Annotated in this window: 372 protein-coding genes and 8 pseudogenes (1 of these 380 only partly in view); 155 read left to right on the plus strand and 225 right to left on the minus strand. The window is 59.5% G+C overall.

From position 1 onward, the window contains the following. The 10 genes from K290_RS0100755 to K290_RS0100800 all read right to left on the minus strand — a co-directional run. Positions 1-1,323, minus strand: the 5' end (the start) of a protein-coding gene (locus K290_RS0100755) for an ABC transporter ATP-binding protein (RefSeq protein ID WP_028750094.1). 1,392 nt of this gene lie to the left of the window's left edge; 1,323 of the gene's 2,715 nt are visible here — the first part of the coding sequence; the start codon lies at positions 1,321-1,323; the stop codon falls past the left edge of the window. Positions 1,324-1,559: 236 nt separating this feature from the next. Further along, positions 1,560-2,717 carry a glycosyltransferase family protein gene (locus K290_RS0100760; protein WP_028750095.1) on the minus strand — a complete coding sequence of 386 codons (1,158 nt, stop codon included), beginning with the start codon at positions 2,715-2,717 and terminating at the stop codon, positions 1,560-1,562. After that, positions 2,714-3,973 (minus strand): glycosyltransferase family 4 protein, encoded by a 1,260-nt coding sequence (locus K290_RS0100765; RefSeq protein ID WP_028750096.1) that lies wholly within the window; start codon positions 3,971-3,973, stop codon positions 2,714-2,716. Before K290_RS0100765 ends, K290_RS0100760 begins: the two co-directional genes overlap by 4 nt. 17 nt (positions 3,974-3,990) lie before the next feature. Further along, the gene (locus K290_RS0100770) at positions 3,991-5,205 is read right to left on the minus strand and encodes a glycosyltransferase family protein (protein WP_028750097.1); all 1,215 of its coding nucleotides are present in this window, start codon (positions 5,203-5,205) and stop codon (positions 3,991-3,993) included. Positions 5,206-5,304: 99 nt separating this feature from the next. Beyond that, a complete protein-coding gene (locus K290_RS0100775; protein WP_028750098.1) occupies positions 5,305-6,480 on the minus strand; it encodes an ABC transporter permease in 1,176 nt (391 codons plus the stop codon). Further along, positions 6,477-7,475, minus strand: coding sequence for an ABC transporter permease (locus K290_RS0100780; protein WP_028750099.1), 999 nt, complete (start codon positions 7,473-7,475; stop codon positions 6,477-6,479). Before K290_RS0100780 ends, K290_RS0100775 begins: the two co-directional genes overlap by 4 nt. Then, positions 7,468-9,384, minus strand: coding sequence for an ABC transporter substrate-binding protein (locus K290_RS0100785; protein ID WP_028750100.1), 1,917 nt, complete (start codon positions 9,382-9,384; stop codon positions 7,468-7,470). The genes K290_RS0100780 and K290_RS0100785 overlap by 8 nt, the downstream gene beginning before the upstream one ends. Beyond that, a complete protein-coding gene (locus K290_RS0100790) occupies positions 9,378-11,276 on the minus strand; it encodes a dipeptide ABC transporter ATP-binding protein (RefSeq protein ID WP_028750101.1) in 1,899 nt (632 codons plus the stop codon). The genes K290_RS0100785 and K290_RS0100790 overlap by 7 nt, the downstream gene beginning before the upstream one ends. Positions 11,277-11,426: 150 nt before the next feature. Further along, on the minus strand, positions 11,427-12,767 hold the full coding sequence (locus K290_RS0100795) for an adenylate/guanylate cyclase domain-containing protein (RefSeq protein WP_028750102.1): 1,341 nt from the start codon (positions 12,765-12,767) through the stop codon (positions 11,427-11,429). A 345-nt stretch (positions 12,768-13,112) separates the two neighbouring features. Next, entirely contained in the window at positions 13,113-14,318 is a 1,206-nt protein-coding gene (locus tag K290_RS0100800) for a DUF3095 domain-containing protein (protein ID WP_028750103.1), read from the minus strand. A 139-nt stretch (positions 14,319-14,457) separates the two neighbouring features. Between K290_RS0100800 and K290_RS0100805 the strand changes: the two genes are divergently transcribed. Continuing rightward, a complete protein-coding gene (locus K290_RS0100805; RefSeq protein ID WP_028750104.1) occupies positions 14,458-14,937 on the plus strand; it encodes a class I SAM-dependent methyltransferase in 480 nt (159 codons plus the stop codon). 3 nt (positions 14,938-14,940) lie between these two features. On the opposite strand, the gene K290_RS0100810 is transcribed toward K290_RS0100805, so the two are convergent. Both K290_RS0100810 and K290_RS0100815 read right to left on the minus strand, forming a co-directional pair. Further along, positions 14,941-15,819 (minus strand): FkbM family methyltransferase, encoded by an 879-nt coding sequence (locus K290_RS0100810; protein WP_028750105.1) that lies wholly within the window; start codon positions 15,817-15,819, stop codon positions 14,941-14,943. A gap of 85 nt (positions 15,820-15,904) precedes the next feature. Beyond that, positions 15,905-17,629 carry an adenylate/guanylate cyclase domain-containing protein gene (locus K290_RS0100815; RefSeq protein ID WP_028750106.1) on the minus strand — a complete coding sequence of 575 codons (1,725 nt, stop codon included), beginning with the start codon at positions 17,627-17,629 and terminating at the stop codon, positions 15,905-15,907. 190 nt (positions 17,630-17,819) lie between these two features. On the opposite strand from K290_RS0100815, the gene K290_RS0100825 reads away from it, so the two are divergent. Next, positions 17,820-18,923 carry a glycosyltransferase family 4 protein gene (locus K290_RS0100825; protein WP_028750107.1) on the plus strand — a complete coding sequence of 368 codons (1,104 nt, stop codon included), beginning with the start codon at positions 17,820-17,822 and terminating at the stop codon, positions 18,921-18,923. After that, entirely contained in the window at positions 18,913-19,662 is a 750-nt protein-coding gene (locus K290_RS0100830) for a polysaccharide deacetylase family protein (protein ID WP_028750108.1), read from the plus strand. Before K290_RS0100825 ends, K290_RS0100830 begins: the two co-directional genes overlap by 11 nt. Before the next feature lie 45 nt (positions 19,663-19,707). Here the strand turns inward: K290_RS0100830 and K290_RS0100835 are convergent, their stop codons facing one another. The 3 genes from K290_RS0100835 to K290_RS0100845 form a co-directional block, all read right to left on the minus strand. Beyond that, positions 19,708-20,538 (minus strand): MBL fold metallo-hydrolase, encoded by an 831-nt coding sequence (locus tag K290_RS0100835; RefSeq protein ID WP_028750109.1) that lies wholly within the window; start codon positions 20,536-20,538, stop codon positions 19,708-19,710. A 311-nt stretch (positions 20,539-20,849) separates the two neighbouring features. After that, positions 20,850-21,401, minus strand: coding sequence for a winged helix DNA-binding protein (locus K290_RS0100840; protein ID WP_425337578.1), 552 nt, complete (start codon positions 21,399-21,401; stop codon positions 20,850-20,852). A 32-nt stretch (positions 21,402-21,433) separates the two neighbouring features. After that, on the minus strand, positions 21,434-25,060 hold the full coding sequence (locus K290_RS0100845) for a hydantoinase B/oxoprolinase family protein (protein WP_028750111.1): 3,627 nt from the start codon (positions 25,058-25,060) through the stop codon (positions 21,434-21,436). Positions 25,061-25,331: 271 nt separating this feature from the next. Between K290_RS0100845 and K290_RS0100850 the strand changes: the two genes are divergently transcribed. Beyond that, entirely contained in the window at positions 25,332-26,243 is a 912-nt protein-coding gene (locus K290_RS0100850; RefSeq protein WP_028750112.1) for an agmatinase, read from the plus strand. Positions 26,244-26,282: 39 nt separating this feature from the next. Here K290_RS0100850 and K290_RS0100855 read toward each other — a convergent pair whose 3' ends face one another. The 5 genes from K290_RS0100855 to K290_RS0100875 all read right to left on the minus strand — a co-directional run bounded on the left by K290_RS0100855 (position 26,283) and on the right by K290_RS0100875 (position 30,890). Further along, the gene (locus K290_RS0100855; protein WP_028750113.1) at positions 26,283-26,999 is read right to left on the minus strand and encodes an ABC transporter ATP-binding protein; all 717 of its coding nucleotides are present in this window, start codon (positions 26,997-26,999) and stop codon (positions 26,283-26,285) included. After that, complete coding sequence (locus K290_RS0100860; RefSeq protein ID WP_028750114.1) at positions 26,980-27,744, minus strand: ABC transporter ATP-binding protein; 765 nt, start codon at positions 27,742-27,744, stop codon at positions 26,980-26,982. Before K290_RS0100860 ends, K290_RS0100855 begins: the two co-directional genes overlap by 20 nt. Next, a complete protein-coding gene (locus K290_RS0100865) occupies positions 27,741-28,745 on the minus strand; it encodes a branched-chain amino acid ABC transporter permease (RefSeq protein ID WP_028750115.1) in 1,005 nt (334 codons plus the stop codon). The genes K290_RS0100860 and K290_RS0100865 overlap by 4 nt, the downstream gene beginning before the upstream one ends. A 1-nt stretch (position 28,746) precedes the next feature. Beyond that, a complete protein-coding gene (locus K290_RS0100870) occupies positions 28,747-29,610 on the minus strand; it encodes a branched-chain amino acid ABC transporter permease (RefSeq protein WP_028750116.1) in 864 nt (287 codons plus the stop codon). Between the two features lie 107 nt (positions 29,611-29,717). Then, positions 29,718-30,890: an ABC transporter substrate-binding protein gene (locus K290_RS0100875; protein WP_028750117.1), complete on the minus strand. Its 1,173-nt coding sequence runs from the start codon at positions 30,888-30,890 to the stop codon at positions 29,718-29,720. A gap of 228 nt (positions 30,891-31,118) precedes the next feature. Between K290_RS0100875 and K290_RS33605 the strand changes: the two are divergent. Further along, a pseudogene (locus K290_RS33605) lies at positions 31,119-31,483 on the plus strand (type II toxin-antitoxin system RelE/ParE family toxin). Next, a complete protein-coding gene (locus K290_RS0100885; protein WP_028750118.1) occupies positions 31,461-31,784 on the plus strand; it encodes a helix-turn-helix domain-containing protein in 324 nt (107 codons plus the stop codon). Before K290_RS33605 ends, K290_RS0100885 begins: the two are co-directional and overlap by 23 nt. On the opposite strand, the gene K290_RS0100890 is transcribed toward K290_RS0100885, so the two are convergent. Genes K290_RS0100890 through pcaD form a run of 5 tightly spaced genes read right to left on the minus strand, consistent with a single transcriptional unit; the run spans position 31,781 to position 35,420 of the window. Continuing rightward, a complete protein-coding gene (locus tag K290_RS0100890; protein WP_028750119.1) occupies positions 31,781-32,830 on the minus strand; it encodes a 3-carboxy-cis,cis-muconate cycloisomerase in 1,050 nt (349 codons plus the stop codon). The two genes, K290_RS0100885 and K290_RS0100890, sit on opposite strands and share 4 nt — an antisense overlap. Positions 32,831-32,833: 3 nt before the next feature. Beyond that, entirely contained in the window at positions 32,834-33,448 is a 615-nt protein-coding gene (gene pcaG / locus K290_RS0100895) for a protocatechuate 3,4-dioxygenase subunit alpha (protein ID WP_028750120.1), read from the minus strand. Beyond that, positions 33,448-34,197, minus strand: coding sequence for a protocatechuate 3,4-dioxygenase subunit beta (gene pcaH, locus K290_RS0100900; protein WP_028750121.1), 750 nt, complete (start codon positions 34,195-34,197; stop codon positions 33,448-33,450). The genes pcaG and pcaH overlap by 1 nt, the downstream gene beginning before the upstream one ends. A gap of 12 nt (positions 34,198-34,209) precedes the next feature. Next, entirely contained in the window at positions 34,210-34,614 is a 405-nt protein-coding gene (gene pcaC, locus K290_RS0100905) for a 4-carboxymuconolactone decarboxylase (protein ID WP_028750122.1), read from the minus strand. Beyond that, the gene (gene pcaD, locus K290_RS0100910) at positions 34,611-35,420 is read right to left on the minus strand and encodes a 3-oxoadipate enol-lactonase (protein WP_028750123.1); all 810 of its coding nucleotides are present in this window, start codon (positions 35,418-35,420) and stop codon (positions 34,611-34,613) included. The genes pcaC and pcaD overlap by 4 nt, the downstream gene beginning before the upstream one ends. Positions 35,421-35,513: 93 nt before the next feature. Here pcaD and pcaQ point away from each other — a divergent pair, with 93 nt between their 5' ends. Next, on the plus strand, positions 35,514-36,440 hold the full coding sequence (gene pcaQ / locus K290_RS0100915) for a pca operon transcription factor PcaQ (protein ID WP_028750124.1): 927 nt from the start codon (positions 35,514-35,516) through the stop codon (positions 36,438-36,440). A 5-nt stretch (positions 36,441-36,445) separates the two neighbouring features. Here the strand turns inward: pcaQ and pobA are convergent, their stop codons facing one another. Beyond that, on the minus strand, positions 36,446-37,618 hold the full coding sequence (pobA, locus tag K290_RS0100920; RefSeq protein ID WP_028750125.1) for a 4-hydroxybenzoate 3-monooxygenase: 1,173 nt from the start codon (positions 37,616-37,618) through the stop codon (positions 36,446-36,448). Between the two features lie 114 nt (positions 37,619-37,732). On the opposite strand from pobA, the gene K290_RS0100925 reads away from it, so the two are divergent. After that, positions 37,733-38,620 carry a helix-turn-helix domain-containing protein gene (locus tag K290_RS0100925; RefSeq protein ID WP_028750126.1) on the plus strand — a complete coding sequence of 296 codons (888 nt, stop codon included), beginning with the start codon at positions 37,733-37,735 and terminating at the stop codon, positions 38,618-38,620. A 3-nt stretch (positions 38,621-38,623) separates the two neighbouring features. On the opposite strand, the gene K290_RS0100930 is transcribed toward K290_RS0100925, so the two are convergent. Further along, positions 38,624-39,379, minus strand: coding sequence for an IclR family transcriptional regulator (locus K290_RS0100930; RefSeq protein WP_028750127.1), 756 nt, complete (start codon positions 39,377-39,379; stop codon positions 38,624-38,626). 150 nt (positions 39,380-39,529) lie between these two features. Between K290_RS0100930 and K290_RS0100935 the strand changes: the two genes are divergently transcribed. The 5 genes from K290_RS0100935 to ligD all read left to right on the plus strand — a co-directional run bounded on the left by K290_RS0100935 (position 39,530) and on the right by ligD (position 44,172). Next, complete coding sequence (locus K290_RS0100935) at positions 39,530-40,237, plus strand: 3-oxoacid CoA-transferase subunit A (RefSeq protein ID WP_028750128.1); 708 nt, start codon at positions 39,530-39,532, stop codon at positions 40,235-40,237. After that, on the plus strand, positions 40,234-40,923 hold the full coding sequence (locus K290_RS0100940) for a CoA transferase subunit B (protein WP_028750129.1): 690 nt from the start codon (positions 40,234-40,236) through the stop codon (positions 40,921-40,923). Before K290_RS0100935 ends, K290_RS0100940 begins: the two co-directional genes overlap by 4 nt. A gap of 114 nt (positions 40,924-41,037) precedes the next feature. After that, positions 41,038-42,243 (plus strand): 3-oxoadipyl-CoA thiolase, encoded by a 1,206-nt coding sequence (gene pcaF, locus K290_RS0100945; RefSeq protein ID WP_028750130.1) that lies wholly within the window; start codon positions 41,038-41,040, stop codon positions 42,241-42,243. A 148-nt stretch (positions 42,244-42,391) separates the two neighbouring features. Beyond that, positions 42,392-43,186 (plus strand): SDR family NAD(P)-dependent oxidoreductase, encoded by a 795-nt coding sequence (locus K290_RS0100950; RefSeq protein ID WP_028750131.1) that lies wholly within the window; start codon positions 42,392-42,394, stop codon positions 43,184-43,186. A gap of 101 nt (positions 43,187-43,287) precedes the next feature. Further along, entirely contained in the window at positions 43,288-44,172 is an 885-nt protein-coding gene (ligD, locus tag K290_RS0100955; protein ID WP_028750132.1) for a non-homologous end-joining DNA ligase, read from the plus strand. Here ligD and K290_RS0100960 read toward each other — a convergent pair. The 6 genes from K290_RS0100960 to K290_RS0100990 form a co-directional block, all read right to left on the minus strand. Then, entirely contained in the window at positions 44,169-44,753 is a 585-nt protein-coding gene (locus tag K290_RS0100960) for a methyltransferase family protein (RefSeq protein ID WP_028750133.1), read from the minus strand. The genes ligD and K290_RS0100960 overlap by 4 nt on opposite strands. Then, entirely contained in the window at positions 44,750-45,487 is a 738-nt protein-coding gene (locus tag K290_RS0100965; protein ID WP_028750134.1) for a glutathione S-transferase, read from the minus strand. The genes K290_RS0100960 and K290_RS0100965 overlap by 4 nt, the downstream gene beginning before the upstream one ends. 28 nt (positions 45,488-45,515) lie before the next feature. Beyond that, positions 45,516-45,806: a DUF3175 domain-containing protein gene (locus K290_RS0100970; protein ID WP_028750135.1), complete on the minus strand. Its 291-nt coding sequence runs from the start codon at positions 45,804-45,806 to the stop codon at positions 45,516-45,518. A 29-nt stretch (positions 45,807-45,835) separates the two neighbouring features. After that, positions 45,836-46,150, minus strand: a complete 315-nt coding sequence (locus tag K290_RS0100975) for a hypothetical protein (RefSeq protein ID WP_028750136.1) — start codon at positions 46,148-46,150, stop codon at positions 45,836-45,838. A gap of 76 nt (positions 46,151-46,226) precedes the next feature. Further along, complete coding sequence (locus tag K290_RS37780) at positions 46,227-46,379, minus strand: hypothetical protein (RefSeq protein ID WP_172831000.1); 153 nt, start codon at positions 46,377-46,379, stop codon at positions 46,227-46,229. Positions 46,380-46,642: 263 nt separating this feature from the next. Next, the gene (locus K290_RS0100990) at positions 46,643-46,936 is read right to left on the minus strand and encodes a DUF2934 domain-containing protein (RefSeq protein ID WP_028750137.1); all 294 of its coding nucleotides are present in this window, start codon (positions 46,934-46,936) and stop codon (positions 46,643-46,645) included. A gap of 335 nt (positions 46,937-47,271) precedes the next feature. Here K290_RS0100990 and K290_RS0100995 point away from each other — a divergent pair, with 335 nt between their 5' ends. From K290_RS0100995 to K290_RS0101005, 3 genes are all read left to right on the plus strand, one after another. Further along, on the plus strand, positions 47,272-48,735 hold the full coding sequence (locus K290_RS0100995) for a phospholipase D-like domain-containing protein (RefSeq protein ID WP_028750138.1): 1,464 nt from the start codon (positions 47,272-47,274) through the stop codon (positions 48,733-48,735). Between the two features lie 124 nt (positions 48,736-48,859). After that, positions 48,860-49,699 (plus strand): endonuclease/exonuclease/phosphatase family protein, encoded by an 840-nt coding sequence (locus K290_RS33610; RefSeq protein ID WP_037134721.1) that lies wholly within the window; start codon positions 48,860-48,862, stop codon positions 49,697-49,699. Positions 49,700-49,838: 139 nt separating this feature from the next. Then, complete coding sequence (locus K290_RS0101005; RefSeq protein WP_028750139.1) at positions 49,839-50,585, plus strand: histidine phosphatase family protein; 747 nt, start codon at positions 49,839-49,841, stop codon at positions 50,583-50,585. 121 nt (positions 50,586-50,706) lie between these two features. Here the strand turns inward: K290_RS0101005 and K290_RS0101010 are convergent, their stop codons facing one another. The 3 genes from K290_RS0101010 to K290_RS0101020 form a co-directional block, all read right to left on the minus strand. Continuing rightward, on the minus strand, positions 50,707-51,840 hold the full coding sequence (locus K290_RS0101010) for a mandelate racemase/muconate lactonizing enzyme family protein (RefSeq protein WP_028750140.1): 1,134 nt from the start codon (positions 51,838-51,840) through the stop codon (positions 50,707-50,709). Further along, positions 51,837-52,742, minus strand: a complete 906-nt coding sequence (kdgD, locus tag K290_RS0101015; protein WP_028750141.1) for a 5-dehydro-4-deoxyglucarate dehydratase — start codon at positions 52,740-52,742, stop codon at positions 51,837-51,839. Before kdgD ends, K290_RS0101010 begins: the two co-directional genes overlap by 4 nt. A gap of 88 nt (positions 52,743-52,830) precedes the next feature. Further along, the gene (locus K290_RS0101020) at positions 52,831-53,580 is read right to left on the minus strand and encodes a FadR/GntR family transcriptional regulator (RefSeq protein ID WP_037134604.1); all 750 of its coding nucleotides are present in this window, start codon (positions 53,578-53,580) and stop codon (positions 52,831-52,833) included. Between the two features lie 104 nt (positions 53,581-53,684). Here K290_RS0101020 and K290_RS0101025 point away from each other — a divergent pair, with 104 nt between their 5' ends. Further along, a complete protein-coding gene (locus tag K290_RS0101025) occupies positions 53,685-54,482 on the plus strand; it encodes an NAD-dependent epimerase/dehydratase family protein (protein ID WP_028750143.1) in 798 nt (265 codons plus the stop codon). Between the two features lie 48 nt (positions 54,483-54,530). On the opposite strand, the gene K290_RS0101030 is transcribed toward K290_RS0101025, so the two are convergent. The 14 genes from K290_RS0101030 to K290_RS0101105 form a co-directional block, all read right to left on the minus strand. Next, entirely contained in the window at positions 54,531-55,577 is a 1,047-nt protein-coding gene (locus K290_RS0101030; RefSeq protein ID WP_028750144.1) for a sulfate/molybdate ABC transporter ATP-binding protein, read from the minus strand. Positions 55,578-55,588: 11 nt separating this feature from the next. Further along, positions 55,589-56,461 (minus strand): sulfate ABC transporter permease subunit CysW, encoded by an 873-nt coding sequence (gene cysW / locus K290_RS0101035; protein WP_028750145.1) that lies wholly within the window; start codon positions 56,459-56,461, stop codon positions 55,589-55,591. Beyond that, on the minus strand, positions 56,451-57,308 hold the full coding sequence (gene cysT, locus K290_RS0101040; protein ID WP_028750146.1) for a sulfate ABC transporter permease subunit CysT: 858 nt from the start codon (positions 57,306-57,308) through the stop codon (positions 56,451-56,453). The genes cysW and cysT overlap by 11 nt, the downstream gene beginning before the upstream one ends. 6 nt (positions 57,309-57,314) lie before the next feature. Next, positions 57,315-58,343: a sulfate ABC transporter substrate-binding protein gene (locus K290_RS0101045; RefSeq protein WP_028750147.1), complete on the minus strand. Its 1,029-nt coding sequence runs from the start codon at positions 58,341-58,343 to the stop codon at positions 57,315-57,317. Positions 58,344-58,500: 157 nt separating this feature from the next. Beyond that, on the minus strand, positions 58,501-58,956 hold the full coding sequence (locus tag K290_RS0101050; protein ID WP_028750148.1) for a PTS sugar transporter subunit IIA: 456 nt from the start codon (positions 58,954-58,956) through the stop codon (positions 58,501-58,503). 95 nt (positions 58,957-59,051) lie between these two features. Next, on the minus strand, positions 59,052-59,744 hold the full coding sequence (locus K290_RS0101055; protein ID WP_028750149.1) for a response regulator transcription factor: 693 nt from the start codon (positions 59,742-59,744) through the stop codon (positions 59,052-59,054). Further along, positions 59,741-62,452, minus strand: a complete 2,712-nt coding sequence (locus tag K290_RS0101060) for a sensor histidine kinase (protein ID WP_028750150.1) — start codon at positions 62,450-62,452, stop codon at positions 59,741-59,743. The genes K290_RS0101055 and K290_RS0101060 overlap by 4 nt, the downstream gene beginning before the upstream one ends. A 59-nt stretch (positions 62,453-62,511) precedes the next feature. Next, positions 62,512-63,084 carry a potassium-transporting ATPase subunit KdpC gene (gene kdpC, locus K290_RS0101065; protein WP_028750151.1) on the minus strand — a complete coding sequence of 191 codons (573 nt, stop codon included), beginning with the start codon at positions 63,082-63,084 and terminating at the stop codon, positions 62,512-62,514. Between the two features lie 12 nt (positions 63,085-63,096). Next, entirely contained in the window at positions 63,097-65,187 is a 2,091-nt protein-coding gene (gene kdpB, locus K290_RS0101070; protein WP_028750152.1) for a potassium-transporting ATPase subunit KdpB, read from the minus strand. A 220-nt stretch (positions 65,188-65,407) separates the two neighbouring features. Continuing rightward, entirely contained in the window at positions 65,408-67,111 is a 1,704-nt protein-coding gene (gene kdpA / locus K290_RS0101080; protein WP_028750153.1) for a potassium-transporting ATPase subunit KdpA, read from the minus strand. A gap of 33 nt (positions 67,112-67,144) precedes the next feature. Further along, positions 67,145-67,234 carry a K(+)-transporting ATPase subunit F gene (gene kdpF / locus K290_RS33615; RefSeq protein WP_034509905.1) on the minus strand — a complete coding sequence of 30 codons (90 nt, stop codon included), beginning with the start codon at positions 67,232-67,234 and terminating at the stop codon, positions 67,145-67,147. A 443-nt stretch (positions 67,235-67,677) separates the two neighbouring features. Continuing rightward, entirely contained in the window at positions 67,678-68,268 is a 591-nt protein-coding gene (locus tag K290_RS0101095) for an IMPACT family protein (RefSeq protein WP_028750154.1), read from the minus strand. 34 nt (positions 68,269-68,302) lie between these two features. Next, the gene (locus tag K290_RS0101100; protein WP_154668527.1) at positions 68,303-68,932 is read right to left on the minus strand and encodes a hypothetical protein; all 630 of its coding nucleotides are present in this window, start codon (positions 68,930-68,932) and stop codon (positions 68,303-68,305) included. A gap of 194 nt (positions 68,933-69,126) precedes the next feature. Further along, on the minus strand, positions 69,127-70,860 hold the full coding sequence (locus K290_RS0101105; RefSeq protein ID WP_028750156.1) for an adenylate/guanylate cyclase domain-containing protein: 1,734 nt from the start codon (positions 70,858-70,860) through the stop codon (positions 69,127-69,129). Between the two features lie 273 nt (positions 70,861-71,133). On the opposite strand from K290_RS0101105, the gene K290_RS0101110 reads away from it, so the two are divergent. Continuing rightward, entirely contained in the window at positions 71,134-72,042 is a 909-nt protein-coding gene (locus K290_RS0101110; protein WP_028750157.1) for an acetamidase/formamidase family protein, read from the plus strand. A gap of 3 nt (positions 72,043-72,045) precedes the next feature. Here the strand turns inward: K290_RS0101110 and K290_RS0101115 are convergent, their stop codons facing one another. From K290_RS0101115 to K290_RS0101125, 3 genes are all read right to left on the minus strand, one after another. Beyond that, a complete protein-coding gene (locus K290_RS0101115) occupies positions 72,046-73,788 on the minus strand; it encodes a cation:proton antiporter domain-containing protein (protein ID WP_028750158.1) in 1,743 nt (580 codons plus the stop codon). A gap of 190 nt (positions 73,789-73,978) precedes the next feature. After that, the gene (locus K290_RS0101120; protein WP_028750159.1) at positions 73,979-75,025 is read right to left on the minus strand and encodes an NAD(P)-dependent alcohol dehydrogenase; all 1,047 of its coding nucleotides are present in this window, start codon (positions 75,023-75,025) and stop codon (positions 73,979-73,981) included. Between the two features lie 445 nt (positions 75,026-75,470). Further along, positions 75,471-76,934: an MFS transporter gene (locus K290_RS0101125; RefSeq protein ID WP_028750160.1), complete on the minus strand. Its 1,464-nt coding sequence runs from the start codon at positions 76,932-76,934 to the stop codon at positions 75,471-75,473. A gap of 451 nt (positions 76,935-77,385) precedes the next feature. Between K290_RS0101125 and K290_RS0101130 the strand changes: the two genes are divergently transcribed. Continuing rightward, entirely contained in the window at positions 77,386-78,183 is a 798-nt protein-coding gene (locus K290_RS0101130) for a FadR/GntR family transcriptional regulator (RefSeq protein ID WP_028750161.1), read from the plus strand. Positions 78,184-78,197: 14 nt separating this feature from the next. Here K290_RS0101130 and K290_RS0101135 read toward each other — a convergent pair whose 3' ends face one another. Beyond that, positions 78,198-79,694, minus strand: coding sequence for an MDR family MFS transporter (locus K290_RS0101135; protein ID WP_028750162.1), 1,497 nt, complete (start codon positions 79,692-79,694; stop codon positions 78,198-78,200). A 340-nt stretch (positions 79,695-80,034) separates the two neighbouring features. Between K290_RS0101135 and K290_RS0101140 the strand changes: the two genes are divergently transcribed. From K290_RS0101140 to K290_RS0101155, 4 genes are all read left to right on the plus strand, one after another. Further along, a complete protein-coding gene (locus K290_RS0101140; protein WP_028750163.1) occupies positions 80,035-81,168 on the plus strand; it encodes an ROK family transcriptional regulator in 1,134 nt (377 codons plus the stop codon). 8 nt (positions 81,169-81,176) lie between these two features. Beyond that, the gene (locus tag K290_RS0101145) at positions 81,177-82,619 is read left to right on the plus strand and encodes a M81 family metallopeptidase (RefSeq protein ID WP_028750164.1); all 1,443 of its coding nucleotides are present in this window, start codon (positions 81,177-81,179) and stop codon (positions 82,617-82,619) included. Between the two features lie 98 nt (positions 82,620-82,717). Next, on the plus strand, positions 82,718-83,269 hold the full coding sequence (locus K290_RS0101150; protein ID WP_028750165.1) for a glutathione peroxidase: 552 nt from the start codon (positions 82,718-82,720) through the stop codon (positions 83,267-83,269). Between the two features lie 183 nt (positions 83,270-83,452). Then, the gene (locus K290_RS0101155; protein WP_028750166.1) at positions 83,453-84,514 is read left to right on the plus strand and encodes a class I SAM-dependent methyltransferase; all 1,062 of its coding nucleotides are present in this window, start codon (positions 83,453-83,455) and stop codon (positions 84,512-84,514) included. Between the two features lie 46 nt (positions 84,515-84,560). On the opposite strand, the gene K290_RS0101160 is transcribed toward K290_RS0101155, so the two are convergent. The 7 genes from K290_RS0101160 to K290_RS33620 form a co-directional block, all read right to left on the minus strand. After that, entirely contained in the window at positions 84,561-85,646 is a 1,086-nt protein-coding gene (locus tag K290_RS0101160) for an ABC transporter ATP-binding protein (protein ID WP_028750167.1), read from the minus strand. Between the two features lie 3 nt (positions 85,647-85,649). Then, positions 85,650-86,558, minus strand: a complete 909-nt coding sequence (locus K290_RS0101165; RefSeq protein WP_154668528.1) for a carbohydrate ABC transporter permease — start codon at positions 86,556-86,558, stop codon at positions 85,650-85,652. Continuing rightward, positions 86,558-87,496, minus strand: a complete 939-nt coding sequence (locus K290_RS0101170; RefSeq protein ID WP_051263900.1) for a carbohydrate ABC transporter permease — start codon at positions 87,494-87,496, stop codon at positions 86,558-86,560. The genes K290_RS0101165 and K290_RS0101170 overlap by 1 nt, the downstream gene beginning before the upstream one ends. A 76-nt stretch (positions 87,497-87,572) precedes the next feature. Beyond that, the gene (locus tag K290_RS0101175) at positions 87,573-88,820 is read right to left on the minus strand and encodes an ABC transporter substrate-binding protein (RefSeq protein ID WP_051263901.1); all 1,248 of its coding nucleotides are present in this window, start codon (positions 88,818-88,820) and stop codon (positions 87,573-87,575) included. A 218-nt stretch (positions 88,821-89,038) separates the two neighbouring features. Beyond that, positions 89,039-90,160 carry a Gfo/Idh/MocA family protein gene (locus K290_RS0101180; protein ID WP_051263902.1) on the minus strand — a complete coding sequence of 374 codons (1,122 nt, stop codon included), beginning with the start codon at positions 90,158-90,160 and terminating at the stop codon, positions 89,039-89,041. Positions 90,161-90,171: 11 nt separating this feature from the next. Continuing rightward, positions 90,172-91,131 (minus strand): sugar phosphate isomerase/epimerase family protein, encoded by a 960-nt coding sequence (locus K290_RS0101185; RefSeq protein ID WP_028750172.1) that lies wholly within the window; start codon positions 91,129-91,131, stop codon positions 90,172-90,174. Positions 91,132-91,348: 217 nt separating this feature from the next. Beyond that, a complete protein-coding gene (locus tag K290_RS33620; RefSeq protein WP_161631234.1) occupies positions 91,349-92,410 on the minus strand; it encodes a LacI family transcriptional regulator in 1,062 nt (353 codons plus the stop codon). Positions 92,411-92,614: 204 nt separating this feature from the next. Here K290_RS33620 and K290_RS33625 point away from each other — a divergent pair, with 204 nt between their 5' ends. Both K290_RS33625 and K290_RS37785 read left to right on the plus strand, forming a co-directional pair. Continuing rightward, entirely contained in the window at positions 92,615-93,808 is a 1,194-nt protein-coding gene (locus K290_RS33625; protein ID WP_037134613.1) for a Gfo/Idh/MocA family protein, read from the plus strand. A gap of 127 nt (positions 93,809-93,935) precedes the next feature. Continuing rightward, positions 93,936-94,085 carry a hypothetical protein gene (locus K290_RS37785; RefSeq protein ID WP_028750173.1) on the plus strand — a complete coding sequence of 50 codons (150 nt, stop codon included), beginning with the start codon at positions 93,936-93,938 and terminating at the stop codon, positions 94,083-94,085. Positions 94,086-94,239: 154 nt separating this feature from the next. Here K290_RS37785 and K290_RS0101205 read toward each other — a convergent pair whose 3' ends face one another. The 3 genes from K290_RS0101205 to K290_RS0101220 all read right to left on the minus strand — a co-directional run bounded on the left by K290_RS0101205 (position 94,240) and on the right by K290_RS0101220 (position 98,065). Continuing rightward, on the minus strand, positions 94,240-95,034 hold the full coding sequence (locus K290_RS0101205; protein WP_028750174.1) for an HpcH/HpaI aldolase family protein: 795 nt from the start codon (positions 95,032-95,034) through the stop codon (positions 94,240-94,242). 235 nt (positions 95,035-95,269) lie between these two features. Continuing rightward, complete coding sequence (locus K290_RS0101215; RefSeq protein WP_028750175.1) at positions 95,270-96,853, minus strand: DHA2 family efflux MFS transporter permease subunit; 1,584 nt, start codon at positions 96,851-96,853, stop codon at positions 95,270-95,272. 27 nt (positions 96,854-96,880) lie between these two features. Then, positions 96,881-98,065 carry an HlyD family secretion protein gene (locus tag K290_RS0101220; protein ID WP_028750176.1) on the minus strand — a complete coding sequence of 395 codons (1,185 nt, stop codon included), beginning with the start codon at positions 98,063-98,065 and terminating at the stop codon, positions 96,881-96,883. 131 nt (positions 98,066-98,196) lie between these two features. Between K290_RS0101220 and K290_RS0101225 the strand changes: the two genes are divergently transcribed. The 3 genes from K290_RS0101225 (at position 98,197) to K290_RS0101235 (ending at position 100,904) form a co-directional block, all read left to right on the plus strand. Beyond that, positions 98,197-98,844 (plus strand): TetR/AcrR family transcriptional regulator, encoded by a 648-nt coding sequence (locus K290_RS0101225; protein ID WP_028750177.1) that lies wholly within the window; start codon positions 98,197-98,199, stop codon positions 98,842-98,844. Positions 98,845-98,927: 83 nt separating this feature from the next. Then, a complete protein-coding gene (ggt, locus tag K290_RS0101230; protein ID WP_028750178.1) occupies positions 98,928-100,517 on the plus strand; it encodes a gamma-glutamyltransferase in 1,590 nt (529 codons plus the stop codon). Between the two features lie 141 nt (positions 100,518-100,658). After that, entirely contained in the window at positions 100,659-100,904 is a 246-nt protein-coding gene (locus K290_RS0101235) for a type II toxin-antitoxin system Phd/YefM family antitoxin (protein ID WP_037134617.1), read from the plus strand. 4 nt (positions 100,905-100,908) lie between these two features. Here K290_RS0101235 and rhaI read toward each other — a convergent pair whose 3' ends face one another. Together rhaI and K290_RS0101245 are read right to left on the minus strand one after the other, a co-directional pair. Beyond that, positions 100,909-102,201: an L-rhamnose catabolism isomerase gene (gene rhaI / locus K290_RS0101240; RefSeq protein ID WP_028750180.1), complete on the minus strand. Its 1,293-nt coding sequence runs from the start codon at positions 102,199-102,201 to the stop codon at positions 100,909-100,911. A gap of 190 nt (positions 102,202-102,391) precedes the next feature. Then, positions 102,392-104,488: a bifunctional rhamnulose-1-phosphate aldolase/short-chain dehydrogenase gene (locus tag K290_RS0101245; RefSeq protein ID WP_028750181.1), complete on the minus strand. Its 2,097-nt coding sequence runs from the start codon at positions 104,486-104,488 to the stop codon at positions 102,392-102,394. A 205-nt stretch (positions 104,489-104,693) separates the two neighbouring features. Here K290_RS0101245 and K290_RS0101250 point away from each other — a divergent pair, with 205 nt between their 5' ends. The 8 genes from K290_RS0101250 to K290_RS0101285 all read left to right on the plus strand — a co-directional run bounded on the left by K290_RS0101250 (position 104,694) and on the right by K290_RS0101285 (position 113,296). After that, complete coding sequence (locus tag K290_RS0101250) at positions 104,694-105,506, plus strand: DeoR/GlpR family DNA-binding transcription regulator (protein WP_028750182.1); 813 nt, start codon at positions 104,694-104,696, stop codon at positions 105,504-105,506. Positions 105,507-105,570: 64 nt separating this feature from the next. Then, positions 105,571-106,566: a rhamnose ABC transporter substrate-binding protein gene (rhaS, locus tag K290_RS0101255; protein ID WP_028750183.1), complete on the plus strand. Its 996-nt coding sequence runs from the start codon at positions 105,571-105,573 to the stop codon at positions 106,564-106,566. Between the two features lie 72 nt (positions 106,567-106,638). Further along, a complete protein-coding gene (locus tag K290_RS0101260) occupies positions 106,639-108,174 on the plus strand; it encodes a sugar ABC transporter ATP-binding protein (RefSeq protein ID WP_028750184.1) in 1,536 nt (511 codons plus the stop codon). 10 nt (positions 108,175-108,184) lie between these two features. Continuing rightward, positions 108,185-109,189: an ABC transporter permease gene (locus K290_RS0101265; RefSeq protein WP_028750185.1), complete on the plus strand. Its 1,005-nt coding sequence runs from the start codon at positions 108,185-108,187 to the stop codon at positions 109,187-109,189. Then, positions 109,186-110,199: an ABC transporter permease gene (locus K290_RS0101270; RefSeq protein WP_037134620.1), complete on the plus strand. Its 1,014-nt coding sequence runs from the start codon at positions 109,186-109,188 to the stop codon at positions 110,197-110,199. Before K290_RS0101265 ends, K290_RS0101270 begins: the two co-directional genes overlap by 4 nt. Continuing rightward, positions 110,196-110,522, plus strand: a complete 327-nt coding sequence (gene rhaM / locus K290_RS0101275; RefSeq protein ID WP_028750187.1) for an L-rhamnose mutarotase — start codon at positions 110,196-110,198, stop codon at positions 110,520-110,522. The genes K290_RS0101270 and rhaM overlap by 4 nt, the downstream gene beginning before the upstream one ends. Further along, a complete protein-coding gene (locus K290_RS0101280) occupies positions 110,519-111,904 on the plus strand; it encodes an FGGY-family carbohydrate kinase (RefSeq protein ID WP_028750188.1) in 1,386 nt (461 codons plus the stop codon). The genes rhaM and K290_RS0101280 overlap by 4 nt, the downstream gene beginning before the upstream one ends. Positions 111,905-112,189: 285 nt before the next feature. Further along, on the plus strand, positions 112,190-113,296 hold the full coding sequence (locus K290_RS0101285; protein ID WP_028750189.1) for a branched-chain amino acid ABC transporter substrate-binding protein: 1,107 nt from the start codon (positions 112,190-112,192) through the stop codon (positions 113,294-113,296). 82 nt (positions 113,297-113,378) lie between these two features. Here K290_RS0101285 and K290_RS0101290 read toward each other — a convergent pair whose 3' ends face one another. From K290_RS0101290 to K290_RS0101310, 5 genes are all read right to left on the minus strand, one after another. Continuing rightward, complete coding sequence (locus K290_RS0101290; protein WP_028750190.1) at positions 113,379-114,203, minus strand: sugar phosphate isomerase/epimerase family protein; 825 nt, start codon at positions 114,201-114,203, stop codon at positions 113,379-113,381. A gap of 132 nt (positions 114,204-114,335) precedes the next feature. After that, on the minus strand, positions 114,336-115,511 hold the full coding sequence (locus K290_RS0101295; protein WP_028750191.1) for a dihydrodipicolinate synthase family protein: 1,176 nt from the start codon (positions 115,509-115,511) through the stop codon (positions 114,336-114,338). A 13-nt stretch (positions 115,512-115,524) separates the two neighbouring features. After that, a complete protein-coding gene (locus tag K290_RS0101300; protein ID WP_028750192.1) occupies positions 115,525-116,682 on the minus strand; it encodes a Gfo/Idh/MocA family protein in 1,158 nt (385 codons plus the stop codon). A 130-nt stretch (positions 116,683-116,812) separates the two neighbouring features. Continuing rightward, positions 116,813-117,532 (minus strand): TetR/AcrR family transcriptional regulator, encoded by a 720-nt coding sequence (locus tag K290_RS0101305; RefSeq protein WP_028750193.1) that lies wholly within the window; start codon positions 117,530-117,532, stop codon positions 116,813-116,815. Positions 117,533-117,777: 245 nt separating this feature from the next. Continuing rightward, positions 117,778-118,407 (minus strand): VOC family protein, encoded by a 630-nt coding sequence (locus K290_RS0101310; protein ID WP_028750194.1) that lies wholly within the window; start codon positions 118,405-118,407, stop codon positions 117,778-117,780. 238 nt (positions 118,408-118,645) lie between these two features. On the opposite strand from K290_RS0101310, the gene K290_RS0101315 reads away from it, so the two are divergent. Beyond that, positions 118,646-119,854 (plus strand): TIGR03862 family flavoprotein, encoded by a 1,209-nt coding sequence (locus K290_RS0101315; protein WP_028750195.1) that lies wholly within the window; start codon positions 118,646-118,648, stop codon positions 119,852-119,854. Positions 119,855-119,884: 30 nt separating this feature from the next. Here the strand turns inward: K290_RS0101315 and K290_RS0101320 are convergent, their stop codons facing one another. Beyond that, positions 119,885-120,838: an NAD-dependent epimerase/dehydratase family protein gene (locus K290_RS0101320; RefSeq protein WP_028750196.1), complete on the minus strand. Its 954-nt coding sequence runs from the start codon at positions 120,836-120,838 to the stop codon at positions 119,885-119,887. A 122-nt stretch (positions 120,839-120,960) separates the two neighbouring features. Next, positions 120,961-121,722, minus strand: a complete 762-nt coding sequence (locus tag K290_RS33630) for a GntR family transcriptional regulator (protein WP_051263904.1) — start codon at positions 121,720-121,722, stop codon at positions 120,961-120,963. A 181-nt stretch (positions 121,723-121,903) separates the two neighbouring features. Here K290_RS33630 and K290_RS0101330 point away from each other — a divergent pair, with 181 nt between their 5' ends. From K290_RS0101330 to K290_RS0101350, 5 genes are all read left to right on the plus strand, one after another. Beyond that, positions 121,904-122,890, plus strand: coding sequence for an ABC transporter substrate-binding protein (locus tag K290_RS0101330; RefSeq protein WP_028750197.1), 987 nt, complete (start codon positions 121,904-121,906; stop codon positions 122,888-122,890). An 88-nt stretch (positions 122,891-122,978) separates the two neighbouring features. Then, positions 122,979-123,758: an ABC transporter ATP-binding protein gene (locus K290_RS0101335; RefSeq protein ID WP_028750198.1), complete on the plus strand. Its 780-nt coding sequence runs from the start codon at positions 122,979-122,981 to the stop codon at positions 123,756-123,758. Between the two features lie 7 nt (positions 123,759-123,765). Beyond that, positions 123,766-124,689, plus strand: coding sequence for an ABC transporter permease (locus tag K290_RS0101340; protein ID WP_028750199.1), 924 nt, complete (start codon positions 123,766-123,768; stop codon positions 124,687-124,689). A 16-nt stretch (positions 124,690-124,705) separates the two neighbouring features. Then, positions 124,706-125,953 carry a kynureninase gene (kynU, locus tag K290_RS0101345; RefSeq protein WP_028750200.1) on the plus strand — a complete coding sequence of 416 codons (1,248 nt, stop codon included), beginning with the start codon at positions 124,706-124,708 and terminating at the stop codon, positions 125,951-125,953. A gap of 37 nt (positions 125,954-125,990) precedes the next feature. After that, the gene (locus tag K290_RS0101350; RefSeq protein WP_028750201.1) at positions 125,991-126,821 is read left to right on the plus strand and encodes an alpha/beta hydrolase; all 831 of its coding nucleotides are present in this window, start codon (positions 125,991-125,993) and stop codon (positions 126,819-126,821) included. Positions 126,822-126,913: 92 nt separating this feature from the next. Here the strand turns inward: K290_RS0101350 and K290_RS0101355 are convergent, their stop codons facing one another. Continuing rightward, a complete protein-coding gene (locus K290_RS0101355) occupies positions 126,914-127,345 on the minus strand; it encodes a VOC family protein (protein WP_028750202.1) in 432 nt (143 codons plus the stop codon). Positions 127,346-127,538: 193 nt separating this feature from the next. Further along, positions 127,539-128,741 carry a mannonate dehydratase gene (gene uxuA / locus K290_RS0101360; protein WP_028750203.1) on the minus strand — a complete coding sequence of 401 codons (1,203 nt, stop codon included), beginning with the start codon at positions 128,739-128,741 and terminating at the stop codon, positions 127,539-127,541. Between the two features lie 121 nt (positions 128,742-128,862). Here uxuA and K290_RS0101365 point away from each other — a divergent pair, with 121 nt between their 5' ends. From K290_RS0101365 to K290_RS0101375, 3 genes are all read left to right on the plus strand, one after another. Then, entirely contained in the window at positions 128,863-129,570 is a 708-nt protein-coding gene (locus K290_RS0101365; RefSeq protein WP_028750204.1) for a FadR/GntR family transcriptional regulator, read from the plus strand. Between the two features lie 30 nt (positions 129,571-129,600). Beyond that, positions 129,601-132,072, plus strand: coding sequence for a glycoside hydrolase family 2 protein (locus K290_RS0101370; protein WP_028750205.1), 2,472 nt, complete (start codon positions 129,601-129,603; stop codon positions 132,070-132,072). A gap of 130 nt (positions 132,073-132,202) precedes the next feature. Then, positions 132,203-135,463, plus strand: coding sequence for a GH36-type glycosyl hydrolase domain-containing protein (locus K290_RS0101375; protein WP_028750206.1), 3,261 nt, complete (start codon positions 132,203-132,205; stop codon positions 135,461-135,463). Positions 135,464-135,509: 46 nt separating this feature from the next. Here the strand turns inward: K290_RS0101375 and K290_RS0101380 are convergent, their stop codons facing one another. After that, positions 135,510-136,703, minus strand: coding sequence for an MFS transporter (locus K290_RS0101380; RefSeq protein WP_028750207.1), 1,194 nt, complete (start codon positions 136,701-136,703; stop codon positions 135,510-135,512). Positions 136,704-136,847: 144 nt separating this feature from the next. Between K290_RS0101380 and K290_RS0101385 the strand changes: the two genes are divergently transcribed. The 6 genes from K290_RS0101385 to K290_RS0101410 all read left to right on the plus strand — a co-directional run bounded on the left by K290_RS0101385 (position 136,848) and on the right by K290_RS0101410 (position 144,349). Further along, positions 136,848-137,744, plus strand: coding sequence for a LysR family transcriptional regulator (locus K290_RS0101385; protein WP_028750208.1), 897 nt, complete (start codon positions 136,848-136,850; stop codon positions 137,742-137,744). 36 nt (positions 137,745-137,780) lie between these two features. Next, entirely contained in the window at positions 137,781-138,446 is a 666-nt protein-coding gene (locus K290_RS0101390; RefSeq protein ID WP_028750209.1) for a DUF2161 domain-containing phosphodiesterase, read from the plus strand. A 267-nt stretch (positions 138,447-138,713) separates the two neighbouring features. Continuing rightward, positions 138,714-140,216, plus strand: coding sequence for a DegQ family serine endoprotease (locus K290_RS0101395; protein WP_028750210.1), 1,503 nt, complete (start codon positions 138,714-138,716; stop codon positions 140,214-140,216). A gap of 292 nt (positions 140,217-140,508) precedes the next feature. Beyond that, positions 140,509-142,665, plus strand: a complete 2,157-nt coding sequence (locus tag K290_RS0101400) for a putative bifunctional diguanylate cyclase/phosphodiesterase (RefSeq protein ID WP_028750211.1) — start codon at positions 140,509-140,511, stop codon at positions 142,663-142,665. Positions 142,666-142,870: 205 nt separating this feature from the next. Beyond that, positions 142,871-143,503, plus strand: a complete 633-nt coding sequence (locus K290_RS0101405; RefSeq protein ID WP_028750212.1) for a J domain-containing protein — start codon at positions 142,871-142,873, stop codon at positions 143,501-143,503. 132 nt (positions 143,504-143,635) lie between these two features. After that, positions 143,636-144,349, plus strand: a complete 714-nt coding sequence (locus tag K290_RS0101410; protein WP_028750213.1) for a DUF899 family protein — start codon at positions 143,636-143,638, stop codon at positions 144,347-144,349. 26 nt (positions 144,350-144,375) lie between these two features. Here the strand turns inward: K290_RS0101410 and K290_RS33635 are convergent. From K290_RS33635 to K290_RS0101425, 3 genes and pseudogenes are all read right to left on the minus strand, one after another. Beyond that, a pseudogene (locus K290_RS33635) lies at positions 144,376-146,040 on the minus strand (PAS domain S-box protein); the annotation flags it as partial. A gap of 170 nt (positions 146,041-146,210) precedes the next feature. Next, positions 146,211-147,353 carry a M24 family metallopeptidase gene (locus K290_RS0101420; RefSeq protein ID WP_028750214.1) on the minus strand — a complete coding sequence of 381 codons (1,143 nt, stop codon included), beginning with the start codon at positions 147,351-147,353 and terminating at the stop codon, positions 146,211-146,213. Positions 147,354-147,454: 101 nt separating this feature from the next. Then, positions 147,455-148,159, minus strand: coding sequence for a GntR family transcriptional regulator (locus tag K290_RS0101425; RefSeq protein ID WP_028750215.1), 705 nt, complete (start codon positions 148,157-148,159; stop codon positions 147,455-147,457). A 152-nt stretch (positions 148,160-148,311) separates the two neighbouring features. Here K290_RS0101425 and K290_RS0101430 point away from each other — a divergent pair, with 152 nt between their 5' ends. Further along, on the plus strand, positions 148,312-149,223 hold the full coding sequence (locus K290_RS0101430; RefSeq protein WP_028750216.1) for a dihydrodipicolinate synthase family protein: 912 nt from the start codon (positions 148,312-148,314) through the stop codon (positions 149,221-149,223). Between the two features lie 139 nt (positions 149,224-149,362). Here the strand turns inward: K290_RS0101430 and K290_RS0101435 are convergent, their stop codons facing one another. Continuing rightward, complete coding sequence (locus tag K290_RS0101435) at positions 149,363-149,575, minus strand: hypothetical protein (protein WP_028750217.1); 213 nt, start codon at positions 149,573-149,575, stop codon at positions 149,363-149,365. Positions 149,576-149,836: 261 nt separating this feature from the next. Between K290_RS0101435 and K290_RS0101440 the strand changes: the two genes are divergently transcribed. Next, the gene (locus tag K290_RS0101440) at positions 149,837-151,366 is read left to right on the plus strand and encodes a DUF1800 domain-containing protein (RefSeq protein ID WP_028750218.1); all 1,530 of its coding nucleotides are present in this window, start codon (positions 149,837-149,839) and stop codon (positions 151,364-151,366) included. A gap of 16 nt (positions 151,367-151,382) precedes the next feature. Next, on the plus strand, positions 151,383-152,567 hold the full coding sequence (locus K290_RS0101445) for a DUF1501 domain-containing protein (protein ID WP_028750219.1): 1,185 nt from the start codon (positions 151,383-151,385) through the stop codon (positions 152,565-152,567). Between the two features lie 56 nt (positions 152,568-152,623). Here the strand turns inward: K290_RS0101445 and K290_RS0101450 are convergent, their stop codons facing one another. Then, complete coding sequence (locus K290_RS0101450) at positions 152,624-155,650, minus strand: alpha-mannosidase (RefSeq protein WP_028750220.1); 3,027 nt, start codon at positions 155,648-155,650, stop codon at positions 152,624-152,626. Positions 155,651-156,004: 354 nt separating this feature from the next. Further along, the gene (locus K290_RS0101465) at positions 156,005-157,201 is read right to left on the minus strand and encodes an MFS transporter (protein WP_028750221.1); all 1,197 of its coding nucleotides are present in this window, start codon (positions 157,199-157,201) and stop codon (positions 156,005-156,007) included. Between the two features lie 117 nt (positions 157,202-157,318). On the opposite strand from K290_RS0101465, the gene K290_RS0101470 reads away from it, so the two are divergent. The 9 genes from K290_RS0101470 (at position 157,319) to K290_RS0101515 (ending at position 168,293) form a co-directional block, all read left to right on the plus strand. Next, the gene (locus K290_RS0101470; RefSeq protein WP_028750222.1) at positions 157,319-158,149 is read left to right on the plus strand and encodes an AraC family transcriptional regulator; all 831 of its coding nucleotides are present in this window, start codon (positions 157,319-157,321) and stop codon (positions 158,147-158,149) included. Between the two features lie 144 nt (positions 158,150-158,293). Next, positions 158,294-159,313 (plus strand): LacI family DNA-binding transcriptional regulator, encoded by a 1,020-nt coding sequence (locus K290_RS0101475; protein ID WP_051263932.1) that lies wholly within the window; start codon positions 158,294-158,296, stop codon positions 159,311-159,313. Positions 159,314-159,357: 44 nt separating this feature from the next. Then, the gene (locus tag K290_RS0101480) at positions 159,358-160,599 is read left to right on the plus strand and encodes an ABC transporter substrate-binding protein (protein WP_028750224.1); all 1,242 of its coding nucleotides are present in this window, start codon (positions 159,358-159,360) and stop codon (positions 160,597-160,599) included. 65 nt (positions 160,600-160,664) lie between these two features. Continuing rightward, positions 160,665-161,582, plus strand: a complete 918-nt coding sequence (locus tag K290_RS0101485; RefSeq protein WP_028750225.1) for a carbohydrate ABC transporter permease — start codon at positions 160,665-160,667, stop codon at positions 161,580-161,582. 11 nt (positions 161,583-161,593) lie between these two features. Beyond that, positions 161,594-162,472, plus strand: coding sequence for a carbohydrate ABC transporter permease (locus K290_RS0101490; protein ID WP_028750226.1), 879 nt, complete (start codon positions 161,594-161,596; stop codon positions 162,470-162,472). Positions 162,473-162,497: 25 nt separating this feature from the next. Then, complete coding sequence (locus tag K290_RS0101495; protein WP_028750227.1) at positions 162,498-164,429, plus strand: glycoside hydrolase family 127 protein; 1,932 nt, start codon at positions 162,498-162,500, stop codon at positions 164,427-164,429. 1 nt (position 164,430) lies between these two features. Further along, positions 164,431-165,504: an ABC transporter ATP-binding protein gene (locus K290_RS0101500; RefSeq protein ID WP_028750228.1), complete on the plus strand. Its 1,074-nt coding sequence runs from the start codon at positions 164,431-164,433 to the stop codon at positions 165,502-165,504. Between the two features lie 113 nt (positions 165,505-165,617). Then, positions 165,618-166,550 (plus strand): dihydrodipicolinate synthase family protein, encoded by a 933-nt coding sequence (locus K290_RS0101505; RefSeq protein ID WP_028750229.1) that lies wholly within the window; start codon positions 165,618-165,620, stop codon positions 166,548-166,550. A 126-nt stretch (positions 166,551-166,676) separates the two neighbouring features. Further along, positions 166,677-168,293 carry a GMC family oxidoreductase gene (locus tag K290_RS0101515; RefSeq protein WP_028750230.1) on the plus strand — a complete coding sequence of 539 codons (1,617 nt, stop codon included), beginning with the start codon at positions 166,677-166,679 and terminating at the stop codon, positions 168,291-168,293. Between the two features lie 14 nt (positions 168,294-168,307). Here the strand turns inward: K290_RS0101515 and K290_RS0101520 are convergent, their stop codons facing one another. Then, positions 168,308-168,721, minus strand: a complete 414-nt coding sequence (locus K290_RS0101520; protein WP_028750231.1) for a type II toxin-antitoxin system VapC family toxin — start codon at positions 168,719-168,721, stop codon at positions 168,308-168,310. Continuing rightward, positions 168,718-168,966, minus strand: coding sequence for a hypothetical protein (locus tag K290_RS0101525; protein WP_028750232.1), 249 nt, complete (start codon positions 168,964-168,966; stop codon positions 168,718-168,720). The genes K290_RS0101520 and K290_RS0101525 overlap by 4 nt, the downstream gene beginning before the upstream one ends. 161 nt (positions 168,967-169,127) lie before the next feature. Here K290_RS0101525 and K290_RS0101530 point away from each other — a divergent pair, with 161 nt between their 5' ends. Continuing rightward, positions 169,128-169,286 (plus strand): hypothetical protein, encoded by a 159-nt coding sequence (locus K290_RS0101530; RefSeq protein ID WP_245276444.1) that lies wholly within the window; start codon positions 169,128-169,130, stop codon positions 169,284-169,286. A 13-nt stretch (positions 169,287-169,299) separates the two neighbouring features. Continuing rightward, positions 169,300-170,658 (plus strand): guanine deaminase, encoded by a 1,359-nt coding sequence (guaD, locus tag K290_RS0101535; RefSeq protein ID WP_028750234.1) that lies wholly within the window; start codon positions 169,300-169,302, stop codon positions 170,656-170,658. Positions 170,659-170,718: 60 nt separating this feature from the next. Here the strand turns inward: guaD and K290_RS0101540 are convergent, their stop codons facing one another. Next, on the minus strand, positions 170,719-171,669 hold the full coding sequence (locus K290_RS0101540; RefSeq protein ID WP_028750235.1) for a lytic transglycosylase domain-containing protein: 951 nt from the start codon (positions 171,667-171,669) through the stop codon (positions 170,719-170,721). Positions 171,670-171,942: 273 nt separating this feature from the next. On the opposite strand from K290_RS0101540, the pseudogene atzF reads away from it, so the two are divergent. After that, a pseudogene (gene atzF / locus K290_RS33640) lies at positions 171,943-173,319 on the plus strand (allophanate hydrolase); the annotation flags it as partial. 27 nt (positions 173,320-173,346) lie between these two features. Here the strand turns inward: atzF and K290_RS0101550 are convergent. After that, complete coding sequence (locus tag K290_RS0101550) at positions 173,347-174,258, minus strand: LysR family transcriptional regulator (RefSeq protein WP_028750236.1); 912 nt, start codon at positions 174,256-174,258, stop codon at positions 173,347-173,349. 191 nt (positions 174,259-174,449) lie between these two features. Here K290_RS0101550 and K290_RS0101555 point away from each other — a divergent pair, with 191 nt between their 5' ends. After that, the gene (locus K290_RS0101555; RefSeq protein WP_037134737.1) at positions 174,450-175,751 is read left to right on the plus strand and encodes an MFS transporter; all 1,302 of its coding nucleotides are present in this window, start codon (positions 174,450-174,452) and stop codon (positions 175,749-175,751) included. Between the two features lie 67 nt (positions 175,752-175,818). Here the strand turns inward: K290_RS0101555 and K290_RS0101560 are convergent, their stop codons facing one another. The 10 genes from K290_RS0101560 to murA all read right to left on the minus strand — a co-directional run bounded on the left by K290_RS0101560 (position 175,819) and on the right by murA (position 187,279). Beyond that, positions 175,819-176,424 (minus strand): flavin reductase family protein, encoded by a 606-nt coding sequence (locus K290_RS0101560; RefSeq protein WP_028750238.1) that lies wholly within the window; start codon positions 176,422-176,424, stop codon positions 175,819-175,821. A gap of 106 nt (positions 176,425-176,530) precedes the next feature. Next, a complete protein-coding gene (locus K290_RS0101565; protein ID WP_028750239.1) occupies positions 176,531-177,646 on the minus strand; it encodes an anhydro-N-acetylmuramic acid kinase in 1,116 nt (371 codons plus the stop codon). Positions 177,647-177,656: 10 nt separating this feature from the next. Then, a complete protein-coding gene (locus tag K290_RS0101570) occupies positions 177,657-178,676 on the minus strand; it encodes a serine hydrolase domain-containing protein (RefSeq protein WP_028750240.1) in 1,020 nt (339 codons plus the stop codon). A gap of 18 nt (positions 178,677-178,694) precedes the next feature. Further along, complete coding sequence (locus tag K290_RS0101575) at positions 178,695-180,431, minus strand: ABC transporter ATP-binding protein (protein ID WP_028750241.1); 1,737 nt, start codon at positions 180,429-180,431, stop codon at positions 178,695-178,697. Beyond that, a complete protein-coding gene (locus K290_RS0101580) occupies positions 180,428-181,267 on the minus strand; it encodes an ABC transporter permease (protein ID WP_028750242.1) in 840 nt (279 codons plus the stop codon). Before K290_RS0101580 ends, K290_RS0101575 begins: the two co-directional genes overlap by 4 nt. Then, entirely contained in the window at positions 181,267-182,226 is a 960-nt protein-coding gene (locus K290_RS0101585; RefSeq protein WP_028750243.1) for an ABC transporter permease, read from the minus strand. Before K290_RS0101585 ends, K290_RS0101580 begins: the two co-directional genes overlap by 1 nt. 127 nt (positions 182,227-182,353) lie before the next feature. Next, positions 182,354-183,874 carry an ABC transporter substrate-binding protein gene (locus K290_RS0101590; RefSeq protein ID WP_028750244.1) on the minus strand — a complete coding sequence of 507 codons (1,521 nt, stop codon included), beginning with the start codon at positions 183,872-183,874 and terminating at the stop codon, positions 182,354-182,356. 62 nt (positions 183,875-183,936) lie between these two features. After that, on the minus strand, positions 183,937-184,860 hold the full coding sequence (gene murQ / locus K290_RS0101595) for an N-acetylmuramic acid 6-phosphate etherase (RefSeq protein ID WP_028750245.1): 924 nt from the start codon (positions 184,858-184,860) through the stop codon (positions 183,937-183,939). Between the two features lie 275 nt (positions 184,861-185,135). After that, entirely contained in the window at positions 185,136-186,026 is an 891-nt protein-coding gene (locus K290_RS0101600; protein WP_028750246.1) for a glucosamine kinase nucleotide-binding domain-containing protein, read from the minus strand. Continuing rightward, a complete protein-coding gene (murA, locus tag K290_RS0101605) occupies positions 186,023-187,279 on the minus strand; it encodes a UDP-N-acetylglucosamine 1-carboxyvinyltransferase (protein WP_028750247.1) in 1,257 nt (418 codons plus the stop codon). The genes K290_RS0101600 and murA overlap by 4 nt, the downstream gene beginning before the upstream one ends. Before the next feature lie 240 nt (positions 187,280-187,519). Here murA and K290_RS0101610 point away from each other — a divergent pair, with 240 nt between their 5' ends. After that, positions 187,520-188,380 (plus strand): MurR/RpiR family transcriptional regulator, encoded by an 861-nt coding sequence (locus K290_RS0101610; RefSeq protein ID WP_028750248.1) that lies wholly within the window; start codon positions 187,520-187,522, stop codon positions 188,378-188,380. Positions 188,381-188,388: 8 nt separating this feature from the next. Here the strand turns inward: K290_RS0101610 and K290_RS0101615 are convergent, their stop codons facing one another. From K290_RS0101615 to K290_RS0101650, 8 genes are all read right to left on the minus strand, one after another. Continuing rightward, positions 188,389-188,895 carry a GNAT family N-acetyltransferase gene (locus K290_RS0101615; RefSeq protein ID WP_028750249.1) on the minus strand — a complete coding sequence of 169 codons (507 nt, stop codon included), beginning with the start codon at positions 188,893-188,895 and terminating at the stop codon, positions 188,389-188,391. A gap of 4 nt (positions 188,896-188,899) precedes the next feature. Further along, positions 188,900-189,184: a type II toxin-antitoxin system TacA family antitoxin gene (locus K290_RS0101620; RefSeq protein WP_028750250.1), complete on the minus strand. Its 285-nt coding sequence runs from the start codon at positions 189,182-189,184 to the stop codon at positions 188,900-188,902. A 102-nt stretch (positions 189,185-189,286) separates the two neighbouring features. After that, positions 189,287-190,549, minus strand: coding sequence for a flavin monoamine oxidase family protein (locus K290_RS0101625; RefSeq protein WP_028750251.1), 1,263 nt, complete (start codon positions 190,547-190,549; stop codon positions 189,287-189,289). Positions 190,550-190,629: 80 nt separating this feature from the next. Next, positions 190,630-191,226 carry a 2-hydroxychromene-2-carboxylate isomerase gene (locus K290_RS0101630; RefSeq protein WP_028750252.1) on the minus strand — a complete coding sequence of 199 codons (597 nt, stop codon included), beginning with the start codon at positions 191,224-191,226 and terminating at the stop codon, positions 190,630-190,632. Positions 191,227-191,390: 164 nt separating this feature from the next. Then, positions 191,391-192,248: a carboxylating nicotinate-nucleotide diphosphorylase gene (nadC, locus tag K290_RS0101635; RefSeq protein ID WP_028750253.1), complete on the minus strand. Its 858-nt coding sequence runs from the start codon at positions 192,246-192,248 to the stop codon at positions 191,391-191,393. Between the two features lies 1 nt (position 192,249). Further along, on the minus strand, positions 192,250-193,791 hold the full coding sequence (locus K290_RS0101640; RefSeq protein WP_028750254.1) for an L-aspartate oxidase: 1,542 nt from the start codon (positions 193,789-193,791) through the stop codon (positions 192,250-192,252). Next, positions 193,788-194,759 carry a quinolinate synthase NadA gene (gene nadA / locus K290_RS0101645; RefSeq protein ID WP_028750255.1) on the minus strand — a complete coding sequence of 324 codons (972 nt, stop codon included), beginning with the start codon at positions 194,757-194,759 and terminating at the stop codon, positions 193,788-193,790. Before nadA ends, K290_RS0101640 begins: the two co-directional genes overlap by 4 nt. Before the next feature lie 70 nt (positions 194,760-194,829). Then, positions 194,830-195,732, minus strand: coding sequence for an NUDIX hydrolase (locus K290_RS0101650; RefSeq protein WP_028750256.1), 903 nt, complete (start codon positions 195,730-195,732; stop codon positions 194,830-194,832). Between the two features lie 202 nt (positions 195,733-195,934). Between K290_RS0101650 and K290_RS0101655 the strand changes: the two genes are divergently transcribed. After that, entirely contained in the window at positions 195,935-196,768 is an 834-nt protein-coding gene (locus K290_RS0101655; protein WP_028750257.1) for an SMP-30/gluconolactonase/LRE family protein, read from the plus strand. Positions 196,769-196,786: 18 nt separating this feature from the next. On the opposite strand, the gene K290_RS0101660 is transcribed toward K290_RS0101655, so the two are convergent. Beyond that, positions 196,787-197,479 carry a GntR family transcriptional regulator gene (locus K290_RS0101660; RefSeq protein WP_028750258.1) on the minus strand — a complete coding sequence of 231 codons (693 nt, stop codon included), beginning with the start codon at positions 197,477-197,479 and terminating at the stop codon, positions 196,787-196,789. 130 nt (positions 197,480-197,609) lie between these two features. Here K290_RS0101660 and K290_RS0101665 point away from each other — a divergent pair, with 130 nt between their 5' ends. The 6 genes from K290_RS0101665 to K290_RS0101690 all read left to right on the plus strand — a co-directional run bounded on the left by K290_RS0101665 (position 197,610) and on the right by K290_RS0101690 (position 203,626). Further along, positions 197,610-198,614: an ABC transporter substrate-binding protein gene (locus K290_RS0101665; protein WP_028750259.1), complete on the plus strand. Its 1,005-nt coding sequence runs from the start codon at positions 197,610-197,612 to the stop codon at positions 198,612-198,614. A gap of 56 nt (positions 198,615-198,670) precedes the next feature. Further along, positions 198,671-199,486, plus strand: a complete 816-nt coding sequence (locus K290_RS0101670; RefSeq protein WP_028750260.1) for an ABC transporter ATP-binding protein — start codon at positions 198,671-198,673, stop codon at positions 199,484-199,486. A 3-nt stretch (positions 199,487-199,489) separates the two neighbouring features. Continuing rightward, positions 199,490-200,353: an ABC transporter permease gene (locus tag K290_RS0101675; RefSeq protein ID WP_028750261.1), complete on the plus strand. Its 864-nt coding sequence runs from the start codon at positions 199,490-199,492 to the stop codon at positions 200,351-200,353. A 53-nt stretch (positions 200,354-200,406) separates the two neighbouring features. Next, positions 200,407-202,143: an L-arabinonate dehydratase gene (araD, locus tag K290_RS0101680; RefSeq protein ID WP_028750262.1), complete on the plus strand. Its 1,737-nt coding sequence runs from the start codon at positions 200,407-200,409 to the stop codon at positions 202,141-202,143. Between the two features lie 16 nt (positions 202,144-202,159). Then, positions 202,160-202,885 carry a ribonuclease activity regulator RraA gene (locus K290_RS0101685; protein ID WP_028750263.1) on the plus strand — a complete coding sequence of 242 codons (726 nt, stop codon included), beginning with the start codon at positions 202,160-202,162 and terminating at the stop codon, positions 202,883-202,885. A 321-nt stretch (positions 202,886-203,206) separates the two neighbouring features. After that, positions 203,207-203,626, plus strand: coding sequence for a GlcG/HbpS family heme-binding protein (locus K290_RS0101690; RefSeq protein ID WP_028750264.1), 420 nt, complete (start codon positions 203,207-203,209; stop codon positions 203,624-203,626). Between the two features lie 13 nt (positions 203,627-203,639). On the opposite strand, the gene K290_RS0101695 is transcribed toward K290_RS0101690, so the two are convergent. The 6 genes from K290_RS0101695 to K290_RS0101720 all read right to left on the minus strand — a co-directional run bounded on the left by K290_RS0101695 (position 203,640) and on the right by K290_RS0101720 (position 208,409). Beyond that, positions 203,640-204,842, minus strand: a complete 1,203-nt coding sequence (locus tag K290_RS0101695) for an aminotransferase class V-fold PLP-dependent enzyme (protein WP_028750265.1) — start codon at positions 204,840-204,842, stop codon at positions 203,640-203,642. Between the two features lie 13 nt (positions 204,843-204,855). Continuing rightward, positions 204,856-205,317 (minus strand): RidA family protein, encoded by a 462-nt coding sequence (locus K290_RS0101700; protein WP_028750266.1) that lies wholly within the window; start codon positions 205,315-205,317, stop codon positions 204,856-204,858. 20 nt (positions 205,318-205,337) lie between these two features. Beyond that, entirely contained in the window at positions 205,338-206,132 is a 795-nt protein-coding gene (locus K290_RS0101705; protein ID WP_028750267.1) for an amino acid ABC transporter ATP-binding protein, read from the minus strand. A gap of 5 nt (positions 206,133-206,137) precedes the next feature. After that, complete coding sequence (locus K290_RS0101710) at positions 206,138-206,785, minus strand: amino acid ABC transporter permease (protein WP_028750268.1); 648 nt, start codon at positions 206,783-206,785, stop codon at positions 206,138-206,140. Position 206,786: 1 nt separating this feature from the next. After that, positions 206,787-207,452 (minus strand): amino acid ABC transporter permease, encoded by a 666-nt coding sequence (locus K290_RS0101715; RefSeq protein ID WP_028750269.1) that lies wholly within the window; start codon positions 207,450-207,452, stop codon positions 206,787-206,789. An 81-nt stretch (positions 207,453-207,533) separates the two neighbouring features. Next, positions 207,534-208,409, minus strand: a complete 876-nt coding sequence (locus K290_RS0101720) for a transporter substrate-binding domain-containing protein (protein WP_037134635.1) — start codon at positions 208,407-208,409, stop codon at positions 207,534-207,536. A 152-nt stretch (positions 208,410-208,561) separates the two neighbouring features. Here K290_RS0101720 and K290_RS0101725 point away from each other — a divergent pair, with 152 nt between their 5' ends. Next, on the plus strand, positions 208,562-209,368 hold the full coding sequence (locus K290_RS0101725; protein ID WP_028750271.1) for an IclR family transcriptional regulator: 807 nt from the start codon (positions 208,562-208,564) through the stop codon (positions 209,366-209,368). A gap of 15 nt (positions 209,369-209,383) precedes the next feature. On the opposite strand, the gene K290_RS0101730 is transcribed toward K290_RS0101725, so the two are convergent. From K290_RS0101730 to K290_RS0101740, 3 genes are all read right to left on the minus strand, one after another. Beyond that, the gene (locus K290_RS0101730; RefSeq protein WP_028750272.1) at positions 209,384-209,983 is read right to left on the minus strand and encodes a DUF922 domain-containing Zn-dependent protease; all 600 of its coding nucleotides are present in this window, start codon (positions 209,981-209,983) and stop codon (positions 209,384-209,386) included. Between the two features lie 95 nt (positions 209,984-210,078). Then, positions 210,079-210,615, minus strand: a complete 537-nt coding sequence (recX, locus tag K290_RS0101735; RefSeq protein WP_028750273.1) for a recombination regulator RecX — start codon at positions 210,613-210,615, stop codon at positions 210,079-210,081. Between the two features lie 82 nt (positions 210,616-210,697). Further along, positions 210,698-212,107, minus strand: coding sequence for a mannitol dehydrogenase family protein (locus tag K290_RS0101740; protein WP_028750274.1), 1,410 nt, complete (start codon positions 212,105-212,107; stop codon positions 210,698-210,700). 370 nt (positions 212,108-212,477) lie between these two features. On the opposite strand from K290_RS0101740, the gene K290_RS0101745 reads away from it, so the two are divergent. Then, entirely contained in the window at positions 212,478-213,509 is a 1,032-nt protein-coding gene (locus K290_RS0101745) for an aldo/keto reductase (RefSeq protein ID WP_028750275.1), read from the plus strand. Positions 213,510-213,641: 132 nt separating this feature from the next. On the opposite strand, the gene K290_RS0101750 is transcribed toward K290_RS0101745, so the two are convergent. Then, positions 213,642-214,475, minus strand: coding sequence for an alpha/beta fold hydrolase (locus K290_RS0101750; protein ID WP_028750276.1), 834 nt, complete (start codon positions 214,473-214,475; stop codon positions 213,642-213,644). Between the two features lie 285 nt (positions 214,476-214,760). Here K290_RS0101750 and K290_RS0101755 point away from each other — a divergent pair, with 285 nt between their 5' ends. Then, positions 214,761-215,201, plus strand: coding sequence for a MarR family winged helix-turn-helix transcriptional regulator (locus K290_RS0101755; RefSeq protein ID WP_028750277.1), 441 nt, complete (start codon positions 214,761-214,763; stop codon positions 215,199-215,201). Between the two features lie 21 nt (positions 215,202-215,222). Here the strand turns inward: K290_RS0101755 and K290_RS33645 are convergent, their stop codons facing one another. The 5 genes from K290_RS33645 to K290_RS0101780 all read right to left on the minus strand — a co-directional run bounded on the left by K290_RS33645 (position 215,223) and on the right by K290_RS0101780 (position 218,862). Then, on the minus strand, positions 215,223-215,648 hold the full coding sequence (locus tag K290_RS33645) for a DUF4142 domain-containing protein (RefSeq protein WP_051263906.1): 426 nt from the start codon (positions 215,646-215,648) through the stop codon (positions 215,223-215,225). A 180-nt stretch (positions 215,649-215,828) separates the two neighbouring features. After that, the gene (locus K290_RS0101765) at positions 215,829-216,059 is read right to left on the minus strand and encodes a hypothetical protein (protein WP_028750278.1); all 231 of its coding nucleotides are present in this window, start codon (positions 216,057-216,059) and stop codon (positions 215,829-215,831) included. Between the two features lie 133 nt (positions 216,060-216,192). Next, positions 216,193-216,510: a DUF982 domain-containing protein gene (locus tag K290_RS0101770; RefSeq protein ID WP_028750279.1), complete on the minus strand. Its 318-nt coding sequence runs from the start codon at positions 216,508-216,510 to the stop codon at positions 216,193-216,195. Positions 216,511-216,705: 195 nt separating this feature from the next. After that, positions 216,706-218,106 carry a dihydrolipoyl dehydrogenase family protein gene (locus tag K290_RS0101775; RefSeq protein WP_028750280.1) on the minus strand — a complete coding sequence of 467 codons (1,401 nt, stop codon included), beginning with the start codon at positions 218,104-218,106 and terminating at the stop codon, positions 216,706-216,708. Positions 218,107-218,184: 78 nt separating this feature from the next. Then, entirely contained in the window at positions 218,185-218,862 is a 678-nt protein-coding gene (locus K290_RS0101780; RefSeq protein ID WP_028750281.1) for a peroxiredoxin-like family protein, read from the minus strand. A 31-nt stretch (positions 218,863-218,893) separates the two neighbouring features. Between K290_RS0101780 and K290_RS0101785 the strand changes: the two genes are divergently transcribed. Continuing rightward, positions 218,894-219,868, plus strand: a complete 975-nt coding sequence (locus K290_RS0101785) for a LysR family transcriptional regulator (protein ID WP_245276445.1) — start codon at positions 218,894-218,896, stop codon at positions 219,866-219,868. A gap of 257 nt (positions 219,869-220,125) precedes the next feature. Further along, a complete protein-coding gene (locus K290_RS33650; RefSeq protein ID WP_051263907.1) occupies positions 220,126-220,878 on the plus strand; it encodes a YoaK family protein in 753 nt (250 codons plus the stop codon). A 149-nt stretch (positions 220,879-221,027) separates the two neighbouring features. Here K290_RS33650 and K290_RS0101795 read toward each other — a convergent pair whose 3' ends face one another. The 3 genes from K290_RS0101795 to K290_RS0101805 form a co-directional block, all read right to left on the minus strand. After that, positions 221,028-221,687 (minus strand): peroxiredoxin, encoded by a 660-nt coding sequence (locus tag K290_RS0101795; RefSeq protein WP_028750283.1) that lies wholly within the window; start codon positions 221,685-221,687, stop codon positions 221,028-221,030. Positions 221,688-221,799: 112 nt separating this feature from the next. Beyond that, positions 221,800-222,384, minus strand: a complete 585-nt coding sequence (locus K290_RS0101800) for an RBBP9/YdeN family alpha/beta hydrolase (RefSeq protein ID WP_028750284.1) — start codon at positions 222,382-222,384, stop codon at positions 221,800-221,802. Between the two features lie 245 nt (positions 222,385-222,629). Continuing rightward, positions 222,630-222,815, minus strand: coding sequence for a hypothetical protein (locus K290_RS0101805; protein ID WP_028750285.1), 186 nt, complete (start codon positions 222,813-222,815; stop codon positions 222,630-222,632). A gap of 843 nt (positions 222,816-223,658) precedes the next feature. Between K290_RS0101805 and K290_RS0101810 the strand changes: the two genes are divergently transcribed. The 3 genes from K290_RS0101810 (at position 223,659) to K290_RS36050 (ending at position 225,980) form a co-directional block, all read left to right on the plus strand. Continuing rightward, entirely contained in the window at positions 223,659-224,567 is a 909-nt protein-coding gene (locus tag K290_RS0101810) for a membrane protein (protein ID WP_028750286.1), read from the plus strand. A 132-nt stretch (positions 224,568-224,699) separates the two neighbouring features. Next, positions 224,700-225,509 (plus strand): mechanosensitive ion channel family protein, encoded by an 810-nt coding sequence (locus tag K290_RS0101815; RefSeq protein WP_028750287.1) that lies wholly within the window; start codon positions 224,700-224,702, stop codon positions 225,507-225,509. Positions 225,510-225,638: 129 nt separating this feature from the next. Then, on the plus strand, positions 225,639-225,980 hold the full coding sequence (locus K290_RS36050) for a DUF2934 domain-containing protein (RefSeq protein WP_081670173.1): 342 nt from the start codon (positions 225,639-225,641) through the stop codon (positions 225,978-225,980). A 319-nt stretch (positions 225,981-226,299) separates the two neighbouring features. Here K290_RS36050 and K290_RS0101825 read toward each other — a convergent pair whose 3' ends face one another. Further along, positions 226,300-226,578, minus strand: a complete 279-nt coding sequence (locus K290_RS0101825) for a hypothetical protein (RefSeq protein ID WP_028750289.1) — start codon at positions 226,576-226,578, stop codon at positions 226,300-226,302. A gap of 242 nt (positions 226,579-226,820) precedes the next feature. On the opposite strand from K290_RS0101825, the gene K290_RS0101830 reads away from it, so the two are divergent. Next, positions 226,821-227,345, plus strand: coding sequence for a hypothetical protein (locus tag K290_RS0101830; protein ID WP_028750290.1), 525 nt, complete (start codon positions 226,821-226,823; stop codon positions 227,343-227,345). Between the two features lie 168 nt (positions 227,346-227,513). Beyond that, a complete protein-coding gene (locus K290_RS36055; RefSeq protein ID WP_028750291.1) occupies positions 227,514-227,678 on the plus strand; it encodes a DUF1328 domain-containing protein in 165 nt (54 codons plus the stop codon). Positions 227,679-227,719: 41 nt separating this feature from the next. Here K290_RS36055 and K290_RS37135 read toward each other — a convergent pair whose 3' ends face one another. Next, a complete protein-coding gene (locus tag K290_RS37135; protein ID WP_154668531.1) occupies positions 227,720-228,028 on the minus strand; it encodes a hypothetical protein in 309 nt (102 codons plus the stop codon). A 183-nt stretch (positions 228,029-228,211) separates the two neighbouring features. Between K290_RS37135 and K290_RS0101840 the strand changes: the two genes are divergently transcribed. Beyond that, positions 228,212-228,418: a CsbD family protein gene (locus tag K290_RS0101840; RefSeq protein ID WP_028750292.1), complete on the plus strand. Its 207-nt coding sequence runs from the start codon at positions 228,212-228,214 to the stop codon at positions 228,416-228,418. Positions 228,419-228,681: 263 nt separating this feature from the next. Here the strand turns inward: K290_RS0101840 and K290_RS0101845 are convergent, their stop codons facing one another. From K290_RS0101845 to K290_RS0101855, 3 genes are all read right to left on the minus strand, one after another. Further along, on the minus strand, positions 228,682-228,945 hold the full coding sequence (locus tag K290_RS0101845) for a hypothetical protein (protein ID WP_028750293.1): 264 nt from the start codon (positions 228,943-228,945) through the stop codon (positions 228,682-228,684). A gap of 36 nt (positions 228,946-228,981) precedes the next feature. Further along, complete coding sequence (locus K290_RS0101850) at positions 228,982-229,647, minus strand: acyl-homoserine-lactone synthase (RefSeq protein WP_028750294.1); 666 nt, start codon at positions 229,645-229,647, stop codon at positions 228,982-228,984. 78 nt (positions 229,648-229,725) lie between these two features. Beyond that, the gene (locus tag K290_RS0101855; protein WP_425337579.1) at positions 229,726-230,469 is read right to left on the minus strand and encodes a LuxR family transcriptional regulator; all 744 of its coding nucleotides are present in this window, start codon (positions 230,467-230,469) and stop codon (positions 229,726-229,728) included. A gap of 140 nt (positions 230,470-230,609) precedes the next feature. On the opposite strand from K290_RS0101855, the gene K290_RS38220 reads away from it, so the two are divergent. The 7 genes from K290_RS38220 to K290_RS0101890 all read left to right on the plus strand — a co-directional run bounded on the left by K290_RS38220 (position 230,610) and on the right by K290_RS0101890 (position 237,418). Further along, complete coding sequence (locus tag K290_RS38220) at positions 230,610-230,819, plus strand: hypothetical protein (protein ID WP_081670198.1); 210 nt, start codon at positions 230,610-230,612, stop codon at positions 230,817-230,819. A gap of 407 nt (positions 230,820-231,226) precedes the next feature. Further along, a complete protein-coding gene (gene fba / locus K290_RS0101865; RefSeq protein ID WP_028750297.1) occupies positions 231,227-232,291 on the plus strand; it encodes a class II fructose-bisphosphate aldolase in 1,065 nt (354 codons plus the stop codon). 430 nt (positions 232,292-232,721) lie between these two features. Next, positions 232,722-233,486 carry a DeoR/GlpR family DNA-binding transcription regulator gene (locus tag K290_RS0101870; RefSeq protein ID WP_028750298.1) on the plus strand — a complete coding sequence of 255 codons (765 nt, stop codon included), beginning with the start codon at positions 232,722-232,724 and terminating at the stop codon, positions 233,484-233,486. A gap of 8 nt (positions 233,487-233,494) precedes the next feature. After that, the gene (locus tag K290_RS0101875) at positions 233,495-234,277 is read left to right on the plus strand and encodes a triose-phosphate isomerase (protein WP_028750299.1); all 783 of its coding nucleotides are present in this window, start codon (positions 233,495-233,497) and stop codon (positions 234,275-234,277) included. After that, the gene (gene derI / locus K290_RS0101880; protein WP_028750300.1) at positions 234,277-234,732 is read left to right on the plus strand and encodes a D-erythrulose-4-phosphate isomerase; all 456 of its coding nucleotides are present in this window, start codon (positions 234,277-234,279) and stop codon (positions 234,730-234,732) included. The genes K290_RS0101875 and derI overlap by 1 nt, the downstream gene beginning before the upstream one ends. A gap of 234 nt (positions 234,733-234,966) precedes the next feature. Beyond that, positions 234,967-236,688, plus strand: a complete 1,722-nt coding sequence (locus K290_RS0101885) for an ABC transporter ATP-binding protein (protein ID WP_028750301.1) — start codon at positions 234,967-234,969, stop codon at positions 236,686-236,688. A 136-nt stretch (positions 236,689-236,824) separates the two neighbouring features. Then, complete coding sequence (locus tag K290_RS0101890; protein WP_028750302.1) at positions 236,825-237,418, plus strand: class I SAM-dependent methyltransferase; 594 nt, start codon at positions 236,825-236,827, stop codon at positions 237,416-237,418. 50 nt (positions 237,419-237,468) lie between these two features. On the opposite strand, the gene K290_RS0101895 is transcribed toward K290_RS0101890, so the two are convergent. Together K290_RS0101895 and K290_RS0101900 are read right to left on the minus strand one after the other, a co-directional pair. Further along, complete coding sequence (locus K290_RS0101895) at positions 237,469-238,311, minus strand: universal stress protein (protein WP_245276446.1); 843 nt, start codon at positions 238,309-238,311, stop codon at positions 237,469-237,471. Between the two features lie 183 nt (positions 238,312-238,494). Next, entirely contained in the window at positions 238,495-238,917 is a 423-nt protein-coding gene (locus K290_RS0101900) for a MerR family transcriptional regulator (RefSeq protein ID WP_028750304.1), read from the minus strand. 70 nt (positions 238,918-238,987) lie between these two features. Between K290_RS0101900 and K290_RS0101905 the strand changes: the two genes are divergently transcribed. From K290_RS0101905 to K290_RS0101945, 9 genes are all read left to right on the plus strand, one after another. Next, complete coding sequence (locus tag K290_RS0101905) at positions 238,988-241,294, plus strand: heavy metal translocating P-type ATPase (RefSeq protein WP_028750305.1); 2,307 nt, start codon at positions 238,988-238,990, stop codon at positions 241,292-241,294. Between the two features lie 240 nt (positions 241,295-241,534). Further along, positions 241,535-242,230 carry a FadR/GntR family transcriptional regulator gene (locus tag K290_RS0101910; protein WP_028750306.1) on the plus strand — a complete coding sequence of 232 codons (696 nt, stop codon included), beginning with the start codon at positions 241,535-241,537 and terminating at the stop codon, positions 242,228-242,230. After that, positions 242,227-243,393: a PLP-dependent transferase gene (locus K290_RS0101915; RefSeq protein ID WP_028750307.1), complete on the plus strand. Its 1,167-nt coding sequence runs from the start codon at positions 242,227-242,229 to the stop codon at positions 243,391-243,393. Before K290_RS0101910 ends, K290_RS0101915 begins: the two co-directional genes overlap by 4 nt. Before the next feature lie 42 nt (positions 243,394-243,435). Continuing rightward, the gene (locus K290_RS0101920; protein ID WP_028750308.1) at positions 243,436-244,695 is read left to right on the plus strand and encodes an ABC transporter substrate-binding protein; all 1,260 of its coding nucleotides are present in this window, start codon (positions 243,436-243,438) and stop codon (positions 244,693-244,695) included. Between the two features lie 90 nt (positions 244,696-244,785). After that, positions 244,786-245,721 carry a carbohydrate ABC transporter permease gene (locus tag K290_RS0101925; protein ID WP_028750309.1) on the plus strand — a complete coding sequence of 312 codons (936 nt, stop codon included), beginning with the start codon at positions 244,786-244,788 and terminating at the stop codon, positions 245,719-245,721. A 3-nt stretch (positions 245,722-245,724) separates the two neighbouring features. Beyond that, positions 245,725-246,555 (plus strand): carbohydrate ABC transporter permease, encoded by an 831-nt coding sequence (locus tag K290_RS0101930; protein ID WP_028750310.1) that lies wholly within the window; start codon positions 245,725-245,727, stop codon positions 246,553-246,555. Between the two features lie 4 nt (positions 246,556-246,559). Continuing rightward, positions 246,560-247,618: an ABC transporter ATP-binding protein gene (locus K290_RS0101935; RefSeq protein ID WP_028750311.1), complete on the plus strand. Its 1,059-nt coding sequence runs from the start codon at positions 246,560-246,562 to the stop codon at positions 247,616-247,618. A 113-nt stretch (positions 247,619-247,731) separates the two neighbouring features. Continuing rightward, positions 247,732-248,112: a hypothetical protein gene (locus K290_RS0101940; protein WP_037134754.1), complete on the plus strand. Its 381-nt coding sequence runs from the start codon at positions 247,732-247,734 to the stop codon at positions 248,110-248,112. Between the two features lie 228 nt (positions 248,113-248,340). After that, positions 248,341-249,714: a PepSY-associated TM helix domain-containing protein gene (locus K290_RS0101945; protein WP_028750313.1), complete on the plus strand. Its 1,374-nt coding sequence runs from the start codon at positions 248,341-248,343 to the stop codon at positions 249,712-249,714. A gap of 103 nt (positions 249,715-249,817) precedes the next feature. Here the strand turns inward: K290_RS0101945 and K290_RS0101950 are convergent, their stop codons facing one another. Both K290_RS0101950 and K290_RS0101955 read right to left on the minus strand, forming a co-directional pair. Further along, a complete protein-coding gene (locus tag K290_RS0101950) occupies positions 249,818-251,359 on the minus strand; it encodes a hypothetical protein (protein WP_154668532.1) in 1,542 nt (513 codons plus the stop codon). A 155-nt stretch (positions 251,360-251,514) separates the two neighbouring features. After that, a complete protein-coding gene (locus K290_RS0101955; protein ID WP_028750315.1) occupies positions 251,515-252,183 on the minus strand; it encodes a methyltransferase family protein in 669 nt (222 codons plus the stop codon). 259 nt (positions 252,184-252,442) lie between these two features. Here K290_RS0101955 and K290_RS0101960 point away from each other — a divergent pair, with 259 nt between their 5' ends. The 4 genes from K290_RS0101960 to ehuR all read left to right on the plus strand — a co-directional run bounded on the left by K290_RS0101960 (position 252,443) and on the right by ehuR (position 257,546). After that, positions 252,443-252,937, plus strand: coding sequence for an Lrp/AsnC family transcriptional regulator (locus tag K290_RS0101960; RefSeq protein ID WP_028750316.1), 495 nt, complete (start codon positions 252,443-252,445; stop codon positions 252,935-252,937). A 120-nt stretch (positions 252,938-253,057) separates the two neighbouring features. Next, positions 253,058-254,554 (plus strand): NAD-dependent succinate-semialdehyde dehydrogenase, encoded by a 1,497-nt coding sequence (locus K290_RS0101965; protein WP_028750317.1) that lies wholly within the window; start codon positions 253,058-253,060, stop codon positions 254,552-254,554. 33 nt (positions 254,555-254,587) lie between these two features. Further along, positions 254,588-255,967: an aspartate aminotransferase family protein gene (locus tag K290_RS0101970; RefSeq protein ID WP_028750318.1), complete on the plus strand. Its 1,380-nt coding sequence runs from the start codon at positions 254,588-254,590 to the stop codon at positions 255,965-255,967. 148 nt (positions 255,968-256,115) lie between these two features. Beyond that, positions 256,116-257,546, plus strand: a complete 1,431-nt coding sequence (ehuR, locus tag K290_RS0101975; protein ID WP_051263909.1) for a MocR-like ectoine utilization transcription factor EhuR — start codon at positions 256,116-256,118, stop codon at positions 257,544-257,546. A 43-nt stretch (positions 257,547-257,589) separates the two neighbouring features. Here ehuR and ehuA read toward each other — a convergent pair whose 3' ends face one another. The 21 genes from ehuA to K290_RS0102080 all read right to left on the minus strand — a co-directional run bounded on the left by ehuA (position 257,590) and on the right by K290_RS0102080 (position 277,920). Next, positions 257,590-258,354: an ectoine/hydroxyectoine ABC transporter ATP-binding protein EhuA gene (ehuA, locus tag K290_RS0101980; RefSeq protein ID WP_028750320.1), complete on the minus strand. Its 765-nt coding sequence runs from the start codon at positions 258,352-258,354 to the stop codon at positions 257,590-257,592. Beyond that, on the minus strand, positions 258,351-259,043 hold the full coding sequence (ehuD, locus tag K290_RS0101985; protein ID WP_028750321.1) for an ectoine/hydroxyectoine ABC transporter permease subunit EhuD: 693 nt from the start codon (positions 259,041-259,043) through the stop codon (positions 258,351-258,353). Before ehuD ends, ehuA begins: the two co-directional genes overlap by 4 nt. Further along, positions 259,040-259,705: an ectoine/hydroxyectoine ABC transporter permease subunit EhuC gene (ehuC, locus tag K290_RS0101990; RefSeq protein WP_028750322.1), complete on the minus strand. Its 666-nt coding sequence runs from the start codon at positions 259,703-259,705 to the stop codon at positions 259,040-259,042. The genes ehuD and ehuC overlap by 4 nt, the downstream gene beginning before the upstream one ends. 94 nt (positions 259,706-259,799) lie before the next feature. Beyond that, a complete protein-coding gene (ehuB, locus tag K290_RS0101995) occupies positions 259,800-260,657 on the minus strand; it encodes an ectoine/hydroxyectoine ABC transporter substrate-binding protein EhuB (protein WP_028750323.1) in 858 nt (285 codons plus the stop codon). Between the two features lie 103 nt (positions 260,658-260,760). Next, the gene (doeB, locus tag K290_RS0102000; protein WP_028750324.1) at positions 260,761-261,780 is read right to left on the minus strand and encodes a N(2)-acetyl-L-2,4-diaminobutanoate deacetylase DoeB; all 1,020 of its coding nucleotides are present in this window, start codon (positions 261,778-261,780) and stop codon (positions 260,761-260,763) included. Between the two features lie 9 nt (positions 261,781-261,789). Beyond that, positions 261,790-262,968, minus strand: coding sequence for an ectoine hydrolase DoeA (gene doeA / locus K290_RS0102005; protein ID WP_028750325.1), 1,179 nt, complete (start codon positions 262,966-262,968; stop codon positions 261,790-261,792). Then, a complete protein-coding gene (eutC, locus tag K290_RS0102010) occupies positions 262,965-263,981 on the minus strand; it encodes an ectoine utilization protein EutC (RefSeq protein ID WP_028750326.1) in 1,017 nt (338 codons plus the stop codon). Before eutC ends, doeA begins: the two co-directional genes overlap by 4 nt. Beyond that, on the minus strand, positions 263,981-264,955 hold the full coding sequence (gene eutB, locus K290_RS0102015) for a hydroxyectoine utilization dehydratase EutB (RefSeq protein WP_037134761.1): 975 nt from the start codon (positions 264,953-264,955) through the stop codon (positions 263,981-263,983). Before eutB ends, eutC begins: the two co-directional genes overlap by 1 nt. A 278-nt stretch (positions 264,956-265,233) precedes the next feature. After that, complete coding sequence (gene minE, locus K290_RS0102020) at positions 265,234-265,494, minus strand: cell division topological specificity factor MinE (RefSeq protein ID WP_028750328.1); 261 nt, start codon at positions 265,492-265,494, stop codon at positions 265,234-265,236. Further along, positions 265,491-266,306 (minus strand): septum site-determining protein MinD, encoded by an 816-nt coding sequence (minD, locus tag K290_RS0102025; protein WP_028750329.1) that lies wholly within the window; start codon positions 266,304-266,306, stop codon positions 265,491-265,493. The genes minE and minD overlap by 4 nt, the downstream gene beginning before the upstream one ends. Positions 266,307-266,337: 31 nt before the next feature. Further along, positions 266,338-267,075, minus strand: a complete 738-nt coding sequence (minC, locus tag K290_RS0102030) for a septum site-determining protein MinC (RefSeq protein WP_028750330.1) — start codon at positions 267,073-267,075, stop codon at positions 266,338-266,340. Positions 267,076-267,295: 220 nt separating this feature from the next. Beyond that, positions 267,296-268,000: an EAL domain-containing protein gene (locus K290_RS33655; RefSeq protein WP_051263910.1), complete on the minus strand. Its 705-nt coding sequence runs from the start codon at positions 267,998-268,000 to the stop codon at positions 267,296-267,298. A 326-nt stretch (positions 268,001-268,326) separates the two neighbouring features. Continuing rightward, positions 268,327-268,665 carry a slr1659 superfamily regulator gene (locus K290_RS0102040; RefSeq protein WP_028750331.1) on the minus strand — a complete coding sequence of 113 codons (339 nt, stop codon included), beginning with the start codon at positions 268,663-268,665 and terminating at the stop codon, positions 268,327-268,329. 9 nt (positions 268,666-268,674) lie between these two features. Continuing rightward, positions 268,675-269,244 (minus strand): slr1658 superfamily regulator, encoded by a 570-nt coding sequence (locus K290_RS0102045; RefSeq protein WP_028750332.1) that lies wholly within the window; start codon positions 269,242-269,244, stop codon positions 268,675-268,677. 4 nt (positions 269,245-269,248) lie between these two features. Further along, entirely contained in the window at positions 269,249-271,609 is a 2,361-nt protein-coding gene (locus K290_RS0102050) for a SpoIIE family protein phosphatase (RefSeq protein ID WP_028750333.1), read from the minus strand. Next, entirely contained in the window at positions 271,606-272,784 is a 1,179-nt protein-coding gene (locus K290_RS0102055; protein ID WP_028750334.1) for a class I SAM-dependent methyltransferase, read from the minus strand. The genes K290_RS0102050 and K290_RS0102055 overlap by 4 nt, the downstream gene beginning before the upstream one ends. Continuing rightward, complete coding sequence (locus K290_RS0102060; RefSeq protein ID WP_028750335.1) at positions 272,781-273,302, minus strand: hypothetical protein; 522 nt, start codon at positions 273,300-273,302, stop codon at positions 272,781-272,783. Before K290_RS0102060 ends, K290_RS0102055 begins: the two co-directional genes overlap by 4 nt. Before the next feature lie 210 nt (positions 273,303-273,512). Beyond that, positions 273,513-275,183, minus strand: a complete 1,671-nt coding sequence (locus tag K290_RS33660) for a putative bifunctional diguanylate cyclase/phosphodiesterase (protein ID WP_051263912.1) — start codon at positions 275,181-275,183, stop codon at positions 273,513-273,515. 527 nt (positions 275,184-275,710) lie between these two features. Beyond that, positions 275,711-275,917 carry a KTSC domain-containing protein gene (locus tag K290_RS0102070; RefSeq protein WP_028750336.1) on the minus strand — a complete coding sequence of 69 codons (207 nt, stop codon included), beginning with the start codon at positions 275,915-275,917 and terminating at the stop codon, positions 275,711-275,713. Between the two features lie 230 nt (positions 275,918-276,147). Beyond that, positions 276,148-277,008, minus strand: coding sequence for an alpha/beta fold hydrolase (locus tag K290_RS0102075; protein ID WP_028750337.1), 861 nt, complete (start codon positions 277,006-277,008; stop codon positions 276,148-276,150). A gap of 291 nt (positions 277,009-277,299) precedes the next feature. Next, positions 277,300-277,920 (minus strand): CGNR zinc finger domain-containing protein, encoded by a 621-nt coding sequence (locus K290_RS0102080; protein ID WP_028750338.1) that lies wholly within the window; start codon positions 277,918-277,920, stop codon positions 277,300-277,302. A 189-nt stretch (positions 277,921-278,109) separates the two neighbouring features. Between K290_RS0102080 and K290_RS0102085 the strand changes: the two genes are divergently transcribed. The 8 genes and pseudogenes from K290_RS0102085 to K290_RS38230 all read left to right on the plus strand — a co-directional run. Continuing rightward, a complete protein-coding gene (locus tag K290_RS0102085) occupies positions 278,110-278,694 on the plus strand; it encodes a TMEM175 family protein (protein WP_028750339.1) in 585 nt (194 codons plus the stop codon). 59 nt (positions 278,695-278,753) lie between these two features. Further along, positions 278,754-278,918, plus strand: a complete 165-nt coding sequence (locus K290_RS38225) for a hypothetical protein (protein WP_245276447.1) — start codon at positions 278,754-278,756, stop codon at positions 278,916-278,918. A 38-nt stretch (positions 278,919-278,956) separates the two neighbouring features. Further along, positions 278,957-279,142: a hypothetical protein gene (locus K290_RS38855; RefSeq protein ID WP_028750340.1), complete on the plus strand. Its 186-nt coding sequence runs from the start codon at positions 278,957-278,959 to the stop codon at positions 279,140-279,142. Positions 279,143-279,312: 170 nt separating this feature from the next. Continuing rightward, a complete protein-coding gene (locus tag K290_RS0102100; RefSeq protein ID WP_051263913.1) occupies positions 279,313-279,567 on the plus strand; it encodes a hypothetical protein in 255 nt (84 codons plus the stop codon). Between the two features lie 229 nt (positions 279,568-279,796). Further along, the gene (locus K290_RS37790) at positions 279,797-279,949 is read left to right on the plus strand and encodes a hypothetical protein (protein WP_172830999.1); all 153 of its coding nucleotides are present in this window, start codon (positions 279,797-279,799) and stop codon (positions 279,947-279,949) included. Between the two features lie 40 nt (positions 279,950-279,989). Continuing rightward, the gene (rpsU, locus tag K290_RS0102110) at positions 279,990-280,226 is read left to right on the plus strand and encodes a 30S ribosomal protein S21 (protein ID WP_028750342.1); all 237 of its coding nucleotides are present in this window, start codon (positions 279,990-279,992) and stop codon (positions 280,224-280,226) included. Between the two features lie 65 nt (positions 280,227-280,291). Then, positions 280,292-280,486 (plus strand): hypothetical protein, encoded by a 195-nt coding sequence (locus K290_RS36060; RefSeq protein ID WP_065091426.1) that lies wholly within the window; start codon positions 280,292-280,294, stop codon positions 280,484-280,486. 66 nt (positions 280,487-280,552) lie between these two features. After that, a pseudogene (locus K290_RS38230) lies at positions 280,553-280,777 on the plus strand (hypothetical protein); the annotation flags it as partial. Between the two features lie 25 nt (positions 280,778-280,802). On the opposite strand, the gene K290_RS0102120 reads toward K290_RS38230, so the two are convergent. Continuing rightward, a complete protein-coding gene (locus K290_RS0102120; RefSeq protein WP_028750344.1) occupies positions 280,803-281,285 on the minus strand; it encodes an NUDIX hydrolase in 483 nt (160 codons plus the stop codon). 428 nt (positions 281,286-281,713) lie between these two features. Here K290_RS0102120 and K290_RS0102125 point away from each other — a divergent pair, with 428 nt between their 5' ends. From K290_RS0102125 to K290_RS37795, 5 genes are all read left to right on the plus strand, one after another. After that, positions 281,714-282,112: a DUF1236 domain-containing protein gene (locus K290_RS0102125; protein ID WP_028750345.1), complete on the plus strand. Its 399-nt coding sequence runs from the start codon at positions 281,714-281,716 to the stop codon at positions 282,110-282,112. Positions 282,113-282,219: 107 nt separating this feature from the next. After that, positions 282,220-282,471 (plus strand): hypothetical protein, encoded by a 252-nt coding sequence (locus tag K290_RS0102130; RefSeq protein WP_028750346.1) that lies wholly within the window; start codon positions 282,220-282,222, stop codon positions 282,469-282,471. 30 nt (positions 282,472-282,501) lie between these two features. Next, on the plus strand, positions 282,502-283,278 hold the full coding sequence (locus tag K290_RS0102135) for a DUF1236 domain-containing protein (RefSeq protein ID WP_037134648.1): 777 nt from the start codon (positions 282,502-282,504) through the stop codon (positions 283,276-283,278). A 258-nt stretch (positions 283,279-283,536) separates the two neighbouring features. Then, positions 283,537-284,823 (plus strand): Nramp family divalent metal transporter, encoded by a 1,287-nt coding sequence (locus K290_RS0102140; RefSeq protein ID WP_028750348.1) that lies wholly within the window; start codon positions 283,537-283,539, stop codon positions 284,821-284,823. 150 nt (positions 284,824-284,973) lie between these two features. Then, complete coding sequence (locus K290_RS37795) at positions 284,974-285,135, plus strand: hypothetical protein (RefSeq protein WP_154668533.1); 162 nt, start codon at positions 284,974-284,976, stop codon at positions 285,133-285,135. Positions 285,136-285,201: 66 nt separating this feature from the next. Here K290_RS37795 and K290_RS0102150 read toward each other — a convergent pair whose 3' ends face one another. From K290_RS0102150 to K290_RS0102185, 8 genes are all read right to left on the minus strand, one after another. After that, positions 285,202-285,972 carry a TIGR04290 family methyltransferase gene (locus K290_RS0102150; RefSeq protein ID WP_051263914.1) on the minus strand — a complete coding sequence of 257 codons (771 nt, stop codon included), beginning with the start codon at positions 285,970-285,972 and terminating at the stop codon, positions 285,202-285,204. Positions 285,973-285,974: 2 nt separating this feature from the next. Next, complete coding sequence (locus K290_RS0102155; RefSeq protein ID WP_037134650.1) at positions 285,975-287,006, minus strand: UDP-glucuronic acid decarboxylase family protein; 1,032 nt, start codon at positions 287,004-287,006, stop codon at positions 285,975-285,977. A 20-nt stretch (positions 287,007-287,026) separates the two neighbouring features. Further along, positions 287,027-288,133 carry a CgeB family protein gene (locus tag K290_RS0102160; RefSeq protein WP_028750351.1) on the minus strand — a complete coding sequence of 369 codons (1,107 nt, stop codon included), beginning with the start codon at positions 288,131-288,133 and terminating at the stop codon, positions 287,027-287,029. After that, the gene (locus K290_RS0102165; RefSeq protein ID WP_028750352.1) at positions 288,130-289,218 is read right to left on the minus strand and encodes a CgeB family protein; all 1,089 of its coding nucleotides are present in this window, start codon (positions 289,216-289,218) and stop codon (positions 288,130-288,132) included. The genes K290_RS0102160 and K290_RS0102165 overlap by 4 nt, the downstream gene beginning before the upstream one ends. Further along, positions 289,215-290,333: a CgeB family protein gene (locus K290_RS0102170; protein ID WP_028750353.1), complete on the minus strand. Its 1,119-nt coding sequence runs from the start codon at positions 290,331-290,333 to the stop codon at positions 289,215-289,217. The genes K290_RS0102165 and K290_RS0102170 overlap by 4 nt, the downstream gene beginning before the upstream one ends. Continuing rightward, a complete protein-coding gene (locus K290_RS0102175; protein WP_051263935.1) occupies positions 290,330-291,409 on the minus strand; it encodes a glycosyltransferase family 4 protein in 1,080 nt (359 codons plus the stop codon). Before K290_RS0102175 ends, K290_RS0102170 begins: the two co-directional genes overlap by 4 nt. Positions 291,410-291,492: 83 nt before the next feature. Continuing rightward, entirely contained in the window at positions 291,493-292,563 is a 1,071-nt protein-coding gene (locus K290_RS33665; RefSeq protein ID WP_051263915.1) for an NAD-dependent epimerase/dehydratase family protein, read from the minus strand. Next, positions 292,560-293,666 carry an NAD-dependent epimerase/dehydratase family protein gene (locus K290_RS0102185; protein WP_028750355.1) on the minus strand — a complete coding sequence of 369 codons (1,107 nt, stop codon included), beginning with the start codon at positions 293,664-293,666 and terminating at the stop codon, positions 292,560-292,562. The genes K290_RS33665 and K290_RS0102185 overlap by 4 nt, the downstream gene beginning before the upstream one ends. A 237-nt stretch (positions 293,667-293,903) precedes the next feature. Here K290_RS0102185 and K290_RS0102190 point away from each other — a divergent pair, with 237 nt between their 5' ends. Both K290_RS0102190 and K290_RS0102195 read left to right on the plus strand, forming a co-directional pair. Then, positions 293,904-294,893 (plus strand): MDR/zinc-dependent alcohol dehydrogenase-like family protein, encoded by a 990-nt coding sequence (locus K290_RS0102190; protein WP_028750356.1) that lies wholly within the window; start codon positions 293,904-293,906, stop codon positions 294,891-294,893. Beyond that, a complete protein-coding gene (locus tag K290_RS0102195) occupies positions 294,890-295,915 on the plus strand; it encodes a Gfo/Idh/MocA family protein (protein WP_028750357.1) in 1,026 nt (341 codons plus the stop codon). Before K290_RS0102190 ends, K290_RS0102195 begins: the two co-directional genes overlap by 4 nt. Before the next feature lie 35 nt (positions 295,916-295,950). On the opposite strand, the gene K290_RS0102200 is transcribed toward K290_RS0102195, so the two are convergent. Then, a complete protein-coding gene (locus K290_RS0102200; protein ID WP_245276448.1) occupies positions 295,951-296,559 on the minus strand; it encodes a hypothetical protein in 609 nt (202 codons plus the stop codon). A gap of 403 nt (positions 296,560-296,962) precedes the next feature. Between K290_RS0102200 and K290_RS0102205 the strand changes: the two genes are divergently transcribed. Continuing rightward, the gene (locus K290_RS0102205) at positions 296,963-297,475 is read left to right on the plus strand and encodes a ferritin-like domain-containing protein (protein WP_028750359.1); all 513 of its coding nucleotides are present in this window, start codon (positions 296,963-296,965) and stop codon (positions 297,473-297,475) included. Positions 297,476-297,603: 128 nt separating this feature from the next. Continuing rightward, complete coding sequence (locus tag K290_RS0102210; protein WP_028750360.1) at positions 297,604-298,509, plus strand: c-type cytochrome; 906 nt, start codon at positions 297,604-297,606, stop codon at positions 298,507-298,509. A gap of 5 nt (positions 298,510-298,514) precedes the next feature. On the opposite strand, the gene K290_RS0102215 is transcribed toward K290_RS0102210, so the two are convergent. From K290_RS0102215 to K290_RS37800, 14 genes are all read right to left on the minus strand, one after another. Next, a complete protein-coding gene (locus tag K290_RS0102215; protein ID WP_425337580.1) occupies positions 298,515-298,844 on the minus strand; it encodes a c-type cytochrome in 330 nt (109 codons plus the stop codon). A gap of 64 nt (positions 298,845-298,908) precedes the next feature. Then, positions 298,909-299,805 (minus strand): cytochrome c oxidase assembly protein, encoded by an 897-nt coding sequence (locus tag K290_RS33670; RefSeq protein WP_037134653.1) that lies wholly within the window; start codon positions 299,803-299,805, stop codon positions 298,909-298,911. Beyond that, positions 299,793-300,101 (minus strand): hypothetical protein, encoded by a 309-nt coding sequence (locus K290_RS37690; protein WP_037134779.1) that lies wholly within the window; start codon positions 300,099-300,101, stop codon positions 299,793-299,795. Before K290_RS37690 ends, K290_RS33670 begins: the two co-directional genes overlap by 13 nt. Beyond that, entirely contained in the window at positions 300,101-300,703 is a 603-nt protein-coding gene (locus K290_RS0102230; protein ID WP_028750363.1) for a cytochrome c oxidase subunit 3, read from the minus strand. Before K290_RS0102230 ends, K290_RS37690 begins: the two co-directional genes overlap by 1 nt. After that, positions 300,700-302,613 (minus strand): cytochrome c oxidase subunit I, encoded by a 1,914-nt coding sequence (gene ctaD, locus K290_RS0102235; RefSeq protein ID WP_028750364.1) that lies wholly within the window; start codon positions 302,611-302,613, stop codon positions 300,700-300,702. Before ctaD (K290_RS0102235) ends, K290_RS0102230 begins: the two co-directional genes overlap by 4 nt. Then, positions 302,610-303,608, minus strand: a complete 999-nt coding sequence (coxB, locus tag K290_RS0102240) for a cytochrome c oxidase subunit II (protein WP_028750365.1) — start codon at positions 303,606-303,608, stop codon at positions 302,610-302,612. Before coxB (K290_RS0102240) ends, ctaD (K290_RS0102235) begins: the two co-directional genes overlap by 4 nt. Then, positions 303,605-304,210 carry a c-type cytochrome gene (locus tag K290_RS0102245; RefSeq protein WP_081670176.1) on the minus strand — a complete coding sequence of 202 codons (606 nt, stop codon included), beginning with the start codon at positions 304,208-304,210 and terminating at the stop codon, positions 303,605-303,607. Before K290_RS0102245 ends, coxB (K290_RS0102240) begins: the two co-directional genes overlap by 4 nt. A 26-nt stretch (positions 304,211-304,236) precedes the next feature. Next, the gene (locus K290_RS0102250; RefSeq protein WP_028750367.1) at positions 304,237-306,639 is read right to left on the minus strand and encodes an FdhF/YdeP family oxidoreductase; all 2,403 of its coding nucleotides are present in this window, start codon (positions 306,637-306,639) and stop codon (positions 304,237-304,239) included. 89 nt (positions 306,640-306,728) lie between these two features. Further along, on the minus strand, positions 306,729-307,454 hold the full coding sequence (locus K290_RS0102255; RefSeq protein WP_028750368.1) for a metallophosphoesterase family protein: 726 nt from the start codon (positions 307,452-307,454) through the stop codon (positions 306,729-306,731). After that, positions 307,444-308,226 (minus strand): nucleotidyltransferase family protein, encoded by a 783-nt coding sequence (locus K290_RS0102260; RefSeq protein WP_154668547.1) that lies wholly within the window; start codon positions 308,224-308,226, stop codon positions 307,444-307,446. Before K290_RS0102260 ends, K290_RS0102255 begins: the two co-directional genes overlap by 11 nt. 187 nt (positions 308,227-308,413) lie before the next feature. Further along, on the minus strand, positions 308,414-308,731 hold the full coding sequence (locus tag K290_RS33675) for a DUF2934 domain-containing protein (protein WP_051263916.1): 318 nt from the start codon (positions 308,729-308,731) through the stop codon (positions 308,414-308,416). Between the two features lie 262 nt (positions 308,732-308,993). After that, entirely contained in the window at positions 308,994-309,221 is a 228-nt protein-coding gene (locus tag K290_RS38915; RefSeq protein ID WP_161631235.1) for a DUF982 domain-containing protein, read from the minus strand. A 163-nt stretch (positions 309,222-309,384) separates the two neighbouring features. Further along, positions 309,385-309,879: a sigma-70 family RNA polymerase sigma factor gene (locus K290_RS0102275; protein ID WP_037134656.1), complete on the minus strand. Its 495-nt coding sequence runs from the start codon at positions 309,877-309,879 to the stop codon at positions 309,385-309,387. A 386-nt stretch (positions 309,880-310,265) separates the two neighbouring features. Further along, positions 310,266-310,511: a hypothetical protein gene (locus K290_RS37800; protein WP_051263917.1), complete on the minus strand. Its 246-nt coding sequence runs from the start codon at positions 310,509-310,511 to the stop codon at positions 310,266-310,268. A gap of 370 nt (positions 310,512-310,881) precedes the next feature. Between K290_RS37800 and K290_RS33680 the strand changes: the two genes are divergently transcribed. The 4 genes from K290_RS33680 to K290_RS0102300 all read left to right on the plus strand — a co-directional run bounded on the left by K290_RS33680 (position 310,882) and on the right by K290_RS0102300 (position 317,354). Further along, positions 310,882-312,108, plus strand: coding sequence for an MFS transporter (locus tag K290_RS33680; RefSeq protein ID WP_202595623.1), 1,227 nt, complete (start codon positions 310,882-310,884; stop codon positions 312,106-312,108). A gap of 101 nt (positions 312,109-312,209) precedes the next feature. Then, positions 312,210-313,262, plus strand: coding sequence for a chemotaxis protein CheB (locus K290_RS33685; RefSeq protein ID WP_051263918.1), 1,053 nt, complete (start codon positions 312,210-312,212; stop codon positions 313,260-313,262). 39 nt (positions 313,263-313,301) lie between these two features. Continuing rightward, positions 313,302-316,895: a CheR family methyltransferase gene (locus tag K290_RS0102295; protein WP_154668534.1), complete on the plus strand. Its 3,594-nt coding sequence runs from the start codon at positions 313,302-313,304 to the stop codon at positions 316,893-316,895. 75 nt (positions 316,896-316,970) lie between these two features. Then, a complete protein-coding gene (locus K290_RS0102300; protein WP_028750374.1) occupies positions 316,971-317,354 on the plus strand; it encodes a response regulator in 384 nt (127 codons plus the stop codon). Positions 317,355-317,369: 15 nt separating this feature from the next. On the opposite strand, the gene K290_RS0102305 is transcribed toward K290_RS0102300, so the two are convergent. From K290_RS0102305 to K290_RS33690, 3 genes are all read right to left on the minus strand, one after another. Beyond that, the gene (locus tag K290_RS0102305) at positions 317,370-317,765 is read right to left on the minus strand and encodes a response regulator (protein WP_028750375.1); all 396 of its coding nucleotides are present in this window, start codon (positions 317,763-317,765) and stop codon (positions 317,370-317,372) included. Between the two features lie 14 nt (positions 317,766-317,779). Then, a complete protein-coding gene (locus K290_RS0102310) occupies positions 317,780-318,022 on the minus strand; it encodes a hypothetical protein (RefSeq protein ID WP_154668535.1) in 243 nt (80 codons plus the stop codon). A gap of 204 nt (positions 318,023-318,226) precedes the next feature. Further along, positions 318,227-318,466, minus strand: a complete 240-nt coding sequence (locus tag K290_RS33690; RefSeq protein ID WP_154668536.1) for a sigma factor — start codon at positions 318,464-318,466, stop codon at positions 318,227-318,229. Between the two features lie 301 nt (positions 318,467-318,767). Here K290_RS33690 and K290_RS33695 point away from each other — a divergent pair, with 301 nt between their 5' ends. From K290_RS33695 to K290_RS33710, 8 genes and pseudogenes are all read left to right on the plus strand, one after another. Then, positions 318,768-319,151 (plus strand): hypothetical protein, encoded by a 384-nt coding sequence (locus K290_RS33695; RefSeq protein ID WP_051263920.1) that lies wholly within the window; start codon positions 318,768-318,770, stop codon positions 319,149-319,151. After that, positions 319,148-320,365, plus strand: coding sequence for an Nramp family divalent metal transporter (locus K290_RS0102325; protein WP_028750377.1), 1,218 nt, complete (start codon positions 319,148-319,150; stop codon positions 320,363-320,365). The genes K290_RS33695 and K290_RS0102325 overlap by 4 nt, the downstream gene beginning before the upstream one ends. 1 nt (position 320,366) lies before the next feature. Further along, on the plus strand, positions 320,367-320,732 hold the full coding sequence (locus tag K290_RS0102330) for a hypothetical protein (RefSeq protein WP_028750378.1): 366 nt from the start codon (positions 320,367-320,369) through the stop codon (positions 320,730-320,732). Then, a complete protein-coding gene (locus K290_RS0102335) occupies positions 320,729-321,043 on the plus strand; it encodes a PRC-barrel domain-containing protein (RefSeq protein ID WP_028750379.1) in 315 nt (104 codons plus the stop codon). Before K290_RS0102330 ends, K290_RS0102335 begins: the two co-directional genes overlap by 4 nt. A gap of 237 nt (positions 321,044-321,280) precedes the next feature. Further along, a pseudogene (locus K290_RS33700) lies at positions 321,281-321,702 on the plus strand (HD domain-containing protein). A gap of 5 nt (positions 321,703-321,707) precedes the next feature. Then, on the plus strand, positions 321,708-322,187 hold the full coding sequence (locus K290_RS33705) for a gamma-glutamylcyclotransferase family protein (RefSeq protein ID WP_051263921.1): 480 nt from the start codon (positions 321,708-321,710) through the stop codon (positions 322,185-322,187). A 202-nt stretch (positions 322,188-322,389) separates the two neighbouring features. Beyond that, positions 322,390-324,054 carry an alpha-amylase family protein gene (locus tag K290_RS0102350; RefSeq protein ID WP_051263922.1) on the plus strand — a complete coding sequence of 555 codons (1,665 nt, stop codon included), beginning with the start codon at positions 322,390-322,392 and terminating at the stop codon, positions 324,052-324,054. A gap of 146 nt (positions 324,055-324,200) precedes the next feature. Next, a complete protein-coding gene (locus tag K290_RS33710; RefSeq protein WP_081670183.1) occupies positions 324,201-325,922 on the plus strand; it encodes a glycoside hydrolase family 13 protein in 1,722 nt (573 codons plus the stop codon). Between the two features lie 122 nt (positions 325,923-326,044). Here the strand turns inward: K290_RS33710 and K290_RS0102360 are convergent, their stop codons facing one another. The 3 genes from K290_RS0102360 to K290_RS37150 all read right to left on the minus strand — a co-directional run bounded on the left by K290_RS0102360 (position 326,045) and on the right by K290_RS37150 (position 326,729). Then, the gene (locus tag K290_RS0102360) at positions 326,045-326,242 is read right to left on the minus strand and encodes a hypothetical protein (protein WP_028750381.1); all 198 of its coding nucleotides are present in this window, start codon (positions 326,240-326,242) and stop codon (positions 326,045-326,047) included. Between the two features lie 10 nt (positions 326,243-326,252). After that, positions 326,253-326,435, minus strand: a complete 183-nt coding sequence (locus tag K290_RS0102365) for a hypothetical protein (RefSeq protein WP_028750382.1) — start codon at positions 326,433-326,435, stop codon at positions 326,253-326,255. Positions 326,436-326,573: 138 nt separating this feature from the next. Next, positions 326,574-326,729: a hypothetical protein gene (locus tag K290_RS37150; RefSeq protein WP_154668537.1), complete on the minus strand. Its 156-nt coding sequence runs from the start codon at positions 326,727-326,729 to the stop codon at positions 326,574-326,576. 297 nt (positions 326,730-327,026) lie between these two features. On the opposite strand from K290_RS37150, the gene K290_RS0102375 reads away from it, so the two are divergent. The 3 genes from K290_RS0102375 to K290_RS38165 all read left to right on the plus strand — a co-directional run bounded on the left by K290_RS0102375 (position 327,027) and on the right by K290_RS38165 (position 329,863). Further along, entirely contained in the window at positions 327,027-327,236 is a 210-nt protein-coding gene (locus K290_RS0102375; protein WP_028750383.1) for a hypothetical protein, read from the plus strand. A gap of 136 nt (positions 327,237-327,372) precedes the next feature. After that, positions 327,373-329,358, plus strand: coding sequence for a protein-L-isoaspartate(D-aspartate) O-methyltransferase (locus K290_RS0102380; protein ID WP_028750384.1), 1,986 nt, complete (start codon positions 327,373-327,375; stop codon positions 329,356-329,358). A 211-nt stretch (positions 329,359-329,569) separates the two neighbouring features. Then, complete coding sequence (locus tag K290_RS38165) at positions 329,570-329,863, plus strand: hypothetical protein (protein ID WP_154668538.1); 294 nt, start codon at positions 329,570-329,572, stop codon at positions 329,861-329,863. Here K290_RS38165 and K290_RS0102390 read toward each other — a convergent pair. Continuing rightward, complete coding sequence (locus K290_RS0102390) at positions 329,849-331,597, minus strand: hypothetical protein (protein WP_028750385.1); 1,749 nt, start codon at positions 331,595-331,597, stop codon at positions 329,849-329,851. The genes K290_RS38165 and K290_RS0102390 overlap by 15 nt on opposite strands. Positions 331,598-331,742: 145 nt before the next feature. On the opposite strand from K290_RS0102390, the gene K290_RS0102395 reads away from it, so the two are divergent. The 3 genes from K290_RS0102395 to K290_RS0102405 are packed head-to-tail and all read left to right on the plus strand — an operon-like array spanning position 331,743 to position 334,397. Beyond that, a complete protein-coding gene (locus K290_RS0102395; protein WP_028750386.1) occupies positions 331,743-332,846 on the plus strand; it encodes an inositol-3-phosphate synthase in 1,104 nt (367 codons plus the stop codon). Further along, positions 332,843-333,442: a histidine phosphatase family protein gene (locus tag K290_RS0102400; RefSeq protein ID WP_028750387.1), complete on the plus strand. Its 600-nt coding sequence runs from the start codon at positions 332,843-332,845 to the stop codon at positions 333,440-333,442. Before K290_RS0102395 ends, K290_RS0102400 begins: the two co-directional genes overlap by 4 nt. Positions 333,443-333,464: 22 nt before the next feature. Beyond that, positions 333,465-334,397, plus strand: a complete 933-nt coding sequence (locus K290_RS0102405) for a beta-xylosidase (RefSeq protein ID WP_028750388.1) — start codon at positions 333,465-333,467, stop codon at positions 334,395-334,397. On the opposite strand, the gene K290_RS0102410 is transcribed toward K290_RS0102405, so the two are convergent. The 3 genes from K290_RS0102410 to K290_RS0102420 form a co-directional block, all read right to left on the minus strand. After that, positions 334,371-335,675, minus strand: a complete 1,305-nt coding sequence (locus K290_RS0102410) for a Coenzyme F420 hydrogenase/dehydrogenase, beta subunit C-terminal domain (protein WP_037134661.1) — start codon at positions 335,673-335,675, stop codon at positions 334,371-334,373. The two genes, K290_RS0102405 and K290_RS0102410, sit on opposite strands and share 27 nt — an antisense overlap. A 106-nt stretch (positions 335,676-335,781) precedes the next feature. Further along, positions 335,782-336,930, minus strand: a complete 1,149-nt coding sequence (locus K290_RS0102415; RefSeq protein ID WP_081670186.1) for a polysaccharide pyruvyl transferase family protein — start codon at positions 336,928-336,930, stop codon at positions 335,782-335,784. A 141-nt stretch (positions 336,931-337,071) separates the two neighbouring features. Then, positions 337,072-337,827: an endonuclease/exonuclease/phosphatase family protein gene (locus tag K290_RS0102420; RefSeq protein ID WP_028750391.1), complete on the minus strand. Its 756-nt coding sequence runs from the start codon at positions 337,825-337,827 to the stop codon at positions 337,072-337,074. Positions 337,828-337,903: 76 nt separating this feature from the next. Between K290_RS0102420 and K290_RS0102425 the strand changes: the two genes are divergently transcribed. Next, complete coding sequence (locus tag K290_RS0102425; protein WP_028750392.1) at positions 337,904-338,875, plus strand: putative bifunctional lysylphosphatidylglycerol flippase/synthetase; 972 nt, start codon at positions 337,904-337,906, stop codon at positions 338,873-338,875. Here the strand turns inward: K290_RS0102425 and K290_RS33720 are convergent. After that, positions 338,813-340,234, minus strand: a complete 1,422-nt coding sequence (locus K290_RS33720; RefSeq protein ID WP_154668548.1) for a phospholipase D-like domain-containing protein — start codon at positions 340,232-340,234, stop codon at positions 338,813-338,815. The two genes, K290_RS0102425 and K290_RS33720, sit on opposite strands and share 63 nt — an antisense overlap. Positions 340,235-340,414: 180 nt before the next feature. Between K290_RS33720 and K290_RS0102435 the strand changes: the two genes are divergently transcribed. Further along, positions 340,415-341,380, plus strand: a complete 966-nt coding sequence (locus K290_RS0102435) for a DUF72 domain-containing protein (protein WP_028750393.1) — start codon at positions 340,415-340,417, stop codon at positions 341,378-341,380. On the opposite strand, the gene K290_RS33725 is transcribed toward K290_RS0102435, so the two are convergent. Next, positions 341,286-342,584, minus strand: coding sequence for an NRAMP family divalent metal transporter (locus K290_RS33725; protein ID WP_037134665.1), 1,299 nt, complete (start codon positions 342,582-342,584; stop codon positions 341,286-341,288). The genes K290_RS0102435 and K290_RS33725 overlap by 95 nt on opposite strands. A gap of 472 nt (positions 342,585-343,056) precedes the next feature. On the opposite strand from K290_RS33725, the gene K290_RS0102450 reads away from it, so the two are divergent. Continuing rightward, positions 343,057-343,344, plus strand: coding sequence for a DUF1236 domain-containing protein (locus tag K290_RS0102450; protein WP_028750394.1), 288 nt, complete (start codon positions 343,057-343,059; stop codon positions 343,342-343,344). Between the two features lie 104 nt (positions 343,345-343,448). On the opposite strand, the gene K290_RS0102455 is transcribed toward K290_RS0102450, so the two are convergent. From K290_RS0102455 to K290_RS0102465, 3 genes are all read right to left on the minus strand, one after another. Next, a complete protein-coding gene (locus K290_RS0102455) occupies positions 343,449-343,694 on the minus strand; it encodes a hypothetical protein (protein ID WP_028750395.1) in 246 nt (81 codons plus the stop codon). A 117-nt stretch (positions 343,695-343,811) separates the two neighbouring features. Further along, a complete protein-coding gene (locus K290_RS0102460; RefSeq protein WP_028750396.1) occupies positions 343,812-344,081 on the minus strand; it encodes a hypothetical protein in 270 nt (89 codons plus the stop codon). 29 nt (positions 344,082-344,110) lie between these two features. Further along, complete coding sequence (locus K290_RS0102465; protein WP_028750397.1) at positions 344,111-344,968, minus strand: SDR family oxidoreductase; 858 nt, start codon at positions 344,966-344,968, stop codon at positions 344,111-344,113. A 197-nt stretch (positions 344,969-345,165) separates the two neighbouring features. Between K290_RS0102465 and budC the strand changes: the two genes are divergently transcribed. The 3 genes from budC to K290_RS0102485 all read left to right on the plus strand — a co-directional run bounded on the left by budC (position 345,166) and on the right by K290_RS0102485 (position 346,883). Beyond that, a complete protein-coding gene (gene budC / locus K290_RS0102475) occupies positions 345,166-345,930 on the plus strand; it encodes a meso-2,3-butanediol dehydrogenase (RefSeq protein WP_051263923.1) in 765 nt (254 codons plus the stop codon). A 13-nt stretch (positions 345,931-345,943) separates the two neighbouring features. Then, entirely contained in the window at positions 345,944-346,381 is a 438-nt protein-coding gene (locus K290_RS0102480; RefSeq protein WP_028750399.1) for a PPC domain-containing DNA-binding protein, read from the plus strand. Between the two features lie 97 nt (positions 346,382-346,478). Then, complete coding sequence (locus K290_RS0102485) at positions 346,479-346,883, plus strand: VOC family protein (protein WP_028750400.1); 405 nt, start codon at positions 346,479-346,481, stop codon at positions 346,881-346,883. A gap of 8 nt (positions 346,884-346,891) precedes the next feature. Here K290_RS0102485 and K290_RS0102490 read toward each other — a convergent pair whose 3' ends face one another. From K290_RS0102490 to K290_RS0102545, 12 genes are read right to left on the minus strand one after another with little or no spacing between them, the layout of a single operon-like run. Continuing rightward, complete coding sequence (locus K290_RS0102490) at positions 346,892-347,167, minus strand: hypothetical protein (RefSeq protein WP_028750401.1); 276 nt, start codon at positions 347,165-347,167, stop codon at positions 346,892-346,894. A 5-nt stretch (positions 347,168-347,172) separates the two neighbouring features. After that, positions 347,173-347,808, minus strand: coding sequence for a cytochrome c oxidase subunit 3 (locus K290_RS0102495; RefSeq protein ID WP_028750402.1), 636 nt, complete (start codon positions 347,806-347,808; stop codon positions 347,173-347,175). Continuing rightward, positions 347,801-349,417 (minus strand): cytochrome c oxidase subunit I, encoded by a 1,617-nt coding sequence (gene ctaD / locus K290_RS0102500; RefSeq protein ID WP_028750403.1) that lies wholly within the window; start codon positions 349,415-349,417, stop codon positions 347,801-347,803. Before ctaD (K290_RS0102500) ends, K290_RS0102495 begins: the two co-directional genes overlap by 8 nt. A 50-nt stretch (positions 349,418-349,467) precedes the next feature. Further along, positions 349,468-350,409 (minus strand): cytochrome c oxidase subunit II, encoded by a 942-nt coding sequence (coxB, locus tag K290_RS0102505; protein ID WP_028750404.1) that lies wholly within the window; start codon positions 350,407-350,409, stop codon positions 349,468-349,470. Then, entirely contained in the window at positions 350,406-351,224 is an 819-nt protein-coding gene (locus K290_RS0102510; RefSeq protein ID WP_028750405.1) for an SCO family protein, read from the minus strand. Before K290_RS0102510 ends, coxB (K290_RS0102505) begins: the two co-directional genes overlap by 4 nt. Beyond that, a complete protein-coding gene (locus K290_RS35825) occupies positions 351,221-351,619 on the minus strand; it encodes a hypothetical protein (RefSeq protein WP_051263924.1) in 399 nt (132 codons plus the stop codon). Before K290_RS35825 ends, K290_RS0102510 begins: the two co-directional genes overlap by 4 nt. Continuing rightward, positions 351,616-352,677, minus strand: coding sequence for a hypothetical protein (locus K290_RS33735; protein WP_037134668.1), 1,062 nt, complete (start codon positions 352,675-352,677; stop codon positions 351,616-351,618). The genes K290_RS35825 and K290_RS33735 overlap by 4 nt, the downstream gene beginning before the upstream one ends. Further along, positions 352,674-353,207, minus strand: coding sequence for a c-type cytochrome (locus tag K290_RS0102525; protein ID WP_028750406.1), 534 nt, complete (start codon positions 353,205-353,207; stop codon positions 352,674-352,676). The genes K290_RS33735 and K290_RS0102525 overlap by 4 nt, the downstream gene beginning before the upstream one ends. Beyond that, on the minus strand, positions 353,204-353,764 hold the full coding sequence (locus tag K290_RS0102530; protein WP_028750407.1) for a DUF3341 domain-containing protein: 561 nt from the start codon (positions 353,762-353,764) through the stop codon (positions 353,204-353,206). The genes K290_RS0102525 and K290_RS0102530 overlap by 4 nt, the downstream gene beginning before the upstream one ends. Continuing rightward, on the minus strand, positions 353,757-355,094 hold the full coding sequence (gene nrfD, locus K290_RS0102535; RefSeq protein WP_028750408.1) for an NrfD/PsrC family molybdoenzyme membrane anchor subunit: 1,338 nt from the start codon (positions 355,092-355,094) through the stop codon (positions 353,757-353,759). The genes K290_RS0102530 and nrfD overlap by 8 nt, the downstream gene beginning before the upstream one ends. Further along, a complete protein-coding gene (locus K290_RS0102540) occupies positions 355,091-358,042 on the minus strand; it encodes a 4Fe-4S dicluster domain-containing protein (protein WP_028750409.1) in 2,952 nt (983 codons plus the stop codon). The genes nrfD and K290_RS0102540 overlap by 4 nt, the downstream gene beginning before the upstream one ends. Before the next feature lie 4 nt (positions 358,043-358,046). Beyond that, positions 358,047-358,715 carry a cytochrome c3 family protein gene (locus tag K290_RS0102545; protein WP_028750410.1) on the minus strand — a complete coding sequence of 223 codons (669 nt, stop codon included), beginning with the start codon at positions 358,713-358,715 and terminating at the stop codon, positions 358,047-358,049. Positions 358,716-358,942: 227 nt separating this feature from the next. Between K290_RS0102545 and K290_RS0102550 the strand changes: the two genes are divergently transcribed. Beyond that, complete coding sequence (locus K290_RS0102550; protein WP_028750411.1) at positions 358,943-359,146, plus strand: hypothetical protein; 204 nt, start codon at positions 358,943-358,945, stop codon at positions 359,144-359,146. Between the two features lie 151 nt (positions 359,147-359,297). Continuing rightward, positions 359,298-360,326 (plus strand): DNA topoisomerase IB, encoded by a 1,029-nt coding sequence (locus K290_RS0102555; RefSeq protein ID WP_028750412.1) that lies wholly within the window; start codon positions 359,298-359,300, stop codon positions 360,324-360,326. A 140-nt stretch (positions 360,327-360,466) separates the two neighbouring features. Here K290_RS0102555 and K290_RS0102560 read toward each other — a convergent pair whose 3' ends face one another. From K290_RS0102560 to K290_RS0102595, 7 genes and pseudogenes are all read right to left on the minus strand, one after another. Further along, positions 360,467-360,655 (minus strand): DUF3008 family protein, encoded by a 189-nt coding sequence (locus tag K290_RS0102560; protein ID WP_028750413.1) that lies wholly within the window; start codon positions 360,653-360,655, stop codon positions 360,467-360,469. A gap of 184 nt (positions 360,656-360,839) precedes the next feature. Then, positions 360,840-361,057: pseudogene (locus tag K290_RS33740) on the minus strand (hypothetical protein). Positions 361,058-361,092: 35 nt separating this feature from the next. Further along, positions 361,093-361,263: a hypothetical protein gene (locus K290_RS37805; RefSeq protein ID WP_172830998.1), complete on the minus strand. Its 171-nt coding sequence runs from the start codon at positions 361,261-361,263 to the stop codon at positions 361,093-361,095. 35 nt (positions 361,264-361,298) lie between these two features. Beyond that, complete coding sequence (locus tag K290_RS0102575) at positions 361,299-361,631, minus strand: four-helix bundle copper-binding protein (RefSeq protein WP_028750414.1); 333 nt, start codon at positions 361,629-361,631, stop codon at positions 361,299-361,301. A gap of 15 nt (positions 361,632-361,646) precedes the next feature. After that, entirely contained in the window at positions 361,647-362,111 is a 465-nt protein-coding gene (locus K290_RS0102580) for a YbhB/YbcL family Raf kinase inhibitor-like protein (protein WP_028750415.1), read from the minus strand. Between the two features lie 33 nt (positions 362,112-362,144). Next, complete coding sequence (locus tag K290_RS0102585) at positions 362,145-362,369, minus strand: hypothetical protein (RefSeq protein ID WP_028750416.1); 225 nt, start codon at positions 362,367-362,369, stop codon at positions 362,145-362,147. 620 nt (positions 362,370-362,989) lie between these two features. Further along, positions 362,990-363,253: a hypothetical protein gene (locus K290_RS0102595; protein WP_028750418.1), complete on the minus strand. Its 264-nt coding sequence runs from the start codon at positions 363,251-363,253 to the stop codon at positions 362,990-362,992. A 188-nt stretch (positions 363,254-363,441) separates the two neighbouring features. Here K290_RS0102595 and K290_RS0102600 point away from each other — a divergent pair, with 188 nt between their 5' ends. After that, entirely contained in the window at positions 363,442-363,675 is a 234-nt protein-coding gene (locus K290_RS0102600) for a hypothetical protein (RefSeq protein WP_028750419.1), read from the plus strand. A 105-nt stretch (positions 363,676-363,780) separates the two neighbouring features. Further along, the gene (locus tag K290_RS33745) at positions 363,781-364,191 is read left to right on the plus strand and encodes a DUF4174 domain-containing protein (RefSeq protein ID WP_037134671.1); all 411 of its coding nucleotides are present in this window, start codon (positions 363,781-363,783) and stop codon (positions 364,189-364,191) included. Between the two features lie 300 nt (positions 364,192-364,491). Here the strand turns inward: K290_RS33745 and K290_RS0102610 are convergent, their stop codons facing one another. Next, the gene (locus K290_RS0102610) at positions 364,492-365,838 is read right to left on the minus strand and encodes a PQQ-dependent sugar dehydrogenase (protein WP_051263925.1); all 1,347 of its coding nucleotides are present in this window, start codon (positions 365,836-365,838) and stop codon (positions 364,492-364,494) included. Further along, positions 365,838-366,284: a DUF2231 domain-containing protein gene (locus K290_RS0102615; protein ID WP_028750421.1), complete on the minus strand. Its 447-nt coding sequence runs from the start codon at positions 366,282-366,284 to the stop codon at positions 365,838-365,840. Before K290_RS0102615 ends, K290_RS0102610 begins: the two co-directional genes overlap by 1 nt. Before the next feature lie 380 nt (positions 366,285-366,664). Between K290_RS0102615 and K290_RS33750 the strand changes: the two genes are divergently transcribed. After that, a complete protein-coding gene (locus K290_RS33750; RefSeq protein ID WP_051263926.1) occupies positions 366,665-367,681 on the plus strand; it encodes a PAS domain S-box protein in 1,017 nt (338 codons plus the stop codon). A 67-nt stretch (positions 367,682-367,748) separates the two neighbouring features. On the opposite strand, the gene pqqE is transcribed toward K290_RS33750, so the two are convergent. The 10 genes from pqqE to K290_RS0102670 all read right to left on the minus strand — a co-directional run bounded on the left by pqqE (position 367,749) and on the right by K290_RS0102670 (position 377,517). After that, positions 367,749-368,870: a pyrroloquinoline quinone biosynthesis protein PqqE gene (pqqE, locus tag K290_RS0102625; protein WP_028750422.1), complete on the minus strand. Its 1,122-nt coding sequence runs from the start codon at positions 368,868-368,870 to the stop codon at positions 367,749-367,751. Next, positions 368,867-369,166 (minus strand): pyrroloquinoline quinone biosynthesis peptide chaperone PqqD, encoded by a 300-nt coding sequence (gene pqqD / locus K290_RS0102630; protein WP_028750423.1) that lies wholly within the window; start codon positions 369,164-369,166, stop codon positions 368,867-368,869. The genes pqqE and pqqD overlap by 4 nt, the downstream gene beginning before the upstream one ends. Continuing rightward, positions 369,163-369,939, minus strand: a complete 777-nt coding sequence (gene pqqC / locus K290_RS0102635; RefSeq protein WP_028750424.1) for a pyrroloquinoline-quinone synthase PqqC — start codon at positions 369,937-369,939, stop codon at positions 369,163-369,165. Before pqqC ends, pqqD begins: the two co-directional genes overlap by 4 nt. Further along, positions 369,920-370,828, minus strand: a complete 909-nt coding sequence (pqqB, locus tag K290_RS0102640) for a pyrroloquinoline quinone biosynthesis protein PqqB (protein ID WP_028750425.1) — start codon at positions 370,826-370,828, stop codon at positions 369,920-369,922. The genes pqqC and pqqB overlap by 20 nt, the downstream gene beginning before the upstream one ends. Before the next feature lie 25 nt (positions 370,829-370,853). Further along, positions 370,854-370,949 (minus strand): pyrroloquinoline quinone precursor peptide PqqA, encoded by a 96-nt coding sequence (pqqA, locus tag K290_RS0102645; RefSeq protein ID WP_028750426.1) that lies wholly within the window; start codon positions 370,947-370,949, stop codon positions 370,854-370,856. A 122-nt stretch (positions 370,950-371,071) separates the two neighbouring features. Next, positions 371,072-373,216, minus strand: a complete 2,145-nt coding sequence (locus K290_RS0102650) for a beta-galactosidase (RefSeq protein WP_028750427.1) — start codon at positions 373,214-373,216, stop codon at positions 371,072-371,074. Positions 373,217-373,233: 17 nt separating this feature from the next. After that, complete coding sequence (locus K290_RS0102655; RefSeq protein ID WP_028750428.1) at positions 373,234-374,379, minus strand: ABC transporter ATP-binding protein; 1,146 nt, start codon at positions 374,377-374,379, stop codon at positions 373,234-373,236. 58 nt (positions 374,380-374,437) lie between these two features. After that, positions 374,438-375,289, minus strand: coding sequence for a carbohydrate ABC transporter permease (locus K290_RS0102660; protein WP_028750429.1), 852 nt, complete (start codon positions 375,287-375,289; stop codon positions 374,438-374,440). Next, positions 375,289-376,173 (minus strand): carbohydrate ABC transporter permease, encoded by an 885-nt coding sequence (locus tag K290_RS0102665; RefSeq protein WP_028750430.1) that lies wholly within the window; start codon positions 376,171-376,173, stop codon positions 375,289-375,291. The genes K290_RS0102660 and K290_RS0102665 overlap by 1 nt, the downstream gene beginning before the upstream one ends. Before the next feature lie 69 nt (positions 376,174-376,242). After that, on the minus strand, positions 376,243-377,517 hold the full coding sequence (locus K290_RS0102670; RefSeq protein ID WP_028750431.1) for an ABC transporter substrate-binding protein: 1,275 nt from the start codon (positions 377,515-377,517) through the stop codon (positions 376,243-376,245). Positions 377,518-377,711: 194 nt separating this feature from the next. On the opposite strand from K290_RS0102670, the gene K290_RS0102675 reads away from it, so the two are divergent. Both K290_RS0102675 and K290_RS0102680 read left to right on the plus strand, forming a co-directional pair. Continuing rightward, positions 377,712-378,926 carry an ROK family protein gene (locus tag K290_RS0102675; RefSeq protein WP_028750432.1) on the plus strand — a complete coding sequence of 405 codons (1,215 nt, stop codon included), beginning with the start codon at positions 377,712-377,714 and terminating at the stop codon, positions 378,924-378,926. A 234-nt stretch (positions 378,927-379,160) separates the two neighbouring features. After that, a complete protein-coding gene (locus tag K290_RS0102680) occupies positions 379,161-379,802 on the plus strand; it encodes a TetR family transcriptional regulator (RefSeq protein ID WP_028750433.1) in 642 nt (213 codons plus the stop codon). A gap of 139 nt (positions 379,803-379,941) precedes the next feature. On the opposite strand, the gene K290_RS0102685 is transcribed toward K290_RS0102680, so the two are convergent. Beyond that, complete coding sequence (locus K290_RS0102685; protein ID WP_028750434.1) at positions 379,942-381,033, minus strand: porin; 1,092 nt, start codon at positions 381,031-381,033, stop codon at positions 379,942-379,944. Between the two features lie 396 nt (positions 381,034-381,429). Here K290_RS0102685 and K290_RS38920 point away from each other — a divergent pair. Then, positions 381,430-381,555 (plus strand): annotated as a pseudogene (locus K290_RS38920) (transcriptional regulator); the annotation flags it as partial. Positions 381,556-381,621: 66 nt separating this feature from the next. Here the strand turns inward: K290_RS38920 and K290_RS0102690 are convergent. Next, positions 381,622-381,862: pseudogene (locus K290_RS0102690) on the minus strand (bifunctional methylenetetrahydrofolate dehydrogenase/methenyltetrahydrofolate cyclohydrolase); the annotation flags it as partial.

The raw sequence follows: 381,862 nt of genomic DNA on the forward strand, positions 1-381,862 counted from the left end.
CAGCGATTCCGGCAGTTCCAGCAGATCGCGGCCATCGATGGCAATGCGGCCGCTATCCGGCCAGATCAGCCGGCCGAAGGCCTCGGCAAGATATTCGCCACCGGCGCCGCTGTCGCCGACGATCGCCACCTTCTCGCCGGGATGAATTTCGACCGAGACGTGATCCAGCACACGGGCACCGCTATCGTCAACCACGGTGAGATTGGTCGCGACCAGCGGGTGGGTAATGCGGCCAGCCGGCGCGGGCGAGACAAGCTGGGTCTTCGGATCGATCAAACCTTCTACGCTGAACTGTTCGACCACCTGATTGTATTTGACCTGCACATCCTGGCGCGATTGATCCCAGTCGATAAGTTCCTTCAGCGGCCCCGGCAGGTCCTTGTAGGCATTGATGACGGCAACGAGCTGACCAATATCAAGCCGGCCCTGCAGCGCAAGGAAGCCGCCGATCGAATAGAACAGGAAGGGCGTGACCTGTGCGAGGAAGTTGTTGATGAATTTCACCAGGAACTTCCACTGATAGAGATCGTAACGGATCGAAAAGATCAACCCGAGACGATTGGCGATGTCGGCGCGCTCCAGATTGGTGGTATCGTTGGCATGGATTGTGCCGATGCCTTCGACGATTTCACCGACACGCCCGGACAATTCGCGCGCAGTGAGCTGCCGCTGGCGCCCGAGTTCCAGCAGCCGCTTGCGCATGCGCGGGATGACGACAGCATGCACCGCGACGATGGCGGCGGCGATCATGCCCAGCCAGAAATTCTGCAGGATAATGAACACGAGCGCAGTGATCGCCTGGCCGCCGAGAAGCGCCGGCTGCACGAAGGCGTCGCCGGTGAAGCCGCCCATCGGCTCCACCTCGTCCTTGATCATGGTAGCGATTTCAGCCGGCTTCACCCGCTTGAAATGCGCCGGGGGAAAACGCAGCACGCGGTCGATCAGCTCGAAACGGATGCGGCGCAGCATGCGCTCACCCAACCGGCCTTTATAGGTGTTGATGTAAAGCTTGAAGAGACCATTGAGAACGACAAGCGCCAGGAACACAAGGCTGAGAGCGATCAGCATCCAAAAGCGGGTGAGCTCGATACCCCGAAATATTTCCAAGTGCCCGAGGACGGGCACGTTGAAAGCGATATGCATGAAGGTCTGGGTTTCGCCCGGATGTTCGAAACCCTTGCCCTGAATAGGTCCATTGACGATCTGCTTCGGCAAGTCGAAGGACAGAAAGTAAGGGATCATCGAAGCGGCGACGATCGTCAGGATCCAGATTTGCTCCAGCCGGGTATTCGACCAGATGTAACGCGCTAGACTTTTTTCCATCGCTTATTGCATGCTTCCAAATTCAACAGGCATCGCCGCCGGGTTTGGCGCCGATGTTGCAGAGGTGCGGGAGGAGTTCATCGTGAATGCGCGGCCCCATATTGAAAACGGAACGCCGCCCGGTCTGTTGTCCAGGTGCCTCCCGATTCACTAATTTTTCGATTTATATCACAAGATTGCAGAAAACGAGGAGGGCAAAACGACGAGGTGTTGTGACAGATGCATTGCTGCAACCGTCACGCCCCGCGAATGATTGCCGAGGTTCGCGCGGCCCCGGTGAGGTCGATGTCAGGGTTCGACGGCTTCGGCCGTGAGAGCGCCGTTTCCACCGCATTGGCGAGCTGATCCGTCGTCAACCCCGCTTCCGGTAAAGCCAGCGCTAACCCAAGTTTCTCCAGCCGCTCGGCACGCACCGACTGCTCCGTTTCGCCGCCGGCCGTGAATGGAACAAGGATCGAGCGGCAGCCGGTAACGAGGAGATCGCCGACAGTGTTATAACCCGCCTGCGAGATCGACAGTTCCGCTCCCCGCAGCAAGGACGGGAAATCCTTGCGGAAGCGGACGAGGTCGACATTGCCGGGCGCATCCCTTGTCAATGCCGCGAAATCCTCCTCCGGCAAATTCGGGCCGGTGACTAGCAGCCAACGACGATCGACCGCCACCCGGCTTGCCGCCTCCAGCGAGGCGCGGATCAGATCGCGCCCGACGGCACCGCCGCCGGCAGAAACCACGATGTCGAAGATCTCGGCCGGTGCGGGCGGCAGCGGCGGCGCAACCAGACCGGTGTAGGTGATCTTATCGGATATGGCCGAGGTGAGCGGAAAAGTCTCCTCCAGCCGAACGAAATTAGGATCGCCATGAACGAGAACGCCGTCGAAATGATCCCGCAGCAGCGCCACCGTCTCTTCAACACGCCCCGGCTTCTTCTGCTGCTGCAGGATATCGCGCACCGAGGTGTAGAGTCTCGGCCTGGGATTGGCTCTGGCTATGGCATCGAGCAGCGGCAGGAGTTCGAAGCGCATTTGCCGGCGGCCGAAGGGAAATGCCTCGATGAGGACGACATCAGGCGCGGCCGTCCGAAAAGCCTCCAGCAAACGCTCGCGGCGCGCGGCCAGAAATTCCTCGCCGACGGGATTACCCACCTGATCGGCCAGTCCCGAAAAACCGGCGCTGCTGGCGACGACTGGGGGAAGGGTGACGGAGGTGATATCCGCGCCCGGAAAGCCGTTCACCGGCACGCCGCCGGTGACGACCGTCACCTGGCAACCGTCCTTCGCCAAGGCGCTGGCGATACGGCTGGCGCGGGCGAGATGGCCGATGCCGAGCAAATGCTGAACATAGAAAAAAACGCGTGGGCACGAATTGGGGGAGGATGAACTGCGGAGGGGCGTCATGCGGATTTGCGCCATTGCTCTTCTTTTTGCCACTGTTCCTCGAACAGCCGCGTCAATTGCCAAATGCTGGAGTGATGGTCGAAATGCTCACGTACCCGTTTCTCCGCGGCGTCGCCAAGCCGATGGCGCAGCACCGGGTTGCGGATCGCCCGTTCCATTGCCGCCGCCAGCGCTTCAGGGTCTTCCGGCGGCACGACGAAGCCGTTTTCGCCATTGGTCAGCAGCTCCGGCACGCCGGATATATTGGTGGAAAGGCAGGCAAGGCGCTGGCTGGATGCCTCCACCAACACGTTCGGCAGACCGTCGCGGTCGCCATCGGCCGCGACACGGCAGGCAAGTGCGAAGAGATCCGCCTGGCGGTAATGCGCCAGCACATCTTCCTGTGCCATCGCGCCTTGCCAGGTGATGCGGTCGGCAATGCCGAGCGTCTCGGCAAGCGCTTTCAGTTTCGCCAGCCCATCGCCGCCGCCGATGTGGGTGAAGCGCCAATGAAGCTCAGCAGGCAGCAGCGCCAATGCCCTCAGCAGCACGTCGTATCCCTTTTTCTCCACCGCACGCCCGACGCTGAGCAGGAAGGCAGGCTCGGATGCCTGCGACCCATCACGATCGGAATGGCGCCCTGTAAAGGGCGCGAAACGTGCTAGATCGAGGCCGTGATAGCTGAGATGCACATTCTCCGGCATCGCCGTCAGATCGCGCATGTGCTCGAAGCCGCTCCGCGTACACGTCACCGTCCAGCGGGCGCGTTCGAGTTTTTCCGAAAGATCCCAATCCGGCGAGGTCCAGATATCCTTGGCATGCGCCGAGCAGGTCCAGGGAACACCGGTCATGATGCTGGCATAGGCGGTCACCGACGCAGGCGTATGGATGAAATGCGCATGCAGCCACTCGCCATTGTCTGGCCATTCATGCGCCAGCACCAGCGCCTGGCCGAAACGTCGAGCCCGGTTCGGCGTGATGTCGCGCTTGAGATCGGCCCAGAATTGCCTCAGCAAGCGCTTGAAGCCGGGCTTTCTGACCCCGGCCCAGAAGGCGCGCAGCACGCGCAGCGGTTCGTCGTGCAGATATTCCGGCAGATAGACAACTCGCGCCTTGATCTCGTCATGGACGGGATGGCGCTTCCTGTCCGTCGGCTTGCGCATCGAAATCAGCGTCAGGTCGAAGCCGGCTCTTTCGAGGCCAAGCAGCTCCTGCGCGATGAAGGTTTCCGACAGGCGGGGATAGCCCTTGAGGACCACCAGGATTTTTTTTCGCATCGATCGGTTCCGATGCTCTATTCGGCGACGATCGATAGCGGCGGATAGTGGTCGCGGTCGTCAAACCATTCGCCGACAATGCGCGAAATGTGCACCAGCCCTTCCAGCCGCATGTGCCCGCCGCTCGCCGATGGCGGTGCGCGCGTCGGCAGGCGCTTCAGCGCGGCCGCGAGCAGTTTCGGATCGGCGGACTCCTCCGGCAGCAGCATATCGACAAGGCCGAGCTCGCTCGCCCTCTGGGCCCGGATCAACTGTTCCTCGCGCGGGCGCGTCCGTGGAATGATCAGCGCAGGCTTGTCGAAGGACAGGATCTCGCAATAGGTGTTGTAGCCACCCATGGCGACAACACCCTTGGCGCCGGCAATCAGCTCCTCCATCTTGTTGTCGAATTCGATCACCTGCAGACAGGCAATCTTGCTCGCACGTTCGATCAAGTGGTTACGTTCCTTGGCCGGCATATACGGGCCGAGCACGATCAGCGTCTTGTGTTTAAGCGTATCGTCCTGCTCGAAAGCGCCGACGACATCGTTGACGAGATCGGCGCCGTCGCCACCGCCACCGGTCGTGACCAGAATATAATCTTCGTCAGGCACATGTTCCGACTTCGTGCCTAAGGTGGATACACTGCGCTGCAGGAAGCCGACGAACTCCATCTTCCGGTGTACGCCGGGCGGCACATCGAGACCGACAAGGGGATCATGGAAATCCGGCGGGCCGTAGACCCAGACACGATCGTAAAACTGATCGATCTTCTGCAGCACGTTGTTCTTCTTCCACTCTGCTTCCAGCAGGTGCGGCGCGTCCATGACGTCGCGCATGCCGAGCACGAGCGTCGTGCCGCGGGCCTTTAGATACTGCAGCGTCTCCTCGACCTCGCCCTTCAGTCCCATCGGCTCCTTGTCGACGATGAAGATGTCGGGCTGAAAGGTTTCTGCCGTGTGACGGATGATCGACTGGCGCATCTTCAGAGTTTCGTGAAGATCGACATGGCTTGCCATCGACGTATATTCGCCGTCGCGCAGCTTGATGACGCTCGGCACTTTCACAAAATCGACTCGCGCTCGATAATCGAAAGCACCGGCGATCGTCGCGCCGGAAATGATCAGGACGTTCAGCCCACGATAGTCCTCGACGAGCGCATGCGCGATCGTTCGGCACCGTCTGAGGTGACCGAGACCGAATGTGTCATGGCTATACATGAGGATTCGAGCATCTTCTAAGCGCCGCTTCATGGGCAAAACCTCAGGATGAAAGTCATTACGCGGGGTGTCAGCAAACGACGTCCGCGGCCGCTCTTCGAATTGCAATCCATTTCTTGGCCACGCTTTTCGCTATTTGTAGGGATCGGCCGCGTCGCGCAAGCCGTCTCCTAAAAAGTTGAACGCCAGAATGACCAAAATCACCGGGATCATCGGGAAGAGGAGCCACGGGTAAAATGCAAGGGCGCTGACGTCTCTTGCCTCCGTGAGCAAGATGCCCCAGCTCGTGATCGGTGGGCGAAGACCGAGCCCCAGGAAGCTCAGCGCGGTTTCGCCGAGGATCATGCTGGGGATCGAAATCGTTGCCGTCGCGATCAGATGCGACATGAATCCTGGCACAAGATGACGGCCGATAATACGCGGCGAACTTGCACCCATCAATTGTGCAGCAAGTACATAGTCCTCTTCGCGTAAAGACAAGAGCTTGGAACGAACGGCACGGGCCAATCCGGTCCAATCGAGAATGCCGAGGATGATGGTAATGCCGAAATAGATGATGATGGGGCTCCAGGTCACCGGCATGATCGCCGCGAGCGCCATCCACAACGGCAGGCTCGGCAACGACTGCAGCACCTCGATGACCCGCTGGACGAGAAGGTCGAAGATGCCGCCATGATATCCGGCCAAGCCCCCGATGACGATACCCAGCACGAAGCTGATGGAGATGCCGACCAGCCCGATCGTGAGCGAGATGCGCGCTCCATAGATGATACGGGACAATACGTCGCGTCCGAGGCGGTCGGTACCGAGCAGGTACATCTGGCCGCCAATAGCGGGGCAGACCAAATGGAAATTTGCATCCACCAGTCCCCAGAATCGATAGGCATCGCCACGACAGAAGAAGCGGATCGGCTGCACATTATCCGTCTTGTCGGTATAGATTCGTTGCAGCGTATTGATGTCGAGCGTCATCTTGCGGCCATAGACAAAGGGGCCGACAAATTCGCCGTTGTTGAAGAAATGGACTCTCTGCGGCGGCGAATGGATGTACTCGACATTGCGGGTGTGCAGGCCGTACGGGGCCAGGAATTCCACAATCAGGATCATGGCGTAGAGCAACAGCAGGAAGATGCCGGAGGCGAGAGCGAGCTTATGCCGCTTGAACTTCCACCACATCAATTGCTTCTGCGAAGCCTTGTAGTAACGCGCCTGACCGGCCGACATGGCTTCGAACTGCTCCGGATCGAAGGCGGCTGTGGAAACGTAGTGCTCTAGCGGGGCGCCGGGGCGCGGCAGGGGTGCGTTCACTTGGTGCTCCTGCCTTGCAAGCGGATACGGGGATCAAGGAAGCCAAGGGCGAGGTCGGAGATCAACACGCCGATGACATTGAGGAAGGCGAGGAACATCAGGAACGAACCGGCAAGATACATATCCTGGCTCTGCAACGCCTTGATCAGCATCGGCCCGGTCGTCTCCAGCGACAGCACGATGGCGGTGATTTCCGCGCCGGAAATGATCGACGGCAGGATCGAGCCGATATCGGCGACGAAGAAATTGAGCGCCATGCGCAGGGGATATTTCACCAGCGCTTTCAGCGGATGCAGCCCCTTGGCGCGGGCGGTGACGACATATTGCTTCTGCATCTCGTCGAGCAAGTTGGCACGCAGGCGGCGGATCATGCCGGCGGTGCCGGCGGTGCCGACAATGATGACGGGAATCCACAGATGCGCGAGGATCGAGCGCGCCTTTGCCCAACTCATAGGCTGCGACAGATATTGCAGATCCATCAGATGGCCGATCGACACGCCGAACCAGATATTGGCGAAATGCATCAGGATAAGCGCCAGCATGAAGTTCGGGATCGCGATGCCGAGCAGACCGAAGAAAGTCAGCCCATAATCGCCCCAGCTATATTGATGGGTGGCCGAATAGATGCCGATCGGGAAGGCGATCAGCCAGGTGAGCGCGATCGTCGCCGTCGACACGAGGATGGTCAGCCAGAGGCGATCGCCCACCACGTCCGATACCGGCAGTTGATATTCGAAGGAATAGCCGAAATCGCCATGCAGCATGCCGGCGACCCAATAGACATATTGCAGGGCCACGGGCTTATCGAGCCCGTATTCGTGGCGAAGATTCTCAATCTCCTGCATGTTGGCAGTCTCGCCCTGCGCCCGCAACTCGGCGATCTGGCTTTCAAAGAAGTCGCCCGGCGGAAGCTGGATGATGGTGAAGACCAGCATCGAGATGACAAGCAGCGTCGGGATCATTACCGCGATGCGCCAAAGAATATATTTAAACACGCGGTTGATCCTCCTTCAGCCAGAAGGTGTCAGGCATATAGACGCCTAGATAGCAGGTCGGATCGAAACCGTAGAGCGCCTTTTCGGGCACGTTCTGCAACTTGTCTACATGTACGATCGGCTGCAGTGTGCCGTTGATAAGCCCGATCGAGAAGACCTGGTCGACATAGATCGCCAGCATCTGATGCCATATTTCTGCCCGTTCGAAGGAAGAAGCAGACTTGCCCCATTGCTCCAACAGCTCGACGAGCTTCACGACTTCCGGGAGGTCCGGCGCAGTGCCCTGCGTGCCGCGGGAAAGATAGTGCATGCCCCAGAGCGGCCATTGCAGTTGGTCGTCCATCGTCGGCGCAAGCTGGCCGGGATTCATGTCCGCCGTCGCCACACCGTTGTCGAGGCCCAACCAAATCGACATAACGATACGCCCGCCCATGGCACGGCTGCGCAGGATGTCGCGCTGCGAGGTGCGGGTAAACAAAGCGATGCCGATATTGCGCCAGTGGTCGGTGACGAGTTCGAGCACGTCCGTGTCGAGCGTGCCTTCGCCGGCCGTCTCGACCGTGATTTCAGCACGGCGTCCATCCGGCAGAAGGCGGATGCCATCCTGGTCGCGTTTATCTAGACCGGCGGCGTCGAGCAAGGCGTTGGCCTGCTCCGGATCATAGGCGATCCAAGCCTTGGCATATTCGGGTCTGTAGAGCGGGCTTTCCGGCAGCATCGTGTCTGCGCTTTCGGTGCCGAGGCCATAGAAAACCGCCATGTTAATCTCGTGGCGGTTAATTGCCAGCGACAGGGCACGGCGCACCCGTACGTCTTGCAGCACCTGCCGCCATACAGGATCGGCGCTATTCAGATTCGGCAGCAACGCCACGCGCGAACCGCGCGTCGCCTTCCAGAGATTGACCTTGAGATTATAGGACTTCTCCGCGTCCTTCAGGAAAGTATAATTGTTGAAATTAATCGCCGTCGCCTGCAGGTCGCTGTCGCCGGTGCCGGTTTTATCCGGAATAATCGTCGAGGAGCTAATGTTCAGAATAAAGCGGTCGATATACGGCAACTGCTTGCCGTTTTCATCGATGCGATGGAAGTAGGGATTGCGCTCGAACACGAACTGCTCAGCCGGCGGCGCGGTCGTGTTGCGCCATGGCTCCAGGACCGGAAGCTCCGGATTTTCCTGGCGATAGACACGGGCCATCTTGATGTGCAGGTCCGCGACTTTCTTGACACGATACTGCTTCATCAGCGCCGAAAGACGGATATCGTCCTGATACTTCGGATGGAACTGCTTGAGATAATGCTCGGGGCCGACGAGCACCAAGGCTTGCGGCGCAGCAAGGTTCGGCAGGAAATATGGATTGGGCTGATCCCAGCTATAGCGCACGGTTACCTGGTCGATGACTTCGAAGCGCGGCAGATCGCCATGCGGCCGCAACTCCAGTGCGCCGCCTCCCGGTGTCAACTTCTTGTTGAGAATGACATCTTCCCACCAATAGCGGAAATCATCTGATGTGAGCGGGTGGCCGTCCGACCACTTGTGACCCTCACGCAGCTTGAAGGTGAAGATACAGTCGTTTTCAACGGTAAAAGATTCGAGAATATCCGGCTGCAGCGTCAGCGTCTGATCATAGCCGACAAGACGGGCATAACCATAGACGTTCATGAGACGCAGGTCATTCTGGGCGCCGATGAGCGTGCGTATCGACCCACCGTAGCGACCGGGCTCGCGACCGAGCGCAGCGAGATTGACGATACGGGGCATCTTCGGCAGCCGCTGGGCCAGCGGCGGCATCTGGCCAGCCCGCAGCCAGTCGTGCAGGAAGTCGGGTTCGTTGTCGGCGTCCGCTGCGACGGCCGGCAGCGGCAGCACGGAAGAGGCGAGAAAGCCGAGAAAAGTTCGACGGGTTACCACGTGCGTAATTCCTGAACATCGGCGCCGCGGCGAGCGCGCACGAAATGACCGCCGCCAAGATCGGCGTAGGCAAGATCCCCGCCTTTATCCTCCGCGAAATGCGGCCCCCAACTCTGCTTGGCGGCGGGGCCTTCGGCATTCAAGGCGGAGAAATCCAGCGGCCGGTCGAGATCGGGGAAGGGGACCGCCGCAAGCAGCGAGCGGGTATAGGGATGGACGGGATCGCGCAGGATGATCTCACGCGGCGCGATCTCGACGATACGGCCGCGCGCCATGACGGCAATGCGGTCCGCCATATAGTCGACGACGGCGAGATTGTGCGAGATGAAAAGATAAGTAAGTCCAAGTTCCTTTTGCAAATCCTTGAGAAGGTTGAGGATCTGCGCCTGCACGGAAACGTCGAGCGCCGAGACGGGCTCATCGAGGATCAGCAGCTTCGGCCCGAGCGCCAAAGCGCGGGCGATGCCGATGCGCTGGCGCTGGCCGCCGGAAAAGCTGTGGGGATAGCGGCTCAAATAGTGCTGGTCGAGCCCGATTGCCTGCATCAGCCCCTTGACCTTCTCCTTGCGCTCACCGCTGTTGCCGTGCTCATGGATTTCAAGGGGTTCGCTCAGGATATTGCGGATCGTCATGCGTGGCGACAGGGAGGAAACCGGGTCCTGAAACACCATCTGGATCTTGGTGCGGAGCTCCATCAGCTCGTCGCCTTTGACGGCCAGCACATCGATCTTGCCGTCGCCATCTTCGAACGTCACCGAGCCGCTATCCGCGGTGATGGCGCGCATCAAGATTTTGCTGACCGTCGTCTTTCCGCAGCCGCTTTCCCCGACGAGGCCCAGACATTCGCCACGACGGATGTCGAAACCGACATCATCGACGGCGCGAAACTTGGTGCCCGCCTTCCCGAAAAACCCGCCCCCTTTCGAGATATAGGTCTTGGTGAGATTGCGCACCGTGAGCAACACCTGCGGCGGAGCGTTGCCATTGGTTTTGGCCAATTTCTTCTTGCCGGAGAACGTACCGAGATTGACCGGCACGTCGCGCAGCGATTTCAGCCGCTCGCCGGGTTTCATATCGAAATGCGGCACCGCCGACATCAACGCCTTCAGATAACGATGCTGCGGTTGGCGGAAGATCGCATCGACCGGTCCGGCCTCCATGATCTCGCCGTGATAAATGACGACGACCTCATCGGCCATGTTGGCGACGACGCCGAGATCATGGGTGATCAGCAGCATGGCCATGTTGAACTTTTGCTGCAGGTTGCGCAACAGGCCGAGGATCTGCGCCTGAATCGTGACGTCCAGGGCCGTCGTCGGCTCGTCGGCGATCAGCAGCGCCGGATTGCAGATCAGCGCCATGGCGATCATCGCACGCTGACGCATGCCGCCCGACAGTTCGAATGAATACATATCGAAGGTGCGGTGCGGATTCTGAAAGCCGACGAGGCCCAGCATTTCCTCGGTCTTCTCGCGCTGCTCGGTCCTGCTGATGCCCGGATTGTGGATGCGAAGCGCCTCGCCGATCTGATTGCCGACCGTGTGCAGCGGGGAGAGCGAGGTCATCGGCTCCTGAAAAATATTGGCCATGCGCGCGCCACGAAGCTGACGCATCTCGATGCTGTCGCGCGGCAGTTGGAGAACGTCCGTCGTCTCGCCGTTCAGCGGATCGGTAAACAGAATGCGGCCGGTCGCCTGCGCTGGCGTCGGCAGAATGCCCATGATCGACTGGCTGATGATCGATTTGCCGGAGCCGGACTCGCCAACTAGCGCCGTTACCTTGCCCGGAAGCACCCGGAGATTGGCGCCCTTCACCACGCGCAGCTTGTCGCCGTAGATCGAGAACGAGACGTCGAGGTCCTCGATACGCAATAAATCAGTCCCTGACGCCATACTGTAGTAGTTCCCGCTTACACGACCTTTATGGCCCCGTATGGCACACTAACGTAGGCCATAACGGGTGTCCAGTTAGTCAAAGGTGTGTAAAAACTGTCGCTTTTCCAGTGATCTATCCAGGGATGCTCAACTATGGGCTTCTCAACGTCACTGGATGAACTTTTCGACCTGCGGGTGGTTCTCAAACTTTTTGGCATCCCGATGGAGCAGGATGACTTGCTCGGCCTCCGACAGACCGTCGGCGGCCACATCGTGAAAGACTTCCGTCGTCCCACCCGTCCTGGCTATGACTTTCGGATGTACGACCGTAAAGCGCTGGCGGACGCCGCGTAACCTCTCTTCGCCGAGTGTTACCCACTCGCCGCCGGTGTAACCGGCAAAGGCCTGACTTGCGACCACCTCGGTCGAATATTTCTTCGTCAGCGCCTGCAGCCGCTGCACTTCGTTGACGGCGGCGCCGAAGGCGGAGAAGGTCAAACGATCCCGCAGACCGACATTGCCGAACATGACATTGCCGACATGCAGTCCGATGCCGTAACGAACTTCGCTCAGACCGCGCGTCTTGCGATCCTTGTTCAGCGCGGCAACACGGCTCTGCGCGTGGAAAACGGCCGACAATGCCGCCTCGCAAGCGACCTTGGAGGGGTCCTTGTGCCGTCCGCAGGGATAGACGGCAAGGAAGCCGTCGCCGAGGAAACTCAAGATCTCGCCGCCATTACGGTTGAACGGCGCAGCGATGGCGTCGAAGAATTCGTTCAACGTATCGATATAGGCTTGGCGCCCTTCCTTCTCGGCGTAGAGCGTCGACTGCCGCATGTCGCCCATGACGAGAGCGGCGCGGATCGTCTCGCCGTCGCCGCGGCGGATCTGCCCGTTCAGCACACGCTGACCGGCATCGCCGCCGAGATAGGTGGTGAGCATGTTGTTCGCAAGCTTGCCGAGCACCGCCATCTTGGCAGCCATGGCGAGATGGTTCTGCATACGCATCAGCGCGCCGATCATCTCTTCGCTGAAGCCGCTGATACTATCCGTCGACCAGGAGCCCATCATCCCCTGGGCGGAGCCCGCCCCGAAGGTCTGCACGAAGGCGATATAGTCGGTGATCTTCTCCTTGCGCAGGTCCTCGAAGACGGGAAACTCCAACGGCCCGTCGATATCGACGCGGCGGCGCAGGTGCAGGAGGTTGTTGGAGAGCAGATAATAATAGGGGCTCTGGACGAAGCGTTCCGGCTTGTCGTCGACATGCCGATAACCTTCGATCGTCAGCCCCCCGGCACGGCGCCAGGTGAAGCCAAGGGCATCATAGAGTGGATGCAGCATCGAAAAGGTCAGATGCACGCGGGCGATCGGCAGGCCGGAAGCAGCGATGCGTTCGCAGAAACCACGAACGATGCTCTCCAGATTTTCGCCTGTCAGCGCCGACTGCGTCAGCCATTCGGCAACCTTGTCGAGAAAAATATCGGAAACACTCGAATGAATGGTCATCATTCCTGCGGCCTATCCTCGTAATCCAAAATGCTCCTCCGCGGCGACACGCCGTCTACCAAATGATGTGGGCGCGGCGATAAGGTCGTGTCCAAGCATTTTGGCACGGTCGGATGAGCGAACCATGCAGCAGGCGACGGCATATTTTCCCAGAAGGTTTGAATAGCGCCGGCGCCGTCAAAGATTTGCTGCGCCTTCTACGCGTCCTGGCGGACATATGGCACAACAAAAAAGGGCCGCCAAAATTGCCGGCTCTCGTTTTGTTCTTGTTTAGATAAGCCTCTCATGCCGCTGAAACAATGGCCAAAAACGATGCGGCTCAAGAAAATTCTCCTAGAGAGAAAAATGTCACGGCGTACCAGGCGACGCGACGGGCGTATCCAAGGCGGAGGAAACGGCAGCGCGCAACTTTTCCCGCAATGCCGTAGCCGCCATCGCATAGCCGCCGCTGGCTCCGTCGATGAAATGCATATGATCCCGCATCAGCGGTGTCGGTACGAAACAGGTCATCAGCGCGCTCTGCTGCCGATGCAGGCCGTAACGGCAGACGCCTGCGGCTTCGGCTTCCCGCAGCCGCGCTTCGATGCGGGAAAGACGCGCCGCATCCACATCGATGGTCATCTTCAAGCCGTCATCGAATTTGCGAAAATCGGAATTTGCGGCGAGGTCACGCCGGTAGATCTTGGCGTCGAAGGTTGCCGCGCGGATGCCGAACTTGTCGAGGATGTAGATGACAACGATCTGGGCAGCGATCGAAAGTTTCCGCAGCCAGCGGTTGGCCGCGGACGCCGTTGCTCGGGCTTCGATCTCGGCACCTTCGAAGGCAAGCGCCGGGGTCGGGCCTTCGACAGGCACCGGGTGTCCGCCGCGGTTCTGCTCCATGGAAATGGCGATGATATCGGCAACCAGGCTTTGGAACTCAGGGCCGTTACCGGCAGCACCGGGAACAGCGATGATCGAGACGATCTCGCCATTGTGCGCCTCGATCGGATTCCATCGGCAGGAGAGGCCGGTCAGATCCGGCCGCGTCTGCTGCGGCGCCGCTTCGACGGCAAAGTGTCCCGCCTTCATCTGCTTTTCCGCCCAGCTCGCGCCGCCGCCGGAGAACATGGCATAGGAGACGAAGTCGCTGGGGCTGAAGCGGGCGACGCGCACATCCAGCCCCTCGGCCCGGACATCCCCCATCGGTACCAGCGCAGTACGCAGGCTGAGCTGCAACTCCTCTGTTACCCATGTCCGCACTGCGGCCAATGCCTGCCGCACGCGATCCTCGCCGGAGGCAGGAATGGCCACTAGGGCGCCGTCGCCGCCGAAGACGAAGGGATAGTCGCCGTTGTCCAGCGCGTTGAGCACCGCCGAAATCACGCTCGCGCCCGCCATGTTGACGGATTTGTAGTGGCCCGACGCGATGGCCTTGGTCGAGCTGACGATATCGGCTACCGCCAAGAGCCAGCCGTCGGGAAGCGGCCGATAGTTGCCGCTGTCGGTGACGCCTTCGAAATCGGTGAAAACCGGCAAACTACGGAAGAAATCGTCGTTCGATAGCTCGGCCATGACATCCCCCTTAAGCATGCGGCGCAACGCCTATCCCTACAACAACCGCATCGAAAAACCAGCAGACAGTCGACGCAGTGTCGTCGTCCATGCTACTCCGGCTGGGGGAGAGACACCACGACGCCAAGGAATTATACGAATGAGCCGCCTGGATAGTTTCATCCGCCGCCTGACCGCACAACGAGACATTCTCAACGCCGTCGCCGATGAGGTCAAAACGCTCGACGGCGCCGTGTTGGAACTTGGGCTCGGCAACGGCCGCACTTTCGATCACCTGCGCGAACTTTTTCCGGACCGCCGCGTCGTCGCCTTCGATCGGGCCGCCAATGCCTATGGTTCGTCGATGCCGGAGGACGGCAATCTCGTGCTCGGCGAAATCAAGGACACTGCCAGAGATTTTATCGGCATCGGCGCGTCGCTCGCCCATGCGGATATCGGCACCGGTTACGAGGATAAGGATGCCGTAACGCTGACCTGGCTGCCAGAGATCATGGCCGGCGTTCTTGCTCCGCGCGGCCTTGCCGTCAGTGGCCTGCCGCTTGAGCATCCCGATCTCGAATCATTGCCCCTGCCATCGGGCGTGAAAGACGGGCGCTATTTCATTTATCGGCGCAGATAGCCGTCAACGCAGGAACAACACGTTAAACTGATGGCCTTCGACCGGCAGATCGGCAACCTTCATCGCCACACTGCGGTCTTCGAAAAAGACCAGGCATTCGGCGTAGTAGCCGGCAAGATCGGCGACGAAGGCGACCGCCTGATCCCTGCCGTAAAAGGCCGGCGTAAATTCCATGTAGAGCGGCACCTTGCGAGCCATCAGCGCCAGCATCGACCTGACGGCAACGGGCTCGTAACCCTCGATGTCCATCCAGATCAGCCCGATGTCGGCGGCCTCGACGCCGATGTCGGCAAGAATATCCGCGACGGGGCGGACCGGTACGGAAATCTTTTCATCGCCTGCGCTTTGGCGAAAAACACTGCTTTTGCCATGGTTCTTATGGTTCAGATAGAAATCGAGCTGTCCCTGGCGATCGCCGGCGGCGCAGTTGACCGCCGTTACCATATCCTGCATCCCGTTGTCGGCGATATTGACCGACAGGAGCCGGAAATTGCGCGGGTCGGGCTCGATGGTAACGATATGGCGATAAGCGCCGCTCAGGGCGAAATAGGTGGTCTGCGTACCGATATTGCCGCCGAGTTCGAGTAGGACCGTGCCCTTTCGCAGCAGACCGCGCTCGCGCAGAACCATCAGGAGCCGGTCGACATGATCCCGCTCGAAATGGCCTTTGCGAAACACTTTCCGGCCGATGTAGTCGGCAGGCGAAAAGCTCAGGATATGATCGCCGCAATCCACCGTCATGGTCTTGACGCGCGGCCCGATGGCGCCGATCAGGATGTCGCGGCCGAGGCGGGTATCGAACAGCCGCGTGGCGACGTGATCCCTGATCTTGCGAAGGGTGCGTTTCCAGAATTTCGCGGTGAGGATCTTGCGGTCGGACATTGCCCCATCCCTACACCAGAACATCGGGCTTTCAAATGGAATCGTTGAAGGAATGCCGAGGATTCAAGGAATTAGCGCGCAAGGTTTATGCAAAGCGCCCGCTTTCCTCCTTCGGAACGATATAGACGCGCAGAGGCTCGCCGCGGCCGCGAACGGCGATCTCACGGCTTTCGATGTCGGAAATATCCACGCCGGAAAGGCTCGCCACCGGCTCGGAGAAAACCAGCGCGCGGTCGAATTCCTTGGCGACGCTCTCGAGGCGGCTCGCCACGTTCACGGTGTCGCCAATCGCCGTGACGTTCTTGACATTGCCGTAGCCCATTGAACCGACCACCGCCAAGCCCGTATGAAGACCGACGACGACTTCGAGTGGGACCGACAGCTCGTCTGCTAGCTCTTGGCCGAGTTTGTCGATCTCCCTGATGATCTCGGCGGCGGCTTTGAGCGCCTGCCGATTGGCATCCTGCGGCGTGGTGCGCAGGCCGAACAATGCCATGGCGCCGTCGCCGATAAACTTGTCCATCCGGCCGCCATTGTTCTCGATGATACGCCCGACGATCGCAAAATAGCGGTTCAGCAGAAAGACGATATCGAAAGGCAGGCGCGACTCGGTCAGCGTCGTGAAATGACGCAGATCGCAGAAAAAGACGACGATCTCACGCTCGCGGCCGGGGCTTGCCGTCTGGCTGTAGACGGGAATGGTCGATTCCGCCATCGGCGTCAGAAGCGGCACGACGCTGATGTTTCCTGTCGGACGCAGTTGACAGGCGAGGCGGACATCCGGCGTGGCGCCGATGCGGTTCAGCGTCTTCTGTTCCAGCGCCTCGGGCGGCGGCAGATTGTCCGCGCCTTCGACGATCTGGACGCGGCAGGTGGAGCATTGGCCCTTGCCGCCGCATACGGAATAATGGGGGATGCCGCCGAGACGGCTTGCTTCGAGCACGGTGAAGCCGCGAGGCGCATGCACGACTTCGCCGCTGGCGTAGCGGATCGCGACCTGATGCTGCCGTTCGCGCAGCCTGCGATGGGTGCGGAAAGCGAAAAGGCCGATGATCGAAGCGCTGAAAGCACCGTAGAAACCGGCGCGATACGGCCATAGGGCGCCAGCCATCTGGCGGCCGGGTATGGAGCCGGTCTCACCATAGCTGCGCATGTCGCTGTAATAGCCGCCCCGAAATCCGCGCTCATCATTCTGCGCCGTCTCATGCGACACCGTTCGGCCCATGGCGGCGAAACCGAGCAGGGCGAGCACCGGCAGCACGATGGCGAAAGACAGCATAATGGGGGCTATGGCCATATACCAGGAACGGTAGCGCAGCCAGAAATGGATACCGATACAACCATGGATCCAGACGACCACCAGAACGATCGCCTGGCGCACGCCGTTTACCGGCGAAGTGATCCAGAGACTGTCCACGATCGCGCGGTAATTGTCGTGATAGCCGTAGACCGCGTGCAGAATGCGCGTGCCGATAATATGGTCGATCAAGAGTACCGGAACGAGCAATCCGGTGACAATCTGGAAGGCTTCGCCTGCCGGCATGACCAGCGTGCGGCGCCTGTAAAGCATGCGCAGCACGAGCAGAATATGGACGATCAGCGCGCCGTAGAGAAGGACGGTGCCCACCGGATTGCGCCAGGCGGCCATGAACCAGTGCTGCGCCTGATCGGCAGTACTCAGCGAAATCAATCCGAGGGAATGATTGGCGAGATGCATGGTCACGAAGACGAAGATGACCAAACCGGAGCCGAGGCGGAACTTTCGCGCAATACGATCGGAGATGATGGGTGTTCTCGCCTCGGTAGTCATCAAATCCAATTTATATTGCCCGTTCACAAACGAACGGAAAGCAGTTATCGCCTAATCGTCTAGCTGCAATGCCGCATGCTGTCGAGAATGCGGTTTTTGAAGCGGGAGCCTTATTGCCAAGCAAGCCATCGGAATTCGGGCATTTTCCCGGCCAAAACTATCACTTTCTTGTCAACTATTCGTGCGCGCCATGAAGATCGCCTTCTATGCTCCTTTGAAATCTCCCAATCACCCGGTGCCGTCGGGCGACCGGATGATGGCGCGCCTCATCATCGCGGCATTGGAGATGGCGGGACACAAGGTCGAGATCGCCTCCGAGTTGCGCAGTTTCACGCCGGCGCCGCAGGATGCCTCGCGTGCCGAGATCGATCGGCAAGCGGTAGAGGAAACCGACAAATTGCTGAAGAAATGGCGGGCGGAGCCGCCGCCGGATCTCTGGTTCACCTACCATCCCTACTACAAGACGCCCGACCTGGTCGGCCCGCACGTCGCGGCATCGCTTGGCATTCCCTACGTCACCGCCGAGGCATCTTACAGCAGGCGGCACGATGATCGCGGCTGGGGCGAAAACCAGCGCCTGATCGCCGAGGCAGTACGGCAGGCCGCCGTCAATCTGTGTTTTACCGAGCGCGACCGGATCGGCCTCTTGGATGCCGTCCCTGAAGGACGTTACGAGCGTTTCCTACCATTCATCGATACGGCGCCCTTCGGGCCGCTGGCTGACGAAGTCGCGCCGCATCGGCTGATATCAGTCGCAATGATGCGGCGCGGCGACAAGTTCGACAGCTATACGATGCTCGCGCAGGCGCTGGAACTGATCCGGGACCGCCACTGGACGCTGACCGTCATCGGCGACGGGCCGATGCGAGGGGAGGTGCGGACGCTGTTTTCCGGGTTCGATGCCAACCGCATTACCTGGCTCGGAGAACGTTCAGCGCCTGAGATCGTCCGCGAGTTGCGGGCAGGGGGCATCTATGTCTGGCCCGGCTGCGGCGAGGCCTACGGGCTTGCCTATCTCGAGGCACAGGCCGCCGGCCTGCCGGCCGTGGCACAGGCAACCGCCGGCGTGCCGGAGGTGGTTATGAACGATGTTACGGGTTTTCTGACGCCCGAGGCCGATCCGAGAGCCTATGCCGACGCGATCGCACGTTTGCTGGACGACGACCGGAAGCGGCGGGCGATGGGCGAGGCGGCCTACCGCTTCGTTCATGAAGAGCGGTCGTTGACCGCCGCCTCGAAACGACTTGAAGCCATCCTGCGGAGGCATTTGGGAGATTCCTATTATGAGCGATAGAGCCGCATGGCAGCCTCTGCGCGATGAATTGCAGCGCTGGGCCGATGCCGGCCGAAGGGCGACGCTATGGTTTCGCGACGACGATGCCATCGAACCGACCGCGGCGCTCGACCGTCTGCTGGCTCTCTCGGATCGCTACGCCGTGCCGATGACGCTGGCAGTGATCCCCGCCTACACCGGTGAGCCGCTCGCGGCGCGGCTCGCGAGCCAGAAAGCTCTAACGGTGACCGTGCACGGCTGGACGCACCACAACTACGCACCGGACGAGACAAAAAAACAGGAACTTGGTCCGCATCGTCCGCAAGCTGTTGTCCTCGATGAACTCCGCCGCGGTTTCGACAAGCTGAAGGCCCTCCATCCCAGGCAATTCGCGCCGATGCTGGTGCCGCCGTGGAACCGGATCGACAAGGCGCTGCTGCCCGAGCTCGCCGCTTTCGGATACCGTGCCGTTTCCGTCTATGGATTGGCAAAGCCGGATCAGCCGATCGCGCTGGTCAATACGCATGTCGATATCATGGATTGGCACGGGACGCATGGCGGCCGCGCGCACGGGGAGCTGGTCGGCTATCTCGTGCGGGAATTGCAAAACCGTTTCGACGGCAATAGTGAGCCGATCGGCATCCTCACCCATCACCTCGTCCACGATGCGTTGGCGTGGGATTTCATTGCAGCGCTCTTCGAAGAGACGGCTGCGCATGCGGCCGTCGACTGGCGCAACGTCGGCGATTTCATGGGCTAACGGCTCAAAGCCTAATCTTAGCCCCAACTGTTCGGGATCGGCGCTTCAAAGCTCGAGCAGTTGACCGTCAAAGGAGGCAAAGGCGCCCGGGAAGCTCGCCCGTGCCTCCCGCTCCATATCATCCAGCTCTTTATCCGTACGTGCCGGCGCGTGATGGAAGAGCGCGAGGCGCCTTACACCCGCTTTCTTCGCCAGCTTGACGCCTTCCTTCCAGGTGGAATGCCCGAAGCCGAGATGTTTCGGCATTTCCGGCTCGGTGTAGGTCGTGTCGTACACGGCGAGATCGGCATCCTTCATCAGCGAAAGGGCGGCTTCGTCGAGCTGACCAACCAGATGCTCGGTATCGTAGACCAGCGCGATAATCCGGCCCGCCCATTCGACACGGTAGCCGATACAGCCGCCGGGATGATTGAGCTTGGCGGTGTGGATGACGATGCCCGGATGCGGCTTCAGCGTATCGCCGGCGACGAAATCGCGAAAATTCATCGTCGCGCGGCAAATATCGGGCTCCACCGGAAACCAGGGTGGCCGCATGAATTGGCCGATCAGTTGCCGCGTCGTCGTCTTGCCGGCAAGATGGCCCGACCAGATATCGACGCTGACCTTGGGATCATAGATCGGATTGAAGAAGGGCAGACCGATGATGTGGTCGTAGTGCGAGTGAGTGAAGAAGACATCGACATCGCGAACACCTGCTTTCGCAAGCGACAATGCCGCTTCCCGCGCGCCGGTGCCCGCGTCGAAAATAATGTGTCTGCCGTCATGCTGCAATTCGATGCAGGATGTATTCCCGCCGTAACGCTCGAATTCCGGTCCCGATACGGGGATACTTCCCCGCACGCCCCAGAACTTAAGCTCGAAATTATCGTTTTTCATAGAAGTTTTGACACCATTCCCCTTTCCGTCAACGTAAGCACACTTTTCCTATCGTGCGAAGCCAGCAATTTTCGCAAAAGTCATGCTCCCGTGAAAACCAAATCCCGCCGTTTCATCAGCGCGGATGTTTCGGCCAATGTTCAACAACTGATCGCACAGAAGCTAATATAGGTATGAGACGACAAAAAAAGATAAAGCTTCGAACAACAAATGATGGCTTCGACATTCAAACGTCGCTTCTTTGATCTCGCCGTCTTCGTCAGATGCCTTCGGCATTTGCCTTGCGAAGATCGGTCAGTCGCTTGCTAAGCTTACAGCGTTGCCGCTGACCTCGCTGCCTGCTCGTAGTAGCCCGACAGAGCTCTCAAATGCGATGCAATTCCGGAAAGGTCGTCCTGAGACAGGCCTGAAACCTTGGTTGCTTCGACGAGCAGCCGTTCGCGGATTTCGGAATAGCGCGTCAGCGCCTCCAGACCCTTGTCGGTTACCTGGATCACCTTTTCCTTGCCGGTCTTGCCGGTCTTGACGAGGCCGGCGGCCTGAAGCTTCTTCACGGCATAGTTAGCGACATGGGTGTCTTCGATGTCGAGCACAAGGCAAAGATCGGACAGCGTCTTCGGCCGTTCGCGATGCCGCACCGAATGGATGATCAGGATCTCGATCGGCGAGAGGCTCGGCACACCGGCAGCCGCCATGCACCGCACAATCCAGCGGTTAAATGCATGCGAAAACAGGATCGATCCGTACTCCAGTTCGGAGAGGGCCGGGGAACTGCCAACCGCCAGATGAGCAGATGACACGATCAATTCGCGGGGGGATTTCCGTTCCTTCAGCTTGCTCAAAGAGCCCTCACATATCCGGATTGAAGAAGCAAACTATCGGGTAAAGACAATTTCTATACTTCCCGCTTGCCGTATCCACCGCCGGTCGGAGTGACGACGGTGAAGGCTTCACCAGCATCCAGTACCGTGTGGGCGGCGCCGATCAGCTCCTCGATGGTGCCGTCGTTGCGCCGGACAAAATTGCGGCCGGTCTGGCCGGGTTCGCCGCCCTTGACGCCGAAGGGTGCCACGCGGCGATGGCCGGATAGTATCGCAAATTCCAGCTTCTCGCGGGTGCGGATGGTGCGCTGCGTGCCGTTGCCGGCGTTCCACTTGCCACGTCCGCCGGAGTTCGCACGAATGTGGAAATCCTCCAGCACCACGGGAAATCGGGTCTCGAGAATTTCGGGGTCGGTCAGGCGCGAGTTGGTCATGTGCGTATGCACCCCATCGGCACCGTTGAAGCCAGGGCCGGCCGGCGCGCCTGAGCAGATCGTCTCGTAATATTGATAGGCATCATTGCCGAAGGTGAGGTTGTTCATCGTCCCTTGCGCGGCGGCAAGCGTGCCGACTGCACCGAACAGGCAGTTGGTGACGGCCTGGCTGACCTCGACATTGCCGGCGACGACGGCGGCGGGATAATTCGGAGTCAGCATCGTCCCCTCGGGGATGATGATCCGGACCGGCCTCAGACAGCCGGCGTTCATCGGAATATCGGCTTCGACCAGCACGCGGAAGACATAAAGCACGGCGGCGCGTGTCACCGGCTGCGGCGCGTTGAAGTTATCGCCGCGCTGTTCCGAAGTGCCGGTGAAATCCACCGTCGCCTCGCGCTTATCCCTGTCGATCGAAATTTTGACGACGATCTTGCAGCCTTGATCCATCTCATAGCTGAACTCGCCGTCCGGCAGGCGATCGAGAACGCGGCGCACGCTTTCGGCCGCATTGTCCTGGACGTGACCCATATATGCATCGACCACCTCTTCACCGAAGTGGACGATCATCTTCTTCAGTTCGGCAACGCCCTTCTCGTTGGCGGCAACCTGCGCCTTCAAATCGTTGACGTTCTGCGCCAGCGTGCGCACCGGATAGCGCGCGCCGGTCAAAAGCTTCGCGAGCTCGTCTTCGCAGAAGCGGCCACGATCGAGGAGCTTGAAATTGTCGATGTAGACGCCTTCCTCCTCGATATGGGTGGCAAGCGGCGACATGGAGCCGGGCGAGATGCCGCCGATATCGGCGTGATGGCCGCGGCTGGCGACCCAGAAACGAATGTCCTTGCCGGCATCGTCAAAGACAGGCGTGCAGACCGTGAGGTCCGGCAGATGCGTGCCGCCATTATAGGGCGCATTGATCAGGAAGACGTCGCCGGGATGAATGACCGGATTTTCCCGGATGGCAGTTGCGACAGAGGCGTCCATGGAGCCGAGATGTACCGGCATGTGCGGCGCGTTGGCGACGAGATTGCCTTCCGCATCGAAGACCGCACAGGAGAAGTCCAGCCGCTCCTTGATATTGACGGAATAGGCGGTGTTCTGCAGCGTCACACCCATTTGCTCGGCAATGGACATGAAGAGATTGTTGAAGATTTCCAGCATTACCGGATCGGCCTTGGTGCCGATCGCCGTGCGTGCCGGCACAGCCTTAATGCGGGTCAGAATGATGTGATCCTTCGCCGTCAACTTCGCCTGCCAGCCATCCTCGATGACGATGGTCTGGTTCGGCTCGATGATGATGGCCGGTCCGGTCACTGTCTGGCCGGGCAGGATCGCCTCGCGCAGCACGACGGCTGCGTCATGGCTTTCGCCTTGAGAATGGAAGGACGTGCGGCGGGCCGCATCAGCTTCGCCTTGACCTGCCTCTGTCCGCTCGGCGTCGATTTCGGCCGCCGCACCGCCGATCGTCTCGACTTCGACCGCCTCGACCACCAGCGGCTTATCCTCCGCGACAAAACCGAAGCGGCGCTTGTGCAGCACTTCGAATTCGCTGCGCAGTCGCGCTGAATTGTCGATCTCGGGGAAGGTGACCTCGACCGCCAGCATCGTATCCGTGCCGGCATAGCGGATGTGAGCGCGCTCAACAGTGCGGATATCGTTTGCAGCCACGCCTTGCGCCTGCAGTTCCGGCACGCATTCGCCCTGCAATTCCCTGCCCAATGCGGCAACGGCCGCCGGCGCGGCATCGTCCAGCGGAACGCCAAGCGCCTTCTGCCGCGTCGCCCTGATATCGGCGAGGCCCATGCCATAGGCTGAGAGCAGGCCGGACATCGGATGCAGCAGAATGCTTTTCATGCCGAGCGCGTCAGCCACAAGGCAGGCATGCTGTCCGCCGGCGCCGCCGAAGCAGTTGAGCGCATAGCGCGTCACGTCATAACCGCGCTGCACCGAAATCTTCTTGATCGCCTCCACCATATTGGCAACGGCGATGCGGATGAAACCGTCAGCCACTTCTTCCGGGCTGCGGCCATCGCCGATCTCCGCTGCCAGCGCGGCAAACTTGCTGCGCACGGTTTCGACATCCAGCGGCTGGTCCTGGTTCGGCCCGAAGATCACCGGAAAGAATTCCGGCAGCAGTTTGCCGGTCATCACGTTGGCATCGGTCACCGCCAGCGGGCCGCCATTGCGGTAACAGGCGGGGCCGGGAAAAGCGCCGGCGGAATCCGGTCCGACACGGAAACGGTCGCCGTCGAAATGCAGGATCGAACCGCCACCCGCTGCCACCGTATGGATCAGCATCATCGGCGCGCGGACGCGGACACCGGCGACTTCCGTCTCGAAAGCGCGTTCATATTCGCCGTCGAAATGCGCCACATCCGTCGACGTGCCGCCCATGTCGAAACCGATGACATTGGCGAAGCCCGCCTGTTCGCCGGTCTTGGCGAGACCGACCACGCCGCCCGCCGGGCCGGAGAGAATGGCATCCTTGCCCTGGAACATATCGGCGGCGGTCAGTCCGCCGGACGACATCATGAACATGACGCGCGCGCCCGTGCGAGCAATATCAAGTTCTTCCGAGACTTGGTTGATGTAACGGCCGAGCACCGGCGAGAGATAGGCGTCCACCACGGTCGTATCGCCCCGGCCAACCAGCTTGATCAGCGGCGAGACTTCGTGGCTGACCGAAACCTGTCCGAAACCGAGCCGTCTAGCGATCTTGGCAACGGCTGCTTCATGCGCCGGGAATTTATAGGCGTGCATGAAGACGATCGCGACGGCGCGATAGCCTTTGGCGCGCAGATCCCGCAATGCGGCTTCCGCCGCCTGCTCGTCCAGGGCAAGCTCCACCGTGCCGTCGGCAAGCACGCGCTCCCCGATTTCCACCACGTCGTCGTAGAGCGCTTCGGGTTTGATGATTTCGGTCGCGAAGATTTTCTTGCGCTCCTGATAGCCGATGCGCAGCGCGTCGCGGAATCCCTTGGTCGTGATCAGCGCCAGACGTTCGCCCTTGCGCTCCAATAGCGCGTTGGTGGCAACCGTCGTGCCCATCCGCACCTCGCCGATCAAGCCCGCTGGAATCGGCTCGCCATTCGTCAGGCCGAGATGCAGGCGGATGCCATAAACGGCGGCATCGCGATAGGCCTCCGGATTTTCCGAAAGAACCTTGCGGGCGTGCAATGCTCCCGAGGGATCGCGACCAACGATGTCGGTGAAGGTGCCACCGCGATCGATCCAGAAATCCCAATGACCCGCTGTGCTGTCCAACAAGATTGCCTCCACCAAACCGCCTAACTTCACTTATAAAATATCGATAAATCGTCGATGTTTTGTCGTCAAGCAGAGATCATTGGCGGCTTCGGCAGGGAGCGAAATGTAACGCTCGGCGCCAAATCGTCGTTAATGGTATCGGCATACGGAGCAGAGATGATATTTGTATTGCGCATCCATCGATGCGCACCTGTATCGCGTGGATGCGAACATCCACAGAAGACCGTATTCTGTACCCACAGCGTCAAAATTTCAGCTAGACCATCAAGAAATGACCACTTCGCCTCTTTTTCTCGGTTTTCCAGATCGCCTCGCCGATGGCCGCATGCCCCGTGCCGTAATCTTCGGAGCGGGTCACGGCAGTACCTATCCTTGTAAGGACAGCAGCGGCTATGCCTTGGCCGCCGACGCCATTCGCGCTGCGAGCCAGGATGATGCCGCACTTGTGGAGCACTGGGATTTCGATCTTGGCGGACCGCTATTCGACGGCAAGCCTATTAGTTGTATCGACGCCGGCGATATTCCCACCATCATGCATGACAATTCGGGTAACCGAGCCCGGATCGAGACGAAGACGCGCGAGGTCCTGGCATCATCAGCCGTACCGATCTTGCTTGGCGGCGATTGCTCCGTAACCATTCCCTTCCTTGCCGGTTTTGTGGAGCATGGGCCAGTCTGGGTGCTGCAGATCGACGCCCATATCGATTGGCGCGATGAGGTGCTTGGTGAGCGCTACGGCTATTCCAGTCCGATGCGTCGGGCGAGCGAGATGCCACATGTCGCCGGCATCGTGCAGGTTGGCCTTCGTAGCGTCGGCAGCGCCCGGCTAACTGACATCGAAGCGGCGCGGCATTATGGAAGTCACTTCGTGACCGCTCGGGAAGTTCATAGCCAAGGCGTCGAAGCCGCACTCAGGCATATTCCGGCGGGAGCACAGGTCGTCGTCACCCTCGACTGCGACAGCCTGGATCCAGGCATCATGCCGGGCGTGGCGGCGCGTACGCCTGGTGGCCTCACCTATACACAGGGCATTGACCTGATCGCCGGTCTCGGCAAGCGGGCCAGGATCGCGGGATTCGATCTTGTCGAGTTTTATCCCCTCGCCGATATCGATGGCCTGTCAGCCCTGACCGCCGTGCGCCTTCTCGTCAATGTAGTCGGCACTGTCGTCCGGCAGGTTTGAAAGCCGCCGTCGGGAGAATGCTCCCCTGCGACTAGGCGTCTAATGCAAGCCGCCGACGCCAAGCAGGCGTTCGACGGCGCTATGATCCTCAGAAAGGGCATCGGGCTTTCCCTGCCAGGCCAGCCGTCCACGCTCGAGGATGATGACGTGATCGGCGAAGTCCAGCGCGCTTTGAATGCGCTGCTCGACGAGCAGTATGGTCATGTCGCCGGTCTTGGCGAGGTTGGCAAAAGCAACCATCAGTTCTTCGCAGATGACGGGTGCCAACCCCTCCAGCGGCTCGTCGAGGAGGAGCACGGAGGGGCGGCCGAGGATGGTCCGTGCCGTCGACAACATCTGCTGTTCTCCGCCGGAAAGCTGGCTGCCGAGATTTCTACGACGCTCCTTGAGGCGGGGGAACATGTCGTAGGCTTCCTGCAAGGCAGCCTTCGGACGGCCTTTCAGACCAACGGAGAGGTTTTCCTCGACTGTCAGCGTTGGGAAAACATCCCGCGTCTGCGGTACGTAGCCGAGACCCTTATGCGCCCGTTTGGCACTCGGCAGGCCGGTCACATCGGTGCTGCCCAGGCGAATGCGGCCGTCATAGCACCGCGTCTGGCCGGCGAGCGTTGCAAGCAGCGTCGTCTTCCCCACGCCGTTGCGGCCAAGCACCGCGAGCCGCGCGCCGGCGGGGACGGAAAAGGAGACGCCTTCGAGCACCCGTGTCGGCCCATAGCCGGCGCTCAGATTTTCCACCTCAAGCGGCGTGGCCGGCATTGGCATAACTCCCGAGATAAGCTTCGCGCACGCGCGCATCCCTGGTGACGTCGGCAGGCGAACCGTCGAAAATGATGGTGCCGGCGGCCAGGACCACCACGCGCTTGGCGAAGCGGAAAACCAGATCCATGTCGTGCTCGATCATCAGCACGGCGAGATCAGCGGGCAAATCGGCGAGCGCCTGCTCGATGCGGCCGGTATCGCTCTGCGGCACGCCGGCGGCGGGTTCGTCTAGTAGCAGCACCTTGGGCTTCAGTGCCATGGCGACGGCGATCTCCAAAAGCCGCTGCTGGCCATAGGCGATTTCGCTGACCTTGCGATGCATCAGATCGCCGAGACCGAGCGTGTCGAGCAGGTCGCCGGTCTCTGTCATGACATCGCGCATGGCGAGGAAATTACCGAACATGCGGCCGGAGCGGCCCGAACGCTGCAAAATTGCGAGGCCGACATGCTCGGCCGGCGTCATGTCCTGGAAAAGTCGGGTTACTTGGAACGAGCGCACCAGTCCGCGCCGGACACGGCCGATGGCGTCGATTTTGGTCACCGTCTCACCGCCAAAACGGACTTCTCCGGAATCCGGCCGCAAATTGCCAGTGACGAGATTGACGAAAGTGGTCTTCCCGGCGCCGTTCGGCCCGATCAACGCCACACGATCGCCCGGTGCCATCGACAGGCTGACATCGTTGGTCACGGCCAGGCCGCCGAAAGACTTTTTCAGATGATCGACCTCGAAAATCGCAGTCATGAGCGGGCCTCCCGGCTGCGGGCGAGATAGGCTGCGGCCGTGCCGTAGATACCCTTCGGTGCGAACAAGACGACGAGGATCAGCAGCAGGCCGACGATGGTCAGCCAATGGAAGGGATTGGCGGCCGAGACATAGTCCTCGAACAGCATGAAGATTGCCGTGCCGGCGAGTGCCCCGAACAGTGAGCCGGTGCCTCCAAGCACGAGCATGACCAGCGCTTCGGCCGACTGCGTGAAGGAAAGGCTGTCGAGACCGACCACCTGGGTGGAGATCGCGTTCAACGCACCGCCGACGCCGGCGACGGCTCCCGAGATCACATACATCTTGATCAGCGCTGCCTTCGGCGAGGCGCCCATGGCGCGAATACGCAGGGGATCTTGCCTGATGCCGCGGCAGAGCATGCCGAAGGGGGAGCGCACAAGAAAGCGCAGCAGGATCAAAACGATCAGCAGTAGTGCTACAGCATAGATATAAGCCGTGTGCCCATAGAGATCGAATTCGAACAGGCCAAACAGCGGATCGGTAGAGATGCCGGAAAGTCCGTCGCTGCCGCCGGTCCAATGAGACGCCTTGTTGGCGAATTCGTGGAAGAGATAGATCAGCGCGATCGACAGCACCAGTTGCGGCAGGCCCTGCGCTCTAAGGATGACGATGCCGCAGATCAGCCCGGCGACAGCGCCGCCGACAATGCCGGCAAGCGTCATGATCAGGGGATCGTTAATGCCGTAATGCGCCGAAACGATACCCGCAGCATAGGCGCCGGCCCCGAACAGAGCCGCATGACCAAGCGTCGCTACGCCGCAATAGCCGGTCACCAGATCGAGCGACAAAACCAGCAGGGTGATGGCGATCAATCGTGTCAAAAGCGCGAGATTGTCGGGAAACAGCAGATAGCCGGCAATCGCCAGCACAAGGATGATCGCAATGGCAATGACATCGCGACCGAGTGCCTGGCGTTTACTGGTGGCGGCGATGGCCGCAGTGTTCATGGTCAGCGCCATATCATTTCGCCCTTCCGGCAAGGCCGCGCGGGAAGACGCAGACGATCGCTATCACGGCAAGATAGAAGAAGAATTCGCCATATTCCGGCATCAGATAGCGGCCGGTCGTATCGATACAGCCGAGGATGAGGCAGGCAAGCAACGCCCCGGAAATGGAGCCGGCTCCTCCGACCGAAACGACCACGAGGAAAGTCACCATATAACGGAGGGCATAATAGGGCTCGACTGGCAGAAGCTCCGCGCCAACAACGCCGCCGAAGGCGGCAAGCCCGACGGCGACGGCGAAGCTGACGGCATAAACGATCTCCGTACGCACCCCGAGGGCAGCCGCCATCGAGGCATTGTCGACCGAGGCGCGGAGTTTCACGCCAAAAGACGTCTTCTCGATCGTGTACCACAACGCCAGCGCGACGATGAGCCCGGAGATGATCCCGAAGAGGCGATGCGTGCCGATGGTGCGGAAACCGAGATTGACGGAGCTCTGTAGCTCGTTCGGCAGGGGAATGGTCTTCAACGTCGGCCCGAAGACATAATTGGCGATACCGATGATGCAGAAGGTGATGCCGATGGTCATCAGCACCTGGGTCAATTCCGGCGCCCCATAGATGCGGCGGTAAAGCAGCCGCTCGATCGGGATGGAGATGATCACCGTGCCCACGACAGCAAGCAGCACCGCAGCCGCATAGCCCATGCCAAGATCGCGCGCCGCGTAGGAGGCGATGTAGCCACCGATCATGGCGAAGGCGCCATGCGCCAGATTGACGACGCGCATTAGCCCCATGGTGATGGACAGGCCAATGGAAATTACGAACAGCACCATGCCGTAGGCGAGGGCATCCACTGCTATGCTAAGCACGGTTTGCATGATGCTGGTCCGATTACCTTTTCTGGTCCCACCTTAATCCTTCTCCACAGGAGCGAACGCAAGCGCCCCGCTCTCAAATCAATCCGGAGACTGGGACGGAGCTCGACCTATTTCGCCGCGGCGAGGCCCGGATCGCCTTGCTTCTCGAAGGTCTGGATTTCCTTGTTGATATATGTGCCGTCAGCCGTCTTGGCGACCTCGCGCAGATAGATGTTCTGCGTGATATGGCGGCTTTCCGGATCGATGGTGACCGGGCCGCGTGGGCTGACCCAGGAGAGGCCCTTCACCGCATTGACGGCCTTTTGCGCATCCTGTTTACCACCGGTCGCTTCGATCATCTTGTAGATGACATACATGCCATCGAAGGCGCCGACGGCCGGGAAGGTGAGTTCTGCCGGATTGCCGATCGCCTTGCCGGCGGCAGCAACGAAGGCCTTGTTTTCCGGAGAGTCGTGCGAGATCGAATAGTGAAAGGTGGTCTGCATGCCGAGCGCTGCGTCGCCGAGGGCCGGGAGGTCCGATTCCTGCGTCAGGTCACCGGGTGAAAACAGCTTGATGCCGGCGCTCTTCAGCCCGTTTTCGTTGTATGCCTTGACGAAACCGAGCGTGGTCGGGCCGGAGGGCAGGAAGGCAAAAACGCCTTGTGCGCCTGAATCCTTGATGCGCTGCATAATCGGGCTGAAATCATTGGTCGACAGCGGCATGCGGACGGTCTCCACGACCTGACCACCTGCCTTTTCGAAGCCCGCCTTGAAGGCATTTTCGGCATCGATGCCAGGCCCGTAATCGCTGACGACTGAGATGGCCTTCTTGACGCCAGAGTCATAGGCGACTTTGGCGATCGGCGTGGAGGTCTGCCATGTGGTGAAGGACGTGCGCACCACCAGCGGGCTTTTGGTGACGATCGCCGAGGTGGCGGCATTGAAGATCACCATCGGCACATTCGCCTGCTTGAGGATCGGCGTCACGGCCATGGCGTCCGGTGTGAAATAGAAGCCGGCAAGGTACTGCACATGCTCCTTGACGACCAGTTCCTGTGCAGAGGATTTCGACTGTGCCGGGTCGGCCTGCGGCACGTCGCGATAGATCACCTCGATCTCGTTGTCGCCGACCTTATTGCCATGCATCGCCATATAGGCATCGATACCGGCCTTGAAATTCTTGCCCTGCAGCGCGAAGGGGCCGGAAAACGGGCCGATGACACCAATCTTGATCGTGTCGGCGTAGGCCGCGCTGCCCATGGCGATAGCCGCAATCGCGGCCAAAACGAGCCGTCTCATATTTTCTCCTCCCGCAGCCAGCCTACTCCCGGACCAGCTTGCTTTGATAAACGTCTGTGATCACCAATTTGACATGCGAAATGGTAATGTAAAATGAAATAAAAGCTCTTATTCATAATAATAAGGTTATTATTTCGGGGAATGAAGAGCCTAGAATGATAAGCGGATTTTTTAAATCAACATTCAACCAAATATTGAAAAAAGTAGGACTAGGTGCTACATAAAGCTATGGATGAGCGGATATTCAAGACAAGATGGTTCACCAAAGAGGCCGCGAAAGCAGAGATTTCTGATTCCGAACTGCTCAAGGCTATCAAACAGGTCGCTGAAGGCAAAGCCGACGATCTTGGTGGCGGCGTCTTCAAAAAACGACTGATACGCATCGCTCGATCGTTTTGGCGAATGCCGGCAAGTTTTAGGTTTTTGCTTATCTGTTTGCCAAAAAGGATCGCGCCAATATCGATAAGAAAGAGCTGAATAGATTCAGAGCTCTGGCGGCGTTGTATCGGGAGAAATCGACTTCAGATATAGAGAGCGAACTGAGAACAGGCGCACTTGTGGAGATACATAATGACAACCAAGCGGAAATATAAAAGCGACGCCTTTGAGGCGATCTACAGTGCCGTGGAAGATATGTACAAGGCCGGAACCATAAGCAAGGAAACATTGCGTTCCTTCGACGAGGATTGCCTTGTTGCTCCGACGGAGTTTAAGCCGGCGGATATCAAAGCGTTGCGCGAACAAAACCATGTCAGCCAACCGGTTTTTGCGCGCTATCTCAATACCAGCGAGTCGACCGTGCAGAAATGGGAAAGCGGCGCTAAACGACCGAGCGGTATGGCGCTGAAACTGCTTGCGGTCGTGCAGAAACACGGCCTTGAGGTCTTGAGCTAAGAAGTCACCCCCAACCGTTTCACTTTGCCAATCAGTTCACGCGCCAATTGCAACGACGCCGCGGTCGCCATCACCATCGGCGGCAATAGCAGCCATTCGAGTGTCCAGGCGGCACCTGAGCGCTCCTGCTCATGCAACAGGGATTGATGAATGCCGGAAAGCTGAACGGCATTAAAGCGGGCAAGCGACACCAAGGTCTCGGCAGCGACGGGGTTCTGTTTGTGGGGCATAGCCGAAGAGCCGCCACCGCCGCAGAGCTCGATTTCGTCGCCGGCCTGCGCGAGAAGGGCAATGTCCTGGCCGATCTTGCCGAGGCTGCCGGAGATCAGGGAGAACAGATTGGCGAGTTCGGCAATCTTGGCCCGCTGGCTCTGCCATTGCGCTTCGTCCGCGAGGTCGAGTTCCTGCGCCAGCGATGCACGAACAGCCGCAGCTTTCGATCCCAATTTTTCCAGCGTGCCGACCGCGCCGCCGAACTGGATTGGAAAACTCTCCTGTGTCAGCCGATCGCGGTACTTGTCCAGCGGATCGCGCCAGGTGCGCAGCCGGTCGGACACGGTGATCGGGATGGCCGCTTGCATACGGGTATGGCCCATCAGGCGGTTCGAGCCGCACTGCTTTTCGAGTGTTCCCAGCGCTGATGTAACAGCGAAGAGGCGGCCGGTGAAAAGGAAGGCGACCGCCTTCAGGCGGATCATCAGGCTGCTGTCGATGACATCCTGGCTGGTGGCGCCGAAATGCAGATGCTGTGCTGCCTCGCCGCCAACCGCTTTGCGCAATTGTTTCACGAGGTCCGGAACGACAACGCCATCCATCGCTGTTGCGGACTTCAAGCTAGAAATATCGGGCAGGAATTCCGCGCAAACCTTGGCAATCCGCTGCGCCGCCTCTTGCGGAATGACACCATGTCGCGCCTCGGCTTTCGCGAGTGCCGCCTCGAATGTCAGCATGGCGCGAATATCGGCTTCCAGTGAAAAATATGCCGAGACCTCCTCGTCGCCAAGGAGGCCGGAGAGAAACGGGTGATCGAAGGCGGAGATGCTCATGGCCTATATATCGAGGAAAACCGTTTCCTTGTCGCCCTGCAAATGCACGTCGAACGTATAGATCGATCCGTCCTGGCTGGCGATGAGGGTGGCAACACGATCGCGATGTTCGATCCTGGCAAGCAAGGGATCCTCCGCATTGGCTTCTGCCTCGTCCGGAAAATACATGCGCGTATGCAGACCGATATTGATGCCGCGCGCGACGATCCACAGCGTAATATGCGGCGCCATCCAGCGCCCGTGCTTATAGGGAACGCGACCGGGCTTTACAGTCTCGAAGCGGAAGACGCCGTCTTCGGCACTGGTTGGACAGCGGCCCCAGCCGACGAAATTCGGATCGGCCGTGCCGCGCATCTCGGAAGGGCTGTTGTACAGCCCGGCGCTGTCGGCCTGCCATATCTCGACGACCGCATCCTTCACCGCCGCCCCGGCACCGTCGAAAATCCGGCCCTTGACCGTAATGCGTTCTCCAAGCGTCCTGTCGTTAATTAGGGATATGCCGAGGTCGGCGTCATAGACACCACCGATCTCGCAAAAATTGGGCGCCAGTCCGATATGGACATAGGGACCGGCCGTCTGCGACGGCGTTTCCCTGAGGTAGCCGATTTTCTGGACCATCAGTTCCCCTCCAGGCGGTTTTCGAACAGGGTCGAGCGGCGGCCGCGCAGTACGATATCGAATTTATAGGCGCGGGCATCCATCGGGATCGTATTGCCCCAGTCGAGCGGCGCGATGAGCTGTTCGATTGCCGCTTTATCCGAGATCGTGCCGACGATTGGACATTTCCAGATCATCGGGTCACCCTCGAAATACATCTGGGTGATCAGCCGCTGCGCAAAACCGTGGCCGAAGACCGAGAAATGAATATGCGCCGGCCGCCAGTCGTTGACGCCGTTCGGCCAGGGATAGGCACCCGGCCGCACCGTGCGGAAGGCATAATGGCCGTCCTCGTCGGTGATGGCACGACCGCAGCCGCCGAAATTCGGGTCGATGGCGGCAAGATAGGTTTCTTTCTTGTGGCGATAACGCCCGCCGGCATTGGCCTGCCAAAATTCGAGCAGAACGCCGGGAACGGGCCGACCCCGCTCGTCCAGCACGCGGCCATGCACGATAATGCGCTCGCCGATCGCGCTTTCACCTGGCTTGGCGAAGTTGTGGATCAGATCGTTGTCCAGTTCGCCGAGTATCGAATGTCCGAACACCGGACCGGTGATTTCGGAGATTGTTCCGTCCAGCGACAGGAGGGCCCGCTGCGGCGAGCGGAGAATCGAGGTCTTGTAGCCGGGCGCGAAGGCCGGCGGATGCCAGGCACGATCGCGGGCGAAAAAGGCGCCGATCTCCGGTTTGCTGTTGGTTTTGTCGGACATGTCTGCCTCGTCTCAAGCCGCCTTTTCGGCGTCCATCTGGTCGAAAACCTGTTTGGCGATCTTGATCGCGTGGTTGGCTGCCGGCACGCCGGCATAGATTGCCACATGCAGCAATGCTTCGCAGACATCGTCCCGCGTCGCGCCGGTATTGCTGGTGGCACGAACATGCATCGCCACCTCGTCGTCCTGGCCAAGTGCCGCCAAAAGCGCGATCGTCACGATCGAGCGCTCGCGCTTGCTAAGCGTCGGGCGTGACCAGACATGCCCCCAGGCCGCTTCCGTGATCAGCTCCTGGAACGGCCGGTCGAAATCCGTTGATCCTGACTGGACGCGGTCGACATGGCTGTCGCCAAGAACGGCGCGGCGCGTCGCCATGCCCTGGAGATAGCGCTCGGACGGGGCGAGAGGATCGTTCATGGGCCTTTTTCTCCATGCGAGGCGAAATCGATGAAAGCGCGGATGACCGCGGTCAGTGCTTCAGGCTGCTCGACACAAGGGATGTGTCCCGCATCCTTGATGACTTCATAGCGCGCGTTCGGAATGAGCTTGGCGGTCGACAGCACCAGTTCCGGCGGCGTCGAGCCGTCCTGATCGCCGACGATGCAGATGGTCGGCACCGCGATCTTCTTCGCCGCCTCGGCGAAATCGGCGTCGCGAAGCGCGGCGCAGGTGGCAACATAGCCCTCTACCGGCTGGCGGATCAGCATGTTGCGATAGCCGCCGAAAGCAGTGTTCTCAGGGCGGCGAAAAGCGGGCGTGAACCAGACTTCGAGAATGCCGTCGGCAATCGACTCGATACCCTCAGCCTCGACCTTGGCGATGCGGTTGTTCCAACTCTCCACCGTGCCGATCTTATGGGCCGTGTCGCAAAGGATCAGTGCCCGCACCAGATCCGGGCGCTGCCGATAAAGCGATTGCGCAATCAGTCCGCCGACCGAGAGGCCGCAGACAATGGCGTTCTTCACCGCCAGCAGATCCAACAGTCCGGCAAGATCGGAAGCATGATCCTCCATCGTGTAGGGCATCTGGCCGAGGCCGGAGAGGCCGTGGCCGCGCTTGTCGTAGAGCACGATGGCAAAATCGCCGGCCAGCCGCACGATCACATCACGCCAGATGCGGAAATCGGTGCCGAGCGAATTGATGAACACAAGCACCGGCTTGTCACCGGCAGCGCCGATGATCTGATAGTGGATCGTAACGTCGTTGATGCGGGCGAACTGCACTGGAAATCTCCTCGGCAACAAGATTGGATGTTTAATCTGGTTAGGTAAAATGATATTTCATGGCTTTTTAATAACTCCGGGGTTATGAAAATCATGATCGACTCCCGCGTCAAATTCCGCCATCTGCAGACCTTTGTCGAGGTCGCGCGCCAGAAAAGCGTGATCAAGGCGGCCGAACTCCTGCATGTCAGCCAGCCCGCGGTGACCAAGACTATCCGCGAGCTGGAAGAGGCGCTGGGCGTCGCTGTTTTCGAACGCGACGGGCGCGGCATCAAGATCACTCGCTACGGTGAAGTCTTCCTCCGCCATGCCGGGGCGGCGCTTACGGCGCTGAGGCAGGGCTTCGACTCCATTTCGCAGGAGCGGTCCGGCGAAGCGCCACCGATCAGGATCGGCGCCTTGCCAACCGTCTCGACGCGGATCATGCCGAGAGCAATGGAGTTGTTCCTGAAGGAGGAAACCTGGAGCCGCATCAAGATCGTCACCGGTGAAAACGCGGTGTTGCTGGAACAACTGCGCGTCGGCGATCTCGATCTCGTCGTGGGCCGCCTGGCCGGTCCCGACAAGATGGCCGGCTTTTCCTTCGAGCATCTTTATTCCGAGCAGGTCGTCTTCGTGGTGCGGGCAGGGCATCCGCTGCTTGCGGCGAAACAATCGCTGTTTTCCAATCTCGGCAAATACACGATCCTGATGCCGACGCGCGGCTCGATCATCCGGCCCTTCGTCGAGAGCTTCCTGATCGCCAATGGCGTCGCCAACCTGCCGAACCAGATCGAGACGGTGTCGGATTCCTTCGGCCGCGCCTTCGTGCGATCGAGCGATGCCGTCTGGATCATCTCGACCGGCGTCGTCGCCGGCGATGTCGAGGACGGCTTGCTCAGCCTGCTGCCGATCGATGCCAGCGAAACGAAAGGTCCCGTCGGGCTTACCATGCGCACCGATGCCATTCCCACCATGCCGCTGTCGATCCTGATGCAGACGATCCGTGAGGCGGCAAGCGAGGTGGCCAAGAAGAGTTGAGCTGCCTAATACGGCAGACCCACATAGTTCTCCGCGAGAGCCGTAGAGGCGGCGCGGGAATGGGTGAGATAGTCCAGCTCCGCCTCCTGGATCTTCTGGTCGAAATCGCTGGTGTCAGGGAAACGATGCATCATCGTCGTCATCCACCAGGAGAAGCGCACGGCCTTCCAAACGCGAGCAAGGGCATGGGCGGAATAGGCGTCCAGGCCGGCGTTGGACCGATCCTGATAATGTTCGGCAAGGCCCGAGAAGAGATAGTGCACATCGCTTGCCGCAAGGTTCAATCCCTTGGCTCCGGTCGGCGGCACGATATGGGCGGCGTCGCCGACGAGGAACAGGCGGCCGAAGCGCATGGGCTCGGCGACGAAGGAGCGCAGCGGCGCGATCGATTTCTCGAATGAAGGCCCGGTGATCAGCGCTTCGGCATGGTGCGGCGGGAGGCGGCGGCGCAGCTCGTCCCAGAAGCGATCGTCGCTCCAGTTTTCGATCTTCTCGTCCAGCGGACATTGTAAGTAATAGCGGCTGCGCGTCATCGACCGCATCGAACAGAGCGCAAAACCACGCGTATGGTTGGCATAGATCAGTTCATGATTGACCGGCGGAACGTCGGCGAGCAGGCCAAGCCAACCAAAGGGATAGATTTTCTCGAAGCTGCGGATCGATTTTTCCGGCACCGACTTGCGGCTCGCACCATGAAAGCCGTCGCAGCCGGCGACAAAGTCGCAATGAATATGATGGTTTACGCCATTTTTCTCGTAGGTGATATAAGGTGCGCTTCCCTCGAACTCGTGAGGCTGAACATTGGCCGCATCATAGATCGTTGAAGCGCCGCTCTGTTCGCGATGGGCCATCAGATCGCGGGTGAGTTCGGTCTGGCCATACACCATGACGCGCTTGCCGCCGGTGAGGCCATGGAGATCGATGCGATGATCACGGCCGTCGAAGGCCAGTGAGAAGCCGTCATGCGGCAGGCCTTCGGCATGCAGGCGTGCGCCGGATTTCGCCTTGTCCATCAGCCCCACGGTGCCTTCCTCCAGGACGCCGGCGCGGACGCGTCCGAGAATATGGTTCTTGCCGACGCGATCGAGGATGACATTGTCGATGCCGGCTTCCGTCAATAATTGCCCCAGCAGCAAGCCGGATGGGCCTGAACCGATAATGGCCACCTGAGTGCGCATGTTCTCCTCCCGCGCTTCGTCTTTTTTTCCAATTCTGCGCGGTGGAGCGAATGCCAACAATGGACATTTCGCCCAAGAAATTGCACAAATCGAACATGGCGGAGGGAGAGAACCGTGTCGAAATCGGTGCCGACCTATGAACTCTACGGCGAAAATACCGGCAAAAAGCCGGATTTCTGGCTGCATTGCGAGACGATCCCGTCGCGCAGCAGCCTGCATCATTGGGAAATCCGACCGCATCGCCATGAGCGCTTCTTCCAGATCCTGTACATAGATGCCGGTTCCGGCGATGCGATTTTTGACGGCGAAAGCCGCGCCATTATGCCGCCAGCGGTCATCACCATCCCGCCGCGCCTCAATCACGGTTTCCGTTTTTCCCGAGACATCGATGGCTTCGTCATTACCGTGCTGATCTCGCATCTCAAGGCAGCGCCCGGTGACCGCAGCCGCCTCGGCGAATGGCTGGCCGTGCCGCATTTGACGCGGCTCGATATGAACCATGGAGACGCCGCTCATGTCGCCGGAACCTTGAAGCGCCTTTGCGATGAATTCGCCAATCGCCGCAGCGGCCGCAATGACCTGCTCGAAGCCTATCTGACCTCGGCACTGTTTCTGACCGCTCGCCTTTCCCAGCAGGGAGTCGAAGGGCAGGGTGCGTCCGATGAGGGCGAGCGGCGGATGGAGATGCTGTATGGCCTGGTCCAGCGGCATTTCCGCTCGCATGAGCCTGCCGCCTTTTATGCCGAAGCGCTTGGTATCTCACCGACACATCTGAACCGCATCGTACGCGCCAAGACCGGCCATGGCGCCCATGAGCTGATCGCGCGCAAGCTGGTCGACGAGGCCAAGCGCGAACTGGTCTTTACCCTGGGCAGCGTGCAGGAGATCAGCTATCGCCTGGGCTTTACCGATCCCACCTATTTCTCACGTTTCTTCCTGAAACAGACGGGTGAAACGCCGCGTGCCTGGCGCATTGCCGAACGCGCTAAGCTTGGGATGTAACACCTATCGCAGAACCAGTCGCAACATCTTCTGCGTTTCCCGCAGCAGCGGCAGATAACGTTCCGCCATATCGGCAGCGGCTATGTAAGCGGCCGGTGCGCCGATATTGATGGCCGCAATTGTCTGCCCACGATCGTTCTCTATGGGAACGGCGATGGAGCAGAGGCCGATTTCCAGCTCCTGGTCGATGATGGCATAGCCCTGAGCCCGTACCCGGCGAAATTCAACCATCAAGACTTCCGGGTCCGTCTTGGTGTTCGGTGTATTGGCCTTGATCTCCGAGCGGGCGAGCACGGCGCGCGCCTCGCTTTCTGGCAAGCCGCTCAGCAGAACACGGCCCATTGAGGCGCAATAGGCGGGCAGACGGCTGCCGGGGGTGAGATTGATCGACATTACCCGGCGCTGCGAAGCGCGAGCGATATAGACGATCTCGGTGCCATCCAGCACCGAAGCTGAAGCGTTATGGCCGGCCCGCTCCGAGAGCTGGTCGAGATAGGGCTGGATGATCGTCGGGAGCGGCGTCGCCGACAAGTAGGCGTGGCCGAGCCGCAAGATCTTCGGCGTCAGCGTAAAGAACTTTCCGTCATATTCGGCATAGCCGAGTTCAGCGAGCGTCAGCAGCGAGCGGCGTACCGTGGCACGGTCCAGCCCCGTTAGTTTCGAAGCTTCGGCAATCGACAGTCTTTGACGAGTCTCGCCAAAAGCTTCGATTGTTTTCAATCCTTTGGCAAAGCCGCTTACAAAATCGGTTTCACGCATAGTCTTCCTCCGATCAAAAACACGTTGTGCGATATGTGAACAAAAGTCAAATAACGCACAAAATGATTGCCGCTCAACGCATGCTGATCTATTCGAAAGAAGAGGACGGGGCGTCTCAATCCGCCCGCAATGGCAAACGGGAGAATCCCTATGGACAAGACAATCGCGAGCACGACGGCTGCGGTCGCGGACATTGGCGATGGTGCGACCGTTATGATCGGCGGCTTTGGTGGCTCCGGCGCACCGATCGAACTCATTCATGCGCTGATCGACGGAGGCCCAAAGAACCTGACCGTCATCAACAACAATGCTGGTAACGGGCGTATCGGCATCGCTGCGATGATCGATGCCGGCATGGTCAGGAAGATGATCTGCTCCTTCCCGCGCTCATCCGATCCACGCGCTTTCACGGACCGCTATCTGGCCGGCGAAATCGAGCTGGAACTGGTGCCTCAGGGGACTCTCGCCGAACGCATCCGTGCCGGCGGTGCGGGCATTCCGGCTTTCTACACTCCGACCGCCTACGGCACCGAACTCGACAGCGGCAAGGTCATCGCGGAGTTCGACGGCCGACACTATGTTCAGGAGCGCTGGCTCAAGGCCGATTTCGCTATCGTCAAGGCGCATGTCGGCGATGTGCAGGGCAATCTCATCTACAACAAGGCCGGTCGCAACTTTAATCCACTGATGTGCATGGCCGCGACCAGGACGATCGCGCAGGTCTCCAAAATCGTCGCAGCCGGCGAACTCGATCCGGAACACATCATTACTCCCGGCATCTTCGTCAACGGCGTCGTGGAAGTCGCCGATCCGCAACAAGAAGAAGACCTTATTCGAGCCGGAGTGGCCTACGTATGACCATCGACACGCGCGAAAACATCAAACTCACCAATGCCCAGATCGCTTGGCGCGCGGCGCAGGATATCCAGGATGGCGCCTATGTGAATCTCGGCATCGGCTTTCCGGAAATGGTCGCCCGCTACCAGCCTCCAGGGCGTCAGGCGATCTTCCACACCGAAAACGGCATCTTGAACTTCGGCGAGCCGCCGGCGGAGGGTGAGGAAGATTGGGACTTGATTAATGCCGGCAAGAAGGCCGTGACGCTGAAGCCCGGCGCCTCCTTCTTCCATCACGCCGATAGTTTCGCCATGGTGCGCGGCGGCCATCTGGATGTCGCGATCCTCGGTGCCTACCAAGTGGCGCAGAATGGCGACCTCGCCAACTGGCGCGTCGGCTCCAAGGGCGTGCCTGCCGTTGGCGGGGCCATGGACCTGGTGCATGGCGCCAAGCAGGTTTTCGTCATCACCGAACATGTCACGAAGGACGGCAAGCCGAAACTAGTAGAGGCCTGCACGTTCCCACTAACCGGCGTCAGCTGCATCACCCGGGTCTATACAAGCCACGCAGTCATCGACATTGCCAAGGAAGGTTTCGTCGTTCGCGAAAAGCTCGCTGCCATGACGATGAACGAGCTGCAGGCGATGACCGGCGCGCCGCTCCATACAGACCGTCCTGTTGCCGACCTCATCGTGCCGACGCTTTAAAGCGCGTTGCGATCTTTCAGGTTCGCCCGATATGCTTTAAGCTTAGAATAATTTCGCATGTCGTTATCGCAAACCGCCGCATATTTTTGCGCGACGTGCAGTAGGGAGAAGACCATGACCGAAGCCTTTATCTGTGACTATATCCGCACGCCGATCGGCCGTTTCGGCGGTTCGCTTTCCTCCGTCCGCGCCGACGATCTCGGCGCCGTGCCGCTGAAGGCGCTGATCGCGCGCAATGGTAAGGTCGATTGGGAAGCCGTCGGCGATGTGATCTACGGCTGCGGCAACCAGGCAGGCGAGGATAATCGAAACGTCGCCCGCATGGTGGCGTTGCTCGCCGGCTTGCCGGTTTCTGTCCCGGGCACGACCATCAATCGCCTGTGCGGCTCCGGCATGGACGCTGTCATCACAGCGGCACGAGCCATTCGCGCCGGCGAGGCAGAGCTGATGATCGCCGGCGGCGTCGAGAGCATGTCGCGCGCGCCCTTCGTCATTCCCAAGGCCGACGGCGCCTTTTCCCGCAATGCCGAAATCCACGATACCACCATCGGCTGGCGCTTCATCAATCCTCTGATGAAAAAGCAATACGGCGTTGATTCCATGCCGGAAACCGGTGAGAATGTCGCCGAGGACTACAAGGTCAGCCGCGAAGATCAGGATGCCTTCGCGGTCCGTTCGCAGGCCAAGGCTGCGGCCGCGCAGGAAAACGGCCGCCTCGCTAAGGAAATCACGACTGTGACCATTCCTCAGCGCAAGGGCGATGCGATCATCGTTGGCAAGGATGAGCATCTCCGCGCAACGACAATGGAAGCGTTGGCAAAGCTCGGTACGCCCTTCAAGAAGGAGGGCGGGACTGTGACGGCCGGCAATGCCTCCGGTGTCAACGACGGCGCCGCGGCGCTGATCATCGCCTCGGAAGCGGCGGCGAAGAAATACGGCCTAACGCCGATCGCCCGCATCCTCGGCGGGGCTGCCGCTGGCGTACCGCCGCGCATTATGGGCATTGGCCCGGTCCCGGCCTCCCGCAAGCTCATGGTCCGCCTCGGCCTGAAGCAAGAGCAGTTCGACGTTATCGAGCTCAACGAAGCCTTCGCCTCGCAGGGCCTTGCCGTGCTGCGCGAACTCGGCATTGCGGACGACGACGCCCGGGTCAACCGCAATGGCGGCGCCATCTCGCTCGGCCATCCGCTCGGCATGTCCGGCGCTCGTATCACTGGGACGGCGGCGCTGGAATTGAAGGAGACCGGCGGGCGCTACTCGCTCTCGACCATGTGCATCGGCGTCGGCCAGGGCATTGCGATCGCGCTCGAGCGCGTCTGACGGCATCACAGGAATTTGACGGCGGGCGACCGGGGAGTTTCCCTGCCGCCCGCTTTTGTTTGCGCCGATTGCCATTGCCTGTTCGCGGTCGCCAATGATATTACCAATGCCAATTGTTTTAGCTTTTTGGCATTCAGGAGGAGTCGTCATGGCAGAACTCGCGCAACTACTCGCGTCCATCCGCATTCCCGATCTCGCCGGCAAGCGGGTGCTGATATCAGGTGCCTCGACGGGCATCGGCGCGGCTCTTGCCAAAGCTTTTGCTCAACAGGGGATGAAGGTCGGCATCCATTTCAACGCCAGCCGTGAACCGGCCGAAAAGCTGGCGGCGGAGATCACCGCCGGCGGCGGCCATGTGCATCTGGTCCAGGGCGATGTTTCGCAGGATGGCGAGACCGAGCGGATCGTCAATGAAGCGGCGGAAGCGTTCGGCGGCCTCGATGGCCTGGTGAATAATGCCGGCGGCATGCTCGGCCGCGTGCCGACCTCGGCAATGACGGACGAACACTATGAGCGCGTGATGAACCTCAACGCCCGCTCGGTCCTCGCGGCAACGCGCGCTGCGCATCCTTATCTCAAGAAGCAGGGTGGTTTCATCATCAACACGACTTCGATCGCCGCTCGCAACGGCGGCGGCAACGGCGCGATTCTCTATGCGGCATCCAAGGGCTTCGTTTCCACCATCACCCATGGCCATGCCAAGGAGTTCGTCGGCGACAAGATTCGTGTCAATGCGGTGGCGCCGGGCGTCATCGCAACCCCCTTCCATGAGCGCTACACCAACGACGAACAGATGGAACTGCAGCGCAAGACCATCCCGATGGGCTTTGTTGGCACCTCGGAAGATTGCGTCGGCGCCTACCTTTTCCTCGCTTCGCCGACCCTTTCCGGCTACATCACCGGGCAGGTCATCGAGGTCAATGGCGGCCAGCTCATGCCGTAATACGGGGCTGGCAATCGACTTTTTGCGCCGGGCAATGGTAACATTTGCTCGGCGCAGTCGTTTTAAAACGATATGAACATCTATGATGGAGCCTACGCGGCATGGCAAAGACGCCCACTCAGGAGCTTAGGACCTCCGTGCAATTGACGCATCCTGACCGGATCTATTGGCCGGATGACGGGGTCAGCAAACAGGATCTCGTCGACTATTATGCGCTTGCTTGGCCGCGTATGGCGCCCTTCGTGGTGGATCGGCCGTTGGCATTGCTGCGCTGCCCGGATGGCATCAAGGGCCCGCGTTTCTTTCAGAAACATGCTTGGAAAGGCCTCAATTCGCATATTGAAGAGATCGCTGACCCGGAAGAGGAGGGCGGTGAAAAATTATTGCGGATCAGGGATTTCGACGGGCTTGTTGCACTGGTCCAATCCGCCTCGCTTGAAATCCACCCCTGGGGTACCACGACGGCACATTGGGAAAAGCCGGACATGATCATCATGGATCTCGATCCCGGCGATGATGTTGCCTGGAAAGCGGTGATTGCGGCGGCGAAGGAGATAAAGGAACGCTTCCATGCTTTGGGGCTTGGCTCCTTTGTCAAGACCTCCGGCGGCAAGGGACTGCACGTCGTCGCGCCCCTGAAGCCGAAGGCGACGTGGCCGGACGTCAAAGCCGCGGCGGAGGCGATCGCAGATGGCATGAGCGCCGACAATCCCGAAAAATATCTCTCCGTCGCCGCAAAGGCGAAACGGGCCGGTCATATCTTCATCGACTATCTGCGCAACGGCCGCGGCAACACTGCCGTAGCACCCTATTCGACGCGTGCAAGGCCGGGAGCGGGAGTGTCGATGCCGCTCGCATGGGACGAATTGACGGATCGCGCCGGCCCATCTTCATTCACGGTAAAGAATGCAGCCTCCCGGCTCGGCGAACGCTCCGCCGATCCGTGGGCTGATTTCTTCCAGGCGGCTAAACCGCTGAAAAGCTAGCCATACGCGACGAATGGCACCAGCGCCGGCGTTTTGGTTTTATAGTCGGCATAAGCCCGGCCGAATGTCTCGCTCATCCAGCGCTCTTCGATGTTAACCCGGCGCAGAACCGCGTACAGCATGAACGCGATCGCCAGCATCGCACCAATATGGCCGCGGGCGAGTGCCGAGCCGATTATGGCAAGCAGCAGGCCGGAATAGATCGGATGGCGGACGATCGCATAAGGGCCAGTGCGGATCAGCGCATGATCTTCCTTGACGGTGATTACGCCGCTCCAATTACGGCCGAGGTGATAGCGCGCCCAGACGGCGAAGGCGAGGCCGATGACGGTCAGAGCCGCGCCGATGCCGTAATAGATCAGGTTCTGCGGGACGAGCCGGAACGACAGGAGACCGAGCCGGGCTCGCGGCGCCGCCAGCAAAAACGCGCCGATCCAGATAGGTGCCGTGTTCGACAGCCGCGACAAGGGATCCTCGCTCCGGGTCGTCTTCTTGACGCGAAACGACGCGATGAACCAAATCAGTGCCCAGACGCTCCAGCAGACCGGCAGGAAAAGGGGCAGCAATGTTGCTTTGCTCATGCCGCATTCTTATCCAATTCCGGATAGTGCCGGAAGATGCCATCTTCGTTGAAGGGAATGCGGCGCTCCGATTGGAGATAGCGGGCGATGTTCGGCCGTTTCGCGACCGCATCATGCAGAGCCGCCAGATGCGGATACTGGGTAGGCAGATGTGCCGTTGCCCGGGGGAAGGCGTAACGAAGGCCCTCGAACACCTGGAACAAGGACAGATCGACATAGGTCAGCCGATCGCCGAATATATGCGCCGGCCCTTTTGGATTCTGCCGCAGAACCCGCTCGAAATAACCTAGGAATTTCGGCATGCGGTTATCGATGAACTCCGCGGCACGGGCCTTGGCTTCCTCCTTCTGCTCCTCGTAATATTTCGAAGTGGCGATGGGGTGGTGCGTATCGTGCACTTCCGCAACAAGATCGGTAATCGTCAACTGTAATCCATGCACGACATGGCGCGCGCCTTGATCCTCCGGCGTCAGATCAAGTTTCGGCCCTAGATACATCAGGATATTGGCGACATGGGAGATGATGAGATCGTCGTCTTTCAGGAAAGGCGGAGCCAGCGGGATATGCGCCTCGGACTTGCTCTTCATCACCGCCATCATCGCGTAAATGCCTTGGCCTTCGCTCGCCGGACCGCGGCAGACGTCGATATAGTCGGCGCCGGCTTCTTCGAGCGCCAGGCGCACAAATTCGCCACGCCCCTGGATGCCGTCCCAATAATAAAGCTCATAGGGCATTCAAAAATCCTTCCGTCCCGTAGCAGGCCTATTTCGGTTCGCGGCCAAAATCCTTGCGCAGCTCATCCTTTGCGGCTTCGAGAGTCTTTTTCTGCCGCTTGCTGAGATGGTTGCCGGCGCGATTGATGTAGAAACTTAGCATCGACATGGCGGAACGGAAGGGGCTGGACTTGCGCCGATCGCTTGCCTCAGCGGAATGTTTGAGAGAATCGGCAATAGCCTTCGGATCGTTCGATTTGAAAACCCCGCCTTTCAAATCCAAGGCGTCGCTGTTCTCGGTCACCTTATGTGACCATTTTTTCTTTTGGGACCGGGCCATAGCGGGGCTCCTTTCCTCAGACATATAAGTCAGTGATGAGCGCGGTGCTCATTGCGCTTGCGGGTGGCGGCGGCCTTCTTTGCCGATGCCGAACGTTCGCTTGCAGAGCGGCTTGCGGATGCCTTGCCTCCGATGCGCCCGCCTTTTTTGGAGGATGCATGGCTTTCGCTATGGCCTCGGCCCGAGCCGGATTTTTTACCGCCGCCGCTTTCCTTGTTCACGGTCGCCCAGGCGCGACGTTCGGCTTCTTCATCGGAAACGCCACGGCTTTCATAGCTTTCCTCGATATGCTCAGCCTTGCGCTTCTGCTTGTCTGTATATGCGGATTTGTCTCCTCGCGGCATGGTCTTTCTCCTTGTTGCCTATGAGAAAACCAACCCAACGCCACGCAAAAAGTTCCGATTTCAGCGGAATGCGCGATCAGTTCGAAACATCGGGGAGCGGTGGCGCCGTCGCAGTGTGCGAATCCTCGGCCGACGCCGGGAACACGATGCCGACGGAACGGTCTATGATGAGGATCAGCACCAGCGCCGTGAGGAGATAAAGGGCGGCGAGAACGATGAGCGATACCATGGAATTACATCGCTGTGGTCATGAAGCAGCAGCCTGCCCAGGCGACAGCCGGAACAAAGACTTCAGCGCGATTCACGTCTTCATAGCACATGGCGAGGCTCCCTCTTCGCCAAGTACCAGGAATATGTGACATCTATTCCCGCGATACGCGTAATTTGCCGAAATTGTTGGGAATTTTAGTGACGTGACGCAATAAGCCGGCGGCCCGGTCCTAAGCCGGGCCAATCATATCGTCGACTATATCGTCACCCGCGAAGTTGACGTCAGATTTTCGCGTCGGAGGTCTTTTTCGACGCCCGTTTCGTCGCAGCCTTTGTGGACGCTTCTGTCACGGCAGCAGCCATGACGGCGGCCGCGGCCTTACCCTTTATCTTGGGTTTGGCTTCCGTCTTGGGTTTGGCCTCGACTTTCTCCTTCTTGCCCGCCTTTTTCTCAAGCGCAATGCGCTCGCTGGTCGCCTGTTCCCAATGAACCGCATCACGGCCGGAGGGATATCCTTCTGCCTCCCAAATGGCGTAGGCGCGCTTTTTGATCCATTCGTCCCGGGATTCCAACATTGCTGTTCTCCGTTTGCGTCATTGATCATGGTTGATGAAAAATGCCCGTCTTGAAATGCGGGCTTTCATGCTTTCCCGAGCAGGTTCTGAGGGGCCATGGAGAAAATTCTCCCTGTCCTGACACTCAGACTGCCGCTGGTGCTTCGCACGAAAAACTTGGTGTACCGTGATGGACGACAGCGAAGCGACCGAACCGTCAATATGGCGGCAGCGCGACCGTCATTCAATTTAAAAACATCTAATACACAACCTTTTCATAGAGCCGCTGTCGAAGGGGCCGGGGAAGGAGCCTGCGATCGATTGCAGCTTTCGCGGGCAAAGTTATACTCGCGCGCATGTTCGACCTGGTGATTGCCCATTGGGGCCAAATTCTTGCTATCCTGTCCATCGCCATGGGGACGGTGGCCGCCATTCATGCGGCGATGACGAAGGAAGAGGTTCGCGCGGCGATCGGCTGGGTCGGCGTCATCATCCTGTCGCCCATCGTCGGGGCTCTGCTCTATGCAGTGGCTGGCATCAACCGCGTCCGCCGGGCATCGCTGAGTTCGCAGCGCAATGTCCTGTTCCAGAAGGATGCCTCGGGCGTGCTCGCCAGCTTCGACGCGCAGGGCGAAGTCGTCCGAAGACTCTTTGGCGAGCGCTTCGGATCCATGAAGACGCTTGGCGACCGTGTGGCGCGCTATCCGATGAGCACCGGCAACACCATCGAAATGCTGGAGAGCGGCGATGTCGCCTATGCTGCGATGAAAGCCGCCATCGACGGCGCCGAACGCAGCATCCTGCTGGAGACCTATATTTTCGACCGCGACCCGATCGGTCTGCGCATCGCCGATTCGCTGATCGAGGCTGTCAAACGCGACGTCAGCGTGCGCGTGCTGATCGATGCCGTCGGCGCCCGCTATTCGGTGCCGAGCATTATGGGTTATCTCAGGGAAGGCGGCGTGCAGGTGGACGTCTTCAACGGCAATGTGATCATCGGCCTCAGGCTGCCCTATGCCAATCTGCGCACTCACCGCAAAATCCTTGCCATCGATGGCCGTATCGCCTTCACCGGCGGGATGAATATCCGCCAGGGTTTCACTCGGGAATTCGCCAGCGACCATTGCGCTCGCGATACGCATTTCTGCGTCACCGGTCCCGCCGTCGCCGATCTCTTCAACACCGCCGCCGAGGACTGGCGTTTTGCCACCGGCGAAGCGCTGAGCGGCGATCACTGGCGGATTGGAACGCCGGCAAACGAACCCGGCGCGCCGGTCTTCATGCGCGTCATCGCCTCAGGCCCCGACCGCAGCGTCGAGACGAACCACAAGATGCTGATCGGCGCGTTCTCGGTCGCCCGCACCTCCATCCGCATCATGTCGCCCTATTTCCTGCCGGATCGGGAGTTGATCAGCGCGCTGGTGACAGCGGCGAGGCGCGGCGTCGAAGTGGATGTCATCGTCCCCGCCGCCAACAATCTTGTGCTTGTCGACCGTGCCATGACCGCACAATTCGATCAGATGCTGAAGGATTATTGCCGCATCTGGCGCGCGGACGGGCCTTTCAATCATTCGAAACTGCTGACGATCGACGGTACCTGGGCCTATGTCGGCTCTTCCAATCTGGATCCGCGCTCTCTGCGGCTGAATTTCGAGGTCGATCTGGAGGTTATGGACCGCGGCTTTGCGGGCGTCCTCGACACGCGTATCGGCGCGATCCTCGAAACGGCTATCCCCGTTGAGCTCGGCAAGCTCCGCGCTCGCCCCTTCGTCGTTCGCCTGATAGAAAAGATCCTGTGGCTCGGTTCGCCCTATCTCTGAACAAAATGGCACAGTCCGTCTTTCTACAGACAAGCCTTTTCACATGACAAGGCCGGCTATCACTCCCTATACTCCCGAAGATGCAGCTCGGCACGCTTTGGCAACGGAAATGGTCAACGGACAGATGCGGAAAAAGAACGAAAGTCTCCGTGCAAGCATTTTCGAGACCTTGAAGAACAGAAAGAAGTTGCGGACGGCGCATGCGGGTGAACGAACCCGTCCGGAAGGCACATTGATCGCCTCCTACAACGTCCATAAATGCGTCGGCGCCGACCGTCGCTTCGATCCGGAGCGGATCAGCCGCGTCATCCATGAAATCGATGCCGACGTCATCGGCCTGCAGGAGGCCGACACGCGGTTCGGCGAGCGTACCGGTCTGCTCGATCTGCGGCGGCTCGAGCGCGAAACCGGGCTTATTCCGGTACCCGTCGCGGGCACGAGCAAGGCGCATGGCTGGCATGGCAATGTCGTGTTGTTCAAGCAGGGAACAGTGCGCGACGTGCACCAGATCAGCCTGCCGGGGCTCGAGCCCCGCGGCGCGCTGCTCGCCGAAATCGAACTGGCTCGCGGGGGGGCGCTCAGGATCATCGCCGCCCATCTGGGGCTGCTGCATAGCTCGCGTGCCCAACAGGCACGTTTGATCGTTGACCTGATGAGCACCGAGAACGACACGCCGACCATCCTTCTCGGGGATCTCAACGAATGGCGGCTCGGCGACCGCTCGTCGCTCAACACCTTCCAGGCCGCCTTCGGCCCGCTGCCGCCGGCTGTGCCGAGCTTTCCCTCCACCCTGCCGCTGCTGGCGCTGGACCGCATCATGGCTAATCGCCGCGGGCTGATCTCGACGGTGGAGGTTCATGACTCGCCTCTGGCGCGCGTCGCCTCGGATCACCTGCCGATCAAGGCAGCTATCAGCCTGGAAACACTGAGGGCCGAAACAGAGGCACGCGCCGAATCCGCTTGAAGGGAAATGACAGGTCAGATCAAATCCCCCGGCTGCCGTTTCGATCAATCATCTAGGTGCGGTTGCGCAAATGCGTTGCACGCTCTGCACTCCCCCTTCATGATGGCCTCGATTTCAGATCGAACAATGCGGATAGTTGATGCATATCTTTCTCGTTCGGCACGGCGAATCCCTTGGCAACATCAGTGAGCAGGCTTACCGGCAGTTCGGTGATCACAATGTTCCATTGACGCAATGGGGTTATCGGCAGGTGCTGGAAGCCGGGCGCGTGATCGCACCCCATTTTGAAGGCCGGACAAACGCCGAATTACCGAAACTGAGCATTTGGTACTCGCCTTATTTAAGGACGCGACAGAGCAAGGATGCCTTGCTCGAAGTCTTGCCGGGCGAGTTGATCGCGGACATTAGGGAGGATTACCTGTTGCGGGAACAGGATTTCGGCCTCTTTACCGAAATCTACGACCGCGCCGAGCAGAAGCGGAAGTTTCCCGAGGAATTCGAGAAGTGGGCCAGGCTGCGCAACAATAATGGGAAATTTTACGCGAGACCGCCGGACGGCGAGAGCAGGGCGGATGTGGCACAGCGCGTTCGCCTGTTCCTCCAGACCGTGATGCACGAGGCCAAGCACGGCAAGAAAAATGTGATTATCGTTGCCCACGGCGTCACCAACAGGGCGTTCGAAATGAATTTCCTGCACCATTCCGTCGATTGGTTCGAACGTTCGGACAATCCGGGAACTGCGGATGTTACATTGATCGAGGGCACTGCCGCGGAAGGCTATACGTCAAGCCTGATCCATAAGGCCGTCGACCGCGCAAAGGGGCAGGAAGGCGAGTTGCGGGATGCCTATGGTTCGGAGTTGGCAGTTACCGCAAAGACTGGATGATCAGGCATATTCCGCAGCCGCGCATCCAGGTCGGATGCCGATTCAGCCGAATATGGCTCAAAATAACCGATTTAGGAGCTTCAGCCTTCGACGGCTGAAGCTCCCGCCAAATTGATTCCCCTCAATCTTTCAAACGGTATTGCTCCAATGCGTCGCGGTTGATCTCGATGCCGAGACCCGGACCGTCGGGAATGGCGACAATGCCGTTCACATGCTCCAGCGGTTTTGTCAGAACGGCCTGGCGGAACGGATTGTGGGTACGGTCGAATTCCAGGATCGGTGGACGGCCATTGCGGCGCGGCGGGTCCGGGGGCAGGGCGGCAATGAATTGCAGACCGGCAGCGATGGCGACGCCAGTTCCCCAGACATGCGGGACGAGCCGAACGCCGTTGATGGCGGCCATATCGGCGATCCTGCGCATTTCGCTGAAACCACCGGTGCCGCAAATATCGGGCTGGATGATGTCGACGGCGCGGGTCTCCAGCGGCTCGCGCATGCCGAAGCGGCCATGCCAGGTCTCTCCGCCGGCAACCGGGATAGGCTGGCCGGCCCTCACGGCGCGATAGGCACTGAGCTGTTCCGGAATGACCGGCTCCTCGAACCAATCGACCCCGTACTTGGCAACAGCATTGCCGACCGTGCAGGCTTCCAGCGCATCGTAACCGTGATTGGCATCGATCATCAGCCGGATATTCGGACCGATCGCTTCGCGTACGGCGCGGATCACGGCGATATCCTCTTCGACATCGAAGCCGATCTTGATCTTCACCGCATGGAACCCTTGGGCGACATAGGCGGCGGTTTCGGCGTCAATATCGGAAACCGGATCGACGCCGTCCTTGCGGAAGGAGCCGGTAGCATAGGCTTTCACATCTTCGCGGAAGCGGCCGCCAAGCAGCCGCGACACCGAGGTGCCATGGTGTTTGCCCTTGATATCCCAGAGTGCGATGTCGATGCCGCTGAGCGCTGTCACCGTTAGGCCGCGCTGGCCCTGGTCGCGCAGGAGATTGTAGAGTTCGAGCCAGATCACCTCCGTATCACGCGGATCGCGGCCGAGCAGGCGAGGAGTGTAGGCTTTCACGACGGCAGCGTTGGGACCGGCCGGGCCAAGGCATTCGCCCCAGCCAACGGTACCATCGTCGCAGACGATTTCCACGAGGCAATGCTGTCGGCGGTCGAAGCGCATAGAGGCGCTTTCGAAGGCGTGATTGAGCTTATGGTCGAGCAGATGGGTGTGGACAGCGGAGATTTTCATGGGCGGTACGGCCTGATCAGATCATCGAGCATGGCGACTTCCTCTTCGGTCAGGTCGGTCAGCGGCGGGCGGACCGAACCGGCATCAAAACCGAGCAACCGGACGCCAGCCTTAATCGCCGACACTGCATAGCCTTTTTGGCGGTTGCGGATGTTCATGAAGGGATAGAAGAAATCGACCAGCAGTTTATTGGTCGTCGCCGTGTCGCCGGCGCGCAGCGCCTTGTAGAAATTTTGCGCCAGGGCCGGCACGAAGTTGAAGACGGCCGAGGAATAGGTCGTAACACCCGCGCCGAGATAGGCGTCGGCGAAAAGCTCTGCCGTCGGCATGCCGCCGAGATAGGTCAGGCGCTCGCCCATCGTCGCGGTGATCTTGCGCACCAGGCCGATATCACCGGAGCCGTCCTTGAAACCGACGAGGTTCGGACAGGCATCGCAGAGCCGCGCAAGCGTTTCGGCGGTCAGGATGGAATTGTCTCGGTTATAGACCATGACGCCGATCGAAACGGCATCGCATACCGCCTTGATATGCTGGAACATGCCGTCCTGCGGCGCGTCGATCAGGTAATGCGGCAGAAGCAAAATGCCGTCGGCACCAGCTTTTTCCGCCGACTGGGCGATCTGGACGGCGATGCGCGTGCCGTAACCGCAACCCGCGACAATCGGCGTATCACCCGCGGCCGCCTTTGCGGCGCTGACGATCGCCGGAATTTCATCCGGTGCCAGCGAGAAAAATTCCCCGGTACCGCCAGCGGCGAAAAGCACGCTTGCCTTGAAGCCCGAAAGCCAGGCGACGTGATCGCTGTAGGCTGCCCGATCGAAACTGCCGTCTTTGCCGAACGGCGTCACGGGAAAAGACAAGAGCCCGGCGCCAAGCGCGGCCTTGAGAGCTAACGGGTCCATGGACACGACGATTCTCCAAAATCCAAACGAATTGATGGGAACATAGAGGACATATGACAACAGTCAATCTGTTATCATATATCTACATTCAAGAGTTTCTTCGGATCAGGCTGCGATATCGCTGCTGACTGCCCTTCAGATGCAATCGCATCGCCTCGCGTGCGCCGTGTTCATCGCGATCCGATATGGCTTCCGCGATGTGCCGATGTTCTGTTTGGATTCCTGCCAGATAGTCGGCGGACGCGATCTCGTCCGCTTGGTCCTGCAGGAAGGAGCGGGGAATTGCCCTCTTGCCGGTCAGTTCCAGAAACTCGCGAAAACGCGGATTGTTGGTTGCGTCGGCGATCGCGAGATGAAACTCGAAATCCGCCTCCGACGTCGCAACGCCGCGCTCCATGGCGCGATCGATATCCTCGAAGCGCTCGATAATCGCCTCGTCTTGTGCGGGGGAACGGCGGGCGGCGGCGAGGCCGGCGGCCTCGGTTTCCACGGCGGCGCGCAATTCCAGCATTTCGATGATGGACGAGATTCGACCTGAATCGCTGTTCAGCAAGCCTGCGACGGGGAAGGGTCTTGCGTGACTGACGAAGACGCCGACGCCGTGGCGCGCCTCGACCAAACCATCGGCGCGCATCGAGGCGATTGCTTCGCGGATAACGGTGCGACTGACCTTGTATCGGTCGGTGAGGCCGCTTTCGCTCGGCAGTTTTTCACCAGGCTTTAAAACGCCGCCAAGGATCTCCTGGCGCAGTTGTTGGCCGACGATATCAACGAGATTACGCCGGCCGGCCGGCCGTTCGCTACGCTCCCTTGCCTTTATCGCTGCATTCCGCGGCATTCCAACGTCCCCAAGTTTCGAGTATTGAGATTACAGATATATGATGACGAACGGAAGCCCATATTATAAGTTCCGTCTCGATGATACCGATATGGGAGAAAACCATGCTGAAGACTCTGTTGATGACCGGTGCTGCCGGGGGCGTTGGGCAAGCGCTGCGGCCACTTCTTTCGCAGGTCGCCGAGACTATCGTGCTCTCGGATATTGCGCCGATCGACGATCTGCGTCCAAACGAGCGCTTCATTGCTTGCGATCTTGCTGACCGCAGCGGCGTCGAGGCCCTGGTCAAAGGTGTCGACGGCATTATCCATCTTGGCGGCATTTCCCTGGAAAAGCCCTTCGACCTTATCGTGCAGGGCAACATTGTCGGCCTCTACAATCTTTATGAAGCGGCCCGCGCCGCCGGCAAGCCGCGCATCATTTTTGCGAGCTCCAATCATACGATCGGCTACTATCGGCGCGATGAGCGTATCGACAATAGCGTACCCACTCGCCCCGATTCGCTTTACGGTGTCTCGAAGGTCTACGGCGAAGCCTTGGCGAGCCTCTATTTCGATAAGTTCGGGCAGGAGACCTTGTCGGTACGCATCGGCTCCTGCTTTCCGGAGCCGCGCAATCCGCGCATGCTCGCGACATGGCTAAGCGCCCGCGATCTGATGACGCTTTGTGATCGCGCCTTCGAGACTCCTCGACTCGGGCATACGATCGTTTACGGCGCCTCCGATAACGACGAACAATGGTGGGACAATCGCAACGCTGCCTTCCTCGGCTGGAAGCCGCAGGACAGTTCCTCGCCTTGGCGCACCGAAGTTCTGGCGAACGCCTCGCCGGAAGACCCGAGTGATCCGGCCGTCATCTATCAGGGCGGCGGCTTTGCCGCAGCCGGCCATCCGGAAGATTAAGGTTGAGGAGGTCAGCAATGGCCGGAATGGCGATCCGCTTGCAAAGCCTCAGTCGCCGTTCCGAAACAATCTCCAGCGCGTCGGCCTGAAAGCGATGCGATTGCGGTCAAGCGCGCCGGCTTTGTCCGGCGGCAGCTCGATTTCGATAGGCTCATGATGGGCACCGATATTCATTTCGAGATGGCGAGTGCCGGCAACGCGGCGGCTGGATGTCAGCAGTCCGGCGATGCAGCCACTGTCGCCATCACGGAGCTCGATATCGTGTGGGCGAAAATGGAGGTAGGCCCCGCCATCGGGCTCACGCAGTGCGCTGAGGCCGAGGGGCCGATCTTCGAACCAGATTTCACCGTTGGAAATGCGCACCTTTACGCGGTTGGACTGGCCGATGAAGCCGTAGACGAAGGGCGAATTCGGCGTATCGTAGATCTCATCCGGCGTCCCGACCTGTTCGATCGCGCCCTTGTTGAGCACGACGACACGGTCGGCCAGTTCCAGCGCCTCCTCCTGATCGTGGGTGACAAAAACGGTGGTGTGGCCGGTTCGATCATGAATTTCGCGCAACCACTTGCGCAAGTCTTTGCGGACTTGCGCATCGAGCGCGCCGAAAGGCTCGTCCAAGAGCAGTACGTTCGGCTCGACCGCCATGGCGCGGGCGAGCGCCACGCGCTGCCGCTGACCGCCGGACAATTGCGCCGGATAGCGCTTTTCGAGGCCGCTAAGCTGCACCAATTCAAGCAGTTCGAGGGCGCGGCGATGGATTTCGGCGCGGGGAGGGCGGCGCGACGCCGTCCGTACCTTCAGTCCGAAGCCGATATTGTCCAATACCGTCATATGGCGAAACAGCGCGTAGTGCTGAAACACGAAGCCGATATTGCGCTGCTGTACCGTCTTCTTCGACGCATCTTCATCGCCGAAGAAAATCCGGCCGTCGGTCGGCGACTCCAATCCGGCGATCAAACGCAACAGCGTCGTCTTGCCCGAGCCGGAGGGGCCGAGGAGTGCGATAAGTTCACTGGAGCGGATATCCAGAGAGACATTATGCAGCGCGGGAAAGCGGCCGAATTCCTTGCGCAGGTTTTGAACGCGAACTTCCATCAACAATTCCTTCAGTGACGCCGGCTGGCTGCGATCTCTTCGCTGTAGCGCATTTCCAGCAGGGTCTTCAGTGCAAGTGTGACCAAGGCGAGCAAAGCGAGAAGCGTAGCAACCGCGAAAGCGCCCGAGAAATTATATTCGTTGTAGAGAATCTCGACCTGCAACGGCATGGTGTTGGTCTCGCCGCGAATGTGGCCGGAGACGACAGACACGGCGCCAAACTCGCCCATGGCGCGGGCATTGCAGAGGAGAACGCCGTAAAGCAGGCCCCATTTGATGTTCGGCAATGTGACGTGCCAGAAGGTTTGCCAGCCATTGGCGCCAAGCGACAATGCCGCTTCTTCATCCGCATTTCCCTGTTCCTGCATCAGCGGGATCAATTCGCGGGCTACGAAGGGGAAGGTGACGAACATCGTGGCGAGCACAAGGCCAGGAACCGCAAACAGGATCTGAATCCCGTGGCTTTGCAGCCAAGGGCCGAGCGCGCTGTTCGAGCTGAACAGCAGCACGAAGACCAGGCCCGAAATGACCGGCGATACGGAGAACGGCAAATCGATCAGCGTCGTCAGGAACGCCTTGCCCTTGAACTCGAATTTGGCGAGCGCCCAGGCAGCCGCCACACCACAGACGAGGTTCAGCGGCACGCTGATGCCGGCGACGATCAGCGTCAGCCGGATCGCCGCGAAGGTCTCCTCATCCACCAAGGCGCTAAAGAACTCTTCAACACCCTTGCGGAATGCTTCGACAAAGACGGCAGCAAGCGGCATCAGCACCATCAATGCCAGGAAGGCGAGCGAGATGGCGACGAAAATCAATCGCGCAAACCTGCTCTCGGTAATGACGGAATGAACCGTGTCGGAGGCGGAAACGGCATCATGCGCCATAGCCGTATCTCCTTCTGCTCCAGGCTTGAATGAGATTGATGACCAGCAACATGATGAAGGAGATGATCAGCATCATAGTCGCGATCGCCGTCGCCGCAGCGTAATTATATTCCTCAAGCCGGATGACGATGAGCAATGGCGCGATTTCGGAGACGTAGGGCTTGTTGCCGGCGATGAAGATCACCGAACCGTATTCGCCGGCCGCGCGCGCAAAAGCGAGAGCAAAACCGGTCAGCGCCGCGGGCGCAAGGCCAGGCAACAACACGCGGGTGATCGTCTGGAAACGATTTGCACCAAGTGTCGCCGCAGCTTCTTCCACCTCACGGTCGATCTCTTCCATCACCGGCTGTGCCGTACGCACGACGAAAGGCAGACCCACGAAGATCAGCGCGATGATGATGCCCGCAGGCGTGAAAGCGATCTTGATGCCGAGCGGCTCCAGGAACTGCCCGATCCAGCCGTTCGGCGCATAGAGCGTCGTCAGCGCGATGCCGGCGACGGCCGTCGGCAAGGCGAAAGGCAGGTCGACCATGGCGTCGATAATGCGCTTGCCGGGAAAACGGTAGCGCACCAGCACCCAGGCAAGGATCAGGCCGAACACCGCATTGATGATGGCGGCGATAAACGCGCCGCCGAAGCTCATGCGAAGGGCGTAGAGCGTGCGGACATCAAGCGCGAGGGCCCAAAATTTCGACCAGCCAAGAGAGCTGCTCTTCCACAACAATCCCGAGAGCGGGATGAGAACGATCAGGATAAGCCAAGTCAAGGTAACGCCGAGCGCCAATCCGAAGCCCGGAATGACACTCGGCTGCCTAAACCGCCACCTTTTGCGGGTTACTACATGCATTCAGAATTATTGCCCCGGCTTGTACATCTGATCGAAGATCCCACCATCATCGAAGAACTTCGGCTGAGCTTGGGACCATCCGCCGAAATCGTCAATCGTTGCCAGCTTCAAACTCGGGAACCGCGCAATATCCTTCGCGTCGGCCGCTTCCGGCTTGATCGGCCGGTAATAGTGCTTGGCGGCAATCTTCTGGCCCTCGTCGGAATAGAGATAGTTCAGGTAAGCTTCGGCAACCTGGCGAGTGCCCTTGGTGTCGACATTGCCATCGACAACAGCGACCGGTGGGTCAGCGCGGATCGAGACGGAGGGCGTCACGATCTCGAATTTATCAGGGCCGAGTTCTTCGAGCGAAAGATAGGCCTCGTTTTCCCAGGCAAGCAGAACGTCGCCGAGACCGCGCTGAACGAACGTCGTCGTCGCGCCGCGAGCACCGGTATCGAGCACCGGCACGTGCTTCAGCAATTGGGTGACGTATTCCTGCGCCTTGGCGTCATCACCGCCGTTTGCCTGCTTGGCCCAGGACCAGGCTGCCAGGATGTTCCAGCGAGCGCCGCCTGAGGTCTTAGGGTTCGGCGTGACCACCTGGACATCATTCTTTATCAGGTCCGACCAGTCCCTGATGCCCTTCGGATTGCCCTTGCGCACCAGGAAGACGATGGTCGAGGTATAGGGGACGCTGTTGTTCGGGAACTTGGTCTTCCAGTCGGCGGGAATCTTCTTCGTCGCCTTGGCAATGGCGTCAATGTCGCCTTGCAGTGCCAGCGTCACGACATCTGCGTCGAGGCCGTCGATCACCGAGCGGGCCTGGGCGCCGGAGCCGCCATGCGAAGCCTTGATCTTGAGGCTTTCCCCCGTATCCTTCTTCCACTTTGCAGCAAAGGCTTCGTTGAAATCCTTATATAATTCGCGCGTCGGATCGTAGGAAACGTTGAGAAGCGTCGTATCCGCGGCCCATGTCGGCACTACCGCTGAGAGCGAAAAACTGCCGATGAGAACTGCGGCGGCGAGAAGCCGCGAAAGCTTGATCGTCTGCATGGTGACCTCCTTCGTTGTTCCTTAACTCTATCAACTTGGTCGTATAAAGTAACGAAGATTGTTCCTGCTGGAGGCGATTACATAGAACGGCATCCCATAGAATCAAGCAAAGTGAAATCGCATTCTCGCAATTGGGTCCTGGCTCACCGGTAGCGCATCAGCCGATCGAGTCGGACGTGAAAACGGAATAGAGTTCGCCGGCATTTTTTGCCTGGCGCATGGCGGTCAATACGCCTTCCGTTCTGAGCCGCCGGGCTATGGCGGAGAGCACGTTCAGATATTCGCTGCGGCCATTTTCCGCGAAGAGCAGGACGAAGGCAAGGTCCGTCGGAACGTCGTCGATCGCTTCGAAATCGACGGGATGGCCGAAACGGACCATCAGCCCGCGCGGTCTCGTCATTCCCCCGATTGCCGCATGCGGAACGGCGATGCCGTTACCGATGCCGGTCGTTCCGAGCTTCTCCCGAGCCTCCAGTGCCCGCAGCACAGCGCCTTCGTCGAGGCCGAGACAATGAGCCGCTTTTGAGGACAATATCTGCAAGGCTCGCCACTTGGACGGCGCCGAGAGCCCGACGAAGACATGCTCAGGCAGGATGATGGGAGAAAGGTCCATGGTCACTCTTATGGTCGGATATCGGTAGTTTCGGCATGGCTTCGCACCGCGGGCGCTCACAAGGCTGGCGATCATGCGAACCATAGATCACCGCTTCATTCCGGCTCCCGCAGGCGATAGCCGACGCCGGTCTCCGTGGTGATGTATTGCGGCTGATCCGGGATCTGTTCGACCTTCTGCCGGAGCTGACGGACATAGACGCGCAGATACTGCACATCCGCCGCCGGACCCCAGACCTGCTTCAACAGGAACTGATGCGTCAGCACCTTGCCGGCATGCTGCGCCAGCACCCGCAGGATATCGTATTCCTTCGGCGAAAGTTTCACGTCTTTGCCGTCGACCTTGACGATGCGTTTGACGAGGTCGATCGACAGGCCGCCGGTTTGGAAGATTGCTTTTTCACCTTGTTGCTGCAGACGATGACGAAGCGCGACACGGATGCGTGCGCCCAGTTCGTTCATGCCGAAAGGCTTGGTGACATAGTCGTCGGCACCAGTTTCCAGCGCCTTGACGATACCGGCCTCGTCGGTGCGGCTCGATAGAATGACGACCGGCACCTGCAATCCGTCTTCGCGCCATTCCTGCAGCAAGTCATGGCCCGGCTTATCGGGCAAGCCGAGGTCGAGCACGATCAGATCTGGCTTATCTTCCTCCACGGAGAGCCGGGCCGCCGCGGCGTTCTGAGCTTCGTTGACGGCATAGCCTTGGGCACTGAGGCCGACGCGCAGTAATTTACGGATCGGCGGCTCGTCATCGACAACGAGTATCTTAACGGCGGTCGTGTTCATTTCAGTTCATCCAGCTTGGGGACATCCGTTGGTTTCGGCAGGCGAATGGTGAAGACCGCACCTTGGCGGTCCGTCCGATTGCCTGCCGTGATCGTGCCGCCCATGGCCTCGATGAAGCCACGGCAGATAGAAAGGCCGAGGCCGGTGCCGGCCCGCACCTGGTCCCCCTTGCGTACGCGATAGAAGATATCGAAGACCCGTTCGAGATCGGCGGGCGAAATGCCTGAGCCTTCGTCCATCACACGGAAGATGAGGTTATCGACATCGGCCCAGGCCTCCAGGCGGATGGTGGACTCCTCGGGCGCATATTTGGCGGCATTGTCGAGCAGATTGAACAGCACCTGCTCGAAGAGCACGGGATCGACCCGCACCATCGGCAGATCGGCCGGAATCTGCACGTCGACGCGATGATGGGCGAGGATCTTCGCCCCGCGCCGAAGTGCGCTGCCGGCAATATCGCCGGCATAATGCAGAGCGAAATTCGGCTCCATCGCGCCGGATTCGATCTTGGTCATGTCGAGCAGATTGGCGATGAAGCGGTTCAGGCGCTCGGATTCATCGATCACCGTCGACAGAAGATCGACGCGGTCCTCGTGCGGCAGGGATTCCAGATAATCCCGCAGGGTGCCCGCAGCCCCGAGGATCGCAGCGAGCGGGGTCTTGAGGTCGTGCGAAATCGAGGTCAGCAAGGCGGAGCGCAGCCGGTCGGCCTCGACGGCCAATTTGGCGCGGTCGACATCGGCCACCAGTTGCACGCGCTCGATGGCAAGCGCGGCCTGATCGGCCAGCGCATCGAGAAGGCGCTGCTGTTCCGGCGTTAAGAGCGGACCATCGCGGCGGTCGCTGTCGAGGCCGATGACACCAACGGCCGTGCGGCCGGTGCGCAGCGGCACATAAAGGCGCTTTGCACCCGGCAGCGTATCGGCGCCGCGACCGGCGGCATGGTTATGTTCCCAGGCCCAGCGCGCGGCGGCAATATCGGCATCGTCGAGCGTATCGTCAGGCGGATAGCCGGCCTTCACGGCAATCGTGCCATCCTCCGGCAGCAGCAGCACCACGCGCACCTTCAGCATCGATGCGAGCTGGAAGGCCGTCGCCCAGAGCACGTCGTCGAGCGTACCGGTGCCGGCTAGCTTCTTCGAGAACAGATAAAGATCCTCGGTCGTGCGCGCCCGCTGGCGCGCGGCGGCGGCCTGCCTTTGCACGGTTGCGGTCAGATTGCTGGCGACGATGGCGACGCCGAGGAAGAAGAAAAAGGCGAGCACGCTTTCCGGATCGCTGATCGTCAACGTGTATCGCGGCGTCAGGAAAAAGAAGTTGAAACAGAGCGCGCCGAGAAGGCAGGAATAAAGCGCCGGCCGCAAGCCTTGCGTAACGGCCGAAGCCAGCACCGCCATCAAGAACACCAGCGCCAGATTGCGAACGTCAAGCACCTGGTCGAGAATGACGCAGAAGCCAAGAGCGACGGCGACGTAGAGTGTTGCCAGGACATAGCCGCGCAACTGGAACGGGGCAGGCGAGGGAGCTGCCCTAACGCCGCGGCTTGCCGCCGAGCCTTCCGCGTCGTTGCCGGAAATGACGTGAACACTGATGTCGCCGGCCTTGCGGATCAATTCGTAGGAGACCGAGCGCTTGGACCAATCCCGCCAGGAGCCGATCTTCGGCGAGCCTATGACGATGTGGGTGACATTGTTGCTTGCCGAATGGCGGAGCAGTTCCTCGGCAACTTCGCGGCCGGGAATGGTGATGGCTTCGCCGCCCAGTTGCTCGGCGAGCCGGAGCGTCGCGGCGATGGTATCGCGCTGCGCTTCCGTCAGATTGATCGAGCGACTGGTCTCGACATAAACGGCCGCCCAAGGCGCGCGCAGGCGCGAGGCCATACGGGCGGCGTAGCGCACCAGCAAAGCCGAGCGCGGATGATGATCAATGGAGACCAGCACGCGCTCGCCCGCCGCCCAGGGGCCGGGGATCGCATGCGCCTGCATATGGGTCAGAAGCTGGTCATCGACCCGCTGCGCCGTCCGCCTCAGTGCCAGCTCGCGCAGCGCCGTCAGATTGCCGGGGGTGAAATAGTTGGTCAGCGCTCGCTCGGCCGTTTTCGATATATAGACCTTGCCGTCATGCAGGCGCTTGATCAGGTCGTCGGGCGTCAGGTCGATGATCTCGACATCGTCCGCCAAATCGATGATCGAATCCGGTACGGTTTCGCGTACACGCACGCGGGTGATTTGTGAGACGACGTCGTTCAGGCTTTCCACATGCTGAATATTCAGCGTCGTATAGACGTCGATGCCGCGATCGAGCAGCTCCATGACGTCCAGATAACGCTTCGGATGGCGGCTGCCATGCGCATTGGTGTGGGCGAGCTCATCGACCAGCACCAGGCCAGGCCGACGCTTCAGGATAGCATCGAGGTCCATCTCGTCCAGCACGCGACCCTTATAGTCGACATGGACGCGGGGAATGATCTCGAAGCCACCGAGCAAAGCCTGCGTCTCCTGCCGGCCATGAGTCTCGACCACGCCGACGACGACATCGACGCCGTCGGCAATCTTGGCCTTGCCGGATATCAACATTTCATAGGTCTTGCCGACGCCCGGCGCAGCGCCGAGAAAGATCTTCAGCCGGCCGCGCGTTTCCTGCCGAGCCTTCTCCAGAAGCGCGTCGGGCGAGGGCCTGCTCAACATGTCGCGGCTGTCGTCTACCATTCGTAGGTCGTCTTTCCTGATGAGGTTGAGACAGAGGCAACCGCCTCAACCTCTTCAACTTATTGAGTCATAGAAGCATCAAGCGCTTGGTTCAATGCCAGCACGTTGACCACAGGCTCGCCGAGAACGCCGAGTTCGCGCGGCTCGACGGCGGCATCGACGATCGTGCGGACCTTGGCCTCATCCATGCTCCGCGCCTTGGCGACGCGCGGGATCTGGAAGTAGGCATCGTCAGGCGAAATATCCGGATCGAGACCGCTGCCTGACGTGGTGACCATGTCGATCGGAACCGGCATATTCGGGTTCTGAGCCTGCAACGTCGCGACGTCGCCCTTGATACGGTCGAGCATCTTCTGGCTGGTGGGACCAAAATTGGAGCCGCCGGAAGACGATGCATCATAACCGTTCGTGCCGGCGGCCGAGGGGCGGCCATGGAAGTAGCGGTCGGCGGTGAAATTCTGACCGATGAGCGTCGAGCCGATCACCTTGCCGTCCTTCTCCACCAGGCTGCCATTCGCCTGGTGAGGGAACAGTGCTTGGGCAGCGCCTGTCATGGCGATGGGATAGAGGAGGCCGGTGACGGCGGTGGTGACGACGATCATGACGATGGCCGGTCTGATTTGTTTGAGCATGACAAGGACTCCTTAGGCGAGGCCCATGGCGGTGACCGCCATGTCGATGGCCTTGATGCCGATGAAGGGCACGACGATGCCGCCGAGGCCGTAGATCAAAAGGTTGCGGCTGAGCAGGGCGCCAGCACCGATCGGGCGATAGCGAACGCCTTTCAGCGACAGCGGGATCAGGGCAATGATGATCAGCGCGTTGAAGATGATCGCTGAAAGAATGGCGCTTTGCGGCGTTGCCAGCCCCATGACGTTCAGCATCTTGAGTTGCGGATAGAAGGCGATGAACATCGCCGGGATGATGGCGAAGTATTTGGCGATGTCGTTGGCGATCGAGAAGGTGGTCAGCGCGCCGCGGGTCATCAGCAACTGCTTGCCGATCTCCACGATTTCGATGAGCTTCGTCGGATCGCTGTCGAGGTCGACCATGTTGCCGGCCTCACGGGCGGCGACCGTGCCGGTATTCATGGCGACGCCAACGTCGGCCTGGGCAAGCGCCGGGGCATCGTTGGTGCCGTCGCCGCACATGGCGACAAGCTTGCCCTTCGACTGCTCCTCGCGCATCAGCGCCAGCTTCATTTCCGGCGTTGCCTGGGCGAGAAAATCATCCACGCCGGCTTCCGCAGCGATGGCGGCGGCCGTCAGCGGGTTATCGCCGGTGATCATCACGGTGCGGATGCCCATGCGGCGCAACTCTGCAAAGCGCTCGCGGATGCCGCCCTTGACGATGTCCTTGAGTTGGATGACGCCGAGCAGGCGACCGTCGCGGGCAACGGCAAGCGGCGTGCCGCCGGCCTTGGAGATTTCGTCCGATATCGTCTGCAGGTCGCGGATCGTCTCGCTGCTGGTGCGCGATATGACGGTGGCACCGGCGTCTGAGGCCGGAGCAGCGCTGCCGTTGACGTAGGCCAGCACCGCATCCACCGCGCCCTTGCGGATGGAAGATCCTTCAAGATCGACACCGCTCATGCGGGTCTGGGCGGTGAATGGCACGAAGGTAGCCTTCAGGCTGGTCATGTCGCGGCCACGGATCGCGTATTTCTCCTTGGCAAGCACGACGATCGATCGCCCCTCCGGCGTCTCGTCAGCGAGCGACGCGAGCTGCGCCGCGTCGGCCAGATCCTGCTCCGTCACGCCTTTGACTGGGCGGAAGGAGGTGGCCTGGCGGTTGCCGAGGGTAATCGTACCGGTCTTGTCGAGCAGCAGCGTGTCGACGTCGCCTGCTGCTTCGACTGCCCGGCCGGACATGGCGAGCACGTTGAAGCGTACCAGTCGGTCCATGCCGGCAATGCCGATCGCCGAGAGCAACGCGCCGATCGTGGTCGGGATCAGCGTCACGAACAGCGCCACCAGAACGACGGTGGGGATCGAGCCGCCGGCATAGGCAGCAAAGCTCGGGATCGTCACCGTGGCCAGCACAAAGATCAACGTCATGCCGGCAAGCAGGATGTTAAGCGCGATCTCGTTCGGCGTCTTCTGACGCTCCGCACCTTCGACAAGCGCGATCATGCGGTCGATGAAGGTCGAGCCGGCGGCAGCGGTGATGCGGACGCGGATCTCATCCGACAGCACCTGTGTCCCGCCGGTGACAGCGGAGCGGTCGCCACCGGATTCACGGATGACAGGGGCCGATTCACCGGTGATAGCCGCTTCATTGACCGAAGCGACGCCCTCGATCACTTCGCCATCGGAAGGGATGATGTCGCCGGCTTCGACCAGCACGACGTCGCCGACCTTCAGGCTGGTGCCAGGCACCATCTTGTAATCGGTCCGGCTATTGCCAGTCAGAAGCTTGGCCTGGGTTTCGGTGCGCGATTTGCGCAGCGACTCGGCCTGCGCCTTGCCGCGGCCTTCCGCGACGGCTTCGGCGAAATTGGCAAACAACACGGTGAACCAGAGCCAGATATTGATCTGGAGGGAGAAGCCGAGATTGCCGCCGCCAGTCAAAAGATCGCGCAGGAAGAGGACGGTGGTGAGCATCGATACGACGGCCACCACGAACATGACGGGGTTCTTGGCAAGCTTTCGTGGATTCAGCTTCTTGAAAGCGGCGCCCACGGCCGGAACGAGGATGCGAGAATCCAAAATACTCGCGGATTTTAACTGGCTCATAAGAGACTCCAGCGTGAAGAGGGAACGGCGGATCGGGATCGTCCGATCAGCCCAGTAAAAATCTGAAGGCGACAAGGCCAGGGAACAGCGTGACCATCGCAACCAGGATGGCATCGGAAGCGCAGGCGATCCGGGCCGGGCCACGCCCCCTATCAAAGGGGCGTGGATCGATGAGCTTTCGAAGCCTGACGAGTTTAGGCTGCGACATCACAGTCGTTCCTTAGAAGGCCTGGCCGCCGATCATCGCCAGATGTTCGACGATCGGACCGAGGGCAAGCGCCGGGAAGAAGGTCAGCCCGCCGACGATCAGGATGGTGCCGACTAGCAGGCCGACGAACAGCGGCCCATCCGTCGGGAAGGTGCCGGCCGAGGCCGGGACCGTCTTCTTGGCGATCAGCGAGCCGGCAATGGCGAGCGCCGGAACGATGACCAGGAAGCGGCCGATCAGCATGACGATGCCGAGCGTGATGTTGTACCAGGGCGTATTGCCGGAAAGGCCGCCGAAGGCCGAGCCGTTGTTGGCGGCTGCCGAGCTGTAGGCGTAGAGGATTTCCGAGAAGCCGTGCGGACCGGGATTGCCGATGGAGGCGACGGCGGTCGGCAGCACGGAGGCGATGGCGGTGAAGATCAGCATGCCAGCGGGCAGGCAAAGCACGGCAAGCATCGCCATCTTCACTTCCTTGGCCTCGATCTTCTTGCCGAGATATTCCGGCGTGCGCCCAACCATCAGGCCGGCAACGAAGATGGCGATGATGACGAACATCAGGATGCCGTAGAAACCGGCGCCAACGCCACCGACGATGACTTCGCCGAGCTGCAGGTTGATCAAGGGGATCATGCCGCCAATCGCCGTGAAGCTATCATGCATGGCATTGACCGCGCCGCAGGACGCCGCCGTGGTGATGATCGCGAACAGGGACGACAGCGTGATGCCGAAGCGGACTTCCTTGCCTTCCATATTGCCGCCCTGGATGCCGAGCGCATGCACCAGCGGATTGCCGGCAGCTTCGGCCCAATAGGTGACGACGACGCCTGCGATGAAGAGAACGCCCATCGCGCCGAGAATGGCCCAGCCCTGGCGCTGATTGCCGACCATGCGCCCAAAGACGTTGGTGAGCGCCGCACCGATCGCAAAGATCGCCAGCATCTGGATGAGGTTGGAGATCGCATCCGGATTTTCGAAGGGGTGGGCGGAGTTGGCGTTGAAGAAGCCACCGCCATTGGTGCCGAGCATCTTGATTGCAAGCTGTGACGCAACCGGACCGACGGCGATCGTCTGCTGTGCGCCTTCGAGCGTCGTGGCGTTGACATAGGGGCCAAGCGTCTGCGGCACGCCGAGATAGACGAAGACCAGCGTCATGACGATGCAGGCAGGAAGCAGGATGTAGAGCGTCGCTCTTGTCAGATCGACCCAGAAACTTCCGATCGCCTTGCCGGAAGCGCGCGAGAAGGCGCGGATGAGCGCAATGGCGATTGCAATGCCGGTTGCAGCGGAGACGAAGTTCTGGACGGTAAAGCCGGCCATCTGCACGAGATAGGACATCGTGCTTTCGCCGCCATAGTTCTGCCAGTTCGTATTGGTCACGAAGCTGGTGGCATTATTGAATGACAACTCCGGGCCGATCGAGGCCATGCCGGCGGGATTATAAGGCAGGCTCGCCTGAAACCGCTGCAGGAAATACAACACAAAAAAGCCGGCGAGGCTGAACAGCAGCATGGAGATCGAATAGGTCGTCCAGTGCTGCTCCTCACGCTCATCCGTTCCAGCAATGCGATAAAGCCCCCGTTCCAAGGGACCGAGGGCGTAAGCAAGGATTGTGCGCTCGCCCGTGAAAACACGCGTCATGTAACCGCCGAGCGGTTTGACGAGCAGAAGGAGGATCCCGATATAAATCAGGATCTGAAGCCATCCATTGAAGGTCATGAGGGTAACTTTCCCTAACCCGGCGCTATGGGATTAGAAGCGCTCAGGGCGAATGAGAGCGTAGATCAGGTAGGCGGTGAGAAAGAGGGTCACGCCGCCGCCGAGAATGTAATCCAGGAGCATTGGTGTCTCTCCGACTAAAGGCTATCGCAGGCTTTGGTGTAAGCGATGCACAGGATGAAAAACAAAACACCGATCCCGATAAGAAGAATGTCCATCATCGATCGTTGATCCCTAGTTGTTCTTGTTGAGCGCCGAAATAGACTGACGACTCCTTCGAAGAAGGCGCCTTCGTTTCTTCCTGGCGAGGAGATCATCTTGCGGATATCTCGGAGATCAATATGCGGCCGAACAGCATTAAGGTTCGAGACGGCGGGAGAGGGAAAGATATAAAAATCTTATAAAGGCCGACCGGTCAGCATCGTCACCTGATGGAAGTTTTGATCGGCCCCAAGCCAGGAGTGGAAATCGGCACACGTGCTTTCCAGGCCGGATTTACCTGTCATCTCCGTTGACGACGAGATAACCGCGGATGGCTCCAAATCCTCGCCCCGATCGGTGCTGGATCAATCGTCGGTGCGAAGCGCCGAGCGCCCGTTGGTAAGGTCATTTATAAGCTGTGCGACGGCTTGGACGGCCTCTTGGGGGAGCTGGACAACCGCGTCGCAACCGTCGTCAGTGAAATGTTGTTCGACAATGCGAACCTGGTCGAGCGATGCAACGCGAGCCTTTACGAGAGCCAAATCGGCAAACTGAATCTTCACCTGTCCGGAGATCATTGGTGTGAAAGCAGTGAGCGTTGCTGCTCTCAGGCAGGCTGCGGCGGTACCGCCGTATGCTCGCATGAGCCCTCCCGTCCCGAGCAGCACGCCGCCGAACCACCGGGAAACCACCAGAAGCACACAATCGACGGATTGCCCGTCGATTGCCGCCAATATCGGCTTTCCTGCCGTACCGCTCGGCTCACCATCGTCCGAGAAACGGTAGGCTCGTCCGATGCGCCAAGCCCAGCAATTGTGATTGGCCCCCGTCGCCGCGGTTATGGTTTGAAGAGCAAGCTTCGCTGTCTCCTCGCTGTCGACAGGGATTGCGGCCGCGCGAAACCTGCTCTTCTTGATGATCTGTTCGAAACTGCACTGTTCTTCAAGGCGAAACATTTTGATCCTGAGCGGTGGGGTGCGGCACTCGCGACTATCGCAGAGGGTCCACCACGACCTTCAATGCCGACTGGCCTTTCCGATATGCTCCCAACGCCGCGGCCTCCACATTGGCAGCGAAGACTTCGCTGCCGTTCATGATCGACGCCATGATCGGTCTGCGCGGCTCAACGATGACTTCGGCAGTATCGTACTCATCGGCGGGCTCCGTGTACGAAACTTCGCTGGAAGATGCTAGCAGCGGATCACGGCTTTCGCATACTGGTAGGCATGATTCAAAAGTGGGCGTCGCGATGCGCCGTTTCGAAGTTGCTTTTGTCGCAACCTCGGAAGCCGTCCTGATGATCGTCGGGATCGGAAGGTTTATCGGCGTCGAAGCGGCGGCCGTCTTAGAGGTATCCGATTGCGCCTGCTGCGGACCTATAGCCAGGAGATCATCCTTCGTAGGTCGGATGTTTCCTACGTCGGCAGCGACGACGGCCGGCACCTGCGGCAAGGGGCGGGCCGCCTCTATATCTCCTGCGCCAATCCACCAGGATGCACCCAACCCTGCGCCTGCGACTACCAGATATAGAACCTTGCTCTGGATGAACCTTAAAATCTCTGCAGTCATCTCGGACTCTTTTTCACCGTTGAAACCGGTCTGAGAAGAACCCCAAATCACGGCGCAATTTTCGCTCAACGATGACGGGAAAGCGGCCGTTTGTTCAAAAATATTTCGGGTGCATCTCTTTGCGCGAATGCACAGGATCGTAAGAAGTCGATCCTGGGTCTGTTTCCATAACCCTATGAAATATAAGAGTGGTTTTTAGTTCCATAAGATACGTTATCAACTTTTCAATTGTAGCCGGGTACATTCTATTTTTCAATACGCCAAGACCCATCCCAATCTTGGGATGGCGGGTTTGCCTTCAGGCTTTCGATGCGAGCCAGCAGCGTCAACGACGGTCCGTCGTCCGGTATGATCTCCAGCGACGCCTTGAATGTGCGAAGCGCATCGTCCCATCGCCGTTCGTGATATGCTGCAAGCCCTTCGCGATAGAAGTCCCGTAATGCCAGCCGCTCCGGCGTCAGTTCACCATTGCGTCCAAGCACTTCAAAAACGACTTCCGGTCGGGTTTGGCCTGCGACCATGATCCGGTCGATTTCCCGAAACTCGAGTGCGCTACCCGCCTCAGCGATCGTTTTCTCGCTGACTAGGTTGCGGGTGCCATAAACCTTGTTCGCGCCCTCCAGGCGCGAGGCGAGATTTACCACATCGCCCATCACCGTATAACTCATCATGATGTCGGAGCCGATACTTCCGACCAAGGCCTCACCCGTCGCGACGCCTATCCGCAAATCGCATTTTTCCATCGGCGTACCGCGGACGCCCAGCAAGTCGGGGATTTCCCGACGCAGCGTCTCGATGCGCTCAATCATTTCCAGTGCAGCCAGACATGCAAATCGCGCGTGCTCGGCCTCGTCGACGAACGGAGGTCCCCAATAGGCCATGATGCCGTCGCCGACATATTTATCGATGATCCCCCGGTTGGCCCGGATCGGTTCGGACATGAGGGAAAAATAGCGGTTCATGATCCGGACCAGACCTTGCGGCACCAAGCCTTCGCTCAGGCTCGTAAATCCCCTCAGGTCGCAGAATAGCACCGTCATGAACCGGCGCTGACCTTCGGCGGCAGTCAGATTTGGGCGATCGATGAGACCTTCCACCACGCGGGGATCAATGTATTTGCCAAAAGTCTCCCTGACGCGCTGGTTGTCGCGCAATTGCACGACCATCCGGTTGAAGGCGGCCGCCAGCTCTCCAATTTCGTCGCGCGTCGTGACATCGATCGATTGATCGAGATGACCGGCCTCGACAGCCCGCGTACCCTCCAGAAGTTGGCGGACCGAGCGAATGATGCCACCGCTGACAAGATTGGCGAAAATCAATCCGAGGACCGCAGCAAGCAGCGTAGCGATGGCTGAGATCAGAACCGCCTGAGACTGCTCTGCCCTGATCGTGGTGATGGCGCCGTAGCTCACTTTCAGCATCTCCTCCCGAAGGGCGTCGATCTTTTGATCGAATTCGTCACGGAGTGCGTCGACCCGCGGAAGGCGGTCTCTCGCGCCGGCAAAGTCCCGTGCAGCAAGGCGTGAAAGTAATTCCCCAGTCTCCTGACGCAGAAGGCTGCGACCGTCACTCAGCAGACCGTCGATTCGGCTCTCGATACGTGCCAGCGCCGCATTGTCCGAGGGTGTATCGCTATCTGCGATGATCGCGTTGATGAGTTCGCGCGCTGCCTGCGCCTCACGGTCGATTTCGGCGTTTTTGGCGTCGTATAGTTGCTTGCGAGCCGTATATCCCGCCTCGTCGGGCGGCTCCTGCATCTTTGCAATCACCATGCGACGGAGCGCGAGAGCTCTTTCAAGCGACAGAACATGGATCCGCGTCAAATGCTCGTTGGCCGGATTGTACCTTGCCGTCAGCTCATCGAGCAGATGGCCGAGCCGCCCAACCATCATCATCGACAGTACCGAAGTTGCGATCATGAGGATGATCAAGCCGGCAGCGATCGCTACGATTCGCCTTCGGATCGACTGCTTGATCATCGAGCCGGAAAGTTTCCTTATGTTCCGAAGAATGAGAGAATTCGAAATGTCCATTCCCCCGCACGCCAACTCAAATCCCGCCTGGAATGTCGTAACACAAAGCTGCTTATGGTTGAAGGAGAACCCCGAGGGCTGGCTCCAGCGACAAGCGCGCAAAGGGAGAGACTAAGTCAAGCGCCGACAATTTGCCGCTGGGGCCATTTCACTCTTTTCCTCAGGGCCAAGGGCGGCATAGGGTGGGCGAACCAAATTTTAGGATAAGGCTGACGCTCCATGGCAACGCATCGCTTTACCCCGACGGCCTATCACAACGTTATCGGCTCCCTTCCCCCGGCTTTGCACATCGCCGATGGTGATACGGTCATCACCGAAACGCTTGATGCCGCCGGCTATGACAAGGGCGGCATCCAGCGGGCCTCGGGCCCGAATCCGATGAACGGACCGATTTTTGTCGAAGGCGCGGAGCGCGGCGATTCACTGAAAGTCGAGATCCTCGGCATGGTCCCGACGCGCGACACGGGCTTTACCCGAAGCGTCGTTGCCGGCAATGTCGTCGAGCCGGAAGACGTGCGGACGCTGCCGCCGGGCAACAGGGCAAATTGGCAAATCGATCGTCAGGCGCTATCGGCCCGGCTTGCCGAGCCGGTCGCAGGTCTTGAGTCTTTCGTGCTGCCGCTGACGCCAATGATCGGCTGCTTCGGCGTCGCCCCTTCCCTCGGCCAGGCCATATCCACTGCCACCAGCGGCGAATTCGGCGGCAATATGGACTACAGGCTGCTCGGACCCGGCACGACGATCTGGTTTCCTGTTTCGGCGCCGGGTGCCCTCTTCTTTCTTGGCGATTGCCATGCCGTGCAGGGCGACGGTGAGATCGTCGGCACCGGCATCGAGACCACCTTCGAAGTGACCGTGCGGCTCAGCGTCGAAAAGAAGAAGATCATATGGCCGCGCGGCGAAACCGCAGATGACATTTTTACAATCGGCAATGCCCGGCCGCTCGATCAGGCGCTACAGCATGCGACCAGCGAAATGCTTCGGTGGCTGGCCTCCGACTACGGACTCGACAAGACTGCCGCCAGCCATTTGCTTGGCCAAGTCGTGCGTTATGACGTCGGCAATGTTTTCGATCCGGCCTATACGATGGCCTGCCGCGTATCTAAGGCCTGGCTGCAGCGGCGATAGCGATCAACCCGCGTCCAGCGATTGATCCCGTCTTTGGCGCGACACATTCATCTCCTGCCGCTCCTGTGCCATGCTACTGACGGCGGCACGCAAGCTCGGATGGCGGGACATGAAGAGATTGAAGTCTCGGCGTTCCAGAACCAGGAATTGACAAAAATCGACCGCCACCACGTCGGCGGTGCGGCGTGCGCCGGTCAAGACCGCCATCTCGCCGAAGAAAGCGCCGGCGCCGAGCGGAATTTCGTCGTCTTCGAGCTGCACCTCGACCGCGCCGGACGCGATGAAATACATGCTGTCACCCCGGTCGCCGGTGCGGATGACACGATCGCCCGGCGATGCCGACCTTGGCCGGAAAAGCAGCAGAAGTTCCTCTTGGGCATTGTCGTCGAGATCGGCGAACATCGGAAACGTGTCGATCAACTGCTCGATCTCAAGGTGATGCTGGCGGTCCCTCTCCTCGCGCTGCAGGCTGATGACCGCCAGGTCACGGCAGAGGCGGTCGTGCTTGGCCGCACCATGGCCGGCCATGCGCACCGGCCATCGGGAAAAGACCAATTTCTCCAGCCGCTCGCTGCCAAGAAAAACCAGCGGATTGACCGTAATCGACAGAATGGCGCAGGCAAGGATCAGATCCTGCCCTTCGCGCGGCAACAGGCCCAGCGACACGCCGAGACCGGCCAGTATGAAGGAAAATTCGCCGATCTGCGCAAGTCCTGCGGCGACGGCAAAACCCATGCTGGCGGGGTAACGCAACAGCAGCACGACGCAGAAAGCAATCAGCGACTTGCCGAGAATGATGAGGGCGAGCACCCCGAGGACCATCAGCGGTTCACGCACCAGCACCGACGGATCGAAGAGCATGCCGACGGAAACGAAGAACAATACCGAAAAGGCATTCTGCAACGGCAGGGAATCCGCCGCAGCCCGATGGCTGAGATGGGACTCACTCATGATCAGGCCGGCGAAGAAGGCGCCGAGCGCGAAGGAAACGCCGAATATCTCCGCCGCCCCGAAAGCGATGCCGAGCGCGATAGCAAGAACGGAAAGCGTGAAGAGCTCGCGTGAGCCCGTCCGTGCGACGGAGGTCAGCAGCCAGGGAACGATCTTCGGACCGATGAAGATCGCGACGGCCGCAAACGCCGCCACCTTGATGAGGGTGATGCCTATGGTCAGGCCGATCGGCCCAGTGCTTGCGTGAGCGCCCGCATCGGCATTGCCGCCAAGAACGCCGGCAAAGGCCGGCAACAGCACGAGCGCCAGTACCATCGCCAAATCCTCGACGATCAGCCAGCCGACGGCGACGCGGCCATTGGCGGAACTGACCAGATTGCGCTCTTCCAGCGCCTTCAGCAGCACGACGGTACTGGCGACCGCAAGGCTCAAGCCGAAGACCAGGCCCGCCCCGATGCTCCAGCCCCACAGGGAGGTGAGGCCGATCCCCAAGAGAGCCGCAATGGCAATTTGGCCGATGGCACCGGGGATAGCGACCCCGCGCACCGCCAGCAGATCAGCCGCCGAAAAATGCAGACCAACGCCGAACATCAGGAGGATGACGCCAATCTCGGCAAGCTGCGACGCAAGAGCGGTATCGGCGACAAAACCTGGCGTCGACGAGCCGATCATGACACCGGCGACGAGGTATCCGACGAGCGGCGGCAGATGCAGCCGGTCGGCGAGATAGCCGAAAATGGCCGCAAACACGAAACCGGCGGCAATCAGTGCTATCAATGCGACATCGTGCGGCACGGTGGCCCTTCCCGCTTTCAGGCTTTACCGCCTCGTTCCCTATATTCGATCCTAAGCTAGCATCGCTCTTGCGGGGACGTCTACCAGTGCGGGCGCGATCCCGAACGGCGACGGTGTTTTCAGACAGATCATGCGACGCTTAAATGCAAACCGCCGCGCCTTTGCGGAGCGCGGCGGCGAAAGCAGATGCTTACTGATCCAGGACGATCTGCAGCTTGACGTCGCTCGGCCGTGCCTCCACGGCCCGGTCGAAGGCTTCGATCGACTGCTCGAATTTGAAGGTTTCGGAAATCAGCGGCTTCAGATCGACACGGCCGGACGCGATGAGCGCGATGGATCGCTCATATTGATGCGCGTATCGGAAGACGGTCTCGATGCGGATTTCCTTGGTCGATGCGGTCGAGACATCGAATCCGACCGGCGCCACCGGCAGACCGACGGCGACGATGACCCCGCCCGGGCGCGGCAATTCCATCACCGTCTCCCACGCCTTCGGTGAACCGGAACACTCGAACACGACATCCGCGCCCCAGTCATCCGTCAGACGCCTGACCTCTTCGATCAGGTTCTTCTCGCGGATATTGACCGGGATCACGCCCTGATACTGCGCGGCAATGTCGAGCTTCGGCTGGGCAAGATCGGCAACGATGGCGCGGGCGCAGCCGCCGGCAAGTGCGGCGATGGCGACCATGGTGCCGATCGGGCCGGCTCCAAGCACGACGGCGGTATCGCCAGGCGTGATCTTCGCCTTCGTGGCCGCCTGCATGCCAACCGCGAAAGGCTCGACCATCGCGCCTTCGGCAAAGCTGACATTGTCCGGCAGCTTGAAAGTATAATTGGCCGGATGCACGACGAAGGGCGTCAGCACGCCGTGGATCGGCGGCGTCGCCCAAAAGGTGACGGCGGGATCGACATTGTACATGCCAAGGCGGCTGGCTTTGGAATTGGGGTCGGGAACACCGGGTTCCATGCAAACGCGATCGCCGACCTTTAAATGCGTGACACCGACGCCGACTTCGACCACCGTGCCGGCGGCCTCATGGCCGAGCACCATCGGGGCATTCACGATAAAGGGGCCGATGCGTCCATGCGTATAATAATGCACGTCCGAGCCACAGACCCCGACCGTATGAATCTTGATCTTCACCTCACCCTGCCCGACCTCTTGCGGCAGGTCGATATCGCGCAGCGCCAGCTCATGCTGACGCTCCAGTACCAGGGCACGCACCTTGCTCATAGCGTCTTTCCTCTGTTCGGACGGCAAATTCCCATCCCCGCGCAGCCGCGGGGATACTCTGGATAGTTATATCGCCGTGACGCTCGTCACAAAACGATCTTCCTGCGAAAATGGGAGGCAGATATCTCCATATAGAACGAACCCTCCAATAATCCAATGCATTAGGTGGCGCTTGTTAAAGGTCATTCTATTATGAGTATTGACTAGGGCTTGATTTTATTGCCTTTTAACACGCACGAAATGGGAGGACGTGTAAATGGTATATGACTGGACCGGTCAGCGCACGCGCCGCTTAAAAATGTTGCGTGCCGCAAGCATAGCAGTGCTTCTTCTCCTTTTGATCGCAGTGCCTGCCGTACTCTTGCGCTATAACCTTATTCACTATCCTTATTGAGCCGCCGAACGCCGATGCATGCCACCTGCCCTTTTCTGCCAAGGCGACCGATCAGGCCGCCTTTTTCGCGCTCGGTTTCGGCCTGCGCGAGACGTTGTCGCCGGCCTTCGCATCGAGTGGCAGGCAGTCGAGAACGGCAAGCAGGGCTATAATTCCAAGCATGATGAAAGCCAGGCGAAATTCGATCGCAGTGATCCCGTCTATGCCGAGCGGCGCGCTGATGGCCTGGCCGATGCGGATGCCGATGGCACCGACAGCGATCCCCATCCCCATGGTTACCTGAAAGGCCGTGCTGAACAGGGTGTTTGCTCCCGTCATCTGCTGCGGCGGAATATCGGCAAAGGCAATAGTGTTCAGCGCCGTGAAATGCATCGAGCGGCACATGCCGCCGATGAACAGCACCGGGATGATGAACCAGAGCGGCGTGTCAGCCGAAAACAGCGCGCAGGCGGCGATGAAAATGGCATTGAGGATGCCGTTGACCACCAACACCGGCTTGAAGCCGAAGCGCCTGAGGATCGGCGTCGTGCCCGGTTTCATCGCCAGATTGCCGGCAAAGACCGCTAGAGTGAGCATACCGGCATGAAAGGCGCTGAGCCCGAAGCCGACCTGAAACATCAATGGCAGCAGGAAAGGCACGGCGCCAATGGCGATGCGGAACAGCGAGCCGCCGGAGATGGTGATGGCGAAAGTCTGTTGTTTCAGCCCCACTAGATCGATCAGCGGATGATCGGTTCGCAGAAAATGGAAGGTGGCGCCCGCAAGCAACACGCCACCGACGGCAACATAACCCCAGGCTTCCAGCCAAACCGGATCGGGACGGCCGATCAGCTCCAGACCATACATCAGGCTCGCGAGCCCGAGGCCGCTAATGACGAAGCCTGTCCAATCGAAGGGCGGCCGGGCGGCAGCCTTGGTCTCCGGGATCAGCATGAGAGCAAAGATAAACGCCACGATTCCGAGCGGCAGATTGAAGAAGAAGATCCAGCGCCAGCTCGCATGATCGGTTATGAAGCCGCCAAGCGGCGGCCCAAGAATGGGTGCCACGAGCGCCGGCCAGGTGATGGTCGCGATTGCCGAGATCAATCGATCCTTCGGCGTATTGTTGAGAACCAGGAGGCGGCCGACCGGCACCATCATTGCTCCGCCAATGCCTTGCAGGATGCGCATGGCGACAAAGGAGCCGACACCATTGGCAAAGCCACAGAGAACGGAGGCCAAGGTGAAGACGACGACAGCGGTGGTGAAAACCAGGCGGGCACCGAACCGGTCGCTGATCCAGCCGCTGATCGGAATGAAGACGCCGAGCGTCAGCAGATAGGCGCTCATGCCGATATTGAGATCGACCGGACGGGCGCCGAAGGAAACGGCCATCTGCGGCAAGGCGGTGGCGATGACGGTGCCGTCCAGGTTTTCCATGAAAAATGCGCCGGCCACGAGCAGGGCAATCTGCAGCGGCCGCGAGCTGGAAGCCTGGGCCCCCTGCCCTCGTTTGCGCGCGGAAATATCAGTCATTCACAAATTGCTCCGAATCCGCCTTTCAATCCTCGCCATCTAAACGGTTGGGAACCATTTCCGATAGACCGAAATCGTCCTACCATTTGAGGAAGTGATCACGTTTCGCTTAACGACCCGATCAGAACTTGATCTGGATCTGCTGCCCGGCAGTTCGACACTGGGCACAGGCGGTCAGCCCGAGCAAAGCTTCCCCCTCTATCCAGAGCCTGATTTCAGTTGGTTTTGCCGACCAAATCGCTCGATGTGGCTCTAGTAGGCATTCGCACACAAGACATGGTAGGGTCATCCGGTCGAGATATGGCGCAATAAGAACGGCTGGATCGACATCGACCAACTATGGACCCGCTACGAGCAAACCAAGAATATCAGCATGAAGCCTCCAAGAGCCCGTCATAAGCTGAAGTTTTCACTCGTATCGGCTCCCCAACAGGAATGAGAGTCCCGGATAATGAAATACGGCATTGGCGCAACGACTGCCTCTCGGCTTAGCCCGGAAACGAAACTGATCGTAACGCAGTCGCCATTCGATGCCTATGTGCGCAAATACGGCACGATACCCCGGCGGGGCGTCTTCGGCTATTTCGTGCATGAACTCGGCCGCCGCATCGTCGGCGGCAATTATCCCGTTGGCTCGACGCTTCCGAACGAACCCGAGCTGGTGGAGCAGTTCGGCATCAGCCGCACCGTGATCCGCGAAGCAATGAAATGCCTGGCCGGCAAAGGTCTGGTGGAGATCAAGACCCGCGTCGGCACGCGCATCAAGGAACGCTCCAACTGGCACCATCTCGATACCGACGTCATGGTCTGGCACTATGAGACCGGCCCTTCGGTGGAGCTCATGCGCTCGATCAAGGATCTCAGGCGGGTAGTGGAGCCGGAAGCGACAGCGCGAGCCGCTGTGCGCGGCACCGCCGAGGATCTCGCCGCCATCGCCTCGGCCTATGATGACATGGTTTCCTCCATCGGCGACGTCAACACCAATGCCGATGCCGACTTGCGCTTCCATACCGCGATCTTCGCCGCCACCCGCAACATGGTCTATGCGCAGCTCATCGATCTGATCGCCGTCGCGATCTATGCCAACCGTGCGCTTTCGAGCCATGACGAAGTGGCGGAAGGCCAGAAGCGCTCCCTGCCCTATCACAAGGACGTCCTGGACGCGGTCGTCGCCCGCGATCCCGAAGCTGCGCTCAAAGCATCGCACCGCCTGCTCGATGCCTGGCGCATCGATCGCTACGATTTCTGAGAAAGACCGAAAATTCAGTGCGTCATCGCCTCCTGCGCATCGGTCTTCGATCGTTGCCTGCGTCCGGCATCATGGGCCACGGGAATGAGCCAGGTGGTCGCAAATGTCAGGATCGCGACCGCGACAACGCCCCAGAAGCTCCAGTGCAGGGCCGCATCGAAAACGCCGCGGATCGCGGGGTCGCCGGCAAGATCGGAAAGCCCGGTCGGCTGATTCAGCACGTCATGCAGCTTCGCGGCCAGATCGCCGCTGCCGAAATGGGCGATGCCGATGTTGAGTACGGCGCCCAGGGCCGTCGCGCCGAGCGTATTGCCGAGACTGCGCGAAAAGATGATTGACGCCGTGGCGCTGCCGCGCATCGACCATTCCACGCTTTCCTGCACGAGCACAATGCTGGTGAGGCTGATGAGACCCATGCCGAAACCCATAAGAAAAGAGCCGACACCGGAGAGAATCGGGCTGCTCTCCGGCGTCAGGAACAGAAGGAAGGCCGAGCCGAAAGGGAACAGGAAGCTGCCGACCCGCAGCGTTCTGCGAATGCCGAATGCGCGGAAAAAGCGGCTCGACAGCATGACCGCCAACGGCCAGCCGACGATCAGCATCGTCAGCGTGAAGCCCGCCACCAGCGGCGAGCGGCCGAGCACACTCTGGACATAGATCGGCAGAATGGTCGTCAGACCGATCAGCGCCATGCCGGCCAGAAGCGTGGCCGCATTACTCGTCGCCACCAGCCGCCGGCCCCAAAGTTCGATCGAGATGATCGGCTCAGGCGCCCGCCGCTCTTGCAGGAGGAACAGCGCGCCAGTGACGACGAAGACGACTGCGAGCGGGCCGAGGATGCCAAAGCCGGAATTGGTTTCGGTGAGGATCACCAGCAATGAGATGATCGATATCGAAAAGAGGATCGTGCCGAGATAGTCGATCTTCGCCTCGCGCGGCGTGATCTGCTCATGCAGGAAGAGCGTGAAACCGATGATGGTCAGTACGCCGAACGGCAGGTTGATCCAGAAGATCCAGGCCCAGGAGACGTTGTCGACGATGATGCCGCCGGCAAGCGGGCCGATAACGGCCGACACGGCCCAGACGCTGGCGAGCACGCCCTGCACTTTGGCGCGCTCCTCCAGCTTGTAGAGATCGCCGACCACGGTCATCGTTACCGGCTGAATGGCGCCGGCACCAAGGCCCTGCAGCAGCCGAAAGGCAATCAGCGAGGCCATCGACCAGGCAAAGCCGGCCAGCGCCGAACCAACGAGAAAGATCAGGATGCCGCCGATCAGAATCGGCTTGCGGCCGAAGATATCGGACAGCTTGCCGTAGATTACCGTCGTCGTGGACTGCGCCAGAAGGAAGGCGGAGAAAACCCAGCTATAATAGGTGAAACCGCCAAGTTGGCCGACGATGCGCGGCATGGCGGTGGCAACGATTGTCGCCTCGACCGCCACCATGAAGGTCGCAAGCATGATCGAGACAATGACCAACGGACGTCTCGAGCGATCGGCCGTACTGGACATGACATTCCTTTCTGAATGTTCCGCCCGGCAGCAAACGTGCGCGGACCGTCGGGACGGTCATGGGCGAACGAAATTTTGGGATCAACGTCGGAGGATCAAACAACTACAGGGGCGGTGGCCTGCTGAATCATTATAGTAAGCATTGCATACTTACGCCAGCACATGTCAACCATTTAACAGGGATACACCTTGTTCCCGGCTACGTGCTTCGAGCGATGTCGCGGCTGCGTAAGAAGCAAAGGACTCAAGTCTCTTCGATAATTTATTGCCATTGATTTGTTCATTTTTTGAACTTATCGTCACGCAAAGTCGGGGGCATATCCCCCAGTGGAACATCGAATTGCTTACCTCTTCGCAGCGGCAGCTCCTGCGCGTCATCAGCGAATCCGGCCCGCTCAGCCGAACGGTTCTTGCCGCGGCGATGGGGCTTAGCAAGGCGACGATGAGTGGCATCGCCCGTGACCTGATTGCCCTTGGCATCCTGCACGAGACCGAGACTGTCTATGGCCAGGGCCGGCCATCTATATTGCTCGACCTGCATCCTGAAGGCGCCTTCTTCGTTGGCATTTCGCTGCTTCAAGATCCGGGGCCAATAGTCCTCTGCGATCTCAATGGCAAGATTATCGCTCGCAAGAACATGCCTCTGTCGCGCGATCCGGAGGTCATAGCAGGTGGGATTGCCGAGGCGCTTCCTAGACTGCTCGCCGGGCGGCCGGATGTGGCAGAGAAATTGTCCAGCCTAGGCGTCGCGCTCTCCGGCTTTGTCGACGAGAAGCAGGCCAATTGCGTGCAATCCACCCTGCTCGGCTGGCAGGATGTGCCGCTTGCCAAAATCATCCGGCAGAAGACTGGGATCGAAACCTTCATTGAAAACGACGCCAAGGCATTGGCTGTCAGCGAAAAGCTTTTCGGCATCGCTCGCGATATCCAGAATTTCAGCGTCGTTTCGTTCGGCGAGGGCATTGGCTGCGCCCATTTCATCCGCGGAAAGCTCTATCGAGGCAATCATGGCGGCGCCGGCGAAATCGCCCATTGCACCATTGAGCCCGACGGCCCGCCCTGTCGCTGCGGCAAGCGCGGCTGTCTCGATACGGTCGCCTCGATAAAGGCGATCAAGGAAATGTCGAAGGCGGGAAGTCTCTCCTGCACTTCGCTCGCCGAGCTAGAGCAGGAGGCATCGGCCGGCAACGTGGTCGCCGTCCGCATTCTGCATCGGGCTGGCGGCGCCCTCGGACTGGCGATCGCTCACCTCATCCAGTTCAACGATCCCGGCATGGTCCTGATCACCCATGTCGAAGGCAATTTCCACGGTTTGCTCGGCACCGTAGTACGGGAGGCGATCGAAGCCAATGTGCTGCCGCGCTATGCCGGTCAGACACCCGTCCGCACGCAGCGCATCGACGGCGACATCTGGGCGCGGGGTGCTGCCAGCATTGCCGCCCATAATTTCCTGATTGGCCCCAACCCGAATTGAGGTTTTCCATGCGCATCGCTGTCGGTGGCATACATATCGAGTGCAGCACATACAATCCGGTTCTGAACGAAGAAAAGGATTTCCACGTCGTGCGCGGCGAAGAGCTGACGGCCGCACCCTATTTCGCGTTTCTTAAAGACTATGAGGCCGAGTTCCTGCCGACGATCCACGCCAGGGCCATCGCCGGGGGTCCAGTCGCCCGCCACACCTATGAAGCCTTCAAGGCGGAGTTCCTGGAACGGCTGAAGCCGCTTTTGCCGCTTGATGGTCTCTACCTTGCCATGCATGGGGCGATGTATGTCGAAGGCATGGAGGATGCGGAAGGCGATTGGATCAGCGCCGCCCGCATGCTCGTCGGAGAAGACTGCATGCTTTCGGCCAGCTACGATCTGCATGGCAATGTCAGCCAGCGCATCATCGACGCGCTGGACATGTATTCCACCTATCGCACCGCGCCGCATATCGATGTCGAGGAAACCATGCGCCGTGCGGTGACAATGCTCACCAAAAGCCTGAAGACCGGCGTGAAGCCCACCCTGCTCTGGGCGTCCATCCCGGTCTTGCTGCCCGGCGAACGCACGAGCACGGTCGATGAGCCCGCAAAGAGCCTTTACGACCTGCTGCCCGGCATCGACGCCACCGATGGTGTGTGGGATGCGTCGCTGATGGTCGGCTATGTCTGGGCCGACGAGCCTCGCGCCACGGCCGCCGCCATCCTGACCGGCACGGATCGCACAGTTCTCGAACGCGAAGCAAAGCGGCTGGCGCAGGCCTATTGGGACGTTCGCAAGGATTTCGTCTTCGGCTGTGAGACCGGCTCGATCGAAGAGTGTGTCGCCAAGGCGATCGCCAGCCCGACGGCGCCCGTGGTGTTGGCGGAATCCGGCGATAACCCCACCGGCGGCGGTGTCGGCGACCGCGCCGATGTGCTGGCGGAGCTGATTGCCAAAGGCGCGACCGGCGTCGTTTTCGCCGGGATCGCCGACAAGGCGGCAACCGAATCCTGCTATGCCGCCGGCGTCGGCGCCACGCTCGATCTCACTGTCGGCGCATCGCTGGACACCAACGGCAGCAAACCGGTGGCCGCCGCATTCACCGTCAAGTTTCTGCTGAAGACCGGCGACGCCATGGACAGGCAGGCGGTCGTCTCCGTCGGCGGCATCGATCTGGTGCTGTCGGCAAAACGCCGCCCCTATCACAACATCGCAGATTTCACGCGTCTCGGGCTCGATCCGTATCGTGCCAAGATCATCGTCGTGAAATCGGGCTATCTTTCTCCGGAACTCGCTCCCATCGCCAATCCGAACCTGATGGCGCTGTCGCCCGGCGTCGTCGACCAGTTCGTCGAGCGTTTGCCGCGTCTGCACAAGCGGAAGCCGACCTATCCGTTCGATAAGGATTTTGCCTTCGCGCCCGAGGTGGCACTTTCGGCCCGTTCGATAAGGCGCTGATTGTCGCGAAGCTGCGTAACGCCATCGTGCGGTTGACTTCAGCCGCTTCGCACGTTGATATCGGCAACCTGTTTTCAAGATGATTTGGAGTGATTGTGATGACCGATACCGTTCTCGATATTCCGGTAAAGCGGATCGACGGAAGCGAGACGACGCTTTCTGATTATCGCGGCAAGGTCATCATGGTCGTCAACGTTGCCTCCAAATGCGGGCTGACGGTGCAATATGAAGGGCTGGAAAAGCTCTACGAGGACAAGCGCGACGCCGGTCTCGTCATCGCCGGCTTTCCTGCCAATGATTTCAAGGGCCAGGAGCCGGGCACGAATGACGAAATCCTGAGCTTCTGCACTTTGACCTATGATGTGCAGTTCCCGATGTTCTCCAAGATTGCGGTGACGGGCGAAGAGCGGCATCCGCTCTACAACAATCTGATCGCCTCCGGCGTCGAGACGACCGGTGACGGACCGATGCGGGAACGCCTGGCAAAACACGGCCTTGAAACCGGTCACGATGGCGGCATCGTCTGGAACTTCGAAAAGTTCCTGATCGGCCGCGACGGCAAAGTTGCCGCCCGCTTCGCACCTGACGTCACGGCAGACGATCCGCGCTTGCTTTCGGTGCTGGAAAAAGAGCTGGCCCGCGCCGGTTGAAGCACAACTTAGATTTCAAAAAATAAGATATAACCTCAAAGGGTTATGTCCTCTGCCAGGCAGCAGCGTGAAGCATGCTTAGCCCGGTCGTATCATTGCCTCCCCTAGCGGCCGGGAGTATCTTCCGGCTTCCGAATATATCCGGACGGAACGCTGCATCAGTTCTGATGGGAGGAGGATGTTATGCGCGAACCTGATATGCAAAAACTTGACGCCCTGGTCGGACGCTTGGTCGGCGATGTCGGCGCGGCGGTCTCGGGTGTGTTGGTAACACTCGGCGACCATTTGGGTCTGTTCAAAGCCATGGCGGATGGGACGCCGATGACGTCGGCGGAGTTGGCCGACAAGGTAGGCGTGAAAGAGCGCTATGTACGTGAATGGTTGTCGGCGCAGGCCGCAGCCGACTATGTCAGCTATGACGACAAGACCGAACGCTTCTTCCTGACACCGGAACAGGCGATGGTGTTTGCTGAGGAAAACAGCCCCGCCTTCTTCAACGGCGCCTTCGATGTCGTGCAATCCATGTGGATGGACGAGCCGAAGATCGCCAATGCTTTCAAGACCGGTAGCGGTCTCGGTTGGCATGAACACAGCGCCTGCCTGTTCCGCGGCACGGAACGTTTCTTCCGGCCGGGTTACAACAGCCATCTCATCTCGGAATGGATACCGGCGCTGGAGGGGATGCATGAAAAGCTTCAAGCAGGTGCGGCCGTTGCCGACGTCGGCTGCGGTCATGGCGCCTCGACCATCTTGATGGCGCAGGCCTATCCGAACTCGACCTTCTTCGGCTTCGATTACCATCTCCCCTCCATCGAGCGGGCAAAAGCCGCAGCAAAGGAGGCAGGTGTCGCCGGCCGCATTACCTTCGAGCAGGCGTCGGCCAAGGATTTCCCGGCCGCCGGCTATGATCTCGTGGCAATGTTCGATTGTCTGCACGACATGGGCGATCCCGTCGGTGCCGGCAGGCATGTCAGGGAAAGTCTTGCCGATGACGGCACCTGGATGATCGTCGAGCCTTTCGCGCATGATTGCCTGAAGGACAATCTCAACCCGGTCGGCCGCGTCTTCTACGGCGCCTCGACGATGATCTGTACGCCGGCTTCATTGTCGCAGGAAGTCGGGCTCGGTTTGGGGGCGCAAGCCGGCGAGATGAAACTGCGCAAGGTTGCCATGGATGCGGGCTTTTCGCATTTCCGCAAGGCGACCGAAACGCCGTTCAACATGGTCTTCGAAGTCAGGGCATGAGGCCCGCGCCGCGCGCTCCATCGAACGCGCGGCGCAGGTTGATCTCTCACAGACGCTGACCATCCTCGCCAAACAAGGAGGCGAGCGCCGGCTGGAAATAGACCGGCTGCTCGCTCTCCAATGCGACTTCCTCGTCGGCATCGATACGCACCGACATGGTCTCCTTGCCGATCTGACCCCAGACCAGATTGTCCGAGCCCATGGGTTCGACGATGCTGAAGGTTGCCGGCAGGCTGGACATGCGACCGTTAGTAGCGGTGAATTGCATCTGTTCCGGCCGCACACCGAGTGTTGCGGGCCGGCCGTCGCCTGGGGTGCCCGAGAATTCATAGCCATTCAGGTCGATTTTGCGTCCGTCGGACAAGATAAAGGCAGGTGTCCCGCCATTGCTCGCCACCTGCCCCGACAGAAAGTTCATGGACGGCGAGCCGACGAAACCCGCGACGAAACGGTTGACGGGCCGGCGGTAGATTTCCTTCGGCGCGGCGAACTGCTGGATAACGCCGCCGCTCATAACGGCGATGCGGTCGGCGAGCGTCAGCGCTTCGATCTGGTCGTGCGTGACGTAAATCATCGTCGAGCCAAGCCCGGCATGCAGGCGCTTCAGCTCGACACGCAGCTCGGTGCGCAGTTTGGCATCGAGGTTGGAGAGCGGCTCGTCGAACAGAAAGACATCGACATCGCGCACCAAAGCACGGCCGATGGCGACACGTTGGCGTTGGCCGCCGGAAAGTTCGCCCGGCCGGCGCTTGCGCAGGGGATCGATCTGCAGGATTTGCACGGCGCGATTAACGCGCTCGGCGATCTCGTCCTTGCCCATGCCGGCGATGCGCAGCCCGAAGGAAAGATTTCCCTCGACCGTCATTGTCGGGTAGAGCGCGTAGGACTGGAACACCATGCCGATGCCGCGGTCCTTCGGTTCCTCCCATGTGACATTCTTGTCGCCGATCCATATCTGGCCGCCGCTGATGTCCGTAAGGCCGGCGATGGCGTTGAGCAATGTGGACTTGCCGCAGCCGGACGGTCCGAGAAGAACGATGAACTCGCCCGACTGGATTTCAAGATTCAGTGATTTCAGAACGCTGACGCTGCCGAAATCGATTGCAAGTTCGCGAATGGAAACATTGGCCATGGATTATCCCTTGACTGCACCGGCGGTGATGCCGCGCACGAACCAGCGACCCGAACCGAAATAGACGATCAACGGAACCAGGGCCGTCAGGATGGTTGCCGCCATGTTGACGTTGTAGAGCTTCTCGCCTTGGGTGGAATTGACGATGTTGTTGAGCTGAACCGTCATCGGGAAGTTTTCCCGGCCGGCGAAGACCACGCCGAAGAGGAAGTCGTTCCAGATGCCGGTCACCTGCAGGATGGCCGCCACCACCAGGATCGGGATCGACATGGGGATCATCAGCCGGAAGAATATCTGCCACAATCCCGCGCCGTCGACGCGGGCCGCCTTGAACAACTCCATCGGCAGGCTGGAATAGTAGTTGCGGAACAGCAGCGTCAGCACCGGCAGGCCGAAGACCGTGTGGGTGATGATGATGCAGGGCAGCGTCGAATAGATACCGACGCCGCGGTAGATGAGCACAAGCGGATAGATAAAGACCTGATAGGGAATGAAGGCGCCGAGCAGCAGCACCGCGAAGAGAACATTCGCCCCCCTCACCCGCCAGAAGGACAGCGCATAGCCGGTCAGCGACGAGATGAAGATCGACAGGATCATGCTCGGTATCAGGATCTTCACCGAATTCCAGAAGCCGACACTGATACCGCCGCACTCAAGGCCGGTACAAGCCGTGCTCCATGCCTGCACCCACGCTTCGCCCGTCCAGACCTGCGGGAAGGCGAAGATATTGCCTTGGCGGATCTCCGGCATGGATTTCAGCGAAGTGACGATCATCACATAGAGCGGCAGCAGGAAGAAAAGAGCCGCAATGACGAGGAAAGCGTAAAGGCCGATGCGCGCCGGAGACAGATGCTGCGGCTTGCGCCCGGCCGGGCCATCCATGGCGACTGCGACGGAAGATGGCATTGTCATCAGTTCCCCCTCGGTTTTTCACGGAAATATTCGTAGTAGAGCCACGGCGTGACCAGAATGACCACGGTGATGAACATGACGGTCGAGGCCCCGGTCGCAAGACCGATATTGCCGCGGCCGAAGAGGTAATCCATGATGAATTTACCAGGAACCTCGGTCGATATTCCCGGCCCGCCGCCGGTCGTCGCCAGCACCAGTTCGTAGACCCTCACCACGGCGATCGCCAGAAGCACGCTGGCGGTGATGATGGTCGGCCTCAGGATCGGAATGACGATGTGGAGATAGACGCGCCATGCCGGTACGCCGTCGATGCGCGTTGCCTTCCAGAGTTCGCGATCGACGCCGCGCAATCCCGCCAGCATGATCGCCATCACCAATCCGGACGACTGCCAGATGCCGGCAAGCACGATGACGTACAGCGCGAGGTCGCTTTGGACGATCCAGTCGAAGCGGATCCAGGTGAAGCCGATGCTGTCGGCGACCTTTTGCAGGCCGAGCGTCGGGTTCATGATCCACTGCCAGACGAGTCCGGTAACAATGAAGGACATCGCGAAGGGATAGAGAAAGATCGTCCTGAAGGTATTTTCGAATCGCACCTTCTGATCGAGCGCGACGGCCAGAAGAAAGCCAAGGATCAGGCAGCCGGCGATGAAGAGTACACCGAAGACCACGACGTTCTGCAGGGATATCAGCCAGCGCGCCGTCGTGAACAGTCGTTCGTACTGCTTGGTGCCGACAAAGATGTTCACCGGCAGCACCTTGCTGTCCGTGAACGATATCCAGATGTTCCAGACGACCGTCACGACATAGGCGAGCAGGACGATGATAAAGGCTGGGAACAGGGCGATATAAGCGGAAATATGCCGCTTCTTCCTGGTGGCAGTCGTCCCGGCGCCGGCCCCAGCAATGGCTCCGGCAGCGGTTTCGGGGGTACTCATGGCTTCAGCTCCTCCTCAGCATTCATGGAAACCGGCGGCAGGTGAGACCTGCCGCCGCATGGATGTCGGATGAGGTTTACTTCGCCTGTTCGATGACCTGTGCGAACTGGTTGGCGAACTGGTCGGCTGTCATGCTCGGGGTCGTCCAATACTGGGCGACGAGGTCCTGTTCGGTTTGAACGATGTCCTGGGCCGTGAGCACGTCCGGTGCCAGGATCTGACGGCTCGGATCCTTGAGCGCGGTCAGGCCCTTCTGGGCGCAGGCATCGAGCTTCGAGGTGTCGACGTCGAGGCGGACCGGTACGGAGCCCTTCTTGGAGTTGAAGGCGAGCTGGCCTTCCTTGGACATGATCACGGTCGCAAGCAGCGTCTGCGCATCGATCGCCGCTTTGTCCTTCAGGACCGGGAAGACGAAGATATCGCCGCCCATCATGAAGTTGGATTCACCCGGCCCGAGGATGCAGCCGAAGTCCTTGTCGGCGACCATGTTGGCATGGATGAACTCGCCCTTGGCCCAGTCGCCCATGAACTGGATGCCGGCCTTGCCGTCGATCAGCATGCCGGTCGCCACGTTCCAGTCACGGTTCGGGCTGCCCGGATCCTGATAATTGCGCAGCTTGGCGAAGACTTCCGCCACGTGCTTGAACTTGTCGGACTTCACGGCATCGGTGTCGAGATCCTTCCAGACCTTGCTGTAGAGCTCCTTACCGCCCTCCCCGAGCAGGATGGAGTTGAACATCGACTGAAGCTGCCAGGGTTGACCGCCGACGGCGACAGGGATCAGACCGGCGGCCTTGATCTTGTCGAGGGCGGCAAACATTTCGTCCCAGGTCTTCGGCTCTTCGGTCACGCCTGCTTTCTGGAAGACGGCCTTGGAATAGAAGATCCAGTTCTGGCCGTGGTCGTTGATCGGTGCGCCGTAGATATGACCTTGATACTGGATGGCATTGTAGAAGGCCGGCGTCAGTGCCGATTTCCAGTCCTGTTCCTTGGCAAGATCGTCGAGCGGACGCAGCAGGCCCTGCTGGGCCAAATCGTTCATCTGCGTGCCGGTGTTGAACTGCATAGCTGTCGGCGGGTTGCCGCCGATGATGCGGTTGATGCCGATCGGACGTGCGGTCGAGCCGGACCCTGCGATCGCGGTGTCCACCCATTGGCCACCGGCGGCGTTGAATGCATTGGCCAGTTCGCGCACGGCGGCGGCTTCGCCACCGGACGTCCACCAGTGCAGGACCTCGGCTCTCTTTCCCTCAGCCTGAGCGCCGGTAACGCCGACTGCGATCAGCGCCGTGGCGCCAACCAATGCCATTAACAATCCACGCATATGCTCCTCCTCTTTTGATGGCGTTCTTCTGAACACCTGTATTTCAGCCGCCGCCGTCATCTTACGACCATCGGGTGCCGAATGCTGTCGTCCTCCAAGATTGCGCCGCCGGGCCTCCATTCCCTGCGGCGAACGGGCAATGCTTCCTCGACATCGCCCCTTCGTCAAGCATGCAGTCTGGAAGGACTGCCAATTCTCCTAATTCTCTATAACCCAGCCTATGCGAAACGTCCCTCATTAATTGCGCGCGGGATCGGATCCGGCCGCCCACAACTGCTATGGATTGCAACCACCTTGCGCGACTGTGCCGAACGTTCGAATGCCGTCATCACCTCCAGCGCGTGGAAGGCGAGTTCCGAGGATACGCGATGCTGGCGCCCGGCGCGAAGGGAATCTATCATTTCGGCCGCGCCCAAACCACGCAGTCCCAGATGGCCCGGCACACCTTCCGTGTAGGGATGGTCGACCAGAATCTCCTCCCAAGTTTCACCGCCATCCCGGAATATTTCAACCTTGCCGGTAAAGTTGTTCGGGTCCGGTGTTATCATGCTTCCTTCGGAGCCGTAAATCTCGATCTGATTGTGCTTATGCTTGATGACATCGAAGCTGGTGGCAATGGTGACCGTCATACCGCTGTGGAACTCCATGACGCCGGTCAGGTGCGTTGGCACCAGCACCTTGATCGTCTCGCCGCGGCGCGGATCGGTCTTCACCGTGCGTTCGATGCGGGTGATCTTGGCGGCGCCGAAGACTTCCCGCACCGGACCAAGCAGCGCGATCAGATTCGTGACGTAATAGGGACCGACATCGAGCATAGGGCCGCCGCCCCGGCCATAGAAGAAGGCCGGGTTCGGATGCCAGTGCTCGTGGCCCGGCAGAAGCAGCATGGCCGTGGCCGACACCGCCTTGCCGATACGGCCTTCATCATACAGCCGGCGCGTCAATTGATGGCCGCCGCCGAGGAACGTGTCGGGCGCGCAGCCGAGACGCAGGTCGCCGGCACGAGCGATCGTCATCAGGTCTTCGGCCTCCGACATGCTGATGCCGAGTGGCTTTTCCGAATAGACATGCTTGCCGGCAAGAAGGGCCTTCTTGCTGATCGAATAATGCGAAACCGGTGTCGTCAGGTTGATGATCAGGCCGATTTCCGGGTCGGCAAGCATAGCTTCCAGCGTGACGGCCTCGATGCCGAATTGGCCGGCAAGCTTTTTAGCCGGCTCTTCATAGAGATCATAGATCGACTTGACGCGGATGAAATCGAACATATGCAGGGTTGCGACATAGGTGGCGCTGATATTGCCGGCGCCGACGATGCCGACTTTCATGGGTGCGGTGCTCATGAATATGGCCTCTAAGAAACGGTGATGTTGAGTTCAGCGGCTGCGTCGCGCAGATAGCTCATGCCGCGCCGCATCTCCTGGTCGAATTCGGGTGTTGCCTCGCGGAAATGCGTCCAGTGCGACGCGCCGGGCGCATCCTCCAGTTCCAGCGTGATCGGGCCGGAATAGCCGATCGTCTGCAGAGCCGCGAAAATCGCCTTCCAATCGATCTTGCCGCGGCCGGGACGCCAGTGGGCGTTGGTATGGCCTTCATTGTCGGAGAAATGGGTGTTGAAGATGCGGTCGCCGAGCGCCAGCACGACATAATGCGGCATATCGCCAGCCGGGAAGAGATGGCTCGGATCGAAGTTCAGGCCAAGGTTCGAAGCACCAGTACGCTCGATCAGCCGGAGCATGCCCTGGCCGGAGCTGACCCAGCGATAAGGATGGGGCTCGATGGCGACGCGCAGCCCCGCCGCGCCCGCAAGTTCGCATGCCTTGGCGAAACCGTCGACGACGGCGTTATATTCCGCCGTCCAATCCCATTGCGGCTCGACGGCGGCCGTCCACTCCTGCGAGATCGGCCGCTGCAGGATCGGCTTGACGTCGGATTGGAAGGGATAGGGTGTCATGCTGGTCATGATCGGCGCGCCGATCTCGGCCACGACATCGACGCCGCGCTTATAGCCGTCAAGATCGACGGTGGAAAAAGCCGCACCCGCCTGGCGGCTGAAGGGCAGGTTGAAGAAGAAATTGGTGAGCGTCAGTCCCTCGCCCTCAGCGATCATCTTTAGGTCGCGGATCGTCGCCGGCGTATAATAGTCCAGCATATCGACCGACCAAGCGGTGAGCTCGAAACCCTTGCAGCCGGTCCGCGCGAGCCGCTTCAGTGGCGCCTCATAAGGCGGGTTCCAGTTGAACGTCCAAATTGGTGATCCGAAAAAAAGCGAGCCTGTGCCCACGGCATCCTCCCATGCAATGCGGGCGCTCACGAGATGCGAGGCTCCCGTTTTCCTGCTGACATTCGCTGCCGCACAGAGCCTCAAAACCTCTCTGATCGGCAATTTGTAACGTTACGAATGATGGATAACCTTAGTTCTGTCAAGCAGCCGCTTTCAACGCATTACCCTGGGATTTTGCGGTATTATCTGAAATGATAACGTTACAAATGGCTTCGACGGATCACTTGATGTTGCCAGCGAATTAAAATTACGAAGAGAGTGCCTGACTGTCGTGATCTACGAATTCGGCACGGACGAGTTCGCGCAGATCGCCGGCATCGTCACCGCCAATCGCGCGGTGCAACAGGGAGGCCAGGCGCTCCCCGATGATATAGTTGGAATAATAGAAGGCACTGAGCGGCGGGTTGAAGAAATCGTGCAAGCGGGTGCCGCCATAGGTGACCAATCCGAAATCCTTGCCCGGATGCCGTCCGGCCTTGCGCAGCCCGGCGAGGAAGCCGAGAGCGGCCTCCTCACTGGCGACGAAAGCGCCTGTTGCCTGCGGATGCCAGGCAATGATGTTTTTCGCCAGCTCCTGGCCGCTGTCCGGCGTCGTTGCGGCAAAATGGATAAGATCGTCGGGAACGGTAAGATTGCGGGCCGTAAAGGTCTTGCTCCAGCCTTTGACGAATTGCAGGCTGTAGGTGAACTGGCTGGACGGCGCGATCAGGAGAGGCCGGCGATGGCCGGCATCGAGGAGCAACCGCGCCGCTTCCGCACCGATCGCCTCGTGATCGAGATCAACGCTCGGGTGAACACTTAGGAGCTCGGTGCGCCCGAAGGTTACGAACGGCGTGCCGACCTCCAGCAGATATTTGACGCGGTCGTCCTGCGGTTTCGTATGGGTGATGATGACGCCATCGACGGAGCCCTCCTCGACGAGATCGCGAACCGTCGCCAAGGGATCGTCCGCCTGCAATTGCGGCACGACGGTGGTCCGATAGCCGCAGCCTTTCATATGGCGCGACACGCCTTCCACCAGCGAGGCGACGACGATGTTCATCTCGCCTTCGCGCTCGAAAGGCAGCACGATGCCGATCGCATGGGTCTTGCCGGTCCGGAGATTGAGGCCGCCGAGATTTGGGCGATAGCCGAGTTCCCCGGCGACCCGCTTCACCAGCTCGATCGTTTCGCGATTGACTTCGGGGCCTTCCTTCAGGGCGCGGCTGACGGTGGTGATCGACAGGCCAAGTGTGGTTGCGACCGTGCGCAACGTCACCCGCTGACCCGCATCACGCCGCAACCCGCGCCCTGTCGCCGATCCCTGCATGCTGGACACATCCCTTCGCTTTATATTGTCCGCGCGACAATGCCCGCTGCCGAAAGCGCGTGCAAGCATCACCTCCTCGCCTGTCGGGTCGTATATGCACTTCCTTTGCGAGCGGTATGCGAAATGTCGAGCGCGGTGCTGTCCTGGTGTTAGGATTGCGCTATCTCATTTCCTCATCGGTCATCAGCATGAAAGGCGGGTTGCATGTCGCAGGCTGTGGTTTTCAAACTTCTCGGCAGGCGGGTGCGACTCGGCCTGATCGGCGGCGCGCAGGGCTCGCTCATCGGTCCGGTGCATCGCACGGCGGCGCGCCTCGACGACTGCTTCGATCTTGTTGCCGGCGTCTTCTCCTCCGATCCGGAGCGATCGCTGAACTCCGCCGACGCTTTCGGCATCAAGCGCGGTTATACGGACGTCGCGAGCATGATCGAAGCCGAGATCGTGCGCGCCGACGGCATCGACGCCGTCGCCATCATGACGCCGAACGACAGCCATTATGAATATGCCGCGGCCGCTCTCGACGCCGGTCTCGACGTCATCTGCGACAAGCCGCTGACCAACGACTACGACAGCGCGCTGGCGCTCGCCCGCAAGGCACATGATCGCGGTCGTATTCTTTCGCTCACCCATAATTACTCCGGCTATCCCATGGTGCGCGAGGCGCGTGCCACCGTCACCGGCGGCGAGATCGGCGCGCTCCGTCTCGTCAATGTCCGCTACGTACAGGGCTCGCTTAGCCGACCTGTCGAGGCCGAGCCGGACAAGATGGCGCCACGCAACAAATGGCGGCTCGATACGGCCAAGGGCGGAAAGAGCCATGTGCTCGGCGATATCGGCGTGCATGCGCATCAACTGATAAGCTTTGTCTGCGGCCGCCGCATCGCCGCAGTTCTTGCCGATGTCGGCCCATCGCTTCCCGGCCGGACGGCACACGATACCGCGCAAGTGATCCTGAAATTCGATGACGGCACGCGGGGCCAGATGCTGATCAGCAAGGTGGCGACCGGCGCTCAGAACGTCGTCAGCATCGAGGCTTATGGCGAAGACGGCGGCATCTCATGGAATCAGGCCGAGGCCAATGATCTGCGGGTCATGCGGCTGAACCGCGCGGACGAGATCCGCACACGCGGCCTGCCGAGCCTACATCCGCACGCCCAGCGAGGCACCCGCCTGCCCACCGGCCACCCGGAAGCCTTCTTCGAAGCCTTCGCCAATATCTATACCGATTTCGCCGAGCTGGTCGCAGCCCGCATTGCCGGCGCCGAGCCTGACCCGCTGGCTCAGTTGACGCCCAATGCCTGGACCGGCGTTGATGGTCTCGCCTTCATCGACGCCTGTCTGGAGTCGACGGCGACGCGGACTTGGGCTGAGGTGGTGTACGAGGACGATCGGTTCTGAATCTCCAGAAAGCAACTTTCCATCTGAGGCCCACCACGGATTTCAAAACTTTATCACAAGCATTCTCGCAATCACACGAGAATCACGTTAGGCATGTTCGCATAGGTTGTATATTGAGGAGAATATTATGGACAAATATGTAAAAGCAGCTCTAACGGTCATAGCCGCGGCGCTGGTCGCAATTGCCTTGCAGAATGTTATTACGCCTGCACAAGCCGTCGGAAATGGCTGCGGCTTCAACATGTATAATCCCTGCTATGTCAAAATCGCCCCTTGAGCGCCGTTGATACCTGGCATCGCGGTCACCGTTTGCTCATCTCGCTTCCTCACTCTGACGCCTGTGCTCAAACCGCAAATATAGGGCCTCGACGGCGATGATCAGAACATCACCGCCGTCCGCCTGATTGGCCCCAGTCCAGACGATATATTTATTAGGAAGCAGCAACCTTCCGGGCAGTTTCGATTGCGGTGCGGGCGCCGGCGCGGAGCTGTGCGGTTTCGGCACCGGCAATGACGAGATCCAGGCCGAGCTTCAGGAATTGTCCGGCGCGTTCGCCGTCGGTGCCGAATGCGCAGATCAACTTGCCATGGGCGCGGCAACGCGCCACGGCATGCGCCAATGTCTGATCGATCGCGGCGCTGTCGGGCGCCAGACGCGCGCCATTTGAAAGCGCGATGGAGAGATCGGAAGGGCCTATGAAAATGCCATCGATGCCGTCGACTGCGAGGATTTCATCGATGGCATCGAGCGCGGCACGGGTCTCGACCATGGCTATGGTGACGGTCAGTCCGTTGGCGCCCTGCAGATACTCGTCAGCCGCGATGCCGAAATGATTGAGCGCGAGCGACGGCCCCCAACTGCGTTCGCCGAGCGGCGGATATTTGGTTGCCTTGACCAAAGCACGGGCGTCATCGGCGGAATTGATCATCGGCGCGATGATGGCGGAGGCCCCGGCATCGAGCAGCCGCGAAGCCGATGAGAAATCGCCGACCGGAATGCGCGCGATGGCCGGTTTGCCGGCGAGGCGCACTTGCGCAATGCCGTTCGCCGCAGAGGCCATGTCCCACATGCCATGCTGCATATCGAGGACGATGGTATCAAAAGCTTCCTGCGAAAGATGATTCACCAGTAGCGGATCGGGCGTGCCGATCCAGGCTGAGATCATGCCGCCATTTTCCCGGCGCTTCAGGCGGCCTGCGAAACCGTCGATATCAGTGGTCATCATGATTTTCCTCGATTACCAGGCTCGCCAAAAGCCGGGCCGGATTGCTTCATGCCGCCGAATGGGGCAACGGCTGTGGAAATAAGATTTTCGTTGCCGCCGACAATAGCGGATTCCCGCGCCTCGGCTACCCGAAAGATGCAGCCAATCGTCTCGGCTATCCAAGACGGCGACCGCGGCAAGCTGGTGGAGCTTGTCGCGGCCGGTATGAAGCCTCCGAAGGAAGGATAGATTGGTATCAATGCGCCCCCACCCCGCCGCCGGGCTGCGGCTTGCGGGCGAAAAGCGTGGCGATCGCTGCGGTTGCGAGCAGCACGCCGATAACGGCGAAGGTATCGCTGAAGCCCATGATCAGTGCCTGCCGCTTGATGATGCTGCCGAGGGCGACCGTTGCCTTCTGCGCGGCAAGCGCATGATCCGAGACGCCGTGCGACAGGAAATAGTTGGTCGTCTGCGTCAGCCGCTCCCTCACCTCGTCGCGCGCCAGGGTCACCGACTGGCCGATGATGTTGGAATGGAACTGCTCGCGCTTGGTGAGAACGGTGCCAAGCGTCGCCGTTCCGACCGCACCGCCGAGGTTTCGCAGCATGTTGGTCAGGCCGGATGCGGCGGCAGCATCGGCGGGTGCGATACCGGCCGTGGTGATGGCGGTAATCGGGGTGATCACCATGGCTTGGCCGATGGCGCGCACGATATTCGGTATCCAGAACTGATCGCCCGCGGTGTCGGCGGAAAGCGTCACGTTCATGAAGCAGCTTATGGCGAAGATGCCGATGCCGAGAAAACCGATATAACGGACGTCGAAACGCTTCATCATTATCGGAACCAAGGGAATGAGGATGAGCTGCGGCAGGCCGGTCCAGGCCAACACGTTGCCGATCTGTTCGGCATTGTACCGCTGCACCTGGCCGAGATATTGCGGCAGGATATAGACCGACCCGAAGAGCGCGAAACCGACCAGCACGTTGACGAGAACGCCAATGCCGAAATTGCGCTGCGTCAAGAGCCGTAGCTTCACCAGCGGATTCTGAACGGTCAGCTCTATCCATATGAAGGCACTCAGCGAAACGACGGCGATAGCGCTGAGCTTCAGAATGAAGGGCGAGGAAAACCAGTCGTCCTTGTTGCCCTCTTCGAGCACAGTTTGCAGCGCTGAAAGCCCGATCGCCATCGTCACGATACCAGCCCAATCGCCCTCCCTCAGAAGGCTAAGCCGCATCGGCGCTTTCTCAAGCGTCAGCGCAAGGGCGATCGCCATGATGGCGCTCGGCAGGGCATTGATGAAGAAGATCGTCTGCCAGCCATAATTCTCGGTCAAATAGCCGCCGATGGTCGGGCCGATGGCCGGGGCGACCGTGACCGAGAGCGCAAAGATCGCAAGCCCGGTCGGCTGCTGCGCCTTGGGCAGCTTGGTGAGGATCATCGTGAAGGCCATCGGGATGAGCACGCCGCCGGCAAAGCCCTGCAGCCCGCGCAGCACGATCATCGTCCCGAGGTCATGCGCAAAGGCACAGGCAATCGAGAACAGCGGAAACAGGACCGAATTGACGAGTATATAGCGGCGGAAGGAGAAAACGTTGCTAAAGAAAGCCGTCAGCGGGATGACGACGATTTCGCCGATCAGATAGGATGTCGATATCCAGGCGCCGTTGTCGACGCCCGTGCCAATGCCGCCTTCAATATCGAGAAGTGACGCATTGGTGATCTGAATGTTAAGGATCGCCATGAAGGCGCCGATCATGCCGGCGAGTACGGCGATCCATTCCCTGGTGCTGGCCTTCGCGCTTGGCTGCGAGACGGCGGTGGCTGCGATGGTGGACATGGCTCAATACTCCTCATCTCTCACCAATCACGCGCCGCGGCCCTGATCGGCCGTCTTGATATCGATGCTCGGCTGCACCGACATGCCTGGGCGCAGATCGCCGGATGCAGCGCTATCGCCATCGAGTACGATTTTGACCGGGATGCGTTGTACGACCTTGGTGAAATTGCCGGTGGCGTTGTCCGGCGGCAGCAGCGCAAATTCCTGGCCGCTCGCAGGCGCCAGGCTGTCAACATGGCCGTGATAGACGCGGCCGGGGAACATATCGACTTCGATGTCGACCGGCTGGCCGGCATGCACGTCGGTCAACTGCGTCTCTTTATAATTCGCGACGATATAGGCTGTCGATGTCGGCACCACCGACATTAGCTGCGTGCCCGCCTGCACATATTGGCCGACGCGGAGCGTGCGGTTGCCGATGACGCCATCGAGCGGCGCGACGATCGTGGCGTAGGACAGATTGAGCTCCGCCTGGCTCTGGACGGCCTGATCGCGGGCAAGTGTCGCCCTGGCCTGCGCCAGTTGCGCCTTCAACAGATCGACCTGCTTGATCGTCCCGGCGAGCGACGCCGTATCACGGTCAATCGCGGCGCGCGTGGCGGCGATCTGCGAGGCGGCCTGCTGTGCTGTCTGCACCGGCGCATAGCCGTTGACCGAAAGGCTTGCATAGCGTTTGTCGTTCTGCTCGGCGAAGGTCTCATTGGCCTTGTCGACATCGACGGTCGCGCGGGCGGCCGAGATCAACGACTGCTGCATGTCGAGAGAGGCCTGTTTGGCCTCGACATCAGCTTCGGCGGCGGCGACGTCGGCCTTCGCCTGCTCGAGCGCCGTCTTGAAATCACGATCGTCGATGCGGGCAAGCACCTGCCCTGCCTTGACGGTCTGATTGTCCTTGACGACAACGTCGGTGATATAGCCGGAAATCTTCGGGGCGATGGCGCTGTTGTCGGCCTGCACATAGGCATCATCGGTCGATACCTGGAAGCGGCCGACCGTCCAGTAATTATGACCATAATAGGCAGCGGCAGCGATGACCGCGAGCGCGGTAGCGCCGAACAGGAACGACTTGCCCCGCTTTTTCGCCGCCGGCTTATCCTGGGCGGCGATGCGCGCCAGTTCGACCGATACATCCGGCTTGCCGGCGTCCATGACCGGCGGCTCGGCGACCGGTTCCTGCTTGCTGGCATTCAATACGTGAACCTTGTTTTCCACTGTGGTCTCTCCTGATGGCCGATCGTCTTGGAGGGAGATCCTCAAAATTCTCGGCCGGACATTTAGGAAACTTGTTGTTTTCCAAAATAAGCACTGTAAAATGGAAGTCAACAGGAATTTGGAAAATTGCCATGGTCGAAAATCAACTAATTGAGAAGCGCCCGCGCGGCCGACCACAACTTCGCTGCGATGACGACACGAAAAGCCTGATCATCGAGGCTGCCGACACGCAATTTCGGGAAAGCGGCTATGCAGCCGCGAGCATCAATGCGATCGCTCAATCCGCCGGGGTCTCGACCAAGACGCTTTACCGGCTGTTTCCGACCAAGGCGGACCTGTTCTCAAGCATCGTTTCCGACCGCATAAGCCGGTTTTTCCTGGCGCTGGACCAATCGACGCTGGCGACGATGGATTTGCGGCAGGGCCTGGAAAGATTGCTGACAGCCTATGGCATGCTGACGATGTCGGACGACACCAGCGACATCATGCGTCTGGTCATCGCCGAATCGGATCGCTTTCCTGAACTCGCCACGACCTTTTATGAGACAGCTATAGTCGGCTCGAACGCCGTTATGGAAAAGTGGTTGACGACGCAGTGCGAGCGTGGGCTCATCCGCCTGGAAGACCCGCATATGGCGTCCGGCATGCTGCGTGGCATGATGATCATGGAGCCGCAGCGCGCCGCCATCCTGCGTCAGCTCCCGTCTCCGAATATCGCTGAAATCAGCCGTCGGGCGAGAATTTGCGCGGAGGTCTTCCTGAAAGGCTGTCAGGTTTGATAGGTCTCAATGCTGGCGCGGATTGAGCGCGTCGTCCAGGCACGGCAGACACAAAGCAACAGACGACAGAGGACGTTGAAAGGATGCAGCAGCGCGATTTTTTCAAGCCGGGCCGCTCGGTCGCAGTTTCCGACAGAGGCATGGCAGCGACCTCGCATCCGCAGGCGACGCTTGCGGCTGTCGATATTCTGCGTGCCGGCGGCAGCGCAGTCGATGCAGCCGTGGCGGCGGTGGCGCTGCAGTCAGTCATCGATCCCCATATGACAGGTATCGGCGGCGACTGCTTTGCTCTCTACAGTCCGGCCGGTGGCACACCTATTGCCCTCAACGGCTCGGGTCGGGCTCCGCAAAAGGCGAAGCTCGATTACTTTCTGGAGAAAGGCTTTACCGCCATTCCCGACGACAGTCCGCATGCGGTCACCATTCCGGGCGCAGTCGATGCCTGGTGCCGGCTGATCGGCTCCTATGGCCGTTTCGATATGGGCCGTGTGCTCGCTCCGGCGATCGCAGCCGCCGAAGACGGCTATTGCATTACGCCGCGCGTCGAACTTGACTGGAGCCGCTACAGCGACCGGGTTGCCAAGTACCCGGCTTCCGCCGCCTATTTCCTGCCGCATGGCCGCGCGCCGCGCATCGGCGAACGCGTAACCAACCCTGGCCTCGCCGCGACGCTGAAAGCCATCGTCAAGGACGGCCGCGACGCCTTCTATCGCGGCAAGGTCGCGGAGGAGATTGCTGAGCTTCTCCAATCGCTTGGCGGATTGCATGAAGAAAGTGATTTCGCTGATTACAAAGCGTTCGAGACCGTGCCGATTTCCGGCAAATACCGCGGCCGCGACCTGTTGGAGTGCCCGCCGAATGGCCAGGGCTTAGCCGCGCTGCTGATCACCCGCATTCTCGACGGTTTCGATCTTCGCGACCCCAAGCTCACCGAAGCGGATCGCATCCATCTGCTCGCCGAAGCAACCAAGGCCGGTTACGCCAAGCGCGATCAACTCATCAGCGATCCGGACCACCTGACATTCAGCATCGACGAACTGCTGTCCGATCGGTCAGTTGCCGCCATGCGCTCGCAGATCAGCCTCGAACGCGCCGCCGACGTCTCGATCTGGGATGGGCCGACGCACAAGGACACGGTCTATGTCTCCGTCGTCGATCGCGATGGCAATGCGATTTCGCTGATAAATTCGATCTTCTTCGCCTTCGGCAGCGGCATCTATGCGCCGCGTGCCGGCGTGCTGTTGCAGAACCGCGGCGCAGGCTTCGTCGTCAAGGAAGGCCATCCCAACGCCATCGGCCCGGGCAAGCTGCCTTTCCACACCATCATCCCGGCCATGCTGATGGAAAACGGCAAGACGCGCATGAGCTTCGGCGTCATGGGCGGGCAATACCAAGCCGCCGGCCACGCCCATATGCTGAGCCAGATGCTTGACCGCGATCTCGACCCACAGCAGGCAAGCGATCAGCCGCGCAGCTTCTGCTACGACGGCAAGCTGTCGCTCGAACCGACGATTTCGGAAGACGTGAAGCTGGACCTCGAGCGCCGCGGCCATGTCACCGAATGGGCCGATGCGCCGATCGGCGGTGCGCAGGCGATTTGGATCGATCATGAGCGCGGCGTCCTGCTCGGCGCCTCCGACCACCGCAAGGATGGCATCGCGCTGGGGTATTGAGTCTGGCGCTATCGGAATCGAGGCAACTGATCAGCGACCCGCAGAATTCCGATACGCCGGATTGCTGCGATTCAGAGCCAAAATCCAACGATACACTAGGTTAACCGCATCCTATAGCTGTATCTGCCGATGGATGACCTAATGAAAACAATTGAGATCGAAGATGCGGAGAATGTTTTTTTGACTTTGCTCGACGACGCGATCAGGGGAGACGACTCTGTCATCACGCATCAGGGCGAACGTGTCGCTGTGATCTTGTCTTACGATAAATATCAAAGGCTAAAGCAGACGGTGCCTTCCCTTGGTTGGCTCCTAGCCAACGCTCCGCTCGAAGAAGACGATCTTCCTGTGAGAAAGCCGGCGCGTTGCCGGCTTCTCGAATTTTGACGTCTCAGATAATTCCGCCACTGCCTGCTGCCGAGGCAGGACGCTCGCCGGCAACTTGTCTGCGGTAGCCGCTTGCCCGATAAGCTGCGACCGGATCGATGGCGCCGCCGGTGCGGCGGCGGGCTTCCGCAAGAATGGGCTCGACGTCGGCGCGATAAGCACGCTTCAGGGTTTCGGACGCCATCAGGGCGTCGTTGGAGTCTTGGTAGTCCGCCAGCGCCTTGCGGTCGACGATCAATGCCTGCGCATAGGCGCGGCGGATTTCGTTGGCACTGGAAATCAGGCTTTCAATCGGGTCGGTGACATTGTGCGACTGGTCGATCATGTGAGCCGGATGGAAGCCTTTTACGCCGCGATGCTCTGCCTCAGCCAGTTCGTTGAAGACGAGGAACAGGCGATAGGGCTCGATCGCGCCGGCATCGAGATCGTCGTCGCCATATTTCGAATCGTTGAAATGGAAGCCGCCGAGCTTGCCGAACTGAATAAGGCGGGCGACGATCATCTCGATATTCGTGTTCGGCGCATGGTGGCCGAGATCGACGAGGCAGAATGCCTTGGGTCCGAGAGTTTGGGCGATCAGGTAGTTCGTTCCCCAATCCTGCACGACGGTCGAATAGAAGGCCGGCTCGTACATCTTGTGCTCGGAAAACAGCCTCCAGTCATCCGGCAACGCCTTGTAGATTTCCGCCATCGCAGCGAGGTAACGCTCGAATGCCTTGGTGAAATTGCTCTGGCCAGGGAAGTTGGAACCATCGCCGATCCAGACCGTCAGCGCCTTCGAACCGATCGTCTTGCCGATCTCGATGCATTCCAGATTGTGCTCGACAGCCTGGGCGCGGGTTGCTGCGTCGACATGGCTGAGCGAGCCGTATTTATAGGAATGCGCCTGGCCGGGAGCATCGGAGAAGGTGTTGGAATTCATGGCATCGAAACCAAGACCGAGCGCATCACCCTTGGCTTTCAATTCCTTGGCGTCAGCCTTGTCCCAAGGAATATGCAACGAAACGGTCGGCGTCGCCCGCGTCAACTGATGGATGACAGCGCAATCGTCGAGCTTGTCGAAAATGCCACGCGGTTCGCCGGTGCCCGGAAAACGGGCAAAGCGCGTGCCGCCAGTGCCGACACCCCAGGAGGGCACTGCGACGAAGAACTCGGAGACCTTTTTCGTCACCGCCTCGATATCGACGCCCCGACGCGCAAGTGTGGCGCCGAGCGCCTCATAGTCGGATTTCAGCGCCGCGGCGCGCTTGTCGTTTTCCGCTGCGACCAGATCCGGCGCAATTCTAAACTCGGCCATTCTTTCCTCCCAGGTATGTCATTCGAAAGTCTATGTGCCTGCGTGCTGCGGCAAATTCGATTTTTCCCTCTCCCCTTGGGGCGAGGGCAGGGTGAAGGGGACGCGGCACATGCAGACAGGCCGGTAACGCCCCCTCACCCCGCGCTATGGCGCGACCCTCTCCCCGCTGGAGCGAGGGTAATGTGCCACTTTACCGCGTAAAGCTCTGCGCGTTTCCGGCATCAACATTGATGATGTTGCCCGTCGACTTGGCGGAGAGGTCGGAGGCGAGGAAATAGATAGCCTCGGCAATATCTTCCGGGAAAACGTTGAGCTTCAGCATCGAGCGCTTGCGGTAATGTTCCTCCAACTCGTCCACCTCGATCTTCGACGAGGCGGCGCGCTGCTCGCGCCATTCGCCGTTCCAGATCTTGGACCCGCGCAGGACAGCGTCGGGATTGACCGTGTTGACGCGAATGCCCGCATCCGCGCCCTCGAGTGCCAGGCAACGCGCCAGATGGATTTCGGCGGCCTTGGCTGTGCAATAGGCGGCCGCATTCGGCGACGAGGCAAGACCGTTCTTGGAGGCGACGAAGACAACGTTGCCGCCGAGATTTTGCCGGCGGAGAAGCCGGAAGGCTTCACGCGAGACGAGGAAATAGCCGGTAGCGAGAATATCGATATTGCGATTCCACATCGAAAGCTCCGTGCTTTCGATCGGCGCGGAAGAGGCAATACCGGCGTTGGACACGAGGATGTCGATGCCGCCGAATTCGACGCAGGCTTCCGCGAAGGAGGAGATCACGCCGTCCTCCTTGGTCACGTCAAGCTTGACGCTGCGCACCGAGTCCGCACCGAATTTCTTGGCAAAATCTTCCTGCGTGTTCTCTAGTGCTGTCTGGTCTATATCGGCCACCACCACGCAGGCGCCCTCGCTCACCAGACGCGCCGCCGTCGCACGACCGATGCCGCCGGCGCCGCCGGTGACGAAAGCAACGCGACCGGCAAGGCTCTTCGGCTTCGGCATGCGCTGCAGCTTCGCCTCTTCCAGAAGCCAATATTCAATATCGAAGGCTTCCTGCTCCGGCAGGCCCTGATATTCGGATACGGTCGATGCGCCGCGCATGACGTTGATGGCATTGACGTAGAACTCGCCGGCAATGCGTGCCGTCGCCTTATCGCGGGCGAAGGAGAGCAGACCGACGCCCGGAACCAGGAAGATCACCGGATTCGGATCGCGCATGGCAGGCGAATTGTCGTGCTTGCAGTCGTTGTAATAACGGGCGTAGTCGGCGCGGTAGTCTTCCAGCGCCTGGTTGAGATCGGCAATGACGGCATCGGCGTCAGGCTTTGCCGGATCGAAGTCGACGATCAGCGGCCGAATCTTGGTGCGCAGGAAATGGTCCGGGCAACTCGTTCCGAGCGCGCCGAGCGGACGGAGGTTGTTCGAATTGACGAATTCGAGCACCGCATCCTGATCATCGAAATGACCGAGCTTGCGCTCCGCCTTGCCGATGCGGCCGCGGATTTCCGGCATCAGCTTGGCAGCAATCGCGCGGCGTTCGGCCTGCGGCAGGCTCTGGACCGCTGCGCCACCGAAGATGGTCTTACCTTCAGTCTTCGCCGCAAACCATTGAATTGCCTTGTTGATGATCGCAAGCGTCAGTTCGTAGCAGCTCTTTGCGTCGTTGGCCCATGTAAAGAGGCCATGGCTTTCGAGAACGACGCCCTTGGCATTCGGATGCGCCTTGACGAAGGCTTCGAGATCGAGGCCGAGCTGAAAACCGGGGCGCCGCCAGGGCAGCCAGCCGATGTCATCACCGAAGATTTCGCGCGTCAGCTCGCGGGAATTCTTCGAAGCCGCGATCGCGATGATCGCGTCGGGATGCATGTGATCGACATGAGTGAAGGGTACGAAACCGTGCAGCGGCGTGTCGATGGAAGCGGCGCGGGCGTTGAGGTTGAAGGTGCAATGCGGCAGGAAGCCGACCATGCGGTCCTCGTCGGCAACGCCCTTGTAAATGCCCTTCAGGCTGTCGAGCTTTTCCTGATAAAGCGTGGCGAAGCCGTCGAGCTTGATGGTGCCGACATCGCCGCCGGAGCCTTTCACCCACAGTACTTTAACCTTTTCGCCGCTCAGCGGATCGGTTTCCATGACCTTGGCCGATGTGTTGCCGCCACCGTAATTGGTGATACGCTTGTCGGCACCGAGCAGATTCGACCGGTAGAGAAGCTTGCCCGGCTCATCGAGGCCGGCCGCATATGCATCATCCCAACGGTTTTCCAGAAGCTGAACACCAGCCGCCATATCATCCTCCCATAAGATCATGTCTTGCGGACGGTCCGAAACATGCTCAAACCGCCCTTGTTAATCACGATATCGCTCACGCATGGTCGCTTTGTCAATCGAAAACGATCAAATTTGATAATGCTGCGATGCAATATGAAAGTTTTTGATCGTTTGTGATTGACACTTTGTCACATTTGCGAAATAACCCGAGAAGGAGGAGCCGATGCACGAACGTGAACGCCATCGCATCATTTTGAGCGCCGTACAGGAAAAGCCTGTGGTGACAATTCAGGATATTTCCGAATTGACCGAGGCCTCCGAAGCGACGATCCGCCGTGATATTGCGGCCCTGCATGTGCAGGGAAAAATCCGGCGCGTGCGTGGTGGCGCGGAATCGATCCATCCTCCGCAGCTTGGCAATTTGGCCGGCCGCCCCTTCCGCGTTTCGGAAGGTGTCAATATCGATAAGAAACGAGCAATTGCGCGCAAGGCTGCCGAATTATGCGGCCAGGGCGATGCCATCATCATCAATGGCGGCACGACGACATTCCAGCTCGTGCATTATATCTCGGCCTATAGGCTGCAGGTGATGACCAACTCCTTCGCCATTGCCGAACATCTGGTCAAGCATTCCAAAAACACGGTGACGGTCCCGGGCGGCGCGATCTATCGCGAGCAGAGCCTGATCCTGTCGCCCTTCGACAACGACACGACCCGGAACTTCTACGCACGGCGCATGTTCGTCGGCGCGCAAGGCGTTGGCCCGCTCGGCATCATGGAGGCCGACGCGCTGGTCATCCAGAGCGAGCAGAAGCTGATGCGCCAGGCCGACGAGCTGGTCGTGATGGTCGATTCTAGCAAGTTTCGTCAGCGCTCCAGCTTGATCCTGTGTCCGCTCGAGCAGGTGACGACCATCATCACCGATGACGGCGTTTCGGCGGAGACTGTACGCATGATCGAGGATGCCGGCGTGTCGCTGATTATCGCGAGCGTCACGGCGCAGTCCGAGAGGGAGGATTCCCCGTCCGTCGCATAAAATGCGCGGCTGTGGCGGGGTGAGCATAGCCTATAAACTTTGGGCAACTTTGGGAGGAAGAGACATGAATATTGCAAAGAAATTGGCGATCGGCGTTGCGCTGGCCGTCGCAATGATGGCCGGCACGGCAAGTGCGAAAGACGTCAAGATCGGCCTCGTGGTGAAGTCGCTCGGCAACGGCTTCTTCGAAGCGGCCAACAAGGGCGCTCAGGAAGCCGCTAAGGAACTCGGCGGCGTCCAAGTCATCTACACCGGTCCGACGCAGCCGACCGCCGAAGCCCAGATCGAAGTGATCAACTCGCTGATCGCACAGGGCGTCGATGCCATTGCTATCTCCGCTAACGACAAGGATGCCGTGGTGCCTGCCTTGAAGAAGGCAGCGCAGCGCGGCATCAAGGTTATCTCCTGGGATTCCGGTGTGGCTCCGGCCGGCCGCATCCTGCAGCTCAATCCGTCTTCGAACGAACTGATCGGCAAGATGTGCCTGACGCTCGCCAAGGATCATCTTGACGGTGGCAAGGGCAATTTCGCGATCCTATCGGCGACTTCGACCGCCACAAACCAGAACATCTGGATCGGCGAGATGAAGAAGCAGCTCAAGGATTTCCCGGGCCTCAACCTGGTCACGACCGTCTATGGTGACGACCTTTCGGACAAGAGCTACCGCGAAGCCCAGGGCCTTCTGACCTCGCATCCGGAAGTCAAGGTCATCGTTGCTCCGACGACCGTCGGCGTGCTTGCCGCTTCGCAGGCCGTCAAGGATGCCGGCAAGATCGGCCAGGTCTATGTGACTGGTCTCGGCCTGCCGTCCGAAATGGCTGGTGCCATCAAGTCGGGCGCGACGAAGGAATTTGCAATCTGGAACCCGATCGACCTCGGCTACTCCGCAACGCAGATCGCATACCGCCTCGTCAAGGGTGAAACCGATGGCAAGCCGGGCAGCGAAATCAATGCCGGCCGCATGGGCAAGATCAAGGTCGGAGACAACGGCGAAGCCGCCATGGCCGATCCCTTCGTCTACAACGCTTCGAATATCGATCAATTCTCCAAGGTCTTCTGATCGACCGCCTCATTCGCAGCTTTCCGGCGGCTTCGGCCGCCGGATTTGGTTAACTCATCCGGTGCATTGCTGATGACCACAGTCCTTCAACGACCCGCCACGGGCATGCCAAGCTTGGGCAATACCGCCATTCTGGAAATGCGCGGCATTTCGCAGATCTTTCCGGGTGTGAAGGCGCTCGACGGCGTCAGCATCTCGCTTTATCCCGGCAAGGTCACCGCCCTGATCGGCGAAAACGGCGCTGGCAAATCGACCCTCGTCAAGATTCTGACCGGCATCTATCGTCCGAACGAAGGCGAAATTCTCGTCGACGGCAAGCCGACCACGTTCCACAATGCCCAGGCCGCGATTGACGCCGGCGTCACCGCCATCCACCAGGAAACCGTGCTCTTCGACGAGCTGACGGTTGCCGAAAACATCTTTCTCGGCCATGCGCCGCGCACGAAATTCCGCACGATCGACTGGAAGACGATGAACAGCCGCTCAAGGCTGCTGCTGGAATCGCTGGAAAGCACCATCGATCCGTCGATCCGCCTGAAGGACCTCTCCATCGCGCAGCGCCATCTTGTGGCGATTGCCCGCGCGCTCTCGATCGACGCCCGCATCGTCATCATGGATGAGCCGACCGCGGCCTTGTCCCGCAAGGAGATCGATGATCTCTTTCGCATCGTCGAAGGTCTGAAGGCCCAGGGCAAAGCCATATTGTTCATCAGCCATAAGTTCGACGAACTCTATGAAATCGCCGATAATTTCGTGGTCTTCCGCGATGGGCGCGCCGTTGGACACGGCCGTCTGAAGGAAACGCCGCAGGACGAGATCGTCCGCATGATGGTCGGTCGCGACGTCAAGGATGCCTTCCCGAAAGTGCCGGTCACGATCGGCAACGTTGTGCTCGAAGTCGAAAACTATTGCCACCGCACGGAGTTTCGCGACATCTCCTTCAAGCTTCGGCGCGGCGAAATCCTCGGCGTCTACGGCCTAATCGGCGCCGGCCGTTCCGAACTTTGCCAATCGCTCTTCGGCATCACCAGGCCGCTCTCCGGCCGGTTGACGCTGAACGGCCAGGAGATCCATATCCGTTCGCCGCATGACGCCATCCGCGCCGGCATCGTCTATGTGCCGGAGGAGCGCGGCCGCCACGGGCTGGCGCTGCCGATGCCGATCTACCAGAACATGTCGCTGCCTTCCCTGGGCCGTACCTCGCGTAAGGGCTTCCTCAAGGCAGCCGACGAATTCGCGCTCGCCCGCAAATATGCCGAGCGGCTGGACCTGCGCGCCGCAGCCCTTTCCGTGCCTGTCGGCACCTTGTCTGGCGGCAACCAGCAGAAGGTGGTGATCGGCAAATGGCTGGCGACGCAGCCGAAGATCATCATTCTCGACGAGCCGACCAAAGGCATCGACATCGGCTCGAAGGCAGCCGTGCACGGCTTCATCAGCGAGCTGGCGGCAGAAGGCCTTAGCATCATCATGATTTCCTCCGAACTACCTGAAATTCTTGGCATGTCGGACCGGGTGCTGGTGATGAAGGAAGGACTTTCGGCTGGCCTGTTCGACCGCGAAGGGCTGACGCCGGAAACGCTGGTGCGCGCCGCCACGGGCAATGCATAGGGAGGGCCGGATGCTACGTATTCTCAAGAAACGCGAGACGCTGCTCTTCGTCATCATCGCCGTGATGATCGCCGGCTTCGCAACACGCGCGACCGGCTTTGCCGAGCCCGCCAATCTTGCCAATATCTTCAATGACACGTCGATCCTGATCATCCTGGCGCTGGCACAGATGACCGTGATCTTGACAAAATCGATCGATCTTTCTGTCGCCGCCAATCTCGCCTTCACTGGCATGGCCATCGCCATGCTGAATGCCGCCTATCCCGATCTGCCGCTGATCGTGCTCGTCGTCACGGCTGTCGTCATGGGCGCGGTGCTCGGTGCCATCAATGGTTATCTCGTCTGGGCTCTGGAAATCCCGCCGATCGTCGTGACCCTTGGCACGCTGACCATCTATCGCGGCATGGCCTTCGTCTTGTCCGGCGGCGCCTGGGTGAATGCGCATCAGTTTACGCCGATATTCCTCAACGTGCCGCGCACGCCGCTCCTCGGCCTGCCGGTGCTCTCCTGGATTGCCATCGCCATCGTACTGATGATGTATTTCGTGCTGCGCTATACGCGCTTCGGCCGCTCCACCTATGCCAGCGGCGGCAATCCGGTTGCGGCGGTTTATGCCGGCATCGATGTCGGCTGGACGCGCTTCCTCGCCTTCGTGTTGTCAGGCGCCCTGGCAGGCCTCAGCAGCTACCTCTGGGTATCGCGCTACGCGGTGGCTTATGTCGACATCGCCAATGGTTTTGAACTAGACAGCGTCGCCGCCTGCGTCATCGGCGGCATCTCGATTGCCGGCGGTGTCGGCTCGGTGGCCGGCACCCTGCTCGGCGCACTGTTCCTCGGCGTGATCAAGAATGCCCTGCCCGTCATCGGTATTTCGCCGTTCACGCAGATGGCGATCTCCGGCACCGTCATCATCCTCGCCGTCGCCTTCAACGCCCGGCGCGAGCGCAATCGCGGCCGCATCATTCTTAGGGATCAGGCGGCGAAGGAAACCTCGGGCAAGGAGGTCACCGCATGAGCATCGTATCCGAAACCGCACCGGAAAAGCGCAGCATTCCTGACCGTCTAGGCACGCCGTTCAAGCGCGTGATGGCGAGCTGGGAAGTCCTGTTGCTTGGCGTTGCGATTGCCATTTTCATTTTCAATTCACTGGCTTCGCCCTATTTCCTCGACCCTTATAACCTCTCGGACGCGACCTTCAATTTCACCGAAAAGGCGATGATCGCCTTCGCGATGGCGCTGCTCGTCATCGCCGGCGAAATCGATCTCTCCGTCGCCGCCATCATTGCGCTTGCCTCAACCGCCATGGGCGCGGCGGCGCAGGTGGGTGTCGATACGGCTGGGCTGGTGGCGATCGGGCTGGGTGTCGGGCTCGTCTGCGGTCTTTTCAACGGCTTCCTCGTCTCAGTGCTGAAACTGCCATCGATCGTCGTGACCATCGGCACGATGAGCCTGTTCCGCGGCGTTTCCTATATCGTCCTCGGCGACCAGGCCTATGGCAACTACCCCGAAGCCTTCGCCTACTTCGGCCAGGGCTATGTCTTCTGGGTCTTCTCCTTCGAATTCGTTCTCTTCGTCGCGCTGGCGATCGCCTTCGCCGTCTTGCTGCATGCGACGAATTTCGGCCGGCAGGTCTATACGATCGGCAATAATGATTTCGCGGCGCGCTTCTCCGGCATTCCCGTCGAACGGGTCAAATTCATCCTGTTCCTTCTGACCGGCGTCATGAGCGGCATCGCCGCCGTCTGCCTGACCTCGCGTCTCGGCTCCACCCGCCCATCGATCGCGCTCGGCTGGGAACTGGAAGTGGTGACCATGGTCGTCCTCGGCGGCGTGTCGATCCTTGGCGGTTCCGGCACGATCGGCGGCGTCGTCATTGCCGCCTTCGTCATGGGTCTGGTGACCTTCGGCCTCGGCCTTCTCAACGTGCCGGGCATCGTCATGTCGATCTTCATCGGCCTCCTCCTGATCATCACGATCGCGCTGCCGATCGTCGCACGCCGCGTCAAAGCCATGAGCTCGAAATGACCACTCCTCTCGAACGCCATGCCTTCAAGATGAAGCTCAATCCCGGCATGGAGGCCGAGTACCGGAAACGCCATGACGAGATCTGGCCGGAACTGGTGGAGCTGCTGCACCAGGCCGGCGTCAGCGACTATTCGATCCATCTCGACCGCGAGACGAACATGCTGTTCGGCGTTCTGACGCGGCCGAAGGATCACACGATGGCGAGCCTTCCCGATCATCCGGTCATGAAGAAGTGGTGGGCGCATATGGCCGATATCATGGCAACCAATCCCGACAATTCGCCGGTTCAAAGCGATCTCGTCACGGTCTTCCATCTGCCATGACCACAAAGACGAGCTATCGCCGCATTGCCGTCCTCGACATCGGCAAGACCAATGCCAAGGTCGTAGTGCTCGACGCGCAGACCGGCGCAGAGATTGCCGCCCTGCGGACGTCCAATACGACGTTGAAGACGGGCCCCTACCCGCATTACGATATCGAGCGGCTTTGGGATTTCGTCATCGGCGCGCTGAGGGACTTTGCTGCCGCGCCCGGCTTCGACGCCATATCGATCACCACTCACGGCGCCTCCGCTGTTCTTCTTGGCGAAGATGGCAGCCTTGCTCTGCCAGTGCTCGATTACGAGCATCGCTATCCGGAAGCCGTGCAAGAAGCCTATGAACACCTGCGCCCGCCATTCAGCGAGACCTTTTCACCGAGACTTTCCGGTGGGCTGAATGTCGGCGCGCAGATCCACTATCAGAAAAGCGTATTTCCCAACGAATTCGCGGGCGTAAGCACGATCCTCACCTATCCGCAATATTGGGCACTGCGGCTGACCGGCGTTGCCGCCAACGAGGTGACCTCGCTTGGTTGCCATACCGATCTCTGGAACCCCACCACCGGCGCCTATTCCTCGCTGGTCGACACGCTCGGCATTCGCTCCCTGATGGCTCCGATCCGCTCTGCCTTCGATGCGCTCGGGCCTCTGCTGCCAGCGATCGCGGCGGAGATCGCCCTTGCTGCTCCCGTTCCCGTCTATTGCGGTATCCACGATTCCAATGCCTCGCTGCTGCCGCATCTCGTAGAAAACGAAGCGCCCTTCGCTGTCGTCTCGACCGGAACCTGGGTGATCAATTTCGCCGTCGGCGGCGATCTCGACCATCTCGACCCGGCACGCGACGCGCTCGCCAATGTCGATGCATATGGCCGCGCCGTGCCGTCCTCGCGCTTCATGGGCGGGCGGGAATTCGAGATTCTGGCGAGCGAAATCGGTCGGGCCGAACCTGAAGCCGTGGAAGCTGCGCTGGAAATCGTAATCGGCAAGGGCTTGATGCTGCTCCCGAATGTGGTCGATGGCTCCGGTCCTTTTGCCGGCAGGATCAGGCGATGGATCGGCGACGCCTCGGCAAACCCGGCGGAACGTCTTGCCGCCGTCAGCCTCTATCTGGCGCTGATGACGGAAGCCTGCCTTGGCCTGATCGGCGCCAAGGGACCAATTTTCGTCGAAGGTCCCTTCGCGCTCAATCGCGCCTATCTTTCGGGCCTATCTTCGCTGACGAAATCGAATGTCATCGCCCTGCCCGGCTCGACCGGCACCAGCCAGGGTGCGGCGCTGCTAACCGGCATCAGGCCGACGGCACCGGCGGAAAGCCCGCCCATCCGGACCGATCTGCCGGGTCTGCGAGACTACGGGCTGGCCTGGCATCGGGCATTGGCAGAATAGCTACCTCTCGCCCCTAAATTCCCGCAGTAGTTTGCCGCTGGAAATTTCTGAGAATCGTCAAAATTGTCTCCACGACGGTTATTTTCTTGCGGAATCGCGGTAATATTCCTACAGAAACTACCCTTATGAACGCTTTTGAGGTCAAAAATGTCCGAAAGCGATCATCAGCCTCGATGTCACTTCCTGTCTCCATTTCAAGGCGCGTTTTACGGCAGTTCGCGCGTGACGACAGGCCATTGCGGCGGGTTCAAAGGGCGCTGCCGCGCCCATCCAAGGAGAGAAAAAATGAGTCTGAAGACATTGACGGCTGCGACGTTCGTCGCCTCGCTGGCTTTCGCGCCGCTTGCGCATGCGGATATCGTGATCGGGCTGATTGCGCCGCTAACCGGCCCTGTGGCCGCTTACGGCGACCAGGTCAAGAACGGCGCCCAGACCGCCATCGACGAAATCAACAAGAGCGGCGGCATTCTCGGTCAGAAAGTGGTCCTGAAGCTGGGAGACGATGCGGGCGATCCGAAGCAGGGCGTTTCCGTTGCTAACGATTTCGTCGGCCAGAGCATTCGTTTCGTCGTCGGTCCGGTGACTTCGGGTGTCGCCATTCCGGTTTCGGACGCCCTCGCGGAAAACGGCATCCTGATGGTGACGCCGACCGCAACCGCGCCGGATCTCACCAAGCGCGGCCTCACCAATATTCTGCGCACCTGCGGCCGTGACGACCAGCAGGCCGATGTTGCAGCGAAGTACGTCCTGAAAAACTTCAAGGACAAGAAGATCGCCATCCTCAACGACAAGGCCGCCTATGGCAAAGGTCTGGCCGATGCCTTCAAGGCAACGCTTAATGCCGGTGGTGTGACCGAAGTGCTCAACGACTCGTTGACCCCTGGCGAAAAGGATTACAGCGCGCTGACGGCAAAGCTCAAGTCGGCCGGCGTCGATGTGATCTACTTCGGCGGCTATCACCCCGAAGGCGGTCTTCTCGCCCGGCAGTTGCGCGACATCTCCGTCAAGGCGCAGCTCATCGGCGGCGACGGCCTGTCGAACACCGAGTATTGGGCGATCGGCAATGAAGCCGCACAAGGCACGATTTTCACCAATGCCTCGGACGCCCTGAAGAACCCGGATTCCCAGACTGCCGCAAAGGCGCTGCAGGCGCGCAATATCCCGCCCGAAGCTTTCACGCTGAATGCCTATGCCGCCGTGCAGGTGCTGAAAGCCGGCATCGAGAAGGCTGGCAGCGCCGACGACGCGCAAGCCGTCGCAACCGCATTGAAGAGCGGCGAACCGATCGAAACCGCCATCGGCAAAGTCACCTATGGCGAGACCGGCGACCTCACCTCGCAGACCTTCTCGCTCTACAAGTGGGACGCCGGCAAGATCGTTCCGGTCGAATAAGCCGCTTGTCTCACGTCTTCAAACTCTGCCGGGCCACTCGTGGCCCGGCATTTTTATGGTTGGCCGATTGCCTGGTGAGCCGTCAACAAATGGTGTGAAAGCGCTCGACGCAGGTGGACAGGACCTGCTCGCCCGGCTTTTTCCACCAATTCGCTTCCGAAAAAATCTCCACTTCCTGCGGACCGGAAAAGCCGGCCTTCTCGACAGCGGCGCGAATGCGCTTCAAATCGATAACGCCGTCGCCCATCATGCCGCGATCGAGCAGCAAGTCCCTGGTCGGCACCAGCCAATCGCAGATATGGTGCGCAAGGATTTTGCCTTTGGCGCCGGCACGAGCGATCTGCTCATAAAGCTTCGGGTCCCACCAAACATGATAGACATCGACGGCAACGCCGACGCCCCCGCCTAGCAGGTCGCAGATATCGAGCGCCTGTTCGAGCGTATTCACGCAGGCACGGTCGGCTGCATACATCGGGTGCAGCGGCTCGATGGCCAGCGGAATGCCGGCACTGCGGGCATGTGGCAAGATCGCCGCAATGCCGTCCGCCACCATTTCGCGGGCATGAACGATATCCTTTGAGCCCTTCGGCAGACCGCCGACGACAAGCACCAGGCAATCGGCATTAAGCGCCGCGGCTTCGTCGATCGCCCGCCTGTTGTCGTCGATGGCGGCCCTAAGCCCCTCGGCATCGGCCGCGGGAAACATGCCGCCGCGGCATAGCCCTGTGACCTTCAGCCTGTTGTCGGCAACGATCCTTGCTGCTTCCCCCAAACCGATCGCGTGCACCTGATCGCGCCAGGGCGCAATCGCGCTGATATCCAGTTTCAAGCAGGCTTCGACTGCCTGGCGCATGTCGTATTGCTGGCGTACGGTCGCAAGATTGATGGAAAGGCCGGATACAGCCATTCTGATGATCCTCCCAGATCCCGTTTTCGACTAGAGCAGTTCAGCGCTTCACGAAATCGCTGAACTGCTCTATCTCTTTGTTTTCACGCAATTCCGGACAGAAAACCGTTGCGCACTTTTCCTGGAATTGCTTTAGGCGACGCCGACCGTCGCAAGGATCGTCTTCATCCGCTGCATGGCAAGATCGGGGTCTCTGAGAACCCGCGCCGTGTCGGCCAGACGGAACAGCTCCGACAGATGCACGATGGAACGTGTGCTTTGCTGGCCGCCCAGCATCTGGAAGTGGTCCTGGAAGCCGTTGAGGTAGGCGAGGAAAACCACGCCGGTCTTGTAGAAGCGCGTCGGCGCCTTGAAGATGTGGCGCGAGAGCGGAACGGTCGGCGCCATCATCTGGTGGAAGGCGTCGAGATCGTTCTCCGCAAGCTTCGCGAGAGCGGCGCTCGCCGCCGGTGCGATCGCGTCGAAGATGCCGAGCAGCGCATGCGAATAGCCCTGGCTGTCCCCCGCAATCAGTTCGGCATAGTTGAAATCGTCGCCGGTGTACATCTTGACCGCTGGATCGAGGCGGCGGCGCATGACGATCTCTTTTTCCGCCGACAACAGCGAGATTTTGACGCCGTCGACCTTAGCGGCGTTGTCATTGATGATCGCAACCGCCGTTTCCATTGCGCGCATATCGTCGGACGAACCCCAATAGCCCGCCAGAGCTGGATCGAACATGGCGCCGAGCCAATGGATGATCACCGGCTGTTGGACCTGCCCGAGAATGCGGTTGTAGACGCGGATATAGTCGTCCGGCCCTTTGGCGGCGGTCGCAAGCGCGCGGCTCGCCATCAAAATGATGCGCCCGCCCTGCCCTTCGACGAAAGCGACCTGTTCCTCATAGGCACGGATGACGTCATCGATGGTCACATCGGGACCGGGCGCCAGATGATCGGTGCCGGCGCCATAGGCGATCAGTGAGTCCGAGCGATTGCGGGCGGCCGATTGCGCATGTGTGATCAGCTCCTTGGCGCCGGTCCAGTCCAAACCCATGCCGCGCTGCGCCGTGTCCATGGCTTCCGCGACGCCAAAGCCGAGATCCCAAAGATATTCGCGGAAAGCGATCGTTCGCTCCCAATCGATGTTGCGGTCGAGCCAGGGATCATTGTCGGCCAGGGGATCGACGACGACATGGGCTGCGGCATAGGCGACGCGATTGAAGCGATGACCGCCTGCCGGGCGCTCCGGAGGGCTCAACGGCGTGTTGGCGACGGTGAATTCGGCGAGCTTACCATCAGCGCCGGGCAAACGAAGGGTCTTCGTCATGATCCTATATCTCCTAGCGAGCGGAAAGCGAGGGAACGTCGATCCAGCGGCGCTCCGCCCAGCTCTTTTGAGCGAGTTCGGCGAGTTGAACGCCCTTGGCGCCCTCGCGCAAGGTGAATTTCCACGGCGCATCGTCAACGACGTGGCGCAGGAAATCCTCCCACTGCGCCTTGAAGCCATTGTCGAAAGCCTGCGTGTCCGGCACCTCGTCCCAGGTCTCGAAGAAATTGATCGGCTGCGGCTGGTCCGGATTCCAGACCGGCTTCGGCGTATTGACGCGATGCTGCGTCCAGCAGCGCATCAGCCCACAGACCGCCGAACCATGCGTGCCATCCACCTGGAAGGTGACGAGATCGTCGCGGCGCACGCGCACGGCCCAGGAGGAATTGATCTGCGCGACGATGCCGCCGTCGAGCTCGAACGTGGCATAGGCCGCATCGTCGGCGTCGGCGACATAGGTCCTGCCGTTTTCATCGACGCGGCTCGGAATATGCGTCGCGCCGTAGCAGCTCACGGTTTTGACCTCACCGAAGAGATTGTCGAGCACATAGCGCCAGTGCGGCAGCATATCGAGGATCATCCCGCCGCCCTCGGCTTTGCGATAGTTCCAGGAGGGACGCTGCGCCTTGACACCCCAATCGCCCTCGAAGACCCAATAGCCGAACTCGCCGCGCACGGAGAGTATCTTGCCGAAGAAGCCGCTGTCGCGCAGCATGGCGATCTTGCGCAGGCCCGGCAGATAAAGCTTGTCCTGCACGACGCCGTTCTTGACGCCGCGGCGCTCGGCCGAGTCCGCAACCGAAAGCGCTTCCTCCAGCGTCTCGGAAATCGGCTTTTCGCAATAGACATGCCTGCCGGCCGCAATAGCCCTCTCCAGCAGCAAAACGCGCATCTGCGTCGAACCCGCGTCGAAGAAAATCGTGTTGTGGGGATCGGCGAGAGCGCTGTCGAGATCGGTGGTCGTTTTGGCGAGACCGTGTTTGCGGGCGATGTCCGCGATCTTTTCGGCGTTGCGGCCGACCAGGATCGGGTCCGGCATCAACCTGTCGCCATTGGCAAGCAGCACGCCACCCTGCTCGCGGATCGCCAGAATCGATCGCACGAGATGCTGGTTGTAACCCATGCGGCCGGTGATGCCGTGCATGATGATGCCGATCGGCTTCGTCACCATATCCCACTCCTCCCGTAAATAACTATATAGTTACATAACTGACACGGCAAAGCAGCGCTGTCAACGGCCATCGTCGACAGCCGCAGCGGCAAGCGCGCGGATTCGGCGGAATTATGAGGGCGTTTTGCGCTTAGGGACGCAGATAGGCAAAGATGACGTCGACGATATGCTCGCCCCAAGCCTCGATCTCCGACTTGTCGGAGAGGTTCCGCCGAAAGATCGTCGACAGCGTCCAGCGGTTCGTCAGGAAAAAGGAACCGAGGGCGGCGATGCTCATATAGATCTTGACCGGATCGCAGCCCGGACGAAAGTCGCCGGCCGCAGCTCCGCGATCCAGCAGCCCGGAAATTTCCGCGACCAAGGGCGAGTGCAGCTCGAAAATCCGCGCCGACCGTTTCAGAAAGCGGGCCTTATGCAGATTTTCCGTGTTGAGGATGCCGAGAAATTCAGGGTGATCCAAAAAGTATTTCCATGTGAAAACAACAAGCTCCCGCATGCCTTCGGTGGGGCTGCGGTGCGAAAGATCGAGCCTTGCCTCCGCGGAGCGAATGGCAACGTAACTGCCCTCCAGCACAGCCACATAGAGAGCGTCCTTGCCGCCGAAATAGTGATAGAGCATGCGCTTGTTGATGTTGGCGCGCTCGGCTATCGCGTCGACGCGGGCGCCACCATAACCGCGCTCGGCAAATTCCTTGGTCGCCGCAGCCAGGATCGCCTTGCTCGTGCGCTCGGCATCCCTCAGGCGCGGTCGCTCGGCGGATGAACTCGATGCCGCCTGATCGGTGGACTCGCCCACAGTTTCAGCCTTCGGGCTCTTCGATCGGCCCTTTTTGATTTTGGTTTCGCTCATCGCGGCCCCCGATTGCGTCTAGCAAGGCCATGCGGCCTTTTAACCGCCGACAATTACTCGATCATGGCACAAGTTGACAGTCCCAGGAAATCGAAGGCGATAGTAACTATACGGTTATATAAAACTACGCTTTTGGCAATGCGAATTTAGCGCGCAGGCTTGAAGCGCCGCGCTGATCACATGTCTTCGCGGAGGGTAGGTGAGTGAAGCGGGTGATTTTCGACCGCTTCACAGGCTGCCCGCAGCTACAATGGCAGTTCCTCGCCTGCCTGTTCCCGGACCATGTACTCGGCGTACCAGTCCGGCCAATTTTCATCGCGTTGGCCACCGGTTCGCTTCTCGTGCTCGCCATGCGCCTCCGCCGCCCGTCGGAGCGCGGCCGCAAGCTCGGTTGGTGAGGTGAATGCTGTGACATTCCTGTCCACGCGGCCGGGCAATCGCGCTGTCACCTCCTGAAGCAGCCAGGTGTTGCCGTCCGGATCGCTGAATGAGGCGAGCGAAGCGTAACTGCGGCGTTCAGGATCCGGCCCGCTCACACGGCCCGGCCCTTCGCCGCGGTGGAATATCTCGCTGATCTCGACGCCGCGCTTGGCAAGCTCCGCATGGGCCATTTCGATATCGGAGACCACGAGATAAAAGCTCGGCGTCTCCGCCAAATGGATCGAGCATGGCGAACCGGGAGGCGTGAATTGGACGGCGCGAGATCCGTCCTTTCGAACAAAATCTGCATCGAGCCGCCAGCCGAGGCCTGCGTAAAAACGCTTGGCGCGGTCGACGTCCGCAACGGGCAGGACGGCGACCTCAAGCTTCAGCGCGACCGCTGGCATTGTCGAACTCTCGCTCGCCGTTGTGCTTTGTGCCTGAATGTTGCTCATGCGAGGCTCCCTAGGTTTAGAGGTTTGAGACGAGGTAAGAGACTATGAAACTGCACGAGTATCGATGACGCTGCACGCTAGTTCGGTCGATGGATAGCAGTGATTTAGGCGGCACGGCGAGCTTGGCTAGAGAGGCAGCGACTCTAAGTTGACGCGTCAGGTCCTCATCGCAGGGCATCTTGCTTTCAACGCCGGTACGGCCCAAGAGAACAAAAACAATTCAGCACCGGACGGCTCCATGACAGGAAAACAGATCGCGATCATCGGTGGCGGCCCGGCCGGTCTGATGGCAGCCGAAGTGCTGTCGCTCTCCGGTTATCGGGTCACCGTCTACGAGAGCATGCCGACGGTCGCGCGCAAATTCCTGCTGGCGGGGAAATCCGGCCTCAACATCACCCATTCGGAAGAGTACAGCCGGTTCGCCAATCGCTTCGGCCCGAGCTCCGAGCGTTTGCGTTCAGCCCTCGATGCTTTCACCCCTGACGATATCAGGACCTGGGCCGCTGGGCTTGGCGCGGAGACATTCACCGGCTCCTCGGGCCGCGTCTTTCCAAAGATCATGAAAGCCTCGCCGTTGCTTCGCGCTTGGCTCGGCAGGCTGGAGGCGCAAGGCGTCAAGGTTCTTCCACGGCATCGCTGGTCTGGTTTTGCCGAAGGCGGCTTTGCCTTCGAGACGCCGCACGGGCGGACGATCATTCGGTGTGATGCAGCCCTGCTCGCTCTTGGCGGCGCGAGTTATCCCCGGCTCGGTTCGGACGCCGCCTGGATCAGGTGGCTTCGCGATAGAGGCGTCGAAATCGACGACTTCCAACCCGCCAATTGCGGCTTCGATGTCGCCTGGAGCACGATTTTTAGAGAGCGCTTCCCCGGCGTGCCGCTGAAAGCGCTGACGGCAACGTCCGATGCCGGCACTTTTCCCGGCGAGTTCGTCATTTCCCAACATGGCATCGAAGGCAGCCTCGTCTATGCCCATGCCGCCAGCTTGCGCGACAGGCTTGCAAGCGACGGCAAAGCCGCGCTTACGATCGACCTCGCTCCCGGCAGGGCAGCCGGACGCCTGTCGCGCGATCTGGCACGGCAGGACGTCAAAGCCAGTCTCTCCAATCGCCTGCGAAAAGGCGCCGGAATCGAAGGCGTCAAGACAGCGCTGCTGCGGGAACTAGTTCCATCAGCCAGCCTGACGGACCCGGAGCAGCTATCGCAACTGATCAAGGCCCTGCCGATCCCGCTCCTGAGGCCGCGGCCGATCACCGAGGCGATCTCGTCAGCCGGCGGCATTCGTTGGAGCGGTATCGACGATGGATATATGCTGAAAGCGCTCCCCGGCGTATTCGTCGCCGGAGAAATGATCGATTGGGAGGCGCCGACCGGCGGCTATCTTCTCTCCGCCTGCTTCGCCACCGGACGTGCGGCAGCGAGAGGAATGGAGGCTTGGCTGCGGCGGTGACAGGTTCCTATATCTCTTTGAAGATCGCCGTTATCCAATCCGGCCGTTATCCATCAGCCAAGTCACGGATTCCTGCACCGCCTGCAGCGAAGTGTAGCGCGGCGTATATCCGAGAAGCCGTTCGGCCTTGGCGATCGAGCAATTCGGGCTGCGGGCGATATGCTCCCACGTCGCCTCCGCATCCTGCGGCGTCTGGCCTTCGGCCCATTTGTCATAGGGAAGAAATTCCAGTTTCGGCTCGTGACCGAACCAGCGCGACATTGCCTCCGCATAGCCTCTGAGCGTCAGCGCGCCGCTGGATACCGCATGAAAGCTCTCGCCGGTCGAGGCGCGCCAATTGGCGATCGAACCCATGAACATCTGGGCGACATCGTCAGCATGGACGTGATGGACCGTTTCCAGCCCGAAATTCGGCAGCATGAGCGTTTCACCCCGCGCCAGCGTCGAAAATGCCGCGAGGTTGAAATGGCCGGCCGGATTGAGCGGCGCCCAGCCGGGGCCGACGATATGGCCGGGGTGGATCAGAGTTGCCGGAAATCCTTTCTTGCGTGCCTCTTCAAGCAGATAGCTCTCGATCGCGGCCTTCTGCGTTCCGTATCCGCCGAACGGACGCTTCGGCGCCTCTTCGAGCGTCGGCACGACTGTGGGAAAACCATGCGTCCAGATCGTGCCCGTATGCAGGAAGTGGCCGACATGGCCAGAGAGAGCCTCGGCTAGATGCCTGGCGCTTTCCACAGTGAAACAGATCATGTCGATGACTATATCGGCTTTCAGCGCCCGGATCGCCGACCCGAAACTGCCGTCCTTTTCCATTGCTGCGCGGTCCATCGTCAATTGCTCGACGGCATCCCATGCCCGATTGGGCGAATAGGGTTTTGCCTGGCCGCGGCTCACCGCCACCACCTCATGCCCGGCCTCCACCAGCCGCGGCACGAGGTAAGTGCCGACATGCCCGGTTGCGCCGATGACCACTGCACGCGTCATGATGTCCTCCCAAGGATATTTTCAAAATCGGATGTTGGAATCTGGAGTGAAGAGAATGATCCCCAAAGAATAGGCGCGTACGCTGCCTTGTCATCCCCAAACGGGAAGGAACTTTATCGCGGCTAGGCGCCCTTGCGCAGCTTCAATGGCTCGAGCTCGCCATCCTCATCCTCGGACTTGATATAGACCTGCAGCGTATAGCCAATATGCTCGGTCATCAGCGCCCTGGCGCGTTCGATATCGCGGTCGAGCGCCGCTTCCATCAGTTCCGTGTGATGCTCGATCGCCATTGCGTCGCGCAAGGCCGCGACCGCCGTCTCGTAGCCGATCGTCAGCCCGGCGGCAGCGCGCTGCGTCGGCGCCAGACCGAGAAAGCGGTGATGACGGCGGAGCTGGTCGGAAATCGTGCCTTGGAAGCGTAAAAGCCAGCTCGACGTCGCAGCGCTCAAGAGAGCGGCGTGAAACGCCGCATGCTTTTCATCCCATTCATCCGCCATTTCCTCAGAGGCGGCATCGGGTACGATCTTGCAACGAGAGAGGCGGTAATGGGCGGTAACTACAGCGGATTCCCAGACCGGCCCACCTTTTTCGATCGATTCCAGCAGCAGCGGCAGTTCGACGACCAACCTGGCTCTCATCAGGTCTTCCAATTCCGTGCGGGAAACCGGAGCGACGGCGAAGCCGCGATTGCTGATGGCTGTCACCAGCTTTTCGGCCTCCAGCCGCGACAATGCTTCGCGCAGAGGAGTCCAGCCGACGCCATAAGCATCCCGCAAGGCGCTGAGCTTCAAGGCAGCACCCGGCCGGAGCTTCGTGTTGAGAATATCCCGCCGCAGCAGCCAATAAGCCGCTTCTGTCTTCGTAAGAGGTTCCTTGTCCTGCATAGCGTCGTTCCCAACTCGCTTGACAAGATTATATATAAATTCCGCCCGCAGCCAAATTATATATCAAAGTGGTTTATGTCGCATATCATATATCGCAAATTGACACGGACAGCGCAGGCGCTATGATCGCTGCCAATAAAGCCGAGAGATCAAGGCTCTCCATAAAATCCGGGAGGAAATCATGAGGAAATCCGCGTCCAGATGGTTGTCGGGGCTGGTTGTCGCCGGCGCGTTCATCGCGAGCGTCGCCACGGCAAGCGCCGAGCCGATCAAGATAGCGATCGCCAATTTCGGCGAACATCCGCAGCTCAATGCTTCGATCGCCGGCTTCAAGAAGGCGCTGGCGGACAATGGCTTCGTTGAAGGCAAGGATGTGGTCTATACCGAGAGCAACACCAGCTTCGACGCTTCGCTGGTGCCGCAGATGATTGCCAAGCTGCAGTCGGATCATCCGAAGCTGATGTACACCATCACGACGCCGGTCTCGCAGATCGCCAAGAAAGCGCTCGCCGGCTCCGGTATTCCGATCGTGTTCTCGGCCGTGACCGATCCGGTGGCCGCCAAGCTCGTTCCCTCCTGGGATGCCGGCGATGAGGGCATTACCGGCGCAAGCGATCTGCAGGACATCGCCGCCATCTTGACCTTCACCAAGAAGCTGCTGCCGAATGCCAAGCGCATCGGCGTGCCCTACAATCCGGGCGAGGCCAACGACGCAGCCCTGATCGAAAAGGTTAAGCAGGCTGCTCCGGCCGCCGGCTTCGAAGTGGTCCCCGTTGGCGTCGACAACGTCAACGATATTCAGCAGCGTATCGCATCGCTCGCCGGCAAGGCCGACGTGATCTACACGCCCGCTTCGAACCTGTTGCAGCCGGCAATCACCGCCGTTGCCGCAGCCGCCCGCCAGGCCCAGATCCCGATCGTCAATTCCGACGATGCAGCAGTTCGCAGCGGCGTCGTCCCGGCGAGCTTCGCGGTCAACTATGAGCAGGTCGGTGAAAATGCCGGCAGGATCGCCGCAAAGATCCTCAAGGGTGGCGATCCCAAGACGATCGCGCCGTCGCGTCCCGCCTATGAGGACCATGCTCCGTTGATCAACAAGACCGTTTTGAAGGCTTTCGGCGCCGACGTTCCGGCCTCGCTTGCCGATTGCAATTGCTTCACGAAGTAATCAGCGGCATCTTCGAAGGATCGATGTGATCCATGGCGGCGTTCAAAGCGCCGCCATTTCATAACCCTACACGACAGGGGAGGCACGGATGCTGGACATCAAATCCGCGCGCAAAGTTTTCTACAGAGGCCAGCCCGACGAAAAGATCGCCCTCAACGGCCTGACACTCTCCCTCAAGAGCGGCGAATTCGGCGTCGTCATCGGTTCGAACGGCGCTGGCAAGAGCAGCATGCTGAACGCGATTTCCGGTGCTCTGAGCCTCGATTCCGGTCAAATCCTCATCAACGGCAACGACGTCACGAATACGCCGGTCCACAAGCGCGCCGCGCGCCTCGCCCGCGTGTTCCAGGATCCGATGAAGGGAACCGCCGCCAGTATGACGGTCGGCGAAAACATGCTTTTGGCGGAACTGCGCGGCAAGAGCCGAGGATTTCGGCCTGGTCTGAATGCCGCCCGTCTCGCCGCCTATAAGGAACGCCTCGCCGTTCTCGGGCTGGGTCTCGAGAACCGTCTGGATACCAAGGTGGAGCTTCTTTCGGGCGGCCAGCGTCAATCGCTATCCCTAATCATGGCGGTCGGCGGTTCGCCCGACGTATTGCTGCTGGACGAACATACCGCCGCCCTCGATCCGCGCACGGCCGATATCGTCATGCAGGCAACGGTGCGGACCGTCGAAGCGCTGAAGCTGACGACCCTGATGGTGACGCACAACATGCAGCACGCCGTCGATTTCGGCGACAGCATCATCATGCTCGATGCCGGCCGCGTACATCTCGAAATTACCGGGGAAGGCAAGCGCCGCATCACCGTGCCCGAACTGATCGGCCACTTCGCCGTCAAGACCGACCGCATGCTGCTGGTGAGCTGATATCATGATGGATTTCATTCAGACAACCGTTTCGAGCTTCGTCTCGCTGATCCCGGTCACCCTGGCGCAGAGCTTCATCCTGAGCTTCGTCGTGCTGGGGATCATGATCCCGTTCCGGATGCTGAGCTTTCCGGATCTGACCAGCGAAGGCGCATTTCCGCTCGGCGGCTGCGTCTGCGGCATCCTCTTGGCCGCGGGCGTCGCACCGCCGCTGGCGATCATCTCGGCTTTTGTCGTCGGTCTTGCCGCCGGTTGCTGTACGGCCTTCATCCACCTGCGCTTCCGTATCCATACGCTGCTCGCCGGCATCCTGATGTCGACCATGCTCTACAGCATCAATCTTGGCATCATGGGCAAGTCGAATCTTTCGGTCTTCGGTTCGCCGACCGTGTTCGATTGGGTGCCGCTGACCCAGCCGGGCTTTCCGGTAAGCAAGATCGTCATTGCCGGCATTCTCGCTGTTGTCGTGCTGATCGCCCTCAATCTCTATTTCAAGACAGAAAAGGGCACGGCCATGCGCGCCGTCGGCTCCAATCCGGACATGGCCGAAGCACAGGGCATTAATGTCTGGGCTGCGACGATCGGCGGTGTCGGCCTGGCCAGCGCCTTTTCCGCCTCCAGCGGCGCTTTGATGGTGCAATCGCAGGGCTTTGCCGACGTCAATATGGGCATCGGCATTTTGATCAACGGTCTGGCGGCGCTGATGATCGGCGAGGCCTTCACCGGCAAGCAGACGGTGCTCAGGCAACTACTCGCGCCCTTCGTCGGCTCGATCATCTATTACCAGCTGGTCTCGCTCTGCCTCGCGGCCGGCATGCCGCCACCGAACCTGAAACTCGCTACCGGCCTGTTCGTCCTGGGGATGCTGGCTCTGCCAAGCATCAAACGCAGCCGCGGCGGCGCGCCCGCCCGGGAAACCATCCGCGAATAAAGTGAGACCCGACACCATGACCAGCCTTCCCGATCTCGCTGCTGTCGAGGCCATGGACGCGGCCGATCCGCTGTGTTCCTTCCGCAGCCGCTTCGCCTTACCCGAGGGCGTCATCTACCTCGACGGCAATTCGCTTGGCGCGGCCTCGCATGACGTTTTCGCCGAATTGCAGCAGGCGGCCACGGAAGAATGGGGCAATGGCCTGATCCGTAGCTGGAACAGCGCCGGCTGGTTCCACCTGCCACTGGAACTCGGCGACAGTATCGGCCGGCTGATCGGCGCCACACCCGGGCAGACCGTGGTCACCGACTCGACCTCGATCAACATCTACAAGACCCTGCATGCCGCTCTCGCCATGCGCCCGGGCCGCAGCGTCATCGTTGCGGAAGGCGATAGCTTCCCGACCGATCTCTATATGGCCGAAGGTGTGGCCTCGACGCGGCCGGGCGTGACCCTTCGCCTCGAAGGCAGGGATGCGGACAATATCGAAGACTTGATCGACGATCAGGTCGCTGTCGTCCTGCTCAATCACGTCAACTACAAGAGTGGGGAGCTGCGCGATATGTCGGCGCTGACGCGCCGGATCCACGAGGCAGGCGCACTCGTGATCTGGGATCTCTGCCATAGTGCCGGCGCGCTCCCGGTCGATCTTGATGGCGCCAATGCCGATTTCGCTGTCGGCTGCACCTATAAATATTTGAACGGCGGCCCTGGCTCGCCGGCCTTTATCTACGCGGCGCGTCGCCACCAGGCATCGATCACGCAACCGCTCAGCGGCTGGTGGGGGCATGCCCGTCCCTTCGCCTTCGAGCAGAATTTTGCCGGTGGCGAGGGCATCAAGCGCTTCCTCTGCGGCACGCAACCGATCCTATCGCTGCGAGCGCTGAAGGGCGTGCTCGGCGTATGGGATGAGGTTGATATGGGCGCGTTGCGCAAGAAGAGCATCGCGCTGACGGATCTCTTTATCCAGTTGGTCGAGGCGAAATGCGGCCAATATGGCGTCGTCTTGGAAACCACCCGCGACAGCCAAAGGCGCGGCAGCCAGGTCTCCTTTACGCACAGCAACAGTTATGAAGTGATGCAGGCCTTGATCGAACGCGGTGTGATCGGCGATTTCCGCGCGCCCGCCACCCTCCGTTTCGGCTTCACGCCGCTGTATGTCGGCTACCGCGATGTCTGGCAGGCGGCGGAGGTGCTGGAGGATATTCTCAGCAGCGGATCATGGAAGGATGCGCGGTTTGCCGTGCGATCGACCGTGACCTGATACCGGATGGGCATTCGCAAAGCTGTGAGATGGGGCGATGAGCTATTTCAGAATTACCGACTGGGAAAGTGCCTACACCAGCGACACTTATGTTGTCGGCGGCGACCGCTGGCCGGCAGCCTGGGTAGAGCCGGCACGGGCCTTCCGCGATAGCCTGGCTATGAGCGGTCGCGCCAAACTCGATCTCATCTATGAGCCCGGCGAGCGCAATCGCTTCGACCTCTTCCTGCCCGCAGAGAAGCCAAGGGGATTGGTGGTCTTCATCCACGGCGGCTATTGGCTGGAACTCGACAAGAGCTATTGGTCGCATCTCGCCGCCGGTCCGATCGCCAATGGCTACGCGGTCTCCATCCCTTCCTACACGCTTTGTCCAGAGAACCGCCTCACGGGCATCGCCAAGGAGGTTGCGTCCGCGATCGGCGCAGCCTCCGATATGATCGATGGCCCCATGATGCTGGCTGGACATTCGGCCGGCGGCCAGCTCGCAGCGCGCATGGTCACGGCGACTTCTCCGCTCGCAGCGTCTATCCAGACCCGTATCCGCCATGTGGTCTCCATCTCCGGGCTGCACGATTTGCGCCCGATTATGAAGAGAGCCATGAATGAGTTTCTGCGCATCGATGTGGCCGAAGCCATGGCCGAAAGCCCGGCACTGCTGGAGCCCGCGGACAATGTCCGCATCACCTGCTGGGTGGGCGGCACGGAGCGTGCTGAATTCATCCGCCAGAATGCCCTGCTTGCCAATATCTGGACCGGCCTCGGAGCCGCAACTGCCGCCGTTGTCGAACCGGATCAAAATCATTTCACGATATTGGACGGTCTGACCGACCCAATGCATGCGCTGACGCGGACCCTGCTTTCCGAATAACCTGATGGCGCCGGGGCGGCTGGTGAGTACCTTCGCCATGACGAAGAAGGCCTGGGTCCGAACTCTCGAACCCAGGTTCTGTTCCGCAGGGTTTATTTCGTAGCCGGCGCGTTCATGGCCCAGACAATGCCAAAGGGATCGCGAAGCTGGCCCCAGCGGTCGCCCCAGAACATCACCTCAAGTGGCATGACGACCTCGGCGCCAGCATCGACGGCGCGTTTCCACCAGGCATCAATGTCATCGACAAGCAATTGCAGTGTAAAAGCCTGCGGCTTTTCCAGCGCGTGACCGTGTTCGGGATAGGCGTCGCAGAGCATCAGCGAACTGCCATTGATATAGAGATGGATATGCATCGTCCGGCCCTGTTCGTCGGCCGGATACATGAAGACCTGTTCGGCACCGAAGGCGCGCTTATAGAACTCGGCCGCCTTCACGGCGCCGCCCACGGTCAAATAAGGCACCAGGCCGCCAAGCACCGGCACCTTGGGCTGCTCTGATTGCATTTGGTCTGCTGCATCGGTCATGATCGTCTCCTAGGAACGGATTTTGCTGATGTGCCCAACTGGACGGGCTGTTCCAAGGACGGTCGTCGATCCAACTTTCCGACATGCGAAATGAGGATTTTTTTGATGGATCATCTCTAGGCAAAAGCATCTTGTATCGGAGACGGAATCCCCCGTCTTCATCGATCCGGTCCCGCGCCTGTCATCGAGACCTCTAAAAGCTCTTCCAATAACGGGAGAATTCACCGGTTTTGCCAATGGCATGGATGACGCCATGCAATTCCGCCAGGCCCTTCAGCCGCCCGATCAGCGAATACCCGGGATTGGTCGGCTTATCGACATCGTCTCCGATCAGGTGTCCATGGTCCGGACGCATCGGAATGAGGTGATCCGGTCGGCCATCAGTGCAGCGGCGGGCCTCTTCCGCCAGAAGCACCCGCAGGATCGCGTGCATGTCGCTGCGTCCTTCCAGATGGGCGGCTTCGACAAAGGAACCGTCCGACTCGATCGCCACATCGCGGAGATGCGCAAAATTGATGCGCGAGGCAAATTCGCGGGCGATGGCGAGCACGTCATTGTCGGCACGCGAACCGAGGGAGCCGACGCACAGCGTCAGGCCGTTGGCGGGATGATCGGCGCTGCTGACGATACGGTGCAGATCTTCCGCTGTCGAAACCACTCGCGGGAGACCAAAAAGCGAAATTGGAGGATCGTCGGGATGAATGGCGAGCCGGGCGCCAAGATCGGCGGCGACCGGCACGACCTCGCGCAGAAAATGGTCTAGGTTTGCCTGCAGATCCTCCGCCGTCACTCCGTCAAAGGATTCGATGGCCGCACGGATCGCCTCGCGCCCGTAGCTATCCTCGCCCCCTGGAAGTCCAGCGATGATATTGCTCTCCAGCCGGCGAACGGCCTCCTCCGAGAGCCCTTTCAGCCGCTCCTCGGCGCGCCGCAAAAGCTGCGGCGCATAGTTTGTCTCGGCACCTTTCCTGCGCAAAACGAAAACGTCATAAGCGACGAACTCCACCATGTCGAAACGCAGGGCCAGCGCCGTTGTCGGCATTTGGAAGCGCAGGTCCGTGCGCGTCCAATCGACCACCGGCATGAAGTTGTAGCAGATCGTCTTGATGCCGGCTTGGGCGAGATTGACCAGCGTATCCTTCCAGACGCCGATCGCCTTGGCAGCGCCGGCGCCACCGAGCTTGATAGTGCTCGGGACCGGGATCGATTCGCAGACGCTCCACCGCATGCCCGCTGCCTCCACCAGGGTCTTGCGCGCCTCGATCTCCTCAGGCGTCCACACGCGCGAATGGGAGATTTCATGCAGTGCCGTGACAATACCAGTGGCGCCGGCCTGACGCGCATGAATGAGTGGAACGAGATCCTTCGGCCCAAACCAGCGCCAACAGCTCTCCATGCTATGCCTCCCTTATTTGTTGGTCAACATAGCCATAAATCCGCGAAAGTCTATTACCACGCGTGCTTGACATTCTTTATTGACCAACAATATCCTTTCGGCAGTAGGAGGACGCACGGCAATGGAAACCGCTGAGATCGAGGATAAGGGATCGGCGGTAGATCAGGTGGTCGACGCGATCCGGCGGCTGATGCGCGAGCGCAATCTTGGGATCGGTGACGCCCTGCCCTCGGAAATCGAGTTGGCGGCGATGTTCAACAGCAGCCGCAATACAGTGCGCGAAGCGATCCGCATCCTGAAGGCCTACGGCATCGTCGAAAGCAGGCAGAAGGTCGGCGCTGTCATCACCGACCGCCGCCAGCAGGCCCTGATGGAACTGTTCTCCTTCGCCATCGACATGTCCGCCGAGAGCTTTTTGGACATCCAGGGTTTTCGTCGGCTGATCGAGGTCAATCTCTCCGACCTTCTGTTTCAGACCATCGACGATGCCGCCATTGCGCGGCTGGAAGCCATCAACGACGCCATGAGACTTGCACCGGAACTGTCGGAAGCGGCGGAATTCGATTTCAAATTTCATGCCGAGCTGATCAGCTTTGCCGATAACCGCACGCTGTCACAGGTCTACGGTATTTTGCAGCCGCTGTTGCAGCGGCTGATGGAGGCCGGCAAGCGTTCCCGCGTGGCCGTCGAAAGCGCCTATGACGAACATTGCGACATTATCGCTGCCTTGAAAAAGCGGGATCGCATCGCCTATGCCTATCACATGAATCGTCATCTTCATGCCGGGCTGCAGTTCATCCAGCCTCCCAAAGAGCCGCGGCAGATTTGACACAATCTATTTGATGACGGACCGACAATCATGAAGAAATTGGCATTCGACACGGGCTGGACCATTTCCCGCCTTCGTGCACCGTCCACGGCTCCCTCCCTGCCCGCGGCGATCCCGGCCGCCGTGCCCGGAAATGTGCATCTCGACCTGCTGTCGTCCCGTCTGATTACCGACCCCTATCTCGATATCAACGAGATCTCCCAGGACTGGATCGGCCGTTCGGCTTGGCGCTATCGGGTGGCGTTCGACTGGAACGACGAGGAGGCGGATCGGGTCGATCTCTCCTGCCTCGGCCTCGATACGGCGGCGCGCCTGGAGCTGAACGGCACGTTGCTCGGCGAAGGCGGCAATATGCACCGCAGCTATCGCTTCGACATTCGCGAGCACCTCAAGGAAGGCCCGAACGAGCTGATCGTCGACTTCGATTCCGCCTATGCCCATGGCGAGGCAGTCCGCAGCGCGCTCGGTTCTGCGGCCGATATCCCTGCCAATTACCCCGGACCCGGCAACCTCATTCGCAAGATGGCCTGCAATTTCGGCTGGGATTGGGGTCCGAGCGTCATCACCTCAGGCATATGGAAGCCGATCGCTGTCGAGAGCTGGTCGAAGGCGCGGATCGCCATTGTCCGCCCGGAAATCACTTTGCAAGGCAGTGACGGTGTCGCGCGCCTGCGCATCGAGATTGAGTGGGCAACAGAAGGTACGGATAGCGCGGCTCTCGTGATGTCGATCGGCGGCAAGCGGTCCGAAGTCCGAATTGCGCAGGGTGAGACGCATGCCCTCGTGGAATGCCGCATCGACAATCCGGAAATCTGGTGGCCGCATGGGCTCGGCGATCAGCCGCTCTACGATCTCGATCTTCAGCTTCTGGGCTCCGACGGAGCGGCGCTGGATCGCTGGCAACGCCGCGTCGGCTTTCGTTCCGTGCGACTCGATACCGCGCCCGATGATATCGGCTCCGCCTTTACCCTCGTCGTCAACGACGTGCCGATCTTTGCCCGTGGCGCCAACTGGATTCCGGAGGATTGCTTCCTGCCGCGTGTGACGCGGGAGCGCTATCGCGAACGGATCGCCCAGGCACGCGACGCCAACATGAACATTCTCCGCGTCTGGGGCGGCGGCATTTACGAGACCGATACCTTTTACGAAGAGTGCGATGCCGCGGGTGTCATGGTCTGGCAGGATTTCCTCTTCGCCTGCGCCGCCTATCCGGAGGAGGAGCCGGTCTATGGCGAGGTCGAAGCAGAGGCACGCGAGGCGATCACCCGGCTGATGCCGCATCCTTCGCTGGTGCTCTGGAATGGCAATAACGAAAACATCTGGGGCTATTTCGACTGGGGTTGGCAGGATGTGCTCGCCAATCGCCCCTGGGGCTCTGGTTATTATCTCGATCTGCTGCCGAAGCTGGTTGCCGAGATCGATCCGACGCGGCCCTATTGGCCCGGAAGTCCCTATTCCGGCTCCATGGATATTGCACCGAATGCCGACGAGCATGGCTGCAAGCACATCTGGGATGTCTGGAACGAGGTCGGATACGAGACCTACCGCAACTATATTCCGCGCTTCTGCTCCGAATTCGGCTGGCAGGCACCGCCGACCTACGCGACGCTTACCGAATCCGTCCGAGAGAAAAATAGAGCGCCCGCTTCCCCCGGCGTCCTGCATCACCAGAAGGCGACCAGCGGCAACGACAAGCTGATCAAGGGATTGGAAGGCTGGTTTCCCGCTCCGGGAAGCTTCGATGACTGGCTTTTCGTCACGCAGCTCAACCAGGCGCGTGCCATCAGTCTCGGCGTCGACCATATGCGATCGCATCGCCCGACCTGCATGGGCGCGATCGTCTGGCAGCTCAACGATTGCTGGCCAGTGACCTCTTGGGCGGCGATCGACGGCGCGGGCCGCAAGAAGCCGCTCTGGTACGCCCTGCGCAACAGCTATGCGCCGCATCTCCTGACGATCCAGCCGCGCGGCGATGGTCTCGCCGCCATTGCGGTCAATGATGCGACCCTATTCTGGCGCGTCCCCTTCACTATCGAGCGTTTCGATTTCAACTGCACGCTTCTCGCCCGCCATTCCGTCTGGCGCATTCTCTGCGACCGCTTTGAGAATGCCGAAATCTCGATCCCCAAGGATGTCGCAACGCCCGGCAATTCTGAGCGTGAATTCCTGCGCGCCCGCCTCGGCGATACCGAAGCCTGGTGGTTCTTCGAAAAGGATATGAAACTGCAATATCCGGAGCCTCGTTTCGAGCTTCAGGCCGAACAGATCGCCGATGGTGTTGCCGTCACAATCACGGCGCAATCCTTCCTGCGCGATCTCTGCCTGTTTGCCGACCGCATCAGCCCGAATGCCGATGTCGACGACATGCTGGTCAATTTGATGCCGGGCGAGAGCAAGACGTTTCGCATCAAGGGCGTCTCGAAAGAGGCTTGGGACGATGCCGATCTTTCCTCTGTCGTTCGCACGGCCAATCAGGTGGCAGGTGCAGCCCGGCCTCGGTGAGGCCAGTCACAGGCCGAAACGGCTCACACCAAACATTGCGAATCGGAAACGGTAAATTGCCTTCTATGATCGGGCGGCGGCTTATGATCTAGTGCGCTCACCCGACCCATGAATCAGCGAGACACCGGTTATGTCCTTGGAATCCAATCGCAGCTTTCAGACGCCACGGCGCGAAGAACTCGGTCTTTCCACGCTTGCCAATAGTGCCGGCCTGTCGATATCGGCGCTGCCGAACGGCACGCTGTTTGCCATCGACTTCGCCGACCAGCAGGGCAGCGTCATGATCAACCAGGTGCTGGGATCGCCTCTCTATGGCGGTATCGGGCGCCTCTATCTGCGCATCGGCGGCTCGCAGCCGGAAATCGCCGAAATCGTCGGTCCGAAAGCTGCCGTGCGTTTCGGCCATGATGAGGCGAGCTTTTGCTGGAGCGGCGAAACCGCTGGCATCAGGCATACGGTCCGGTTGCAGCTTCATTCAAGCGAAAGCGCCTGGTTCTGGCAGGTTTCTCTCGAAAATACGACCGGGGACGCGCTTTCGGCCGATCTCGTGCTGATCCAGGACGTCGGCCTTGGCGATCGCGGGTTCCTGATGAACAGCGAGGCCTATGCTTCGCAATATATCGACCATCATATCGCCGAGCATTCCGTTTTCGGGCCAGTCGTGATGAACCGGCAAAATCTCAAACAGGGTGGCGGGCGCAATCCTTGGCTGGCGCAAGGCTGCCTGAATGGCGCTGCCGCCTATGCCACGGACGCGATCCAGTTGCTGGTGCCCGCCCCAAGCGGCGATGCGCAGATGGTCCCAGGCTTTGGTGAAAACCTGCCAAGCACGCGCCGGCAACACGAGGTCGCCTGTCCGACAATCCAGTCGAAGCCGCTCGCGCTCACGCCAAAGACACTCGTCACCACAACATTCTTCGGCCTGTTCGTTGCCGATCACCCTGTAGCCTCTAGCGATACCGACCTTGCAAGGCTTGACGCCCTGCCGCAGGCGCTTGGCGAACTGATGAAAACCGATATTGCCGGTGGTGCGCCGGTTCGCAGCCTTGTGCAGGACGCGCCGCTATTCGTGACCGATGCTTTGGACGAAGCAGCGATCGAGCGGCTTTATCCCGAGCGGATGTTGGAAGAACGCATCGATGGCGAGCTCTATTCCTTCTTCGTGCCCGACGGCTCGCTTAACCGTCATATCGTCCTGCGTGAGAAAGAGCGCGTCGTCGCCCGCCGTCATGGCGCCATCGTCCGCAGCGGCCAGAACATGCTGCTGGATGACCAGACGTTGGCCGCAACCTGCTGGATGCAGGGCATCTTCGCGGCTCAGTTGACGATCGGCAATACATCCTTCCACAAGCTCTTCTCGGTTTCCCGCGACCCCTACAATCTGACGCGGGCGAGCGGCCTGCGTATCCTCGTGGATTTCGGCGAAGGCTGGCGCCTGCTCGGCGTTCCCGCTGCTTTCGACATTGGGTTGAGTGATGTCCGCTGGATCTACCAGCTTGCCGGCCGGACCATCATGGTGACTGCAATTGCTTGTGGCGACGATCCGTCCATGCAGTGGGATGTTGCGGTCGAAGGCGCGTCCTGCCGCTTCCTGGTGTTCGGCCATATCGTACTCGGCGAGCGCGACTATGAAGCCGTCGCGAACATCGAGATCAATGCCGCGGCCAAGCAGATCTCGTTCCGGCCGCAACCCTCCTGGCTTTGGGATCGCTATCCGCATGCCACCTACCATCTCGTCACCTCGACACCGGACGCTTTCGAGGCGGTTGGTGGCGATGAACTTCTCTACAGCGACGGCACGTCCCGCAGCGGCCCCTTCATCGCACTCAAGTCGCACCCGACACAAAGCTTCAGCTTTGCCGTCACCGGATCGATGACCGACACGGCGGCAGGCGACGGCCTTGCCGCACGGTATAAGGCCGGTGTGAGCAGCGAAGAGATGCTCGCTCCTGCACAGCGCTTCTGGAACCATGTGACGCGCGGCGCCCGCATCGAGGGCGATGGACCAGACCTTGCCGCGCAGGCGGTTATGCTGCCTTGGATCGCGCATGATGCGATCGTGCATCTGAGTGTGCCGCACGGCCTCGAACAATATACGGGCGCCGCCTGGGGGACGCGCGACGTCTGCCAGGGACCGGTGGAATTCCTGCTCGCTTATGAACACGACGCCGAGGTGAAGCAGGTTCTGAGCACCGTCTTTTCCGAGCAATACCGCGACCGGGGCGACTGGCCGCAATGGTTCATGCTGGAGCCCTATGCCAATATCCGCGCCGGCGAAAGCCATGGCGATATTGTCGTCTGGCCGCTGAAGGCGCTCTGCGACTATATCGAGACGACGGGCGATCTTGCCTTCCTCGCCGAAACCGTGCCCTGGCGCGCCGACGATACGATGCAGCGGACCGAACAGACCGCAACGATTTCCGCGCATGTCGAAAAGCTGCTCGACACCGTCCGCAGCCGCTTCATACCCGGCACCAGCCTGATCCGGTATGGCGAAGGCGATTGGAATGACAGCCTGCAGCCGGCTGATCCGCACTTGCGCGATTGGATGGTCAGCAGTTGGACCGTCTCGCTGCTTTACGAACAACTGGTGCGCTACGCTGGGATGCTGACACTGGTCAGCCGCGCCGACGAGGCGGAGAGGCTCAATGAAACTGCCGCCGCGATGCGCAGCGATTTCAATCGCCTCTTGATGCGCGACGGCGTCGTCGCGGGATACGGCGTCTTCGATCCGAGCCATGACGGTGTCGAGCTGCTGCTGCATCCGCAGGATACACGCACCGGCCTCCATTATTCGCTGATCGCGATGACGCAGCCGATGCTGGGTGGCCTCTTCACGCCGGAGCAGCGGCATGCACACATGAAGCTGATCGAGGACAATCTCCTTTTCCCGGATGGTGTGAGGCTGATGGAAAAGCCGGCGACCTATGCCGGCGGCCCAGAGACTTTGTTCCGCCGCGCTGAATCCTCGGCTTTCTTCGGGCGCGAGATCGGGCTGATGTATGTCCATGCGCATCTGCGTTATTGCGAGGCGCTGGCTCTCGACAGCGATGCCGAAGGCGTCTGGAACGCGCTGGCGCTCGCCAATCCCATCGCAGTCAGCGGCCGGCTCGACCATGCATCGCTGCGCCAGCGCAACACCTATTTCAGCAGCAGCGATGCGGCATTCGCCGATCGCTATCACGCGTCCGATGATTGGGATCGCGTAAAGGCTGGCGATATTGCCGTCGATGGCGGCTGGCGCATCTATTCGAGCGGCCCCGGCCTCTATACGAAGAGCCTGATCAGCAATGTCTTTGGCTTCAAACGGCAGTTCGGCGCGCGCACCCGTCAGCCGCTGTTGCCGGCATCTGTTGCCGTTTCGAAGGTCGAGCTGAATTTCGAGGCCTAATTGCGAAGGGAGCCGCCTGGCGCGGCTCCTCCCCCAAATTTTCCAGTCAGGCGGCGCAGGAGACAGGCTGCGCCCCGGAGGTCGAGCGGCGGTCGAGTGCGCCGCTCCAGAGGGTGAGGATGAGGGCTGCGGCAACGAGGATAGCACCGACCCAGGGCGTGGCACCGAGACCGAACGAGGATTCCACCACTAGGCCGCCGATCCAGGCGCCCGCGGCAATGCCAAGATTGAAGGCGGCGATGTTCAGCGCCGAGGCGACATCGACCGCGGCTGGACGCACCTGGCGGGCAAGCTGGACCACATAAAGCTGCAGGCCCGGCACATTGGCGAAGGACAGGAAGCCGAGAGCCGCCAAAGTCGGAATGGCCAGCCAAGGCGAAACGGCGGTGAAGCTGAACAGCATGAGCACGATCGCCTGGGCGATGAAAAGCCCCGTCAGTGCCTTGACCGGATTGCCATTGGCAAGGCGTCCGCCAACGACGTTGCCGACGGCGATCGCAACGCCGTAAAGCACCAGGATCAGGCTGACGGCGGAGGCCGCAAAGCCGGTTACCTCCTGCAGGATCGAGGCCAGGAAGGTAAAGGCGACGAATGTGCCGCCGTAGCCCAGAGCGGTCATGGCGAAGACGATCAGTAGCCGGCCGCTTCCGAGCACGCGGATCTGCTCGCCGATTGTGGCCGACGGCGCCTTCTTCAGGTTAGACGGCAGCAACAAGGCAATACCGGCAAAAGCAATGATGCCGAGGGCGGCGACGGCGGCGAAGGTAGCCCGCCAACCGAAGGTCTGGCCGATGAACGTGCCGAGCGGTACACCGGTGACGATCGCGACGGTCAGTCCCATGAACATCATGGCGATCGCAGAAGCGCGGCGGTTTTCCGGCACCAAATCGGCCGCGATTGTGGATCCGACGGAGAAGAAGACGCCATGCGAGAAGGCCGAAAGCACACGGGCGACAAGCAATGGCTCGTAGCCGGGGCTTAGAGCCGCCATGCCGTTACCGACGATGAAGAGCGCCATCAGGCCGAGTAGCAGCGGCTTGCGCTCGATGCGGCCGGTAAGCGCCGTAAGGATCGGCGCGCCAAAGGTAACGCCAAGTGCGTAAACGCTGACGATGAGACCAGCGAGCGGCAGGGTGATATGAAGATCGGTCGCGACCGTCGGCAGCAGACCGACGATGACGAATTCGGTGGTGCCGATCGCATAGGCCGCGATAGTCAAGGCAAAGAGAGCTGATGGCATGAGGTAACCCGATCGAAAAAAGCGGCCGGCAACATCCGGCAGCACTGGTTCTTGTTCGGACGGAATATGGCCCCAAGACATTCGATCGATAATTGGCTATATAAACTCAACACTTGTGAAGTGAATTCAAAGATTGAGGAAGCGGTGGACAATCGAGCCGGTGAAATGGACGTCTTCGCGCAGGTCGCCGAGCTTCGCAGCTTCTCGGCGGCGGGACGGAAATTGCGCCTGTCGCCTTCGGCCGTCAGCAAGCTCGTCACACGCCTCGAGGATCGGCTCGGCACCCGCCTTCTCGTGCGCACCACGCGCTCGTTGCAATTGACTGCGGAGGGAGAGGTCTATCTCGAGCGCGCTCAACGTATCCTCGCAGAAATACAGGAGACGGAACGAATGGTGACTGCCGGGGGTGCCGCGACCCCGCGCGGGCCTCTGCGCGTCAGCGCCTCCGTTGCCATCGGCGTGCGCTGCATCGTACCGCTCATTCCGGACTTCCTGGCGCTCTATCCGGAGATCGAACTCGATATTTCGCTCAGCGACAGCATCATCGATATCGTCGGCGAACGCGCCGATGTCGCCATTCGCGTCGGACCATTGCGCGACAGTTCGCTGAAAGCGCGCAAGCTGCTTGAAAGACGACGCGTCATCGTTGCTTCACCGGCTTATGTCGCAAAATACGGCATGCCAACAACACCGGAGGATCTCGACCACCACAACTGCCTGACCTTCAATTTTCGCCCGACTGCCGAAGGCTGGCCCTTTCGCGATCCCGCCATCGGATCGGAGTTCGTCAAGCCGGTCTACGGCAATCTGCAGGCCAATAATGGGCCGACGGTGCGCAGCCTTTGTCTCGCCGGTCTTGGTCTTGCCCGCGTCGGAAATTTTCATGTGCAGCCCGATATCGAAGCCGGCGCGTTGGTGCCGGTGCTGGAGGATTTCAATGCGGGAGATATCGAACTGATCCATGCCGTTTATGCCGGGCATGATTATCTTGCCGCCCGCATCCGCGCCTTTATCGACTTTCTGGCATCGCGAATCACGTAAAACAGTGCTGACCATCAGATAAGCAGAGGGCAGGACTTGGAGACGGCGCTTTATCTTCCGATCAAGAATTTCCTGGAAGCCGCCGGCTACACGGTAAAGGGCGAAATCGGCAGTTGCGATCTTGTCGGCCTGAGCAACGATGAGCCACCCGTCGTGGTCATCTGTGAATTGAAGCTGACCTTTAATCTCGAACTCGTGCTGCAGGCGGTCGATCGTGCGGCGGCAAGCGATGAGGTTTGGATCGCCGCCCGCGTCTCGGCGAAGGGGAAAGGCCGAGAAAGTGACCGCCGATTTCGCGATCTCTGCCGCCGGCTCGGTTTCGGCATGCTGGCCGTCTCCGACAACGGCACCGTCGACATCGTCGTCAGCCCGGTCGCGCCGATGCCGCGCAAGAATATCCGCCGGCGATCACGTCTTGTTGAGGAACACAAGCGACGTAAGGGCGATCCCGCGCTCGGCGGCAGCACGCGCGCGCCGATCATGACCGCCTATCGCCAGCAGGCCCTTGCCTGTGCGATGGCGATCCAGAACGGGCAGCAGCGCCCCAGGGATATTCGCGCCAATGCTCCTGAAGCTGCCAAGATCCTGCGCCACAACGTCTATGGCTGGTTTGAACGCCTCGACCGCGGCATTTACGCTCTGACCGAACTCGGTTCGGAAGCCTTGAAGCGCTGGCCTCAGGCGGAGGCCGCTAAACAATAAACGTGAAGAAATTCAGGCATTCCAACATTAAATTTCGGTAATTTCTTACAGAATTGCAATATTAACATGATCAATATTTAATTTGTAAAATTCGACAGGCGGGACATATTAATTAACAGCGCCAGTTCTTCTTTCTACTGCAAATTCTGCAGTAACTTCGAATAATCGCAGTCCTGAGAAAGAATAGAACGGCACTCCGTTCGACGCCTGGTTCCCGACATGGACCCAAGACGCCATATCGCAACGATCTCGTAAGGGACATTTGCCATGTCAACTCTACTTCGCAAGCATCGCGCCGCAGCCATCGTCGGAGCGGCCATCATCGTCGGCGCAGGCGCCCTGCCCTTCGCCTTCAGTACTCCCGCTGCCGTGGCCGCCGCCGAACCTAGCGGCATCATTGCACCCGCCGGCTCCTTTGCGCCGATCGTCGATGCCGACAAGCCGGCGGTCGTCACCATCACCACCACAATGAAAGCCACCGATACCGGCGCGGATGTCGGCGACTCGCCGATGGATGAGCAATTCCGTCAATTCTTCGAGAACCAGGGCATACCGTTCCCGCATCAACAGACGCCACAGCATCGTCCGTCCCAGCGCGCTATGGCGCTCGGTTCCGGCTTCATCGTCAGCCCGGACGGCATTATCGTCACCAACAATCACGTCATTCAAAATGCCACCGACATTAAGGTAACGCTTGACGACGGTACCGAATTGCCGGCCAAGCTTCTCGGCGCCGACGCCAAGTCCGATCTCGCGGTGCTCAAGGTCAAGGCGCCGAAGCCGCTCGCCACCATCGCTTGGGGCGATTCCGACAAGCTGAAGCTCGGCGATCAGATCCTGGCGATCGGCAATCCCTTCGGCATCGGTACGACCGTTACCGCCGGTATCGTTTCGGCTCGCGGCCGCGACCTGCACAGCGGCCCCTATGACGATTTCATCCAGATCGACGCTCCGATCAATCACGGCAACTCCGGCGGCCCGCTGGTCGACCGTGAGGGCAATGTCGTCGGCATCAACACCGCCATCTATTCGCCGAATGGCGGCAGCGTCGGCGTCGGTTTCGCCATTCCGTCGGACGAAGCCAAGGCGATCGTCGCCAAGCTTGAAAAGAACGGCTCGATCGATCACGGCTATCTCGGCGTCGCCATTCAGCCGGTGACCGCCGATGTCGCCGATGCCGTTGGCCTCTCGCAGCCGCAGGGTGCCTTGATCGCCAGTGTCAATGACGGAACGCCGGCTGCCCGGGCTGGCCTCAAGACCGGCGATATCGTCACTGCGGTCGGCAGCGAGACCGTCAAAACGCCCAAGGATCTGTCGCGGCTCGTTGCCGATCTCTCGCCGGGGGACAAGCGGTCGCTCACGGTCTGGCGCAATGGCAAGAGCATGGATGTGAACGTCACGATTGGCGGCAATGACGACAGCAAGCAGGCTGCCAACGACAGCGGCGACGGCAAGGTCCAACCGTCCGATCAACCGAGCATCGGCGTCGGCCTCGCCAATCTGACGCCCGATCTGCGCGAGCAACTCAACCTTCCGCAAGGTGTCGAAGGCGCCGTCGTCGCGAGCGTCAATCCGGACAAGCCGGCTGCCGCTGCCGGCATCCAGACCGGCGACATTATCGTCTCGGTCAACGATCAGCCGGTTCACAGTGCCCACGATGTTCAGAACGCGGTGACGCAAGCCGGCAAGGCGGGCCGCAAGTCGGTCCTGCTGCTGGTCGAACGCGGCAGCGACAAGACCTTCGTGGCGGTGCCTTTCTCGGCTGCCTAAATATTTTCTGAAAAGCAAGAGCGCCTCGTCTCCGTCATGGGAGGCGAGGCGCAGGCATGTCTGTCGGGCGCGATAGCGCCCGCAATCCGCAAAACACCGCATCCCCGGCGACGCCGCAGCGGTGTTCGCAGCTTATCATAGAGGAAGGGAATCCTGACCGAAGATACAATCGTCAACCACTGATTTACGATGTCGCCACAGAAGGCTGACATGCCGCACTCGCGCAACCCGCCTTTCACTGATACATAACGAATTACTCACACTGTGGCATAGCGTGGATTGTGAGGGAAACATGCGCAAGGCGGCAGTTGGCGAACAGGTTGTGAGGGCGGTATCAGCGGATGCTGAAGAGCCGGTTGCGCGTGGGGGGATGACGGAGGGGCTTCAGCAATCCCATGAGCCCAGTCTCGCCGAGCGTTATGACTGGCTCGAGGCCATGATCAACCATGTGCCCGATTATATCTATGCCAAGGATTTGGAAGGCCGCTTCCTGTTCGCCAACAGAGCCATCGTCCTGAACAATGGGCTTGAGCGCGTCGAGGACATGGTCGGTCTGACCGATTACGACATTCATCCTTCCGCGGCGGCCGAGGCCATCGCTGCCATCGAGCGACACGTCATGGAGAGCGGTGAACCTGATCTCGGGTTCGAGGAGCGCCGTCTCAGAGGCAACGGCTGGCTGATGATGTCGCGCGTTCCTCTCAGGGACAAGACTGGAAAGGTAATCGGCGTCGTTGGGGCATCACGGGACATCACGGCGCGCAAACGCGGCGAAAGCCTGATGAAAGCCCAGGCGCAGCTTCTCAAGGCAGTCGCCAAGGGAATACGTCTTGACCCCTTCCTCAGTGACGTCGCCGATCTGCTCGAAGAAGTCATCCCGGGTACCGCTGCCGCTTTACTCTTGCACGATGAACGCGCCCAGGAGTTTTACATTGCGGCGGCGTCGCCATCTGCCCGCGTCGCTTCGATCTTGCCAGCGGAAATCCTCGACAATCCGGCATCATGGCGCCGATTTTCGATCTCGTCAGGTGACGGCGGACAGCACGGCGCACTTGCCGTCAAAGTATCCTCCAGCCATGAAGCGAGCGTGTGGGAGTTCCTGACGGGGGTCGCACAAACGGTCGGCATTGCGATCGATCGCCACTACGACGCTGAGCGCATCACCTTTCTTGCCGAGCACGATGCCCTGACCGGATTGCCGAACCGCACCCTGCTCGACCGGAAGCTCGATGATATGCTGCGGCGAGCAAACAGAACGTCGAGGCAAGTCGCGGTCGTATTCCTCGACATCGACAACTTCAAACTCGTGAACGACAGCCTCGGGCATGCCGCCGGCGACGAGTTGCTGAAGATCGTCGCAAAACGGATCTCCGCGGAGATCGGGCAAGGCGACATGATATCGCGCATCGGCGGCGACGAGTTCATTCTGGCGCTTGAACAGACCGACGAAGACTTCGTCTCGTGGCTGGCGCGCATTCGCGAGGCCGTCGCACGGCCGCTGACTTTGGCTGGAATGGACCTGCAGCTCACATGCAGCATTGGAATGGCCTGCTTTGCAGTACACGGCAAGACGGCCACGGAATTGTTCGCCAACGCGGACATGGCGATGTATCGCGCCAAGGAGAACGGCCGGAACAGTATCCAGGTGTTCGATCCGGCAATGGCGGAGAGTGCACGACAGAAGCTCGGACGTTCGGAAGAACTTAGACGTGCCGTCGAACGCGATGAGTTCGTCCTGCATTTCCAGCCGCAAAAAGACATGAGTTCCGGCGAAATTATCGGCGTGGAGGCGCTCGTGCGCTGGAATCATCCGACCGACGGGCTCGTGTTCCCCGGCGACTTCATTCCGCTCGCCGAGGAGTCCGGCCTCATCGTTCCGATCGGGGAGGCTGTCCTGCGCAAAGCCTGCGGCCAGGCGAAAAAATGGCAGGAACAGGGGCTGCCTCCGGTGAAGATCGGCGTCAATATGTCGGCGCGGCAGTTCCAGGAACAGGGCATGACCCGACAGGTGGCCGCGGCCCTTGCCGAGAGTGGTCTTGATCCGCAGTGGCTGGAAATCGAGGTCACTGAGAGCCTTCTGATGCGCGACGTGCAGGGGGCGATCATGAAAATGCACGAACTCAACGCCCTCGGCGTCAGTCTCGCTATCGACGATTTTGGTACGGGCTATTCCAGCCTGAGCACCTTGAAACGCTTTCCATTGTCTCGCCTCAAGATCGACCGGTCTTTTATCGCCGATATTCCGGACGACGCCGATGACATGGCGATCACATCCGCGATCGTCTCGCTTGCACGATCGCTGGAACTCGACGTGATTGCGGAAGGCGTGGAGACGGAAGAGCAGGCCCGCTTTCTGTCGCGCGCCGGATGCCATGCCATTCAAGGATATCTGTTCAGCAGACCCATTCCGGCGGACGAAATGACACGCGTGATGCGCGAACGGGCTTAAATCCTCCAAAAACCTGCGGCTTTCAACAGGAGTGACGTTTCTGCATCGCGTCATGACAGTTTTTGTCCAAACTCTGCCTAGGTGATGATAAAGAAGAACGGGACGGACAGGAATTGTCCTACGGCAGGCTCGCGTTCTGCCGACATCATCGACGGCATAAGAGCTTCAGGACTTTGGACGGGGCTGAGCGGCAGCAGGAGTTGGAGTGACCGATCCATACGATATTCTCGGCATTGGACGCGATGCGAGCGAAGAGCAGATCAAGACCGCCTATCGCAAGCGGGCGAAGTCGGCGCATCCGGATTCCGGCGGCGACGTCGATGCCTTCGGGCAGCTTCAGAAGGCTTACGAGCTGCTTTTGGACCCGGTGCGCCGCAAGCTGTTCGACGATACCGGCTATGACGTCGAACTGACCGACTCCGTCGATTTGCAGGCGCTGGTCGCGATCGAGAAGCTCATCACCGATATGGTTCTGGACGAGCGCGAACCCGGCACCTTCGATCCGGTCGCACACATGCGCACCAGCCTCTTGGAAGAAATCCGCAAGGCGCACTTCAGCAAAAGCGAACTGGAGCGTCATTCCGACCGCATCCGCCTTCATCTGGATCGTCTCGGAAAACGCCCCGGCAAGGATGTCGTCGGCCATATGCTGCGTGCCCGCATCAAGGCCATCGCGTCTGCGATCAGCGAAACAGAGGCAAAGATAGACGCCACCGAGCGCGCCTGCGACATGCTCGACGGCTATCTTTATGTCATGGACGCGCCGATGCTCGAGAACGAGGAATCATCGGATGTCGAATGGGATGACACCACGAGGGTCCGCTCCGCCGCTCAGTGATTCCTATCGATCCAATGGCCCGCCGAATGCTGGAACTTTCGATCGGCAATCGGGTTTTCTCCGGCGTCAAGTCGAATTCCAAGAGTGCCATACGACTAAGTATCGGCTCATGGATCGCATAGGGAGGACATCATGATCAACGAAGATGGATATACGCCTGCGGCAGAACTGGCGCAGAGAAACGGTGCCAGATTTCCCAACGAGAGCAATGAATACCGGCAGGCACGAAACGCCCTGCTGGCGGAGGAAATTGAACTTCGGCGTCATATAGAGCGAGTCGCCGCGCAACGGCGCGCACTACCGCCGGGCGGCATGGTGAAGAAGCGTTACCAGTTCATCAGCCCTGACGGTCCGGTCGGTCTTGAGGATTTGTTCGACGATAAGGAAACCCTGCTGATCTACAGCTATATGTTCGGCCCGGAACGGGCGCGGCCCTGCCCCATGTGCACTTCATTTCTTTCCGCGCTGGAGGGCGAAATCCTCGATATCGAACAGCGAATGGCCATTGCCGTGGTGGCTCGGTCCCCGATCGAAAGGCTGCTTGATTTCAGGACGGAGCGCCGCTGGCAGAATTTACCGCTCTATTGCGACCCGACCGGAGAATATAGCCGCGATTACCGCGCGCTCGGGGCCAACGGCAACGACAACGCCGCCGTCAATGTCTTTACCCGCAGAGATGGAACGATCCGGCACTTCTGGAGTGAGGAAATGGGCCCGGTGACCGCCGATCCCGGCCAGGATCCACGCGGCGCCCCGGATCTTATGCCGCTCTGGACGATCCTCGATATGACGCCCGAGGGACGGGCAAGGGACTGGTATCCGAAGCTCACCTACGGACACGCGTGAGCAGACCGACGTTGGCTCGGCGATGCCTATGCCTGGCCGGCCGCAGTCATAACCCCGGTAGCCGGTGCCGCCGGGAGAGCTTTGGCAATCACGGCAGCAAGCTGGCTCTGGTTGAATGGCTTCGGCAGTCGGAGCAGATCGTTGTTGCTGCCGGCCGGAAGTTCGGCATAGCCGGTGGCAAGGACGACCGGCAAACCCGGCAGCCGCTCGGCGATCGCCGCAGCGAGCTGAGAGCCCGTCATCCTGGGCATGGCGTGATCGGTGATGACGAGATGGATGTCGTTGCGATCCTCCAGCAGCTTCAGCGCCTCTTCCCCTGAATGCGCCTGCAGCACGGTATGGCCGAGATCCTCCAACATGAGGGCCGTATTCATCAGGACGAGCGCGTCGTCGTCCACGGCCAGGATATTGAACAAGCCTCCATTTGCAGGCGCTGCTTCCATCGGCTCTTCCTTCTTTATCTCCCATTCCGCCGCGATGGGAAGCCAGAGCTCGGCAGTCGTTCCCTCGCCCCTGCGCGACTTCAAGATCAGCTTGCCTCCAGACTGCGCCATCAATCCTTCGACCATCGGCAGTCCGAGGCCTGTTCCCTTGCCGACGCCCTTGGTGGTGAAGAACGGTGTGGTTGCATTGGCGAGCGTGGCGTCGTCCATTCCCTCACCCTCGTCCTTGACGGAGAGACACACATAGGACCCTGCTTTCGGTCCGTCCGCTTCGCCCCCGGCGATTTTGCGAAGTTCAGCGGCAATAACCAGCAATCCGCCCTTTGGCATAGCGTCCCGCGCATTCACGACGAGATTCAAAAGGGCGTTTTCAAGCTGGTTCTGATCGGATGTCACCCTCGGAAGACTGAGGGGAAAATGCGTTTCGATCATCATCGACGGATCTATCGTGCGCTGCAGCAGGCCAGTCATATTGCGAACGAGTTCGAGCACGTCGAGCGACTCGATCTTGAGTTCCTGACGCCGTGAGAAGGCAAGCATGCGCTGGGTGAGCGCTGCACCGCGCTGTGCGCCTTGAATGGCATTGTCGATCAATGGAATGATATCGGGATTGTCAGCGATCCGTTTGCGCACGATTTCCAGGCTCCCGAGAACGGCCATCAATAAATTGTTGAAGTCATGGGCCATCCCCCCTGTCAGTTGGCCGACGGCTTCCATTTTTTGCGCCTGGAACAGCTCTTCCCGCACCTGCTCCAGCTTGCGCTGGGCCTCCTTCTTTTCGGTGATATCGCGAGTGACCTTCGCAAACCCCAGCAGCGATCCATCATCATCACGAAGAGCATCGATGACAACGCTAGCCCAGAAGCGTGATCCGTCCTTTCGCACTCTCCAGCCTTCGTGTTCGAACCGGCCCTCCTTGGCGGCGATATCGAGCGCATTCCAGGGAAGCTTCGTCGCGCGGTCTTCCTCCGTATAGAAGCGGGAAAAGTGCTGACCGAGGATTTCCTGCTGCGTGTAGCCCTTGATGCGCTGCGCACCGAGGTTCCAACTGGAGACATACCCTTGGGGATCAAGCATATAGATGGCGTAATCTGCGACCCCCTGAACGAGAATGCGAAACTGCTCCTCACTCCGCCGGAGCTCACTTTCGACCTTTCTTCGGCCAGAAAAATCGCGCGTAATCTTTTCAAATCCCAACAAGCCGCCCTCCGCACTTCTGACTGCATCGACGACCAAATGCATCCAATATGCGAACCATGCTTTCACTGATGCCATTCCCGGTCTTCGAGCCGCTCCCGTAAACTACGGAAACACGGATTTGGTTCCGCAGGCGCGCGGACTTCTAATCGAAAGTTGTAAGAAGCTTACGAGTCGAAGGCGTGTTGTGCCCGCCGGCTTACCGAATGCGTTTCGTGAACCTAAGAAAACGGCTCGGTCGGTCCTTTGGCGGGGTTGGTGAACCAATGCGGCCCATCCGCCGTCATGTAGATATGGTCTTCCAATCGAATACCGAATTTGTCTGGAAAGACGATCATGGGCTCGTTGGAAAAGCACATGCCGATGGCAAGCGGCGTTCCGTTGCCGCGCATGATATAGGGCTCTTCATGAATCTGCAGACCGAGGCCGTGACCGGCGCGGTGGGGTAGCCCAGGCAGGCGGTAATCCGGGCCAAGGGCATGTTTTGAAAGCACCCCGCGCGCGGCATCGTCGAGGCTCGAACAGGGTGCGCCGAGCTTCGCAGCATCGAAGACTGCTTGCTGCGCCTCCCGTTCGATCGCCCAAGCCGCTTCGAATTCGCGGTTGCCGCTTTCGAGCATATAGGTCCGGGTGACATCGGAATGATAGCCGTCGATCTGGCAACCGGTATCGACAAGCACGACATCGCCTGCCGCAAGTATCTGATCACCCTCGGCGCCGTGCGGCAGAGAGGTCGCCGCTCCGAAGGAAACGATACAGAAGGTCGACCCGCCATCTGCCCCGACCTGTCGATGCCGTCTGTCGATAAAGTCCACGACCTCTGAAGCCCTGGTACCTGGCTTCATCAGCGCATGCGCCTGCTTCTGAATATCGAGCGTCAGGTTCATGGCGTATTGAATGAGCGCGATCTCGGCCGGAGATTTGACGCGCCTCAGACTTCTGAGGATCTGGCCGCCGTCCTGCAATCTTTCGGCGCCGAACTCCGCGGCGAGCCTATGGTAGCAGAAAAGCGGCAGTTCGTCGTCGAGTGCAAGCGTACCGGCTTGACCCAGCAGGTGTGATACGAGCCCGGCACTGTTCTCTTCCTCCTCCCACACCACGATCTTGCCAGGCAGATGCGGCAGCGTTTCGACGCGGCTGCGCTCGAAACCCGGAACGATATAATAAAGTGCGGCCGGCGTGACGAGCGCGCCAAGGAATCGTTCGCTCGGATGCCAGACGAGACCGGTGAAATAGCGCAGGCTTTCCGTCGAGCCGAGCAGCATGCCGCCAATTCCGTTCGCCTCCAGCGCCTCTCTTAGGCGTGCCAGCCGGAGCTGCCTCTCGTCATTGGTGATCCGGGGGACGGGATGCGACCATGTCATCTTGCTTTCCAGTTCCTGTTGCGCTCGGCTCTTATGCGACCGATGCCGGTTGTTGAATCGATATTAACGCGGTTGTCGGCAGTTTCTCGATTGGGAATGCCTCATGTGATCTCGATCGCAAGCGGACGATCGAGGTCGCGGGCGATGTATTCCTGAATCTGGCGCACGATCTGCGCGGCATGGTCGATCGCCAGCCGGTCGGCGCGCTCGACATCGCCGGTCTCGATCGCGGCGATTATTTCCTCGTGCTCGTCCACATACTGACGCGGCAGGCGATCATCGAAAGTCGAATAATAAAGACGCAGGATGCGCCGGCCCTCGTCCAGAAGCCGTGCAAAGAACGTGGTGTAATAGGAATTGCCGGCAAGTTCGGCGATGGCGACATGGAATTCACGGTTCGCCTCGATCATGCCGAAAGCATCGCGGGCAGCCACCGCGTCGGCAAATTCCTGCTGCCGGGCGCGCACGCGCTGCATGATTTCGGCATCCTTCCGCCCCGCGGCCCCGCGCGTTGTCACGCGATACATCAACGTGAGCGCCTCGAAATAGGTGGGCAGGCTGGCAAAATCGATCGTTGCGACGATGGTGTTGCGGTTGGGCAGCGTCGTCACCAACCCCTCGGCGGCAAGCCGAAGCAGCGCCTCGCGGATCGGTGTTCTTGACATCTTGAAGCGTTCGGAAAGCCGGACTTCGTCGAGCGGGCTTCCCGGCTCCAGCGCCATCGACAGGATTTCCCGACGCAGGGCGGCATAGACGCTCTGCGTGCCCGAGCCCCGCACCCGCACATTCTCCGCCTCGTTGCGCATTGGATATCCTTCTTGGGAAATGCCTTATTATTTCGTCCTGCCAATTTTCAGCAACAGCAGGCCATCGATCCATATTTGCCGTTCGACGATCCCTGCTTGAGTCTTGTCGACAATTTGTATATAACGCAAGCACTTTCAATCGAGGATCCAAAATGACGACAGGATGGAAGGGCGTATTCCCCGCCGTAACGACCCAATTCAACGAAGATCTTTCAGTGGATCTCGCTGCGACGCAGCGCGTCCAGGACGCACTCGTCAACGACGGCGTCAACGGCCTGATCGTCATGGGAACCTGCGGCGAGAACAATTCGCTGGACCCGGAAGAGAAGCGCACGATCCTGAAGGCTGCCGTCGAGGTGGTGAACGGCCGGGTTCCGGTCGTCACCGGCGTTTCCGAATTCGATACGCGCCGTGCCGTCGCCTATGCGCGCGACGCCGAGAAGCTCGGTGCCGATGGCCTGATGCTCCTGCCGGCCATGGTCTATGTTCCGAAGCCCGAGGAGCTGATCGCGCATTTCCGCACCGTGGCGGAAGCCACTTCGCTGCCGATCATGCTCTACAACAACCCGCCGGCCTATCGCGTCAATATTGGCGCCGACGTGCTGCAGGCCCTCGCCGAGGTGCCGAACATCAAGGCCGTCAAGGAAAGCGCGCCGGATCCGCGCCGCTTTACCGACCTCATCAATACCTTCGGCGACCGCTTCGACATCTTCGCCGGTCTTGACGATGTTGCGCTCGAAGGGCTGATGCTCGGTGCCAAGGGCTGGGTTTCCGGCCTCACCAGCGCCTTCCCGGAAGAATCCGTACAGCTCGTTGCCGCCGCCAAGCGCGGCGACTGGGAAGAGGCACGCCGGATCTATCGCTGGTTCATGCCGCTCCTGCATCTGGATGCCGAGCATGATCTCGTCCAATCGATTAAGCTTGCCGAGCAGATCATGGGCCGTGGCTCCGAGCGCGTTCGCATGCCGCGTCTGCCGCTGTCCGGTGCTCGCCGCGCCGAAGTCACCGCCATGGTCGAGAAGGCAGCCGCCACGCGCCCGTCGAAGGCCCGTCAGGCGGCCTGATCGCGAATATGCTAAGGTCGGCAATCGCACGCGGTTGCCGACCGTGGCACTTTAGCTCCGTCGCAGAGAAAAGCCTTGGATCACGAGATCGTCTCGCAGTCTCGTTCTGAGACGTTGTCAATTTGACTTCTGCGGAATTCTAGTCAGCTTCTTCTGGCAAGGCCTGAATATAGCGCACGACAAGATAAAAGATCCCGAAGAGAACAAGCACTGAGATCACATGACGGATGTCGTGCAGCGCGGCATGGTGATGTCTCACCAGCAGGGAAATTGTGTTGTATCCGGCTATGGCGAGCGCAGTCATGACCAACGCCACCAAAAGCGCCATGTTCCGATGAATAAATTTGACCATCGCTCACCTCTTTTCCGCTTCTCAACATAGAAGAGAAATTAGGGAGGAATTAGGACGGATCGGGATGCCTGCGGCAAACTGATCCAACCCACTCCCCGACAGCCCCTTGAAGCAGTTACGGCCTGGACGATAGTCCGAAGACGAGGCTTTCTGCAAGGGGGATTACAAATCGTCCATGTCGGAAAAACGCCACAATTTCCGAACGTTCCTGACACAATTGCCTGCGAGCGTATCACCCGATCGGTGATGCGGTGACAAGCGATGAGCCTTTCATTTCAGACGATGGCGGCACTACGGTTCGGCTACGGTTTTCGACCCGGTGAAACGCCGCCCGCCGACAGGGATGCGTTGCTCAATCCGATGCGGATCGGTGAGGGCAATTGCCTCTTTCCGGTAGGCGGCATCGAGGCGCGCCGCCAGGCGATCCGCAATGTGGCCGACCGTCTGCGCGACATCCGAAGCAGCGACATCGATGATGACGCCAAGCGCGATGAACAGAAGGCAATCTACAAGGAACTTCAGCAGAGCTATCAGCGCGATGCCGATGCGCGCATCGCTCAGGCGATCTTCTCGTCGAACGGTTTTTACGAACGGCTGGCCGTCTTCTGGACGAACCATTTTTCGGTGAGCGTCGACAAGGCTCAGCCGATGAAGCTCATCGTTCCCCTCTCCGAGGCCGAGGCGATCCGGCCCCGTATCGGCGGGACATTTCCGGATTTGCTGCGCAGCGCCACCCAACATCCGGCAATGCTGATCTATCTCGATCAGACGCAATCGCTCGGCCCCAATTCTCCCGCCGGCATCAAACGCAACAAGGGACTCAACGAGAATCTCGCCCGCGAACTGCTGGAGTTGCATACCCTCGGCGCCGGCAGCGGCTATACGCAGGATGATGTGCGATCCGCCGCGATGGTACTGACGGGCATTACAGTCGACCGGCAGTCGGTCGAGGTGGATTTCCGCAAGGCCGTTGCCGAACCCGGCAGCCATCAGGTGCTGGGTGTCAACTATGGCCGAACGCAGCGGTCGGAGCGGGATTGTCTGCAGATGCTGGACGATCTGGCGTTGAACCCGAAAACGGCGGCGCACATCAGCCGCAAACTCGCGCTCCATTTTATTTCCGACACGCCGCCGGAAGCGATGATCGACGCGATGACCCAGGCTTGGCGGAAGACGGATGGCGACCTGATGGCGGTCTATGGCGCGATGCTCGATCATCCGGCCGCCTGGACGAATGAAGGAAGCAAAGCCCGGCAACCTTTCGACTTTGTCGTGGCCGGCCTGCGGGCGCTCGATCTTCCGAGGAATGCGGCGGCAGGTGCGGTCGTCGATCCGCTCGCCGATGACGAGGGTGCCGGCCAAGCGATGGCCGACGACAATCCGCCCATGCTAGGTAATAGCTCCGTCACACCCGACAAAGCAACCGATCCGCCGGATCCGCAGGAGGCAAAGCGCCGGCGGGCCGCAATCGACGCGACTTTCTACGTGCCGCGCGGTCTCGGCGTCTACGCGTTGCAGCGCATGGGGCAGCCGGTCTGGAGGCCACCCAGCCCGGCCGGCTTTCCCGAGGGTTTCGATGCCTGGATCAATGCTGGCGAGCTTTCCGAACGGATTTCCTGGGCCCGGCGCGCAATCGGTCGTTATGGCAAGCAGAATGATCCGAGGCAGTTTCTCAACGAGACGCTGGCGGATGCGGCTCGCGATGACACGATCCGGATCGTATCGCAAGCGCCGAACAAGATGACGGGCCTGACGCTGGCGCTCGCTTCGCCCGAATTCAATCGTCGCTAGAGCGAGGAGTGTTCCCATGGCAGACGACAAACCCTTCTCGCTTTCCCGCCGCGGTTTCCTCGCTTCCGCCTGTTGTCTCGCGGCTGCACCGATCTTTACGCCGGTAACCTTCGCAGCCATGCCCGGAGACAACCGTTTCGTCACCATCGTCTTGCGCGGCGCCATGGATGGGCTCGATCTGGTGCAGCCCTATGGGGAAGCATCCTTCGCCGGCTTACGGCCGGATATCGCTCTTGCTCCCGACAAGGGGCTCGTCGATCTCGACGGCTTCTTCGGCCTGCATCCGGCCGCCGCGGATCTGCTGCCGCTGTGGAAAGCCAGGGAGTTAGCCTTCGTCCATGCCGTCTCGACGCCCTATCGCGACGCCCGCAGCCATTTCGACGGCCAGGACATGCTGGAATCGGGCGGCGGTCACGTCGCCGAAGAAAGGACGGGATGGCTGAACCGCGCACTCGGGAGCATCGCGCGCTCGACGGCGCACAAGGCGATCGACATCAACACCTCGACCGAATTGATCCTGTCCGGCCCCAATGTGGTCGACGTCTGGGCCTCGGATTCCGGCTTGGCTATGGGTGCGGACGAGATGCAGTTCCTGACACGCCTTTATGCCAACGATCCAGCTTTCGCCAAGGCGATGGACGAGGCAAGACGCGCCGACCAATCGGCGAAGATGGGCGAGGCACCGGGCACCAAACGCGGCGAGCAGATAGCCGATGTTGCGGCGCTTGCCGCCAAGATGCTGCTGCGCGAATACCGCATTGCCAGCTTCTCCATCAACGGCTGGGACACCCATGTGCAGCAGGCAGCGCAGTTCCGGAAAGCGGCTGGCGACCTGACGCAAGCGGTACTGACATTGAAGAATACGCTCGGCCCGGATGCATGGAAGACGACGGTGGTTCTGGCGATGACCGAATTCGGCCGCACCGTCCGCCAGAACGGCTCCGGCGGCACGGATCATGGCACCGGTGGTTGTTGCCTACTGGCGGGCGGCGCCATCAATGGCGGCCGTGTGCTGGGCAAGTGGCCGGGAATTAAAGACGAACAGCTCTTCGAGGACCGCGATCTGATGCCCACCGCAGATGTGCGCGAGATCGCGGCCGCGATGCTCTACCGACAGTTCGACCTCGGTGCCGACGACCTCAGCTCGAAGATCTTCCCAGGCCTAAGCTTCGATAAATCCTCGCAATTCCTGAAGGTGTAAATCCTCGCCGTAGAGCGCCGGTTGTCCCTATTCGACCATCCAGATCGGCGCAGCCATCACGCCCGTTTCACCTTCCAGCTTCTGACCTCGAAGGGCAGGATATCGGGACCCGCATCGCGTTGGGCTGGTTCCTCCATCAGATTGACGGCCTCGCTGACTGCCCAGCCGTTTGTTGGCCTAACGGCAAGTCCGCCGCGCCGGCCGGCCGGTTCGTATACGCGCAGCACGAGACCGTCGCCATCCTCAGCCGGCTTGATGGCTGAAAGCGCGACCGGTGTGCCGGTCACGGCGATCGGCGTGAGCGTCGCCTCCGCAAGATTAGTGGCCGCCGTGACGATCAAAGGCTGGTTTAGGTCGTCGGCTTCCTCGCGCACGCCACCGGAATGCCATTCGCCAGCGTGCGGCAGCAATGCGTAGGTGAAGCGTTGCACGCCCTCGTCCGCCAGCGGATCGGGATAGATGGGTCCGCGCACGAGGCTGATACCGAGCACGTTGCCGCGGGCGCTGTGGCCGTATTTCGCGTCGTTGAGCAAAGCAACGCCGAAATCCGGCTCGCTGAGATCGATGAAGCGATGGGCGACCGCCTCGAACATCGCGGCATCCCAGCTCGTATTGGTGTGCGTCGGACGGCTGACGACACCATAGGCGCATTCGAACGTGGCGGTGCGGGCCCGCGTCGCGACCGGGCTTAGTGAGCGCAGCAAGGTGCGGCGATCATGCCAGTCGATTTCGGTCTCTATGTCCAGCCGCCTCGCATTGGCCGTCAGCACATAATGCTGCACGACACTGGAATCGCGATAGCGATGGACGACCTTGATCGCGGCCCGATCCGGACTGTTTTCGACAAGCTCGATGCTTTCCGGCTTGTCGAGACGGATACCCTTTTCCGGATAGTCGGCGTCGATATCCCAGGCATCCCAGTTGCGCGGCTTGTCGACCGGATAGACACAGAGCTGATTGGCGGATCCCGCCAAAGCCTCGCGGCCGGTCGCCTTGTGCACGAGGCTCTGAACAGCCCCATCGACGCCGATGGTAACGGCGAGATGTTCGTTTTCCAGCCGCCTCGCTTCGGCGCGCAAACCGCCGGCCGGCTTCAATGCGGCTCGGTCGAAGACATGGATGGCAAGCGGCGAGATTAAATCGCTGGTGGAAAGGATCGTGCCGCCAGCTAGGACCGCACGCAATGGCCGGGCATCCAGCGATGGATTGACGACAACGAGAGCGTCTGCAATGCCGCCTTTCGGCAGAGCCGAAACAATGGCACCCATAGCGTCCTTTTGAGCCGTCTTGGCATGATCGATGACACCAAAAAGTTCACGCTCGGCGTCCTGATAGACCTCGTTGATGCTCGATCCCGGCAGGATATCGTGAAACTCGTTCTTCAAGGTCACGCGCCAGTCGGCTTCCAGGCTCTGCGGTGCGGCTCCCCCGATCATATGGGCGATCGATGCCAGGGTTTCCGCCGTGATCAGTGCCCTCTCCGCTCTGCGGTGCAGCCGTTTGACGCCGCTCTGGCTGGTCAGGGTTGCGCGATGCAGCTCAAGATAGATTTCGCCGGACCAGGTCGGAAGGCGTTTTTCCTTGGCGGTTCGATGTGCGCTTTCAAAGAAATCGGCGACCTTGCACCAACGCGCCTTCGGAATGGCAGGGAAATCGCGCAACTGCACTTCCCGCTCAACCATTTCCGGAGTCACGCCGCCGCCGCCATCACCATAGCCGACCGCAAGCAGCGAGATATCGTGCAGCGTTTTCGCCCGGAAGTTCTTCCAGGTCGGCGTGAGGCAATCCGGCTGGACAAAGCCGTTATAGCCCTGCATCGGATTGTCGAAGGTATGCGCCAGCACCCGGCTGCCATCCAGACCTTCCCACCAGAAGAGATCGTACGGGAACCGGTTGGTCTCGCTCCAATTGACCTTGATGGTGAAGAAACTCTCGATACCGCCCTGGCGCAGCAATTGCGGCAAGGCGCCGGAAAAGCCGAAGCAATCCGGCAGCCAGCACACCGTGTGACGGGCACCGAAGGTCTTTTCGAAATAGCGCTGGCCGTAAAGGATCTGCCGCACCAGGCTTTCCCCCGTCGGCATGTTCGTGTCCGGCTCCACCCACATGCCGCCGATCACTTCCCAAGAGCCATCGGCCACCTTTTCCTTGATGCGCGCAAGCAGTTGCGGATCGTCAGCCTCCATCTGCGCATAATAATGCGCCGTCGACTGGTTGAAGCGGAAATCGGGCGAGCGGTTCATCAAGGACAGCGCCGTATGAAAGGTCCGGCGCATCTTGCGGCGCGTCTCGTCGTAGGGCCACAGCCAGGCAAGATCGATATGGGCATGGCCGGTCAACAGCAATTCGCCGTTTTGCGGATAGCGCTCCTGCAGCGTCTTCAGACGGACGATCAGGCCGTCATAGGCAGCAACGACCGTCGCGCGCTCGTCCTCGGATAGGCCCGGCGGGTTTGCGACCAGCTCGGGCAATTCCCAGATCTTTTGCTGCCATTCCGCGTTTGCCGTGCGAGACACATACGAAGCCGTGGCGGAAGGCCAGTCCAGGCTGCGCAGCGCCATCTCTGTGGCGTCGAGCAGATGCGGCACCACATCATGATCATCAAGCGCTTCGATTGCCTCTACTATCTGCCGCAGCAAAAGGTGCAGCCGGTGCACGGGAATATCCAGCCAGGCGAGCTGCGCCCGGTTTAACTTCGGCTGGCGGTTCGGTTCGCCGAATGGAAAGCGGGCAACGCTGTCCGTCGCGATCGAGAGATTGCGGCCCTTGAGCGGGAATTCCTGGTGGTAGGGATCAAGGCCGAAGCTCTCGCTTTCGCCTCCTTCGTAAGCGAGCGTGATGAGGCTTTCGCCGCCGAGATCAAGCTGCAGGCGGGTTTCCTCAAGAGGCCAGTCACGAGGCACCTTCGCTTGCGAGGCGAAATGCACCAAACCTTTGCGATGCGGCCACGCTTCACCAACGGCGATGTCCTCGCCCTCGAACGTCCAATTGTCGATCGCAAGTACAGCGCGCTCGCGCCAATGGCTGAGCTCGGCGGTGCGTACCTTGAGGCGGTCTAGGCGCTGGGCGATGGTGAGCTGCATGGCATGTCCTACATGGTTGATGTCTGGCCGACGGCTGCACGTGGCGACCGCGGCGTCGAGAAATGAGGCATTGCAAAGAAAAAAGGATGATGACGAGTGGGCCTGACGGGATCAGGCGAGCGTGATCGGCGGCAGCAAGTGGGTAGGGCCGCCGGAGAAACGTCCCTTGGCCGGGACTTCGATATTGACGCTCATTCGACGGTCTCCTCCTCCTGCGTGAAGCGGGCATAGACTACGGCGAAGAACGGGCCGATGGCCAGTCTCAAAATGGCAGCGATTTTTTGGGCTTGTCCCCCGCGGGAAGCCTTGCGGCGAGACGTTCGGCGGGGCAGCAAACTACCCCGCCGCTATTGCTCAGTGCCTCGGTATCCGCGGCAGGAAGATCGTAAACAGACCGAGCAGAGGCAGATACGAGCAGACCGTGTAGACGAAGGAAATGCCGTGCGTATCGGCAAAATCGCCGAGGAACGCCGCACCAAGTCCGCCTGCCCCGAAGGCGAAGCCGAAGAAGATGCCGCCGATCAGACCGACGCGGCCGGGGATCAATTCCTGCGCGAAGACCACGATCGCCGGGAAGGCCGAAGCAAATACCAGTCCGATCACCACCGTCAGGACGCAGGTCCAGAACAGGTTCGCATAGGGCATCATCAGCGCGAAGGGAATAACGCCGAGGATCGAGAACCATATCACGAAGCGCGCTCCGAGACGGTCCCCGACCGGGCCGCCCATGATCGTTCCGACCGCGACCGAGCCGAGGAAAAGGAACAGCATCAATTGCGCATCGCGAACGTCGAGATGGAACTTGTCGATGACGTAGAAGGTGAAATAGCTGGATATGCTCGCCATATACACATTCTTCGTTGCCGTCAGAAGGATGAGGATAGCAAGCGCCCAGACGGCCTTGTTGCGCGCTATCGGCAAGGCGCGGCTCGGAGCCGGACGCGCGGCATGCTGGCGGCGATGGCTGACGTACCAAGTGCCGACCCAGCTCAGGACGATGAAGCCGATCACCGCGAGAACCGCCAGCCAGGCGACGCTCGACTGGCCGTGCTGGAGCACGAAGAAGGCAGCGATCAGCGGCCCGATGGCAGAGCCGGCATTGCCGCCGAGCTGGAAGAGCGACTGCGCCAGGCCATGGCGACCGCCGGAGGCCAGTCGCGCGACGCGCGAGGCTTCCGGATGGAACACCGCGGACCCAAAACCGATGAGGCTCGCCGCGACCATCAGCATACCGAAGCTGCCGGCATAGCCGAGCAGCACCAGCCCTGAAAACGTGCTGACCATGCCGACCGGCAGGGAATAGGGCATGGGCCATTTGTCGGTGACGATGCCGACGACCGGCTGCAACAGCGACGCCGTGATCTGGAACGTCATCGTCAGAAGACCGATCTGAACGAAATCGAGCGCATAGTTCTCGCGGAACATCGGGTAGAGCGACGTCAGCAGCGATTGCATGATGTCGTTCAGAAGATGGCAGACGCTGACCGCCACGACGATTGAAATTGTCGTCTTCTCAAATCGGGCTTGCGCGCCCGAAAATGCCGCAACCATTGAGGATTCCTTCCTGGGCCGGCCGTTTTTCAGCCATGCTGTTCAATCAGCCTTTTACACGGCTTGCAGGTGACCTTCTTTCGTGTTTTGGTCCAGTTCTTTCGCGATCGGGCCAAAATGGAAAAGCTCTCTCAAAAGCTGCTGGCGACACTGGAACGGGACCACGAGCAAAATATGCTCTGGATGGAGGGATCGAATGCCGGCGTGCTCGTCAACAGCTCCGAGCCGCCGCAGGGCTATACTGTTCCCTGGCATCATCATCGCCGCACACAGTTGCTCTGCGTTTTCTCTGGTGTCGTCCTGATCCTGACGACGCGCGGCCGCTTGATGGTGCCGCCCGGCCATGCTTTGTTCATTCCCGTCGGCCTGGAACACTCCGTCGAGATGCTGAGCGATGTCAGCATAAAATCGGTCTACGTTATGCCGAGCGATCCGACGCCATCGGCAGAAGCGCCGCGTGTCGTCGAAGTGACGGATCTCGCGCGCAGTCTGCTGCTTGAAGCCATTCGGCTGCGGGAAGCGCCCCTCGGAAATCGCAAGGCCGAACTTGTCCTATCTCTCCTCATGGAGGAGATTTCGACGCTCGAGGAACGCCCGCTCGGCCTGCCCTTCCCCTCCGACCGGCGGCTCGCGGCGCTCTGCCGCGACTATCTGGCGAACCCGACGCCGAATGCCCGGCTGGATAATTGGGCCGAAAAGCTGGCGATAAGCCGCCGGACCTTCACACGGCAGTTTCGCAAGGAGACCGGCATCAGCTTTACCACCTGGCGTCAGCAGGCGAGCGTCTTCGCATGCCTGCCGCAACTTGCGGAGGGACAGCCGGTGACCAACGTTGCGCTTGAGGCCGGTTATGAGAGCGTCGCAGCCTTCACCACCATGTTCCGACGTATGCTCGGAACCTCGCCGCGCACCTATATGGTGAACCGCTGGTCTTTCGACCGACCGTAAAAATCGCGCAGACATCCGCCCGGCTTACAGCGAAAGACATTCATCCACGGGCATGATCAAAAAAATTTGAGAAAAGCTTTTCCCATCTTGACTCCTGCCTTGAGAAAAGGTTTTCTCAGCGCAAATAAGTTCGGGAGAGGACATCTGGAAAATCAGCGGATCAGAAACGGTCGGGTAACGATTCACGATGTTGCCGCTGCCGCCGGTGTCAGCATTTCGACCGCATCGAAAGCGTTGAATAATACCGGGCGAATGGGTGACGATACGCGCGAACGGGTCAAGCGTGTCGCGAGCGAGATCGGGTTCCGGCCGAATGCCTTGGCCAAGGGCCTGCTTAGCAATCGGAGTTTCACCATCGGTCTTTTGACCAACGATACCTACGGCCGTTTCACTCTCCCTGTCATGGCCGGGATTACCGAGGCGCTCGTCGACCACGGCGTCTCGGTATTTCTCTGCACGATCGAAGACGATCCTGCGCTCGGAAAGGTTCATGTGGACGCCATGCTGGATAAGAGCGTCGATGGTATCATCGCATCGGGAAAGAGGATCGACCGCCGGTTGCCGGTGGATTTGTCCGACCTGCCCGTGCCGGTCGTCTACGCCTTCACGGAGGGGACATCCGATAGTGTTACCTTCTGCGCCGACGATTTTCAGGGTGCTACGCTTGCCGTCGAATGGCTGCTGGGCCTCGGCCGCCGCCGGATCGCCCATGTTACCGGCCCGGAGAGCTTCGTTTCGGTGCGCGAGCGCACTAGAGCTTACCACGGCTTGGTCGGCGACGCTCTGCCGGTGATGTACGGTACGTGGTCCGAGGCTTGGGGGCATGAGGCCGTTGCGAAAATCTGGGATGCGCCCGGGCTGAAGCCGGACGGCATTTTCTGCGGCAACGACCAGATCGCCCGCGCGGTGGTCGACGCCTTGCGGGAGCGCGACGTACGCGTGCCGGAGGATGTCTCCGTGGTTGGTTTCGACAATTGGGAGATCGTCGCCGCTCAAACGCGGCCGCCGCTGACGACAGTCGATATGAATCTCAAGGCTCTCGGTCGAGAGGCTGGGCTGACGGTTCTGGCATTGGCGGAAGGCCGCGCCGTCGAACCGGGAATCAGGACATTGCCGTGCGAATTGGTCGTGCGGCAGTCGTGTGGGGGAAACCCCGAGCATTAGTTGAGGAAGAGGGGCTGAAGAAAGTGCCCCATGGGAGGAGAAACATGATGAAGCGACTTCTGGCCGCAACTGGCCTCATATCCTTATGCCTGATGTCCGGCGCGTCCGCCGCCGAAAACATCACGATGTGGGTGCGTTCCGGCATCGGCGATTCCTTCAAGAAGGTCGTCGAGGCTTATAATGCCAGCCACGACGACAAGGTCACCATGACCGAGGTGCCCTTCTCCGAGCTCGTGCAGAAATACGCAACCGCGATCGCCGGCGGACAGGCGCCCGATGCCCTATCGATGGACCTGATCTACACGCCAGCCTTCGCCGCCGCCGGCCAGTTGGAAGACCTGACCGACTGGGCCAAGAGCCTGCCCTATTTCAACTCGCTCTCACCATCGCATGTGAAGCTCGGCACCTATCAGGATCACATCTACGGTCTGCCACTCTCGGTCGAGACCTCCGTCTTCGCCTGGAACAAGGACCTCTACAAGAAAGCCGGCCTCGACCCTGACAAGGCGCCGACCACCTGGGACGAGATCACCAGCAATGCCGAGAAGATCCGCGCGCTCGGCGGCGATACCTACGGCTTCTATTTCTCCGGCGGCGGCTGCGGCGGCTGCATGATCTTCACCTTCACGCCGCTCGTCTGGGGTGCAGGCGCCGACATTCTCTCGGCCGACGGCAAGAAAGCGACACTCGATACGCCGCAGATGCGCAAGGCAGTCGATATCTACCGCAGCATGGTCAAGAAGGATCTGGTACCGGCGGGTGCCGCCAGTGACACCGGCGCCAACTTCCTGAGCATCAGTAACGGCAAGATCGGCCAGCAGAGCATCGGCGCCTTCTCGATCGGCACGCTGATCACGCAATATCCCGATATCCATTTCGGCGTGACGCTGATCCCCGGCGTCGACGGCAAGCCCTCCTCCTTTGCCGGCGGCGATAACTTCGTCATCACCAAGGGCACCAAGAAGCTCGACGCGGTGAAGAAGTTCCTTGAATATACCTACTCGCTGGATGGTCAGAAGATCATGGCGAAATACGGCAGTCTGCCGACCCGCGGCGATATTGCCGACCAGGTGCTTCAAGGTCTCGATCCGCGCATGCAGGTGGGCCTGAAAGCCATCTCCATCGCAAAGACGCCCTATACGCTGCAGTTCAACGACCTGATCAACAGCGCCAACGGTCCATGGGCCGGCTTCACCAACGCTGCAATCTTTGGAGACAACGTCGACTCGGCTTTCTCCAATGCTCAATCGGAAATGCAGTCGATCATCGACAACGCACAGCAGTAATAATCCATCAAAGACCGGGAGGCCTGGCCTCCCGGTCCTCCCCACCAAAACATCAGGAGCATTCCATGGCTGGTCCCGAAGCTATCGGAGCACTGCGTCGTCGAAAGCGGCGGCGACATGCCGGTTGGCACGGATTTCTCTACATCGCGCCGGCCATGGCGCTGGTCCTCGTCTTCTTTGTCCTGCCCGTGCTTTTTACCGGCTGGATGAGCCTGCACAACTGGCCGTTGCTCGGCAATCCGCGCTGGATCGGTTTCGGCAACTATACAAGAATGGTGTCGGACGCTCGCTTCATGGCGGCATTGCGCTTCACCGCCTATTATACAGTAATCGTCACCATCGTCATTTTCGCGGTCGCCTTTCCCCTGGCGCTCTACGTCGAAAAGCAGCGGCGCCTCGTCGGCTTTTACCGCACCATCATCTTCCTGCCCGTCGTCGTGGGGCTCGCGACCGCCTCGCTTCTCTGGGTCTGGCTCGTCAATGTCGATAGCGGCTTTTTCGTACCGGCAGCTCAGGCGCTTGGGCTGATCGACCGCAGGCCGAACCTGCTTGCCGACTTCGACACCGCCTTTGCCACGATCGTCGTGATGGTGGTCTGGAAGATTGCCGGCTTTACCATGATCATCCTGCTCACCGGCCTGCAGGCCATCCCGTCCGAGCTGACGGAGGCCGCTCGCATCGATGGCGCCAAGCGCTGGCAGCGCTTCCGCTTCCTGACCCTGCCGCTGATGCGCCGGACAATTGCGCTCGCCTTGATCATCTCGATCACCGGCTCGGTGCTTGCCTTCGACCAGTTCTACATCATGACCAGCGGCGGACCGCAAAACCAGATGATCTCGGTGGTCTACTACATCTTCAACCAGTCCTTCGTGTCCTTCAATCTCGGCTATGGCGCGGCACTATCGATCGCCCTTCTCGTCATTCTCGTATTGATCAGCATCGTCCAACTCTGGCTGCTGCGCGTCGGGGAGGACCGCCCATGAGCATCACCAACATGAGCACCACGAACGTCAGAACCGCAAAAGAGCGCCGCGCCCAGCGGAAAATGTGGAGTGCCGTCAGCTATCACGGCGTCGGCGTCATCATCGTCATCTTCTTCTTCGCGCCCTTTGCCATCGCGCTGCTGTCATCGTTCCGGCACGGCACGGAAGCGAGCCTTCCGCCTCTGCCACCCTGGCCGACATCGGGCTTCAGCTTCGATGCCTATCGTGCCCTCGATGGTTTCGGCGCCGGCGTCGTGCAGCATACGCTGAACTCGCTCTTCGTTTCGGTGACGACGGTCATCCTGACGGTCATGGTCAGCCTGCTCGCTGGTTATGGTTTTTCCCGCTACCAGTTCCCGTTCAAGGGCGCCTTCTTCATCCTGATCATCGCAACGCTGATGATCCCGTTCCAGTCGATCCTGACGCCGCTCTTCATCATCCTGGCAAGGCTCGGCCTCAACAATTCGCTGCTCGGGCTGACGCTGGTCTATGTCACGCTTCAGCTACCCTTCTCGGTCTTCATGATGCGCAACGCCTTCGACGCGGTGCCGAAGGAGATCGAGGAAGCCGCCCGCATCGACGGCGCACGCGACCTCAAACTTTTGTTCCGCGTTCTCTTCCCGCTGGTGCTGCCGGGTGTGGCAACCGTTGCCATCTTCGCCTTCCTCAACGCCTGGAACGAGTTCCTGGCAGCGCTGGTGCTGCTTTCGAGCAATGAAAAATTCACGCTGCCGGTACTGATGATCGCGGTTCGCACCGGGCGGCTCGGCGCCGTCAACTGGGGCGCGGTCCAGGCCGGCATCGCCGTCATGACCATACCCTGCGTCATCGTCTTCCTGCTTCTGCAACGCTATTACATGCGCGGTCTGATGGCCGGCGCGGTGAAATGAACCTCAAACGAAACGGATGAAAGCCATGTCAGACAAGCAAAATCGCCAGTTCCGCCCCCTGCCCGTTCCGAATGTCGAACTTCACGGCCTTTTCGGTGCCCGGCAGGATGCAATCTGCAATTCGACGGCCGCCACCCTGCTCGACCGTTGCGTCGAGGCCGGCATGGTCAGGGCAATCGACGTCGACCTGCCGAGCCCCGGCATTATCCTTCCGCTGCAGACTTGGTCGGGTTCGACGCAGATGTTCTGGGACAGCGATCTCGGCAAGTCGATCGAGACCATCGCCTATACGCTCTATCGCCGCCCGAATCCGGAGCTCGAAGCTCGCGCCGACGCGATCATCGACATGTATGAAAAGCTGCAGCAAGAGGATGGCTATTTGAACGCCTGGTTCCAGCGCGTTCAGCCGGGCCGCCGCTGGACCAACCTGCGCGATCATCACGAGCTCTACTGCGCCGGACACCTGATCGAGGCTGCGGTCGCCTATTATCAGGCGACCGGAAAACGCAAGCTGCTCGACATCATGAGCCGCTTTGCCGATTACATGATCACCGTTTTCGGCCATGGCGAAGGTCAGCTTCGGGGCTATTGTGGCCATGAAGAGGTTGAGCTGGCGCTGGTCAAGCTCGGTCGCGTCACCGGTGAGAAGAAATATCTCGACCTTGCCAAATATTTTGTCGACGAGCGTGGCCAGGAGCCGCATTTCTTCACTGAAGAAGCACTGCGCGATGGCCGCGATCCGGCAAAATTCGTGCAGAAGACCTATGAATACAATCAGGCTCACGAGCCGGTTCGGGAGCAGAAGAAGGTGGTCGGCCATGCGGTGCGCGCCATGTATCTCTATTCCGGCATGGCCGATATTGCGACCGAATATAACGACGACAGCCTGACGTCGGCGCTGGAGACGCTGTGGGACGATCTGACCACCAAGCAGATGTATGTCACCGGCGGCATTGGGCCGGCCGCTTCCAACGAAGGCTTCACCGACTATTACGACCTGCCGAACGAAAGCGCCTATGCCGAAACCTGCGCCTCGGTCGGCCTCGTCTTCTGGGCGAATCGCATGCTTGGCCGTGGGCCGAACCGGCGTTATGCCGACATAATGGAACAGGCGCTCTATAATGGTGCGATGGCTGGACTATCGCTCGACGGCAAAACCTTCTTCTACGAAAACCCGCTGGAAAGCGCCGGCAAGCATCACCGCTGGACGTGGCACAATTGCCCCTGCTGCCCGCCGAATATCGCCCGCCTGCTCGCTTCGGTCGGTTCCTACATGTATGCGGCTGCCGACAATGAAATCGCGGTCCATCTCTATGGCGAGAGCAAGGCACGCGTGCCACTCGCAAGCGGCGTAACGGTCGAGCTGTCTCAGGAAACGAACTACCCTTGGAACGGCGCGATCCATTTCGGGGTCAATCCGGACCGTGGCGCCCGCTTCACCCTGTCGCTGCGCATTCCTGAATGGGCGGATGGCGCAACGCTTGCCATCAATGGCGCTTCCGTCGATCTCTCCTCTATCACCGTCGATGGCTATGCTCGCGTCGAGCGTGAGTGGCAGAGCGGCGATAAGGTCGATCTCAACATTCCGCTGATCCCGCGTACGCTGTTCGCCAATCCCAAAGTGCGCCAGGATACAGGACGCGCGGCGCTGATGCGCGGGCCTCTGGTCTATTGCGTCGAGACCACCGATAATGGCCGTGATCTCAACGGCATCTCGCTTGCCGGAAACCTCGCCGCAGCGCAGACAACGGAAATTGCCGCACTGGAGGGCGCAGTCGCACTCGATATTCCGGTGAACCGCGATGAGGCGGACTGGGGATCGGATCTCTATCGAACGGCGCCGCCGAAGAGCCGCGCCGCCACCGCCCGCTTTGTTCCCTATCATCTGTGGGATAATCGCGAGCCGGGTGAGATGCTCGTCTGGGTCCGCGCTGGCCAGACGCAACACGGAGCCTGATATGGGCAAGAACAGCATGAGACTGACCGGGGTCCGTAAGAATTACGGCGGGCTCGAGGTCATTCACGGTATCGATCTGGAAGTGCAGGAAGGTGCATTCGTCGTCTTCGTCGGCCCGTCCGGCTGCGGCAAGTCGACCTTGCTCCGGATGATCGCCGGACTGGAGGAAGTGACTGATGGCGAGATCGCCATCAAGGGCCGGGATGTCACCGATCTCGACCCTTCCGAGCGCGGCATCGCCATGGTCTTCCAATCATATGCGCTCTATCCGCATATGAGCGTGCGTGAAAATCTCGGTTTCGGGCTGAAAATGGCCCGAACCGATACCGGCGAGATCGAAGCGCGCGTCAAGGCCGCTTCGGCGATCCTCAAGATCGACCACTTGCTGGACCGCCGCCCCGGCCAGCTTTCCGGCGGCCAGCGGCAGCGCGTCGCCATCGGCCGCGCGATCGTGCGCAAGCCGGATGTCTTCCTCTTCGACGAGCCGCTGTCCAACCTCGACGCGGAACTACGCGTCTCCATGCGCATCGAAATTGCCAGGCTGCACCGCGAGCTCGGCAACACGATGATCTATGTGACGCACGACCAAACCGAGGCGATGACGCTTGCCGACAAGATCGTCGTGCTGAGAGACGGCAAGATCGAGCAGGTCGGTAGTCCGCGCGAGGTCTATGAAGATCCCGCCAATATTTTCGTTGCCGGCTTCATCGGTTCACCGCGCATGAACATGATCGAAGCCGAATGGGCCGTCGATGGCTCCGCTAAAATTCCCGGCGGCTGCGTCAAAACCGATATCGGACAGGCCGGCCTGGCGCCGGGCGACAAGCTGATGCTGGGCATGCGCCCGGAACATCTGATCGTCGTGTCCGATAGCAATGATGCCATCCGTGTCACGGTCGACTTCGACGAATATCTTGGCGGCACGCGCTATCTCTATTGCCAGACAGAGGACGGCCAGAGCCTGATTGCTGAATACCGGGAAGGTCCGGATATTCACCGCGGCGATTCGCTCTATCTACGCTGCGCGCCGGAAAGACGCCGCTATTTCGACGCACAGGGAAACCGGCTCCGCTGAAGCACCATCTCAAAGCGGTACCGCCTAATCATTTGACGAACAAGTAAAATTATGACGATGTTTGCGGCTAGCACCGGAGCATCTGTTCGGCGAATGAATTGGGAGGCGGCTGGATGGCAAGACTGACCGAGAACGCCAAGGGCGTCTATGTGATCGCCGTAACGCCCTTCACCGACGAAGGCGCGCTCGATTTCACCAGCATCGACAGCATGGTCGATTTCTACGAAAGCGTCGCGGTGACCGGGCTGACGGTGCTTGGTCAACTCGGCGAGGCTCCGAAGCTGACGGCGAAGGAATCGCGCGCCGTCGTAGAGCGCGTGCTGAAGCGCCTCGATGGCCGCCTGCCGGTTGTCGTCGGCGTATCAGCGCCGGGGCTTGCGCCGATGCGAGAACTGGCCGAGGCTGTGATGGACCAGGGTGCTGCGGGCGTGATGGTCGCGCCGCCTTGGACGATCAGGACGGATGACCAGGCCTTTGTCTTCTATCAATCGGTCGGTGAAGCGCTGGGCGATACGCCCTTCGTGCTGCAGGACTATCCGCTGACAACGAACGTCACCATCGCGCCCAAGGTCATCGACAGGATCATCAAGGAAGTGCCGAATTGCGTCATGCTCAAGCATGAGGATTGGCCAGGCCTGTCGAAGATCACTGCGCTGCGAGCCTCCAGCGACAAGGGTGAAACGCGGCGTATCTCCATTCTCTGCGGCAATGGTGGGCTTTTCCTGCCTGAAGAAATGGGCCGCGGTGCCGATGGCGCCATGACCGGCTTTTGCTATCCGGAGATGATGGTCGGCGTCGTCCAAGCCTATACGGCAGGAAATATCGACCGGGCGCATGACATCTTCGATGCCTATCTGCCGCTGGCGCGCTATGAACAGCAACAGGGCATTGGCCTCGCCGCCCGCAAATATGTTCTCGCCAAACGCGGTGTCATCAAATCCGCGGCCCTGCGCAAGCCCGGCGCCAAGCTTTCGCCGCTCGATGTGAAGGACGTCGAACGTCTCCTTACCCGGCAGGCACTGCGGGTTCAGGAGATCGGCGCATGAAGCTCGTGCTGGAAAGCAAGAAGGCGCTGGCGCTCGGGGCAAGCAAGGAATTTGGGCGCGGATCAGAGTCTACAGAAGTATGATCCATGCAATTTAAGACGATGAATATCGGCCAGGGGGGCTTTGGTGGCGAAGACTTATGATTTCATCATTGCCGGCGGTGGTTCGGCGGCTTGCGTTGCCGCCATGCGGCTGGTGCGGGATTTCGGCTTTTCCGTGCTCGTCGTCGAGCGTGGGCCGCGCAAGACCGCGAAGCTGATGGCTTTTCCCGCCGGCTACATGAAATATCTCGCCCGCGACGATTTCCTCGAAATGCATCACACGGTTCCACAGCCGCAACTCGGCGGGCGCGGGCCGATCGTTCCGGTCGCCAAGGCACTCGGTGGCGGCAGCGCCGTCAATGCCATGGTCTACATGCGCGGCCAGAAAGAGGATTACGACGGCTGGGCTGCCCATCTCGGCCATGGGATAGAATGGTCCTATGCCAACATGCTGCCGCACTTCAAAGGGATCGAAGCCAATACGCGCTTCAACAACCGATATCACGGCATTTCCGGCAACCTGCGCATATCCGAGCCGGGGCATATTTCCGGGACGACGGAGGATTTCCTTTTGGCCGCTCAAGGGCTCGGCCATCCCTATAATCCCGACTTCAACGGCGTCAGGCAAAACGGCGTCGGCATCATGCAGCACACCTTCGGCCAGTGGAACGGCAAGACGGAACGCTCCGATGCCAAGAAGGCCTTTCTCGATCCGCTTGCCGGCGACAAACGGCTAGAGATCATCACCGACGCGCGGGTCGATCGCATCATCATCGAAAACGGCCGCGCGACCGGTATCACCTACACGCGCAATGGCGAAAGCCACACGGTCCGTTCCGAACGAGAAATCCTCATCGCGGCGGGCACCTACAACAGCGCCAAACTGATGATGCTGTCCGGCATCGGCCCGGCCGATCATCTGCGTGAACATAATATTGCCGTTGCTCTCGATCTTCCCGGCGTCGGCGCCAATCTGCAGGACCATCACGAAGTCCCGGTCATCGCCACGACCAAAGCCAAATCCGGCTATTTCGGCGAGGACAAGGGTTGGCCCATGCTCCGCAACGGGCTGCAATATCTGCTCTTCAACTCGGGTCCGGTCACCACGACCGGCATCGAATCCTGCCTGTTCTACGATCCGGACGGAAGCGAAAGACCATCGATCCAGCTCTATTGCGCCCCGATCGTCTATCTCGACCGTGACGTCTCCTCCACCAAGCCAACCTATGGCGTCACCTTCACTTCCTGTCTCCTGCGCCCAAAGGCACGAGGCAACGTCAAGCTCCGCTCGGCCAATCCTGCGGATCAGCCGTTGGTCGACTGCAACTTCTTTGGCGATCCAGACGACCTGCGCCTGACGCTCGCCTCACTGAAGGTCGCGCGGCAACTGCTAGAGACGGAACCGTTCAAATCGAAGATAGCGGACGAGGTTCTGCCAGGCCGGGCGCTGCAGGACGATGAGGCCCTCGCCAAATTCGCCGGCCAGACCGTCAAGACGAACTACCACCCTTCCGGCAGCCTGCGCATGGGGCCTGACAATGATCCGATGTCGGTGGTCGACGGAAAGCTGCGCGTGCGCGGCGTCGACGGCCTGCGGGTCATCGACTGCTCCATCATCCCCTTCATCCCGTCGGGAAATACCAATGCACCGGCGATGGCGATCGGCTCCAAGGCGGCGGAGATGATTGGGAAGAGTTACTAAAACCTACCTTGCCGCTAGAATTCCCAGGGCGATATGAGATCGAGGCCCGTTATTCGAAAGTCCGATAAATTGCGCGTCGCCAGACGGCCGCCATTGATGCGGGCAATAGCAGCAATCATGCCATCAGGAGCCGACATTGGCCGCCCTTGTCGTTCTGCAAGGCCCATAATCTCACCATAGGCGAGAGCCGCTTCTTCGGTGAAGCCGAAAATCCGGTCGGCAAATCGACGCCGCCATTCAGATAATCGTTGCTCCAAACGTGCTGCTCGTTGGTCCGGCATAATTTTATGGATACCGAAAGCAATCTCGGCAATCGTGATCGTAGGCAATGCAATCTCTGCATCATGCCGGCCTAACCAAGCAACGACGGCTGGCTCGGGCTGCTTGCGCAGCGTTTCAGATATCACGTTGGTATCAAGAAATATCACAGATCAACTCCGTGATTGGCTTGGCGCCTCTCTCGAATGACGGCCTCCAGATCAATATCCTCATCCTCGCTCATGGACATCCGAGCATAGAAGGACGCTGCAGGCTCGCGGCCAGCCTCGCGAATTTCATAGGATTCCAGCGCGCGTTCAACGATATCGGCAATGGTTCGGTTTTCGCGTCGGGCAAGTCGATAAGCGATATCGCGCGCCTTAGCACTGCGGACGGACAGTTGTGGTTCAGCCATTTGGTTCTCCCATGTATGAAAGATAAGCTCCAATCTTTAAGCCATCAAGATGGCAGATGATGGCTAGATGGCAAAGATGACCTATTCGCGAAATTTTGCATTGCCTCTCCGGCAATCGAAACATCGAAAATCACCGCTCTTTCGTAACGCCGTGCATTGCCATGCTCGACGACAAAAGAACCTATGCATTTCCAACAGTTGATCTTCCTGCAAGACCGCATCATTTTCGAGAGTCAGAGAACCGTTCTGCTGCCGATGCCTATCGCTGTTGGCTGAAGGAGAACGGCACCACCCACGGCACGACGATCATCGCCGCCTGAAAAGAGCACATTGATGAATTTGCGCAACAAGACGCTCAGCGCGTCGGGATTTCATTCGCCGGAGCGCGGCATCATCGACGTTTTGGATGATGTGCTGATCGAAATCGATGCCGAGGGTGTGATTGCCGCCGTTCATCGTCACGGCGATCCGAATTACCGAACCATCCGAGACGCGCGCGACGCATCCGGCGAGCTCGTGACTTTGCCGGCGGGCTTCTACATCTTGCCCGGTTTTGTCGATCTGCATGTGCATGCACCGCAATATCCCCAGCTCGGCGATGCGCTCGATGTTCCTTTGGAAGTCTGGTTGCAGAAATACACTTTCCCGCTGGAGGCGCGCTATCAGGACGCCGCCTTCGCGCGCCGTATCTATGGTCTGCTGGTGGATGATCTGCTGACCAACGGAACCACGACCGCCCTCTATTTTGCCACCATCCATCAGGAGGCGACGCGGGCACTGGTGGATATTTGTCTGGAAAAAGGTCAGCGCGCCCTCATCGGCAAGGTCGCGATGGACAATGCCGGGGAGTGTCCGGATTATTACCGCGACGTGTCGGCACAAGAAGCACTTGATGGCACGCGCGCATTGATCGACTACGTGCGCGGCCATCCGGATAATCGCGAAGGCCGCGTCCTGCCTGTCGTCACGCCGCGCTTCATCCCCTCCTGCACGGATGCGACTCTGGAAGGTCTCGGCGCGATTGCCAGGGACTGCGGCTGCCATGTGCAGACCCATTGTTCGGAGAGCGACTGGGAACATGACTATGTTCTTGCAAGACATGGCATGACGGATACGGACAGTCTCGATCGCTTCGGCTTGCTTGGCCGCAGGACGGTCTTGGCACATGCGAATTTCCTGACGGCGAAGGATATGGAAACGGTTCGTGCACGCGAAGCCGCCATCGCGCATTGCCCGCTTTCGAACGCCTTTTTCGCCAATGCCGTCTTTCCGTTGCGCACTGCGCTCGAAAAAGGGCTGCATGTCGGTCTCGGCACGGACATTTCCGGTGGCCCGAGCGCCTCGATGTTCGAGAACGCGCGCGGCGCAATTCTCGCATCGCGGATGCTGCAAAGCGGCGTCGACCCGAATTTACCGCGATCAGCCCGCTCGACATTCGGGCCGGCCCAGATCGATTTTCGCGATGCCTTCCATATCGCAACGGCAGGCGGCGGCGTTGCGCTGGATCTCCCTATCGGGCAATTCACGCCCGGCTGCCAATTCGACGCGATGCTCATCCACGCCGATGCCGAGAAAGGCACGGTGCGGCTATTCGAAGACCGCGACAAGGGCGAGCGTATCCTGCAGAAAATCATCTACACCGCTTCGAGGCCGAACATCGCGGCCACCTGGGTTGGCGGCCGTAAGGTTTAAACGCAAAGACGCTATGCCGCTTTGCTTGTCTTGAAAGTGATCGGGATGCGAGGCAAAACCTCAATTCTTGAAGACGAAACAAGCGCCGCCCGTTTGGCGTACCTGAGCGCAAACCGCATCCGCCTCGGCGCGCGTCTGCCGGCCGATGCGAGCGGCATATCGGATGCGAAAGCCGAAGTCGGCATTGCGCTGGCGTACGATGAGCGGCTTTTCTTCTTTCAACGGCGATGGAAGCTTACTGACATCCTTCGAGAAAAGCCGCCGGACGGTATCGAGCTGCAAGTGCTCCGCAAGCTGAGCGCCCCAGGGCGCCCAAGGCCGCTCCTGCTCCAAAGCGACCTGTTTCAGCCGGCGGCTGCCGGCAAGCGCCATGCAGGCCTGCGCGAAAGGCTTGCCTTTGTCGAGTTCCGGGGCGACCGTGTCCGGCGGGTCGTCCTTCCATTGCTCGACCGTGTGCGCCGTAATGGCGATCACGTAGCTGCGCGTCTCGTCGGGGAGATTGCCGGAATTGAGGAAATTCGCGAGGCCGTTTTCGCCGGCATTATAGGCCGCCGCCGCCAAGCCGAGATTGCCGAAACGGTTGCGCAGTTCGTCCAGATATGCGGCTGCCTTGCCGAGCGCCTCCAATAAGTCGTAGCTGTCCTGAACGCCGCGCAACCTTGCCGTTCCCGGCATGAATTGCGCAATGCCTTGCGCACCCTTCGGGCTGACCGCATTGGGGCGGAACGTGCTCTCGCGCCAGATGAGCCTCGCCAGATAATCCGGCGGCAGCTGATTGGCATGGGCGAAATAGTCGATCGCATCGCAGAGATCGTGATTGTAACTTTCTTTGCGGATGCAAAGTGTTTTGCCGGTGTCCGTTATCAAAGGGCCGGAAATGCAGGCCGGTGGCGCAACACTCCATTCGGGCTGGGCCCTCGCGGGACAAGCGGCCGATACGACGAAGCCGGACGCAATAATGAGGCCTATGACCCTTCGGACAAGACTGGGCCGATGCTGGTTGCCTGCCATGCCTGCGAAACTCGTTGGAAACCGTCAAATCGCTAGATTGCCCTCTTGATAGCATCGATGCGCGACGACGAAAACCAGGAAGCTTTATCAGGATTCAGTGTTCCGTGATCAGAAGGGCTGCAATCTTCTATGCTACCTTCGTTCCGGCCATGACGATTTCTCCACCCTTGACCTGTTTCACGGCTGAATCTGTCCCGATTATTGCGTAGGATTTCCGCTGTGTCGTCCTGATGAACGGGACCGGCCACTAGCAATAGGGGAAGAGGAAGCAGCGTGACCAGCAGCCCAGCCTTCGACATTTCGTCCCTCCATGCCTTCTATGCAAACGGGGGCACCGTTGCCCGAGTTATCGAGGCGGTTTTCGCCCGTTTTGCCGAAGTCGACGATCCCGGCATCTTCCTGCACCTCGCCGACAAAAGGAGCCTGATTGCACAGGCCGCCGCTCTCGGGTCCTTCGACCCGGCGGCAAAGCCGCTCTGGGGCATTCCCTTTGCCGTCAAGGACAATATCGATGTCGCCGGCATGCCGACGACTGCGGCCTGCCCGGCTTTCGCCTATATGCCTGAAGCCGACGCGACAGTCGTGCGTTTGCTGAAAGAGGCCGGCGGACTCGTTATCGGCAAAACCAATCTCGATCAATTCGCAACAGGTCTCGCCGGTGTCCGCACGCCCCATCCCGCACCGCGCAATGCCATGGATCCCGATCTGGTGCCCGGCGGATCGAGCTCCGGCTCGGCCGTTGCCACGGCTCGGGGCATTGTCAGTTTCGCGCTCGGCACGGATACCGCCGGTTCGGGCCGCGTGCCCGCCGGCCTGAACAACATCGTCGGTCTGAAACCCAGTCTCGGCGCGTTGTCGGCGACGGGCGTCCTTCCCGCCTGCCGCACGCTCGATTGCGTCTCGATCCTGGCTTTGACCGTCGATGACGCTTGGCGGGTGTTTGAGATTGCAGCGCGCTACGATGCCGCGGACGCTTATTCGAAAATAATTCCAGCAAATGGCTTTGGCCAAACACCGCCGGTGCTGACCATAGGCGTCCCGGCACAGGCGGACCGGCTGTTCTTCGGCGATGTCCTCATGGAAACGGCCTATGACGACGCATTGCGGATGTTGACAAAACTCGGTCATCGCGTCCTGGAAGTGCCGTTTGGCGATTTCTACAAGGTGGCAAATCTGCTTTATGAAGGCGCCTGGGTGGCGGAACGCTATGCGGCGGTCAAGGATTTCTTCGATGCCAAGGAGACAAGCTTCCATCCCGTTACGCGCCGAATCTTTGGCGGCGCCAAGCAGCTTTCTGCGGCTGATGCCTTCAACGGCCTTTATGCGCTGCAAGCCTTGAAACAGAAGGTCGCGCCGCTGATCGCATCGGTCGATCTTTTCTGCGTACCGACTGCGCCGACGCATTATACCCTTGCCGATTTGGAGGCCGAACCGATCCGCGAGAACTCGCGCCTCGGCACCTACACCAATTTCGTCAATCTGCTCGACATGTGCGGGATCGCCGTGCCGGCGGGAACACGCAGCGACGGCCGACCGGCGAGCATCACTCTGTTGGCGCCCTCCCGACATGACGGGCTGACGGCTTCGCTTGCTCGGGATGTCCACAAGGCCAGCGCCCTGATGCTCGGCGCCACCGGCTGGCGCCAGCCGTAGGGAAAACCTTCCAATGATACCGGACTAGTCGTGATGCTCGGTCTTTGACCTGAATGCGTCAAAAATCAATCCCCGCAGCCATCGATGGGCAGGATCGGCATCCATACGAGGATGCCACGTTTGCGCGACAACGAAGCCGGGTGTAGCCACGGGCAGCTCAAACATCTCGATCTGCCTCGCCACACCCGCTTGGCAATACGAGCGCGGTACTAAGCCGACAAGATCGGTCGCTGCCGCGACGGCCATAACTGCCGGATAGCTCGGCACCACGAGGTTGACCTTTCGCGAGAGGCCGAGTTCGGCGAGAGCGTCGTCCACGGGGCCCTTAAAATTTCCTCGCCTGGAGGAGATGACGTGTCCGCATGCGGCGTATTGCTCGGGCGTTGTATGCTTTGCCTTTAAAAGAGGATGCCCAGCCCGCGCGACGCCGACAAAGCAATCCTCGAACAATGTTTGGCCGCGCAACTCTGCGCCGTCCCCCGAGATGACTCCGATGTCCAGGTCGAGCGTGGCATCCCTCAGAGGCTGAATTTCCTTGTTTGGCTTGGGCGCGAAACGGAGCCGCACGCCAGGCGCAGCGTTCATGACGGCGACGCTTAGACGCGCGGCATGCAAAAGCACGAATGCCTCATTGGCGCGGATTGCGAAGTCGCGCTGCAACTCGTGAATGTCAATCACTGGCGGTGGGCCGAGCACCGTCTGGACGGCCGCGGTCAGCGATCGCACTTGTTCGGCGATCGCCTCCGCATGCGGTGTCGCGACCATCGCTCGACCCGCCGGAACCAGAATGGGATCGTTCAACGCAATCCGAAGCCTCGACAAGGTCCGGCTCATGGCGGACGTACTTAGACCGAGCTTGCGGGCAGCGGCCGACACGCTCCGCTCGCGAAGCAAAGCGTCCAAAGCTGGGAGCAGGTTCAAGTCTATATCGGGCATAAAAAGGGTTTTAACGAAGGGAGGCGTTCGGCGCAACAGTCAATTACCTCTGTTGCGTCTGGTGCAAATTGCGGGTCGGGGATATCCATGACGCAAACAAACGAACAAGGTGAGCTCCCATGTCCCTGACATCACTCGCAACCCCCACCTATGACGGCCTGCCTTATCCGCGGCGATACCTGGCCGTCGGCGTGCTTCTCGTGACGCTCGTTCTCGTCGTATTGGACGGCGCCATCGCCAATGTCGCGCTGCCATCGATCGCCGCCTCGCTTGGCGCCGATGCCAGCGACACCGTATGGGTCGTCTCCAGCTACCAGCTTGCCGTACTCGTCGCTCTCCTGCCCTGCGGCGCGTTGGGTGAGATTCACGGACCCCGACGGGTCTTCCTGATGGGTGTCGCTCTCTTCACGATGGCGTCGGCCGCATGCGCTCTCGCTGCAAATCTTCCCGTTCTGATCGCGGCGCGATTTGCTCAAGGGTTGGGTGCGGGCGCGATCATGGCACTTGGAATAATGAACCTGCGCTTTGCCGTGCCGCAGCGGCTGTTGGGAACCATCATCGGCGTCAACGCAATGGTCATCGCAATTTCTTCGGCCGCAGGCCCAGGGGTTGCCGGGGCAATCCTCTCCGTGGCCAGTTGGCCTTGGCTGTTTGCCGTCAACATACCGCTTGGCGTGATCGTCCTTTTGTCTGGCGGGCTTCTCGGCCCCTTGCCAGGCGTGAAGCGGCCGTTGAATGTCGCGGCATTGCTCGCCAATACGCTGACGTTCGTTCTGTTCTTCTCCGGCGCAGACCGGATAGCCACCGCACCGATCAGCGGCTCTATCCTGATTGGCGGCTCTATACTGGCCCTCGTCGCGCTGCTGCGCCTTGAGCGCAAGAGCGCGGCGCCTATTGTCCCGACGGACCTCCTGGCCGAACCTGCCTTTCGAGTTGCCGTTATCGCGTCAATCGCGTGCTTTACCGGTCAGATGCTCAGCTACGTCGCGCTGCCATTCTACCTTCAGCACACCTTGCATATGCCGCCGGTTCTGACCGGGCTTTATATGATGCCCTGGCCCGCCGCGACGATCGTCGTGGCTCCGATTTCAGGACGGCTGGCCAATCGCATCAAGACGGCATGGCTCTGCGCCTCCGGTGGCGCGTTGCTTGCAATTGGCCTCGTGATCGCGGGCCTGTGCCCACCTGATCCGCGGGGAATTGCATTCCTGGCCGGAACAGTGATTGCAGGCGTCGGATTCGGTCTTTTTCAGACACCGAACAACCGCATTCTCCTTCTCTCGGCACCGAAAGCACGCAGCGGCGCAGCCGGAGCCATGCAAGGCACGGCACGCCTTCTCGGACAAACTTTTGGTGCCATTTGCATGTCGATCATTTTCGAAACCGTGCCGCAGGCAAATGCGCCCGGCTTCGCGCTTGTCTTGGCCGGCCTCTGCGCGGCGGTCTCTAGCTGTGTCAGCCTCAACCGCGCACGCTACGAGACAATCGGGTAGCGATCACAGTCACCATGTAAGGTCGGCCTCGGATGCCAAAACGGCACCTGAGGCCGTCAAATAGCTTTCACGCGCGGAATGTTTTCCCGAGCTCAGTGTCGGCTAGGTCGTAATAGTGACGAAAATTATAAACCAACGGAGACCACTTCTTTGGATCGATATGATCGCTCTCGTCCTTCAAGAATTCTTCGCTGGCATGCACGCGCAAAATCTCGATGACGGCAACGAGGCCGCCGCCAAGTTCAGCGAGTTTCCTTCCGCCCATTTCATGGCGCGACAAGACGCGGGCTTCCATCTGAATCGGGCATTCCGCAGCGCGCATCGGGCGGACCAACTGACTGTCGAGCCTGGAAAATCCGGCCGCTGCGAATTTGTCTTTCTCTGTCTTGAATTGTTTGGACTTCAGTTCGGGTACCGGGTCCTTGCCGGTCAGCGGCGCAAGCTTTTCCACCATCTGCCACATGGAGGGAGAAGGAAGATTCACGACGCATTCCGGATGCCGGGCAAGATTCTCCGCGAGCTTGGCATCATTCAGCAGTCCAAGCGCCATCGTCCACCCAAGCGCCCAAAACGATGAGATCGGCGACAAATTCGTCGAACCATCTTCATTCAAGCTGCTGATCAATGCGACGGGCGTCCCGAAATACAGGATCTTTGGCTCAACGTTTCTCATTTCATCCTCCTGAGCCGGATAGGTTCACATCATCAATAGACGAATTTTAGCGAGGATGCTTCGGTTAGGATCGAAGTATAGCTGTAAAGGGGGATGCCCGACCTACCTATTCCGCAAGGCGGCCGCCGCGCATTGGCATTGGTACGCCCGTCGTCCCCGGAAAGCTGATCGGCAGGCCTCGCAAGACGCGCACGGCCAAAAATGCGAAGCATTCGGCCTCGACAGCGTCACCACGCCAACCGAGCGTTTCCGCCGAAATCGGCTCGACGCCGGCACGAGTCCTGAGCATCGACATGATCGTCGGATTACGGCGGCCGCCGCCGCTGACCACCAGCTTTTTCGGGCGATGAGGCAGCAGATCCAGGGCCTTGCCGACCGCGGCCGCTGTAAAGGCGGAAAGCGTTGCGGCGCCGTCTTCGGGGCCAAGCCCATCGGCCATGGAGGCGCCGAAATCGAAGCGATCCAGCGATTTCGGATAGGGGGCGCTGAGATAAGGATGTTGCAGCAGTTTCGCGAGCCTTGCCTCATCCACCTTACCCGCTTGGCCGAGCGCACCGTCCCTGTCCATCTCGCCAAGGCCGTGGGATTTGACGAAATCATTGAGCGGTGCGTTGGCCGGCCCGGTATCGAAGGCAACGAAATTGCCCTCCTCGTCCGACCAGGTGATATTGGCGACACCACCGAGATTGAGGATGGCGGTATCGTCGCCTGCACCGGCGCGTCGCAGCAGGGCGGTATGATAGGCGGCCGCCAGCGGTGCGCCCTGACCGCCCGCACGCACATCGGCGGAACGAAAGTCGTAGGCGACCTTGGTGCCGAGGATGGAACGCATCAATTCGCCATCGCCGAGCTGGCGTGTATCGCCGCGGCGTTCCTTTTGCGGTGCGCGATGCAGCACGGTCTGCCCGTGGAAACCGACCACACCGATATCGGCCATCGTCAGCCCGTAGCCTTCGACAAGTTCCTTGACCGCGGCCGACTGCGCGCGCGTCAAGGCTTCCTCGGCTTGCTTAAAGATTTCCGGCTCCGGCCCGTTGAAATTCCAGATCCGCGCCTGCGCCAAAGTCTCTTCCAGCAATGTCCTGATCCACTCCGGATAGGGCGCTAGCACGTAGGGACCGAACTCCTCGATCCGCTCGCCATCCGTCTTGAGCAGAGCGACATCGATATTGCCGTCGAGAACGGTTCCGGTCATCAGACCGACGGCCCAGATTGGTTCCATGATCAAGCTCCTAAGCTCTATTGACGAGATCGCCGACGGTCTGGCGAAGCGCCACGATGCCGCTGTCGAAATGGCGTGTCGGGTGAATGCGGTTGGTGAGCAAGGTCCAGGCCCGACCTTTGTCGAAATCGATCCAGAGGCCGGTGCCGGTGAAGCCGGTATGGCCGATCGTGCCCGGCGAGCACAAGCTGCCGCCCGACCAGCCGTCGTAACGCCGTTCCCATCCATGCGTGCGCGTAGCCGACAATGGCGTGCGCATCAATGCAATGGAGCGCTCGGACGCGCCGGAGCCGGTGAGTAAACCTACGGCAAAATCGAGGATCGAAGCTGCCGTTCCAAACAGGCCGGCATGACCGGCACCCTGGAGGGCGGAGCAGTTGTCATCATGGACTTCGCCCGAGAGAACGCGGTGACGCCAGGTGCAATCCTCCGTCGCTGCGGCCTCATCGGGTGCAGCGGAGAAGGCGAAGCCCGGCCCGGCATCCATGTCGCGGATCGCCTGCCCCGTGAGGCGCTCCAGCGCGAGCCCAAGCAAAATAAAGTTGATGTCGGAATAAACAGGCGGACCGGCCCGCCACTCACGCTGCAGAATGAAGGCGCGGAGCAGGTCGGGATCGCGGCCGTAGGTATAAAGCGGCTCGACAGCCGGAAACGGTGTCTGATGGCCAAGGCACTGGCGAAAGGTCACTTTCCGCTCCCAGGCCGCGGCATCATATTGGCGCAAATCCGGCAGCAGCGAAATCAGCGGCGCATCGAGATCGATCGTACCGGCTTCCGCCAAGGCCAGGATGCGCGGCGTGGTGAAGATGACCTTGGTCAGCGAGGCCAGATCGAACAAGGTATCGGCAAACATCCGCCGCATCACCGGAATCTTCTGCGCGGAACCGACCGCACGAACCATCCGATTGCCATCGCGGTCGACAATGCCAAGCACACCGCCGGGAATGCGCCCCGCCGCAACGGCGGCTTCAACGGGCTGAAATGCCCGATCGAAGCGTTGCGCGAATTCCGTATTTCCCGTTGCCGTCATGCTCCCCGCGCCTCTCTGTCAGGCTTCCGCCTGTGCTATATGATCCGGAGCGAACTGTCGCCATTGAGGTGCAGCCGGCTCGAAACCGAGCGGGCGTACCAGAGACGGGACTTGGCGCGTATCCAGCGCAAAATTCTCCCGTCGGCGGTCGACAGCCGGAACGGCCGATATAAGGCGTTTGGTATAGGAATGCTTCGGTTGCGACAGCACCGACACAGCATTGCCAATCTCCACGATCTGACCGGCATAGATCACCGCGATCCTGTGCGCGATCCGCTCGACCACTGCCATGTCGTGCGAGATGAAAAGATAGGCAAGGCGGTACTCGCGCTGCAATTCGATCAACAGATCCAGGACCTGCGCCTGGACGGAAACATCCAGCGCCGAGACGGCCTCGTCCAGCACCAGAACCGAAGGGTTCAACATCAACGCCCGGGCGATACACAATCTCTGGCGCTGCCCGCCCGAAAATTCATGCGGATAGCGTTCGAGACTGTTTTCGGGCAGTCCGACGCGCTTCAACAGCATGGCCATCCTGTCACGTGTTTCCCCCGAGGCACGGCCGCCAGCCGCGATGACGGGTTCAGCCAGGATGCTATCGACGCGAAGCCTCGGGTTGAGCGAGGCATAGGGATTTTGGAACACCATTTGCACGGCGCTCGGCCGATCCGCCGCCTTTCCCGCCGTAAATGTGCCCCGCGTCGACTTCACCAGACCGAGAATTGCCCGCGCCGTAGTGGATTTGCCCGAACCGCTTTCGCCGACGATCGCCAGCGTCTCGCCGGCCAGCAGATCGAAACCGACGCCTTCGACCGCATGCACAGCGCCCGTCGGGCGGCGAAAGAAATTGCCTGACACCGGGAAGCGAACCGTCAGCCCGTCGACCTCCAACGCCGGGGCGGTCCTTGCGGTGTCATCACGGCTGAAGTCCGACCGGGTCGCGCGGCCAGCCGAAAAATGCGGTACGGAATGAAGAAGATGCTGGGTATAGGGGTGGTGGGGTGCATCGAGTATCTGGTTTAGCTCGCCCTGTTCGACCGCCTGGCCGGCCTGCATCACCACGACCTTATCGGCGATGCCGGCAACGAGGCCGATATCGTGAGTGATGAAGATCATCGACATGCCGATCTCGCGCTTCAGCTCGGCGAGAAGCGCCATGATCTGCGCCTGCACCGTCACGTCAAGCGCCGTGGTCGGCTCGTCGGCGATCAACAGGCGAGGATTGCACGCGAGCGCCGTCGCGATCATCACACGCTGCAGCATGCCACCGGAGAGCTGGTTCGGGCAATATTTCAGCCGCCGGGCAGCATCGGGAATGCGGACGCGGTCCAGCGCATCCTTTGCGGCGGCCGTTGCCTGACGGCCGGTCAAGCCGCGATGCAGACGGAAAGACTCTTCGATCTGCGTGCCGATGGTCAGCACCGGATTGAGCGAGGTCATCGGCTCTTGGAAGATCATGCCGATCTCGGCACCGCGGATTTTCGTCAACTCCGCTTCGCCCGCCGTCGTCAGGTCGAGAATGCTGTTGTCGGACCGCTTCAGCTTGATCGAGCCGCCGATGATGCGGCCACCGCCGAAATCGACGAGGCGATTGATCGAGAGCGCGGTCACGGACTTGCCCGAGCCGCTCTCCCCGACGATCGCCAGCGTCTCGCCGGCTGCGAGATCGAAGCTTACGCCGCGGACGATCTTGTTCGCCTCGGGAGTTCGGCCAAAGCCCACTTGCAGATCGGAGACGGAAAGCAGAGGGCTCACGGAATGGACCTCCGCATTTTCGGATCAAGAATATCACGCAAGGCATCGCCAAGCAGATTGAAGCCAAGGATGCTGATCATGATGGTGAGGCCGGGGAAGATCAGCAGCCAAGGTGCGGTTTCCATCAAGTTGCGGCTGTCGCTCAGCATCAAGCCGAGCGACGAGGCCGGCGGCTGTGTACCGAGGCCGAGGAAACTCAAACCGGCTTCGGTCAGGAGAGACCATGCCAGCGCCAGTGTGATTTGCACCGTCAACGGCGCGACGAGGTTCAAGAGCAGATGCCGGGTCAGAATATAGGGTTTGCTGCTGCCGAAGGTGCGGGCGGCATCGACGAAATCGCGCGACTTCAGCGAGAGCGCCGGCCCGCGCACGACGCGGGTGAAGATCGGCGTATAGACGATGGCGATTGCGGCGACGCTGGTCCAGGTGCCGGGGCCGACGATGGCGATGATCAACAGTGCTAGAAGGATGGCGGGGAAGGCCAGCAGCACATCCATCGTGCGCATGATCACCCCGTCCCAGCGCTTGCCGAACCAAGCGGCGGTCAAGCCGAGCACGGTGCCGACCAGGCTTGCCAGCGCGACCGAGAGGAAGGCGACGGTGAAGGACTCGCCAATACCATTCATTAGCCGGCTAGCCACATCGCGGCCAAGCAGGTCCGTCCCCATCCAAAAGGCGCCACTTGGCGCGTGCAATCGGTTCAACGGGCTCCGCATCACCGGATCATAAGGGGTGAGCCCTAGCGTGCCGAGAATGGCGAGGATGAGATAGGCCAACACAATAGCACCGCCGATGCGGCCGCTCGTGTGCCCGAAAATGGCTTTGACGATCCGCATCAGCCCTCTCCCAGGCGAACGCGCGGATCGAGCGCGACATAGGCGAGGTCGACGAGCAGATTGACGATCATGAAGTTGAAGGCAATGAACAGGACGCAGCCTTGGACGAGCGCATAATCACGCTGCTGGATCGCATCAAGCACCAATCGCCCGAGACCGGGCAGCGCGTAGATCTGCTCGACCAGCACGGCACCGCCGAGGAGATAGCCGAATTCCACGCCGCTCAGCGTCACCACCGGAATGAGCGCGTTGGGCAGCGCATGGCGCCAAATGACGCCGCGGGCCGGGACGCCACGGCTTCGCGCGGTGCGGACATAATCATCGCTCAGAACATCGAGCATGGCCGAGCGCACCACGCGCGTGACCGAGGCGGCGAAGGCGAAACCGAGCGTCAGCGCCGGCAAAATCATCTGGCCGAGATTGCCGATCGGATCCTGCCAGAATGGCGTGAACGCGCCCATGGCCGGTAGGATGCCGAAGCCTGCCGAAAGTGCGTAGATGATGAGAAGGCCAAGCACGAAATTCGGGGTGGACTGCCCGACCATGGCGACGATGCGCACAGCGAGATCGGACAGTCTTTCGTTCCGGGTCGCCGCGAAGACGCCCGCCGGCAGGCCGATGAGCAGCGCGATCGCCATGGAGAGCAGCGCAAGCTCGAGCGTCAACGGAAACCGCTCGAGGATGATGTCGAGCACCGGTTTGCCATAGGTGACGGAAATGCCGAGATTGCCCTGGAACACACCGAACAGCCAATGCCAATACTGCACGAACCATGATTGGTCGATGCCGAAATAGGCTGCCAGGGCCTGCCGCTGCTCAGGCGTCAGCAGGCCGGCATTGGTTCCGAGCATCGCCGTGATCGCATCGCCCGGCACCAGTCGGATGGCGACGAACACGAGGATGGACACTCCCAACATGATCAGCGGGAATGTCATCAGCCGGCGCATCAGATAGCCCATGGAACGTCCTCTAGAGCAATTCCAGGAAAAGTGCGAAGCGGTTTTCCGTCTGGAATGCGTCGAAACAAAGGGATAGAGCGGGAAGCGATTCCGTGAAACGCTGAACCGCTCTAGAACCCGGCATCCATCACTTGATGGATACTTTGCTGAGGCCGAAGAGAGAGCCCGTCGGCGTCGGCACGAAGCCCTGCACGTTCTTCTGTTCGGCCGTGTAGCCATAAGAAGTATAGAGCCAGATCCAGGGCGAGACCTCGGCAATGTGCTTCTCGAACTCGGCGAAAATGACCTTGCGCTTGGCCGGATCGGTTTCGACACGGCCCTTCTGCATCAGGCTGTCCAGCGTATCGTCGATATAGTTGGCGACCTTCTGCAGGTTGCCAGTCTTCGTCCAGTAGCGGTTATACATGGAATAGGGATCGGCGCTGCCGCCATTCAGCGCGACCGCCATGTCGAAGTTGCCCTTCAGCCAGGCATCGACATAGACGTTGAGCTCCATCACCTTGATGTCGAGCTTGATGCCGATTTCGGCGAGCTGCGACTGAATAACCTGGGCTTCGGCGGTAGCGGTCGGCGGCTCGCCGGTGGCGGCGATCACGGTCGCGGAAAAGCCGTTGGCGAAGCCAGCGTCGGCCATCAGCTTCTTCGCCTTTTCGACATCGCGCTTATAGCAGAAGAGCTGGCTCGGATCGGTCGCATAGAGCGGCATGGTCAACGGTCCCGTTACCTTGCCTTCGCCGAGCGCTGCCGTATCCAGCACATCCTTCCGGTCGATCGCGCAGGAGATCGCCTGCCGCACGGCAAGCTGATCCATCGGCTTGTGCGAGGGGTTGAGCTGCAGGACGTTATAGGAAAGCACCGGCGTGCGGGTCAGTTGCAGCTTCGGCTCCTTCGGAACCAGCGTCGCCACCAGCGGGTCGTTCAGAAGCGCGAAATCGATCTGACCGGTACGAAGCGACGCCAGGATAGCCGTCTCATCGGGAAGGACGCTGATATCGATGCCATCGACCCCAACCGTGCCGCCAGCCCACGCCTTGTTGGCGCTTAGGACTTCCTTGGAATTCGGTACCCAATTGTCGAGCTTGAAAGGGCCGGAACCGATCGCCTTGGTGCCGATGGAGCCGGCGGTGATTTCGCTGGCCGGCACGACGGCGGCGTTGAGGCTCGTCATGGAGGTCAGAATAGGAACGTCGGGCTGCGACAGGTGGAAGATGACAGTCGTTGCATCCGGCGTATCGATGCTGGCGATCGACAGGAAATTGGCGCGGGCGGCCGCACCCGTTGCTTGGTCAAGAATACGCTGGAACGACGCCTTCACGTCAGCGGAGGTGACAGCAGCACCGTTCTGGAACTGCGCATTCGGATTGAGCTTGAAGGTCAACTCCTTGCCGTCGGACGAAAACTGCCAGCTTTCGGCGATGGCGGGAACGATCTGCAGATTGCTGTCGAGCCTGACGAGCGGCTCATAAATCAGCTCCAGCAAGCGGATCGAGGAAAAGGCGGTCTGCTTATGCGGATCGAGCCCGGTCGCATCCTGGGACCACGCCATACGCAGCGTCGCTGCATGTGCCTCCGTCGAAATGGCCGCCAAGCCTAGACCCGCCGCCACCGCGACGCACGAAATCAGCTTCCTTGCAGAATACCTTTTCATTCTTTTCTCCCTTTGAGCGCCTTTTGACGCTTCCCCAGCCGATTTATTTCCGCCATCTCAGTTCATACCGTCTTCGCGCTGATGGCCTTTCGCAGGAATCCACCAGCGTTTTGCAATGCCACACGGGCGTCTTCAATGCCCATCCCGGTAATTTCCATCAGAATGGCGAGTTTGACATCATTGCCAGTCTGGTCGAGCACGCGGCGCGCTTCTTCCTGCGTGCAGCCGGTCGCCTGCATGACAATCCTGGAGGCACGGGCGACCAGCTTCTTGTTGCTTGCATTAACGTCGACCATCAGGTTCTGATAGCTCTTGCCGATCCGGATCATGCTCGCCGTCGTCAGCATGTTGAGAATGAGCTTCTGCGCCGTTCCCGACTTCAGCCGGGTCGATCCTGTCAGGATTTCCGGACCGACGACAGGAGAAATCGCAAGATCGGCAATGCCGGCGATGACGGAATTGGGGTTGCAGGACAGGGCGACAGTGGCTGCGCCGACGCTCTTTGCATAGTTCAGCCCGCCGACGACGTAGGGCGTTCGGCCGGAAACGGCGATGCCAACGACAACATCCACGGCCGTCACGTTGATGTCCTGCAAAGCTTGGCGACCCTCCTCCGGATCGTCCTCGGCACCTTCGATCGAGCGTCGCAGCGCGTCGGGGCCGCCGGCGATCAGGCCGATCACCATGCTCGGCGGCACGCTAAAGGTTGGTGGGCATTCGGATGCGTCGAGAACACCAAGCCGGCCGCTGGTGCCCGCACCCATATAGATTAGCCGGCCGCCCTTCTGAAAGGCAGCAACGATCTGGTTGACGGCAGCGGCAATCGCAGGAATGACCTTCTCGACCGCGGCGGGGACGGTTTGGTCCTCGTAATTGATTTCACGCAGTATATCGAAGGTCGACAACAGATCGATATGCATCGTGTTGGGGTTGCGACCCTCGGAAACCAACTGCTCCAGTTCGGATATCAACCTTTGTTCTGTCATGTGCGTGCCCGCGAAAGAATTACTTCGATATCAATAGATCAGGGATGGCGCGCTCGATCGGCAAGGATCGGGCCAGCCGCAGCAGCCTTGGAATTTTCGACGCAACAGAAAGCTGGTCATCAGCACAAGCAGCCGGCCTTTATGGCTTCGTTCGCTACCGGTTTCCCTGTTTACCTTCGTTAACATTATGTCCATTTATTCCCTTCGTCAATCATATTAGGAATAAAATATTCCATCATTGGCGCTCAGAGTCAGCGAATGATCGGGCCGCCGTTTCAACCGCCGCAGACCGACTTTCTGCCAAGAATGATGGCGCCCGAAACCGCATCACCGTCGATAGGCTTGAGGCGGCGGCGGACATCCGGTGCCAGCCATGGCTCCAGCGGGCTGGAAAGGCCGCCGAGCAGGGAGACACGCGGAGCACCCTTGTCGAACAGCGAGCGGATCAGCGTATCGATATGTTCGGCCGCGCTCTGGACGATGCGCCGGCCGGCCGCGTCACCCTGATCAGCATGACGCATGACCATCGGCGCCAGAGCGGCATAGTCCGTGGCCGAAGCGCGGTCCATCCAGCCGACCGCTTCCATGGGATCGTTTTGAAACCGCTGCATGATCTCGGCCAAAAGCGCGGTCTTCTCATAGCGGCCGTCATGCGCGCGCAGCGCAAGCTGCACCGCTTTCAGTCCGAGATCTGCGCCACTGCCTTCATCCGAGATCGGAAACCCGTATCCGCCGACCCGCAAGTGACGGCCCTCGACGAAGCCAAGGCCGATCGATCCCGTCCCGGCAATGACGATCGCACCATCGCGGCCCGAATGGGCGCCGAGGCAGGCGCCCTCGCCGTCGCTGACGAAATCGATGCTGGCAAAGGGATGCTTTATGGCCCGCAATGCCTCAAGCGCGCCCTTCCGCCCGATCCCGGCAAGGCCGACACCCGCATGAATGCGCGCGATCTCGGATGGGCTGAGGCCTGCCTCCTCGATCGCGGCTTCGAAAGCCCTCGCAATGGAAGCCCAGGCTTCGTCAATGCCGAGCCGCGTGGTTGCGGGGCCGGATAATCCCTGGCCCAATACAGTCCCAGCAGAGTCTTCGATCCTCGCGCGACAACCGGTGCCTCCGCCGTCGATGCCGAGAAAATAGTGCGCTTGGTCCGTTTCGCTGCTCATGACGTCAGCCGCTCTATATCAGCGCCGCAGAGGTGGAGCTTGCGATCCAACTGCTCGTAGCCGCGATCGAGATGGTAGACGCGGTTGACGATGGTTTCGCCCTTCGACACCAGCGCCGCCAATACCAGCGAGACGGAAGCGCGCAGATCGGTCGCCATGACCTGCGCCCCTCGAAGAGGCGCCCCACCGCGGACCAGTGCCGTGGTGCCCTGCAGCGTGATGTTGGCGCCGAGACGCATCAATTCCGGCACATGCATGAAGCGGTTTTCGAACACCGTCTCGCGGATCAGCGTGGCGCCTTCGGCGCAGCAGGCGAGCGCCATGAACTGCGCCTGCAGGTCCGTGGGGAAGCCTGGATAGGGTTCCGTTGTGATGTCGGCGCCCTTGAGCGGGCCGTCCCTCGAAACGACCAGCCCCCGATCACTCGGCCAGATTCTGACACCCATGGCCTCCAGCGCCTGCACGACGGAAGCCAGGTTCTCCAGTCGAGCGTGGATGAGTTCAAGTTGCCCACCGGTGATGGCGGCCGCAACGGCGTAAGTGCCGGCCTCGATCCGGTCGGATATGCCGTGATGCCTGGCAGGCCGCCAATTCGTGTTACCCTCTATCAGGATGCGATGCGTACCGGCGCCCTCGATCCGCGCGCCCATGGCAGCCAAGCAGGCGGCAAGGTCGGCCACCTCCGGCTCGCGCGCCGCGTTCAAGATTTCCGTCTCGCCCTTGGCAGTACATGCCGCCATCATCGCCGTCTCGGTCGCGCCGACAGATGGGGAACTCAGGACGATTCGCGCGCCCTTTAGCCCGCCAGGGGCCGATGCGACGATCAGACCGTTCTCGATCGCGATATCGGCGCCAAGCGTCGCCAGCGCCTTGATGTGCATGTCGACCGGCCGGGCGCCGATCGCGCAGCCACCCGGCAGAGAGACACGGGCATGCCCGAAGCGTGCCAGCAGCGGCGCAAGTACCAGTACCGTCGCCCGCATGCGCCTGACGGTGTCGTAGGAGGTTTCCTTCGAGACGATGGCGCTGGCGTCGATCGTGGTTCCCTGCGCCGTGCGGGCCACAACTGCTCCATGAAGGGCCACGACGCCGAGCATGTTCTCGACATCGGTGACGGCCGGCAGGTTCGTCAGTTCCAGCGAATGGGGACTGAGCAGCGCCGCCGCGATCTGCGGCAAGGCGGCGTTCTTGGCGCCGGAAATCGTCACAGCACCCTGCAGCCTGTTTCCGCCGGATATCCGCAGTCTGTCCATGATATGAAACCCGTCAAAGAGAGGGGCGAAAGAGCAGATGTCACTTCCTCTGCTTCTGACTCAAGATTATTCGTCCATTCCGTCCTGTCAACGTGGGTTGGAATTTTTTATTCCAGTTTCTTTGTGGTAAGGTCGCTAGCTGACGGGATCGAAAGCGTGGTTGCCCGCTATCGGCCGAATGATATCTTGTGGCTCGATTGTGTCGACGCGTGAACCGGCCTCCACGGCCTGAAGGGGCGGATGTCTATCTTAAAGAAAATCAGCGCGAAGCTCGAAGGCATGGCGCCGGCCGATCGCCAGATCGGGCAATTCATCGTCGAAAATCCCGACCAGATGCTGCGGCTCTCATCCGCTGCCCTCGCCGCCGAGACCGGTCGCAGCCAGTCGAGCGTCGTCAAGTTCAGCCAGAAACTCGGCTATGCCGGCTATCAGGAGCTGAAGCTCGCCGTCAGCGAAGCCAAGGCGCAGGAATGGCAGGCCCCGGCCGGCATGATCCATGGGACCATCGAAGTCGATGACGGCTATCTGACCATCCTGCAAAAATTGCTCGGCAGCAAGCTGCAGGCGATGCAGCAGACGATCGCCGTCAACAACGAACTGGATATCGGCAAGGCGCTGAAAGCGCTCTATGAAGCCCGCCGCATTCATTTGGCAGGCGTTGGCGCATCTTCACTGGTCGCTCGAGACTTTTCCTATAAGCTGATGAAACTCGGGCGCAATGTCCTGCACGACAGCGACAGCCATGTGCAGATGGCCAATGCCTCCACACTCGGTCCCGACGACCTGCTGTTCGCCCTCTCCTATTCCGGCACCAGCATCGAGACTCTCAGGATCGCCGAACTCGCAAGCCAGCGAAATGCGGTCGTCATCGCCGTGACCGGCCTTCAGGACAACCCTCTGGCCCACGTCGCCGATATCCGCCTCTATACTGTCGGCGATGAAGACCGCGTCCGCTCTTCGGCCATCACCGCACGCGACGCGCAACTGATGCTCACCGACTTGCTGTTCATCCTGCTGGTACAAAGGCAGCCAGACGCGAACGATTATGTTCACAACAGCGAAGCGGCTGTCTCGGTGTTGAAGGCGAAGCAACTGTCGTAGGGGGCCGATCAAGGACATTCCGCAAGCCAGTGCCTGATATCGTCCATTGAGCGCATCAGGATTGAGGGACTGTCGCGGGCCGGAATAAAACCCCAGCTCTGCCAGAATGTCTCCGCGTCCGTATCTATGGCGCGAACCACCACAGCACGCCCTGCAACGATATCCGCGCCGGCGACGCAGCGCGTCAACGCGTCTTTCACCAGAGCCGAGCCGATGCCACGGCCAGCGTAGCGGCGGTCGACGGCGAGCTGACCGATTAACAAGCAGGGGATGGGGTCTGGCGGACGGCCCGTGCGAATCTTGCGTGGAGCGGCATTAGGCTCGATGACGGACGGAGCAAGGCCGTAATAGCCAACGACGGTATCTTCATCGAGCGCAACGAGAACGCGGGTGAATCCGCGGGTCTGATTGGATCGCGCAAAATTTGCCAACCAGTCGTCGAGTGCGGGTTTACCGCAGGTAAAACCGTCCAACCGGTGATGATCGGATAGAAGCGCAATGCCGGAAAGCACCACGGCCTTATTGCTTCCACGGCGTTTTGCGTTGCAGCCGCTCCTTCACCTTTGCCGGCGGAACTGCCGGCGTTGCACCGATGACCTGAAGAAAATCATCGAAAGCTCCCGGCGAAAGACGAATGACTGTCTCGTTCAAGATCGCGGTCTGTGCCTCGTGAACAGCGGCGCGACGCATGAACTCGGTGCGTGACAAGCCGAGCAGTTCCGCACCACGGTCGATGATGGCAAGATCGTCATCGCGCAAGCGCATCGATACGGGCGTCTCTTTTTTCTGTGCAGGGGTTGCCATCGCTTGATCCTCGATTCCGAAGGACGATAGGCTGATGTAATGCAAAACGCAATACAAAAGCGACGATTTTCATTTTTGCAGGGCAATAGCGATGGTCTTTGGTCAGGTCGTCGACTTCAAAGTCGCCGCGATCGCTTCGGCGGCAGCAAAGCCGGTTTCAAGAGCGCCATGTGCTGTTGAAAACCGCGCCGGCGAACAGGCTTCGCCGGCAAAGAAGAGCCTGCCGTCAACAGTCTCGCCGAGCACGATCCGTTCGGCAGAGGCGCCCGGCTCGGCATAGGAATAGGATCCGCCGATATGCGTCTCGCCATGCCAGGCCGACATGGCCACGGCATCGATCCGATGGCCGAAAGCGCTTCCGAAATGCTGGGTCAGCTCTTCTCTAGCGAATGCAAGCGCCGCCTGCTCTCCGGCAGCCTCCAGATCCCGCGCCAGCGAACCACCATAATAGGCCTCGATCAAGGCGGTGCCGAAGGGGCGTAGCTGGTAGGAACCCGTGCGGAGCTCGTCCAGGGAGCCCGTCAGCCTCGTATCGACCGGCAGATCGTCCGGCGACGTCACGCTGAGGAACAGTTTGTTGGCAAGCCCCAGCGGCAAGCGACTGGCCGCTTCTTGCTTTCTCGGCAGTGGCGGATCGAATTTGATCTGATCCTGCGCAATCACATTTGTCGCGACCGTCACCACGACCGTTCGCGCGCGCAGCGTGCCGCGTTCCGTCTGCAAAAGGATCGAGTCGGCGCTACGATGATCGACCATTTTGACGGCAGTCGAACGTACCGTCGGTACCGGCTGCGAGTAGGTCGAAATCAGTGTCCCATAACCCTCGCGGACGCGCCAGTCCGGGCCTGCTCCCGGATCATAATGGACATAATCATGGATGGAGGCGGCCGCGAGTTCGACACCATTTAGAAACGTCCCGATTGCTTCAACGCGCCCGTTCCAGGGATTTCCGGGCTCCAACAATTCTTCGAGCGATCCGTCTTCGCCGGTATCTCCCCATTGTTCCGCCCGCGCAAAAAAGGCGCTGATGGCTGCTCTGCCTTGTTCTCCCTCGGCCGTCCGACCGCCCTCGCTCCAGGGGGCAGGCGTCATTTCCACGGTCAGCCCGATCTGGCGAGCAATATCGGTCCATCCATTGGTCCTCGCGCCATGCAACCATCCGCAGCCGAGATCGACAGGCTCGTTCCCGAACGATGGCAATCGAACGGTCCATGCGCGACCGCCCGCTCGATCCTTCGCTTCGAGAAGTAATATCGAAAGATCAGGGCGAAGAGACTGCAGCCGCCGCGCGGCTGCGACGCCTGCGGCGCCGGCGCCGATGATGGCGACATCGATTGTCTGGCCCGCCGGCCAAGAATTGCTCAAATGTCCTCACCTTTCTGATAGGCCGGCCTCCTGATGGATCCGGCCTCGATTTTCATGGACCGCCTACAGACGACTTACACCTATGGCTTGACGCCATTCAGGTGGCTTTCGAGGAAATGCAGATTGTCTTGCCCCCAGTAGAGTTCGCCGTCGTAACGGAATGACGGAAAACCGAAGACGCCGTTCTTGAGGGCAAACTCGCGATCGGCCTTCCACTTGCCCTGCACGTCCGCATCGCCCTCCCGCTTTAAAAGCGCATCGCCGTCGAAACCGGCCGCGCTGGCGATCGTCCTGCGCACCTCGGGATTGCCGATATCCACGGCGCGACTCCAGAACGCTTCCTGCAGGGCCTTCGTCAGTTCGAGCCAGGGCTTGCCGTCGAGATAGGCGGCGATGACCATGAAGGCGGCGGGCGCCGGATCGGCAAGCGGCGGGCGATTTTCCAGAAGCAGCGTCTTGCCGCGAAGGCCCGCCCAACGCTTGAGGTCGCGCTGCCAATATTGCCGACGAGCCTCCGGTCGATTGCGCGAGAAAATGCCGCCGTTTTCCTCGAGGACGGTGGTGAAATAGGGTCGGATTTCCGCGCCCGTCTTTTCGACGAGATCGAGAAACGGCTCCAGGCCGATATAGGACCAGGGCGAGCCGATGGAGAAAACGTAGTCTATGATCTTGGTCACTATCTGCCGCATCCGTGCATGATGAAAACTGACAGATTTTGATCAGCAAGCAGACTGATGTGCAAGCGCCAACCGGATGCTGCGGCGCAATTTCCATAACGATATCGTTATACGACCGGAGTCGTGCCGACAGCGGTTTGAAGCGGCTGATGCCAATTCCAGCTTTATGCAGCCGCTTTCCAATCCAGCCCAATATCGAGCGTTGGCGCGCTATGCGTCACCCAGCCGACGGAGATCAGATCGACGCCGGACGCGGCAATTGCCGCCGCAGTCGACGGCGTAACCCGCCCTGACGCCTCGGTGATTGCCCGTCCGGCAACAATGTCCACCGCTTCGCGCAACTGATCGGGGGTCATATTGTCGAGCAGCACGGCGTCGATACCCTCTGCCATGGCTTCGCGAAGCTGGTCGAGCGTATCCACTTCGACCTCGATCTTGACCATGTGGCCGATGCCGCCTTTCGCGCGGCGGATCGCTTCTGCGACGCCGCCGGCGATCGCGACATGATTGTCCTTGATCAGCACCGCGTCGTAGAGCGCAAAACGATGGTTCATGCCGCCACCGGCCCGGACCGCATATTTCTCCACCGCCCGCAATCCCGGCGTCGTCTTGCGGGTGCAGACGATCGATGCCTTCGTGCCGCTGATTGCCTCGACGATACCTGACGTCACGGTTGCGATACCGGAGAGATGGCCGAGGAAATTCAACGCCGTGCGTTCGGCCGTCAACAAACCACGGGAAGGGCCTTCGATCGTTGCGATCACATCGCCAGCGGCGACCTTGGCGCCGTCGGGAATATGGCGGGTCACACTGATCCGCGGATCGACAAGCTGGAAGGCGAGTTCCGATGCATCGAGCCCGGCGACGACGCCCGGCTGACGGGCCACCATGGCAACGGTGGAGCGATGGTCCTCCGGAATGACGGCGGCGGACGTGATATCGCCGGCAAGGCCGAGGTCTTCCAGCAGGGCATTGCGCACCAACGGCTCGATGATGAGACGCGAAAGGGGAACTAGGGTCATCTCAGGCGCTCCGGGCAAAGGAATAAGGGATGGCGGATCGGGCGATGTCCAAGGCGTCTACAAGACGCATTGTCCGCCGCTGCGCGTTCTTCAGTTTCAACGGAAAATCCGTGCGGGCATGGGCGCCACGCGATTCCGTCCGCAGGCTGGCGAAGACGGCGATCAGCAGTGCCACAATGGCGGGATCCGCGGCCGTACCTTCGCTTTCGACCAACGGCAGAAGCGCAGCAATCGCTCCGTGAATGGCGCCGGCATTGCGAAGCACGCCGAGATGACGCGAGACGATCGGCCGCGCAAGCGAGGGATCCGGTTCTATCGAGCGCCCATGGTCTGACGGCGGGTTCGCAACGCGCCAAGAGAGGTCGGCCATATCCCGTGCGGCACGCATACCCATAATGGCGGCCTCCAGCAACGAATTGCTGGCGAGCCGATTGGCGCCGTGAAGGCCTGTTGATGCCGCCTCCCCCGCGACCCAGAGGCCGGAGACGGAGCTACGGCCGTTTGTATCCGTCGCAACCCCGCCCATGTGATAGTGGACGGCGGGACGGACCGGAATAAGTTCGCTCGACGGATCGATGCCTGCCTCTTGGCAAAGAGCATCGATTACCGGGAAGCGCATCGCAAAGCGATCGCCGAGCGCTTCGCGCGCATCGAGAAAGACACGGCCGCCCCGCGCTATTTCCGCGCTGATCGCCCGCGCGACGATATCGCGTGGGGCGAGTTCCGCGCCGGAAACCTCCGCCATGAAACGCTCGCCTCTCTCGTTGACGAGCAAGGCGCCTTCACCGCGCACGGCTTCGCTGATCAGCGCCAGCGGCCGTCGACGAGAATCGAGGGCCGTTGGGTGAAATTGCACGAACTCCATATCGGCCAGAAGCGCGCCGGCTCTCGCGGCAAGTGCCACTCCCTGGCCGAAATTGCCGATGGGATTGGTCGTTGCATCGAAAAGTCCGCCGATGCCGCCGGTCGCGAGCAGGACGCGGGAAGTGCGCAGAACGGCCATTCCTTTTTGCGTTGCACATACGAGGCCGCTAATCCTCTCCCCATCCAGGAGCAACCGCCGCGCTTCATATCCTTCGAGCACCGTAATGGACGGCGTGTTGACGACGGCCTGCACCAGGGCGCGGACGATCGCCGCGCCGGAGCCATCGCCTTCGGCATGAACGATGCGGCGGCGCGAATGGGCGGCTTCGAGGCCGAGCGACAGGACACCGGCGCCATTTCGGTCGAAGCAGACGCCTGCGCGCTCCAGAGCGGCAATTGCCGCGGGCGCTTCGGCAATGATGCTGGCCGCTACCACCGGGTCGCAGAGCCCGTCGCCGGCGGCAAGCGTGTCGGCAAGATGCAGATCTACGCTATCATCCGTCCCCATGCTGGCGGCGATGCCGCCTTGTGCCCAGGCGCTCGACGTCTGGGCGCCGAGCGCTGCGCGGGTGACGATGACGACCGGCTGCGGCGCCAGCGTCAACGCCGCCATCAGCCCGGCGAGACCGCTGCCGACGATGGCGACATGGCCGGCAAGATCGTGAAGAACCTCGGTCATATCGCCAGCATCCTTTCCACCGCGCGGCGCGCGGCAACGGCGATTGCCGGATCGATAGTCACTTCGTGCTGGTTTTGCTCAAGTGCCCCGCGGATATTGCCGAGCGTGATGCGCTTCATGTGCGGGCAGAGATTGCACGGCCGGATGAACTCGACATCCGGATGATGAACGGCGACATTGTCGCTCATCGAACATTCGGTCAGCAACACGACGCGCGCCGGGCTCTTCTTGCCGACGTAGTCGGACATGACTGCGGTAGAGCCAGCGAAATCCGCTTCCCTGACGACCTCAGGTGGGCACTCAGGATGCGCGAGCACCGTCACGCCGGGGTAGTTTTCGCGAATCTGGCGCAGATCGTCGGCGGTGAAAAGCTCATGCACCTCGCAATGCCCACGCCAGGCGATGATTTCGACATTGGTCTCGCGCGCAACGTTCTGCGCCAGATATTCGTCGGGGATCATCAGCACCTTGGGAACGCCAAGCGATTCCACCACCTGCTTGGCATTACCAGACGTGCAGCAGATATCGGATGCCGCCTTCACCGCAGCGGACGTGTTGACATAGGTGACGATGGGAACACCGGGGTGGACTTGGCGCAGCAAGGCAATGTCTTCCGGCGTGATCGATTCTGCCAGCGAGCAACCGGCGGCCATATCGGGGATCAGCACGGTCTTTTCCGGGTTAAGCAACTTGGCGGTCTCGGCCATGAAATGTACGCCGGCGAGCACGATGATATCGGCGTCCACGGCGATCGCCTTGCGGGCAAGCGCCAGGCTATCGCCGACGATATCGGCGACGCCGTGGAAGATCTCCGGCGTCTGATAATTGTGCGCGAGGATGACGGCGTTGCGGCGGCGTTTCAGCTCGAGGATCGCCTCGACATCGTCCTGAAACATCATCCATTCGGCTTTGGGGATGACGCGGCTGACGCGATCATAGAGGGAGGATGCGGATACGGGATAATTCATGGCCGGCTCCTTTATTATACTCAAACTGAGTATATCATGGACAAATAGATATTCTCGTTATGAGCATATGTCAATTGCGGGAGAGCGGTAATTTTGTGCCGGCGAGTTCGCGTTCTTCGAGAATGGCGCGTCGGAAACGAAAGAGCTTGGCCGGGCGGCCGCCTGTCTCGCTTTCGGTTGCGCCCGTTTCCTCCACCAGCTCCTGCTGCTCGATCAGTCGGCGAAAATTCTGTTTGTGCAGCGTCAGGCCCGCCAGGGCCTCGACGGTGCGCTGCAGTTGAAGGAGCGTAAAATTCTCCGGCATCAGTTCGAAAACGACAGGGCGATATTTGATTTTCGCGCGCAGTCGCGCCATGCCGGTCGCAAGAATCCGCCGGTGATCGGCAAACATCGGCCGGCCGGAATTGCTCTGCTGAGTGCAGCCCGCCTCCAAGACGAGCCCGGACTCGTAAAGAAGCTCATAGCGCTGCAGAACGAGGTCTTCATTCCAGGCGGCATCGTTCAAACCAAAGGTGAAGTTGGCGCGGCGCCGGCGCTGATCACGCCTGGCTGGATCGCCGGCAACCCAGCTATTCAGCCGCTCGACAATGCCGTCCAATACGGCCGGACGGCCGTGACGATGGTCTTCCCAGGGAAAATATTCGTACCAACCATGCCAGCCCGGCCGCCCGCCGCCCGGCGCCGGCTGCTCGCGTACCAGACCGAGATAGCTGATCGAAATCGTCCGGCCGCCGAGAATCTCGTTGTTCCGGTCGCGATCGGCAAATGTATAAAGCTGCTCGAGATAGCCGACGGGATGCGCTGTCTGTTCCCGCACCCATTCGCGAAGACCGCTCTGCAGGGTGCGGTGGCCGAGCTCAAACGGTCCCGAGGGCAAAGCATCGCCGGACCGCACCGTCATGACCCGTGGATCGTTGCCAGTGACGGCCGTCAGAACCGCGATCAGTTCGGCGTGTGCAAGTCCGATGGTCAAGGAGAGTCCCCGTCTTTTTTCGAGCTTAACTTTTCTCGCACGAAGCGCCGTCGAAGCCAATGCAGCCGTTCGGCGACTCCATATTTCTCAACAAGGCTACCTGTCATATCAGGACTTGAATTCAGCAAATGATCTGGTGGATAGCTCGATATCCGGCGATAAGGTGGAAGCCCGACGGCAACGTGCGCGAGCAAGAGGCAAGATGACACCGGCATTCGAAGTATTCTCGGACCGACGCGGCTTGCTCGGCGAAAGCCCGGTCTGGTCGGAGGATGGCAAGTCTCTGTGGTGGGTCGATACCGATGGCTGCCGCCTGCTGCGGAGCGATGCGGCCTCGGGCGGAACTGAGTTCTGGCATGCCCCGGAGGCTGTCGGCTGTATCGCCATGCGGCCGGACGGGATGCTGCTGGCAGGCCTCGCCAGCGGCATTTTTCTCTTCGATCCTGCAAGCGGACGTTTCGACACGGCCTGCTCGCCGGAAAGCCGCAGGGATGTTCGCTTCAACGACGGCGCAGTCGATCCGGCGGGCCGCTTCTGGGCTGGCACCATGCACCTTAACCTGACCGAACCGACGGGAGCAATTTTCTGTGTGGAAACCGATCTTGGCCATCGCCGTGTCTTCGACGGCCTGTGGGTACCCAACGGGCTCGCCTTCGATCCCGCTCGCAACCGCATGTATTTCTCGGATTCCCATCCCACCGTGCAAACCATCTGGGTCTGCGACTATGATCTTGCAACGGGAACGCCAAGCAATCGCCGCGTCTTTGCGACGACGCATGATTTCGCCGGCCGGCCCGACGGCGCCTTCATCGATGAGGACGGCATCTACTGGATTGCCGGCGTCGGTGGATCGCAGCTTCTCCGCTTCGCACCGTCAGGCAAAGCGCTGGAGCCGATCCCCTTTCCCGTAACGCATCCGACGAAGATCATCATGGACAAAGCCAATCCGCGCTCCGTTTTCGTCACCACGAGGCGGACTGCCGCAGAGGATGAAACGCACTCCTCCGGACATGTGCTGCGCGCGATTTTGCCGTAGCGGCAACTGGATAGCTGCCTACCGGCTGACGTAATCCGGATATTTTTCGCAAATGAGATCGATGATCGACAGTGTGCCGGAAAGGTGCTTGCGAAGCGCTGCAACTGCCTCTTCCGCCTTTCCTGACTGGACAGCATCAACGATGGCATGGTGATCGGCGATGACCTGCTGCTGTTTGCCCGGCATCGGTAGGTTCAGCATGCGAAGCCGATCGAGATGAACGCTCTGGCGCCGGACGGTCGCCCAAAGCCCCAGGATACCAGCCCTTTCGAAGAGAACGCGGTGGAAATCCTTGTCGAGAGCATCGAAGAGATCGTAGGTCTCGGGTGAAGCCACATGCTCCTGCCGCACCAGCACATGCCGCAAGGCAGCCGCCGTTTCCTCGGGTGATTCGGCCGTCAGCCGCCGGACGGCCTCCAGCTCGATCGACAATCTCAGGAAGTGCGCTTCGACGGCATTACCGATATCGATTCTCGCGACGACGGTGGCATATTGCGGGTAGACCTCGACGAGCCCCTCTTCCTCCAGCCTGATCAAGGCGTCGCGAACCGGCGTCTGGCTGACGTTGAATTCGCTTTGAAGCGAAATGCGCGACAGAACGGTGGTGGGCGGCAAACTCATTGAAAGAATACGCGATCTCAGGATTTCCAGGATCTGCGGCGCAACCTGGCGGGACCGATCCAAGGCGAATTCTTTCGGGTTTAGTTTCACTGGCTACCTTCCTGATCCAGAGCGTCAGATCATAAACCATAAATTAAGGCTTGATGCACTGATACATTAGTGCTTTAGTCAATTTAAGTAAACGCGATATCACGGGTTTGCGCAGTTTTGGGAGGACATAATGAGAAGATTTCTTCGCGGCATGACCACGGCCGCCATGTTGCTGGCCGGGGCTTTTTCGGCCACCGCCGCCGAAAAAACCGACATTTCGATCACGCGCCAGCCGGGCATTCTTTATCTCGTCAGCCACGTCATGGAGACGCAGAAGCTTATCGAGAAACGCGCCGAGGCTGATGGCCTGCCGGGCGTCAAGGTCGAATGGCGCACCTTTAGCGGCGGTGGCGCGCAAACCGATGCGCTGCTTGCCGGCAGCGTCGACATCGTCAATACCGGCACCGGCAATCTGCTGCTGCTCTGGGATCGCACCAGAGGCAAGGTCAAAGGCATTGTCACGAACTCCGCGCAGCCGGTTATCATGATCTCGCGCGATCCGCGCATCAAATCTCTGAAGGACATCCAGCCAGGCGACAAGATTGCCGTGCCGACGGTCGGCGTTTCGACGCAGGCCATCCTGCTGCAGATGGCAGCCGCTCAGATGTATGGTGACGATCAGGTCCACAAGTTCGATGCCAACACGGTGCAGCTCGGTCATCCCGACGCGATGGCAGCGCTCGCAAACCAGAACCATGAAGTGAAGAGCCATTTCTCGGCTCCGCCCTTTCAATATCTGGAACTCAAGCAGCCGAACGTTCATGAGGTCGTCAATTCGCGCGACATCATCGGCGGCGAGCTGACCCAAGGCACCTTCTTCACGACAACACAATTCGCCAGCGCCAATCCCACGATCATCAAGGCCGTGCGGGAAGCAACGGCTGAGGCGATCGATGTGATCAAGAAAGACCCGAAGACTGCGGTCGAGGCCTACAAGACGGTCAGCGGCGACAAGACCAGCGTCGACGATCTCCTGGCGATCCTCAATCAGCCGCACATGATGGAATTCCGCATGGATCCGCAGGGAACCATGAAATTTGCAACGCACCTCTACAAGATCGGGACCTTGAAGAAGATGCCCAAGGCCTGGACCGACTATTATCTGCCCGAAGCGGCGGATCTGAATGGCAATTGAAGCCTGTTGGCGGCGCCAATACCGCCGCCTTCAGCTATCTCACGTGGAGGAGCCTTATGCTTCAGGCAAAAATTGCAGCCGATGCCCCGCCGACTGACATGGCCGTGGTCAAACCGCTCTTGAACGTCGACAAGGTGACGCTTCGCTACAAGACACCGAACCTTTTGATCACCGCCACCGAGGAGGTCAGCTTTTCGGTAGCCCAGTCCGATCGCTTCGTACTCCTCGGGCCGTCGGGTTGCGGAAAATCGACATTGCTGAAGGCGATCGGCGGCTATCTGGCGCCGACGGCGGGGCGCATTGAAATCAAGGGGCAACCAGTCAAGAAGCCGGGTGCCGATCGCATGATGGTTTTTCAGGAATTCGATCAGCTCCTGCCATGGAAGACGGTCCTTGAAAACGTCATGTTTCCGCTGACGACCGCTCGCCGGCTGCCTCGCGCGGAAGCCGAAGCGATAGCCCGCGACTATATCGAGAAGGTCAAGCTCACCCGTGCCGTCGATACCTATCCGCACATGCTCTCAGGCGGCATGAAGCAGCGTGTGGCGATCGCCCGTGGCATGGCCATGCAGCCGGATATCCTGCTGATGGACGAACCCTTTGCGGCACTCGATGCGCTGACCCGGCGGCAGATGCAGGACGAGCTTCTGCAGCTTTGGGAGGATACGCGTTTCACAGTCATCTTCGTCACGCATTCGATCGCCGAGGCGATCAAGATCTCCAACCGCATCCTGCTGCTTTCACCGCATCCCGGCCGTGTCAAGGCCGAGATCCGCAATGTCGAAGCAGTCCGCCACGACGCCGCGGCTGCCGCCAAGCTGGAGCAGGAAATCCATCACATGCTGTTTGCCGAAGCAGGACATAGGGAATAGGCCATGAACGCACCGCAGATCATCTTCGCGGCCGAGAGGGCCGAACCCGCAGGCCACATCGCGGCGGTCGAGCAGAAGCTCGGGGCCATCGAACTTCTTTGGCAATCAAGCCTCTTCCGCAAATCACTACTGATCGTCATCCTTGCCGTCATCTGGGAGACCTATGCGCGGCATCTCGACAATCCGCTGCTTTTCCCGACGCTCAGCGACACGCTGACGGCACTCTATGATCGCTTTGCGGATGGCGTGCTGCCCGAACGCATCTGGACGACGTTGAAGATTTTGGTCACAGGCTATGTGACGGGGACGGTGCTCGCCGCCATCCTGACCGTCGTTGCGATCAACACGCGTATTGGCACCGATTTTCTCGAGACGATGACGGCGATGTTCAATCCGCTGCCAGCAATCTCGCTGCTGCCGCTGGCTCTCATCTGGTTCGGTCTCGGACCCGCGAGCCTCGTCTTCGTGCTCGTGCATTCCGTGCTCTGGGCGGTTGCCCTCAACACCCATGCCGGCTTTCTCGGCGTTTCGCGCACGCTGCGCATGGTAGGGGCCAACTACGGACTGACTGGACTCTCCTATGTGTTTCGCATTCTCATCCCCGCCGCATTCCCGTCCATCCTGACCGGCCTGAAGATCGGCTGGGCCTTTTCCTGGCGCACGTTGATCGCCGCCGAACTGGTCTTCGGCGTTTCCTCCGGTCAAGGCGGACTTGGATGGTTCATCTTCGAAAACCGCAATCTTCTCGACATCCCGTCGGTCTTCGCAGGCCTGCTGACGGTTATCGTCATCGGCCTCATCGTCGAGAACCTGGTTTTCCAAACGATCGAGCGTCGAACCCTGCAGAAATGGGGCATGAAGGAGTGATGCGCTCACGCGAATTCATCTCTTCTAATAGTTGAATATAAGGTTGTAAGACAATGAATGCCAAAAGGAAATCGGCGGAATTGCGTAGCGCTAGATGGTTCGCGCCCGACGACCTCAGAAGTTCCGGACATCGTTCGCGCACCATGCAGATGGGCTATGCGCCGGAGGAATGGGCGGGCAAGCCCGTCATCGCCATTCTCAACACCTGGTCCGACGCCAATCCCTGCCACGCCCATTTCAAGCACCGGGTCGAAGACGTGAAACGCGGCATCCTTCAGGCCGGCGGCTTTCCTCTCGAACTGCCGGCGCTGTCGCTGTCTGAAAGCTATGTCAAACCCACGACCATGCTCTATCGCAACATGCTGGCGATGGAGGCGGAAGAACTGCTGCGTTCGCATCCGGTCGACGGTGCTGTGCTGATGGGCGGTTGCGACAAGACCACGCCTGGCCTTGTCATGGGTGCGCTCAGCATGGGCCTGCCGATGATCTACCTGCCCGCAGGCCCGATGCTGCGCGGCAATTTTCGCGGCGAATATCTGGGCTCCGGCTCCGATGCCTGGAAGTTCTGGGACGAGCGCCGCGTGGGCGCTATTTCGGAGAAGGAATGGGTCGAAGTCGAGGCCGGCATTGCCCGGTCCTATGGCCACTGCATGACGATGGGCACGGCGAGCACGATGACGGCGATTGCCGAGGCATTGGGCCTGACCTTGCCCGGAGCGAGTTCTATCCCGGCCGCCGACTCCAACCACATCCGTATGTCTTCCGCCGTCGGCCGCCGCATTGTCGAGATGGTCTGGGAGGACCTTGTCCCCGCAAAGATCGTCACGGCTGCCGCCGTCGGCAACGCCGTCACCGTGGCAATGGCGACCGGCTGTTCGACCAACGCGGTCGTGCATCTGATCGCAATGGCGCGCCGCGCCGGCGTCGACCTTACGCTCGACGATCTCGACATGGCCGGCCGGACGACACCGGTGCTCGCCAATATCCGGCCGACGGGCAAGACCTATCTCATGGAGGATTTCTACTATGCCGGCGGCCTGCGGGCACTGATGGTAAAGCTTGCCTCCAAGCTCGATCTCTCTGCGCTGACCGTTTCCGGCGTCACACTTGGCGAAACCCTGGAGGGCGCAAAGTGCTACAATGACGACGTCATCCGCTCGCTCGACAATCCCGTCTATTACGAGGGCTCCCTCGCGGTCGTGAAGGGCAATCTCGCGCCCACCGGAGCCGTCATCAAGCCGGCTGCCTGCGATCCACGCTTCCACAAGCATCAGGGACCGGCCCTGGTGTTCGACAGCTATCCGGAGATGAAAGCGGCGGTGGATGACGAAAATCTCGACATCACGCCCGATCACGTCATGGTGCTGCGCGGCGCCGGCCCGCACGGCGGTCCCGGCATGCCGGAATGGGGCATGCTGCCGATACCCAAGGCACTGCTGAAGCAGGGCCATCGCGACATGCTACGGCTATCCGACGCCCGCATGAGCGGCACGAGCTACGGCGCCTGCATCCTGCACGTCTCTCCGGAATCGCATGTCGGCGGCCCGCTGGCGCTGTTGAAGAACGGCGACATTGTTCGCCTTGATCTCGAAGCACGGCGGATCGATATGCTCGTGGATGAGGACGAATTGCAGCGCCGGCGCGAAGCCTGGGTTAAGCCGCCCGAAAAATTCGGCCGCGGCTACGGCTGGATGTTCGCCCGCCACGTGGCGCAAGCCGACACGGGCTGCGATTTCGATTTCCTGGAAACCGGTTTCGGCCCGACGCCGGGCGAACCCGATATTTATTGACCGCAAAGGACATATCATGAGCAGTTACGTGCTGAGCAGCGAGACCCGCAACAAGCTGATGGGCGTTGCCACGCCGACCATCGCCACAGCGCTTTTCAAGCGCGGCCTTCGCAACCAATTCATCCAGGATGTCCGCCCCGTGGCGCCGAAGAAGGCGAACATGGTCGGCCAAGCCTTCACGCTGCGCTACATCCCCGCGCGCGAAGACCTGAACACGCTCGAAGTTTTCCGCAACCCAGAGCATCCGCAGCGCGCGGCAGTCGAAAAATGCCCGCCCGGCGCCATCCTAGTCATGGACAGCCGCAAGGATGCACGCGCGGCTTCGGCTGGCTCGATCCTGATATCGCGGCTGCAGGTGCGCGGCGTTGCCGGCGTCGTGACCGATGGCGGCTTCCGTGACAGCCCGGAAATCGCCAATCTCGATATCCCTGCCTATCATCATCGCCCGTCCGCGCCGACAAACCTGACGCTGCACCAGGCCATCGAAATGAACGTGCCGATCGGCTGCGGCGATGTCGCGGTTTTCCCAGGCGATATTCTCGTCGGCGACAATGAGGGCGTGATCGTTATCCCGGCCCACCTCGCCGACGAAATCGCCGATGAGACTGTCGAAATGACTGCTTACGAGGATTTCGTCACTGAAGAAGTCCTGAACGGCGCGACCATCATCGGACTTTACCCGGCCACCAGCGACGCACCGAAGGTCAAGTTCGCCGAGTGGCGCAAGCAGAAAGGCCGCTGATCGGCGCCTTCGCCGCTATGGTACCAAAATCCCGTCACCTATAATGGCGATGGGATTTATATCCCGATAAAATATCTTGATAACAATAGCTTACGCTTCCAAGCTCATTCCGTTTAGGAAGAGGCTGTCATTGGCGGAGCAAAAAATTCAGCGCCTTTACCGCGTTCCAAGTCGCGTACATCTCGGTCCGAAGCCAACAACGACCTCGGCGGCACTTCACCAACTCGTCTCTGGGCGTTGCCAACTATGAGAAGGCCGGTCTATTCAGACGGCATGGCCTATGTTTGCCATAAAAATTTGATAGTTAAGGATTGCCAGCCCATGTCCATTACACGCGAAACCTTGGTCTTGTCTCATGCCGGCGCAATGCAGGCTCTCGCGGCCGCGATAGCCCATGCCGAGAAGATGGGCATCCCGCAATGTGTCTTCATTGTCGACGCCAGCGGCGAGACCATCGCAAGCATCCGGATGGATGGCGCAAAATCTCTGAGCATGCATACGGCCCGCGCCAAGGCGCGCACGGCCGCCTCCATCAACGCGCCGACCGGCGCCATCTCCTTCGAATCCGCCACGGCTGCCGGCATCGCTTCGCAGGGCGGTGTCACACATCTGCCGGGCGGATTGCCCATTCGTTTCGGCGGCAGGCTTGCCGGCGCGATCGGCGTAGGATCGGGCACGGGCGATCAGGATTTCGAGGTCGCTCGCGCCGCACTTGCTGCGATTGGAGCCGATGCCGTTTAAGGCAAGCCTCTTCTCAGTCCGGCCAGTTGCGAACGTTGCGTGTCGACTTCTGCGGCACCAGCATCGCGTCGGCCGGCCTTTCCTTCGCCGACAATAGCGAATGAAACTCACGCGTCACGGTCTCGGCTTCCCCCGGATGTAGATTGCAGGGATCGAGGAAGAAGTGGCCGCGTTCGACCTCATGATTACGGACAATGATCGGTATCTGTGCGCGGGCAAGGGCGGCGGCAAGCCCCGCCGCCGTAAAGCCGCTCTCCGGACGCACATTGACCTCCAACCTGTCCAGGGGATTGTTGGTCGGATCGGGAACGATGAGGGCTTCGATCCCCGCAAACCCCTCCAGCGTGTTTTTCCATAGATCCAGCGCAGCGCGCTCGCGGCGGCGAATGCCGTCATGATCGCGATGCTCCCACGCCTCCAGCGCCGCCATGACACCGGCGATGCTTTCCTTGCCGACTTTCATGCCGCGGCCGATCCCGCGGTTCTGCAGAAAAGTAGCCCGCACCAGGTCCTTACGTCCCGCGACAATGCCGGTGGTCGGGCCGCCCAGAAACTTGTGTCCGCTGTAGACGACGATATCCGCGCCCTGCTGCAGGAAGGTCCGCAGATCGTATTCGGATGCAGCATCGACGATAACCGGGACGTTTTTGGCATGGCAGATGGCGACGAACTCCGGCAAGGACAGCATGCCGTATTGCACCGTATGGTGGGAGACCACGTAGAGGGCGGCCGCCGTGCGGTCATTGATTGCGTCGGCGACGTGATAGTCGTTGACGGCACTGACGGTGCCGGCCGCAATCACCTTGCCGCCGGCGAGCCGCACCGCCTGATCGATATTGCCGCCGAAGCTGACCATATGGCCGATCTGCACGATGACTTCCGTCTTCAGCCCCTCAGTGCGGTCCGGAAGGTTCTCGATCGCCAAGAGATTGTCGCCGGTGATTGCAGCCGCCAGCGACAGGCTGATGCCGCTCGCGCAGGAGGCGGTGACAAAACCGGCTTCGCTGCCCGTGAGACGCGCAATCACCTCGCTCGCCCGCCGGTGCAGATCGTCCATCTCGACAAATTGCGAGGCAATTTCGCTCATCGCCTTGATGGCCTCTGGTACGATGATCGACGCACCCAAGGCAGTCATCGTGCCGGAGACATTGATAATGGGCCGGAGATTAAGCCGTTCTCTGATCGGCTGTTCGGAGCCTTTGGTGGTCGCAACCATAAGATCGTGCCTTCTAGCTGTGAATTTCGATAATCGCTTCGATTTCGACGGTGATATTGTTCGGCAGCGAACCGACGCCGATTGCCGAGCGTGCGTGCATGCCGATATCGCCGAAGACGTCGACGAACAAATCCGAACAGCCGTTGATGACCTTCGGGTGTTCGGTAAATTCCGGCGTCGCGTTCACGAAGCCCAATAGTTTCACAATCTGCTTGACTTGGGCGAGATCGCCGATGCTATCAGACAGCGCCGATAGAAGATTGAGCCCCGTCAGCCGCGCATGCTGGTAAGCCGTTGCGACATCCACATCCTGCCCAACCTTGCCCGTGCGGAGCGTGCCATCGGCATCGAGAGGCCCCTGTCCCGAGATGAACAGCAGCGCACCGCAGCGGACGACATTGCGGAAATTGCCGATTGGTGTTGGCGGTGTGAAGAGCTCCAGCCCCAGAGCCTTCAACCGATCATGAGGCGTCATCTCCATACTCCCGTTCGATCTCACACAGCCGGGGCCGCATGGAAGCGGGACAGGAAAGCCTTCAGCCGTTCATTCTCCGCCACAAGCGCCGGAAGGTCCTTCGGTGCGCCCTCAGCAGAGACTTTTCCATCGGCCATGAAGACGATGCGGTTGCTGGCGTCCCTCGCAAAGGCGATCTCATGGGTGACCATCAGCATCGTCATCCCCTCCTCCGCCAATTGCCGGACAACGTCGAGAACTTCGTTCACCAATTCCGGATCGAGCGCCGAGGTGATTTCGTCGAGCAGCAGGATCTTGGGGTCCATGGCCACGGCACGCGCGATGCCGACGCGTTGCTGCTGACCACCAGACAGTTCCGACGGAAGATTATTGATACGGTGTCCGAGGCCGACGCGATTGAGCCAATGTTCGGCTATCTCCCGCGCCTCCTTCTTCGGCTTGCCGCGGACCTTCTGAAGGCCGAGCATCACATTTTCCGCGGCGGTCAGATGCGGAAAGAGGTTGAAGCTCTGAAAGACCATGCCGGTTTCCGCGCGCATGCGCGCAAGGTCCCTCTCGCCGCGACGCTGCTGATTGGTGCCGTCGCGATAGCCGACTTCCGCGCCGTCGATCTGGATCGAGCCGCTGTCGTAGCTTTCGAGAAAGTTCACGCAGCGTAAAAGAGTCGTCTTGCCGCTGCCCGAAGGGCCGATGACCGAGACCACCTCACCTTTGGCGACATCCATATCGATGGATTGCAGAACCTGCACGGCTCCGAACGCCTTGGCGACATTGCGTATTCTGAGGAGCGGCGTGGCCGATTGCGTGTTGTTCATGACGGTCATTCCCTGATGTAGGAGTAGCGGCGCTCCATTCTCCGGCTCAGGCTGGAGAGACTGTAGTTGATCGCGAAATAGATGAAGGCCCCGAGAAGGTAGAGCGGCATGGCCTCATAGGTTCGGCCGATCACTTCATTGATCGACTGCATGAGGTCGACGATGCCGAGAAGCGAGATCAGAGCACTTCCCTTCACCGCATCGGTCACGCCATTGATCCACGGCGGCAGAAAGCGGCGGGTCGCCTGCGGGAAGATGACATATTGCAGCCGCTGAACAAAGGTCAGGCCGATGGACATGCCGGCTTCCATCTGTCCCCTCGGAATGGAGAGAACGGCACCGCGCACATATTCGACCACCTGCGCCGATTTGAACAACGTCAACGCGACGACACCGGCCCAGAAAGCGACGATGTGCAGACCGAGCGCCGGAAATCCGTAATAGACGATGAAGATAAGAACGAGGATCGGAATGCCGCGGATGCAATCGCTGAAGAAGCGCACGAGGAGCTTGACTGGCCACGGACCATAGATCAACCCGACGCCAAAGATGATGCCGATGCAAAGTGAAAGCGCAACGACGATCGCGGAGACCCAAAGCGTGATCAGCAGGCCTTTCAGGAGAAACGGCAGAGCATAGAGAACCGCAGCCATTCTAGCGCTCCACCCTGAAATGACCTTCCAGCCGGCGAAGGCCGAACAGGATGAGATAGCCCGTAACGAGATACATCAGGGTCGTGATGATATAGACCTCGACGATGCGGAACGTATTGAAATTGATCCATTGCGCCCCGTATGTGAGCTCGGGAACGGCAATGACCGAGGCGACCGACGTATCCTTGAACAAGGAGATGAAGGTGTTGGAAAGCGCCGGGAGGGTAATGCGCGTCATCGTCGGCAGACGGACGTAAAGGAGACGCTGCAGCGGCGTCAGCCCGATCGCCTTGCCGGCATCGATCTGGCCGCGCGGCACAGCTTCGAGGCCGGACCGGAATACCTCGACGAGATAGGCACCGGCATAGACCGAGAGGGTAATGACGAATGACGTCGTCGCGCTGTAGGCAATGCTCACTGCAGTCGGAAGTCCATAAAAGACGAGATAGACGAGCAGGATCAACGGTACGTTGCGGATGAATTCGACATAGGCGGCGATGAAGCTGCGAACGACTTTGCCCGCCGATACGTACCAAATGGCGAGGACAAGCCCGATCAGGGCACCGATGGCGATGGAAATGACGGCAAGCTCGAGACTGAGCAGAAGCCCGCCCCACAGCTTGTCGATATGTCGCCAGATAAGATTGAAATTCAGGTGATAGCCCATACCGGCTGCCGTCTCCTGCTATGCGATCGATGTCTGCTGCGGAGCCAGCGCAAGCCACAGGCCGCGCTGGCTCCGTTCAGATCAGATGGCGGGAAAACCCGGTTTGCGCACGGGCGCGTCCAAGCCGAAATATTGCTTGAAAGCGGCGTCGTAGAGCGCTGATTCATGGCCGAACATGGCGGTCGTAAACGTCGTGTTGACGAAATACAGCCAGTCGAGATCGCTCTGGCGGACGGCAGCGCCATAAAGCATGGCATTCCACTGCTTGCCGGCGTCGAAATAACGATCGGGCGTTCGCGACGCGAGCCAGCGTACCGTCGACAGATCGACTGCGGCCGCGTCGACACGCTTTGCTTCCAATGCCTGGATGACGTTTGCCTGCGTGTCGATCTGCATGACCTGCGCGTCCGGCAGAACGAGGTGAACGGTCTTTTCGGCATCCACGTTCTGGAGAATGGAAACGCGCGTGTTGGCGCCGCCGGCCAAGAGCTTGTCAAAAGTCTTGTTGTCGGCGTCGGGACGGGTCAGCAGGGCGACACCTTCGACATAATAGGGCCGGGAGAAATTGATGAGCTGCGCACGCTGCGCCGACATCGTCATGAACTGGATGGTAATGTCGACCTTGCCGGTGACGATGTTCGGAATGCGCTGCTGCGCATCCTGCTTGACGAATTCGACCTTGGTTTCATCATCGAACAGGCCCTTGGCAAGAATACGGCCCATGGTGATGTCCATGCCTACCAGCTCGCCGGCATCGTTCTCGAAATGCCAGGGAGCATTGGTGCTGCCGGTGCCGACGATCAGATGGCCGCGATCCAGCACCGTGCGCAACAGGCTGTCGCTGGCTGCCTGAGCTGCCGCCTCTTCGCTGCTGGCCATTAGGCCAACTGCGGTACCGACCGCCAGGCCACCCAGGCCCAGCTTCAAAAAATCACGACGCTGCGAAATATCGTTCATGTTAGCCTCCGCGTTTAAGATAAAGTTCCCGTTAGCAAGCTTGTTTTTCAAGCCTTTGTCTTGTATATAAGACACGTTTCTTATATTTAAGACGATATACCGATTTTGGCGCTGGCGCAATGCCAGAGCGGCAGCAATGGAGTATTTTTGGCATGGCTTCGAACGACGAAAGTGCGCGGAAGACCCGCGAAGCCCACGGACCTCGCGAACGCGGTATCGATAGAGTATTGAAATTGCTCGCTTATTTGAACAGGGCCGGGCAACCGGTGCGCCTAGCCGACTTGCCGAAAGCGATCGACGCGCCGCGATCGACTATCTACGATCTCGTTGGTATTCTCTCGGACGCTGGTATTCTGGAGACAAATGGCAGCGATAACAGGGTTTATTTCGGCAAGCTGCTCTATCTCTACGGCACGCGCTACCTGCAGGAAAACGATATCATTATCCGCGGCAGGGAAGCCGTCGAGCGGCTTTCGAAACAGACGGGAGAAACGAGCGAGCTCTGCGTGCGCCACAGGAACAAGCAGGCGATCGTCCATGCCGCCCCGGGCTCCCGCCCCCTCCGCATCAGCTCCGAGATCGGATCGCAGGTGCCGATCCCCTGGACGGCATCGGGACGGTTGCTGCTGTCACATCTTTCCAAGGACGAAATCGGCAGGTTGCTGGAGGAAGGCGACTTGACCCTTCCCGATGGACGCTCGGTCGACCTTGAGGATTTTGCGCGCGAATGCAGCGAGGCCGGGAAAAAGAAACTGATCGTCACAACAGGCCTGATCAACAGCTTCACACAGTGTATGGCCGCGCCCATCTGGAATTCGAACGGCATCGTTGAAGCGACGATCTGTTTCGTCCTGCCGATCGACGTATCCGAGGATCATAAGACGGCTCTGGGGGCTGAGCTCGTTCGTACCGCCGAAGCCCTTTCGATCGGCAACAGCTATCTGGCGGCGGCACAATAGGCCGGTAGCAGGCGTCTACTGCTCCCTCACCAGTCCAAGGACGAGCTGCTGGAGATTGCCGCCGTCGCTGAGTTCGATTTTATCAAAATCCCGGGCTCGCTGCCGCTGCTTGTTCGAAATCTCGGACAAACGCTTCGTTAGATCGCTCCTGATCTTGCGGCAATCGGGATCGTCGGCCGCGGTCAGGCCAACACTCGCGGTTTCGATCTCCTTCACCATGTCCTTGATCATGTCGCCGTGCACGAGTTCGTGCTTGTGCACGCCGGCGATAAAGGTTTCCCAACTTCTCCTTGTCGAGACGGTCAACTGTTCCGCCGGCTTGGGCAAGGTGTAGGTGATGGTGAGCTTCGGCTGCGCTGAAACCAGCACGCAGGCATCTCCCTGCGGCTCATATTTCCGCGTCCAGGTCAGTTTGAAGCCCGTATGTGCGATAGCGCGCGCTTTGCCTCCCATCTCGGGACCTCGCGCACCGATCGATTCATAAAGCTCTGCGCCCGATTTCCCGGCTATGGCGTAGGTCTTCACCTTTTCGACGGCCTGCCATTGCGCATGCGCAACTATCGGCAATGAGGCGAGGCCGGCCGTCAGCAAACAAAATCGAACGACTGCCCTCATGCAAATCTCCGCAAACCACGCTCCAATGCGCGCGAAACTATCGGGTGCAGGTTCCGCTTTCAATCGGACCATGAGAATTCGAACCACTTGTCTTGCTAGAAAACCGATGAGGAATGCAGGAGGTCTTCGGCTTCCTCTCGGCTCATATGGAAAATTGTCTTGCCGATCTCAAAGCCGAATCCATTGCGAGCGAATGCGGATAGCTCTTTTGTCTTTCGCTTCTCATCGAGCTCGCCTCTTCGAAAGGGCCCGAAGCTACGTTTGCGGGCAAAGATGATCGCCGCGAACAAATCGTTCGTAGCATCCAAAGCCGCGACCACCGTATCGCTCTCTATGCCTTTGGAAGCGAGTTTATAGGCGATGGCCTTCCTTGATTTGCCGGACCGCACCGCGGACCGCGTGCTGATCTCGGCATAGGCAACATCGTTGAGAGCCTGCTGGTCGTAAGCGAACTTGACCGCGAAATCAGCGACGGCCTTGATCTGCGTGTCGCTGATGCCTTCGAACTTCTGTTTCGCTTTTCTCGCAATCGCGTCGAACAACTGCTTCTCGGTCATCATCTTGCGTTCAAGACGATAGATTGTCGAATTGCGTGCCCAGGCCAGCATTCGGGGTGTGGGAGTTTGGTCCATGGACAGAAGATGTTCGGAATCAGAAAACGGAGAGGCCAAGAGTCTTTACGGCACGCGCTCCGTTTTCGCAATGAAACGCCTTCTAACGAAGAGATTTCAACAGTGAATTCACCCGGTCTCTCCACGCCCTGTTCGCCTGCAATTCCCTGGGGAAAAGCCCCGGAATAGCAAAGAAAGAAGCTGTTTCGTCGCCCGCCTGCCCCGCATCTGCCGCAGCTTTCAACAGTTCCCCGGAGCGCGGATCGTCGAGAGTATCGGCCTGCCTGATAAAGGCTATCCAGACGGCCGTTGCGAAGGCGAATTCCGCTCCGTCGCTTCCCGAAGAAAGGGCATCGACGGCAGGTTGGAAGAGGCGCTGCGGAAGTTTCTGCGAGCCATCCATCGCAATCTGCAGTGTGCGATGCGCAATGGCGGGATTGGCGAACCGCTCCACAAGCTGATCCATATAGCGGGCAAGATCGATGCCGGGCACGGGATCGAGCGTGCGAACCGCCGCCTGCATGTGCCGCCGCACCAATGCGACATTCTCCGCCACACCCATGACGTCGCGGACGAATTCAAGCTTCTGTAACTGCCCGAGATAGGCGATCAGCGAGTGCGAACCGTTCAGCAGCCGCAGCTTCATTTTCTCGTAGGGCTCGACATCCTTGACGAAGAGCGCGCCACCCGCTTCCCACGCGGGGCGATCCGAAACGAAATCATCCTCTATCACCCATTGCGAAAAGGTTTCCGCCTCGATCGACAGCCTGTCCTCCACTCCCAACAGCCTTTCGGCACGGGCGCGGGTTTCCGCCGTTGCAGCCGGAACGATGCGATCCACCATGCTGCAGGGAAAGGACACGTTTTCCGCGATCCAGGCAGCAAGCGCGGGATCCCGCATTTCGGCCATCTCGATCACGAGACGGCGGACGATGCGGCCATTGCTCGGCAGGTTGTCGCAGCAAAGCACGGTGAACGGCCGCTGCCCTCCGTCCCGCCGCCGGGCAAGCCCTTCGGTCAGATAGCCGATTGCGCCCGTCGGTCGGGTCGGCGATTTCAGATCGCTAGCGATTGCGGGATGAGCGTGATCAAGCCCGCCGCCGACGGGATCGATGCCATAAGCCTTTTCGCTGACGGTCAGCGTGACGACATGGACAGCCGGATCGGCAAGCCTCGCGAGGACGGCCTCCCCATCTTCGCTGGCCGCAATCGCCTCGATGATCGAGCCCACAACCCCTATGCTGTCGCCGGAGCGGTCACGCGCAACAACGCTGTAAAGGCAATCCTGCGCCTGCATATCATGGGCGATCTCCCTCGACCGGAGGCTGACGCCGACAATGCCCCAGTTTCCAAAGGCATGCGCCAGCGCCGCGTCCGTGTAAACCGCCTGGTGCGCGCGATGGAAGGCGCCAAGACCGATATGAACGATGCCCGGCCTCAGCGCCTGCCTGTCATAAGCAGGAGAGTGGATCGAATCATGGAGTTGCGTGCGGGCAGTCAATCGTTCCATCAGTGGGCCAATCCATATTGGGAATGCGACAAAGAGCGGTCGACGCGAGGCCTTCAACCGGTTGATGGCAGGATAGCCCGGCTCGGCCCCGCGCGCCAAGTCATTCAAGATTTCCTGGCCGTGATCAAGCCTTATGATCTGAACCCCCTCGGCTTTCCACCAGGAGCTGTGCAGCTTATTTTGCAAATTCACTTGGTCACGGCAGCATGATTGGTTATGGTTCCGCCACGGCCGCTGTGCTGGAGCGCGGGGCGCCGAACGTCATCCAGTGGCCGGAGGCCATCTCAAGCACGACATCGCTATAGATCACGGGCTCTCGCTCCGTCGGCCGCTTTGCGGATCGGGTGCAGGTGCTCCACTAGAGGAGGCAGGAATGGATTATCGCAAACTTGGCCCCAGCGGGGCGGTCGTCACGGCATATTGCCTTGGCACCATGACCTTCGGCGCGGAGGCCGACGAAGCGGCATCTCACAGATTGCTGGACGACTATTTCGCCTGGGGCGGTAATTTCATCGACACGGCCGATGTTTACAGCGCCGGCAGATCGGAGGAGATCATCGGCCGTTGGCTCAAAGCTCGGCCGATCGAGGCGCGGCAGGCAGTCATCGCCACCAAGGGACGCTTCCCGATGGGCAACGGGCCGAACGATGTCGGTCTGTCGCGCCGGCATCTCAACCAGGCTCTGGATGACTCGCTGCGGCGCCTCGACGTCGAACATATCGACCTCTACCAGATGCATGCGTGGGACGCGCTGACGCCGGTCGAAGAGACGCTGCGTTTCCTCGACGATGCCGTCTGCGCCGGCAAGATCGGCTATTACGGTTTTTCGAATTATCTCGGCTGGCACATCGCCAAGGCCGTCGAAATCGCCAAGGCGCGCGGCTATACGCGGCCGGTTACTCTTCAGCCGCAATACAACCTGCTTGCCCGCGATATCGAGCTTGAAATCGTTGCGGCCTGCCAGGATGCGGGCATGGGTTTGTTGCCCTGGTCACCGCTCGGCGGCGGCTGGCTGACCGGCAAGTATAAACGTGACCAGATGCCGACCGGCGCAACCCGCCTCGGTGAAAACCCCAACCGCGGTAGCGAATCCTACGCGGCGCGCAATGCGCAGGAACGGACCTGGGCAATCATCACGGTCGTTGAGGAAATCGCCAAGGCACGTGGCGTCAGCATGGCGCAGGTGGCACTCGCCTGGACGGCAGCGCGGCCCGCCGTGACCTCCGTCATCCTCGGCGCCCGCACGCCGCGGCAGCTTGCCGACAATCTCGGGGCGGCGGAACTGACACTGTCAGAAGCGGAGATGAACAGGCTCAACGAAGTGAGCGCACCGCAGCCGTCCGAATATCCCTACGGCAAGGGCGGCGCCAACCAGCGTCATCGCAAAATCGAAGGCGGCCGGTAATATGGCGGCGGCCGCAGGAGCGTTGCTTCTTCGCGGCATTTTTGCGGGGCTGCATAGAATGTATGAGCCCGCCATCATCGGGCTCATGGAACGCCCGCCTGCCGGCGGGCGTTCTATATTTGTGGGGGATCGTTACGCCTTGAAGAAGGCAAGCAGGTCGGCATTGATGACGTCTGCATGGGTGGTGGCCATGCCGTGCGGGAAGCCCTTGTAGACCTTCAATGTCGCGTTCTTGAGCAGCTTGGAAGAGAGAAGCGCCGAATCCGCGATCGGCACGATCTGGTCGTCGTCGCCGTGCATCACCAGCACGGGCACATCGATCTTCTTCAAATCCGCAGTGAAATCGGTTTCCGAGAAAGCCTTGATGCAATCATAGTGAGCTTTGGCGCCGCCCATCATCCCCTGACGCCACCAATTATCGATGATCCCTTCAGAGACGGTCGCGCCCGGACGATTGAAGCCGTAGAACGGACCGGCCGGAATATCGTGGAAGAACTGGGCGCGGTTTGCGGCAAGCGCGGCGCGGAAGCCGTCGAACACTTCGATCGGCAAACCACCGGGATTTTTCTCGGATTTGACCATGATCGGCGGGACCGCGCCGATCAGCACCGCCTTGGAAACCCGACCGTTACCGCCGTATTGGGCCACATAGCGAGCGACTTCACCGCCGCCCGTCGAATGGCCGACGTGAATAGCGCCCTTCAGGTCCAGATGGGCCGTCAGCGCTGCAACATCGGCGGCATAGGTGTCCATTTCGTTGCCGGTCGCCGTCTGGCTCGATCGGCCGTGGCCACGACGATCATGGGCAATGACGCGGAAACCCTGGTTCAGGAAAAACAGCATCTGCGCATCCCAGTCATCGGCGCTCAGCGGCCAACCGTGATGAAAGACGATCGGCTGACCGGTGCCCCAGTCCTTGTAGAAGATCTGCACTCCGTCCTTGGTCGTAATCGTGCTGCTGCTCATGATGTCCTTACCTTTCGAAGACTGTTTTACGGGAGAGGCTTGTGCGGTTTGAGCGAAGGGCATGACAGCCGCCGCAGCGGCCAGGCCGAGTCCGGCCGTCATGACACCTCGGCGCGTAGCTTGATTGATCGACTGGCTCATTTCAATCTCCATTAATTTAATATCGCACGATTTATTATTGCGATATCGACATGCCTAACGCTATTTTGGATCGTTGTCTACAAAAAATTATCGCGATATCATTTTTCGTGATAAAGGAGTGGCGAGCACAATTGGAAGATATCCATGTCTGAACCCAAACCGGTCGCCTTAGACGATCAGCTTTGTTTTTCGCTATATTCGGCAAGCATAGCCATCAACCGCATGTACAAACCGATGCTGGACTCGATGGGCATAACCTATCCGCAATACCTGGTTTTATGTACGTTGGGCGAGAATGATGGGCTGACGGTCGGCGCGATTGCCGTTCGGCTCGCACTGGAATCGAGCACAATTACGCCCCCGGTGCAGCGTCTGGAACAAGCGGGCCATGTCGAGCGCCGACGCAGTAAGGTCGATGAACGCCAAGTCCATGTTTGGCTGACGGGACAAGGCCGCGAGCTGTTTACGCGCAGCCGCTGTCTTGGCGAAACCTTGATGGAGCGCTCGGGCATGATGCCTGCGCAGTTGGAAGCATTAAATGAGCAGGTCCGGGAACTGCGCGACATGCTCGCTGGAGAGCAATAGCTGCCGCACGATCCAGTGTGTTCAACGTCCCGACAGAGATTGCGCGAGTTCGAGATGCTTCTGCAATGTCGGCAAAGTTTTGGCGGCAAGTTCGGGAACCTGCCTGTTGCCCTCGCCAGCCTTCTCCTTGAATTCGGAGATAGCCTTCTCGTGGTCCGTCACCATGAAGCTCACGAACTCCTTGTCAAACTCGGAGCCGGCCAAATGCTGCAGCTTCTCGAGCTCTTGTTGCGCATCTCCCGCAATGCCTTCGGAAACATTCACTTCAAGGTCTGCCGCGAGTGTGGTGGCTTCGTCCTTCGCTTTGCGATGACCGGTGACCAGTGTCTGCCCGAATGAGCGCACGACATCGCTTCCGCCTTTTTCAGCCGCCAACTGACCAAGCGTGATTTCCGCATTATCGCCTTTGATCGCGTCGCTTAAAAACTGCTTGTCGCTTTTTGCCATTGCCGATGAGGCTGCCAGGCAGCCGATTATTATCGTTGCACTCGCTAGGATTATTTTGGTTTGCCTCGCCACACCTCGTGTTTCAACGATCCGGCACTATCCACTTGAGCGGCGTTTCTTCGCGCTTAATAAGCGAGGACGAGATATGATCGCGCTCTCGGTACGGCGCGGCCACGAAACCTACATCGCCGGCACGAACTTCCAAAACACGCCCTCATAGCGTTCCGGATAATATTTGAACTCGCATTCGAAGCGGCGGCCATAGGCTTCCGCATTATCGAGGGCCGCTTTGCTGACCGGGTTCATCCCGGTACCTGGAGCAAACCAGTCTTCCAGCAGGTCCTCGGGCACATAGGCACCGATCCTGAGCGGCAGCTTTCTCAGCACATCGTCCATCTCTTCGGGAGGCATCGTCTTCTCCAACCTGTAACGTCGATGATATCGAACATCGCCAACCGGAGAGATTTGCTCCGCTCGTTAGGCGCTTGACAGCTCTACCTATGCCGCGGCGCGCGAACCCCGCCCTCAGGCAGAGCCGTCTTGTTTAAATTCTATTGTAGCGCACTGCCCGCGAAAATCCGGAGGCCGGCTGCGGTATCGCCTTGCGAGACGAAATAACCGCCGGCATATCACTTTCCAGGCAAGCGGCGACAAACGCCTCACGCGCAATCATCGAAGGTATGACGCCATTCAACGCTCCGCGGCATGTCTTGACGGCGCGCTCGTACCGCTCTCCGTGCCGGACCGGCCACTCGTTTTCGAGGAAATCCAGTGCATCATACGCGCCGGAGAAACTCCGCTCCAGACCAGATTGCAACCGAATGGTGACGGGCCGTATCCAGGGAACATTGTTGTTTAGCATTTTCTTCCTCCCGTCGAATGCCGTCCGAAATCGTTCTGGACTATGAATATTGTCCAGTCCTCCTCATGTTCAAGGGAGGACCTGCGGCATTTGGAGGTCTCAAGTCTCGGGGACGATTGCTTGAAAATATAGGCACACCAGCAAACAGCTTGGGACGGCCTCCGCCCCAAGCTGTTTGCAAAATAGGGGACCAGATTACCGCCGAGATCGCGGAGCTATGTTCCCCAGGAGCGGACCGAGGCCTTCGGCGATCGTCAGATGGACGATAACGGCATCGCGAAGTCTTGCGTAAGGCAGCCCGCCCAACATGGCGGTTTGGACGGCGGCCATGACCTCGCCGGCCTCGGAGCCAATCATCGTAAAGCCGAGAATGCGGTCGTCTTCGGCGCTGACAAGCACCTTCATGAAACCCTCGGTCTCCTCGGTTGCTTCCGTGCGCAAAACATTGCTCATCGGCAGTGTAGCCACGCGCACTGCAATGCCCTGGCGCTGCGCCTCGCCCTCGCTCAGTCCGACACGGGCAAGCGGCGGATCGGTGAACACGACATAGGGAACCAGCCGGTCGTCCGTCCTGCGGTTGCCGCCCGCCATATTGTCCCTGACAATCCTGAAATCGTCGACCGAGACATGGGTGAACTGCGGACTGCCGGCGCACTCGCCGATCGCCCACACGCCGGGCGCGGTCGTTTCCAACCTCTCGGTGACGCGAATGAAACCGCGACCGTTCAGCTCTATCCCGGCCTGCTCCAAGCCGATGTCAGCCGTATTGGGAATGCGCCCGACGGCAACAAGGAGATCGCTGCCGTCGATCCTCTGCTCGCCGACAGCTGTGCGCAACGTGACGCTCACCTCATCGCCTGAAAGGCCACGGACATTGGCCGGTTCGACACCGAGCAGCACGTCAATGCCCTCATTCGTCAGAATGCGCAGCATTTCCTTGGCGACATCGGCGTCTTCCCGGCCCATCAATTGCGGGCCGGGCTCGATGATCGTCACACGGCTGCCAAAGCGGCGATAGGCTTGGGCCATTTCGACGCCAATATAGCCGCCGCCAAGCACCAGCAGATGCGCAGGAATATAGTCGAGTTCCAGGGCCTCGATATGGGTGAGCGCGCGGGCAGCTTCGATGCCGGGAATGTTCGGAATGGCGGCATGCGAGCCGACATTGACAACGACCTCGTTGCCCGTCAGCAAACGTGTGCCGCCATCATTCAGCGCCACTTCGATGGTTTTGGGAGCGACGAACCGTCCGCTTCCCATGATGAGCTCGGCGCCACTGGTTTTATAGGCATTCAGGTGGAAGGCGATCTCGCGATCGATCATTTCCTGTTTACGTTGGCGCACCCTCGCCATGTCGATCTTTACGGGGCCTGCGATCGTGCCGAACTGAGCGGCATTCTGGACGACGTGCGCGACCCTGGCGCTCCAGATTTCATTCTTGCTGGGCAGACAGGCAACGGCGGGACAAGAGCCCCCGACCCAACGCCGCTCCACGACGGCAACCTTCTGCCCCGAACGGGCCAAGTGCCAGGCAAGCAACTTGCCACCCTGCCCGCTACCAAGGATCAGGGTATCGAAATGTTCTGGATTATACATAAGGTCTCCTCCTTCAGAGATCATTGAAACTGCTGCAATCAGATCGCGGCCATTGGTCCGAGCGCAATGAAGTGGATGCTAAGCGGCACGCCGGCTCGCCAGAAGGTCGAGCGTCGGCAGAAGCTCCGACGGATCTGGGCGTTTCGTGTAATCGGGGTTGATTTCGGAAAAGGCGATCACGCCGTCGCGGTCGATGATGTAGCGGGCGGGCATGGGAAGGGTCCACGAGCTGTTGCCGTTGAAGGTTTCGAGGTCAGCACCGAGGGTCTTATAGACGCCGATCATCTCGTCAGACAGCTTCCAGCGAAGTCCGAATTTTGCAGCCAGCTCGTTGCCGGGATCATTCAGCATGGGGAAAGTCAAATTGTGCTGACGAATAGACTTTCGGCTGTTAGGAGCAGTCTGGGGCGAGATGGCAACGAGGCTAGCACTGCGGGCGGCAATCTCGGGCAGTGCTTCCTGCAAAGCCGAAAGTTCCAGGTTGCAGTAGGGACACCATGCGCCGCGGTAGAAGGTCAGCACCGCGGAGCCCTTGGCGAGCAAGTCCAGGAGGCTGACCAGGGTTCCATCTGCGCCTTCGAGCGTAAAGTTGGGAGCGACGTCGCCGGCCCGCAACGCCCGCTCCGCCTGCCCCGTCGCAATCAGGGCTGCTGTCGAGCGATGGAAAGCATCGATGATGGCGCGGGGAATGCTGTAAGGCGGATTGCCGGATTCGAAATCATTTTTGAAAGCGTCGAGACGATCCTGAAGCGACATGGCGATAATCCTTGGCTTTGCCGATCAGCGCATGCCGATCGCGCAGTCAAAAGATGCTCCATTCGACAGGAAGAGGGTATTCATTGATGCTGGATATGATTTATACGCTGGATGTATGAGTGATCGGCTTCAGCAATTGACCCTATTCGTGCGTACCGTCGAAGCGGGCAGCTTTTCCAAGGCCGCGCAGGAGTTCGGCCTGTCCCAACCCTCGGTGTCGCGCAACATTGCCGAACTCGAGGAGCGGATCGGCGTCAAGCTTTTACTGCGAACGACGCGGAAGCTTATGCCTACCGACGCGGGCCGCGTTTTCTTCAAACAGGCCAAGGATATCCTCAGCGGGCTCGACGAAGCGGAGAGCGCAGCGCGAGGGGCCGATAGTTTGTCAGGCGTGCTCCGCCTTGCTTTGCCCGTCGCCTTCGGCACTCGGGAAATCGCACCTCTGCTTCGGCCGTTTCTCGAGCGGCATCCGGCGCTCACGATCGATATGCTGATGGCAGATCGCTTTGAGGATCTGGTTGCCGAAGGGGTCGATATGGCGTTGCGCCTCGGCCGGCAACCGGATTCGAGCTTCGTCGCGCGCCGGCTCGCCAGCGCACGGCGCCTCATTGTCGCATCGCCTGATTACCTGGCACGCCACGGTACCCCGACCACGCCCGCTGAGCTCGCCCAACATGATTGCCTGAGGGGACCGTCCGATCCCCACGCGGAAGGCTGGTCGTTCAAGCATGGCGATACTGTGACCTCCGTCGCCGTGAACGGGCGGGTCCGGGTGAGTTCCGCCAGTGGCCTGATTGCCTGCGCAGTCGAAGGCCTGGGTTTAGCCCTCGTGTCGTTATGGATGTGCCGCACCGAGCTTGCCGCGGGAAGTCTGATGCCCGTTCTCAGCAACTACACCTTGAATCCTGTTGACGCCTATGCCGTCTTTCCGGGTGGTCATCAGCCATCCCATAAGGCGCGGGCGCTGACGGAATATTTGGCAAACGCGCTGCGATCCGAACTTTAGGGCTGAATGCGCCACACCTTGCGGGCATGCCTTCAGGCTTTGGGGCCGGTCAGAAGCCCCGCTTGTAAAGATGCGAAGCCTCGGAGTAAGCTGCGATCGTTTCACGCACCAAAGGAGCCATTCGTGGCCGACGAGTTCCGTCAAATGGCATCAGCCGTTACCGCTCGGGATGACGAACCGATCCGCTCAAGCGCGCCTAAACCACAGCGCCCTGTTCACGGCGACTTCGATGCCGTCATGCCAATAGCTCGCACTGCATGCTCGTAAGGCAGGGTTCCCACCGCAACGAAAAGATCGATCGCGGCCTTGCGGCAACGCTTGCCGGCATCGCCGGCGCTTTGAACGCGTCGGCCTTCTATTCTGTCGGCTTTTTCTCCGCCAACATGACGGGCAACGTCTCTACGCTCTCCGATGATTTTGCCGTCGGCCAGTGGCTCTCCGCGCTGTTCTATGGCGGGATCGTGGTGGCGTTCATACTTGGCGCGGCAGTGTCGACGCTGATCGTCAATGAAGGCCGTCGCCGTCACGTCCACGCCATTTATGCCTACAGCATCCTGACCGAAGCGGCACTCCTTGCCCTCCTCGGCTGCGCGGATCTCTGGCTACTGGCCATCTGGCGTGTACCGATTCTCGTTCTCGGCCTTGCGTTCCTCATGGGCGTGCAGAATGCTGTCGTCACCCGCATCTCCGATGCCCGCGTGCGCACCACGCACGTATCCGGCATGGCCACCGATCTTGGAATTGAACTCGCGATTGCCTTCGACATCCTATGTGGCCGCGAGCCCGAGGCAGAAGCACGGCACAATCTGACCAAGCTCCGGCTGCATCTCTACACAATCGCCGCCTTCCTGATCGGCGGCATTCTTGGCGTCCTCATCTATCGCGCGGTCGGCGGCTATCTACTCATTCTCGCCGCGACGTTGTTGACGCTGATCGCATTGGATGCCATTCGGCGGGCGAAATCGGCGCTGTCTGCTCCGGGCACCTTTCCGTCCGACATCAATCGGTGATTTCGAGAATCAAAAAACTCCCGTGTTCAAAGGGCTTAAATAGATTTTCTTAAGTTAAACAAGAACTTTGAGCGCGGACTTCGCACGGCGGTAATCAGCCCGTGGAGGGGGAACGTGGCTCAGATCCAAGCCAGCGTTCCCGGGGCCGTTTAGGCCGACGGCTGCTTCGTTTTGCGAAGGTAAGGCAGAACCGTATCGAACGAGCCGAAGCGCGTGATGGCGTCGTCGTTGGATACGGCGGCGGTGATGATGACATCCTCGCCCTGCTGCCAGTTCGCCGGCGTGGCGACCTGATGCTTCGCCGTCAATTGAATGGAGTCGATCGCGCGCAGGATTTCGTTGAAGTTGCGGCCCGTCGTCATCGGATAGGTGAGGATGAGCTTGATCTTCTTGTCCGGGCCGATGACGAAGACCGAGCGCACGGTGGCGTTGTCGGCGGGCGTGCGGCCTTCCGAGCTTTCGCCGGCGCCGGCAGGCAGCATGTCATAGAGCTTGGCGACTTTGAGATCCTTATCGCCGATCAGCGGATATTCGACGTCGAATCCGGTTGCCGTCTTGATGTCGCCCTTCCACTTGCTGTGGCTTTCGACCGGATCGACGGAAATGCCGATGATCTTGACGCCGCGCTTGGCGAAATCCTGCTCAAGGCCCGCCATTGCCCCAAGCTCCGTCGTGCAGACCGGCGTGAAATTCTTGGGATGGGAGAACAGCACTGCCCAGCCATCGCCAATCCAGTCATGAAACCGGATCGGTCCGCGGGTCGTGTCGGCGGTAAAGTCGGGTGCGATATCGTTGATACGCAGGCTCATGGTGGGTCCTCCAGATAGTGCTCGCCGTACCTGGCAAAATTGCTGGCGACGAACATTGGGTTAAAATCTACCGCAGGATGCCGGCTAATGCATCCGAAGAAAAGTCCTCCTTTTAGGCAGTCGCGGCAGCCGCGGACATCGACCTTGGCGGTCTCCGGTGTCTAGCCCGCGCCTTCAGCATCTCCAGCAGCCCGTACCCGCTCGGCCAGCGCCCGAAGCCGCTGGCAATGTTGATGTGGCCCGCAAGGCCGATATTTCGGATATCGGAATTCCAGAGGTGCCCGAACATCGTGAGGCGGTCAAGCGTCATGTATATGTCGTTCAGACTGCCGACCGTCAGGCTGGGAAAAGGTAAGGTCGCGGTGGGCATGGTTCCGAAAGAAATATGCCCCGCATGAAGCGCCTCGGTCGCCGGAAGATCACAGGGTGCGACGAGCAGCGCGCCTTTGACGCGGCGTGCTGTCGGCCGATCCGCGAGCTGCGCGGCCAGTAGGCAGCCGAGGCTGTGGGCGACGATGTAGGCCTCCCCCGCCTCTTCCAGCGCCGCATCAAGCCTCCCCATCCAGGCGCGAAGGTTCGGATGATCCCAATCGTCCTGATCCACTAGGCGTCCGTCCGGCTGATCCTGCAGCCAATAGTGCTGCCAATGCCCTTCGCCCGATCCGAACAGGCCCGGCAAGATCAACACTCTGCTCATGGCATGCCCATCATTGCGTTGCGAGGAAATCGGCAGGACACGGAGCGACTGCTCCGTGCAACGGCTCCGAAATACAGGGTGAGGAGCATCAGAATACTCCCGCCACAAAGGCGAACAAAAATAGGAAGGATGAGACAACGGAGCAAACTTCGACCCCATAAGCGAGACGGGATCGAATGCCGCTCGAAAGCCGTCTCGCGACCGGTCGTCGCCGATCGAAGGCCAAGGCCATAATGTGTTTCCTCTCAATACCAGGGTGCTGGCGTGGAGCACCAATAGTAGAGCTCGTAGTCGCGCGCGGATGGATAGCGGCCGTCATCCAGCGGGATCGTTCTTTCGACGGGTCTTCTGGGAGCGCCCGGCTTGCCCGCCCCGTGAAGCACAAGACGGCTGAAGACTATCTGCAGGCGACTGATGAAATCGAATTTCATGCGATCCTCCATGTCGTTAACCGGCGTTTTGTGACGCAAGAACCGAACCCTGAGCCAGCGGCCGAGGTTGCGAGCCAATATTCCCTATAAAAACAGTAGATAAAAAGGAACGACCGTCTTTCCTTGCGGGGAAAAGCGGAAATCTGTTCTCGACATCCGCTGTGAAGGCCAGAACAGGCTCTCCCGCTTTGACGATCCGGGCGAACCAAGGCTGATTAGATCATCCGCTCGGTCATCCGATCGGAGCGAAAGCGCTAATACATATTAGCGACTATTTGGAAGCCCCGGCATGTGGCAAGTATTGAGCGGAATTCGGGGCGGTGCTGAGTCGAAGAATTTCGTGCAGCCACAGAGCGGACAGATGACTGCTTTGCGGCGGACTGAATGAAGAGAACTCGCCGCTATCCGCCAGACGGCAGCGAGTTCTTTTCATGTTCTATACCGCGCATATTACAGGCCGGGCGAGAGCCGGACGATCTTCATCTTCTAATGAGGAACCGGCTTATCAGTGCCCCTAAAGGGTTCGGCGTTTCGCACACTGCCACCCAATACAATGCCTTGATGTCGGGTACCCGTGCTGCTTTGAACCTCCCATCGCTACACATCGCGAGTGTGAAGTTCCGCATGCGAAGATTGTCGTTTTCCGACTAATTCGTTGCTTTCCCATTCGGTTTTTACGGTGACGGAACAAAGGTCCGTAGCCTGCGTTCAACCGCTGCATATCCCAAAGCAGTCGCTTGATACGGAGGTCTCATCATGGGTCGCGGTATTCTTCTTTGGCTTCTCGGCATTCCCCTGCCGATCGTCATCCTTCTTGTTCTCTTCATGCGATAGGAGGCGATGATGTCCGTCTCCATGAACAGGCCCGAAGCCTCCCTGGCTCCGGTCGAATCCTCCAATTCGGCAATTTCCTGGGGGCCCATCATCGGCGGTGCCGTGGCGGCCACGGGAATCAGTCTCATCCTGCTTTTGCTCGGCTCCGGCGTTGGCCTCACTATGGTGTCTCCCTGGTCGGCTCAAAGCGCGTCGGCAGGTTCGATCGGCATTACCGCAGCAATCTGGCTGGTGGTCGTGCAATGGCTGTCGTCAGCCTTCGGCGGCTATCTCACGGGCCGGCTTCGCACAAAATGGGCCGCCATTCATACCGATGAAGTCTTCTTCCGCGATACGGCCCATGGCTTTATAAGCTGGGCATTGGCGACGATCTTCGTCGCTGGTTTTCTGGCCTCATCGCTCACCTCTCTGGCGGGCGCCGGTGCACAGGCCGTCAGTACAGCCGCAACGACCGCAGGCATCGCCGGAACGGCGGCTGCCGCGTCTTCCGGTGCGCCGGCTACCAATCTCACTACTTCGTATTTCACGGATGTGCTGCTTCGTCCCGAACAAAACCGCACGCGGACCACCGCCGACGAAAATGCGTCGGCTGCGGAGATTTCGCGCATATTGCTCAACGGCGCAGCTCAAGGTCAAATTTCCGATGAAGACAAGAATTATCTGGCAACGATGGTCGCATCGAGAACCGGCCTATCGGAGGCGGATGCCAAGGCACGCGTCGATGCCGTATTGAAGCGGATCGACGATGCCAAGACAGCAGCGCAAAAGGCCGCGGATCAAGCGCGCAAGGCAGCCGTCACAACGACCTTGCTTGGCTCCCTGTCGTTGATTGTCGGCGCGTTCATCGCCTCTGCCGCAGCCGCCCTTGGCGGCCGACAGCGTGATGAGGAAGAAGATCTCATCAGAACTCGGCTCTGACACCGCTCTCGATATGGTTCGGGGCACGAGCTTCGTCTCGGCAGAAACGGCCAGATCCCGGTTGAAAACAGGCGTAACGGACTATTTCCGACCCAATCATATCAGCCATTATCTTGGAAGGATGCTTTTCCAATGGAAAATCAGCCGGTCAACCTTATTCTTGCCGCGCGCGCCGCTTTCAGCCAAGCGGCGGCACTGGTTGTACAATATAGCTTCTCCATTCTCGGCGCCGTCATTCTTCTCATCGGCGGCTGGATTCTGTCCGGAGCTTTGAGCCGATGGGCCTATCAAGGTCTATCGAGAATACATGGGATCGATGAGACGCTTGCCCGCTTTTTCGAAAGCGTCCTGCACTATGGCATTCTCATTTTTGTCTTTGTCGCCGTGCTGGCACAATTCGGCATTCAGACCGCCTCGATTGTTGCCGCTCTCGGCGCTGCAGGCCTGGCGATCGGCTTGGCATTGCAAGGTACGCTTCAAAACATTGCAGCCGGCATCATGCTGCTGGTGCTAAGGCCGCCGCGCGTGGGTGAGTATATCGAGACCACCAACGTCGAGGGGCGCATCCTGGAAATTGGCTTGTTCGCAACCGAAATGACGACGGCCGACGGGCTCTACCTGATGGCTCCGAATTCTACGCTCTGGAATACACCGATCAAAAATCACAGCCGCGAAGTCAGCCGGCGGCAGCGACTGTCGGTCGCCGTCGGCAACGATGTGGATATCGACATTGCGACGCAGGCGATCCTGGAGCTTGTCAGATCGGACGAACGGGTGCGAAGGGATCCGCCCACTCGCGTCTATTCGGACGATCTTACCGCCGACAAGACTGTGTTGATGATCGAATATTGGGCAAAAACCAGGGAATGGTCCGAGACGCGCCACTCCGTGATCGAGCGGCTGCGCCGCGGCCTTTCTGCCAAGGGCATCATGCTCAAGTAAACCGCCGATGCGTTTGCGTCAGTCCGTGATGTGCCGCCGCAGGAATTTTGGCGTGAATGAACAAAAGGCCGGCATGGTCGCGGAACATACTCCCCTCATGTCGATTGATAGGCGAAAAGGAGATGACCGATGGCAGATGACATACCGACCAATTCGCCGACAGTCGATCAATCACAAGTAGCGGAACCGGCAACGAGAGATCTCGAAAAGGAAATCAGAGAGCGGGCATACGCCATCTGGGAGAACGAAGGCAGACAAGAAGGCCGACATCTTGAGCACTGGGAACGTGCCGAAAGGCAGATCAACGGTGAGTTTCATCTCGATAAGACCGAGATCGAGGGCGACGACGTGCCAAACTTGGATGCCCTGCGGGAAGCAGCCAGAGAGCATACTGACGCATTTCTGGTAAAAAGCGATCTTGAAGACGCCCATATACGGACGGCTGCGCCAGGCATGCGAGAGCAGCCTTAAAACGACGATACGGCCGCATTCACCGCAGCTCGACGGCAGCTTCAAGGTTCGTTCACCTGAAGCGGCCGAGCCTACCCTGACGTCCATGTTCTTACGCCCTCAGCACCGCGGCATCCGTTCGCTGGACGAGCATCTGTTCGGTTGACGACGCAATTCCCCAAGGCGCGACGTATCGGAGGCTGCCTCTGATATGTCGCGTTCTTCGCAAACGCCCGTTTATCGGCAAGCAAGAACGAACGCAGCCGGCCGCAAACTCTCTCGCCGCTGCGGCAGGAGTTCTCGGATTTTCCACCGTCATATCTTATGCATCGAGCATTCGTCAGGATGATTTCCCGACTGCCTCCGCATATTCGGCAAACGTCCTGGATTTCCCTGGACCCGAATCCTCATTGGCAAGCAGCAGCAGGCGGATGGGAAAGAGCATGGCTTTCCGATTGGCTTCCGACAGACCGCGGGCCTCGCCGTTGACGCCCTGCTGTGCACGTTCCAACGCCTGTTGCATATCGCTGCGAGAAACGACGCCGCTATCAACAAGAAGTGCATTGATCGAAGCAATCGCGGTAAGAAGACCTTCGAGTTGGAGGTTGGCGGTGTTCAAGATTCGACTCCTTCGCTGTTGCATTCCACTGGAGCGGCCGCGTCATTTAACGCGATACCTATGTCGCTGAATTCCATGATCTCCTCCCATAAAAGATGGCTATAAACGGCAGACTGTTCATGAAGTTCCGGCTGCCAGAGGCGCTGTCGTAGCAGCCATTCGCTGGTTATCGATGGTATTGCCACGATGATGACCGATTTGCGTGGTGTTCCCTTCTCCTCCGGCAATGGGACTGCTTACAAATGGAATGGATCAATCGTTACGTCGATCAACCACTGCTCGATGGCGCCGCCAATTGGCTTCGAAGCTGGCATATTTATTCCGGTCAGCCTCCAGAGCGGCTCGAACCCGCTTGGCACCTTGCCGTACTCCTGTTTCTTTTGATTGCCGCCGAGCATTTTTTACGCGGCTCGGGGCTTCTCGTCAGCGTTTCGGCTCTCATCATGCTGGCGCTTCCTTCCCTTTGGAAGCTCCTTTGCTCGATGAAAAAAGCCGATCTGTATGGTCTTCGTGAATATGCGCGTCTCAGGACACATGCATTCGCCAGACGAGAAGCAGAATGGTCGGTGAGAATGACTGTTTTGTTCATGTCCGCCAGCCTTCCGTTTTTTGCCGGCTCGGGTGACTCCGTCGGCGCGTATTTTTTGTTCGGAGCAAGTATTTGGTTCGTTCTGACGGCACCTGTCAAATTCTACCTTCAGGCGGCCGAACCCCCAGAACCCCATGAGGGCGACAGATCATTCCGGAACGCCGTGGAATTTCGGTAGCCAGCCTATAGTTGTTCCCTAGCCAGTTCATCGCCGGCATTCATTTGCGTGGTTTGAACGATCGGTGCCGTAGGCAAACTCCAAGGATTGGATTGGCTAGGGCATGATGCTTCGGAACCAATATCGTGGCGCTCCGTTATCTCCTACATCAATCGAAAGGAGACCACGATGCTTTACTATGCTCTCGTGTTTTTGGTTGTGGCGGTGATTGCCGGTGTTCTCGGATTCGGGGGCATTGCAGGTGCTTCTGCTTCGATCGCGCAATTTCTATTCTTCATCTTCTTGGTTTTGTTCATCGTCTCGCTGGTTATGCGGGTCGTGCGGCGACCATAAGACAAAGAATGAAGCAGCCCAATAATGGCTCGGCTAGAGAACTACGCCTTTTGTATAATGTGCAGCTCTTTAGCCGAGTTTTCTAAAAATTTACTGGAACTTTCCCATATCGTATTGGTTTGGGCGCGGGTGGCAAGGGGGCGCCACGGGGTGTCGCACAAACCAAGCAGCGATGCCCTGGCCCGTCGCGTGCTTGCCCAGCATCGCGGCGGGCCTAAAAGATCACCTGTCATGACTTCGGACAACAAAGGTTCAAATTCCACAGAACGAAAAAGCTCTGTCGGATCGTGGTGGGCCAAATGATATTCCACCAGGCAAAGCGGGCACGCCCGGCGATCGATCTGCACCATATCTTATCACAGCTTCTACACGTCTCTCGACCCACTCCAAGAGGCTTGCGGCACATCTCCGCCGATCTTCCATAAACCAAGCGGGCCTGTCATTTTCGACGCTCGCAACCAGGCTTTTCCCGAACAAAGACAACGAACCCGCGTTATCCCCTCGTCAGCAAACGAGATAGCGAGGACAAAATCATGGATTGGCACAGAGTCGAAGGAAACTGGAAACAGTTCAAAGGCAAGGTCAAGGAGCAGTGGGGTAAGCTCACGGATGACGACCTTGATCAAATCGACGGTCGCTTAGATCAGCTCGAGGGTAAAATTCAGGAACGCTACGGGTTGGAAAGAGACCGCGCTCGGCGCGACATCGATGCTTGGTATAATCGACAGACCTGGCACTGACACCCCTCGTGACGGAAGTGCTGCCCTGCCTCGGCGGGGCTTTTTTTCGCTCGTTCGCGATGCTCGATGCCAACCCTTTCCCGGCCCGCACGCCATCCTGCAGGGATCAGATCGACGCGCCGACCGAAACTCGTTGAATATCCCGCTCCTCGTGCGCCGCGCGTTAGTCGAACGCACAAAAGGCGCTCAACACTTTTGAACGTAGAGCATCTTGTCCGCGTGCAGGTCATTCCACCTGCAAGCGAGACTCTTTAGAGCTGGTTTCAAGTATGGGGTAGGACGAGCAGATTCTCCCTGCCATTCCTCATCGCGATCCGAGCTTTCTCGCGAACGAGCCCTCCGAGGTCTATGTCGGGGTCACGTTCGGGGTCCAGACCATCCCAGTCGAGTGCCACCTGCAGCAACGCCATGTTCGTCAGATGGACAAGGTTGCGAAGCTGTAGCGCTTCGGCTGCCTCCTTCGCCGAGGAGATCAGCCTAAACATTCTAACAAATTCACGCACTCTCAGACTATCGTCGTCGGGCATGAGCGCCTCCTATTCGAAACACGAAGGTCACGTTTCTCATGCCGCGATGTCCAACAGCCGGGTCGTAACGGATCGCATTGGCTGGGGACGGACATAGAGCGGAGCCGAGACTTTGAGCATGCGCCGCATATTCGCAAGGACGCGCGGCGAGACCTCGAACGCACCACAGCAAACAGGATATCTCCCGTATCCGTCGCTGCGGCCAAGTTCATCGACTTCGGCGCCTGCCCGCTTGTACACCCTCTTGAGATAGGGTTCGTAGTTTGAAATCATCGTGTGGATGCCGTGATCCAGGGCACATTCGCAAAGCGCGAGCAACAACAGACTGAACGCCCGGCCGGCATCGATGTCGGGAAAATCGTTCGCGATGGCAGCTTCGTCGATGCACATGCGCGTTCCTTCCCAAATCCCCGGGGCAACGAGATCGGTTGCAGCCGGAAACGTGTCTCTGAAGACGTCATAGAGAAGCGTCGGCCCTGTCGTCGGCATGAGCCGTATCCCGCCGTAGAACCGGATACGGCGTTCGTCGCACCAGACGAGATAGGCCGGGCCGAGAGCATCATAGCTATCGCGTTCGTAGGGGCCGACGACGGTTACGTCCCAGCCGAGCGTATCAGCAAAGATTTTCTTACGAAGGCGGAACATCTGGTCGAGGATGTTCGCATATTTATGATATTCATGTGCCTGAATAACTATGAACATTTTCGCCTCCAACAGTTGCTGTCGTAAGGCAAGAATGGGCCGGAAAACCATAGTGGGAAATCCCGCAAATGGAGCCCCTCATTTGAGGGGATTTGTCAGGGGAGTGATGATGCGAAGCTGGACTGCTTTGGTCGTGGCTGCCGAGAGTGTGGCACAGCCCAGCTTGAACCGTGCCGTCTTTAGATAATCGCGCGTCGTATGTTCGGAAATGTCGAGGATCAGCGCGATGTCTTTGTAGTCTTTGCCAAGCGCTGTCCAATGCAGACACTCGATTTCCCTTGGGCTCAAGGATGGCACCGGGTCATGTTCGCCATAGAGTTCCTGCACTGCTTTGCCGTGGATGAGATGCGCCAGTTCCGTCCATTCCTCTCGGCAACTGGCGACCAATTCTTGCCACCTATCAGGCGGCAAACCCGAATTGATCGAGAGCAATGACCGCCGCCTGGCCTTGTCGGCCACCGGAATAGAGTAGCCGTTGCCGCCGAGGCCATGCTTCTGCGCGTCGACTAACAGTGCGTAAGCCTCCGGCGTCGGCTCCACCTCGCTCCAGTCGAACGGAAGCTGACGCAGAAAGCCCTCCCTCACAACGGGATCAATCTTGACGTAACCGTTGAGAAGATATCGGGAGACCCAGGAATCGGGATAGGTGGTACGAACAAACGGCGCGTCGATCGTATCCATGATGGTCTGGGCAAGATGGTAAGTCACGTAATCGACGTGATATGCCGCCTGCAGAGATCGAATGGCAGTATCGACATTAGGCGCCGCTTTGATCTCATTGAAAGCGTGCTCAAACCTTGGGTTGTCGGACGTTCCCCGCATCATGCGTCACCCCAGCTTCATTACCATCTTACCGCGAGATTGGTTCCACAAACAAGAGCATCCCCACATATGAGGGGAATGACGTTAACGAAGGCAGTCGTATATCCTCACGTTAGGTGAGGGAGATGGGCCAAAGCGAGATGGGCCAAGTGGACGAAGCCGAGGAGGCGGTGAGCCAAGCTGCGATCGGATTGAAAACGAGCTGGCACGATATGGCCGGCTCAGAAGCGTTGATACGAGCTCTGATCGCCGAACGAAGCCAACGGACCAGCGAAGCGCTATTTTGGATTCGGGTCTATCGAGCTCTATCCCCCGAGACGATCGACCCAATCCCTTCTTTTTTCCGATAGAACGTTGTTGCCGCTGGGTTTGCCGATTGGCTCGCTGCCTTGGCACCTGGGGCGACCTCCAGCGGACGCCCTAAGCTTGCGGCCATTCCCCTCACCTCGAAGATTGCTTTAGCAGCATCTGGACGCTGAGCCGCCGCCGCGTGGTTCAGGATTAGCAAAAAGCTGCCGAATTCTCCGCGATTTCTCCCCACACGAAGCAAAGCGTCACAAATCATGTGATCTTGTTAGTTTAGGCTGTTATGAATTTTGATGGGATGCTATGGCGCTTCTATAAGTTTTCGGGGGTTTTCTGCCATCTATGCATCCGGCCACGACCGTATAGCCACCCTCCGGTGCAATCGGATTGACATCCTGACAAATATTGAACTGATCGCAGTCGCTCACAATGGCAAAGGGAGAGAGCTTGAATGGCACGCATCACGTTGAGGCAGTTGCTCGATGACGCAGCAGAACATGGCTATGGTGTACCCGCATTCAATATCAACAACATGGAACAGGCGCTCGCCATCATGGAGGCGGCCGATGCCGTCAACGCGCCCGTCATCATGCAGGCATCGCGCGGTGCCAGAGCCTATGCCAACGACATCATGCTGAAGCACATGATGGACGCCGTCGCCGAGATCTATCCTCAGATCCCCCTGTGCGTCCATCTGGATCACGGCAACGACCCATCCAGTTGCATGACGGCCATCCAAGCCGGTTTCACTTCGGTGATGATGGACGGTTCTCTCAAAGCCGACGCCAAGACGCCGGCCGATTGGGAATACAATGTCGGCGTCACCAAAACGGTCGCCGATATGGCGCATCTCGGCGGCATATCGGTGGAGGGAGAGCTCGGCGTGCTCGGCTCGCTGGAGACCGGCATGGGCGAAGCCGAGGACGGCCATGGCGCCGAAGGCAAGCTCTCGCATGACCAGCTTCTCACCAACCCCGACGAGGCAGTCAAATTCGTACGGGAGACCAAGGTCGATGCCTTGGCGATCGCCATGGGCACATCGCATGGCGCCTACAAGTTCTCGCGCAAGCCCGACGGCAAGGTGCTGGCGATGAATGTGATCGAAGAGATCCATCGCAAATTGCCGAATACGCATCTGGTGATGCATGGCTCCTCTTCGGTTCCGGAAGAGCTTCAGGAGATCATCAACAAGTACGGCGGCCAGATGAAACCAACCTGGGGCGTGCCGGTCGAAGAGATCCAGCGCGGCATCAAGAACGGAGTTCGCAAGATCAACATCGACACGGATGGCCGCATGGCCATGACCGGCCAGATTCGCCGCGTGTTGCAGGAAGACCCGAGCGAATTCGATCCTCGTAAATATATGAAGCCGGCCATGGCGGCACTGACGAAGCTTTGCAAAGAGCGGTTCGAGCAGTTTGGAACGGCAGGACACGCCGCCCGCATTCGACCGCTTTCCGTCGCGGAAATGGCCAAGCGTTACAAATCCGGCGCGCTCGACCCGATCTTCTCGTGACGCCATTCGAATAATACCGCTGGACGGTTTTCAGAGCTGAATTGCTCGGCGATGTACCGGCTCAGCCCTCGCTGGGCCGGATCAAATGCCCTCAACCGGAAGCCGGGGCCGACTGTGGGCTTTCGGAAACAGACGCGCGGCCCGTCGTCCAGCCGTCAGCAATGAAACGTCGGCGTGATCGTGACAACGTCTTCGATCTCAGCCGTAAGCCTTTGTTCCGTTCACTCAAGCGCTTCGGCGGCGATTGCACCGATATCGCGCAAGCCTCGTCGCCTTGGCTGGCGGCGTTGCGAAGGCGGACGCCATTCGCGCAGTCCTGCAGTGTTCGCGCCACATGAAATTATAACAAAACAACAAAAATCATGTGTCATCATGTGATAAACGTGTTACATTGCGAGGCATCCGATCCGGAGAGAACCGGAGCATCAAGGTGAAACGAGAAGAACGGCAACAATCGATCATCAACTTGCTCGTCGAACATAAGAGCGTCGACCTTGACGACTTGGCCGATCGCTTTGCCGTGTCGAAGATGACCATTCATCGCGATCTCGACGATCTCGAACAGGCAGGTGTCGTCCGCAAGATCCGCGGCGGCGCGACGATCGATGCGGGGATGCAGTTCGAAAGCGACTTCCGCATTCGCGAACGCCAGGGCAACGAGGCGAAGCTCAGCATGGCGCGGCGCGCACTGGAACTTGTCGAGCCGGGCATGACAGTCATGGTCAACGACGGCTCCATGGCCGCGGTTCTGGGCGAGATGTTGCTCCAGAAGCGGCCGCTGACGCTGATTACCAACAATGCCGCAATCATCGAGAGGCTGAAGAACGAAAGCGGCATCACATTGATTGCGCTGGGCGGCATATACTCGCCGAAATTCAACGCATTTCTTGGGGTCGTGACCGAGGAAGCTCTGTTTCGCCTTAGGGCGGATATCGCCTTCATCTCGACGCCGGCCGTTTCCGGCACCCTCGCCTATCACATGGATGACAATGTGGTGCGCGCAAAGCGGGCTATGATCGCGTCCGCGAGCAAGACCTGCCTGCTGGTCAATCACCAGCGCATCGGACACACCGCCCTGCATGTCATGGCCGATCTTTCCGCTTTCGACGCCATCATCACCGACAGCACGCCCGAGCCCGCCGCCGCCGCGCAACTCGAACGCGCCGACATCAATCTGATCATCGCCTCGGACTAGGAGACGACATGAGCGCCACACCTCTCTTCTGGATCGGAACCAGTTGGAAAATGAACAAGACGCTGGCGGAAGCCACCAGCTATGCCGAGACGCTGCGCGCCGCCGATGGCGGGCGGGATCCAGCGATCCAGCGTTTCATCATTCCGCCGTTTACGGCGGTGCGGCAGGTCAAGACCCTGCTTGCCGGCACCTCCGTCAAGGTGGGCGCGCAGAATATGCACTGGGCCGATGAGGGTGCCTGGACCGGCGAGATTTCGCCCCTCATGCTCAGGGATTGCAACCTCGACATCGTCGAGCTCGGCCATTCGGAACGCCGCGAGCATTTCGGCGAGACCAACGAGACGGTCGGCCTGAAGACCGAAGCCGCTATCCGCCACGCTCTGATCCCGCTCATCTGCATCGGCGAGACGCTGGCCGATCGGGAAAGCGGCCGGGCGACGGATATTTTGAAAACTCAGGTTCTCGGCGCTTTTTCGAAGCTGTCCGAGGCGCAAAAGGCCGCAGAGATCCTTCTTGCCTACGAACCTGTCTGGGCAATCGGTGAAAGGGGAATTCCCGCTTCGCCAGATTATGCCGATGCACGCCATGCCGAGATCATATCGGTCGCACAGGATGTGCTCGGCCGCCGAGTCCCCTGCCTTTACGGGGGATCGGTCAATCCGGGGAACTGCGAAGAACTCATATCGTGCCCGAATATCGACGGGCTTTTCATCGGTCGTTCGGCCTGGAGCGCTGAGGGATATCTCGGCATCCTCGCCCAATGCACCGCCAAACTCCAGGGAGATAGATAATGAAGCTTGCAATCGCAGGAGACAGCGCGGGCGAAGGCCTCGCAAGAGTTCTCGCCGAGCACCTCAAGGACCGCTATGACGTGCAGGAAGTGTCGCGCACCGACGCCGGCCCCGATGCGTTCTATGCAAATCTTGCCGATCGCATTGCTTCGGGCGTCATTGACGGCACTTACGACAAGGCGATCCTCGTCTGCGGCACCGGGATCGGCGTCAGCATTTCGGCGAACAAGGTGCCCGGCATCCGCGCGGCGCTGACGCACGACACCTATTCGGCTGAACGGGCCGCGCTTTCCAACAATGCGCAGATCATCACGATGGGCTCCCGCGTCATCGGGCCGGAACTTGCCAAAGCCATCGCCGACACCTTCCTGGCGCATACATTCGATGAAGAGGGTCGCTCGGCCGGAAACGTCAAGGCAATCAACGAAGTCGACACGAAATATAAAGCCCGTTGATTTGGGCGGTGCGGGCATTGCGTGCTCTCACATGGGCGCGCGACGACACCAATTTGCTGCCGGGGATGACAACGCCTGGTTCGTCAGTTATAAGATCCCTGCGACTCATGAGGGAGATCAATTAGATGAGACATTTCGGCACCAATCAGCGCTGAACAGCGATGCCGAATGCGGACTGCTGTTCAGTCCATCCTTGTCTAACAATATGATCTCTCGTGCCCTTGGAGGGCATTCATGTTTCGTCGCTTCTTTTCCTATTATGCGCGTTATAAGACGCTGTTTTTTCTGGATTTCGGCTGCGCAGTCGTCGCCGGCCTCCTGGAGCTGGGTTTCCCGCTGGCGGTCAAGCTCTTCGTCGATGAACTGCTGCCAAGCCGTGACTGGGGTCTGATCGCCGCGGTTGCTGCGCTGCTGTTGGTCGTCTATGCGCTGAACACCGGCCTGATGGCCGTGGTCAACTATTGGGGCCATGCGCTGGGCATCTCGATCGAATCCGACATGCGCCGTCAGGCCTTCGACCACATTCAGAAGCTCTCGTTCCGTTATTTCGACAATAACAGGACCGGGCATCTGATCACCCACGTCACCAAGGATCTCGAAGAGGTGGGCGAAATCGCCCATCACGGACCTGAGGACGTCTTCATCGCCATTATGACCTTCATTGGCGCTTTCCTGCTGATGTTTTCGGTGCATTGGAAGCTGGCGCTACTGACGACCATCATCGTGCCTTTCATGACTTGGCTTGTCAGCCGCTATGGCGCCAAGATGACATTGAACTGGCGCAGCCTGTTCACAAAAGTGGGTGATTTCAATATTCGCGTGCAGGAGAGCGTCGGCGGCATTCGCGTCGTCAAGGCCTTCGCCAATGAGGAATACGAAAGCCGGCTCTTTGCCCGCAACAATGAGGCCTACAGGGCCACCAAACTGAATGCCTACGCCTATATGACGGCGAGCATCGCGCTCAGCTATTTCAGTACGCGCCTCGTGCAGCTCGTGGTGATGGTGGCCGGAACCTGGTTCGTGGTTTCCGGCGAGCTGACCTATGGTGGTTTCGTCAGCTTCCTGCTGCTGATCAACGTCTTCTTCCACCCGATCGACAAGATCACGTCGGTGCTCGAAATGTATCCGAAGGGCATTGCCGGCTTCAAACGCTTCCTGTCGCTGATCGACACGCAGCCCGACCTCGCCGACCGGCCGAATGCGATCGTGGTCGATCATCTCAGAGGCGATATCGTCTATAAGGATGTCAGCTTCGGCTATTCGGATCAGGGTACGATCTTCGATGGCCTGAATCTGACGATATCGGCCGGAGAGACGGTCGCTTTCGTCGGCGCTTCGGGAACGGGCAAGACGACGATCTGCTCGCTGCTACCGCGCTTCTACGATGTGACCGGCGGCAGCATCACCATCGACGGCATCGACATCCGCGATATGACGCAAGCCTCTTTGCGCAGCCAGATCGGCATCGTGCAGCAGGACGTGTTCCTGTTCGGATCGACCATTCGCGAGAACATCGCCTATGGAAAGCTTGGCGCGACCGATCAGGACATCATGGAGTCGCTGCGCCGCGCATCGCTCGACGAATTCGTCCGCTCCCTGCCCGACGGTCTGGACACGCCGACCGGCGAACGCGGCGTGAAACTGTCGGGCGGACAGAAGCAGCGTCTCGCCATCGCGCGCATCTTCCTCAAGAACCCGCCGATCCTTATCCTAGACGAGGCAACGTCCGCGCTCGACACGGCAACCGAGTATGCCATCCAGCAGGCGCTGGCGGATCTCTCCAAGGGACGCACGACCCTGGTGGTGGCGCATCGGCTGACGACCATCCGCAATGCCGATCGCATCATTGTCATGGGGCCGGACGGGATCCTCGAGCAGGGATCGCATGCCGAGCTGCTGGCCCGCGGCGGTGGCTACGCCAGACTTCACAACGCTCAGTTCGACATGCTTCCATGAAGCAGATGAGCATTGCGGCGGCGGCCAAATAAACGTGTGGACGGGTTCCGAAAGGAGTCCGTCTAGCCTACCATCAGGACGCCCCATAAATTCTGCCTGGAGCCGGAAATAGCCTCAGCGTCGAAAGAAAAGAACAATGGATGAACTGTTCCCCGCAACCTCGATGCCTGACCGGGATTGGTGGGCAGTCCTTTGGCCGAGGCCGGCGGAAGTTCTGACTGATCTCGGCATCCGGCCTGACATGACCGTGCTCGACCTGTGCTGTGGGGATGGCTATTTTACCGCGCCGCTTGCCCGTCTTGTCGATGGCCGCGTCTATGCGCTTGATCTCGATGCGGGGATGATCGAGCAGGCAAAAATCGAGGTGGAGCGCGTCGGAGGCACTGTCTGCAAATGGATCAATGCCGATGCGCGCGAGATCGCCTCGCTGCTGTCGGAACCGGTCGACTATGTATTGATGGCCAACACGTTTCATGGCGTGCCCGACAAGCCAGGTCTGGCACGGGCAGTCAGGCATATCCTACGGCCAGGCGGCTTGTTCGCGATCGTCAACTGGCATCCGATCCCCAGGGAACAAACGGTCGTGTTGGGTCAGCCGCGCGGCCCAAGGACGGACATGCGCATGTCGCCCGACTCCGTGCAAAGGAGCGTCGAACCGGCGGGGTTTAGCACCGCCCGCATCGCGGAATTACCTCCCTATCACTACGGCATCATCCTGGAGCGCACTTAGCGGCGAACGCTGTTCGCACATGCGGGCGATCAAACGATCGCCTCAAGGAGCTAATGTTTCATCATCAGGGGAAGCATGGAATGCGACAGGAGATGACGCGTGACGCGGCCGAGAAGCAGCTCCAGGAGATATCCGCGCTTGAATGCTCCGATCAGCAAGCATGTCGCGGTCGCTGAACGGGCAAAATCAAGGATCGTTTCTCCGACCGACCGGCCTTCGGAACTGATCGCGACCACCTCGCCCTCAAGCCCGAGCCGATCAAGCAACTCCCTCGCCGTGCGCTGGTAGCTTCCGTCAGTTTTATCGTTGATGCAGAGAACAGTGATGCGATCGGCTGCAACCAGCCAGCGCCTTGCCGCAACGACGGCGCGTTGCGCATGTTCATGCGGTTTCCAGCCGATCACCACATGGCCGAGCAAGTTGCCGGTGTAAGCACCGGGAGGCGGCACCAGTACCAGCTTGTGCTCCTTGAACAGCAGATCATAAAATGCATCGCGGGCATCCATATTGCCGTGGCAGGGAGCGACGACCAGTGCCGTCTCATGGCATTCGGCCGTCACACAGCGGGCGAGATCGCCGCGGCAATCATCCAGCAACAGGCTTTCGCGGTCGGCTCGGTCCCGCCTCCAATCCGCAAAAGCGCTCGCAATCCGTTCGAATCTATGGTTCGGAGAGTCCTCATTCATGTCCCGCAGGATCTGGAGGTCGATTTCCTCAGGCGCGGCGATCATTTTTTCGGGATCAGCACCGATATGAGCTGCCGCCATGCTGCCGTGGATGGCGCGCGCGGCGTCCTCGGCTGCGTCCAGGCAGTTCCGAACGGTTGCAGGATCCGGTAGCAATGCAAGAACATCGGCGCGGACGGTCGCTTCACGCAGAGTGCCGGCCGACATAAGACCTGCCCCTTGCGGTGGTGGTTTCGGATCGTTTCTATGTAATGGCGGGCTCATCATATCGGACCTCCTTCCGCGATGCTGCCGTATCGCTTTTGGTCCAATCGGTGGATTCTAGTCCTAGATCAAAGGGCTCGCAACATCGCAGGCATTCCGCTTTAATCCGAGATCAGGCTTTGCAATCTAATGGCGCGGATGCATGCACTGTCCATGATCGGCCAGAACTTCGATCACTCGGCACTGGTCGATCCGGCCGTGACCGCACCCTTCGACCATAGTCTCCAGCTCGGCTTTCAGGGCCGTCAGGCTACGTATCTTTTGTTCGACTTCGATGAGGCGGGCCTTGGCGATGGCGTCAGCGGAGGCGCAGGATTGATTGGGATCGTCCTGGAGCGCCAGAAGCGTCCTGATCGCATCGACCTCGAAACCCAATTCGCGGGCGTGGCGAATGAAAGCCAGTCTGTGAAGGTGCGATTGCTCGTAGGAACGCTGGTTGCCCTCGCTCCGGTCCGGTTCCGCCAAAAGCCCGATGCTTTCGTAGTAGCGGATTGTCGGCACCTTGACGCCGCTTTGCCGGGCCGCCTCGCCGATCGTGATCTTTTTCATAATTTTCCTCTTGCACCTCTAGCCGCTAGAGGATGTAGGAGAGATGCCATGGTTTGACAAGGAACGGATCATGGCTGAGACAGCGGAAGCACGATACAGAGTAAGCGGCATGGACTGCGCATCCTGCGCGGCCAAGATCGATACGGCCGTGAGGCGCATGCCGGGCGTGGAGGATGTCTCCGTTTCCGTCACCGCAGGAACGATGACCGTTCGTCACGACGAGACCAGCAATCTCGCCGCGATCGAAAAGAAAGTGTCGGGCCTCGGCTATTCCCTCGCCCCGCTGGCAAGCAAGGCCGAGCGCGCGCCCTCCGAACATTGGCATGACCATCATGATCATGATCACGACCACCATGACCATAACCATGATCAACATGATCATGACGGCCATGATCATTCATCGCACGACCACGCCGATCATGATCATCACGACCACGGCGCGAAGGAAATCGAGGGGCTGCATGGTCACGACCATGCGCCGATGGACGGTCCCTGGTGGAAGAGCAAGAAGGGTCGGCTGACCATCCTCTCGGGCGTGGCATTGGTTGCCGCCTATGCCATTGGCCATCTCGTACCCTCGATCGCATCCTATGCCTTCATCGTCGCCATGCTGGTCGGTCTCGTGCCGATCGCGCGCCGCGCCGTGATGGCGGCGCTGGCGGGCACGCCCTTCTCCATCGAGATGCTGATGACGATTGCGGCCGTCGGCGCGGTCATTATCGATGCCGGTGAAGAGGCGGCAACCGTTGTCTTCCTCTTCCTCGTCGGCGAACTGCTGGAAGGAGTCGCTGCTGGAAAGGCGCGTGCAAGCATCCAATCATTGACGACCCTGGTCCCGAAAACCGCCCTCATCGAAGAGAATGGCAAGACCCGCGAAGTTCAGGCCGACAGCCTCAAGGTGGGTGCGGTCATTCTCGTGCGTCCTGGCGACCGCATCGCCGCCGACGGCGTGATCATCGAAGGCGAGAGCGCCATCGACGAAGCGCCGGTCACCGGAGAAAGCACCCCCGTTCGCAAGGGCGTGGACGCCAAGGTTTTCGCCGGCACAATCAACACGGACGCCGTGCTGCGCGTCAAAGTCACCGCTGCCGCGACCGATAACACGATAGCCCGTGTGGTGAAGCTGGTCGAGGAGGCGCAGGAATCCAAGGCGCCAACAGAACGCTTCATCGACCGCTTCTCGCGCTACTACACGCCCGGTGTCGTCGCCGTCGCGGCGCTGGTCGCGGTGACGCCGCCGCTGGCCGCCGGCGCAAGCTGGCTGGAATGGATCTATAAGGGCCTCGCCATCCTGCTTATCGGCTGCCCCTGCGCCCTAGTAATTTCCACTCCGGCGGCGATCGCGGCGGCGCTGTCGGCAGGCGCCCGCAGCGGCCTACTGCTGAAAGGCGGCGCTGTTCTGGAGACCATGGGCAAGGTGACGATGGTCGCTTTCGACAAGACCGGCACCCTGACCGAAGGCAAGCCCAAGGTGACGGACATCGTCGGCTTCGGGCACACCGAGGTAGAGGTCCTTTCGCAGGCTGCCGCTCTCGAAAATGGTTCGAGCCATCCGCTGGCGCTCGCAATTCTGGAGCGGGCGAAATCCGATAGCGTTCCGGTTCCGCCTGCAGCCGAAGCGAAGGCCCTCCCCGGTAAGGGCGTCAGCGGACGCGTCGGCGGCGAGACCATGTCCCTCCTCTCTCCCCAGGCAGCCCGGCAGAGCGAGCCATTGTCGGCCGAACAGAGCGCCCGGATCGAAGCGATGAACGACGAAGGCAAGAGCGTCTCCGTTCTCGTGGTCGGAGGCAAGATCGCCGGCCTGATCGCCATGCGCGACGAGCCTCGCGCCGACGCGCGCACCGGGATCGAGGCATTGCAGACGGCCGGCATTGGCTCCGTCATGCTGACTGGCGACAATGCCCGTACCGCCGGTGCAATCGCGAAAGGACTCGGCATCGAACCCCGTCCGCAGCTTCTGCCGGAAGACAAGCAGCGCATCGTGCGCGAACTGCAGGCTAAGAAGCAGATCGTCGCCAAGGTCGGCGACGGTATCAACGATGCACCCGCCTTGGCGGCTGCCGATGTCGGCATCGCCATGGGCGGCGGCACCGACGTGGCGCTGGAGACGGCAGACGCCGCCGCTCTCCACGGCCGCGTGACCGATGTCGCCAACATGGTCGTGCTATCGCGGGCGGCGATGAGCAATATCCACCAGAACATCGGCATGGCGCTTGGCCTGAAGGCGGTGTTCCTGGTGACCACGATTGCCGGCATCACCGGCCTCTGGCCGGCGATCCTCGCCGATACCGGCGCGACCGTGCTCGTCACCGCAAACGCGATGAGACTGCTGCGATGGAAAGGCGTGTTCGGCGGGCAATCAATGAAAGCGCGCTGATCTCAACCAACATCGGCTGCAACGCGGCCCGGCACACCGATTCCACGGGATTGGTGTGTCGGGCCTTTGCTTTTGACCACTTCAATCGACCCTTCACCCGTTGCCGTTTGTCCGGGTTTTAGTCGCCACTCGCAATGAGAGTGAGAACCCGTCGTCCCATGTGAAAAAACAGGCACATGTATAAAATATGGATTGACCTGATGGCAGATGTCAGACCAATTTAAGGTCATGACGAAGGCAATGCTCACTCCTCTTCCATCGATCGACCGGACGCAGCAAGTTATCGACGCGCTGTCCGACTTCATCGAGTCTTCGAGGCTCCAGGCCGGTGACCGGCTGCCCACTGAGCGCGAATTGATGGTGGCCCTCTCGGTCGGGCGCTCGACGATCCGGGAAGTCGTTACGCATTTTCAAGCCTTGGGCGTCGTGGAAACTCGCAAAGGCAGCGGCACCTATCTGCTGAAACCCGTCTCCAAGGCGACCATTCATATGCCCTTGTCGCTCGACACAGCGCATCTGCGCGACGCACTGCTGCAGACCCTGGAGGTTCGCCGCGGCATCGAATGCGAGGCCGGAATGGTTGCAGCCAAGAGACGCACGCGCAAGGATATTGCGATCATCGAGGAGAAGCTCGATGAGATGGAGCGCGTCCACATGGCGAAGGGCACATCCGGCCCGGAGGACCTGGCGTTTCACCTCGCCGTCTACGATGCCACCCACAATCCGCTGTTCAAACAACTCCTTGAACAGATGCGCGGGAGTTTCGAGCGGTTCTGGACCCACCCTTTCGACCGGCAAGATTTTGCCCGCCGGTCCTTCCCCTTTCACCGCACGCTATTCAACGCGATCATCGCCCAGGATCCTGAGGCGGCGCGCGCCGAAACATTGAAAATTCTCGACGTCGTCGAGGAAGACATCAAGGAAATGTCCAAATGACTGACGGGCTAGAGCCGTTCGATCTCGCTTCTCTCATCACGGCCCATGACGACGGCAATTACGCCGATGCCGTGGTGCCGCCGATTTTTCAGACATCGCTTTTTACCTTTACCAATTACGACGACATGATCGCCTCCTATCGCGGCGAGAAGGTGCGGCCGATCTATACGCGCGGCCTCAATCCGACAGTACGTATGTTCGAGGAAATGCTGGCAAAACTAGAGGGCGGCGAGGATGCGCTCGGCTTCGCAAGCGGAATGGCAGCGATCTCTTCGGCCGTGCTGAGCTTTGTCGAACCCGGCGATCGGATCGTCGCGGTCAAGCATGTCTATCCGGATGCCTTCCGTCTTTTCGGCACGATCCTGAAGCGCATGAAGGTCGAGGTGACCTATGTGGATGGCCGCGACGAGGAGGCCGTCGCCAAGGCGCTTCCCGGTGCAAAGGTCCTTTATCTGGAAAGCCCGACAAGCTGGGTGATGGAAGCCCATGATGTCGGCGCGCTCGCTGCACTTGCCAAGCAGCACGGCGCCGTTTCCATGATCGACAACAGTTGGGCGAGCCCCTATTTCCAGCGGCCGCTAACGCTCGGGGTCGATCTCGTCATCCATTCCGCCTCCAAATATCTTGGCGGCCACAGCGATGTCGTTGCCGGCGTGGTTGCCGGCTCGAAGGCGATGATTGCGCGGCTGAAAGCCGAGGCATATCCTTATCTCGGCGGCAAGCTTTCGCCTTTCGACGCCTGGCTTCTGATCCGCGGCCTTCGCACTCTGCCGATCCGCATGCGGGCGCATGAGGCGGCGGCAATGACGATCGCCAAGCGGCTGCAGGAACTCGATGTCGTCGAGCAGGTCTGCCACCCCGGCCTTGCGAACCGTCTGCCCGCCGGGCTCAACGGCACCTCGGGCCTGTTTTCATTCATCTTCCGCGAAGGCGTCGATATCCGCGCCTTCGCCGATCACCTCAAGCTCTTCAAACTGGGTGTGAGCTGGGGTGGGCACGAAAGCCTGATCGTACCGGGCGAGGTCGTGCTTCAGCAGAAGGCACAGCCGAATTCCGCGCATACCTTCGGTATAAACCCGCGGTCCGTACGTCTCCATGTCGGTCTCGAAGGAACCGAGGCGCTATGGAGAGATATAGAGGAAGCGATCGCCGCCGCCTCATAAGATCGTCAACCTGAGAGAAACACCGAAAAGGGGGAACTGAACATGAAAACACTGATCACGGCAGCACTTTTCGCCACGATGATGGCGGGCACGGCATTTGCTGATACCACGTTGAAACTGGTCGAAGTTATTACCAGCCCGGAGCGGACGGAGACGCTGAAGTCGATCGTCGGCAAGTTTGAGGCCGCAAATCCCGGCACCAAGGTCGATATCATCTCCCTGCCTTGGAACGAAGCCTTCCAGAAATTCGCGACGATGGTCTCGGCGGGCGACACGCCCGATGTAATGGAAATGCCGGATACCTGGCTCTCGCTCTATGGCAATAACGGCATGCTCGAAAGCCTGGAGCCTTATCTCGCGAAGTGGGAGCATACGAGTGAATTGACGCCGCGTGCTCTTCAACTCGGCCGCGACGTTAAAAACACCGCCTACATGCTGCCCTACGGCTTTTATCTGCGCGCCATGTTCTACAACAAGAAGATCCTGAAGGACGCCGGCATCGCGGAACCGCCGAAGACGATGGACGATTTCGTCAAGGCATCCGAGGCAATCTCCAAGCTGCCGGGCAAATACGGCTACTGCATGCGCGGCGGTCCCGGCGGCCTGAACGGCTGGATGATCTTCGCGGCCTCCATGGCAGGGGACAACAAATACTTCAAGGATGACGGCACCTCGACGATGAACAGCCCCGGCTGGGAGAAGGGCATCGAATGGATGGTCGATCTCTACAAGAAGGGCTATGCGCCGAAGGACAGCGTCAACTGGGGCTTCAACGAGGTCGTCGCCGGCTTCTATTCCGGCACCTGTGCTTTCCTCGACCAGGATCCGGATGCCTTGATCGCGATCGCCGAACGCATGAACAAGGACGATTTCGGCGTCGCTCCGTTGCCGAAGGGTCCGGATGGCAAGTCTTTCCCAACGATCGGTTATGCCGGCTGGTCAATGTTCTCGACGAGCCAGAACAAGGACTTATCCTGGAAGCTGATCGCAACGCTCGAAGGCAAGGAAGGCAATCTCGAATGGAACAAGAAGATCGGAGCCCTGCCGGCCTATACCTCGGCTGAGAAGGACCCCTTCTATGCCGGCGACCAGTTCAAGGGTTGGTTCGAGGAATTGGCCGACAAGAACACGGTTCCGACCGTCATGCCGACCTATCTCGAAGAATTTGCCTTCTTCAAGGATTCGCTTGCCATCAAGACGTCACAACAGGCGCTGCTCGGCGATATTTCGGCCAAGGACCTGGCCGATCAATGGGCAGATTATCTGACCAAGGCGCAGCAGAAATTCCTCGCCAAGAAATAAGTTCGTCCCCCGGCGGCGGAGCGATCCGCCGCCGCTTTTGCGCACGTGAAACAGACGGCGTCCGAACGCCGCGAACGGGAACATTGGCCGATGACCATGACCGCCGACACGCTCGACAGGCGTCACGACCGCAGGCCCTGGCCGAAGCGCCTTGCCGATGCCTCGGAGCCCTATCTCTATAGCGCCCCCGCGCTTATTCTCATTATCGCCGTCATGCTGGTGCCGCTGGTGATCGGCATTTCCTACGCGTTTCGGGATATTCAACTGCTCAATCCGTTCTCCGGGGGCTTTATCGGCTTGCAGCATTTCCGCGATCTCTCCAAGGATACAGCTTTCTACTGGGCGCTGAAGAATACGCTTTGGTGGACCGGCGCTTCCGTGGCACTGCAATTCATCTTCGGGCTGATTCTTGCCCTGCTGCTGGACAAGCCGTTTTTCGGCAGGGCGATCGTCCAGGCACTGGTCTTTCTGCCATGGGCGGTCCCCTCCTTCCTTGCCGGCCTCAACTGGGCATGGCTCTTCAATCCCGTGATAGGGCCCATCCCGCACTGGCTCTTCGCTCTCGGCCTGATGAAGGAGCCCGGCAACATCCTCTCCGATCCGCAATATGCGATGTGGGGGCCGATCGTCGCCAATGTCTGGTGGGGCATCCCCTTCTTCGCCATCACGCTGCTCGCCGCTCTCCAGGCAATCCCGCGCGATCTTTATGAAGCCGCTTCGATCGACGGCGCCGGCTGGTTCCAGCGCTTCCGCTCGATCACCCTCCCATTCCTCGCTCCGACGATTGCCATTACAGTGCTCCTACGCACGGTCTGGATCTCGAACTTCGCGGATTTGATCGTCGTCATGACCGGCGGTGGGCCAGCCGATCGCACCCAGATCGTCGCAAGCTATATCTTCACCCAGGCATTCAAGCGGCTGGATTTCGGCTACGCATCCGCCATCGCCCTCGTCCTGCTCCTGCTGCTGCTTGCCTATTCCATGCTGATCATCCTGCTGCGGCAGACCCTGCTGAACAAGGATTGAGCCATGAGACGCTCCGTCATCCCCACCATCGCGCATCGCCTCGCAATCCTTTGCTACGTGGGTTTTGCGCTCTTCCCGCTCTTCTGGCTGCTCAAGGTCTCGGTCACGCCGAATGACCTGCTTTATACCGAAGGCGTGCGTATGTGGCCGTCGCGCACGACATGGGAGCACTATGCTTTCGTCCTGCAACATAGCGATTTCCCGACATTTTTCGAAAACAGTCTGATCGTTTCCGCATCGACGGCGATTGCAGTGACTATCTGCGCATCGCTTTCCGGCTACGCACTCTCGCGTTTCACCTTCCGCGCCAAATACTGGATCGTCGCCTTGATGCTGCTGACGCAGATGTTTCCGCTGGTCATGCTGGTCGCGCCGATCTTCAAGATCCTGACGCCGCTGCATCTGACGAACAGCCTGACCGGCCTCGTCATCGTCTACACGGCGTTCAACGTGCCCTTTGCCACCTTCCTGATGCAGTCCTTCTTCGACGGCATCCCGAAGGACCTCGAAGAGGCAGCGATGATCGACGGCGCGACTCAGTTCACCGCGTTCCGGCAGATCATTCTGCCGCTGACATTACCTGGTATAGCCGCGACGCTCGGTTTCGTCTTCACGGCCGCCTGGAGCGAGCTGCTGTTCGCCCTGATGCTCATCAACGGCAACCAGGCGGCGACCTTCCCTGTTGGGCTCCTCACCTTCGTTTCGAAATTCTCCGTGGATTTCGGGCAGATGATGGCAGCAGGCGTCATGGCGCTCATCCCGGCCGGCCTCTTCTTCCTGCTCATCCAGCGTTATCTCGTGCAGGGTCTGACGGCCGGCGCGGTCAAGGGTTAGTCACATGGCATCGATCGATATCCAGAACGTCAAAAAAGCCTATGGCCACGTGCAGGTGCTGCACGACATCGACCTCAGGATCAAGGATGGCGAATTCGTCGTTCTCGTCGGCCCATCCGGCTGCGGTAAGTCAACGCTGCTGAGGATGATCGCCGGTCTGGAAGACATCAGCGGCGGAGAAATCCGCATTGCGGACAACCGTGTCAACGAGCTGCATCCGAAAGACCGCGACATCGCCATGGTGTTCCAGTCCTATGCGCTCTATCCGCACATGAATGTCGCCGGCAATATGAGCTACAGCCTCAAGCTCAGGAAGATTGCCAAGGACAAGATCGGAAAAGCCGTCGCCGCAGCAGCGTCGAAACTCGGACTTGATCCGCTGCTCGAACGCCGTCCGAAAGCGCTTTCCGGCGGCCAGCGCCAGCGCGTCGCCATGGGCCGCGCCATCGTGCGCCAGCCGAAGGCCTTCCTCTTCGACGAGCCGCTTTCAAACCTCGACGCCCGCCTGCGCGAACAGATGCGGGCCGAAATCAAGAAACTGCATGGCGACCTGAAGGCGACCTCGATCTATGTGACGCATGATCAGATCGAAGCGATGACGCTGGCGGATCGGATCGTTGCCATGCATGGCGGGGTGGTCCAACAGGTCGGCAGCCCCCTCGAGCTTTACGATCGTCCTGCCAATCTCTTCGTTGCCGGTTTTATCGGCTCTCCGGGGATGAATTTCCTCGACGCGACCTATGAAACTGGCGGTCTGCGGCTGAAGGACGGAACCATCGTCCCGCTTTCGACGTCACCGAACCTGCCGGCCGGCGCCAAGGTGACACTCGGCATCCGCCCGGAACACGTGGTTTTGTCCACGGACGGCTCCGGCATCAGCGCCGAAGCGGAGCTCATTGAGCCGACCGGCTTCGGCATCATTCTCCACCTTTCGCTGCACGGCCTGCCCTTCAAGGTCTTCACGCTCAATCGCGAGGTACTGAAAGCGGGGCCGAAAGTGAACGTGATATTCCCGTCGCAGCATCTGCACGTCTTCGACAGCGACGGAAGAAGGGCGGGGTAGCAACTTCTTAAATGGTTGCAAAATTGCCGCATTGAGCTTGCCCGCCGAACATCGTAGGGATCTGTCTGCAAGAGGGGACGAGGACGACGGTGGGGAAGAAGCGCTTCGGCACGATGCAGTGGATGGTGCGCAGCATATGCGTCCTCGCGCTGGTACTTGTCGGCTTCGCCCATCAGATGCCGATTTCCAATGCCGATGAACTCGCCCCCGCGGCGCTGGCGCAATACCGGTTGCCGGATGGCACATTGCCGGTACTGTGCGTCACCGACAAGGGCACTGACGGCAAGGAACACAGCAAGACACATGCACCGGGTTGCGAAGCGTGCCGGATCGCTGCGGCGGCCCTGCTTCCCGCGCCGCCGACGGACGTCTGCGAACATCTTGCTGTGGCGGATCAGGATGTGCTCCCGCCTAAAGCCGAAGCTTTCCATCGCCAGCTCTATCCGCCGAACACCGGCCCTCGCGCTCCACCCATCCTGCAGATCGTTGCCTGAGCCTGTGTTTCGGCGCGAGCCGTGACGCTTGTCATCAACGGCGGCCGGAGATGCACGACACCTGATCGTGCCGGCTGCGGGCGGACTCCTCCATGCTGATCGCCGCGACGTGAACGGGCCTTTGCATCCCGAACGCGCAGCACGTCCGCATAAGGCTGCGACCGGAACGGCCGCTCCTCCCACAGACATGACTTTCCGGACCGCCAGCCGATCTCCTGAGGACTTTCTATGTCTGCTTTCACCGCCGCTGAGCCTGCGGCCGCCGCCTCCCACAACATATCGCTCTACCGCGCAATCTGGCGCTGGCATTTCTTCGCCGGCCTGCTCGTTATTCCCTTCATGCTCAATCTGGCGATCACCGGATCGCTCTATCTGTTCAAGGATCAGATCGCCGATACCTTCTACGCCCACCGCAATATCGTCGCGGACGCCGGATCGATGCTGACGCCGCAGCAGATCGTCGATGCCGCCGTTGCCGCGATCCCAGGCTCCAAGCCGGCTTCCTATCGCGAAGCGCCATCACGTAATCGCTCCGCAGTCGTCGCCGTATCTAAGAACGGCCAATCGACGATCGTCTACGTCAATCCGCACAGCGGCGGCGTGCTCGGTTCGGTCGGCTCGAAGCAGGAGTTCAGTTGGGTCGTCAAACGCATCCACAGCCTGCAATATTTTGGGGATTGGACCAACCGCATTGTCGAGATCGTCGGCGGCTTCGCGCTCATGCTCGTTGTCACCGGCATCTATCTCTGGTGGCCGCGCCAGCAGACCGGTGGCGTTCTCAGCGTCCGCGGCACACCGTCGCGTCGCGTCTTCTGGCGGGATCTGCACGCCGTCACGGGCGCCGTTGCCGGCATCGTCATCTTCTTCCTCGCCTTCAGCGGCATGCCTTGGTCGGGCTATTGGGGCGCGAACGTCAATGCCTGGCTGACGGCCCATGATCTCGGCACGCCGGCCGCGCTTTGGGACAATGTGCCGAAATCTACGAAGGTGACGCAGGATATCGTCGGCCGACCCGGCTGGGTCGTCGAAAATGCGCCCGTTCCGCTGTCTGACATCGCCGCCGCGCAAGCCGCAAAGCCGATCGATCTCAACAAAGCTGTCGAGATCATGCATGGGTTAGGCATGGCGCCAGGCTCGGACCTCGCGATCCCTGCCAATGAGACGGGTGTTTATACTGCCAGCCACTATGGAGGCGATCTCGGCAACGAGCGCACCGTCCACATCGACCAATATTCCGGCAAGCCGCTCGTCGATCTCTCGTTCGATCAGTATCCCGCGCTGGGTCAAGCAATCGAATGGGGCATCAACGTCCATCAGGGCCAGGAATGGGGCTTGTTCAACCAGCTCCTGATGCTCGTCACTTGCCTGGCAATCGTCCTTTCCTGCGTGACTGCTATCGTCATGTGGTGGAAGCGCCGGCCGGCGGGACGTCTCGGCGTGCCGCCGATGCCGCCGCAGAAGTCCGTCTATATCGGCCTATGGCTGATCGTGATCGCCTTCAGCGCAATCTTCCCGCTGACCGGACTCGCGGTCATCGTCATGCTGCTCTTCGACCAGATCGTGGTGCGCTTCGTGCCTCCACTCCGACGCTTCTTCTCTTGAGTTTTCCGCCGATCCTGAGGCCGGAAATTTCGACAGGAACGCGAAATCAGCGCCCACATGGACGCTGATCTCGCGTTTCCGCGGAGAACGACTTCTGGACCGTTTATTGAGCGTTCGAACTCTGCCCGGCGGGGACGCTGCGGCCATAAACGGTAAACCGCTCATCCTTCGCGATGGGATGGTAGTCAGAAAGCAGCGCTGCGAAACGTGGTTGACCAAGGACGTGATCGGTCCAAAGTGGCTCATCCTGTTGGACGACGATCAGATCATAGTTGTGGCTGGCGAACTCGGCATATTTGGTGTCGAGATAAGCATCCGACTGTTTCTGAAGGCCGGCGGCATCCGCCAATTCTCCTTTTGTTGACGCCTCCTGAGCTAGAACGAACGCAAGAGCGCCGAACCAGTCGCCGTTATTGGCAGACAAGAAACGCGCTCCGACCATCCTGGAGAGCGGATGGGCAGCGGCGATGTCACTGCCAATGACGCCGAGCGTCGGCTCCTCCTTCGATGCTGCTTTAACGGCAGCAACGAAAGCAGCCGCAGGCTTCTGCGTCGGCAAGAAGGGCAGCCATGCGAACGCGACGACAATTACACAAAGAGCAGCACGTCCCAGCGTTTCGCGGTTGTAACGCCAGCCGGACGATGCCGCTGCCCTGCAAAGCACGGCAACGAAAGCCAGCGAGATCGCAGCAAAAGCATGATAGGGCCAGCCCTTACCCTGATAGACTAACGGCGCCACGGCAGCGAGTGAAGCGAGTAAGGTCACAGCGCAAAGCGGTGTCACCGGCGCTTTGGGTGCAACCATTCGGAAGAGAAGGACGATCAGCAGGTAAATCGGCCCATAACTTAGCGCGACCCTGAAAGGATCGCCCGTCTTCATGTAGACATTCACGACCTGTGGCAGGAGGTCCCGCATAAATTCGGGAGTAAGCAAAAAGACGAGCGCGACATAGACGACACCGATAGTGCCGATGATGCAATTCTCGGGCGCCAGAAGTAACCAAGGATTTCGCCGCCGCCAGGCCACATAGAGCGCGGGCACGATGTAAGCCACGACATAATAGGCTTTCACCAGAACAAGAATGCTGCCGCAGAGTCCGGCGCCGACAATCAGGGCGATACCGGGTGCGACACGGCGTGTGGTATCGGCGCGCAAGGCCATGAGCGCCAGCAGCGGCAGAAACAGCACTGTGCCGACATGATCTCTCTCGGTGAAAGCATTGCCGGGGAAAATCATGAAGAGAGCTACGAATAGCGGCAACAGCCGAAGCAAGGCATGATTTTCGGCAAAGCCCGCTCGCCGGACGATCATGGCGGCCAAACCCAGGCCCACGATGACTGCGAGGCACGTGTAGAGATACATGCCTATTTCCGGAGCGATCCCCGCCCATCTCGACGCTACGATCGCCGGTAGGAAAAGCCAGATCGAAAACGGTGGGTTGTTGTCGATCACATCGACGTAGAGCCGTTCTCCATTGAGTACCCGCTCAGCCTCCGTAATGAGCCAACTGGTGTCGACAATGGTTCCCCATCGCTGCTGCCACAGCGCCGCTACCACGAAGACCACGGCACTCTGGATCAGAGCGATCCACAGCACCGATGATGTAGTCGCCCTAAATCCGGACGCGTCCGCCGCGCTACTCATTCGGCTGCTCCCGTCGCGCCGCATAGCGGCCGAGCTGTCACCGTCGATGCATCATCACTCATATCGAATGTACCAATCATTCAAAGTTTCGACGCGACTATAGCGCGAACTTGCTAAATCGGCCGTTAAGGCGGGCGTACGAGCGTATGAGGCCGCTACCAGACGAATGGGATGAGCCGATAGCGCACGCGGGCCGCATAGGCTCGATAGCCGCTCAGCTCCGCGCTCAAAACACGCTCCTCATGCACCGCGCGCCAGGCAATTCCGAGGATGAATACGACAGAGAATGCAAATCCGAGCCGGGAGCCAAGCAATAGAGGAACGCCGAGGAGGAAAAACAACGCGCTCGCATACATCGGGTGGCGGACGATAGCATAGGGGCCGGTGTCAATCACCTTCTGGTCCTGTTGAATCTTCACGACCGGCGCCGCGAAGGTATTTTCGCGAAATGTCCACCAGACGCCGAGCATGTAGATCACCACGCCGAGGCCGCCGAGCACCTGAAGCAATGGCGCCATCGCTCGGAAACCGGTACGGGCCGCGTCCCAGCTCATGAACCCTATCCAAACGAAGAAGGCCAAGATGAAAAACGTCAGCCACACGCGATCCCACGGCTTTTGATCGCGTTGCAGCGGTAAAGCCATACGCTCACGCAGAAGGCGCGGGCTGTATTTCGACAACCAAATGGTCATCGCCAAACCGCCGAGCGCAAAGATGATGATCAAAGCCCAGCCAACCGGAAAGGCCAATGTTCCAGCCGGCCACAGGATCAGGACGGCCATGAAGACCGACCAGGCGAGCAGTTGGATCAAGTAGATCGCCACGACACACTCCTAAAAGCCCCGATGATATCTGGGTCGCACGAATTCGCGCTTGCGATTTCTTCCCATTTTGCGCTGCTTGACCGAAGAATAAAATCTATTTCACGTTGATATTGTTCCTCCCTGCATGCCTCACATCCTTCTCGCCGCATGCGCGATCCCCGATGCGGCCGCGAAGCCCAATTCCCGAATATGCGCTTGTCAGCCCCCGCCTCCAATGTCATTGGTCGAACAATCAGCTCATTCACACGCAGTTCTGCACATGAAACTTGATGCAATCGATTTGCGCATTTTGGATGCCATTCAACGTGATGGCCGCATCACCAAACTCGCGCTCGCCGAAAAGGTAGGACTTTCGCCGACGCCATGCTGGCTTCGTCTGCGCAAGCTCGAGAAGGCCGGGATTATTGCCGGTTATCATGCCCATCTGGCACCGCGCCGGCTCGCGGCGGTTGCAAGCGTCATGGTCGAGCTCACACTCGCCAACCATCGCCAGAGCGACTTCGAGCGCTTCGAGCGGGCAATCTCTTCCATCCCCGAAATCATCGCCTGCTGGTCCGTCGGCGGCGGCGTCGACTATATTCTGAAGATCATGACACCCACCATCGACGCCTATCAGCGCCTGATCGACGGCCTTCTGGATCGCGACCTCGGCATCGAGCGTTATTTTACTTACATCGTGACAAAGACCGTGAAGGAAGAAACCGTGCTTCCAATCGCCAATCTCCTTTCAGCAGAGCCTCAGGGCAACCAATAGAGACTCTCTCTACGGCCGCCTTTCTCTTTAGGCCCTTTCTCTCTTTCAGCCATGACCAATGGATAATGTCTCGCGGCGTTCCGTGAGAGCATTGCGGCACCTGGAAAGAGAGGTTTGCCGATGACTGCAGTGCGCGCCCGCCCCGCCTATCACGAAGCCCTGTCACGACTGAACGACCGGCATCTGCTGCGGGATCTCGCCTATATCGGCGGTCGCTGGGTCGCCGCCAAGAACGGCGAGAGCCTCAACGTCGCCGATCCCGCCTCCGATACCACACTCGCCTGGGTTTCCAGCCTCGGCAGGGATGAGACGTTCGAGGCGATCGACGCTGCGGCGGATGCCTTTTCAGCCTGGCGCTCGCTCCTGCCGCAGCAGCGCGCATCGATCCTGCGCAAGTGGTACGAACTCATGCTCGCTGCCAAGGAGGATCTGGCGCTGATCATGACGCTCGAACAGGGCAAGCCGCTCGCCGAATCCCGCGGCGAGATCGATTACGCCGCCGGCTTCATCGAATGGTATGCGGAGGAAGCCAAGCGGATCAACGCCGAGAGCGTCACCAGCCATCTGCCGGACACCGAAATGATCGTGCGGCGGGAGGCATTGGGTGTCGTGGGGATTGTCACGCCCTGGAACTTTCCCTCCGCGATGCTCACGCGCAAGGCGGCTGCAGCCCTTGCCGCCGGATGCACCGTCGTTGCCCATCCATCATCGGAAACGCCGCTGTCCGCGCTGGCCCTTGCCGAACTCGGAGAGCGTGCCGGCCTCCCCGCCGGCGTCTTCAACGTCGTCACCGGGGATGCCGCTACGATCGTCGGCGCTCTCTGCGAGGATGCCCGGGTGCGTGCCTTGAGCTTTACCGGCTCGACCGGCATCGGCAGACTGATTGCAGGCCAATGCGCTCCGACCATGAAACGGCTGGTGATGGAACTCGGCGGCCATGCGCCGCTGATCATCTTTGACGACGCCGACCTCGATCGCGCCGTCGATATCGCCATTAATGCCAAATTTGCGACGTCCGGCCAGGATTGCCTGGCCGCCAACCGCATCTTCGTGCAGCGGTCGATCATGGAGCCTTTCGTGGCGGCCTTTGCCAAACGGATAGCAGCTCTCAAGGTCGGCAATGGACTGACGGACGGTGTCGAGATCGGCCCGCTGATGCACGAGCGGGCCCTGGCGAAAGTCGAGGAACATGTGGCCGATGCGCTGAAACGCGGCGCAAGGCTTGCTGTCGGCGGAAAGCGCCATGCGGCAGGCCCGCTCTTCTTCGAACCGACACTGCTCATCGAGCCATCGCCCGATGCGCTGATCATGCATGAGGAGACATTCGGGCCGGTCGCTGCGGTGACCTCATTCGATACCGAGGCCGAGGTCGTCGCTCGCGCCAACAATACCGAATATGGCCTCGTCGCCTATGTCGTGACGCAAAACGGCGCCCGGCAGATGCGCCTCGGCCGAGCACTGGATTACGGCATGGTGGCAATCAACCGCGTGAAGATCACCGGCGGACCGGTTCCCTTCGGCGGCTGGAAGCAATCCGGTCTCGGCCGGGAAGGCTCGCGCCACGGCATCGAGGCCTTCACCGAGCTCAAATATCTCTGCATCGACACGGCTGCCTGACGCGCCACCCACTCTCAGCACAAGGAAATTATCATGTTGGACAAGCGGAACGAACTGAATGCGTGGGACAGGGATCACTTCTTTCATCCCTCGACCCATATGGGAATGCATGCGCGTGGCGAAACGCCGACCCGCGTCATTGGCGGCGGCGAAGGCGTGTACATTACCGACACCAGCGGCAAGAAGAGCCTCGATGCCTTTGCCGGCCTCTACTGCGTCAATGTCGGCTATGGCCGGCAGAAAATCGCCGATGCCATCGCCGAACAGGCGAAGAACCTCGCCTATTATCACGCCTATGTCGGGCACGGCACGGAAGCGTCGATCACCCTTTCCAAGATGATCATCGACCGGGCGCCGAAAGGTATGAGCCGCGTCTATTACGGCCTTTCCGGCTCCGACGCCAACGAGACGAACATCAAGCTTATCTGGTACTACAACAACATCCTCGGCCGGCCGGAAAAGAAAAAGATCATTTCGCGCTGGCGCGGTTATCATGGATCAGGGGTCATGACCGGCAGCCTTACCGGCCTCGAACTCTTCCATAAGGCTTTCGACCTGCCGCGCGAACCGATCCTTCATACGGAAACACCCTATTTCTTCCGCCGCCCCGATCGGTCGATGGATGAGGAACAATTCGCCCAATATTGTGCGGACAAGCTGGAGGAGATGATTCTCGCCGAAGGCCCGGAAACGGTCGCCGCCTTCATCGGCGAGCCGATCCTCGGCACCGGCGGCATCGTTCCGCCGCCGAAGACCTATTGGCAGAAGATCCAGGCCGTGCTCGACAAGTACGATGTCCTTCTCGTCGCCGACGAGGTCGTCACCGGTTTCGGCCGGCTCGGAACGATGTTCGGCTCGGATCACTACGGTATGAAGCCGGATCTGATCACCATCGCCAAAGGCTTGACGTCGGCCTATACACCGCTGTCCGGCAGCATCGTCTCCGACAAGATGTGGCAAGTGCTGGTACAGGGTTCCGATCAGCTTGGCGCCATCGGCCATGGCTGGACCTATTCCGCACACCCGATCTGTGCGGCTGCCGGCATCGCCAATCTCGAATTGATCGATGAACTCGGCATCGTCGAAAACGCCGGTTTGACGGGTGCCTATTTCCGGTCGGAGCTTGCCAAGGCTGTCGGCGATCACAAGCATGTCGGCGAGGTCCGTGGCGACGGGCTCATGGCGGCGGTCGAATTCGTCGAAGATAGGGACGACCGCAGGTTTTTCGATCCGTCGAAGAAGATCGGCCCGCAAGTGGCGTCGGCTCTGCTCGAGCGCGGCGTGATCGGCCGCGCCATGCCACAGGGAGATATCCTCGGCTTCGCGCCGCCCCTGTGCCTGACGCGCGACGAAGCGGATATCGTCGTCAAAGCCGCTGCGGACGCGATCAAAAGCGTATTTTCAAATCTCTGACGCAGCGGCCTAGCGCCACTGGCCGGCGCAGACCCAGGCGAACACGCTCAGTCCGTTGTTGATAATGGACTGAGCGTATCGGCTTGGTCATCGCCATGCCGTATTGGATGGTGTACATGGATATCCTGAAATTGTACCGGATCAATCCATGCTTCGTCATGATTCAATAGGCCAGCACAACAATGTCTGGAAACCCGTCCTTCAGCACCGCAAGGGCGTGACCAAGCACAAGCTGCTCACCGATAAGATCATTTCCGATATCGATGATGGCATTCTGCCGGCGCACACGCGGATGCCGACGCATCGCGATTTAGCCCATGCGCTGGGGATTTCGGTGCAGACCGTGAGCATCAGCTACAAGGAGGCTGAACGGCGCGGCTATCTGCGCGGCGAAGTCGGCCGCGGCACCTTCGTCCGCAGCCGTGTCACCGAGCGCGCCGACAGTTTCATGCTCGATCGCGATCCGAGCGGCAGTGCCGACCTTTCCATTATTCGGGCCGTCTATACCGAAACGCACGAGCGATCGGCGCGTGAGCTGATGCAGGCTCTCGCCGAAAGCGACAACAGCAGCTTCATGCGGCCATGCCGCCCGATCGCCGGCTTGGATGCGCATCGCGCTGCGGCGCGTTCCTGGCTGGCGCGCCTGTCCGTCAACACGGATCCTGATCGCATCCTGATTACGAACGGCGCCGCTCATGGCCTGTTCCTGGCGGTTGCGTCGGTGGTCCGGCCCGGCGAGGTCGTCCTGACCGAAAACCTGACCGATCACGGCATTATCGGCCTTGCAAACGTCTTGGGCTTCACGCTGCGCGGCCTTCCGACCGATCATGAAGGCATTTTGCCTGGCGCCTTCGAGACTGCCTGCGCAGTCGGCGATGTGTCGGCTCTAGTCATCGTTCCATCGCTCGGCAATCCTACGAGCCATGTCATGGGGGCGGCCCGGCGCCATGCCATTGCCGATATTGCACGTCGGCACGGCGTCTTCGTCATTGAGGATGAGGTGTATAAGCCGATGCTGCGGGATCCCCTTCCCTCCATGCCGGACCTGCTGCCCGAACTCGGCTTCTTCGTCACCAGCTTTACGAAATCGGTGATGACGGGCTTGCGCATCGGCTATCTCGTCGTTCCGGCAAACTATTCCATCCGGGTCGCATCGATCCTGCGCGTCACGGGATGGAGCGCCACCAATGTCGTCGCGGAAATGGCCTCGCGTTGGGTTCTGGATGGCACCGCTGATGCGCTGATAGCCGTCCAGAGAAGCGAGGCCGAGGCGAGGCAGGCGATCGTATCCGAGGTGATGGGTCCCTTCGTTGCCGGCAGCCATCCCCTGTCGCTATGCGCGTGGCTTTCGGTGCCCGAGCGCTGGACGGAAGAGGGACTTGTCCGGGTTCTCGCTCGCAAGGGTGTCGCGGTCACGCCGTCCGATCCGTTCATCGCTGGCGGGGAACGGCCGGTCGGGGGAATTCGCATCTGTCTTGGCGGTCGCCTGTCTCATTCGGCGCTTCGGTCCGCGTTGGAAACGGTCCGCGGCGCCTTCGAACAATTGCCACCGATTTTCGACGTGGGATCGATCGCTTAAGCAAAACGGATACTGGAATAGGTCGGCATCACGGTTCCTTTGATCACAGGATTGAACGCAGAAACTCCTTGGTGCGGTCTTCCTTCGGGGTAGTGAAAATCTGTTCGGGCTTGCCCTCTTCGCAGATGCGGCCTTTGTCGAAGAAGCAGACGCGATCGGACACCTCGCGCGCGAACCGCATTTCGTGGGTGACCAGCAACATCGTCAAATCGTGCTCATGGGCAAGATCGCGGATGACGCCGAGCACTTCGCCGACGAGCTGCGGATCGAGCGCGGAGGTCGGCTCGTCGAACAACAGGACCCGAGGGCGCATGGCAAGGGCCCTGGCTATGGCGACGCGCTGCTGCTGGCCGCCGGAAAGCTGGCTCGGATAGTGATCCTTTTTCTCGGAAAGACCGACCATACGCAACAGCTCGATGGCGCGGGCCTCCGCTTCGGCTCGCCCCAATCCGAGCACGCGTGTCGGGGCCTCGACGATGTTGCGCAGCACGGTCATGTGGGGAAACAGATTGAAGCTCTGGAACACCATGCCGACATGCGTGCGGATCTGGCGCAGATGCGCCTCACTGGCGCGGAATCGTCCCCTGCCGTTTTCCTGGTGATAGGACATGCCGGCAAGCTGCAATGTGCCTTCCTGGAAGGGTTCGAGCGTCATCAGGATGCGCAGCACCGTCGATTTGCCCGAGCCGGACGGGCCGATCAACGTCACCTTCTCGCCGGGTGCGACATCGAAACAGAAATCATCGAGCACGGTGAAATTGCCATAGCGCTTGGTGACGTCGTGAAAGCGGATCAGGGATTCGGTCATCTCAAAGCAATTCCGTTTTTCGGCAGCGTCTTTTCGAGCCAATGAATGGCCGCCGAGCAGACGAGCGTGAGGATGAGAAAGATCAGGCCAACCAGAGACAGCGGCACCAGATATTCGAAGGTCCGATCGCCGATGAGGTTGGCCAGATTCAGCATGTCGACCACGGTAACGACAGACAGAACCGGCGTCTCCTTGAGCATGGAGACGAGATAATTGCCCATAGCCGGGATAATGCGCGGGATCGCCTGCGGGATGATGATGTCGCGGTAGGTGAGGCCGCGTCCCAGATTAAGCGCCGTCGCTGCTTCCCATTGGCCGCGCGGCACGGCATCCAGGCCGCCGCGATAGACCTCCGACGTATAGGCCGAATATTGCAGGCCGAGCGCCAGCGCTCCCGTAAGAAAGGCCGGCAGGACGATCCCGTAGATCGGCAGGACATAATAGAGGAAGAAGAGCTGGACGAGCAGCGGCGTGTCGCGCAGGAACTCGATGATAAAAGCCGTCGGCCAGGAGACCGCCACGAAGCGGCTGCGCCGCAACAGGGCGAACACCAGGCCAAGAACCAGGGCGATCGCAAATCCGGCAGCCGCCGCCTCCAGCGTCACGATCAATCCGATGCCGAGGATCGGCAGGATCGACAGCGCGAAGGAGAGTGTCGAGGACGTATCCCAGGTAAAGCCATACATCATGCCGGCGCCCTCCCCGGAAAGGCGGCGCCCCGGCGAAGGATCGTCTCAAGCCAGCGCATGAAGACGACGAGGATAAGCGCCATGATGAAGTATCCCATCAGCGTCAGCGAATAGATCCTGACGCTGTCCAAGGTGATGTTGCGCAATTGCTGCGCCTGAAAGGTCAGATCGCTGATCGAGATCAGCGACACCAGCGCCGTGTCCTTCAGGTTCTGGACGGCGAGATTGCCGAATGGCGGCATCATCTCCACTACGGCCTGAGGCAGCACGATATGAAAGAGTGTCTGTCCCTGCCCGAAGTTCAGGGCGCGCGCCGCCTCGTGCTGCGTATCGGGAACCGACTGCAGCGCGCCGCGCACCACCTCGGCACCATAGGCACCGATGTTCAGCGCCAGCCCGGCGATACCCGTCGTGATGGGATCGAAGGAGATACCGATCAGCGGCAGCGCATAATAGAGCCAGAAAAGCTGTACGAGGAGCGATGTGCCCCGGAAAATTTCGATATAAACCAGCGCGATCCAGGACAGCAGGCGTCCGCCGGCGAACCTCGCGAGACCTGCCGCGAAGGCAAAGAGCGCGCCGAGCAGCATCGATGCGACGGCGATGATCGCCGTCACCTCTGCGCCCTTCAGCAATGCCGGAAGATAATGCGTCCAGCTCATGCCCGGGTTACCTCCGTCCGCAAGATGCAAGGGGCTGATCGGCCCGATCCCTGCCCGCAGGCAAAGAGCAAGCCGATCCCACTACCGGCCAGCCTCACTTGCCAGCGCACAGGTCTTCCGTGCTCTTGGTTCGCGCAGCTTCGACACTTTCGGCGCTAAGCCCGTAAGACATCAGGATTTTCTTGTAGTCATCCGTCTTCTTGAAAGCGGTGAGCGCGGTATTGAAGGCCTGGTAGAGATCCTTGTCCTCGGGCCGGAAATCGAAACCACCATAGCTTCTTACCGACTTGCCCTTGATGACCGGATCGGTGAACGGCGCCGCCTGCTCGACATTCGTGCCACCCTGGACCAACTTGGCGACTGTCAGCTCCGTTGCCGCATAGGCATCGGCACGGCCGGTCTGGATGGTCGAGAGCGCGTCGGCATTAGCCTGGATCATGACGATCTGAGAGTCCGGAATGCCGAGGCCATGGAAGAAGTCGAGCTGATCGGCGCCCGATACGATCGCAACCTTGAGAGACGGATCCTTCTTGATGTCTTCATAGGAGTGCAGCTTCTTCGGATTGCCCTTCGGCACCAGCAGGCCTTCGCCGTAACTTGAATTCGGCGTGGTGAACTGCACCTGCTTGCAGCGCTCCGGCAGGATGTTCTGCTCGGCGGCAACAAAATCGAAGCGCTTGGCCTTCAGGCCCGGAATTAACGAGCCGAACGGGGTAACCGTCCAATCGATTTCCTTTACGCCCATCGACTTCAGCACGGCCGCGGCGACATCTGGGCCGATACCCTTGGCGGCTCCGCTCTCGTCCATGTAGCTGTACGGAACCTCGTTGGCGCTGGCGCCGCGGATATAGCCATCCTTCTTGACCTGATCGAGGCTGGCCGCTTGGGCAGAGGCGGCCAGGCCGAGGGTCAGGCTCATGGCGGCGAGGCTGCGGTAAAAATTCGATCTCATGGTTCACTCCTCTGTGGTTGGATACCGTCATCGGCTGTCCGGTTTTCCGGATCTTCACCGTGACGGGGGTTCAATCCGCGCCGCGTTGTCGCGGCGCGGCAATTCAGGTGCCGTCCGTCAGCGTTGCGACGACGGCCAGGCAATCTCCGGTCTTGATGAGGCCGGGGAAATGACGGGCGGCAAGGACACCGTCGAGAGCCGCCCGGTATTCAAACGATACGGACCCGGTACGGCCGATCGGATGCACACGGGCGATGATCTCCCCGGCAGCAACCACGTCGCCAATATCCTTCACGGGTTCGAAAAGGCCATCCGCCTCGGCAAAGACGAAGCAATCGTTAGACGGCATATCGAGCCACTGCGTTGCTTGCGTCTCCGGCGCGCCGGCAACGATGCCGGCCTGTTTCAAGATGTTCAGAACGCCGCGCTTCGCAATGGAAGCCGTGCGCGCCGATATGGTTCCGCCACCCGAAAGCTCGGTTGTCACAAAAACCTTGCCCATTTCCTCGGCAGTCGTGTCATACATGCCGACGGCATCGATCTCGATCATCCGCATGGAATAGGGCGCGGAAAACGCGGCGACCAAATCGAAGCACGCCTTTTCCTGCCGCTTGTCCGACAGCGCGTGGGCTGCGGCATAGGGCAGAAAATCAAGTGTTCGGCCGCCGGAATGGAAATCGAGCACGATGTCCGCGAGCGGCAGCAGGTATCGGGTAAAATAATCGGCGATCTTTTCCGTCACGCTGCCGTCAGGCCGACCGGGGAAACTGCGATTGAGATTGCCCTTGTCGATCGGGGAGGTGCGGGTGCCGGCCTGAAAGGCGGGATAGTTCATCGCCGGGACGATGATCACCCTCCCCTTGATCTCCTCCGCCTTCAGCGTGCGGGCAAGATCGAAGAGCGCGACCGGGCCTTCATATTCATCGCCATGGTTGGCACCGGTCAAAAGCGCCGTCGGGCCATCGCCATTCTTGATGACGCAGATCGGGATCATGATCGAGCCCCAGGCGGAATCGTCGCGCGACCAGGGCAGGCGCAGGTGACCATGCTGGACGCCATCTCGATCGAAATCGACGGTCGGCGTTATGGGTGATGGGCGTGTGATCATCGTCATGCTGTTCATTTCGGCGGATCACTTCACGACGAGTTTACGGGGTACGTTGGACAGGCACTCGACGCCGGCCTCGGTAATCACGATGCTTTCCGTGATCTCCATGCCCATGTCTTCTAGCCACAGGCCCGTCATGAAATGGAAGGTCATGCCGGGCTGCAGCTCCGTGCGATCGCCAGGGCGCAGGCTCATGGTGCGCTCGCCCCAATCCGGCGGATATGACAGGCCGATCGGGTAGCCGGTCCGGTTGTCCTTGACGATCCCGTATTTCTTCAACACCGCGAAGAAGGCGTTGGCGATGTCCTCGCAGGCATTACCGGGCTTCGCGGCCGCAAGGCCCGCATCCATGCCTTCGAGTGTCGCCTTCTCAGCCTCCAGGAAGGCTTGGGTCGGCTTGCCGAGAAAGACGGTTCGCGACAGCGGGCAATGATAGCGGCGATAGCAGCCCGCTATCTCGAAGAAGGTGCCCTCGCCGCTCTTCATCGGCTTGTCGTCCCAGGTCAGATGCGGCGCAGAGGCATCGGCACCCGATGGCAGGAGCGGCACGATCGCGGCGTAATCGCCACCGAAGCCATCGACGCCACGAATGCCGGCGTCATAAATCTCTGCAACGAGATCGGATTTGCGAATGCCCGGCTCAACCTTTTCGACGATCCGCTTGTGCATGGCTTCGACGATGCGGCCGGCCTTGCGCATATAATCGAGTTCGGTCGAACTTTTGACGGCGCGCTGCCAGTTCACCAGCCCCTGCGCATCCTTGAAGCGTGCGTTCGGCAAATGCTTGACCAAAGAGGCATAGGCCGCGGCGGTGAACCAGTAATTGTCCATTTCGACGGCGATAGAGGCATTCGCCCAGCCGCGCTCCTCGATGATCTTGGACAACAGATCCATCGGATGGCGCTCGGTCGACTGCACATAGTGGTCGGGATAGCCGATGATGTTGTCGTGGCTGAGATAGGCGGTGCGCTTCGCACCGTTGGCATCCTGGCCGCGTCCGTACCAGATCGGCTCACCGGAACCCGGCACCAGCACGCATTGATGCACATAGAAGGACCAGCCGTCATAGCCTGTCAGCCAATGCATGTTCGACGGATCGGTCACGATGACGAGATCGACGCCGGCCTTCTCCATGGCGCGCCGCGTCTTGGCGAGCCGATCGGCATATTCGGAGCGGGTGAAGTTGAGGGTTGGTTCGCTCACGCTGGGTCTCCTGATGCTTTGGTCGTTTCGATTGCTTGGCCCGCGCCGGCCGCGATGGCCCGACGATGAGCAAGTGTGGCAATGGCCGTGTCCTGCACGCCGGTGCCGGTCAGATCGCAAAGGGTGATCGCTTGGTTCGACTGGCGGCCGGCCACTTGACCGCAGATGATGGCGCCCAGTTCGGGGAAGGCTACATCTTCCCTCACAAGTCCCGCAGCGATGGCATAATGCAGTTCGCCAAGCCGGCGGGTCTGCTTGAGGCTGTCGGCGACATAGGGGGCGGCACGCAGGATTGCCGCCGGATCGACCTCGTTCTTGTGCTCGGCATCCGACCCCATGGCGGTGACATGCTGGCCCGGCTCCAGCCAGGAAGCGTCGAGGATCGGCCTGTCCGAAGGCGTGGTGGTGACGATGATGTCGGCGCCGCGGCAGGCCCGTTCGGCGTCGGCCTCGGCCGAAACCGGAAAACCGAGTTCGGCGGTAAGCTCGGCGGCAACTTGTTTGGCCTTGTCTGCATCGCGCGCCCAAATACGGGCAGCCTCGATTGGCCGGACCAAAGTCAATGCGCGGAGCTGCAACCGCGCCTGCATACCGGCCCCGAGGATTGCCGCGATCCGGGCATCCGGGCGGGCCAGATTTCTTGCAGCAACCGCGCCGGCGGCCGCAGTGCGCACATCCGTCAAATAGCCGTTGTCCAGCAGAAGCGCCTCGACCAGTCCGGTGTGCGCCGACAGCAGCATCATTAACCCGTTGGTGCTGGGCAGGCCGAGCGATGGATTGTTGAAAAAGCCGGGGCTTACCTTGATCGCAAAGCTGTCGAGATCGGGCACATAAGCCGTCTTGACGTCGACTTCCCCACGGTGGACAGGGATATCCAGCCGCATGATCGGCGGCATCTCCACGGCCTTGGTCGCCAAGGCCGCGAAGGCTTGCTCAACGCAATCCACCGCGTCGGCATCAAGCTGCACGATTCTGCGCAAATCGGTTTCCGTGAGCACAAGCACGCGCGCCATCACGCCACTCCCGTTTTGATGCTGCTGAGGATTTGGCGATAGAGGGCTGGATCGATGTTGCCGCCGGAGACGACAATCGCCGTCGGGCCATCCGGTCTGATCTTGCCGGCAAGCAGCGCCGCGATGCCGACCGCACCCGCACCTTCGACGATCTCGCCTTCGACCACCGCGGCATGGCGGATGCCTGCGGCTATCTCGTCCTCGCTGAGCAGGATCACGTCATCGAGAAGGTCCCGGCACATCGCAAAGGTCAGGCGATTGTCGAGTCCGATGCCGCCGCCCAGCGAATCCGCCAGGGTTTCGACTTCCTGGACTTCGAGCGGCGCACCAGCGGCAAGGCTTGCCGCCATCGCCGCTCCCCGCTCCATCGATATGCCGACAACCTTGGCCTGCGGCTGTCTTTCCTTGATCGCCGCAGCAACGCCCGACGCAAGCCCACCGCCCGACAGGGGCACCAGCACAAGAGCCACGTCCGGCAAGTCCTCCGCAATCTCGAGACCAATGGTTCCCTGACCAGCGATCACGCCGGCGTCATCGAAGGGCGGCACGAAGCTCATGCCCTCTTCGCTCACCAGGCGCTCGACCTCGCGCATGGCATCATCCTGTGAATGGCCGACGATGCGAACTTCAGCCCCCAGGCTGCGGATCGCCTCGACTTTGTTGGCGGGAACGAGCGCCGACAGGCAAATGGTCGCCCGCGTGCCCAATGTGCCGGCGGCATGTGCGACTGCTCTGCCGTGATTGCCTGTCGAGGCCGTTGCCAGCCCGCGCGAACGCGCGTCTTCGGTTAGGCAGAGGCTCGCATTGGTAGCTCCGCGCAGCTTGAAGCTGCCGGTCTCCTGGTGGTTTTCGAGCTTAAGGAATACGGGCGCACCGGGTTGGCGGGAGAGCGCCTGCGAGCGCATCAAGGGCGTGCGGACAACGTGTCCGGCAATACGCCGCCGTGCCTCTTCGATATCGGGCAACGTCACCATCGCGGTCATCGCGCGGTCCGTCGCTCTGGAAATGCCGTGACAAATCTCAGCACGATTTCAAATCTCTTTCGCAACCGATGTTCATGACATCAGCGTGAAAGAGACAATAGATCATGTCAATCTTATTATTGTTTCAGTACAATATTCAGCGCCATATGGTAGCGAGCTTGCGGCGCTGCAGCGAAAACTCGCTCGATGCGGAAACGCGGATATTATTATTTATCCGCGTTCCAGGCCATCAAAGCCGAATGTCAGGTAGATCTGTCGAAGCAATCCTGTCACGCGGCTTGGACGACTGCGTGCAGGGGGATTTCGACGTCGATTTCCAGCGTCGAGACGTGTTCGTTGCAGTCCATCTTGACTTGCACCTTATCGCCGTCGAGCTGTACATGCTTTGCGATCACACCGAGGATTTCCTCCCGCAGCAGCGATACCAAGTCAGACCCCGCCGATGACCGTTCGTGGGCAAGCAGCACCTGCAGGCGCTCTCGGGCCGCCGGTGCGGTTCTTTGTTTGCCGAAAAGACGAAAAATGTTCATGCCGCCCTCCGTCCGAATATCTTACCGAAAAAGTTCCGCTTTTCGCCGGGAATCGTGATCGGCAGAACTTCGCCGGTGAGCCGGCGAGCGGCATCGAAATAAGCCATCGCAGGCGCGCTGCGGCTATCAGCCAATGTGACCGGGGCGCCTATGTTGGAGGCCCGGAGAACATCCGTGCTTTCCGGAATGATGCCGAGGAGCGGAATGGAGAGGATCTCCAGAACGTCGTCGACCTTGAGCATATCGCCGCGCTCGGCGCGGGTGGCATCGTAGCGGGTCAAGAGCAGGTGCTTCTCGATCCGCTCGCCGCGCTCGGCCTTGGCCGTCTTGGCGTCCAGCAGGCCGATGATGCGGTCCGAGTCGCGCACCGACGAGACTTCGGGATTGGTGACGACTACCGCCGTATCCGCATGACGCATGGCGAGCGTAGCGCCGCGTTCGATCCCTGCGGGACTGTCGCAGATGATCCAATCGAAGTGTTGCTTCAATTCGTTGATGACCCGCTCGACACCTTCCGCGGTCAAGTTGTCCTTGTCGCGTGTTTGCGAAGCCGGCAGCAAGAACAGCGTATCCAGCCTCTTGTCGCGGATCAGCGCCTGCGGGAGCTTGGCATCACCGTGTATGACGTTGATCAGATCATAAACGACCCTTCGCTCCGCCCCCATGACAAGGTCAAGATTCCGCAGCCCGACGTCGAAATCGACGACCACGACTTTATCATTTCTTTGCGCCAGAGCCGCTCCAAGCGCGGCGGTCGAGGTCGTCTTGCCAACCCCGCCCTTGCCTGACGTGACTACGATGACTTTCCCCATCTTGCTCTCCTCTGTCGTGGCCGCTGCCGGCTCAGATAAGTTTCTCTGCCATGATCGCATCGCCTTCGAGCCAGAGCTGAACAGCCTGTCCGCGAAGGTTGGGGGCCATGTCTTCCGCCATTTTGTAGATACCGTCGATCGCTACCAGTTCGGCCTCAAGCTTTCGGCAGAAGATGCGCGCCGACACGTTGCCAATCGATCCTGCCATGGCTCTTCCGCGCAAACTGCCGTAGATATGCACCGACCCTCCGGCGATAATCTCTGCACCCGAAGCGACCGATCCGATAACGGTGACATCGCCTTCGGGGAAGATCACCGATTGACCCGAGCGTACGGGCTCCCTGATGACGATGGATTGCGTTGCCGGCCTGACCTCGGGAGCCGCCGGCCTGCTGCGTACTTCGACGACCGGCTCCTGCACCGGAACCTCGTTTACCGGAACCTCGATATCGGAAACCGGACGACCGCCTTTGAGCGCGGGAGGCATGCCTGGCCCCAGGATTGAAGGGCGCGCGCCCTCGATACCCATGATGCTCACATTGCGCTGGCCAAGTTCCCCGAGCAGTTCCTTCAACTGCGACCGGTCAATCGGCAGATCCGTGAGGTCCAGCACGACCGGCCGACCCAAAAAGAAGCCCGCCGAACGGGCGGCGAGATCATCCAGCCTGATCAACCAATCATCGATGGGAAGATCCGGACAAAGCATGACCGCCAGGAAGGAACGGCCTTTGATGCGGATCGAGCGAGCGTCTGTTAGCACTTTGGTCATCTATGTAAATATTTCGTTGACCAAATCTATCGCCGTCATGGTTAACAAAAAGTTAACGCGGCCGCGACGGCACCCTCTATTCCATTGATCTGCTGCCCTTTTTTGGAAACGAAATCGAGCTAACCCTATCCCGAGCTTTAAAGGCATCGGGATTCGGCACGCACCAGGCGAGAAGCTCGATAATGGTCCTCAAATCTCGATTGCCGAGTCGGATTTTCGATCACTGAGTCGATAGCGAAGCCGGCTTTCCGAACAGGAAACCCTGCATGTGAGTCGCGCCTGAGTCGCGCGCGGCATCCAGGTGCTCTTTCTTTTCGATACCTTCGGCAACGATGATCGGCGCGACGCAGGAGGCAAATCCGACAAGATAATGCAGGCTGCTCTGTCCCTTTTGGGAGGTCCGCACATTCCGCACCAGCGAAGCATCGATCTTGATGATGTCGGCCGGGACCGTCAGCAGTCGTGCAGGTGTGGCCATACCCGCTCCGAAGTTATCGATTGCCACCCGGCAGCCAAGTGTACGAACGGCCGCCAGCCTGCTGACGCCCTCACCCACCAGCGGGTAGGTCTCCGTAATTTCAAGGACAAGACGTTGGGCAAGTTCCGGATTGCGCTCGATCTGCCGGAAAATCTGCTTCCAATGATCCGGTGCCGCGAGATTTGCCGCCGAAATATTGCATCCAAGGACAAGATTGGGGTCCTTGGCCAAATGCGACAGGACGAGATCCAGCATGCGCACATCAAGATCGAAGGAAGCCATGGAGGATTCCAGATAAGGTGCAAAAGCACTTGCGCTGTGAACAACGCCGCGAGCGTCCGAAATCCGTGCAAAGCACTCCCAGTAGAGCACCTTTTCCGGAACATCAATTTGGCTGACCTTTTGTGCGGCGAAACTCAACCCGCGATCGGAAACAGCCTTGGACATAGTGAGAAACACCTCCAGCGATGCTATTCTCAGTCATTGTTTTCGACTGTGGGCAGGATCGCCAAGTCGCTAGTACATATGTCCTGACAACACGGAAACCTACAACCGACCGGCGCTGTCGGATCAAGTGAATTTCGTATGTTAGTAACTTATAAGTACATCGGCACGGCTAATTGTGTCAAATCCTCAATCAATGCGAGCTTTTATGCAACCCTCCTCTTGCATCGGAGGGTGGCGCCTGTCCCTTGTCCACAAACAATCCGTCATCGAAGGCTTACACGCTTCAGCCTTCCAAGGCAGAAGAGGATGCGGCAAACATCGTGAGGCTAACTGAGTCGGAGATCGAGGTCGCGATAGAGCTTCTTCAAATTCGGCAATGACTTTAACTGCCACGAAATCTGTTTGGAGCCACGCACCGTCATCTGCACGTCGTTGCGTTTGCGGGCCTCTATCGTCAGTTTCGCAAGCAGGTTTATGCCTGACGAATTCAGAAAGTGGAGTCCTGTCAGATCAAGCGTCAGCCGCTCAGGGTTTTTCTCGAGCAAATCCATGGCCAACTGGAAAATCGGAGCATAGGCTTCCGATCCCGCCAGACGCATAGAACCATCGAAGAACACGACATGTCCTTCTGTCCAAACCCGAAATGCCTCTCCTCTGATTTCCATTGTCAAAGCTCAGTCATTCTGGATGGAAGGGATCGGTAACGAGGCATATGTCTCCAGGTGTGTCGGGCCGTTCGGCCGCTTCGAATCAAAGGTCCAAGCCAAATCAGCTTCATAATCGCTCATCAACGTCAGCAGGCCAAGGCCTGACTCAGTTCCGAAAGTCGACGCCGCATTCCTCTCGATTTGCTGAATGAGGAGGTCCGAGGGATTATCATTGGTTATCTCCGCAAGCAGGTGCTGAAAACGCGCCGCATTTTCGTTATCGATCAAATTCGAGACCCTCATGCGAAACCGTCTCCCCTCTATCGAAGCCGAAATGCCGATTTCACCGGATACGCGAAACTTCACGGCATTTTCAATAAGTTCGTTGGCGACGTAACCGATGTCGTGGCGCACCTGATGATAGACCTGACGTAATCTCCTGTAACGCAAAGCCGTTATTTCAGCGATAAAATCGGATGTCATCGAACAATGCGACCAGCTTAAGGCGAGCGGTCCGTCAAGCAATCGCAGGAAAGTAGAGCTGTCTCCACTGCCGTCTCTTACTAGATCTTCAAGCCCAAACACGACAGTCGCCATGCTATCACCTATGTCTCATTACAACCAGAGTTATATCGTCGTGAATCTTCTGCGACCCAATATAGGTCATGAGATTTTCCAGAATACCGTTCATTATGTCCTGGGCGCTGCCGCCGTAAAGGTGGCGGACCGATTCGCAAAGCCGTTCAATTCCATACAATTCGCCATTCCGGTTCTCAGCTTCTGTGACGCCGTCGGTATGCAGAACGATGATGTCGCCACTACTAAAGGCGACATCTCTTGTATCGACAAATTCGGAAATATCTGAATCAAGCCCCACGGGAAGTCCGAGGTCGGCGGTTTCTATCCGCTCTACCTCTCCGCCTTCTCTTACGACAATCAGGTCCTCGTGTTGGCCGGATAGCGTCAAGCGCTCGCCATCATAATCGAGAAAAGCAAGGGTCAGGTGTTTGTCGGTCTTCGTACGTTCGATGTTCTTGTAAATCGTGCGATTGAGGTCGGTCAGGAACTTCGTCGGATCGGTCTCCCCGGCCTCCTGCAAGGCACGCGCGACCGACTGAACCATCAGCATGAGCACGCCGCTTTCAAGCCCATGCCCGGTCACGTCCCCTATTCCGATCTTCAGCCTTTTTCCGTCTTGCAGAATGTCATAATAATCACCACCGACCTCATCGGCGGGGCGCATGAAGGCGGCAATCTCCAACTGTTCGATGGCCGCAAGTTCGTTTTGACGCGGCAGCACCATGAGCTGTATCCGCTGGGCGACGGCGAGCTCGGCCCCAAGCCGAACGTTCTCGCTCTTCAATTGCGTGTTCAGCGCCGAGATTTCCTCTTTCGCCTCCTCGATCTCCTTGGTTCTTTCCTCCACAAGCAATTCGAGGTTTTCCGTGTGGAAGCTTATCTCCTCCGCCATGCGGTTGAATGCGATGCCCGCCTGGCCCACCTCATCGCGCGAGGGGATATCGACCCTGACCGAATAGTCCTTCGCCTGGATCCGCCCAGCCGCGCCTGCGAGCGCGCTGATACCGCTGGTGATGCGCTTGGAAACTGCAAAGACCGCCGCCGTGACGATCATCAGCGATATGGAGATCGCCAGGATCTGATAGATGAGGATGCGGTTTGTCGCCCGCGATATTTCTTCCTGCGCAGCAAAAAGGGAGGCATAAATCTCGCGCTCCGGCACCACGATCCCGAGCGACATCGCTTCCTTTTGAACCGGCCCGGAAACCCAAAGGTTCGTTGGAGCGATCTGTTTTACGACGACCAGATACGGAATCTTCTCCCCCTGTTCGTCGAGCATAATATGCTGAATGGCGCCATCGCGGTCCAAGGGGAGCGTCGCCATCGCCTTTTGCGTGCTGTTGTGGAAAGAGCGGTCAAGGCCCGTCACGCCCTTATCGCCGGTATCGCTCGACGATCGCAGGCCGATGATCTTTTCGCCTGCGTGATTGATGGCAACCACGTTGCCATTCGACATTGTCAGGAAGCCGAAACCGGTATCGGCAACCTTCACACTTTCGACGATTCCGGCCAGTTGGTCCAAAGTGATATCGGCCCCGGCGATGCCGGCGACATCCTTGCGGTCGGGAGACCAGAGAGGATTGAAGAAGCTGACGATCAGCTTGCCCGTAATGGCGTCGGTATAGGGTGCGGTCTGCGTGATGTCGTCCGCGACGGGGCGCGAACCCGGTTCGCGCGCCCATTGCTGCCAGGATTCGTAGACGCCCGGAAAGAAGAAGTCCCAGAAATTGGCGTCGTTGTGACCGGGGTAAAGGCGATCAAAGGTCTGCGCCTGGTCGGTGTAAGGCACCGTTCTGAAGATCGGTCGCGCTTTCGGGCCGATGTAATACATCTGCAGCTTGGGATAGCCACTCTTCAGCAGGTTCGGCGCAACGAGATCGACAACCGTGCTGGTCTCTATGTCTTTTTGGACCTCGGGCAACGGCTGATGATTTTGGTCCAGCAGATAGCCCCAAACGCTGATGACGGATGTCGCGCCCGGAAGATTCTGCGCCCATCGGCCTTTTGGATCGTAAGTGAGCTTGATGGCGCTAGGTTCGGATTGCGCCAGCGCCTCGGCGACCGCATTGTTCCGGTTGGGATGATCTATCTGCGACTGGAGTACGCCAGCGAGCGTTTTGACATCGGAATGAACCTGATTGAGAAGCAGCCCGACGCGGGCTGCCGTCGAATCCGCATAGGATCGAATATAGTCCTGGCTTGCACGCTCAAGACCCTGGCCCACTTCGGACGTGGCGTCGCGGGACAATCGCTGCACGTTCCACAATGCCAAACCGCCGCTGACGAGAAGGTCGAAAAGGACGGCTCCGCCAACCACGAGGACAAATTTCGCGCGAAACGACCGAATTCCAGGAATGAAAAATCGACCAATTTTTCTGCTCATAGCGGCTTCCGGCCGGAGGCGGCCCAGATGGGCCAGCCGGCATAACCTTTAGGGTGAAGGGCAGCGAAGATATGATCCTGGAAGCCTTGGCGAAAGCGCTTGATGAATTCCGGCGTATCGCCCCGGCGAACGGACATTTCGCCGGCATACACATTTTCCCAAGCGGCGATGACGTCGGCAAAATCCTGCGGATCGCCGTCGAGGTTGGTGACGACGAAGTTTTCCACCTCGATGCCCTCGAAACCTGCATCCAACAGCAGCCGGCGGCTTTTCGGGCCCATTTCGACATCCATGTCGAAATGGGCGAACAGCGTCGCCACCTCATTGTAGGTCCACTGTATGCTTGCCGCCCGTGGTTCGCCAAGACAGTGAGAGTTTTTTTCATTGGTAATGTACACGCGACCGCCCGGCTTGCAGATGCGGTAGAGCTCCTTCAGCAACATATCGGGCCGATTGAAGATTTGCAGCGAATGACGACAGGTCACCAAGTCGAACTGATTGTCTTCGAGCAGCATCTCCGATGCATCGCCATAGGTATATTCGATATCGCGGATATCGAAATCGGCAGCGACCTTGCGCGCATATTCGAGGCTAGCCAGCGAATGGTCGAGCGCCACGATCCTTGCCGGCTTGAATTCCTTGTGGGCCAATACCGCGAAGTCACCGATACCGCAGCAGATGTCCGCCATCGCAATACCGGCGCGCATCCCATGACGCGGTAGAATCTCACGTTCATGGCGCCAGGTCATTTTCGTCTGCGTCCGCAGGATCGGAATGAAGCTCTGGTCCTCGACAAAGGTCTGACCGGGATAAAACGCGGAATCATAGGCCTCGACGGCAATTTTCGGTTCGATGGCACTCAAATGACGGAAGGTTCTGGTCGCCCAGCCAACGACACTGGACGTGACGACGACAAAGCGAATGTCCCGTCGTGATCGACTGGCATCGACCAACAGCCGCGCCAAGGCGTGATATGCCGTCGCATTCATATGAATGAGGCGTTTGACATTGATGTAGAGGACGCCACGAACTTGGTTGATGCTCTTTTCGAGCAGCGCGGTCGTTTCGGCGATCTCGACAGGCGATAGCGGCCGCAAGACGCCTGAAAGTGAAAACTCCTGGCTGTTCAGGTCGAACTGAGCCGAAAACAGCGGAACCGGTTCGTGCGAGCTCAATTCAGCAGTCCCTCCACCGGAATGTCCAATACCACCGTGAGGGCTCGATCCTCCACCTGTTGCAGCGACAGCGATGCGTCATAGTTGATCGCCAAGCCGAGTAGAATGACGTCCTCTTCCGAGACCGAATTTTCATCGGCGAGTGCGTCGAGATATCGTTGCAAAGCACCGGCTTTCGACGCCCTTGCGGTTGCGTCACGATACAGGTGCTGTTGCGCGGGAGCACAGGGAAAGGTCAGGGCAATCCGCTCCGCGCCGTCCCCTCGGGAAACATTGCAGTGAAGTCGCCCGGAAGCACGGCCGGAGCGAAACGAGATTTCAAAAAGCTCGTTCAATGCGGACGAAAGCAAATTGGCGTGCCGGACCGGATCGCTTCGATCGTGACTCACCATGCGCGCAACGTAATTTGAAAGCTGATTGCAATGGAGCCAATCCGACATGAAAACGTCCATTTCCATTTCCAGCTCCAGCATCGGATGAAATGGTAATGCAGTGCGGCCTGCGCTTTGCTCGCTCAACGCCGATCCCCTTATCATCTGGAGCGGTCAGCTTCGCATGGATGTGCAGAACCGCTTTGTCTTTTGTTCTCACAGTTCCGGACGGAAAACCGCTGCACGCTTTTCCCGGAATTGTGCTGGAGCATCTCATCCGCTTTTTGAAAGCAGATATTCCCATATTCACGACTACTCAAGGAACAGGTCCCAACTGTCCCGCCAATTTCCCACCGTCTATTTTTCCTGACTTTGCCAATTTGCCGTATCGTTACGCCTGAGGAACTCCAGGACGTCGGACGCCGGCAGAGGCCGACCAAGAAAATATCCCTGCAAACGATCGCAACCGGCAGCAATGAGCCATTCGGCCTGAGCTTGATCTTCCACGCCTTCGGCGGTGACCTTCATTCCCAGTCCATGAGCCAATGCAACGATAAAGCGCACGATCGTCTGGCTCTTAGCGTCGTTCGTCAGATCTTTTATGAAGTACTTGTCGATCTTTATGGAATCGAAGGGGAAGTTCTTCAAATAGCTCAGGGAGGAATATTCCGTGCCGAAGTCATCGAGCGAGATCTGAATACCAAGGACATTGAGGGTATTCAACGTATCGAGATTGTTGATCGTGCGCTCAAGCAAAACACCTTCGGTGATTTCGAGTTCAAGCCGTTCAGCCGGAAAACCGATCGTGTCGAGCGTCTGCGATACCCGGTCGGTGAAGCCTCCGGTCAGGAATTCGGCGGGCGAGAGGTTGACCGCGACCATACAATGCGGCGGCCAATTCATCGCCTGCCGACAGGCTTCTTCCAACACCCACTGGCCGATTTCCGGCATCAGTCCATCGGCTTCAGCCATGGGAATGAACGCGGAGGGTGGAATGATACCCATCATCGGATGATGCCACCGCAACAACGCCTCGAAGCCGGCAACGGACCCCGAACAATCCATCAGCGGCTGATATTCGATAAAGAATTCACCGTGCTGCAGGGCGACACGCAGGCTTCGCCTCAGCAACTCCCGCTGCTCCAGAACCATCATCATGGCGGGCTCGAATGTTCGTGCCCGGCCTCTTCCCTCGCTTTTTGCGGCGTAAAGGGCAATATCGGCGGCACGCATCAACTGGTCTTCTTCATTGGCATCGCGCGGGGCGAGCGCTACGCCGATGCTTGCGCCTGAAAACACCGCAATACCATTCACCAGGAACGGCTTTTTGAAAGCGTTCACCAACGAATCCGCCAACCGCTCCGCCTCGGACGGCTGGTCATTGCGAAGCTGAATGATGGCAAACTCGTCGCCCGCCAGCCGGTATGCGGTTTCTCCCGCTCCCAGAACATTGCGTATGCGCTCGGCGGTTTGCTGCAGGACGATATCTCCCGCGGCATGACCCAGAGTGTCATTGATCGGCTTGAACTCGTCCAGGTCCAACTGCATCAATGCGATACCGCTTTTCCCGCCTGATAGAGCGTCGCGCAGCCGGGCGGCGAACTGCCGCCGGTTCGGCAGGCCGGTCAGGGCATCGTGATTGGCTTCATGCAGCAGAAGCGCCCTGTCTGCCTCGTCAGGTGATGGATCCTGCCGAATCAATTTTCGCGTTTCAACAATCGCGAAACCGTTGGCCGGTCGAAATATCATGAGATCGCAGAGTATCTCGCCGGGTCTTTGGAACTGCACATTCCGCAGCCATCCGGTATTGCCCGCCTGCTCCGTGAACATGTCCATGCCCGGATCGTCCAGCTCGGGGTATATTCCGAAAAGCGTGGCCTGAGAGGCCCTCTCGTCGCCGTAGAACGCCCGGAACCTTTCGGATGACATTATGAGATTCAAATCGCAGTCGTAAAACGAAAAAAGCACGTCAGGTGCGCTGTTGGTCGGCAAAGGTATATCAAACTTAATGACGCTACTGGCTGCCATTCCGGTCTCCGTCCTGCCCTGGGAACTGTCAGGCTTCGTAATCGCTTTCAATCTCCTGTAGTCTTAGGATTTAACGGACCGAATACAGATACCTGCTTCTCCACAAGTATCAAATGGTTGTGTTTCTCATATTACGTATAAATAATTTAACAATTGCCGAACTTGAGTCCCACATGCGATCGATTCCAGACAGCGCTCCACCCGGCGGGAACGCCTTCCGGGCACTCATTTACATTATGCTAATGAAGTGAGCCCTGTCAAATGTTCAATCAAAGATTGCAGGCGAACACCAAGACAGGCATGAGTTACGCCTGTCCTCGATCGACGTGCTTTCCGCCTTTGGCGGTGAAATAACGCGCTATCAAGGGATCCTAAACAAGGATGATAGGCCGCATGGCTGCGATCCCAACACACGTCTCTAACCGTCGAGAGTGCTTCGGCTTTTCACGAGATCGCAGAATCGCTCCAATTTATTGTTGTCTCGCAATTCCGGACGGAAAGCCGCGGCGCGGCTTGCTGGAATTCTTTTAAGCAACACGCTCGAAGCGAGTACGAATATGTTCGATGTAGTGCTGGCCGGGGGAGGAAGCCTCCACCATAGCCAATGCAGCCTCTTCCGGAACGCCTGTAAAGAGACGCTCCTCGCCATTCTTGAAGCGAATATAAAGACGCCCGTCGCCTGGATGGAAAAAAACCGATTTAATAATTTTCGATGAAACTGGAAGTTCTTTCATAGTTCACCTCGCTTTTAAGCCGGTTGTGCCATGAAAATCCCAATATCCAATGAAATGAACTAGTTAAGAAAATGTAGCGCTTCGGCACAACATTTTATGGGACATTCAGCCAGGTGAACCAGCGCGGCACAAATGGCCTTGCGCCCGTCACAATCGTTACCTTGCCTGCCATGATTCGTCCCGGTGGTAAATTGTTGAGGGGTTCCGGTTGCCCGAGCCCCCTCGGAAGTTCACTCGGCGCCCGAGAAGACATTCTTGACCGCGGCCGCGATCTCCTCGCAATGCGTCTCAAGGGCGAAGTGACCCGTGTCGAAGAATCGAATGTCGGCGTTCGGGATATCCCGCTTGAACGCCTCGGCGCCCGGCGGCAGGAAAAACGGATCGTTCTTGCCCCAAACAGCCAGGAACTTGGGCTGATGCTTTCTGAAATAGGCCTGGAATTCCGGATAAAGAGCGACGTTGCTCTTATAGTCGCCGAAGAGGTCGAGTTGGGCCTCAGTCGCCCCTTCCCGCGCGAGATAGTAGTTATCGAGAGAATAACCGTCCGGCGAAATCAGCGTCGGATCGGTCACGCCGTGGGTATATTGCCATATCGTGGCTTCCGGCTGGAGGAATGATCTCAACGCGTCGCGATTGGCGAAAGACGGATCGTTCCAATAAGCCCTGATCGGGTTCCACCCCTCGCTCAATCCTTCCTCATAGGCATTACCATTCTGCGAAATGATCCCCGCGATCCGGTCGGGGTGCCAGGTCGCCAGCCGGAAACCGGTCGGGGCGCCATAGTCGAACACGTAAATCGCGAACCGTCTCAGCCCGATCACCTCCGTGAAACGGTCGATCACTTTGGCGACGTTGTCGAAAGAATAGGAAAACTCCGAACGCGGCGGCAGATCCGTCTGGCCGAAGCCCGGCAGATCGGGAGCCACCAGATGAAAATCGGCAGCCAAAGCCGGGATCAGATCGCGAAACATATGACCGGAACTCGGAAACCCATGCAGCAGCAGAAGTGTCGGCTTCTTTCGATCGCCTGCCTCGCGGTAATAGACGCCGAGACCGCCCACATCCACCTTCCGATAGTGCACCTTCGTCATAGAACCACTCCTTTTTCGTAACCTGATTAATGACGTCAATAAGGTTACACGAGTAGTATAACCAGTCAATGGGCATTATAAAGGTTAGGCCGCGCGCCATTCGCCGGTCGCGCAACATCGCGGGCCGTCGCCGTGAAAATATGTTTCGATCTTGGAAATCTAACCGCCATGGGTGAGGGAGCGACGGCGCCGCCGACGCGGGCAATTATTCAGCCGCAATGTCTTCACGCTGCGGTCGCCAATCTATCCGTCCAGCGAGCGGATCTGATCGCACCTGACAGCCGCCTGCGGCTAGTTTGACCGGGCGCGGTGAGCTGCCTGCTTGGCGCGATTGCCGCAAACCGCCATGCTGCACCATCGGCGCTTCTTGCCGCGCGTGCGATCGATGAAGAGAAGCGTGCAATTGTGACCTTCGCACGCTTTGACATCCGAGAATTCCTCGGCGCAGACGAGTTCGCCCATCGCTTCCGCAATGGGGGATAAGAGGGCGTCAGGCGATTTCCATCGGCGTTCCCTGCTCCAGCGCAATCCGGTCGCACCGTTCTCTCCGCCTCCGCTCACGATTTGCCGGAATTGTTCGTCCCGCGCCAGCAGGCGGTTGAGAGGTCCGAGCTGCTCGAGCGCGTCCCCGTCGAGAGGTCTTCCCTTGTGTTCCCTGACGAAACTGCGGAACCATTCGCGCAGCGAACGTGCCTGCGCAGCCAGTGAATCGAGCTCTCCGGGCATCGCATTTCCGGCGATGGACTGCAGTCTCCGCTCCGAAACAAGACCAGCCTCGCGAAGCCACTGGATAAATCCCTCGCCGTCGTTGAGCCATTCGAAAGGCGTGTCGACCGGGGTTGCCAAGGAATTCAGAAAATCAAGAGCAGCGGCATCCCCGACGAAGATTGCTGGTGGGTTGCGTGCGGCCATCTCTTACCTCGCTTGAAGCTTATTCATGCTATGATCGATCGCCTGCTCCATCAACGCAGCGCTAGCTATCAGTTAATGAAATAACCTTTTAAAGTCCAGTAAATTGGTTAATAGTTTTGGCGGTGATATTCTCGCGCGCTGGCACCTTGCCTTTGCCCGGCGAGCATTTGAACCATATGGAGGAAGACAATGGTTGAGCGAAAACCGACCGCCGAGCGGCTCAGTCTCTTTTCCGATGGCGTTTTTGCGATCATCATCACGATTCTCGTTCTGGAACTTCGGCCGCCGCATGAGGCAAGTTTCACTGCATTGAAGGAACTCTGGCCGGAGGGCTTGAGCTATGCAGTCAGCTATTGGTTCCTCGCGGTGGTATGGATCAATCATCATCATGTGCTGCGCTTTGCAGAGACGGCGACCCCGCGGCTTATCTGGGCCAATTTTGCCCATCTGTTCTCCGTCTCCCTCATTCCTTTCACGACGGCGTGGATCGCCGACAGCGACCTCGGCTCAGCACCAGTGACGCTTTACGCCCTGGTCTTCGTTGCCGTGAACGTGACATATCTTGCGCTGTGTTGGGAAGCTGTGGACCGCCCCTCCCATGAGAATTCATCCGATCGCATCCGGCGAATGATGCGCATGCGATCACTGGCGACGATCGTGCTGTTTCTGAGCGCCGCATTGATTGCCCTGTGGTCTCCTGCGCTTGGCCTCGGCGTTATCGTTTTCTGTCTGTTGCTTTACGTCCGACCCGATGTTTCCGAGGTGAGTACTTAACAAATCCGCCGCTTGATTAACCTCCTCATAGCGCTGGAAGCGCCGGCCCGCAGCGCTTCATGGCAGAACGCATGGGCGCCCGGATCCGGTCCGTTGCCGCTGATCACACGCCTTCGATTACCAATCCGCGCGCCGTCGTAGAGATCATCGCGGAAGCGGTTACTCATCATGAAATTCCGAAACACGAAGCCAGCGGCCCGACAGAAATAACTTATGAACAATAAGTGACCCGGGAGCGTTTCTCCGCCAGGAGGAATGCGCCATGAAGAGTTTGCAAAACCGACAGGTCAAAAGGCCCGGCCCCCGTGAGCTGGACGTTGAGAAACATTGCAAGAAGCACGGCGTTGACGCAGCCGAAACCAAAAAACTGGTCAAGCTATTGGGTCGGCACGCTCCATTGCATGAGTTACACGCAAACGCACCGCCGAAACAACCTCGGTGGCGGTAATGTCTCGCCGGCGGATACATGCTCCGATGCGATCACGGTCAAGGTCGACTTGGCGTCCGCCTTTGCGTTTGAACTCTGCGGGTGACCTGCTCGCGATGTAAAACGGCTCCCGTTTACCCGCTCGTCACGACGGACTTCCTTGCCTGCGAAGACGTTGAAGAAGCAGATGCATGAACATCGTCCTAGGCGTACAATTACGCATGGATAAGCAACTGGTAGAACAACATTTAAAAATGGCGAAGCAGCACGTGGCCCAGGGCCGCAGACATATCGCGCGGCAAAAGCAAATCATTGTCAAACTTAGGCGAGGCCAACACGACACTTCGCAAGCCCGCCAGCTCCTATCGACGTTTGAGGAACTGCAGCTCATGCATATTGCCGAACGAAACCGCCTCCAAAAGGAATTGGAGTCGATGAGGCCTTAGGCTCATCCGCGTCATCGCCACCTTGCAAAGGCTAGCCCTCGTCCCCATTTAATGCCGTGACGGCTGCGAAGCCGCGCAACCTCATGTGTCGCGCCGAAGCCGATGCTTCTCCAGAACGCTGGCAAAAGCATCAGTCCGCAGCCAACGTGCCCACCGCTCATTTGCGTGATGGGCGTTTCCGCTATTCCTTATCATTTGCGCTGACTGGACGGTCGGCGGAGGACTTCAATTGAATAAATCAAACATCGCTGCCGCGCCCGCGGCGGTGAAGCCGCGCGAGCGCGATGAGGCTGTGAACCGGCCCGACAACAACTGGAAACCATATCCCTGCCTTCTCACACGCCGCGAATTGCAGGAATTGGTCGCCGAACAGCTCGGCTGATCGACAGCCGCTTACCAACCCCAACGACAAGGAGAACAAAATGCAGGTTTTGGTCAGAGACAATAATGTCGAACAGGCGCTCAGAGCGCTGAAAAGAAAGATGCAGCGCGAAGGGCTGTTCCGGGAAATGAAAGAACGGCGGGCCTACGAGAAGCCTTCCGAACGCCGCATTCGGGAAAGAGCACAGGCGATCAGCCGGCAGCGCAAAGCCGCTCGGAAGAAGATGCAGCGCGAAGGCCTCATCGCTTCGGCCAAACGAAGATCATCGGCACGATAGAGAACGAACGACCGCCCGAGCCGCCCTTCGATGCGGCGGCTCGGAGTTGAAGGAAAGGTTGAATGATGGACGAATTGTATAGCGTGACCGTTTCTGAAGAGCGGCTAGAGGATTGCCGCGATGTCATTGAACCCGACTTGCAAGATCTGATCGAACGAACGATCAGATCCGGCTTCTCGCGTGAAGAGGTGTTGATCGCGATCAGCGAATTGACGGCCGAGGATTTCGCGACCGTTACAAACGTCCCGAGCGTTCATTGAAGCCGGCCGGACCGGGAACGCGCCTGCCGCAGCAATCGGATTGGAACAATCAAATCGCACTTCGATCTTGCGGAATATCATATCCCGACCCAGGCAGACGTCGAACACATCGAGGTAATCTTCGGGGATGTACACGACCCCCAGCCCGATCGGTGTCAAGGGCGTTGGCGAAATCGACATCTTTGGCTAGCAGCCGCAGTATCGAACGCAATCTTCCACGCGACCGGAAAGCGCATCCGTCATTTTCCGATAACGATCGACAAAATTCTCGAACGGGAGGAGAAAGCCTGAACGGGGTGCGACGCACCGGGCTGCGTCAACGGATGGGAGACTCGATCAATCGAGCAAGCAGTCCCTTCAACTCCGGCTCCTGCACTCTTAAGGCAGCTTCCAAAGGTGACAGCCATTCCGTGGTACGTTGTTTGCGTTCCGGAAATTTGCTGCACACCTTCTCGACTTCCAAAAGATGGACTTCGACCATCGACGGCGTGGCGTTTTCCGCATCTAAAACCTTGAGATATGTGTAGTAACCAAAAGGCTTTTTCTTGGCCTTGCCTTTAACCCCGGCCTCTTCCCAAGCCTCGCGCTCCGCAACCTCGTTCGGTTTCAAACCCTTGATCGGCCATCCCTTGGGAATGGTCCAACGATGCGTTTCGCGTGTGGTGATAAGGAGAACTTCGATGGCTCCATCAGCGCCCGTGCGAGAGCAGATCGCTCCGAATTGTTCGACCATCTCGCCATTCATCATTGTTTCCGCATAGGCTGCAAGGCGTGCAAGATGGGGTTCGTTCTTAGTCATGTAGTCTCGCAGGGTTCCTAATAAATATGACGCCCGCCGTCCTTCGACCAACAAACCTGCCGTCGGCAGAGGCGAACAGTCGCCAACGGCAGGCTTCCATGGCCGCATGAGGCGTGCGGCACCTTGAGCAAGGATGACCACCTCGCGGGCATTCGAACTGCCGCTGAAAGCATTTGTTCCCGGTAACAACCTCGCGTGCCGGCCGCAACCACCAGCCTTTGTTCACCGTTTGACGCCCACAAGGTGGCGAGTGCCACACATAAGTTTGGTGGCGCATCGAACGTTATAGGACCTTAGTCCGAAGGCCCTGGGACCAAAGTCTTACCCCCTCCCGACTGAAGCCTCAAAACAGGAACAGAGCCGGTTCTCAGTTGTTTTATCAAAGCTCCGTTACCCGCGGACGAACAGGAAATACAAAGGAGAAACTGATGAAAACGAAAGTATTTGGTGTGGCAGCCCTCTCCCTTGCATTAGCGAGCGGGTATGCCTTCGCACAATCGTCGACCGTTAATGGCGCCGCAGGCGGGGCAGTAACGGGTGCCATCGTAGGCGGTCCGGTAGGAGCCGCAGTCGGTGGTGTTGCGGGTGCTATTGTCGGCACCGCGATCGATCCGCCGCCGCAGAAGGTCGTAACATACGTGCAAGAACAGCCGATGCCTGAGGACTCGGTTGTGGTCAGGGAAAAGGTGGTCGTTGGTCAGCCGCTGCCCGAAACCGTCAGAGTAAGAACGATTCCGGAAAATCCGAAATACGCCTACGCGGTAGTAAACCACGAGCGCGTAATCGTTGAGCCATCCTCGCGGAAAGTGATCAGGGTGCTCAACTGATCGACCATTGGAGAGCCTGAAGGCTCTCCAATAATTCCTCACAAGTAGGACGCAGAACCCGGCGCCTCTTGGCGCCGCGGCCGGCGTGTGCCCGGAATGGAGAAAGAATGAAGAAACTTCTTATCGCATGCGCGCTCGCAGCGGGCGCGTTGACGACGATGGCAGTTCCGACCCACGCCCGGTCGGCCGCGATCACAACCAATGATAGCTCCGGCTATTATAACGAGGGCTATCACTCCGCATCGACCTATCGCGTCGGAGAAGATGTCCGTCATCATCATGTCCATTGCATGAGCAGGACCGTGGAAACGCATCATCATGGCCGGCTTATCGTGAAGCAACAGCGCTTTTGCCGCTGACTGGCAACAGTGCACTAGAAGGAGTTCAAGATGACTCGCAATCTGTTCTACATTCTCTTGGCGTCCGCCGCGCTTAGCCTCTCCCCAGTGGCTCACTCCGTTGCGACTGCGCAAGAGTCACAAGATTCCACCGTCCTGCCGAAAACCGGTACGTCCAAGAGCAAATCCGGTGAGATGAAGACGCAGGGTGAAACGAAGACCCAAAGTGAGACGAAGACACAGGGCGGAACGACGGCACAAAGCACGTCGGGCACTTCCGACGATTCGTCGCAAACCACACTGCCGAAGGCGAAATCATCGACCAAGCAGCAGACGACCGGAGAGAACGGCTCGTCAGACACTCAGTCGACAGGCAAAACTAAGACCGAAACGACTCAGAAGTCCGGAACGAGCACCGACACTCAGAAGCCCAACACCCAGGAGACCCAACAATCGACGACATCCGGCAAGACGCAAACAGGCACGGATCAGTCGAAATCCATTGACACGTCGAAGACTGGCAGCACCAACACCCAGACGAATACCACCCAGAACACTACCTCCAACACCAACATCACCGTCGAGCAGCAAACGCAGGTGCGTGACGTAATCAAGGAATCTCACGTCAAGCCGGTTCAGGTGTCGGAAGTCAAGACGGTGTCCGTCGGCGCCACCATTCCGCACTCCATAAGGCTCGAGACACTTCCGCCGCGGATCGTCAAGATCGTGCCGCAATACAAGTCGTATCGGTACTTCGTCCTTGATGACGGCCGCATCATAATCGTCGATCCCGACACGTTTAAGATCGTTTTTGTCTTCACCGCCTGACAAGGCCCAATAGCACCGAGAGCCATCGTAACATCAGAAAATGCGATGACTCTCTCGCCGCGTTTCCGTGATATTGCCGAGTTGAAGCAAAATCTTACGGGGTTGCCGCGCTGGCTTCGGAACCAGTCAGCCCATCGCGAGTTCGGCTTTCCGAGAATGGGGAGCCGATGTGAAGATTCCAGAATATCAGCGTAGATCGTTTTTGCCACCACGATGGATGGCAACCATCGTGACCCGCTCGCGCGGGCGGCCAGCCTGATGCGGCAGCAATCCTCCCAAGATGTTCGCGATAAAGAGAACTCCGGCCTCGGCAACGCCCTCGGCCGGGGTTTCATTTCCGGGGCGGCCGATGACGATCCGTCAGCCATAGGCACCTATGCCAGTGCAGGCGCCCGTTTCGGGCTGGATATCCTTTGGACAGCGCCTGTCACCCTGCCGATGATGTTCACCATCGTCTATCTTTCCTCCAAGCTCGGTCAGGTATCGGGCCGAGGCCTGTTCCAGGCGATCCATGACTTCTATCCCCGCTGGCTACTATGGCTTGTTCTGACAGGCGTCGTCCTCGGCAATATGATAGAAGCCGCCGCGGACCTCGGGGGCATGGCCGCTTCGATCGGCATCTTCGCGCCACTGCCTACTCCGCTGCTTGTAACGATCACCGCGGGAGTCATTTTCGCTCTGCAGGTCTTCGGCTCCTACACGCTGATCCGCAACATCTTCCGCTGGCTCGCGCTGACGTTGGTCGCCTACGTGGCGGCCGCCTTTCTCGCAAAGCCTGACCTGATATCGACGTTAAAAGGCACATTCGTGGTATCGCTCGAATTCAACAAGGATTTCCTCTCCATACTCGTCGCCATCATCGGCACGACGCTTTCCGCCTATCTCTATACCTGGCAGTCCAACGAGGAGGTCGAGGAGAAGATAGCGGACGGGCAGACAACCTTGAATGAGCGTAAGGGCACCAGCAACCGCGAACTGCGACGTTCCCGTCGCGACATCCTGATCGGCATGTCATTTTCCAATATGATCATGTATTTCATCATTCTTTGCACCGGCGCAACGCTGCATGCCAATGGTCAAACCGAGATCGAGACGGCGGCGCAGGCGGCGGAGGCGCTGAAGCCGATTGCCGGCGATGCGGCGGGCTATCTCTTTGCCGCCGGCGTGGTTTCCGTCGGCTTTCTCGCAGTGCCCGTCATGACGACGGGCGCCGCCTACGATCTCGCCCAGTCGTTCGGTTGGAAAGGAAGTCTCCACGCGACCGCGCGTGAAGCGCCTATTTTCTACGTCATCATCGCCGCCGTCACGGCGGTTGCGGTCGCGATGAATTTTCTCGGTTTCAATCCGATGAAGGCGCTGGTGTGGTCAGGTATCGTCCAGGGCTTTTCGACGCCGCCGCTCCTGCTGCTCATCGTGCTGATGACCAACAACCGGAAGATTATGGGCGACAAGGTCAATTCGCGGGGATTGAATATCATGGCCTACATAACGACAGCCGCGATCTTCTCGGCGAGCATCGGGCTCGTGGTGAGCTGGTTTCTCTGAAGCGTACCGCGCCTTGCTCTCCGCCGGCCGATGCTCCGTTCGCCCGTTGCCGGCCCTGCCCCGTACCCAGCATGGCGCCAGGAACATTCGAAACTCCAGGATGTTCGGGCTCTCGAACCCTACGCGACAGCAATGGAAGGATAAACGGCGATGCCATCCTTGGAGCACGGAAAGTACCGCGCGTTGATCGTCTATATCGTGATGATTGCCGTCGCCGCATGCATTCTGATCGCAGGCGCAATAACCTTTCGCGAGCGCCAGCCGGAGCGGCCCGGGCAGCCATCACCGCATGCCCTCGACCAGTCGCAATAATATTCTGCGGCGCCTTTTGGTTGCCATCGCCCTTCCGCAAGTCGGCTGAAGGCAGGCTCGTTTCCGTCAGCCAGCATTGGATCGGCTGACAACGGAAGGGATTTCGATGGCGCAGTCACGCTCGCCGCACCCAAGCAGATAGACCTCGGGCTCGGGATTTTGAAGTATGATAAAGCTGGCGCTTCGAAGCATCGCTTCCGCTGCCGCCTTGTTCGGAATGAACCAGTTTGTCGGGTCGCCGGCATAGCGGTTCTCGATGAAGAACAGCTTCGGATAATCGGGCCGGTCGAAGATGCTACGCTCGGAAAAATCGTAATCGTTCGCCAGTTCCGGAATTGTCTCTGCGCCGCGCTGCATGCACTGAAACAGCATGAGGTCGCGGACGACGTGCTCACGAAGCAGATCCAAGGCAAGAAGAGGATGACGGAGGTGATAGAGGACACCCATGAAAATCACGAGATCGAATTTTTCTTTGAGCTGCGCGATGTCATAGACGGACATCTGGCGAAGTTCGATATCGACTCCGCTTTGGGCCGCCACGAACTCTGCCTGGCGGAGATAATGCGGATCGGTATCGATGGCGACCACACGGTCGGCGTTGCGCCGTTTCATTTCCAGTGAATAAAAGCCTGCATTGCAGCCGATATCCAGGACGCTCCAGCCTTTGAGATCTGCCGGCACCGCCTCTTTGAAATGCCGCCACTTGAAACTCGGATAATCGCCAAGAAAATGGTCGGGCGCGGTCTCGATGCCTTCGATCCGAAGATTGTGAAACCAGGGGCCGAGTTCCGCAATTCGTCGGCGCAAGTTTCCGTGCTTTTCCGCGTCGATGGTCATCGTCACGCTCCGAGCGGTAGTTCCGTTGAGTCTTCGATCGCTATGCGCCGATGGTTTGCGCGCTGAACGACCGGCTTTTCGGCAAGCGTGTGGCTGAACCAGGCGATCGTATGCGCCAGTCCTTCGGCCAGGGCAACTTTCGGTTCCCAATGCAGCAACTGCTTTGCCCGTGAAATGTCCGGGCGCCGGCGCTGCGGATCGTCCTGAGGCAGCGGCCTATGAACGATCGTCGAACGTGTCGGCACCATCGTCAGGACCATCTCCGCCAGTTCGGCAATGGTGAATTCGCCGGGATTGCCGAGATTGACCGGCAGGCCGGCATTCGGTTGGACATTCATCAGCCGTATCAAACCGTCGACGAGATCGGAGACGTAGCAGAAGGACCGCGTCTGCGCCCCATCGCCATAGATCGTCAAAGGCTCGTTGCGCAGCGCCTGTACTATGAGATTGGAAACGATGCGTCCGTCATTGGGCTGCATGCGCGGACCGTAGGTATTGAAGATGCGGACGACGCGCGCATCCACCTGCCCCGTGCGAAGGCTATCGAAGCAGAGCGTCTCGGCCGCTCGCTTTCCTTCGTCGTAGCAGGCGCGGGGTCCAATGCAATTGACATGGCCCCAATAGTCTTCCCGCTGCGGGTGCTCCTCCGGGTCGCCGTAAACCTCGCTCGTGGACGCCTGCAAAAACGACGCGCCGTGACGCGCTGCGAGCCGCAGCAGATTGCCGGTGCCGGTAACGCTCGTCATCATGGTGTGGATCGGGTCCGCCTGGTAGAAGGGCGGCGATGCCGGGCAAGCCAGATTATAGATCTGAGCGATCGGTTGGCGAATATCCAGCTCATCGCAGATATCCTGCTCGATGAAGGTAAAATCCGGATTGTTTTGCAGCGCCAGGATATTGTCGGGCGAACTCGTCAGGAAGCTGTCGACACAGATTACCTTGTCGCCACTGGCAAGCAGCGCATCGCAGAGATGCGAGCCGACAAATCCCGCACCACCGGCAACGAGAATGTTTTTTTTGGTCCCATGCCGCATGCGATTTCTCCTTTGCACTGTTACGCTGAAATACCTTGGGCCGACTGATCGGCTCTCTGGCGGCTGGTGACGAGCGCCGAGACCAATTGCCTTGCCCGGGCGCGACCCGTGTGGCGATCATGCACGATCCGATAGGCGGCATCCGCCATCCGCTGCCGCTTTTCGGCCGGCAGGCAAATCAAGGCTTCGACAACCTCAGAAGCATCACGGGCGATGATGATGGCTTCGTCTTTCGCAAACAGCTCATCCAGGCCTCTCCAAAAATCGCTGATAATCGGAGTACGGCAGGCGGCGGCTTCGAAGAGGCGAACGCTCGGCGACCAGCCGGCTGCGGTCATCGCGGCACGCGTCAAATTGAGCGTGAATCGCTGTCGGCTGTAGAAGGAGGGGTGATCAGCCGGCGGAAGATGCTCGATGCGGGCGACATTGGCGGGCCATTCGATATGATCCGGATATTGCGGGCCTGCAACGACGAAACGCATCATCGGCAATTGGCGCGCCGGCTCGATCAGCAATCTTTCGAGCATGGGCTGGCGGTCGGCACTATAGGTGCCGAGGTAACCGAGGTCCCATTCGAGGTCTTCGCCCGTATGTCTATATTGCTCCGCATCGACGGAGCAATAAAGGGCTGTGCCCTGCGACACGCCGTAGCGCGTTTCGAGCCGGTCGATCACCTGTCCGCCGGAGAAAGAGAAGTAGAGATCGAACAGCGGCATCTGGCGACGCGCGACATATTCCTCATCGTTTCGATCGAGCTTTGCGAGCGTCACCGGCGTGTCGATGTCATAAAAACATAAAAGACGGGGGCGCAGAGCGGCGACGGCATCGATGACCGCAACGCCCTGCGGCACGTAGGAGCCGATGATGACGGCATCGGCCGAGGCCAGGCGGCGCCGGAAGCCCGCAATGAGCTCATCGACCGCATGATAATATGAAAGCTCGCAGAAACCCGGATCCAGCAGATCGCGCTCCGCCGCATACCAGGGAACATCGCGTTCGAGGAAGAGAACCTTATGGCCCTCAGCTTGCAAGCCTCTCAAAAGCGCGCGGAAGGTCGTAGCATGGCCATTGCCCCAGGAGGAAGACAGCGAAAGGCCGAGGACGACGATATCGAGGGGCCGGTTCATTCCGCCGCTTCCTTCCTGCCCGAGTGCGACCGGAACTGGCGGTCCACTTCGACGGCGCGATGCTGATAGGTATGTTCTCGAAGGACCCTTTGAAGCGCGCTCCTGCCGATGTCAGCCGCGCGCTCGACAGTCAGACCTGCGAGGATGTCTCGGACATCTTGCCCATCCCTGGCGACCAGGATCTCCTCGTCCGGCTTCAGGAAATGGTCGATGCCTTCCCAATGGTCCGTGATCAAACAAGCGCCGGCACCGGCGGCCTCGAAGACGCGGGTAGCAGGCGAAAAACCGTTCTGGGCCATGCTCTCGCGGGAAATATTGAGGACGGCCTTCGGGGTCACATTGAAAGCATTGTGATCCCTGGTCGAGACGTGACCGATATAGTTGACGTTCGGCGTCATCGGCTTGTCCTTCCATCCCGAGCCGCCCAGCAGAAAGCGAAGGTCGCTTGAGTTTGCGGCCGGTTCAAGAAAGAAGGTTTCGACCCGCGCTTCGCGATCGGGAAGCCGATTGCCGAGAAAGCCGAGATCCGCTTCTAAACGGCGATCCCTGGCAACGGGATGATGGGTTTCCGGATCGAGCGCGTTGTATATCGGTACACAACTTGCCGCTCCGACCGCGCGATAGGCCGCGACAACGGGATCGCCGCCGCCATAGGTCAGAACTAGGTCGAGATCGGCAAGCTCTGTCCGCAGCGGATGCTCGGATGATCCCTTCAGTTCGGCCAGCGTTGCCGGTGCATCGACGTCCCAGAATATTTTCAGCGCCCCGGGGCGGGCCGCCTTCATCACCTGCTGCAGGAGCAGGTCGTCCTCGAAGCCGACGCCGCTTGCCTTGACGACGATATCCGCCAGTGCTGCTTCGGCAGCGACGTTTTTCAGCGCGTCAACCGTGCCTTCATAGACGACCACATTGCACCATTCCGGCGGATCGATGTCGCGATTTTGCTGCCGCTGATAGACATCCGGCTCATAGAAGGTGATCTGATAACCTCGTTGCGCAAGGGCGCGCAGCAGGCCCCGATAATATGTTGCCGCACCGTTCCAATAGGCGGAGAGGAGGCTCGATCCATAGAAGGCGATCTTCATTCCGCCACCTCCCTCTGACCGAGCACGCCATGCCGCTCGAGGATGCCGAACAGTTCATCGACGCGATGACGGCAGGTATGGCGCGTGCGAATCGTCTCCAATCCGCTGGCTGCGAGGTCCGACGCAAAGGATTGATCGGAAAGAACCTCGCGCAGCAAACGCGTCATTTCATTGCCATCCCGGGCAAAGCGGAAATCCTTTCCAGCCCGGAACAGGCCTTCGACGTCATTCCATGGCGCCGATATCAAAGGGATGCCGCAGGCGAGCGCCTCGAACATGCGGATGGTGGGTATGCCAGGCAGCGCCTCGACATACGGGCGTCTCGGAATATGCATGGTGACGCGATTTTCCGCGAAAGCGCGCGGCACCTCCGCATTGGCGATCCAGCCGCCGTAATTTATGCCGGCTTCTTGAAGAGCTTCCAGTGCCTGCACGGGATAGCGTACTCCGCGAACGGTCGTCACAGTATTCGGTCCAAGGCGGCGGCTCGGATCGATCAAGAATGACGCGATCTCAGCGCTGCGCTCGCCGTCACCCCAATTGCCGATCCAGATCAGGTCGCCCTTCTTCTCGACATCGGGCATGGGCTTGAAGAGCGCATCGTCCGCAGCCTCGTGCCAGGTGAAGACATTGCGCCCCCACCCAGCCCGAAGATAACGCTCTCTCAGGGTTTCGCCGAAGGTCAGGACGATGTCGTAATCCTCGAGAGCAAGACCTGCTATATCTCCCCGCGCCGACACCGCGCGATGATGCGTATCGTGAAAGACGAGGGTAAACCTGCCGCCTTGCCGTCTTGCCTTGCCCAAGCGTGCAACCAGCGCCGGATCGGTCCATTCATGCACGACGACGACGTCGGCCGCGCCGACCGCCGACTCGTGGTCGAAGCCGTCGTGATACGAGGTCGAATGCAGCCGTGGAAAGGCGCGGTGGAAAGCCACGATCGCGCCCTGCCCCTGGTCTCTCAACAGATTGGCTCGGCTCCACGATCCCGCCGGTTCCAGCGCGACGGTATCATGGCCGCGCCTGATAAGATCGCGCATGATCCCACGCAGGAAATGTGCGTTGCCGTGATTCCAGTCGGACACGAGGGAATGGGTATAAAAAAGAAACTTCATAGCTTGCCCCTTTGCCGCAGGCCGCAGGCACGCTGCATGGCACGCGCATAGACATTCAGAAGCGACAGGCATTGGGCGTCGGCGGAAAAGTCGCGCGAGCGCCGCTGTGCAAGGCCGCCAAGGGCAGTTCGCATCGCGGCATCGTCCATGAGCCTGTTGATCGCATCCGCAAAGGATTGCGGATTGTGCGGATCGGCAAAAAGCGCCGCGCCGTTCCAAAGCTCGCGGTAGGTCGGAATATCGGCCAGGACCAGCGCGGCGCCGGCGCGCGCTCCTTCGAGGGCGGCAAGGCCGAACGGTTCGTAAACGGAGGGAGAGACCACGATCGCGGCTTTTGCCATGAGCGTCATTATCTCCTGATGCGGCAGCTCGCCGAGGCAAGTCGCATTGCGGAGGGCGATGTGCTGGCCGGCGGGTCCTTCGGGCGGTCCCGCCATGAGCACGCGAGCGTGGCAAAGGCTCGCGGCTTGATCCAGAACGGCGCCGTTCTTGCCTTCGTCCCACCACCGGCCGGCAGCCAGAACGAACTCCTCTTTCGACACCGGCGGTGGTTCGAAACGGCAGGAATTGTAGACAATCTCGATATTGTCGATCGGCCCGTAGCTGCGGCGAAGCGCATCCGCATGGCTGCGGCTCGGTGCCATGACCGCATCGGCACGATCGAACCCAAGCCTGTTGCGGCGCTCCTGCCAGAGCCAACCGGCCGGAACATCGCTACCCCTGACAGTCTCGAACCAGGTAACGACGCAGGAATGCGAGACCACTACCACCGGCAAGTCGATATTCAATCCTGCCGCCTGGGAGGGCAAATTGAGATGGAGCAAGTCGATGGAATGCTCCGCCGCGAGCCCCGCCAGGAGATCGGGGATGACATCGAGCCGCTCTTCACTTTCCGTCGTCCAATCGAGCGGAACGTTAAGCCACGTCAAGGTTCCGGTCTCGCAGGCTTCCCGCGATTGCTCGGCGGATGGTGGCGGTCCGAGACCGGCAAAGACCGTCTGCACACCGCAATGTCTGAGACCCCCGGCGAGATCCATCGCATAGCGCCAGACTCCACCGACAGCGTCGAGTGTCATCAGAACGTTGCGCGGCCGGCTGACTTGAGTTTGAAAAGAAGCCGGCAGCGAAAGGCGATCCTGGTTCACTCCGAGCGCGCCGTTCATGCCGTCACCCTCCTCGGCTGGCGAACCTGGGAAGCTGCGAAACGATTTTCGACCAGCCAATCATGCAGGTCGCGGATACCGTCGCGCCAGCTTATTTGAGGCCCCCATCCGACGGCGCTTTGCAGCGCTCGCGTATCGGCGACGAAATAAAGCTGGTCGCCGGCGCGCCAGTCGCCCTTTGCCGTGTCGACAGCACGGCCGGTCAATCGGTGGATCTCGTGCAGCGCCATGTTGATGCTGATTGCGTTTTGCGGACCGCCACCGAGATTGAAGGCCTTGCCTTTGAGGCTATCGATCGACCGCATGACGGCTCGATAGGCCGCGACGGCATCGTTCACGTGTAGAATGTCGCGGACCTGTTTTCCGTCGCCGTAGATCGAGATTTTGGTGCCTTGCAATACACAGGTGAGAAAATGAGCAACCCAGCCCTGATCCTCGGTGCCGAACTGCCGTGGGCCGTATATGCAACTCATTCGAAGCGCCGCTGTCGGCATGCCGTAGGACTTGGCATAGTCCAGGACATATTGGTCGGCGACCCCCTTCGAGCAGCCATAGGGTGTGCAGAAATCCAGTTTCCGGCTTTCGTCGAAGCCATGCGCACGCAGCCTCTCGTCGGCCGGAACGTACCGGTCATCGAGTTCCTGCATGGAGATGTCCTCGATATCGCCGTACACCTTGTTGGTGCTTGCAAAGACTAGCGGCGCGTTGCGTCCCGCCTTGCGCACAGCCTCCAGGACATTGATCGTTCCGCGCGCATTGGTTTCGAAATCATGGATCGGATGAACGAGGCTCGTTGTCACCGCTGTCTGAGCAGCAAGATGAAAAACCGCTTTCGCATCCGAAAAAACCGGCTCTATGGCACTGAGGTCGCGGATATCAGCGAGCACGGGATGAACGCGCTCCCCATGATTGGTCTTGAGCCACCGGAGGTTCGCATCGACTCCGGGACGGCTGAGATTGTCGAGAATGACCACCTCTTCGCCATCCCTCAGGTAGCTGTCGGCGAGATTGCTGCCGATGAAGCCGCTGCCTCCGACGACAACAACGGGCGCGCTTCCCGGTCTCATGACATAAGCCCCCGCTCTTGAAGGTGCTTCGTCATCTCGGCGTTCCGGTCAACCGCACCGGTGGCGAGAACCCATTCGGCAAACGGAGCGAGCGAATTGTCGAGACGGTGCCGCGGTTCGAAGCCAAGCAGTTCCCGGGCCTTGGAAATATCGGCGAAACAATGCCGGATGTCGCCGGAACGCGCTTTGCCGGTGATGTCAGGCCTAATTTGGCCAAGACCCATCGCCTCGGCCAGCAGCATGGCCACCTCGGATATCGTATAGGCCTGGCCGCTGCCGATATTGATGACATGGCCGGGAGCCCGAGGCTGTTCCAGTGCAAGGCGGAAGGCACGCGCGACGTCGCGCACATGCACGAAATCCCGGCGCTGCTCGCCATCCTCGAATATCATCGGCGGATGGCCGTTGGCGAGACGGGAGGCGAAATTCGCAAGTACGCCGGTATAGGGATTGGAGAGCGCCTGGCCAGCACCGAACACGTTGAAAAGCCGCAGTGCTACGGCCTCCACACCATAGGCCTCGCCGAAGATCAGGAACTGACGCTCCTGCGCGAATTTGGTGAGCGCGTATATCGATGCGAGATCGACCGGCTTTTCCTCATCGGTCGGAGCCCGAACAAGCGCCTCGCCGTCCGGACCAAGCGGGTCCCATTGTCCTTGCCTGATGCGCGCGCCATTGCGGCGTATGAAGCCGAAATGCTCTCCCGCACGCGATACGTACATTCCTTCCCCATAGACGCTCATGGAGGAGGCAACGACGATACGTTTGACCGGAAGGCCGATCGTCGCTTCGAGGAGGACCGCGGTGCCGAGATCGTTGCTGCCCACATAGCGGGCGATCTCGTACATGGACTGTCCGACACCGACCTCTGCGGCGAGGTGAACGACGCCATCGATCTCCTCCAGCGCCTCCCGAACCGCGTGTTTGTCCCGCACATCACCACGGATAAGCTCTGCCGCACTGGAGAGATGAACCTCGCCGTCGCCGTGCACCTGATCGATCAACGCATCGAGGATGCGGACCTCATATCCATTTTCGAGAAGTTCTTCCGTAACATGACGGCCAATGAAGCCGCAACCACCAGTAACAAGAATACGTGACATCATTCACCTGGAGCTGTGGGTTGGGGAGCTTTTGATCGCCTCCGAACCATGAGCCCTAAGGAATGTTCCTCAAGCTATGACATCTTTATCTTCAATGACACCTGCCGGCTCCGCGGCGGAACCAGGGTTCTTCTTCATCAACAACTTCTCCGGAACAAGCCTGTTCCAGCAAAGTTAGGCGAGCTTTGGGGACTGCCGGATGCGGCGCTCAACCGACGACATCAGCAGGAGGATGCGATGAACGTACTTACACCGGTGCAAACACAGACGATGAAGGCCGCCGTCGTCATTGGAGCCGGACGGCTGCGCGTAGAAGACGTACCCCTTCCGCAACCTGGGCCGGGGCAGCTCCGCGTCAAGCTTGAAGGTTGCGGGGTCTGTGCATCCAATTTAACGCCATGGGCAGGTCCCGAATGGATGCGATTTCCCACGGAACCAGGAGGGCTCGGCCACGAAGGCTGGGGTGTGGTCGATGCCGTCGGAGAGAATGTTCAGAGCGTCGCCATCGGCGACCGCGTCGCGTCCCTCGGCCAGCACGCCTATGCCACCCATGATATCGCCGATGAAAATGCCGTCGTCCCTCTCCCCGCTGAATTCGACGGCAAACCCTTTCCTGGGGAACCGCTGGGTTGCGCCCTGAATATTTTCAAGCGCAGCGACATCGTTGCCGGGCAGACTGTCGCGATCGTCGGCATCGGCTTTCTTGGCGCTCTGCTGACGCAGCTCTGCGTGGCGGCTGGCGCGCGCGTCATCGCCCTTTCCCGCCGGCCATTTTCGCTCGACCTCGCAAGGCATTCGGGCGCGGGCGAGACCATTCCGTTGGATGATCACTGGCGGATCATCGAGCATGTTAAGCAGATCACGAACGGGCGCTTCTGCGACAGGGTCATCGAAGCTGTCGGAAAACAATGGCCGCTCGATCTGGCCGCCGAACTGACCCGTGAACGTGGCCGCCTCATCGTCGCCGGCTACCACCAGGATGGGCCGAGGCAAATCAATATGCAATTGTGGAACTGGCGCGGCCTCGATGTCGTCAACGCGCATGAGCGCGATCCCGCAATCTATATCCAAGGCATTCGCGATGCTGTCACCGCGATCCGCTCCGGCCGCCTCGATCCATCGCCGCTTTATACTCACCGCTTCCCCTTAGTACGCCTCGATGATGCTCTGAACATGACGCGAGACCGCCCCGATGGTTTCGTCAAAGCCTTGATTGTCTATCCATGAGCGAACTCGATCTCGACATTGGAGAGCACGCCCTTGTCCGTTCTCCCCGGATCGGTTTTCTGGGTGTGGGCTGGATCGGGCGGCATCGGATGAAAGCCATCTTGGAGACCGGGCTGGCCGATGCGGCTGTTATCTGCGATCCATCGCCGGACATGGCGCAAGCGGCGCGCGAACTCGCGCCGGGAGCGGTCGTCGTGGCCTCTTTCGAGGCGCTGCTGCAGGAGGACCTTGATGGCATCGTTATTGCGACTCCCAGCGCATTGCATGCGCAGCAATCGATCGAGGCACTGAAGCGCGGCATAGCGGTTTTCTGCCAAAAGCCATTGGGCCGCACGCGGCAGGAAGTCGAACGCGTGGTCGAAGCAGCGCAGGCTGCGGACAGGCTCCTGGGCGTCGATCTTTCCTATCGCCAAACAAAGGGCATGCGCAGTATCCGCGATCTTGTCCGCAGCGGCGAACTCGGCAATATCTTCGCGGTGGACATGGTTTTTCACAACGCCTACGGACCGGATAAGGCTTGGTTCTACGACAAGGCCCTCTCGGGTGGCGGATGTGTCATGGACCTCGGCATTCATCTGGCGGACCTTGCGCTTTGGACGCTCGACTTTCCGGCCGTCACCGAGATCGAAAGCAGCCTTTTCCGGGAGGGCGCTCCGGTTCTGGCCGGTAGCAACGAGGTCGAAGATTTCGCTATCGCAACAGCCACGCTGTCGACCGGCACCGTCTTGCGGCTGACATGCTCATGGCGGTTGCATGCGGGCTGCGATGCCATGATCAGCGCCGCTTTCTATGGAGACGCGGGCGGCGCGACAATGCGCAACGTCAGTGGATCATTTTACGATTTCATCGCCGAGCGTCATCGCGGAACCCGGACGGAGGTTCTTGCGGCGCCGCCGGATGAATGGGGCGGTCGCGCTGCCGCCGAATGGGCGATGCGCCTTGCCGCCGGCAAAACCTACGATCCCGAATGCGAGAAGCTGATCGCTTCGGCAGCACTCCTCGATGCCATCTACGACCGCTGAGATAATCTCTTCGCGAGTCTTGTAGGCTGCACCTGCTACCACTTGATGCGGTAGTCGACCCGCACGTTGCCGGCGGGCGTCAACGTCATGGGATCGGTCAACGAAGCTGTGAAATTGAGATTAGGCACGATCGCCTGGTTTAAGGCAAGGGTACTCGAAAAGGCGCCCTTAATGTTCGTCACTTCTCCGCTCGCCGAAATCGACGTCCCGATCCAGGGAAAGATCATCTTTACCCCCTGCGAGGCAGTGATCGAGGCCGGAGCGGTCTGCATCGTGGCATAGCTGACGTTCAACGACCGCAACGTCTGGATATCGAGATCTGTCGAGAATATCCAATTTTGCGAGCGGCCAAGATGCAGCATTCCGCTGCCCCTCAACGTGTCCACCCGCACTCCGATCTCGCGCCGTGAATTGCTGGCGAAATTACTGCGATTGTCCACCGCTCGTCCCCACAGCGTGGCAAGTTCGGAACCGCTCAGGATCGTTCCACCGGCCGCGCCTGCAAGACCGACATCCGCACCCGCGCTCATTTCCCAGGCCATGGGCAGCCGAAAGCCGATCGTCGCGCGATAGGTCCTCGGAGCAACCTTGACCGGCGACCAGATCACCAGATCGCCGGCATCAGCTCCACGCGAAAGCGGCATGGCACCTGCGAGAACACAGAGGAAAATACCTATTGAAACGAATCTCATCACAAAAGCCCAATTGCATTTGTATCGAGGCCAGCGCGTCAGAGCGCTGCATCGACAGCCGAATCCAATGCGAAAACGCATTTTCAGCCTCGGATTGATTGGTTGGTAAGAGCTGGTCCAACGGTGTATTGCCCGCCATTTTGGGCACGCACACCGTGGTTGCGCGAGGCAACGCTCCGCGCGCCTCAAGCAACTCTCGATGAGCAGAGTCCCATTCAAGGAACTGCTTGTAAACCCCTCGGATCGAAGTTTTTTGCTGCGATGCACATGTGCCGCACCTCTGCCCGGCGACCAGCCTTGACGGGAACAACTCCGACCGGTTGAGGTTCGGAGCTACCAACCTACGGAGGACACCATGGCAGACAACGAAATCCGCGACGTCTTTATCGTCGGCCTCAGAAATGCGCACGCGATGGAAAATCAGGCACTCAGCATTATGAAGCCGCAACTGTCGCGCATCGAAAACTATCCGGAGGTCGCCGCCAAACTCGAACAGCACATTCGGGAAACCGAGGGCCAGATCACACGCCTTGAGGAAGTTCTGGACGGCCTGGACGAAGATCATTCGACATTGAAGGATATGGCTCTGTCGTTCACAGGCACGATGGCGGCCATGGGTCACACCATGGCGGGTGACGAGATCCTGAAGAATTCCCTTGCCAATTTCGCATTCGAAAACTTTGAGATCGCCGCCTACAAATCCCTATTGACGGTCGCCGATGCCGGCGGCTTTGCCGCCGCCACGACCGCCCTCCAGTCCAATCTTGCCGAAGAACAGGCAATGGCAAAATGGCTTGACACCAATCTGGCGGCTGTCACTCAAAAATTTCTGCTGCTGCGGGAAGGTGGAGCGACCGCCAAGGTCTGACGGAAACGTCCTATGCGATCGATCGCGGGTAATCTCGGGAAGGTCATCCGCAAAACGGAACGGATGGCCCGGTTGTCAGTTCTATTGGAGCGCCACAACTCAAGCTCCCCGGATCGGTCGATAGAACTATGCGCATTCTGATTTGGCTGTGCATCGCCGCCGCAGTGGCTGCCGCCGCGATCTGGTTCTTGATGGAACCGACCATTCCTTTTGCTGCAAATGATCCGCGCCTTCAAGGCGATGGCGATCCGGCGTGGGGGCAGCTTATCTTTGCGGCTGGCGACTGCGCGTCCTGTCACGCCACTCCTGGCCAGCAGGACCGGCTCAGATTGGGCGGCGGCATCGCGCTCGCATCCCCCTTCGGCACATTCCGCGCACCCAATATCTCATCCGATCCCGTCGATGGCATAGGTGCCTGGAGCACGGTCGATCTCGCCAATGCCATGATCGGCGGCGCTTCTCCTCGCCATCAGCACTACTATCCGGTGTTCCCCTATACGAGCTATACGGGCATGCGGATTGAGGACATCAAGGACCTACGGGCCTATCTGAAGACATTGGCTCCGGTTTCCGGCCGTCCGCCCCCACATGACCTGTTTCTTCTGTTCCGCATACGCCGCATGTTGGGCTTTTGGAAGCTCCTGTTCTTCCGGGTAGGACAGACGCAGGCGCCCCTCGCTGCCGATCCCGTCCTCGCCCGCGGCGGCTATCTGGTCGAGACCGTTGGCCATTGTGCAGAATGCCATTCGTCACGCAATTTCTTCGGTGCCATCAAGGCCGAAACGCGGTTTGCCGGCGGCATCGACCCTGAGGGCACAGGCTTCATTCCCAACATCACGCCGAGCCGGATTGGACATTGGTCCGAAGCCGACATCGCGGAAGTATTGAAGAGCGGCAACACGCCGGATCACGGCCGCGTCGGCTCCTCCATGGCCGAGGTCGTCACCAACATGGCGATGCTGCCGCAGAGCGATCGCGACGCTATCGCGCGCTACATCAAGACGCTGCCCGCCCGTCCGACGCCGCATCCTTGAACGGATTAATGGGTGTAGAGATAGGCTGCGACATCGCGCGCCTCGGCTTCCGAAATCCCGGTTCTCGGCATGGCGGACTTGGGCGAGAAATCCTGTGGCGACACGATCCAATGCACAAGATTGTCGCCCGTATTGTTGACCACGCCGGCGATATAGACTCGCTTTTGAAGACCCGACAGGGCGCCGCCCACTTGACCGTCCGCACCGGCTATTCCGGGGATTTGGTGACATCCGGTGCAGCCGTATCGACGAAAGATCGGCGGCGCACGGGAGGGATCGCCGCCGCCGGTGAGCGCGCGCGCGGCCTCTCGGCGCTGCTCCGAGTTCTTTGCCATGTTCGTGCCGATCAGAGCGCAGAGCAACGCAATGGCTGCTGCGCCCACCCAGGCATTGCGATATCTATAAAGGGCGGATGCGCTGAACATGATCCACTCCCCGGCCGGCATTCGCGATCCATAGCGCAGCCATTGCGAGTGCCGCGCCGGCATAAATCGTCCCGGCTGGAATCCACATAACCATTCCGGCGAGCTGCTGGTCCTCCAGCGGCGTGAGCCACCATGTTGCCGCAGCATGCGTCTGCTCGACATAAAGGACGCGCGGCGCAAGCGCCATGAGGGCACCGAGAGCCCCGGTGTGCAGCATGGTCAGGAAAAGATGCCACGCGGCAACGCCGTGATGGCTGCGCCAGAAGATCGACCACCAGAAAAGGACAGCAGTGGCGAAGAAGCTCAGATGCTGCAGACGATGCAACGTGACATCGCTGACGGCAGCGTCGAACAGGACAGGCGCGTGCCAGGCCCATATGGCGACGGCATGCAGCAGGGTGGCATTGGTTCCTCCGCTCAGCCACCGCCAGGTGATCTGCGCTGAACGTCTTCTCATCGTCCTCCCCATCCAGCGCCTCAATCGGTCCGGCAGGCCCCACAAGAACATGCCGGCAGGCCGCGCGATGACAATCATCGGAGCGGAGATCGCCATGATGATTTCGTGCTCGATCATGTGAAACGTAAAAAGTTGCTCGCCGAGCCAGTGCAGCGGAGATACGAGTGCGCCCGCGAGTGTCAGCCAGCCCGCCCAGTAGCAAAGGGCGCGCTTGCCCACAACGGGCCGGCTCGTTCGGGCGCGTCGCCACAGCCTCCAGGAGCCTCGGCCATAAAGAAGAGCGGCGATCGTCAACGGTGTTACGATCCACGGATCGATCGTCCACTCCGAATGGAATAGATGCCCTTCCGCACCGTGCGCAGCAGCCTGCCGCATGGTCATCAGCAGAAATATGAAAGCGCCTAGTGTTCGCATGCGTTCAAGAGCCATGTGGCTCCCCCCTGCAGCATCAGCGCGAAGGCAAAGACGAGCCCGACCAGAACGCTGAGATGGCGGATGAACAGTGCCGTTCGGGCCTCCTCCTGCGTGGAACTGGCCTGTGGCACCACTGCACTGGTGACCGCAAGGGCGATAGCAACGGCAGATGTGAGAAGCGACCAATATGTGCGACGGCTACAATCGACATAGGGCAAGATTTGGCCGAGTTGGGTGTTGATAGCCCATATAAGGGGGGCAAGGACCAATCCCCCGTATTTTGTCGCCGCGGTCATCATAGGCGTGGTACCCAGTAAATGCATGCGTATAAGGGAATCCAAGCCACCACGACAAAGTTCCAGTACATCGCATTATCCTGCACATCGCCGAAGCGCCGGGGGTTGTCGGCGTGCCCCGTGAACATCAGGCAGGTCAGCACTATCGTATCCATCAGGTCCGTGATGATGTGGGTCGTGTGAAGACCCAACATGGTCCATATGATCGTGCCATAGGCATTGTCGTCCCAGCGCACGTGGAGGACGGTGAATTCGAAAGCGCGCAGGACCAGCGGTGCCGCCCCGAGCACCGACATGACGACAAGCCCGATGCGCACCTTCAGCAGATCTCTTTGCCGCGCCCAGCGAGATAAAATGATATTCGGCACGACACTTACCAGCAGTATCGCTGTCAGGGCCGTTCCGGGAACAAGCCCCGGCGCCGGCGCCTTGATAGGCCATTGCGGGGCGATACTCATCAGGTAAAAATAGACCGCGATCGCCAATGCGAAGCCGGAACCTTCGATCAGCATGAAGGCGCAGGTTCCCCACCAGGTCGGGCTCGCCGTACCCATGCCATGTGGTGGCAGCCTTGAAACATCGAGTACGACGCGCTCCTTCACGATTCATCCTCCGGCGTCTGCTTCGGCCAGAACCAACCCGTCAATGTGATCCCGATCGGAATCGATCCCCATACGACAGCCCAGGGCGAGAAGATCGACCAGATCAGCATCACCGTGGTGGCAAGAGCCGCTAAGAGCGGCCAGATCGAATTTCGCGGCGATGATTCGCTGGCTTCCGGTTGCGCCTCGACGACGCTGCTGACGATCAGTTCTCGCCGGTCGGTGCGCAATCCGGCCGCCACCGTGAGCTCATCCGGCTGCGCCCACAATGGATCGCGGGCGCCGACCACCGGTATGCGGCGGAAATTGAAGCATGGCGGCGGTGATGATGTCGCCCATTCGAGCGTCGAGGCACCCCAGGGGTTCTCGCTTGCGATCTGGCCGGATCGAGCGCTGCGGAGGACATCGATGAAGAAGACGAGGAAGCCAAGCGAAAGGATGACGGCGCTCAGGCTGACGAACATATTCATGCCGGCCCAGGGCATTTCCGGCTGATAGGTGTAGATGCGCCGCGGCATGCCCTCGAGCCCCAGAATATGCATCGGAAAGAATGTCAGATTGAAGCCGATGAAGATCAGCCCGAACGCCCAGCGGCCAAGCGTCTCGCTCATCATCCGGCCGGTCATCTTCGGAAACCAGTAATAGATGGCGCCGAGCAAGGGAAAGACGGCGCCGCCAACCAGGACGTAATGGAAATGCGCGACGACGAAATAGGTGTCGTGCACCTGGGTATCGAACGGCACCGACGCGACCATGACCCCGGTCAGGCCACCAATGACAAAAGTCACGAGAAAGCCGAGGACGAACAGCATCGGCGTCTTGAACATGGGTTGGCCGGCCCACAGCGTCGCCAGCCAGCAAAATATCTGGACGCCCGCGGGAATGGCGATTGCCATGCTGGAGGCGGTAAAGAAGCTCTCGCCGAGTCGCGGCAGCCCGACCACGAACATATGATGCACCCAGAGGCCAAAAGCCAATATCCCCGTGGCGATCAAAGCCATCACCAGCGGAAGATAGCCGAATGCGGGGCGGCGCGAGAAGGTCGCGATGATCGTCGAGACCATGCCGACGGCCGGCAGGAAGATGATATAGACCTCGGGATGGCCGAAGAACCAGAACAGATGCTGCCACAGCAGCACATCACCGCCCTCGGAGGGATTGTAGAACTGTGTTCCGATCAGGCGGTCCATGATCAGCGATGAACTGGCGAGCATGATTGCCGGCATAGCCATGATGACGAGGAAAGCCGTGACGACCATCGACCAGACGAACAGCGGAATGCGGTCCAGAGACATGCCGGGCGCACGCTGCTTGAAGACGGTGACGACAATTTCCACCGCGACGGCCAATGCCGAAACCTCGGTGAAGGTGATCATCTGCGCCCAGAGGTCCGCGCGCTTGCCGGCGCCGTATTGCGGTCCGGAGAGGGGCACGTAGGCGAACCATCCGACATCGGGCGCGGTATCCAGGGCAAACGAGATCCATAACAGCAGGCCGCCTGCCAGAAAAATCCAATAGGAAAAGGCGTTCAAGCGCGGAAAGGCGATGTTGCGGGTGCCGACCATGAGCGGCACGAGATAGACCGCCATGGCTTCCATGACGGGCACGGCAAACAAAAACATCATGTTCGCGCCGTGCATCGTGAATATCTGGTTATAGCGATCCGGACCGATAAAGCGCGCCTCCGGCCGCGCCAATTGCAGCCGCATCGCAAGCGCCAGCAGGCCGCCCATGGCGAGAAAGACAAATGCGGTGGCGATGTAGCGGCGACCGATGATCTTGTGATCGACGGTGGTGAGGGCACCCCAAATGCCGGCCGGGGTCATCCAGGTCTGCGAAAGCCGCCGTTCGAGCTCGTCGTCGCCGAACATCAAATCCGTCGGTTGCGTCGGTTTGTCGTCCTTTGTCATCGCAGGCTTTCCATATAGGCGGAAAGCTGCCGCAGTTCGTCGCTGGAGAGCGGAACCATCGGCATGTTGTTTCCGGGTTTCAGCGTCTGGGGATCGGCAATCCATGCGGCGAGCGAACCGCGTGTATTGTCGAGCAGGCCGGCCGCAATCGTCTGGCGGCTGCCGACATGGGTCAAATCCGGCCCGGTCGACCCCGATGCTTCCGTGCCGCGTATGGTGTGACAGGCGGCGCAGGGCTTGCGCATGAAGAGAGCCTTGCCGGCAATCGCTTCCGGGTCCGTCGGCGATGCGCCGTTGTCGCGCTGTGCTGCAGCCCAGCGCTGATAGTCGGTCATGTTCTCGGCAATGACGAACAGCGCCATGTGACTGTGCTGAAGTCCGCAGAATTCCGCGCATTGACCGCGATAAACGCCGGGGCGGTCCGCTCGGATCGTTATGGTGTTCTGCCGGCCGGGAATGAGGTCGCGCTTGCCCGCGAGGCTCGGCACCCAGAAAGAATGAATGACATCCGTGCTTTCGAGCTGGATGCGAATATCCACTCCGACCGGAATGTGCATCTCATTGGCCGTCTGAAACGCCTTGGCCGGGTCGGACTCGTTATAGAAGAATTGCCACCACCATTGCTGGCCGCGCACCTTGATCGTCAGATCGGCATCCTGAGCCGCGCTGAGACCACGGGTCGCATAAAAGCTCGCAACCGTCAGACCGGCAATGATCAGCACCGTCGCTGCCACCGCCGCGGTCACGATCTTTCCCATTCGCCGCTCGCTCTCGGGGCTTGGATCCTGCCGCAGCGTCCTGGATCGCAACAATGCCAAGATCAGAACGATCATGACCACCGCCCATACCACAGAGCAGACAATCACGATCCCGGTGATGAGATGTTTGAGCTGAACGGCCGAAGCACCCTCGGCGTTCAAAGCCGACTGCGCACCGTTGCATCCTGCAATCAGGATTGCCGAAAGGAACAGGGAAACGGCAGCCCCCGCTTTCAAGGTGACGGCCCCTGCTCGGGGTTCATCCCGACAGGGCCTTCTTCGAATAGGATTGCCGCCGGCGCACGGTTTTCCGCCGGGCGCGTCTGCTTGTCGTCATTACGGCTCGGCGCTGTGATCTTGGCCCTATATGCACCGATTGTCTGGACATAGCCCGCGAGCTGCCAGATCTCATCGATTGTCATCTTGTCGCGAAAAGCCGGCATTCCATGCGAGCGGCCATCGCGGATGGAGGCTGCGATCGACACCATCTCCGGGCCATAAAGCCACCAGCCATCGAGGAAGGAGGGACCGACCCCGCCGCGCCCGTCGCCGTGGCATGCCGCGCAGCCAAACCAAGAGTAGAGCCGTTTGCCCTGGCTGAGATCGTAAGCGGTTTCCTCGTAGGGCTTGCCGAGGGCGAAGTAGATTTCCGGGGGCGTGCCGCTAATACCGTTCGGCATCAGGCGCAGCTCGTCCAAGGCGGCGCCGACGGGGGGATCGGTTCGATATTGTCGCGCTTCGCGGGCATCACCGATGAGGGCGGCCACGCCGAGGGCCACCAGAAAGGTCGCGATCAGAAACGCGCGATCAAAGGCTTCTCTACCTACCTCCCACGACATGTTCGATGTTCCAACCTGTGCGGGCTTCAATGAGCGGGCGCTACGCCAGAGCGGACAAGGCGCACCGGCAACAACTTGTAGGATGGCGTTTTCGCCTTGGTGTCATGATGGTCCAATGGAAACAGGGGATTGGCCTCCGGGTAATAGGCGCAGCAACATCCTTCCGGAAGGTCGTAGGCCATGATTGTGAACCCTGAAACCCGGCGCTCCGTCTCCGGATCGATCGCCGTCACCAGATCGACGGCTTCGCCGTTGCTGAAACCCAGGCGTGCAATGTCGGCCGTATTGACGAAAACGACACGCCTTGTTCCCTCGACACCGCGATAGCGGTCACTGAAGCCATAAATCGTCGTATTGAACTGATCGTTGGAACGCAACGTGGCGAGATGAAGGACATCGTCGCTTTGCGCACCGAGTGAAAACTCCGGAAACAGGCGGTCAGGGGTGATGAAATTGGCCTTGCCGTTGCGGGTGACCCACTTGCGCTCCCGCGCCGGCAGCGGCCTTGGAATGCCACCGGGGTGGAACATGCGCTTGTTGAAATCCTTGAAGGTCTCCGGATAAGTTTGCTCGATGGCGTCGCGGATCGTCGAATAGTCATCCACCCAGCGGTCCCAGGGCACGACACCCTTGGTCAGCGTCGCCCTTGCCATGCCGGCGATGATCGCCGGCTCCGAAAGCAATTCCGGACTAGCGGGCTTGGCTCTTCCACGCGAACCATGAAAATGCGCGACCGAGCTTTCCACCGACACAGCCTGTGGGCCGGTCGCTTGTTCGTCGATCTCGATACGACCGAGACACGGCAGGACATAGGCGATCTCGCCGTGAATGACATGGCTGCGGTTGAGCTTGGTGGCGATCTGCACGGTCAGACGCAGGTTTCGCCACGCATTCTCCATCGCGACGGTTTCGGGAATAGCCCGCAGGAAATTCCCGCCGAGGCTGACGAACGCCCGCGCCTCGCCCTGAAGGATCGCTTTGCATGTCTCGACCGTGGTGTGGCCGATCCACTCCGGCGGTTGGAATTGATAAAGCGTGGCCAGCTTGTCCAGCGGTACGAGACCCGGCTTTTCGGTGATCCCGACCGTGCGTTGGCCCTGCACATTCGAGTGACCGCGTACCGCGCAAATATTGGCTCCCGGCTTGCCGATATTGCCGCGAAGAAGCGCGAGATTGACGACCATGTGCACATTCTGAACGCCCATGACATGCTGCGTAAGGCCCATGCCATAGACCATCAGAACCGCGTTCGAGTTGGCATAGGTCGAAGCAGCCTGCTGCATCTGGGCTCGCGTCAGGCCGGAGACACGTTCCAGCTCGGCCCAATCGTATTTTCGCGCGGCTGCAGCGAATTCCTCGAACCCCGCGGTATGTTGACGAATGAAATCGTGGTCGAGGACGTGCTTCTTGTCGGCGGCCGCCATCGCTGCGGCAAAGGCTACCGTTCCGGCATCGGAGGGATCGTCCGGTATCGCGTCGGTTCCCGCAACCTTGCTGGTCCCAGACGCCTTGAGTGCGTCGTCAGCCTCGATCAGCGCCTTGCACACGCCGAACAGTGCCGCGATATCGCCGCCGTTCTTGACTTGATAGTATTCCGAGGAGATTGGCGTGTCCTTGCCGGTGAGCATCTGGCCCGGCATCTGAGGATTGACGAAATGCTGCAGCCCCGGCTCGTGAAGCGGGTTGAAGGTGACGATCTTGACGCCCCTGCTGACGGCATCCTGCAGATCGTGAAGCATTCTCGGCGAGGACGTGCCGACGTTCTGCGCAAGGTAGAAGATGCAGTCGCAATTTTGGAAATCGGACAGAATGGCCGTGCCGATCGAAGCGCCGATGCTTTCCGGCAGTGCGACCGATGTGCTCTCGTGGCACATGTTCGACGAATCCGGCAGATGATTGCTGCCGAATATGCGCGCGAACAGCTGATACATGTAGGCCGTCTCGAGCGATGCACGGCCGGACGTATAGAAATCGACCTTCTCAGGAGGCATCGCCCTTAATTCGCGGCCGATCTCTTCGAAAGCGTCCTGCCAGTTGACAGGCACGTATTTGTCCGTTTCGGCATCCCAGCGCATGGGATGCGTCAGACGTCCCTGCTCTTCGAGATCATGGTCGGGCCAGGTTTCGAGCTCGGTGAGCGTATGTGCCGCGAAGAAGGCGCGATCCGCCCGTCGGTTGGTGACCTCCCAACTGGTGGCCTTGGCGCCATTTTCGCAAAATTCCAAAGGATGGGGCTTGGCAGGCTTGCCCCACGCGCAACTCACGCACATGTAACCATCGGGCTTGTTCTGATGCGCCAAGAGGGATGGGCCTGCGATCGGAATATGCTCCCGGAGCAGAATTCTACTCACCGATTTTGCGGAACCCCATCCACCTGCCGTGGTTTTGCGGGATGTATTCGCTGGGTCGTTTCTCGGTTGTGTAGCCATGATGAAGATCCTCGATTCCCACAAAGAACCAACAACAAGCTCTTCTGTTCCCTGCCGATGGCGACAGTCGGCCTCAGCCGCGACCGTCGCTAAAGTTCGATGAGCGCGTAAGGCTTGCCGGTCGGTTTTTCGATGTGGGCGGCGACATTGAAGACCGGGGCTCCGGCAGGTGTGCGGCCCTCATAACTGCCCCGGTGTGCGTGTCCATGGACGACCGCATCGACCTTGAAGCGGTCGATCGTCTCAGCAAGCCGCGATGAGCCGAGAAAGGGGAAGATTTCCGGCGGTTCGCCGACGACCGTCTCCGTAATCGGCGCATAATGCAGGATCACCATGGAGCGACTGGCCCGGACCTGACGCATAGCGTTTTCCAGTCGCATCGTTTCGTCGACGCTTTCGGCAACCATCGCCTTGATGGCAGGCTCTCCAAAGGAACTCAGCATGTAGCGGCCAAACCCTCCGGCAAACCCTTTCACACCGACGAAGCCAACGCCCTCGATCTCGACGGCGCGGCCGTTCAAAAGCTTCACGCCGACATCTGTGAGAATGGCCATCACCTCGTCGACGGCGCCGCTTTCATAATCGTGATTGCCGAGCACCGCCACGACCGGCACCGTACAGTTGCGCAGGTCGGCGGCAAGCAATTCGGCCTCTTTCGGCTTGCCGAGGTCGGTCAGATCACCGGCGATAACCAACACGTCGGCCACCGCACAAATATCGGCGAAAAGAGCTTTGTAGGATTGTTCGCGATCTTCCTTCACATGAAGATCGGCAACGGCGGCAATTCTCAATTTCCGTCGTTGATCATTGGCCATGCTCATTCTCCTCTTCAGTGCGCAATTCTCCGTCGCCGCTTACGTCGGCAAAGCCCCACTCCTCCACATCAATTTCGAAGTCGATCCGCGAATACATCCGGCCGCGGCAGATCTTCATCTGCGGCAAAGGCAAATCGCGCTGCGCGCTCAGGCGGTCGAGCAGTTCATCCATCAGCCAATCCGGAATCTTGTCGCGCTCGGAAGGATAGATCCAGCGAAAGTTGAGAAGCTGGATCAGCAGCACTTCCCAGTTCACCTCAAGATATCCCAGCAGTTTTTGCCAGTTGATCTTATCGTGGGCTTTCAGGATCACATGGGCGATATCGGCGCCATCATAGCGGTGGCGAAGCTGCACGAAGCATTTCGACCAGATGAGCTCCGTCGGGCCGACGAGGCGGACGGAGCGGCCGCACATCTCAAGCTGCCTCGCATCCGCGAACCAGTCATCGCCGACCGGCATCGTGCCGTTCGAGGATGCAAAGATCACGTCGAAGAAGTGCCTGCCTTTAAAAATCTTGCCCAGCCAGCGTTCGTCCTCGACCTCCACCGAGTACCCCTTGGTCTGGAAATGCGCGAGAATGCGCGCATAGTCGCCTGCCTTGCAGAAGACGTCGAAATCCTTGGTGGGGCGGGAAATTCCGGTATAGGCGCTGACGGCATAGGTGCCGGCGACGAGAAATGGGATCTGCGATTCCGCAAGATCGTTGACGGCCGCAGCGACAAACGGCTCCGCCTCCGGATCGATCAATTGAGGCACGGCCTTTGCCTCCATCAGCAAGTTGCCTGTGCCGTCTCGATCCATATCCGTCGGAGCAATCATCTGATCACCGCTTCGCAGAAACCCACAGGGATCAACACCGTCAGCAGACGGTTGTTCCATGATGCTCCCCACAGGCCGTATGACGATTTCAATTCATCGCCATCACAGGCCGTCTCGTCTCGGAGCACATGCTGCCGCGTTAGCTTTTGGACCTTGCTGCGCCTCGATTGTTTTCCGCGACCGAACCCGAAAGCGGGGCACGTTGGCGCTTCGCACTCGCCTGATTGGTCGACAGAGCCGGGGGCGCCTCAGGTGTCCGCACGGCCTGCGTCGCCGATTCCGTTTCCTCGGTGTCGGAGGGTCTCGAATCCTGCTCGGCTTGCATTTGGTATTGCTCTTGCTCGATCTCGCTATCGGCACGATGCCAATGGTCGATATCCTTGCCTTCCGGCCGTCCTTCCTGCTCCCAAATCTGATAGGCGCGAAGGCGGATTTTTTCGTCCCTTTGATCTTGCATTTTCTTCTCCATCACTAGGGTTTAAGGAAAATTCAGTCTTGGCGGGCGTGTTGATGTGCCAGTATGCTGGCCCGCACGCTCGAAGAACTCAGTCTCGGTGACACCGGCCATCGGGCCGTTCACCGATATCCCCGTTGGCGCTCTCACCGTAGTTCTCCCCGATCGGCCGCATTGAGCGAGCTCGAACCATCGCATCCGGTGAATGTTCCCGCCTTCTTCGATTGCTGGAGCTTTTTCTTAACATGCCTTGCGGCCGGCGCGTTCACTGCGACACTGCGCCGTCCCGGATCAAATGCGCATCCTGACACGCCGTGACAAAAGCCTCGCGCGCAGCCTCGACGGTCAGCCGATGCGAAACGGCGGCAAAGCATTTTTCTTTGGCCCGCGCATGGGATGCGCCTCTTGCGGACGGCCACTGGACACACAGGTAGTGGATCGCTCTTCCGGACCGTGCATGAACGAGGCGATCCGATCGCCTGTCGCCACGCAAACCGGTGCGTTCCAGAGCATTTTGAATTTGACATCGATGATTTCGTTCACCTGCTCCTCCTTAGCTGTCGGAGAGGCGATGTTCGGCAGGCAGAAACGAATTGTCCGAGGGCGTTTTGCGTCAGATCGTTTCTAGGGATTGAAAGGCGGCTGTTTCGGCGATGTCAGCCGAAGTCCTCATCGAGTTGGGCGGCGAGCTGCTGGCGAGCCCGGTTGATGCGGCTCTTGACGGTACCGATCGCACAGCCGAACTTTTCCGCCGCATCGTCGTAGGAGCGACCCTCGATGACCACATATTCCAGCACCGCCCGATAGGGCTCCGGCAACAGGTTGCAGGCTCGTTCCAGTTCCTTCGCGCGGACTGTCCATTCTTGCGATGGCGCTTCCACGCCGAAGCCGGAGACGCATTTCTTGACGCCAGGCGACTCGCGCTTGGCTATGCGGAACTTCGTGCAAAATGTGTTGCGCATAATGGTGAAAAGCCAGGATTTCAGCCGTGTACCCGGATCGAACTGCCCAAGATTGGCAAGCGCCTTTGTCAAGGTTTCCTGAACCAGGTCATCGGCGTCGGCAGAGTTCCTATGGAAGGTTCTTGCGAAGGCGCGAAGAGCCGGAATGAGATTTACGATTTCAGCCTCTAGGTCGGCCGATCGGGACATGTCGTGCACAACGCTCTCCTTCTAGCCGCGCCATCGGCGCGATTGACGCGACGTTGCACCGCCCCGCGAATGCAAGCGCCACGACCACCGTGATCGATATCCCTGCGGATGCCGATCGGATCATTCCAACAATATTGAGCGAGTTGCCGCGATTGCGCCTGAACTCCCTTCAGACTTTGTCAAGCGCTCTCCGCATCCACTAAGGAACGAAGCGAATTGCAGCTTGTTCCGTCCAGGTTCAGAAATTTCTTCGGCATAACCTGAAGGCGAGAGAGGTGGACCGCGCAGGTGGCGACAGGGGCCAAGCAGGAAGGGACGAATTCCACGCGATCCAGCTTCCGAACCGACATCCCGTCCTTAAGTTCCCGATCAGCTAAAATACACGGTTAGCCCCGGTATTTACCTTCGTTCATATCGGCAGGGTCGTAGTTGAGATCCCAGTCCTTCTCCGGTTTCTTCTGGCCAGGCGGCCTCTTGTTCACCGTTGCGTCATCCGACCCGGTAATCACCTTCGGCTTGGCGCTGGCGACGCCGTTGTTATCGCTCTTCTTGATGAGCCTGCGATATTGGCCTTTCGCATCCTTGTGGACATCGGCCGCGTCTTTTCCGCTAGGATTGTCCAATTTCGACATGTGCTCGCCTCCTATCGCTGAGCTCCGTTCTCACGAGGTGGGCCGTTGTTCGACATCAAACATTCTATCCGCACCTTCTGAGCAAAGCGTCCGACACCGATTGGTTCCGAGGCTTTCGAAGAATTCGAGGTAGTCGGGATGATTGGAGCGATTGCAAGCATCCAAACAATCCGGCAATTCGGGAACATTTTCCACCGCGAGACGTTCCCTGCCGTTTCAGAGGTAGGCCATTCGCCACCAGCGAATGATTGCCGCCGATTGAGCTTCTGCTTGAAAAGACCGCACTGACGCTCGTGTTCCGGAACTGAGCTAGATTCGAGCTGCATGGTGCGCGCCCCACGTCCTGACAGCAGCCAAAAGGATCCAACCGATGGCTCTTATGCACCATGCAAAGGATCGCGAGTTCCCGCCGTTCGTCGCGGTGGCTGCCGTTGCGGCGGAGCTCGCCGTCATCTTCATCGGCGCAACTTTGCCGACGCCGCTCTACCCTCTTTATCGAGCCGCATTTTCGTTTTCCGGTCTTGTCCTGACGCTGATTTATGCGGTCTATGTTCTCGGAAACCTGGTGGCGTTGCTGATCCTTGGCCGCCTGTCCGACCAGATCGGACGCAAAAGCATCACCCTGCCGGCGATCGCTTTCGGCATAGCAAGCACGGTCCTTTTTGCTTTTGCGAGCAGCGTGACATGGCTCTTTGCTGCCCGGATCCTCAGCGGAATTGCTACCGGCCTTGCCGCAGGTGCCGCAACCGCATGGATCGCTGAACTATCGGCGGGCAAGAACAAGCTCCCCACCGCGAAAATAGCCTCTGCAGCCAATTTTGCCGGCCTCGCCGCGGCGCCGCTGGCCTCCGGACTGCTCGCCGAGTTCGCGCCCTGGCCGCTCCGCCTCTCCTATGTCCTATATCTTGTTCTCCTGGTCGGGATCGCCGGCGTCATTACCTTCGTGCCTGAAACCGTGGCAAATCCAAAAAAGCATCTGCGCGAAATCTCGGTAAAGCCGAGACTCGGTTTGCCGCAGGAAATCAGGCCGAAATTCGTGTCTCCGGCTCTGACCGGATTTGTCATATTCGCGTTGATCGGGTTTTACGCCGCCTTGATCCCGAGCCTGTTGTCCGAAAGCCTGCATCAGACCTCGCCTGCCCTATCGGGCGCTGTGGTTTTCCAGTTATTTGCAGTCGCGGTCATTGCGGTCGGGCTGACCGGAGGATTGGCAAGCCGGACGGCCATGTTGGCCGCATTGTTGCTGCTGCCGGTTGGTACGTGGCTGCTCGTCGCGGCACAGTTGATAAAATCCTTGCCACTGCTGTTCGTTGCCACGACGCTCGGCGGCATTGCAGGGGCTCTGGGCTATCGCGGCAGTCTCGATCTCATCAACACGATCGCTCCCTCCAATCAGCGCAGTGAGGTTGTTTCAAGCTACCTGATCGCAGTCTACAGCGGGAATGCTCTTCCGGTCATCGGAATCGGATTGCTCTCCACCCTCACGAGCTCGATTGTCGCGCACATCTCCCTCGCCGCATTGATCACCGTTCTTGCCGTGTTTGCGCTGGTGGCTGAAAGGAGATCGGCAATCCAGGGCAAAAACGCGCGGGGATGACCACGCATTGCCAAGCTCTCCCGCCAATGGCCCGGCGTCATCGGGCTGTGGCGAACGGAACAAAGACTGTTGCCGCTGGTTTCCTCTCCATGTGAGGTGTGATGGCTAATCGCGACATCATCGTCATCGGCGGATCGGCCGGATCGTCCGATCCTCTGAGAACCATACTAGCCGCCCTGCCCCGCAATCTCGAGGCGGCGGTGCTCATCATTGTCCACATTCCCGCAAACAGCGCTGGAATATTCAGGCTGGTAGCTTCCGCTTCCACCAATTTACCCGTGAAAAATGCTGAGGATGGCGATGCCATCCTTCCAGGCCAAGTCTATCTTGCTCCCCCCAATCACCATCTGCTGGTGATAAAGGATAGGCTGGCCCTGGGGAACGGGCCGCGCGAAAATCTCGCTCGCCCCTCGATCGACTCGCTCTTCCGCTCGGCCGCTCTTTCTTATGGCCCGAGAACCGTCGGTGTCATTCTGAGTGGCAACATGAACGATGGCGCATCCGGCCTGGCGACGATAAAACAAGCCGGCGGCATCGCTCTCGTTCAAGCCCCGCAGGATGCGATGACGCCTGAAATGCCGATGTCGGCATTGGACGCCACCCCCGTCGATCTCAGCGCGGCATCCGCGGAATTGGCTGAGGCGATCATTCGTTTCGCGTCCGAGCCGGCGGGACAAGGACAGCCATTGCCGGCAAGCGTCAGGATCGAAGTGGAGATCGCGGCAGGCGGCTGGTCGGACACCTCCAAAATCAAGGAACTAGCCGATCCTTCCCCCTTGACATGTCCGGACTGCGGCGGTGTTCTATCCGAGGTGCATTCAAAACCCCTGCGGTTTCGCTGCCAGATCGGACATGCCTATAGCGCCAAGGCATTGATCGCGGAACAGCGCAAGTCCGTCGAGACAGCGATGCGAGTCGCACTGCGAATCGTCGAGGAACGCGCGGCTTTGGTCAGCCGCATGGCAAAGGACGCGACGAAGGCCAATCGCTTGGGCATGGCGGAAATGCATGAAGAGCGGGCGAGAGAATACCGGAAGCACGTAGATGTCTTGCGCACGGCGATTCTTCAGGGCATGGAAGATAAGGATCCTCACGAAAGCGGGTCGGAGGTCATCGACCTGGAGATGCGAGCGGGAACGAAGCCGAAGTCGTAATGGGCCGTCTCGGCGGCTCGATAGCATGGAACGCCAGACGTGACAAAGAAATCTCGGGTAAAGAAAAGCGACGAGCTTTTGGCGAATACCGGAGTTGAGACCAACGAGGGTGCGGCCTTGCGGTCGCCGATCATAGTGGGGATCGGAGCGTCCGCGACGGAGACCGGCAGTCTCGAAGTCTTGTTCGAGCATATGCACTCTTCTCCGGGCGCCGCATTTGTCATCGTAATGCAATATCGTGACGCCTTCGATCAGGAGGCATTCCAGGCTCGTCTGGCGGCGGTGAGCGGGCGTACCGTAAAGTTGGCTTCGAACGACGAAGCGATAGAATCCGAGCGCATCTATATCGTTCCAGCCGGCGTGACCGTCGCCTTGAAAAATGATCGCCTGCAGATACATCATGCCTCCGACACATCCGGTGAACGCGGGACCATGGACAGCTTCCTGGTTTCGCTGGCCGAGCAGGAGCAAAAGCGGGCCATCGGGCTTGTCATGAGCGGCTGCGGGACGGACGGAACCCTCGGTATTATTGCCGTCAAGGAACAGGGCGGATTGGCGCTTGCTGAAAGCGGCCAGGAATCCGTCGACATTTCCCACCCGTCCTCACAGCCTAAGAGTGCGGCTGCGGTGGCGGATCTGATTTTGCCCGCCGAGGAGTTGGCGACCCGAATCAAGGCTCAGATCCGCAGCCTTCAGCGCCAGACGCTTGCGCAGGATTTCGACGAACTGGTCATGCAAGCCGGCCCACAGTTGACCCGGATCGCCGCCGTTCTTCGCAACCGGACAGGTCACGATTTTCACGGGTACAAGCCCAATACGTTCTTGAGGCGCGTGCAGCGCCGCATCCAGGTAACACAGACCGACACGATCGAAAATTACCTCGAATTTCTGCGTACGGACGCCGACGAGGCGAACAGCCTGTTCAACGACCTGCTGATCGGCGTCACGCATTTCTTCCGGGATACGAAAGAGTTCGAGTATCTCGAACGAGAGGTCATTCCCAAACTCTTCGAAGGCAAGGGAGCGGGCGATCACATCCGCGTATGGGTGCTTGGCTGCGCCACGGGCGAAGAAGCCTATTCGATTGCCATTCTATTGCGTGAGCAGATGGCACGGCTCGACATCGTGCCGCATATCCAGATATTCGCGACCGATATCGACAATCGCGCGCTGGCACAGGCGCGTGTCGGACGGTACGCCGCCTCCGCCATCAAGGATGTTACTCCTGAGCGGCTGGCGCGCTGGTTCGTCAAAGAGGGCGAAACCTATTCCGTGGTCAAGGAACTGCGGGAAATGTGCTTGTTTTCACAGCACAATCTCATCAAGGATGCGCCCTTCTCAAGGCTCGATATGGTTTCGTGCCGCAACCTTCTGATCTATCTGGGCGCCGAACTTCAGAACAGGGTCATTCCGCTCTTCCATTTCGCCCTGCGGCCAGGCGGTTATCTGTTTCTTGGAAATTCCGAGAATGTCAGCCGCCATGGGAAGCTTTTTACGCCGGTAGATCGCCGCTTCCGGATTTTCCGCCAGATCGAAACCATGACGCGTCTGCTGCCGGATTTTCCGTTGTCGGCGGCCACCGAGCGCAACGCGCCGTCCATGCCCTCCGGAATGCGCCCCGCCGTCAACAACGTGTCCGTACTCACGAAGCAGACCGAGCGGATCATGGAGCGTTATGCGCCGGCTTACATGATCGTCGATGAAAACCATGACGTGCTGCATTTTTCGGGTCGCACCGGCAAGTTCATCGATCCGCCTTCGGGCCACGCTAGCCTCAATGTCTTCAACCTGATCCATCGTGACCTGCGCATAGATCTGCGCGCGGCGCTTCACAAGGCAGAAACCGACAAGGCGACCGTCAAGGTCGGCGGCTTGAAGGTGGGCCAGAACGGCAGTGCCTTGCTGGTGACCATGTCGATCGAACCGATCGACCCCGCGCCGGGACAGCCGCCGCGTTTCATGGTGATCCTCCAGGATGGCCAGGTGGTCGGCGAGGATGAAGCCGGCAGCCTCATTCCATCTGCCGGTCAGGAAGAACATGTCCGGCGCCTGGAGGACGAGCTTCGCCAGGCGCGCGACCGGCTGCAGGCGACGGTCGAAGAGCTGGAAAGCACCAACGAAGAACTGAAGGCTTCGAACGAGGAATACCAATCCGTCAACGAAGAGCTGCAATCTTCGAACGAGGAACTGGAGACCTCCAAGGAGGAACTCCAATCGCTCAACGAAGAGCTTCAGACGGTCAATGGCGAACTGGCTCATCGCGTGGAAGAACTGGCACGCGCGAATTCCGACCTCAGAAACCTGCTCGACAGCACGCAGATTGCCGCGGTCTTTCTGGACAATGACCTGCGCATCAAAAGCTTCACGCCCGCGATCACGGACATATTCCATCTGATCGATACCGATCTCGGCAGACCAATCCATCACATCGCCGCCAGAATTGCCTATGACGATCTCGAGCAGGATGCGCGTCGCGTTATCCGGACGCTGAGCAGCATGGAACGGGAGACGAAAAACCCGCAGACCGGCTCGCAATATCTCATCCGCGTGCTGCCCTATCGCAGCGTCGACAATGTCATTGAGGGTGCCGTCCTGACCTTCATGGACGTGACCGCCCTCGTCAGAGCCGAGGAGCGGCTGCGCGATCGCGAAGCGCTTCTGCGTTCCGTCGTCGAAGGCATTCCGCAGCTTGTCTGGCGGGCGGCGGCGGAGGGCAATTGGACCTGGAGCAGTCCGCAATGGACGGCTTACACCGGTCAGACCGAGATTGCATCGCTCGGCAGAGGCTGGCTTGAACCCATACATCCCGATGATCGCAGGAAGGTCGTGGAAGCCTGGAAGGAAGCCGAAAATACTGGACTGCTCGAATTGGAGCATCGGCTGTTCAATGCCGAAACCAATGCATACAGGACCGTGCATCTTCGGGCCCGCCCGGTGAGGAACGATGCCGGCAAAGTGCTCGAATGGTTCGGAACGGCGACCGATGTGCACGAAATGCAGCTTCTTCAAGAGCATCAGCAGATTTTGCTGCACGAGCTCCAGCACCGCGTGCGCAATACGCTTGCGATCGTCCGTTCGATTGCCGCCCATACCGCTGAGATCAGCGAGACGGTGGCAGATTACGCCCATCATCTGGAAGGCCGCATCAATGCAATGGCGAGAACGCAGACCTTGTTGACCAGCGCGCCGGACGCCGCCATGGACCTCAAAGGGCTGATCGAAAGCGAAATATCCGCGCAGACCGGTATGGATGAAAATCCGGTCACAATTACAGGCCCGAATGCGGCCCTGTTCGGGAAAGTCGCGGAGAACATGAGTCTCGCGATCCATGAACTGACAAGCAATGCCGTGAAATACGGCGCATTGTCGCGAGACGGTGGAAAGTTGAACATATCTTTCCATAATCACGGCAATGGCAAGGAGCGTTATTTGAAGCTGGTCTGGCAAGAGACGGGGCTGACAGGATTGCCGGAGAGGCCGGCCCGGCGCGGATTTGGGTCCGAACTGATCGAGAATGTCGTACCCTATCAGTTCGGCGGCAGCGGGCGGCTTGAATTCACGCCGGAAGGATTGATCTGCACCATCGAACTGCCTCTTTCCGAGAAAATCAAACTGCATGAGGCGAGCCATTGAAATGTAAACCCGCGGCTGACACCATGTCTGAGGACCTTTGCGCCCCCGCAATTCAAAAACGATCGGTCTGACGAGATGAGCCAGAGCTACAGCCAGTTCTTTTCCGGCCGACGGGTTTTGATCGTGGAAGACGAGTATCTACTCGCAAACGAGGCGCGCCGGCAATTGCTGAAGCTCGGGGCTATAGTCGTCGGGCCAACCGCAAGGGTCGACCAGGCTCTCGAATTGATCCAGGATGAAGGTGTCGATGCGGCGATCCTCGATGTACACCTCGACGGCGAAATGGTGTTTCCCGTCGCCGAAAGGCTGGATGAACTGAACATCCCTTATGTCTTTGCCACCGGTTATGATCCGTCGATCATCCCTGCGCATTTCACCGGCTTTGTTCTTTGCGAAAAGCCGATCGAGATCGAGCATATTGCGCGAGCCCTGTTTGGCCCACGGCCGCAGGATTCTTGATCAACGTTTCGCGCGTTACGCATGCCCGCGCTTGACGCAGTGGTCATGCGCCAAAGTGGAGATTTCCGTCGTAACGCGCTCGATATCGAGAGGCTTCGAATAGACCTCGATGTCGCTGAACCGTTCGCCGAAAACGGATTTTTCATATCCGGTGGTAAATACGAACGGTATTCCCCGCTCTGACAGCGCCTCGGCCACGGGAAAGACCATCTCCCCTTTGATACTGACATCGAGAATGGCGCAATCGATCTCATCCGTCTCAGCGATAAGAGATAAGGCTTGAGCGATCGTAGGCGCTGGCCCGAGGACAATAAGGTCGCGATCGCCGAGTGAATCGGCCAAATCGAAGGCGAGCAGATACTCATCTTCCACTACCAAAACCACTGGCTGCTCCGAGTGCTCTTTACTCATGATATCCGGACGTCCTAGATCGGTTTGCCGACGGCCTTGAACCGTGCCTGACGCGCTAACTTTTTGAGGTGCCGTTCCTCGTCGATTTCAACTTCGATGATATGCAGATGACCTCTCATCAGATCCAGGGTGATGTTGAAGGTATCCAGCAATTCCACAGCCTGTTCGCTGGGATGACCGCCCGCCTGCAACCTGCCGATCAGCGCTTCTTGCCTCAGAACACGTTTTTCACCATCACGCACATGGCCGACTGCCATTGCAAGTTCCTCGCGTCTGCGCATGGTGGCCTCCTGAAGGAGATTTCCTGCGCATCATGAACTCAGTTATGGCTCAAATCCAGCCGCTTCCATTGCATGAACGAGCAGATAAGCAATTTCCTTGTCTCCTGGCGCAGATTACTTGCTCCTCTAGAGCTCGTGCGATCTCCTTTACCGGAGATTGCCTTTATTCCTCCTGGATCTTTACTTCGAAATCTCGAATTTTCGACGAAAACTGTCGTACATCGTTGCAAACATCCACCACTCCAGTGAAGTGCCCTCAGGGAACTGAGCCAGGCTTGCGAGCGTTGTCGCGACTGTCTCCTGCACGAGATCCTCTGCATCGGTCGGATTTCTGCAGATCGCTTCCGCCAATGCTCGCAACGTCGGCATAAGCTCCTCGATTTCAGCCCGCAATCGATGGTGTCGGGAAATATCCGTCACGATATTCTCTTTCACTAACTCATACGATTGTTCCGTCTATCTTCGTCGGAAGGCATTCACGCCGTCCGACAATTTTTTAACGGGTATGATCCTCGGCTTGTTCCTACCTCCCCTCAGAAATCTGAAGATCCAGCGTCTTCTTAGATTTGGACCCATACTCTGCCGAGCTTCTTCAGAGGCCATAGAGTTTAAGTCCGCAATTCACCGAGATGCTCGGGCGTCACGGCTTGGAACTTACCTGCCCCCTATTTGATTATATTGGCGATATCGAGCTTGGGCGGCATTCCGTGAGGAGTCTGTTGTGAAAGTTTTTGTCGTCGCCCTACTGCTCATGAGCATGGCCTCCTGCTCGGACGGACAGCAGCAGACCAAACGCCAAATTCAGGCGGTGCTCTCCTGGAGCGCAACAGCAGATATGGCCTTGGAGGCACGGGCCAAAATGCTCGTAACGGACAGCTTTACCGCACTCACCATGGAGCGATGCGGAAAGGAGATCGCCGGTCTGTCGAAGGAACTTCCGACCTCTTCCCAGAATCTAATGGACGTGGCAGGCCGTCTCACCACGATCATCGGTGCCGCGCATGACGATATCGTCAGTGGCCGAACGGGTACGGTTTCGCAGCATCTGCAGGATTTACGGGGGCTCGAAGCCGAGTTGAAAGCCAGCTCCGGAGCGGCACAATGAAAAAATTGCTGCAGATATCGCTTGGCGTCGTCACGAGCATCGGCGGCTTTCTTGAAACGGGGAATATCGCAACAGCGAGCCAGGCCGGGGCAGCCTATCAATTCACTCCTCTCTGGGCCATCGTGCTCGGCACGGTCTGCGTGATTTTTCTGGTTGAAATGTCGGGGCGCTTCGCAATCGCGAGCCATTACACAATCGCCGACGGAATTCGAGCCAGGTTCGGCGCCAACATTTTTCTTCTGACGCTAGCGATCGCATTCGTCGTCAATCTTCTCGTTCTGGCGGCCGAGATCGGGGGCGTATCGCTTGCGCTGCAGTTCCTGACCGGGGTGAAATTTCAATGGTGGGCATTGCCCGTGACGTGTGCTGTCTGGCTCTTGCTCTGGCGAGGAACGTTCGGCCTGATCGAGAACGGCATCTCGTCTTTGGGGCTGATAGCTCTCTCGTTCGTCGTCGCAGTCTTCGTCATGGGTCCGCCGTGGGACCAAGTCGTGAAAGGCATGGTGCCGACAATGCCCAGCGAAGACCCACTGCACTACAGCTTCATCGTCGTCGGAATATTGGGCGCCCTCATCTCTCCCTATCTCTTCTACTTCTATTCGTCAGGGGCCATCGAGGATAAATGGGACAAGAGCTACTTCGGCGCCAACCGCGCGATCGCAATTATTGGCATGAGTTTCGGCGCAATCATCACCGCCGCCATCATGGTGCTGGCTGCAATGATCTATCCTGCGAGGGGGATCGAAGACATCGAAGGATATGAGCAGATAGCCATGATCCTCACGCCTGCCTTCGGAAAATGGGGGTTCTATCTCTTTGCCGCTTCGCTCGGGATCACCTGCTTGGGTGCAGTCCTCGAAGTGGGTCTAGCGCAGGCCTATCTGGTTGCGCAGGGCTTCGGGTGGAATTGGTCGGAAGACGCAAAGCCGAGAGACAATCCCGCCTTCTGCCTCGTCTATACGGCTTCGCTTCTGATCGCCATGATCCCGATCGCCGTCGGCATCGATCCGCTCAAACTCACCATCTTTTCGATGGCGATCACCGCCATCAGCCTGCCGTTCGGCGTCGTTCCTTTTCTCATCCTGATGAACGATCCAACCTATGTGGGAGAGCACAGAAACGGATGGATCGGCAATGCAGCCGTGATCTTTATCGTCGCCATGGCATTCGTACTTTCGATTGTAGCCACACCCCTGGAAATCTTCGGAGGCTGACATGCATCTTGTCCATGATGTTCTGGATAAGCAGGTCGTCGATCGCCGGCAGGCTCGTATTGGAAAAGTCGACGGGATCGTGCTCACGGCCGACAATGGCGGTCAGCTCAAGGTCGCCTTCATCGAGATGGGCAGCTTGACGCTGGCACGAAGACTTAGCCGGCGCCTCTATGCATGGATACTCCGCTTTTCCCAACGAAAGCGGGCGAGTGACCGTTGGCGCCCCTATCGGATCCCATGGTCGAAAATCACCGATGTCGGCCTCGATATCGAAGCCGATGTCGACGACAGCGAGACACCGCTCGAACAGGTGCAGGAATGGTTGAGACAACACATCCTCCGCTACATTCCGGGAGGCCTGTCGTGACGGAGATTCACCTCGAACTCCTGCTCGGAGCGCAGGTCTACGATATCAACGATCGGCCCATCGGGCGCTTGGAAGAGATCAAAGCAGAACCTGCCGACGAAGATTACATGGTCGTCGAATATCACCTCGGAGCGCTTGGCTTACTCGAACGACTATCGGCAACGACGATTGGCCACGCCATTCTGCGGCCCTTCGGCTTCAAGGACCGGCCAAGCGGTCATATCGTTCCATGGGACAAGCTCGATTTGACGGATCTCGACCATCTGAAACTCCGCTGCAGCGCCGCGGAGCTTGACGCGAGGTCTCGATAAGCATGCGCATCGCCGCCGAGCGTTCGCATACCGCAACCAACGCAGCGGCACCGCTGGTCTCGCCGGGAACTTCCCGCGATCTCCTCGGTTTAGGTTCATTATTCGAGACAGGAATCGTGACGTCCAATTTTGGGGACGCCGCAGTTCCATGCGGCAGGAATGTCGAACGTCTCACCGCTGAAGACGACGTGGCTTGTCTCGCCATGACTCTAGCGGCGAATAACCGACGAGGTGCCAATGTCATCAACCACCGCCCTGGATCATGCTATCGAAGTCGCGAGCAAAGCGCATGCGGGCCAGACCGATAAGCTCGGCAATCCTTACATTCAGCATTGTCGTCGCGTGGCCTTTGCGGTTTCGGGTCAGGACAGGAAGATCGTGGCATATCTGCACGATGTCGTAGAAAAGGCCCGGGCTGGACCATCAATCGCCTCAATCAGGAAGGTTTTTCTCCAGCAGTGCTCGCAGCCGTCGATGCGCTCACCAAACGCCCCGACGAAGATGAGAATGCCTTTGTTCGCCGCGCAATCGCAACTCCCATCGCGAGGCCGGTGAAGAAGGCCGACCTCGAAGACAACCTATGGCAGCAACGGCAGATTGGCGGTGAAACGGATAAGTATCAGCGTGGTCTCGACATCCTTCGGGAAGAAGATGGCTGAGAAGGATGAGCATATCAGCGGCTATTCGTCTATTTGCATTCGGGACCCTGAAAAGGGGATTCTCCTTGCATGAGCGGGGACTGGCCCGAGCGCAATACCGCGGCTTCTTCCAAACGCGAAAACCTTACCCCATGCTGATCGCCGGTCGCTGGTTTGCGCCCATGATGTTCGACGAGCCAGGAAATGGTACGATTGTGAGAGGAGAGCTTTACGAACTCGACGATCAGGCGCTGCGACATCTCGATGCCATGGAATCGATCGGCAAACCCGGTCATTTCCGCGGATTGATCGAGCTGGAGCCGGTGGCCGGCGGCAATTCCTGCATTGCGTTCGCTTATTTCAAATCGCGAAGCTTAGCAAAACCCATCCATTCAAACTATCTTTCCACATACGACGATCGCCGCTTCGTTCCACCGGAACAACGCATCGAAAAAGCGCAGGACCAGAGCCGCGGGATATATTCCAAAGATGCAAGGCTCCGGTGACCGCCGACCTATTCATTAGCCATTGAGCATCGGATTGGGGAATTCGCTGCACCCGCATCGTCCCCGGAACATTTATCACCGGACACGGTTTAGGTCAGCGATCTCAGCATATGCCGGGGATCAAACGGCGCATAGTGCGAGCAGCATTCTTTGGACTCTGGGGTGGTCCGGGAGAGCCGGCATCGGACGCCGGCTCGGCGGCATGTTGCCCAATGTCGGACGCTCGAACGTGATTGACCTCTGGTATAAGAATTGCGTCATCTACAGCCTCAATGTCGGCACCTTCATGGACAGTGACGGTGACGGAATTGGTGACTTCAAAGGTCTGACCGATCAGCTCGATTATATCGCACGGCTCGGTGTCACCTGCCTGTGGTTGCTGCCATTTTACCCCAGCCCTGGGATGGATTACGGCTACGACGTTACCGACTATTATAATATCGCCCCAGAGCTCGGGACGCTTGGCGATTTTGTGGAATTCAGTCACCAGGCGCGGCTGCGCGGCTTGAAGCTCATCATCGATCTGCCGATCAATCATACGTCCGAGCAGCACCCCTGGTTTCAACAGGCGCGCTCCGACCCTCGTTCACCCTTTCGCGATTACTACAACTGGTCGAAAACCAAGCCGGCAAACGTCAATCACGGCATGGCCTTTCCCGGCCACCAATCAAGTGTATGGACCTATGATCCGCTGGCGAGGGCCTGGTACTATCATCGCTTCTATCCGCACCAGCCGGACCTCAACATCAGCAATCCGGCGGTGCGGGAAGAAATTTTCAAGATCGTCGGCTTTTGGCTGGAACTCGGCGTGTCAGGATTTCGGATAGACGCAGCACCGTTCCTCGTTGAGGAAATCAGCCCCGATCGGGCTGCATCACGGGACTATGAGTTTTTCGGCGAGTTGCGCGACTTCTTATCCTGGCGCCGCGGCGACGCCGTCTTGATTGCCGAAGCAAATGTGCCTCCGAAGGAGATGCCGCAGTTTTTCGGCGGCGGCTCCCGCCTTCACATGCTTTTTGCCTTTCTTGCAAATCAATATCTGTTTCTGGCCCTGGCGAGCAATTCTGCCGCCCCTCTCGCGCGGGGGCTCACCCGGCTCCCGAAGTTGCCACAGCTTTGCCAATGGGTGCAATTCCTGCGCAATCACGATGAGCTCGATCTCGGCCGCCTCACGGAGAAGGAGCGGAACGAGGTCTACGACGCCTTTGCCCCCGATGCCGACATGCGCCTTTATGGCCGCGGCATTCGCCGCCGGCTGGCGCCGATGCTCCGCAACGAGCGCAGGAGGATCGAAATGGCGTTCAGCCTGATGTTCAGCCTTCCCGGCATACCCGTCATTTATTACGGCGACGAACTTGGGTTTGGCGACGAGCTTTGCCTGCCGGAGCGCTGGCCGGTACGCACCTGCATGCAATGGTCCGACAACGAGAATGCGGGCTTCTCCACCTGCGCGGAAGAATATCTTATCCACCCTGTTGTCATGACTGGCGATCACGGCGCCGATAAGATCAATGTCGAGACGCAGCAGCGCGACCCCGAGTCGCTGCTCAACTGGGTACGGCGGCTTGTCGACACGCGACAGTCCTGTCCCGAAGTCGGCTGGGGCAAATGGAACTGCCTTGAAACGGACAACCCGGCCGTTTTCGCTCAGAAGTTTACTTGGGAGCAAGGCACGGTTCTGATCGTTCACAACCTTGCACCGCGAAATTGCCGCGTGAAGTTGGATCTCGGTGAAGACGAGGCGGAACAGCTTGCCGAATTGTTGGGCAACAGGGTCTACCCCGAGAAGAAGGGCAGCAGTACTACGATCGAGCTTGATGCCTATGGGTATCGTTGGTTTCGGAGCAATCCGTCGACAGCGGCATGAACAACTCTCCTAAAAAACGGGAGATTGGCAAGGGCGAGGCGGAACCTATGCGCGCGGCGGCGGTTGTGGCCTAGTTCATACCGCCGAGGGCGCCAAGATGGCGCCAGAGAAAGGACGCGCTTGCCGCGATAATCCAAGAGGCTCCCATGACCGCCAAACCAGCCACCGAATGGTGGCATGCCAAGACGGCCTACCAGATCTACCCGCGCAGCTTCTTCGATAGCAACGGAGATGGCATCGGCGACATTCCCGGCATAACCTCCCGGCTCGACTATCTCCACTCCCTCGGAATTGGATTGATCTGGCTTTCGCCGATCTACAAGTCGCCGATGGATGACAACGGCTATGATATCTCGGACTATCAGGATATCGCGCCGGAGTTCGGAACGCTTGCCGATTTCGATGAGCTGCTTGCGGAGGCGCGCAAGCGTGAGATCGGCATCATTCTCGATCTTGTCGTCAATCACACGTCCGATGAGCACCCCTGGTTCCTCGATGCCCGCGCCTCCAAGGACAGCCCCTATCGCGATTTCTATATTTGGCGCTCTCCCAACGAGGACGGTACGCTTCCGAACGACCTTCTCTCCGTGTTCGGAGGGCCGGCCTGGACATTCGAGGCCGCGACCGGTCAATATTTTTTCCATCAATTCTCCCACCGCCAGCCGGATCTCAACTGGCACAATCCGAGCGTTCGGCAGGAAATCTACAAGATGATGAATTGGTGGCTGGACCGCGGCATCGCCGGCTTCCGCATGGATGTCATCGACCGCATCGCCAAGGATGTCGATCGGGGGATCACGGCCGACGGCCCATGCCTTCATGACTACCTTCAGGAGATGCATCGGGAAACACTGAGCGGCCGCGATGTCTTGACGGTCGGCGAAGCCTGGAGCGCGACGCCCGGCTCAGCTCTCTTATACTCCGGCTCGCAGCGCGGAGAATTATCCATGGTCTTCCAGTTCGAGCACGTCCTTCAACAATGGGACAAGGTGTATGGCAAGTGGCGGCCAAAACCGTTCGATCTCGTCGGCTTGAAGGCAGTCCTCAGCAAATGGCAATATGCGCTGTCGGACGATGGGTGGAATTCTCTCTTCTGGGGCAATCATGATCTGCCACGTGCCGTTTCGACCTATGGCGACGCCACCGGCTACCACCGGGAATCCGCAACGATGCTCGCAACCGCCCTGCATTTCCTGAAAGGCACGCCTTTCATCTACCAGGGTGAAGAAATCGGCATGACAAACGCCACCTTCACCTCCATCGACCAATATAGGGACATCGAGACGCTCAATATGCATCGCCTGCATGTCGAGGCGGGGCTTTCATCGGAGGAATTCATCGCGGTCGCCAATCGGAATGCACGCGATAATGCCCGTACCCCGATGCAATGGAGCACGGCACCGCATGGCGGCTTCACTACAGGCATCCCATGGATACAGACAAATCCGAATTTCAGCCGGATCAATGCGGCGCAGAGTATGGGTGACGACCGCTCGATCTGGAATTATTACCGGCGTCTTGTTGCGCTGCGCGCCAACCATCCCGCGATCGTCTATGGCACCTATCAATCCCATTTCGATCAACACCCGCAGATCTTCGCCTATACAAGGACATTCGAGGGTCAGCAGGTGATCGTCTTCGCAAATTTCTCGGTGGAAACCGTAACTCTTCCGCTTCCCGACGAGCTGCAGGTGGAAGGGCGATGCTTGATTGCCAACTATCAGCCCGTTAGCCGGCTGAAGGAAACGATCGAACTCAAGCCATACGAGACTCTGGCCATCCTTCATGCGATCCAGCAGCCAAAGGAAAGCACCGCCGAGGGGTTGACGGGGACAACAGCGCCGGACACGAAGTCGCGTACCACGTGACGACAAAGCGGCCACATTCGTTTCTGGCACACCGGCCAAACCTGCCGCTCAAGGGTTGCCGGCGCAGCGCCCGATGATCGCTGCGGCACGGCGTATCCGACGCTCCGAAGCATCGACCCGGATCAGCCGCCCCCCTTTTTCTTAGCATCGTGGCTGTGGTGACTGTCGCGCTCGCCTCCGCCGCCGGAAACCTTGCTGCGGCTGCGGCGATCGGGTTCGGCTGGTGGCTTCGGGATTTTCAAGGGTTCCTTGGCATTCTCATGGGAAGCGCCCGGGCCGCCTTGGCGGATGCTGGCCGGCGTCTTTGTGGACGTGGACATAAGATCCTCCTTATCGGTCCTGCTGATTGGCGGGATGGACCGTGTTGATCTTGCTGTTTCCTTGCTGACCCTTCTTGTCCGGGTTGACCGACGTGTCGGGCTTATGCGTATCGGACAACGGGGGCCTCGAACGATCTCCAGTTCCCTTTTCGGTTCTGTTTTCCGGTGGCACCGGTGGTGGTCTGCTGGTCATCATTTTGCTCCTCGTTAATCTGCCGATTGCGTCCAACCCGAGCGAAGGATAATCGGCCGGACCGGGTGGTTTCATCCCTGCTTGCTAACTAGACCGCGGGCACGATGTTCCCCGGCGGGTATATCGGTCTTCGGCGGCTTACGGGCTCTTTGGCGATGTAGCGCTGCCTGCGCCGGGAACTGGCTCACCAGGATGAATGGTGATGGCAAAATAGGTGGCGATACAGCAGCCAATGATGAAGATCGCGGCCACGAAAATCATCATGCGGTGGCGGGCTTGGGGCTGACGGGCCATTTCCCATCCTCGCTGCGGTTGCATTAGCCAGCGGGCTGCAGGAAAATCACCTGCCGGCTGATGTCGGGCGAACGCACCCGGACGCTTCGTTAAACCTCGTCTTGTCGATAATGTTCCGTAAAGCAGGATTGCGGGCCGATGCGCTGAACGCCGGTCGCATCCAGTTTCAACGACGATCTTCGAAGATATCTAGCCGCACATTTGCAGGGGAACCGGCGCCGTCATTCACGAGTTTGACTTTGTGGATACAAACGAGGTGGGCGAGCCAACGATTTCATGTCCGGAAGGAGATTTGTCATGGTTACGAAGGCAAATGGCGACCCGCGCCATCACACACAAAAGATGCAGGCGCGACTGAAAGAAACGATGGATCACCTGCGCGAGGACATCGAAAAAGTCGATGAGCCGCAACTCAAGGCGATGTTCGAGACCGCCGCGGAAGTGCTTGGGGGATTGAGAAAAGCCTTCAGCGATTACGAGAAGAAGAATGAGAGCGCATGGCGATAGAGGCAGCGTTTGAGGCAGCTCTGAGTAAAAAAGCCGCGCCGGGCTGAACCTTTTCATTGCTCATTTGTTCGGCCCCATGAACCTATTGCCACGACCGGTAGCGGGACTTTTCTATCCGCACAAGATGGAGGCTTCCTTGGTCACTCTTTCGCGAGCACGCGACAATATGGTCGAGTATCAACTTCAGCGAAGAGGCATTTCGGACCGCACCGTTACGAAAGCGATGAGGACCGTGCCGAGGGAAGTTTTCGTCAATCCAGGTTTCGAGGAATTCGCTTACGAAGATACGCCGCTTGCGATCAACGAAGGGCAGACGATCTCGCAGCCCTTCATCGTCGCCCTGATGATCGAGAAGGCCGATATCGAGCCGAATGACAGGGTGCTCGAAATCGGCACCGGCTCCGGCTATGCGGCGGCGGTGATGAGCCGGATCGCCAGGCACGTCTATACGATTGAGCGGCATGCCGCCCTTGCCGAAGAAGCGAAGCAGCGCTTCCAAAGGCTCGGCTATCGCAATATCGAGGTTCGCGTCGGGGACGGATCAAAAGGGTGGCCGAAGGCTGCGCCATTCGACGCCATTGTCGTGACGGCCGGCGGCCCATCGGTGCCGCAATCCCTGAAGGATCAACTGGACCTCGGCGGCCGGCTGATCATTCCCGTCGGCGGGGAAAGCGAACAGCGGCTCCTGCGCGTTACGCGCACCGGTGCAGACACCTTCGATGAAGATGATCTTGGCGGCGTGCGGTTCGTGCCGCTGATCGGTGCCGAGGGTTGGACGGCGGAGCACTCTCTCTACACACGCGCCATAGAAGAAAAGTCTGTCGAAAAACTCAGTCTTCCCGAACTCATCGCGAAGGTTGCCGAGGACTTGCCGCCCATCGAGGATCCGGCATTCGGCAGATTGTTCGATCGCTTTGGCGACAGGCGCGTGGTCATGCTTGGGGAGGCGACGCACGGCACGTCGGAATTCTATCAGGCCAGGGCTGCCATCACACGTCATCTCATTGAGCATCACGGCTTCAACATCGTCGCCGTGGAAGCGGACTGGCCGGATGCCGCCGCCATCGATCGCTACATTCGCCAGCGCTCGGCGCAGAACACGGCGGAGATTTTCCGGCGATTTCCGCGTTGGATGTGGCGAAATGCCGAGTTCAGCGCATTTGTCGCCTGGATGCGCGAATCCAATGGCCGAAAGGCTGACCCAGCTCTGCAAACCGCCTTCTACGGTCTGGACCTCTATAATATGAGCGGCTCCATCGCCACCGTCCTGAAATACTTGGACAAAACGGATCCCGATGCGGCTGCGATCGCACGGGAGCGATATGGTTGCCTGACCCCGTGGCAGAACGATCCGGCGACCTACGGCCGTGCTGCGCTGAGCTCCGGTTACAGGACATGCGAAGAGGCGGTGCTCCAACAGTGCCGCGATCTGCTCCAGCAACGGTTGACTGAGGGGCCAGACGGCGACGAGTTCCTTGACGCCGCTCAAAGCGCAAAGCTGCTGGCATCCGCAGAGCGATACTACCGCATCATGTACTATGGCGGCCGGCACGCCTGGAACCTCAGAGACAGTTATATGGCCGAAACTCTGGAGCATCTCCTGGACGCTCGTGGTCCGGACGCCAAAGCTGTCGTCTGGGCGCACAATTCCCACATAGGCGATGCCCGCCATACCGACATGGGCGTGGTGCATGAAGAGGTGAACCTCGGCCAACTCTGCCGCCAGCGGTTTGAGGGGGAGACGGCCGCCATAGGCTTCGGCACGCATGATGGCCAGGTGGCAGCAGCCAGCGATTGGGACGGCGAGATGAAGATCAAGGACATTGCTCCCTCGCTGAGCGACAGTTACGAGCGTCTATGCCACGACTCGCGCAAACCGAGGTTCCTGCTCGACTTCGACCGTGATCAGCTCCTTCACGACCGGCTGGTCGAACAGCGTCTCGAACGTTTCATCGGCGTGATCTACCGGCCGGAAACGGAGCGCATGAGCCATTACATGCTGGCGTCGCTTCCGCAACAATATGACGCCTTCGTGTGGTTCGACCACACACACCCGATAAGGCCTCTGGATTGCGCTTCGGACACAGAAGGAACGCCGGACACTTTTCCATTCGGTCTCTAATGCATGTCGCGTAAAAGTGTGCGGCGGTTTTGGGAGAACGACATGCAAAAACAAAGAGCTAAAGCGTCGGAGCGAATCTGAAAGATCGCGACGAGCTTTAGACCCATTCAGCCTGTCGCAGAATGGAAGACGATTTCGCGCGGCGGCGGGAACTCGCGGGAAGCTGCGATGTTTGTTGCGCATCGAGACAGTGAACCGCAGGTCGTTGCTGATGCAATCGGGTGGGACCACTACTGTAGGCAGTTCGGGAAACGATCCGGACCTCCTGGCCGCGAACGGTCTTCCGCAGTGGGTCGTGCGCTCTCTTGCCGATAACGGCATCAGGCGCGCAAGCGAGGTGACAGCGCTGAGCGATGCGCAGTTGCTGAAGCTCAGAGGCGTTGGCATTCAATCCGTGAAGCTGATCAGGACCGCCGTTGGATATTCCAGCCAGCCCGCAGGTGAGGAGCGGGACGAGGCTTCATCCAACACGGCCCCGAAAGATTCTCCGTCAGGTTCGCAGTAGCCGCTGCAAACGGTCCGCATAACGCCTCGCAGTCTTCTTGACCCGCCGCGTTTCGACATTGACATCACCGGTACTCGCCATGGACCACATGCCGATTTGAAAGCCTAAATAGCAGGCTTCGAAAATCGTGAGCACATCGTCCCGCAGCTCGCAGTCCGCTTCCCTTGCAATGATCTCGGCAAGTCGGGTTCGCTCGGCCGACGTCAGATCGAATTCGACGCACGCGCCCGCGACGTCCCAGGCGATATCCTGACAGCCAACGAGATCATGGGCACCATTGTGATCCAGCGCGTCGGTTTTCAAGAGAGAACCGTCATCTCTCAGCAGCCATTCCCAGGCATGGAGCCGATTGTCCGTATCGACGCGCCGCAGGCCCCGAACCATATGCTGCCGGCGACCGATCAACAGGTCGAGCCGCCTTGCGGCGTCCGCGCCGATCGCTTCTCCGACATTGCTGACCGCCATGTGGCAGAGATCGCCAAGCGATGCGCCGCCATGCTGCGCCGGAAGATAACGGGCGCGGAAGGCGAGATAGAGGCCGATATGATCGACCATCCGTTCCTTGGCGAGCGCAGAAATTTCGACGGGCTGTCCGTCGATCCATGGCTCGACGATGAAGCCGTAACACGTGCCGACGGCCGGCGGCGCAAATCCGGCCTCGCCCAAAAGCGCTCCACGGCGTGCCTTGTCCGCTCCCGCTTCACAAAGGCCGGCAAACTTGACCAGCCAGCGTTTATCGCCTTCGGACATCAGAAATTTCAGCTTTTCCTGTTGCCTGTAGCTGGGTGGCCAGTTCTCCGGATCGTCGTATCGAAGGCCGCGCCAATTCCCGCCGGAGAGATCCCGCCACGACGGTTTATGAGCGCCCACAAGCGCGCTTGCCCACGTTCCCAGGCTGTGAGCCCCTTCCGGTACGTCGATGATGAGATCACGAGCATCGACGAGATGCTTCGGCCGCTTTTTCCACCGCTGCCGATGAGCGTTGCTGGCCCGTGGGCCAAGATCGCCTTTGTGGCTCGGAAAGAAATGAAGGCGGCGAGAAGGGACTCCATTGGCGAGCAACCAGTCGGCAACGCAGCCGAATGAACTGCCAGACAATCCCGGTCCTTCGTCCACGATGGCGAAATCGACGTTACGTTCGGCCAGGATACGTTCCCTAAGCATCTGGCCGATCTGAAGATGGCGGCTGAATGGATGCCCGGTCGGCCGCAGAGAATAGGCAGGACCGGAACCGAGCGCGGCTGTGACCAGCGCCGCCAAACTCATGCCGATGCTGCGAATGCCGATCACGACCGTTGAGGACGGCAGTCCCGACCGCAAGGCCGCCTCGATATAGCTTTCGGGATAAAGCGCGTAAAAGGCATAGCCCTCCGCGCGTTTCATACGCACCGGCTCCCGGCTGTCGAGCCGAGCGAGCAGGAGTGGCCATTCCGCCGGAAACCCCAGGTCCCCAAGGAAGCTTGCCTGCCATGACCGCAATATCGCCTCGGCTTGCATGAGCAGAAGCCTGGCACCCGCATCATGGACGTCGGAGACGTCGTCGGCAGCTCTTTGCTCGAATTGCTGGTCAGCCAGCCCCTGGGCGAGCTCACCGGTCGCCACGAAGGTCTGAATCAGAAGCTCGTGCCGCCGACGCCCGGGCGGAGACGATATACAGACGGACATATCTTCGGCGATCCGCCTGCGAACGGAAGCAGCATCTTCAACGCGCGCGATATCGCCATAGACCAACATCATCGATGTCCTTGCCGCCGACAAGCTTTACCGAACGCGTGAAAGACCCCAACGATCCCTGGCCGCGCTTTCAGCGGGAGTTTTTTCGGGAACACATCCCGCTCCGGTTTGTTTGGGCAATGCTTTGTAGATGCTGGAGATGGATATGCATACGCAACCGATCCGCGTCGGCCTTGTAGGTGTCGGCAATTGCGCGTCGTCCCTTGTTCAGGGTTTGACCTATTATCGAAACGTAGAAAGCAACGAGCCGGTTCCCGGTCTCATGCATATTGAGCTTGGCGGTTATCACGTGCGCGATGTCGAGATATCGGCGGCTTTCGATGTGGCAGCCTCGAAAGTGGGACGTGATGTCGCCGAAGCGATCTATGCTGAACCTAACAATACCAAGCGCTTTGCGGATGTCGCGGCAACCGGCGTGAAAGTCCATCGCGGCAAGACGCTCGACGGAATAGGACGATATCTGAAAGATGAAATTCCGCAGTCGACGGAACCGGTCGCTGACGTCGCCGATGTCCTGCGCCGGTCGCACACGGATATATTGGTGTCCTATCTTCCGGTCGGCTCGGAAGAGGCTACCCATTGGTATGCCGAACAGGCGCTCGCCGCCGGCTGTGCCTTCATCAATTGCATTCCGGCGTTCATCGCTTCGAAAAGCGAATGGCAACACAGGTTCGCCGAACGCGGCCTGCCAATCATCGGCGACGACATCAAGAGCCAGGTGGGTGCGACGATCGTCCATCGGATGCTCGTCAACCTGTTTCGCGAACGCGGCGTCAAGATCGACCGAACCTACCAGTTGAACTTCGGCGGCAACACCGATTTCCTGAACATGCTGGAACGGGAACGATTGGAATCGAAAAAGATCTCCAAAACGCAGTCGGTTACCAGCCAACTCGATGTTCCCCTTGCCGCTAACGATATCCATGTCGGTCCCAGCGATCACGTGCCGTGGCTGACGGACAGGAAATGGGCCTACATCCGGGTCGAGGGCACGACATTCGGCGGTGTGCCGCTGAATGCGGAGCTCAAGCTCGAAGTGTGGGATTCGCCCAATTCCGCGGGTGTCGTCATCGATGCGATACGCTGCGCGAAACTGGCGCTCGATCGCGGGATCGGCGGCCCACTGATCGGCCCCTCGAGCTATTTCATGAAGTCGCCGCCGCAGCAATTCACCGACCACGAAGCGCGCCGGCGCACCGAGGCCTTTATTGAAGATCGAGAGGATGTTCTGCGTGGAGCGGCGGAATGACGGTAACCATCTTCCTGGTGCGTCACGCCGCTCACGACAATGTCGGGAGCTTTCTTGCCGGGCGGATGGAAGGGGTCGTGCTCGGTGAGGCCGGTCGGGCTCAGGCCGAGCGTCTGGGGCAGCGTATGAAGCGCGAGGATATCGAGGCAATTTACACGAGCCCGCGCGAGCGCACGCGGGAGACGGCGGCCGCCATTGCCGCGGCCTGCAACCTCGGCCTGCCGCAAATTGCAGACGCACTGGACGAGGTGAATTTCGGCGATTGGACAGGAAAGACGTTCGATATCCTCAACCAAGATCGGCAATGGCGCCGCTGGAACAGCGTGCGCAGCCTCAGCCGCACACCCGGCGGTGAAAGCATGCTGGACGTGCAGCACCGTGTATTGGGCTTGATAGAAACCCTTTTGACCAACAGCGGTGGCAAGAGACTGGCGCTGGTGTCGCATGGCGACGTCCTCAAGGCCGCGGTCTGCCATGTCCTCGGCCTGCCTATCGACGCCTGGCCGAGATTCGACATCGCGCCTGCTTCCATCACCACCATAACGGTCGGCGACTGGGGCGCAAAAATCATCACGCTCAACGAAATGAGTCCGTGATCTTCACAGGCTGGAGAAGCTTATGATCGAAGCAGCAATGATCTGGAACGAACCAAACAACAAGTCGCATTGGGATCCCGAAATCGATCCCGATTGGCGTCGCTTCGCCCATATGACCACGCTTGCCGCTGATGCTATCGCCGCATCGAATCCCGATATCATCAAAGTGCTAGGGGGGATTTCGCCGATCGATTCCGGATTCATGGGCCGCATGAAGGATTACGGGGTGCTCGATCACGTCGATGCCGTCGCGGTTCATGGTTTTCCCCTCGACTGGAACCTCTGGCAGATCCACGAATGGCCGGAAAAAATCGATGAGATAAGAGCTGTGACCCACCTTCCGATTTGGGTCAGCGAGGTTGGGGTATCGAGTTTCGGCGCGGAGGAAGTGCAGCTCTGGGGATTGAAACGTACCGCCGAACTGCTGAAAGGAAAAGCGGCGCGGTTGCAATGGTACAGTCTTTACGATCTTCCGCGATCGTGGGAGGCGACGACCCGTCATCGCGAAGCTGAGGGCTCCTCGTATTACCGGCATTTTTACATGGGGATTTTACGCGAGGATGGTACTCCGAAGCCGGCGCTGGAGGAGTTTGCCCGGCAAACGCCCGATTTCGGGCTCGTGCAATGGTTCCACTTCGAGGATCCGAGGCTTGACGACGCGGTCTCCTGGATGAGGCGGCTCGGCGTGCGGTCCGTGCGAACGGGCCTGTCCTGGGCGGACCGGTTCCGTCCCAATGCCCTCGATTGGTTCGACCGGCAAATGCGCAGCCTTGAGGATTTCGAGGTGACGGTGACCTTCTGCTTCACGCCGGAGCATCGAGGCATCGCCGCGCATCATACCAGTGCCCCTCTGATTCCGGAGGAGTTCGCCGCCTTTTGCAGCGAAATGGTGGACCGCTACGCACCGCGGCAGGACTCGTCAGCCCCTTCAATCGCGGCCCTCGGAGCCCGTTGAGCCCAGCCAGTCCAGCATGCGCCCCAAGCGTCCTCGGGAATAAGCAAATCCGTGATAACACGTCAGCGCTGCCCGTGCCCAGGTGGTATAGAGCCCGGGCCAACGCAGCCGGCGTGCGAGCCAGAAGACGCGATGGCTCCACATGCTGATCTCATAACGCACGGCGTAGATCATCCTGCGTCTGGCGCTCAAGCCGCTTCTTGCGGCAGCGACTCGCTTGCGGGGGCGCAGCCCCCATCGTGGCCAGGACAGCCGGAACGCCAGACCTTCCCGGCGCTGACGAAAGCCTGCCGCCTGGGTGGCGATCACGAAGTCCGCGTCCACCTCGGACAATTCGATCCGCCTTGATCTCATTCCGTCACGAATAAGATCGAGAAGCACGGGCGATCGAACGATCACGACGTTGGTCCCTCGCCCATCGGCCGAATAAGGTTCTTTCCAGGCATCCCCGAAGGCGATATCGGCAGTTTCCGCAACGACGTCGTCACAGAAATTGCAAGCGGAGTTCTGGAAGAACCCGGCGCCCCAATCGCCATCCGCCAAATCCCACCAGTCCCGGCCGCGAGTTTCGCCATTGCGCAGCGTCAATTGGGCGCGATACCAGTTCGCCGGCCGGTCGGGACGTTTCACCCGATAATCGATCTGCGCCACATCGCGGACATCCCGCCCCATTTGCCAGGCGAAACTTTCGGCCATGCGTGCGCTTTTCATGTGCCCACAAAAGAGCCCGAGCGTGAAAGCGATCCGCTCGTTCAATATCGGATCCAAGGCGCAGGACAATCTCACGGCCTTGATGAAGCATGGGATGCCGATGATTGCGTACCGGCCGGGAACCGTTCTGATCGTCTCTAAGACCTCTGACATCTCGACTGGATAGTACCGTGACTTTGCGCCGGCGCTGAGCGCCTCCAGGCTGCGGGACAGCGTGTATCGGAACAGGCGGCGATCGCCGTCTGTCGTTGGATCAGCGGCCGTGACATGTGCCACGCCATCGACAAGCCCTCGCCGCAACAGCTCGGCCGCGACCCAGGTGACCAGACCTCCCGAACTTCCATTGGCCCGAAAATCGTCTTCTTCGACATGGCCGACAAAAGCCGCATCGAACCGGCCCAGCAGAGGATCACGGTTTCGCGCAACCGGGAAATGACGCTCCGCCAATTCGTCCTCATTGCTGGAAACGGGAGAGAAGGGACAAATTCTTGAGAAATCGCTGTTCCGATCATGCAGCCATTCGCGTGACCCGCTCGGCTTCAACTGGCCATGACGGTCGAAATTCATCCGGACGCGGGTTCCGTCCGGTAGGGCCGCGCAAGCGCCGCAGCCGATGCAGAGACCGGAACGGATGATCTCGTTCCGGTTCGGTCCCGCTGGTGCCTCGCGCGGGTCAAGGAGTGTACTGGACGACATGTTGCAGATAGGCGCTGGAGTTGCGGCGCAAAGCGGTGATGCGCTGGGAGATAGCTGATCCCGGCGGTTCGCCGAGGGCTGCGTCGAGATGTAGGGACGGCGATTCCTCGGATATGACGTTCCGCTCGGCGCCGACCATCGCGGTCAGATCGAGCAACTTGTTGGATCGATAATCTGAAAGAACGCAGGCAAACGGCTTGTCGTTCACGAGCGAAAAGACGCAGCCGTGGAAGAAATTCGTCACTACAGCCGCTGCTCCGGCCATGAACCGGGCGAAGTCCTCAGGCCCGGCATCGAGCGATTGTTCATCTGCCCAATCGTTTCGATAACCGATGCTGATTAAGGTGATGGATCGCGCATCGGCCCATCGGCGAACGGCGTTCTGAAACCAGCCGGGAAAACTATGCCCATAAACGGCAAGGTAAGCCGACCCCTTTTCCTCCTTTCCGACATTCCAGATGGCCTCAGGGAATTGCAGGCACGGGTCCAGCACCAATTCGGCATCCAGCCCCAGCGCATCCTTTATCAGGCGCTTCGAGTTGAGATCACGAACCGAAATCTGCGAAAACCTTCGCAGGCTGTCGGCCCATGGCTCTCTCAATCGGTCCAGAGAGTCAAAGTTTCCAAATGTCGCGGCGTAGGAGACGAGGCGGCCGGATCGCAGCCCTTCGCCATAAAACGCTCCGTAGCCGCCATACCAGGGATGTCTGAGGTTCCAGACCTCGTCGCTTCCGACGATCACCAGGGGAAACTCTTCCGCGTCGGCGGGCCTTTCCAACGGGAACGGAGCAGAGAGCGGCAGCGCAGCGAACGCGTCGAAGAACCTGCGTATCTTCATCTTATACAGAGGCAAATCATCCCGTCTCGTCGGGATCGGAAGCAATGGTTGGAGCGCGCAACGCCACTCCGCACGATCCACGCGCGCTGACCTGTGCTCCAGCAGAACGGCATTCAGACCCATCATCTCCAATCCCTCGATCAGGCAACGAGCCTGCCAATAGGATCCGTAATTGATGCAACGATGAAAGGTCAGGACGCCTACTCTGTCACGGCCGGCGCTCTGGGGAATTGGGGCTTTGTCGAGATATTGCGGGAGACGATGGGAAAAACGGATCAAATCTAACATAGACGCTCACGTCCAAGGGCACGAATTCTCATCAACTGAGTTGAACGGTCGGATATCGACGCGCCACGTTCCGCCGATGTCTCCGTAAGCTGGCTCCAAACCTAGCGCCAGTTCAATTGTTCCCGTGAGGAGAGCATCGTCTCATTCGGAAGCCCTGGCGAAACCATCGCCAAGGCCAATGTCCGCAATCAATGGAAGATGGTCCGAAGCCAGGCTCGTCAGACGATTTCGAGGAACCGTCGTGCCGAGCACGGCAAGATCGGCGCTGACGAAAATATGATCAAGCCGCATCAGCGGATAGCGCGAGGGAAAGGTCGGTCTCGGCGGCTGATTGCCGGAAAGCTGGACATCCTTCAATGCGCGGGTGGCAAGCCGATAGGCCGCAGAGGCGGGAACGGCGTTGAAATCCCCGCAGACGATGGTCGAAACAAGATCCTTGCCGCTAGCCGGCAGCCATGCTGGCCCGAGAAGCGTCGTCATCTGCTGCACGCGATCGCGCCCCCGAAGGCCAAGATGGGTGTTGACGAGATGCAACTGCCTGTCTCCTACCATGACCTCGACGGAAAGCGCCCCACGCGGTTCGCCCAGCGAAGGCAACGGCCCGGCCTTGATCGCCTTTGTCGGCAGGGCCGTTATGAGCGCGTCGCCATATTGCTCGTCGGCCACCGTCAGGGCCGGATTGAAATGCGCCTCCATCTTCAGCAAGGAGGCGATCATGTTTGCCTGATCGACGCCGCCGGTTCTGTGGCGACGAACATCGATCTCCTGCAGCGCCACGATATCAGCCTGCGCCTCCGCAATGACGGCAGCGATACGGCCAGGATCGATCTTGCGATCTGTACCAATGCAACTGTGCACGTTGTAGGTCAGAATTCTGATCGATCTTCCGTGGGGCATGGGCGAGGAACACCGAACTCGCCCGATCGTTCCGCTTCATCGGGACAGTGTTCATGCCGATGGAGAAGGATAGTCGATGACGCTTAAAAGCCTGGTTTGGAATGGTTTGCTGATCGCAGCGATATGCCTTGCATTCTGGCTCCTGTATCGCATTCTCCAGCATTACAGCTTCGATGACATCAGGAGCTCGCTGCTGAACATTCCGCTCCGGCGGCTCTGCTTCGCGTTGCTCTGCGCGGCGGCCTCTTATCTGTGTCTCACCGGCTTCGACTTTCTTGCGATCGTATCTCTGGGCAAATCCTTGCCTTACCGCAAAGTCGCGCTTGCCTCCTTCGTCAGCCTCTCGATGGGCCACAATATTGGCTTTGCCGGCCTGAGCAGCGGTGCCTTCCGATACCGCTATTATTCGCGCTGGGGCTTGGGCATCGAGGAAGTGACGAAGATAATACTGTTCTGCGGTGTCACCGTCGGACTCGGATTGATCACGCTCGGCGGCATCGCCTTGCTGGTCAATCCGGCGGATGCCGCAGGCCTGCTGAAATCCAATACGCGGGACATTCGGGCGGCAGGGGCGATCGTTCTTGTCGTCCCGGTCCTCTATGCATTCCTTGCTATGGTCCTGCGGCAGAGATTGACTTTGTGGCGCTGGTCATTCGAGCTGCCGCCGCTTCGCATAGCCTTGCTGCAAATCGCCGCCGGTACTTTGAATTTCACCTGCGTCTCAATGTGCCTGCATCAGTTGCTTTCGGCTTTTGCAGACGTCGCATTGTTCCGATCGATCACGGCATTCGTGCTGGCCAATACCGCCGTGCTGGCGACCCATGTTCCCGGCGGCCTTGGCGTGCTTGAGACGACTGTCGCCTACATCGTGCCGGAAGCAGCCTCCATCGGCGCCTTAATCGCCTTTCGCTGCATTTATTTTTTCATCCCGCTCGTGCTGGGCACGATGCTTCTGATTACCAGCGAACTGGTGTTTCGGCATCGCTCAGCTCGAACGAAGGATCCGTCTGAGGTGACCGACGAGGCGACGAGAACCCAGTCGCCCTAGTGGCCGCGCGGGATCGAAGAGCGCGGTCCCCGCAATCGGCTTTGTCTTTTCGCAGGTCGTTGCAAATGGCTTCAGGCACCGGGCACCGACATTCAGCTCGGCGATCGCTGCGATCAGTGATCCAGTCCGTTGAAAGGCATTTCGAACGGCGCCGGCCGAGCAGCCGAGATATTCCGCCACGAGCATGTTGCGCAGCTCGCCGATCGCCAAACGGTGAGCGGGTCTAGGCGCCTGAAAGAGAATATCGCATTCGGTATCGAGCCCCTCGGATCGATGGTTGAGATTGGAGGAACCAATGCGGAGCAGATTGTCGTCCGCGATCAGAAGTTTCGAGTGAACGAGCAGTTCGACCTGCTTTTCGCCATCGGGAACCACCGGATAGAAGACGCGCAGCCGGCCATGGCGGTCGGCATTCACGAGGCGCCGAATTATCCTGTCGCGATTGCTTCCCATGACGAAATTCTCGATCAGACCATGGGACTTGCGCGTGCAGACGATGACGACCTCTGGCCCATTATCCTCCCGCAGCCGAGCTGCAATGGCTTCCGCAACGTTGAACGAAGCGAGATATTGCGTTTCGATATAGAGCTGACGTCTCGCCTTGGCGATCACCTCCCTTGTCACCGCAATTCCCTGGCTCAAGCCGTTTCTGAAAAAGGTCGCCGGTTCGGTTATCGCAAGCCTGACCGGCACATTCTCCAACGATGCGGCGAGATCGTCTGGCCAGCCGACAACCGTCTGCGCTGGCAAGGCCCTACATTCCTCGCCCGTGGCATCCGTCCATCTTCGCCTCGCGGCAGAGGCGATGAGCCTTGCAGCATCCCCAGTCACCATGACCTGCAGGTCGTGAAGCGGTTCGTAGAATACGCCTTCGGAATCGCGCTTCAGCTTGTCGCGAACCCTGTGAACCCACGTATCCCAGCGCCGCGACGTCAGATCGATTCCGCCGATGAAAGCGACGGAATCGTCGATGCAGACCAGTTTCTGATGGTGACATCCTCGCAGGGCGGACTGGACGGCAAAGCGCAGGTCGATACGAATGTTTTTCGGAAAATTTTTCTTGCGCAACACTTTCAAGGATTTTTCAGAATAGATCGGCCCCAAGGCCCAGATCAAAATTCGAACCTCAAGATCGGGATTGGCATCCGCCAGAGCATGCAGAAGATCCCCTAGCGTTTCCTTGGAATTCTCCGGCTGCAGGCGGATATCGGGATTGAAATCCCACCCGACCATCCAGATTCGTCTCCGCGCATTGCGCAGAATGTGAGCCAACTGCGAAAAATAGGCATTGCCGTTGATGAGGAAGGCCGTCTTTGCCGCAATACCTTCCAAACGCATATCTTCGGCTTTAGGCGACATGGCAGAACCGTTTACTCCTCTCTGTTTCGACAGCCGATCGTGCTCCGACAGGTCCTTGTCGCTTCCATCCATGGAAACGCAAACGCCTGGATTTTATCAAGGTTCCGCCGAAGGATGTTTGATGACGCGCGGCGTCTTCAAAGCCCAGGAACAAGTCGCCGGCCGCACAGTTCCTATTGAATGACAAAGACAGGCGCGATCCGCATCGGCATCTCGGGATGGACTTATGCTCCTTGGCGCGGCGTCTTCTATCCGGAAGATGTGGCCCAGAAACGCGAGTTGGCCTATGCCTCTCGGCAATTCCCTTCCATCGAAATCAACGGCACCTTTTATGGCCTGCAGCGCCCCGAGGTCTTCGCCAAGTGGCGCGACGAGACGCCCGACGATTTCGTCTTCGCGGTAAAAGGCTCCCGCTACATCACCCATCTGCGCAGGCTTCGCGATGTCGAAACCCCGCTCGCCAATTTCATCGCCTCCGGCGTATTGCGCCTTGGCCCGAAGCTTGGACCCATCCTCTGGCAGTTTCCGGCACGACAGCGTTTCGATCCCGATCTGTTTTCCGCTTTCATGAGAATGCTGCCGAAAGATACGGTCGCTGCAGCAAAGCTTGCCGGACAGCACGACGAGCGGCTGAACGGTCGCGACTGGGTGCAGGCCGATGGCGAAAGGCCTATCCGCCACGCATTCGAAATCCGCCACGAGAGCTTCGTCGATGCGGATTTCATCGATCTGCTTCGCGAGCATGAAATCGGGCTGGTATGCGCCGACACGGTCGAGTGGCCGCTGCTGATGGATGTAACGGCCGACTTCGTCTATTGCCGTCTCCACGGCTCCGAAGAGCTCTACGTAAGCGGCTATGACGAAAAGGCACTGGATATCTGGGCCGACAGGATTGATGAATGGGCACATGGTCGCGAGCCCGCAAACGCCAACCGTGTGCTTAAGCCGCTGAAGCCGGCGCGCAAGGGCCGCGACGTTTATGTTTACTTCGATAACGACGTGAAAGTACGAGCGCCTGCGGATGCGCACGCGCTTGCCGCACGGCTTGGATCTATAGGAACCACGTCACGACCATTCCAAGAACGGATGCCGCCACGACGGAGGTCGAGGCCCATCCAAGCCAGCGTAGCCAGCCGGTCACCGTAAACTTTCCCATGACCTGCTTTTTCGCAGTCATCAGCATCATTATTGTCATGACCGGTACGGCCACGACCCCGTTGATTACGGCACTCCAATAAAGGGCCGAGATGGGATTGACGGGCGTGAACAGTATGCCCATCCCGAGAACGCAGGCCATAACCAAGGTCGCGTAAAATGCTTTTGCGTGCTTTGGTTTTCTTGAAAGTCCGACCGGCCATTTGAAAGCCTCGCCGATCGCGTAGGCGGCTGCGCCGGCAAGGACCGGAACCGCAAGCAAGCCGGTGCCCAATATGCCGACGGCGAACACGATGAAAGCGACATTTCCTGCGATCGGTCGCAATGCCTCGGCTGCCTGCGCCGAGGATGAGATGGCCGTAACGCCGCTCTTATGGAGTGTTGCCGCGGTCGTCGCGATGATCGCCAGAGCTATGATGTTCGAGAACGCCATGCCGATCAAAGTATCGGCCCGAATGCGCGTAAGCGCGGCCGGCGCTTCTCTCGGCGCCTCGACCAATGGATGTTTGTCATGATCGATCTGTTCATTCTCGACTTCCTGGGAAGCCTGCCAGAAGAACAGATAGGGTGAGATCGTCGTGCCCAGAATGGCGACGATCGTCGTGAAGAATTCGGCATTCCATATGATTTTGGGCACGAAAAGGCCGGCAATTGCTTCGCCCCAGGATATATTGATCGCAAATACGGCGGCAACATAAGCAAAGAGGCTGAGCGTCATCCATTTAAGCACCGCGGAATAGCGGTCGTATTCGACAAAAACACTGGCAAGCGCGCAAGCGCTCCCGAAGCCGACGACGTAAAGTGTCTCGGGCCCGCCGATCAAAAGTTTCAACGCGTCGGCCATAGCGCTGAGGTCAGCTCCGATATTGATCGTGTTCGCTATGAAAAGCAGTCCCACAATGAGGTGGAGCAGCCAGGCGGGGTAGTGCCGGCATACATTTCCTGCAATGCCATGCCCCGTGGTGCGCCCGATCCGCGCGCAAATCTCCTGAATTGCCGACATCAATGGATATGTCAGCAGCATTGTCCATCCGATGCCATATCCAAGTTGAGCACCCGCCTGGCTGTATGTTCCTATTCCAGAGGGATCGTCGTCCGACGCGCCGGTGATAAAGCCCGGTCCCAAAATCTTCAGGAACCGCCGAAAGGGCCCGTTCGCTGCCCTCACCCGCTGTCGCTCGGCCGCCTCTGTCACAGATTTACTCCCGCCTCTTCAGCCGAGCGCAAACTGCGTCGCTCCGATTGCCGACAAGCCAGGCCCAGACAGGCAAGCGGCACACTAAAAACGGATTTTTCTCTTTTCGACACCACCGCTTTCACTCCGCGATGAAAAATACCTCTGCGCCGATCGTTGAATTCGCAATCGGCAAAGGCGTGCTGAAAGAAGTTGCAAAAAGCCAAATGGTTCCAATGGGATTCTTGGAATCAGAGTGATTGGTCAAAGTATCTCCCATTGCCATCCCCCGGCCGCGAAGCACCTGCTCCTCGCTCCTAAAATATGAACCCACGTCGCATCGTTTCGATCATGGTGGCGAGAGCAATTACGCCCGGAGCGATCCTTTCGGCGTCCCTCTATCCATGGCACCAAGGCGGCGCAGAGACCGCTCGCTGAGGAACCTTCACCGCCGGTCACAGTTAGGGACTGTATTCGATCAATGGAGGTTATGATGAAAAGGACTCTCATTGCCGTGAGTGCGGCAGCGCTCTTCGCATCCGGGACGGCTTTTGCTCAAAGCGACACCGTGGTTATTCCCGGAGAGGTCAGGACCTATGTGACAGAACAAGAAGTTCCCTCGGTAACTTATGACGGCGATATCGCAGTCGGCAGCGAATTGCCGAGTTCGGTGGAAGTACACACCATTCCCAGCAACAGCGACTACGCTTATACGGTCGTCAATAAGAAGCGTGTCATCGTGAACCCGCACACCCATAAAGTTATCGAAATCGTGAAATAGCCGAGATACGAGATCGGGCACACTAGAGGTTGCGAAACCAGCACTTCTATGTGCCCGATGAAACCAAGACAGCACGACACTTACGCGCGATTTTCCCCTGTCGGTCAGGCGCCGGAAACTTTACCTGGCGCCCCGTGGGCAGGCCCCTCTTCCTTGACCTCACGTGGCGTCGGCGTGGTAATGGCGCCGTGGTCGGGGTCCCTTACATCCTGTCCCCTTGAGCCGTCCGCACCTAATGCAAGCTCACGATCACGGCTCTTGCGCCTGGTTTCTCGCAGGCTCGTTGCCTCTTCGATCAGCGAGGTCAGTTCCTCATCGGAAAAGTCGGATAAATCAATGGCTCTGCTCATATTCGTCTCCTAGTCCGGTGTCTTTGTGCCAAACGCGAAATGCGATGAACTGACCCCATGGCGGGAGGAGTTCCTTCCGCAACTCGATCACCTGAGGCTACATTCTCTGGCGCGGCATTATTGAAGCATGCCCCATGCCGGATCCCAGCGAACACCCTCCGATAACTCCACATAGATGGGCGGGCTTTCGCCACCCGTCATTTTGTTTCGCGCAGCCCGAAAGGCGTCGTCCGGTTCCATTTCCTCGCCCGGAAATATGGCATCGTCCTCCCCGGGCCGTGCGACCTTGCGGATAAATCCCCTTATCTGGTCGCCGGAATGATAGAACTTGATGACGATGGAGCCCGGCGGAGCGGCATCCTTGCGATATCGTCGATAGGTTTCCATGGGCACCTCCTGATATCATCGCGGAGTCTCTACAGGATCGGTTTGCCTCCGGTTACGGCGACGGTGCTGCCTGAGACGTAGCTCGACAGCGGATCGGCAAGCATGACGTAGGTCGTCGCAAGTTCGGCAGGCTGACCCGGCCGCTTCATCGGCACCTGCTTTCCGAAATTCTCGACCGCCTCCTTGGGCATGGTCGAAGGAATGAGCGGCGTCCAGATCGGGCCGGGCGCTACCGCATTGGCGCGAATCCCTTTCTGCGCGAGCAGTTGCGCAAGACCGGCGGTGAAATTCTGAATGGCGCCCTTGGTCGTCGCATAGGCAAGCAATGTGGGATTGGGACTGTCGGAATTGATGGAGGCGGTGTTGATGATGGAGCTTCCCGATTTCATGTGCGGGACGGCGGCCTTGGTCAAATAAAACATGGCATGGATGTTGACCTTGAAGGTTAGTTCCCATTCCTGATCGGTGATATCGCCGATGTCATGAAAACTCGCCTGGTGAGCGGCATTGTTGACGAGGATGTCGACCCCGCCAAGTTGCGAGACCGCCTTGTCCACGATTGCGCGGCAATGCTGCGGATCCTGAATGTCGCCGGGAACGAGAACGGCCTTGCGGCCCGCGTCCTCCACCCAGCGCTTCGTCTCCTGCGCATCATCATCTTCGTCCAGGTAGGCAATGAGAACATCGGCCCCTTCGCGCGCAAAGGCGATCGCAACGGCACGGCCGATCCCGCTGTCACCGCCGGTAATGATCGCTTTCTTGCCGGTGAGCCGGCCCGATCCGCGGTAGGACTTTTCGCCATGATCCGGCACCGGCTGCATGGCCGCAGTATGGCCGGGCATCGGCTGCTGTTGTGACGGGAACGGGGGCGTCGGATGGGTGACCATGGCTTCCTCCTTGGTATCGGTAAACTCCCATTCTCAACCGCCTGCCTCCCGCTTGGTTCCCGAAAAGAGCAAAATCAGCAGGGAATGAACGAAAATGACGCTGCCGTTTTCGAGGAACCTTTCGCGTGCCGCCGCAGTTCTAAAACCGGGTTCCAGGTCCGCCCGCCATTCGTCCAGCCATTCGAAAGGACATTTCAATGCAGCGTTTCCATGAGAAGGTCGTCATCGTCACGGGTGCGGGATCAGGCATGGGAGAGGCGACCGCGCGCAGATTTTCCGAGGAAGGCGCGAATGTCGTTCTCGTCGACTATCATGCCGAAAACGTCAACAGGGTCGCAGCGGAGCTTCCGCCTGAGCGTACGATGGTGCAGGTGGTCGATGTTTCCCAATCCTTTGCCGTAAACGCGATGGTTTCGATGACCGTTGCCAAATTCGGCAAGCTCGATGTCATCGTCAACAATGCGGGAGTGCACGAGGCCGGCGAGCCGACCGAAATCTCGGACGAGCGCTGGCAAAAGGTCATGGACACGGATGCCGGCGGCGTCTTCTTCGGGTGCCGCGCAGCCATTCCGCATCTGGAGAAGACCAGGGGCGTGATCATCAATACCGCTTCGGTTTCCGGCACCGGCGGCGACTGGGGCATGAGCCCCTATAATGCGGCCAAGGGCGCCGTCGTCAATCTGACCCGGGCCTTGGCGCTCGATCTTGGCAAAAAAGGCATTCGCGTCAATTCCGTCTGTCCGAGCCTGACCCGCACCGGCATGACCGAGGAGATGCTCAAGGATGAAGCATTGATCGCCAAGTTCAAGGAACGCATTCCGCTTGGCCGCATCTGCGAGCCGGAAGAGGTGGCTGCCGTCATCGCCTTTCTGGCGAGCGACGACGCCAGTTTCATAACCGGCGCCAATATTGCCGTGGACGGAGGCGTCTCCGCCTCCAACGGACAACCGGCCCAGGGATAGCGAGGTCATTGCCATGAATTTCAAGCAGATCAATGAGACGAACGGTCAGCGCACCTATGTCGTCGTGCTCGATGCCAACGAAGAAGCGTTCTCCACCCTCAGCAAATTTGCCACGACCTACGAGATGACCGCCGCATCGGTCACCGCGATCGGCGCATTCGAAAAAGCGACCGTCGGCTGGTTCGATTTCGCCAGCCGCAGCTACCGCAAGATTCCAGTCGCCGAACAATGCGAGGTCCTTAGTCTTCTCGGCGATATCGCGACTGGCGACGATGGCAAGGCGAGCCTGCATCTTCATGCCGTGCTGGGCCTGAAAGACGGCTCCACGCGCGGCGGTCACTTCATCGAGGGCATCGTCCATCCGACATTGGAAGTGACGATCATCGAGACGCCCGCCTATATGCACCGCCGGCATCGCAAGGATCTCGGAATCTCCCTCATCGAACTCTGAACAGCCACCCGTTGCGCTCGCGCGATTATGCAAGATGCCTACACTTTAAGTGCCCCTGCTGGTATGTTTATCGCGACCTGGCTGAGGAGGAAGAGTAATGTCTCTGCTTGCCTTGCATCATGTAGCGATCATCACCGCCGATTTGGGACAGTCACTACCGTTCTATTGCCATGTGTTCGGTCTCGCCCAGATCCCGCGTCCGGATTTTCAGGTGGACGGTGCCTGGCTTGCTTGTGGCGCCCTGCAGATTCATCTTATCGTCAATCCGGCGGGCACGTTCCGCAAAAGCCCCGCGATCGACCGCAATGATTGGCACTTCGCTTTCCGTACCGATGACTTCGATGGTGTGGTCAAACGACTTACGGACCGCGGCTTCCGGGAGGACCTGCCCCAGGGCGATCCAAAGTGCCTGCTGATCTTCCGCTCCGGCCCTGCCGATTTCCCGCAGCTCTATCTTCGCGATCCTGACCTGAACGTGGTCGAGGTCAATGGAGCGCTGTAAGCCCGCGCTCATGCAAAAGAACGCGTGAGATAGTCGATGCAGAGAAACAGCAGCAGGATCAGCAGCCAGACGGCCGCCGCGAGCGCCGCCATCCGAGACAGGGCGGTCGCCTCGTTCAGGTGCATGTAGCGCCAGTAGATCAGAGCGGATTTCGCCAAGGCGATCGACAGGCTGACCGAAAGGCCGACTACGCCGGTCAGCAGGAAACTGGCGCCGATGGTCGTGGCCAGCAAAAGCATAAGGATCATCCAAATCAGAACGAGCGGATTGGCAAGGCGCAACATTCCACTCACCTCGCCAGATAGAAGACGGGATAAAGGAACACCCAAACCACATCGACCAGATGCCAGTAAAGTCCGGCGGTGATCAGCACGATGGCCCGCTGGGGCAGCGATATGGCCCCGCGCATCGTTTGAACCGCCAGCGTCGCCAAAAGCACAACGCCGATCGTCAAGTGCAAGGCGTGCAGAGCGGTGGCAATGAGATAGAGGTCCATGAAAAGGTGCTGGACGCCAGTGACATAGCGCGATTCCACGCCCGGCACAGGCAGCAGTCCCTCGGTAAACTCCAGATGATATTCGTAGGCCTTGATGGCGAGGAAGCAGAGGCCGAGAACCCCAGCCGCAGTGAGCCAACCGGCAGCCGCATTCGCCTTGCCGCCCCTGCCCGCCTCGACGCCAAGCGCCACGAACAAACTCGATGTTAGCAGCACTGCCGTGTTGATGCCTCCAATGCCGAAAAGCAGGGCATGCGACGCCTGGACCACTTCCGCCGCATGCGCCAATCGAAGCGCGGCGGCAACGGAGAAGATGCCGCCGAACAACATAATCTCGCTACCGAGAAAGATATACATGCCCATCATCGCCGCTTCGTGCTGCTGGCGGGCATCGCGATAAGGCTCGGTGACGGGCAAAGTCTCAGGCATCGTCACCCTCCATCTCCACCGGATAGTCGTAAGGCGGCTTGTCGACGAGCGGCACCTTGTCAAAATTGTGCTTCGGCGGCGGTGACGGTGTCGTCCATTCCAGCCCGGTCGCGCCCCACGGATTGTCGCCGGCGGGCGCTCCGTAGCGCAGCGAATGAATGAAATAGATGAAGGGCATGAGGTAGGCAGCACCGAGCAGCGTAGCGCCGACGGAGGAGAAGACGTTCAGTACCTGAAATTCCGGCGGGTAGACATGGTAGCGCCTCGGCATGCCGAGATAGCCCAGCAGAAATTGCGGGAAGAAGGTCAGGTTGAAGCCGAGAAAGATGAAAATGGCTGCCAGCCGCCCCCAGACGAGCGAATACATCCGTCCGACGATCTTCGGCCACCAGTAATGCATAGCACCAAAGAAGGCCGACACCGTGCCGCCGACCATGATGTAGTGAAAATGCGCGATGACGAAGTAGGTATCGTGCACATGCACGTCGATGGCCAGCATCGCCAGCATCAGGCCGGTCAAGCCGCCGAACACGAAGAGACCGATGAAGGCCATGGCAAAGAGAAAGGGCGGATCCAGCGAGATATGCCCCTTAAACAGCGTCGCAGTCCAGTTATAGACCTTGATGCCGGAGGGAATTGCCACCGCGATACTCAAGAACGAAAAAGCGGCGCTCGCATAGGTCGATTGGCCTGAGACGAACATATGGTGCCCCCAAACGAAGAAGCCGAGAGCGGCAATCGCGACCGATGAGGCAGCGACGAACTGATAGCCGAAGATCGGCTTGCGCGCTCCGGCCGCCACCAGCTCGCTGATCACGCCCAGTGCCGGCAGCACCATGATGTAAACAGCCGGATGGCTGTAGAACCAGAAAAGGTGCTGATAAAGCAGCGGATCGCCGCCGAGCGCCGGATTGAAGATGCCGAGGCCGAAAAGTCTCTCGAGGGAGATCAGCACGAGCGTAATGGACAACACCGGCGTCGCCAGTACCAGAATCATCGAAGTGGCGTAGATCGACCAGACGAAAAGCGGCAGCCGGCCCCAGGTCATGCCGGGGCAACGCAGCTTGTGCACGGTGACGATGAAATTGAGCCCGGTAAGGATCGAAGAAAAGCCGACGATGAAAACAGCGCTCGCCGCGAGGATAACATTGCCGTTGGCATACATGGTCGACAGCGGCGTATAGAAGGTCCATCCGGTATCGACACCGCCGGCGATCAGGACGAAGACGGTGAAGAGACCGGCAATCATGTAGATGTACCAGCTCAGGAGATTGAGTTTGGGAAAGGCGAGATCCCTGGCTCCGATCATCAGCGGAAGGAGGAAATTGCCGAACGTATTGGGGATCGACGGGATCAGGAAGAACCAGACCATGACGACGCCGTGGATGGTGAAAGCGCGATTGTAGCCCTCATTGGTCAAGAGATCGCCAGCCGGCGTCAGCAGATCGAGGCGGATAAGCGCCGCGGCGACCGCTCCAACAAAAAAGAAGAAAGTAATCGACAGCACATAGAGGATCGCGATGCGCTTGTGGTCCGTCGTCAGCAGCCAGGATTTCAGGCTATGGCCGGCGCGCAGATAGCTGACGCGTTCGGCTGCCGTTTCCGACAGGCCACGGTCGTCGAGATTGGCGGGGTTCGGGCGCTGTTCCGTGGTGATCGTCACTGGGTCGCCTCCCGCGGCTGCAACGATTTGATATAGGCGACGATCTTCAGGACATCCTCTTCGCTGAGTACATTCTGGAATGTCGGCATGATCGGCTGATATCCTGCAGCGACCTGCGACTGCGGCAGAAGGATGCTGTCGCGGATATATTGGTCGTCGGCGATCACGACCTCGCCGGACTGCAGCGGCACCGGATTGCCATAAAGTCCAACGAGCGAGGGTGCGCGGGTGGTCGATGCGGGATCATGGCAGCCGCTGCAACCGCGGCTGCGGAAAAGTGCCGCTCCTTCCGCCGCAAGCGTGAGATCGTTGGAGGATTGGCTCAGCCATTTGGCATAATCCGCCGGCGTCATGACGACGAAGCTGCCCGTCATTTCGGAATGGTTGCTGCCGCAATATTGCGAGCAGGCGATGCGGTAGACCCCAGGCTTGTCGGCAGTGAACCAACTCGTCGTGTAGCGGCCGGGCACCACGTCCTGCTTGATACGCAAGGCGGGAAGGAAGAGGCTATGGATGACGTCCTGGGAAGCCATCGTAAGCTTGACCGGTTCTCCTGCCGGCACGTGAAGCTCATTGATTTCCGCTTGCCCCTGCGGATGCTGGAACTTCCACATCCATTGCTTGGCAACGACGTCGATCTGCAGGGCATCGGCCGGAGCATGACGAAGGCTTGCGAACAGCTCGGTCGACCAAACATAGAAGCCCAGCAACGCGACGAACGGAACGACGGACCAGGAGACTTCGAGCGGGATGTTGCGGTTCGGAGAATGCTTCCGGTCCGCCGGCCTGCCGCGGCGGTACTTGACCGCAAAGACGGCGATCAGGATGAAGACCGGGGCCGAAAGGGCGACGATCAGGACCGTGAAGGCGATCACCAGCAAATCCACCTGGTGGCTGTAACCGGAAATGCTCGGGGGCCAAAGGGAGATGAAAGTCAATTTCTCCTCCCCCGAACCGGTGGCTTTTCGCGGCGTCTCTCGCGTAATAGGGCGAATGCCAACAGCCCGCCGCCGCCCAGCACCGTCACCCCGCCTGCCATCTGCAGGGCCGTGTGAACAAGCGGGGAATAGCGCCCGATGGCCGGATCATAATGGTAGCAAAGCAACAGGAGCTGATCGCCCCAACTTCCGATCTGCCCCTGCCCCGCCTCCGTCAGCGCCAGCTTCAGATCATTACCCTCAGGCGCAAGTCCGTAGAGCCAGCGGCTCAATCGTCCATCCGGCGTCAGGACCGCGACGGCGGCGTCATGCGCATATTGGCCGATATCGGGGTCCCAGGCATAGCGATAGCCGAGCGCGTTCGTCACGGCATGGATATCGGACGCCGTGCCGGTCAGCGCATGCACACCCCGGGCGGTCAGCGAGGGAAAGCGGCGGCGCAATTGATCGAGAGAGTTTTGCGCCTCAGCAGGCCCTTCGCGGGGATCGATCCCAAAGGCAATGATGGCGAAATCGCCCGGCGGCCGAAACGGCTGCTCCTCCACCGCCTCCATGAGGCCCGACAAGGTCACCCCGCAGATATTCGGGCAATTGTGCAGGACTGGGGCCAGCAGCATCGGCTTGCCGCCGGCAAGCCCGCGCAGCGTCACACGATGACCTTGCTCATCCGTGAAAGGCCGGTCGAGCGGGATTTTCGCGTCCAACTTTTGTTCGATGCCGGTGGCGGCAAACGGATCGAAGGCTGCCGCCGCGGCCTGACTGCCGGTAAATCCCAGCAGCGCGAACACGAACAGAAGAAAGTGGCGCATCATCATTTGGCCGCCTCCCCTTTGTCCTGATCCGGCCAGCCGCGGGCGGCGAGAAGCGCCATGGCGCGCTCGATCGGAATGTGTGCCGTCTGCGTTGCCCTGTCGGTCCAGCCATAGCCCTGCAACCGGCTCTCGGCCTCGCGCTGCAGCGCATAGCGATCGGCAGAGGGAGAAACCTCAAGACGAGGACCGTTTCGTTCCTGGGTTTGAGAGCTCCCAAGAGCGAACCGTACCGAAGGCTCGACCCAGCGAAGAATGCCGAAGGCAACCAGGACCGAAAGCCCCACCCCAATGAAGAGCGCGGAAGTCCACAGCAGGACGATGCGCGGCGAGACATCGCGCGTCTCGTAATCCGGCTCTGTCTTCGGCGGTTGACGCCGTCTGCGAAAGATCGGGCTCATTGCGAGACCTCCGCCTTATAGCTCGGCCTCAATCGCGCAAGCAGAACCGTCGAACGGGAAAGGACCGCCAAGCCAATCTGCGTGAAGCCGGTCAGCGACAGGAGATAGGCCGAAATCGCAGGCCCAAGATGCTCCGTCAACTCAGGCATCGTTAGCCAAGCATATTCCAACAGTGCGCCGGCAAGCACAGCAAGCGACAGCGTGATCAGCCATGCCGGAGATGTGCGGACAGGCGGGAAAAACAGCAGCAACAGCGGCAGAAGGTGCAGCAGCGTGATCAGGTATTCGGCGATGGCCCAAATGCCCTCGCCCCGCCGCTGATACCAGGCAACCCCCTTAGGAAGATTGCCGGACCAGATGATGAAATACTGCATAAAGGCGAGATAGACCCAGACGAGGATCGCGGTCAGCAGGAGGCCACCTAGCACGCCAGGCCGCCTTACCGGAGCGGCCGATAGCCGCAGCACGATCAGCAGCGATAGCGCCGTCAGCATCTGGCTCGCCAGTATGTAGAGGCCGAAGCCGGAAGAATGGAATTGCGGATCGAGCGACATCAACCAGTCGACCGACAAGAGCTCGTGCAAAAGCACGAAGGCTATGAGGCCGATCGCGGCCAGCGGCAGGGAACGTCGCGGTCTCGTAACCAGCGCCCATGCCAGCCAGCAGGCCCCCGAAAGCATCGCCAGGGTGCGAGCATCGAAGAAGAACGGCGTCAGATAGACCTTCTTGAAAGCTCCAAGCGGAGCCCCTCGCGCCCATTCGTAGATCCAGGGAAGACCGATCATGATCGGGAGCGTGGCAAGGAGAGCGAGCGGCAACAGCAGCAGCGCCGGCTCGGCGACGGTCAGCAACTCGTCACGCCAGATACCGGGGATAATGCGCATCATCATCGTCAGGCAGAGGGCGCCGAGCGGCAATGCGCTCATGAAGACAAGGGCCGCCAGCCAGCCGATCAGCGCCGCTTGGGGCGAGAACAGCGTCATCGCCAGCGCCGTCAGGCAAAACACGACACCGCTTATGGCAAGCATGTTGCTCGGCAGAGCTTCGACGCGGCTCATGATCCCGCCCCTTCCAACCGTGCTCGATCTTCCGGCGGCAGAGTGGCGACGGGAGCGTTCCGGCTGAATTGCAACGCACGGATATAGGCTGCGATCGCCCAGCGATCGGCCGGAGGAACCCTGTCGGCATAGGAATACATCACGCCATGGCCGTTGGTTATGACGTCGACGAAATAGCGCGAAGGAGCATTGCGCAGCCGGTCGACATGGAAACTCGGCGGATGCGGAAAGCCACGCGCCGGCACCGTGCCGTTGCCATCGCCATCGGTGTCGTGGCAGGGCGTGCAATAGATGCCGAAGCGTTCCTGTCCACGCCGCAGCAAATCGGCCGTCATCGTCGGGCGATTGGCAAGAGCTGCGTCTGCTTCGGCATCGTCGCGTCCCACCGTCCCTTGCGGCGGCGCCTGCAGCGACTTGCCGTCGGCAAAGAGCGAACTCTTTTCATAGGAATCGTAGCGCGGCTGGTGGTTCATGTCGTCGCAGGCTGCGAGCAGCAGAACGGGTACGAGATAGAGCGGTGCGCTTCTCATTCCGGCTGCTCCGTATGCTCTACGGTTTCGACGCGCACCGGATCGAGGCCTTCCAGAAAAGCCCGCGTGCGTTTCAAATGGAACCGCGCATCGTTGCTGAAAAGCACGAGAAAGAACTTGTCCGAGCTCGCCAAATGAAACGCGTCGACATCGAAAAGCGGATGATGGAGGCGTGGTAGGCGGTTCAGCAGAAGCATGCCGAAGACCGCAAACAGCACGGCGAAAAGCACGGTCAGCTCGAAGGTGATCAGCATGAAGGATTGCCAGGCATAAAGCGGGCGCGCGCCGATAATGATCTGATAGGCATAATTGGTGTAGACCTGCAGGCCATAGGCGATGGCGGCACCGACGATCCCACCGGCAAAAGTCAGCCACGGCACGATGTTTTCTTTAAGATCCAGCACGTCGGTCAGTTCCTGCACCGGATAGGGCGAATAGGCGTCCAAGGCACGAAAGCCGGCCTTACGTGCGCGCTTGACGCCTTCCACCAGCCGTTCTGGTCTGTCGAATTCGGCGACGAGGCCGAAAACTGCACTTTCCGGGCTGGGTTCATGCATGGCTCAAATCCCCCGTTTCCCTGAGCGCCTCTTTGACTTCGAAGGCCGAAATGACCGGCAGGAAGCGCACGAACAACAGGAAGGGTGTGAAGAAAACGCCGAGCATGCCGGCAAAAAGGCCCCACTCCCAAATGCTTGGATGGTAGACGCCCCAGGAGGAGACGAGATAATCGCGATAGAGCGACGTCGTCAGCAGCATATAGCGCTCGAACCACATGCCGACGGTGACCGAAAGGCCGATCAGAAACAGAATGACCGGCTGGCGGCGAACGGCGCCAAACCATAAAAGCTGCAGCGGCACGAAATTGAGGATGACCGCGCCCCAATAGCTATAGGCGTAGATGCCGGTCAGCCGATCCATCATCGTACCGACGTCCTGCCGATCGCCGCCATAGAGGCTGTCGAAGACCTCCGTCACATAGCCGTAGGCCGTCATCAATCCCGTTGCCAGCACGAAGCATCCGAGCAGGTCGAGATGGCGCTCGGTGACGAGATCGCCAAGCCCCAGCGCATGGCGCAGCGTCACGGCAATCATCGCCACGACGGCAAAGCCGGAAAAGGCCGCGCCCAGCACGAAATATGGCGGGAAGACCGTCGAGGTCCAACCAGGTATCGGACCAGCGGCAAAGAGCAGCGAAACCTCCGAGTGAACCGAAACCACCAGAGGCACCGCTATGGCGGCGGTCAGTCGATAGGACTGGTTCCAGCGTGCCCAATGCCTGGCCGAGCCGCGCCAGCCAAGCGCTGCGAGGCCGTAGAACACCTGCTGCCAGCGTTTTTTTGCCCGATCGCGGACGGTGGCAAGATCGGGGACGATGCCGATATACCAGAAGAGAATCGAGACGGTGAGATAGGTCAGCACCGCGAAAAAATCCCAGCTCAAGGGACTTTTGAATTGCGGCGAGATCGTCATAGTATTCGGATAGGGCGCGATCCAATAAAAGAACCAGGGACGTCCGAGATGCAGGATCGGGTATAGGCCTGCGCAGACAACGGCAAAGAGCGTCATCGCCTCGGCGAAGCGGTTCAGTGAGTTGCGCCAGTGCGCGCTTAGAAGCAGAAGCAATGCCGAGATCAGCGTCCCGGCGTGTCCGATGCCGAGAAACCAGATGTAGTTGGCGATCGCCAAACCCCAATTGACAGGAATGTTTTCGCCCCAGACGCCCACCCCGTAGATGAGCAGAACCGCCGACGAAACGACGAAGCTTATGAGCAGCAGCAGCGACACCAAAAAACAGGCCCACCATGCCCGGGGGGCTGGATATTTCAGTGGGATCCGGGTGATCTTCGCTGTGGCCGCCTCGTTGCGACCTGCCGTTACATCGCTCATCCTGTGGCCTCCTTCCGGAGGATGCTCTTATCCTCGATGCGGGCAAGATAGGTGGTCCGCGGCCGCGTATTGGCCTCCTCAAGCAACGTATAATCACGCGATTCAGCCTTGCGGCGGCTGACGGCGGAACTGGGATTGGCGACGTTGCCAAAAACAATTGCCTGCGTTGGACAGGCTTGCTGGCAGGCAGTGACGATCTCGCCATCGCGGATCGGCCGGCCCTCCTTATCGGCAGTGATGCGGGCTTCGGCGATGCGCTGCACGCAGTATGTGCATTTCTCCATGACGCCGCGGCTTCGCACGGTCACGTCCGGATTGCGCATGGCCTTGACGGATTCCGCATCGTTTCCGGTGTAGTCGAACCAGTTGAAGCGGCGGACCTTGTAGGGGCAATAGGACGAACAGGTGCGTGTGCCGATGCAACGGTTGTAGACCTGCAGGTTCAGCCCGTCGATGCTGTGGACGGCGGCGTTGACCGGGCAGCCCATTTCGCAAGGTGCCTGCTCGCAATGCATGCAAGGAACCGGCTCGAAATAGGATTTCGGCTCCGTGACATCGCCTTCGTAATAGTGATCGATGCGAATCCAATGCATTTGCCGGCCCTCGGCGATCAGGTCCTTACCGACGACCGGAATGTTGTTTTCAGCCTGACAGGCGGTGACACAGGCGTTGCAGCCGATGCAAAGGTCGAGGTCGATCGACATTCCCCAGGAAGGGTCGGACTTTGGCTTGTCCGGATAGAACGAGGGCTGCTCCTCCTTGTCGCTCCTCTGCGATTGCGGCTCGAGCTCGCCGACATCCACGCTGCGGACGAAATCGAAACCGTCCATTGCCTGGTTCACTTGCGTCGTCGCGACCGTCAGCGTCTTGCCCGTCGGCTCGATTCTGACATTGCTCCTGTGCCACAGTTCATTCGATCGCCGCAGCAGGTAAGCGTCGTAACCGAGATTTGCGGCGATCGAGTCCTTCAGTTTCCGGCCGTAACCAAGCGTGACTGTCAGCGTCTGCGTTTCCTGACCCGGCATGATCCACACCGGGCCGGTTATCGAAACGGCATCTACCGCCAGCCGAACCTCGTCACCATTCGTCAGCCCCTTCTCAGCCGCAAGCTGTGGACTGAGGAGAATGACATTGCCCCAGGTGATTTTGGTCAGCGGTCGGGGTGTCTCCTGCGCCCAGGCGTTTTCGGAAAGAGTACCGTCCCAAATGCCAGCATCGGGGCGGATGACCAGCGTCAGAGCCTCGGCGGCATCGATGGCAGACGGGGGAATTTGTCGGCTGGTAACCGTCGGCACGATCAGCGGCGGTGCGCTGCCCTCCACGAAACCTTGGTTGAGGCTGTCGCGCCAGCGACTGTCGAAATCGGTTCCCCATGCCGTTTTCCAGGTCTGCCGCACGACATCCAGGTCCACTGCGGCGTGTCCCATCAAGTTTTCCAACACTACGTGCGCCGAACGCACGTCATAGAACGGCCGGACCAGCGGTTGAATGAGGCTTATCGTGCCGTCGACCGCGCGCGCATCGCTCCAACTTTCGAGATCGTGCTGAAGCGGGACATGCCATTGGCAGAAGGAGGCAGTCTCATCGGCATGCTGCGCCGCATGGATGCTGAGCCCCACCTTTCGCAAGGCTTTGCGGAAATCGAGATCGGCCGGCGCCATATAGGCCGGATCGATGCCGACGATCGCGAGCGTCGAGACTTTGCCCGCCTGCATATCTGCCGCAAGCGCCTCGAGCGATTGCGGACCGTCGGGCGGCGTGGTGGTGAACGGATCGGAGAAGCGCAGGGTGGTGCCGAGGCTTCCGAGCTTTTCATTCAGCAGCAATCCGAGCGACTGGGTATTCTTGTCGTGATGCGCGCCGACCAGAAGCAATGCGGTATGCTGCGAGGCTTTGAGCGCATCCGAGGCGGCGTCGATCCATCGACGTTCCTTGTCAGAGAGTTCGACATTGCCGAGACCATCCAAGCCGATCCGGCCGCCAAGCGCCCGAAGCAGACGATCCATCGCGGAGACGGATGCGGCAAGCCGCATGTCCGCGACGGAGCCGGTCGTCGACGGAGTGGGTTCGGCGACGAAAAGGCGGGATTGGCCTTGCCGCGCCTGCCGCAATCGGCGGCGATCACCAAAGAGACGCGCGTTGAGCGTCTGGCGCGGACCGGGGCCAAGAAAGTCGTCATCAAGGCTTACGATCGTTTCGGCGGCATCGAAGGCCGGATGCATGACCAATGGCCGGCCGAACACTAGGGCGGTCGCGGCGAGCCGAAGCGCATCCGAGACCGGATCGCAGACGTGCCAGCGCGCTTTTGGCCAACGCTGCATCATCGCGCCTATCTGCCGAAGCAGCGTCGGTGAGCTCAAAGGACCAGTCAGCAGGCGAAAGCCTTCTCCCTGCAGCTTGTCCAAAGCGTTCGCATTCGCGGCCATCTCCGCATCGAAGGCGCTCCAATCCACCGGCTTGCCGAGGTGAAGCGGAGTTTGCGAACGGCCCGGATCGTAAAGGCCGAGAAGAGCTGCCTGCGTGAAGGCGTCCGTTGCACCCTTCGATGCTGGATGGTCCGGATTGCCTTCTAGTTTGACAGGGCGGCCGGTAAACGTCTTGCCGAGGACCGGCTGCGCATAGCCGGCAAAAGTGACTGATGTTGCATACCATTTCGCCACGCCCACCGTCATGCCGTCGGGAGCCTCGACATAGGGCAACGCGGTTTCGTCCTCTTCGCCCTTACAGGCCGGCAGGCCGGCAAGGGCCAGCGAAGCCCCCATGACCTTCAGCAGCGAACGGCGATCGAGGTTGATCGGGCGGCTATGAAGTGCCGGAAACTGCTCCCTTGCATATCGTTTGAAAGGCTCCGTGTCGGAGAGTTCTTTCAAAACCCTCTGGAAATGCCGCCCCGTCTTGCCGGCGAGCCGCTTGCGGATTGCTTCCTCGGAGGACGGGCGGTTGGTCATCAAATCACCTGTGACAGATGTTGCATTGAGTGAGCTTGGCCGGCTCGATGCCGTAGGCTTTCACCACGAGCGCGCCAAAATCCTTGTGTTGTGCGGGATGAGCGTCCCAATCGGACCAGTCCATCCGCGTCACCTGGTCAGGCGGGCGCAGGTTTGGCGCGGGGTCTCGATGGCAGTTCAGACACCACTGCATCTGAAAGGGTCGTGCACGCGACATTAGCGGCATCTGATCGACGCGACCGTGGCAGGTCACGCAGGGAACGCCACGGGTAATGTGGATCGAATGGTTGAAATAGACATAGTCCGGCAGCCGTGACACACGGTTCCACCGCAGCGGAACGTTCGCCGCCAGACTGTGCCTGACCGCCGCCAGCATGGGAGCTCCGGTCCATATCTGCGAATGACAGCTCATGCAGATGTGGGTTGCCGGCAGGCCGGCATATGCGCTCGTTTCGACCGACGTGTGGCAATAACGACAGTCGATGCCGAGACCGCCGACGTGATGCTGGTGACTGAAGGGAACAGGCTGATCCTGCACCCAGCCGATCAGAGTTCCATAGCTTGAGCTGGCATAGCCGCCCACAAACAGGATCAGAAGAAATATGAGGATGGCGGCGGCGAGCAGGAAGGCGCGCAGTCTGGTATCTGCAGAAGCCGTGAAAATCTGCGCCACCGAATTCCCCTAAGTTGCCCGTGTAACGGGGTCAAACGTAGAGTCAGAATGAAAGTTCCAGCCTCGCCGCCTGCAGGTTCGATCCGCCGCACGCACCTGCCTTCATCAACCAATGGAACAATGTGTTCCGGCCGAGGGTTACATTCACCACGTCGGGATCATGAAGCGCTGCTCATCTTCCCGGCTGTGGGCGAATGCCAAAGGCCATGTTCCGAAGGAGACCAGCGATGAAACATCAGCAACCACGTGACGGAGCGCCTGGAACTACCGATCAGTCCCCCAGATGGGAAGGCCCGGCCGGCTCCAAGCCCGCCGGTTATCTTCCGGCCAAGGATGGCGGAGAAGCAGCACGGGACGCCAATAACGAGAACATCAATCATCCGCGCAAGCGCAAGGTTTCCGACGCACTGAAGCAAAAAGGCGATGACTGAAAGCGGCCTGCAATCAGGACAGGAACCAGGCAACGTCGGCAGCGATACCGGCGCCGTATGCTCCGGAGCCAAGCTCGCACAGGGACAGTCGCCGGTCGTTGCTGACCCGATGCCGTCAGAGGCAACCATTTCGAAAGCCCCACCGCCCCCCATGCACGAGATTGGAGACGAGTCGGAAATCGTTTATCTCGCCATATTGGAGAGCGGCATAACCCGCAAGAAAGGCCGGAAAGGCTTTCTCTACTACGACGAGAGCGGAAACCGGATCTACGATGAAGCCGAACTTGAGCGCTTTTCCGCACTCGCCATTCCTCCCGCCTATACCGACGTCATTATTTCCCCCGAACCAAGATCGCACTTGCAAGCCGTCGGTCGTGATGCGCGGGGGCGGAAGCAGTATCGCTACCATCCAAATTGGACGGCGGAGCGCGACCGGGAAAAATTCGCGCAGCTTGTGGAGTTCGCAAGGGCGCTGCCCGAAATTCGCAAGCGGATCGATATGGATCTTCGCCGCAGGAAGCCCGGATTGGCAAAGGCGCTTGCCACGGTCGTCTGGCTGATGGACAAGCTGTTCATCCGCATCGGCAATGAGGCCTATGCGATGGAAAACGGTTCCTATGGCCTGACGACATTGCGCAGCCGGCATGTCAAACTCGTGGGATCGCGCCTCCAATTTCGCTTCAAGGGAAAATCCGGTAGGGAATGGCGGTTGAGCTATACCGACCGTCGCATCATCCGCGCCATACGAATGCTGCAGGAACTGCCCGGCCAGCATCTGTTCCAATATCTCGACGAGAACGGTGCCCTCCACGCGATCCGTTCGCAAGACGTCAATGCCTATATTCGCGAGGCCGCAGGAGGTGACTTCAGCTCACGGCAATTCCGGATCTGGGGTGCCACGCGAATGGCAGCTTCGGCACTCGCCGTCATAGAGCCCGCCAACAGCGCCACAGCGCGGGCAAGGCAGATAAACGAAATCGTCGACACGGTGGCCGCGAAACTGGTGAACACGCGGGCCGTCTGTCGAGGATCCTACATCCATCCGCGCGTGTTCGAAGATTTCGAAAACGGCAGCCTGGCGAAAATCGCGAAGACGAAAGTGCGGAAGGGGTCCAGCATTCTGAAATGGCTGGATGAAGACGAGGTGACAGTTCTGCGGTGGCTGGAAGAACTGGAGTGACTTCGATCTGTCCTATGTAGCATGCATGCGCGAACCGGTGGCGGTAGCCATCACTTCCTGGAGACACCCGTCAGCTTGCCGTCTACGCTCCTGCAAATCAATCAAGGCCCAGCCGCGGCGCCATCAAGGCACCGTCCGGCTCAGGATTTCGAGGCGTGTTCCGGTTTTCCCTTCCGTTTGGTAGACGCCATGTCTTGAAGTTCCTTCTCGCTCATGGAATCGACCATACTCTTGGAAGCGCCTTTCAATTCGCTCTTTTTCTTTTCGCCGCGCTTGGCGGCAAGCGCCGCGCCGGCGGCCTTCTGTTGAGACTTCGATTTTGCAGGCATCATGGACCTCCTTCGGTTGATAGTCTTCCGGCACTAGAGCCGTTCAGCGCTTCACGGAATCGTTGAACCGCTCTAGCTTGTTGTTTTTACGCAATCCCAAACGGAAAACCGCTACGCACTTTTCCTGGAATTGCTCGAGAGAGATCCTGCCATCACGTGGCATCACCGGAACCGGATAAATTCTCTAGGGCTCGATGCGGCGGTTACCGGCATGGTCGTGATATTGTTCGGTCTGCACATTCTTGCTGTCGAGGCCCCTCTCCTTCGAGTGCTGCGCTTTGTCTCTATTGGAAAGCACCGCATTTCCCCGACACGAGAATCATCAAGCGTCGAGCGCGCGCCTGAGGCATCGCCTTTGCCCTGCGCTCCGCGTCCGATGTGTTTCTTCCCTGCATGTGCCATCATCTTTCTCCTTCAAGGCCGTTCGAAATTTCTGCTTAACCGGCAAATCGCAGCAGCAAGATCACAAGGACCAATGCCACCAGTCCGCCGATGAAAACCGGCCGCTGCCAGCGGCGCTTTAGGATGATCTCGCCCTGGCGGACATCCTCAGCCGCAAATGTCGGCGGTTCCGCTCGCTTTTGGTCAATCTTCTCGTCGTCATTCATGTCCGCCTCACGCGTGCCCCCGCGAGGCCGCGATCTTACGCGGCCGCCATCTGCCGGCAGGTCTCGGCGCACTTGCGGCATGCGTCCACGCACTCGCCCATATCGCCGATCCGTTCGCAATCGGCAGCGCATTCGCTGCAGATTTCCGCGCATTCGCGGCAAACATGCGGATGGTGCCTCGAACCGATCAGCATGAAATGTGCCGACGTACGGCATATCTCCGCGCACGCCATCATCAGCCGGAAATGCTGCGGCTTGGTATGTTCGCCGCCGACCTCCAGGCAGTGATTCAGGGCCGTGGACAGACAAACGCTGTAGCAGCGCAGGCAGTTTTCGACACATTGCTGTATCTTGCTATCCAAATGCATTGTCGTCTCCTTCGGCTATTGCGTCTGGTACGTGCCTGTGACGCTCGCTTCCGCGAGCACGTGCTTTTTCGCCTCCGCCCACATCGCATTTATGCCGGCGGCATCCGGGATCGAAAGTCTCGGAACGTCGAGGGCGGCAAGGCGGAAAATGTAGTGATGAGGGCGATCGCCGCGCGGGGGTTGCGGACCGTCGTAGCGCGCATTGCCGAAATCGTTCTTGTAAAACCGGGGCGCACGATCCGGTGCGGTTTCGGCGCTTTCGGGTAGGTCGGTCCACTGCGCCGGGATGTTGGCGATACCGCAGTGGCGAAAGGTGCCGCTCGGGGCATCCGGATCCTCTACAACCAGAGCAAAGCTCTTGGTGCTATCGGGAGCGCCGCTCCAGGCAAGCGGCGGAAAGAGGTTCTCGCCCGCTCGCGCATATTTCTTCGGGATCGCCTGATCCTGCGCGAAGGCTTTGCTGATCAATGTCAAAGCCATGACATTCTCCTTTTGCTATCAGGAATGACCGCTTCATTTGCCGTGGCCGCTTTGCTGATTGAGCCCTCGGACCATGTTCCTATCCTCGCCCCCAGCGTCGGGAGTGGCTTTCAGATCGCCGCCCTTTCGATAGGCTTTCCTCGCCTGCTCGTTCCGGTGCAGATCTGCGGCCGCATCGAATTCCTTGTTGGCGTTTGCCGTTTTCTCGCGTTTTTCGATGATGCGGAGTTGCTGTTCGTGAGTTTTCTTGCCCGTCATGTTGTTCTCCCTTCTCGACGTGGACGCATTCTCAAGCTGCAAACGAGCCGGTGCGCGACTGATCGCCATGGACGCGTCCTGCGCTTGAATTCATAGTCGAACCCCCGCGCCTTCCCATTGTTCCCCTGGAATTCCGCAGGAGGGGCATTCACTCGGGCTAGCATCGGCCATGACAACGGACGGTTCGTATCGTCCGATGGTTCGTGAGGATGGGATGCCTCCGCCAATTTCGATGGCATAAAACAGATATTTCCGTCGCGCCGCGGAACATTCCGCTTTGGCCTGAGTTGCGTTTGCATCAGTGAGATAGAACAACATGCAGAAATTTGACGATGATTACAAAGGCCACCGGAGAGATCCGATAGTATCGCAGTCCGACAGTCCGGCGGAAAGAAGTAAGAAGCGCCGGGCAGGATATCTCATCGTGTTTGGAATAGTTATCGTTTCACTGCTTGTTCTTGCTGAATGGCTACTGAGCGGTTCAATTATGCTGTACAAAGCCCAATAGACGAACAAATCCTCCCAACCCTCGAATATTACTCGCCGCGGCTGAGGCCGCGGCGAGTAACGCACGCATCATTTATTCGTACGGCCGCGCCGGCGGGGGTCGACAGCGCCCTTCATTGGCGGTTGACGAATTTTGTGAACCGGCTGGTGTCGCCGCTTTCCGTTTTCTCCTGATAGAGAAAGGCCAGATCGTTCTCGTCGAATATCCGGAAAAACTCTTCCCAGCTAATTTCTTCGAGCGTTTCTTCGGGCTTGCCGAAATCAATCCGCAAAATGCCGCCCTTCTTCGCACCCTTGACCCTGGCTGGGCGACCATTCCTGGCCTTCACCCAGTCGCGGATTTTGCCGTGATCCGTTGTCGTTTGAGATGCGCTCATCTTAGCCTCCTCTTTGTCATGACTACCTGTCTAAGCCGACAGGCGCGCCTTTGTTCCCGAGCTTCGACATTGTGATTGCGATCCATGCAGCCAAAATCGCTGCGTCATGCGCTCCGTTGCCTCGACAGGCAACAAACGGCGCCCTGATGGGTTTGGTCGAATAAGCTGGATAGAACAGGAGTTCGGTAATGACCGTTATCAAGTTTTCGAAAGCTTGGCGGGATGAGGGCAATCCGGAGGCCGAGTTTCGCACCGTCGATGATTTCGGGCGGTACATGTTTCGCTTTCTCGCCGAGTACGAGTTCGATGGCCGGATCTTCAGCATCAGCTTTTGGGCTTATGACATAGCCGATGCTGAGCGGCGCATTGCGCGCATGCGAGGCAGCCTCAACCTTCAGGGACAGATTTTCTGCGAGGCGTGAGCCAGCGGGAACAAGAGGAACTGCTGGTGGATTTATATTTCTGACGCCGAACGGCTTGATTATCACTCAGCAATGCTGCGTTGCACTTCTACAAGGAGAATTTCGATGCTCAGGTCCCTGTTTAAAGAATTCAGTGGCGTCGACGGCAAATTGGACGATCCGTGTCCCAGCCTCGTATCGTTTCGAAACAAGTGCAACGTACTAGTGATTTTCGAAGGCTCCAATGACGACCGGCCTATCAGGCAGGAGGAGGAGCTTCTACATCATGAAAAGAACCTGACCGATCGGGACGTAACCGTGCTGAGGGTCGCCGGCGGTGGAGTCTTTCAGCTCTTCGAGGAGCCATACGAACTCGATGCCGACGATATCCGCCGCGATCTGCAAGGTCCTTCGGACGACGAATTCGAAATGGTATTGGTCGGACTGGATGGCTCGACCAAGCTCAGATCCTATGCTCCCCTGCCGACAAGCGTCATTCTGGACGTCCTCGATAAGGTCCCGCCATTGATGCCATAGTTCGAAACGGCGAAAGGCAGCATCGGGCGGAAACGCTTCCGATTCACGTCGTGCCTTTCGATGGCGAGTTTTGAAGGGAGAGGTGGACCGCGCAGATGGCGATGGGGCATTAGCAGAAGGGACAAGTTCCACGCGATCCAGCTTTCGAACCCACGGCAGCCCTGAAGGTTCCCGAACAAAAGGAGAAAATCGGGCGGTTTTTGCTAACCCCAGGGCGAGTTCGCAGGAACGTGATGCTAATGCGCCGGTCGCGTGACCGTCCCATTCACCGACTTGCGCCCGGCCCCATGATCTAAAAGTTTACTGAGCCGCCGCGGTAACGCGCCAAACCGTATTGCCAACATCGTCGGCAACCAGCAGCGCGCCGGCTTTATCGACCGCCAGCCCCACCGGCCGGCCGCGTGCTTCGTTATCGGCGTTTAAAAAGCCGGTGACGATGTCCTGTGGCATGCCGTTGGGACGACCGTCGCGAAACGGCACGAAGATCACCTTATACCCATTGAAATTATAGCGGTTCCAGCTTCCGTGCTCTCCGACGAATGCGCCGCCGCGATAGGTCTCGGGCAGATTGGTGCCGGTATAGAATGCCAGGCCGAGGGGCGCCACATGCGAGCTCAGCGCATAGTCGGGCACGATCGCCTTGGCGACTAGATCGGGTCGCTGCGGTATGACGCGCGGATCGACGTTCTGACCATAGTAGCTATAGGGCCAGCCATAGAATCCACCCTCCTTCACGGAGGTCATATAATCCGGCACCAGATTGGGGCCCAATTCGTCGCGTTCGTTGACGACCGTCCACAGCGCATGCGTCTGCGGCTCCCAGCTTAGGCCGTTCGGGTTCCTGAGGCCGTCCGCAAAAATACGCGAATGCCCCGTCGCCCGATCAACTTCCCAGATCGCGGCGCGGTCTTTTTCAGCCTGAATACCGTTTTCCGTAATGTTGCTGTTGGATCCGACGCCGACGAAAAGCAGCGATCCATCCGGGCTGGCAAGAAGGCTCTTGGTCCAGTGATGGTCAATGGGACCGCCGGGGAGATCGATGAGTTTCGTGCCCGGTTCGGTGATGCTCGTCTCTCCCGGCTTGTAGGGATAGCGCATGATGGCGTCCGTGTCCGCGACGTAGAGATCGTTGCCGACGAGTGCGACGCCGAAGGGCGAATTGAGATGGTCGAGGAAAACGCTCTTGACCTCCGCGACGCCATCGCCGTCGGCATCCCGCAGCAGCGTGATGCGGTTGCTTCCTTCATCGCCGCTCCCTCCAGAGGTCGCCATCGCTTCAATCCAGCCCATGATGAGGTCCTTCGGACGTGTGATGGAAGCGGCGGGTGGCGCAATCGACTCGACCGCAAGCACGTCCCCGTTCGGCAACAGATAAGCCGAACGTGGATGTCTAAGATCCGTTGCAAACGCCTGGATTTGCAGGCCTTTCGCGACCGTCGGCTTCTCGCCGTTCTTCCACCCGATTACGGAGGCGACATGCATGGGAGGGATCAGATATTGAGTTTGCGCGGGAAGCGTCGGATTTGGCCCGATCTGGCCGCTCGGGTCCGGCTCGTCACGGCTGCAGCCGGAAAGGACCAATATCGTGCCACATACGAGTCCCACTCCCTTGAAGTGCGCCCTCGCATTCGTCGGATTATTGAACATCAGTCGACTCCCACATGGTGACGATAGACCATCGACCATCCCATCCAGCCGGTGAACAGGATGATCAGCACCACCACGGCGGAAAGGATGAGACCTGTAGGAACGACGGAGGTCCAGGCGTCGCGGCTATGCACCAGGGCGTTGAAGAAGGACAGGATCAGAACGAGGGCATTGCCCAGCAGGTGCGCCCAAGCAGGCCACAGAGCGCGAACGAGCCGGTTGCCAAGAAAATCGATCAGCCCGGCAATGGCTGCGAGCAGGCCCATCAATAAGCCTGCCGTCAACAGCCAAGCAGAGAAATTTGCCCACATCATCTCGGCCGTTTGCCAATAGGCCAAGTCCGTTATGAGCGTGCCGACAAAGCACGCGATCGGAAAAGGCACAAGCATGGGATGAATTGGGTGTGTGGCGATCCGCGCCGTCGGGCGAAGGGCTTGATTGGTCATTTAGTTTTGCCTAATGCTAATTGAAACGTGTATCGAACATCTGCGAAAACCCGTTGTTCCCTGCTCTTGTCTTATCGATCTGCAAATCAGGCGATTGCGATTGCCGAAAGGGGGATCAGCAGCCGATTGCAGGATGCATCGAAGACACGCAGCCTTATGTCCGGCGCCGGACGATGGGCCGCGTTGGACTACCGGGCGGCAATGAATTTTGCTATGGCTAGCAGATGGTAGGAGGGTCTGTTGCGACCTGTACCTTCCGGGAGGTGTCGATGGGGAAAGGGAAGGCGATGGCCGCTGGCGAAACGGAATTTTTGGTCTCCGCGTCAGCATCAGATTCTGAGGGGGCAGCAAACGACGAAGAACCCACTCCGAGTAGAAACTTGAGCGATAATCTCACCCGGCAATTTGGATCGCATGCACCTTCGGCAGACGCCTGGCTGGCGGCGATTGTCGAAAATTCCGATGACGCGATCATCAGCAAGACCCTCGGCGGCATTATCACGAGCTGGAACCGGGGCGCCGAACACCTCTTCGGATTCGAGGCGAAAGAAACAATTGGCCTGCCCATCACCATTCTGATCCCGGATGACCGGCTTCATGAGGAAACCACGATCATAGGACGAATCCGCGCAGGTGAACGGGTCGATCACTATGAGACCGTGCGCCGGCGCAAGGATGGCAGCCTCGTCGACGTTTCTCTCACCGTGTCGCCGATCCGCGACGCGGACGGCACGATCATCGGCGCATCGAAAATCGCGCGAGACATTTCGGAGCGCAAACGTGAGCGCGAACGTCAGAAGCTGCTTCTGCGGGAGATGAACCACCGCATCAAGAACCTGTTCGCGATCACCAATGCGCTGATCACGATGAGCCAGCGATCGGCTACGAGCGCGCAGGATCTTGCCGACAATTTGCGCAGAAGAATCGTTTCCCTGGCTCGCGCTCATGATCTGACATTGCCGGATCTTTCGGGAGACGTAACCGATCGATCATCGACGACGCTCTTTTCCCTCTTCGACGCGGTTCTCGCCGTTCATCGAGAGGATGGCCGGCAGCGGATAGAGATTCACGGCTCGGATTCCCCCGTTGGAGGCTCCGCACTGACCTCGTTGGCATTGCTGCTGCATGAATTCGCCACCAACGCGATCAAATACGGCGCCCTTTCCCTCCCCGACGGACAAATCAGGATCGACTTGGCGACCGACGACGAGCTCAGTCTGATTTGGACGGAAACCGGCGGCCCCGCCGTTACGCCGCCCGGAGAAAGCGCCGGCTTCGGATCTCTGCTCGAGCGGGTGACCATTGAAGGTTCGCTCAGCGGATCGATTACGCGGGAATGGAGACCGGAAGGGCTTCGAATTCACTTGCGGGTGCCGCTTGAGAACCTGACCCGCTGACACCGCCTCGGCAGATGAGGAGGTGCGCATTCGACTGCGAACGCGGGCGCCCGGCCACGCGGCGATCTCATGCACGCCCTCGATAGACGAAGGCCGGCGGTTCGCGCAGGCCATCCTCCTCGGCCTGGTCCGCGATATATTTGTGAAGCGGCGAATGGATGCAGACTGGATCGGTTGCCTCCGCATGACCTGCAAGTGCCATAGCCTGGCAGCGACAGCCGCCATGATCGATGTGTTTCCGGGCGCAACTGCGGCAGGGCTCCTGCATCCAATCCTCACCACGATAGGCGTTGAAGGCGCTCCCACGATACCAGATCTCTGCGAGTGGCTTGTCACGCACGTTGTCGAATGTGAGGGATCGAATGGTCTCGGCGGCATGGCACGGCAGCACGCGTCCCGAGGGGGTAATATTGATGCCAGTGCGACCCCAGCCTCCCATGCAATCCTTCGGATAGCGCGAATGATGATCGGCGGGGACGTAGTCGATGACGAGAATGCCCTCCAGCCTTCGGCGCGCTTCTTCGACCAGTGCCATCGTCTGCTCGACCTGCGCGCGCGTCGGCATCAAAGCAGCTCGGTTTTTTTCCGCCCATCCATGGAACTGGACCGTCGCGACTTCTAGCCGGCGTGCTCCCAGCGCAACCGCCATTGAAATCATCTCGCCGACCTGATGCATGTTCTGTTTGTGGCAAACGGCATTGACCGTCAAAGGAATGCCGGTCTCGCCTATCCAGCCGGCAACCGCCAGTTTGCGGGAATGGCCGCCTGCATAATTGCCGACATGGTCGGCCACTTCCGCGGTTGCGCCCTGGATCGAAAGCTGGATGTGATCCAATCCGGCATCAGCCAGCTCAGCGAGGCGATGCGGCGTCAATCCGATGCCGGAGGTGATGAGATTGGTATAGAGACCATAGGAAGCAGCTCCCGCCGTCAGGGCGGCAAGATCGCGGCGGGCGGCCGGTTCGCCACCGGAGAGATGTAGATGTAGTACACCGAGCTCAGCCGCCTGCCTGAAGGTAGCGATCCATTCTTCGGTCGCCAGTTCGTCACGGCTCTGCGTCAATTCGAGCGGATTGGAGCAATAGGGGCAGGCAAGCGGGCAGCGATGCGTCAGTTCCGCCAACATGGCGATCGGCGGCGACGCGGCGATGATGCGCTCCTTCTCGTTTCCGGAAAGACAGGCGCTCATCGGCTCAGCTCCAGCATTCGCCGGCTAGCGAAATCGTGGATGAAGACGATCATGTCGTTGAGGATTTCCTCTTTCGGAGCACCGAACTGCTGGGCGAATTCGGCGGCGATTTCGTCCAGAGTCCTCACTCCGTCGAGAGCCTTGACGATTTCGACTGCAATTTCGTCCAGTGCGAGCGCGCGTTCGGGAGCAAGTAGGATCGTTTGCCCCCGAGCAGCATCCTCACGCAGCCTGACGCCGCGCGCGAGCTTGGCAATCGTCAGTCCATCGATCCTGGGGGCGCCTTCCTCACTCATGATGAATTCCCTTCGTTCTCCGGTTCCCGCGTGCCGATCACCCCTTTGCGGCCATCCCAGCCGCCGGGCGGAATGTGTCCGGGATTGACATAGGCATGGGAGAGCGCATCAAGTTGCGACCATAAGACATCGGTCTTGAACGTCAGCGCCGCGACTGCCGCATCCTGCTTTTCCAGCGTGTCGGCGTGATCGAGAACATAATTGAGACCGAACGCGACCTCTTTCGGCGCTTCGTTGAGTCGCTGCCGAAAATAGGCAAGCGCACTGTCATCGGCGAAGGCGTAATGTTTGATCAGGCCGGCGATGCGGTTGGCGTGGATCGCCGGGGCGAACATCTCCGTCAGCGAGGATGCGACCGCTTCCAGCATCGGCTTCTCGCGAACGAAATGAACATAGGCATCCACCGCAAACCGCGTGCCGGCCAGCACCCCGCGTGTCGAGGCGACATAATCCGGATCAAGGCCCACCGCTTCGGCGAGCTTCAACCAGCGGCGAATCCCGCCGCCGTCTTCTAGTCCACCGTCGTGATCCTCGATGCGATTGCGCCATGCCCGCCGCAACTGGAGATCCTCGCAACGCGACAAGAAGGCAGCATCCTTCATGGGGATACGGCTTTGATAATAATACCGGTTGATGACCCAGGCTCGCACCTGGGTCATGTCGCACCGGCCGGCGTGCAACTGCTGATGAAATGGATGCTTGTCGTGGTAGCGGGCCGCGCCGACAGCGCGCAGACGCGCTTCGAACGTTTCTCTATCGGCTGCCTGTTGCAAGCGTGACCTCCATGCCGTCATAGCCCACGGCGAAACCGTTTCGCTCAAGCTGCGCCCGTTCCGGTCCGGCCTGCCAGACAGGATTGGTGTTGTTGATGTGAATATAGATGCACCGCCCGATCGGCAGGCGCGACAGCGCTTCAAGGCTGCCGCCGGGACCGCTGATCGGGACATGTCCCATGCGCCGTCCGGTCTTCTGGCCAGTGCCCATGCGGATCATTTCGTCATCGGTAAAGACCGTGCCGTCGAAGAACAGCAGATCGGCGCCGGCAATCCGGTCGCCGAGAGCCGCACTTACGGCCCCGCAACCAGGGATATAGTACACGCGCTGCGGGCCGATGCGGAATTCGACGCCTACGGTCTGCTCGGTTTCGGCGCCGAGTTCGGGTACACCCTTTTCGAGATAGAGCGGAACCTTGCCGGGGACGGCAAAGAGCGTCGTCTCAAGACCATCCAGCGGAAAGAATGGTGTATCGAGCTCGACCGGATTTTGCTGCACATGAAGGGGATCGAGAACTCCGAAAATCGGATTTTGCCCCAATGTCTCTAGCAAAGCGCGCGCCGCGAGGAGTTGAAAGGACTGCTTTTCCCTCAAAGTCAGAAGACCGGCGACATGATCGACATCGCCACTCGTGAGCAAGACACTTTTGACGGGGCTGTCCCGCAATTCCGGCGGCCACAAAACGGCCTGATCGCGCAATTGCTGCCGAATATCCGGCGACGCATCCACGACCAGCCAAGCGCGGCCATCCACGCCGACGGCCAAGGACGACTGCGTCTGAGAAGCCAGAATGCCCTTGCGCGCAGCCGCACAGTTCGCGCACCGGCAGTTCCACTGCGGCAAACCTCCACCGGCGGCAGCGCCCAGGACAAGAAATCGGACTGTCAATCTGTTGCTTTCAGATGATCAGGGATCAGAACAGGATCGGCTCGGAACCATCGGCTGGCGCATACCGGTTGATTTCCATGCCGCAGCTTACCTCAACGAAGTTCGGAGCATGCCACTTCATAAATCCATCCTTTCATAGATTCAGCAGCGGCGATCGGGTAGCAGCCGATCGTCATGTCCCTAATGTCGTTTGCGCTATCCCGTTCCCACCTTTCGCGATCACATTAAATTGCGCAAGGCGGCTCAGCCCTCCAACTCGATGATGGCGCAACCGTACCCATCGAGATCGAGGCCGCCGGCAACGGGCTTTCCATCGTCGAGAAGGTTCTTGCCGGGCGGCACGGCGGCGAGACCTGCGGGCTGATCGGTGTAGTTTTGGATGAACAGCAGCTTGCGCTCGTCATTCATGCGCATGGTGACCTCGACGCCAGCCGGAAGGTCGTCCACCAGCGGCTGCACACCCGCAGTTGGGAACAGCCGTTCAGCCAGTGCAGCCGTCAGTTCGGGTGTGAGATAAGTGCCGAGATAGACGACCTGACCCTTGCCGACCTTGCGCGACGTCGCCATGGGTAGACCGTCCGCATAGCGATTGGACCACGCGGCAACGATCTCGGTATCCGCGTCGACGGAGAGGTTTTCATAGAAGTGCCCGGCCGTCAGTTCCTGGTTGCCGATCTTGAAACGGCGCGTCCTGCGCTGCGATTCCGCGGGCCGGTTTGGCGGCACCACCAGGCCACCCGAACGCTCCATCACCTCGAACAATCCATTGGCGCCGGGTGCGGCGAGACGCCCGAAATCCTCGACGCGCACGCCTGCGAGCTTGGAAAGGGATGTGCCGGGGGCCGTCTGCCTGATGACGTGATTGTGCTCATCCCGCGTGCCCGTGCGTGCGCCGATAACGACCGTGCCACCCTGCTCCGCGAACGCTTGGAGCTTTTCAGTCCATTCGTCCTGCCACATCACCCAATGCGGAACGTAGAACAGCTTCAGCTTCGAAAGATCATCCTCGGGATGAATGAAACCACAGGCGATGCCGCGATCGTAACAATATTGGTGCAGGAGAACCGCGTCATCCTGGGGGCTTGGCAGTCCGATCGAGTAGGTTTTATGGGCTTCCTGATTGTCAAAATCCGAACCGGCGATACCCACATCCATACGCACGTAGGTACCCAGAATCTTATCCTTCAGCGCCGTCATTTCAGTGGCGAACTGCTTGGCTTCATCATAGCGATGGCGACCAACGTCGTCATGGTCGATGATGCCCATCCAATAGATCTCGGCACCGAAATGGGCTGGACGCCAGCGGAAGAACATCAATCCGTCAGCGCCGTGTGCGACCGATGACATGGCCATGCGCCGAAGCTCTCCCGGCTCCGGCGTCAGCGTGCAGAAACCCGGCTGGCTGCCGAAGCCGGACTGCTGCTCCGGCACGATGTAGTTACCCGAAAAGCCGCGGCATATATCAAGATGCAGCGCCTGAACCTTTGCGTGGTTTCCGATGCGCTGAAACTCGTCATAGAGCATCGGATAGATGTCGTAGCCGACGAAATCGAGATCCTTGGTGAACTGACCGCGAAAATCGATATCCCGCAGGCCGCCGAGATTGTGGAAGACGAACCATGACGGGTTCGTGGCCCGCAGGATCTCGACCTGATCGTGCTGAAACCGTGCCGTCGCGAATGCAAGGAAGCGATGGTAGTCCTGCACATGGCCCGGACTGGGGAAGGTCGGGCCAAATTCGATCGGAAGCACGACCTGGTCGAAACTATCATAGGCAGTTGCCCAGAAATCACCGCCCCATGCAGCGTTCAGCTTGCCGGTAGTGCCGTATTTCTCCGCGAGAAATATCTGAAATTCGCTCAACGTCGCCTTCGAGTAGCTCTCCGGCATGCTCGTATTCAGCTCATTGTCGGTCTGCCAGCCGACAACATGCGGGTTGTCTCGATAGTGTTCGGCCATCGCCCGGGTGATGCGGCGGCTGTGTTCGCGGAACACGGGACTTGCCGTATCGCAGTGTTGACGCGATCCATGGCTCATCGGACGGCCCTTGCCGTCAACGCGCAGGATCTCGGGATGGGCGACGGTCAGCCAGCGCGGCGGCGTGGCCGTCGGCGTGCACATGATCGTATCGATCCCGTAGCGCCCGAGCATGGCTATGGCGCGGTCGAACAGATCAAAATCAAAGGTGCCAAGCCTGGGCTCGAGAATATGCCAGGCGAATTCCGCCATTCGCACCACGTTGAAGCCCGCCTTCGCCATGCGCTCGGCATCGCGCTCCCAGTAGCTCTCGTCGACATGCTCGGGATAATGGGGAGCACCGACCAGAAAACGGTCGGTCTTGACGGTATTCCAAGCGGATGGGGTCTTAGCAATGTTCTTGTCAGACACGGTCTTATTTCCCGAATTCATTTGTCGATGATCGTCTTGCGGGCGCTGATCGTGCGTCCGCCATTGGATGAGAAGAGATAAAGCTCCTTGGCGTCGAGCTTCAGAGCCACGGCTTGGCCAGATGTGAACGGAGCGACGTAGCTGAGCTGCACCGTGATATTTCCGGTGCCGCTTTCCGAGGCGATGGTACGCAGGCTGCCCGCATCTACGTAGAGGATGGTTTCACGGCCGAGGTGCTCAACCAGTTGCACCTGCCCTTCGATCGCGCCGCCGTGGGCTACATCGGTGACGATCGATATGTTTTCCGGCCGGACACCCAACGTCAGATCGGCGCCCTTTTGCAGCGTCACGCCATCGGACAATTCGACCGTCAACGGCACGATGCCGGGAGCAGAGACCCGAACCTCTCGGCCGGAAACTTCGTCTACAGTCACGGCAAGGAAGTTCATTCTCGGAGCCCCAAGGAAACCCGCAACGAAGAGATTTTGGGGATTTCTGTAGAGCTCCAGCGGTGACCCCACCTGTTCGATCACGCCCTGATTCAACACCACGATGCGGCTCGCCATGGTCATGGCTTCCACCTGATCGTGTGTCACGTAGACCATGGTCGCACCGAGTTCCGCGTGCAGACTGCTCAACTCGACGCGCATCTGCGTCCTGAGCGCCGCGTCGAGATTCGAAAGCGGTTCATCGAAGAGGAACACATCCGGAGAACGGGTGATGGCACGGCCGATGGCAACGCGCTGCCGTTGGCCGCCCGATAGTTGCTTGGGCCGCTTCTCAAGCTGATCGGTGATGCGCAGGATCTTCGCCGCGCGTGCAACGGCGGCATCGATTTCGGCCCTTGGTCGTTTGGCCATACGCAGGCCAAATCCCATGTTCTCCGCCACCGTCATATGCGGATAAAGGGCATAGGATTGAAAGACCATGGCGATGCCGCGATCCCCCGGCTCTTCCTTGCTGACGTCGCGGCCATTGATCAGGATCTGGCCGGACGAAATCCCTTCCAGGCCGGCGATCGTCTTGAGCAGGGTCGACTTGCCGCAGCCGGAAGGCCCGACCATAACGATGAACTCGCCCTGCTCGACGGCAAGGTCGATCCCGCGCAATGCATGGTATCCACCGTAATTCTTGTTGATCTGTCGCAGTTCGAGGCTGGTCATGCTTCCTGGCTCTCTGCTGTTGAAATCTTGAGTTCTGGGAAAGGAAATGCCGTCTTGCTCATCCCTTGACGGCCCCCATAGTGAGACCGGCGATGAAATGGCGCTGCATGAGGAAGAACATGATGACCGGCGGAACGGCGACGACGATCGTACCTGCCGAGATCAGGTTCCATGCCGAAACCCATTCACCGCGCAGATTGGCAAGACCGGCAGTCACGGGCTTCACCGAGTCGCTGACCGTCAGCACCACCGCCCAGAAGTAGTCGTTCCAGATGAAGGTGAAGATCAGAATGGCTAACGCAGCGAGAGCTGGCCGGACCAGCGGCACGGCAACATGGATCAGTGTCTGGAAAGGCGTTGCGCCTTCGGCGCGCGCGGCCTGAAAGAGTTCATCGGGCAAGGCAGCGATGAAGTTCCGCATGAAGAGCGTTGCAAATCCCGTCTGGAAAGCAACATGGAAGATGATCAGCGCCGTCGTCGTGTCTATCAGATTCAGCCGCACCATAAGATCGCGCACAGGGATCATCATGATCTGATGCGGCAGGAAATTGCCGCCAACGAATAGCGCAAAGATCAGCATATTGCCCGGAAAGCGGTAGCGGGAGAGAACGAAGCCCGCGAGCGTGCTCAGAACCAGGACGCCGATGACCGAGGGAATGGTGATCGTCAGGCTGTTGAGGAAATACTGGGCCATCGGGGTCTGCGTGAAGACCGCCGTGTAGTTCTCGACCACACCGAGTTCGGTCGGCCACCCCCAAAGGTTGCCGCTCATGACATCGGTCGTAGACCGGAACGACGTCAGGATGATCGCAAACAGAGGGCAGAGCCAGAGCAGGAGAACAAGCAGCACCGCCAGGACATAAAACCGCCGCTGCCAGATGGCTGTTTCCGGAATAGGACGAGGATACATCAGCCACCTCTCTCTTCTGTGCGAATGATGCGTGACAGGTACCAGGTGATGAAGACGGCCATGATCACGAAAAGAACGGATGCGATCGCCGCTCCATAGCCGAAGCGGTAGGAGAAGATCGACTGCTCGTACATCTGATAGGCCAGCACCGAAGATGATCCGAACGGGCCGCCCGCCGTCATCACGGAGATCATGTCGAAGGATCGAAGCGCACCGACGACCGTCACCGCGATGGCAATGAAGGTTACTTGCGTCAGTTGCGGCAGGACGATGTGCCACAACATGTTCCATCCCCTCGCCCCGTCCACGCGGCCCGCGCCTATGAGTTCCTCGCTCAGATTGTTCAGACCGGCGAGATAGAGCACCATGCAGAAAGTGACCTGCGGCCAAAGCGCTGCGATGACGATCGCAAATGTCACGAAGTGCTCGTCGGAAAGAACGGCAGGGGCGGTTGCGCCGAATGCCTTGAAGATCAGGGCAAGAAGTCCGAACTCCGGCGTGTAGACCCATGTGAACACGACCCCCACCGTGACCGAAGCCAGCACCAGCGGGATGAAGAACAGGGATTTCAGGAAGCGCATGCCCCTCATTTTCTGATTGACCAGCAACGCTATGGCCAACCCGAGCGGCGGCGCGGCCATGAACATGATCAGCCAGATGAGGTTGTTCTTCAGCGAAACGTAAAATTGCGGGTCGTTGAAAAGCTCGATATAATTTCCAAAACCGACCCAGTTCATCGGGCCGAAACCATCCCACTCGTGAAAACTGATCCAGACGCTGCGTACGGCCGACAGCAGGATAACCGTGAAAAAGAGCAGGATCGCCGGTGCGATAAGCAAAGTGGGGGTGAGCCACCAACGTTGGCGGCGCCAAATCATCAACATATCCAGAGCCTCATTGGAGTTATGAGGGAGCGGAAGCGCGCTTCCGCTCCCCGGTCACCGGGAGGAGAACTAGAGTTTGTAGATGCGCTTGCGGGTGCCCTCGAGGCGCTGAAGAATGGAGTCGCGCCGATCGGGCTTGGCCATGAATTCCTGGAAGCCGACGAGACCCGCCTGGGCCATATCGGGGTCGCTATCGCGGTCGTAGTACTGAGAAGCCCCCTGCAGCTTCTTCAAAGTCTCGACCGCCACGTTGACGAGCGGATCCTTGCTCGGCGGAAGATCGTTGCGCGGCGGCACGTTTCCGCCCGGCTCCAGGTAGGCCGCGAGATTTTCCGGCTTATAGAAGTAGGCAAGGAATTCGCGAGCACCCTGCTTGTTCTTCGCGTTGGCGGGAATGTGGATCGAATTGACCGAGAATTCCTCGAAGTGACCGACCTTCGGGTCGAGAACCGGGAAGGTGGCATAAGACAGTTGCGGCAGATCCTCTGCGGTAAAGGCGGACTTCAGAAAGGCGCCGAGATTCATCATGCCGGCCTTTTTCTGGGCAAGCAGTGCTGCGGCCTCCTGCCAGCCAAACGATGTATGGTTGGCGGTGAAGAACTCCTTATTGATCATCCCTTCCCATTGATCGAAAACCGGCTTCAGTGATGGATCAAGATAGCTCATCTCGCCGTTCATCAGCGCCATGTGCTTGTCGAGGCCATTGATGCGCAGGTTCATCTGATCGAACCAACCGGCAGCCGGCCAAAGCTCCTTCGTTCCCATGGCGATCGGGGTAAGACCGGCGGCCTTGCACTTGTCGCCGTAAGCCACAAACTCCTCAGCCGTCGTCGGCACGGTCAGACCATGCTGATCGAAGACATCCTTGCGGTAGAACATCCCCCAAAGGGTGCCGCCCGTCGGCAGGCCATATTGCTTGCCATCGACGGTGACCGTTCCCGCCGTCGCGCCGAGCACGTCCTTGTATTTTTCCTTCTCGAACAGATCGGAAATATCGTCGAAGAGGCCACGCTTTACGAAAGCACGCATGCGATTGCCCGAAAACCACGTGCAAATGTCGGGTGCGCCGGCAACAAGATAGTTGCGAATGGCCGTCTTGTGGGCCTCGTGATCCATATTGTTGATGACGACGCTGACCCCGGCTTCCTTCCCGAAGTTCTCGGCGATCGTCTTCAGCGCGGTAAGCGCCTCGGCATTGTTTTCCGCCGAGATCACCGTGACTTTCTGCGCCTGTGCGATCGCTGGCGCGGATAGGCCGCCTGCCAGAGCGGCCGCCGACACGGCACCTGCGCCTTTCAGGAAGTTGCGGCGAGTGGACGGAAAGATTTGCTTAAAATGCACCATTGAGTTCCTCCCAGTGGATCTATCAACACGGCCTGGCCAAGCCCTCCCCTCGAGATGCAAGTCAGGCATTCAACGCGCCGATTTTGTCGCTTATTCTCAGGGCGGAAACCGCATCCGGAGTTGATCGGCGGGTGGAGTTATGCATAAATCGACAGAGCCTGCAATAATTAATTTACAAAATTAAGGAACTGAAAGTGAAGCTGAAGGGCGACCAGAGCACTGCAAGGGCACTTAATCGACGCCTGATCCTCAATCTTTTGCGCAGAGAGGGGCCGCGAAGTCGCGCCGATATCGCAACAATTACAGGGCTAAGCCCTGCAGCCGTGACGTTCGTTGTCGGCGACCTCTGTGAAGAAGGCATCGTTGTGGAAGGCCAAGCCGTGACTGGCCTTACCGGCAGGCGCCCTATCCCCGTGCAGATCAACTACGAGCATGGGCTCGCGGTTGGGTTCAAGCTGATGACGGATTCCGTTGAGTGCGTCACAACCGACCTTGCGACGAATCCCCTGGCGGCAATGCGCATACCCCTTGCTCGTCACGAGCCCGACTACGTCGCCGACCTGCTGGCTAACACCGTTCCTGAAATCGTCAAACTCGCCGAACGCCCTCATGCCAAGCTTACGGGTATCGGTATCTCCATGCCGGGCGTCATCAATGATGAACAGACAGCGTGTGTCCGCAGTCATCGCTTCAAATGGGACAATGTTCCCCTCGCCTCGCTTGTGGCAACGCGCGCAAACGTGCCGGCCTGGCTGGAAGACGACACCAACGCCTATGCCATTGCTCAGCAGCTTTTTGGGTTAGGGAGACAGCATCGCAATATGGCCGTCCTGGCGGTCGGTATTGGCATAAGCTGCGCGCTCGTGATCGAAGGAAAGCTCTATCGCGGCGCGAATGGTGCGGCCGGCAAGTTCGGTCATACGCTTTATGAAGAAAATGGGCGGCTGTGCGAATGCGGCAAGCGCGGCTGCCTGATGGCCTATCATTCCGAAGCATCGATCCTGAGACGCTGGCGCGAGGAAACCCGACATGAAGAGGACAAAGAGCTTCCCGAACTCCGCAGTGCATTGGCGGCCGGCGACCGGGCGGCGGTCGCGCTTGTCGAACACTCCGGCAAAAGCATAGGAACGGCGCTCGCCAATCTCGTCAACATCACGGATCCGGAAGTCATCGTCGCGGGCGGCGAAGCTGTCTCGCTTGGCGAACATTTTCTCGGGCCGCTTCGCGACGCCCTAGCCGCCAGGACCTTCAGAACAGCTCCTCCCCTGCTTCCGGATTGGGAAGATAACTCCTGGGCCCGCGGCGCCGCTGCGCTGGTCACCCAAAAAATGTTCGATTTCGAATCGTCGAGCGGCTTTACCGATATTGGCCGGACATACACCGGCAGCCCAAAGAAATCCGCCGGGTAGTCGCCTGTCGCATCAAGGCTCGCGATGTGCCGATTGCGGGCTTGCTGCTCCCGATGAGCAGGCAGTTTTGGCTCGAAGAAGGCCAGTTCTCGCTCGTCAGTGACCGCAGGCAATAGCAGCCGTAGAATAACGTGGAAAAGCTTCACACAGGTAAGGGTGTTGTAAGCAGAATATTCGACGTTATGACTATGTGGGAGGGCTGAAGGGGCGCGGCTCGGAATCGGAGGGGAATAAATGAGACGCACAAAGGAGGAAGCGGCTGAAACCAGACGTGAGATACTGGGCGCCGCGGAGGTGTTGTTTCTCAATAACGGCTATGAAAATGTCACGCTGGACGAAATAGCGGCGGCCGCCGGTGTTACGCGCGGAGCAGTTCACTGGCACTTCAAGAACAAGCAAGGTCTCTTGTTTGCGATCCGCGACAAGGCGCAGCAGCCGTTCCAGGAACTTGCGGAGCGAATTGCGGAAAGACACCCGCCCAATCCGCTTGAGCTGCTGATAGACACGATTTCGGGGACATTTGCAGATCTTCAGCAGGAGCCGCGTAAACGCGGGATGCTGAAAGTCATCATGTATCTCGACATGGCATTTTGTGAGGACGCCACAGACAATGAGGATTCTTTCCGGCATGATATGCGGACGCACTTTGCAAGAATTTTTCACTCCATCGATGCCGTCAAGCCGTTGCCTCCCCCTTGGACAGCGGATACCGCCGCTTCCGCTTTGACCGCGATCATTGGAGGGTTAGTCGGAGAATGGGCGCTCGATAGAGGCGACTTTCAATTGGTTCCCTGCGGCCAAGCTCTTATCAAAATGATCCTGACCACTTGGTTTCCGACGCATCAAGGACACGAAGGCTCAGTCACGACAGCATGAATGCTTAATAAGAAAGGGTTCGGTAGGGAAAACCGAACCCTTTCCGTATTTGATCGGAGGTCAACCGATCAGTGTAAGAAGCCTGCGGGATTGGAAACCGCAAGCTTCTCCTACCCGGCACAGGCCGGATAATTTAAGATTAGAAACTGCGCTGGAAGCGCAGGATGCCGGCCCACTGGTCCTGATTGACCGAATCCCAATCCGTATAGGAGATTTCGGGTTCGATCAGCAGGTTTTTAACCGGGTTCCACTTGACGTTCGTCGTCGCGGCGAAGATCTTCGAGTCGGTGTAAGCGAGCTGCAGGTTCCACTTCAGCTTGTCGTTGATCGGAACGCCAACGCCGCCCCAAACTGCCCAGTCGCCCCAGCCGCAAAGATCAGGACGGCCTGCCGGGCAAGCGGAACGATCCAGGTTCGTGCCGGCATACTTGTTCAGCTTGTCGCCGTCCGTGTTCCAACCGCCCATCAAGAAGGCAGAGAAGGCACCGAAGTCGGCGTCGACGCGGGCCTTGACGGCACCTTCTTCGACGATCGAGTCGTAACCACCGACGACTTTGACGCCCCAGATGCCGGACTTGAAGCCAGCACCGGCGACCACGTCAGGAGCGTAGTGATCCGCCTTGTCATCACCCCACCAGCTCGAGCCGTAGGATGCGCCGGAGCCGCTGGAGTTGGAATCTTCGAGCGAGATCACAGCCGTGAAGCCGTTGCCGGCGTCGTAGTTGTAGGTGATCTGGTTCAGCTCGTACGGGCCGTCATAGATCACGTCGTCGTTGATGACGTCGCCGGCATAGCCAGCATAGAGGTTGTACTGCGAGTCGAGCTTGCCGACGGTGAAGCCACCGAGGCTGATATTGGCAAACAGCAGCTTGGTGCTCGTCGCATTGCCTTCCTGCCAGTCCCAACGCAGGACCATGTTGGTCTTCAGCGGGCCATATTCGGTATCCGTTGCGGTATCGACATTGAGCTCGGCGCGGGTGTGCCACAAGGTGCCGGTCTTGTTCGTCGGGCTATAGGCATCATACCACTCGCCTTCGCTACGAACTTGGCCGCCGATCTTCAGGCAGGTTTCGGTACCCGGAATAAAGAAATATCCCGCGCCATAGGCGTCGCAAATGCGAACATACTGAAGAGGCTCCGGTTCGGCAGCGACGATAGCATCCGCGGCGTGTGCGCCGGAAACTGCGGCAAGCGAGGCCGCAGAACTGATCAGAAGGCTTTTCAAATTCATCTTAAACTCCTGGTTGTAATATGCATTTCAAAGATTCCGCACGCATGGAGGTTCATCCACCAACCCCATGCAGAATTGACCTCGCATCAACGCGATCGAACAGATCTGCGATTGCCCTGCTTGATTCTGGCTTAAGTCCCTCTTATTCCGCCCAATCAGCCCCGCGACACGGCCCTGAAATGCCCTACCGATGCGGCCGATAGTTCGACCGCCAGACACATTCATGTCCTGAGTTTTATTTACAAACGAACGGTATGTTTGTCAATTATATGAAGGTGCCCTTATCACAAGCTTCGCTTGCTGTGACCAATATGCAACTATCGGCTTCAGCGCTGTTATTTATGCCGCCGCTATGCGCAGCGGGGATTGCTATTGCGGAGAGAGATTTGGTGGCCTTCTCAGCCGTTTACAAGTCGCGAATCCGCACGGAGACTGGCGTCGGTCGCCATCTTTCCCGAGCAGGAGCTTTGGAAGGCCGAGTTGATCGTGCGTGCCTCGACCGGCGTGGCGCCGGCCGACTAAGATAATGTAATTGGCACGACCTATCCGAAAACCGCTTCACGGTTTTCGGGATCATGCGCCAATGCTTTAGAATTTCGGCGGCATCCGACCGGCAGCACGGTGCGCAGCAATCGAGGTATTGGCCATCAGCATGGCAATCGTCATCGGCCCGACGCCACCCGGAACCGGGGTGATGACGGCGGCAACTTCGCCGGCTTCCGCAAAGGCGACATCGCCGACCAGGCGGCTCTTGCCCTCGCCTCTTTCCGGCGCATCAATGCGGTTGATGCCGACATCGATCACCGTCGCGCCCGGCTTGACCCAATCG

It is taken from the genome of Rhizobium leucaenae USDA 9039 (genome assembly GCF_000426285.1).
Classification (GTDB): Bacteria; Pseudomonadota; Alphaproteobacteria; order Rhizobiales; family Rhizobiaceae; genus Rhizobium; species Rhizobium leucaenae.

Excerpts from the sequence above, each read along its gene's own strand:
- K290_RS0100760 (WP_028750095.1), bottom strand. The coding sequence starts at position 2,717 with ATGACGCCCCTCCGCAGTTCATCCTCCCCCAATTCGTGCCCACGCGTT.
- K290_RS0100765 (WP_028750096.1), bottom strand. The coding sequence starts at position 3,973 with ATGCGAAAAAAAATCCTGGTGGTCCTCAAGGGCTATCCCCGCCTGTCG.
- K290_RS0100770 (WP_028750097.1), bottom strand. The coding sequence starts at position 5,205 with ATGAAGCGGCGCTTAGAAGATGCTCGAATCCTCATGTATAGCCATGAC.
- K290_RS0100790 (WP_028750101.1), bottom strand. The coding sequence starts at position 11,276 with ATGGCGTCAGGGACTGATTTATTGCGTATCGAGGACCTCGACGTCTCG.
- K290_RS0100795 (WP_028750102.1), bottom strand. The coding sequence starts at position 12,767 with ATGATGACCATTCATTCGAGTGTTTCCGATATTTTTCTCGACAAGGTT.
- K290_RS0100800 (WP_028750103.1), bottom strand. The coding sequence starts at position 14,318 with ATGGCCGAGCTATCGAACGACGATTTCTTCCGTAGTTTGCCGGTTTTC.
- K290_RS0100805 (WP_028750104.1), top strand. The coding sequence starts at position 14,458 with ATGAGCCGCCTGGATAGTTTCATCCGCCGCCTGACCGCACAACGAGAC.
- K290_RS0100810 (WP_028750105.1), bottom strand. The coding sequence starts at position 15,819 with ATGTCCGACCGCAAGATCCTCACCGCGAAATTCTGGAAACGCACCCTT.
- K290_RS0100815 (WP_028750106.1), bottom strand. The coding sequence starts at position 17,629 with ATGACTACCGAGGCGAGAACACCCATCATCTCCGATCGTATTGCGCGA.
- K290_RS0100825 (WP_028750107.1), top strand. The coding sequence starts at position 17,820 with ATGAAGATCGCCTTCTATGCTCCTTTGAAATCTCCCAATCACCCGGTG.
- K290_RS0100830 (WP_028750108.1), top strand. The coding sequence starts at position 18,913 with ATGAGCGATAGAGCCGCATGGCAGCCTCTGCGCGATGAATTGCAGCGC.
- K290_RS0100835 (WP_028750109.1), bottom strand. The coding sequence starts at position 20,538 with ATGAAAAACGATAATTTCGAGCTTAAGTTCTGGGGCGTGCGGGGAAGT.
- K290_RS0100850 (WP_028750112.1), top strand. The coding sequence starts at position 25,332 with ATGACCACTTCGCCTCTTTTTCTCGGTTTTCCAGATCGCCTCGCCGAT.
- K290_RS0100855 (WP_028750113.1), bottom strand. The coding sequence starts at position 26,999 with ATGCCGGCCACGCCGCTTGAGGTGGAAAATCTGAGCGCCGGCTATGGG.
- K290_RS0100860 (WP_028750114.1), bottom strand. The coding sequence starts at position 27,744 with ATGACTGCGATTTTCGAGGTCGATCATCTGAAAAAGTCTTTCGGCGGC.
- K290_RS0100865 (WP_028750115.1), bottom strand. The coding sequence starts at position 28,745 with ATGGCGCTGACCATGAACACTGCGGCCATCGCCGCCACCAGTAAACGC.
- K290_RS0100870 (WP_028750116.1), bottom strand. The coding sequence starts at position 29,610 with ATGCAAACCGTGCTTAGCATAGCAGTGGATGCCCTCGCCTACGGCATG.
- K290_RS0100875 (WP_028750117.1), bottom strand. The coding sequence starts at position 30,890 with ATGAGACGGCTCGTTTTGGCCGCGATTGCGGCTATCGCCATGGGCAGC.
- K290_RS0100885 (WP_028750118.1), top strand. The coding sequence starts at position 31,461 with ATGACAACCAAGCGGAAATATAAAAGCGACGCCTTTGAGGCGATCTAC.
- K290_RS0100890 (WP_028750119.1), bottom strand. The coding sequence starts at position 32,830 with ATGAGCATCTCCGCCTTCGATCACCCGTTTCTCTCCGGCCTCCTTGGC.
- pcaG (WP_028750120.1), bottom strand. The coding sequence starts at position 33,448 with ATGGTCCAGAAAATCGGCTACCTCAGGGAAACGCCGTCGCAGACGGCC.
- pcaH (WP_028750121.1), bottom strand. The coding sequence starts at position 34,197 with ATGTCCGACAAAACCAACAGCAAACCGGAGATCGGCGCCTTTTTCGCC.
- pcaC (WP_028750122.1), bottom strand. The coding sequence starts at position 34,614 with ATGAACGATCCTCTCGCCCCGTCCGAGCGCTATCTCCAGGGCATGGCG.
- pcaQ (WP_028750124.1), top strand. The coding sequence starts at position 35,514 with ATGATCGACTCCCGCGTCAAATTCCGCCATCTGCAGACCTTTGTCGAG.
- pobA (WP_028750125.1), bottom strand. The coding sequence starts at position 37,618 with ATGCGCACTCAGGTGGCCATTATCGGTTCAGGCCCATCCGGCTTGCTG.
- K290_RS0100930 (WP_028750127.1), bottom strand. The coding sequence starts at position 39,379 with ATGCGTGAAACCGATTTTGTAAGCGGCTTTGCCAAAGGATTGAAAACA.
- K290_RS0100935 (WP_028750128.1), top strand. The coding sequence starts at position 39,530 with ATGGACAAGACAATCGCGAGCACGACGGCTGCGGTCGCGGACATTGGC.
- K290_RS0100940 (WP_028750129.1), top strand. The coding sequence starts at position 40,234 with ATGACCATCGACACGCGCGAAAACATCAAACTCACCAATGCCCAGATC.
- pcaF (WP_028750130.1), top strand. The coding sequence starts at position 41,038 with ATGACCGAAGCCTTTATCTGTGACTATATCCGCACGCCGATCGGCCGT.
- K290_RS0100950 (WP_028750131.1), top strand. The coding sequence starts at position 42,392 with ATGGCAGAACTCGCGCAACTACTCGCGTCCATCCGCATTCCCGATCTC.
- ligD (WP_028750132.1), top strand. The coding sequence starts at position 43,288 with ATGGCAAAGACGCCCACTCAGGAGCTTAGGACCTCCGTGCAATTGACG.
- K290_RS0100960 (WP_028750133.1), bottom strand. The coding sequence starts at position 44,753 with ATGAGCAAAGCAACATTGCTGCCCCTTTTCCTGCCGGTCTGCTGGAGC.
- K290_RS0100965 (WP_028750134.1), bottom strand. The coding sequence starts at position 45,487 with ATGCCCTATGAGCTTTATTATTGGGACGGCATCCAGGGGCGTGGCGAA.
- K290_RS0100970 (WP_028750135.1), bottom strand. The coding sequence starts at position 45,806 with ATGGCCCGGTCCCAAAAGAAAAAATGGTCACATAAGGTGACCGAGAAC.
- K290_RS0100975 (WP_028750136.1), bottom strand. The coding sequence starts at position 46,150 with ATGCCGCGAGGAGACAAATCCGCATATACAGACAAGCAGAAGCGCAAG.
- K290_RS37780 (WP_172831000.1), bottom strand. The coding sequence starts at position 46,379 with ATGGTATCGCTCATCGTTCTCGCCGCCCTTTATCTCCTCACGGCGCTG.
- K290_RS0100990 (WP_028750137.1), bottom strand. The coding sequence starts at position 46,936 with ATGTTGGAATCCCGGGACGAATGGATCAAAAAGCGCGCCTACGCCATT.
- K290_RS0100995 (WP_028750138.1), top strand. The coding sequence starts at position 47,272 with ATGTTCGACCTGGTGATTGCCCATTGGGGCCAAATTCTTGCTATCCTG.
- K290_RS33610 (WP_037134721.1), top strand. The coding sequence starts at position 48,860 with ATGCGGAAAAAGAACGAAAGTCTCCGTGCAAGCATTTTCGAGACCTTG.
- K290_RS0101005 (WP_028750139.1), top strand. The coding sequence starts at position 49,839 with ATGCATATCTTTCTCGTTCGGCACGGCGAATCCCTTGGCAACATCAGT.
- K290_RS0101010 (WP_028750140.1), bottom strand. The coding sequence starts at position 51,840 with ATGAAAATCTCCGCTGTCCACACCCATCTGCTCGACCATAAGCTCAAT.
- kdgD (WP_028750141.1), bottom strand. The coding sequence starts at position 52,742 with ATGGACCCGTTAGCTCTCAAGGCCGCGCTTGGCGCCGGGCTCTTGTCT.
- K290_RS0101020 (WP_037134604.1), bottom strand. The coding sequence starts at position 53,580 with ATGCCGCGGAATGCAGCGATAAAGGCAAGGGAGCGTAGCGAACGGCCG.
- K290_RS0101025 (WP_028750143.1), top strand. The coding sequence starts at position 53,685 with ATGCTGAAGACTCTGTTGATGACCGGTGCTGCCGGGGGCGTTGGGCAA.
- K290_RS0101030 (WP_028750144.1), bottom strand. The coding sequence starts at position 55,577 with ATGGAAGTTCGCGTTCAAAACCTGCGCAAGGAATTCGGCCGCTTTCCC.
- cysW (WP_028750145.1), bottom strand. The coding sequence starts at position 56,461 with ATGGCGCATGATGCCGTTTCCGCCTCCGACACGGTTCATTCCGTCATT.
- cysT (WP_028750146.1), bottom strand. The coding sequence starts at position 57,308 with ATGCATGTAGTAACCCGCAAAAGGTGGCGGTTTAGGCAGCCGAGTGTC.
- K290_RS0101045 (WP_028750147.1), bottom strand. The coding sequence starts at position 58,343 with ATGCAGACGATCAAGCTTTCGCGGCTTCTCGCCGCCGCAGTTCTCATC.
- K290_RS0101050 (WP_028750148.1), bottom strand. The coding sequence starts at position 58,956 with ATGGACCTTTCTCCCATCATCCTGCCTGAGCATGTCTTCGTCGGGCTC.
- K290_RS0101055 (WP_028750149.1), bottom strand. The coding sequence starts at position 59,744 with ATGAACACGACCGCCGTTAAGATACTCGTTGTCGATGACGAGCCGCCG.
- K290_RS0101060 (WP_028750150.1), bottom strand. The coding sequence starts at position 62,452 with ATGGTAGACGACAGCCGCGACATGTTGAGCAGGCCCTCGCCCGACGCG.
- kdpC (WP_028750151.1), bottom strand. The coding sequence starts at position 63,084 with ATGCTCAAACAAATCAGACCGGCCATCGTCATGATCGTCGTCACCACC.
- kdpB (WP_028750152.1), bottom strand. The coding sequence starts at position 65,187 with ATGAGCCAGTTAAAATCCGCGAGTATTTTGGATTCTCGCATCCTCGTT.
- kdpA (WP_028750153.1), bottom strand. The coding sequence starts at position 67,111 with ATGACCTTCAATGGATGGCTTCAGATCCTGATTTATATCGGGATCCTC.
- kdpF (WP_034509905.1), bottom strand. The coding sequence starts at position 67,234 with ATGCTCCTGGATTACATTCTCGGCGGCGGCGTGACCCTCTTTCTCACC.
- K290_RS0101095 (WP_028750154.1), bottom strand. The coding sequence starts at position 68,268 with ATGTTTCGCCTTGAAGAACAGTGCAGTTTCGAACAGATCATCAAGAAG.
- K290_RS0101105 (WP_028750156.1), bottom strand. The coding sequence starts at position 70,860 with ATGATCAAGCAGTCGATCCGAAGGCGAATCGTAGCGATCGCTGCCGGC.
- K290_RS0101110 (WP_028750157.1), top strand. The coding sequence starts at position 71,134 with ATGGCAACGCATCGCTTTACCCCGACGGCCTATCACAACGTTATCGGC.
- K290_RS0101120 (WP_028750159.1), bottom strand. The coding sequence starts at position 75,025 with ATGAGCAAGGTGCGTGCCCTGGTACTGGAGCGTCAGCATGAGCTGGCG.
- K290_RS0101125 (WP_028750160.1), bottom strand. The coding sequence starts at position 76,934 with ATGACTGATATTTCCGCGCGCAAACGAGGGCAGGGGGCCCAGGCTTCC.
- K290_RS0101130 (WP_028750161.1), top strand. The coding sequence starts at position 77,386 with ATGAAATACGGCATTGGCGCAACGACTGCCTCTCGGCTTAGCCCGGAA.
- K290_RS0101135 (WP_028750162.1), bottom strand. The coding sequence starts at position 79,694 with ATGTCCAGTACGGCCGATCGCTCGAGACGTCCGTTGGTCATTGTCTCG.
- K290_RS0101145 (WP_028750164.1), top strand. The coding sequence starts at position 81,177 with ATGCGCATCGCTGTCGGTGGCATACATATCGAGTGCAGCACATACAAT.
- K290_RS0101150 (WP_028750165.1), top strand. The coding sequence starts at position 82,718 with ATGACCGATACCGTTCTCGATATTCCGGTAAAGCGGATCGACGGAAGC.
- K290_RS0101155 (WP_028750166.1), top strand. The coding sequence starts at position 83,453 with ATGCGCGAACCTGATATGCAAAAACTTGACGCCCTGGTCGGACGCTTG.
- K290_RS0101160 (WP_028750167.1), bottom strand. The coding sequence starts at position 85,646 with ATGGCCAATGTTTCCATTCGCGAACTTGCAATCGATTTCGGCAGCGTC.
- K290_RS0101165 (WP_154668528.1), bottom strand. The coding sequence starts at position 86,558 with ATGACAATGCCATCTTCCGTCGCAGTCGCCATGGATGGCCCGGCCGGG.
- K290_RS0101170 (WP_051263900.1), bottom strand. The coding sequence starts at position 87,496 with ATGAGTACCCCCGAAACCGCTGCCGGAGCCATTGCTGGGGCCGGCGCC.
- K290_RS0101175 (WP_051263901.1), bottom strand. The coding sequence starts at position 88,820 with ATGCGTGGATTGTTAATGGCATTGGTTGGCGCCACGGCGCTGATCGCA.
- K290_RS0101180 (WP_051263902.1), bottom strand. The coding sequence starts at position 90,160 with ATGAGCACCGCACCCATGAAAGTCGGCATCGTCGGCGCCGGCAATATC.
- K290_RS33620 (WP_161631234.1), bottom strand. The coding sequence starts at position 92,410 with ATGCAGGGATCGGCGACAGGGCGCGGGTTGCGGCGTGATGCGGGTCAG.
- K290_RS33625 (WP_037134613.1), top strand. The coding sequence starts at position 92,615 with ATGTCGCAGGCTGTGGTTTTCAAACTTCTCGGCAGGCGGGTGCGACTC.
- K290_RS37785 (WP_028750173.1), top strand. The coding sequence starts at position 93,936 with ATGGACAAATATGTAAAAGCAGCTCTAACGGTCATAGCCGCGGCGCTG.
- K290_RS0101205 (WP_028750174.1), bottom strand. The coding sequence starts at position 95,034 with ATGATGACCACTGATATCGACGGTTTCGCAGGCCGCCTGAAGCGCCGG.
- K290_RS0101215 (WP_028750175.1), bottom strand. The coding sequence starts at position 96,853 with ATGTCCACCATCGCAGCCACCGCCGTCTCGCAGCCAAGCGCGAAGGCC.
- K290_RS0101225 (WP_028750177.1), top strand. The coding sequence starts at position 98,197 with ATGGTCGAAAATCAACTAATTGAGAAGCGCCCGCGCGGCCGACCACAA.
- ggt (WP_028750178.1), top strand. The coding sequence starts at position 98,928 with ATGCAGCAGCGCGATTTTTTCAAGCCGGGCCGCTCGGTCGCAGTTTCC.
- K290_RS0101235 (WP_037134617.1), top strand. The coding sequence starts at position 100,659 with ATGAAAACAATTGAGATCGAAGATGCGGAGAATGTTTTTTTGACTTTG.
- rhaI (WP_028750180.1), bottom strand. The coding sequence starts at position 102,201 with ATGGCCGAGTTTAGAATTGCGCCGGATCTGGTCGCAGCGGAAAACGAC.
- K290_RS0101245 (WP_028750181.1), bottom strand. The coding sequence starts at position 104,488 with ATGGCGGCTGGTGTTCAGCTTCTGGAAAACCGTTGGGATGATGCATAT.
- K290_RS0101250 (WP_028750182.1), top strand. The coding sequence starts at position 104,694 with ATGCACGAACGTGAACGCCATCGCATCATTTTGAGCGCCGTACAGGAA.
- rhaS (WP_028750183.1), top strand. The coding sequence starts at position 105,571 with ATGAATATTGCAAAGAAATTGGCGATCGGCGTTGCGCTGGCCGTCGCA.
- K290_RS0101260 (WP_028750184.1), top strand. The coding sequence starts at position 106,639 with ATGACCACAGTCCTTCAACGACCCGCCACGGGCATGCCAAGCTTGGGC.
- K290_RS0101265 (WP_028750185.1), top strand. The coding sequence starts at position 108,185 with ATGCTACGTATTCTCAAGAAACGCGAGACGCTGCTCTTCGTCATCATC.
- K290_RS0101270 (WP_037134620.1), top strand. The coding sequence starts at position 109,186 with ATGAGCATCGTATCCGAAACCGCACCGGAAAAGCGCAGCATTCCTGAC.
- rhaM (WP_028750187.1), top strand. The coding sequence starts at position 110,196 with ATGACCACTCCTCTCGAACGCCATGCCTTCAAGATGAAGCTCAATCCC.
- K290_RS0101280 (WP_028750188.1), top strand. The coding sequence starts at position 110,519 with ATGACCACAAAGACGAGCTATCGCCGCATTGCCGTCCTCGACATCGGC.
- K290_RS0101285 (WP_028750189.1), top strand. The coding sequence starts at position 112,190 with ATGAGTCTGAAGACATTGACGGCTGCGACGTTCGTCGCCTCGCTGGCT.
- K290_RS0101290 (WP_028750190.1), bottom strand. The coding sequence starts at position 114,203 with ATGGCTGTATCCGGCCTTTCCATCAATCTTGCGACCGTACGCCAGCAA.
- K290_RS0101295 (WP_028750191.1), bottom strand. The coding sequence starts at position 115,511 with ATGACGAAGACCCTTCGTTTGCCCGGCGCTGATGGTAAGCTCGCCGAA.
- K290_RS0101300 (WP_028750192.1), bottom strand. The coding sequence starts at position 116,682 with ATGGTGACGAAGCCGATCGGCATCATCATGCACGGCATCACCGGCCGC.
- K290_RS0101305 (WP_028750193.1), bottom strand. The coding sequence starts at position 117,532 with ATGAGCGAAACCAAAATCAAAAAGGGCCGATCGAAGAGCCCGAAGGCT.
- K290_RS0101310 (WP_028750194.1), bottom strand. The coding sequence starts at position 118,407 with ATGAGCAACATTCAGGCACAAAGCACAACGGCGAGCGAGAGTTCGACA.
- K290_RS0101315 (WP_028750195.1), top strand. The coding sequence starts at position 118,646 with ATGACAGGAAAACAGATCGCGATCATCGGTGGCGGCCCGGCCGGTCTG.
- K290_RS0101320 (WP_028750196.1), bottom strand. The coding sequence starts at position 120,838 with ATGACGCGTGCAGTGGTCATCGGCGCAACCGGGCATGTCGGCACTTAC.
- K290_RS33630 (WP_051263904.1), bottom strand. The coding sequence starts at position 121,722 with ATGCAGGACAAGGAACCTCTTACGAAGACAGAAGCGGCTTATTGGCTG.
- K290_RS0101330 (WP_028750197.1), top strand. The coding sequence starts at position 121,904 with ATGAGGAAATCCGCGTCCAGATGGTTGTCGGGGCTGGTTGTCGCCGGC.
- K290_RS0101335 (WP_028750198.1), top strand. The coding sequence starts at position 122,979 with ATGCTGGACATCAAATCCGCGCGCAAAGTTTTCTACAGAGGCCAGCCC.
- K290_RS0101340 (WP_028750199.1), top strand. The coding sequence starts at position 123,766 with ATGGATTTCATTCAGACAACCGTTTCGAGCTTCGTCTCGCTGATCCCG.
- kynU (WP_028750200.1), top strand. The coding sequence starts at position 124,706 with ATGACCAGCCTTCCCGATCTCGCTGCTGTCGAGGCCATGGACGCGGCC.
- K290_RS0101350 (WP_028750201.1), top strand. The coding sequence starts at position 125,991 with ATGAGCTATTTCAGAATTACCGACTGGGAAAGTGCCTACACCAGCGAC.
- K290_RS0101355 (WP_028750202.1), bottom strand. The coding sequence starts at position 127,345 with ATGACCGATGCAGCAGACCAAATGCAATCAGAGCAGCCCAAGGTGCCG.
- uxuA (WP_028750203.1), bottom strand. The coding sequence starts at position 128,741 with ATGGAGAGCTGTTGGCGCTGGTTTGGGCCGAAGGATCTCGTTCCACTC.
- K290_RS0101365 (WP_028750204.1), top strand. The coding sequence starts at position 128,863 with ATGGAAACCGCTGAGATCGAGGATAAGGGATCGGCGGTAGATCAGGTG.
- K290_RS0101370 (WP_028750205.1), top strand. The coding sequence starts at position 129,601 with ATGAAGAAATTGGCATTCGACACGGGCTGGACCATTTCCCGCCTTCGT.
- K290_RS0101375 (WP_028750206.1), top strand. The coding sequence starts at position 132,203 with ATGTCCTTGGAATCCAATCGCAGCTTTCAGACGCCACGGCGCGAAGAA.
- K290_RS0101380 (WP_028750207.1), bottom strand. The coding sequence starts at position 136,703 with ATGCCATCAGCTCTCTTTGCCTTGACTATCGCGGCCTATGCGATCGGC.
- K290_RS0101395 (WP_028750210.1), top strand. The coding sequence starts at position 138,714 with ATGTCAACTCTACTTCGCAAGCATCGCGCCGCAGCCATCGTCGGAGCG.
- K290_RS0101400 (WP_028750211.1), top strand. The coding sequence starts at position 140,509 with ATGCGCAAGGCGGCAGTTGGCGAACAGGTTGTGAGGGCGGTATCAGCG.
- K290_RS0101410 (WP_028750213.1), top strand. The coding sequence starts at position 143,636 with ATGATCAACGAAGATGGATATACGCCTGCGGCAGAACTGGCGCAGAGA.
- K290_RS0101420 (WP_028750214.1), bottom strand. The coding sequence starts at position 147,353 with ATGACATGGTCGCATCCCGTCCCCCGGATCACCAATGACGAGAGGCAG.
- K290_RS0101425 (WP_028750215.1), bottom strand. The coding sequence starts at position 148,159 with ATGCGCAACGAGGCGGAGAATGTGCGGGTGCGGGGCTCGGGCACGCAG.
- K290_RS0101430 (WP_028750216.1), top strand. The coding sequence starts at position 148,312 with ATGACGACAGGATGGAAGGGCGTATTCCCCGCCGTAACGACCCAATTC.
- K290_RS0101435 (WP_028750217.1), bottom strand. The coding sequence starts at position 149,575 with ATGGTCAAATTTATTCATCGGAACATGGCGCTTTTGGTGGCGTTGGTC.
- K290_RS0101440 (WP_028750218.1), top strand. The coding sequence starts at position 149,837 with ATGAGCCTTTCATTTCAGACGATGGCGGCACTACGGTTCGGCTACGGT.
- K290_RS0101445 (WP_028750219.1), top strand. The coding sequence starts at position 151,383 with ATGGCAGACGACAAACCCTTCTCGCTTTCCCGCCGCGGTTTCCTCGCT.
- K290_RS0101450 (WP_028750220.1), bottom strand. The coding sequence starts at position 155,650 with ATGCAGCTCACCATCGCCCAGCGCCTAGACCGCCTCAAGGTACGCACC.
- K290_RS0101465 (WP_028750221.1), bottom strand. The coding sequence starts at position 157,201 with ATGGTTGCGGCATTTTCGGGCGCGCAAGCCCGATTTGAGAAGACGACA.
- K290_RS0101470 (WP_028750222.1), top strand. The coding sequence starts at position 157,319 with ATGGAAAAGCTCTCTCAAAAGCTGCTGGCGACACTGGAACGGGACCAC.
- K290_RS0101480 (WP_028750224.1), top strand. The coding sequence starts at position 159,358 with ATGATGAAGCGACTTCTGGCCGCAACTGGCCTCATATCCTTATGCCTG.
- K290_RS0101485 (WP_028750225.1), top strand. The coding sequence starts at position 160,665 with ATGGCTGGTCCCGAAGCTATCGGAGCACTGCGTCGTCGAAAGCGGCGG.
- K290_RS0101490 (WP_028750226.1), top strand. The coding sequence starts at position 161,594 with ATGAGCACCACGAACGTCAGAACCGCAAAAGAGCGCCGCGCCCAGCGG.
- K290_RS0101495 (WP_028750227.1), top strand. The coding sequence starts at position 162,498 with ATGTCAGACAAGCAAAATCGCCAGTTCCGCCCCCTGCCCGTTCCGAAT.
- K290_RS0101500 (WP_028750228.1), top strand. The coding sequence starts at position 164,431 with ATGGGCAAGAACAGCATGAGACTGACCGGGGTCCGTAAGAATTACGGC.
- K290_RS0101505 (WP_028750229.1), top strand. The coding sequence starts at position 165,618 with ATGGCAAGACTGACCGAGAACGCCAAGGGCGTCTATGTGATCGCCGTA.
- K290_RS0101525 (WP_028750232.1), bottom strand. The coding sequence starts at position 168,966 with ATGGCTGAACCACAACTGTCCGTCCGCAGTGCTAAGGCGCGCGATATC.
- K290_RS0101530 (WP_245276444.1), top strand. The coding sequence starts at position 169,128 with ATGCTCGACGACAAAAGAACCTATGCATTTCCAACAGTTGATCTTCCT.
- guaD (WP_028750234.1), top strand. The coding sequence starts at position 169,300 with ATGAATTTGCGCAACAAGACGCTCAGCGCGTCGGGATTTCATTCGCCG.
- K290_RS0101540 (WP_028750235.1), bottom strand. The coding sequence starts at position 171,669 with ATGGCAGGCAACCAGCATCGGCCCAGTCTTGTCCGAAGGGTCATAGGC.
- K290_RS0101550 (WP_028750236.1), bottom strand. The coding sequence starts at position 174,258 with ATGCCCGATATAGACTTGAACCTGCTCCCAGCTTTGGACGCTTTGCTT.
- K290_RS0101560 (WP_028750238.1), bottom strand. The coding sequence starts at position 176,424 with ATGAGAAACGTTGAGCCAAAGATCCTGTATTTCGGGACGCCCGTCGCA.
- K290_RS0101565 (WP_028750239.1), bottom strand. The coding sequence starts at position 177,646 with ATGGAACCAATCTGGGCCGTCGGTCTGATGACCGGAACCGTTCTCGAC.
- K290_RS0101570 (WP_028750240.1), bottom strand. The coding sequence starts at position 178,676 with ATGACGGCAACGGGAAATACGGAATTCGCGCAACGCTTCGATCGGGCA.
- K290_RS0101580 (WP_028750242.1), bottom strand. The coding sequence starts at position 181,267 with ATGCGGATCGTCAAAGCCATTTTCGGGCACACGAGCGGCCGCATCGGC.
- K290_RS0101585 (WP_028750243.1), bottom strand. The coding sequence starts at position 182,226 with ATGGGCTATCTGATGCGCCGGCTGATGACATTCCCGCTGATCATGTTG.
- K290_RS0101590 (WP_028750244.1), bottom strand. The coding sequence starts at position 183,874 with ATGAAAAGGTATTCTGCAAGGAAGCTGATTTCGTGCGTCGCGGTGGCG.
- murQ (WP_028750245.1), bottom strand. The coding sequence starts at position 184,860 with ATGACAGAACAAAGGTTGATATCCGAACTGGAGCAGTTGGTTTCCGAG.
- K290_RS0101600 (WP_028750246.1), bottom strand. The coding sequence starts at position 186,026 with ATGAGCAGCGAAACGGACCAAGCGCACTATTTTCTCGGCATCGACGGC.
- murA (WP_028750247.1), bottom strand. The coding sequence starts at position 187,279 with ATGGACAGACTGCGGATATCCGGCGGAAACAGGCTGCAGGGTGCTGTG.
- K290_RS0101610 (WP_028750248.1), top strand. The coding sequence starts at position 187,520 with ATGTCTATCTTAAAGAAAATCAGCGCGAAGCTCGAAGGCATGGCGCCG.
- K290_RS0101620 (WP_028750250.1), bottom strand. The coding sequence starts at position 189,184 with ATGGCAACCCCTGCACAGAAAAAAGAGACGCCCGTATCGATGCGCTTG.
- nadC (WP_028750253.1), bottom strand. The coding sequence starts at position 192,248 with ATGACCCTAGTTCCCCTTTCGCGTCTCATCATCGAGCCGTTGGTGCGC.
- K290_RS0101640 (WP_028750254.1), bottom strand. The coding sequence starts at position 193,791 with ATGACCGAGGTTCTTCACGATCTTGCCGGCCATGTCGCCATCGTCGGC.
- nadA (WP_028750255.1), bottom strand. The coding sequence starts at position 194,759 with ATGAATTATCCCGTATCCGCATCCTCCCTCTATGATCGCGTCAGCCGC.
- K290_RS0101655 (WP_028750257.1), top strand. The coding sequence starts at position 195,935 with ATGACACCGGCATTCGAAGTATTCTCGGACCGACGCGGCTTGCTCGGC.
- K290_RS0101665 (WP_028750259.1), top strand. The coding sequence starts at position 197,610 with ATGAGAAGATTTCTTCGCGGCATGACCACGGCCGCCATGTTGCTGGCC.
- K290_RS0101670 (WP_028750260.1), top strand. The coding sequence starts at position 198,671 with ATGCTTCAGGCAAAAATTGCAGCCGATGCCCCGCCGACTGACATGGCC.
- K290_RS0101675 (WP_028750261.1), top strand. The coding sequence starts at position 199,490 with ATGAACGCACCGCAGATCATCTTCGCGGCCGAGAGGGCCGAACCCGCA.
- araD (WP_028750262.1), top strand. The coding sequence starts at position 200,407 with ATGAATGCCAAAAGGAAATCGGCGGAATTGCGTAGCGCTAGATGGTTC.
- K290_RS0101685 (WP_028750263.1), top strand. The coding sequence starts at position 202,160 with ATGAGCAGTTACGTGCTGAGCAGCGAGACCCGCAACAAGCTGATGGGC.
- K290_RS0101690 (WP_028750264.1), top strand. The coding sequence starts at position 203,207 with ATGTCCATTACACGCGAAACCTTGGTCTTGTCTCATGCCGGCGCAATG.
- K290_RS0101695 (WP_028750265.1), bottom strand. The coding sequence starts at position 204,842 with ATGGTTGCGACCACCAAAGGCTCCGAACAGCCGATCAGAGAACGGCTT.
- K290_RS0101700 (WP_028750266.1), bottom strand. The coding sequence starts at position 205,317 with ATGACGCCTCATGATCGGTTGAAGGCTCTGGGGCTGGAGCTCTTCACA.
- K290_RS0101705 (WP_028750267.1), bottom strand. The coding sequence starts at position 206,132 with ATGAACAACACGCAATCGGCCACGCCGCTCCTCAGAATACGCAATGTC.
- K290_RS0101710 (WP_028750268.1), bottom strand. The coding sequence starts at position 206,785 with ATGGCTGCGGTTCTCTATGCTCTGCCGTTTCTCCTGAAAGGCCTGCTG.
- K290_RS0101715 (WP_028750269.1), bottom strand. The coding sequence starts at position 207,452 with ATGGGCTATCACCTGAATTTCAATCTTATCTGGCGACATATCGACAAG.
- K290_RS0101720 (WP_037134635.1), bottom strand. The coding sequence starts at position 208,409 with ATGAACGATATTTCGCAGCGTCGTGATTTTTTGAAGCTGGGCCTGGGT.
- K290_RS0101725 (WP_028750271.1), top strand. The coding sequence starts at position 208,562 with ATGGCTTCGAACGACGAAAGTGCGCGGAAGACCCGCGAAGCCCACGGA.
- K290_RS0101730 (WP_028750272.1), bottom strand. The coding sequence starts at position 209,983 with ATGAGGGCAGTCGTTCGATTTTGTTTGCTGACGGCCGGCCTCGCCTCA.
- recX (WP_028750273.1), bottom strand. The coding sequence starts at position 210,615 with ATGGACCAAACTCCCACACCCCGAATGCTGGCCTGGGCACGCAATTCG.
- K290_RS0101745 (WP_028750275.1), top strand. The coding sequence starts at position 212,478 with ATGGATTATCGCAAACTTGGCCCCAGCGGGGCGGTCGTCACGGCATAT.
- K290_RS0101750 (WP_028750276.1), bottom strand. The coding sequence starts at position 214,475 with ATGAGCAGCAGCACGATTACGACCAAGGACGGAGTGCAGATCTTCTAC.
- K290_RS0101755 (WP_028750277.1), top strand. The coding sequence starts at position 214,761 with ATGTCTGAACCCAAACCGGTCGCCTTAGACGATCAGCTTTGTTTTTCG.
- K290_RS33645 (WP_051263906.1), bottom strand. The coding sequence starts at position 215,648 with ATGGCAAAAAGCGACAAGCAGTTTTTAAGCGACGCGATCAAAGGCGAT.
- K290_RS0101765 (WP_028750278.1), bottom strand. The coding sequence starts at position 216,059 with ATGCCTCCCGAAGAGATGGACGATGTGCTGAGAAAGCTGCCGCTCAGG.
- K290_RS0101770 (WP_028750279.1), bottom strand. The coding sequence starts at position 216,510 with ATGCTAAACAACAATGTTCCCTGGATACGGCCCGTCACCATTCGGTTG.
- K290_RS0101775 (WP_028750280.1), bottom strand. The coding sequence starts at position 218,106 with ATGTATAATCCAGAACATTTCGATACCCTGATCCTTGGTAGCGGGCAG.
- K290_RS0101780 (WP_028750281.1), bottom strand. The coding sequence starts at position 218,862 with ATGTCGCTTCAGGATCGTCTCGACGCTTTCAAAAATGATTTCGAATCC.
- K290_RS0101785 (WP_245276445.1), top strand. The coding sequence starts at position 218,894 with ATGCCGATCGCGCAGTCAAAAGATGCTCCATTCGACAGGAAGAGGGTA.
- K290_RS33650 (WP_051263907.1), top strand. The coding sequence starts at position 220,126 with ATGCTCGTAAGGCAGGGTTCCCACCGCAACGAAAAGATCGATCGCGGC.
- K290_RS0101795 (WP_028750283.1), bottom strand. The coding sequence starts at position 221,687 with ATGAGCCTGCGTATCAACGATATCGCACCCGACTTTACCGCCGACACG.
- K290_RS0101800 (WP_028750284.1), bottom strand. The coding sequence starts at position 222,384 with ATGAGCAGAGTGTTGATCTTGCCGGGCCTGTTCGGATCGGGCGAAGGG.
- K290_RS0101805 (WP_028750285.1), bottom strand. The coding sequence starts at position 222,815 with ATGAAATTCGATTTCATCAGTCGCCTGCAGATAGTCTTCAGCCGTCTT.
- K290_RS0101810 (WP_028750286.1), top strand. The coding sequence starts at position 223,659 with ATGTCCGTCTCCATGAACAGGCCCGAAGCCTCCCTGGCTCCGGTCGAA.
- K290_RS0101815 (WP_028750287.1), top strand. The coding sequence starts at position 224,700 with ATGGAAAATCAGCCGGTCAACCTTATTCTTGCCGCGCGCGCCGCTTTC.
- K290_RS36050 (WP_081670173.1), top strand. The coding sequence starts at position 225,639 with ATGGCAGATGACATACCGACCAATTCGCCGACAGTCGATCAATCACAA.
- K290_RS0101830 (WP_028750290.1), top strand. The coding sequence starts at position 226,821 with ATGGAATGGATCAATCGTTACGTCGATCAACCACTGCTCGATGGCGCC.
- K290_RS36055 (WP_028750291.1), top strand. The coding sequence starts at position 227,514 with ATGCTTTACTATGCTCTCGTGTTTTTGGTTGTGGCGGTGATTGCCGGT.
- K290_RS37135 (WP_154668531.1), bottom strand. The coding sequence starts at position 228,028 with ATGGTGCAGATCGATCGCCGGGCGTGCCCGCTTTGCCTGGTGGAATAT.
- K290_RS0101840 (WP_028750292.1), top strand. The coding sequence starts at position 228,212 with ATGGATTGGCACAGAGTCGAAGGAAACTGGAAACAGTTCAAAGGCAAG.
- K290_RS0101845 (WP_028750293.1), bottom strand. The coding sequence starts at position 228,945 with ATGCCCGACGACGATAGTCTGAGAGTGCGTGAATTTGTTAGAATGTTT.
- K290_RS0101850 (WP_028750294.1), bottom strand. The coding sequence starts at position 229,647 with ATGTTCATAGTTATTCAGGCACATGAATATCATAAATATGCGAACATC.
- K290_RS0101855 (WP_425337579.1), bottom strand. The coding sequence starts at position 230,469 with ATGCGGGGAACGTCCGACAACCCAAGGTTTGAGCACGCTTTCAATGAG.
- K290_RS38220 (WP_081670198.1), top strand. The coding sequence starts at position 230,610 with ATGGGCCAAGTGGACGAAGCCGAGGAGGCGGTGAGCCAAGCTGCGATC.
- fba (WP_028750297.1), top strand. The coding sequence starts at position 231,227 with ATGGCACGCATCACGTTGAGGCAGTTGCTCGATGACGCAGCAGAACAT.
- K290_RS0101875 (WP_028750299.1), top strand. The coding sequence starts at position 233,495 with ATGAGCGCCACACCTCTCTTCTGGATCGGAACCAGTTGGAAAATGAAC.
- derI (WP_028750300.1), top strand. The coding sequence starts at position 234,277 with ATGAAGCTTGCAATCGCAGGAGACAGCGCGGGCGAAGGCCTCGCAAGA.
- K290_RS0101885 (WP_028750301.1), top strand. The coding sequence starts at position 234,967 with ATGTTTCGTCGCTTCTTTTCCTATTATGCGCGTTATAAGACGCTGTTT.
- K290_RS0101890 (WP_028750302.1), top strand. The coding sequence starts at position 236,825 with ATGGATGAACTGTTCCCCGCAACCTCGATGCCTGACCGGGATTGGTGG.
- K290_RS0101895 (WP_245276446.1), bottom strand. The coding sequence starts at position 238,311 with ATGTCGGCCGGCACTCTGCGTGAAGCGACCGTCCGCGCCGATGTTCTT.
- K290_RS0101900 (WP_028750304.1), bottom strand. The coding sequence starts at position 238,917 with ATGAAAAAGATCACGATCGGCGAGGCGGCCCGGCAAAGCGGCGTCAAG.
- K290_RS0101905 (WP_028750305.1), top strand. The coding sequence starts at position 238,988 with ATGGCTGAGACAGCGGAAGCACGATACAGAGTAAGCGGCATGGACTGC.
- K290_RS0101910 (WP_028750306.1), top strand. The coding sequence starts at position 241,535 with ATGCTCACTCCTCTTCCATCGATCGACCGGACGCAGCAAGTTATCGAC.
- K290_RS0101915 (WP_028750307.1), top strand. The coding sequence starts at position 242,227 with ATGACTGACGGGCTAGAGCCGTTCGATCTCGCTTCTCTCATCACGGCC.
- K290_RS0101920 (WP_028750308.1), top strand. The coding sequence starts at position 243,436 with ATGAAAACACTGATCACGGCAGCACTTTTCGCCACGATGATGGCGGGC.
- K290_RS0101925 (WP_028750309.1), top strand. The coding sequence starts at position 244,786 with ATGACCATGACCGCCGACACGCTCGACAGGCGTCACGACCGCAGGCCC.
- K290_RS0101930 (WP_028750310.1), top strand. The coding sequence starts at position 245,725 with ATGAGACGCTCCGTCATCCCCACCATCGCGCATCGCCTCGCAATCCTT.
- K290_RS0101935 (WP_028750311.1), top strand. The coding sequence starts at position 246,560 with ATGGCATCGATCGATATCCAGAACGTCAAAAAAGCCTATGGCCACGTG.
- K290_RS0101940 (WP_037134754.1), top strand. The coding sequence starts at position 247,732 with ATGCAGTGGATGGTGCGCAGCATATGCGTCCTCGCGCTGGTACTTGTC.
- K290_RS0101945 (WP_028750313.1), top strand. The coding sequence starts at position 248,341 with ATGTCTGCTTTCACCGCCGCTGAGCCTGCGGCCGCCGCCTCCCACAAC.
- K290_RS0101950 (WP_154668532.1), bottom strand. The coding sequence starts at position 251,359 with ATGAGTAGCGCGGCGGACGCGTCCGGATTTAGGGCGACTACATCATCG.
- K290_RS0101960 (WP_028750316.1), top strand. The coding sequence starts at position 252,443 with ATGAAACTTGATGCAATCGATTTGCGCATTTTGGATGCCATTCAACGT.
- K290_RS0101965 (WP_028750317.1), top strand. The coding sequence starts at position 253,058 with ATGACTGCAGTGCGCGCCCGCCCCGCCTATCACGAAGCCCTGTCACGA.
- K290_RS0101970 (WP_028750318.1), top strand. The coding sequence starts at position 254,588 with ATGTTGGACAAGCGGAACGAACTGAATGCGTGGGACAGGGATCACTTC.
- ehuR (WP_051263909.1), top strand. The coding sequence starts at position 256,116 with ATGCTTCGTCATGATTCAATAGGCCAGCACAACAATGTCTGGAAACCC.
- ehuA (WP_028750320.1), bottom strand. The coding sequence starts at position 258,354 with ATGACCGAATCCCTGATCCGCTTTCACGACGTCACCAAGCGCTATGGC.
- ehuD (WP_028750321.1), bottom strand. The coding sequence starts at position 259,043 with ATGATGTATGGCTTTACCTGGGATACGTCCTCGACACTCTCCTTCGCG.
- ehuC (WP_028750322.1), bottom strand. The coding sequence starts at position 259,705 with ATGAGCTGGACGCATTATCTTCCGGCATTGCTGAAGGGCGCAGAGGTG.
- ehuB (WP_028750323.1), bottom strand. The coding sequence starts at position 260,657 with ATGAGATCGAATTTTTACCGCAGCCTCGCCGCCATGAGCCTGACCCTC.
- doeB (WP_028750324.1), bottom strand. The coding sequence starts at position 261,780 with ATGAACAGCATGACGATGATCACACGCCCATCACCCATAACGCCGACC.
- eutC (WP_028750326.1), bottom strand. The coding sequence starts at position 263,981 with ATGGCGCGCGTGCTTGTGCTCACGGAAACCGATTTGCGCAGAATCGTG.
- eutB (WP_037134761.1), bottom strand. The coding sequence starts at position 264,955 with ATGGTGACGTTGCCCGATATCGAAGAGGCACGGCGGCGTATTGCCGGA.
- minE (WP_028750328.1), bottom strand. The coding sequence starts at position 265,494 with ATGAACATTTTTCGTCTTTTCGGCAAACAAAGAACCGCACCGGCGGCC.
- minD (WP_028750329.1), bottom strand. The coding sequence starts at position 266,306 with ATGGGGAAAGTCATCGTAGTCACGTCAGGCAAGGGCGGGGTTGGCAAG.
- minC (WP_028750330.1), bottom strand. The coding sequence starts at position 267,075 with ATGACCAAAGTGCTAACAGACGCTCGCTCGATCCGCATCAAAGGCCGT.
- K290_RS33655 (WP_051263910.1), bottom strand. The coding sequence starts at position 268,000 with ATGTCCAAGGCTGTTTCCGATCGCGGGTTGAGTTTCGCCGCACAAAAG.
- K290_RS0102040 (WP_028750331.1), bottom strand. The coding sequence starts at position 268,665 with ATGGAAATCAGAGGAGAGGCATTTCGGGTTTGGACAGAAGGACATGTC.
- K290_RS0102045 (WP_028750332.1), bottom strand. The coding sequence starts at position 269,244 with ATGGCGACTGTCGTGTTTGGGCTTGAAGATCTAGTAAGAGACGGCAGT.
- K290_RS0102050 (WP_028750333.1), bottom strand. The coding sequence starts at position 271,609 with ATGAGCAGAAAAATTGGTCGATTTTTCATTCCTGGAATTCGGTCGTTT.
- K290_RS33660 (WP_051263912.1), bottom strand. The coding sequence starts at position 275,183 with ATGGCAGCCAGTAGCGTCATTAAGTTTGATATACCTTTGCCGACCAAC.
- K290_RS0102070 (WP_028750336.1), bottom strand. The coding sequence starts at position 275,917 with ATGAAAGAACTTCCAGTTTCATCGAAAATTATTAAATCGGTTTTTTTC.
- K290_RS0102075 (WP_028750337.1), bottom strand. The coding sequence starts at position 277,008 with ATGACGAAGGTGCACTATCGGAAGGTGGATGTGGGCGGTCTCGGCGTC.
- K290_RS0102080 (WP_028750338.1), bottom strand. The coding sequence starts at position 277,920 with ATGGCCGCACGCAACCCACCAGCAATCTTCGTCGGGGATGCCGCTGCT.
- K290_RS0102085 (WP_028750339.1), top strand. The coding sequence starts at position 278,110 with ATGGTTGAGCGAAAACCGACCGCCGAGCGGCTCAGTCTCTTTTCCGAT.
- K290_RS38225 (WP_245276447.1), top strand. The coding sequence starts at position 278,754 with ATGGCAGAACGCATGGGCGCCCGGATCCGGTCCGTTGCCGCTGATCAC.
- K290_RS38855 (WP_028750340.1), top strand. The coding sequence starts at position 278,957 with ATGAAGAGTTTGCAAAACCGACAGGTCAAAAGGCCCGGCCCCCGTGAG.
- K290_RS0102100 (WP_051263913.1), top strand. The coding sequence starts at position 279,313 with ATGAACATCGTCCTAGGCGTACAATTACGCATGGATAAGCAACTGGTA.
- rpsU (WP_028750342.1), top strand. The coding sequence starts at position 279,990 with ATGCAGGTTTTGGTCAGAGACAATAATGTCGAACAGGCGCTCAGAGCG.
- K290_RS36060 (WP_065091426.1), top strand. The coding sequence starts at position 280,292 with ATGGACGAATTGTATAGCGTGACCGTTTCTGAAGAGCGGCTAGAGGAT.
- K290_RS0102120 (WP_028750344.1), bottom strand. The coding sequence starts at position 281,285 with ATGACTAAGAACGAACCCCATCTTGCACGCCTTGCAGCCTATGCGGAA.
- K290_RS0102125 (WP_028750345.1), top strand. The coding sequence starts at position 281,714 with ATGAAAACGAAAGTATTTGGTGTGGCAGCCCTCTCCCTTGCATTAGCG.
- K290_RS0102130 (WP_028750346.1), top strand. The coding sequence starts at position 282,220 with ATGAAGAAACTTCTTATCGCATGCGCGCTCGCAGCGGGCGCGTTGACG.
- K290_RS0102135 (WP_037134648.1), top strand. The coding sequence starts at position 282,502 with ATGACTCGCAATCTGTTCTACATTCTCTTGGCGTCCGCCGCGCTTAGC.
- K290_RS0102140 (WP_028750348.1), top strand. The coding sequence starts at position 283,537 with ATGCGGCAGCAATCCTCCCAAGATGTTCGCGATAAAGAGAACTCCGGC.
- K290_RS37795 (WP_154668533.1), top strand. The coding sequence starts at position 284,974 with ATGCCATCCTTGGAGCACGGAAAGTACCGCGCGTTGATCGTCTATATC.
- K290_RS0102150 (WP_051263914.1), bottom strand. The coding sequence starts at position 285,972 with ATGACCATCGACGCGGAAAAGCACGGAAACTTGCGCCGACGAATTGCG.
- K290_RS0102155 (WP_037134650.1), bottom strand. The coding sequence starts at position 287,006 with ATGCGGCATGGGACCAAAAAAAACATTCTCGTTGCCGGTGGTGCGGGA.
- K290_RS0102160 (WP_028750351.1), bottom strand. The coding sequence starts at position 288,133 with ATGAACCGGCCCCTCGATATCGTCGTCCTCGGCCTTTCGCTGTCTTCC.
- K290_RS0102165 (WP_028750352.1), bottom strand. The coding sequence starts at position 289,218 with ATGAAGATCGCCTTCTATGGATCGAGCCTCCTCTCCGCCTATTGGAAC.
- K290_RS0102170 (WP_028750353.1), bottom strand. The coding sequence starts at position 290,333 with ATGAAGTTTCTTTTTTATACCCATTCCCTCGTGTCCGACTGGAATCAC.
- K290_RS0102175 (WP_051263935.1), bottom strand. The coding sequence starts at position 291,409 with ATGACACTCGACGCTGTCGGTGGAGTCTGGCGCTATGCGATGGATCTC.
- K290_RS33665 (WP_051263915.1), bottom strand. The coding sequence starts at position 292,563 with ATGAGACCGGGAAGCGCGCCCGTTGTTGTCGTCGGAGGCAGCGGCTTC.
- K290_RS0102185 (WP_028750355.1), bottom strand. The coding sequence starts at position 293,666 with ATGTCACGTATTCTTGTTACTGGTGGTTGCGGCTTCATTGGCCGTCAT.
- K290_RS0102190 (WP_028750356.1), top strand. The coding sequence starts at position 293,904 with ATGAACGTACTTACACCGGTGCAAACACAGACGATGAAGGCCGCCGTC.
- K290_RS0102195 (WP_028750357.1), top strand. The coding sequence starts at position 294,890 with ATGAGCGAACTCGATCTCGACATTGGAGAGCACGCCCTTGTCCGTTCT.
- K290_RS0102200 (WP_245276448.1), bottom strand. The coding sequence starts at position 296,559 with ATGCCGCTTTCGCGTGGAGCTGATGCCGGCGATCTGGTGATCTGGTCG.
- K290_RS0102205 (WP_028750359.1), top strand. The coding sequence starts at position 296,963 with ATGGCAGACAACGAAATCCGCGACGTCTTTATCGTCGGCCTCAGAAAT.
- K290_RS0102210 (WP_028750360.1), top strand. The coding sequence starts at position 297,604 with ATGCGCATTCTGATTTGGCTGTGCATCGCCGCCGCAGTGGCTGCCGCC.
- K290_RS0102215 (WP_425337580.1), bottom strand. The coding sequence starts at position 298,844 with ATGGCAAAGAACTCGGAGCAGCGCCGAGAGGCCGCGCGCGCGCTCACC.
- K290_RS33670 (WP_037134653.1), bottom strand. The coding sequence starts at position 299,805 with ATGCGAACACTAGGCGCTTTCATATTTCTGCTGATGACCATGCGGCAG.
- K290_RS37690 (WP_037134779.1), bottom strand. The coding sequence starts at position 300,101 with ATGACCGCGGCGACAAAATACGGGGGATTGGTCCTTGCCCCCCTTATA.
- ctaD (WP_028750364.1), bottom strand. The coding sequence starts at position 302,613 with ATGACAAAGGACGACAAACCGACGCAACCGACGGATTTGATGTTCGGC.
- K290_RS0102245 (WP_081670176.1), bottom strand. The coding sequence starts at position 304,210 with ATGTCGTGGGAGGTAGGTAGAGAAGCCTTTGATCGCGCGTTTCTGATC.
- K290_RS0102250 (WP_028750367.1), bottom strand. The coding sequence starts at position 306,639 with ATGGCTACACAACCGAGAAACGACCCAGCGAATACATCCCGCAAAACC.
- K290_RS0102255 (WP_028750368.1), bottom strand. The coding sequence starts at position 307,454 with ATGGCCAATGATCAACGACGGAAATTGAGAATTGCCGCCGTTGCCGAT.
- K290_RS0102260 (WP_154668547.1), bottom strand. The coding sequence starts at position 308,226 with ATGGAGGCAAAGGCCGTGCCTCAATTGATCGATCCGGAGGCGGAGCCG.
- K290_RS33675 (WP_051263916.1), bottom strand. The coding sequence starts at position 308,731 with ATGCAAGATCAAAGGGACGAAAAAATCCGCCTTCGCGCCTATCAGATT.
- K290_RS0102275 (WP_037134656.1), bottom strand. The coding sequence starts at position 309,879 with ATGTCCCGATCGGCCGACCTAGAGGCTGAAATCGTAAATCTCATTCCG.
- K290_RS37800 (WP_051263917.1), bottom strand. The coding sequence starts at position 310,511 with ATGTCGAAATTGGACAATCCTAGCGGAAAAGACGCGGCCGATGTCCAC.
- K290_RS33680 (WP_202595623.1), top strand. The coding sequence starts at position 310,882 with ATGGCTCTTATGCACCATGCAAAGGATCGCGAGTTCCCGCCGTTCGTC.
- K290_RS33685 (WP_051263918.1), top strand. The coding sequence starts at position 312,210 with ATGGCTAATCGCGACATCATCGTCATCGGCGGATCGGCCGGATCGTCC.
- K290_RS0102300 (WP_028750374.1), top strand. The coding sequence starts at position 316,971 with ATGAGCCAGAGCTACAGCCAGTTCTTTTCCGGCCGACGGGTTTTGATC.
- K290_RS0102305 (WP_028750375.1), bottom strand. The coding sequence starts at position 317,765 with ATGAGTAAAGAGCACTCGGAGCAGCCAGTGGTTTTGGTAGTGGAAGAT.
- K290_RS0102310 (WP_154668535.1), bottom strand. The coding sequence starts at position 318,022 with ATGGCAGTCGGCCATGTGCGTGATGGTGAAAAACGTGTTCTGAGGCAA.
- K290_RS0102325 (WP_028750377.1), top strand. The coding sequence starts at position 319,148 with ATGAAAAAATTGCTGCAGATATCGCTTGGCGTCGTCACGAGCATCGGC.
- K290_RS0102330 (WP_028750378.1), top strand. The coding sequence starts at position 320,367 with ATGCATCTTGTCCATGATGTTCTGGATAAGCAGGTCGTCGATCGCCGG.
- K290_RS33705 (WP_051263921.1), top strand. The coding sequence starts at position 321,708 with ATGAGCATATCAGCGGCTATTCGTCTATTTGCATTCGGGACCCTGAAA.
- K290_RS0102350 (WP_051263922.1), top strand. The coding sequence starts at position 322,390 with ATGTTGCCCAATGTCGGACGCTCGAACGTGATTGACCTCTGGTATAAG.
- K290_RS33710 (WP_081670183.1), top strand. The coding sequence starts at position 324,201 with ATGACCGCCAAACCAGCCACCGAATGGTGGCATGCCAAGACGGCCTAC.
- K290_RS0102360 (WP_028750381.1), bottom strand. The coding sequence starts at position 326,242 with ATGTCCACGTCCACAAAGACGCCGGCCAGCATCCGCCAAGGCGGCCCG.
- K290_RS0102365 (WP_028750382.1), bottom strand. The coding sequence starts at position 326,435 with ATGACCAGCAGACCACCACCGGTGCCACCGGAAAACAGAACCGAAAAG.
- K290_RS37150 (WP_154668537.1), bottom strand. The coding sequence starts at position 326,729 with ATGGCCCGTCAGCCCCAAGCCCGCCACCGCATGATGATTTTCGTGGCC.
- K290_RS0102375 (WP_028750383.1), top strand. The coding sequence starts at position 327,027 with ATGGTTACGAAGGCAAATGGCGACCCGCGCCATCACACACAAAAGATG.
- K290_RS38165 (WP_154668538.1), top strand. The coding sequence starts at position 329,570 with ATGCAATCGGGTGGGACCACTACTGTAGGCAGTTCGGGAAACGATCCG.
- K290_RS0102390 (WP_028750385.1), bottom strand. The coding sequence starts at position 331,597 with ATGTTGGTCTATGGCGATATCGCGCGCGTTGAAGATGCTGCTTCCGTT.
- K290_RS0102395 (WP_028750386.1), top strand. The coding sequence starts at position 331,743 with ATGCATACGCAACCGATCCGCGTCGGCCTTGTAGGTGTCGGCAATTGC.
- K290_RS0102400 (WP_028750387.1), top strand. The coding sequence starts at position 332,843 with ATGACGGTAACCATCTTCCTGGTGCGTCACGCCGCTCACGACAATGTC.
- K290_RS0102405 (WP_028750388.1), top strand. The coding sequence starts at position 333,465 with ATGATCGAAGCAGCAATGATCTGGAACGAACCAAACAACAAGTCGCAT.
- K290_RS0102410 (WP_037134661.1), bottom strand. The coding sequence starts at position 335,675 with ATGAATTTCGACCGTCATGGCCAGTTGAAGCCGAGCGGGTCACGCGAA.
- K290_RS0102415 (WP_081670186.1), bottom strand. The coding sequence starts at position 336,930 with ATGTTAGATTTGATCCGTTTTTCCCATCGTCTCCCGCAATATCTCGAC.
- K290_RS0102420 (WP_028750391.1), bottom strand. The coding sequence starts at position 337,827 with ATGCCCCACGGAAGATCGATCAGAATTCTGACCTACAACGTGCACAGT.
- K290_RS0102425 (WP_028750392.1), top strand. The coding sequence starts at position 337,904 with ATGACGCTTAAAAGCCTGGTTTGGAATGGTTTGCTGATCGCAGCGATA.
- K290_RS33720 (WP_154668548.1), bottom strand. The coding sequence starts at position 340,234 with ATGTCGCCTAAAGCCGAAGATATGCGTTTGGAAGGTATTGCGGCAAAG.
- K290_RS0102435 (WP_028750393.1), top strand. The coding sequence starts at position 340,415 with ATGACAAAGACAGGCGCGATCCGCATCGGCATCTCGGGATGGACTTAT.
- K290_RS0102450 (WP_028750394.1), top strand. The coding sequence starts at position 343,057 with ATGAAAAGGACTCTCATTGCCGTGAGTGCGGCAGCGCTCTTCGCATCC.
- K290_RS0102455 (WP_028750395.1), bottom strand. The coding sequence starts at position 343,694 with ATGAGCAGAGCCATTGATTTATCCGACTTTTCCGATGAGGAACTGACC.
- K290_RS0102460 (WP_028750396.1), bottom strand. The coding sequence starts at position 344,081 with ATGGAAACCTATCGACGATATCGCAAGGATGCCGCTCCGCCGGGCTCC.
- K290_RS0102465 (WP_028750397.1), bottom strand. The coding sequence starts at position 344,968 with ATGGTCACCCATCCGACGCCCCCGTTCCCGTCACAACAGCAGCCGATG.
- budC (WP_051263923.1), top strand. The coding sequence starts at position 345,166 with ATGCAGCGTTTCCATGAGAAGGTCGTCATCGTCACGGGTGCGGGATCA.
- K290_RS0102480 (WP_028750399.1), top strand. The coding sequence starts at position 345,944 with ATGAATTTCAAGCAGATCAATGAGACGAACGGTCAGCGCACCTATGTC.
- K290_RS0102485 (WP_028750400.1), top strand. The coding sequence starts at position 346,479 with ATGTCTCTGCTTGCCTTGCATCATGTAGCGATCATCACCGCCGATTTG.
- K290_RS0102490 (WP_028750401.1), bottom strand. The coding sequence starts at position 347,167 with ATGTTGCGCCTTGCCAATCCGCTCGTTCTGATTTGGATGATCCTTATG.
- K290_RS0102495 (WP_028750402.1), bottom strand. The coding sequence starts at position 347,808 with ATGCCTGAGACTTTGCCCGTCACCGAGCCTTATCGCGATGCCCGCCAG.
- K290_RS0102510 (WP_028750405.1), bottom strand. The coding sequence starts at position 351,224 with ATGATGATGCGCCACTTTCTTCTGTTCGTGTTCGCGCTGCTGGGATTT.
- K290_RS35825 (WP_051263924.1), bottom strand. The coding sequence starts at position 351,619 with ATGAGCCCGATCTTTCGCAGACGGCGTCAACCGCCGAAGACAGAGCCG.
- K290_RS33735 (WP_037134668.1), bottom strand. The coding sequence starts at position 352,677 with ATGAGCCGCGTCGAAGCTCTGCCGAGCAACATGCTTGCCATAAGCGGT.
- K290_RS0102525 (WP_028750406.1), bottom strand. The coding sequence starts at position 353,207 with ATGAGAAGCGCACCGCTCTATCTCGTACCCGTTCTGCTGCTCGCAGCC.
- K290_RS0102530 (WP_028750407.1), bottom strand. The coding sequence starts at position 353,764 with ATGCATGAACCCAGCCCGGAAAGTGCAGTTTTCGGCCTCGTCGCCGAA.
- nrfD (WP_028750408.1), bottom strand. The coding sequence starts at position 355,094 with ATGAGCGATGTAACGGCAGGTCGCAACGAGGCGGCCACAGCGAAGATC.
- K290_RS0102540 (WP_028750409.1), bottom strand. The coding sequence starts at position 358,042 with ATGACCAACCGCCCGTCCTCCGAGGAAGCAATCCGCAAGCGGCTCGCC.
- K290_RS0102550 (WP_028750411.1), top strand. The coding sequence starts at position 358,943 with ATGAAACATCAGCAACCACGTGACGGAGCGCCTGGAACTACCGATCAG.
- K290_RS0102555 (WP_028750412.1), top strand. The coding sequence starts at position 359,298 with ATGCACGAGATTGGAGACGAGTCGGAAATCGTTTATCTCGCCATATTG.
- K290_RS0102560 (WP_028750413.1), bottom strand. The coding sequence starts at position 360,655 with ATGCCTGCAAAATCGAAGTCTCAACAGAAGGCCGCCGGCGCGGCGCTT.
- K290_RS37805 (WP_172830998.1), bottom strand. The coding sequence starts at position 361,263 with ATGAATGACGACGAGAAGATTGACCAAAAGCGAGCGGAACCGCCGACA.
- K290_RS0102575 (WP_028750414.1), bottom strand. The coding sequence starts at position 361,631 with ATGCATTTGGATAGCAAGATACAGCAATGTGTCGAAAACTGCCTGCGC.
- K290_RS0102580 (WP_028750415.1), bottom strand. The coding sequence starts at position 362,111 with ATGGCTTTGACATTGATCAGCAAAGCCTTCGCGCAGGATCAGGCGATC.
- K290_RS0102585 (WP_028750416.1), bottom strand. The coding sequence starts at position 362,369 with ATGACGGGCAAGAAAACTCACGAACAGCAACTCCGCATCATCGAAAAA.
- K290_RS0102595 (WP_028750418.1), bottom strand. The coding sequence starts at position 363,253 with ATGAGCGCATCTCAAACGACAACGGATCACGGCAAAATCCGCGACTGG.
- K290_RS0102600 (WP_028750419.1), top strand. The coding sequence starts at position 363,442 with ATGACCGTTATCAAGTTTTCGAAAGCTTGGCGGGATGAGGGCAATCCG.
- K290_RS33745 (WP_037134671.1), top strand. The coding sequence starts at position 363,781 with ATGCTCAGGTCCCTGTTTAAAGAATTCAGTGGCGTCGACGGCAAATTG.
- K290_RS0102610 (WP_051263925.1), bottom strand. The coding sequence starts at position 365,838 with ATGTTCAATAATCCGACGAATGCGAGGGCGCACTTCAAGGGAGTGGGA.
- K290_RS0102615 (WP_028750421.1), bottom strand. The coding sequence starts at position 366,284 with ATGACCAATCAAGCCCTTCGCCCGACGGCGCGGATCGCCACACACCCA.
- pqqE (WP_028750422.1), bottom strand. The coding sequence starts at position 368,870 with ATGAGCGCCTGTCTTTCCGGAAACGAGAAGGAGCGCATCATCGCCGCG.
- pqqD (WP_028750423.1), bottom strand. The coding sequence starts at position 369,166 with ATGAGTGAGGAAGGCGCCCCCAGGATCGATGGACTGACGATTGCCAAG.
- pqqA (WP_028750426.1), bottom strand. The coding sequence starts at position 370,949 with ATGAAGTGGCATGCTCCGAACTTCGTTGAGGTAAGCTGCGGCATGGAA.
- K290_RS0102655 (WP_028750428.1), bottom strand. The coding sequence starts at position 374,379 with ATGACCAGCCTCGAACTGCGACAGATCAACAAGAATTACGGTGGATAC.
- K290_RS0102660 (WP_028750429.1), bottom strand. The coding sequence starts at position 375,289 with ATGTATCCTCGTCCTATTCCGGAAACAGCCATCTGGCAGCGGCGGTTT.
- K290_RS0102665 (WP_028750430.1), bottom strand. The coding sequence starts at position 376,173 with ATGTTGATGATTTGGCGCCGCCAACGTTGGTGGCTCACCCCCACTTTG.
- K290_RS0102670 (WP_028750431.1), bottom strand. The coding sequence starts at position 377,517 with ATGGTGCATTTTAAGCAAATCTTTCCGTCCACTCGCCGCAACTTCCTG.
- K290_RS0102680 (WP_028750433.1), top strand. The coding sequence starts at position 379,161 with ATGAGACGCACAAAGGAGGAAGCGGCTGAAACCAGACGTGAGATACTG.
- K290_RS0102685 (WP_028750434.1), bottom strand. The coding sequence starts at position 381,033 with ATGAATTTGAAAAGCCTTCTGATCAGTTCTGCGGCCTCGCTTGCCGCA.